The organism is Lysinibacillus sp. OF-1 (genome assembly GCF_028356935.1).
Classification (GTDB): domain Bacteria; phylum Bacillota; class Bacilli; order Bacillales_A; family Planococcaceae; genus Lysinibacillus; species Lysinibacillus fusiformis_D.
The window spans coordinates 3747969-4209341 of record NZ_CP102798.1 but is presented as its reverse complement, the minus strand read 5'-3'; the positions used below and the strand labels follow the sequence as shown (position 1 = coordinate 4209341).

Below are 461373 nucleotides of genomic sequence, written 5' to 3'. Positions count from 1 at the left end.
AATAAAAGTGCGCGCCTATTAGTTACTACAACCGTTCCTGCACTTCCAGTAAATCCTGTTAGATAACGTCGGTTTTGTGCATTTGTGATAATCATTGCGCTTGTATCTTGTGCTTGTAAAGCAATTCGTAATTGTTCTAATTTTGACATGTTGTCATTCCCCCTTTAGTGAAATTATAATGCAAAATCTGTGCCAATTTTAAAAATATTTGGCGTCGGCATGAAAATTGCATAGATTTTTATAGTGCGATTTCATTCGTGCAATAAAATCAAAGGGGTTTTGAGGATGGCTAAAAAAACAAAATGGCTTGTCGTATTGTTAGGATTAATGCTCATTGTATTGGTCGGTTGTTACGGGAAAGAAAACAATACTTCTGGAAATACTACAAATAGTAATGAATCAGACAATGCATCTACTGATGAAGGCGACAATACTGCTGCACAAGAGCTTCATTTAGTTGCAACAGGTGATTTAACGACAATGAGCTCATTGGGGAGTGTAGATGCACTTGCTGTGACGGCAATGAACTCTGTGTTCGAGGGGTTATATCGTATAGGGCCTGAAAATACACCAGTTCCGGGTATGGCAGAGTCACATGAAGTTTCTGAGGATGGTACAGTTTATACATTTAAAATACGCAAGGATGCAGTGTGGAGTAATGGGTCTCCAGTTACAGCACATGATTTTGAATATGCTTGGAAAAGAGCTATAAACCCAGAAACACAAGCAATTTATTCTTACTTAATGTTGGATATAAAAAATGCGGCCAATGTTCAAACAGAAGAGGACCCACTTTATGGAAAGGTAGAGGAAATTGGTATTAAGGCGTTAAACGATGAAACATTAGAAGTGCAACTAAATGCGCCTATTCCGTATTTTATTAGCTTAACGACTTATGCACCGTTTTTCCCATTAAATGAAGAATTTACAGAATCCCAAGGCGATCAATATGCGCTAGAAGCGGCTAATATGATCTATAATGGTCCTTTCCAGATGGAATCTTGGCAACATGGGCAAGGATGGACGTTCGTCAAAAATGAAAGTTATTGGGATAAAGACACTGTCAAGCTTACTAAAATCACACAAAAAATTGTCAAAGATACAGCAACGGCTGTCAATCTCTATGAGGCTGGTGAAATAGACACTGCCGAGTTATCGAGTGAGTATGTCGCTCAATATAAAGACAGTCCAGAGTATTCAACGTTTTTAAAGCCAAATACGTATTTTATTCGTATAAATCACGAAAATCAATATTTAGCTAATCAAAACATTCGTAAAGCCATTGATTTGGCATGGGATAAACAAGGCTTTGCTGATGTGATATTACAGGATGGTTCTATTCCTGCTTATTATTTAGTACCACAGGGATTATCAACAGATGACAAGGGGAATGACTTCCGCGATGGAAACGGTGATATGAATAAAACAGATATCGAATTAGCGAAGGAACTATGGGCTACTGGCAAAAAGGAACTTGGTGTAGACCAAGTAAAGCTGGAGTTTTTAACATATGACCGTGCAGAATCTAAGAAAGCTGCTGAATTTATTAAAAATCAATTAGAGACGAATTTAGAAGGCTTAGAGCTAACAATTAATATGCAGCCTAATAAGCAAAAACTTGCATTAGAGGGGGCTGTTGATTTTGACTTAGACTATGGCGGTTGGGGTCCTGACTATCAAGATCCTATGACTTACATTGAATTATTTGAATCAACAGCTTATTATAATCAATCCAACTATAAAAATGAAAAAGTGGATGCATTAATAAAACAAGCGAAAACTACCTCTGATGTTATGGAGCGCTGGGAACTTATGCAGCAAGCTGAAAAATTAATGATGGAAGACGTAGCATTCGCTCCAACATTTCAAAAAGGGTTAAGTCGTTTGACAAAACCATACGTGAAAAATTTATACGAGCATCCATTCTCAGCTGACATAAGCTATAAATGGGTAGAAATTGTAAACTAAAAAATGCTGTCCTCTACTTTCGGAGGACAGCATTTTTTCATGTTGTTGAAAAAGGGCGATGTCAACGGCAGAAAAAGCTATTTTGAAAGGCGAGGGGGTGATTTCCGTTCCGCCAGCGTCCGATGAGCTGCTTCACTCACTGCGTTTGCTCCAGAGTCTCGCCATATGCAAAAGCGTCTTTCCTTATCTTTCATACGAGCCGTAGCGAGCAAAATAGCCCATTATTTGTAGATAGCCTCTTATTTTCAATGTGGAGAAGTGATGAGTGACAACACCCCCTCTACCAGACTTTATTTAAAAAACTTTGCTAAAAAGAAACATTTGAGCGAAGCGGCTCGGCGCTCAACCAGAGGAAAGCAATTAACCTGCAACGGAAATCCTTTTTCACCTTTCACAAAATTCTATTGATGGTTTTGTTTTTCATTTATAGATAGAAAACTATCGATAAAATGGCTGTTGCGGAACAGCCAAGTATACCCGCTAGTAATAGTGGATAAGTGAAGGTGTAGGAAGGTGCATGAACAAATTCTAAATCTCCATCTAATTCAAAGGCATAGGCACCATTTTTAGTGACACGTGCAAAAAAACGTTTAAAACTATAGGCGATACCATTAAAAAGCCCACCTTGCACAACAAATAATGATGCACCTACAATAGTGAACGCAAGTGAAATAAGGAAAATATTGTTGATCAATGTTAAAAAAGTTATTGGTTGATGGAGGAGCCAAGTATAGCTAAGGGAACTTATGACAATACAGCTAGCAAGTAGGGCTGTGACCTTTATATTCAAAGTGATATACCTCCTTCTTGTGCTAGACGGTATTGGACAAGCTCTTCTTCTGTCAGCATAACAAAGTGACCAGGCCGTATCTCTACAAAGCTTTCACTTTCATAATTTCTGCTAGCTTGATAGGTAGCTTCATTAAAAATAATGCGTTTACGTTCTCGCTCTAACTTAGGATCTGGCAATGGAATGGCTGATAATAATGACTTCGTATAAGGGTGTACTGGGTGATCATAGAGCTCTTGACTGTCTGCTAGCTCAACGATTTTTCCTCGATACATCACACCAATACGATCACTAATATATTTCACCATCGACAAGTCATGTGCAATAAAAAGATAGGTCAATCCACGTTCCTTTTGTAACTTTTTCAGTAGATTCACTATTTGTGCCTGGATGGACACGTCCAACGCAGAAATAGGTTCATCTGCAATGATGAGCTCAGGTTCTACAGCAAGAGCACGTGCAATACCAATCCTCTGACGTTGTCCACCACTAAGCTCGTGAGGATAACGGTTTGCATACTCCTTTGTTAATCCTACTATTTTTAATAGCTCATATATTTTGGGCTTCCATTCACTTTTTGGTACTTCATGGATGGCCAATCCTTCTGCAATAATATCCGCTATTTTCATACGCGGATTAAGGGAAGAATAGGGATCTTGGAAAATCATTTGCACCTTGCTATTGAAAGTTAGTTTGTCTTTTTTTGTTTGATTGTCATTGATATTACGACCATCAACGTGAATTTCTCCGCTAGTAATCGAATTGAGTCCAATTATGGAACGTCCAGTTGTAGATTTACCACATCCTGATTCTCCCACTAGACCAAAAATTTCTCCTTTATAAATATCGAACGTAATGCCATCAACAGCTTTATTAACAGTGTTTTTTCCTAAAGAAAAGTGCTGCTTGACCTCCTTTAATGATAAATATGGATGTTCTTTATCGAATACAGTGGGTGCTTTACTTTTCTCTTGCTGTACCTGTGTAGGTTGTTGATGAATCGGTACTATTTTAGGTGCGTGTTTATGCAATAACCAAGTTGCTGCGAAATGAGTGTCGCTTATTTGAAACATCGGTGGCTCCTCTATAAAGTCAATTTTCAATGCATGTTTATTACGAGCTGCAAAGGCATCTCCAGTAGGTGGCTGAAGCAGGTTTGGTGGTGTTCCTGGAATGGCATACAATGAATTGGTATCAATATCTGGATTAGGCATGGCTGCAAGTAGGCCTTGTGTATAAGGATGTTGACAATGATAAAAAATTTCATCAACTAAGCCAATTTCAATTATTTTTCCAGCATACATAACAGCAACACGATCAGCCATTTTGGCGACAACACCTAAATCATGGGTAATAAAGATAATCGATAAATTCATTTTTTGTTGTATGTTTTTTAGTAATTCTAAAATTTGTGCTTGGATCGAAACATCTAGTGCTGTAGTAGGCTCATCGGCAATAATGATGCGCGGCTCACAAGCTAGCGCCATGGCAATCACTATTCGTTGGCGCATCCCTCCAGAAAATTGGTGTGGGTACTGTTTATATCGTTTATCAGCTTCTTTAATACCGACTAGTTGCAATAGTTCTATAACACGGTTAGTAATTTGTTGGCCACGTAAAGTTGTATGTTTCTTTATACTTTCTGCTATTTGGCGACCAATCGTCATCGTAGGGTTTAAAGCAGTCATTGGATCTTGAAATATCATGGCTATTTCAGCTCCACGAATTGCTCGGATTTTTTGCTCACTGCAAGTAAAAATATTATGTCCGTTATATAAAATGTGTCCACTTTTTAATATCGTTGTCTCAGTTGGATTGAGGCGAAGAAGGCTTTTAGAAGTAACTGATTTTCCTGAGCCAGACTCGCCTACAATGGCTAAGGTTTCACCTTCAAATAAATCAAATGAAATGTTGCGTACTGCTTGTACCTCACCGTTGTATGTGTTGAATGAGACACTTAAATTTTTCACTTCTAATATTTTTTTCATTTAGAGCATCTCCTTATTTACGAGTTTTTGGATCGAATGCATCACGCAGTCCATCCCCGAGTAAATTAAAGCTAATCATAATCAAGCTAATGACAATAGATGAAACAATCATGCCATGTGGATAAATTCGTAGTAATTTATACGAATCATTGACAATTGTTCCTAAAGAAGCTGTTGGAGGCTGTAGCCCTAATCCGATGAAGCTTAATAATGCTTCCGTGAAAATGGCTCCTGGAATAGTAAACGTAGTTGCAACAATAATTGGCCCAAGCGTGTTGGGAATTAAATGCTTCCAAATGAGACGTTGGTTACTAGCACCAAGTGTCCGTGAAGCAAGCACATATTCATATGATTTTAACTTCAATATTTGTGCTCGAACAATTCGAGCCATACTGATCCAGCCTACAATCACCATTGCAATCGTAATCGAAATAATCCCTGGCTTTAAAATAAGAATCAAAAGTATGTTCACAATTAGGCCAGGGATACCAACTAACACTTCAATAATACGTTGCATGATATTATCTGTCCGACCACCATAAAATGCTGAGACAGCCCCATAGGCAACCCCTATAATGAGATCGATGGTTGCTGCTAAAAAAGCAATATAAAGAGAAATTCGTGTTCCTTCCCATATACGCGTCCAAAGATCTCGACCTAATTCATCTGTACCAAACCAAAAATATTCTGCAATCCCTTTTGCTTCATATTGGTCTACGCCTCGGCTATCAACACCATTCAAGCCTAAGAAAGAAATATTCTCAAGGACAGGAATTTTTGGAGGTAAATTAGTGCGCGCAATATTTTGTTCATCATAACCGTGGCTATTCATAAAAGGGCCGAAAATGGCAAGTAATAGAACGACGATAATAGTACATAACCCAACAATAGCTGCTTTATTTTTCCGCAAACCACGCCATGCATCTTGCCAAAATGATTGCTCAGGACGATAGGTGATATCATCCGTAATATCAGTTTGCGTTGCATATTCAAATAACTCCTTTGAATAGCTCTTAGTTATACCTTCTGTCAATTTTATAGTCATGCCTTATCGCCTCCTGTCACACGGATTCGGGGATCAATCAACCCGTATAAAATATCGATGATTAAAATAACGGTTACAAATAGCACCGCATAAAAAATAGTTGTTCCCATAATTAGCTGATAATCGTTGGTAATAATAGAATTAACAAACTGCTCACCTAAACCTGGAATACTGAATATCTTTTCAATAACAAGTGAACCAGTAATAGTGTTAACAGTTAACGGACCAATAATAGTCACGATTGGAATCATGGCATTTCGAATACCATGTTTTGTAATGATAAAAGGGTTTGATAAATCTTTGGCTTTTGCGGTTAAGATGTATTCTTGACTAAGTACTTCTAGCATTTCAATGCGCGTGAAACGGGCAATTGTAGCAACTACTCCAACTGCTAAAGCAATCGTTGGTAAAATAGAATATTCAAAGCCATTCCAAAAGGCAATGGGTAGCCAGCCTAGTTTAACGCCAACCCAATATTGTAGAAAGCCTGCAAAGACAAACGATGGAATCGATATACCTAGTACGGCTAGTATTGTGGCTCCATAATCAATAATAGTGTTATGTTTTAGAGCCGCTATAATTCCTAATAAAAGCCCAATAATTGTTCCCACGATAATGGCTTGAAAGCCCAAAATTGCCGATGCACCGATACGTTCCTGAATAATTTTAGTCACTGGTCGATTATCAAAGACAAAAGAAACTCCTAAATCTCCTTGTACAAGATTCGTTAAATAAATGCCAAATTGCACAGGAACAGGCTTGTCTAACCCATATTTTTTGTAAAGTAGCTCTTTTTGAGACTCTGGAAGACGCTCATCATTAAATGGTGAACCTGGCAAAGCTTTCATTAATAAAAATGACAGTAGAATAATAATAAAAAGGGTAATGATCATATAACCAATTCGTGTAAATATGTACCGAACCATGGCACCAACCTCCTACTAAATAGTGTTGTTAAAACTATTAATTTATTTGCAAGATTGATGCCAATTGCAGAAATTATGAGAAGAAAAAATATGAAAATATATATTGCATAGCTTTTTACTATATGATATATTTATAAATGTCTTAAAGAGGTCCCGTGGTGTAGCGGTTAACATGCCTGCCTGTCACGCAGGAGATCGCCGGTTCGATCCCGGTCGGGACCGCCATTTAAAATTGATATGATCGCTCTTATGTACTGCTACAGTCATAAGAGCTTTTTTTATTTAATAATGATTTTCTTTCAACTTAGCATTTGAGCATGAAATGCATTCAAGCTTATGTTGAAATTGTGAAAGCACCATTTTATAAAGACCCAGTTCATAGGGTAGAAACATAGAGGCTAAAAGCTTTACAATTTCTGAAGCCTTTATGACCAACCTCCCATTGGTTTTAATAAAATAACATCTATTGCCCTAAATAACGCCTCTACTGCTACTAAAAAATCACCCAATCCCAGTGAAGTTAATTGAATTATTGACATGAGCCTAACTTATTGCATATTTTTAACATTATCTAAAAATAGTAAAAATTACCGATAAATGAGGGCGTTTTTATAAGGTAAAATGAGATATGTTTCTAAAATAAAAATTAGGGGTAAAAATTTAGAAGTAATCGGATTGGCTACGGAGGTGTTTATATGAGCAAAGACCATTTCTTAAAACGTCTTTATTTACCTTTGCTTATTGGTTCCATGATTATGATGGTAGGCTGTGGAGATCCTATTATAGAGATTGAAGAAGCAAATACGTATCACTGGCAAAAAAATATGAACGAAGTAGAATTTGAGAAATTAAAAAATGATATGTCATATATTGAGGTAGTAGAGACAGCAGGCGGCGCAGGTAAAAAGGTTAAAAATAATGAATATCGTTGGAATGATGAAACCCTGTTGACTCAGGCTTATATAGTGAAATTTAAGGATGATAAATTAATTGCTAAAGAGATCATAGCTGTAAAAGGTCATTCCAATAGATAGTTGACACGTCTTCATAAGAGAAGACGTGTTTTTGTTTGCATTTAGGTTACCTAACTATTGTCATCACAGAACAGGGCTTTTTAACAAGCACAATCAAAGCAGGTATAAATGATATTGGATGCTTTGAACATTTTCGTTAGTTTAGGTAAACTAGAGGTAATGTAGTGATGAGAGGAAAAAAGAATATGTATGAAATAATCATGAATTCAGTTGATGATACAGAACGTTTCGCCATTAAACTTGCCAATATACTAGAAGCTCAAGATACGATTACATTAGAAGGGGATCTAGGTGCTGGCAAGACAACATTTACGAAAGCCTTGGCAAAGGGACTTGGGGTCAAACGAACAGTCAACAGTCCAACATTTACGATTGTTAAGCAGTATGAGGGGAGATTACCGTTTAATCATTTAGATGTGTATAGGTTAGCAGAAAGTGATGAAGACCTAGGCTGGGATGAGCTGTTTTATGGAGATGCAGTTTCAGTGGTCGAATGGGCGCATTTAATTGAACAGGATTTGCCACAGGATCGCTTAGCGATAGAGATTTACCGAATCGGAGAAAATGAACGACGCTTTGTGTTAATACCTCGTGGAGAACGCTATGAGGCACTATGTGAGGAGCTAATGAAATGATTTGGTTAGGAATAGAAACAGCAAATACACCACTCTCCATTGCAGTTGTGAAGGATGGCAAAGTGGTGGCCGAGATGGTACAAAACATAAAATTAACGCATTCTGCAGGTGCAATGCCGGCGATTGAAGAAATCTTGGCACGAATAGGTTTAAAACCGAATGACTTGGATGTGATTGCAGTGTCTGAAGGGCCAGGTTCTTATACAGGTGTTCGTATAGGCGTGACATTAGCAAAAACCCTAGCATGGACATTACAGAAGCCTTTAGTTGGTGTATCTAGCTTAAAGACATTGGCTGCTAATGCTGCTCTTTACAACGGATTGATTTGCCCAATTATTGATGCTAGAAGAGGCAATGTCTACACAGCTGTTTATCAGGGCGAGACATTAGAGGCCCTTGTGGAGGATCATCATGTACATATTGATGATTTATTAGTGCGTTTAAAGGCATTAGAGGCGCCTATTCTATTTGTAGGAACAGATGTTGATATATTTTGGAAGAATATTGAGCAGGTGCTTGGTGATACAGCAGTACGTGCACCATTTAGTTTTGACTTGCCACGCGCAACGGAAGTCATTCGTGTAGCAACGAAATTAGAGTTACCTAGAGTCGAAGCTATCCATCACTTTGTTCCACAATATAAACGGATTGCAGAAGCTGAGGCGAACTGGCTGAAAGAACAGAAGGAGAAGGAACATGAGTAGGAATGTAACTTATCGTAAAATGGTTTCTGACGATGTGCCAACGGTTTATGAAATTGAAGTGACTTCATTTCCAGTGCCATGGACGTTAGATTCCTTTTACTACGAAGTGCATGAAAATCAGTATGCGCATTATGTGCTGGCTATAGATGAAAATGACAGTATTATTGGTTTTTGTGGGATGTGGATGGTCATAGATGCAGCTCAAATTACAAATGTAGCTGTTATTGAGGAGGCACGTGGCCGAGGGATAGGCGAGGGGTTAATGCGTGAGGCGATGCAAATAGCTCGTTTACATGGAATGGAGGTCATGACGTTAGAGGTACGTGTAACAAATATGGTTGCACAAAATCTCTATCGCAAGCTTCAATTCCAAGATGGTGGCATACGGAAAGGCTATTATACTGATAACGGGGAGGATGCCCTTGTCATGTGGGTGAATTTATAATGAATAATGGATTGATATTAGCAATAGAATCAAGTTGTGATGAAACAGCTGCAGCGATTATTCGAAATGGTCATGAAATTGTGTCGAATGTTGTGGCTTCTCAAATAGAAAGTCATAAGCGATTTGGTGGGGTTGTACCTGAAATTGCATCACGTCATCATGTTGAACAAATTACAGTAGTAATAGAAGAAGCACTGGCACAAGCTAATTTAAAGCCAGCCGATTTAGATGCAGTTGCTGTTACAGAGGGCCCAGGTCTTGTAGGGGCATTATTGATTGGCATTAACGCAGCTAAGGCTTTTGCTTTTGCTAACAGCTTGCCGATTGTTGGCGTCCACCATATTGCAGGACATATTTATGCCAATGCACTTGTTCAGCCAATGGAATTTCCTTTGTTGGCACTTGTCGTATCAGGTGGTCATACAGAGCTTGTTTATATGAAGGAACATGGCTCCTTTGAGGTCATTGGTGAAACACGAGATGATGCAGCTGGTGAAGCCTATGATAAAGTGGCACGCGTTTTAAACTTACCTTATCCAGGTGGACCACGTATTGATCAGCTTGCTCATGAGGGTAAAGAGGCTGTTCCTTTTCCAAGAGTTTGGTTAGAGGAGGGTTCTTATGATTTTAGCTTTAGTGGCTTAAAATCAGCAGTCATCAATTATAAACACAATATGGATCAACGAGGCGAAGCTATTTCGCCAGCAGCCGTTGCTAAAGGTTTTCAGGAAAGTGTTGTCGAAGTACTGACAGCGAAAACATTGCGTGCTGCTCGCGAATATCAGGTGAAGCAGGTCATAGCAGCTGGTGGTGTAGCAGCGAATAAAGGTCTGCGAAGCGCTTTAGAGGCTGTATTTGCCGAGGAAGGTATCCCATTTTTTGTACCACCACTCAAATTGTGTACAGATAATGCGGCAATGATTGGAGCAGCAGCCATGCCAATGTTTGAGGCGGGGGTTCGAGGAAACTTAATGATGAATGGACGTCCAGGGATGGAGTTAAAATCTTGGGTGTAGCAGTAAATGAAGGAGGTATCTTATTGAAGATATCTCTTTTTTTGATTGTCGAAAATTTGTTGATAAAAAATGAACGTTGCGAAGAGAATAATAATATTCAACACTTTAATTGACAAATTTTTCAGAAAATTATCCACAGGTAATGGAGCGAAATAAGTACCGAACACGCGTACTTATGCACAATATGTTGATAACTTGTGCATAACTTGTGATTATTCAATATATAGTAGCATGTTTTACAAGGGATGATGTGGATAAAATAATTTTTGATTGTGGACAATGTGGAAAACTCTGTTGATATGTTGGTATTACTAGATTTATAGTGTGTATAAAACTGTGGGCACTTTTTGTCGAAAAATAGCACTTGACCAATATATATGAAAAATAAAGGTGTGTAAAGAAAAAAGCCATGCGGCGAGGCACATGGCTTAAAATCAGTAACTACATATTCATATTTTCAAGTTCCTCATTTAGCTCTAACCATTCTAATTCCAATCGCTCATGCTGTTCTTTAGCAGTAGCTAATTCGTCTTGAAGCTGTGAAATTTTTTCGTGATCCGTGAAAATTGCAGGGTCACAGAGAGCTTCCTCGAGCCTATCAATGCTAGCTGTCGTTTCTTGCATCTTCACTTCTAGTTCTTCAATAGTACGTCTAATTTGACGTTCGCGTTTTTTTGCCTCTTTATCAATTTTAGAGGTAGAAGTCTTATCAGGTAGGTCTTGCTGTACTTGTAGTTGGGAGGCAGCCTTCATTTGCGCTAGCTCCAACAGTTCCTGTTTTTTCTCTACATAATAATCATAGTCACCTAAATATTCAAATGATCCAGTTCCAGACAACTCCACCACTTTCGTTGTGATACGATTAATGAAGTAGCGGTCATGGGAGACAAATAGAAGCGTTCCAGGATAATCAATCAGTGCATTTTCCAGAACCTCTTTACTATCTAAGTCTAGATGGTTTGTAGGTTCGTCGAGAATTAAAAAATTGGCCTTTTGCATCATTAATTTTGAGAGTGCAAGGCGTGCTTTTTCACCGCCTGATAAAGAGGATACGGTTTTATCCACATCTTCTCCACTAAATAGGAAGCGTCCTAAGACAGTGCGAATATCTTTTTCATTCATGAGCGGCCATTCATCCCATAGCTCTTTCAAGACACTTTTATTGCTTGAAAGCTTTGCTTGCTCTTGATCATAATAGCCAATTTGTACATTAGTACCATAACGAATAGCACCTGCAAGAGGTGTTAAATCTTTCACAATTGTTTTTAATAATGTTGATTTACCAACCCCATTTGGTCCAACAAGGGCTATCCGATCCTCGCGAAAAGTGCGCAGGTTAATACCACTAGATATTAGCTGATCATCATAGCCGATTGTTAAATCATCGACGGATAAAACATCATTACCACTTTGACGTTCGATAGTAAAACCAAAACTAGCGGATTTCTCATCACCATCTGGCGATTCCATCCACTCAGTTCGTTCAAGCATTCTACGTCGACTTTGTGCCATTTTTGTTGTAGAGGCACGTGCAATATTCTTTTGGATAAAATCCTCTAGCTTGGCCTTTTCATCTTGCTGACGCTCAAAAAGTTTGACATCGCGTTCATAAGTTTTAGCCTTTTCATCTAAATAAGCACTGTAATTGCCTGTATATTTTGTAACACGATGACGTGACACCTCGTAGACAATGGAAACGACTTGGTCTAAGAAGTAGCGGTCATGGGAAACAATTAAAATAGCTCCTTCATAGCTCTTTAAATAAGATTCCAACCAAGATAATGTTTCGATATCTAAATGGTTCGTAGGCTCATCGAGAATTAAAAGGTCTGGTTTACTAAGTAAAAGCTTAGCCAGTGCTAAACGTGTGCGTTGTCCACCAGATAGTGAGCTGATGGGTTTATCATAGTCTTCGGGATAGAACTGCATTCCATGAAGCACTGAACGTATGTCCGATTCATATTGATAGCCGCCAGCATCCTTAAAAGTATGCTGTAGTTGATCGTATTCCGACATAACTTTCGCATACAGAGTGGAATTTTCGTAAACGGTAGGATCAGCCATCTGCTGTTCGAGCGAGCGGAGCGTTTGTTCTTGAGCTAAAAGCGGTTCGAAAATGGTCATCATTTCATCCCAAATAGTTAACGTAGAATTTAATCCAGCATGTTGCTCTAAATAGCCAACCTGAACGCCCTTTGGGATAATGATATCCCCAGAGTCATAGGACATTTGACCAGCGATTATTTTTAATAAAGTCGATTTACCTGCACCGTTTCGCCCTACTAAGGCAACGCGATCACGGTGTTGAACTTCTAATTTAACACCACTTAAAATTTCATCTGCAAGAAAGGATTTAGTTAGTTGATTGACCTGTAAAACAATCATTCTTGACACCTCAATTCTACCTTAGTGTAATGGATGAACGATTTGCATGCAATGTAGGTGCTTTACTTATTCCTAGCAGTCATGTAAGATTGAAACGATTTCTTTTTAGTTAGTTGCGTACAAAGCGCCATTAACTAAAGAGAAATACGCTAGTGGATTGCAAAAATGTTGTATATAGTTAAGGATAAATGTATTAAAATTAGTAGTTAAATACAGTAAAATTGATTGAGGTTCATCATAAGGAGGAGAAAGTTTGAAACAAGAATTAAAAATCCCACAAGCCACTACAAAAAGACTTCCTCTTTACTATCGATTTATTCAAAACTTTGCACAAGAAGGTATGGAACGTATTTCGTCGAAGGAACTGAGTGAAGCGATGAAAATAGATTCTGCAACGATTCGCCGTGATTTTTCTTATTTTGGCGCTCTTGGTAAAAAGGGCTATGGCTATGATGTGCAGCATTTATTACAATTTTTTAGCCAGACGCTTGATCAACATGAAGCGACAAAAGTAGCGTTAATTGGCGTGGGGAATTTGGGCAGTGCATTATTAAAATATAATTTTCAAAAAAACCATAATACACATATTGTCGTAGCATTCGATTCTAAAGCACCGAAGGATGGCAAAATGATTAGTAATATTCCTGTTTTTCATCCAGATTTGCTGGAGGAGAAGTATGCTGAATACGGTGCAGAGCTTGCGATTTTAACCGTTTCACCACGCTCCGCACAAAAAATGGCGGATCGTTTAGCAGCAATGAATGCAAAAGGTATTTTAAACTTTACACCAGAACGGTTAACAGTACCAGATAGAATGCAGCTCTTAACCATTGATTTATCGGTAGAATTGCAAGCGCTTATATATTTAATTCGTAATCAGGAAGTGTGAAAATAATACATATTTTTAAGTGTAATTCACCATTTCTGTCAAATAATATTTTTTAATAAAATGCGGGTAAACCTATGAGAGAGACGAAAAACTTTCACATATAATTAGTTAGCAAAATGGCGAAATATGCGTTAAAATGATGGATATAAAGAGGAGGTGGCTGTAATGGGTGGAATTGGTCCTATGAGCCTCATTATTATCGGAATTGTCGCGTTATTAATTTTTGGCCCTAAGAAGTTACCAGAGCTTGGTAAGGCATTTGGTTCAACACTACGTGAATTCAAAAATGCTACTAAAGGTTTAGCCGACGAAGATGATGATGACAAGAAAAAGAAAGAACTAGATAAGTAAGTTAGGATGTTTGAGGAATGAATCCAAAAGATCTAACTGTCATTGAGCATATAGAAGAATTAAGAAAACGGCTGTTCATTGTTGCCGTTTTCTTTGTTCTCGCTATGGCTGGCGGCTTTTTCGTCGCAAAGCCGCTTGTTAAATACCTTCAAATGACTGGAGCAAAATATAATATTGAGCTTCATGCATTTGACGTAGTCACACCACTTGCGATTTATATCCAAGTTGTTTTTATAATTGCCTTTATTCTTTCATCGCCAGTGTTGATGTATCAATTGTGGTCGTTTATTAGCCCTGGATTAAGAGAAGTAGAACGTAAAGCCACTCTAAGCTATATACCATATTCATTTCTATTGTTTATTGCAGGGTTATCTTTTTCGTACTTCTTACTCTTCCCGTATGTCATAAAATTCATGATGAATTTATCGAATGATTTGGAGATACAGCAAACCATTGGTATACATGAGTATTTTACATTTTTGTTTAAGCTTACAATACCTTTTGGTTTTCTATTCCAGTTACCGATTGTTGTTTTATTCTTTTCGCGAATTGGTATATTAAGTCCAGATTTACTAATTCGAATTCGTAAATATTCATACTTTGGTTTATTTGTATGTGCAGCGATTATTGCACCGCCTGAGTTGGCGTCACATTTAATGGTTTCTGTGCCATTGTTTATCTTGTATGAAATTAGTATTATGATTTCTCGGATTGGTTATAAGAAATATCTTAAATCAGAGGAAATTCGTTTAAAAGAAGAACAGGAAGCGGAGCAAAAGCGTCAGATTGAAGAGGCGCTTGAGCAGCAACGACGACAAATAGAAGAATTGAATCAACAGTAATAGATAAAGCTCGGTGCCCTCAATGGGACACCGAGCTTTTGTGTTCTAATTCCGCTTTACGATGACTTTACAAAAAATTATTGCATTTTTTCTAGTTCTTGAAGAAACTTTTGCAATGGCTCTGCATAGAATTGTACAAGTGTCACAAATCCATTAAGCATAACGTGTGCGATAATAGAAGTCCAAATGCGTTTTGTTTTGTGATATAAAAAGGCAAATATTAAGCCACAAATGGTATAAAGCAAGATATGCGAGAAGTCGAAGTGGATAATCGCAAAGAATATGGCACTTACTATAGCCGCCACCCAGAAATTTGTTGTTTGGACAAGCGAGCCAAATATGACTCTGCGGAAGACGAATTCTTCTAAAATAGGCCCAAATACAACAATCGCTAATATAGCAACGGGAGCACCTTGAGCTATAGCGACGATATCTGCGGTATTTTGGGAACCTCCTTCGATACCGAAAACAGCCATCTCAATAGCGGCACCAATCATTTGACCAAAGAACACGAGGAAGAAACCGAAGATTCCCCAAACAATTGTAAGAGGGATCGTTTCCTTTTTTCCTTGATAAATGTTCCAAAAGGCTTTATCACGAGATGTTAGGATTAAGCTTAAAATGAGCGCAATAGCAAAACTAAGGGCAATATACCAGCCTTGAGTAATGGGAGCCGCTTGTTCAGAAGCTAGACCAGTTATCTTCATAACGAGCTTATGAAACGGTAAGAGCAGCCATCTGCTTGAAATCTGCATCAAGATATAAATTAATAAGACATACAGGGCTGTTTTTTTATGTTTCGTTATTTTTTGAGAATTAGTCACAGTCAAAATCCTTTCCATTCATATGCTTCCTTTCTATTGTAGAGGAATATGGAAAGAAAACAAAATTTTTCGAAGTTCTGGCTTGCAAAAAAAAGTGTGATTGATTATCATAATAATTGTGTTAGCACTCATTGATATAGAGTGCTAATAAATTTTAACAATTATTTAATTATTAGGAGGTTGTTTCACTTGTTAAGACCACTAGGAGATCGTATTGTAATTGAACTAATCGAGGTAGAAGAGAAATCTGCATTCGGTATTGTACTACCTGACTCTGCAAAAGAAAAACCACAAGAGGGTAAAGTAGTAGCAGTTGGGACAGGTCGTGTATTAGAGAACGGGCAACGTGTAGAGCTTGACGTTAAAGTTGACGACCGCATTATTTTCTCTAAATACGCTGGAACAGAAGTTAAATTTGAAGGTAATGAATACCTAATTTTACGCGAAAGCGATATTCTTGCAATTATTGAATAAGTACATTATTCACACCTTAAATAAAGGTGAAGGCTTATTGTTTGTTTAACGAAAATGACAATAAGATGAAATTGATATAAATATATTGAAGAAGCTTAACGAATATTCCATTTCAGGAGGGTAAATTCTCATGGCAAAAGATATTAAATTCTCAGAAGACGCTCGTTCATTAATGTTACAAGGTGTAGATAAATTAGCGAATACAGTAAAAGTAACATTAGGACCAAAAGGGCGTAATGTTGTTTTAGAAAAAAAATTCGGTTCACCACTTATTACAAATGATGGTGTAACAATCGCTAAAGAAATCGAGCTAGAAAACCCATATGAAAACATGGGGGCAAAATTAGTAGCAGAGGTTGCTTCTAAGACAAATGAAATCGCTGGTGACGGTACAACAACAGCAACAGTATTAGCACAAGCAATTATTCGTGAAGGCTTGAAAAACGTTACGGCTGGTGCAAATCCTGTAGGTATCCGCAAAGGTATTGATAAAGCAGTTGCTGCTGCACTTACAGAATTACACGCTATTTCTCGTCCAGTAAGCAATAAAGAAGAAATTGCACAAGTTGCTGCTATTTCTGCTGCAGATGATGAAGTTGGACAACTGATCGCTGAAGCAATGGAGCGTGTTGGTAACGACGGCGTTATTACAATCGAAGAATCTAAAGGCTTCACAACAGAACTTGATGTAGTAGAAGGTATGCAGTTTGACCGTGGCTATGCTTCACACTACATGGTAACTGACACAGATAAAATGGAAGCGGTTCTTGATAACCCATACATTTTAATTACTGATAAAAAAATTACAAACATTCAAGAAGTATTACCATTATTAGAACAAGTGGTACAACAAGGTCGTCCATTAGTAATCATTGCTGAAGACGTGGAAGGTGAAGCACTTGCAACGCTTGTTGTGAACAAGCTTCGTGGTACATTCAATGCTGTAGCAGTAAAAGCACCAGGCTTCGGTGATCGTCGTAAAGCAATGCTTGAAGATATCGCTATCCTAACTGGTGGTCAAGTAATTACTGAAGAATTAGGCTTAGACCTAAAATCAGCGGATATTTCTTCACTTGGACGTGCAGCAAAAGTTGTTGTAACAAAAGACAACACAACAATCGTTGAAGGTGTTGGCGGTGCAGACGCAATCGAAGGACGCATTGGTCAAATCCGTGCACAACTTGCTGAAACAACATCAGAATTCGATAAAGAAAAATTACAAGAACGTCTTGCAAAATTAGCAGGTGGCGTAGCAGTTATCAAAGTTGGTGCTGCAACAGAAACTGAGCTTAAAGAACGTAAACTGCGTATTGAAGATGCTCTAAACTCTACTCGTGCTGCTGTTGAAGAAGGTATCGTATCAGGTGGTGGTACAGCCCTTCTTAACGTCTATGCAGCAGTGGAAAAAGCAGCTGAATCAGTAGATGGCGACGTAGCTACAGGTGTGAAAATCGTTTTACGTGCTTTAGAAGAACCAGTTCGCCAAATCGCTAATAACGCTGGTCTTGAAGGTTCAATCATCGTGGATCGCCTAAAACGTGAAGAAGTTGGCATTGGTTTCAATGCAGCTACTGGCGAATGGGTAAACATGATGGAAGCAGGCGTAGTGGACCCAGCAAAAGTAACTCGTTCAGCTCTACAAAACGCAGCATCAGTTGCAGCGCTATTCTTAACAACAGAAGCAGTTGTAGCAGATATTCCAGAAGCAGCACCAGCAATGCCAGATATGAGCGGCATGGGCGGTATGCCAGGCATGATGTAAGTTTTAGTTTCAGCTAAAATTTTTGACTAAACATAACCACTTTCCATAACTTTATGGGAAGTGGTTTTTATAATGAATAGCTTAAATGTACAGCGCTTGTAACAAGTATATCGCTCTATATTTGTCCCATTCAGTCCCCTTTTTCCAATGAGCTCTATTTATAGTCGATGATCCATTTAACAGCAGGGTGATTTCATCATAGCTCCAATAAATTGTTTAAATTTACCTCCATCATCGATTGCTGATTTTCCTGTTGCCTAACCTCTAGTCAAGGTAGTTAGGCGAGGGGGATTCCAATAGCAATTCTCCTATAGCTAATTCCTCTAGTTCCCAATGAGATAATCATAAACCAATTAAAACAGACCCATAGTCAAAAATAAAAGCGAGCATTTTCGCATTCAATTGTTGATTATATTTAGTTAATTAGAAATTCCTAAATTTTCTCTTCTATATAATAAATGGGATTTCTAAACTTATTGTTGTGATGCTCAACGAAAAAATAATTTTAGTGAATGAAAGCGCCATTAGTGGATTATTCATCTACTAAATGTATGAATAATCTATAATTAAAAATTTTCCTGTTGTTTTTCAAAAGATTATCACTTACAATACAAAATGAAAATGATAATCGTTATCATTAACTAATAGTTTGTTAGATAGAGGTGAAATCTTGGATAATCAGGAAGCTAACAGAATAGGAATGGGCAATATTTATTATGTTATTATCTTGCTTTTAATAGGCGCCATTTTAATATCTGCCGTTTTTTCTGTATCAATAGGACAAGTCAGCATACCTTTTAAGCAATCAATGGATATTTTGCTACATACTATATCCAACGGGAAGCTTGGCTCGCTTGATAGTGTGGATAGTGAATCCTACTTGAATATTATTTTACAGGTCAGAATGCCTCGTGTGGTTTTTGCATTATTGATTGGCGTTGGACTTGCACTATGCGGGACTGTCATGCAGGCGGTTGTACAAAACCCCCTTGCTGATCCATACATACTTGGTATTTCTTCAGGGGCGTCATTGGGTGCAACCTTTGCCATTCTAGTTGGTTTTGGAAGTAGTGCATTGTTGGCACAGTTTGGGGTAGCCTTTGGAGCATTTGCAGGGGCAATGATTACCTCTATGGCAGTGCTGATCTTATCCAGCATTGGTGGTAAAGCGACATCAGTCAAACTTGTTTTATCAGGTGTTGTCATTGGAGCATTATGTAGTTCTTTTTCAAGTCTTATTATCTTTTTTGCGAATAATGCTGAGGGCATTAAAACCGTTACGTTTTGGTCTATGGGAAGCTTGGCCTCTGCTAGCTGGGATAAAACACCGATTTTAACAATTGTGATTGTGCTAGGGGCTGCGTTATTCCTTTTCCAACATCGTGTGCTAAATACAATGCTACTTGGAGATGAATCAGCTATCACATTAGGTATCAATCTAAGTGCTTATCGCAAATTGTACATGATCCTTACTTCGCTCATTACAGGAACAATGGTTGCTTATGCGGGTATGATCGGTTTTGTTGGTTTAATTATTCCACATATCACGAGAGGCATTTTTGGAGCAGACCATAAACGATTAATGTTAGGAACATTGCTCTTAGGTGGTCTTTTCATGATTTGGGCGGATATTCTGTCTCGAACATTAATCCAAAATGTTGAATTACCAATTGGTATCATTACTTCTGTCATTGGATCGCCATTATTTATCTATATGATTGTAAAAAAAGGTTACAACTTCGGAGGGTAGAACAATGGAATTAGTAGCAAAGGAAATAGAGGTAAAGATCGGCAAAAAGGAAATAGTAAAAAACATATCCATTCATGTGAATAAGCAACAATTTGTGGGCTTAATCGGACCAAACGGATGCGGAAAGTCAACTTTGTTGAAAAGTATTTATAAAAGCCTTGTGCCTCAAAAAGGGATGGTTTTTTTAGATGATTTAGATGTTTTGAAGAGTCCTGAAAAAAAGATTTCTCAGCACTTAGGTGTAGTAGGGCAATTCAATGAAATGCATTTTGATTTAACGGTACAGCAAATGGTGATGTTAGGCAGAACACCTCATAAAAAAATGCTAGAGTCAGATAACCAAAAGGATTTTGACATAGTGGAAGAGGCGTTAACGCGTACGAACTTACAATCCTATAGAGGGCGTAGTTTTCTTTCACTATCTGGTGGCGAAAAGCAACGAGTTATTTTAGCAAGAACGATTGCTCAGCAGCCTAAATTTATGATTTTGGATGAGCCAACAAACCATTTAGATATTCGTTATCAAATCGAAATACTATCCTGTGTTAGAAGTTTAAACATCGGTGTTTTAGCAGCGCTTCACGATTTAGAAATGGCAGCCCATTACTGTGATTATCTCTATGCGGTCAAAGATGGTGAAATCTATGCGCATGGCACACCAGCAGAGGTTTTAACACCGGAAACAATAGAAGCTTTATATCATATTAAATGTCAAACGTTTACTAATCCCGTGACAAACGGATTAGGCTTTGCATATGGACTATAGGAGGAACACCATGAAGAAAAAACTATTATTAGGAATTGGTTTAGCAGCTTTATTAACATTAACAGCTTGTGGTAACACATCAAAAAATACAGCTGAGGAAACACAAACAAAAGATTATTATCCACTGACAGTTGCTAACTTTGCAAAGGCTGAGGGAGGCTCAACGTGGGAAAAGAAAGATCAAGTATTCGATAAAGCACCTGAAAGAATTATGGCTAATACACGCCCAGCAGCAGAATTATTATTACATTTAGGATTAGGTGATAAAATCGTTGGTGTCGGTGCAAACTTTGGTGCAGTCGATAAATCTGTAGAAGAAGAATACGCTAAGTTAAATATTTTAAGTGATGAGTATGTAGGGAAAGAGGTTACATTAGGAACTGATCCTGATCTTGTATTTGGTCGCGGTGGCTTATTTGATAATGCTGAATGGGGCGTAGGGACAGTAGACTCACTTAATGAAATGGGCGTTAAAACATATGTTTTAGAATCATCTGTAACAGGTGGCACATATGATTCTATTTACAAAGATATCGAAAATATCGGTAAAATTTTCAAAGTGCAAGACAAAGCGGATAGCTTTATTAAAGAATTAAAAGGGCGACAACAAAACATTTCTTCAAAATTAGAAAGTATTAAAGAAGAAAAAACTTTTGCTTATTTGCATACAAATGATCCAAAAGAGCTTTTTGTATACCCAGCTCACGATGAAACATTCTTCAATGACGCATTCAAAATGGTTAAATTAGATAACATTTTCAAAGATGAAACAGGCGATGTAAGTGTTGAAACATTAATTGCAGCAGATCCAGATGTATTAATTCTTCCTAACTGGGATGGTTCTGATCTAACAAAAGTACGCGAAGAAATTTATGCAAATCCTAAACTTTCAAGCATGAAAGCTATTAAAAATAAACAAATTTATATCGTAGATTATAATTACATGTTTGGTTATGGCTACAACACAATAGATGGAATGGAAGCATTAGCAAAAGAGATGTATCCAGACTTATTTAAATAAGAGAGTCGATTAGACAACTTAAAAAAGGGGGAGAAATTATTAATTTCTCCTCCTTTTTGTTATAGCAATGGAAGCAGCTCTCTATTAAACATTGTAATTGTTTCAGCAGATGGATAAAGGATGTTGTGAATCGAGAACGAGCTAGAAAGTTCTTTCTTGGCTCGCTTAATATTAATGGTATCAAACAAATGAGGTTTATAGCACATGCCCAACCAAGCAATGCTCATTGCTGATCCTGCAAAATCCTGTATTTCTTAAATTTTCGTTAAATATCAGAAGGGAGTACTTAAAAAAGTATCCTACTCTGTTAGTGTTAACGATATGCAAATAGCTGTATATCCTGTTTGATTATCTTATGTTGACTTGACTTGACTTGGAGCAGGGAAGTAGCCTGTATCTATTCCATATTGAATCATTCTGTGAATAAAGGCTGTATTAGGTACTGCACATTCAATTTTCGTATTGACTAAAAATTCTAGTGTTTTTTTGCAATTGAAAATAAACGGGGAATCACCAGCTCCATCACCTTCAAGCTGAGCAATGGCTAACAATAAATATTCCTGTGCTTCTTTTGTATGCTCACTATGCAATAGCCAATTTGTATATTCCTGTGCTGAAACGATTGATAGATCATAGCCAAATTCCTTAATCATGTCGATTAATTCTAAATAAGGAAGCGATACAGGATTACATAAATGGAAGACATGACCGTTTGCTGCTGGCTGACTCGCCAGAGAAACGAGTGCTTGGCTCGCATAATTAATAGGAGTAAAGTCAACATGCCATTGTGCAGTAGGTGTTTTACCTAAATAAAGCATCGATTTAATCATACGGTAAAAGGCATTGTCATCAATATTACGTTGGAATTTGCCTGTTTCAGAGTGACAACTTAAATTTCCTACACGATAAATGGAAATAGGAATGGCATCATTTACAGCATTTCGAACAAGATTTTCCGCCTCTAGCTTACTTTGGGTATACACATTATTAAGCTTCACATCGTAATTAAAATTACCTTTTGCCTCATTTGAGCCCCATTGAATGGCAGCTAACTCCTCTGGAATACCAATTGTTGATACATAATGGAAATGCATACCCGGTTTTCGTTTAGCTATTTCAAGCAAATGGCGAGTACCATTCACATTGACATTATTGAAATGGTCAGCCGCACCAAAATGACGTACATCTGCACCACAATGAATGATTGCATTGATTTTTTCCAGCAACATTTGTTCAGCTTCATCAGATAAATCAAGTTGTTGCTTTCCTAAGTCGCCTGGGATAACTGTGACACGCTCTTTCATAGGATGAACAAGATCGTTGCCAAAGTAAAATTGCATACTATCCATTAGCTTGTCCTCAATCGTTGCATGGGCACCTGGTCGAATAAGACAGTAAATATGTGCATTTGTTGCTGTTAACAGCTCGTATAATATATGGCTTCCTAAATAACCTGTAGCTCCTGTTAATAATACCGACGTCATTGGCAAGGGTCTTACAGTTTGAGAGACTTGCAGCGGACTTGGTTCCATTAAATCCTTAAAAACAAGATTAGCTGGTTGCTCTTGATTGTCATTAGCTTCCGGCTGATAATGACGAATATATTGATCTAGCTCTGCAATCGTTTGGTAGTGGAAGAAATCTTGTATTTTTAAGAATGGTATATGCTTTTTCACTTGTACAAGAATTTCAAGCACTTTTAATGAATGACCTCCAATATGGAAGAAATTATCGTAAATGCCTATTGGCTCGATACCAAGTGCATTTTCCCATGCGGTAGCTAGCAGCTGCTGTATATTATTTTGGGGTGCGCTGTATGCATGGCTACGTGATAAAACCACTTCCAGTGATGCTAGTTGTTTTCGATCGATTTTTCCTGTAGGAGAAAGCGGCATTTCAGGCAATTCTATAAAACGCTCAGGCACCATATAATCTGGTAGAAGAGTTGACAGGTAGTCTCTTAAAATATCTTCCTCAAGTTGTATACCACTAGTCACTGTATAGTAGGCAAATAAATGATTGTTACCATCGGACTTTTTCTTCGCAATGATTACGACTTCCTGAATGTTAGGATGATTGCTTAACACCGTTTCAATTTCTCCAAGCTCAATACGGAAGCCCCTTACTTTGATTTGTGAATCCTTGCGCCCAACAAATTCAATAATACCACTAGGTAATAGGCGAACTAAATCACCTGTACGATACATTTTTTGTTCTGGCTTCAATAGATGAGGTACAAATACCTCAGCCGTTTTTTCTGGCTGATGTAAATAGCCTGCTGCTAAACCAGCACCTGCAATACATAATTCTCCAGTTTCATGAACTGGGCAAAGCTGCTCATCGTCATTAACAACATACATCTCATAATTAGCGATTGGTCTGCCAATAGGAATACTGGATTGTTTATCTATTATAGAATCCTTTATCTTGAAGTAAGAGGACAATACTGTACATTCAGTTGGTCCGTAAAGATTAATAATCTCTGTAGTTAATCCAAATTTTTCATGCCATTTTTGAACGACAGCAGGTAATAGAGCTTCGCCACCAACAGATAGGTAGTTTAGTGTTGTCAGTTTTTCTCGGTATTCTACAGGTAAATGTGTTGCTAGCTGTGTAAAGAAAGCATTGGGTACAGTGGCAGCGGTTACTTGCTCACGACCAATCATATCAGCAAATGCTTCAATCGATAGACGTTCCACACTTGTTAGCATATGAAGCCTTGCTCCAGAAAAGAAAGCGGTAAAAGTCTCTGTTACTGATGGGTCAAAACTATAGGAGATAAACTGAGAATATACATCGTCTTGTGTTGAATGGTAGATTCTTTGATTATCTGTAATCAAATTAATAACAGATTCATGTTTAAGCATAACCCCTTTTGGTTTGCCCGTAGAACCAGAAGTATAAATAATATAGGCTAGGTCGGATGGATGTATTTCACAAGTTAGATTTTCCTGTGAGTAGCCTTTTTCTGATTGGTTGATCGTTAACACTGTACGTGTTTGGGAATCATTATGTATGAAATCATTCAGTAATGCTGTATGTTCGTTTTTCGTTAGAATAAACGGGGCACCTGTATCGTTTAATAGATACTGACACCGTTCTTTCGGGTAGCTTGGATCAATAGGAACATATACACCACCAGCTTTCAGGACACCTAAAAGGCTGATGATTGTTTCTTTACTTCGTTCCATAACGATTGCCACATAGTTTCCTTTTTGCAGACCGTTTGCTATTAGCATGTGAGCAACTTGATTGGATTGTTCATTTAGCTGATGGTAGGTCATCTTACCATTTTCAAAGGACAATGCAATGCGTTCAGCAAACTGTTGTGCTGCCTGATAAAATACGTCAGGTATTGTGGTGTTTTGATCGTAGTCAGCTAATGTTTGGTTTAAAGTTTGATAGGCTAGTAAATCTTCTTCGTTCAACAGTTGTGTACGATTGGATGGTAGAGTTTGTGGCTCATAAGAATGCGTATTATTCTCTAATGGGTATACATCAAATTCTCGTTTATTATTCAATCATGACAACTCCTATTTTAGAAAAGGGCAGACACTTATGAAGGAGTGTTTATGCCATTAGTTCCACAGAAAATGAATCATTCTCAGAATTCTAACGGACATACATCTCCTGATAAGAGCAGCCCTTTCGCTTTTTTATTTCACTACAAAGGTATTAACAACATTTAATAGTTCATCAGATAACTCGGATAATACTTGAGCTTCTTCAGAAACTCGTTGTACGGTATTCAGCTGAGAGGCAGAAGTTGCGGCAACTGCTCTCGTATTGTCTTTTGAATTGATAGAGAAGTCTTCCATATCTTTAACAGCAGATGTTACTTCTTCCATACCAGCTGCCATTTCTTCAATCGTAGCAGAAAGCTCTTGAATTTGTCCTGTTACATGATGAATGGAAGTTAGAATCTGGCTAAATGATTTTTCTGAATCATTAATCATAACAATTCCATGATCGACCTCTTCTACAGCGTGAACCATGATATTGACAGATTCGTTTGTATCATGCTGGATATGAGAAATAAGTGTAGAAATTTCCCGTGCAGATGCCTCAGACTGTTCAGCAAGCTTACGTACCTCGTCAGCAACCACTGCAAACCCACTACCAGCTTCTCCAGCACGGGCAGCTTCGATGGCTGCATTCAATGCCAGTAAATTTGTTTGGGAAGCGATTCCCGTAATAATGCCCACAATTTCTTCAATTTTATTGGAGTGATCGCCAAGTAATTTAACAGAAGCAGCAGACTGATTTACAGCTTTACTAATCGCATTCATTTGTGCAACTGATTTATTTGTCGATTCATTACCTCTTTCAGCTTCCTCTGATGCTAAGATAGAGGATTCTGAAATTTGATTGGATGTCATCGCAATGCGTTGGATACCAATACTCATTTCTTCAATAGTAATCGTACTCTCTTTTGCCTTTTGAACTTGGAGATCCGCACCACTCGCAATTTCTTGCATGGAAGAAGCTACATTATTATAAGAATCGGAAGCTTCCTGCATATTTGCCGATAAAACGTTGGCTGTGTTTGACACACGAGCAGAAACGTTTGTTGTACTTTTAATGACAGTTTTTAGATTTTCAATCATTAAGTTAAAGTTTTGTGTGAGCGTTCCTATTTCATCTGTAGAAGTAACGGATAATGGTTCAAGCTCTAAATTACCTTCTGCTACTTTTTTAGATTGTAAGGAAAGCTGTTGAATTGGTGTTAATTTTTTTCTCAAAAGAGTGTATACAGCAATAGATGAACCAATTAAGAAAATAACAGTGACTAATAATGTCCATAGAGCTTCAGACATGGCTTTTCCAGTTACCATCGATACGTCATAGTCAATGGCATATGCAGCCAACATATCACCATTTTCATCTAAAATGGGTGTGAGGCCCGTTTTGTAGCTACCAAACTCATCGCTATAAATATCTGTTGCTGTTGCTTTTTTTGTGTTAAAAACCTCTTTGATTCTTGCTAGGAAATCGGGAGATAAACCCATAGCAATCATATCTTGATTATATTCAGCACCTAGTTCTAGTATACTAGATGAAAGAACAGGTGCATTAATATTTTCTCCATTAACCGTAATTAAAAATAGATTGGTAATGCTATCAGAATTGTCATTGATCGCATCCATTTCTCTTGTTAATTTTAAGGCGTCGGAGTTACTGTTTGTTGGATTATCTAGTATTGATTTCAACGTATTGATATCAATCGTTTTTGCTAAGATCATGCCTTTGTCAGAGAGCGATTGATCCATATCTGTTAAATTACTATTTCTGACAATATAATAAGAAAGGCCTAAAGTAACTAAACCAAATAATAATAAAATACTTACCATTATTACGGTTAGTTTTTTGCTAATGGACATATGCTGCTTCTTGCGTTTTTTCATACTTTTCCTCCTAATATGATATAACAAATATTTCAAGCTAAGGATAAGAAATGGATAATTTAGTCAATGTACTGCACATTGAAGATTGTGATGTTATTCGTAGAAGTCCAGATGCATATTAAATATTTATGAATGCAAAGTAATCTATTTATCCCCTAACATTAAACTACTATACTGCCAAAAAAATTGATTCACAACCCAGAAAACTTACTATTTAAAGTCTAGATTTATAAAATTAAAGAATGGAATTTAGTTTTTTAGTCTGTCTATTTTGTATTTTAGTCTGTATTTTTACAAAAACTCGAACGATTACTAGTATAAAAAAGAAGTTTGCTTGGAACTAGTCGATTTCAATTGAATTAAAAATTTGGTGGATATCCTATTTTTCAACTCCTTGTTAGGGCTTTTTACTTATTTTGTAATGTCTGATATGCATTGAGAATGCTATGGTTTTCTGTCATTTTTATTATGGGAATAAAATGAAAAAAAGGTTATTTCTTTATTCAAAGATGAACAAAGAAATAACCTTTTCTAATTGGCTATGGTCGAGGATTACCAAAGATACCTGGTAAAATATTAGGCAATCCTGGTATTAATGGTGGTGGGAAACCGGGATATTGCCCTCCTGGACGTGGTGGATAAGGTTGCGGCGGATAGGGCTGTGGTGGATATGGACGTGGAGGATAGGGTTGCGGTGGATAAGGTTGTGGCGGATATGGACGTGGAGGGTATGGTTGTGGCGGATAAGGTGGTGGATAGGGTGGTGGATATGGCGGAGGATAGGAACTACCAGGTGGTGTACCTGTACCTGCGGCAGTAATTTGACTAACATCCACAGTCACTATTTGACCGTTATCTAGCTGGATTTCAGCTGTTCTTCCTCCCGTGCCAAATGTTCGAATCAATGTACCTGCATAAGTACCTGTGGGGAGTGTTACCCATATTTTCATACCTGGGCGAAATTGACTGTTAAAATCATCAGGAGCTAATCTAGGATAAACCAATGAAACACACCTTTCTTCATTTTTTCTAACATATGCCTATTGCGATAATTGCCATAGGCTTTAGGCTAGTCGATACTTAAGGTTGAAATTGTTATAAAATATAACAATTTTCATTATAATAAGGAAAAAGGTTAAAAGGATGTTTAGCAAATGGCGATTATTAAAATAAAAAAGATGAACATACAAAATTTGCGAAATGTAAGACAAGGCGAAATTGTACTAGGAGTAAATTTTGAGACATTTCTACAAGCAAATGTTGTAGGGCTGTATGGACAGAATGGCTCTGGAAAGACAACCATTGTGGATGCATTTGAAATATTAAAGACACTTATATCGGGTTGGCTTGCTGAAGTGAAACTACCCTCACAAGAAAAACGACTTATCTTAGCAGGTGAGCAAACAGCCTGCATAGATGTCGAATTTTTAGTTGAAAATCAATTTGGGACGTTTTATGTAAATTACTATGTGGAGCTACAGGAGGATCAGCATCGGTTATATACAACGCTGGAACGTCTTAGCTATCGAGAAAATGCTAAAGGGAAGCGTTCAAAGATATTAGTAGCTGTAACAGAGAAGGACGTCCGAATTCGTCAATCAAAACTGGCTGATTTAAGTGAGCAGGCACGTATCCAATTACTTGTTATTCAACAGTTAGCAAGAAAGCAATATATGTCATTTCTATTCCATAAAGATGTAAAGCCATTGTTACAGGAACGACTTTCGGAGCAAGAAATGCAACTACTTCAAAATATTGCGGTTGATTTTAATAGAGACTTACATGTTGTTAATAATCAAAATATAGCACCATTATTTGAAGAACGGATCATGCCGTTTAGTATTCATTTAGAGAAAACGAGAGGTCTAATACCTTACGATTTAAAGGGACCAGCAATATTACGAGAGGATGCATTCTATGCATTATGTGAAGTAATTGAGCAAAGTAACCGTGTGTTAACGGCTATTATTCCAGGTCTAACTATTAAAATTAATGTGATTACAAAGCAAATGATGGATAATGGTGAGCCGGGAATTCGTTTTGAATTTTTATCACAGCGTGGAGAGAGGGAATTACCGCTGCGAACAGAGTCTGAGGGGATTTTAAAGATCATTTCTGTTCTTAGTGTATTGATAGCTGTCTACAATAATCCGAATGCCTGTGTGGTTATTGATGAATTAGATTCGGGAGTATTTGAATATTTGTTGGGTGAGTTGTTAACAGTGATAGATGAGGATGGAAAAGGACAACTTATTTTTACATCCCATAATCTACGTGTGTTAGAGGTGCTAGCTATTAAAAACTTATGGTTTACAACGACAAATGAAAATCACCGCTATATGCAGCTAAAAGGCATTAAAGAAGTAAATAATGCTAGAGATGTCTACTTACGTGCTATTCAACTTGGTGGACAGGATGAAGATGTCTATAAGGAAACCAAAACATTTAAAATTAAACGTGCTTTTCGTAAAGCGGGTGTTCAGTATGACTAAAAAGGTACTCTTAATCATTGTGGAAGGACAAACGGAGCAAATTATTTTAGAGGATTATTTAGATGCTCACTTTGCGAATTCAACCATACGTTTTGATGTACAACGTGAAGATATTTTGACAAAATGGGATGCCCATAAACGTATCCCGAATATTAAAAATAGTGTGGTACGAGTAATCCAAAGCTATCTTGAAAAATATAAATTTTTAGCAAATGATTTAACTGCTGTCGTTCATATTACAGATACGGATGGTTGCTTTATTGCACCGGAATGTGTCAAGGTAGATGAGAAAATTGAGCAAAATTTATTTTATACTGAGGATGCTATTTTAGTGAAGTCAGCTAAGCGTAAAGAACAAATTGAACAACGTAATGATATGAAAGCGAAGAATGCTAAAATTTTAATTGCCAACGACCATTTTAGCATTAATCGTATGAAAGTACCTTATCAATTGTTTTATTTCTCTACGAATTTAGAGCATGTTTTATGGGATGAGCGCAATGAAATCCCAACAGAAAAAATACAAAAAGCAGATGCGTTTATGGACAATCTATCTGGCACAATTGAAGAATATTTGAGAGCCTATCTCCCGGTTAGTTCAGAGCTACCTTATAGGGAAAAAATAAAGAAAAGTTGGTCGTTTTTAATGGAAGGTTGCCATTCATTGCAACGAGGTACGAATGTACCACTATTATTTGAAATGATTAAAACGGATGTACAATAAAAACAGGTGACTTGTTTTGTCACCTGTTTTTACTTGGCTTACATTAGCGCATTTGTTCATAGCTACGAATATGAGTTAAAATGGCAGGATCTTTAATTTTAGTATCTTCACTTAGTAATAACAGTTTTGACATGATTTCGGCTGTGCGTGGATCATCATCCACCATTGGTAAGAAAATTCGTCCACGATGCTGTGATGGAACAGCAATAATCGGAATCATCGAACCACCTACTTGATGCACCACACCGCTTCCTAAATGTAAGGAGTAGCTTGCTAGCTTACCTTCAATGAGGGCATGCTGTTTTTTCACTTCCACATTGTTTAGCTTCAATAATTTAGCTAATTCTTCTACAATAATACTGCGCATATCAACAGTAGAATGACTTGCCTCAGGATCTACACCACCAATATGAGCAACGCTGACAACAAGGTCAATATCTCGCATAACCTCAGAGAATATCGTAGCAGGAATAACATCTAACACGATATTTTTGCCGGTTAGACGATCATAGAAGTAAACCCCTTCGATTGCAGGTGCTTCAATTTCTGCTGGGGTAAACCAATCTGCCTGTGCATACAAGGATGCCACAATATTTTCCTTGTAATACACTTTACGAGGACCTGTTTCATAACTCATTTGCCAGCCTCGTGTTTTCAGCAAAGCTATTGTTTGTGATGGATTTACCTGATGTCCTGCATAGCGCAATGATTGTTTTTGTGCTTTTTCATCTGCATTGATGAGATATAACTCACGGAACACTTGCTTAAATGGTTGTTGTATTTTGTGCTCAAACATATAGGCTTGCCACTGTCTCCATTGACCACTTTCTAAAAGGTGATAAGGGTGGGCAATCTTGATGGCGGACGTTGGTGCCAGTGCCACAATGTCAGCAGATAAAAGCTGTAAGCCATCTGGTGTAAGCATGCCAACATGTTCATCACTGATAAAGATGAGCTTTTGTAAAAGGGGAGCTAGAATCGGATGAGCTAATAAATGGATAAGCTCATCAGCTGAAAATACGGTTTCTAATTCCATAGCCTGCTCCAGTGCTGGACGCGCCCGTTTATATTGTTCTTGTAAATCTTTTCGAGCTTCCTGCAAGGTTACAATAGCGGCATGTTTTTTTAATGCAGCAGGAATATTCTTTAGACGTTTACCATCCTTTTCAACAACAATGGCTACAGACGCATCTTCTTCAATTTGCAAATGAGCTGTAATTTGCTCGATTTGTTGTGCTTTAAATAAATACTTGATGTCGTTAAAGGCTGATAATTCCATACGCCATGTAAAGCGTGTGGCTTCTCCATCACCAGCATTGCGTGCTAAGTTTTCTAGTGCAATACTGGCTGCGCGTGCTTCACTAGCCCGGCGTTGCGCACCAAATTGCTTACTTTCCTTTAAAAATTGTTGAATAAATTGATAGCGTGTTAGGGCATCTTTATCATCAGATTTATTTAAAGGAATCAGGCCAAGTGCGCGTAATTTATCTTTATTACGCTTGTCTTGAATTTCTTGCATAAATGGTTTGGGACTGAGCTTACCGATAGCCGTATCTGCATAAAGCTGTGCCCGACGATGGTTGGCTCCTTCAGAAGCATATTTTGCTGCATCATAGACGAGTTTGAATTTTTTTGCACCAAGTGTTTCGTAGGCACTTTGGAACCAAGCTAAATCGAATGCACCATCACGAAAATCCTCAGCAGTTATGCTAGAGAAGAGGGCAATCTGATCTTTGGCAAAGTCTGATAAAGAATCAGTTGTATGGGCGATAAAATACCAGGCTGATTCCTTTAATCCATCCCAGTCAATGACCTCACTGACAAGGTCTATCCAATGCTGGTTGTACATCATGGCTTCGATTAAACGTTCTTTTGAAATATCTGTTTGTTCCCACGCCTCTTTTAATTGCTGTGCCGTTTCTTCTTTTTTAGGGTAGCAGCTAGTTAGCAATCGAGAGAATACATCCTTTTTCGTTTCGGCTTGCCAAATATAACCTCGTGCAAGCTTTTCTCCATCAAGTGCCTGTAGAATTTGTAAGAAATAATGAATACCCTCAAAATAAGAAATATTACTAGCAAGCTTGGTTACAGTGGTAGGTGTATCACCACGCTTTAGCTCTATGGCTAAAATACGATCAATCGCTTGTTCACGAATAGCAAAAAAATCTGTTAAGTCTTCAAATGACTGCTGATAGCGTTCTAGTAATTTATTAGGCTCGTTAAATATTTCTGAAGCAAGTGTATCAGTAAAGATGGCTTCAAATAAATGATCCTGTGTCAATAACCCAGCCTTCATAGCATCTAAATATTGGAACAGTGATAAATTGTATACATTAGCACTATAGCCTTCGTTTTTCATACGCTTTGTAAGCTCTTCATTGATCGCGAGCATTTTGACATATTCACCATAGGTTGAGTAACCAGACCAGCATCGCTCTACAAATGTCTCAATAACATCCAAATCAATAATAGTAGATGTAGAACGATAGTAATAATAACTTTGTTCTCTAACATCAAGCTGCCACTGATCTGCAGGGATTTGTTTGAATAGCTGTAGCATTATGCCGATAGCCTGTTCAAAGCTATTAAATTCAGGAGCATGCTTTTCTAGTAATGAGAGAGCTTCTTTATGCAACATTGTCTCTCCTGAAATTTTATCGCTATCTTGCGATAGCACAGAGAAAATTTGTTGGATCGTATAGTTATATTTCAAGGAATCAAATTGAACAACTCGTGCTTTAATTTCTTCGTATTGGAAGAAAGGTTTAATAAGTGTATGGGCTGCATCGGAAAGATCATGGGCAGCAGGGTATTCTGATAGATTATTGTAGAAATTAAAATAGACTAAGTCCTCACGGCTAAATAGAGATGACTTGATCCATTGAACAATTTCCTCAGGAATAGGATAAGCATCTAGACTAGCATCTCGCCGACTGTCCGTTTTATCTGTCAGGACACTATATTGTTGTCCTAACGTTGTAGTAATAGGCGTATCATTCCATTGGTACGTCTCATACTCAAGTTCAGCATGTTCATCAAGTACTTGGATAAGTTGCTCAAGCTTCGACAGCAATTTTTCAATATCATATTGAAAAAATTGTTCAAATGGTGTCGGTGTCTGTACATAGAAAGGAACAAGCTGCTGCCAAGGTTCTTCACCATTCATTTGAATGGCCCCATCGGCAATACGATCATATTGAATAGGGGAATGCGGCGTATATAAGCCAAAGCCATTGCGCTCGTTATACTGTGGTACATCCCTTGCTACTAATTGTTCTAACAGAACTTGTTCATTTTTTGTTACTTTTGGTAATAAGGAACATAAAGTGGTAATTTGCTCACTCGTTAAATTGTCGTCCTTAGAAGCTTCTAACAGTAATTCAAGTCCTCCAAGCCTTTTTAACTGCTTACTATCTTTTATCAGTCGTTCAGCACTTTGTAATAACGGGTCCTGTGGTTGAGCTTTTAACAAGGAGATAGCCTCTTTACGAAGTGCCCCTGATTTATTAGCTAAAAGATCTTCAATTTTTACGATTTCTTCTTCGGTTGGTGTCAGAGCATGTATTTTTTTCAATGCAAGAGAACGATTGATGGAGCTGCGATCTCGTAAAGAATTAAATAAAAATTCACGTTGACCTTGTGTTTTAGGATCAAGACAATAAATATTAAGTAAGCCGATTCTACCTGATGGTGAGTAGGAATCTGCCTGTGCAATAATTCGTTGGAATAATACCTCATCTTGTACATGATGGGCCAAAATAATTTGGGTTGAAATTAAATCTTCTAATGATAAATGGACATGGACAAAGGATAAAGGTTTACCTGTAATATTCAGCCCTTCTTTTGTAACTTCATTCTTAGCCCATTCCAGTTGTTCGAATAATAGATATTCAATGCCTTGCAACTGTGCATTTTCTTGCATGAATTTTTGAAGGTTTTGATCCCATTCATGATCTCTTGCATACTCGCTATTAATATAGTGGTTAGCATAGAGGAAATTGCCCCATGCAAAGGCAAATAACTCGATATCTTTCGTCGTTAAAATTAAATCCTTCACAAATGGCGCTGTAAAGGAGGTCTTAGATAAATTTTTTAAAAAGGCAAGCGTTGTAAGCTGGATATGTTTGTTACGCTTTAAGAGCGTTGTCACGACAGCATCTAGCCTTGTATAGTCTCTTGTAGCAGTTGCCCATAATGCGACATAAATATCAATTGTACGTTCACTCTTTAGTAGCTGTTCAACAAAGTTATCTTCTTCGATGGCTTGGACAGCTAAAGCTAAAACTTCCTCCGTCACTTTTTGATTTTCAAAGCTATTATAGCCAAGCCCCATCCAAGTATCGACTGCTCGAATCACAGAGGAGAAGCGTGTTAGTTGATGTTCTTGAATAAGTTTCATCATTTTTAGCTGTGCATCAAGATTGCCATGGTCAATATTTTCAACGATTGCTTGTCGTAGCCCTTCTTGACGGGCAGCTGCTACTAATAATTTGCCAAGAGCCTCATGCATACGGTGGTTATTGGACTTAAAAATACCCCGAATGAACGGATGACCGAAAAAGCTACTGTGATGCTCATCAAATAAAATACTTTCCACTACCTCTTCAATAGAAGGATTTTCTAAAGAGAGTTCGTCAGCAAGCAACTGTTCAAAGACGTTAAAGCCCATTACTTTTATATTTTCATTCTTCAAAACGTAAGAGCTGTAATTGGGATAGGTACCATGTTCGTATTGATGATGATTCGCTAGTAACTCCTCCAAAGTAATTTCCTCAAAGGTCAGCATTTCTTCTATTAATTGTAAACACTGGAAAAGATGATCCTGCACGGGTTGAGATGAACGAAATGATCGACGTAAAACATCGGTTTGGAACATTGTAGCATCAAAACGTAATGCTAGTTTCTTAATCTTTAGTGCACGTTCTTGTGAAGAAAATAGCGTAAGCACGTCAAATAGTGGACCACTAAATAGCTCTTCAAGTGTTGAATTTTGTTGAGCAGCAATCAGCTGTTCTATTTCATAATCTCTGTTGTCCATATATTTTAGTAATGCTGCAGCTAATGGCTGTATAGCTATAGGTGCGGAATCGACTATACCTTGAAAATATGTTTTTTGTTCATGTGAAAGTGTCATGAAATATCCCTCCTTACCAAATGCGTCCTGCAAGCATAGTTAATTTAATGAATGTAAAAACATCGTCTTCCTGTATGGTTAAAGGTGTAGTAAGAGAATCTAGCGACTCCTCATTGTGAAGGACCAAGAACAGCTCATCTTGAAATGCTTGAAGCATATTGGACATGGCTTGGTCAACTGACTGTAAAGAATCATTTTTCTTCTCTCCAAAATGTACTTTCCCATACTGGGTTGCGTCATCTAATTGCTGATCCGTTAAGTAAAGATGAAGTGGTGTATCGACCATTTTTTCATTAAATTGTTGTACCTGCTGTGTCACAAGTTGAACAAGTAAATCTTGTAAAGTTGTAACAGGCTCATCAATAGAAAATGGAATTTTTTGAAGCTTACGAGATTTCTTGCCGATTACTTTTTGCTGGTAAAATAAACGCAATCTAACACCTCCTTACAATAATTTCATTATACAAGAGTGGTGATAGTGAAAAGAATAAGGCATATGATACTAGTTGCGTTAAATATTTCGGGAAAAGTGCGACAAAAACTAGCGTACAGAGACTTATGTATAAGGTAGAAAGAGGGGGAATTTATACAGAAGGATATGTCATATATAGAACGTTTGTACGATAAATATTTTAGGGTTGTGTATCATTTTGCGTTTTCTTATACAAATAGTAGAGAAGAAGCAGAAGATAGGACACTAGATATATTGAAAACATTAAAATGAAGGGAAAGTAAAAACATGGATATTATCGAGTACATGGCATACAGCAGTAGAATACATAGCAAACAAAAAATCAGGTGAATGGGGGTTCCGAAGCCTTAGGAAATTATTATTCATACACTAATAAAAAAACTATTTTAAAAAGGATGACAAAATTCATCCACTATTCGAAGTAATAGATTTTTGTGGTGTTGTAGCAAGACATCTTTTCTTATCGGGTTTCATAAGATTTATAGGTATGATTTTATCAAGCGAGAAGGAGGCAAAATCATTCAAATACATGTTGTACGGGCTGGCGAGTCTTTATGGGGTATTGCGCAGGCGTATGGGACTACGGTTCAGAGTATTGTAGAGGCCAATCAAATTCCCGATCCAAATCGTTTAGTTGTGGGGCAAGCTCTTGTGATCCCAATTGTCGGAAGTTTTTATTATGTACAGCCAGGCGATAGCTTATGGTCAATCGGGCAACGCTTTGGTATTAATTATGTAACGCTTGCTCAAGTAAATGGTATTAATCCCAATCAACCATTAGCTATTGGAACGAGATTATATATTCCACAACCGCCAAAAACTAGGGCAGAAACATTGGCGTATTTAGAGCCCAGAGGAACATCTGTTAGCGAGGCCCTCTTGAATCAGGCTAGGGAAGCGGGTCCCTATTTAACATATTTAGCTTTATTCAGTTATGAGGCAAGAAGGGATGGAACCCTACAGAGACCACCGAGTCAAGGTGTGACACAAATTGCGGATGATACGGGAGCATCTCTGGCTATGGTTATTTCCAATCTGGAGAATTTTAGTTTTAGTGGCGAGTTAGCGAGAGATATTTTTCAAAGTACGGCTGTTCAAGATTTATTATTTGATAATATTCTTGCAGAAGCAAAGCGACTTGGGGAAGTGAAAGATATCCACTTTGACTTTGAAAATTTGCCAGCAGATCAACGACAAGCTTATAACAATTTTTTAAGAAGAGCTGTCGAAAAATTCCATGCTCAAGGATATACAGTGTCTACCGCACTAGCTCCAAAAACAAGTGATAGTGAACGAGGTCCATGGACAGCAGCACATGATTATAGGGCGCATGGAGAAATAGTCGACTTTGTTTTACTCATGACCTATGAATGGGGATATTCTGCAGGACCGCCAATGGCCGTTTCGCCTCTCCCTGAGGTAGAAGCTGTTGTAAAATATGCGATTAGTGAAATACCTGCAAGTAAAATTATGCTTGGACAAAATTTATATGGCTATGACTGGACGTTACCTTTTGTACAGGGTGGACCGTACGCGGAAGCACTTAGCCCACAAAGAGCCATTGAAATTGCCAAACGTTATAATGCAGCAATTCAGTTTGATTGGCGAGCCCAAGCACCATTCTTTGAATACTATGATGAGCAAGGTAGGGCACATATGGTGTGGTTTGAAGATGCTAGATCTATTCAAGCAAAATTCAATCTTATTAAACAATATAATCTCCGTGGTATTGGTTATTGGAAGTTGGGGCTACCATTCCCTCAAAATTGGGTATTAATTGGAGCCAATTTTGATGTGGTGAAGAAATAACATGAGGAAGGAAAATAGGGTTTACCCAATGTATTTTCTTCTAAGTGGAAATTATCTGTAAAAAACATTTCTAAATATCGGAAAATACATTATAATTATGGTAAATAGTATTTTAGGAGGGATATTTTGGGTAAATTTAAAAAGTTAGGTATTATTTTGACGTCAACAGCATTTTCTGTTGGTATTTTAGCACCAATTTCGCATGTATCTGCAAATGTAAAGGAATCATCGGAGCGTATCGAAATTCAGGTAGCTTCAACTGAAACAAAAGTTACAAAAAACATGCTGATAAAAAAATTACGTTCACTATTCCCAGAAGAGTTCAAATTTGTAGCGGATAATGACTTTAATTCTGGACCAGGTCATTTTTATAGAGATGATACAACGGTTCGATATGAACTAAACTTCTATAAGACAATTAATGGTAAAGATGCACATGGTAGTTTTGTATTTAAGGGCGATGATTTAGAACTAGAAAGTTTTTATTATCAGCCTGCAAATATAGCAGAAGCAATCTATCCAGCAAAGTATTCAGAGAATGAGGCGCAAAAAATTGCACAAAAATTCCTGGGTAAATTTGTTGATTCGGATAATTACAAACTTCGTGATGATTATAACGAATATGGTTTTAATATTACTAGACCGTTATCAGAACCAATTACTTACTCCTTTGTCTATTCACCAATTTATAATGGGGTTCTTATTGGAGATCAAAGTATTACTATTCATGTTCTGGCAAATGGTGAAATTACGGGGATGTCTAGTAATGCAGAATCTATTAGTAAAGCTTCCTTTGATCGTTTAGATCAAAAAAAGAATGAGGAAGATATGCTGGCACAAGTTCGTGATAATTTAGCTGTCGAGCTTCGTTATTATATTGATTACGACTACAGATCTAATCAACGTAATGTGAAGCTTGTGTATACGCCTGCCACAGGGTTCAATGGTGTACATGCTCTAAATGGGCAATGGCAGACAGCAAATGGTTTTACTGAGCAATTGCCGAAGACAAAGAGTGTTGAGAAAATTTCAGCACAGCCATTACCACCAAGAAAGAACGGTATGACGGCAGCTGAGGCTGAAGAGTTCGCGAAAAATTTCTTAAAGGTTGATGAGAGTAAAGCGAAGCTCAATATAGAATTAGTAGATGAAAGAGAAAATGACAATGGTGAGACGATATACTCTGTAAACTATACGTATATGTATGGCAATGGTGGATCTGGTAGCTCTTTAGAAATCAATAAGGCGACAGGTGAACTAGTTCAGTATCATGACCTATCGAGAGATTTTTTAGTAGATAACAAAGTAAATGCTATTTCGAAGGACGCTGCATTGAAGAAGGCAACTGATTACTTGAAGGAATGGGCACCTTCATATCTACATGAGTATTCAATGCCAATCGAGGATGCTGTATTTGATCAATATAGTAAGGAATATTACTTCACCTTCCCACGCATTATGAATGGAATTGCAGTTGTAGGAGATGGCTTATATGTAGGTATTGGCTCTGATGGATCTTTACGCTCACTAAGTGTATATAAGCAAAAGATAGATAGCTGGCCATCTATCAATAAGGTTATTTCAGCTGACAAAGCAAAAGAAGCCTATAGCAAGGCACTTACATTGCAACTACAATATGTAAAACAAGATATGGAGAATAAACAACATTATGATTTAGTGTATGCTCCTACGTACAATGGTAGTTTATTTAACCAGATTGATGCTATTTCTGGTGAATGGTTAAATAATGTAGATGACTCTAAAGAGAAGCCTGTTATTTCTCACCCAACGGCTGCCAAAGAGTTAAATTATTTATTAAATCAAAATGTGTTAGAGGTAAAAGATCTAGCAAACTTTAATGCGGATGCTGCTGTGACAAAAGGAGAAGCATTGAAAATTTTATTACATTCCTTAACATATGGTTACTATGGTAATGGAGATGGTGAAAAGCAATCCTTTAACAATATTGATAAAAAGCATCCACTCTATGGAGTAGTAGAACAAGCTGTTAAAATGGGGATCATACAGCCTGCAAATCAATTTGCATTGGATGCGACTCTGACTCGTCAAGAGTTCGCAGAGTGGTCAATCAAACTATTACAATTAGATAATGTTGCTAAATATAAAGATATTTATAAATTAAACTTTGCTGATGCAACTTCAATTGATCCAGCGTATACAGGCTATATTGCTTTAGCACATGGTATGGGTCTAATTGATGCACAGCAAAACAACTTTAATGCTACGAAGAGTGTGTCATATGCTGACTTGGCTATCTCAACAGTCCGTTTAGCAAAGGCTATTCAAGAAAATAAAGTTGATCGCAACTTCTATTATTAATTAGCGTGTCATTAAAAGGACATTTCCTCATCAAAGGAGATGTCTTTTTTGGGTTAGTTTATAGCTGGATGGGGAAATAATATGGAAAGAAGGGAGTGTATAATTTGAAATTGAAATTTTTATTAACGATTTCTTTCATGACTGTTATTCTTTATGGCTGTAATAAGGATGAGGTAAAGGACGTACCTACTAACGCACCAGCAAATCAAAATGGTACACAGCAGACTGGTGATACGCCAACAGACCAAATGACCTTTAATTTTTTAGAGTTTTCATTAGATGTTGATTATTCTGCAACAGAGTCATATGAGGTAGAATATGAAGACAAAAAATCAGGTATAGAAGCGAAGTTACAGGATGACCGTAAGAATGAAAGACTGCAAGGGGATGAAGCTTATACAAAATTAGAGCCATTATTTAAGCAGTTAAATTTCGATTCGACAACACCTAATGATGAGGTAATCGATCAAGTAATTAAAGTATTTAATATTGAAGCCAACTACCAATCCATTGAAGTCGATGTTGAATTTGTTGACGGAAATGAAAAGGAATTTACACGAATTAAATAAAAGAAATACGCCAGCTAACAGATTCAATACGTTAGCTGGCTTTTCCATTCATTATCGTACCCAATGTCGATGCTTAGCAAGGAAACGAATAAAAGAATTCAGATTGTTTGCCACACCATTTTTATTGGCAAGATGCTGTAAAAACGAAACATTTTCCGTATAGCCTATTGTTTTACAGTGCTGATAGGCCTGTTCAATGAATTGTAGTGCTTTAGATTGCTGATCAGAATGCTGGAAAGCTCCAGTCACATAAACCCCATCATAAAGAACGGAGGAGGTAGTAGCTAATGTTTCTTGAATTTCAAAGCCATTTAGGATGCCTTGCTTAGTACTCACAAGTTCAACCACTATATTTTTACTTAACAATGTAGCCATTAGTTCGTTTAAGTTTTCACTACTATTGTCTGTTACAATCAGAGCTACTTTAAAAGATTTAACACTTTCGACTGCATTGATCATTTGGCTAACAGCAGGTGAGATTTGTTGAGTATGTGGTACTTCTACTTGGATTGGTGGTACTATACCAATTTGATCAGCAATAGCTGATGCAAGTGTGTAGCTGACATGAGCAAACATATCTACAACTTGTTTTCGAATGTCTTTATTTTTTACTTTTCCAAGTTCGAAGCTAAAGGCATTAATAATATGCTTTTTCTCCACATCGGTCATACTGAGCCAGAATAATCTTGCTTGTGAAAAATGGTCTTTAAAGCTATCGCTACGTGCACGTACTTTGTGTCCTTCCAATTTTTCTTCATAATGTTTATATCCTCCGTCGCTTTCAGAGACAGGAGAGGGTGAGTTATTGGCTAAGGAGTTTTTATGGTAGCTAACTTGCCCGACATTAATGGTTTGTCGGCCATAGCCATCTCGTTGGTTATTATGGAAGGGACAGATTGGTTTATTAATAGGGATTTCATGGAAGTTCGGTCCTCCAAGTCTTATTAACTGAGTATCTGTATAGGAGAACAAGCGACCTTGTAGTAAAGGATCATTTGAAAAATCAATACCAGGTACAACATGTCCAACATGAAATGCAGCTTGTTCCGTTTCAGCAAAAAAGTTATCAACGTTTTTGTTCAGTGTCATTTTCCCAAGGATACGTACTGGAACTTCTTCCTCTGGCCATATTTTTGTTGCATCGAGAATATCGAAGCTAAAATTAAATTCATCCTCAACGGGAATAAGTTGGACACCAAGCTCCCACTCTGGGAAATCGCCTCGTTCGATGGATTCCCATAAATCTCTACGGTGAAAATCGGGGTCTTTTCCAGCGATGATTTGCGCCTCATCCCATACTAATGATTTAACCCCAAGTATAGGTTTCCAATGAAATTTAACAAAGTGTGCTTTTCCTTCAGCGTTGACAAGGCGATAGGTATTAACACCAAAGCCCTCCATCATTCGATAGCTTCGTGGGATGGATCTATCGGACATATGCCACATGACCATATGGGCAGATTCCTGATTATTTGCAATGAAATCCCAAAACGTATCATGGGCACTTTGAGCTTGAGGAATTTCGTTATTCGGTTCAGGCTTTACAGCGTGTACAAAATCGGGGAATTTAATGGCATCTTGAATAAAGAAAACAGGTATATTATTCCCAACTAAATCATAATTACCTTCCTGTGTATAAAATTTTGTAGCAAAGCCGCGTACATCACGGACAGTATCAGCAGATCCTTTTGAGCCTGCAACGGTAGAAAAACGAACAAAGACAGGTGTTTTAGTTCCTTGTCCATTTAAAAATTGAGCCTTTGTAATGTCACTCGCGCATTTATAGGTTTCAAAGATTCCATGAGCTGCAGACCCGCGTGCGTGTACCACTCGTTCAGGAATTCGTTCATGATCAAAATGAGTCATTTTTTCACGAAAATGAAAATCCTCCAATAAAGTGGGTCCTCGTTCACCAGCTTTTAGTGAATGTTCATCTTCCGATATTTTTAATCCTTGGTTGGTTGTTAGAGGTTGATCTTTATCACTTACTCGGAATGCTTTTAGCTGTTGTTGTTTTTGATTGACGTCTTTTTTCATGTAAAATCCTCCTTTATAAGTTACAACTACATTCTACCCGTAGAAGAAGATGGCAAACGTGAGAAACAAAATGATTGCTGATTAAAAATGAATATGTTATTATTATCTCGAATTAAAGATAAATGAATTCGAAGTAAAAGAGGGAGTCGTATGAAGGAAGACAATCGTAACTTAAAAGCATTTACGGTCTTGTTCCGAGCATATCAAACGATTCAGGATGCCACTAAAAGAGATTTACTTCAATATGATTTAAATCAAACCGAATTTTCGGTTCTTGAATTTTTGTACCATCATGGAGAGCAGCCTATTCAAGCGATTGGTAAAAAAATATTAATTGCAAGCAGTAGTATTACTTATGTAATTGATAAGCTCGAGCAAAAAGGCTATGTATATCGAAAGGCATGTCCGAAAGATCGACGTGTTACGTATGTGTTATTAACTTATGAGGGACAGGCTTTAATGGAAAGGATTTTCCCTAGGCATGAACAAAAAATAAACGAGATTTTTGAAGTATTGGAATCGCAGGAGCTGGACACAATGATTTTGTCTCTTAAAAAAGTAGGTAAAAACGCTACTAATTATTAAAAAATTTTACACATATATCTCGAAGTCGAGATAAATGGGAGGAATATTGTATGAATCATTTAAAAGGTGTACACCATGTAACGGCTATTACAAGTAGTGCTGAAGAGAATTATAAATTTTTTACATTCGTTTTAGGTATGCGTTTAGTAAAGAAAACAGTGAATCAAGATGATATTCAAACATACCATTTATTCTTTGCAGATGATAAAGGTAGTGCAGGGACAGATATGACATTCTTTGATTTCCCAAACATCCCAAAAGGGGTACATGGAACAAATGAAATATCAAAAACTTCTTTCCGTGTACCGACGGATGCAGCTTTAGATTATTGGGTAAAGCGCTTTGATCGATTGACTGTAAAACATACAGGTATTAAAGAACAGTTTGGTAAAAAAACATTGTCCTTTGTTGATTTTGACGATCAGCACTATCAGCTTATTTCTGATGAGCATAATACAGGAGTTGCTTCAGGCACGCCTTGGCAAGATGGTCCCATCCCAGTAGAATTTGCAATTACAGGTTTAGGGCCAGTATTTGTTCGTGTAGCTAATGTGAAATATTTTAAAGATATGCTAGAAAAAGTGATGCTTTTTAAAGAAATTGCAGAAGAAGGAGATTTCCATCTATTTGAAGTAGGTGAGGGTGGAAATGGCGCTCAAATTATTGTAGAGCATAACACTGTGTTACCTGTTGCTCGACAAGGCTTTGGTACGGTTCACCATGCAGCCTTTCGTGTAGAGAATCGTGCAGTATTAGATGAATGGACTGCACGTTTTGAAAGCTTTGGCTTCCATACATCTGGCTATGTAAATCGTCATTTCTTTGAATCATTGTATGCACGGGTAGCACCTCAAATTTTATTTGAATTGGCTACAGATGGTCCAGGGTTTATGGGTGATGAGCCATATGAAACGCTAGGTGAGAAACTGTCCTTACCACCGTTTTTAGAACCAAAGCGTGAGCAGATTGAAGGCCTCGTTCGTCCAATAGATACTGTAAGAAGCTCCATTACGTTCGATAAAGAATATGAGTAATATTATTTCATTCAGTAGGGTTACTACTGGATGAATACATAACTATATTGGAGGTTTAATAAGTGGAATTTTCCAAGCTGATTGATAAGCGTCGCTCTGCTAATAATTTTATCAAGGGCGTTAAGATGACTGAGGAAGATATTCGTCCTATTTTGGAGGATGTTAAGCTCGCCCCATCAGCATTTAACTTACAGCATGCAAGCTATATCGTTGTGCTGGATGAGGATATGAAGGAAAAGGTGCGAGAGGCGGCATTTGGTCAATATAAAGTGCATTCAGCTTCAGGGGTAATCCTTGTCTTAGGTGATAAAGATGCTTATAAAGATACTGCTGAACTAAGTCAAGGTATGGTTGATTTGGGTATAATAACAGCTAGTGAACTAGTAGAAATTGTTGCAGAGAATACTAAATTTTATGAAGAACGTGGTGAGACATTTATGAAGGATGAAGCTATTCGAAATGCGTCTTTGTCTGCCATGCTATTTATGCTTGCTGCAAAAAATCGCGGCTGGGACACTTGTCCTATGATTGGTTTTGATCATCAGAAATTGCGAGAACTATTTCATGTGCCAGAAACCAAAGAGATAGCACTGATGATTACAATTGGGAAAGAAAAAGAAGACAGTCGTCGCTTACGAGGCTATCGCAAGCCAGTTGAAGAATTTGCCACTTATTATTAATGTGGTATAAAATAGAATTGCTATACAAATACTATGAATAATGTACATTTAGGAGGAAACATCATGAAAGTGGTAGCTATCGTTGGTAGTATCCGTAAAGAATCTTATAATATGCAATTAGCTCAATTTATTCAAAAACGTTATACAGAAAAGTTAGATCTTGAAGTTTTAAGCTTAAAGGATCTACCAATGTATAATCAAGATATCGAAAATGAAGCACCGCAAGAGGTTCTTGATTTTAAAGCAAAAGTAAAGGCGGCAGATGCTGTACTATGGGTGACACCAGAATATAATGGTACAGTACCAGGCGTTATGGTCAATGCCATTGATTGGCTATCTCGTGTAGATAAAGTAATGATTGGTAAACCATCTATCATTATGGGTGCATCTATGGGGAACTTAGGTACTGTAAAAGCGCAATTACATTTACGCGATATTTTATTCTCTCCTGGCATTAACTCACCATTACTAAGCGGCAATGATGTTTACATTGGTGCTGTTCACACTAAATTCGATGCAGAAGGCAATTTAACTGATGAAGGTACAGTAAAATTCCTTGATGTAGTCATCGATAACTTTTTAAACTGGGCAAAAAAATACATTTAATTAAAATCTGACCCATAAGTATACTTTACTTATGGGTCATCTTATTGTGTGCTTTGAAAACCCCCTGCTATGCAGGGGGTTCCGGAAAGCTTTTAGCTATGGACAATAAAAAAACTCCAAACGTACAATAAAGTCAGGTCTAGTCAACCGACTTCGTACGAAAGGAGCCACCATAAATGGATAATAAAAGTTTAGCACATACAACGTGGAATTGTAAGTATCATATCGTCTTTGCGCCAAAGTATAGAAGGCAGATTATTTATGGTCAAATTAAAGCAGATGTTGGAAGAATATTGCGCCAATTATGTGAAAGAAAAGATGTAGAAATCATAGAGGCAACAGCCTGTCCTGACCATATTCATATGTTGGTAAGTATTCCTCCGAAATTGAGTGTATCTGCGTTCATGGGTTATTTAAAAGGGAAGAGTAGTCTAATGATTTTCGACCGACATGCAAATTTAAAGTATAAATACGGTAATCGTCAATTCTGGTGTCGAGGATACTATGTGGACACAGTCGGCCGAAATAAGAAAAAGATACAAGAGTATATAAAAAATCAATTACAAGAAGATATCCTGCAAGATCAAATGACGATGAAAGAATTCATTGACCCATTCACAGGAGAAGAGATCAAGAGAAAGAAAAAATAAGTAAGCCGCTTTAGCGGTTTGTGTGAAAACGGAGTGCGGTTGGCAGACCATTCAGAATGTCTTTAGACATGGGCCAGTACCCCAGCGTTTCACGCGCAGAGCAAACCACCAGTTATACTGGTGGTTCTGATTAGAAAAATAAGAATGGCAGTTGAGCAAAGCAAAGTTGATTTCCTTTGTGAACGATCACTTTGTTCTTTGCATAGAGCTAAGCTTTCAAGGATCATCCGATGAACTGTTTCACCCACATTGTTCTCTCCAAAACTACTTCTGTGACGCTAATCCCCAAAGAGTCGCTTGTTTTTCTTCAATCAATCCATTACTCATCAACTAATTTTATAGCAAGTCAGGTTAACGAAGATAGCTTAAGCAATATTATGTACTAAATTAATTAACTGTTGCTGACGTACATGGGTTGTGACAATCATTTTATAAAGTTGTGCCGAATTCAAGACCCTGCACAAGAAGAAGCATTAGCATCAAGAAATTTCCCTTAGTGGAGGTCCATTTCGTTATAGACATTTTTTTAATGTTGTTTCTGCATGAAATCTTCATACTTTCACGCTATACTTTTAAGAAATTCTAAAATGGTGGTTACAGATGAGAAAATTATCACTAAAGCTGGGCATCATCTTTTTTATTACATTATTTTGTATCGAAACATTTATGATGTTTTTTTTACATGTCTCCTTAACCAATTCTAGAGTTGAGGAAGAGCTAGCAAGTTTGCAAGCAAGGGGAAATTCACATCGTACGGTATTAGAACAGAACTTCAACGAGGAAACGCTAGCACATGTGGTACTTATGGAATCTAATGAAAGTACGGATGTAGTAGTGACTGATTATGAGGGAACAATACTGGTTTCTTCGCAGCCTGATTTAGAAATTAGTGATATGATCCATAAGATTGAGGGAAAAATACCGTATGAGGGAAGGATCTTACAAGATGATTGGCAAGAGGTTCAAGCGATTGCCACTATTAGTCCTATTCAAAATCAGCAAAGAACGATTGGCTATGTTTTTATGTTTCAAAATACAGACTCCATTCATGCGTTAATGAAACGCTTAAATAAACATTTTCTCATCGTTGGGTTAGTATCTGGTCTTGTCACTATAGCAGTCATTATCGTTCTATCTCGAAAGCTTGCTAAACCATTAATTCAAATGAAAGAGGCCACATTGAAAATGAGCAAAGGTGATTTTACAGTCGCCCTTTCTACCAATGGAAAGGATGAGCTTGGGGATTTATCGAATGCTATACAGCTGTTGTCTAACGATCTGAATCATTTAAGGCATGAGCGTAAGGAATTTTTATCGAGCATTGCACATGAGCTTCGCACACCTCTAACCTTTATTAAAGGCTATACCGACATTCTTTCGAAACGGGATTTAACAGAGCAGGATCGCCAAAAGTATTTAGCCATTATAATAGAAGAAACAAATAGACTTTCTCGATTAATTAAAGATTTATTTGATTTAGCTAAAATGGATGAAAACTCGTTTGTGATTGAACAACAAAACGTACATTTAAATTCATTTTTTACAAACATTGAAAAAAAGCTAAGCCCTGCTTTTCAAGAGAAGGGTATACATTTTATTGTACGTTATGAAGAGGGTTTGACAGTATGGGCAGATGAAGCAAGGCTAGAGCAAATCCTAATAAATCTATTAAATAACGCATTAATCTATTGTGCGTCAGGAGATACGACTTCAGTCACCGCAAAGAAACACAATGATGTTTTAAGCATTATCGTTCAAGATACAGGGAAGGGGATTCCAAAGAAGGATTTACCCTATATTTTTGAACGATTTTATCGAGTGGAAAAATCTCGTAGTCGTGCTTTAGGTGGTTCTGGACTGGGGCTTGCTATTGTCAAGGAACTTGTACAGGCGCATGGGGGCGAAGTGAAGGTTAGCAGTGAAATAAATAAAGGAACTACTTTTGAATTATCTTTTAAAGGGGTAGAAACAGATGAAAACCATTTTATGCATTGATGATGAGCCAAGAATGTTAGATTTATTAACCCTTTATTTAGAGCCGAATTTTTATTGTAGAGCTATGTCTTCCGTTCAAGAGGCTTTCGATTTTTTAGAAGATGGGCATGCAGATTTAATTCTTTTGGATGTTATGATGCCAGAGATGGATGGGTGGCAGGCGTGCCAAGAAATTAGGAAGTTTTGGGATGTACCCATCATTATGCTTACTGCAAAAGGAGAGCATGCGGATATTGTAAAAGGCTTAAACCTCGGTGCTGATGACTACATATTAAAACCCTTCGATGAGGAAGAGTTATTAGCACGTATATATGCGGTATTAAGAAGATCGAAAATAGAGGAAAAGGTTATTAGCTTTGAGGGTCTTCGCTTAGATAAGGAATCCTTTGAATTATATTTTCAACATGAGGCAATTCCCCTAACACCAAAGGAATTTTCCATGCTTGTTTTATTTTTAGATCATCAAAATAAAGTATTTTCTAGAGAACATCTAATCACCACAGTCTGGGGATATAATGTGACAATTGAAGATCGTACCATTGATTCTCATGTGCGTAATTTACGAGAAAAATTAAGAAAAAGTGGGTTCCCTGCGGATGATTACTTGCAAACAGTATGGGGTATCGGCTATAAATGGCATAAGTCAATTGATAGAAAACCGTTACAACACAAAAGCTAGAAAACAACCTCTGCCAGAAATGCTGGAGAGGTTGTTCATATTATTTTGAGGTTAATTCTTCTTCTGTCACCCATTTATGATTTTTAACAGCTTCACCATTTGTGGTCGAAGTGTAATCAACCATATAAACAGTCGTTTGGATAGCCTCCTCAATACGGACAGTCGCATTTTCCATACCTTCCATATGCGCTGCGTCCGTTTTTACTTCTGTGCCAGGGGCTAGTGGTGCTTCTTCTGGATCAATCAATTCTTCATGAATCACCCACTTATGATTTTCTACACGCTTTCCACCGGAAGTTGGCTCATAGGAAATAACATAGGCAGTTGTGTTATAGGCACCTATTATTGTTGCTTCGGCACCTCTCATACCGTCCATATGTCCATCCGTAATAATCACGTTACTTCCAACAGAAAACTTCGGATTATCCGCGTTCTTTAATGTGGATGGTACTTCACCTGAGCTTGAGTGGCTCATCGTAGAATGATCCATTTCTTCAGCAGTGTTATTGGAAGGAGATGCAGGCTTCGTTTGCTCCTCCGCACAAGCTGTTAAACTAATGAAGGCCGTTACTGCTAGAAGTCCAGTAGACCATTTTCTTTTAAATATCATGTAATATCCTCCTCACTATTTTCCCTTACTGTAGCAAACAAATGTGCAGAAATGATGGATGTCAATTGCTTTTTGACATGAATGAAGAGAGCGAAATGTTATTGATGTATGTGATAGGAAAAGTGGCTAAGATGTGGTGGAGTATCCTCCCATGCCAAAACTATTAAGTAATAGATAGCCAATTTATAACGAGCAAATAGCAAAACTGCGAAGATACAGCTTATATATTGTTCTTCCTTAGAAATAAAATTCCATGTAGACTAACAATCTATAAAAATGTATGATAGAATCGTCACAATTTTATAAATTCAAATACTATTGGTGTGCCATTTTATAATGTCACTTAAAAGGGAAGTCGGTGTAAGTCCGACGCTGTCCCGCAACTGTAACGAGGAGTCCTATAATATTATTTGCCACTGTGGAAGAATGGGAAGGCAATTATAGGGTGTTGAATCGAAGCCAGGAGACCTGCCAGTTAGTAATACCTGTAATGCCCACGAGGATGCAAGCAATTACGGACAATAGCTGGATTTTTTCTGACTTTGTTTATTCTAGGGTATTTCTATGCGTAGTTGCGTATGGAATACCTTTTTTTATTGCTTCATTCATCACTATTCAGTAGGAGTTTAAAACGGATGAATAAAAAGTTTATATTTTTTTCCTTAATCCTTTTCTTCGTATTAATTGTTTCTATGACCTTTGCTGTCATGGTCGGCTCTGTATCAGTTACACCATTATATGTATGGAAAGTTATTCTTTCTAAAATCCCCTTTATACAAAATGCCATAGAGCAAGATTGGAGTCGCTCACAGGAAATTATCATTTGGCAAATAAGAGCACCTCGTGTTTTATTGGCTGCTATTGTTGGTGCTGGATTAGCCATTGCGGGGGCAGCCATTCAGGCACTTGTGCGAAATTCCATTGCTGACCCGTATATTTTAGGGATTTCTTCAGGGGCAGCCGTCGGAGCGACATCTGTGATTATTTTAGGAGCCTTTTCATTTTTAGGTATTTACGCGCTTTCAATATCAGCCTTTCTAGGATCATTACTTGCCATTGCACTGGTGTTTTTCTTATCTCGTGTTGGGGGACGGGTTTCTATTTTTCGTCTGTTATTGGCAGGTATGGCTGTTTCCTTTATTTTAACGGCCATTTCTAATTTTATTTTAATGATGTCAAAGCAAGAGGGGGCTTTAAAAGCTGTTATGTTTTGGATGCTAGGTAGTCTAGCAGGAGCTAAATGGAATAATATTATCATTCCAGCTTCCATATTTTTCGTCGTATTTGGGCTTCTCTGGCTACACTATCGAAATTTAAATTTACTTTTACTTGGGGAAGAAGCGGCAGTGACGTTAGGCGTTAATCTTCAGCAATTTCGGATTCAGCTTATATTACTTGTCTCCCTGTTAACAGGTGTACTGGTGGCAGTCAGTGGCTCTATTGGTTTTGTAGGTCTAATTATCCCTCATATAGTACGTTTAATTGTGGGATCTAACTATAAATATGTGATACCGATTAGTGCTTTAATAGGGGGGATTTTCTTAGTGTGGGCTGATGCCTTTGCTCGAATTATCATTGCTCCTCAGGAAATGCCAATTGGTATTATTACAGCCTTTTGCGGAGGTCCATTTTTCATTTGGCTACTCCGTCGCAATAATTATTCTTTCGGTGAAGGAGATTAACTTATATGACATTAGAAGCAAAGCAAGTATCATTCTCCATTAACGATCAACGTATACTACATGAAGTAAGTATTCAAATAAAGAAAAAGCAGTTTGTTGGGTTAATTGGTCCTAATGGTAGTGGCAAATCAACATTGCTAAAAAATATGTATCGTCTTCTAAAACCTGAAAGCGGGACGGTATTATTAAATGAGCATGATATTTTAAAGCAATCTAGTAAAGCAATTGCGAAGAATTTAGCTGTTGTTAGTCAAGATACACCTGTTTTATTTGATTTCACTGTACATGATTTAGTTAGCATGGGGAGAACGCCACATAAAAAACTGTTAGAGCTAGATCAAGAGCAAGATTTTCAAATTGTTAAAGATGCTTTGAAGCAAACAGGTATAGCTCATTTAGAAAAACGAAGCTTTAGCTCCCTTTCAGGTGGAGAGAAAAAACGTGTAATGGTTGCACGAGCACTAGCACAGCAAGCACAAGTGCTTATATTAGATGAGCCAACGAATCATTTAGATATCCAACATCAACTTCAGCTTATGGACTTAATTCAAACCTTACATTTAACAGTAGTTGCGGCTTTACATGACTTGAATATTGCGGCAATGTACTGTGATCAAATTTACGTTTTGCAGCAAGGTCGAATTGTGTGTCATGGGGCACCCGAGGAAGTGCTAACACCAACATTGTTACAAGAAGTATTTGGTGTTTTTGCTGATATTCAAACACATTCCTTGACTGGTAAACCATACCTCACGTATGTTCCTGATCAATTCGCAAAGAAGGTCAGTCAAGTTTAAAAAAGTAAGGACAATTATTTTACATAATATATTCATTATGAAAGTAGCATTTACGAAAATACATGGCATTGGAAACAGTCATACCAGGAAGAGTTTTTATGTTTCTTAGTTAGAAAAATAGTCAATGTTTATACAGGAGACGGATTTTTCATTAGCTAGAGTAAGGACCGCAGTGTATCTGTTTTTAATTATAAAAATGTAACAGGTTCAAAGATATACTCAATGGTTTAAATGACAAAGGACATTCCTCGATATTAGAAGGATGTCCTTTGATTGTAGTTTAATTAAGATACGGCCTTTAATCCTGCTACACCGATGATAATAGCGATGATACTGATAATTCGTGGTAGATTTTTGGATTCACCAAAGAAAATGATATTGACAAGCACTGCACCGACAGTACCAATACCTACCCAGACAACATAGGCAATGCTTAGCTGTAAATAATTGAAGGAAGCATATAAAAGGGCAAATGATAATCCAAAGCCACCGACATATAATAATAAATTTCGTATCGTTTTATTGTGACTATAAAAGCGTAATCCAATAACACCTATAATTTCGGCTATTGCTGCTAATAAAATATATACCCAACCCATTATGCATTCACTCCTTTCTTTTCATCGTGATCTGTTGGTGCGTTATCTGCTAATTTTAATCCAATAACGCCCGATATTAAAATAAACATGAAAATACCTTTAATCGCATTAAACTCTCCATCGAAAATAAAAATGTCCATTAACGTAGTGCCAATTGCACCTGCACCAGCGAAAATAGCGTATACGGTACCAGTAGGTAGGTTTTCACAAGCTTTTGATAAGAAGTGAAAATCGATAGCAATTATAGACACAATAATAATCCAATGCCACCAGGAACTTGCTACATTAAAACCAAATATCCAAAACAATTCAAATAAACTTGTTAGACCGACATATAACCATTCTTTTTGCATAATTAAAATCCTTTCATTAATAGAATAAATGACTGACGTTCAGTCATTTTATAGGTAAAAGAGAACGTCACTTACGCGTGACGTAGGCCAAGTGCATGATATAAAAAGTCTAGAAGTTCAAGCTTAAGCAGTGTCATCGTTTCATCCTTGCTGTCATCAAACAAATAAACTTGTTCTGCGGCAGATTCAATTAGACCAATAATAAGCTTTGCTGACCGTGATGGATTAATTGAATCTCGAATGATGCCTTGTTGTTGAGCCGTTAATAAGAAATTACTCATCCAATCATAGTATGGTGCATAAATGCTTTCCCATTCTTTTAAATGTTCTGTTTGTGCAATTCCAGCATAAATGAGTGCAACGATATCACCATATTCCTTTGTGATCGAGAAAATGATTTCAACAACCTCTTCAAGTTGCTGATCAAAAGGCTTATGATCTGAAACACCTTCATCTACGGTAGTAATAATTCTTTCTACCATATTTTTTGCAATAGCTGGCATGACAGAAAGGCGTGATGGGAAGTAGAGATAAAATGTTCCTTGAGCAATCCCAGCAGCTTTGACGATATCTGAAACCTTCGTCTTTTCAATTCCTTTTTCGCGAAAAACTTCAATTGCAGCTTGAATAATTTTTTCTTCCTTTGACATGCAATCCCTCACTTTTGCCTTACTTGTTTAGTATGTTACAGGATGAGAAAAACAATGTCAATAAAAAAATGACTGAATATCAGTCATTTTCATTCAACAAACGTTTGGAAATTAGCTAAATCACAAAGCTTTAAGCAATTAAGTTGAGGTGGAATGAAGTATACTTTTTTTATTTCAGGGAACTTTATGAGTGAAAGGATTGATGATAATGGAAGACATTAAATTTGCTCAATTAGATCCACAGCAACTTGCGAAAATTAACGAGCTTGAAAAAAAGATTGGTGTGACATTAGTTGCCTATGATTCATCGTCAGGGTCATCACATAGTTCAGGTGCTTATGAGACAAATAATAGCACTACCACCAATCATCCATCATAATAAAGTGAGAAATACCTTGCTGTGATGTAAGGTATTTTTATCTTGAGTCCGCTTGAACAAAAAAATTTACGTACTTGAAATACTAAAGGGAGCGATTGAAATGCAAACATTTTATGCAGATTTACATATTCATATTGGGCGTACTTCTAGTGGGCGAGCAGTGAAAATTACTGGCAGTAAAACATTAACGTTAGCAAAAATTTTAGAGACTGCTAGTGCTAGAAAGGGATTAGATATTATTGGGATTATTGATTGTCATTCACCCGAAGTAATCGAAGAAATGATGGAGATGATTGAACAAGGTGAACTACAGGAATTAAAAGAGGGCGGCCTACGCTTTCAGGAAACAACGTTGATTCCAGGGTCGGAAATCGAAATTTACGATCAATATTGTCATGGACCTATTCATGTGCTTGCTTACTTTCCAACACTGATGCTAATGAAGCAGTTCTCTGATTGGATGTCCCAACATATGAAAAATATCCACTTGAGTTCACAGCGAATTTATTGTGACGGTCTCACATTACAGCGAAAGGTGCATGAATTGGGAGGTCTGTTTATTCCTGCCCATGTTTTTACACCATTTAAAAGTTTGTTTGGTAGAGGGGTTGAGCGTAGCTTAACAGAAGTCTTTGATCCACAGCTTATCGATGCCATTGAATTAGGGTTAAGCTCTGATACCAATATGGTAAGTCGTATCAAAGAATTACAAGCATATACGTTCGTTAGTAATTCTGATGCCCATTCGCTTGGAAAACTGGCACGTGAGTATCAAAAGTTACAATTAGCAGAAGCAAATTTTGCAGAATTAAAAATGGCTCTACATGAACAACAAGGTCGAGCAGTAACAGCGAATTATGGTTTAAATCCTTTGCTTGGCAAGTATCATCAAACGGTCTGTGCTAAATGTGGAGAACGACTAGGTAACGAAGCTACCATATGTACAAACTGTGGAAGTATGCAAATCGTAAAGGGGGTAGCTACACGTATTCAGGAACTATCAGAGGATTTTCTGAATGAACGAAATAGACCGCCTTATATTCATCAAGTACCACTTGATTTCATCCCTGGTATTGGCCCTAAAATGATGGAACGTCTAATAGAAGCATTTGGTACTGAAATGAATATTTTACATGTGGTAACGCTCAACCAGCTTGAACAAGTTGTGCCACATAAAATCGCCCATTTAATTGATTTAGCTAGAACGGGTCAATTAGCGATCGAGGTTGGTGGTGGTGGAATATATGGAAAAATACAGTCTGAGTAGAGAAAAGTTTAAAAAGATTGCTGTAATTTAACCTATTTTTAACTCGCCTCTAGTAAAATAGTGAAAACAATGACTATTTTACAAGTGGAGGAGAGAATAAATGCGATTATCAAAGAAATTTCGTTATTTAGCAGCGAGTGTACTGGCTTTGCAATTAACCATCCCTGTAGTAGCTAATGCACAAGAACAAGACGACTACATAGCACCAAGCTGGGTTATTCAATCTGATTATGTGGCATTAGGCGACTCATTAGCACATGGAATGAATGAGGTAGGTGTTATTGGGTTAGGCTACACGGATTTTATTGCACAGGCCTTACAGCAGGGTGGCTTCCTTACTTCTTATAATAAGGGCTTTGCTATGTCAGGCTACACTACCAAAAATGTTTTAGCAGATTTACAAAATGATGTAGAAAAAACAGTCACAGGTTTTGGATACACAAAGGAACAAGTAAAGTTACGAGCTTCTATTAAAGAGGCAGAAATCATTACATTAACGGCTGGAGCAAATGATTTATTACCATTATTAAAAGAGTCCCAAACAACGGGAATTGATACGATAGCCCTTGTTAAAGCTACTAAAGAAGCTGTATCGAATATTGCTACAATCTTATCTGAAATCAAAAAGATAAATCCACAAGCAGAAATATATGTGATGGGCTATTATAATTCTTTCCCATACTATAGTGAGAATCTACAAAATCAATTTAAACTGTTATTGGCTACAGTGAATTCAACAATTAAAACAACCGCTGAAAAAGCAGGCGCCATTTTTGTGCCGACATACGATGTTGTTGCAAAGGATGTTGCAAGCTATTTACCAAACCCTGATAACATTCATTTAAGTGAAGCTGGTTATTTAGCAGTCGCAAATGAAGCATTTTTACCAATCATTAAAACTAGCTCGTTATGGGATATAACGAAGGCTATTCAAGTAGATGTGAAAGATCGTACAACTGTAGAGGTTAAATGGCAGGACGCGACAGATAATGTAGGTGTGGCAAATTACAATGTCTATGTGAATGGAAAATTAATCTCAACATTGGATGCAGATACGACAACATTTACACTTGAAGATTTAACAGAAAATACAACCTACAATGTTTCCATCAAAGCAATCGATGCAGCTCGTAATGAAAGTATTCAAAATCCAACGATTACTTTCACTACAAAGGGAACAGTAAGCTTTACAGATACAGCACAGCACTGGGCGAAAGAATACATTCAAAAAGCTGCGGGTGCTGGGCTAATGAATGGTTATACGGATGGGACATTTAGACCTGATAGTAGTGTAACGCGTGCGCAGGCCGCTGCTATTCTTGTGAGAAGTTTAGAGTTATCTACAGATGAGAAGGCACCATTTACTGACATTGCAAATTATGACGCAGTAACACAATCAGAAATTGCAGCAGCATATGTTCATGGGCTTATTAAAGGAACTGATGGGAAATTTAACCCTGGACAGTTTGTTACACGTGCTCAACTAGCCTTAATGATAAGTCGTGCCTATGAACAACAATTTAATCAACCATATAGTGCAAAGGGCGATGTGCCATTTACAGATGTAACCTCTTATAATGCAGAAACAAAACGTGCCATTACCATGTTGTATGAGTTGGGGATTGTGACAGGAAATGAAGGGAAATTCTCACCAGAAGCTGTCACAACAAGAGGTCAAGCCGCTAAAATATTTACAAACCTTAGTCAAATATTCATTAAATAATGCTGAAAAGGTAGGGGGACATCACCTCTACCTTTTGACGTTTTTAATAAAAACGAAGTATAGTCTAACTATGTTGTAGAACGTATTTAAAGAGGAGAATGGGGATGCTGTCATTTATATTATCTGCGAAAAGATTAGTAAAAGGGTTGTGGAAGTCATTTAAACGTCCTCAATTTATCTCATTATTTACTACATTGTTTTTAATCATTTTATCAGGAACACTGTTTTACAAGGGAACGGAAGGATGGTACTGGTTAGATGCTATGTATTTTGCTGTAGTGAGTTTGATACCAACAGGCGTAGAAACAGGGTTATATCCAACAACGACTTATTCTAAAGTATTTACAATGATTTATTTAATAGTTGGTACGGGAGTAATGTTTATTATGTTGCTAATGCTAGGGCGTTCTATCGTAGATTTTTCTCTGAATGAGGAAGAAAAAGAAGAGATGAAGAAACGTTTGAAAAAGTAAAAAGCAGTACGATGAATTTTTGAACAATTCATTGTACTGCTTTTTTTTATGATAGTTTGGCAATAATGCCTTCCTCGTCGTCTAAAACAAGCTCAATCCCAGTTGAGAATGGGTCACTATGTAGAACATCTTTAATCCAAACACGTAATGCACCAATCATAGCTGCTGTATTAAGCACTTCGATTTGACCGTTTACTTCAACCTCTGCACCAAAGCCAGCGTCATCTTCGTAAGTCAATTCGACAAGAACTGCCTCGGGACGAATGTTTTTATAATAAGCTTGAGATAAACAAATAGCATTAATAATATCTTGTTCGTTGATTATTTGTGCCATTGTGCTTCCTCTTTGCGCTTCTTCTCTTTAAACATATTCATAATCTTAACCACAAGCATCACGATAACGGCAATTGCAGCTACATTAATGAGTAGACCTAAAATATTGCCAATAATCCCCATGCTACTAAATAGACTGCCGAATAATAAACCAGCTAGACCACCAAGCATTAAGCCTTTCATTAGACCGCCAGAGAAAAAGCCACCTTTTTTAGTAGTATCTACTTTATTAGTAGAGGATGAGTTGTTTTTATTTGTTGTTGCATTATTTTGATTTTTAGAAGTATCCTTAGATTTTTGGATATTCGAGCTATTATTGTTGTTGTTGTTAGTGAAGCCTTTTTTACCTGATTTATAGGATTTAGCTTCTGCCGTTGGCGTATCCGAAATGAATAATGTTGCACCAACAGTCGAAAATATCAGTGTCGCTGCAAAAAGAGCGGCAAGAATTTTTTTCATTACTTACATTCCTCCAATATAATTTTGAATTTGGTCATAAACTAGTTCTTATATAGTAATATTACATGAACTATATTAAAAAATAAAACAAACGCCTTCAATAATTGAGCTATATCATCAAATTTGAACAAGTAGTGACAAATGCCATGATTGTGAAAATTCTGCAATAGAAAGGAGTGAAACGATGCTACTAACTTTAACACTTTTCACCACATTATTTCTCGTGTTGTACTTAACAGAAAAAAGGCGCTTTCTCAATGCGGTAGCACTAGGTTTAATAGGGATATATATGATAAGAGCGTTCATTATGCACTATCCATTATTGCTGCCAAATGATCAGGGGATTATTTCAGAAATGGGGATATTTATTATATTGGGAAGCTTTCCAAGCATTATGTTTATTTTATCAATCGCAATGTTTTTCAATAGTAAAGTATTATTAGAGAAGGAAGGGCGTAAAGTACGTAATTTAATGTTAGCCATTCTCGGACTAAGTTTTGTTATTATGATGATATGGTATGTTTTCGTCATTTTTATCCAAATAGAAAATATACTTTGGCATATTCTTTTCTTCTATGCGTTTTTGGTTTTTGGCTATACAATGTTTTTATACACAAGTGTCCTTGCCTATGCAATACTGTATCATTTTACACCCATACGCTATGAACCAAATTATATTATTGTATTGGGCTCAGGGTTAATTGGGGATAAAGTGCCCCCACTTTTAGCAAGTCGTTTAGATGAGGCAGTAAAGCAGTATAAAAAGTATGGGGAGAGAGCTTTTATTATTGTCTCAGGTGGTCAAGGCAATGACGAAAAGCTAACCGAGGCATATGCCATGAAACAATACTTAATAGATGTACATCATCTTCCCACTGACAAGATATTGCTCGAAGATCAATCGACCAATACAGAACAAAATATGGTCTTTTCCAAAAAAATAATGGACCATCATGCGCAGGGAGAAAAATATCGTTCGCTATTTGTGACCAATAATTTCCATGTATTTCGTGCAAGTATTTATGCTAAGAAAGCAAAGCTAGATGCAGAAGGAATTGGCTCAAAGACAGCCTTTTACTATGTTCCCAATGCATTTACACGAGAATTTATAGGCTTATTAGATATGTATAAATGGGCCCATATTACAGTTTTTTTAATCATTACGCTATTCGTTGGCTTATTATTGAGAGCATATGTGTAACCAAATTTCAACTGTCTTCCATATAATAGTGGCAAGGCAGTTTTTTTACATAGTGTGCAAGGGAGGAAAATAATGTACGAGCAAATGTTAGCCAAGCGAAATAAAGAAAGAATTGATTCCCTACAAAATCTGACACAGTCAGAAAATACATGGTTTGCTCAAAATATAAAATTACTTACATTCACGGAAGTTACCCTAACAGCCTTGCAAAAAATATTGTATCAAATAGTGCGAGGGCTATTGAAAGAACAGCAACAACGGCATTTACAAATTATCCATTCAGAACAATCTCAGTCCATACAGGAGAATGTTTTAACATTGTTAGCGGAATATGACGATGTCTTGCGTGATGCCATTCCCGAATCTATCTATATCCTTGTTTGGCAAATCTCTTCGTTAGAAAAGCTAGCAAGCCGTATAGCAGTAGTTGATGATGTACTTGATATTGTGGAGTGGTACTTCCGTCATCAAGATGAACAGCTCCCTATTTTAGATGAAGAGGATTTAGATCATGAAGTCATTATTGATTTATATAAAGAAGCAGTTGAAGAACAAGACGCAGATGCACAATATCAATTGGGAGAATACTACAACGCTAGAGAAGGTGAACATTTTCAACCTGAAAAATCATTGAAATGGTTTGAATTAGCAGCGCTTCAGAATCATGCAGATGCTCAATACGTACTAGGGAATTTTTACTTTGAGGGGATTGGTGTGGAAGAAAATGATTCCCTTGCTTTTTCATACTATGAAAAAGCAGCTTTACAGGGGCATGCGGATGCCGCCAATAATTTAGCGGATATGTATTTCAATGGGGAAGGCGTACCGCAAGATTTTATATTAGCAAAACAATGGTTTGATTATGCTGCTGAAAAAAATGTGGCAGAGGCGATGTTTACGTTAGGAATTATATACGAGCAGGGACTGGGTGTTGAAGCAGATGTAGAAGCAGCTTTCAATGCCTACAAAAAATCAGCAGAGCTAGGTTATGTCGAAGCGCAATATCGGCTTGGTGGAATATATTTAGAGGGACGCTTGGGTCAAACAAAGGAGGTAAACCGCGGCCTCTTTTGGTATGAAAGAGCGGCTGAACAATATCATGTAGATGCCTTTTATGATTTGGGCTATATATGGAGTAATGGACTAACTGGTATACGCAATATCGAAAAAGGTATTCATTGGTTTAAACAGGCTGCAATTCAAGGAGACGCGGACGCTAAGCTACAACTAGGGCATATTTACAATAAAGGTGAAGGAATTGCTAGAAACCTAAAAGAAGCCATCAAGTGGTATGGCCTCGCAGCAGATGCTGGTGTTGCAGAAGCTTCTAAAATATTACAGGAACTTAAAGGATTGTAAATTTTGTGTGAAAAAATATAGTTTATTTGAATTATTTATTTGCCATACATTTATAAAACTTTTGATTTAAAATGGGTTGTGTTTTTAGGTATATGGATGCTCTTGTGGAGAGGGTAAAAAATATTGATATAGTGATATTTAAAGAAGATTAATAAAAAAGGATAAGAAAAATAAAAAAAATAGGCATAATAAACAAGAAAACGGGTAAAAAAGCTACCAAATAATATTGTGGTAGCTTTTTTCTTATGCATTACCATTAATTTTAAGATAGGGACTTTTGGTGTGGTATATGTAAAAAAACGGAATCGATAAGATTGACAGCAATTTATAAAATGATTAATGTAAATGAGTGATTTTGAAATAAAGCATACGTAAATAAGTCTACTGTTAGTCATGTACTGACTAGGTCTGCTTGCTGAGCGGGAATATTTTTTATGTGATTGTACAAAGAGGTACTCGACATGCTTTTGGAGGAAGTGTGCCAGACAGAAAGAGTATTAGCCCATAGCATAATAGCTAATCTGTTTTTATCGGTATTTTTTCTTGTATCAATCAATATGTTAAAAAAGGGATTTGGTGTTTCTCAGCCTGCTGAAAGTAAACGGAATGAAAGAGGGAAGATGTGTGATTTTTCAAAAACAGAGAAAGACGAAGGTATTGGATTTACAGCAATATACAGTAAAAATGGATTTGTCTACTCGCCAATCAATGGTGAAACAAATTGAAATGCTGAATCTAACGAAGCAAGACTTACAATATTTAAAAGCTTTCCAGCCATATGTTATGGACAATGTAGATCACATCGTAAACCGTTTTTACAACATGATAGGAACAGAGCATCATTTGGTAGATATTATAAGTCATCATAGTTCTGTAGACAGACTTAAAGTAACGCTACGGCAGCATATTATTGAAATGTTTAACGGAACCATTGATGAGGTGTATTACCAAAGACGAGTAAAAATTGCAAAGGTACATGTTCATATTGGGCTTAGAACCCAATGGTATATTTGCGCATTCCAAGATTTATCCATATCATTTATTGATTTAGTCGAAAAAAATATAGAGCACCCCCAAGATCAATTTAATACGATCAGGGCCATATCGAAAATTTGTAATTTCGAGCAGCAGCTGGTTTTGGAGGCTTTTGAAAACACTGTAGAACAAATGAAAGAAAAAATGATGCATGAGAAAGAAGCTATTGAACGACAAATTGTTGATTCTTCCGAAGCACTTGCCACAATTTCTCAGGAAACAAATAATTCATTTTGCTGCTTAAGCAAGCAATCTGACGAAATTAAACAATTGGCTAAAAAATCACTTGATGTCTCAACACTGGCTGAAAATCAAGCACTTGAAGGTCGTGAACGTTTAAAAAATCAATCACAAAATATGATTAATATTATTCATTCACTTCATGATATAGAAGAAAATATTGAACAATTATCGGATATGTCTAGGGAAATGGAGACAATCATGAATGTTGTTACTAATATTGCTAATCAAACCAATCTGTTGGCATTGAATGCTGCAATTGAAGCGGCGCGTGCTGGAGAAGCGGGCAAAGGCTTTAGTGTAGTGGCTGATGAGGTGCGTAAATTATCTATTCAAACGAAGGATTCGGTTACTTCGGTGGCATTGTTATTGAAAAAAACGAGTGAACGGACAGAGAAATTAGAGCATTCTCTGGCAAATATTCAAGATGAAGTAGCGTCAGGTGAGGAAAACATGTTACAAACTGAAGGTCAATTTACAAGCATATTGGGAGCCATGACAGAAGCAAAGGATCAAAACGACTGTATGGCAACGAAAATACAAGCAATCGTCGGGATATTAAACGAGTTAGGGACATCATTTACAGAAGTAACGAATTCAGCAGAAAACTTAGCGAGCTTTTCCCAAAATCTAAAAGGATAGACTACTAAATTAACGTTTATGTTTCCGTATTTTTTAAACATATTAAACACTATAGTACCTATAAATATGTGTATTTTTTGTAAACCTTGAAATGGAAATTCCATATGATTAAGCTAGAGCTATCTCACAGATGAGGTAGCTCTATTTTTGCTAAATTTGTAAAGGGTTTAACGTAATTTTCAATGAAAATAAGTTTATACTGTAGGAAGAACTAAAAATAGGGGCGGTTACTATGAAAACAGTTGTTGTATTAGGTGGCGGTATTACAGGATTATGCACAATGCATTATTTACAACGTCAAGTGAAGGAAAATAATGTAGATGTGCGTCTAGTGCTTGTAGAAAAAAATACATATTTAGGGGGCAAATTATATTCAACACATGAGCAAGGTTTTATTATGGAAACAGGTGCTGACTCGATTGTAGCTCGTCATAAAGGTGTTATGGAGCTTGTACAGGAGCTTGATTTTGAGGAGAATCTAGTTTACAACGAAACAGGTATTTCCTATATTTATACGAATAATGAATTACATGCCATTCCGGCAGATTCTACTTTTGGAATACCAATGAGTTTGGCATCCTTGGAGCAAAGCACATTGATTACAGAGCAAGGTAAACAAGATGCATTAAAAGATTTGACTTTACCAAACAAAGACTTCACAAAGGAAAGCTCAATTGGAGAGTTTTTAACTTATTATTTAGGGGAAGAGCTTGTGAAAAATCAAATTGCACCCGTTCTTGCAGGTGTTTATTCAGGGGATTTACACCAGCTTTCGATTGCCTCTACTTTACCGTACTTGATTGACTATAAGAACGAGTATGGAAGTATCATAAAAGGCTTTGATGCGAATCGTGAGCAATTTGCTAAAGCAGCCAATAAAAAGTTTATATCGTTCAAAAACGGTTTATCTTCTCTAATTGATCGTCTCGAACAAACATTAACTGATGTAGAGATCATCAAGGGTGTCGCAACTGTCAATGTTCAAAAGCAAGAAAACCACTATTCAATTGCCTTAGCTAATGGTGAAAGCATCGAGACAGATTATGTCGTTTTAGCACTGCCGAATGAGGCTGTTCAAGGCCTACTACAGGATGAATCATTAAACCGTTATTTTGACCAATTTACGACAGCTTCAGCAATTACGATCTATTTAGGTTTTGATGTACCAGACTCTAGATTGCCAGCAGATGGAACGGGCTATATTGTCTCACATAATTCTGACGTTACATGTAATGCTGCAACTTGGACAAGTCGTAAATGGAGGCATACATCAAGAGATCATAAATTACTTGTGCGACTCTTTTATAAAAGCATCAATCCAGCATATGAGCAACTCCATGCCATGTCTGACGAAGAATTAGCAGCGGTTGCTTTAGAGGATGTGCGCAAGAGCCTAGGAATAGAGGAACAGCCAACAGTTATTAATGTCACAAAATGGATTGATCAAATGCCAAAATATGATCTAGCTCACCGTGAAGCATTACAAGGTTTAGTTCAAGAATTACAAGAAAACTATCCTAATCTATCCATCGCAGGTTGTTCATACTTTGGGGTAGGGATTGGTGCTTGTATTCAAAATGGGAAAAAAATCGGTGAGGAGCTTGCAAAGGAACTAGCCAATTTCTAAGCTTTTAAGTGAAAAATATCTTTGTTATGTGAAATAGTCTTGACTCATTCGTCAGTAAACGATATGATTCTTTTAATTATTTAAAAAATTCATACTACATTCTTATCAAGAGAAGCAGAGGGACTGGCCCATTGAAGCTTCAGCAACCAACTTTTTTGTCAGGTGCTAAATCCAGAAGACCATTGAGTCGAAGATGAGAAGGAAAAAACAATGATGAGTCATTAAAGCCTTCTTTTTTTATAAAAGAAGGCTTTTTATTATACAGAGATATAGGAAGAGAGGCTAGTTTAATGAGATTGCTTGAAAGGTTAAAAACGCATGTATTGACGGCAGATGGCGCAATAGGCACAGTGCTTTATGGCTATGGTTTGGAGTATTGTCATGAGGAAATGAATGTACAGAAACCTGAGTTAATTGAAAAGATTCATAGGGAATATATTGCAGCTGGTGCTGACATCATTCAAACGAATACGTATGGTGCAAATGCCATTAAATTAGCTCGCTATGGATTAGAATCGCGTGTCCAACAATTTAATGAAGCAGCGATTACAATCGCAAAGCGAGCTGCGGCAGATGGAGGTCAGTTTGTCTTAGGGACAATTGGTGGTATTCGTGGTATTCGTAAAAGTGATGCAACGTTAGATGAAATCTTAGCAACTATTGAGGAGCAAGCGAGTGTTTTACTTGCTGGGAATCCAGACGGCCTTTTACTCGAAACCTATTATGATTTTGAAGAATTAACAGCTACCTTAAAGATGCTACGGACAAAGACAAAATTACCGATTATTGCGCAAGTTTCCATGCACGAACCTGGTGTTTTACAAAACGGTATGTCTTTAAATAACGCCCTGCATGAGCTAGAAAAACTTGGTGCGGATATTGTGGGTGTCAATTGTCGTTTAGGTCCACACCATACCATTCAGGCGTTTGAAGGTGTAGAACTTCCTGATAAGGCATTTATGTCGGCTTATCCGAATGCTTCACTCCTTGACTTAGAAGATGGTCGTGTCGTTTATGAGTCAGAAGCTGAATATTTTGGTCGAGCGGCTGTGGAATTACGTGATCAAGGGGTACGCTTAATTGGAGGCTGTTGTGGTACGACACCGAAGCATATAGCAGCAGCGAAGAAGTATTTAGAAGAGTTATCACCAGTTCATGAAAAGTATGCCAAACCGGAGAAGATTCAAATTGTTCGTGAAGCAGAGCCAACGAAGTATGAACCTCTTCATGAAAAAGTAAAGCGCGAACGCTCTGTCATTGTAGAGCTAGATACACCTAGACATCTGGAAATTGATGGTTTTTTGGAAGGGGCAAAACAATTGTATGATGCAGGAGCAGATGTCGTCATGATGGCAGACAATTCTCTGGCTTCTCCACGTATTAGCAATATTGCTATGGGTGCATTGTTGAAGAGTACTAATGGTGTACGTCCTCTAACACATATTACATGCCGAGATCGTAATTTAATCGGTCTGCAATCACATTTAATGGGGTTAAATGCATTAGGAATTCATGATGTGTTAGCTGTTACTGGTGATCCAACAAAAGTTGGGGACTTCCCAGGTGCCACAAGTGTTTATGATGTCTCATCAATGGAGCTGATCCAATTAATTAAGCAGTTAAATCAAGGCATTTCCTTCTCAGGTAAACCACTTCGTAAAAAAGCAAATTTTTCAGTAGCTGCTGCATTTAATCCAAATGTCCGTGTATTAGATCGTGCTGTGGCACGCTTAGAGAAGAAAATTGAGTATGGAGCAGACTACTTTATTTCACAGCCAGTATATACGAAGGAAAAAATTGTGGAAATTTATGAGGCAACCAAGCATTTGCAAGCACCTATTTATATTGGTATTATGCCCGTTACAAGTTATAAAAGTGCTGAATTCTTACATCATGAGGTGCCAGGCATAAAATTATCTGAAGATGCCTTAGCAAGAATGAAGGCCTGTGGTGAAGATAAAGAACGTGCAACATTTGAGGGGATTGCCATTGCGAAGGAATTAGTTGAGGTGGCTGCACAGTATTTCAATGGCATTTACCTTATCACTCCATTTTTACGTTATGATGTGACATTAGAGTTGATGAAATATATTGAGCAATTGGATGAACAGAAAAAAGGGGTAAGTATACATGGCTAAGCACTTGATTGAAAAGCAACTAGAGAAACGTATTTTAATTCTTGATGGCGCAATGGGAACAATGCTACAAAACGAAAACTTATCCGCTGAGGATTTTGGCGGGGAGGAGCTTGATGGCTGTAATGAAAATCTTGTGCTTACTAGACCTGATGTAATTAAGGAAATTCACCATAAATATTTAGAGGCAGGCGCAGATATTATTTGTACGAATACTTTTGGCGGGACACCTCTTGTGTTAAATGAATATGATCTTGGCGCAAAAGCGGAAGAAATTAATAAACGTGCCGTCGAAATTGCTCGTCAAGCAGTGGATAACTTTTCAACATCAGATTGGCCACGCTTTGTTGCTGGCGCAATGGGTCCAACAACAAAAACATTATCCGTAACTGGCGGTATTACATTTGATGAGCTAGAGGAAAACTTTTATGTACAGGCGAAGGCGTTAATTGAGGCAGGAGCAGACGTCCTTTTACTAGAAACTAGTCAGGATATGTTAAACGTAAAAGCAGGTACTCTAGGTGTAGCACGTGCTTTCGCGGCAACTGGCAAAGAACTACCCGTCATGATTTCAGGAACAATTGAACCGATGGGTACAACACTCGCAGGGCAAACGATTGATGCTTTTTATATTTCTATTGAACATATTAAACCACTATCCGTTGGCTTAAACTGTGCGACTGGACCAGAGTTTATGACGGATCATATTCGTTCATTAGCAGAGCTTTCCACAGGCTATATTAGCTGTTATCCGAATGCAGGCTTGCCGGATGAAGAAGGTTGCTATCATGAATCACCAGAATCTTTATCACAAAAATTAAAAGGCTTTGCAGAAAAGGGCTGGCTTAATATTGTAGGTGGATGTTGTGGGACGACTCCAGCTCATATCACAGCTATCCGTGAGGTTTTAAAAGATGAAAAACCACGCCAAATACCAGAGAAAACACATGGTCATGCGGTAACAGGAATCGAACCATTATTGTATGACGATTCTATGCGTCCATTATTTATTGGTGAAAGAACGAATGTTATAGGCTCTCGTAAATTTAAGAATTTAATCATTGATGGGAAGTTTGAAGAAGCTGCAGAAATTGCACGTGCGCAAGTAAAAAATGGTGCACACGTTATTGATATTTGTTTAGCCAACCCTGATCGTGATGAATTAGCTGATATGCGTGGTTTTATGCAGGAGGTTGTGAAAAAGGTTAAGGTTCCTCTTGTAATCGACTCGACAGATGAAAAGGTCATTGAGGAAGCATTAAAATTTTCTCAAGGAAAAGCCATCATTAACTCTATAAATCTAGAAGATGGTGAAGAACGATTTGATGCAGTAATGCCACTCGTAAAGAAGTATGGAGCCTCATTGGTAGTTGGAACCATTGATGAAATAGGAATGGCCGTTGATCGTCATCGCAAGCTTGAAATTGCCGAACGTTCCTATAAATTATTAACTGAAAAATGGGGACTTGCACCGGAGGATATCATTTTCGACCCGTTGATGTTCCCTGTAGGGACTGGTGATGAGCAGTATATTGGATCGGCTCTAGAAACAATTGAAGGAATTCGACTAATCAAAGAAAAGATGCCACAGACATTAACTGTACTGGGTGTAAGTAATATTTCATTTGGCTTACCACCAGTTGGCCGTGAAGTACTGAATGCTGTGTATCTTTATCATTGTACACAGGCCGGCTTAGATTATGCCATTGTCAATACAGAGAAACTAGAGCGTTATGCATCCATTCCAGAGGCAGAAATTAAACTTGCAAATGACTTACTGTTTAATACGAATGATGAAACATTAGCAGTATTCACAGACTTTTATCGTGATAAAAAGAAAGAAAAGACCGAAGCGGATATACCAAAAACGGTTGAAGGTCGTTTAGCTTATTATATTTTAGAAGGTACAAAAGAAGGGCTGATTGAGGATTTAGATGCTGCACGCGAAATCTTTGAGGCGCCACTTGATATTATTAATGGTCCTTTAATGGCTGGTATGGCTGAGGTAGGTCGATTGTTTAATGATAACCAACTCATTGTAGCGGAGGTTTTACAATCAGCAGGCGTGATGAAGGCTGCTGTTGCCCATTTAGAGCAATTCATGGAAAAGGATGAAGAGAGTGCTGGAAAAGGGAAAATGGTTTTGGCTACCGTTAAAGGAGATGTGCACGATATTGGGAAAAACCTTGTTGATATTATTTTAAGTAATAATGGCTATAAGGTTGTCGATTTAGGCATTAAAGTAACACCAGCACAATTGATTGAAGCGATTCGCAAGGAAAAACCAGATTTTATCGGGCTATCAGGCTTACTGGTAAAATCAGCGCAACAGATGGTCATTACTGCTCAGGATTTCAAAGAGGCTGGCATTGATGTACCGATTTTAGTTGGTGGAGCTGCACTTTCTCGACGCTTTACAGAAACAAAAATTGCAGATGAATACAACGGTCCAGTTATTTATTCAAAGGATGCTATGCAGGGATTAGAGCAAGCAAATCTATTAATGGGTAAGGAAACGCGTGCGAATTTCTTAGCTGAAATCCAGGAATCTCGTCAAAAACGTCTAGAGGCAGATGTAAAAAGAGCTGCACGTCCAGCTAAAGAGATAACAATAAAGCCAGTACGTACTGTAAAGGGAGCGTCAGTATTTTTACCAGCTGATTTACGTCGTCATGTGAAGAAAGACTATGCAGTATCGCATTTATATCCATACGTCAATATGCGTACATTGCTGGGACATCATTTAGGCTTGAAAGGGCAGGTTCAGCAATTGCTAGATGCCGGTGATTCACGAGCAACAGAGCTAAAGGATTTAGTAGATGATTATTTAAAAAGTGATTTATTAAAGCCTTCAGGTTTATATCAATTTTTCCCTGCTCAAGCGGATGGGGATGATGTCGTTGTTTATGATCCTGCCGATAGTAAAACAGAAATTGAACGTTTTACTTTCCCGCGCCAGCAAGTAGAACCATTTTTATGTCTTGCCGATTTCTTAAAAACGGTAGAGAGTGGAGAAATGGATTATATTGCGCTCATGGTGGTAACAGCAGGGCAAGGGGTTATGGCAACAGCTCGTCAGTTAAAAGATTCTGGCAAATTCCTTGAAAGCCATGCACTGCAATCGACTGCACTAGAATTAGCAGAGGGCTTTGCTGAACGTATACATCAAGAAATACGTGACCAATGGGGCTTCCCAGATGCCACTGATTTTACAATGAGAGATCGTTTTGCAGCTAAATATCAAGGGCAACGTTTTTCTTTCGGTTATCCTGCGTGCCCTAACTTGGAGGATCAGGAAAAACTATTCGGCTTATTAAAGCCTGAGGATATTGGCGTTCACCTTACAGAAGGTTTTATGATGGAGCCTGAAGCATCTGTTTCAGCGATTGTTTTTGCTCATCCCGATGCTCGCTACTTCAATGTTTAAGGCGTAAAATAGGAGGATATAGATAGTCAATGAATTGACTATCTATATCCATTCCATTGAATCATTGAAGAGTGTGAGGACAATTTCATTAAGGAAGTGAGCAGGATGATTCGATTCATGGAAGAAAAAGATATACCTGAGGTTTTAGACATCTATAATGATATTATTTTAACAAGTAAGGCTGTCTACCGATATGATATACAAACTTTAGATGAAAAAATGCGATGGTATAAGGAGCAGCAAGCATTCGGCAATCCACTGCTTGTATTTGTGGAAAATGGGATTGTTGCTGGCTTTGCTACTTATAGTCAATTCCGTCCTTACCCAGGTTATCAATATACAATGGAGCATTCCGTCTACGTGCATAATGAGCATTATCAAAAGGGGATTGCAACGAAGCTCATGCATAAGCTTATAGCGATTGCAGAGGAGCGTGGTGTCAAAACACTCGTTGCTGGCATTGATGGAGAAAACATTGCTAGCATTAAAGCACATGAAAAATTAGGTTTTGAATATGCAGGTACAATTAAAAATGCAGGCTATAAATTTGAACAATGGCTAGACCTTGTGTTCTATCAGTTGCATTTGAATGGACAAACATCATAAAAAGGATATGACAAATGTCATATCCTTTTTATGATGTTTGCGTCTGTTACTGACTTGTACTCTTGTTTTATGATGAGGTCATAAGAAAAAAAAGAAACGAGGGAGTAAAGGATGGCAACTATTAAAGAAAAAACAAAAAAGTTACGCCAAGATGTAGCGCCATTTGCTAAATCTAATACGGGTAAAAGTGTTTTTCAAATGATAAATACACTTGTACCGTTAATTGCATTGTGGGTGGCTGGTTACTTATTAGTAGATGTTTCACCTTGGCTAACAGTTGGCTTAAGTGCCATTTCAGCGGGGTTTGTCGTACGAACTTTTATTATTTTTCACGATTGCACACACGGATCATTTTTCAAAAGTAAAAAGGCAAACGACTGGGTTGGATTTTTTACTGGAGTGCTAACATCATTCCCATATGAAAAATGGAAACGTGAACATACAATTCACCATGCAACAAGCTCAAACCTAGACAAGCGTGGTATTGGTGATATTGATATGATGACAGTGGAAGAATATATGCAAGCTTCAAAGGGACAACGATTATGGTATCGCTTTTATCGTAACCCATTCGTTATGTTTGGGTTAGGACCATTATATATGGTGCTTATCTTAAATCGTTTTAATCGTAAGGATGCAAGAAAGAAAGAACGCTTGAACACAATTTTAACGAATATCGTTATGGTCGGAATTTGTGCTGCTTTAATTTTCTTCATGGGCTGGCAAGCATTTTTATTAGTCCAAGGCGTTACCTTATTTATTGCTGGTTCTTTAGGAATTTGGCTGTTTTATATTCAGCACACATATGAAGATTCTTATTTTGAACATGAATCAGAATGGGATTATGTTAAAGCCGCAGTGGAAGGTAGCTCGTATTATAAATTGCCAAAGATTTTACAATGGGTTACAGGGAATATTGGTTTCCACCATGTCCATCACTTAGCTCCTCGAGTACCTAACTATAATCTTGAAAAAGCACATAATGAAACGCCGCCTTTACACATGGCAACAACGATTACGTTACGTACAAGTTTAGAATCATTACGTTACAAGTTATATGATGAAGATCAAGGCAAATTTGTATCGTTTAAAGAAGTAAATGAAATCATCAAACGCAAAGCAAGAGGCAGTATTGCCGCTTAGTTGAAAACAGCCATCTCTGCAAACGAGATGGCTGTTTTATGTAAAAGGATGGGTTTTGTCTAAAGCATGTGCAGGCATAAATTAAATTTTCTTGTTATAATAAGGGAAAAGTAGGAAAGAGCGTGAGATTATGTTGAGGAAATGGCATAGTATTATTCCGAATAGTCCAATGCTCAGTGTATATTTATGGATTATTTTTTGTTTCCTACCGTTTTTCTTCATTTTTAGGAAATCATCTTATATCGAAATCTCGATTGGCATTACGTTTTTAATGCTTTATTTTATTTTCTATCGATTTTCCATGAATTCGAAAAGCGGTTTAGTTTATATGTGGATCAGCTTTGAAATGGCCATCAATATTGTCATGACCATCTTATATGGCTATGTGTATCTATCTATTTTCACAGCATTTTTTATTGGCAACATACGAAGACCTGTCGGCTTTTATATTATGTACGGTCTACATATTGGGTTTACAGTTATATCTACCGGTGTCGGCTTCTTTGTGGAGCTTCACTTATTTTTATCGCAGCTACCTTTTGTTGTGCTAACCATTCTAGCTGTTGTTCTTTTACCATTAACGATTTATTCCAAAAATAAACGTGAAAACTTAGAGGGGCAGTTAGAAACAGCTAATGAACGTATTGCCGAGTTAATTGTTTTTGAGGAACGACAACGAATTGCTCGTGATTTGCATGATACTTTGGGGCAAAAATTGTCCATGATTGGCTTAAAAAGTGATCTAGCTTCTAGGTTGATTGAACGTGATCCACAGCAGGCTTTGATTGAGATTAAGGATATACGCCAGACGGCAAGCATTGCCTTAAAAGAGGTTCGTGAATTGGTGTCAGACATGCGGACGGCAAAATTTGAGGATGAGCTAATGCGTATTTCTCAAATACTAAAGGCAGCAGAAATGGAGTTTGTTTTTGAAGGAGATAAAAATGCATTGCAAGTTCCGCCACTTGTCGAAAATGTTTTATGCATGTGCCTAAAAGAGGCGGTTAATAATGTTGTCAAACATAGTGGAGCAACAAAATGTGAAATTGCTTTCCATCAAAACTTTAAGGAAGTTTACTTAATCGTTCGGGATAACGGACAAGGTATTACGAAAAAACAAGCATGGAAAACGGGGAACGGATTGAAGGGAATGCGGGAACGCTTAGAGTTTATTAATGGATCCTTTAAGATTGAAAGTGTTGAGGGTACTACATTAACGGTAACTATACCAGTGGCTATTACGCATCAAAATGTCAAAGAAAATCTGAAGAACATATAGAATAGAAAAGAGGCTTGTGACATGATACGAATTGTGATCGCTGAAGATCAGGGGATGCTATTAGGGGCTCTTCGCTCTTTACTTAGTATGGAAGAGGATATGGAGGTCGTCGGCTTAGCAAAAAATGGTGAGGAAGCATTGACGCTGGTGGCAGAACATCAGCCTGATATTTGTATTATGGATATTGAAATGCCAGTGAAAACGGGACTAGACGCAGCAGAAGAAATGCATAGTATTGGCTCAGATTGTAAGGTCATTATTTTAACTACATTTGCCAGACCAGGTTATTTCGAGCGTGCTAGGAAAGCGAGCGTAAGAGGCTATTTATTAAAGGATAGCCCTATTGAGGAATTAGTAAGTGGGATTCGTACAATAATGGACGGTAAACGTATTTATGCACCAGAGCTTGTTGATTTTGTCTATGAGGATGATAGTGAAAATCCTTTAACAGAGCGTGAAAGCCAGGTGCTGACACTTGTGGCAGAGGGCAAGACGACAAAGGAAATTGCGGCAGAGCTATTTTTATCTGCTGGAACGGTACGTAATTATATTTCAACCATTTTAGAAAAACTAAATGTTGGTAATCGTATTGAGGCCATTGCACGCTTTAAAGAAAAAGGATGGAACAAATAAAGAGAACCTTATCGCATGAGCGCGATAAGGTTCGTTTTTTTACTTTTTGCGTTTTGTTATACGTCCAAGAACGAATGCACCTGCTGCTACAGCAAGAACAGTATTCGTTTTTTTCGTAAACACTTGTTTTGTTACAAGGTTAAGGTTTTGAGGACGCTCAGCTAAACGGCGCATAAAGTAGCCGTACCAATCTTCACCGAATGGAACGTACACACAGAAGTTATAGCCTTCTTTTGCAAGCTCTTTTTGCATATCAGTGCGGAAACCGTATAGCATTTGGAATTCAAATTTATCAAGTGGAATATTATGATCTGCAACAAAGCGTTTTACGTGTGCGATGATATTATGATCATGTGTTGCAATTGACGTAAATTTGCCGTGTAGCAAGTGATATTCAATCAACTCAATAAAGTTTAAATCAATATCTAATTTATCTTGATAGGCGACTTCTACAGGCTCTTTATAAGCACCTTTTACAATACGTAAACGGTAGTCCTTGAATTTTTCGATATCGTCTTTTGCACGGTAAAAGTAGGATTGAATAACTGTACCAACATTATTAAATGTTTTAGATAACTCTTCTACCATATCAAAGGATGTTTGAAGACGGCCGTAGTCTTCCATATCAAAGTTAACAAATATATCATAAGAAGCGGCTTTTTCTACTATTTCATACAGGTTGTCATAACAAAAATCAACATCAATGTCTAAACCTAATTGAGATGGTTTTAATGAAATATGTGCAGCAACACCGTTCTCATGGATGGCTTCGATTACAGTAAGGATTTTTTCTTTTGCAGCCGTTGCTTCTTCTTTACTTGAAACAAATTCACCTAGGTTGTCTACCGTACAAGAAATATTATGTGCATTTAGTTCTTTGATGCTTGCAATTGTTTCTTCGATATTTGTACCAGCTACTACACTCTGTGCTCCTAATTTTAGGCCATATTTCTTTGCAGCACTATTTAATAGTTGGTTTTCAGATAACTGGATGAAAAAATCGCGTAATAACATGGTCATTCTCCTAACTGCATTTTCTTTTTAGTATAACATAAATGTTTTAAACTATATTCATTTCAGCTTAACAATTATTTCATATCAAGTATTTGCATACGTTCATTAAATAGCACAGGATAACTTAAAAAACCAATCATGATGCTGGATAATGTTGCTGTTGTTAAGAGCGCAAAGATGATTAAAAGTTGAAATTGGACAGCATGGATAGGGTCAGCCCCACCAATAATTTGCCCACTCATCATACCTGGTAGCTGTACTAAACCGATTGTTTTTTGGCTTTCTATCGTAGGAATCATACTAGCTTTTACGGCATTAATCAGTTGGCGATGAACGGCTTGTTTTGGCGTGCCACCTAGCGATAAAATTAATTCCATTTGATCTTTATGGCTACTAATTTCAGCTGTAAAACGATTTAAAAATAAAATGGACAGCACCATCGAATTGCCAATTAACATCCCACTAATCGGAATGATATACTGGGCAGTAGCTGGAACAATATGAAATCCTAGCAAGACACCTTGTGTAACAATTTCTATGACGACAAGTGTCAGTGCTATTTTCCAAGTAATTCCTTTAATACCCACCCCTTTTTTTCGTGCATTTAATGTTGCGACGACAATCATTAGCGCTACCATGAGAAGTATATAACCATAACTATTGGCGTCAAAAACAAATTTTAAAATATAGCCGACAGCAAGCAATTGAACAATGGAACGTAACGTTGCAATGAGCGTATCTTTTTCAAGACCCAACTTTAATGTTTTAGATAATATGAGAGGAATACAGACAAAGATTAGGGTTAAGGATAAGGCTGTAAATGTCATTGATTAACCCCCTGAACAAACGCTGCAACACGTGGATTCGTTGGGGCTTCAAGTAAAGCACTTTTACCAGTTTCAATTAACTCCCCATCCATCATAACCCATGTATAGTGACCAATTGTCAATGCTTGTTGCAAATTATGTGTAATCCAAATTATCGTGACATTGTATTTTTTGTTAATAGTAGCAATCAATTTTTCAATTTCTTGTACGGATTGACGATCCAGCGCAGATGTAATTTCATCTAATAATAAAATAGAGGATTGATTGATCAGGGTTCGTGCAATGGATACCTTTTGACGTTGTCCACCAGACAATTCACTTGTTGATTGGTGTAAGAAGCTTTCGTTTAATCCAACATCCTCTAAATATTGGACAGCCTCCTGCTGCGAGAGTTTTTGCCCCTGTAGTGTACGGGGAAGGGCGAGATTATCTAGCACTGTACCTGCTATCATCGGAGCTGCCTGTAAAGCAATACCAACATGTCTCCTTAAAGCGGTGGGCTCATATGTAGAAATAGGCTGATTTTCAACGAGTATATGCCCGTTTGTTGGTGACAGAAGACCATTACATAATTTAAGTAGCGTTGTTTTACCAGCACCAGAAGGACCAACAAGAGTCGTAATTTGCCCTTTTGGAAATGACCCAGTAATTGACTTTAATATCATTTTGTCATTTACTGAAAAATGAACTTGTTGAAAGTGAATGGCAGGCTCATATAACGTATTCATTTATTGAAACTCCTTTGTTATAGTCGGTAAAATAACTGTAGCATGAAATGACTGGAAGATGCAGTTTAAATAGTAGAAAGTAGGGGATTTGGAAATGCAAATATTGTATGTCGATACATTAACGTATACACAAGGGGATATGTATCTAGTGGCTTCAGATAAAGGTATTGTCTATATAGGAACACCAAATGCATCATTTGAGGAAGTAGAAGAGTGGGCTAAAAAACCTTTTAAAGGGTATGGCTTTGAAGAAAATCCAGAAAAATTACAGCCATATAAGGCTCAGTTAACTGCTTATTTTAACAAGGAGCTTACTGAGTTTGACCTACCTGTCCATGTAAAGGGAACACCTTTTCAATTAGCCGTTTGGGATGCCCTAAAAGAATTGCCTTATGGTACAACAACATCCTATGGTAATATCGCACAACGCATTGGTAATCCGAAAGCAGTTAGAGCTGTAGGGACTGCAATTGGTGCAAATCCAATACTAGCGATTATTCCATGCCATCGAGTCATTGGCAAAAATGGTCAATTAACAGGCTTCCGAAGTGGCCTCGCTATGAAACAGTTTTTACTTGAGTTAGAGCAAGTTTAAATTAAGTGAAGGTTGATGAAGGGTGGTTTGAGCAATGGGAAGAGCGTTTTGAGCGAAAGAATTGGAAATAATTACCGAACTAAAAAAGAAAAATCTGCCCCCATCATCTAGAGATACAGGAGCAGATTTTTCCACTAGCTATACATGTTGTTCTTCTTGGGCATTGCTTTGTGATTTACCGAAATGTGTTAAGCGATGAGCAAAGGTTTCTCCTCGTACAGCAGAGCTTTTGAAAATGTCTTGGAATTCGTAAGCAGGAGCGCCATGCTCCATTACATCTAAACCAGCAATCTCTTCTTCAGCTGTTACACGTAATGGGATAAATGCTTTGATAATCAATAAGCCTGCTGACACAGATACGCTAACCCAGGCAACTGTTGCGATGACACCGATTGCTTGAATCCCTAGTAGACCAAAACCACCGCCATACAATAAACCTTGACCACCAATGTCAAATAAACCAACTGCCAATGTTCCCCAAATACCACAAATACCGTGAACCGCAATCGCTCCAACAGGATCATCTACTTTTAGCTTCCATTCAAGGAAACGTACACCTTCTACAAGTAATGGCGCGGCGATTAAGCCGATGATGAGGGAGCCCATGATACTGACATTCGCAGCACCAGCCGTAATCCCTACAAGCCCGGCTAATGCACCGTTTAATGTAAGGGAGCCATCAATATGACCGTAACGGAATTTCGTATAGAAAGCGGTAGCAACTACACCAGCAGCTGCTGCAAAGAATGTATTGGAAATAACACTAGGAACAAGTTCAGGATCGGCAGCTAACGTTGAAGCTCCATTAAAGCCGAACCAACCAAACCAAAGTAAAAATACGCCTAAAGCTCCTAATGGAATACTGTGTCCTGTAATTACATTTACTCGACCATTTTCATATTTACCAAGTCGAGGTCCAACCATAACAGCTGCGACAAATGCTGCGACAGCCCCCGTTAAGTGAACAACTGTAGAGCCGGCAAAATCAACAAAGCCTAGATCTGTTAACCAGCCTTGCCCACTCCAAACCCAGTGACCAACAACAGGATAAACAACTAAAGACATAAGTATAATGACGCCGATATAAGCAAAAATATTAGTACGTTCTGCGACAGCGCCAGACAAAATCGTTGCTCCAGTTGCAGCAAACATTGTTTGGAAGATAAAGAAGGAAAGATCATCTACTCCTTTTAAAGCAAAGCCGCTAGTGCCGAAAATACCACCTACTGTGTCGCCGAACATAATGGCGTAACCACATAAAAAATAGACAATGCCACCAAGGGAAATCGTTAGGAAATTCTTCATGATGATATTGACGGCATTTTTCGAGCGGGTAAATCCAGCCTCGACCATAGCAAAACCAGCGTGCATAAAGAATACTAAAATAGTGCCAAGCATCACCCAAATTAAATTAACCGATAATAATACTGCATCCATCTATATCTTCCCCCTTTACTCTACTGCAATCGATCCGACTTCTTTTGTTCGGATACGAATTGCTTGTTCTACTGGATAAATGAAAATCTTTCCGTCCCCGACCTTGCCAGTTGCTGCTTCACGCAATAAAATCTCTACGATGGCATCGATTTTCCCATCGTCCACAATCATTTCCAATTTCAATTTAGGTAAAAATTCAATTTCATACGTATTGCCGCGAAAGAGTCCTGTTCTACCTAACTGACGACCACAGCCGGCAATTTCAGAGACGCTTAAACCTGCAATTCCTTCCTTTGCAAGTCCGTCCCGAACGGCCCCAAAAACTTCAGGACGAATGATTGCTTCAATTTTTTTCATGTGTACCAGCTCCTTGCGTAAATTTAATTTACATGTTAAAGCGGAATAAAAATCAATGCAATTGTTTTTTTAGAATGCATGTTATATTACCTTACATCTTATATTTCTATTCTCGAAATAGTTTGCAGAAAATGTTTTTATAAAAGGAATGAAAGCGGTACTAAAAAATGTGTCTAAAACGTGAACAGTTCTAAATTTTCTGACTATTTATGTTAGAAAACCTAACATCAAATAGAAGATATGTAAAACGCAAGAATTTGGGTATATAGTGTATACTAGGACTAATTATCAAAGCGGAAGAAGGGGTTTCTTTTGAGATCAAACTATGCAGATGATAGCTTAGCGCTACACACAGACTTATATCAAATTAATATGGCAGAATCCTACTGGGCGGATGGCATACATAATAAAAAAGCAGTTTTTGAATTATATTTTAGGAAATTACCTTTTGGTAATGGCTATGCCATATTTGCTGGGTTAGAGCGAATGCTTGATTATCTACGTGATTTTCATTTTAGCGAATCCGATATTACCTATTTACGTGAGGAAGTGGGCTACAAGGAGGACTTTATCGAGTACTTGAAAAATATTCGATTCACAGGGGATATGTATTCTATGGTAGAAGGGGAGCTTGTTTTTGCCAATGAACCGATTGTTCGAATTGAAGCTCCATTAGTAGAAGCGCAGCTTATTGAAACGGCATTGCTTAATATTGTTAATTACCAAACATTAATTGCCACAAAGGCAAGCCGTATTAAACAAATTACTAAAAATGAAGTGGCGATGGAATTTGGGACAAGGCGTGCACAGGAAATGGATGCAGCTATTTGGGGAACTCGTGCTGCGTTTATAGGGGGCTTTGCTTCTACTAGTAATGTTCGTGCAGGTAAACTTTTTAATATTCCTGTCTCTGGTACACACGCACATGCGTTAGTACAAGCTTATAAAAATGATTATGATGCATTCCATGCTTATGCTAAACGTCATCGCGATTGCGTATTTTTAGTAGATACTTACAATACGCTGAAATCAGGTGTGCCAACTGCTATTAAAGTAGCTAAAGAGCTAGGAGACAAAATTAACTTTATTGGCATACGTTTAGATAGCGGTGATATCGCGTTTTTATCAAAAGAAGCTCGTCGTATGTTGGATGCTGCAGGCTTCCAGGATGCCAAAATCATTGTCTCGAATGATTTAGATGAATACACAATCTTAAATTTAAAATCTCAAGGTGCAAAAGTAGATGTTTGGGGAATTGGTACAAAGCTTATTACAGCTTACGATCAGCCTGCATTAGGTGCAGTTTATAAAATGGTGGCTATCGAAAATAGCGAAGGGCAACTTGAAGATACAATCAAAATTTCGGCTAATGCGGAAAAGGTATCAACGCCAGGATTAAAAAATGTCTATCGTATTATCGATAAAAAAAATGGGAAGGCAGAGGGCGATTATATTACGATGCAAGAAGAAAACCCTCAAGCTGAGGAACGCATAAAAATGTTCCATCCAATCCATACATTTGTATCAAAGTTTGTCACAAATTTTGAAGCAAAAAATTTACATCAGCATGTTATTAAAAACGGAGCAATAAATTATCAAAATCCTACATTAGAGGAAATGCGTGATTATGCTACGGAAAATTTAGAATTGTTATGGGATGAATATAAGCGTGCGATGAATCCTGAAGAGTATCCAGTCGATCTCAGCCAAAAATGCTGGGATAATAAAATGCGTAATATTGAAGAAGTGCACAATATGGTTAAGCAAATGTAAATAAGAGGAGTGACGGGTACAATGACTTTACAACAACAAATTATTGAAGAATTACGTGTATTGCCTACTATTAATGTACAGGAAGAAATACGTAAATCCATTGATTTTTTAAAGGAATATGCACAACACTATAGCTTTGTAAAAGGATTCGTTCTTGGTATTTCTGGTGGTCAAGATTCGACGTTAACAGGAAAACTAGCACAGTTGGCAATTGATGAACTAAATGCAGAGGCTGGGGAAATGAAGTATTCTTTTTTGGCTGTACGTTTACCATATGGCGTGCAGGCTGATGAACAAGATTGTCAGGATGCCATTGATTATATAAAACCAACGAAAATTTACACTGTGAATATAAAAAATGCTGTAGATGCTAGTGTGTTGGCTTTAGCAAATGCAGGCGTTGAGCTGAATGATTTTGTGAAAGGGAATGAAAAAGCTCGTGAGCGTATGAAGGTGCAATATTCAATTGCCGCGATGAATGGGGCAGTTGTGTTAGGAACGGATCATGCTGCGGAGGCTATTACGGGGTTTTATACAAAATTTGGTGATGGTGGAGCGGACTTAATGCCGATTTTTCGTCTAAATAAACGACAAGGTAAGCAACTGTTAGCAGAACTTAAATGTCCTGAGCATCTTTATAAAAAGGTGCCAACAGCGGATTTAGAGGAGAATCGTCCATCATTGCCAGACGAAGTGGCACTTGGTGTATCATATGATCAAATTGATGATTATTTAGAGGGAAAAGAAATTCCTGAAGAACCACGCCGAATCTTAGAAGGATATTATTTGCGTTCTCAACATAAACGTCATATGCCAATTACGATATTTGATGATTTTTGGAAGTAAGATGAGTGAAAAGAGTTATGAAAAAGTGAACTTCGCTTTTGAAAATAGCTCTTTTCTCTCTTTTTTTATGCCATTTGGTTCTATGTTGTTAATTATCAGCATATAATGTCGATATAATTACCTATAAGGATAATAAAATGTAGGGGAGGGTAACTTTTTATGAGGACTTCTAGAGTGAGTGCAACGACAAGCAGTGTTTTTCGGCAAGAAAATCAGTATTTGCATGCTGGGGATATTAGCCATAACTTTGGGCAAAATCCACAAAAACTATTTAAAAATAGTTTGCAAAAAAATAAAGAGAAGAAGCACAGTTCAATAAATGCACCAAATCAACAGCAGCAACATCAACATACAGCGCCTATTCATATGGATAGTGCTAGTGATTTACAAATTCGTCGGGAATTAAATGAAACTGCGTTAAAGCTAAGCCGTTTAAGCAAACAAAAGAAGCGACTCAATAGTTACCGTTCTTCCATATAAATAACGAGCTCTCCACATGCATAGTGTGGGGAGTTTTTATATAAGAGTGGAAAAAGAATTGCTCTAAATTCAAAATATTTGAAGTGAAGATGTTCATTGAATGTTCAAGATAATTTTTCCAATTCTTCACTCCGATTTTTAACTAATTTCACAACTAATCTGTAATGTAGAGTATAGCAACAGAAAACTAAATTTGGAGGAAATAGTTTTGAAAAAATTATGGTTACCTGCACTAATATTATTATTTGTACTTGCAGCATGTGGCAGTGAAAAAGCCCAAGTGAAAGAGAAGGAAACGGAGCAAGAGGCTACGAAAAATGAAACAGCAACATTGAAAGAAGATTCTGTCCAGGTTGCTTCGCTAGTAGACCCACGGTTACAAGAGCCAAAGGAAGATACAGTTTGTGAAATGTGTAATATGAAGGTTTACATGAAAGATCACGAGATGGGAGTATTTTCAACACAAGCTATAAAAGAAGATGGGTCCATTGCTTTTTATGACGATATTGGCTGTTTGTTAAATGCGGAGGTTGCCAATGAAGAAAAAAATGAAAAATTTGTCCGTGATTTTGTGACAAAGGATTGGGCAAAGGTTGAAGATGTAACTATTGTGAAAACAGAGCTGAAATCTCCAATGAACTGGGGCTATATTTATTTTGTGAACAAGGCTGAAGCAGATAAATATATCCAAGAAAATTCGAAAGCTTACGTTGAAGATCTACAAAAAATTAAAGATGATGCATTGGAGAGACGTAAGAAGAAAATGATGCAAAAAAAGGCTGAGGAAGAAAATGGCGAATCTGGTTCCATGCATTCGAATGAAATGAATCATGAACAAGAGGGACACAGTCATTAAAGCGTTAGACTAGGGGGCATTCCTCTAGTCTTTTCATGCTGAATGGGGAGGTGAAGAGTGATGAAACAAATCAGTTTTTTCTTTTTGTTTTTTCTATTTACAAGTCAAACGGCATATGCGGAATTTGATATTCAATTTGCTATTGATCAAGCGAAAACTGGAGAGATTATTCATATTCCTGCTGGTCGTTACCAAGGGAATTTTACGGTGAAGAAACCAATTATACTACGCGGAGAAGAGGGGGTTGAGTTGTATTCTTTAAATAATAACCCTGCACTAAAAATTGAACATGTAGCTAATGTCTCTGTAGAAAATATAATGATAAGTGCAAAAAACAAAGGCATTGTAGCCAATGAGGCAGAGAATCTAGAGTTGAGAGAGATAGAGGTAAAAGATGTTCAAGTAGGTATCCATATTCAACGTTCAAAGCATGTTCGAATTTTAGAAAATAGGATTATTGGTAATCAGTCACATTATGCTGAAAAAGGCAATGGGATTGCTGTGTTTAAAAGCGAGGACATTGCCATCGAACAAAATACTATTGAACAAGTGCAAGATGGTATATACGTAGAAGAAGTGAAGCAAATTGATGTTCAACGAAACAAGGTGACGAATAGCCGTTACGGAACACACTTTATGTATTCGAGTGGTGTGGAGGTGCTTTTCAATACGTATTCACATAATGTTACAGGTCTAATGGTCATGATGACTACTGACTTAGAAATAGCTAATAATACAGTCAGTAGCCATAACGATTTCAATAGCTATGGTCTTTTAATGTATGACACTCAGCAAGCAATGATAAGAAAAAATAGCTTTCATAATAATCGAGTAGGTGTAGCATTGCAAAAAAGTTCAGACATTCAAATACAAGAAAATCGCTTTCGAATGAATCAGACCGCATTAGAAGGTACAAAGGTAGAGGATGACTCAATCATAAATGATAATCAGTTTACGGGAAATATATTAACGGCAAGATCAGACCACCAAGGTTTGCGTCTCATTGGCAATTTTTATGATGATTATACTGGGATAGATGTTGCGGGCGATGGTTTCGGGGATGTTCCCTACGTAGCTGTATCGAGCTTTGGACAGTGGATGGTGAGACAACCAGTTTATCAATTTTTTGTAGCATCACCAAGCGTCATGATCTTGACGTCACTAGATCAGCAAATTAATAAAACAGAACAAAATCTACTCGTAGATAATGAACCAAAATTACTTAGCGATATGAGAAAGACGGAGTTTTCGATAAATATCATACAATTGTTAATTGGTCTAGTGGTATCTATGTGTGGTTTATGGTTTTGGAAAAGAGGGATGCGAATATGACTAGATGGATAACTATTTTGATTTTATGCAGTGCACTATTGGTAGGATGTAGCGATAAAACATATAAACCACGTGAGATTATCAGTGAAACAGATGTTTGTGAAATTTGTAATATGAGTATTGTTCATAATGAATATGCTGGACAGATTGTTTTGAAAAATGGAGACTATGAGATTTTTGATGATATTGGGTGTCTGATGGAATATCTTGAGCTAAATGGTGAGGATGAAGTTGGCGCAGCCTATATTAAAAATAAGGCAAACAATGAATGGATTGACATTTATAAAGCGACATTTGTGTACAACAAAGAGTATTGGACTCCGATGAACTATGGAGTTCTAGCATTTGCGACAAAAGATGAAGCGCAAAAATGGATGACTAATGAAGGAGATGGTCAACTATTGGCTTATCAGGATTTGCTAACGTTTAATTGGGGGATACATGAGTGATGTTTGTGAAAATAGAGCTGAAGCAAATTTTAAGAAGTCGTTGGATGCAACTAGTAGCCTTTCTTTTTACATTTGTTTTTGTAGCAATTATTGTCATTCAACAAATGGCTTTACCTGATATCGAGGGTTTTACACGTCAAACAGCATCATTTTTAAATGTATTATTGTTTCTATTACCATTATTTATTGTAAGCATTGGAAGTATGAGTATAGCTGGTGATATAGAATCTGGTTGGTATTCGTTACTAAAAACCTATCCGATGAAACGACGACAATATATTATAGGCAAATATGTAGCAACATCACTTGCCTTTTTACTGGTTGTGTTAGTGGCATTTGGTGTTGTCTTAGCATTAGGTGGTTTTTTAGGCGGCGTACGATTACCGTTTGTTTTAGTTACCCTCACGCTATTAAGTATCTTTATTTTTGTATCAATAGGTATTGCACTGGGGGCATTTGCCCAAACAAGGTTATTTGCACTAGCATTATCACTTGTTGTATGGTCCTTTTTTTTATTGCTTATATCTTATGCTTTAATGGCTCTAGGTGCAGTTGTAGCTGGTCATGTTTTACAAAAGCTTACCATCATAACGATACATATAAATCCTGTGGAATGGCTGCGCTTTGGTTATTTTATATTCAGCAATCAAGCTAGTGTGCTTGGTCCAGCGTTTTATGGAGTAACGAAGTTTTATTTGTCGCCATTGGGTCACGTGGTATATGGGATTGTGACGACTTGTTGGATTGTTTTGCCGCTTATGCTTGCTACGAAGTTATTAAAGGGGGACCAGCAACGATGATTCTTTTAGAAGCGAAAAATGTAGCTAATGTCTATGATAATGATAGAGGTTTAAAAGAAGCAACCTTTACATTGCATTCAGGTCGAATTTTAGCGCTGGTTGGAGGCAATGGAGCAGGAAAGAGTACGTTGATTCGACTATTAACGGGTCAAGAAAAGCAAAAATCTGGGGAAATGATATGGCATAAACCACAAGCAATTCGTTATATGCCTGACGATGTAGATTTCCCTACTATGCTAACTGCCGCTGAAATTTTAGAGTTGTTGGCATCTTTAAAACAAGTAGATAAATATGAACAAGAGCACGTTTTGAAGCGCGTTTCCTTGTGGGACGTTCGCAGGCAACAGGCTAAACAGTTTTCTAAGGGAATGCTACAACGATTAAATCTTGCGCAAAGCTTACTTGGCAGCGGTTCTTTGTTGATCTTAGATGAACCGACTAATGGCCTTGATCCGTTTTGGATAGCGCAGCTGAAAAATATGATGTTGGAGGAAAAGGAGAAAGGGAATACGGTCATATTTTCTACACACTTGCTGTCTTTTGCTGAAGAAATAGCAGATGATATATTAGTTTTACATGAAGGGAAAATTATTGTTTCTGGGACGATAACTAATATTTTTTTACAAGAAGATGCTACATCGTTGGAAGAAATATGGTTAAAAAGAATAAATTTGTAACATTCTATTACGGAATGACGTTATATAATAAGGACTAGGCTTGTTTGATAACATTCAAACAAGCCTTCTTTATGAGGATCAATAGTATGTAGCGGTTTCAGATAATTGTTTTAGAAGACAGATTTCGCTATGCTTAGGATAAGTTATCGTGCAATTCACACAATTGCCTGATGGAATGGGAGGCTTTTTTGATTTATGAATTCTCAAATACAGGATGTTTTAGAAAATATAGAAAAAGTAATGATTGGTAAAAGAGAGGTTGCTGAGCTTAGTATTGTCGCATTATTAGCGAGAGGGCATGTCTTGTTAGAGGATGTACCTGGAGTAGGAAAGACGATGATGGTGCGAGCGCTTGCGAAATCCTTTGACGCTCAGTTTAAGCGCATTCAATTTACACCAGATTTATTGCCTTCAGATGTAGTTGGTATATCTATTTATAATCCAAAAACAATGGAGTTTGAATTTCGCCCAGGACCAATTATGGGGGATGTTGTATTAGCAGACGAAATAAACCGTACGTCGCCAAAAACACAATCTGCCTTATTAGAGGGCATGGAGGAGGCATCTGTCACAATTGACGGAAAAACACTGCTAATTAACCAGCCATTTTTTGTTATGGCCACACAAAATCCGATTGAACATGAGGGTACCTATCCTTTACCAGAGGCACAACTGGATCGCTTTTTATTGAAGATAAAAATGGGTTACCCATCTAGAGGGCAGGAAGTAGAAATTTTGCGAAGAGCTGAAAATGGTAAACCAATTGAAAAAATCGAATCAGTGTTATCTGTAACGCAATTAATTGAATTGCAGGAGCTTGTTCAGGGCGTGTATGTGGAAGATTCAGTTAAAAATTATATGGTGGAGCTTGCTGCCCAAACAAGGGAAAATAGCTATGTTTATTTAGGGGTGAGTCCGCGGGCAACATTAGCGCTAATGAAAGCTTCTCAAGCTTATGCATTTATGAAAGGGCGCAGCTATGTGACACCCGATGATGTTCAATATCTTGTGCCATTTGTCTTTAACCATCGTTTAGTTTTAAAACCAGATGCACGCTACGATAACGTAGCCGCAGACGAAATAATCAAGCGCATTATTGCGAGTACACCTGTTCCGACTAAAAGGTTTGCAGAACAATGAAGAAATGGAAAGGCTTTTTAGAAAAAAGCAAACATTTTTTATTGATTACCTTTTTGATGGTCGTAACATTTAGTTACGCTATGTTCCAAGGAGGATTCGTCAGCTGGTTTGTATTTTTTACGGTTAGTCCATTTTTAGTGTACGCACTCTTGTTCTTTGTAGTGAGAGACGATATTTTACTTGTAGAGCGTAAAATTGAACCAAATCATATAGAACGAGGGCAATCGGCAAAGGTGTTTATTACGATAGAAAGAAGAACACGTTTCCCATTTGCCTATATCATGATGGAGGAACTTGTAGATAGTGAAGGGTTAGTACAGGCTAAAATAGAAAATTCAAATGCCATTAAGTTTGTTGGCTTTAGGAAAAAATTTAGCTGGCATTATGACTTGGAAAAGATGCCTCGTGGAGAGCATCGCTACTTAGGGGTTACAATGGTTTTCTATGATTTCTTTGGCTGGGCAAAAAAGCCTGTCATAGCAGAAAAGGAACAAACTATTTTAGTTTATCCGAGAATCAGGGAGATGAAATACGCTACCCTTCAAACGAAATATGATGTTGGCTCTATGATGTCACCCTATTCCATTGTAAAGGACACATCTATGGCTGTTGGGTTAAGAGAGTATGTTCCAGGAGATCGCTTTTCATGGATTCATTGGAAATCATTTGCGAGAACGCAAACCTTACAATCGAAGGAGTTTGAGGATCGACAATCTTCAGAGTTATTGCTCGTATTAGACGCTAAAAAATCTCCAATGTTTGAAGAAAAAGTGGAGTTAGTAGCATCCATGCTACAGATGATTGTTCAAGAACGAGGAGATTTATCTTTTATTTCCGCTGGAGAAATGACGAAAGTATTCCCGGTTATACAAGGTGAAAAGCAATTAGATCAGATTATGTATCATTTAGCCGCTATAAAGCCTATAGAGAATGTCAAATTCAGATTTTATGATCAGCAATCTTTTAAGCAAGTTGCAACATTGCTTTATGTGACAAGTGATGTATCAGAAGAATTACTACATACTCTTGCGAATTTAGTGAAAAGCTGTATTTGTTTTGTAGTGGCAAAACAGCCACCTGTGCAATCTGAGCTTATGATGCGTTATAAACATATACAAATCGTTTATGTAGACCCAACAGATTTTTATCATTTATTCACGGAGGTGATGAAACCGTGAAACGACCATTAGGGGAATTTATAGAATTAACCATTGCGTATATTATTATATTCTTCATTTTGCGTGAATGGCTTATTCCTATTATGCAATTAACGAATACTGGCGGGATGCATCTCTTCCTTGTGTTTATTGGTTTATCCCTAGCGTTAAGTTTATGCCGAGTACACCCAATATTATCTGGATTAGTGAAGTTAGGCTATATTACTTGGCTTATTGTCTTCACTTATAGTACAAGCCCCGTTTTTTCAGGAGAAACTTTACCGTTTTTATTGTCTGAATGGACAGGGAATATGACCTCCATACTATCGGGGGATTTTGGACAAGTATCAAATGCCTTTAGGACAGTGCTATTTCTTGTATTAATTTGGATGCTTGTTTATTTAATTCACCATTGGGTTTCAGTGCGGAAAAATATATTTTACTTTTTTGCTATGACTGTCTTCTTTATTGCCACATTAGATACGTTTAGTGATTATGATGGTAAAGCGGCTATTGTAAAAGTTATTGTACTTGGATTAATTATGACAGGAGTACTCTTTGTTAAACGTCTATGGCTTCAAGTTGAGACAACAAGTACTATACTGGAGAAATGGAAAATTGTTATTCCGATGCTTGTCTCAGTATTGCTTGTTAGCTCTGTCGCATTCTTTTTACCAAAGACAGGACCAACATGGGCAGATCCTGTGCCATTCATCCAAGAAATTACTGGCCAAGCTGGAAGCGGAACTGGGGAAAAATCAGTTGGCTATGGCCAAGATGATAGTCAGCTCGGAGGCCCATTCCAAGGGGATAATACATTAATTTTCACGGCTTCTTCTCGTGATCGGCATTATTGGCGTATTGAAACAAAAGATACGTATACATCAAAAGGCTGGATTATTTCGGATGGAAACTTTGGCAAAAATGTCTATGAAACAAATACACCCATTCATACTTCTTTACAAGTAGGATTACCAGAAAATGAGCGACAAATTCAATTAGATATTGCTGTTCCAATGCCATTTTTGATTCAAACTTATGGTTTATTATCTGTTTCAGCTCAAGACGCCACTTTATTTATTCAGGATGAGCAGACTGAAAAAATGACGATAGAGCAGCAGGCGGGTGAATCAAAATCGTTATCAAACTACTCATTGTCTTATAGTGAACCAGTTTATAGTATGGAGCAGCTTCAATTGTCATATCCTACTACACTTGAAACATTAGATCCTTCATATAATCGTTTTCTACAATTACCAAACCAGCTGCCGCAGCGTGTAAGAGATTTAGCTTCTGATATAACGCAAGGTAAAGCTACGATATACGATCAAATTAAAGCTGTGGAAAGTTACTTTAGAACCAATGGCTTTAGATACGATAAAAATGAAGCGGCAATTCCTGCTGAAAATCAAGATTATGTCGATCAATTTTTATTCGATACTAAAGTAGGCTATTGTGATAATTTCTCCACTTCGATGGTTGTGCTTTTACGTTCACTAGGCATACCAGCAAGATGGGTTAAAGGCTTTGCACCTGGCACAGTAGGACCGATAACAGACGGACTGCGCGAATATCGAATCACGAATGACAATGCGCACTCTTGGGTGGAAGCATATATACCTGGCACGGGTTGGATGGAGTTTGAACCTACCATCGGCTTTACAGGTAATGTGAATATTGATTATGATATCCCACTAGATACAGCTGATCAGGAAGAGGTATTGCAGCCAGAAAAAAAACCAGAGCAGCCCCAACCACAAGAAAAGGTATCTGAAAAGGAACAGTCTCCATCAAAATTTAATTTAGATGCAGTATGGACATGGCTGAAAAAATTCACTTATGTGTGGATTGCCATCGTGGTTTTACTGATCATTATTAGTATTACGTTATACTTACAACGTAAAACATGGATTCCTAAGATGCATGTGCGTGTATATCGCAAAAAGGTAGCGGATTGGTCAAACTTCGATTCTTCTTACCATGTATTGCTGAAGCAATTATCCCGTATTGGATTGCGTAGAAGAGATGGGGAAACATTGCGTGCGTTCGCTGAGCGAGTAGATGCTGCGCTAGAGACAGATGAAATGCAAAAGCTGACAGAAGTATATGAACAACATGTTTATGGAAAAGATAAGGAGGAAGTCGATTTTAGAGAGCTGAAAGAAAGTTGGGAATATTTAATCAATCGCACTATCAGTTGATTTTAATGTGTACAAAGAGTAAAATGAAAAAAATTAAATGCAAGGATTGCTTTCATATAAGTTCGATAATAGGGTTCGGATGTTTCTACGAAATCACCTTAAATGATTTCTCTATGAAGGCGGATGTTTTCGTTAGGTGAAAAGTATAGTAAATCACTTTACTTTGCTACGCATTCGCCTTTATCACTATTCTAGAGCTTATGAACGCGTAGAAAGTTTTTTTACTTTCTTCGCGTTTTTCTTTGAACAAATGAAAATATCCTTTAAAAATAGTAGAAGAGGTGGAAATTTTGACAGCTAGCCCTTTATTAAAAGAGCAAGAAAAAATCGTTGTACTGGACTTCGGTAGCCAATTTAACCAGTTAATTACGCGTCGTATCCGTGAATTTGGTGTTTTCAGTGAATTGCACCCACATACGGTAACTGCGGAAGAAATTAAAGATATGAACGCAACGGGTATTATTTTTTCAGGTGGCCCAAACTCTGTTTATGATGAAAATGCCTTCCATGTGGATCCAGCTATTTTTGAATTAGGTTTACCAATATTAGGTATTTGCTATGGGATGCAATTAATGGCACATACAAATGGCGGTAAAGTTGAAGGTGCTGAAACGCGTGAATATGGTAAAGCGGAAATCAAAGTCACTACTTCAAATAAGTTATTTGGAGACTTACCAACTGAGCAAATCGTGTGGATGAGCCATGGTGACCATGTAACAGAAGTTCCAGCTGGATTTGAAGTAATTGCTACAAGTGCATCTTGTCCGATTGCTGCAATGGCAGATGTAGAACGCAAATTATATGCTGTACAATTCCATCCAGAAGTACGTCACTCTGTTTATGGTAATGACTTACTACGTCAATTCGTATTCGATATTTGTGAGGCAAAAGGCGACTGGTCAATGGCTAACTTCATTGAGCTTGAAATCGCAAAAATTCGTGAAATAGTTGGCGATAAAAAAGTATTATGTGCTCTTTCTGGCGGTGTAGATTCATCAGTTGTAGCAGTTTTAATTCATAAAGCAATCGGCGATCAATTAACTTGTATGTTCGTAGACCACAACTTAAACCGTAAAGGTGAAGTTGAACAAGTAATGAAAACATTCACAGAAGACTTTGATATGAATCTTATTAAAATTGATGCTCGCAAACGTTTCATGGACAAACTTGCAGGTGTATCAGATCCGGAGAAAAAACGTAAAATTATCGGTAATGAATTTATTTACGTATTTGATGAAGAGGCATCGAAGCTTGAAGGTATGGATTTCTTAGCACAAGGTACTCTATACACAGATATCATTGAATCTGGTACTTCAACGGCGCAAACAATCAAATCACACCATAATGTTGGTGGTCTTCCAGAAGATATGCAATTCCAATTAATCGAGCCACTGAAAACGTTATTTAAAGATGAAGTTCGTGCGCTAGGTTTAGAACTTGGTCTTGATGAAAAAATCGTTTGGCGTCAACCATTCCCAGGTCCTGGATTAGGTATTCGTGTACTTGGTGAAGTTACAGAAGAAAAATTAGAAATCGTTCGCGAAGCAGATTTCATTTTACGTGAAGAAATCGCAAATGCTGGTCTTGACCGTGACATCTGGCAATACTTCACGGTATTACCTGATATCCGTTCAGTTGGTGTAATGGGCGATGCACGTACGTATGATTACGCAATCGGTATCCGTGCTGTAACATCTATCGACGGCATGACTTCTGACTGGGCACGTATCCCTTGGGACGTACTAGAGAAAATCTCTGTCCGCATGGTAAACGAAGTAAAACACGTGAACCGCGTGCTGTATGATATTACATCTAAGCCACCAGCAACGATTGAGTGGGAATAACAGCAACTGCCCTAAAAGCCTTGAGAGGTTTTTAGGGTTTTTTGATTTGATCATTTTTAGTCTATTCATAGATTGTATGATTCGAATTATATCAAGGTTAAAGCAGCAATTGCTGGTAAAGTGCTGTATGTAGTAAACTAAATGAATGCAAAAGAATTGTACTATTCAGATTAGGGGGGGATTTAAATGGAGAAAAATAGGCCAATAATTCACACACTTGCTGTTGGAATGCCGAAAGAATTGCTTGATAGTAAAGGACGTTCGATGATTACAGGAATTGAAAAGCAACAAATGCAAGAGGTTTATTTGTCATCACGTGGCTTCGAAGGGGATGATGTGGCAGATAAAAAACATCATGGTGGCCCAGACCGTGCAGTTTGTTTATACCCTGCAGAGCATTACATACAATGGGAACATGAACTTGGAAAACCGTTGCCTACTGCTGCATTTGGTGAAAATTTAACAGTAACGAATATGTTAGAAGCGGATGTTTGTATTGGGGATATTTATAAAATAGGTAATGCCGTCATACAAATCACACAAGGACGTATTCCATGTAGTACGATTGATAGATATACTGAGGCAACCACATTACTTAAACGTTTAATTGAAACAGGTTATACAGGTTATCTTGCACGCGTACTGGAGGAAGGGTCAATTTGTGCAGATTCAACAATAGAAGTTGTGGAAAAGCATCCTGCGCGTATCACAGTTTTGTACGGCAATGAAGTGTACTTTAAAAATAAAGATGCGATAGCTATGAAACAAATACAAGCAGTGGATGCATTAGCGGATGATTGGAAAGAAAAACTAGAAAAAAGGATTCAAATCTTACAAAGTAAAGTGATGAATTAAGTCATAACGTTCAAGGGACGATCCTCTAGAATTCGAAAGAGTTCCAGGGGGTTTTTGCTTTTTATTGATTACAGAAATGTTCAGTACTACGTTTATTTAGCGGTGAATTAGTTGAATATGAACATTAAATAAGAATTTTACACGAACTTTCGTATTTATTTTTGTAAAAATGTTCGGAAATGGGGTTGAAATCTAAAAAGTGAAATGATATATTACGAATGTAAATTAAATACGTCGTCGTATAATGTCGGGAATAAGGCCCGTGAGTTTCTACCAAGTTACCGTAAATAACTTGACTACGATTTGGGTTTATCTATGTATAAACACTAATTTATTTCACACACTATGGTGATGAAATATATCGTAGACATGCGACTAGTAGAGTAGTCAGCGTGTCTTTTTTGTTTTCGATATTGAAGACGACCATACGGAGGATTTTTTGATAATGAAAAAATATTTCATGTTCGATGAATTAGGAACTAATTATCGCCGAGAAATAATTGGTGGTATTACAACCTTCCTTGCAATGGCATATATTCTAGCTGTTAATCCAAGTATTCTAGAAAATGCAGGGATGGATAAAGGTGCTGTTTTCGTAGCAACAGCATTAGCAGCAGCAGTCGGTTCTTTGATTATGGGGATTTTCGCTAAGTTCCCAATTTCACTTGCTCCTGGGATGGGATTAAATGCATTCTTCGCATTTACTGTAGTCGGAGCTTATGGTATTCCATGGCAAACTGGTTTAACAGGTGTATTCTTTTCTGGAATTATCTTTATCATTTTATCTTTAACGGGTATTCGTGAAACTGTTATTAACGCCATTCCAGTACAACTTAAATATGCTGTTTCAGCAGGTATTGGTTTATTTATCACATTCGTAGGTTTACAAGGTGCAGGGATTATAGTTGATAGTCCAGCGACATTAGTAACTTTAGGAACTTTTACTGGAGCTACATTACTAGCAGTATTCGGAATCATTCTTTCTGTTATTCTTATCATTAAATTCCGTAGTATTGGTATTTTCTTAGGGATGGTCATTACTGCGGTTATTGGGATGATCACAGGTATCATTGATCCTCCAACAGCAGTTGTTTCGGCTATTCCAAGTGTAGACTCTACATTTATGGTAGCATTGGAACCACTTGGTGACATTGGAACGTTATTTAACGTGAAGTTTTTAGTAGTAGTGTTAACATTCCTGTTTGTAGATTTCTTTGATACAGCAGGCACTTTAATGGCTGTAGCGACACAGGCTGGCTTAGTAAAAGATAATAAATTACCACGTGCAGGGCGTGCCTTAATGGCGGATGCGCTAGCAACGACAATCGGTTCTTTATTTGGTACATCAACAACAACAGCGTATGTAGAGTCAACTTCTGGGGTAGCAGCGGGTGCACGCTCAGGGTTCTCGGCAGTCGTAACTGCAGTACTATTCTTAGTAGCTTTATTCTTCTCACCATTACTAGCTGTTGTAACACCAGCAGTAACTGCACCAGCTCTAGTAATCGTAGGGGTACTGATGGTATCATCATTACGTCTAATTGATTGGGATAAATTCGAAATAGCAGTACCTGCATTCTTTACAGTATTAATGATGCCACTTGGTTATTCAATTGCTACTGGTATTGCAATCGGTTTTGTATTCTATCCAATTACAATGTTATTAGCTGGTCGTAAAAAAGAAATTCATCCTATGATGTATGGCTTATTCTTTGTCTTCCTTGCGTACTTTATCTGGGTAAGATAGTTAAATATATTTTGAAAGGCACCTCAATTGTTAGGTAAGAAACTAACAATTAGAGGTGCTTTTTCATTGCCAACAAAAATAACAAGAAACTATTTTGGGGTTTAAGACATTCAAAATAGAGCATAGCCTAAACAAATCAAGTTATTAATTTTCTACATTATATAGAAGAAACTTGATTTTGAATAAATAAGAATAGTTTTACTTCAATGAAACTCTTGCAAACTTATTTTTAAGATGATATATTTAAACACGTTGTTACGAGATAAACGAACAACTAAAAAAATATTAACATAAACGGTTGACATGAAGTTAACATTATGTTAAATTATAAAAAGTTACTTGATGTAACTATTAAATGAACCTTGAAAACTGAACAAGCAAAACGTAATCAATAAAGTTTCAAATAACTAGCTTTGCTTAGTGAACGAAACAAAATTTTGGACATCAAAATTGATGCCAGCAAAACAATTTGAGCTATTCAAATTTCTTTTATGGAGAGTTTGATCCTGGCTCAGGACGAACGCTGGCGGCGTGCCTAATACATGCAAGTCGAGCGAACAGAGAAGGAGCTTGCTCCTTCGACGTTAGCGGCGGACGGGTGAGTAACACGTGGGCAACCTACCTTATAGTTTGGGATAACTCCGGGAAACCGGGGCTAATACCGAATAATCTGTTTCACCTCATGGTGAAACACTGAAAGACGGTTTCGGCTGTCGCTATAGGATGGGCCCGCGGCGCATTAGCTAGTTGGTGAGGTAACGGCTCACCAAGGCGACGATGCGTAGCCGACCTGAGAGGGTGATCGGCCACACTGGGACTGAGACACGGCCCAGACTCCTACGGGAGGCAGCAGTAGGGAATCTTCCACAATGGGCGAAAGCCTGATGGAGCAACGCCGCGTGAGTGAAGAAGGATTTCGGTTCGTAAAACTCTGTTGTAAGGGAAGAACAAGTACAGTAGTAACTGGCTGTACCTTGACGGTACCTTATTAGAAAGCCACGGCTAACTACGTGCCAGCAGCCGCGGTAATACGTAGGTGGCAAGCGTTGTCCGGAATTATTGGGCGTAAAGCGCGCGCAGGTGGTTTCTTAAGTCTGATGTGAAAGCCCACGGCTCAACCGTGGAGGGTCATTGGAAACTGGGAGACTTGAGTGCAGAAGAGGATAGTGGAATTCCAAGTGTAGCGGTGAAATGCGTAGAGATTTGGAGGAACACCAGTGGCGAAGGCGACTATCTGGTCTGTAACTGACACTGAGGCGCGAAAGCGTGGGGAGCAAACAGGATTAGATACCCTGGTAGTCCACGCCGTAAACGATGAGTGCTAAGTGTTAGGGGGTTTCCGCCCCTTAGTGCTGCAGCTAACGCATTAAGCACTCCGCCTGGGGAGTACGGTCGCAAGACTGAAACTCAAAGGAATTGACGGGGGCCCGCACAAGCGGTGGAGCATGTGGTTTAATTCGAAGCAACGCGAAGAACCTTACCAGGTCTTGACATCCCGTTGACCACTGTAGAGATATAGTTTCCCCTTCGGGGGCAACGGTGACAGGTGGTGCATGGTTGTCGTCAGCTCGTGTCGTGAGATGTTGGGTTAAGTCCCGCAACGAGCGCAACCCTTGATCTTAGTTGCCATCATTTAGTTGGGCACTCTAAGGTGACTGCCGGTGACAAACCGGAGGAAGGTGGGGATGACGTCAAATCATCATGCCCCTTATGACCTGGGCTACACACGTGCTACAATGGACGATACAAACGGTTGCCAACTCGCGAGAGGGAGCTAATCCGATAAAGTCGTTCTCAGTTCGGATTGTAGGCTGCAACTCGCCTACATGAAGCCGGAATCGCTAGTAATCGCGGATCAGCATGCCGCGGTGAATACGTTCCCGGGCCTTGTACACACCGCCCGTCACACCACGAGAGTTTGTAACACCCGAAGTCGGTGAGGTAACCTTTTGGAGCCAGCCGCCGAAGGTGGGATAGATGATTGGGGTGAAGTCGTAACAAGGTAGCCGTATCGGAAGGTGCGGCTGGATCACCTCCTTTCTAAGGATTATTTCGGAATACAAACCTAGGGTTTGTAAGATTACGTTTTGCGTTCAGTTTTGAAGGTTCATTCTTCTTGAATGAAAAGCTTCAAAACTTGTTCTTTGAAAACTGGATAAAACGACATTGAAATTGTAACAAACACATTTATTTTTTTAAGTTTTTTTATAGGCTTAATAACATTAAGAGGGTTTCAAGACACGAGCAGTTCTAGGAAGCAATCGAGTGAATGAAGGAGCGTACTTGAGTACGTGACTGATTGAACGAGTGAAGCTGACAACGAAATGGGATGTGTATTGAAAGCCGTTAGGTTAAGTTATTAAGGGCGCACGGCGAATGCCTTGGCACTAGGAGCCGAAGAAGGACGGCACTAACACCGATATGCTTCGGGGAGCTGTAAGTGAGCTTTGATCCGGAGATTTCCGAATGGGGGAACCCACTACGTTTAATCGCGTAGTATCTTGACGTGAATACATAGCGTCTTGAAGGCAGACCCAGGGAACTGAAACATCTAAGTACCTGGAGGAAGAGAAAGAAAAATCGATTCCCTGAGTAGCGGCGAGCGAAACGGGAAGAGCCCAAACCAAGAGGCTTGCCTCTTGGGGTTGTAGGACACTCAATACGGAGTTACAAAAGAGCGAGTTAGATGAAGCGACTTGGAAAGGTCCGCCAGAGCAGGTAAAAGCCCTGTAGTCGAAAGTTCGTTCTCTCCTGAGTGGATCCTGAGTACGGCGGAACACGTGAAATTCCGTCGGAATCCGGGAGGACCATCTCCCAAGGCTAAATACTACCTAGTGACCGATAGTGAACCAGTACCGTGAGGGAAAGGTGAAAAGCACCCCGGAAGGGGAGTGAAAGAGATCCTGAAACCGTGTGCCTACAAGTAGTTAGAGCCCGTTAATGGGTGATAGCGTGCCTTTTGTAGAATGAACCGGCGAGTTACGATTACGTGCGAGGTTAAGCTTTAGAAGGCGGAGCCGCAGCGAAAGCGAGTCTGAATAGGGCGAAATAGTACGTGGTCGTAGACCCGAAACCAGGTGATCTACCCATGTCCAGGGTGAAGGTAAGGTAACACTTACTGGAGGCCCGAACCCACGCACGTTGAAAAGTGCGGGGATGAGGTGTGGGTAGCGGAGAAATTCCAATCGAACTTGGAGATAGCTGGTTCTCTCCGAAATAGCTTTAGGGCTAGCCTCGTGATGAGAATACTGGAGGTAGAGCACTGTTTGGACTAGGGGGCCATCCCGGTTTACCGAATTCAGACAAACTCCGAATGCCAGATATTTATACACGGGAGTCAGACTGCGAGTGATAAGATCCGTAGTCAAAAGGGAAACAGCCCAGACCACCAGCTAAGGTCCCAAAGTAATCGTTAAGTGGAAAAGGATGTGGCGTTGCACAGACAACCAGGATGTTGGCTTAGAAGCAGCCATCATTTAAAGAGTGCGTAATAGCTCACTGGTCGAGTGACGCTGCGCCGAAAATGTATCGGGGCTAAACGATTCACCGAAGCTGTGGATTGACATCTACGATGTCAGTGGTAGGAGAGCGTTCTAAGTGCGTTGAAGTCAGACCGGAAGGACTGGTGGAGCGCTTAGAAGTGAGAATGCCGGTATGAGTAGCGAAAGACGGGTGAGAATCCCGTCCACCGTATGACTAAGGTTTCCTGAGGAAGGCTCGTCCGCTCAGGGTTAGTCGGGACCTAAGCCGAGGCCGATAGGCGTAGGCGATGGACAACAGGTTGATATTCCTGTACCACCTCCTCACCGTTTGAGAAATGGGGGGACGCAGTAGGATAGGGTAAGCGCGCTGTTGGTTATGCGCGTCCAAGCAGTAAGGCGTGTGTGTAGGCAAATCCGCACACTGTAACGTTGAGCTGTGATGGCGAGTCCGTATGGACGAAGTTCCTGATTTCACACTGCCAAGAAAAGCCTCTATCGAGGTGAGAGGTGCCCGTACCGCAAACCGACACAGGTAGTCGAGGAGAGAATCCTAAGGTGTGCGAGAGAACTCTCGTTAAGGAACTCGGCAAAATGACCCCGTAACTTCGGGAGAAGGGGTGCTCTTGAGCGTGCAAGCGCATGAGAGCCGCAGTGAATAGGCCCAGGCGACTGTTTAGCAAAAACACAGGTCTCTGCAAAACCGTAAGGTGACGTATAGGGGCTGACGCCTGCCCGGTGCTGGAAGGTTAAGAGGAGTGGTTAGCGCAAGCGAAGCTGCGAATTGAAGCCCCAGTAAACGGCGGCCGTAACTATAACGGTCCTAAGGTAGCGAAATTCCTTGTCGGGTAAGTTCCGACCCGCACGAAAGGCGTAACGATCTGGGCACTGTCTCAACGAGAGACTCGGTGAAATTATAGTACCTGTGAAGATGCAGGTTACCCGCGACAGGACGGAAAGACCCCGTGGAGCTTTACTGTAGCCTGATATTGAATTTTGGTACAACTTGTACAGGATAGGTAGGAGCCAGAGATCTCGGAGCGCCAGCTTCGAAGGAGGCGTCGGTGGGATACTACCCTGGTTGTATTGAAATTCTAACCCATGCCCCTTAGCGGGGCAGGAGACAGTGTCAGGCGGACAGTTTGACTGGGGCGGTCGCCTCCTAAAAGGTAACGGAGGCGCCCAAAGGTTCCCTCAGAATGGTTGGAAATCATTCGTAGAGTGTAAAGGCACAAGGGAGCTTGACTGCGAGACCTACAAGTCGAGCAGGGTCGAAAGACGGGCTTAGTGATCCGGTGGTTCCGCATGGAAGGGCCATCGCTCAACGGATAAAAGCTACCCCGGGGATAACAGGCTTATCTCCCCCAAGAGTCCACATCGACGGGGAGGTTTGGCACCTCGATGTCGGCTCATCGCATCCTGGGGCTGTAGTCGGTCCCAAGGGTTGGGCTGTTCGCCCATTAAAGCGGTACGCGAGCTGGGTTCAGAACGTCGTGAGACAGTTCGGTCCCTATCCGTCGTGGGCGTAGGAAATTTGAGAGGAGCTGTCCTTAGTACGAGAGGACCGGGATGGACACACCGCTGGTGTACCAGTTGTCTTGCCAAAGGCATCGCTGGGTAGCTATGTGTGGACGGGATAAGTGCTGAAAGCATCTAAGCATGAAGCCCCCCTCAAGATGAGATTTCCCATTACGCAAGTAAGTAAGATCCCTCAAAGACGATGAGGTAGATAGGTTCGAGGTGGAAGTGTGGTGACACATGGAGCTGACGAATACTAATCGATCGAGGACTTAACCAAAACGTTTGAACCATTCAATGCACGTTTATCCAGTTTTGAAAGAATAATTTCTTTTATGAAGGGTTTCAAGATACGAGTAGTTCGAGGAAGCAATGGAGAGAAGGAAGGAGCGTACTCAAGTACGTGACTGACTGAACGACAGAAGCTGACGAAGAAATGCGATGTATATTGAAAGCCGACCATAGTCTAGTGATGATGGCAAAGAGGTCACACCCGTTCCCATACCGAACACGGAAGTTAAGCTCTTTAGCGCCGATGGTAGTTGGGGGCTTCCCCCTGTGAGAGTAGGACGTCGCTAGGCAATTTAAAAAGTCATGGATATATTCCATGGCTTTTTTTGTTTTATGAAATATTCATAAAATGCTATAATAAATTAAATTATATACATATTGATTGATCTTGATTCATAGGAGGAATCAAAATGAGGCGTAACCTTTTTACGGCTATTTCGATCTTGAGTCTACTACTTATATTCTTTCTGTTTGGTTATGATTCAACGAAATGGTATGGAGGCTTTTTTACATTTCTCTATCAAGTCAATATGTTTATGCCCTTTATTTTAGGTGGTTTAGGCATTGTTAGTGCTCTCTTAGGCATTAAAGGCTATCGCATGGTTCTTGTTGTCCTTCATTCATTCCTACTATTATTATTTTTAGGTATCTATTTTAAAGCTTTTTATGGATTTAATGAACCTTAATTAAAACTGCGGATATGAATCTGCAGTTTTTTCTATTGAAAGAACCTCATTATATGTTCTTACATACTTCTTTAAGCAACAAAAGGTATAATGTAATACAAGTAGTAAATATGTAAAATGTGAAGTGGAAAGGAAGAAAAAGTTGGGGAAAAAGCAAATTTGGTATGAGGTACAAGAAAATGAGTCGATCGAGGATTGTTTAGCAAGAATGCAGCAGGATGGTTTCATGGCCATAGGGCGAAAAGAAGAGCCGCTTTTTCATATAGTAGATGGTGAACCAGCCTTTTTGCGTCAAAAAATTCAATTTAAAGCTATACCTACTCAAGATACTGAATAAATTTGACCAAAAACCGAACGTTTTTTTTACACTTATAAAAAACGTTCGCATTTTTGCATTGACGATAAGGCAATCCCTTGTTAAAATGTGATAAGGAAAAACAAATAAATCCCCCATATATGCTAGAGGATTGGCTCTAGTGTCTCTACCCGGCACCGTAAATGCTGGACTATGCGGGAAAGCACTTTTGGCATATTACGAGAAGATCCTTGTGCAGTTATGTACATGGAGATATTCTTGTCTTACTAAGTCCTCAAGTAAACTGCTTTCACGTGTAATAGTAGAGAGTAGTTTATTTGGGGATTTTCTTTGTAAATAGATAAAAATTGCAGTAGCTATTAATAATAGAGGCTTGCACAATAATTGATCATTTTTCTATCGTTTAAAAGGAGCGACAATTTATGAATCCGAAAATCGGTGTCATTATGGGTAGTTCAAGTGACTGGGAAACAATGAAACATGCATGTGATATTTTAGATGAATTACAAGTACCGTATGAAAAAAAGGTTGTATCTGCACATCGTACACCTGATTTAATGTTTGACTATGCAGAGACAGCTCGTGAGCGAGGACTACAAGTAATTATCGCTGGGGCAGGTGGAGCTGCACATTTACCTGGAATGGTAGCAGCTAAAACAACATTACCTGTCATTGGTGTACCAGTTCAATCACGTGCACTTAACGGACTCGATTCATTATTATCTATCGTTCAAATGCCTGGTGGTGTACCTGTAGCAACTGTAGCGATTGGCAAAGCGGGAGCAACAAACGCAGGATTACTAGCAGCTCAAATTTTGTCAACAACAGATGCTGTACTTGCTAATAAATTAGATGCTAGACGTGAAGCAACGAAGCAGCAAGTATTAGAAAGCACAGGTGACTTAGTGTGACGAAGATTATTTATCCTGGACAAACGATAGGTATTATAGGCGGAGGACAACTTGGTCGAATGATGGCGCTTGCTGCAAAGGAGTCAGGTTTTAAAGTGGCTGTTCTTGAACCTGCAATGGACTCGCCGTGTGGGCAGGTAGCTGATATTCGTATTGTAGCTCCATATGATGATGAAGCTGCTTTAGAAGAACTTGCAGAAGTAAGTGATGTTATCACTTATGAATTTGAAAATATTGATTATGAAGGCTTAAAGCGCTTATCACAAATGGCTTATGTTCCTCAAGGAGCAGAGTTGGTACGTATTACACAAAACCGTATAACAGAGAAAGACGCTATTGTGAAGGCTAGTTGCCCAGTAGCACCATATATTGTTGCAAAAACTTATGAAGAATTAGTAGCCAATATTGATTCGATTGGTTATCCTTGTATAGTCAAAACAGCAAGAGGTGGTTATGATGGCAAGGGACAGCAGCTTTTAAAGTCAACTGAAGATTTACCTTTAGCGAAAGAACTATTCACACATTCTCAATGTATTGCAGAAGGTTTTGTTCCTTTCCTAAAGGAAGTATCGGTCATTGTTCAAAGAAATGGTCATGGTGAATCGTATTGTCAGCCAGTTGGAGAGAACATTCATGTTCATCATATTCTGCATGAAACAATTGTGCCTGCTCGCATATCTGAAAGCACAGCTCAAGCTGCGGAACGAGAAGCTTTAAAAATTGCAGATTACTTACATTTAGTAGGAACGCTAGCAGTAGAAATGTTTGTGTTAGAAGATGGTAGCATTGTTATTAATGAATTAGCACCAAGACCTCATAATTCTGGTCATTATTCAATAGAAGCGTGTAATGTTTCACAATTCCATCAGCATATTCGTGCTGTTTGTGGTTGGCCATTACGTAAGCCAGAACTTTGGGCGCCATCCATTATGGTCAATGTATTAGGGCAGCATGTCGTGCCACTCAGTAACTCAATTGCTAAATATCCTGAATGGTCCATCCATCTTTATGGGAAAGCTGAAGCTAAGGTAAACCGTAAAATGGGCCATGTAACGATTATGACAAAAAGCTTAGAGGAAACACTACAACAAATCGAGAGTTCTGGCATTTGGTCAGAATAGAAGGAGAAACGCGATGATTGAACGTTACACAAGACCCGAAATGGGCGCAATTTGGACAGAACAAAATAAGTACCAAGCTTGGCTAGAGGTTGAAATTTTAGCATGTGAGGCTTGGGCAGAGATAGGCGATATTCCAAAAGAGGATGTTGCTAAAATTCGTGAAAATGCTTCATTTGATGTGAACCGCATTTTAGAAATTGAACAAGAAACACGTCATGACGTTGTAGCCTTTACGCGTGCCGTTTCGGAAACACTTGGGGAAGAGCGTAAATGGGTACATTATGGTTTAACTTCTACAGACGTAGTAGACACAGCACTTTCTTATTTAATCAAACAAGCAAATGATATTTTGCGCAAGGACATCGTGAATTTCATTGATATTATTGCGGCTAAGGCAAAAGAGCATAAACATACGGTGATGATGGGACGTACACATGGTGTTCATGCAGAACCAACAACTTTTGGTTTAAAACTTGGTTTATGGTATGAGGAAATGAAGCGTAACCTTGAACGTTTTGAAGCAGCAGCCAAAGTAATTGAAACAGGAAAAATGTCTGGAGCTGTTGGAACATATGCCAATATCGATCCTCGTGTTGAGCAATATGTTTGTGATCAACTAGGTCTTGCTGCATCACCGATTTCAACACAAACTTTACAGCGTGATCGCCATGCGCAGTATTTAGGTGCATTAGCTTTAGTTGCTACATCAATTGAAAAATTCGCAACAGAAATTCGCGGCTTACAGAAATCTGAAACGCGTGAAGTAGAAGAAGCTTTTGCAAAAGGGCAAAAGGGCTCATCCGCAATGCCACATAAACGTAATCCAATCGGTTCTGAAAACATGGTTGGGATGTCTCGTTTAATGCGTGGATACATGGTGACAGCTTATGAAAATGTAGCTTTATGGCATGAACGTGATATTTCTCATTCATCTGCAGAGCGCGTTATTTTACCGGATGCAACAATTACTCTTAACTATATGCTTAATCGCTTCGGTAATATTGTGAAAAACTTAACAGTATTCCCTGAGAACATGAAACGTAACATGGAACGCACATATGGTCTTATTTATTCTCAACGCATCTTATTAGCATTAATCGATAAAGGATTAGTACGTGAGGAAGCTTATGATACAGTACAACCTTTAGCAATGCAGGCATGGGACGAGCAAGTTCAGTTCCGTACATTAGTTGATGCAAGTGAAAAAATCACATCTTATTTAACACAAGAAGAGCTGGATGAGTGCTTTGATTATAACTACCACTTACAGCATGTTGATATGATTTTTGAACGACTAGGACTTAACTAATATTTATTTAGCCATCTAAAAGTAAATGTTAGAGCCACCAGTAAATGTTTCAGAGTTGAATCGTGGAGACACGGTTCAATTCTGATCATTCATAACAAGCGTATCTCATAATATCAGGGGGAAAAACGACATGACTAAAGGTCAACTTTTGTATGAAGGTAAAGCAAAAAAATTGTTCACAACAGAGGAGCCACATGTGCTACTAGTTGAGTACAAGGATAGTGCAACAGCATTCAATGGCGAAAAAAAAGAAGAAATTGACGGCAAGGGCATTTTAAATAATCGCATTACTTCATTAATTTTCGAAAAATTACAAGCAAACGGAATTGCGTCACATTTCGTAAAACAATTATCAGATACACAACAACTTGTAAAAAAAGTAGAAATTATTCCGATTGAAGTTGTTGTTCGTAATATTGCCGCAGGAAGTTTAGCAAAACGTCTTGGTCTTGAAGAGGGAACAGCCTTAAAACGACCAATCGTAGAATTTTACTATAAAGACGATGCGTTAGGCGACCCACTCATTACGACAGAACATATTGACGTTCTGGATCTTGCGACACCTACTGAAGTAACAGCCATTTATGATGGAGCACTAGCTATTAACAAAGTTCTACAGCCAATCTTTGCAGATATCAATGTAACATTAATTGATTTTAAATTAGAGTTTGGCCGTGATATGGATGGCAATGTATTATTGGCAGATGAAATTTCACCAGACACATGCAGACTTTGGGATGCAACTACAAAGCAAAAGTTAGACAAAGATGTTTTTCGTCGAGACCTTGGTAATTTAACTGAAGTTTATACTATTATACTTTCTAGACTCGGAGGCAAATAACAATGAAAAAAGTAAAAATCTATGTAACATTACGTGAGAGCATTCTTGATCCACAAGGCTCTGCAGTACAAGGTTCTTTAGCTAAAATGGGCTACGGTGAGGTAGAAGATTTACGTATCGGTAAATATCTTGAGCTAACTCTTAAAGACTCAGAACGTGACATTGATACTCTAGTAAAAGAAATGTGTGAAAAGGTTTTAACGAACGTTGTAATTGAAGACTACCGTTTTGAAGTCGAGGAGGCTAACTAATCATGAAATTCGCAGTACTCGTATTCCCTGGGTCAAACTGTGACATCGATATGTATCATGCGATTAAAGACGAGCTAGGTGAAGAAGTAGAATATGTATGGCATACAGCAACAGATCTAAGTGGCTTTGATGGCGTATTAGTACCTGGAGGATTCTCCTATGGGGACTACCTTCGTTGTGGTGCAATGGCTAATCAATCTAACATTATGGCAGAGGTTAAGAAAGCAGCAGATGCTGGTAAACCTGTATTAGGTGTATGTAATGGCTTCCAAATTCTGACGGAAGCTGGTTTATTACCAGGGGCTTTACTACGCAATAAAAACTTAAAATTTATGTGCCGTACAGTACAGCTAAAAGTGGAAAACAACAATACATTATTCACAAATCAATATGAGCAAGGTCAAATCATCAATATTCCAATCGCACATGGTGAAGGTAATTACTACTGTGACGAGGAAACTTTACAATCACTAAAAGATAATAATCAAATCGTATTCACATACTCAGGTGACAATCCAAACGGTTCTTTAGAAGATATCGCAGGGATTATAAACGAGCGCGGCAATGTATTAGGGATGATGCCACACCCAGAGCGAGCTGTTGATGCATTGGTGGGCGGCGCAGACGGTCTAGCAGTATTCAAATCAATTGTGAAGCAGTGGAGGGAAAATCATGTCAACAACTAAGTTTGAGCCAACAGCACAGCAAATTAAGGATGAAAAGCTATACGCTGGTATGGGGATGTCAGACGAAGAATTTGCAATGGTAGAAGGTATTTTAGGACGTCTACCTAACTGGACAGAGACAGGTCTTTTCTCAGTAATGTGGTCTGAGCACTGCTCTTACAAAAATTCAAAGCCAGTACTACGTAAGTTCCCGACAAAAGGGCCACAAGTATTACAAGGTCCAGGTGAAGGTGCGGGTATTGTCGATATTGGTGATGAACAGGCAGTAGTATTTAAAATGGAATCACATAACCATCCATCTGCAATCGAACCTTATCAAGGAGCTGCAACAGGTGTTGGCGGTATTATCCGTGACGTTTTCTCCATGGGTGCACGTCCAATTGCCATGCTAAATTCATTACGTTTTGGTGAATTAAAATCAGCACGTGGTAAATATCTTTTTGAAGAAGTTGTTGCGGGTATCGCAGGTTATGGTAACTGCATCGGAATTCCGACCGTTGGTGGCGAGATTCAATTTGACCCTTGCTATGAAGGTAATCCACTTGTTAATGCAATGTGTGTCGGTTTAATTGACCATCAAGATATTCAACGTGGTATTGCTGCGGGTGTCGGCAATACAGTTATGTATGTCGGTGCGAAAACAGGTCGTGACGGAATTCATGGTGCAACATTTGCCTCTGAGGAATTAACAGAGGAATCAGATAACCAACGTCCAGCAGTACAAGTAGGGGACCCATTCATGGAGAAACTTTTACTTGAAGCATGTTTAGAAGTTGTAAAATCTGATGCTCTAGTTGGTATTCAAGATATGGGTGCAGCTGGTCTTACTTCTTCATCAGCAGAAATGGCTTCAAAAGCAGGCTCTGGTGTAGAAATGAATTTAGACTTAGTGCCTCAACGTGAGACAGGTATGACAGCGTACGAAATGATGTTATCTGAGTCTCAAGAACGTATGTTATTAGTGGTGAAAAAAGGTCGTGAAGATGAAATTAAAGCGATTTTTGATAAATATGATTTAGATGCTGTAGCAATCGGCCGAGTAACGGATGATAAAATGCTTCGCCTTTTACACAAAGGACAAGTAGTGGCAGAAGTACCTGCTGATGCGTTAGCAGAAGATGCTCCTGTTTATCATAAACCATCTGCTGAACCTGCATACTATGCTGAGTTCCAAGCAATCGAGAACGCAGAACCAGTTGTGACGGATTATAAAGAAACTTTAAATGCTTTATTACAAGCACCAACAATTGCTTCTAAAGAGTGGGTGTACGATCAATACGATTATCAAGTACGTACATCGACAGTTGTGAAGCCTGGGTCTGACGCTGCTGTTATTCGTGTACGTGGGACAAATAAAGGTTTAGCGATGACAACGGACTGTAACTCTCGCTATATCTATTTAGATCCAGAAGTGGGTGGAGCTATCGCAGTAGCTGAAGCAGCACGTAATATCGTGGCAACGGGTGGTACGCCACTTGCGATTACAGACTGCTTAAACTTTGGTAATCCAGAGAAACCAGAAATCTTCTGGCAAATTGAAAAATCTGCTGATGGTATTTCTGCTGCTTGTACGGCATTAAATGCACCAGTAATCGGTGGTAACGTTTCTCTTTATAATGAGCGTTCAGGCGAAGCCGTTTATCCAACACCAACAATTGGTATGGTTGGTCTTATCGAAGATTTAGCTCATGTAACTACACAGGATGTAAAAGCTGCAGGAGATCTTGTCTTTGTCATTGGTGAGACAAAAACTGAATTTGGTGGTTCAGAGCTACAAAAACTATTAAATAATGGCGTTATTTCAGGAAAAGCGCCAGCTATAGATTTAGAAGTGGAAGCGGTACGTCAGCAAGCTTTATTAAAGGCGATTAAAGCTGGTCTTGTACAATCTGCCCATGACGTTGCAGAGGGTGGTCTTGCAGTCGCTATTGCTGAGACAACATTCGGTGCAAACGGTCTTGGTGTTGAAGTAACATTAGCAGGATCTGCTACAACTGCATTATTCAGCGAAAGTCAATCTCGTTTTGTTGTAACTGTCAAAGAAGAAAATGCTGCTGCATTTGTAGAAATCATCAAAGATGCTCACCAAATTGGTGTCGTAACAAATGATGCACTTGTTAAAATCAACGGGGACAAAGGTGTGCTTGTAGAAGGTACAGTGGAGGAATTCCGTTCTAATTGGAAAGGAGCAATCCCATGCTTGCTGAACTCAGAGGCTTAAACGAAGAATGTGGGGTGTTTGGTATTTGGGGTAACCCAAGTCCAGCACACCTTAGCTATTACGGGCTACATGCTCTTCAACACCGTGGACAAGAAGGGGCTGGAATTGTCGTTTCAGATGGACAGCATCTTCGCGCGGTGAAAGGCGAAGGACTAGTTAATGATGTTTTCAACGAAGATAAATTAAAAGCAGTCAACGGCAAAGCGGCTATTGCTCATGTTCGTTACACGACTGCTGGTGGCGGCGGTATTGAAAACGTACAGCCACTATTATTCCACTCCTCAACTGGTAGCCTTTCAATTGCCCATAACGGTAACTTAGTCAATGCGACACATTTAAAACAGTATCTAGAACGACAAGGAAGTATTTTCCATTCTAGCTCTGATACAGAAGTGCTGGCGCATCTTATTAAGAAAAGCTCGCATTCACCATTCCGTGCAAAGGTGAAAAATGCCCTTTCTCTATTAAAGGGTGCGTATTCTTTCTTAATTATGACAAAGGATGAAATGCTTGTTGCACGTGATCCACATGGTTTACGTCCATTATCTCTTGGAAAGCTTGGAGATGGCTGGGTGGTAGCTTCTGAAACTTGTGCATTTGATTTAATTGGTGCAGAATTCGTTCGTTCTGTGGAGCCAGGAGAGCTCATCATTATTAATGATGAGGGTGTAAAATCGGATCGCTTTGCTGATATGGAAAAGCGTTCGATGTGTGCGATGGAATATGTTTATTTAGCTCGTCCTGATTCAGATATTGATGGCATTAATGTTCATATGGCGCGTAAGCGTATGGGGAAACAACTTGCCCGTGAATGTGCGCATATTGAGGCTGATGTTGTAACGGGTGTACCTGATTCAAGTATTTCAGCAGCGATTGGTTTTGCAGAAGAAAGTGGCATCCCTTATGAATTAGGTCTTATTAAAAACCGCTATGTTGGTCGTACGTTTATTCAGCCAACACAGGAATTACGTGAACGTGGTGTAAAAATGAAACTGTCACCAGTTGTTCAAGTTGTAAAGGGTAAACGTGTAGTAATGGTGGACGATTCAATTGTGCGTGGTACAACATCACGTCGTATTGTCAAAATGTTAAAAGATGCTGGTGCAGCAGAAGTTCATGTTGTGATCTCTTCACCGCCAATGACAAATCCTTGTTATTATGGCATTGATACTTCCACACATGAAGAGCTGATTGCCTCTAGTCATAAAGTAGATGAAATTCGTGATGCAATCGGTGCAGATTCTCTTACGTTCCTTTCTGTTGAGGGCATGGTAGAGACAATTGCACGACCATATGAAGATGACAATCGTGGGCTATGCTTAGCATGCTTTACAGGCAAATATCCAACAGAGATTTTCCCGGATACCATCTTACCACATGAAAAAGAACTATTACGTTAAGAAAAACATCGCAACGGATTGGTGATCGGTAGAAGGCTATACAAAGACTTCTAGGGTACTGAGGCGATTTGGATGATAAGGAGGAACTCTGCGTGTCAAAGGCATATGAACAAGCAGGTGTAAATATTGAAGCGGGTTATGAAGCTGTAAAACGAATGAAGTCTCATGTTGAACGTACGAACCGTTTAGGTGTAATGGGAACGTTCGGTGGCTTTGGTGGCATGTTTGACTTGTCAAAACTAAATCTTAAAGAACCTGTTCTTATTTCAGGGACAGATGGTGTTGGAACAAAGCTAAAACTAGCGTTCATGGTAGATAAGCACGATACAATTGGTGTGGATTGTGTAGCAATGTGTGTCAATGATATTGTTGCTCAAGGAGCAGAGCCACTGTACTTTTTAGATTACGTAGCGCTTGGAAAAGCAGAGCCTGCAAAAATTGAACAAATTGTTAAAGGTGTTGCAGATGGCTGTGTGCAATCTGGTGCAGCACTAATTGGTGGCGAAACTGCGGAAATGCCTGGTCTTTATGAAGAAGACGAATATGATTTAGCAGGGTTTGCAGTAGGTGCTTGTGAAAAGTCTGCCATTGTGACAGGTGAAAAAATCGTTGAAGGCGATGTGCTTATTGGGATTGCATCAAGTGGTGTACATTCAAACGGTTATTCTTTAGTGCGAAAAATTGTTTTTGCAGAACAGCAATATGCGGTGGATGCCATTGTTGAAGGCTATGAAGATTTAGGACCGATCGGGGAGGCTCTTCTCGTGCCAACAAAGCTATATGCTAAGCCAGTATTAGCAGCTTTAAAGGCAGCAGATGTACATGGTTGTGCTCATGTTACTGGTGGAGGTTTCTATGAAAATCTACCGCGTATGATGCCAGAAGGATTAGCAACGGAAATCGACTTAGGTTCTTGGCCAGTATTACGTATCTTTGAATTCCTAAAAGATAAAGGCCAGTTAGAAGATAAAGATCTATATAATGTCTTTAACATGGGGATTGGTTTTGTAATAGCTGTGCCAGTAGCTGAAGCTGAGAAAGTAATGGCAGCAGTAGAAGCAAATGGTGAAAAGGCTTATCCAATCGGACGTGTTATCAAAGGCGACGGAGTAGTGTTTAATGGCTCACATGATGGGAGTTTAGTGTAATGACTGCACCAACAAAAATCGCCGTGTTCGCATCAGGCAGCGGGAGTAATTTTCAAGCCATTCAAGAGGCGATCGGAAGTGGAGAACTGCATGCAAAGATTGAACTAGTGGTGACAGATAAGCCCGGTGCGTTTGTAGTGACACGTGCTGAAAATTTGGGGATTCCAGTGTTAGCATTAAATCCAAAAGAGTTTGTATCAAAAGCAGCTTATGAGACAGCCATTATCGATGCTTTACATGAATGCGATGTGAAATGGATTGTGCTTGCAGGGTATATGCGTTTAATTAGTGACGTATTATTAGCAGCCTTTCCGCAACGAATTGTTAATATCCATCCTTCCTTATTGCCAGCATTCCCCGGGAAGGACGCCATTGGTCAGGCAATCAATCATGGTGTAAAGATTACAGGGGTAACAGTGCATTTTGTTGATGAAGGAATGGATACTGGTCCGATTATCGCACAGGCTGCTGTACCTGTCATTGAAGGAAATCGAGAGGCAACAGAAGCTGAAATTCATAAGCAAGAGCATCTATTATATACAAAGGCTTTACAGCAATTATTACAATAACTGAAGAGGAGTTAGGTCGAGAACCTTACTCAACAAGTAAGACCTAACTCTATTAATCTTATAGAAGCAAGTCAGTTCGTGGTAAGCACGATAAAAATTAGGAGGATATTGTTGTGACAAAACGTGCATTAATCAGTGTTTCCAATAAAGATGGTATTTTAGAATTTGCAAAGGAATTAGTAGCATTAGGTTATGAAATTTTATCAACTGGCGGTACGAAAAAAATGTTACAGGATAATGCGGTGGCTGTAACGGCAGTAGATGAAGTAACGAAGTTCCCAGAAATTTTAGATGGTCGTGTGAAAACATTAAATCCAATGATCCACGGTGGTCTATTAGGAAAGTTTGACGATGCTTCTCATCAAGCACAAATGAACGAGCATGGAATTGAGCCAATTGAGATTGTTTGTGTTAATCTATATCCATTTGTTGAAACAATTTCAAAGCCTAATGTAACATGGGATGATGCAATTGAAAACATTGATATCGGTGGCCCAACAATGTTACGCTCTGCTGCAAAAAACCATCAATATGTAACAGTAATCGTGGATAGCAATGACTATGCAACAGTATTAGAAGAACTAAAAGCAAACGGCGCAACTACAATTGAAACACGTCGTCAATTAGCTGCGAAAGTTTTCCGTCACACAGCCGCTTATGATTCTTATATTTCGAACTACCTGACAGAAGAAGAATTCCCAGAGAGCTTAACGATGACATATGAGTTAAAGCAAAATTTACGCTATGGAGAAAACCCACACCAAAAAGCGGCTTTCTACCAAAAACGTCTTGGCTCAGACTTCTCATTGGCCTATGCTACACAATTACATGGGAAAGAGTTATCCTACAACAATATTCAAGATGGTAATGCAGCACTACAAATCGTCAAAGAATTTGAAATGCCAGCTGCTGTAGCAGTAAAGCATATGAATCCATGTGGCGTTGGTACAGGTATTACATTAGAGGCAGCATTCGATAAAGCTTATGAAGCAGATTCAACATCTATTTTTGGTGGTATTATCGCGTTAAATATGGAAGTAGATGCAGCAACTGCTGAAAAGTTAAGTCACATTTTCTTAGAAATCATTATTGCACCTGCATTCTCACAAGAAGCGTTAGACATTTTAACGCAAAAGAAAAATATTCGCTTACTAACTATTCCATTTGAGCAAGCAAAACAAGATCAATTCAACGTAGTATCTGTTGAAGGTGGCCTTCTTGTACAAGAGCCGGATCGCTATGGTTTTGGCAATGCAGATATTAAAGTAGTGACAGATCGTGAACCAACAAAACAGGAATGGGAAGCATTACAGCTTGGTTGGTCAGTTGTCAAACATGTTAAATCGAATGCGATTGTTGTAACAGATTCCCAAATGACACTTGGTGTAGGTGCAGGTCAAATGAACCGCGTAGGTGCTGCTAAAATTGCCTTTGAGCAAGCTGGAGAAAAAGCAAAAGGTGCTGCACTAGCATCAGACGCATTTTTCCCAATGAGTGATACTGTTGAAGCAGCAGCAGCGGCAGGAATTAATGCTATTATTCAACCAGGTGGCTCGATTAAAGATCAAGATTCCATTGATAAAGCAAATGAATATGGAATTGCTATGGTATTCACAGGTGTACGCCATTTTAAACACTAATTAATAAAACATATAAGAAACAAAACAGACCGAGATGCTGGTTCATCTCGGTCTTACTTACAAATAGGAGGATTCTCTAAAATGAATGTATTAGTAATCGGAAGCGGCGGTCGTGAGCATGCAATCGCTAAACAATTTAGCATTTCTCCATCGGTTCACAAAGTATTTGTAGCGCCAGGCAATGATGGAATGGGAGGCGAAATAGAAGTTGTAGCTATTGATACAATGGATTTCGCAGGTCTTGCTCAATTTGCCAAGGAAAATGATATTGCGTTAACATTTGTTGGCCCAGAACAGCCACTTGCTGAAGGCATTGTTGATTTCTTTACAGCTAGAGGTTTACGTATTTTTGGCCCTTCAAAGGTTGCAGCTCAAATCGAAAGTAGCAAATCCTATGCGAAAGAAATGATGAATAAATATAATATTCCTACAGCCTCACATGAAACGTTTACTGAAGCAGAAAAAGCGATCGCTTATATTCAAGAACAAGGGGCGCCTATTGTCATTAAAGCAGATGGTTTAGCGGCTGGTAAGGGTGTTGTTGTGGCCATGACAGAGGAAGAAGCAATTGAAGCTGTCGAGGATATGATTGGCAATCAACGCTTTGGTGATTCCTCTTCACGAGTTGTCATTGAAGAATTTTTAGACGGAGAAGAGTTCTCCTTTATGTCCTTTGTACATAAAGGACAAATTTATCCAATGGTTATTGCACAAGACCATAAACGTGCCTATGACGGTGATAAAGGACCAAACACTGGAGGCATGGGTGCATACTCGCCTGTACCACAAATCTCTCAAGAAGTAGTTGATCTTGCATATCATACAATTGTAGAACCTACTGTTAGAGGGATGGATGCTGATGGTGCTTCCTTTACAGGTATTTTATATGCTGGGTTAATTTTAACAAAGAAAGGTCCTCAGGTTATAGAATTTAATGCTCGTTTTGGTGATCCAGAAACGCAAGTAGTGTTACCGCGTATGGTTTCTGATTTTGGGGCATTTATGATGGCTTTAATGGATGAACAGCCATTTGATTTACAATGGTCAGAAGAAGCGATGCTTGGTGTTGTCATTGCAGCAGAAGGCTATCCTGGTGACGTTGAAAAAGGCAAAGCATTACCGAATTTAGAGGCACTTTCCACATCCCATGCAGTATTCCATGCAGGTACAAAATTAGTGGATGGCCAATTTGTTGGTAATGGTGGCCGTGTCCTGTTAGTTGCTGCCAAAGCTCCTACTTTGCAGGAAGCACAGGAAAAGGTATACGCTGGAATTGCTACAGAAACATGGGATCACTTTTTCTTCCGTCAAGATATTGGCTGGCGTACATTTAAGTAATTGTTATTTTTTCTAAATTTTAAAATATTTTTAATCATCTTTTGAAACCTCTTGTTGTTTCAAACGTAAGAGGTAAGAGCCGTCTCAATAATAGATTGGGACGGCTCCTTTGACTAAGAAGGATTTTGAGCTTTATTCGTTGAAGAATCGCTACTATTTGAGGAATTTTGAGTTGAAGTGCTGGTGTCAGATTGTTTTGAAGCGGTAGCTTGTGAACCTGAAGAATTACCAGATATAGCAGAGGAAAAATCCTTCATGAGTTTATCGATTTGTTCAGAAGACATAGAATTTTGCCCGCTGAACATACTTTGCATAGAGGTGTTCATGGCATTTTGCATATTGGAGCTTAAGAGCGCCTTTGTTGGACAATATTTAAAGAGTCCCTCAGCCATTTTCATGGCACCTAATGCAATCATTAATCGACCTTTTGTACAATTAGGATCTCTAGAAACTTTAGCGATACCAAATGCTGTCAAACTTGTACCCATTGCAAAACGACAAAATGCATTTTTTTCGCTTAAATTTGCTTGCTGCATCATCATACTTCCTCCTTTAGTCATTGTGGAAAAATTAAGCGAGGTGCACTTTGCTTTATGAAAGTGCTGTGTTACGATTGAAACAAGATGATTGCATAAAGCATAATTTTTATGAAAGTATGCGATTATGCAGTAGTAGTATGTGATTTCAAGTTGGATTTACACAATGAAAAATTACGTAAATTAGGAAGGAGCGAATAGCATGGATCCAGTATGGAAAATAACAAAGTTACGACAGCAATTAGCAGTAATCGATGGGAAAAAGGCACCAGATATCGTGTTGAAAAATGCACGTTATTTGCATAGTATGCTGAAACAATTTGTAGTAGGAAACATTTGGATTTTAGGAGATCGCATTGTCTATGCTGGTGACAGAATGCCTCCTTTATTAGAAGGAACAGAAGTGGTGGATTGTACAGGGAAAACAATTGTACCAGGCTATATTGAACCACACGTCCATCCGTTCCAGCTTTATCATCCACAGTCATTTGCAGATTTTTGTGGTCAGCTTGGAACAACAGCTTTTATTTCCGATAATTTAAGTTTTGTTTTAAATTTAGAAAATAAGAAAGCGTTTTCAATTTTGGATAACTTGAAAAAGCTACCGTTTTCTTTTTATTGGTGGACTCGCTTTGATTCACAAACTGAACTGGAGCAAGAGGAAGAAGTTTTCTCTAATACGTCCATATTGGAATGGCTAGAGCGAAGTGATGTCTTGCTTGGTGGAGAGTTGACAGGCTGGCCTAAGCTGCTGCATGGCGATGATCAAATGCTTTATCGTATGCAAATGGCGAAGGGGCTTGGGAAAAAAATTGAAGGACATTTCCCAGGAGCTTCAGAAAGAACTTTAGCACGCATGAAACTGCTTGGTGCTGATGGGGACCATGAGGCAATGACAGTGGAGGAAGTAGAGCGGCGCATTATGCAGGGCTATGCAGTAACATTACGTTATTCTTCCATTCGTCCAGATTTACCACATCTGCTAAAAGGAATAGTAGAAAAAGAACTTCCTATTTTTGATCATTTAATGATGACAACAGATGGCTCACCACCTTCATTCCATGAGGATGGTGTGATGGATAAATGTATTCAGGCAGCCTTAGATGCAGGAGTATCTCCAATCGATGCCTATCAAATGGCTTCTTATAATGTGGCACGCTATTATAATATGTCTAATTTACATGGGTTTATCGCGACAGGTCGCTTCGCTTCCCTGAATATTTTACAAGATGAATATCATCCTGTTCCTGAAAGTGTCTTATCGAAGGGTGTTTGGTTGAAGCGTGATGGAGAACGTGTGCATAAATTTGCATCAGTTGATTATTCTGCAATCCCAGCATTAGATTTAGATTTTTCATTAGATTCACAAGATTTTCAGTTTTCAATGCCCTTTGGTATTCAGTTAGTCAATGATGTTATTACAAAGCCTTATAACTCTTTCATAACTAGAGAAGGGCAACTGGCGAATCATGACGAGTGCTATTTAATGCTCCTTAACCGGGAAGGTAACTGGCATGTGAATACGATGATTAAAGGATTTGCGACAGATGTTCAAGGCTTTGCATCCTCCTATTCAAACACAGGCGATATTTTGCTAATTGGAAAAAACAAAGAAGATATGATCAAAGCTTTCGAAGAAATGAAGGCTAGAAATGGTGGTATTGTCCTAGTCGAAAAAGGAGAAGTGATAGCGGACATCCCATTAACAATCGGTGGACTTTTATATGATGGAGACGTACTTGCATTAACGGAGAAAGAAAATGCTTTAAAACAAGCTTTAGCAGATCGAGGTTATCAATTAGGAGATGCTATTTACACGTTATTATTTTTACAATCCACTCATTTACCATATATTCGTATAACACCAAAAGGGATTTTCGATGTGATGAAGAATAAGTTATTATTACCTGCTGTTATGCGCTAATTAATGAAAGTGTTTCAGCTGTTTAAACAATTGCCGTCATGTGTAAGTGTTCAAAGGAGAGGTATGCTTGTGTTCAAATCAAAGAAATTATGGATTGCAATGGCATTTAGTGCTTTGTTGATCGGTGGATGTTCAAAGGATACACCAAAAGTAAAAGAAGACGATGACTCTATAGTGGAGGAAGAAACGGTTGGGGAGGAGCCTGTTCAACAACCCAAATTCGTGGCTCCACTCACTGGGGAGGCTGTGCTAGAAGAAATTACACAGCGGCCTATTATGGTCACAATTAATAATCATCCAGCAGCACGTCCACAATCTGGATTGGCTGATGCAGATGTCATTTATGAAATGCTTGCGGAAGGCAATGTGACACGCTTTTTAGCAATATACCAAAGTGAGCTACCTGAAAATATTGGTCCAGTTCGAAGTGCACGCTCCTATTTCATTGATATGGCAAAGGGATTTGATGCTTTTTATGTAGCACATGGCTATAGTCCAGAGGCAAAAACGATGCTCGATCATCGTATCGTCGATCATATCAATGGAATGGCTTATGATGGTATACTTTTTAGTCGTTCCAGGGACCGTGTGGCTCCGCATAATTCATATATTACATCCGAAAACATCCTAAAAGGTGCTGAAATGGTAGGCGCTTCAATGAATTACAGTGAAAAAGTACTTCAGACTTTTTATGAACCCGATGAACGTGGTAAAATAGGCATTGAAACAAGTCAAGTTGATATTTACTATGGAAAGAATGAAGATTTCCACAACTCGTATGTGTATGATCATCAAAGTAATCACTATGAACGACAATCGGCTGGCGTGGACACAAAGGATATGTTAACAGGCGAAACAGTATCATTGGCAAATGTACTATTTTTTGAAATGGACCATCAAACCATTGATGATGTTGGTCGCCAAGCAATTGATTTAACGTCTGGTGGAAATGCGTATGTATTTCAAAATGGCTATTTGAGGGAAGTCGAATGGACGAACGTTAATGGAATACCAATGGCTGTAGAGCAATCAGGGGAGCCTGTAAAGCTTGTACCAGGAAAGTCGTGGGTTCATTTCGTACCATCTTCACCAGGGTTACAAGCAATGGTGAAAACGCAGCCTTAAAGGGAGGAAAATTGCATGCAAATCGAAAAAATTCGGGGGCATCAAACAGATCAATTATTTAAAGCCGTGTTAGAGTTGAAAGACATCGAAGAATGCTATAAGTTTTTTGATGATTTATGTACGATTAGTGAAATTCAATCGTTGGCACAACGCTTTGAGGTTGCACATTTATTGCGTTTGAAGAAAACCTATGAATCCATTAAAAAGGAAACAGGAGCAAGTACAGCAACTATTTCACGTGTGCGTCGCTGCTTCGATTATGGGAATGATACATATGATGAAATGTTAGGTCGTTTGTATCCTGATGAAAAACCGTTTCAAGCACCAAAAGAATAGTAGGGAAAGAGGCTGGGTAGAAGTTCTGCTCAGTCTTTTTCATTTTTTTGTCGTGAATCATAAGCTATACTTGTAAACGAATAGATAGAAAATGATAGGTGGTCAATTAAATGGATTATTTAGAATGGAGACATGTGTTCAAGCTAGATCCAGCTAAGGACATCTCAGATGAGGTACTAGAAAAAATTTGTGAGTCAGGCACAGATGTCATTTTAGTAGGTGGTACGGATGATGTGACATTAGATGGCGTATTAGATTTGCTTGTTCGTGTACGTCGTTTTGAGGTACCAATAGCGCTTGAAATTTCTACAATTGATGCGGTAACTCCAGGATATGATTATTATTTTATTCCAACGGTATTAAATAGTGATGATCCAAAATGGATTAAAAATTTACATCATGAGGCCATAAAAGAGTACGGAGATATTATGGTGTGGGAAGAGTTGGTAGCAGAAGGATATTGTATTTTAAATCCTGATTGTAAAGTAGCACAAGTAACAGGTGCGAAAACGGATTTAACGATTGACGATGTAGTGGCCTATGCACGCATGGCGGAAAATTTCTTTAAATTGCCAGTATTTTATGTCGAGTACAGCGGGATGTATGGGAATCTAGAGGTAGTTCGCGCAGTGAAAAACGAGCTGAAACATACGAAGCTCTTTTATGGTGGAGGCATAACATCTGCAAAGCAAGCGAAGGAAATGGCACAGTTTGCAGATACGGTAGTAGTTGGAAATATTATATATGATGATTTAAAAGCTGCACTTGCGACTGTTAAGGCTGTTAAAAATACGTTATAATTTTAGAACAAATGTTTGTAAGGCGGTGCAAAATGGAACAGTTAACAAAAAATTTACTAGCAGGAATGAATCCTGAACAGGAAAGAGCGGTCAAAACAACTGATGGACCGTTACTTATTATGGCAGGTGCTGGGTCAGGAAAAACACGTGTTTTAACACATCGTATTGCTTATTTAGTGATCGAAAAGGAAGTATATCCATCAAAGATTTTGGCGATTACGTTTACGAATAAAGCAGCACGAGAAATGCGCGAGCGTATTGATGGCGTTCTAGGGAATGGTACCGGCGATAGTATGTGGGTTTCTACTTTCCACTCAATGTGTGTAAGAATTTTACGTCGTAATATCGATCAACTAGGCATATCTCGTAATTTCTCCATTTTAGATTCCACTGATCAGCTATCAGTCATCAAAAATGTGATGAAGGATGAGAATATTGACCCTAAACGTTTTGAGCCGAGAGCGATTTTAAATGCGATTAGTGCAGCGAAAAATGAATGTATTACTGCTGACGATTACGCTGGACAAATGAACGATAAAAACCCTTATGAACAAACCGTTGCACGTGTCTATAAAGGCTATGAAAAAAGACTACGTCGCAATCAATCGCTCGATTTTGATGATTTGATTATGACGACGATTACATTGTTTAAACGTGTGCCTGAAGTGCTCGAATACTATCAAAATAAATTTCAATATATTCATGTAGATGAGTACCAAGATACGAATAAATCTCAATATTTACTTGTACAGTTACTGGCAAAGAAATTTAAAAATATTTGTGTTGTAGGGGACTCCGATCAGTCCATCTATCGATGGCGTGGTGCTGACATTGGCAATATCCTATCTTTTGAAAAGGATTATCCTAACGCCAAGGTCATAATGCTTGAGCAGAATTATCGTTCTACTAAACGCATCCTACAGGCGGCAAATGACGTCATTCAAAATAATACAACACGTTACCCAAAAGAACTGCGCACAGAAAATGCAGAGGGTGAAAAAATTGCCTTATATAAAGCTTATAATGAGCAAGAGGAAGCGCAATTTGTTGTACAAACGATTCAGCAATTAATTGAAAAAGAAAATCGTTCATTTGATGACTTTGCTATTTTATATCGTACGAATGCTCAATCACGTGTGATGGAGGAAGTACTTGTTAAATCCAATATGGCCTATCAAATAGTGGGCGGAACAAAGTTCTATGATCGAAAAGAGATTAAAGACTTACTAGCTTATTTACGACTGATTGCCAATAATGATGATGATTTATCACTGGCACGTATTATTAATGAGCCGAAGCGTAGTATTGGAGCTACATCCTTTGAAAAAATGGCACGCTATGCGATTGATCAGGATCGTTCCATTTTTGATGCGATGAATGATCTTGTATTCATGGGTCTAACTGGGAAAGCAGCAAATTCAGCTGAGCAATTTTATGCAATGATTAAAGACTTTACAGAGATGCAGGATTATTTATCTGTTACTGAAATTGTGGAGCAAGTCATCGATAAATCAGGCTACCGTACAATGCTGCAAAATGAAAAAACAATTGAAGCAGAAAGTCGTCTAGAGAATATTGAAGAGTTTTTATCTGTCACAAAGGCTTTTGAGGAGCGCAGTGATGATAAAAGCTTAATTGCTTTTTTAACAGATTTAGCTCTTATTGCTGATATTGATGCACTAGATAAAGAAGATGCTTCTAAGGGCAATATTATTTTAATGACGATGCATGCCGCTAAAGGCTTAGAATTCCCTATTGTCTTTATTATCGGTATGGAGGAAAATATATTCCCACATTCACGCTCTTTAGACGATCAAGATGAGATGGAAGAGGAACGCCGTCTTATGTATGTTGGCGTGACACGAGCTGAGGAACGTCTCTATTTAACATGTGCACAAAGCCGAACAATTTTTGGTCGTTCAAGCTTTAATAACGCCTCCCGATTCTTAGGTGAAATTTCAGAAGACATTACAGAGTCCATTTCTAAGGCAGGTGCAGAATCAAAGCTACCGTTTGCCACTAATAATCGTTCAACAGCTGGCTATCAAAAGCGCACGCTTGGTGCTATTCAACAAACACAGCCTGCTACAGCTCGTTTACAAGCAACGGGTGGAGATCAATTTGGCTGGAAGGCTGGAGATAAGGCGATTCATAAAAAATGGGGAACGGGTATGGTAGTCAGTGTAAAAGGTGAAGGTGATAGTACAGAGCTTGATATCGCCTTTCCACAACCAATTGGCATAAAACGATTACTAGCTCAATTTGCACCGATTGAAAAAGCGTAAGCGGAGGAACATAAATGAACGAAATAGAACAGCGTGTAGCGGAGTTAAATAAAATATTGCATGAATATGGTCACGCCTATTATGTGTTAGATAATCCTGTTGTAGCTGATAGTGTATACGATCAATTATTACATGAACTGATCGCATTAGAGGAAGCGAATCCATCACTCATTTATCCCGATTCTCCTACACAGCGTGTTGGTGGAGCAGTGGTTGAGGGCTTTAAAAAAGTAACACATGATTATCCAATGCTTAGTCTTTCAAATGCTTTTAATGAAGCAGATTTACGAGAGTTCGATCGTAAAGTACGTCAGGCAATTGGAGACCAATTTTCTTATGTATGTGAGCTGAAAATAGATGGTTTGGCTATTTCATTGAAATATGAAAATGGCGTGTTTGTACAAGGGGCAACAAGAGGAGATGGTGTTGTAGGCGAAGATATTACAGCCAATTTAAAGACAATCCGAGCGATCCCACTACGTTTAAAAGATCCTGTGACAATCGAAGTACGTGGTGAGGCGTACATGCCAAAAAAATCATTTGAAAAATTAAATACGCACCGTGCTGACAATGGAGAAGAATTATTTGCTAACCCGCGTAATGCGGCTGCTGGCTCACTACGTCAGTTAGACCCAAAAATTGCGGCAAGTCGTCAATTATCAACTTTTATCTATGCTATTGGTGGAGATGGTGAGTTATATGGTATTGATGGGCATGCGGAAATGCTTGATTATTTAGAGGGTCTTGGTTTCCCTTCGAACAAAGAGCGTCAGCGTTGCTCGACAGTTGAAGAGGTCATGGCCTTTATAGAACATTGGACAGAAAACCGTCCGAATTTAGCTTACGAAATTGATGGTATCGTTATCAAAGTAGATCGGTATGCTCAACAAGATGAGCTAGGCTACACCGCCAAAAGTCCACGCTGGGCCATTGCCTACAAATTTCCAGCAGAGGAAGTTGTCACAACATTACTTACTATTGATTTAACAGTAGGACGTACAGGTGTAGTAACACCAACGGCTATTTTAACGCCAGTACAAGTAGCAGGGACGACGGTACAACGTGCATCGTTGCACAATGAAGATTTAATTCGAGAGAAGGATATTCGCCTTGGAGATACAGTCATTATTCGAAAAGCTGGTGATATCATTCCTCAAGTGGTAGGTGTGCTAATAGAGCAACGTCCAGAGGACTCAGTCCCTTTTGTCATGCCAAAAAATTGCCCTGTTTGTGATAGTGAATTGATTCGTATTGAAGGTGAAGTAGCTCTACGCTGTGTAAATCCTGCCTGCTTTGCTCAAATTGCGGAAAGCATAAAATACTTTGTTTCGCGCAATGCGATGAATATTGATGGACTTGGAGATAAAGTAGTAGAGCAATTATTGCGTGCAGATTTAATACATGATGTATCTGATTTATATCATTTAACAGTTGAGCAACTTGTAGAACTAGAACGTATGGGCGAAAAATCTGCAACCAATTTAGTGAATGCCATTCAAGCCTCAAAGGAAAACTCAATGGAACGTTTATTAATAGGTTTAGGTATACGTCATGTTGGTGAAAAGGCAGCTAAAATCGTATCAGAGCAATTTGGTTCGATGGAAGCAGTAATGGCAGCAACAGAGGAACAGCTAGTAGCGATTTATGAAATTGGCGATAAAATGGCTTCTTCGTTAGTAGAGTATTTCTCCAATGAAGATGCACGTGCAGTCATTGAGCGTCTTGCTGAGGCAGGCGTGAATATGACGTATAAAGGTAAAAAAGTAGAAGTGGCTAAAGGTGATAGTCCCTTTGCAGGTAAAACAATTGTTTTAACTGGTAAACTTGAGCAATTGACACGCAACGAAGCAAAGGCGAAAATAGAAGAGTTAGGTGGTACTGTCACAGGCAGTGTCAGCAAAAAAACAGACCTTGTGATCTCAGGAGCAGATGCAGGCTCTAAACTGACAAAGGCTGAGCAATTAGGTATCGAAGTTTGGAATGAAGACAACTTAATTGAACAACTTAACCTCATCTAATAAGTGCATGACAGCATATCTTTCTCACAGGGAGAATGCGAAACGATTACATCATGGCGTCGAGTGATTCTTCGACCTAAAACTGACTATTAGTAAAGGAGCACTAAATAATGAAGTCTTTTCGACTCATTCCAGCAATCGTAGCTGCTGCAATGCTAGTCGGCTGTGTACCTTCTGACAAGAAGGAAACAGAGCTTACACAGGAAACGCAACAGAAAGAAAAAGCTGAAACAACAATTATCCCAAGCATACAAATTGATGAATCCTATTATAAGACGCTTATTCCTTATAAAGAGAGTGCAAGCAGAGGTCTTGTTGTGTCTAATATTTATACGAAATATGATATGAAGGAAGTTGAATCTGGTTTAATGCGTCTATCTCAAAATGAGTTTGACACGGAAAACTATTACTTCCAAGAAGGTCAATATTTAGCTGAAAGTACGGTGAGCTCTTGGCTTGCCCGTAGTTCACAAACAGAAGATGGATTAAATCCGCCGACCACAGACACAATGACACCAGAAGAACGGGCAACGAAGGCTCCCGTTTATTTATCCCACATTGTAGAGCAAAATTACTTAACAAAAACGAATGATAATAAAGTGAAATTAGGCGGAATTTCAATAGGTCTTGCCTTAAACTCTATTTATTATTACCAAAAAGAACAGTATGGCGAATATTACGAAAAACCAATTTCAGAAGCTGAACTTGTTGAGCAAGGCAAAAAAATGGCCGCTGAAATTGTTTCCCGTTTACGTACACGCGAAGAGTTAAAAGATGTACCAATTGTTGTTGGTTTGTTTAAGCAGCAAGCTCGCAATCAAATTATTCCAGGGTCATATTTTAGCTATGGTATAGCAAAAGCTGGACAGAACAGTATTGCAGAGTGGGAAGGTATCGATGAAAATTATGTCTTGTTCCCAACTGATGATTCACAGGATGTTTACCGAGATGTCAGCAATAACTTCAAAATTTTTAAGCAAGACGTTGATAAATATTTCTCGAATTATACAAGTGTGATCGGAACAGGCTTCTATCGTAATAAGCAAATACAAAATCTTTCGATTGAAATTCCAATCCAATTTTTCGGTAAAGCAGAAATAATAGGCTTTACGCAATATTTGACGGGTATTCTAATCAATCAATTTGATAATATTCATGTTGAGGTGAGCGTTACTTCTATAAATGGCCCAGAGGCATTAATCATTAAGAAGGCCAATGATAAGGACCCTTACGTGCATGTCTATGATTAATATAGTCAGCCTTTGTGCTGGCTATATTTTTATGTAGATGGCTAGAATTAGAGGGACACAATAGGTAGATAGAGACAACACTTTGTTATAGTAGTGAAAGTTTCTATATTTTTAGTGAAAGTTGTGATTTTTAATATGAAAAATGTTATGATTATTGGCATGGTTAACTTTATTCAACCCTATTGTTATCAATAAAAACAATGAATTGAACCAGTATTCGGAGGTGTGAAAAATGGCTAAATTAACAAAAGAAGAAGTAAAGCACGTGGCAAATTTAGCACGTCTTGCTATTACAGAAGAAGAAGCAGAGAAATTTGCTGAACAGCTTGGAAAAATTACAGACTTTGCGGAGCAGTTAAATGAGCTAGATACAACGAATGTTGAACCAACAACTCACGTTTTACCACTAGTGAATGTAATGCGTGAAGACGTAGCTGTAAAAGGTTTAGACCGTGAAGTAATGATGTTAAACGTAAAAGAACAAGAAGATGGTCAAGTAAAAGTACCAGCTATCATGTAATACTAAAACATAGGAGGATTCCTCATGACGTTATTTGAACGTTCAGCTAAGGAGTTACAAGCGGAAATGAAAGCAGGTAACTTATCAATCGCTGACTTAACGAAAGAAGCATACGAGCGTATTGCAAAGCTTGACAGCGATGTACAAGCATTCCTTGCTTCAAACGAAGAAAAAGCAACTGCACAAGCTGCTGAAATGGATAAAGTCCCATTTGAAGAGCGTGGACCACTGTTTGGTCTTCCAATCGGTGTGAAAGACAACATCGTAACAGAAGGTTTAGAAACAACTTGTGCCTCTAAAATTCTAGAAGGCTTTATGCCAATTTATGATGCCACTGTTGTCAATAAGTTACGTGAAGCTGGCATGATTACAGTTGGTAAATTAAACATGGACGAGTTTGCAATGGGTTCTTCTAACGAAAACTCATACTATAAAACAACAAAAAATCCATGGAACTTAAACCACGTACCAGGGGGATCTTCAGGTGCATCTGCAGCAGCAGTAGCAGCAGGTGAAGTACCATTCTCTCTTGGTTCAGATACAGGTGGTTCAATCCGTCAACCAGCAGCTTACTGTGGTGTTGTAGGGATGAAGCCTACATATGGTCGTGTATCTCGTTTTGGTCTAGTTGCATTTGCCTCTTCTTTAGATCAAATTGGACCAATTACACGCAACGTTGAAGATAATGCGCTATTATTAGAAGCCATCGCAGGCTTAGATCCAAATGATTCTACATCGGCAAACGTAGAGGTACCAAATTACGCTGCAGCGCTTACTGGTGATGTAAAAGGCTTACGTATTGCTGTACCAAAGGAATTCCTTGGTGAAGGTGTTGGCGAGGCAGCACGTCAATCAGTGCTTACTGCATTAGAGGTATTAAAAGGCCTAGGTGCTACTGTAGAAGAAGTATCACTTCCTCATTCAAAATATGCACTTGCTGCATACTATATCCTTTCTTCATCTGAAGCGTCTTCTAACTTATCTCGTTTCGATGGTATCCGTTATGGTTTCCGTGCAGAAAATGTTACAAATTTGATGGACCTTTATAAAGAAACACGTGCACAAGGTTTTGGTGATGAAGTAAAACGCCGCATCATGCTTGGAACTTACTCACTAAGTGCCGGCACGTATGATGCGTATTATAAAAAAGCGCAACAAGCACGTACACTTATCAAAGCAGACTACGACAAAGTATTTGAAGACTTTGATGTTATCATTGGGCCTACATCCCCAACACCAGCATTTAAAATTGGTGAAAACGTCGATGATCCGATGACAATGTATGCGAACGATATTTTAACAATCCCGATGAACTTAGCTGGAGTACCTGCTATTTCAATTCCATGTGGCTTTGAAAACGGACTACCACTTGGTTTACAAATTATTGGTAAATACTTCGATGAAGCAACTATTTACCGTGTAGCTCATGCTTTTGAACAAGCAACAGAGTTCCATAAACAAGTTCCTCAAATGTGGGAGGGAAAATAACATGAACTTTGAAACAGTCATTGGTTTAGAAGTACACGTTGAGTTGAAAACAAACTCAAAAATCTTCTCACCAGCACCAGCTCATTTTGGTGCTGAACCAAATACAAATACAACAGTAATTGATTTAGGGTACCCTGGTGTCCTACCAGTCCTTAACAAAAATGTAGTAGATTTCGCAATGCGTGCTGCACTTGCACTTAATATGGAAATCGAACAAGAAACAAAATTTGACCGTAAAAACTACTTCTATCCAGATAATCCGAAAGCTTATCAAATTTCACAATTTGATAAACCAATCGGTAAAAACGGCTGGATCGATATTGAAGTAGACGGCTATACAAAACGTATCGGTATTACACGTCTTCATATGGAAGAAGATGCTGGTAAACTTTCACATGCTGGGGATCACTCATTAGTTGACTTTAACCGTCAAGGTACACCACTTGTTGAGATTGTTTCTGAGCCAGACATTCGTACACCAAACGAAGCATATGCTTACCTAGAAAAATTAAAATCAATTATTCAATATACAGACGTATCTGATTGTAAGATGGAAGAAGGCTCATTACGTTGTGATGCCAACATTTCTCTTCGTCCGTATGGTCAAGAAGAATTTGGCACAAAAACGGAGCTTAAAAACCTGAACTCCTTCAACTATGTTCGTCGTGGTTTAGAGCATGAGGAATTACGTCAAGCAGATGTATTATTATCAGGCGGTATTATTGAGCAAGAAACACGTCGTTTCGATGAAAAAACAGGTAAAACAATTTTAATGCGTGTGAAAGAGGGAACAGATGATTACCGTTACTTCCCAGAGCCAGACTTAGTTCGTCTTTCGATTGATGATGCATGGCTAGAGAGAGTGAAATCAGAAATTCCTGAGCTTCCAGATGCTCGTAAAAAACGTTATGTAGAAGAATTAGGCTTAACACCATATGATGCAGGAGTTCTTGTTATTTCTAAAGAAATCTCAGACTTCTTCGAGGCAATGATTGTGAACGGTGCAGATGCGAAACTTTCTGCTAACTGGCTAATGGGTGATGTTTCAGCTTACTTAAATGCGGAACAAAAAGACCTTAAAGATACTGCACTAACACCAGAAAACCTTGCTGAGATGGTGAAATTGATCACTGACGGAACAATTTCTTCTAAGATCGGTAAAAAAGTATTTGCTGAATTAGTAGAAAACGGTGGTTCTGCACAGGATATTGTGAAGGCGAAAGGTTTAGTTCAAATTTCTGATGAAGGTGCACTACTAGCCATCGTAACAGAAGTTTTAGATAACAATGCACAATCTATCGAAGACTTTAAAAATGGTAAAGATCGTGCGATTGGCTTCTTAGTTGGTCAAATTATGAAGGCAACAAAAGGTCAAGCCAACCCTCCAATGGTTAATAAATTATTACAACAAGAAATTGCCAAACGATAATACTCGTTGTAACATAATAGCCGAGAGAGCTTTATTGCTCCCTCGGCTATTAATTTTCAAAAATGTAACTAATTTGCAATTTATAACACTTAATAGTTGTTTAAAAAGAGTATTCATAGCAAAATATAGAATAGACAATAATAAGGGGGACGAGCCAATGAAAACTGAACAACAATATTTTCAAGAAGCTATTTCGATACAACAATATATGGAGAACATGACGACGTTGAAAGAAGAGAGCTTCCGTATTTATGATGGTTTTGAAGTGCCAACAAACGATGGCTTCATCGAATTACTAAAAGATAAGCAGCCAAAAATTTTAACCATTACAGAAGATTGGTGCGGAGACGCTATGTTAAACAATCCTATTATTCGTCGTGTTGCTGAAGCGGCAGGGTTAGAAATGCGTACCGTTTTTCGCGATGCTGATACAGAGTTAATTGATCGTTATTTAACAAACGGTGGTCGTGCTATCCCGATTTATCTGTTGTTAGATGATGCAGGTGAGGTTGTAGGAAAATGGGGACCACGTGCGCCTGAATTACAAGAGTTAGTCGTAACGAAACGAGCGAGTTTACCAGATAAAGAAGATCCAACATTTGAAGAAGCTCAAAAAGCTCTTTATGCAGAAATTCGAGAGGAAAATATCTCGAACTCAACTTACTGGACGTATGTCTATGAGGACTTTAAAAAACAGGTAACAAACGCATTACAAAAATAACAAGAGCATTGCAACATTTCAACGTAGAATTTCGTTGAATGAAATAGAATCTTATGAAGCAGGAAGGTATGTTATGAAACGAGCAAGAATCATTTATAATCCTACATCTGGACGCGAAGTATTTAAGAAACATCTACCAGAGGTGTTGGAAAAACTAGAGGTAGCAGGCTATGAGACATCCTGTCATGCAACAACATGTGAGGGAGATGCAACGCTTGCAGCAAAAAATGCGGTAGAGCGTGGTTTTGATATCATCATCGCAGTTGGTGGAGATGGCACATTAAATGAAGTTGTTTCAGGTGTAAGTCCATTTGAAAACCGTCCGAAAGTTGGTCTAATTCCGATGGGCACTACAAATGATTTTGCCCGTGCTGTGCATATTCCTCGAAATATTGATGAGGCTGTAGACATTATAATTCAAGGCGACACATTACCAGTGGACGTGGGTCTCTTAAATGGCGAACGCTATTTCATTAATATTGCTGCTGGGGGACGCATTACAGAACTCACTTATGAAGTACCAAGTAAAATGAAAACAATGCTTGGTCAGTTAGCCTATTATGTAAAGGCAGTAGAAATGATTCCATCCATCAAAGCTTCTCATATGCGTATTGAATATGATGGCGAAGTATTTGATGGGGACGCCATGATGTTCCTATGTGGTTTAACGAATTCAGTAGGTGGCTTTGAAAAACTTGCCCCTGATGCGAGTATTAATGATGGTTACTTTACAGTAATAGTACTGAAAAAAGTAAGCCTTCCAGAGTTTATTCAACTAGCTGCTATGGCATTACGAGGCGAACATTTAAATGACGATCGTGTCATTTATAAAAAAGCCAGCGTTGTCAAAGTCACGACTGAAAACGAAGTCCATCTTAACCTAGATGGCGAATATGGCGGAGACGCACCGGCTACATTTGAAAATCTGAAGCGTCACATTGAAATCTTTGTCCCACTTGCAGATATTCGAGAAGAAGACCGTATTTAATCAATCCAAAAAGCTCATCCTATTTTAGTTGGATGAGCTTTTTGGATTCTATCTGATCGTACTTATAAAAGTAAGGGATCTGCATATTAGGAAGTCCCCTAAAGAGAAAAGCTTCACCACTCCCAAAAATATCTACCCCCCCACACTCCCAAAGTTAACCTTCCCAATAGAAGCCGAAAACCAGAACTGTGCCACATAAGAATCTCTGAAAACCTACTTAATCCGATTGCTTCCTTTATTAAATTGGAATGGACTAAATTATACAATTTCATCTTTAGAACTTAGATTGTGAATGAATTTAGAAAAATGTTTGGCAAATGTGCGTATATTAGTTGAACAAAATTTGAAACCTTAATAATAGCCTGAAATTTCGGTCCGTTATTAAGGTTTTATTCGTTGTAATAGTGGAAAATGGGGGTATGGATAAGGGAAAGGAAGTGTTGCCTTTGTATAAGTCACAAGAAAAGAAACTTATATGGATAAGTTTTGGTGTTGCAATTATTATGCTACTTTCCATTCTTGGAAGAATATTTGGAAGTTAGGGGGGCAATGAGATGATTAATGAATCAGCAGTCTTTTGGAGTCGAGCATTAACGGAGTTAACATTATCGTTCCATATTATTTATGCAACGATTGGTGTAGGTGTCCCGTTGATGATTATGATTGCTCAATGGACTGGGTATAAAAAGAATGATGAGCATTATATCTTAATGGCGAGACGTTGGGCGCGTGGTTTTGTTATTACTGTGGCCGTAGGTGTTGTAACAGGAACTGCCATTGGCTTACAGCTTTCATTATTGTGGCCTAACTTTATGCAACTTGCTGGTCAAACGATTGCATTACCATTGTTTATGGAAACGTTTGCATTTTTCTTTGAAGCTATATTTTTAGGGATCTATTTATATACATGGGACCGCTTTGATAGTCAGAAAAAACATATGCTACTATTAATTCCTGTCGCTGTTGGAGCGTCGATGTCAGCGGTCTTCATTACAATTGTTAATGCTTTTATGAATGCACCACAAGGATTTGATATTGTAAACGGAGAACTTGTCAATATTCAACCTTTTTTAGCGATGTTTAACCCGGCCATGCCGACAAAGGTAGCGCATGTACTTGTGACAGCGTATATGACATCAGCATTTGTACTAGCAGCTATTGCGGGATACAGAATGTTAAAAGGCTCTAAGCATGTATACCATAAAAAATCCTTGCTTTTACTTATGAAAATTGGCTTAATTTTCTCCATAGCTGCTGCTGTAATTGGAGATTTTTCAGGAAAATACTTAGCTGAATATCAACCCGAAAAACTAGCCGCTGCAGAATGGCATTTTGAAACAGAGGGTAAAGCATCGCTTGTATTATTTGGTGTATTAGATGGAGAAGAAGTAAAATACGCTATTAAAATTCCGTATGCTTTGAGCATTCTTGCACATTTTAATCCTAACGCAGAGGTAATTGGCTTAGATCAATTTGCGGAGGAGGATTTACCACCACTCTATATTCATTATCTCTTTGATATTATGGTGTCCATTGGTATGTTTATGGTGCTAGTTTCATTACTTTATGTTGTAGGGAAAGCACGGGGCTGGCAGTTTATACATTCACGGTGGTATCGATGGATCATTGTGGCGGGTGGCCCACTCTCTATCATTGCCATTGAAGCAGGCTGGTGGCTTGCAGAGGTTGGACGTCAACCATGGATTCTTTATGGTTTGATGCGAACACCAGAAGGAGCCACAACGAGTGATCATGTGGATTTAATGCTGTTGTTGTTTGCAGGTGTATATGCAGTATTAGCGGTAGGAAGTATTGTCGTCTTGGTGCGAATGTTTAAAAAGAATCCAATTGAGCGTGAAATTGAAGATCGCCACTCTGAAAAAGGCGGTGACATCCTATGACGTTAGAGGTATTAGGTATTTCCGTATTATGGATTTTTCTATTTGGCTATGTCATTGTCGCATCCATTGATTTTGGTGCAGGCTTCTTCAACGCTTATAGCCTACTAATTGGTAAAAATCATATTTTAACAAATATTATTAAACGTTATTTATCGCCTGTCTGGGAAGTAACCAATGTCTTTTTAGTATTTTTCTTCGTAGGGATCGTTGGATTTTTCCCACAAACTGCTTTTTATTACGGAACGATTTTACTTGTGCCAGTCAGTATTTCGCTTGTACTGTTAGCAATTCGTGGCTCCTACTATGCCTTTGAATCGTACGGTACGCGAGGACATATAGGGTATACGCTGACATACGGTGTGGCAGGTTTATTAATTCCCGCTTCCTTATCTGTTGTTTTTGCCATTGCTGGTGGAGGCTATGTTGATCTGATTGATGGGCAACCTGTGCTAAACTACTGGACTTTATATACAAGTCCATTTGCTTGGAGCATTGTGGTACTGAGCATCGCTGCTGTGCTGTATATTTCAGCCGTATTTTTAACGTGGTATGCTCATAAAGCAAATGACGTAGAAGCGACTAAACTGATGCGAAAATATGCACTTGTTTGGGCAGCACCGTTAATGATTAGTGCACTGGGCATTATGTATGAAATGAAATCCATTAACCCAGAAAGTTATAGTCACATGGTGAATTTATGGTGGATGTTTGCGATTTCAGCTGTCTTATTTATTATTACAGTCATGCTCATTGCCATGCGTAAAAAGTACGGACTTGCAGTTGGGCTTCTTATTGCTCAATTTGCTGTAGCCTTCTTTGCATATGGGATAGCACAATATCCATACTTACTGTATCCGTATTTAACAATTTATGATAGTTTTACAAGCACACAAATGGCGGTTGCTTTAGTCATCGCATTTATTTTAGGGCTGTGCCTTCTTCTTCCTTCACTCTATTTATTGATGAAACTATTCTTGTTCAATAAAAACTATGTGACAGGAAAAGAAGACAATCACGCATAGGAGGAAATCAAGGTATGCAAAGTTTCTTAATTTTTTATGCACCTTTTATTGTCGTCATTCTTGGGATCTTGTGTGCATTTTGGTGGGCACCAAGGGATTATCATATTACAAAAGAGCAAGAAAAGAGTCGCGAATAGCGGCTCTTTTTTCAAGTTAGTGAGGAGAACAATATAACGGGCAAGTCTTGTTCTTTTTTCATTCGCCAACACATGCTACAATAAGGAGATTGAAATGGAGGATGTACGAATGTCAGCACCCGTGAAAAAAAATGATCGACTTTCAGTTTATATAGAAGATTTAACACATGATGGCAATGGCGTCGCAAAGGTTGATGGCTACCCACTATTTATACAAGGCGCACTTCCGAACGAAACAGCTGAAATACATGTGATGAAAACCTTGAAAAATTATGGCTTTGCAAAAGTTGTAGATATTATTAAGCCATCTTCAGATCGAGTAGTAGCACCCTGTGATTATTTCAAGCAATGTGGCGGCTGTCAACTACAGCATTTATCCTATGAGGGGCAGTTAAAGTGGAAAGAAAATATGGTGCGCAATGTGATGCAGCGCATTGGTAAAATTAATGCACCTGTTCTTCCTGTAAAAGGAATGGAAGAGCCTTGGCATTACCGTAATAAAGCGCAAATCCCCTTCTCTGTAAATGAAGAAGGACAAGCGATTGCAGGTTTTTATAAAACAAAAACGCATAGCATTGTAGATATGGATCGTTGCTTAATTCAAACAGGAGAAGCGGACGCCATTCTTGCAGGCTTGAAAAAGGAATTAACGGCGATAGGAATTCGCCCTTACAATGAGCATACACACGAAGGAATGCTGCGACACGTTGTCATTCGTAAAGCACGAGCAACAGGTGAGGTCATGGTTGTCCTTGTAACAAAAAAGAAAAAATTCCCACAAAAAGAGGCAGCCGTTGCAGTGATTCAAAGATTAGTTCCGAACGTTATGTCGATTATGCAAAATGTGAATAATGAAAAAACCAATGTGATTTTTGGTGATGATACCATCAATCTTTGGGGCAAGGACATCATTATTGATACAATTGGCGATGTACGTTTTGAGATTTCAGCTCGTTCCTTCTATCAAGTCAACCCAGAGCAAACAGAGGTCCTCTATAAACAAGCATTGGATTATGCTGACTTGCAGGGGGATGAACGCGTCATTGATGCGTATTGTGGCATTGGTACCATCTCTTTATTCCTGGCACAAAAAGCAAAGGCAGTCATGGGCGTGGAGATTGTCCCACAAGCAATTGAAGATGCTAAACGCAACGCAATACTCAATGGTTTTACAAATACTTATTTTGAGGCTGGCCCAGCAGAGGAAGTTATTCCAAGATGGTATAAGGAGGGCAAGGAAGCAGACGTACTAGTAGTCGATCCGCCACGCAAAGGCTGCGACGAAGCACTTCTAACTACCATTTTAGAGCAACGACCAAAACGAGTGGTCTATGTATCCTGTAACCCAGCTACACTAGCACGTGACCTTCGCATTTTGGAGGATGGCGGCTATCAAACACAGGAAATTCAGCCAGTAGACATGTTCCCGCATTCGACGCATTGTGAAGCGGTTGCTTGGCTAACGTTAGTAGAGTAGAAAAGCAGATGGTGTAGAGAAATCTATACTATCTGCTTTCTATTTAGACAATTACCATTTAAGAACATTTTCGATATAATAAACGTGACTGATTTTCAAAAAGTTATTGGGCATGATATAAATGTAAAATTGAGCTTTATATTTTGGACTGAAAGTATAGAGTTTTATTCATAGTGAGAGGATTTGGGTTTAACATGATAGATAATTTTTGGCGTGATTTACCACGACCATTTTTTGTGCTGGCACCAATGGAAGATGTGACAGATGTTGTTTTTCGACATGTAGTAAATGAAGCGGGTCGGCCGGATGTATTTTTTACAGAGTTTACAAATTCGGATAGCTATTGTCATCCAGAGGGACAGAAAAGTGTACGTGGCCGTTTGACTTTTACAGAAGATGAGCAGCCAATGGTGGCACATATTTGGGGGGATAATCCCGACTATTTCCGTCAAATGAGTATTGGTATGGCAGAGCTCGGTTTTAAAGGCATTGATATTAATATGGGTTGCCCTGTACCGAATGTGGCATCAAGAGGAAAAGGGAGTGGCCTTATTCTCCGTCCAGATGTCGCGGCAGAATTGATTCAAGCAGCAAAAGCGGGTGGATTGCCTGTCAGTGTGAAAACCCGTCTTGGCTATAAGGAGATAAATGAGTGGGAGGAGTGGCTAACACATATTTTACAACAAGATATAGCGAACCTTTCGATTCATCTACGAACAAGAAAGGAAATGAGCTTAGTAGATGCGCATTGGGAGCTTATTCCGGAAATCAAAAAGTTACGTGACCGTATTGCACCAAATACGCTACTAACAATCAATGGAGATATTCCTGACCGTCAAACGGGACTACAGCTAGCTGAACAATATGGTATTGATGGCGTGATGATTGGGCGAGGTATTTTTAAAAATCCGTTTGCTTTTGAAAAAGAGCCAAAAGAGCATAGCAGTAAAGAGTATCTTGATCTTTTAAGACTGCAGCTCGATCTGCAAGATCAATATGCGGAAGTACTACCACGTTCCATCACAGGGCTTCATCGCTTTTTCAAAATTTATGTCAAAGGATTCCGTGGAGCTGGTGAATTAAGAAGCCAATTGATGAACACGAAATCAACAGATGAAGTGCGTGCATTGCTAGATAACTTTGAAGCAAATAATATGGAGTGACCTGTAAGCTGGTAAGAATGGAGCATAATTCATAAAAAGCAAGGGCAGGAGTAAGCAATATCGACTCCTTACTCTTGCTTTTTTTCTGGTATAAAGGCTACAAATGAATCTTCCTATTTATTTTAACCTTTATAAGCAAACAGCATTTTTTAGACAAAATCAAATACATCACCAATTAATCTCCCTATGCCTCTAAGTAACCAGAAAAGGACTCTAAAAGGCAAGAGAATGAGTTCAGGTATCCAAACGAGTACATCAAAAATGAAATCTAAAAATGTATAACCGCTGTGGTACTTCTTGCCTTTTCTTCTTTGCCACCAATCCTTCATAAATTCTCAATCCTTTTTAACCGTTACAATTTTTTAATATATTTACGATCAAATGTTTATTAAGTTTCAAATGAACAGTAGAGGCTATCATCTTTTGCTAAAAAACGTTTTTGTTTAGGCATGTGTAGCTACTTTCGTAGCGCATATTTCTTCACATAACAGTATACTGCTAAAACATAAACTTGCCTTTTTTGAATGTGCATATTACAATAAAAAGTAAGTTAATAGCAGGTTTGAGTAACTGAGAGACCATTGAAAACGTATGTACCTAGCGTACATATGCTTTTGATGGTCTTTTTTTATCTTTAAAATGATGAGGGAGGAAATAAAATATGAGTACAGCTTCTGCGATACAACGACAACAAACAATGGAGGAACTACAAGGCAGGGAGTATGATTTATTAGTAATTGGTGGGGGCATTACAGGATGTGGTATTGCACTAGATGCTATTGCTCGCGGTCTTTCTGTAGCATTAGTGGAAATGCAGGATTTTGCAGCAGGTACCTCTAGCCGTTCGACAAAATTAGTACATGGTGGTTTACGCTATTTAAAGCAATTTGAAATAAAAGAGGTAGCAGAGTTAGGAAAGGAACGTGCCATTGTTTATGAAAATGGTCCACATGTGACAACACCTGTTTGGATGCTGTTACCTTTTCATAAGGGCGGGACATTTGGAAAATACTCTACAAATCTTGGCTTGCGTGTCTATGATTTTTTAGCAGGAGTCAGACGTGCTGAGCGTCGTTATATGTTAAATGCAGTTGAAACCGTTGAGAAGGAGCCATTAGTGAAAACAAAGGGATTACTTGGCGGTGGTATGTATGTGGAATACCGTACGGATGATGCTCGTTTAACGATTGAGGTAGCGAAGGCAGCGATTGAAAAAGGTGCAACATTAATTAATTATATGAAAGCCGAAAACTTCTTATATAATGAACAGCGAAAAATCAATGGCATTGTAGCAAAGGATTTAATAACAGACCGTACAATCGATATTCGTGCAAAGGCAGTGGTTAATGCTGCTGGTCCATGGGTGGATGATGTGCGCACAATTGAAGGGAAGCAGGCAGGTAAGCATTTAATTTTATCAAAAGGTGTGCATATTGTTTTTGATGAATCAAAGTTCCCATTAAAACAAGCTGTTTATTTTGATACACCTGATGGTCGCATGGTATTTGCCATTCCTCGTCAAGGTAAGACCTATGTAGGAACAACAGATACATTTTATGAGGGCGATGCTCGTAATATGGATATTTATCAAGAGGATCGCGATTATATAATGAACGCGATTCGTTATATGTTCCCAAATGTAAAGGTGACAGATGCGGATATTGAATCAAGCTGGGCAGGTGTGCGTCCGTTGATTCATGAGGACGGAAAAAATCCGTCTGAAATTTCTCGTAAGGATGAAGTGTGGGTATCACCATCAGGACTTGTAACAATTGCAGGTGGGAAATTAACAGGCTACCGTAAAATGGCTGAAACGGTATTAAATACGATTGCACAGGAACTAGAGCAACAATTTGGCATTCAATCTTCTCCATGTACAACAAAGAAAATACCAATTTCTGGTGGTGATATTGGCGGTTCAAAGAAATTATATGCCTTCTTACATGACCATACAAGATTAGGCAAAAAATTAGGCTTATCCGAAGAAGAGGCTAAATTTTTAACACAGCATTATGGTAGCAATGTAGATATTGTCTTTAACTATGTTAAGGAAGGACATCCAGTTTTACCATCATGGCTGTATGCACAATTAATGTATGGTATTCATCATGAATTGGTCGTTCATCCGAATGACTTTATGGTTCGCCGTACAGGATATATGTTCTTCCAAATGGCCATTGTTAAACAATATAAAGAGGCTATTTTAGATGAAATGGCTAAGCAACTCAACTGGACAGCACAGCAACGTACACAATATGAAGAAGATGTTAAGAAAGAAATAAAACGAGCGACAACTGCGCTATAATGAGGTAGTTACTCTCATAATATAAGGTGAGCATTTACCCTGTATTATAAGGGAAGGAGAGAATGGTATGCATTTTGATAATCAACAGGTAATTCCTGCAGCGCGTACTGTTAAGCAGTTTGACGAAATAATAGCAAGTCCATTCACTTATATTGTCCTCTTGGAGGTGCATATTAGCTTATTGATGTCTTTAAAGCGTGAGGCACATCGGCATGGAAAAAAATTAATTATTCATGCTGATTTAATTCATGGCTTAAAAACGGATAATTTTGCAGCGGACTTTTTATGTAATGATGTTCGTCCCGCTGGTATTATTTCAACTCGTTCCAATATGCTAATGAAAGCCAAAGCTCGTGGAATTATGGCTATTCAACGTGTGTTTTTGATTGATACGATTGCTCTTGAAAAAAGTTATTCGATGATTGAAACAGCACAGCCTGATTATATTGAACTATTACCAGGCATTATTCCGTCTATGATTCAAGAAATCTATGAGCGGACACAAATCCCTGTTATTACAGGTGGCTTAGTGCGTACAGTGGACAATATTGAAGAAGCGTTAACTGGGGGCGCTATCGCCGTTACAACATCTAATAAGAGATTATGGGAAAATTTCAATAAATAGTTGACTCTGTATGTTTTTTTCTCTAAAATGAACTTAAGTTCATAAGCGCGTGGTTAGGAAAAGGAACCCACATTTGTTCATCTACATGTTTTAATGTAGTTTGATTAAATGTGGGTTCCTTTTTGTTTTCTATGGGCTATTATCACAAAGGGGGACCTCACTATGTCTACGTTTACAGCTGAGCTGGTCGGCACAATGATTCTTATTTTATTTGGTGGCGGCGTTGTAGCTGGTACTGTGCTAAACAAATCGAAAGGCTTTGGTGGTGGATGGATTGTTATTACCTTTGCATGGGGACTTGCTGTTGCAATGGCAGCCTATGCAGTAGGGGGAATTAGCGGTGCTCATCTAAATCCTGCACTAACCATTGCTCTTGCCACGATTGGCAATTTCCCATGGGGAGATGTACCAGCATATATTGCAGCACAAATGATTGGTGCATTTTTAGGAGCAACGCTTGTTTACTTTATGTATTTACCACATTGGCAGGCAACAGCAGATGCAGATACAAAATTAGCGCCATTTTCCACAATGCCAGCTATTAAGCATCCTTTATCAAATCTACTATCTGAAATGATAGGAACATTTATTTTAGTATTAGGCATTTTAGCGTTAGGTACAAATACGATTACAGATGGTTTAAATCCATTTTTAGTTGGTCTATTAATTATTGTGATTGGGATGGCTTTAGGTGGCCCAACAGGCTATGCGATTAACCCTGCCCGCGATTTGGGTCCACGTATTGCCCATTTTATTTTGCCGATTTCAGGAAAAGGTGATTCTGGTTGGGGATATGCATGGATACCAGTTGTAGGTCCAATTATTGGTGGTACATTTGGTGCATTGTTTTTCCAACAAATATTTGAAGGGAAAAATAGTATAGCATTTTGGATTGTTGCAGTGATTGTTGTTACTATTTTCATAGGGGCACAATTAACGGTTAAGAATGTTCAAGTTGAAGACTAATTTATTTGGAGGGATTTCTATGTCAGAAAAAAAATATATTTTAGCGTTAGACCAAGGCACAACAAGTTCAAGAGCTATTCTATTTGATGAAAAGGGTAAAATTGTACACACTGCCCAACAAGAATTCCAACAACATTTTCCACAAGCAGGCTGGGTAGAGCATCATGCAGAGGAAATTTGGTCATCTATCCTATCTTGTATTGCAACCGTGTTATCAGAAAAAGGTGTGGATTCAAGCCAAATTGCAGGGATTGGGATTACAAACCAACGCGAAACAACCGTAGTGTGGGATAAACATACTGGCAAACCTGTTTATAACGCAATTGTTTGGCAATCACGTCAAACGAATGAAATTTGTGAGCAGTTAAAGGAAAGCGGTTACAATGATTTATTCCGTGATAAAACAGGCTTATTAATCGATGCTTACTTCTCTGGCACAAAAGTGAAGTGGATTTTAGATCATGTTGAGGGAGCACGTGAAAAAGCTGAGGCAGGAGAATTGCTATTCGGTACAATTGATACATGGCTCATTTGGAAGTTATCGGGTGGGAAAGTACATGTAACAGATTATTCAAATGCTTCTCGTACATTGATGTATAATATCCATGAGTTACAGTGGGATGAAGAACTTTTAGAAATTTTAACTGTTCCTGCCTCTATGCTGCCAGAAGTACGTCCTTCTTCTGAAATTTATGGCTATACAGAGGAGGCTTTATTCTTTGGCTCTGCTGTCCCAATTGCGGGTGCTGCTGGTGACCAACAAGCAGCATTATTCGGTCAGGCATGTTTTGAAGAAGGAATGGTCAAGAACACATATGGCACAGGCTGCTTTATGTTAATGAACACAGGCGAAAAGGCAGTGAAGTCAAATAATGGATTATTGACAACATTAGCTTGGGGCTTAGATGGTAAAGTAACGTATGCTTTAGAGGGCAGTATTTTTGTAGCAGGCTCAGCGATTCAATGGCTACGTGATGGTTTGCGTATGTTCCGTAATGCGAGTGAATCAGAGCAATATGCGACGCGTGTGGAGTCAACAGATGGAGTTTATGTTGTCCCAGCATTTGTTGGTTTAGGCACACCGTATTGGGATTCTGATGTACGAGGAGCTGTCTTTGGCTTAACACGTGGGACATCGAAGGAACATTTTGTACGTGCGACACTAGAATCATTAGCTTATCAAACAAAGGATGTATTAGCAGCGATGGAAGCAGATGCTAATATTCCGTTAGCAAAATTGCGTGTAGATGGCGGAGCTGTGGCAAATAATTTCTTAATGCAATTCCAAGCAGATTTATTAAATGTCCCTGTTGATCGCCCAGTTATCAATGAAACAACAGCTTTAGGTGCTGCCTATTTAGCAGGCTTAGCAGTTGGCTATTGGCATTCAACAGAGGAGATCGGTAAGTATTGGAATTTAGATCGTCAATTTACACCAAATATGAGTGACGAGTATCGTGACAATATTTATGCAGGCTGGAAAAAGGCTGTTGCCGCAGCGCAAGTATTTAAGTAAGCAAACCATTTGAGAGGCTGGGGTATAACTAGCTTCAATTAATGAGAAATCCGAATTCGGATTTCTCTATTTTTTATGTTGTCTCCAGATAGCTCGTAACGAATGTCCAATGAGTCCTCAAATTTTCGATCATTTGAGCGAGGACTTTCAATGCTAATTCCTTTTCATTTTCTTCTGGTATGATTTCTTTTTCAAGCAGCTCTTCGTATAGCTGTTTTGCCATTTGCATTAGCTATTACTTCTGATAAGTATTTTTGTCTGTTTTTATTTAAGAAAGGTGAAGAAAACGTCCAATTCTTTATAGAGTTGGGCTTTTTTGTTCGTAAGGAATAGAGGATTTAGAGAGAAATCAGAGAATTGTATATAAGTACCATTATATGTAATGACGTTTTATAGGAGTTGTATGAAGATGGTTGTGACAACGAGACCGTTAAAAATTAAGTATAAAAAGTTAGCCAATCCTTTTCAGGAGTTTATGCAGATCAATCCTCACAATAATGCCCTTACGAAGGAAGTGGTCTTTCTACGTTATATTGGTATACCTGATTCTGTAGATCTTTATAAAGAAGATATTTTAAAAATGGATGAGTATTTCACAAAGCAAAGCGTATTTTATTTACGACTACATAGGCTTGAGGTCATCAATAATAAGAAAGATGCAGATAGACTGTCGGAGCTTTGGGGAGATTGGCAGGCTGCTGCTGATAGTATGCAGTTACTGTATGAGACATCTTTATGCGGTAAATTACCGAATGATCAACTTGAATGGACAAAAAAGCTTAGCTTTAAAAAAATTCTCCATCTTTTTAAAGAACATCAGCCGCATGCTAATGACACGTTACTAAAAAACTTTGCAGTTAAATTTTTATATTGGATGGATTATTATTTACCACAAATTTTTTCTAAGGAAAATCAAGCATCCTTTAAAATTGTTTTTATAGGAGACATTACGCAGCATGAATCATTATTCTTATATTTTTTATCGACACTTGGCTGCGATATATGTTATATGAACCCTAAAGGGGATATCACTAATTTGTATCCTATCATAGCAGCATCATCTACTTTGCAGAGTTGTCGTAATTGCTATGAAAAAGAATTCATAATCCCTAAAATGCTCTCGATGAAAAGCATACCACCACAACAACCGACGATTCTCCCAGTTCATAGTACTAGTATGGTTACTACAGAAGAGTGTAGTTATGAACAGTTGGCTTCTTTAGCGACGTCTGTTGTGATGATAAAGACATTTGGTGCAGATGGTAAGGTGTTATGTTTTGGTTCTGGAGTTGTTCTCCATCGCGATGGCTATATTTTGACGAACTTGCATGTTGTAGGTGGTGGGAACTATTATTCAGTGCTATATGAAAATGATCCAAACGAATATATTACCCATCAATTTGTGAAATATCATGACATGCATGATTTGGCTATTTTGAAGGTAGACAGAACAAGTCTACCTTTGCCTGTTAAAATAGAGGGTCAATTAGTTCGCGGGCAAAAAATTGTGGCGATTGGCAGTCCCTTAGGATTATTTAATTCGGTTTCTGATGGAATTGTTTCAGGCTTTCGAGATCTTCGAAAAATGTCTATGATTCAATTTACGGCTGCTATTTCCAATGGCAGTTCTGGTGGTGCTTTATTGGATATGCATGGACGATTGGTCGGTTTGATAACAGCAGGCTTTGATGATGGTCAGAATCTGAACTTAGCTGTACCAGCTCATTTGATTTATCAATTTGCCCAAAACTTTATTGAAGTATCAGGCTAATTTCCACTATTCAACCATTGCTTTTTCATTCGTAATCTTATAGAATGTAGAACGGTATAAATGAACGATATATAAATCCTTTAATACGGTCCAGAGAGGCTGAAAAGGGCTATGTGATATTTTTAAGCTAATATCTTTGCTTTGTCATGCCCTTTTGTCCTCTGTGACGGAAGGGCTTTTATTATTGTTCCATACTCCTCTTTTAAAGGAAGTCCCGTGAGGCTTCAAAAGAGAATGGACAAGACAGCTATAATCCATTCACTAAAAGAGATCGACAACTAGAAAATTGGAGGCTACAAAGAATGGATTATCGTAAAAAAACCGTGGTCGCTTCAGTGGCAGGGTTAACGCTAGAGGGAATGGACATTATGTTTATTTCTTTTGCTATGACAATGATTATTGCAGAATTTAATATTGATCTTGCAACTGGTGGATTGATTTCATCCATCACGAATATTGGAATGCTGATGGGTGGTATTATTTTTGGTGTGTTGGCCGACAAATATGGTCGCGTAAAAGTGTTTACGTATACCGTCATATTATTTGCCATCGGAACAGCCTTAACAGGCGTAGCAACAAGTATTGAGCAAGTTTATGTTTATAGATTTATCGCTGGCTTAGGAGCTGGTGGGGAATATGGTATTGGTATGGCACTTGTGGCGGAGGCTTGGCCGAAGAATAAACAAGGAAGAGCTTCTTCGTATGTAAGTGTAGGGGCACAGTATGGGGTGATCTTAGCGGCATTACTAAGTGCCATCATTTTACCAACTTTAGGATGGAGAGCTTTATTCTTCGTCGGTTTATTACCAGTCATTTTTGCCTTTATCGTACGTAAAAATCTTGATGAATCACCAGAATGGGTGGCGTCACAGAATAAACAAAACAATAAGCAAGAGAAAGGGAAACTGGCCCAATTATTTGCTTCACCACGAATCACGATGACGACTCTTTCGCTGATTTTAATGGCTACTGTTCAAATCGCAGGCTATAATGGCCTCATGATTTGGCTACCATCTATGCTACAAAAATCGCAAGGATTATCAGTTTCCAGCTCAGCCTTGTGGACAATTAGTACCGCTGTCGGCATGATTATTGGAATGCTGACATTTGGTAGATTTATGGATCGTTTTGGTGCAAAGCGTACATTCGGTATCTTTTTATTAGCCTCAGCCTGTGCAGTATTCCTTTATTCCTTTGCAACAGGTGCAGTAGCCATATTATTAGGCGGTGCAGTTGTAGGATTTTTCTCTAACGGAATGTTTGCAGGGTATGGTGCATTAATTAGTAGCTTCTATCCAGTCCAAATTCGCAGTACAGCAACAAATACTATTTTTAACTTTGGTCGAGCAATAGGAGGATTTTCACCAATCTTTGTCGGCTATATTTTACAAAGTTATGATATGACAGTCGTTATGATTTACTTAGCAGCATTGTATTGCATTTCCTTTATCGTCATGCTGACACTTCAGGGAACAGGCAAGGGTTTGCAAACGGCTTAATCCTATACATCACGAAAGAACGAATTCCACTTCTTCAAATGGGATTCGTTCTTTTCTTATTAGTTTTTATTTAATTATAATAAACCTTTTGAACGTTTCTCAGCGATTTCAACAAGGCGTTTTGTAATTTCTCCTCCAACGGAACCATTTGCGCGAGAAGATGCTTCTGGCCCAAGCTGAACGCCAAATTCTTGTGCAATTTCATATTTCATTTGATTGACAGCTTCGTGTACGCCAGGTACTAGAAGCTTATTTGAACTACGGTTATTGTTAGCCATTGTTCTCACCTCCTTGAGCTTAGAATGGTTGCTTACCAACTTTTCATACATTTAAAAAGAAGGAAACGCACACGCTAAATGCTAATAACAACAACTTGTGGAAAGCCAGCAATAATCAGCAAACTCTCTGTTATAATTAAGCCTGGCTCTTTACTATAGAAGGTTGATTAAAGGAGGAACAACAGAATGACGAATAATGATATTTTAATTCGTTTACGCTATGCATTCGATATAAAAAATGTAGATATGGTGGAAATTTTTAAGCTAGGTGGTATGAACTATACGAAAGAAGAAGTATTAAATATGCTCATTAAGATTAATGATGAGGAAGAAGCACCAGAAACATACATTAGTTGTAATAATAAAATGTTGGAAGCTTTTTTAAATGGACTCATTACCTTTAAACGTGGGCCACAGAAGCCAAAGGAAGGACAGGCTGAGGGACCACTACCTGTGTCTGGAAAAGAAAGTCCGAACAATATGCTATTAAAGAAAGTGAAAATTGCCTTATCCTTAACAACTGAGGAGATGCTTGAAATTTTATATGATGGTGGAATTAAGGTGACAAAAGGTGAATTAGGTGCCATTTTAAGAAATCCAAGTCACCGTAATTATAAAGAGTGCGGTGATTCGTTCGTACGTAATTTTTTAAGGGGCTTAACATATAAATATAGAGGGTAACAGACAGATGTTTTAAATCATAAAGTACCATTTTTTTCTTTAAAATTCGTTGACAATTTGTGACGAAATTGTGTACAATAAATTTATCACAAATTGTTCACAAAAAAGATGAAAAATGTTCACAAACAAAGGGGTGCTTGTATGATTTATTTTGACATCTTATTAGTAGCTATTGCATGCGTTACAATGCCTTTTATTGTTGCAGTTATGCTAGATATTTTTTATGCAGAACGAAAAAAAGTTCGTTTTTCATTACGTCGTACTTCATTATGGTATATCGCTATGTTTGCACTATCGTTTATACCATCCGTTTTACTTGTCACACAAAACGTATAATGCAATCAAACACTTAGGGGTAAGTGGAATGAAATAGGCAGCTACAACTCGCATTGAGGTCGTAGCTGTTTTTTTATGTTGATATGACAAAATGATTTTATACCGAAATGGAAAGGTTCAATAAATGACATGGTGAATGAAAACTTCACAATGATGTATTCTCAAGTAAATAAACACTAATTAAAGATGCATTCAATAGTCTAAAATACGCAGTATGATTATTGCTGGTATGATTGTTATTGGGATTAGCCGGATTCCGGGAATGTTAGGGGAAGCTTTCAAGTCAATTTATAACGGGTATCACGATTGTCGTGGTGAGCTTACTTGTACTACCATCACAACATGTCCTTGGTGCAAGCAGTAAAGAAAAATTAAACTATGGAGAGCACGAGGTCATTGAATTTCAATGGATTCGTGTTTTTTATTAGAATGAAAAGCTAGAGTCGAGAATAAAATTGCTAGTACATCAACCTATTTTTTCTAGCAATTATCTTGATAAAGGCGGGGTCTGAATGAAAAATATTTTCTTCATTTTATTAGGGATTGTCTATCTTTTTCTAGCAAATGCAATTGAATTAGCCATCATTAAGCCATTATTTTTTTTAATAGGACTTGCTTTAGTCAGTATTGGTAGCATTCGATATATAAAAGAACGTTATATTGCTGCACAAACTTTGGTACAAATGACGGAAGCTAGTGAAGAAGAGATAATGGCTATTCCTCATACCCAATGTACATTATCCAATGATGCTTTAAATGCTTTATTGTTAAATGAACAGACAAATACGCTTATTTTTGCACGAAGAGAATCGCTAGATGAAGAGTTGACAATAATAGAGATTCCATTTAACAAAATATATGAAGTGGCCATCATGGAAGACGAAGAGTTTATGATTAGAACAAAGAATCACCTTATGAGTGGGTCTTTACTTGGGGAAGCGGATGAAATAGAGGAAGTGGAGGTGGAGGAAGATACCATTTCACAGCTTTCTTTAAAATTAGTGGTGGATCATTTATCAGAGCCAATTCAAGAATATATGTTTATGGATAATGGTGAAGAGCCAATTTCAAAAGAGGAAGAGGACTACAAGGAAGCTATGGAGCTTTGTGAGAAATGGTTTCAAAAGATAAGCGTAATTATCAAACGTCATGAATTGGAAAGAGTTCCGATCAATCATTGGCAATAATCGAAAAAGCTATCTCGAATTAGAAAAATTTGAGATAGCTTTTGTTGTGTAGTTCGTTAAATTTTAAATTGCTGTAGTTGGGTGTTTAGTTCTTCAGCCATTCCTGCGAGTTGATTTGCACTTCTAGCGATTTCATCCATTGTAGCGGCGGTTTCCTCTACAGTTGCTGTTGTTTGTTCAACACCGGCGGCGGATTCCTGTGAAATAGAAGCCATGTCATCTATAGAGACATTAATGGTTTCTGAATTTTGAGCAAGATGATGTAAATTAGTAGAAATGGTCGTAATATTCTCGATCATATCCTCTACTGCATTTGATATTTGATCAAATGTTTCGTTTGTTTGATCGAGCTGTGCGGTTCCTCTTTTAACTTCTTCATAGCCTGATTGTAGGGCAGAAGTGACATTGCCTGTCTCACCTTGAATACGATGGACGATTGTTGAAATATCCGTGACAGAGAATTGCACTTGTTCAGCGAGCTTGCGGACTTCATCTGCGACAACGGCAAAGCCTTTTCCGTGTTCACCCGCTCGTGCTGCTTCAATCGCTGCATTGAGTGCGAGTAAATTTGTTTGATTTGAAATCTCGTCTATAACTGACACAAGCTTGGAAATTTCGGCGGACTGTTCATTCAAACTTTCAACCTTTTTCACGGAATCTAGCATAATGTCATTAATCGCAGCCATTTGTTTAGTCGATTGAACCATTAAGCCTTTACCAGAAACCGTTAAATTTTGGACATGGCTAGAATGTTCTTTTAATTCAATGCCTTCTTGTGTTGTGTCGTGAATACTGCGCTTAAAGGCTGTCATTGTTTCTGCTAAATCACCCGTTGTGGACGCTTGTGTTTCTGTACCTGAAGCAAGCTCTTGCATGGTTACTGTAATTTGCTCTGTCCCTGCTTGTACTTCATTCGATGATTGAGCCAGCTCTTCACTACTTGCGGCCACTGTTTCTGAAACGCTGTAGATGGAATGAATCGTTTGTTTTAATTTATTGTTCATTTCATTAGCAGCAAGCATTAACGTGCCGATTTCATCTCGTGTTTTCACTGCTAATGGCTCCAGTTGCAAATTACCATCTGCTAATTCTTTCATACGATTCGCTACAACTTTAACCGGTCTGGAAATGGTACTAGCTGTAATAATAGCAATTAGAATACCAGCTATAGTTAAAATTAAACTGAAAGCAATCCCGATTGTTCGATTTTGAGAGCTTGTTGAAACAACATCATTACCAACGGACGTAATCGCATCGGCACGTTCATCCGCAAGTTCCTCATAACCATTGCGTACTTTTGTCACGAGGGCATGTGTATCCATTAAATTTTCTAAAGCTAACTCTTTATTGCCCTTTTCGTAGATATCAAACACCTCAGTGTTGACAAGATTACTCCAATCACGTGCTATTTCTACTAGCAGAGTACGTTCATCTGATGTTTCATATTCGTCTAGAATAGCATTGTTTTCCTCAGCCATTTGACGATATTCATTAAACGTTTCCTTATATTTTTCATCACCAGTCATTACATAGTTTAAAGCTGCTGATAGTCGCACACTCATAGATAATGCTAAATTTTTACTGGCATTTAAAACAACTAGATCTTCCTTTACTAAACCTTTTGCCTGTCTCTCCATATTTGTATTGGAATTGTAAGTATAGGTTGTAAAGCTCACTACTAAAACTAACAAAAAAATAAATGCACTTAAAATTCGAGCTTTAAGTGTTTTAAACTGTAAAATGCCTTTCATTTCCCCATCCCTTTACTATCTCATTGAGAATTTTATTCAATCATAATTATTATTTTATAACTATTTGTGTAGATTAATAAGGCTTTCGGTAAAAATAGTTAAAAATAGTTTTTTAGTACAACCGTATAATGGGTTCTGGGTTGCCTGTAGTTAAATATATATAGATGTCTAACGACTAATGAATATATTTGCGTATAATTTTCCTATATAATAAGAAAAAAGCACCTGTAGCAAAATGCTTCAAGTGCCATGTATTATAAAAGATCTATTGTTTTTGTTTTTTTGCTTGCCGCTCCCATTGCAATAATGAAGGGTATGGATCAAAAGCCCATTCGGTTCTTCCATTAAATTTGTAAATACCATAATGAAGATGAGGAGGGAATTTTCCTGATGTACCTTCTTTCCCATATCCAGAGCTTCCCACATAGCCAAGCACCGTGCCAGGCTCTACAACAGAGCCTACCTCAATGTCCTTATGATAGCTACCAAGGTGGGCATAATAGTGATAGGAGTTATGATTATCACGAATACCAATACGCCAGCCACCAAATTGATTCCAGCCTTTTACCTCAACAATTCCATAGGAGGTAGATAAGACAGGGGTTCCATAACTTGCAAAAATATCGGTTCCTTCATGAATCCGACGTCCACCCCAGCCTCTATTGGCACCCCAAGTACCCCTGTAACTGTAATTCGAGCGAATATTGAGAGGGAAGGTATGTGCATCCAGTTCAATTGTTTTAAAATGTCTGTACAGTGTGGAAATCGTAAAAATTTGATTGACTGCTTCTTCACTTCCATAATATTCCCATAATGCTAATTTAAAATCCTCATCAGTCGTGCCGAATTTTCCTAAATAACTAGCCATTGAAAAAATGACATCCTCATCATCCTTTGGACTAGCGATTCCATCATGATTCCCATCAAGGCCCATACCACCGAAATAGCTAATCGTCTCAGGTGAGGTATCTTCCTTTACAGGATTTAATGCGCCTGACCAATATTCATCAGAAAATTGGATAGCCAAATAGCCTTCTCGTTTAGGGATATCTTTACGAACAGATTGGAGATTTCTTTCATACTGATCGATAGCCGCTAAAAAATGCCAAGGAATGAGTAATTCATCAAATTGTACATAATAGGACATACGCTGTTGTAAAGCTTCTTCTTCTGTTAGCTCCTCTTTTGCAAAAGAGGCAGTAGGGTACAGCATCATTCCTAAAAATAAAAATGTGAAAAGAAAAATAAAATGGCGATGCAATGATGGACCTCCTTTCTAACGTTAGAATAACCGAAATTTTTATCTTCATTCAGTAAGCTTAAACAGCCAATAAATCCGTAATCTTTTTATCCCTAAAAAAGAAATAATAAGAAGAAACGTCGTCAAAGAAAAAGTAATGGGTATCATCATGCGATTAACTTCATACTATGTTATAAATCAAGCCCTGAATGGAGGGAAGGCTATTAACATTTTAGATAAAGTGAAAAACTATCGCGAAGAAGAAAATAGGCTGAAGTGGGAAGGGACATTTGCAGATTATTTAAACATCATTAGGGAAAGACCTGAAGTTGCTCAAACAGCCCATTCACGCGTCTACAATATGATAAAAAGTTCTGGTGTAGAGGAACGCGATGGGCAAAAAATGTACAAATTTTTCGGACAAGAAATTTTTGGGCTTGAAACAGCAATTGAAAGACTGGTGGAGGAATATTTCCATCCAGCAGCGCGCAGGTTAGATGTTAGAAAACGTATTTTATTATTAATGGGACCTGTTAGTGGTGGTAAATCAACAATCGTTACTTTACTGAAGCGTGGATTAGAACAATATTCGCGCACAGATGAGGGTGCGGTTTACGCAATTAAGGGATGTCCTATGCATGAAGATCCATTACATTTAATTCCACATCATTTGCGTAATGAATTTTTTGAAGAGTATGGTATAAGAATTGAAGGAAGTTTATCGCCTTTAAATACGATGCGTCTTGAAAAGGAATACGATGGGCGTATTGAAAACGTGATGATTGAACGTATTACCTTTTCGGAAGATAAACGTGTGGGCATCGGAACATTTACACCATCAGATCCTAAATCACAGGATATTGCTGATTTAACAGGAAGTATTGATTTTTCTACTATTGGTGAGTTTGGTTCAGAATCAGATCCCCGAGCATATCGCTTCGATGGGGAACTCAATAAAGCCAATAGGGGTATGATGGAATTCCAGGAGATGCTGAAACTCGATGAGAAATTCTTGTGGAACTTATTATCTCTAACACAGGAAGGAAATTTCAAAGCGGGGAGATTCGCTTTAATTAGTGCAGATGAATTAATCGTTGCTCATACAAACGAAACGGAGTATCGCTCCTTTATTTCGAACAAGAAGAATGAGGCATTACATTCTCGAATTATCGTTATGCCGATACCGTATAACTTAAAAGTTAGTCAGGAAGAGCATATATATCAAAAGATGATAAAAGAGAGTGATATGTCCCACGTCCATATTGCACCGCATGCTTTAAAGGCCGCAGCAATCTTTTCGGTTCTCACTAGATTAGAAGTGCCGAAAAAACAAGGTGTGGATCTGATTAAGAAAATGCGCTTGTACGACGGAGAAAATGTGGAGGGATTTAATTCCGTTGACTTGGAGGAGCTGAAAAAAGAGTTTCCGAGCGAAGGGATGAACGGTATTGATCCACGCTATATCATTAACCGTATTTCTTCTGCTATTATTCGTAAAGAGGTGCCATCGATTAATGCATTAGATGTTTTACGGGCACTGAAGGATGGATTAGATCAGCATGCTTCTATTTCTCAAGAGGATCGCGAAAAATATATGAATTACATTGCGGTTGCACGTAAGGAATATGATGAAATTGCTAAAAATGAAGTACAAAAGGCTTTTGTGTACTCCTATGAAGAATCGGCAAAATCATTGATGAACAATTACCTTGATAATGTAGAGGCATTTTGTAATAAAAATAAGCTATACGATCGACTAACTGGTGAGGAAATGAATCCTGACGAAAAATTAATGCGCTCGATTGAGGAGCAAATTGGTATTTCAGAAAATGCTAAAAAGGCATTTCGTGAGGAAATTCTCATTCGTATTTCTGCTTATGCACGAAAAGGTAAACGATTTGACTACAACTCTCATGAAAGATTGCGAGAAGCGATTCAAAAGAAATTATTTGCGGACTTGAAAGATGTTGTGAAAATTACTACTTCTTCTAAAATGCCAGATGAATCTCAACTGAAGAAAATTAATGAGGTTGTTGCAAGACTAGTTGATGAACATGGCTATAACACAACATCGGCAAATGAGCTGCTGCAATATGTAGGAAGTCTACTCAATCGGTAATTAATTTTCACCTTGATTTGGATTGTTACAAGTCAGATAGGAGTGTCCCAATTTTAGGGCACTCCTTTTACTATCAGGACAAGGGATTAATATAGATGCACAATTCATTTTACGAAAAAAGTTCAAGAATTTGGCTCACAAGCATAGTATAGAAAAAGCGAATTTGATAGATGGGTGAGGATAAAAATGACTGAACACGAAAATAAACGCTTTGTCATCTCTCAGGAAAATTGGTCTCTCCATCGTAAAGGGCACCAGGACCAGCAACGCCATATGGAAAAAGTGAAGGATGCGATTAAAAATAATTTACCCGATTTAGTTAGTGAAGAGAGTATTGTGATGTCTAATGGTCGCGAGGTTATTAAAATACCGATTCGTTCACTTGATGAATATAAAATTCGATATAACTATGATAACTCTAAGCATGTAGGGCAAGGACAAGGGGATAGTAGTGTTGGAGATGTAGTAGCTCGAGATGGCAGTAAAGCAAATCAGGCTCAAGGTAAAGGAAAAGAGGCGGGTGACAAGCCTGGCCAAGATTATTATGAAGCGGAAGTCAGTATTGAGGAAATTCAGAACGTCTTATTTCATGAACTTGAGTTACCTAATTTACAACAAAAAGAAAAAGCAGATATTAAAACCGAAAAAATAGAGTTTAATGATATTCGAAAAAAAGGGCTAATGGGCAATGTTGATAAAAAACGTACGATTTTAAATGCAATAAAGCGCAATGCCATGAAAGGGAAAGCTGAAATTACGCCAATCCATAATGATGATTTACGTTTCAAGACGTGGGATGAGATTGAAAAGCCCGAATCCAAAGCAGTAGTACTTGCCATGATGGATACGAGTGGTTCGATGGGAGCTTTTGAAAAATATTGTGCACGGAGCTTCTTCTTTTGGATGACGAAGTTTTTACGCTCCAAGTATGAAACAGTGGAAATAGAATTTATTGCCCATCATACAGAGGCGAAGGTGGTCACGGAGGAGGAATTTTTCACAAAGGGAGAAAGTGGAGGAACTATTTGTTCGTCAGCTTATAAAAAGGCACTGGAATTGATTGAAGGTAAATATCATCCTTCTCGCTATAATATTTATCCTGTACATTTCTCAGATGGTGAAAATATTTCAATGGATAATGAAAAGTGTTTGAAACTGGTGGGAGAGTTAATGGATGTCTCCAGTATGTTTGGCTATGGTGAGGTGAACCAACATAACCGTTTTTCAACACTTATGTATACTTACAAGAAAATTGATGATCCCAAATTTAGATACCATGTTTTGAGAAAAAAGGGCGATGTATACGATGCCTTAAAGAGCTTTTTCAAAAAAAATGAAGAGTGAGCTCAGCACCACGTTCAAAGGAGGCGGCGTAAAATGGACACGAAAGAGCTTCACCGAGCAATAGATGAAATTACCGAAATTGCCTCAAGCTTTGGCTTAGATTTCTATCCAATGCGTTATGAAATTTGTCCAGCAGATATTATTTATACATTTGGCGCCTATGGTATGCCTACGCGTTTTTCCCATTGGAGCTTTGGAAAACAATTTCATAAAATGAAGCTTCAATATGACTTAGGGCTTAGTCAGATTTATGAGCTTGTGATCAATTCTAATCCATGCTATGCATTTTTATTGGATACCAATACGTTAACTCAAAATAAATTGATTATCGCTCACGTATTAGCACACTGTGATTTCTTTAAAAATAATGTGCGTTTTTCCAATACTAGAAAAGACATGGTAGAGAGCATGACGGCAACGGCCGAACGAATAGCTGGCTATGAAAGAGAATATGGCAAGGATGAGGTTGAGCAGTTTTTAGATGCAGTGTTAGCTATTCAAGAGCATATTGATCCCTCCATTATACGTCCTAAGCTATCTTGGAGTGAGGATGAGGAGCTTGAAGATGAAAAAACACCAGCAAAATCACCATACGATGATTTGTGGAGCATCGAAGAAAAAGAAAAAGTGTATAAACCTATTAGACGAAGATTAAAGCAATTTCCACCAAAGCCAGAAAAGGATATCCTGTTATTCCTAGAGGAGTATAGCCGTGAGTTGGAAGACTGGCAACGAGATATATTAACAATGATGCGGGAGGAAATGCTTTATTTTTGGCCACAATTGGAAACGAAAATAATGAATGAGGGATGGGCTTCCTTCTGGCATCAACGAATCATGCGAGAATTAAAATTAACAACCGCTGAGACAATCGAATTCGCCAAGTTAAATGCAGGGGTTGTCCAGCCGTCCAAAACATCAATTAATCCATATTACCTTGGGATAAAGATTTTTGAGGATATTGAAAATCGCTATAATAACCCTACAGAGGAAATGAAGCGGTTAGGCGTGCAGCCAAACACCGGACGTGAAAAAATCTTTGAGGTAAGAGAGATAGAATCAGATATTTCCTTTATTCGAAACTACCTAACCAAAGATTTGGCAAAGCGAGAAGATTTATATTTGTTCCAAAAGAAAGGGAATGAATATCGTATCACTGATAAAGATCATGAGATGGTACGAGATCAGCTTGTATCGATGCGTGTAAACGGCGGCTTCCCATATATTGTGGTGAAAAATGGCGATTATTTACGTAATGGTGAGCTCTACTTAGTACATGGTTACGAAGGGATGGAGTTAGATCCGCAGTATTTAGAAAATGTATTACCTTATATTTATCAACTATGGGGTCGCCCGGTACATTTAGAAACATACGTGGATAATAAGCCAATGCTCTATTCATATGATGGTACAAAAAATTATAAACGTAATGTCTAATAAAAAACTTCTATCTGTTGACAGCTTGCTCAAACAGATAGAAGTTTTTTAGATCCTACTGCTCACTATCTTCAGTTAACACATCCATATCCTCTTCATTACTTTCACTATGATTTGAAGATGAATGGATATCGCTATCAATTACTAAGCTATCCCGTACTTTTATTCCTTGCTGGCCACCTGCCTCGTCATTATGATTACCAGCTATACCACTTCTGCCATTTCCATCAGCAAATTGAGAATGAACATTGCGTGTATGACTACCGTTACTAGCATTTTGTCCACCTTGGTTGGCATTTGTACCTACATCATGATTGATTTGACCTCCACCTTCTGCTCGCTGTTCAAAGTGAAAGTCTGTATTTCCTATATTGAATGTAAAATTAATCGTTATATGATTTTTCCCTTGCTTATTAGAGGATTCCCGCTCAGGTTCGTCAGGTCCAAAAAAATTTTTAGAACTAAAACCAGACATTATTTCTCCTCCTTTCGTTTAATATACTATTAACATATTAGCGCTTCGTAAACCCACTTGTACGTGTAGCCATGTTATCTAGAGAAAAGGTAGGAGTGTCCAGAGGTAAACTCAACGATTTTTGCTATCTATCCAATAAATTTGTTAAAATGAATGAGATTTGATTATTTAGTGAATGGGAACGGAGAAGCAACGTTGAGAACATTTAAAAAGGTTTATATAGAAATAACGAGTGTTTGTAATTTAGCATGTAGTTTTTGTCCACCTACAGCTCGTGCAAAAGGACTTATAAAAGTCGAACAATTTAATAAAATATTAGACGAAATTCGCCCACATACCAAATATATTTATTTGCATGTCAAAGGAGAGCCACTTTTACACCCAAGGATCGACCAGCTATTAGATGCCGCCCATGCAAAGGGATTTAAAGTCAATATCACAACAAATGGGACACTTATCAAAAAGAATCGGGAAAAAATATTAGGAAAACCGGCATTACGTCAAATTAATTTCTCATTGCATAGTTTTGATGGGCATGAAGGTTCTGAAAACCGTGAAAAGTATTTGGGGGATATTTTGGATTTTGTGCGGGATGCTAGAGAATATAAGACCATCATTTCCTATCGTTTATGGAATTTACAACAGGATCATGTTTCGGATGTTGCAGCACGTCGAAATCGTGAGACATTAGAAATATTAGAAAACGAGTATAATCTTGACTATCACATTGAAGAAAGAGTAGAGCCTGGTAAAGGGGTAAAAATTGCTCCTCATGTTTATTTGAATCAGGATCATGAATTTAAATGGCCGAGCTTGCTTGAACAAGAGGACGAGGGTAAAGGTTTTTGTCATGCATTGCGTAGTCAAGCAGCTATTCTTGTGGATGGAACAGTTGTACCTTGCTGCTTAGATGGTGAAGGTGTCATTAATTTAGGAAATGTTCATGAGAAATCCTTCTCAGAAATTGTGGAGGGAGAACGTGCCAATAAGATTGTAGATGGCTTCTCACGAAGAGAGGCTGTTGAGGAACTATGCAGAAAATGTGGCTATCGTCAAAAGTTTGGTATGTAGCTATTATTGAAAAGAAGCAGCTCCGATGTGTCATTGACCATTGGAGCTGTTTTTCTTCGATTGGGAATCAATCGTATCTAAAAAATCCTTCGTAATACGAACTACGTATTTTACCTCGTCTAAGTTACGTTCTCTTAATAATGATCGATGAATGTCTAGCATGAGGTTCTTTTCCTCAATATCAGTAACGCCAGATAATTTTTGAAAATTAAAAAGCTCCTCAGGGGTAATATCCAATGCCTTCATAATTGTTTCCAATGTACTAAGGGTAATATTAGATTGTCCGTGTTCGATATTGGAAACGCGTCCTTTACTGAAACCTAACTTCCCTGTTCTTTCAGCCACTTCTTCTTGGCTTAGCCCTTTGGATAATCTAATAATACGGAGTTGTTCACCTACTAGCTTTAAAAAATCTGACATATGATTCACCTCTATGTTAAAAGCTAGTGAAAAATAGTGGAAATGACTATACTATTATAGTGGTATAATAGAGAAAAAGTACCGTTAAAATGGTACAATGTTTAATGATAAATCATTTATTAGACAAATAGCCTAAATAAGTTACTAGGTAAAAGGCTTTAGTGAAGGTTGCTTTAAGGGTATAAAATGGGACAGGGGATTGGAGGATCAAACATGGTGAAGCAGTTTTTTATAGAAGAAGTAGCAAAAATCCAAGTGGGTAATAGCATGATGAATGATACAAGTTTTGCGAGAGAAGGCACTCCTTTCATATCCGAAAAAACGCTAATGAAATTAATAATAGAAGATGATTTTAGTCAAGTACCGAGAGTTGATCATACAATGGATTCGCTGACTATGTCACAAGTGCCTGCTAAAAGTATCCTTCTTAACAAAATCAATTTGAAAGAATCCTCAATTTATCAGTGTAAAAAGGCTGTATGTATTGGTCAGGATATTATTGCCATCATCCCTAATGAATCGATAATTGTCAGTGATTATTTATTGCACTTTTTAAAATGGTATCAAGTAAATAATGACGTGTGTAATGTCTATCATTTAATGATTGAATTACCACCGATTGATATTCAACTTCACATAGCACAGCTATTAAACGCTATCCAACATTTATTAGTTAATAAAGATTCTTTAGTAAAGGCGATAGAGGGACTCCCACAGTATTTTAATCATATTTCAAAGCAAGTCAAACAGCATTCAAATGACCTACATTATGGCTTTGAACAGCTCCAACGGCAATATATTGATATGTTACATATATTTTTTAATGGTGATTTTTTGAATGATCATTTTAATGTTAAGTGATTGAACAAAACAAAAATCGGTGCAAGATGGACATTCAATCCTTGCACCGATCAGTTATATTTCAATAATAATTGGTAAAACCATAGGCTTTCGTTTAGTTTGGTTAAATAAATATTGTCCTACTGCTCTTTTGATTTCACGTCGTAGAACATGGATTTGCTGTCTGTTTTCTTCTTGTAGTTCTACAACGATTTCTTTGGTAAGCACATTGACCTTATTCAACAGCTCCTCGAAATCCTTCGCATAAACAAAACCACGGGATATGGTATCAGGTTCTGAAATAAAAGCACCATCTACTTTATTGAGTGTTAAGACGATGACAAGCATTCCGTCTTCTGAAAGCTGCTTGCGATCACGAAGGACAATGCCTTCAACTTCACCTATGCCGATTCCATCAACATACGTATCACCTGCTGGAATTTTACGAGTTTGTCGTGCCTTCGAGTTTTCAATATCAACGACATCGCCGTTTTTCATAATAAAGGTATTCCCTTTTTGGACTCCAACCGCTTCTGCTAATAAGCGATGCTGGTGTAGCATGCGGAATTCACCATGAATAGGGATGAAAAATTGTGGCTTCATAAATGTTAGCATAAGCTTCAGATCTTCTTGATGACCATGTCCTGAAACATGCATGCCTGTATGGCTGGAAGATCCATAAATAACTTTTGCACCAAGCTGAAACAAATTATCCACAATCCGCGATACACCCTTCTCATTGCCTGGAATTGGGGAGGCCGCTAAAATAACCGTATCATCTGGAAGAATTTTCACTTCACGATGGTTGCCATTTGCTAAACGGGCAAGCGCAGCTAGAGGCTCGCCTTGGCTACCTGTGCAAAGTACCACGACCTCCTCTGGTGGAAGGTATTTCACTTCTCGTGCATCAATTAACATATCTTCTGGAACAAATAAATAGCCCCGTTCTATCGCTACATCAACAACATTGACCATGCTGCGTCCCAATAAAGCTAACTTCCTATTGGTAGCAATAGCTGCATGTACGATTTGTTGGATACGATTAACGTTTGAAGCAAAGGTCGAAATGATTACTTTCCGTTCAGCATGTAAAAAAGCATCCTCAATATGGTGACCAACAAGCTGTTCAGAAGGTGTCAAACCTGGCCTCTCTGCATTCGTACTTTCCGAGATAAGAACGAGCACTCCTTTTGAACCAATTTCAGCCATTTTATGAATATCGGCAAATTGATTATTAACGGGTGTTAAATCAAATTTAAAATCGCCAGTATGGACTACGTTCCCTTCAGGAGTGCCCATTACGATTCCTAAACAATCAGGTATACTATGATTAGTTCTAAAGAAACTAATATCCATTTGTCCTAAATGTAGAGCGGAGTCAGCGTGAATTTCAATTAAATCGGTTTCTCTTAACAGCTTATGTTCTTTGAGCTTTAATTCGATAAGCCCTAGAGTAAAACGAGTAGCATACACAGGCACATTCAATTTTTTTAATAAATAGGGGATACCACCGATGTGATCTTCATGACCATGCGTAACAATTAGAGCCTTTACTTTTCCTTTATTTTCCAGTAAATAAGTAATATCAGGAATAATTAAATCAATACCAAGTAAGGTTTCATCTGGAAATTTTGCTCCGCAATCAATAATGATGATGTCATCTGCATATTGTACTACATACATATTTTTTCCAATTTCATTAATGCCACCTAAGGCAAATATGGATAATAACTGTTTACTTGTGGACAACGTATTCCCTCCTATAGCTCTCCTTTAACTATAGGTAGTATAGCTTTTAGCATTTCATCCTATACGAAAACAATAATGCTACTAATTGTATTTCACAAAAAGAGGTAAATCATTGTCTAATTTTGTGGCATATACATAGGGATTGGTTAGAAATCATGCTCAATTTATTCATGATGCACTTTATCCCTCAAAAAAAGGTGATATGCAATTTGCCCAGACAAGCGAACAGGATTAAACATAACAAGAGGCTATCTATTTTGGTTTACAACTATAGATAGCCTCTTTCGTTAGGGATGAATCACTACTTCTGTACCAATAGGGACGATGCTGGCAAGCTCTTCAACATCTTGATTTTGCATTCGAATACAACCATGTGAAACAGCATGCCCAATAGAGCTAGGATCATTTGTGCCATGAATTCCATAATGTTCTTTAGAGAGACTCATCCACATCGTTCCAAAAGGACCACCAGGGTTTGGAGCTTTATTGATGATAATAAAACTGCCTACTGGTGTTTCATGAAGCATGCGTCCGACTGCGATAGGGTATTGTTTTTGAAGGATATTATTTCTATATAAACGTAGCCAGCGATTATTGGTAGATATTTCGATACGGTAAGGAATTGTATCGGGATTTGGCAAGCCCGGGATGACAATTTGTTGACCAATAAAAAGATGATCAGGCTGGATTCCTGGGTTAGCAGCAATAATGGATGCCAACGGAGTACGATAATCCTGAGCAATTTGAGTCAGTGTTTCTCCAGCTTTAACTGAATGAATCAATTATTATTCCCTCCTCTGCAAAGGTTTATGATTTTACTATATGCTTCAAATGATTTATGTAATTTTAAGGACGCAAGATATTTCAGCTTTCTGGATAAAATAAGCGATAGCATTGCAGGATCTAGGAGCATATAAAATGAAGGAATTTAAAATTACGTATTTTTTTGATGAATTGCACTATGTTCGAAGATTCATTTATCTTGATTCAGCAGAAAACGCCCACCTCTATTGGTGATGAGATGAATGCATAAATTGTTCTCTTTGATTTAGTGTTTGTCCAAACACCAACTGAATCAAAATAAAAGCCCTAGCAGATGTCACAGATTTTGAAGAGGAACTTTTCGAGCAAACTTGAAAAAATCTGGACGCAATTATGCTGAGGCGTAATTGACATGTTGTTGAAAAAAGATGATGTCAACGGCAGAAAAAGCAAATTTGCAAGGTGAGAGGTTGATTTCCGTTCCGCCAGCGCCCTTTCCAGGGGGCGTCCGATGAGCCGCTTCACTCACTTACGCTCGCTCCAGGGTCTCCTCTGGGACGCTAAATCCCCAAGGAGTGACGCTGGCTCCACTCCAATCAACCATTCTGCAAAGTGTCTTTACTTTTTTCATAGTAGCATAGCGATCAAATAGCCCATTATCTGTATTCTTAGAGGGGATAAACTCTTATTTTCAATATGGAGAAGTGATGCGTGACAACACCTCTTCATAAAAAGTAGTGAACACCTTCACTTTATTTGAAAACTTTGCTAAAAAGGTAACACTTTTGTGGGTTGGAGTGGAAGGCTACTTGACTCCCGTGGGATAGCGAGATAGGCAAGCCTCTAAACGGAGCGGTAGCGGAGGAAGCGGCTTGGCGCTCGCCCACAGGAAAGCAAGTAGCCTGCAACGGAAATCCATTTCTTCCTTTCAATTGACTGTTTTGTTTTTCAACACTAAGGCAATTACGCTGGGGCGTAATTGATATTGAATCACAACAAGAAGCAGAGAAATTAGTGAAAAGTGAACGCGATCAATATATCTCCTTTACGGATAGTAGGGGCATTTACCTTGAATTGCACACAAAGCATGTACGAGTGATTCAAATAGCTGAATATCATCGAATGGATAAAGGTGCAAAAGGGAGTGACACATAATCTGTCCAGCTTTACACACATTATAGAGAAAGGAGTGAAATGGACATGAGTAAAGTACCACATGAAAAGAAAATGTTTATGAATTTAAATAGCAAGGACAAACCTGACATGGTTGAATCAGATACAATTAGTCTTTTCGATTTGCATGAAGATATGCAGACTGTCGATGCCATTCCAGTAGAGGAGCTCAATAAACGAGTGAAAAGAGAAGGCGATGAATTAATTGAAATGCAGCCAGATGAATTGTAGGAGGTAAAAATGCTATGAATCATGAAAAAGAAGCCCATTTTACGTCTGCGGGCACAAATATTAATGAAGTAAAACAAAAAAATGCAGATGCAGGATTATCCTATAATGAGGTAAAGGCATTGTTAGCTAAAAGTGGAGGGCAAGGGACGGCCATTTATAGTGACACGGATATAGAAGAAGTAAAGCAAGATATACACAAGCACCAACAATAAGCGTAGTGGGAGGAGTAAGTATTAAATGCTCTTCCTTTTTTTATTTTACAATGGTAGGTAAAGGAGGTGCAGGAACATGTCAACTGGAGAAGAGAGCTGTCCATTATGTGGGGGAGAAAATCATTGTGGGGTAGCAAAAGGTGAAAAAGAGTGCTGGTGTATGACGGTGCACTTTCCAGAAAAGCTATTAAATGCAGTGCAAACGGAGCAAAGGACATGTATTTGTCCAATATGCTTAGATACATATAGGAAAGAACGAGGATAATTTTTACGATGAATGAGGCTGTAAATATGGAGTCATTGGTACAATTGTCTATCGCACAACAACCTAGCGGGCATACATTACTCTGAAAGGAGTGTGTCTTATGGCTAAACCAATTGAACTCAGTAATGTAACAAAGGCATATTTAGAGGAATATCAGCGCATCCTCAAAAAAATGATGCAGGGCATGACCTATGTAACGATTACTTGTAGTATTTCTGAAAATTTTATTAAGCAAATTATCCCTCATCAAGTTGCAGCAATTCAAATGTCCGAAAACGTTTTACGCTATACAACGAATATCCCTGTACAAAATCTCGCATTAGAAATTATTCGAACTCACACAGAAATGGTTGAAAGTCTTGAAGCGATACAAAATCGATGTTGTGTCGTGCAAAATTCAGAGTATGAATTATACGAGTATATGTGTGCTTACAAAGAAATTACAGAAGCTATGTTCAATGCAATGTGTGCACCACCAGTATCGAATAGCATTAATATCAATTATCTACGAGAAATGATTGTCCATCATCAGGGTGGTATCCGTCTGGCACAAAATGTGCTGAGATTCTGTATTTGCCAAGAATTAATCCCTATTTTACGTTGTATGATTCAAACGCTTTGTGAGCAACTAGAAGTTATGGAAAAGTTACTGGATAGCTTACAAAATTGTGATTGTGAATGCTAACACTTTATGTAAAACGCTAAAGTCAGACATGATTTTAGCGTTTTTTCTGTGTAAAAATAGTGTTTAACAGGGAAAATGAGAAATTGTCAATAAAGTGGACAAAAGAATAAGACGGTGTAAAGAATTTTTTGAAAATCTATTTTTGTATTAGTGTTGTTGGTAAAATAGATATGTTTTATTAGTTGAAGGCAATGAAGAAAGATCTATAATTCGTTTTAAAATATTGGTAATTTTTATTTACTTTATTACAAAAGGAGTGGTAACAATGTTCAAAAGGAAGAAAATAAATCAAAATTATGATTATTTCTCAGCTGCGAAAAATTCAGATATTGAGGCTAATGAACGCTTTAAAGAAAAGTTAGATTTTCTTGCTTTATCTAGAATTAGAAGAGAATCTGTTGGATTTTTACGCAAAATCTATGAAAATAATCGCCAACAGATACTCGACAATTTTTATGATCGTTTATTGGAAATTCCAGAATTTAACCAAGTTATCAATACGCATTCATCAGTAGAGCGTTTAAAAGGGCTTTTTGATTCACATTTTATAAGCCTATTTGATGATGAATTAGATTTAGATTATGTATTTAAACGACGTAAAATCGCTTATGTACATGCCCGAATCGGTGTACTGCCGAACTGGATGATTTCTGCCTATACGCTCATTAACCAATTAATCATACCGCTGATTGTCAAAGAGCTATCAAGCGATCAAGAAAAAATGCTGGATGTCCTATTGTCTTATGATAGTCTAGTAACGATCGACCAACAGATCATTTTAGAAACCTATATTGAAATTCAGGCTGGCTCTGTTGTAAATGGTTTAGGTGAAATTATTACTTATAATACCCAGTTAGATACGATTAAGGAATTGATTGAATTTCAAGATATTCAGCAACAGGAGATTGTTGCAGCAGATCAATTGATGCACGAGCTAGATGAGAGTATTGAAGAAATCGCCGCATCTGTTGGTGATATTTCAGCCCAAACAAAGCATGCCTTTAAAAAATTAAATCAGGATTTAGAATCGTTACAACAAGTATCATCCATTTTACAAACAACCGATGAAGGTCATAAATCCATGCAGGAGGATATAAAGCGTTTAGTGGAACGTGTCAATAGTGTAGCGAAGCTGATGGAATTAATTAAGCGAATTGCAGATCAAACAAATTTATTGGCTTTAAATGCTTCTATTGAGGCGGCTCGTGCTGGAGAAGCGGGTAAAGGCTTTGCAGTTGTTGCGGAGGAAGTTCGAAAGCTTGCTGATGATACAAGTACATCTGTCAAATCTATACATACAGATATACAGGAGCTACTACATATTACGCATAATATTAGTTCACTAACAACTCAATTTTCACAGGATTTACATCAAGGCGTCACGGATACCTTACATATTTCACAGACGCTTGCAGAGATAAATAAAAGTCTACAGCAGCAAGGAGCTCGCTTTGAGGAAATTGCCACAACGACAAAGGTACAAGCACAATCTGCTACAACTATTTCTGAACGTAACCATACTATCACGGAGAGTATGCAAAAAAGTAAGATCATCGTTTTTGATATGGGCTCGGCTATCTACAAGTTAAGTAAAATGATTGACGGATACCGATCAACAACAATTTCTAAAAATTTTATTATTAGTCAGGAGGATATTATTGAATTAGCTATTACAGACCATTTATTATGGCGCTGGAAAATCTATAATCTACTGCTTGGCTTTGAAACAATGACAGAGCAGGATGTTGGCTCACCACAGGAGTCGCGCCTTGGTGAATGGTATTATGGTACAGGGAAAAAGCTACTAGGCGAAGAGCGTGTCTATGTAGAGTTAGAACAACCATTTATTCATGTCCATGATATAGCTAAAAAGGCGGTACGAGAATATAATATAGGCAATAAAGGGGAGGCTGAAAAATATCTGAAGGAAATTACAGAAGAATCATATATTGTAATTGAAAAACTAAAGGCCTTAAAGGAAATTTTATTGAACGGGAAAAAACAATATATTCACTAAAAATTTGAGAGCAAGCTAATGCTGGGATTAGCTTGCTCTTTTTTTATATTTCTATTGACGAATCAATAGATGGGACACACATAAATGTTACGGTGCGCTGTGTGCTATCATAAAGACACCATTCACGGTGGTCGACAACAGAACCAACATTGACACCATACTGTTTATTTTGTAAGGCAATTGGTTGGCCATAGCGAATACGAATGGGTAGTTTCTTTTGCTGATGATAAAGGCCTGATTCATGACTATGACCAAAGAAAAACAGTGGCTTATGAAAAGGAAGGAATGTTGGCTGCCAGCTTACACTCCATTTAAATTGATGTCCGTGTATTAGTGTCGCACCATCTATCTCTATCGTCTCAGGTAAAGCCTGAAAACGTTCGATGCCAGTGACCTGCGTAATGCGTTCCTCTTGATTACCTCTTATAGAGGGGAAGGTTAGTAATTCTTCAAATTCGCTTTCTACTATGGCTGCCTTTTGTAAAGGTAAGCCAGATAAGGTTTGCGCTTTTTTCTTACTGACGGTGCATTCATATAAATCACCTAAACCAATGATTTTTGCTTCCTCTGCTGTTTGTTGAATATGAGCTAGAACAGCTTTAGTATCTTCTATATTAGAATGTAAATCTCCTAAAAGTGCATAAAGCATGTCAATCCGGCCTTTCCTAAAAATAATCGTACAAATATCATACACCCAATAGAAATTGATAGAAAAGTAAAACGTCTAAGAATATTTCGTTACTTCTACTTCATATTTTGAATGTGTAGAAAAATTGCCATGAAACGCATTGCTTGTTAAAATATAATCATAATTTTCTGAATTTTTAGTAGTTTCATAGTTTCAGACACTATCCAGCATTAAAAAATGAATTTTTGGAGGGTTTATAATGACGATGTACATGACAGATATTCTTGAAAACTATGCTGTGCAACAACCGAATGCAATTGCAACCTTGTATGATGGAAAAAAGTTGAGCTATCGCGATTTTTATCAACGTGTAGAAAGATTTGCAGCATACCTACAAGAACAGGATTTTGAAAAAGATGATGTGATTGCATTATATACGCTCAATTCAGATTTGTTTTTAATCGCTTATTTAGGTGTCCAACTAGCAGGTTTTATTGTGATGCCTATTAACACTAAATTAGCAGCACCTGAGGTTGATTTTATTTTTAATCATTCACAAGCAAAGGGTCTCATTTATGATGAAAGGCTAGCAGAAGCATTGGAGGATGTTGCCTATACATTCCAACATACGATTGGATTTAAAGAAATGAGAAACATTTTTGAAAATGAGGGATGTGAAAGAAAGCTTGTACAATTAGAGGCCCATGATACAGCAGTGGTCATGTATACTTCTGGGACAACAGGTAAACCAAAGGGCGTCATGCTAACACATCAAAATATCTTGGCTACTGCCGATATTTGGTCTTCTTCAATGAAAATGTCTAGCAAGGACAAGATGTTTATTTGTACACCTTTATTCCATTGTGCTGGCCTGCACGTCTTTGCTATGCCAATGTTCTATCAAGGAGGAACAGTTGTTATCGAAGAAGCATTTTCACCAACAAAAACGTTAGCGCAAATTGCCGCAACTGAAGCGACTATTTTCTTTGGTGTTCCATCCATGTATACCATCATTTTAAATACGCCTGGATTTAAGGAACATAGCTTTCATCATTTACGTTTATTATGTTACGGGGCTGCTCCAATGCCTTATGAGCTCGTAAAGCAAGTGAAAGAGGCATTTTCAAATGTAAAGGTTCAAAATCTCTATGGTCAAACCGAAAATTCACCTGCAGCTACCTCTTTATTAGATAGGGATGCATTAACGAAAATTGGCTCTGTTGGGAAGCCATTAGCTCAGACGGAGGTATGCGTGGTTGATAGTGAAGGAAAGTCAGTACCAGCTGGCGAGGTTGGCGAAATTTGTGTTAAAGGGCCACAAGTAATGAAAGGTTATTTGCGCAATCCAGAGGAAACAGCTAGAACGATAAGAGATGGCTGGCTCTATTCAGGAGATTTAGGACGCTTTGATGAGGAAGGTTATTTATATATTGTAGATCGGAAAAAAGATATGATCATCCGTGGAGGGGAAAATATTTACCCGATTGAAGTGGAAGAAGTGCTATATCAAATGCCAGAAATTTTAGAGGCAGCAGTGATAGGATTACCACATGAAGTATATGGAGAGGTGCCAAAAGCATTTATTGTATTAAAGGAAGGGCAGTCACTCGATGAAAAGGCAATATTATCTTACTGCCAAACAAGACTTGCCAAATATAAAGTACCGTATGAAATTGCATTTTTAGTAGAACTGCCGCGCAATGCTTCAGGTAAGGTGTTAAAGCATACATTACGACCTAAAGTGACGACGATTTAAGTACTATCCACGATGCATAGGCATAATTGTTAGCCAGTTTTTTCAAGCTTACTCGCAAGTTTCTGTGTACCTGCCGCTTCGCTTTCCATACAAAAAATTATGTCCTGAAATAAGATAAAATAGGAACGATTATAAAAGTATCGTATAATAGAGTCTACGACAAATTGAATAAATAGAATGGCGAAGGGATTACTCTTCCAATTAGAATAGGAGCGGAATTTGTCTTGTGGACGGGGTATAAACGCCTTTTACTTATAGGCATTTTGATTATTATGTTACTTTCGAGCTGTCAGCCATTTTCACAGCAAGAAGCAGAACAAAAAAATCCATTAACTGTTTTAACGGTAGAATTTAATAGCGGGGCACCTATCCCCAATCTCTATGTCACAGTAACAGATGTACAAACAGGTGATGTAGTAGAGGAAGCGATTGGTTCAGAAGAGGGAGAAGCCGTATTCGCGAAGCTCAAGGCAGGGCGAGAATATACCATTGCAGCAACAACACTGGAAAATAGTACAACAAACGATGGATATACAACAATCGAGAATTTTACGTATGATACAACGAAGCCATACTATCGATTGCAAACACACTTCTCTAGAGACGAGCAAGAATTAGATGTACCTGTTGTCATGCAAAAGCCAGAGCTTCCACATGGCTGTGAAATAACATCACTCACAGCTGTCTTAAATTATTTTGGAATGAATGTTTCAAAGCTTGAAATGGCTGATAACTATTTACCAAAGCAAAATATACGTACTGTAAACAACCAACGTTTTGGGCCAAATCCACATGAGGCTTTTGCAGGGAATCCGCGTGATAAAGCTCATGGTATGTATGTTTTTGCTGAACCCATTGTTAAGGCGGCAGAGGCAGTCATTGCAGATAAACAAGCTGATTTACGCGTGTCAAATATGAGTAAGGCCTCACAGGACGAGATTTTACAGCTTGTTCGCGAGGGGGTTCCTGTTGTAACATGGGTGACGCTTGATTTATCGTCACCTAAACGAAATGCAAATAGAGGCTGGATTTTTGAAGGTGAGACAACATCACATGAAGCCTATATGAACTTACATGCAGTTGTCTTGACAGGGCATTTAGGGGATAAAGTAGTAGTAATGGATCCATTAAAAGGTTATGTTACATACAATGTCGATCAATTTTTCAAAAGTTATCGGGAATTAGATCAGCAAGCCGTAGCTATTCATAAATAAATTAGCCATAAATCTTTAGTATGTTACACTAATAAAAAAGCAGAAGTGAGTTGAGTAGAATGGCCATTGAGCACGCTTTTTTACCGGTTTTACTTGGGGATGAGATGAATGCTTATGGCATGGCCAGAGCATTTTACGAAGCCTATGGTGTGAAGCCACTTGCATTAAACCATACGAATATGGAAAAAATTCATCAAAGTGATTTACTGACTTTTCGTGAGGTACCGAGACTTCATATAGACGAACGATTTGTTACGGCACTTCAGGCTATTGCGCAGGAATTCGTTGATAAAAAATTACTGCTACTAGCCTGTGATGAATTTTATGTCAAAAAAATAATAGAACATAAAGCGGAATTAGCAGAGGATTTCATTATTCCTTATGTAGATGCCACACTTGCTCAGCAGTTATTAACTCGTGAAAAGATGTATGAGCTTTGTGCACAATATGGTTTTCAATTTCCTGCCATGCATGTCTGCACGGTGAATGATTACGAGGACTACGACATGCCATTTGAGTATCCAATTGTCATAAAGCCCATGAATATGACAAAATATGCTACATGTATTTTTCCTGGTAAGAAAAAAGTATATATTGCGTATGATAAGGATGAAAAGGACAGTATATTCCATGCTATTTATAAGGAATCGGCCTATCGAGATGATCTTATGATTCAACAATATATTCCAGGGGAAGATGCGAATATGCTTGTTGTTAATGCCTATATAGGGCAGGATGGCAAGGCAAAACTTCTTGCGGTGGGTAATCCCATTTTAGAAGAGCATTCTCCAGAAGGGATTGGTCGTTATGTAGCCATCATGACAACCTATCATCAGGAATTAATGGACAATGTAAAGACGTTCCTTGAAGCCATACAATTCCAAGGCTATGCTACATTTGATATGAAATATGATGATCGTGATGGTCAATATAAATTGTTGAGTATTGAATTACATAATGAACTTTCCAATTATTATGTGACAGCCAGTGGCTATAACTTCATGCAGTATGTGGCGGATGATTATGTTCGAGGTAGTAAACAGTCGCTAACATACGTGCAAAACAAGCATCTTTGGACCATTGTACCAAATGGTGTACTTTTCAAATATGTACAAAATGAACAGTTAGTCATTGAAGCGAAAAGTTTGATTCGCCAAGGGATGGCTACAGATTCTATTTTTAGTTATAAGGATATGAATGCGAAACGTTGGTTGAACGTTACGCTTGATAATTTAAGCTTTTATCGCAAATATAAGAAATATTTTAATAACAAAGGTCTGTCAAATATATGAAAAAACAAACTTTAGGTATTATCGGTGGCGTAGGGCCACTTGCAACAATGTTTATTGGAGAAATGATTGTAAGACGTACGAAGGCACAAAAGGATCAGGAGCATTTGCATACGATCATTGATAATGATACAAATATTCCTGACCGTACGGCTTTTATTTTAGATAATAAAAAGGATAATCCAGTTCCAGTCATCATTGAGGATGCTAAAAAGTTAGCTTCTGTAGGGGCAAATATGATTGCAATCCCATGCAATACAGCCCATACGTTCTATCATGAAATTGATGAGGGCTCTCCCATTCCTGTATTGAATATGATTCGTGAAACGGCGAAGCGTGCTGCTGATTTAGGAGCAGAGCGTGTTGGAATTTTGGCAACAACAGGAACATTAACATCACGTATGTACCAGGAAGCCTTAGAGGAATATGGCATTACACCAGTTGTTCCAGATAATGAGATGAGAGCCTATGTGATGACCATCATTTATGATTATGTCAAGGCTGGCAAGGATGTTACGTTGGAGGATTGGCAACCAATAGAAGAGGCGATGCTAGCATTAAATTGTGACCGCATTGTCTTAGGCTGTACAGAGCTATCTATTGTTAATAGGGATTTGAAATTAAATGAAATTTATATTGATTCATTAATCGTTTTAGCTGAATGTGCCATTTTGGCTTGTGGCTATGAGCTAGTCGATTAGTCGTTAAATAAATTGAAAAGGATCTGCTTGCTTTTCACGGGTAAGCTACAAGTCTTTAAAGAGTTGTGGTCAAGCTTACTTTTTTCCGTGTTGGGTTAGGCAGATTTTTTATGGAAGGAATCAATGGTTTCCTGAAACGATTGGACAATAGCTTCGTACATATAAAGTAGGAAACGGCGGAGTGTGTTAAACTAGTGTCAAGTAGATAGAAGGTGGGAAATAACATGTCAGTCATTAATTTATTAAAAGAAGAAATACAAGCAAAATGGAATTTTGAAACACCCATGAAAATTCAAGATGAAATGATACCAGCTATGCTTGAAGGCAAAGATATTGTAGCGGAATCGCCAACAGGATCAGGTAAAACATTAGCGTATGTTTTACCATTATTGAATAAAGTGAATGGGGCAAAAAAGCAAACACAAGGACTGATTGTAGCTCCTTCACAAGAGCTTGCGATGCAGATTGTAGAAGTTATCCGTGAATGGACGGCAGGCACAGATATTACAGTTCAACAACTGATTGGTGGTGCCAATTCTGCTCGTCAAATTGAAAAGCTAAAGAAAAAACCAACGATTGTCGTTGGCACACCTGGTCGTTTAAATGAATTAGCACGGGCAGGGAAATTAAAACTAAAAGAAATTGAAACGGTTATTTTAGATGAGTGCGATCAATTACTGAGTCGTGAATACCGTGTTGTCGTCAAATCCTTTATCGAAGGCTCGGCTTTTGGCCGACAAGTCGTTGTTGTTTCGGCTACGATAACGGAGGAAATTGAATTAGTAGCAAGTCGTATGATGTTTGAACCTTTACGTTTTAAAATTAAACCTGAGGATATGTTAAAGGTCGGTAAAGTAGTACATTCGTTTGTGAAAGTAGAAGAACGTGATAAAACAGATTTCCTACGTCGACTCTCACATACAGAAGGCTTAAGAGCACTAGCTTTTGTCAATAATATCGATCAATTATTAATGAAGGAAACAAAACTGCAGTACCGCTCAGCACCAATTGTCACTCTTCATTCCGACATGAAAAAAGAAGAACGAAAAAAAGCGTTAGATGCATTCCGTAAAGGAGATGCCCGTATTTTAATTGCCACAGATATTGCGGCTCGTGGTTTAGATATTGCTGGTTTAACACATGTTATTCATGTTGATGTACCACGAACAATTGAGCAGTATTTACATCGTTCAGGTCGTACAGGTCGTGCGGGCGCAGATGGTGAAGTATTAACGTTATTATCGTATCATGATGAAAAAACGTATAAAAAGTGGACAAGGGAAGTACCAGGCAAGCCTGTGCAAAAAATATGGCATGATGGCAAGCTGATGGAAGGTAATTCTAAAACAATTGGACAAAAGCGAGGGAATTAATATGACGTTTGAAGAAAAATTACAGGCATATGCAGAGCTTGCGGTAAAAGTGGGTGTCAACATCCAACCAGGTCAGTACCTATTAGTCAATACATCGGTAGATGCTTTGGATTTTGTTCGTTTAGTTGTTAAAGAGGCTTATAAGGCTGGCGCAGGACGTGTACATGTGAATTTTTCAGATGACGAAATGGATCGTGCCTATTTTGAACATGCTTCTGACGAGGAGTTTAGTCGCTTCCCTGAATGGGTCGTAAAAATGCGTGATGAGCTTATTGAACGTAAAGGGGCTCTATTATGGATTGATGCAGCAGATCCTGATAATTTGACAGGCATTCCGGCAGACAGATTAGCAACCCACCAAAAAGTATCTGGTGCAGCATTGAAAAATTATCGTAATGCCGTCATGAAGGATTTAATTGCTTGGTCCATTGTTGCGGTCCCTTCACCTAAATGGGCAGCAAAGGTATTCCCCCATTTAACAGAAGAGCAGCAAGTACCTGCCTTATGGGAGGCAATCTTTAAAACAGTGCATATTGGGGAAGGCAATGCAGTGGACAATTGGCGTCAGCATATAGCCAATTTAGAATCGCGTGCACAGCTTCTAAATAATAAAAAGTATGCAAAGCTTCACTATACAGCACCGGGTACAGATTTAACAATTGCTTTAGCACCACAACATAAATGGGTTACGGGTGGCAGTAAAACGCCAGAGGATAATGTCTTTGTTGCCAATATGCCAACTGAAGAAGTGTATACTCTTCCAATGAAGCAAGGTGTAAACGGTTATGTCAGTAATTCAAAGCCATTAGTTTATCAAGGCAATATGATTGATGGCTTTAAATTAACATTTGAAGAGGGCAAAATTATTAAGGCAGAGGCTGAAGTTGGTCATGATTTATTACAAGAACTAATTCAAGTGGATGAAGGCTCAAGCTATTTAGGTGAAGTAGCACTTGTCCCTCACGAATCACCTATTTCAGCGTCAGAGATTTTATATTTCAATACATTATTCGATGAAAATGCTTCAAACCATTTAGCTATTGGTGAAGCATATCCGACTTGCTTAGAAGGTGGTAGAGACTTAGAAAATGGTCAGCTTGAAGCATTAGGAGCTAATATTTCTGTGACACACGAAGATTTTATGATTGGCAGCGGAGAAATGGACATTGATGGTATTTTACCAGATGGTACGGTAGAGCCTATTTTCCGTAAGGGTAGCTGGGCTTTTTAATCTTTAGTCAAAAAGAAAAGGAGGAGAGCAGATGAGACGATTATGGAGCTTAATCGGTGTGACGATATTATCCATGACATATTGGACTTCATCTGCTTTTGCTCAAACGGAAAGCTACGTGGCGATTGGAGATTCATTAGCTGCAGGTCAAACACCTTATCAAGAAATTGATGTAGGGTATAGTGATTTAATTGCCATGAAATTAAGTTCGATTGGACAATTATCGTTTTATACAAAAGAGCTCGCTTTTCCAGGCTTTACAACAGCGAATGTGTTAGACCGAATTCAATCGGAGGAAGCGCAACATTTATTAGCAAACGCCACACTGATTACGGTGTCAGCAGGTGCCAATGATTTATTGCGTCTTGTTCAGGTGAACCCAAGTGCTGGAACTTTAGCTTTTTCACAGTTGCAGACAGATTACGCTTTAAACTTGGCGAGAAAAAATATGACAACGATTTTAGATGAGTTAGTAGAACGTGCACCAAAAGCAAAGGTATATGTCATGGGCTATTATTTTGCCTATCCAACTGTCCATCCGTCGCAAAAAGAAGGAACCAATGCACAGCTAGTTAAATTAAATGCGATTTTACAGCAACAGGCAGAGCATGCAGGAGCAGTTTATGTAGATGTCTATGATGCCTTTGGATTGAATGGAACAAGCTATTTACCAAATAGTGCTGACGTCCACCCGAATGCTGAAGGCTATCGTCAAATGGCTAACTCATTTTTACAGGCTTATAGTGGTAGTGATGCTTTACAGATTTCTTCATCAGAATTACCTAAGGCAAATCCTTTGTCATTTGAGGAAATTGTCAAGCAACAATCATCAGCGAAGCCCCGGAAAGAGAAAGTGACACAACAACAGCCTGCTCGTGTTGCTTACGTTATTCAGGGATTCCCAGGTTATCAAGCTTTTATCAAAAACATCTAAATAATCGTTAGCAAAGGCATCTTACCCAATAAGATGCTTTTTTTCTATGAAAGCCAATATTGGATAGAACTACTAAACTGCTAGAGAGCACTAGAGAGGCAATAGTCATGCTAAAATAGAAAGAAGACTAGGAGGTACAACAATGAAAATATTTCATACAGCAGATTGGCACTTAGGAAAACTTGTTCAAGGTGTCTATATGACAGAAGATCAACAGTATATTCTCGAACAATTTATACAAGCGATAGATGAGGAAAAACCAGATGTAATTGTCATAGCAGGTGATCTATATGACCGTTCGATGCCTCCTATAGAGGCAGTCAATTTACTAAATGATGTAGTAGCGAAAATTGTATTAGAGAAGAAGATTCCTGTTTTAGCGGTGGCGGGAAATCATGATAGTGCAGGTCGACTGAATTTCGGTAGTCGTTTAATGAGTGATAGCGGTTTATATATCAAGGGTCAATTTACAAAAAATCATGCACCTATTGTTTTGAATGATGAGCATGGCGAAGTGCATTTCCATCTTGTACCGTATGCAGAGCCGGCTTCTATTCGCAGCATCTTTGAAGAAGAGGCAATCCGCTCTCATCAAGATGCCATGCAAAAAATAATTGAGTATATCACGCCAGACATGGATTCAAGCAAACGTCATGTTTTTGTTGGACATGCTTTTGTAACGAAGTATGGTGAGGAAGAAGCGAATACAAGTGATTCAGAGCGACCGCTTTCCATAGGAGGCTCAGATTGTGTGAGTGCAGCTTTATTTAAACCCTTTCATTATACAGCACTTGGGCATCTACATAAGGCACATTTTGTCTTAAATGAAACCATTCGCTATGCAGGCTCTCCATTAAAATATTCGTTATCTGAGCATTTACATGAAAAAGGCTTTTTAATCATTGATTTAGATGAGCATGGTAATAGCACAGTAACTAAAAGAAAGCTTGTGCCAAGAAGAGATTTACGAGTAGTAGAAGGTCAATTAGAGGATTTATTAAAGCTCACACCAAGTGATGATTATGTATTTGTCAGATTGACGGATACAACTTCGGTGTCTTCGCCGATGGAACGCATTCGCAGTGTGTTTCCGCACGCTATGCATGTGGAACGTAAGGTATTACGACAAGAGGTGTCGCGTGAGCTACAAGTTGTAGAAACGGAAAAACTAGAGGATATTGATTTATTCCGTTCTTTCTTTACCGATATTATCGGTATTCAGCCAGATGAAGATACGGAACGCCTTTTCACAGAGATGTTACAGGAATTATTAGATGAGGAGCGAGAGACAGTAAAATGAAGCCATTAAAGTTAACGATTACTGCATTTGGTCCCTATAAAGACACTGAAGTAATTGATTTTCAAGAACTAGGGGAACATCGATTGTTTGCTATTTCTGGTAAAACCGGTGCTGGAAAAACAACCATTTTTGATGCCATTTGTTATGCCCTTTACGGATCAGGCAGTGGTGAGGATCGTCAGGATACGGCTTTACTGCGAAGTGGCTTTGCTCATGATGATATTTATACAGCTGTAGAGCTCATGTTTGAAATGCATGGAAGGGTCTATCAAATAATACGACAGCCCGGTCATATTAAAGAAAAAAATAAAACGATTACTGGGAAGAAAATAGAGTTAGCTGAAGTAAAAGAGGGAAAGCTTGATTATAGCATTGTAGAGAAGCAGCAAACGCTTGAAGTCGATAAAAAATTGCAGGAAATAATAGGTCTCACAAAAGATCAATTTAGCCAAATTGTGATGCTACCTCAAGGTGAATTTCGCAAGCTATTAACCTCAGATTCTACAAACAAAGAAGTTATTTTGCGGAAAATCTTTAAAACAGACCGCTTTGGTGTCATGACGAAAAAGCTTGATGCTAAACGAAAAGAGGCAGAGAGTGATCTACAACGTGCCAAACAATTAAAAGAACATTTACTTGGTCAAATTGACGGTGTCTTACCACAACGTTCATCAGCGTTATTCACATTAATTGCTGACAAAACGGAAAATTTACATCAACTAAAGCAGGCACTTGATGAGGAGATTATTTACTATACAAAATGTATTGAGGATGAACAGCTACAATATGAAGAAGCTTATAGCCTTCATCAAAAAGAACAAGAATATTATCGATTAGCTAAAACACTGAATGAGCAATTTGATGAGCAAGCGAATCGACAGCAGCGACTACAAATGCTGTTACAAGAGCAAGACGTATACAGAGCGAAGGAGCAGGAGATTGTTTTAGCAGAACAAGCAGAGCGACTTATGCTACTTGAACAACAATGCATTGATTTACGTGCTGAACTTAATGTAAAGGAACAAGCTTTTCAGCAAGCACAAGTTAAGCATCAGCAAACAGAAGAGCAACTGCAGCGAGCCCAAGAAAAATATAGGGTAGAAGAGGCGAAAGAGCCTGAGCGTCAACAAATTTTGCAGCAGGAATTGCAATTATTAGCGTCATTACCTAAATTCGAGGCCTATGAAAACAACGTGCAGCAGCTGCAAATAGCTGAGCAATATGTTGAAACAGCAAAAATGGCGGTGGCTGATAACCTGACGTTATTGGAAAAAGAACAAGAGCAATTGCAGCAATTTTCTCAAACGATGGAAGGCTATGAAAAACAGGTTGAGCCATATGAAAGCTACTTAGAACAGTTACCGAAACTACGCGAACAGGTAGCTTTAGTCAAACAAGCTGAGAAATATAAAAGTGCCGTAGAGTTAGCACAGCAGGACGTAGCTGCCTCAGACATTCACTATCAAGAAAGTAAAAAGGCCCTTCTATTATTGCAGCAACGGTGGCTGACAAGTCAGGCTAGTATTTTAGCGGAACAGCTAAAGGAAGGGGAGCCCTGCCCTGTTTGTGGCAGTATGACTCACGAGAAAACACATAAAGAGCAACTGGAAGTTATTGAACTTGCTCAAGTGGAAACGTTAAGAGTGAAGGCTTCTTCAGACGAGCGTATGTATCTAGAGAAGGCAGCACTTTTGTCATCTACGCAACAGCTTCTTCAAGATACATATCAGCAGCTAGAAGCACAGCATATTAAACAAGAAGACCAAGCACAGCTCATCGCTACTTTACACAAGACGGAGCAAGAGATTGCGAGCTTAAAAGTTGTCCATCATCAACTAGCAGATATGCGATTAAAGCTAAAGCATCAACGTGATAGAATAGAGCAGCTTAGAAATAAACAGATGGAATTAGAGCAATATTTAGCTGAGCACATGAAAGAATGGACAAGATTACAAGCGGTTGTAGAAGAACAGCTCAAGCAGATGCCAGCCAATTTACCAACATTACAGCAATTAAAGCAACAACTTACGGATGTTAGTAAACAGAAAATGGATTTGCAAAAAACATGGCAAGAGAGTCAAGAAAATTTGCATGTCGTAAAAGAAGCGACAAGTAATGCAAAACTAACTGTAGAAATCGCCAAACAATCTTTTGAGGAATTACAACTCAAAATGAATGAAAAGCGGCAGCAATTTTCAGCAAGCATGCAGGAAATCGGCTTTGACAGCTATGAGGAATACGCAGCTGCCAAACGGAGTGCGAGCCAATTGGAGGCGCTTCGCAAAGTATGCAGTGACTATGCTTTACAGGTACATACCCTGAAAATCCAAATAACTGAAGGGGCTATGTATCTTCAAGGGAAAGAGAAGCAAGATTTAGTGGTGATGGAAGCAAAAGTAGAACAACTTCGTACAGCGTATGAGGAAGCATTTAAACGTTTGCAACAGATGAATGGTTTTGCACAAGCATGCCAGGGCTTTATAAAAAAAGTGGAAGAAACAGCGAGAGAGCTTCAGTTACTTGAACAAGAAGCTGGTCGAGTAAAGGAACTCTATGGATTATTAAACGGACAAAATTCGAAAAAGCTGTCCTTTGAGCGATACATTCAAATTAATTACTTAGACCAAATTACCGATGCCGCTAATATTCGTCTTTATCACTTATCAAATGGTCAATTTGAGCTTAGACGTTCTGATAGACTAGAAAAGCATGCGAAGCAAAGTGGGCTTGGGCTTGATGTATATGATGCCTATACGGATCAATTACGTGATGTGAAAACATTATCCGGTGGCGAAAAATTTAATGCTTCCTTAAGTCTTGCTTTAGGAATGGCAGATGTCATTCAAAGCTTCCAAGGGAATATTCATATTGAAACCATGTTTATTGATGAGGGCTTTGGCTCGCTTGATGAGGAATCTTTGAATAAAGCAATTGATACATTAATTGCTTTACAGGATTCTGGTCGTATGATTGGCGTGATTTCTCATGTGCCTGAATTAAAATCGGCGATGCCAGCGGTCTTACATGTAGAAAAAACATTGAATGGACATAGTCAAACCCACTTTGAAGTGAAATAAATAAAAGGCGTATTTCCAAAACAAGGGAATACGCCTGCTGTTTATTTTTTTCGAGGGGTGGCTGTAGGTGTTGTCCCTTTTTTTGCAGCCATTACTTTTTTCACGATAGGAATAACAATAGGTGCTAATTTTACGGCGGTTTTCACAACATTTGATACTTTCATTCAAAAACAGCTCCTTTTACAATTACTACTACCTGTTTCGCTTAAAAATGAAACATTAACGAATAACACGAACAGCTTGAATAATATTCCATATTACAATTCCTAGTGAGACGATGGCATAAATGGCAAACGAAACGAACCAAATAATCAACATCTTATTATTGCCGGACGTTGGATCCAAATTAAATGTAGAAAAAACAAAGACAATAAAGAACAGAATGCCGAAAACAAAAGGAATTAAATGAGAGATAAGTGCACGAATTGAATGTCTTTTTACGTCACTATCTTTCGTAATAATGTACACAATTAATGGGACGATAAAAGGGGCGAAGAAAATACTTAAATAACTAAAGGCAGATAAAATTTTTTGGTTCTCCATAGTTGTACCTCCTTTTTTAATATTTACGCATGAAAAACAGCAAAGTTTCAAAAAAATAATATATGGAAGAGGTTGTAATCCTTCTATCCTTTGCGTACAATGAGAATGTTCAAATAAATTCAGATGTAACGACCACAAGGGGAGCTGATGATGTCAGCTGAGACTGGGCACGTAATGCCTTGACTCTTTGAACCTGTAAGTTAACGCTTGCGTAGGGATGTGGATAGAAACCGACACTAGTACGATGTGAGGCTCTGTCCTGGCATCGTTTTTTCATTCTTGAGGGAATAAAAAGGTGTCAGAAAGAGACATATCAGCGCATTTCTATTCCTGCTCTTGTATCCTACATCGGAACAAAGGAGAGAATATATATGGACAAAAAAAGACTATTAATGCTTGTGGAGATTGCGATATTTGCAGCAATCGCTCTTGTGCTTGATCAGGTTTCCTTTAAAGTATGGGCACAAGGTGGTTCTGTTAGTCTAGTCATGGTACCTATTATGTTAATAGCATTTCGCTGGGGCTTAGTAGCTGGGCTAACAACTGGATTACTCGTAGGTGTAATGCAAACCATGTTTGGTGCTACGATTGTGCACTGGCTACAAGGATTCCTTGATTATGGTGTTGCTTTCACAGTTGTAGGATTAGCGGCGGTTGTGCGTGGACCCGTGTTGGCGGCTGCCAAAAATGCCAACAAAACAAAAATGGCACTTTACATTATATTAGGTACGGTGCTTGCGGGCTTTTTACGATATGCAGCCCACACGATGGCTGGCGCTGTATTTTTTGCAGAATATGCTGGCGATCAAAATGCATGGATCTATTCCATCATCTATAATGGTACATATATGCTACCAGCAACTATTTTAACGGCAATTGTAGGCGTTCTTTTATTCACAGCTGCTCCACAATTAATGCAAAGAAAAGCATAAAACATGCCCCTCACATTTGTGAAGGGGCTTTTTTGTCGCAAATAACTCTTTGCGCACTTCGCAAAGTAAGGAAGCATACAATATTTAAAGCGTTTATCGTTATACGCATAACAAGTTATGTTATATTAAAGTATAGATATTAGATGAAAGGGACGTTATACATGATTGTAAAAACGCAAGAAGAGATTGAAGCTTTTAAAAAAATAGGACGCATTTGTGCTGAAATTCGTGAAGCGATGAAAGCTGCCACAAAACCAGGTGTTACAACATTGGAGCTAGATGAAATTGCTGGCCGTATGTTTGCAGAGGCTGGCGCGATATCTGGTCCAAAGGGAGAATATGATTTCCCAGGGTATACATGTATTAGTGTCAATGAAGAAGTGGCGCATGGTATCCCCGGAAAACGTGTTATTCAAGAAGGGGATATTGTAAATATCGATGTTTCTGGTTCATTAAATGGCTACTTTGCTGACACTGGTATTTCATTTGTGGTTGGTGATGGCTATGAGGACAAAGAAAAGCTATGTCGCGTTGCCAAAAGCGCCTTTGATCGAGCAATGACAAAGGTAAAGGCTGGGTCTAAATTAAATCAAATTGGTAAGGCAGTTGAACGTGAGGCGAATGCTAATGGCTTAACTGTTATTATGAATTTAACTGGTCATGGTTTAGGTCAATCTTTACATGATGAGCCGAATCACATTTTAAATTACTATGATGCATGGGATTCTACAATTATGAAAGAAGGTATGGTGCTTGCGGTTGAACCGTTTATCTCAGCGAAGGCAGAGCATATTGTAGAAGCTGGTGATGGTTGGACATTCATTACACCTGATAAATCACTTGTAGCTCAAATTGAACATTCAGTCATTGTAACAAAAGATAAACCGATTATCCTAACATCATTAGACGAAGAATAGAATGCAATGAAATGAAAAATCCTGCTTACCAATTTATTTTTGGTAGGCAGGATTTTTTTTAATAAATAAAATACCAACAAAGAGAACACCACATAAAAAGAAGGCGGCGGTAGTGACAAGTAGCTCATCAAAACCATTATGTAAGGCGATTCCTATATAAGCCCAAATAAAAACACTAGGAAACAAAATATCAAAGTGATGGAAACGGATATGTAGCGCAAGTGCTCCACCTAATGTCAGCAAAATTACTGCCCAAAGAGGCGTACTAAGACCAAAGCCGTTCCAACCATAAGCCGTTAACGTAAAACTGATATTCGTAATAAAAATAAATGTCATCCATGCAAAATAAATGGAGAAAGGAATACGACCCGACATTGCTTTGTCATGAAGAGGGTACGTATTATACAACATAAATAAATACAAGACTAAGAGTAATGTAATGCCAAGTGAAACAATAAATAACTCATGATGCCATACGTATATCATCAATGCTTGCAATATATTTATGCAGCTAAAAAGCGCAGACTGTTTCATAGTTGTCTTTTTGATATTCATAACTAACCAATAACCGAGTAAAAAATAAATAAGAATCCAAATTACATGACTTACACTAACTGGTGCAAATACTACAGAAAAGCGATTAGCGATTTCTAGCATAGATTGACCGTTGATATTCACGAAAAAGGATGAAAAGGTTAGGATGAGTGAGACAAGATAAGAAATTGTCATCAAGATAAACCGAGGCATGTTTTCCTCTCCCTTCGTGTTAGATTTTATAGGGAAAAGACAAATAAGTATAGTACTGTCACTATTTTTATTATAACGGAAACTTTCAACAATGTATCGTGTTGTTTTGCTCGTAATATCTACAATTTACCATCTCAATAGGCATCCATATATTTCTTTAGTACAATAAGAATATCCAACCAAAAGGAGTGAAGTTTCATGGCACAAAATTTGAAAAACCTAGACCTATCCATTGAACTAGATAAAAAGATGTATAAAAAGAAATTAAAAGTACTCCAATATGAAATGTTAAATGCACAGCAGTTTTTACTAAAAAACAAAATAGGTTTAATCTTAGTATTTGAAGGAATGGATGCTGCTGGTAAAGGTGGCGCGATCAAACGATTGATTGAACGTGTAGATCCGCGCGGTTATGTGGTACACCCTATCTCAGCTCCACAGCCACATGAATTACGCTATAACTATTTACAAAGATTCTGGAGAAAACTACCGCAGCATGGACAAATCGCTATTTTCGACCGCTCATGGTATGGACGTGTACTAGTAGAGCGTATCGAAGGCTTTGCAACAAAGGATGAATGGTCTCGTGCGTATGAAGAAATTAATAATTTCGAGAAAATTTTAACTGCGGGAGATTACATAATTATTAAGTTCTGGCTACATGTTTCAGATGAAGAGCAATTAAAACGCTTTAAAGAACGTGAAGAAAACCCTTATAAATCTTGGAAGCTAACAGACGAGGATTGGCGGAATCGAGAAAAATCACCACAATATATTGAAGCGGCGAATGCAATGTTTGACAAGACAGATAAAAAGGATGCTCCATGGATTTTAGTTGCTGGAGACGATAAAAAACATGCGCGTGTTCAGGTGCTTCAAGAAACAATTGCACATATTGAACGTGAGGCTCAAAAACGTGGTCTTCATCTAACAAATGTATTAGCTAATGGACAGCTAGAGGATGCTGATTCATCCAGTTTAGAAATAATAAATGAGAAAAAGCAAGAACAAAAAACAAAATAATAAAATGGTGCTGCTGTAACAATAAGACATGAGCTGTTTTAGTTGTAGCAGCATCTTTTTTTACATACAATGAAATAAAACTAGGGTTTACAATCATTAGATTGTAGCCAATGTGAACAGAGAATGAGAAATGTACTGATATTTATTGGAAGGCTAGTGTGGAGAAATGGTGCTTAAAATTTGGAATTTATTAAGAAAAAAGGGTGGGAATGTGGTAACGATAAAGGGGGAAAAATGCTACATCCGCACATTCCAAGAAAAAGATGCACGAAGTTTATCGGGTCTCGTAAGCCGCAATAAATACTTTTGGTCTGTATACGAGCCACTACAAAAACCAGAATATTATACAGTTGATGCTCAATATAAAAAAATTCAAGAGAGTCTCTATTTAATGGAGTCAAAACGAGAATTTACTTTTGGTATTTTTGAGCATGGAACAAATAATCTAATAGGGCATATTGCACTTTATGCTGTAAAACGCTTACCGTACTCAAGTGCATTTGTTGGCTATGCGATGGATGAAATCTATGTAGGCAAGGGAATCGTCACAGAGGCTGTAAATATGGTGGTGAGATTCGCATTCGATCAAATTGGTTTACACCGTGTAGAGGCATATGTCTCTACACAAAATAACCCCTCTATGCGCGTATTAGAGAAGGCTGGATTTCAACAAGAGGGTCTGCTAAGGAGGCTACTGTATATTAATGGCCGATGGGTAGATCACTATATGTATGCGCGTTTAGAGGATGAATAGAAAAACAAGTGCCTATCCTTCACGAGAGATGGGCACTTGTTTTTTATTAGCTATTATTTGCTACCGTCTTCAATTAAATCAAGATGACCTGTATTCGGATCAATGATTAAACCATGAACAGGAACGTCTTTCACCATTAATGGGTGATTACGAATCGTATCGACACTTTTCTTAACACTTGTTGCTACGTCACCGAAACCACGTAAAAATTCTTTTAAATCAAAACCAGAATATTCCAACATTTTGATTGTTTCTGGATCAATACCCCTTGTCACCATTTCACTAAGCATAGCATCAGGGTCAACTGCACTCATTCCGCAGTCATAATGTCCAACGACATACACTTCATCAGCTTGTAGGCCATAGACAGCCACTAATAAACTACGCATAACTGCACCGAAAGGATGGCTCACTAATGCGCCAGCACTTTTCACTATTTTTACATCGCCATTCCGCAAATTCATAGCTTTTGGTAAAAGCTCTACAAGACGAGTATCCATACAAGATAAAACAACAATACGTTTATCAGGATATTTTGTAGTGATGAATGGTTCATATTTCTTTTCTTGTACAAACTCTTTATTAAACTCTAAAATATCTTGTAACATTGTCATGAATATTGCTCCCTTCCTTACAAAAAATATTTTAGAGCAAAACGTTCAATATGCAAACAATAAAGACTTTTTTCAGATAATTTTTACAATAAAGAAGCAGTTTCCTACGCTTTAATAGATGAAAATAACTTGTAAGTGATAAAAAAACAGCTACCATTGCAGTAGCTGTTTTTTTATACATTAATATTCTTCGTTTGGCTTTGGATCTACAGTTACTGAAGACTTGCTATCTAAACCAACTTGTAGGTAGTGGATGAAGAATCCCGTTGAAATTAATAAAACTGCTGAAAAGCCAAGAACAGTTGTAATGAACATTATTAGAGCTCCTCTCTACTTAAATGATCTACTAAACTTCCCTAAAACAATTATACAATAGGTTACTAGGAAAATCTAAGGATAATTTATGACAACCTTAACATACTTAGCCTAGAATACTATTAGTAGGAATGGATTATTTAGATTGCCCAATTTCCATCGCGGAATATTGGGTCTATTTGATCATCATGAGTAATTCCATCTATATTCATCTTATCCGATCCAATCATAAAGTCTACATGTGTCAAGCTTTGGTTAAGACCATGTGCACTTAATTCCTCAGAAGTCATTTCTTTACCACCCTCAATGCAAAATGCGTAGGCACTGCCAATGGCTAAATGATTCGAGGCATTTTCATCGAATAATGTATTGTAAAATAATAAATTAGATTGTGAAATAGGTGATTGATGTGGAACTAATGCTATTTCACCAAGATAATGAGCACCCTCATCTGTTTCAATAAGGGAAGCTAAAATTTCTTGTCCTTGCTCTGCCTTCACGTCAATGATACGACCATCCTTAAATGTTAAAGTGAAATGATCGATAATATTGCCTCCGTAGCTTAATGGCTTAGTACTGGAAACATACCCATTAACACCTGTTTTTAAAGGGGCTGTAAAAATTTCTTCTGTAGGCATATTGGCCATAAATGCTTGGCCCTGTGTATTAATACTACTGCCACCTGTCCACACATGATGTGTAGGTAACTCAATAGTTAGGTCAGTGCCTGGAGCAGTATAGTGGAGCGACTTATATTGCTTCCCATTTAAATAATCAGCTTTGCTATGTAATTCCTGATCGTGAGCATGCCAAGCTTCTATAGAATGTTCAACGTCAATACGTGTCGCTGCAAAGATGGCTTCCCATAATGCATCCATTTGTTGTTCCTCTTGTAAGTGAGGGAATACTTTTGCTGCCCAGGCTTTAGATGGAGCAGCGATAACCGACCAACTAAATTTATCAGACTGTAGCGATTGATAATAGTTTGCTAATGCTTTACCAGATGCTTTTTGGAAGGCCATGATTCTGTCACGCTCTATACCTTTTAGTAAATCTGGATTTTGTGAGCTAATGCTTAAGAAAGCGGCTCCGTGTTCAACCAACCATTCACGCTCTTGCACTTTCCATGGCGGGAAGAAATCAAATGAGTCTTTTGGTGCTCCCTCATAACGAGCACGTACAAGCTCGTCATCCGATAAATCGACAAATACCTGTTTTGCACCATTTTTATAAGCTATTTTGGTAATTATTTGCGCCAATTTTAGGTTATCAGTCGAACAGCTTATATAAAGATACTGACCTTTTTGGATATTTACTCCTACTTTCACAGCTAATTCGGCATATTTTAGTAATTTTGTGTTAAATGATAATAACAAATTCATATCCCCTTTCGATATAAGACAGTTTAGTGTAATATTCTTAATTCAATATAATCAAAAATGGTCGAAATGTGAATAAAAAGCATTAATTACATCGAAAAATAAGTGAAATACATTTATACTAGGAATATATATATTTAAAATATGGAAAAACAGACGAAAATAACAGTAATAGTAGATTTGGAGGTTCTAGGATGGATAAATCGTCGATTATAGGGTTAATACTTGCCTTAGTAGCACTATTAACGGGGATGGTGATGAAGGGTGTAAGCTTAAGTGCATTTTATAACCCTGCAGCCATTCTAATTATCATTTTTGGTACTATTTCAGCAGTAACAATTGCCTTTCCAATGCAAGAGTTAAAGCGCGTACCGAAGCTATTTAAAATTCTTTTTAAAGAAACGAAATTAGCGAATGATATAGAAATTATTAAAATGTTTTCACAATGGGCTGACTTAGCTCGTCGTGAAGGACTATTAGCACTTGAAAGCAAGGCTTCTGAAATTGAAGATCCATTTTTAAAAAATGGTCTTACATTAGCAATTGATGGTCAAAATGCTGACTACATCCGTGATGTACTAACGGAAGAAGTGGAAGCAATGGAAGAGCGTCATGCTAGTGGGTCTGCTATTTTTACGCAAGCAGGTACATATGCACCAACTTTAGGGGTTCTTGGTGCAGTAGTAGGGTTAATCGCCGCATTGGCTGATATGAACGATATCGAAAAGCTTGGACATGCTATTTCGGCTGCTTTCATGGCTACATTACTCGGTATCTTTACAGGTTATGTTTTATGGCACCCATTTGCGAACAAGTTAAAGCGTAAGTCTGCTTTAGAAGTAAAACAAAAGAGAATGATGATTGAGGGTATCCTTTCAGTATTAGAAGGGGAGGCTCCACGTGTAATTGAACAGAAACTATCATCATACTTAACGATGGAAGAACGTCGTCAAATTTCTGGTGAAAGCGGGGCGGGTGGCCTTGGCAAAGAAAGCTAAGAAAAAAAAGCATGATGAACATATTGATGAATCTTGGTTAGTTCCATACGCAGATATTTTAACTTTGCTCTTAGCTGTGTTTATTATTTTATTTGCCTCAAGTTCAGTTGATCAAGAAAAGTTAGAGAGAATGTCGGCGGTATTTAGTCAAGTATTTGACGGTGGAACAAGCTTTCTAGAGCAGCCTGCACCAGTACCAAGCCCGAATGCAGATAGCGACCAAACGCCACAGCAAAATTCGGCCTATTTAAAGGATCAACAAGAGCTAGCAGCTATTAAAGATAGTGTGGACAACTTTATTGCAGTTAATGAGATGGAAGGTCAATTTGCAACTGAAATGACAGATGAGGGATTGCTTGTAACTATCCGTGATAGTATTTTATTTGATCCTGGTAAAGCAACGATTAAACCAGAATATATTCCAATTGCAAAAGAGCTTGCGGATGTATTAGTGTCTAATCCACCTCGTAATATTGTTATTACAGGTCATACAGATAATGTGCCAGCTGGCCCTAACTTCTCATCAAACTTGGAGTTATCATTAATGCGTGCGTCTAATTTTTACATGGTATTATTAGATAGTAATTCACAATTAAAGTCTGAGAACTTTAGTGCGAAAGGCTATGGTGAAAACCGAGCGATTGCTCCAAACGATACAGCAGAAGGTCGTGCACAGAACCGACGTGTAGAAGTGCTTATTCAGCCATTGGTTACCGAAGATGGTTCAGAAGCAAAAAATACACAATAATAAAAAGCTATTAGCGGCTGACCAATCGTCACATGCTAATAGCTTTTATTTACTTTACTTACGTAAAGACCCCAATTCAGCAACAATCGCTTGCATTTCACTTGGGCTAAATGTTTCTCTTTTCATCACCATCTCATATAAATACACTAAATCTTCATAATTAGCTTCATCGAAATGTTCTGATTTCATTGCATCAACATTCACCATGCGTAGCTTGTCCTTCATTTGATCCACCATATACACTACGTTTTCCTTAGACGGAACTGATAAATCCATTTTTTACCCTACCTTTCATAATCCTCGCACATATCATTTCATTGAATAAAAAAAATGTCAACTCCGTATTTGAGCATTGCTTTAAAAATAGACTGTTATTGGGTAGAATAAGTGCAGGAAGCTGTTTATTTATGAAATAATAGGGAATATGCAAATACACAAGCAGGGGGTTATAAATATGGGTCAGAGTAAATTATTAGCTTCAATCGTAGCAGGAGCAGCAGTTGGTGCTGCATTAAGTATGCTCGATCGTACAACGCGTGAAACAACAATTGCTACAACTAAAAAAATGAAGGAAGCCATCACATATTATGCATCAAATCGTGAAGAACTACAGGTGCTAGTGGAGGAAAAAGTGCTGGCAGCAAAAGTGCTTTGTGAAAGCGTGTCTGATAATGTTAACACGATTGCTGAGAAGGTTGATGAATTTAAAGAATTACCTTCCACAATACAAGGGATGATTGAGGACACGAAATCAGCCTTTACTTTACCTGAAAAAGAGTAAAGGAAGCTTTAGGAGGAATTATATGGAAGGAAAAAAAGCAACAATGCAAAATGCTTTTGGGTTCGTAAAGTCGTTTGTCTCTCCTGAGGAGGAATCGATTGACGTGATGACATCCAAAGGCTTTGTTCAAGATTTAATAAGTCGGCTAAAGCGAGTTGAAATATCTGCGCTTGCTGCACAATTGGCTTATTTCTTTTTACTATCGTTCTTCCCCTTACTTATTTTCTTAGTGACGCTATTACCGTATCTAAATTTAGAAACGACACAGGTCTATTCATTTTTAGTGAATATCTTACCAGATGAAGTGTATAAGCTGATTGAAAATACGCTGAATGAGATTTTAACAAATCGAAATAGTAGTTTATTGTCCATCGGGGTTCTCGGTACAATTTGGTCTGCATCGAAAGGTATTAATGCGCTTATTCGAGCTTTAAATAAAGCCTATGATACAGAGGGGAGAGCTGGCATATTGGATAGAGGGTTGTCACTGGTTTTTACAATCGCTCTTGTAATTGTGATGGCTGTCGCTCTCTTACTACCAGTTTTTGGTCAGCAAATAGGGCATTTCCTATTTTCAATCGTTGGAATTGAGGAGCAATTTGAATCTATTTGGCACAAATTAAGATGGTCAATACCACCTTTACTTATTTTTATCGTTTTAATGGGAATCTACTGGGTCGTTCCAAATACAAGCCCGCGTTTAAAAATAATGGGTGTATGGCCAGGGGCGATGTTTGCGACACTTGCCTGGTTAGCAGTCACATATGGTTTCTCTTTCTATATTAATAATTTTGCAAATTATTCTGCTACATATGGTAGTATCGGTGGTGTCATTATTTTAATGCTCTGGTTATACTTTACGGGGATTATTATCATCTTTGGTGGGGTATTAAATGCTACCATGCAAAAAAGGGCACTACAAAAAGAACTTCATGAGTAAGGAAATAACAATAAAACAAAATGAGCCTCGCTTTTCTTTATGAGAAAGGCGAGGCTTTGTCATTAGATATTTTTATTGAGCATGCGTAAACCGTTTAAAATAACTAGAATTGTACTACCTTCATGTCCGATTACACCTAAAGGTAGGTCGACTACTTGTAAAAAGTTAGAGGCGATTAATAAAACAATAACACCGATAGAGAAGAAGATATTTTGTTTTACAATACGCTGCATTTTACGAGATAAGCGCACAGCATAAGCAATTTTGGATAAATCATTTTTCATTAACACAACATCCGCTGTTTCTAATGCAACGTCTGTTCCTTCACCCATCGCAATGCCAGTAGTTGCCGTAGCTAATGCAGGGGCATCGTTAATACCGTCGCCGACCATTCCAACAAATTGATGTTGTGTAAGTAGGCGTTTCATTTCAGTAACTTTTGTTTCAGGTAGACATTCTGCTACATATTCGGTAACGCCAGCTTCCTTTGCAATGACTTTGGCTGTTTTTTCATTGTCACCTGTGAGCATTACTACTTGAATACCGAGATCTTTTAATAGAGCTACAGCCTTTTTAGCTTCGCTGCGTACAGTATCTTTTAGAGCTGTTAAGGCAACAATACCATGCTGATCCCGAATAAAAATAACTGTTTTCCCTTCTGCGGCAAGTTTTGTAGCTGCACTATTTGCAAAGTCATTGGCAAGCTGAGTACCAACAAACTCAGGTTTCCCTACTTGATACTCCTCATTGTGGATCGTCCCTTTTATACCCCAACCAGGAATATCCTCGATTGTTGCCTGTGGTAATGTGTTAATTCCTTCTGCTTTAGCGTATGTGGTAATGGCTTGAGCTAGTGGGTGATTGGATTGCGATTCAATCCCTGCAAGCTTTGCTAAAGCTATATTACGATCTACGCCTTCTCGGACAATAAAATCTGTAACAACTGGTTTCCCCTGTGTTAAAGTACCTGTTTTATCGACAGCTAAAGCACGTAAAACACTGAGATGCTCTAAATGTAAGCCGCCTTTAAAAAGCACACCATTTTTTGCACCATTTGAGATGGCTGCTAGTGTTGCAGGCATAATTGATGCTACGAGTGCACAAGGGGATGCAACCACCAATAACACCATTGCTCGGTAAAATGTCGTTGTCCAATCCCAGCCGAGTAAAAAGTGGGGAAGGAACATCATTAAGGCAACACCTAATAACACAAATTTTACATAAGACCCCTCAAATTTTTCGATGAATTGTTGTGAGGGAGATTTTTCACTTTGCGCACTTTGGACAAGTTGTATAATTTTTTGGAAAAGTGTTTCTGAATTTGCTTTGGTCATTTCCATCGTAATAGCACCATTTAAATTTACTGTGCCTGCAAATACTTCGTCACCTTCGATTTTTGAGACAGGCAGCGGCTCTCCACTAATAGCCGATTCATCAATAGAAGACTGTCCTTTGAAAATAATACCATCTGCTGGAATGCGTTCACCTGGTTTAATTAATAAATGATCGCCGATATTTAACGTGGACACGGACACTTTCATAGGTTCAAATCCGCCACGCACTAACCAAGCTTCTTCTGGCTGTAAATTCATAAGTGCTGATATTTCACGATGACTTTTATTCATTGCATATGTTTCAAGTGCACCACTTACTGCGAAAATGAAAATAAGAATAGCTCCCTCTGTCCAATAGCCGATTGCTGCAGAACCAATGGCGGCTAATACCATCAATAGCTCTACATTTAATTTTCGATCTTCAATCGTTTCTTCAATGCCCTCTTTTGCTTTTGCGAATCCACCTACAAAAAATGCAATTAAATATAGTAGAACTGAAGCAGTTGTTTGTCCGCTCGTATCTAAACGCCATGCAAGTAAGATGAAAATGCCCGCCATCAATGCAGCGATCAATTCAGCATGTTCTTTTGTTTTCTCAATTAAATTTATATTTTCTCGATTATAGTATTCCATCTATATCCCTCCTGATAATGAAAATCAATATCAAAACCTTTATAAATTAATATTTATTAAAGTTTTTAATTGAAAATGGATTTCAATTACCATCTCTTTTATTTAGAATTATTATAACAAAGGAATTTATAAAAATAAAGTAGGAAGTTTGAAGGATATTTACTTTGACCATAGGGTGATGATGATAGGGGATTTTAAATAAAAAAAGCACAGTCTATTCACTAGGAATATTCTGTGCCTTACAAAATGGTGCAATCAAATGGATGACTACTACCGTTTATTTAATTAGAAAACTCTTTCTGCATGCAAAGCAAGTTTATCTAATGATGATTTATCGACATCTGCATGTAGAGAGTTACCATGTGAGTCCATTGTTACAACTGCTGTAAAGTTTTCTACATTTAAGTGCCACATAGCTTCTGGAATACCAAATTCCATTAAATCAACGCCGTCAACACCTTTAATGCAGTCTGCATAGTATTGGGCTGCTCCACCGATTGCATTTAAGTAAACGCCACCATGTTCATTTAGAGCTTTTAATGTTTTTGGTCCCATTCCACCTTTACCAATCACAGCACGGATACCGAATTTTTTCATGATATCACCTTGGTAAGGCTCCTCACGAATAGAAGTAGTTGGTCCAGCTGCTTTTACTGTCCAGTGGCCTTCCTCATCTTTTGCCATTACAGGTCCGCAGTGATAAATAACTTGTCCATTTAAGTCCACTGGTGCATCGTGGCTCATTAAATGGTGGTGGATAGCGTCACGGCCAGTATACATACGACCAGTAATAGAAACGACATCTCCCACTTTTAGTGAGCGAATTTGTTCTTCCGTAATTGGTGCAGTAAGCTCTACTAGATTTGTAGTTGTATCTTCTGTTGTAGCAGCTACTTCATCTTCTTTGAACGTGATTTTTTCACCTTCTTGGTAGTGCCAATTCATAATTTCGCCTGTTTGTGGATCGATGTCCACAGCCATACGACGGTAAGCCCAGCAGTTATAAGCTACTGATACATAGAAGGAAGCAGGGATACGGTGCATCACCCCAATTTTACAGCCTAGTAATGTTGCTTCACCACCGAAGCCCATTGTACCAATACCGAATGTATTAGCTGTTTTGACAACATACTCTTCTAATTTTGCAAGATCTGAATTTGGGTTTGTATCTTCAACATGGCGGAATAATTGTTCTTTTGCTAAATCGTAGCCAGAAGAACGATCTCCACCAATGCCTACACCGATGAAACCAGCTGAACAGCCCTGACCTTGTGCTTGGTACACAGAGTGTAAAATACATTTACGAATACCGTCTAAGTCACGACCTGCACGACCAAGACCTTCTAATTCGCATGGTAAGCTGTACTGAATGTTTTTATTTTCACAGCCGCCGCCTTTTAGAATTAATTTAATTGTAATGTAATCTTTTTCCCATTGTTCGAATTTCATAACTGGTAAACCATCACCAAGGTTATTCCCACTGTTTGCACCAGTTAAAGAATCTACCGCGTTTGGACGTAATTTAGCATCTGCTGTTGTATCATTGATTGCTTTTTTGATTGCAGCTTTAATTTCTAATTGGTTTACGCCAACAGGTGTATAGATTTTGAAAGTTGGTAGCCCTGTATCCTGACAAATTGGTGACACATTATCTTCTGCCATAATAATATTATTTGCAATTGTGTCTAAGCTCATTGCAGCACGTGTACCAGCATTCTCAGCTTCTTTTGCTTTTTTAATAGCACGACGTACATCCTTAGGTAAATTCGTAGATGTTTCAGTAATTAAATCATAAAGACTTTTCTCCAAAGTTTGTAGATTCATTGGTATTGCCCCCCATAGAAAAATTGATTATTTCCACGTTACATTATACTCTTTTCAACTAATGAAAAAAAGAGTCCTTATCTGAGAGCCCTAAATTAAAGCTTGTTTTCATAGTATTTGTGAGAAGGGGTTGATTTAATAGAACGTTTGTTCTAAAATAGAAGTGAATCCACATTTAGGAGGAATTTGAATGGCTGCTAAAAATTTACTTGAATTACCGGAAGAATTTGAAAAATATAGACCATTAATAGAAGAAACAATGAAGCCTGTTGTATTGGTTGATACGAAGGTAAGCAAAACATCTTTATTTCAAAGTAAGTTTGCAGGGGATCCCTATTTTCCACTGTCGATGGAATATCCAACAAATAACAATGGACAACCTTTGAAGCTATTAGCTCAAATTAATTTTACAGAAGTACCAAAGCATCTAGCGAATTTTCCAGAAGAGGGAATATTACAGTTTTATATTGATGGTTATGACGATGTGTTAGGAATGGATTTTGATAATGGACAAAATCAAGAAGGATTTCGTGTTATCTTCCATGAATCGATCGTGCATGATGAAACAAAGCTCGTTCAAGATTTTTCATTTGTCAAATTAGTGGATGAGGAGATGTATTTTCCTGTAGAGCGTGAAATGGCACTATCCTTTCAAGCAGGCTTTGAACCATTGTCCATTGATGATTTTAGAAGTAATGACATGTACGCCAGTATCTTAACATCAATAGAGGATGATGATACATTAGAAGATGCTTTCTATGATGCTTTGACTGGTGATGGACATAAAATAGGTGGGTATCCGTACTTTACACAGGAAGATCCACGAGCATACGGTGATTATACGGACTCTACAATCATGTTATTACAGATTGATAGTGTAGGTGATGATATCCTTTGGGGCGATTGTGGTGTCGGCAACTTCTTCATTACAGCAGAAGAGCTAAACAATAAAGATTTTAGCAAGGTACTTTATAATTGGGACTGCCACTAAAAAACAAGCGAGCATATAATATGCTCGCTTGTTTTGACTCATTATTGTTCACGAGCATTAAACTGCTCCATTTTATCTTCTAAATCATCCATCATTTGAATTAAGCGATCGATATCCTCTAATTCAGCAGTTTCGGGATCAAGGGCATCTAATACTTCTAAAAAAATTTCAAGACGCTCTTTTAAGTAGGTTACTTGCTGTTTTTTATCAGTGATTGGCTTTGACATTCGTACACCTCATTTCATCCCTTTTATCGTAGCTGATTTGGGCTTAAATTTCAATGTTTAGGTAAACACCTAGGACTAAGAGATTAATTTTAAAAATCAATAGGCAGAATATTTACAATATTGAGGTTGTATGTTAAAGTTGTTTTAAGATAAAGTAAAGGAGCTGATTGGAAAAAGTATCATTGCAAAGCTAACTCGAAAAGGAGGGAGTTTAAACAAGTATCCGGTAATAATCAAAAGCCGAATTTCGTGTTTATACAATTAAATGAATATAAGGATTAGTTAGGCCTTAGCGTAAAATCACATGTGGTGAGCGCTAAGGCTTTTTGATATGCTGTTCTTTGGAAGAATGACGATATTGGAGGATAAGATGACATACTTCTCAGATTACAGCAAAAAACGATTTACCATTTTAGTATTAATTGTATCCATATCAGGCTTTTCACAAGGGATGCTGTTACCGCTTATTTCGATCATATTTGAACGGGATGGCGTATCCTCGGCATTGAATGGCTTGAATGCAACAGGTTTATACATAGGAACACTATTAATCTCACCATTTATCGAGCAGCCTTTACGAAAATGGGGCTACAAACCAATTATTTTAGTTGGAGGAGCACTTGTTTTTGCATCTTTGCTAGCATTTCCCTTCTGGAAAAGTGTGACCTTCTGGTTTGTCCTTCGTTTGCTCATTGGAGTAGGGGACCATGCCTTGCATTATGCGACCCAAACATGGATTACAAGCACAGCAGATCATAAAAGTTTGGGAAAAGGAATGGCCATCTATGGCTTGTCATTTAGTATAGGCTTTGCCGTAGGGCCACTTATGGTGAAGCTGATTGAGATTGCTGAAGCGTTACCGTTTATCATATCATCCATCATGTGCTTGTTTGCATGGTCTTTTGTATTTTTCTTACAAAATGAAAAACCTGAGCGACTAACAGGCGACTTAAATGCAAGAGGATGGCAACGCTACAAAATGGCTATTTTATTTGGATGGATGGCGTTTTTAGGACCTTTCGTTTATGGATTCCTTGAGTCTTCATTAAATGCTTTATTCCCAGTTTATGCTTTACGCAAAGGCTACGAAGTAGGTATGATCCCTATTATTCTATCTGTCTTTACATTTGGTGGGATTTTAACACAAGTACCACTTGGTGCATTAGGGGATAAAGTAGGAAGACGGAATATCTTGATGGTAGGCTCGTTTGGAGGCGCTATGCTTTTTGCAATCGCCAGCTTTTTAGAGCACTCTCAATTAGCTGTGGCTATAGCATTTTTCTTAACAGGCACTTTAGTTGGCTCCATGTTTTCTTTAGGGATTACATACATGGCTGATCTAACACCAAAAGAGTTACTGCCTACAGGAAATTTACTTTGTGGAATTGCTTTAAGTATTGGTAGTTTAACAGGGCCTTTTTTAGGTGGCGTTTATATAGAATATGTAAAAAATTATAGCTTCCTTTTACTTGTAGCAATGTTGTTGCTAGCTGTTGCTATGGTGCTACTTGTATTTGGACGCCAAAAGCATAAACAAACATTAATGGCAAAATAAAAAGAGCGGGGCTCATCTCCCGCTCAAAAACAAAAAACGCCCAGCAAATCCGTGCTGTTATGGCGTTTTTTTGCGTAACAAGGATGTTCCGTCCAAGTTACATAGGTTTGGCACCTAGAAATGTATTATACAGGCATGTTCTTATGAAAGCAATAAAAAATAAAATGGGTAATTTTGGACTTTATACATCTTTCTCTTTATAATGAAAGAACACTTGCTTAAGAAGGAGGTTTTATCATGACTGAAATGAAAAAACTATCTATTCATCGTGCCTTAACAGAATTAAAGATGCTGAACCTACGAATTGAGACAGCGACGAATGAGGTTAGTGCAGTAGTAGCTAATCGAAAAAGTAATCGTAAAATGAATGGTGTAGACATTCAAGAATATGAAAAGCAAATGCAAGCGTCCTATGATAAGGTGGTAGGCTTGATTAGCTATCGAAATAAAATAAAAGCTCTAGTTGTACAGTCTAACGCTAGCACAAAGGTGATAGTTGGTAAGGAAGAAATGACTGTAGCAGAGGCAATCGAACGGAAACAATCTATTCAATATGAAAAGAATTTGCTAGAAATCATGCAGCATCAATATCGTTCAACCATTAATACCGTTGCCAAAGAAAATGATGCATTACCTGCAAAACTGGAAACCTATTTAATTAACATATTAGGTAATAAAGATAAACAGTCTCCAGATGAAGTCAAATTACATACTGAAACATTTATGAAGAGAAATGAGTATGAAATCATTGATCCTTTAAATGTCAAAAAACAAATTGAGTCATTGAGCACTCGTATTGAAGAATTTGAATCAGAGGTTGATGCTGTCCTATCGGAATCAAATGCTACGACATTTATTGAAGTGGAAGCTTAACGAAATAAATAGGCATGGTCTAGCGAAAATGGAAAACGAAAAGTCGCTCGCGCTTAAAGGCATGTGTGCGAGTTAAAACGTAAAACATGTCTTACTCAAAGGAAACTTTCAACTAAACTGATATGAAGGTTTAAAGGTTAAAGGTGAAAGATCAAAACTTACGTGTCAAAGTTCTTTTGATAAAAGCTAAAAGTTTAACATTTAAAAATCTATTAAATCCTGGGGTATTGGTTAAGGTATCGACTTTTCTGGACCGTCCATCATCCACCAGGCAGCCTGTGCTGTGCGTTACATAAAAAGGACATCTCAATTTATTTTGAGATGTCCTTTCAGACTGTAATTACAGTCTTTTTTATATTGTCTACTTAAAGGGGAATAAGCAATGTTTCTTTGAAAGGTATGCATTTTTATGAAAGATAATTTAGTGATTTATTATTCCTATAATTTGAATTGGAATTTGCCAGAGACAATTCAAAACGAAGCAAAAGCATTTCTTTGTCAAATTCCCAATGAACTATTGCCACTTATATTTCAAAAATATTCAAAAGAATGTTGGGAGAACGCAGTCGATGTCGTCATATCTATCGGCTATCCAAATAACAAAGTGGCTTTGCCTAAGTTATATGAATTATTTAAGGATTTGAATTGGCCAGGAGCATCAAAAGCCTTAGATTATATAAAGAGTCTAGAACGTCATGTGAATAGTATATATATAGAAAATGCTTGTGCTAAAGCTGTTGAGGAAAATGATACGGAATGGCTTTATTTTTTGTATGAGGTAAGTGTACAACTACATATTAATAAAGACGATTTTAAAGATATTAATTTATATCACGGAATGAAAAATGCTTATGAAGAAGCTTGAATTGAATATTTTTATTGAGAAAGAGTAGCATGTGCTACTCTCAGACTGTAGGCAAACTTTCAAATTTTTTGAGTTTGTCTACAGTCTGACACATCAATTAATTTTGATGTGTTTTTTATTTATTCATTCATTCATATAAAAAGGAAACCAAGGTAAAAAAGATGCAGCCTGTAATATACAGACTGCATCTAAAAAGTCGCCAAACTATTTCTGATACTCAGGTTTCAAAACCATGCTGCAAACGCATTCCACCTGTGCCGTCTGTGCGAACATATCGACAGGCTGGATATACTCAACATGATAAAGCTTTGATAATTGTTGTAAATCCTTCGCCAAAGTGGATGGATTACAGGACGTATAAACAAAACGCTTAGGTTTTAGCTTAAGCACTGTTCGAATAAATTCTGGTGCTAGTCCAGTTCGTGGTGGGTCTACTGTAATGACATCTGGAGTAAAACCTTCCTTGCGCCATTTGGCAAGGACACTTTCGGCTGTGCCGACTGCATATTTTGTATGCTTGAAGCCATGGTTGCGCGCATTTTTACGCGCATCTTGAATACTTTCTGGAATGACATCCATCCCACGTACTTCTTTCGCCTGATCTGCTAGCCATAGCCCAATTGTTCCAACACCACAATAGGCGTCAACAACTGTTTCTTTCCCCGTTAATGCAGCGGCCTTTTTTATTTCATCATAAAGATGAACAGTTTGTGTTGGATTTAGCTGGAAGAAGGCACGAGCTGATAAATCAAAGGCTAGTTCACCAAGCTCTTCATGAATCGTTTCCTTGCCATCCAGTACAATGGTTTCATCACCAAATATTAATGATGTTTTTTCACGATTAATATTTTGTGCTATCGATACGATACTCGGATCGATTTTTTTTATACGTGTGATAAGTTCAGTTAAATGAGGGATTTCTTTTCGTGTTGTGACAAGAACTACTTGTGTCTCACCAGTACGAATCCCTGTACGTACAACAATCGTACGCACTAAACCATCTAGCGTACGACCGTCGTATATAGTGATATTTAGTTTTTGCAAAATCTTTCTTGTGGCTACGGTAATTTTAGAAGTGACTGGGTGCTGTACGAGACAATCATTAATATTCAAGAGCTTATTGCTTCCTTCAGCAAATAAACCTGCGTATACACGCTTACCCTCTTTACGTACTTGGAATTGGCTTTTATTACGATAGTGCCAAGGATTATCCATACCAAGTGTTTTACGTACTTCGATCGTTTCAGTTAAAGGTTTGGCATAACGTTCTAATGCTTGAATGACAATGTCTCGCTTTTCAAGTAGCTGTTTATTGTATGTCATATGTTGAAGTTGACAGCCACCACATTCGTTATAAACTGGGCAAGGTGCCTCCTGACGATGCTTCGAAGCTTTACGAATGTCTAAAACTTCTGCTTCAGCAAAATTACGCTGTGTTTTCGTCACCTGAGCTGTAATTTCTTCTCCGGGAATAGCTCCTTTTACAAAAACTACATTACGTTTATAAAACCCTACACCCTCACCATTAATACCAAGCCTTTTTATTGTTAGTGGGAATTTTTGTCCCACGGTCATTGTTGTTTGCTGCGTCAAACATTCCACGTCCCTGCTCTATAATGTCATCTCCCCATTATAACGAAGGAGCAGGCGATTGCAAAGCGACAGGAAAATCTTCATATTCCAATACTAAATCGTCAAGCGATAAGAAGGTATAGCCCTGCTTTTTAGCTTCCGCAATAAACATTGGTAAAGCTTCGGCATTATCCTGTGCTACAGTATGCATTAAAATAACAGCACCAGGATGTAATTGTTCCATAAGTGCGTTATAGGCATAATCCGCACCACGACGTTCATCCTTCATCCAATCCTTGAAAGCCACAGACCAGAAAATATGGCGATAGCCTTCAGCATTTCCGACTTCTAAAAGTTTTGCATTGAAAGAACCTTCAGGTGGCCGAGCATATGTTGTACGATCAATTCCAGTTAATTCACGTAACTTCCCATCAAATTTCCGCCATTCCGCACGCATTCCATCTGGAGAAAGTCGCGCCATATTGGGATGACCGTATGAATGATTCCCAATAATATGACCGTCTTCCACCATGCGTTTCACTAAATCGCTGGCACTGTCTAAATAATGCCCTGTTAAAAAGAAAGTTGCTGGTACATTTTCTTTTTTCAATGTATCCAAAATACTTTCAGTAAAGCCGTTTTCATAGCCATTATCAAATGTTAAATAGGCAATTTTTTTATCTGGCTTTCCTTTGTAAATCGCACCATATTGGTCAAGTAGCTGATCAAGCTGCGCTCCTGCTTCCGCCTGCTCACCATTTTTAGCACGCTTAAAGCCCCAATGGTGCTCATCAGAACCAGCAGCGAAATAAGGATTAATACTAATTCCTGCGGCAATAATAAAAGTAGCAATTACCGCACCTACAATATGTTGTTTCCACATAAAAAACGCATCCTTTCTTTTTCATTAGAATGCGTAGTTTATAAAAAAATTATCCAACTTAATTTTTTCTAATTCTGAGCTTTTAGCAAATCTTCAAGTGCTTGCTTTAAAACAGGATATTTAAATGTAAAATGATGTTGTTGTAAAATAGTGGGCAGCACATGTTGTCCTTCTAAAACAAGCGAACTTTGTTCACCAAGAGCTAAACGCATCGCAAAACTTGGGACAGGCATCCAATGGCGTCTGCCCATGACTTCTGCGATTGTTTGTCCGAACTCTTTCATTCGCATAGCATTTGGAGCTGTTACATTAAATGGACCACGAATATTTTCATTTATAATCGCAAAATAAATTGCGCGTACTACATCATCAATATGTACCCAAGAGAGCCATTGTTCACCAGAACCAATTGTTCCACCTATATACATTTGATAGGGCAATAGCATAGGTGGTAGAGCACCGCTATTTCGGCCTAAGATGACACCAAAGCGTGCAAAAGCCACGCGAATCCCTAATGATTCTGCTCGTTTCGCATGTCGTTCCCAATCATGGACGGTTGTACCCAAAAAATCATGGGCATAGTCCATAAAATCCTCATGATAGACAGCTTCTGTAGAAGTAGGATAAATCCCCACGGCACTAGCATTGATAAGAACTTTAGGCTTTGACGTTAGCAAGTCCATTATCTTCACTAATTCAAGTGTTGCATTCATTCGGCTCCAATAAATAGCCTTCTTCTGTTTTTTCGTCCAGCGCCCATCATTTAATGAAACACCTGCTAAATTAACAAAGGCATCAGCACCCTCTAAAAAAGGCAAAGGCTGCTCGTGCTGCTGTAGCCATTGTACATAGTGAATACCATTTTCTAGTCTTGAGTGATGACGTGTTAAGACAAAAACATCATGTCCATTATCCTGTAATAGCTTTATGAGTGCACTCCCGACAAAGCCAGTGCCACCTGCAATAACGATTTTCATAACAAGCACCTCTTCTCTGATCGAATAAAAACACTTACTAGTAAGTTTAACACTTAACTCAAAAGCGAACATCTTCAGTGCATTCCAGAATAAGCGTAAATACTCGCGGAAGGAAGAGGAATACTTGCGGAGTGAAGAGAAATACTTGCGGAGTGAAGAGAAATACTCGCGGAGTGAAGAGGAATACTCGCGAATGAAAGCAAAACCCTCTTGTCAGATCACTGCTCCCTAAAAAAAGAAATGCTATAATATGCAATAGTGAGGTGTTTGCTATGCGTATAATTACGAAAATTGCACGTCAAAAAAACAATCCTGAACGATATAATATCTATATAAATGAGGAATATGCTTTTCCAGTTGATGAAGCCATACTTATTCAATTCGGTTTAACAAAGGGAAAGGTGCTTGATGAATTTGAAATCCAAGAGATTGCCTATGAGGATGAAATACGTAAGGCCTTTAATAAGGGGTTAAACTTTCTTTCTTATCAAATGCGAAGCGAGCATGAGGTGAAGAAAAAACTGCTCGCATTAGATTTTGGAGAAGCCGTAATATTGGAGGCAATTCAGAAGTTAAAGTCTTATGGCTTTATCAATGATGAAAACTATTCAAAGGCATTGCTTGATACCAAGAAGGCTACGATGAAAAAAGGGCCGAGAGCCATTAGACAAGATCTTATTAAAAAGGGCATTGAGAAAAATTTGCAGGATGAAGTGCTTGCTACATATAGTTTTGAGGAACAATTAAAACTGGCAATGCAGTTAGCGGAGAAAATTATTCGCTCACAGAATAAGAAAACGCCAACACAAATAAAGACCAAGATCCAGGACTTTCTTTTAAGAAAAGGTTATGCATTTCCGATCGTGGAAGAGGTGCTTAGCCAAGTTGAGATAGTGCAGGATGATGATAACTGGCAGCAGTTATTAAATACTCAAGGCGAAAAAGTTTGGAAAAAGTATGTATCGAAGTATACTGGTTATGAGCTAAAGATGAAAGTTAAACAGGCGCTCTATCAAAAGGGTTTTCCTATAGAAATAATAGATCGTTTTATAGAAGAGAAGGAGAATGAAGAATGAACGAAAAAAATTATGCTGCGATGACCGAGCACGAACTGCGAGAAGAAATTGCTTTTCTAAAAGAGAAAGCTCGAAAGGCAGAACAGCTAGGAATTCTCAATGAGTTTGCTGTTTATGAGCGCAAAGCTTTAATGGCAGCAGCGTATTTAGTAGATCTGGATACGATTGTTCCTGGAGAAATGTATCGTATTGATGGTTCAGATAATGAGTTTTTCCAAGTAGATTATTTAAAGGGTCGCTTTGCTTGGGGACATCGTTTAGGCGGGGACAAGTACCAAGAGGCATTACCTGTATCGATATTATCCCCTGTAAAGGCGGGTAAGTAAATGGAAGAAAAACTTGAAAAATTAACAGCAGAGTTACTAGCAAAAAATCCACAAATGTCTGTTGGACGGGCACGAGTTTGGGTGGAATTATTATGGAGTGATTTTGAATCAACAGCTGCGAAAGCAGGATATGCTTATCGTGGGGCAGAGTACACAGAAAATCTTGTGCGTCAATTAATTGCAAGCTATGGTGATAAATTACATGTTTTTGCAGGACGCAATCCGAAATATGCTCATTTCTTAGATGCCAGTGATGATATGTTACAATAATAAAACCCTGACCACTATTGGTCAGGGTTTACTGCTTAATTACTTGCGCCAATTTGTAGCTTTTTCTGTAGTTTATCTTCTGTAAAAATCCACCCTGTATAAGACGTAACAATTTCATAATCATCGTTTAAATGTGCAACAGCTACGAAAGGATAGCGATTATCACTACGATAACGTAAATCGATTAACCTTACTTCTGTTAAGCCATTTTCAAGTTCTGAAATTTCCCATCTGTACATTGGAGAGAAGGACACAAATGCAGCTAGATTAGAATCTTTCATTGCCGCATCTATAACTGGAGTTTTAGGTAAAGGCTTGATTTCGAATTTATCGTAAATATTAACAGTCCTTCCATAAGCACGCCCAACATAATAATGAGTCTTAGACTTGGCTGCGATTCGCCAGTGGAAGAAGCGCATTGTAGGTGCTACAATAACATATTCCTCGTCCTGAATGGTATGATGCACAGCTTTTTTTACAGCTCTTTGAACAGCAAATCGTAAAATATAATAAATCACAATTACGATATACATGATACTAAATGTCCAAACTGGATTTGTGCCAAATGCCCATAACACTATACCGAGGCAATGTAAGGAAAAGATAATTGGATCGAATGTATTGATGACACCTAATGCTACCCATTTTTTAGAGAATGGCCGAATTGCTTGCGTACCATAGGCGTTAAAAATATCAACAAAGACATGAAGGCCAACAGCTAAAAAGGTCCAAAGCCATAAATGAAACACATTTACGTCTTGCAAAATAAGCGATAAAACAACTGTAATTAAAATAGGCCAAATAGCCACAGCTGGTAGTGAATGTGTAATTCCTCGATGATGTCGAATATAGATAGCGTTATTACGTAGCTTTAACACAGTGTCGACATCTGGAGCTTGTGAGCCAATAATTGTCCCTGCCATTACTGCTGTAAAAGTCATTGAATGATTGGCTACTACAGGGTCGGCTAATGCAAGACCGCCAAGGGCAATACCCATAACGAAATGTGTACCTGAATCCAAAAATATCCACTCCTAGTATGCGGTAAAATCGAGTACAATGTGCATACATCTTTATTTCAATAATAATAAAAGATCTATTAAATTTTATGACATTCAAGCAAAGGAGACGATTTTTGTCGACTAAACCCGAATGTTCTTTTCTTAATTGTATACCCTTTTCATCATAAATTAAATCGTAAAAACAACGGAGGTCACTGTGAATTACCCATATGTAACAGAATTTCGACAATCTTTAGTCGACTGGTTTAACGCTGAGAAACGCGACTTACCGTGGAGACATACAACTGACCCTTATAAAATTTGGGTATCAGAAGTGATGCTACAGCAGACACGTGTCGACACAGTTATTCCTTATTACAATCGTTTTATGGAAAGTTTTCCAACATTAGATTTGCTCGCAGAAGCACCACAAGAATACTTACTGAAGCATTGGGAAGGTCTTGGGTATTATTCTCGAGCTCGCAACTTACAAGCAGGTGCTCGTGAGGTTTTAGAAAATTACGGAGGCGTAGTACCAGACAATCGCCACGAAATATCAAAATTAAAAGGTGTTGGTCCCTATACTGCAGGTGCTATTTTAAGTATTGCCTACAACAAGCCTGAACATGCAGTAGACGGTAATGTTATGCGAGTTTTAAGTAGGGTACTTGATATACATGATGACATCGCTATGCCAAAAACGAAGAAAGTTTTCGAAGTAGCGGTGGAGAAACTCATTGATCCTGAGCATGCTTCCTCTTTTAACCAAGGTTTAATGGAACTCGGCGCGCTTATTTGTACACCTACCTCGCCCAAATGTTTATTATGCCCAGTACGAGAATATTGTACGGCGTTTAATGAAGGGGAACCAGACAAATTACCTGTCAAATCAAAAAAAATAAAAATGAAGCACCTTACATATGATGTCCTTGTATGTGAAGATGAAAACGGACGATTTTTAATGCAGCAGCGTCCTGAGAAAGGTCTACTTGCTAATCTATGGCAATTTCCGATGATTGACACAAGCCAATCTACAGTAGAAAACTTTAAAAAAGAATTTACAGTAAATGTTCATGCCGAACATGAGTTGCTTACATTTAAACATGTTTTTTCACATTTAACTTGGCATATAAATAGCTATTATATGAAATGTGAGTCTTTTGCGCAGGGCGACTGGCTAAGCCGAGAGCAAATAGAACGTTTGCCGATGCCTGTCCCGATGCTAAAAATTTGGGAAGAAGTCAAAAAGTAAATCGCAGGAAATTAAATCCATCTTAAAATAATCAATTCATGAGCATAAAAGTCATCACCTCAGTACACAATAACTAGCGTGGAGGTGAATGAAGGATGAAAAAACAAAACAACCAAAATTTCCAACCGAATAAAAACATGCAACGTCAAAGTGAAGAGTTTGGTTATGAAACGGACGTAAATGAAGTGCAAAAGCAAAATGCAAAAGCAGAGCAAAAGAAAGCTCCAGCTTCAGGCCGTTTCTCTAAAACTAACCAAGATTTAGGTGAGTAACACTTTGTAACTGCATAACTGCATTTACCTCTAAGGGGCTGTCTAAAATCCGAAAAGATGAAAAAGACAGCCCCTTTCTAATTGCTAAGAAAATCCTCTAAAAGTGGTATAGCGTTGCAATTAATTAAATAATCCCACTGAGGCTGACAAGCTTATAAAAATCGCTTTAATTGACTAAATTTTATACTAATTCAAAATGGCGTAGTGAAATTTGTGGTTTTCTAACTACACCTTTCGCGTACACATTGCTATAATATACTAGAGACTGCTAGATTTAGGTAGCATAGACGAAAAGGTGGGCTTCAAAATGGCATTACCGGTAGAAGGAGAAACGATACAAATACATAGTTATAAGCACAATGGCCGTATCCACCGTGTTTGGCAAGAAACGATGGTTTTAAAAGGAACAAAGAATATCGTTATCGGTGCGAATGAACGGACCCTTGTGACAGAATCCGATGGTCGGACATGGCTAACGAGAGAGCCTTCTATTTGTTACTTTCATGCGGAACACTGGTTTAACATCATCTGTATGCTACGTGAAGACGGTGTGTATTATTATTGTAATCTAAGCTCACCATTTGTTTTCGATAATAATGCCATTAAATATATCGACTATGATTTAGACATTAAAGTTTATCCTGACATGTCTTATACCCTCTTAGATGAGGATGAATATGAGCTTCATCGTAAGGAAATGTCTTATCCTGAAGTCATTGATAAAATTTTAAAGCGCAATGTCGATAAATTAATAAGCTGGATTCAACAAAAAAGAGGACCATTTGCACCCGACTTCATCGATGTCTGGACAAATCGTTACAAGTTCCAGCTTGATATGCAGTCAGATGATTGTTAGTGACACCTATTAGTTTACCTAATAGGTGTTTTTTTGTTGGATACAGCCAACTGTAAAGAGAGAAGTAAAATAGTTCGCTGTAAAGTCAATATAACTGTATTTTAATCAAAATATTGCTATAATACGTAGGGCATTCATAATCGAATGTCTGTTTCTTTTTGTAAGGATGTGATGAAAAGTTGGGAAGCATAAAGCGGTATATGCGCTTTGTAAAACCATATACATGGGAAATTATTTTAACGATTATCATTGGTATAGTGAAATTTGCTATTCCCCTGTTTATTCCACTACTCATTAAAATTGTGTTAGATGATATTATTGCAGCAGAAGACCTAACAGATGTAGATAAAACAAAAGAGCTGTTATATTGGTTAGGCGGAACCATTATTGTGTTCTTTATTATCCGTCCACCAATCGAGTATTATCGTCAATATTTTGCACAACACGTTAGTAATAAGGTGTTGTTTGATATTCGTAAGGAAATCTACGCACATTTACAGCGATTAAGTTTAAAATATTATGCCAATACACGTGCTGGAGATGTTATATCAAGGGTCATTAATGATGTTGAGCAAACGAAGAACTTTGTTATGACGGGGTTAATGAATGTTTGGCTGGACCTAGCGACGATTATTATTGCGATTGTCATTATGCTAACAATGGATGTAAAGCTGACATTAGTCGCATTAGTCGCTTTCCCATTTTATGCATTAAGTGTGAAATACTTTTTTGGCAAACTGCGAGCTTTAACACGTAAACGTTCTCAAGCACTTGCGGGTGTACAAAGTTATTTACATGAACGTGTAGCTGGTATGAGCATTATTAAGAGTTTCACACTAGAAAAGCATGAACAAAAATTATTTGATACAGCAAATGGGGAATTTTTAGAAAAGGCACTCGACCAAACAAAGTGGAATGCTAAGTCATTTGCAGTAGTTAATACAATCACGGATGTAGCGCCATTGTTGGTCATAGCCTATGCGGGCTACCAAGTCATAAATGGATCACTTTCAGTTGGAACAATGGTTGCTTTTATTGCTTATATTGAACGATTGTATGGTCCACTTCGCCGCCTTGTAAGTGCCTCGACTACTTTGACGCAGTCGATCGCCTCAATGGATCGGATGTTTGAATTAATAGATGAGCCTTATGAAGTGAAAAACAAGGACAATGCTCGTGAACTACTACGTGCAAATGGGGAAGTTTGCTTTCACAACGTGTCCTTCCAATATGAAAAAGTTGGCGCATCTATTTTAAATGCTATCGATTTTACGATTAATCCTGGAGAAACTGTTGCATTTGTTGGGATGAGTGGTGGTGGTAAATCCACGATTATCAGTTTGATTCCTCGTTTTTACGATACAACAAGTGGTAAGGTGACGATTGATGGACACGATGTACGAGATGTCACTATACATTCGTTACGCTCACAGATTGGTATTGTTCTGCAAGATAATATACTTTTTAGTGATTCTGTTAAAGAAAATATTTTAATGGGACGACCAGGTGCAACAGATGAACAAGTCATTGAGGCAGCTAAAGCTGCAAATGCACATGACTTTATTATGGGTTTGCCTAATGGCTATGATACAAAGGTTGGAGAACGAGGCGTAAAGCTATCTGGCGGGCAAAAACAACGGGTTGCTATTGCGCGAGTATTTTTAAAAAATCCACCGATTTTAATCCTTGATGAAGCTACTTCTGCGTTAGATTTAGAAAGTGAAGCATTGATTCAAGAATCACTCGATAAACTTGCTCATGAACGGACGACCATTATCATCGCACATCGTCTGTCTACTATTACCCATGCGGATAAGATTTTCGTCATAGATCATGGGCAATTAATAGAAAATGGTACACATGAACAATTAATGGACAGACAAGGAACGTATTATAATTTATTCCAAGTACAGCATTTAGATTAAAAATTATATGATATATGGAATTTTTTCAAAATAGCCTTTCATTTAATGAAGGCTATTTTTTTGTTATAAAGGCTAAAAAACTATCTCTTTATAAGATTTAGTTATTATGAAATGAGATTAATGTAGAAATACTATGTAATTTGGAGAATATTAGTGATTGAAAGAGCAAAGATTTTTAGGTAGAATTATCTGAAAATAGGGAATTTAACGAAAGTTATAGTATGCTATTAATAACATTATACAACTAAGTAAAATATAGGTAGGGTGGGACGTTGCGCATGAGGAAGAAGCTACTAGAAATAAAAGGTTTAAAAACAACCTTTTTCACAGATAATGGACAAATTCCTGCTGTAGATGATATCGATTTTTCTGTCCATGAAGGAGAAATTTTAGGAATTGTAGGAGAATCGGGAAGCGGAAAAAGCGTTACGTCGTTGTCCATCATGGGATTGATCCCATCACCACCAGGGAAAATAACAGGTGGCGAAATTTTGCTAGATGGCAAAAATCTCGCAAAATGTACGGATAAACAAATGCAAAAAATTCGTGGAAAAGACATTGCGATGATATTCCAGGAACCAATGACTTCTCTCAACCCCTTGTTTACGATTGGTGACCAGCTTAAAGAAGCGATTCAAATTCATAATCCTAAATGGTCGAAAAAGGAAGCGTTTGCAAGAGCGGTTGAAATTATGAAACTTGTCGGTTTACCACGGGCTGAGGAATTGTTAAAGGATTACCCCCACCAGCTATCTGGTGGAATGCGTCAAAGGGTTATGATTGCCATGGCACTTGTTTGTGATCCTCAAGTATTAATTGCAGACGAGCCTACAACCGCATTAGATGTGACGATTCAGGCTCAAATATTACAGCTCATGAAAGACTTAAATAAACGGTTGAATACAGCTGTGTTGTTAATTACACATGATTTGGGCGTTGTAGCGGAGACTTGTGAGCGAGTGATTGTAATGTATGCTGGACAAATCGTGGAAGAGGCACCGATTCAAGAAGTTTTTACTAATCCGAAACATCCTTATACACAAGGACTTATTCAATCAGTACCTGATATGCGTTATAAAAAAGACAATCTATATTCTATTCCTGGTAGTGTACCAAAACCTGGGAGCATCCAGGTCGGCTGTCGATTTGCGGCACGCTGTGAACATGCGATGGAACGTTGTTTACAAGAAACACCACCTTTATTTGAGGCAGCAGAGAACCATAAATCGAGATGTTTTTTACTAGAGAAGCAGGGGGTGGAACAGCGTGTCGAAAGCGTTATTAAAGGTTGATGGTTTAAAAAAATATTTTCCTATTCGAAAGGGTGTCCTGAATTCACATGCTGGGGATGTGAAGGCGGTGGATGATGTTTCATTTGAGGTATTTGAGGGAGAAACATTAGGCATTGTAGGAGAGTCAGGCTGTGGTAAATCCACAACAGGCCGCTTATTAATGCGTTTATTGGAGCCAACGGAAGGTAAAATAGAATTCGCAGGTAAAGTAATTTCAGAATTATCCAATAATGAAATGAGGAAGGCACGTAGAGATATTCAAATGATTTTTCAGGATCCCTATGCCTCATTAAATCCGCGCCATAACATCGGCAAAATTTTAGAGGAGCCCCTTATTGTTCATGGCATAGGAAATGCCAAAGAGCGGAAACAAAAGGTGTTGGAGCTACTTGAGATTGTTGGATTGAATGAATATCATATCAAGCGTTATCCGCACCAGTTTAGCGGAGGGCAAAGGCAGCGTATCGGAATTGCTAGAGCCTTGATGACCAACCCGCGCTTAATTATTGCGGACGAGCCAGTATCTGCGCTAGATGTGTCCATACAGGCACAAGTATTAAATTTATTGCAAAAGCTGCAAAAGGATTTAAAGCTGACTTATATTTTTATTTCCCATGATTTAGGGGTAGTGCGCCACATCAGCAATCGTGTTGGCGTAATGTACCTAGGTAAATTAGTAGAGTTGACAGCGAGTGAGGACTTATATGCTGAACCGCTTCATCCATATACACAGGCACTCTTATCTTCAGTCCCTGTTCCTGATCCGATGTTTGAACGGGAACAGATCATTATTTCTGGAGATATTCCGAGTGCATCAAACCCGCCAAGCGGTTGTACTTTCCATACGAGATGTCCTTTTAAAAAGGAGCAATGCTCACAAGTAGTACCTAAAATGCAAGAAGTAAAACCGGGTCATTATGTTGCTTGCCATCTTTATGAGGCGCTTCAACATTCAATGATATAAAAACTCATAGGGGGAAATTTAATGAAGAAAAAGAAGCTTTGGACTTTAGGTGTAATGCTACTCCTTATTCTCTCGACAATCTTAGCAGCTTGTGGCGGCTCAGATACTAAGGATACGGGTAGTAAAGATACATCAACTGGTGGCGATACAGCTGGCAGTGGTGAACCAAAAATATTAGTGTATGGTCGTGGTGGAGATTCAGTAGCACTAGACCCTGCTGTTGTTACAGATGGTGAATCTTTTACGGTAACAGCTAATATTTATGAAACATTAGTAAACTTTGGCGAACAAGATGTAACGATTCAACCTGGGTTAGCAAAATCATGGGAGGCTTCAGAAGATGGATTAACTTATACTTTTGAGCTACAAGAAGGTGTGAAGTTCCATGATGGTACAGATTTTAATGCCGAGGCAGTTGTGAAAAATATTGAACGTTGGAAGTCAAGTACTGATAAATATCCTTATTTTAGCTCCCAATTTGTCGTTGGAGACAAACAAGTAATCGAATCAGTTACTGCTGAAGGTGACTATAAGGTTGTATTTAAGTTAAGTCAACCACAAGCACCATTCCTAAAGAATTTAGCCATGTCCCCATTTGCGATTGCTTCGCCTACAGCATTTGAGGCAGATGAAGAAGGCTTATCTGCAAATCCAGTAGGAACAGGCCCATTCAAATTTGTTAGCTGGGTACGTAATGATTCTGTAACGATCGAGAAAAACCCAGACTACTATATTGATGGCTATCCAAAATTAGATAAAGTTATTTATCGTTCTATTCCAGATAACTCTGCGCGTTTAAATGATTTGTTAGCAGGCAATATTGATGTGGCTGATGGTTTAAGTCCATCTGATAAAGCAACAATCGAAGGCGATGCTAAATTACAATTAATCGAACGTCCATCTATGAACGTTGGTTATCTAGGTTTAACAGTGACTCGACCACCATTCGATAATGTCAAAGTGCGTCAAGCAGTCAACTATGCAATTGATAAGCAAGCATTGGTGGATGCATTTTATGAAGGACTAGCAGAGCCAGCGAAAAACCCAATGCCACCAGTAATTTCAGGTTATAACGATGATGTTACAGGCTATACGTATGATCCTGAAAAGGCGAAGGCATTACTTGCTGAAGCAGGCTATGATGGTAAAGAAATTGAACTATGGGCAATGCCAGTACCACGTCCATACATGCCAGACGGACAAAAAGTAGCAGAAGCGATTCAAAAGAACTTAGAAGATGTAGGCATTAAATCTAAAATTGTATCATTTGAATGGGCTACTTATTTAGAAAAAGCACAAAATGGTGAAGCGGATGCATTCTTACTTGGCTGGACAGGTGATAATGGAGATGCGGATAACTTCCTATACACGTTATTAGACGGCGATAATATCGGTTCTAATAACTATACATTCTATGACAATCCAGAATTACACAAAATATTGACAGCTGCTCAAACTGAAATTGATGAGGACAAGCGTAATGAACTTTATAAGCAAGCTCAAGTCATGATTTCTGAGGATGCTCCATGGGTTCCACTTGCTCACTCTATTCCAATTTTAGCTGCTAATGCGAAAGTGACGAATTATATTGCGCATCCTACAGGTTCTGACCGTTTAGATGCAGTAGATATTCAATAGTAAACTTCATTTTCTAATTGAATAGAGGAGTTTAAAAGAATCTGCTTGCTTTTCTGCGGGTAAGCCGTGGAAATCTCGCAGATTCTTTTCTAGTAATAGACAATCATTTTCTCCTGTGTGAAAGATCACTCATCTAAACATTCAAAATCGTTTGGTGAAGGTTCAACCTTTCAACAGTATATAAAGACTTCAAAGTAGATTATGAAAATCATAGAGAGGTGATGAAGATGCTTCACTATATGGGGAGACGTTTACTCCAGCTAATCCCAGTTTTGCTTGGAATGACTTTTATCGTCTTTATGTTGATACGCGCAATACCTGGTAATCCAGCACAAGTTATTTTAGGACAACAGGCGACAAAAGAGGCGGTCGAGGCATTAAACGCAAGTTTAGGATTAGATAAGCCTTGGTATACACAATATTTTAGTTATTTAGCAGGCATTTTTCAGGGAGATTTAGGTGTTTCCTTACGTACAAAATTACCTGTATCAGAAGAAATTTTTCCATACTTAGCAGCAACAGCTGAACTTGCATTTTTCGCGATGATTATTGCTATTGTTATTGGGGTGAATGCGGGTATTATTTCTGCATGGTTCCAAAATTCTTGGTTCGATTATACAGCGATGGTGGTGGCATTAGTTGGTGTATCTGTACCTGTATTCTGGCTAGGCTTGATGGAACAGTGGACATTTAGTAGTCAGCTTGGCTGGTTACCTACTTCTGGTCGAGAGGATGTTCGAAATCCAATAACCTCTATAACCCATTTTTATTTATTGGATACGCTCATTCAAGGGCGCTTCGATCAATTTATTGAAGTTGTAAAGAGGTTAATATTACCGGGAGTTGCACTGGCAACCATTCCTATGGCTATTATTGCAAGAATCACAAGATCTTCTATGTTAGAAGTTATGCGCTCAGATTATGTACGTACTGCAAGAGCAAAAGGCCAAAAAATGTTTATTGTTGTGTATAAGCATGCTTTAAAGAACGCTATTATTCCTGTAATAACGGTAATCGGGTTACAGACGGGGTTATTACTAGGGGGAGCCATTCTAACAGAGACGATTTTTAGTTGGCCAGGAATTGGTCGTTATATTTATGATGCGATTGGCTTCAGGGATTATCCTGTCATTCAATCAGGTATTCTAATCGTTGCATTTATTTTCATCATGATTAACTTAATCGTGGACTTACTGTATACAGTGATTGATCCACGTATTAAATACAAATAGAAGGGAGCTGCAATGATGACTGGAGCAATTGACATAAAAAAAGAAGCAGCACCAGTTCAAGAACGAGCGGTCGGTCCATGGTTAGAGGGCTGGCGAAGCTTTAAAAAGAGCAAAATCTCTTTAATAGGTGCAGGGATTGTTATATTTTTTATATTACTTGCTGTAGTAGGACCGCTCGTTGCACCACAAGGGATAAATGAACAAGATTTATCGAAGCGTTTACTAGCACCATCAGGTGATCATTGGTTTGGAACAGATGATTTTGGGCGAGATATTTTTTCTAGAATCATTCATGGTGCACGAATTTCGCTATGGGTAGGCTTTTTTTCAGTTGTTTTATCGGTAATTGTTGGTAGTTTGCTTGGTATTATCGCCGGTTATTATGGTAAATGGATTGATACAATTATTTCACGTATTTTTGATATTATGCTCGCTTTCCCTAGTATGCTATTAGCGATTGCTGTTGTGTCGGTACTAGGACCATCCTTACAAAATGCATTAATTGCCATTGCCATTATTAACATACCGAATTTTGGACGTTTAATTCGTTCCAAAGTGTTGAGCGTCAAAGAAGAAGAGTATATTGTCTCAGCAAAAGCAATCGGCATGCGTGATTCACGAATTTTATTTTCACATATTTTGCCGAATTCTATGACGCCTATTATTGTACAAGGAACGCTTGCAATTGCGACTGCCATCATCGAAGCAGCAGCATTAGGCTTCCTCGGACTGGGCGCTCAAGCACCAGCACCTGAGTGGGGAAAAATGTTAGCAGATGCTCGAAAGTTTTTATTAAATGCTCCTTGGACTATGATTTTCCCAGGATTAGCAATTATGCTAACGGTTCTTGGCTTTAACCTGATGGGAGATGGCCTAAGAGATGCACTCGATCCAAAGATGAAAAGTTAGTTAAATACTATAGCCTTCTACTAGTTAGAAGGTTTTTTTAGCTATTTTGCCCATCTATACGAAAGGGAATAAAAGGAACTCTTTTACAGCAAAGTCGTTTTAAAGAGTAGTAGGTAACAGGAGGAATTTTCTAAAAATAAGCGAAAATATCTTTTAGGAGCCATTAATTGAATTTTTTGTCACGTTATTTTAGACTTAAAAAGTAGAAAAATTTTATTTTAGTAGATTATTACTTACCATATAATCTTTCAGTTGAAATACATATTTGAGGAGGGTGTTAAAATTGGGGATTAATTTACAAAAAGGGCAACGAGTTGATTTAACAAAAGGTAACGCAGGTTTAAATAAAATTAAAGTAGGTTTAGGGTGGGACCCTGTAGCGCAAGAGAAAAGTGGCGGCTTTTTAGGTGGTTTATTTTCTAGTAGAAATAGTGGCAGTGGCAGAAGCATAGACTGTGATGCTTCAGTCTTAATGCTGCAAGATGATAAGGTGATAGCGGGAGACGATGTTGTTTACTTTGGAAAATTAACAAGTAATTGCGGCTCTGTTCGACATTCTGGTGATAATTTAACAGGAGACGGCGATGGCGATGATGAAGTAATTACAATTGAGCTATCGTCTGTACCAACGCAATATAACAAGCTTGTGTTTGTTGTAAACATTTATGATGCAGCAGGTCGTAATCAACATTTCGGTATGATTCAAAATGCATATATTCGTGTGTATGATGACAGGACAGGAAGCGAACTAATTCGCTATAATTTAACTGATAATTATTCGAATTTAACGACGTTAGTCTGTGGAGAAATTTACCGTCATAATAGTGACTGGAAATTTGCTGCAGTTGGTACGGGAACGAATGATATAAAACTTGGCGATGTTGTTCGAAGATATCAATAAATAAATGACTATATAGGAGGAATAAAGAGTATGGGAATTTCACTACAAAAAGGTCAAAAGGTAGATTTAACAAAAACAAATCCAGGATTAACAAATGTTGTTGTAGGTTTAGGCTGGGATACAAATAAATATGACGGTGGTAATGATTTTGATTTAGATTCTTCTGTATTTTTACTGGCTGATACAGGCAAAGTAGCTGATCAAAATGACTTTATTTTCTACAACAATACAACAGGTGGCAACGGTTCAGTTGAACATTCGGGCGATAATTTAACGGGTGTTGGTGAAGGTGACGATGAAGTGGTAAAAGTTGCATTAACGCAAGTGCCTGCTCATGTTCAACGATTAGCCTTCACTGTAACAATCCATGATGCAGAGTCTCGTAGTCAAAATTTCGGAATGGTGTCTAATGCGTATATTCGTATTGTTAATGCTGCTTCCAACGAGGAAATTATCCGTTATGATTTAGGCGAGGATTTCAGTATTGAAACAGCTATCGTAGTAGGGGAATTATACCGCCATAATGGAGAATGGAAATTTAATGCAATTGGTGCTGGCTACCAAGGTGGCTTAGCTGCTTTATGTAATGATTACGGCTTAAGTGTAAACTAAAATTTCATCTTTGGACAGAAAGGGAGATTTTGAATGGCTATTCAATTAAGTAAAGGGCAACGTATTGATTTAACCAAGCAAGACCCAGGATTAAATAGCATTGGCATTGGCTTAGGCTGGGATGTTAAGCAATTTGATGGTGGGCAAGACTTTGACCTCGATGCATCTGTATTTTTACTAGATGCATCAGGTAAATGTCGTAATGAACAAGATTTTATCTTCTATAATAATTTAGCGAGTCTAGACCAATCTGTTGTTCATACAGGTGATAATCGTACAGGTGAAGGTGATGGGGATGATGAAAAGATTCTTGTCAACTTAAAGCAAGTATCACCTCAAATTGAAAAGATTGTGGTAACGGTTACTATCTATGATGCTGAGGGTCGTCATCAAAACTTCGGACAAGTACTAAATGCTTATGTTCGATTGACAAATGAAGATTCGGGATCAGAGGTATTACGCTATGATTTAGGCGAAGATTTCAGTATTGAAACTGCCGTTGTATTTTGTGAGCTTTACCGTCATAATGGCGAGTGGAAATTTGCCGCAGTAGGCTCAGGCTATCAGGGTGGACTAGCAGCATTAATCAACGCATATGGCCTACAGTAACGAGTAGGGTATATGTACATGACATGACGGGGGATCTTCGGTGGATGTAATAAACGAGATATTAAATACATATGCACAGTTTTTTAACTGGCAGATGTGGGGACAAGTTTTAACAGATCCAGTATCATGGGGCCTTATTTTTTCATTGATTATTATGGAAGGGCTATTGTCTGCAGACAATGCGCTTGTTTTAGCAGTACTTGTTAAACATCTTCCACAGCATCAGCGGAAAAAAGCGCTAATGTATGGGATGTTTGGGGCTTATTTTTTCCGATTTCTCTTCATCGGTATTGGCGTTTACCTCGTAAAATTCTCTATTGTTAAAGTGATCGGTGCAACTTATTTAATGTGGTTAGTCATATTACATTTTAAAAATAAAAGCACTGATGAAGGAGACGCACACGAGTTTAAGAAGACAGGTTGGATGGTTCGAGTCTTTGGTACTTTCTGGGCGACTGTTATTTCAGTTGAATTAATGGATATCGCCTTTTCAGTAGACTCTATATTAGCGGCATTTGCCATATCCGATCAAGTATGGGTTCTTTTATTAGGTGGAGTTTTAGGCATTATTATGATGCGTACCATCGCTGGTGTATTTCTTTCATTGATTGAACGTGTACCAGAACTTGAAACGACTGCCTATATTTTAATTGCCATTATTGCATTGAAAATGTTTGCTAGTATTTTTGGATTCCATCTTTCACATGAAGTATTCTTTATTATTTTAATTGCTGCATTCTTATTGACGTTTGTTGTTCACAAGATGAATAAGAAAACAGCAGTGTAAACAAGGCACTGTATTGGTCTGTATAGAACAGGCTGATACAGTGCTTTTTTCACAAAAGGCATAGTTATCGGGGAGAGGATTAGATGCAACACTTTGCAACAGAAGCAGAGACGATTTTTTTTAAGAAGCCACAGCCTTTTACTAAGTGGGAAACGCCAGATATTTTATCATATGCTCTAGGTGCGACTCTGTATATGCCAGCTTCTATGCCTGCGATTGTGAGTTTGATTCAATCACAAAAATATGAAGAACTCACATCACTCGTCATTGATCTGGAGGATGCAGTAGGCGATATAGAATTACGAGATTGTGAAGCGAAGTTGATGGAGGATATTAGTGAGCTATATGCACTCTATCAACAAAAAAAATTATTACTTCAGGATCTACCATTACTTTTTATTCGTGTACGTCATGTTGAGCAATTTCAAAGGTTAACAACTATTTTAGGGAAAAAGCAAGAAATACTAACGGGCTATGTATTTCCAAAGTTTACAGCAGCACAGGGCGCCCGTTATTTTGAGCTTCTTGAACAAACAATTTTAGAAAATGACTTAATTCTATATGGTATGCCGATTTTAGAGAGCCGTGAGGTGCTCTATAAGGAATCTCGCATGGAAGCATTATTAGACATTAAGGCAGTGCTACATCAATACAGAGCTCGTGTATTAAATGTACGTATTGGTGCCACTGATTTCTGTGGCATTTATGGAATTCGTCGTCGTATGGACTCGACCATTTATGATATCAGTGTAATCCGTGATTGTATTGCAGATATTGTCAACGTCCTTGGTCGTGAGGAAGACGGGTTTGTTATCTCCGGGCCTGTGTGGGAGTATTTTAGTAATCAGCGTGTATTAAAGCCTGCATTAAGAGAAACACCATTTAGTGAAAAGGGAGCTCTTGATACGAGGAAAGCATTATTAGACGATTGTTTAGATGGATTAATGAAAGAAGTGTTAATGGATAAACAAAATGGTATTGTGGGAAAAACAATTATTCATCCTAGTCATATCCGTGTTGTTCATGCCCTCTATGCCATTTCCTATGAAGAATATTTAGATGCGCTAAGTATTGTAGAGAATAATGATGGTCACAAAGGTGTGATGAAAAGTCATTATGCGAACAAGATGAATGAAATCAAACCACATATGAGATGGGCACAGCGAATATTAAAACAGGCACAAGTCTATGGTGTCTATCATGAATCTGTCGATTTTGCCTCACTCTTATTAAATTCAGAAATAGGTGGTAGTGTTTATGCAACAACAAATGAGTAAATTAAGCATTTTACCGGATTATTCAATCGATATTGAAATTACCCACAATCCGCATAATTTTGCGCTAACCGACTTGTTTAAAATGGCAGCTCGTATTAATAAGAAAAGGCAATTTTTGTTTGTAAGCACCGTACTTGGTAAACATTTAGCTGTGCGCCCGCAAGTGCCCTTACTGACAGGGACCCTGCTAGCCATGATGTATCATCAGCATCTTACTGGACAAAAAGTAGCAGCTTCATCAGCAGTCGTTAAAGCTTTAAAAGAGGGTGCGGGTTTGTCAGAAGTACAAAATTCTACAGAGGGTAGCCTCGAGTTAGCACAAGAAACATTGTTCGTTGGATTTGCCGAGACAGCTACTGCACTAGGACATGCGGTATTTAACGCATACGATTCGAATGCAATGTATATTCACACAACACGTGAAGTGCTTCCCGATTTTGAACCATTTGTTACATTTGAGGAAGAACACTCCCATGCGACAAGCCATAGAATTTATACTGAGGAGCCAGAAGTGTTACTACAAGCTAAACGCATTGTGTTAATTGATGATGAGATTACTACTGGTAATACGGTTATTAATATCATTCAAACATTAAGACGGAAATTTCCGTTAGTTAAGCAGTATGCTGTGCTCTCTATTTTAGATTGGCGTTCTGAACAGCAACAAAAGATTTTTCAGCAATTAGAAGAGCAATGGGGTATTTCCATTGTGTTCATCTCAATCATGTGTGGACACTTTAACTGTTCGGGTATACCAAGCTTAACGAGCACACAGCCTAATATACTAACACAACCTACAAATAATCTAACACTATGGCCAATTCAAGAATCTATTGATCGTAAGTTTTATCGATCTATTGCTGAGAATAAATTCGTAAATAGTCAACCCTATCTAGTAGCAACAGGGAGATTTATGCTCACGTCAAAACAGCATTTTCAACAAAAGAAAATGTTACAGACCATCGCCAAGCAATTACAAAAGCTTCGTACACATGGTCCGGCATTAGTTATTGGAACAGGTGAGTTTATGTATGTCCCTATGCAAATTGCCTCTTATTTAGGAAACGACGTTTATTTTCAATCAACTACTCGTAGTCCAATCTATTGTACGGATGATTTAGGATACACGATTACTGAAAAAATAGCCTTTGAAAGTCCAGAGAATAATGGCGTTGATAATTATTTATATAATATACAAAGCCAGTCCTACACGGAACTTTTCTTTATGGTGGAACGTATAGCAAGTAAAGAGGTTGTTGCTCGTGTGGTAAATGAGTTACAAATATTAAGTAACGCCAAGGTCTACGTGATTTGTATGCATGAATGGGAGGTAGAACAATGATTTCAACTTTGCAGCCAGACAAAATGGGGAGCTATGCACCAGAGGATGTTCTATTTTTATTGCGTGATATTGGGCATGTTTATCTTGAACTGGATAATGAAAAACGTGAACAGCTTATTCAATCAGGCACACATTATTCTGAAATGCTACCAATGGAAAGGCAACCATCTAACACCTATATGAATCTTTTTTATAAAACGTTAGATGCGCATGCAGAGAGAGTAGCCATCGCTGTTGGAGTGGTGGCAGAGCAAATCATTGAAAATAGAGGGCTAGAAAACTTAGTGCTTGTTAGTTTAGCAAGGGCAGGTACACCCATTGGCATTTTAATCAAACGGTATATAGCCATGCGATATAGGGTGAATATTCCACATTACTCTATTTCTATACTACGTGGTCGAGGGTTTGATGAGGTAGCGATCCGTTACATTTTGACAGAGCATCCCCTAGGAAATCTTCAATTTATTGATGGCTGGACAGGAAAAGGGGCAATTACCAATGAATTAATCCATTCCTGTCAAAAATTTAATGCGCAACAGCCCGGACAATTAAATGCCAATTTAGCTGTATTGGCTGATCCTGGGCATTGTGCTACCATCTATGGAACTCGTCAAGACTTTTTAATCCCGTCTGCTTGTTTAAATTCGACTGTATCTGGATTGGTGAGTAGAACGGTGTTAAATTTACAGTTCATGGATGCAAATGACTTTCATGGTGCTAAATACTACAAAGAGTTAGAAGATATGGATGTCTCTAACCTGTACATAGAACGTATCGTCACATGTTTTGAACATGTACAGAGTACGATATTGCAACAATTTCAAGAGCAGGTCATCGCTCCTATTACTTGGGAGGGCATGAAGTCTGTGCAAAAGATTCAACGCGATTTTGGCATTGAGAATATTCATTTTATCAAACCAGGTGTAGGTGAGACGACTAGAGTGTTGCTTCGACGGTTACCTTGGAAAATTTTAATTAATCCACAGTACTTGCATGAATTGGAACATATTTTATTATTAGCCAAAGAAAAAAATGTACAGGTAGAAGAATATTCGAATATGTCCTATGCATGTTGTGGCTTAATCAAAGCATTATAGAGGAGATTATGATGATACTATTTACATCGGATTTAGATAGAACGCTTATTTATTCTCAACGTATGATGGAGAGTTTTCCGCCGATTACAGAGACAGTGGTCGTTGAACACAAGGCGGAGAAAGCAATGAGCATGATGACGCAGGCAACAGCATCTCTATTGCAACAGATACACCAACAAACAATATTTGTACCTGTTACGACTAGGGCATTACATCAATATAAAAGAATTCATTTTATTAGTGATATGTGTCCTGCTTTTGCAATTACAAGCAATGGGGGTACAATATTAGAAAAGGGCCAGCCCTCTGAAAAATGGACGAAAACACTATGTAGACGTATTGCAGATTCTTCAATCCCACGAGAGGATCTGTTAAAGCATTTTCAATCAATTAAATCCGATACATGGCTACAACGTTCTTTGTATATAGATAATCTGTTTTATGTACACCATGTGGATCTTGAAACTTTACCACACATGGAATTACAAGCTATGATTCAAGAGTTTGATACGTATGGCTGGTATGTTCTTTTACAAGGTAAAAAATTGTATTTTATGCCCAAGGTACTGACGAAGGAAGCGGCTATCGAATATATGAAAGAGTTCTGTACATACGATGTGCATATAGCGGCAGGGGATTCTATTATGGATTATGGAATGCTGGCGATGGCTGATTTAGCTTTTACACCGAATCATGGAGATTTAAAGGATAAACAGCCAAAAGTTTTACAAAATACAACTTACTCGGCTTATAATGGTGAAGCATTTACTAAAGATTTGCTAGATACGGTTTTACAGATGACTTCACAACAGACAATAGTATAAGCTTTCAATTATTTTTGTCATAAGATAGAGTCGTCCTATGACAAATGAATGCTTCAGCATATGCTGAGGATGATTTTAGGAGGTGCGTTTGTATGCAAACAATCACAATTAAATCAGTGTTGGAGCGTCATCCTGATGATTGGCTACAGGCGTTTCAAGATTCACCAAAGGATCGTGCATTTTATGAGGAAACAGCACAACAAGTTAGTTTTAGTAGGATTGCTGTTCGTGTATTAGGTGTACCAATCGAAGAAGATGATTATTTCAATTCGTTATTTACATTGTCACAAAACGCTAATATCCATATTTTAAGTGAAGAATTAAATAAGCATATTGAACAAAAGGATTTTCAAGCCATACAAACAATTTTATCGCAGCATCAACAAACGCCAAAAGGGCTATCTATTAATCGTCTAGTGGCGATGATGTATGGTCATCAGTTAATACCAAAGCATGATGATGGTGTTATGAATCGCCATTTACAATTAGCGACCATTAAAGTAGTAGAACTATTCCAACAACAACAATCGTTAGGTCTGCTAGCAAATGATTTTCGCCGATTTTTAATTGATATGGTGAAGTGGCTAAAAAACCATTGGATTATATGGACAAAATCCATGAAACCAACTGATGATTTTCCTAAAGTTGTTTGGTATGGGGAAACCACTATAAGTCAGCGTTATTTCTTATTACTATTAATGGAGCTTGGCTGTGACGTCTTAATTTTCCATCCAGCTAAAATAGATGAATTAGCAGAGATTGACCCTACTGATACATTCTCTATCACGTACGCATATGCTAATCAAACAACTTTACAGCCATTTCCTGATAAGCTTCGCGATCGGCAGGCAACGGTAGGTTATCGCTCTAGTCAGCATTTTGAACAATTAATGCATGATCAACAATCAGGTGTCTATAAGCCTTGGCAGTTTAAAGATTTTATGCCACGTTCATTAACATTACGGATGACATATGATGATATTTTTATTTATGCAAAAGAGAAGGCTTTGGTTCGACCGCAGTTTGAAGTGATTGGAGATGAGGTAGTCATCCCAGTTATATTTGCAAAAATTAGTGGTGTTTCAAGCCAAAGAGAAGAATACTGGCATCAAATGCATCAATTACTGACAAGTTCGCAAACGGTTTTTGTACAGGAATTTCCTTATGCAGCAACAAGCAGAGCCAATTTTCATTTTCATTATAAGCATTGCTTAGTGAATGGGGAGCTGTCAGTAGAGCGTATTATGCAAAGTGATTGGTGGCAATATGGTGAGTTAACATTGGAGCTACAGCGTGCAATCGCCCACACGATAAAAACTTCCTGTGAGCAGCCCATGTTGAAACAACAGCCAAATGAGACTTTATATGATTTACAGTTATTTTTATTCAAACAAATGACGATGATTCCTCAGGATATCCTGCGATTAATGCAAAGCTTTGATTATTCACAAGATGTACCCAAACTGGTATTATATCAAGCACCTCAGCAACCAGCTTTATCACGTGAGGATATGGCATTATTGGCATTTTTAAATCGTTTTGGTATGGATATTATATTTTATAATCCGACAGGCCAACTTGACTTAGAAAAGCATTTGCAAGAGGATACATTCGATGTACATCGTTTAGAACATATGCTATTTGACTTGCCCTATGAAGAACCCAAACAGCAAAAAACTGCACCCGATAAAATCATTAAAAAACTCTTTAATCGTTTTTTCTAATGGCAGGAAGGAGGCGGCACGAATGTCAAATATCTCGAAGACGTTGGAGCAGCTGACCTTAGAAACCGCTGACGCCGTCAAAGAACAGTTGCGAGACCATGCAGAGGTTCAGCAAATTGCTAATCGAATCAATATAAAAAATCAGTTAGAACTATTGGCGCTCGGAAAAGAGCCAGCGACAAAATTAGCTACATTTGCAGATCAGATTTTAGCTATTATTACCCGCTCAACATCCTTTGAATCAAATGAATTATTTAAGCAGCTTGAAGTTCTAATGCAGACATTTGATAAAAAAGATTTTACTGAGCAAAAGGGCTTTTTTAAAAAGCTATTTGCACGTAAAACCAAAAATGATGAAGATTTATTTGCCAAATACAATGTACTGGGTAGAGATATTGAGAAAATTCATTATCATTTTGTGTTGATGGAAGAGGAATTAGCGAAGGATAATCGAATACTTGCACGATTATATAACGAGGACTTGATGTACTATCTTGAACTAGAAAAATATATCGTAGCTACTGATATAAAATTACATGAAGTACAAACAACATTGATTCCGATGTATGAAAAGCAGAGCGAGGCTGGTAATCAGGTGGCGAAAATGGAGCTGAATAGTTTGCAAGCAATTGCTGAGATGCTCCGACAGAAAATAGATGAATTAGAAAAATCACGTATGGTCGCCATTTTAACAGCTCCGCAAATCGAAATGCTACGTCATGGCAATAGTGAACTGATGGAACAAATTAATGGCGCTTTTGTTAAGACCATCCCTGTTTTTAAAATGGGATTAATGAATGCGGTGAATGATAGGCGACAACAATTACAAAATCAATCTGCATCAGCCTTTGAAAATCGTCTGAAGCAATTCGGAGGAGCTAGCGATGAAGCGGTGCAATTAAGCACTGCTATGGGTCAGCAATCAGGCCCAACACAGAGCCTCGAAGAAATGTGGGACATTATTGTTTCAGGTATTGAAAATTATCAGCATTTACGTGATGAGCAAACGGTAAAACGTCAGCAAGCAGAGCAACAGCTGCTAACATTGCGAAACTAACACCCTTCCTCTAAAGTAGGTCACTACTTGGAGGATTTTTTTTGTATAGTAAAAGCGACAGATTAATCTTGATTTAGCGGGTGTTCAAACTCCCTTGATTTAAGATCATCTGTCGCTTAAAACGCTAGTTAAATAAATTCTTCTTCAAATTCTACATTGATTTCATGTCCATGATGACTTTGATAGGATACGATGAGTGTATCTAGATGCTCTAGATTTTCCTCATAATCTAAAATACGCGATAGTATATAAAGTAGGTGATAGCTAGAAAATTCCATATCGCCTTCTTCACGAGCAAAGTTGACTTGCTTGATGAAAATTTCCATCAGTTCATTGCGTTGGACATAGTCGATGCTTTTACTCCACTGTGAATGCTCAGGCTTTAATTTCCCTGTATATTTCAAGAGCAATTGTTCATGGTATGTTAATAAGGAATCAAGTCGCTCCTGTATCATCAAGTGAAATTGCGTAGGTAGCTGCGCCAATTCGTTTTCATGCTTATGCAAACGCTGTAGTAATTCTAAGCTTTTTTTGGAAGTTAAAATCATTTGACGATAGACTACAAGTTTACGTGCTTTCACATACTTTTTATTTTTGAAGTAATTACGTTCTTCCTTGAATAAATCATACAGCGTATCCACGCGCAACATACGGCTTTTAAATTTACTTAATGCTCCCTTTGTGGATGTATGCTCAGAAGCCTGACGTACAGCAAGTCGTGTCCAACGAATAATATCGTCCTGTAAAATATAGATTTTACGGAATAGCTTTACCTCGTATTTCGGTGGTAGGAAAACAAGGTTAACAACAAATGCTGCTAACACTCCAACTAATATAGTAACAAAGCGTATCAATCCAAACGTTAAGAAGTCATCGCCTTGAAATTCCATAATAGCCACAACTGACACCAACGCCAACGAAAGCGATTTTTCAAGTTTAAACTTCAACATTAAACCAATAGCTATTATGACGGCTATGCCAATGGCAACAACATGATGGCCAAAGAGTAAGCCAAACATAACGGCGATAGTCGCACCTATAATATTTGCCTGCACTTGCTCTACAATAGTTTGATATGAACGATAAATAGAAGGCTGAATCGCAAAAATGGCTGCAATTCCAGCAAAAACAGGTGAAGGGAGCTTTAATAACTCTGCGATAAACAGTGCTAAGACAATAGCGACACCAGTTTTAAATACACGGGCACCTAATTTCATAAAGATGTCCTTTCTGTCTAATATTTTTTAGTTTCTTTACATTATAGAAGGAAGTGCACATAAAATACATAGATTTGTATGCTTGAATATGAAAAAGGCGACTTTTACTAACAAGTCGCCTTTGTATTGTCACATGCTTACAATTGAGAAAACGCAGTATCTACGGCTTTAATAGTTTCAAGAATATCTGCTTCCGTATGCTCAGTTGTTAAGAACCACGCTTCATATTTAGAAGGAGCTAGATTGATACCTTGCTCAAGCATCAATTTAAAGAAACGACCAAAGATTTCACCGTCAGAGTTTTCAGCTTGGTCGTAGTTTTCTACTTTCACATCTGTAAAGTAAATCGTTAGTGCCCCTTTGAGGCGATTTAACGTGATGGTTACGCCATGCTTCTTGGCAGCAGCTAAAATACCCTCTTCTAGAATTCCACCTAATCGATCCATTTCATCGTAAATACCTGGTGTTTGTAGCACTTCTAGGCAGGCAATCCCTGCTTGCATAGAGGCAGGGTTTCCAGCCATCGTACCTGCTTGATATGCAGGGCCGAGGGGTGCAACTGTATCCATAATTTCTTTACGACCACCGTATGCTCCGATTGGTAAGCCACCGCCAATAACTTTCCCCAGTGCTGTTAGATCAGGTGTTAGACCGAGTAAATTTTGAGCACCGCCATAGTGGAAGCGGAAGGCTGTGATGACTTCATCGTAAATCGTTAAAGCACCTTTTTCTTTTGCTGTCGCATGTACTAATTCAAGGAAACCTGGGTTTGGTTCCACAATACCGAAGTTGCCTACGATTGGTTCAATTAAGATCGCTGCAATTTCCTCGCCCCATTTATTCATAGCTTCTGTAAAGGCTTCAGGGCTATTGAAAGGTACCGTAATAACTTCTTCAGCAGTCGAAGTTGTTACACCTGCTGAATCAGGCGTTCCTAATGTTGCTGGGCCAGAACCGGCAGCTACTAATACTAAATCGAAGTGACCGTGGTAGCAACCAGCAAATTTCATGATTTTTGTTCGGCCTGTATAGGCGCGTGCAACACGAATAGTTGTCATAACAGCCTCAGTACCAGAGTTGTTAAAACGCACTTTGTCCATAGATGGGATGGCTTCTTTTAGCATTTTTGCGAAAGTAACCTCATATTCAGTTGGCGTTCCAAACAATGTACCATTTTCAGCTGCATGTGTAATGGCCTTTGCAATATGAGGATGGCCATGACCAGTAACGATTGGTCCATATGCTGCTAGATAGTCGATATAACGATTGCCATCTACATCCCAAAAATAAGCACCTTTTCCTCGAGCCATTGCCACAGGAGAACCGCCACCTACTGCTTTATATGAACGAGAAGGGCTGTTTACACCACCCACGATATGCTGTATAGCCTCTGCATGTATTGCTTCAGATTTTGCGTGATTCATAGAATTGCCTCCTAACTTTTTATACGTAATCTATTGTAGACCTATCGTTGTAAGAAATCCAAAGAAATTAAGGGATATGACTTGATTTGTTACTTAGAGTAAAATAGAACCTACAGAGGAGGAGATTGTTATGACTTTACTAGAAGGACAAAAGGCGCCAGATTTTTCTCTAATGAATGAAAAGAGAGAAATGGTACAGTTAGCTAATTTGAAAGGACAGAATGTTATTTTATACTTCTATCCCAAAGATATGACACCAGGCTGCACGACGGAGGCTTGTGATTTTCGCGATAAGTTCGAGGACTTCAGTCATTTAAATGCTGTTGTTCTGGGTGTTAGTCCAGATAACGCAAACAAACATACAAAATTTATTGATAAGCATAGTTTACCATTTTCATTATTAGTTGATGACGATCATACCGTTGCTGAAGCATATGGTGTGTGGGTTTTAAAGAAAATGTATGGACGTGAATATATGGGCATAGAGCGTTCAACGTTTTTAATTGATACTGAGGGTAAGCTTGTAAAAGCTTGGCGTAAAGTACGTGTAAAAAATCATATTGAAGAAGTGTATACCTATTTAGCAGATCAGGAGGCAGCAAAGTGAAAATCTATTTTACATTTGAACCTAGACCAGATTTACGAGAGCCGTTATTAGCAGAATTTCCACAGGTTGATTTTATCTTCAAAAGTGGCTTATCGAATGAAGTTCTTCAACAAGCGGATGTTTTAGTTACATATGGTGAAGATTTAACAGAAGAAAGTATCCAATATGCGACAAAGCTAAAATGGATTTTCGTTGCCTCAGCAGGTATAGAAAAAATGCCAGCTCAAGCGATTATTGAACGTGGGATTTTAGTTTCGAATGTCCGTGGTATTCATAAAACACCAATGGCTGAATCGATGCTTGCCCATATTTTAGCGATTAAACGTGCGTTACCTTGGATGTATGAGCAGCAAAAGAAAAGTGAATGGTCGAAAAAAGCGCAGCAAACGGAATTACGAGATAGTACGGCGCTTATTTTAGGCCCAGGAGCGATTGGTTCAGAAGTTGGGCGTTTATTGCAGGCTTTTGGCGTGACGACGATTGGCTGCAACCGCTCTGGAAAAGAAGCGGCGTATATGGATACGATGATTAGCTTTGCTCAATTAAAAGAGGCCTTACCTAATGCGGATATCGTTATTTCGGTGTTACCAAAAACAAAAGAAACGACCCATTTATTAAAAGAAGAGCATTTTGCTGCTATGAAAAATAGCGCCATCTTCATGAATTTTGGTCGAGGCAATTTAGTGGAAGAAAGGGTACTCATTCAAGCAATCAAAAAAGAGCAAATTGGTTACGCCGTTTTAGATGTCTTTGAAGAAGAGCCTCTGTCAACGGACAATCCATTATGGACGTTACCGAATGTCATTGTATCACCACATGTATCTAGCCATTCTTCTCGTTATGTTGAACGAAGCTTAGAAATTTTCAAGCCAAGCCTAACAAAATGGCTGAAGGGTGACACGGATTTAGAAAATACGATGGATTTATCTAGAGGATATTAAGGGCCAGCCATTGATTTATTGAGAATAAGCAATGTGTGATTGTTGACGAAGTAGTGCGAATTGGATACACTATTTATAACAATTATAAATTAATAATACTTATGGAAGAGGTGCATGACGATGTCTGCAACGCATTTACAGGATGCACTGGACACGTTAAAAACAACTGGTGTTCGTATTACTCCTCAGCGTCATGCTATTTTGGAATATCTTATTCAATCAATGGCACATCCTACTGCCGATGAAATTTATAAAGCACTCGAGGGAAAGTTTCCTAATATGAGTGTAGCGACTGTCTATAACAACCTGCGTGTATTTCGTGAAGTGGGTCTTGTGAAAGAACTGACTTATGGAGATGCTTCAAGTCGCTTTGATTTCGTGACAAATGACCATTACCATATGATTTGTGAATGCTGTGGTAAGATCGTCGATTTCCATTATCCAGGACTCGACGAAATAGAGCATTTTGCATCACAGGTAACTGGTTTTGATGTGCACTCGCATCGTTTAGAGATATACGGCACTTGTCCATCATGTAAAGTTGCTACTGCTAAAGTACAATAAAAATCCTAGCTCTTACAAGGGCTAGGATTTTTTTGTTTTATTATTATAGGATTGATCGAACTCTTTACCTTCTAAAGTTGGATCAAGCGTTAGTGGTTCATTACAGTACATGCACATATCAACACGCCCTAAAACCTTTGTATGTTTATGACAATTAGGACATTCCACTTGAATAGCTCTTGTTGAAAGCAACCCGATCCAAGCATATACGACTGTGCTACCGATAATACATAAAACACCTAATGACATGAAAATTAAAACTAATATCGGGCTATTTTTAAAGAAAATTCCTCCGTACATGACAATAAAACCGAAGAAGATTAGTGCTAATGCGAATGAACGAATTTTATTAATTTTACTTTTGTAAGGTTTCATATTTCATCTTGCCTCCCAATCTAAAATCTACTATAACATATAAGGGCGAAGTATTTTAGCTTTGAGATGAATGAAAGAAGGAATACTTTTAGAGTATGTCGAATTTTTAACGGAACAAGAGAACCTATATGAATAAAGGGGGGCTGAACATGGAGCAGGTATTGCGTCCAATCTACCAAGAACGTGCGAGTCAGTCGAATACATTAGGCGTAATTTTAGTGGAGAAGCGTGAGGAACATAGTAACGTTACAGATACATTTGATACAGTTTTATTAATTATCGTAAAAGAAGCAGAGCAGCCAGTCTTTTCGAAACATTACTTATATGAAGGAAATAAAGTAGCTCTACATACAGTTACAGAGAAGTTAATACGAAAATGGTTGCTCATCGGTTCTAATAAGAAGGTAGTCGATTGGATTTTCTTTGGAAGGGTGTTATTTGATCGTAATGAATTTTTGCATAAATTAAAAATAGAATTGCAAGAATTCCCGTATAGCGGTCGTAAAATTAAAACAGGCATCCAATTCTCAAAGTTAATTCGCAGATATCTGGAGGGGAAAGAATACTTCGATAAAGGAAGTTACTTGGATGCTTATAATCACGTAGTCGATTCATTACATCATTTGGGTCGTCTTTCTATTATAGATAGCGGACTATACCCTGAAGTTACTGTTTGGGCACAAGTGAAAAAAATAGAGCCTGCTATCTACAAGCTGTATGAAGAGCTAGTGACGAGTAATGAGCCAATAGAAAAGCGCTTAGAATTATTGTTTTTAGCAAGTGAGTTTTTAATTCATTCTCGTACACGTGATGGTGCACAGCATATATTAGAAGTTATGCAAACGAAAGACATGTGGACGATTCAGGAATTGCATGACCATCATGAGCTCATGAATTACTCAGTAGATTTAGAAGTGTTTGTCGAATATTTAGTGGATAAAGGCTATATTCAAATAGAACCAATTGCTGCAAAAAATGAGATGATATTTCACCGTCATTACAAGGTCAATAAAGAGGCACTAGAAATGGGGCAATGACTGTAGTATGCTTGTAATCGAGGTATTTAAAAATACCTCGATATTTTTTTAGAAAAGTAGTTGACGAATGATATCTTGATATTGTATTATATTAATTGTCGCTAAGACATAACGAAATGCTCGATGAAAAACACAAAAAACTTTTTCAAAAAAGTAGTTGACATGATTTGAGCGAGATGTTAATATTAAGAAGTCGCTGAAAAACGACTTGAATAATGAACCTTGAAAACTGAACAAGCAAAACGTAATCAATAAAGTTTTCAGTAACTAACTTCGGTTAATGAACGAAACAAAATTTTGGACATCAAAATGATGCCAGCAAAACAATTTGAGCTATTCAAATTTCCTTTATGGAGAGTTTGATCCTGGCTCAGGACGAACGCTGGCGGCGTGCCTAATACATGCAAGTCGAGCGAACAGAGAAGGAGCTTGCTCCTTCGACGTTAGCGGCGGACGGGTGAGTAACACGTGGGCAACCTACCTTATAGTTTGGGATAACTCCGGGAAACCGGGGCTAATACCGAATAATCTGTTTCACCTCATGGTGAAACACTGAAAGACGGTTTCGGCTGTCGCTATAGGATGGGCCCGCGGCGCATTAGCTAGTTGGTGAGGTAACGGCTCACCAAGGCGACGATGCGTAGCCGACCTGAGAGGGTGATCGGCCACACTGGGACTGAGACACGGCCCAGACTCCTACGGGAGGCAGCAGTAGGGAATCTTCCACAATGGGCGAAAGCCTGATGGAGCAACGCCGCGTGAGTGAAGAAGGATTTCGGTTCGTAAAACTCTGTTGTAAGGGAAGAACAAGTACAGTAGTAACTGGCTGTACCTTGACGGTACCTTATTAGAAAGCCACGGCTAACTACGTGCCAGCAGCCGCGGTAATACGTAGGTGGCAAGCGTTGTCCGGAATTATTGGGCGTAAAGCGCGCGCAGGTGGTTTCTTAAGTCTGATGTGAAAGCCCACGGCTCAACCGTGGAGGGTCATTGGAAACTGGGAGACTTGAGTGCAGAAGAGGATAGTGGAATTCCAAGTGTAGCGGTGAAATGCGTAGAGATTTGGAGGAACACCAGTGGCGAAGGCGACTATCTGGTCTGTAACTGACACTGAGGCGCGAAAGCGTGGGGAGCAAACAGGATTAGATACCCTGGTAGTCCACGCCGTAAACGATGAGTGCTAAGTGTTAGGGGGTTTCCGCCCCTTAGTGCTGCAGCTAACGCATTAAGCACTCCGCCTGGGGAGTACGGTCGCAAGACTGAAACTCAAAGGAATTGACGGGGGCCCGCACAAGCGGTGGAGCATGTGGTTTAATTCGAAGCAACGCGAAGAACCTTACCAGGTCTTGACATCCCGTTGACCACTGTAGAGATATAGTTTCCCCTTCGGGGGCAACGGTGACAGGTGGTGCATGGTTGTCGTCAGCTCGTGTCGTGAGATGTTGGGTTAAGTCCCGCAACGAGCGCAACCCTTGATCTTAGTTGCCATCATTTAGTTGGGCACTCTAAGGTGACTGCCGGTGACAAACCGGAGGAAGGTGGGGATGACGTCAAATCATCATGCCCCTTATGACCTGGGCTACACACGTGCTACAATGGACGATACAAACGGTTGCCAACTCGCGAGAGGGAGCTAATCCGATAAAGTCGTTCTCAGTTCGGATTGTAGGCTGCAACTCGCCTACATGAAGCCGGAATCGCTAGTAATCGCGGATCAGCATGCCGCGGTGAATACGTTCCCGGGCCTTGTACACACCGCCCGTCACACCACGAGAGTTTGTAACACCCGAAGTCGGTGAGGTAACCTTTTGGAGCCAGCCGCCGAAGGTGGGATAGATGATTGGGGTGAAGTCGTAACAAGGTAGCCGTATCGGAAGGTGCGGCTGGATCACCTCCTTTCTAAGGATTATTTCGGAATACAAACCTAGGGTTTGTAAGATTACGTTTTGCGTTCAGTTTTGAAGGTTCATTCTTCTTGAATGAATTACTTCTAATTATGTGCTCCTGTCGCTACGCTTTCGTCGCAAAGCTGCGAGATGTATAAGCAGGCAGTAGCTTTGTTCTTTGAAAACTGGATAAAACGACATTGAAATTGTAACAAACACATTTATTTTTTTAAGTTTTTTTATAGGCTTAATAACTTGGTTAAGTTATTAAGGGCGCACGGCGAATGCCTTGGCACTAGGAGCCGAAGAAGGACGGCACTAACACCGATATGCTTCGGGGAGCTGTAAGTGAGCTTTGATCCGGAGATTTCCGAATGGGGGAACCCACTACGTTTAATCGCGTAGTATCTTGACGTGAATACATAGCGTCTTGAAGGCAGACCCAGGGAACTGAAACATCTAAGTACCTGGAGGAAGAGAAAGAAAAATCGATTCCCTGAGTAGCGGCGAGCGAAACGGGAAGAGCCCAAACCAAGAGGCTTGCCTCTTGGGGTTGTAGGACACTCAATACGGAGTTACAAAAGAGCGAGTTAGATGAAGCGACTTGGAAAGGTCCGCCAGAGCAGGTAAAAGCCCTGTAGTCGAAAGTTCGTTCTCTCCTGAGTGGATCCTGAGTACGGCGGAACACGTGAAATTCCGTCGGAATCCGGGAGGACCATCTCCCAAGGCTAAATACTACCTAGTGACCGATAGTGAACCAGTACCGTGAGGGAAAGGTGAAAAGCACCCCGGAAGGGGAGTGAAAGAGATCCTGAAACCGTGTGCCTACAAGTAGTTAGAGCCCGTTAATGGGTGATAGCGTGCCTTTTGTAGAATGAACCGGCGAGTTACGATTACGTGCGAGGTTAAGCTTTAGAAGGCGGAGCCGCAGCGAAAGCGAGTCTGAATAGGGCGAAATAGTACGTGGTCGTAGACCCGAAACCAGGTGATCTACCCATGTCCAGGGTGAAGGTAAGGTAACACTTACTGGAGGCCCGAACCCACGCACGTTGAAAAGTGCGGGGATGAGGTGTGGGTAGCGGAGAAATTCCAATCGAACTTGGAGATAGCTGGTTCTCTCCGAAATAGCTTTAGGGCTAGCCTCGTGATGAGAATACTGGAGGTAGAGCACTGTTTGGACTAGGGGGCCATCCCGGTTTACCGAATTCAGACAAACTCCGAATGCCAGATATTTATACACGGGAGTCAGACTGCGAGTGATAAGATCCGTAGTCAAAAGGGAAACAGCCCAGACCACCAGCTAAGGTCCCAAAGTAATCGTTAAGTGGAAAAGGATGTGGCGTTGCACAGACAACCAGGATGTTGGCTTAGAAGCAGCCATCATTTAAAGAGTGCGTAATAGCTCACTGGTCGAGTGACGCTGCGCCGAAAATGTATCGGGGCTAAACGATTCACCGAAGCTGTGGATTGACATCTACGATGTCAGTGGTAGGAGAGCGTTCTAAGTGCGTTGAAGTCAGACCGGAAGGACTGGTGGAGCGCTTAGAAGTGAGAATGCCGGTATGAGTAGCGAAAGACGGGTGAGAATCCCGTCCACCGTATGACTAAGGTTTCCTGAGGAAGGCTCGTCCGCTCAGGGTTAGTCGGGACCTAAGCCGAGGCCGATAGGCGTAGGCGATGGACAACAGGTTGATATTCCTGTACCACCTCCTCACCGTTTGAGAAATGGGGGGACGCAGTAGGATAGGGTAAGCGCGCTGTTGGTTATGCGCGTCCAAGCAGTAAGGCGTGTGTGTAGGCAAATCCGCACACTGTAACGTTGAGCTGTGATGGCGAGTCCGTATGGACGAAGTTCCTGATTTCACACTGCCAAGAAAAGCCTCTATCGAGGTGAGAGGTGCCCGTACCGCAAACCGACACAGGTAGTCGAGGAGAGAATCCTAAGGTGTGCGAGAGAACTCTCGTTAAGGAACTCGGCAAAATGACCCCGTAACTTCGGGAGAAGGGGTGCTCTTGAGCGTGCAAGCGCATGAGAGCCGCAGTGAATAGGCCCAGGCGACTGTTTAGCAAAAACACAGGTCTCTGCAAAACCGTAAGGTGACGTATAGGGGCTGACGCCTGCCCGGTGCTGGAAGGTTAAGAGGAGTGGTTAGCGCAAGCGAAGCTGCGAATTGAAGCCCCAGTAAACGGCGGCCGTAACTATAACGGTCCTAAGGTAGCGAAATTCCTTGTCGGGTAAGTTCCGACCCGCACGAAAGGCGTAACGATCTGGGCACTGTCTCAACGAGAGACTCGGTGAAATTATAGTACCTGTGAAGATGCAGGTTACCCGCGACAGGACGGAAAGACCCCGTGGAGCTTTACTGTAGCCTGATATTGAATTTTGGTACAACTTGTACAGGATAGGTAGGAGCCAGAGATCTCGGAGCGCCAGCTTCGAAGGAGGCGTCGGTGGGATACTACCCTGGTTGTATTGAAATTCTAACCCATGCCCCTTAGCGGGGCAGGAGACAGTGTCAGGCGGACAGTTTGACTGGGGCGGTCGCCTCCTAAAAGGTAACGGAGGCGCCCAAAGGTTCCCTCAGAATGGTTGGAAATCATTCGTAGAGTGTAAAGGCACAAGGGAGCTTGACTGCGAGACCTACAAGTCGAGCAGGGTCGAAAGACGGGCTTAGTGATCCGGTGGTTCCGCATGGAAGGGCCATCGCTCAACGGATAAAAGCTACCCCGGGGATAACAGGCTTATCTCCCCCAAGAGTCCACATCGACGGGGAGGTTTGGCACCTCGATGTCGGCTCATCGCATCCTGGGGCTGTAGTCGGTCCCAAGGGTTGGGCTGTTCGCCCATTAAAGCGGTACGCGAGCTGGGTTCAGAACGTCGTGAGACAGTTCGGTCCCTATCCGTCGTGGGCGTAGGAAATTTGAGAGGAGCTGTCCTTAGTACGAGAGGACCGGGATGGACACACCGCTGGTGTACCAGTTGTCTTGCCAAAGGCATCGCTGGGTAGCTATGTGTGGACGGGATAAGTGCTGAAAGCATCTAAGCATGAAGCCCCCCTCAAGATGAGATTTCCCATTACGCAAGTAAGTAAGATCCCTCAAAGACGATGAGGTAGATAGGTTCGAGGTGGAAGTGTGGTGACACATGGAGCTGACGAATACTAATCGATCGAGGACTTAACCAAAATGTTTGAACCATTCAATGTACGTTTATCCAGTTTTGAAAGAATAAAAAATATTATAATATACTTGTAATTTTGATAAAATATGTTATAATAAGTATTGTCTTTCAAATAGTCTAGTGATGATGGCAAAGAGGTCACACCCGTTCCCATACCGAACACGGAAGTTAAGCTCTTTAGCGCCGATGGTAGTTGGGGGCTTCCCCCTGTGAGAGTAGGACGTCGCTAGGCTATATACTAAAATTATTCCGAAGTAGCTCAGTTGGTAGTAGCACCTGACTGTTAATCAGGTTGTCGCAGGTTCGAGTCCTGCCTTCGGAGCCATTCTTGGAGAGTTGTCCGAGTGGCCGAAGGAGCACGATTGGAAATCGTGTAGGCGGTTAACACTGTCTCAAGGGTTCAAATCCCTTACTCTCCGCCAGCACTTTGATTTATTCCAAAAGTTGGCCCCTTGGTCAAGTGGTTAAGACACCGCCCTTTCACGGCGGTAACACGGGTTCGAATCCCGTAGGGGTCACCATTTAAATACCCAGATGGAGGATTAGCTCAGCTGGGAGAGCATCTGCCTTACAAGCAGAGGGTCGGCGGTTCGAGCCCGTCATCCTCCACCATTATTTTTACAATAGTATATGATTATCGCGGGGTGGAGCAGTGGTAGCTCGTCGGGCTCATAACCCGAAGGTCGTTGGTTCAAATCCGGCCCCCGCAACCAAATGGTCCCGTGGTGTAGCGGTTAACATGCCTGCCTGTCACGCAGGAGATCGCCGGTTCGATCCCGGTCGGGACCGCCATTTATTTTAATAACAAGGGTCAGTAGCTCAGTTGGTAGAGCATTAGATTGAAGCTCTAAGTGTCGGCGGTTCGATTCCGTCCTGACCCATCATGTTTTTTTGCCGGTGTAGCTCAGTTGGTAGAGCAACTGACTTGTAATCAGTAGGTCGTGGGTTCGACTCCTATCGCCGGCACCATGTATTCCCGGAGGGGTAGCGAAGTGGCTAAACGCGGCGGACTGTAAATCCGCTCCTTAGGGTTCGGCGGTTCGAATCCGTCCCCCTCCACCAGTTTTATTATTATAGGGGCATAGTTCAACGGTAGAATAGAGGTCTCCAAAACCTTTGGTGTGGGTTCGATTCCTACTGCCCCTGCCAATTAATTTTATGGCGATTGTGGCGAAGTGGTTAACGCACCGGATTGTGGTTCCGGCATTCGTGGGTTCGATTCCCATCAGTCGCCCCATTTAAAGTAAAATTAATAAAAATTATAATATAATGGCGATTGTGGCGAAGTGGTTAACGCACCGGATTGTGGTTCCGGCACTCGTGGGTTCGATTCCCATCAGTCGCCCCATTTATATAATTATCTTTTGGGGTATAGCCAAGCGGTAAGGCAACGGATTTTGATTCCGTCATGCCCTGGTTCGAATCCAGGTACCCCAGCCATTTTGCGGAAGTAGTTCAGTGGTAGAACACCACCTTGCCAAGGTGGGGGTCGCGAGTTCGAACCTCGTCTTCCGCTCCAACTTCGATGGCGGCATAGCCAAGTGGTAAGGCACAGGTCTGCAACACCTTTATCACCGGTTCAAATCCGGTTGCCGCCTCCATATTTTAACTCTAATCGGTGTATCCGATTTTTTTTATCTCCATTATGCCGGTGTGGCGGAATTGGCAGACGCGCACGACTCAAAATCGTGTTCCTTTGGAGTGTCGGTTCGACCCCGACCACCGGTATCTTTTACAGCGAAGAATCCTTGAAATAACAAGGGTTCTTTTTTTTATGTAGAAAATATGTAGAAAACTTTAAAAGATGTTCAATAATTTGTGGTAAAATAGTATTAATTTGAATGGGGGTATTTGGTATATGAGTCAAGAAATTAAAGATGGTAAAGTAGTTTCTTTTATTAATATGGGGTCTTCGGATTTTATAGTGGAATTATCTTTTTAAAGTTTAAAAATAATTAGTGTTCAAATCGGAATATCTGGTGGAATACTAAGTGTCATAAATGTATCAATTAAATACGAGAGATACGTGAGAAAGTTAAAATAGTCTAACGAACAAGAGCTAAGAAAATTTATGGCACAATACATGGAAAAAGTGTGTGACATACTGGAAAACAGACCTTATTGTTATGACTTATACTGTATCGAGGTATTCGAATTATTGTATTTGTACCTATGTAGCAGATAAATTAAAGGACAGTCATTAATATAAGATATAGGAATTGACAACAATACTATTACACTATACAATGTAATTGTGAAATTGGTAATAAAAAGTATTATCGTTTTACTTAAATAAAAGGGAGGAATTTAAAATGAATTCAGCAAAAACTGATGTTCTAAAAGTGGAAGGTTTGGATTGCCCTTCATGTGCAACAACAGTTGAAAAAGCTTTGAAAAAATTAAAGGGAATTCAAAGTACAGAGGCTAACTTTTTTGCGGAAAAATTAACTGTAACTTATGATGATTCCAGAGTAACTCTTGACGACATTGCTGATAAATTAAAAAAAGTAGGTCACCCTGTAGTTAAATAACTCCAGTTTTCCCACTTAATGTTATCCCTTTAGATAACTTTTGAGTGGGGTTTAGTATTTAATTTATCTTTTCCTATCAAATGAATAAAAACATATCAATTTTTTTGATTACATTTTAAAAATGGAACATAAATAAGGGGGAACACAGAAATGAATACAAGGTGGTATAAACACCCAAGGACAATACTGTTGATTATTGCCGCAACCGTCACAGCATTTACACTGATTGCAGAAATTGGATTCGGTCTACCTGAAATGTGGGCGATTATTTTATATAGTATTGCAATTGTTGTTGGAGGGATCTATCCAGCAAGAAGTGCATGGGTTGAATTAAGAAATGGAAGTCTCTCCATTAATACATTGCTTATTGCGGCAGTAATTGGAGCTATTTATCTAGGATTATGGGAAGAAGCTGCGATGCTTGTCGTTATTTTCTCTTTAGGTGAATTAATGGAATCATACGCATCAGATAAAGCCAGAAATGCAATTAGAGCATTAGTTGAATTAGCCCCTAGTGAAGCAACAGTCATTCGAAATGGTCGTCAAATGCGTATATTGACAGAACAAGTGGAAATCAGAGATATCGTTCTGGTACGTCCCGGAGAAAAAATACCAGTTGATGGTGTAGTCACTAAAGGTTCAACTACAGTTGATCAAGCTTCCATTACTGGAGAGTCAATACCTGTATCAAAACAATTAGGAGATGAGGTATTTGCTTCAACATTAAATGGACGTGGTGCATTGGAAATAGAAGTGACTAAACTTGCTCAAGATACAACCCTAGCCCAAATTATTAAATTAGTAGAGGGCGCACAAATGAAAAAAGGGAAAGGACAGCGGTTCAGTGAGAAATTTGGTGCCATTTACACGCCAGCCATGTTTGTATTAGCGATCATTGTGGCTATTGTACCTCCCCTTTTCTTTGGTCAACCTTTTGATGAATGGTTATATAGAGCTTTAGTGGTACTAGTCGTTTCTTGTTCTTGTGGATTAGTACTGTCTGTGCCAGTCGCAGTCGTTACTGGCATTGGAACGGCAGCTCGAAGTGGAGTAATGGTTAAAGGCGGTATTTATATAGAATCAGCTGGTAGTACTCAAGTTGTGGCATTTGATAAAACAGGAACCTTGACAGTTGGAAAGCCTTCGGTCACGGATCTTGTAACGGTATCAGACCTTTCAAATAAGCAATTATTGGATATTGCTGGTGCGCTTGAAAAACAATCCGAACATCCTTTAGCTGATGCGATTATGGAAGAAACATTAAACAAAAAGATTACAATTCCAGATGTAGAAGAATTCGATTCACTTACAGGTCGTGGGGCAAAAGGTAAGATTAACGGAAATAATTACTACATTGGAAATCCACGCTTGTTTAACGAATTAAAAGTAAACATAAATAAAGACCACGTCATGCAAATTGAAAAGCTGCAAGGACAAGGGAAAACTGTCATGCTCTTAGGAACTGCCAATGAAGTACTTGGGATGATTGCAGTAGCTGATAGACCCAAAGAAAATGCAAAACAAGCTATTCAAAGTTTGAAAGAAGCTGGTGTGAAAAAGGTTGTTATGCTAACAGGTGATAATAGACTAACAGGTGAAGCAATTGGTAAAGAACTTGGCGTTGATGAAGTAAGAGCAGAACTCCTTCCAGAAGATAAGATTAACGCAGTGAAAGAATTGCAAAAACAGTATGGGCAGGTAGCGATGGTAGGAGATGGTGTAAATGATGCACCAGCACTGGCTCAGGCTGATGTAGGTATTGCAATGGGAGTTCAAGGAACAGACGTTGCACTAGAGACAGCAGATATTGCTTTAATGCAGGATAATTTAGATCAACTAGTATATACACTAAAATTAAGTAAAAAGACAGTTTCTAAAATATACCAAAATATTGCTATTTCGTTAGCGATAGTTGCGTTCCTTGTTGTGACTGCCTTGATCGGAGTCATGCCTCTTACATTAGGTTTAATTATAAATGAAGGTAGTGCATTACTTATTATTATCAACGGAATGTTCCTACGCAGGCATAAATGGAAAAAAGAAGGAATAAGGGTTGAAAACAATCAAAGTAATATTCCATTGGCTGATGCGGAATAATCTAAAAAAATATAATTTGACACACAAACTATTACACTATATAATGTAATAGTGAAGTGGAGGAGGAAATAATGGAAGAAAATTGTTGTACACCTAAACCTCAGCTAACGGATCGTCCTTTGTTGGATATAGATTATGCGGAGGGATTGAGCGAAACGTTTAAAATCCTTTCAAACGGCACGAGGCTTCGGATATTACACGCAGTGATTCGAACACCAAACATATCCGTTACTGAGTTGGCTGAACAACTCGAAATGAAACCTCAAGCCATCTCTAACCAACTTCAACGATTAGATGATAAGGGCATTGTTCGTTCGTCTCGTGAGGGAAATTTTATTCGGTATCGAGTTGTTGATCCTTGTGTAACCAGCCTTTTACACGAAGGATGGTGCCTAACAGAAGATTTACCAAAATAGGAGGAGATTCAAAGTGGAAAAATGTGCACGCTCTAACTGTAATTGTCTTATTGGTGAGAACAAAGTAGAGGTTGATGGAAAAGTTTATTGTAATCAAGAATGTGCAGATCATTGTACTGATGAAGTTTGCGAGTGCAAAGATTGTAGCTGTGCAACTGCATAATTGAATAATAATGAAGGTTATCCTGTGCAACTATAGGATAACCTTTTTTGTACATAGGCTATCCAACGATAGGGTGCATTATTTAATGCAAACTCTACAAAAGGAATTTTCCAAACTATTTTCCTATCACCTATTGTATATGCTTTAAGGGATTTTCTAAGTGCATTTGTGGTCACAAAAAATATTTAACAATTTTAATTTTGATATCAAATCTATACTTGAAAAACACGGAGTAGTAAAGGATGAACAATATGTTAGACCTATTATTCCTACCAGACCTTAAAACAATAGAACCACCACAAGAAAATGAAACCGACATGATGTTTAAAGTGGAAGCAATCAAACCACCTGAACGTTGTCCTAAATGCGGTTTTGACAAACTGTACAAGCATAGTTCACGAAAACAATTAATCATGGACTTGCCTATTCATTTAAAGCGAGTAGGCTTACAAGTAAACCGTAGACGTTATAAATGTCGTGAGTGTGGTTCCACATTTTGGGAACGCCTTATATCCATTGACGAAAAGCGTAGTATGACTAAAAGATTGTTGGAGTCCATTGAAGAACAGTCCATGTCTAAAACTTTTGTGGAAGTAGCAGAAAACGTTGGTGTAGACGAGAAAACCGTTAGGAACATCTTTAAAAACTATGTGGCATTAAAAGAACTTGAATACCAGTTTGAAACTCCTAAATGGCTCGGTATTGACGAAATACACATTATCAAGAAACCTCGTCTTGTATTGACCAATGTGGAACGTAGAACTATATATGACATAAAACCCAATCGTAACAAAGATACGGTCATTCAACGCCTTTCTGAGATTACAGACAATACTTATATCGAATACGTCACAATGGATATGTGGAAGCCCTACAAAGACGCAGTTAATACAGTTATGCCACACGCAAAAGTAGTTGTAGATAAGTTTCATGTAGTCCGTATGGCTAATCAAGCCTTAGACAGTGTTAGGAAGTCTCTTAAAGCCAATATGACAGCCAAAGAAAGGCGTACCCTTATGCGTGAGAGGTATATCCTTCTTAAACGAAAGCATGACCTGAATGAACGAGACTCATTCCTTTTGGATACTTGGTTAAGTAATTTACCTGAACTAAAAGAAGCCTATGAACTTAAAGAAGAGTTCTACTGGATATGGGATACAGATGACCTTGACCAAGGCAGAGAACGTTACAGGTATTGGAGACAACGTTGTTTATCCAGTAACTCTAAAAACGCCTATAAAGACCTCGTAAGAGCCGTAGAAAACTGGCAAGATGAAATCTTCAACTACTTCGATAAAAGGCTCACTAACGCTTATACAGAGTCTATAAATAGCATCATTAGGCAAGTAGAACGAATGGGTAGAGGTTACTCATTTGAAGCCTTACGAGCCAAAATACTTTTTAATGAGAAGCTCCATAAGAAACGGAAGCCTCGATTTAATTCAAGTGCTTTCAGCAAAGCTATGTTATACGATAGTTTCAATTCGTATCAAATAACAGACCGTGACAAAACAGGCAACTATGGTGTAGATTTTTCCACACTTATTAAGAAATTGGAGAAGGGTAACTTATAGACCCTTTTCCACCATAAAATCCGAAGACCCTTAATATGAAAGGTGGCGTAGGAAAAACCACTCTTTGTATAGGTATAGGAGAATATCTAGCTAATTATGAAGGAAAAAAGATTCTATTAATCGATTTAGATCCACAATTTAATACAACACAATCAATTATGGACCTTGTAAATCAAGCTGAAGAATATATGAATGATTATCGTCATAGAATAACTATTCGAAAGATTTTTGAAGATACTAAAACGATTTCAGAAAGACCAAAGATTCCATCTGTTTCGGAGGTTATTTTAAAATTTGAAAGTGAACCAAATATTGACTTGATATGTGGTACGATTGATATAATTAAAGATGATACTTCTAATAAATCGTTATATAAAAGACTAAACAAATTTATTAATGAGCATAAATTAAAAGAATTGTATGATTATATATTTATTGATTGTCCACCTACTATTTCTTTTTATACTGATGCAGCTTTATTTGCTTCAGATTATTATATTGTTCCAGCAAAGATTGATCGATATTCAATTTTAGGTATAAGACTATTAAATACGGTTATATCTAATCTAATGTATGATGAGGAATTAGAGATAACTCCTTTAGGAATAGTTTATACAATGAGAAGACAAGAAGAAACAATGAAAACGGGTGAAATTAGATGGAGATTCGAACAGAATAAAGATGTTGCTCAGATGGGAATATTTAGTTCTTCAACGTTTATAGTTAATGATTTAATGGTAGGGTATCAAGGGAATATTGCATCTAAATATAGTAAATCTAGAGAAGATATTAAGAATGTCTCGGAAGAGTTTTTAAGTAGGATATCTCAAATTTCAAGTATTAAGGATGATTTGGATGAATAATAGTATATTAATAGATTTACAAGAACATGTTCATTTAAAAACATCAAATAAGAATTATACTATCGGTACGGTAACTCTAATTGTTTATTCTAATGAACTTTTTAAAAATAATAAAGATATTATCCCTTTCTTAAAAGTTGTTTTCAACGAATCTTATTTACCATACGTTATTAAAAGTAGAACATTAATAGTCGCTAAACTTGGGAGATATTTAGCTCAAAAAGAGAAAGGTGAAATAATAGAAATTAATCAGGCAATTCTTGATTATTTCGGAGATATAATATCAAGCGATGGTGAAATAAAAAAGAGGGCAAAGAAAAAAAATGCAAATGATAAATTAGATTCTTGGCTAAGAGGGATATAGAAATGAATATTATAGAAGATGACATTCAAAAGTTTTTAGAAATTCTTGATGTGGAAAATAATTCATTGAATATCGATATTCTAAAAAAAATTGCCTATAGTACGATGTTTTTTAAATCAATAGAAGTTGAAGATGAAAATAAGCATTATCTAAAATGTTTAGTACAAGATATCTTATCTATATTAGATTCGGTATCACATAAATCCCAACGCTATTATTATTTTATATTACGCTCATACATTGAGAATTTTTTGAGAGTATTATTAAAGCTTCAAAATGATGATTCTACTGGGGTTATGAAACTTTTTAGTAACGTAAAAAAAATGATAAACTCACATGAGGAAATAAGTGATTTATATGAGAATTTAGATAATACTTATTCGGAATGTTGTTTATTTGTACATAGTAACGTTAAATCTGGTGATGAAGTAAATGAGTTTTTAAAAATGATTGTAGATAGAAACGATTTTGCAGATAATGATATAGTGAATAATTTCTTAGAAGAATTTAATAAGCTTTTAGAAATTTCAATTAAAATTTTCTTGGTTTGCCATATAGAGCTTGTTGATAATAGTTTTTATAGAAAAAGAGATGTCTTAAGAAAGATAGTTTCGGAAGAGAACTATATAGAATTTAGAAAGCATTTAAAACTAAAAGTAGAATAATTATATATTCTACTTTTAGATGTTATATAGATAGGAATTAAAGTTGATATATAGATTCTAGTATATTATTTATTAATTTTTGGTTCCTTTTTTTTAGTTCTTTTATTACATGAATATACACTCTACTAGTAACTAGCGTATCACTATGACCAAGAATTTCAGATACAACTGCAATATCAACACCCTTATAAATAAGAATACTACCGTAAGTATGTCGTGCACCATGCATTGTAATTAATGGAGTAATCCCTAACTTTTTTAATGCCCGTCTTAAAGATTGATTAACAGCATTATTAGATACTATCCCCTCAATGTAATGATAAAAAATTTGATTAAAAGGATTTACTACATTTAAATTATTGAATAAGATTTGTTGCTGCTCTTTAAAGGTTTTTAACAAACTTGATGTAACATCATCAATAGAGATACTCCTAAGCGCAGAAAAAGTTTTGGTGTTTTTAAAACCACTATGAGTGTGATAGTCATAAGATTTGTTAATATCAATTATATTGTTTTCAAAGTCTATATCATCCCATGTAAGCCCTAATAATTCACCATAACGCATTCCTGTAGTAAAAGCTAAGATAATCATGTAATAACTTGGAGTTTTAGGGTCTAAACGTTCTTTAAAGTAAGCTATCATTTTCTTAGTATCTTCATAGTTTAAAAATTTGTCCTCTTTTTTCTTAACATTATCTGTTCCAGAGATAACGGCATTATTCGTAAAGTTATCAATGATGATTTTTTCTTCAACAGCATTTTTAATGCATTGGCGAATATGGTTGTTAAACTTTGATGTTGATTGTGGCGCATGAGTACTTGCATATTCATTCAGGATTTTCTGATAAGACTTTTTATTTATATCCGAGATAGAGGTATTTCCAAAATGGATTTCTAATGAATTTAGTGTAGTTAAATATTTTGTGTAAGTACGTTCTGAAATAATAGGCTTTTTATAAATATCAACCCATTCTTTAAAATAGGCAACTAATGATATTCTAGCGTTTAATGTATAGCCGTGTTTGTAGCTTCTGCTTTAGTTCGAAATCCACTCTTAGTAATGCGTTTATATTTTTCTGATAAAGGGTCTTTAATTGAGATAATGTATTCCCATGTTTTACCCCTCTTCTTGAAGCTTGCCATAATTCTAATGCTCCTTAACTTAATCTAGAGATTTTAACTTTGTATATCGTATAGGAAAGGTTATCCATTGGTCACCTATCTTTTTTCTACCGTAATATTCTTTTTGAAATAGAATATCGTTTGAATTGAATATTAGTTTATCAGTATTATAAATAACTTTGATTCTTGGTTTTTTTAAATTTTTAGAAGTGAAGAATCGCTTTTTACCTTTGAATTTTAGTAGGTGCTGCGAGTCATCTAGATTTTTGGCGAAATATTTACTAATATACCGACCACGATTTTCTTTTGAATCTGCATCTACTTTTTTTATATTAACTGATCCAAACTTCCATAACTTTGAGAGTTCTGTATAAGGGATTTTAGATATTGAAAATAATAGGATATGATAATGAATTGCCCCACGTTTTTGTAATTCCCATACAGCTAAATATTTTAAAGTGGCTTTTTTCGTTTTATATATTTTGTAGTTTAATCGTTTAATAAATTTCATGAATTCATAATTGCAACTTGTTATATCTTGAATGTTTTCTTTAAACGTTAACGTAAGGAAACTTGTTTGGTTATCAAAGTTTACGTCTATTAATCTAGAAATTTCCCAACGCTCATTAAGATAACGAGTTTTCATTCTTGCAATCCGTTCACGCTTCATTTCTGGTGTTGCATTTTCAAAAGTTATACGTTCTGATTTTTCAACGGTAATGGGGTTTGTAAAATTATATGCGATTAATTCGTCATATTCATAAATCTCAGTTATGGAAGATTGAATAATTTTTGTGTTATAAAATTTTATACACATTCAATCTCCATATTAATCTCTGCGATATTCAATTTTCTCGTTAAGTTTGTGTATATAACAAGTTAACTGCCTCAGCTATGCTTCGGCATGCCTTTTCATTTCTGAAACGGTGCTCCGCTAAACCACTCCGTTTTTCTTTGCAAGCAAAGAAATTTCCCTTTCAAAAACGAAAAGGTCAAAAGGGCATAACGGAGAAATTGTTCTGTTCATAAGAATCTTATTGGAATTTTTGCTTACCTTCTTCTAATAATTTAGATAAAGTATCTTGAAAACGAATAGATTCAAGATTTAGTAAAGGAGATGTATAAGCACGTGGTACATTCCAGTTCATTCCATCCATCATAATTAGCCCTTTTCCTGTACCAGTTTCTACAGAAGGTAGTTCATCCCAATCATCACCTAGTGTCATTTTATAACCAGGTTTTGAGAGTTGACCTAAAGCAATTCGAAGCCCCATTTGGTCACGAATAGCTGTCGGGATGGCTTCAGCAGTAGGTTTTTGTGTACTAAGTATTAAAAATATACCTGCTTGTCTACCTTTGAATAGTAATTGCTTTAAATAAGAGTCAGCTTCTTTTGCAACTTTTTTATCCTCTTCATTAAATGCAGCTACTTCATCGAAAAAAATAACAATTGGCTGTAAATTATAGTATTGAAAATTTTCTCCCATTTTGGTTGGTTGGCTAAAGTATTTTTCATAACGTAAATTCATTTCATCATTTACTGTTCGAAGTATGCCGCAAATTTGATTAGGTGTTATTGCAACATGATTATGTCCTTCAGGAATAAAATGAATTAATGAGGACAAATCGCTTCGTTTAGGATCTAAGATATAGATTTCTGCATCTTGTTGAGCGAATTGAAGCATTAAATAATATAACATGTATGTTTTTCCAGATGATGTTGCACCAGCTATTAGAGCATGCGGGGATTTAATATAATCCCAGTATTTTTCGCTGTCCAATTGAATTGTATTCTTACTTTTAGGGATATCATGTGAGTTATCGATAATTAAACTTTGAATAGGAATAAGTAAGAATTCATAACGTGTGAACTTTGGGTTTGAAATATTAATTTCTAAAAGTCTTAAACCAAGTGCCAACTCCAATATAGGCCCTAGTTCATTAACTTGTTTTGTATATGATGCGCCATGGCTATCGGTATCAATTACTAATTTGTATCGTGTAAAATAGAAGGTGAATGTTAAGGAAGTATAAATTTTTTGATAATAACCTAAATCCTCTATTTTGAATAAATTATTTGCTTTAATTACTTCAAATAAAATAGCTGCAATACGCTTATTTCTCGAAAATGAGTACTTACTTCGAAAGTACATTCCTCCCCATATTATTGGTGTAATGAGAGGGAGCAATTTATGATTGAAAGGTAAATCTATATTAAATAGAAAATCCAGTATTGGTTCTCCTAAGTCCAAACCAGCTGTAATAGCTATAGGGGTTAAAGAGAGAGCAAAACCTTCTAAAAAACTTTTTCGATGGTGATATTGAACTTTAATTTTTTTATGAGTTGGTTTATCATTCATAAGAGGACCTTCTTTCAAAAAAACACCAGAGTTGCAGCTCTGGCATGATTAATTATTTGTTTAGTGAAATTGATGAAGCTTTGAAGTTGTAATAGAATTTACCATCATTTTTCCCGATATAAGGATTTGATTGAAGGTCTTTCACTTTTATTGGAATTGACTGTTTGGGTAAGAATACCTCAGGTTTGATAAGAGGGATATTACCTTCAATTTTCACTTCGATTTTTTCATATCCAAATTCCTCTAAAACTAAAACATATGTATATGCTCCAATTTCTTCAGTTTTTTTACCATTTACATATTTAAAGTTTGGTTTTGGTGCATCTACCAATAGCATTTTTTCACCTAACTTTTTGTAATCAATTAAATTACTTAGTTCTTTAATTTCCATATTTTTTAATAATCCTCCTACATTGTTTTCATAATCTCTTTAAATCTTGTTTCTAAGAATTCTGTTGTTTTAGATGCTAAGAAGTAGTATTTTTCACCTCTTGATTTTGGGAAGTGAACAAATGATTCTAGTTCCTTTTGAAATTGTTGATTGGATAAGATTTTTTCTGTAAATGTTTTTCTACTGATACAAATTCTTTTTAAAACATCTTCCATACTCCACCAAACCCCAAGTTTCATTGATTTCTTCAGTTCTTGGTATTCATTGACTTCGATAATTATTAAATTTTTAGGAAGTTGAATTGGAACCGTAATTTCAAAATGTTGAATAACAAGTACCTCCTTAATTAGATGTTTTGTTTTTGGTGGAATTATAGGTTTTGTTTATTTGTTTATAAAACGAAACCTTAATGTGATTATAAAACGAAACATCGATAATTGTAAAGACTGATTTTAAAATAAAGCTTGTACATGTTAGAATAGGGTATAAATACATTGATTTTTGAAAGGAGAACAAAACCATTGCAACTGGATAAAAAGCAAATTGGTCTTAGAATTAAATCAATACGAGAGTCTTTTGGTTGGAATTTGGAAGAGTTCGGTGAATTGGTTTTTGAAGCTTCTAAGGGTACAGTAAGTAATTGGGAGAATGGTGTCAATATACCAAGTAAAAAGAGATTAGAAAGAATATCGGTATTATGTAAAAAAGATGTTAATTGGATACTTCATGGTGATATGCATGAGTATGTTAGAAGACTTTTTTCTTACATGAAACCTATGAAATTTAGTGATGAATTTTATGATAAATTGGTCGAATCAATTTTTGAAAATAAAGTGGATTATGAGAATGTGGAAGGGATATTTAAAATTGCTTTAGAAATAAATCCTGAATTAAGAAACGATGAACAATTCCATTATTTATTAAAAAACTTAGGTACATCTGTTGAGAAAGTCAGTTATTATGATATTGAGGAAAACAATCACTATAGAAATGTCTATTTACCTATGCTATCGGCAATTTTTAAACAAGAAGAATATGTTGAGGAAATGTATCAAAGGTATAATGATCAAGTTTTATTGAGGGTGATGGATTTACTACGTAGGCTAAGTTATGATAATAAACCATTATTAAATGAGCTTATAACAGAATTTTCTTGGGTAATGTCAAAAAATATTTTTATTGCAGATAAAAAGTATATGCCAATTGAACATGCATCTTTTGGTGGTTTTAATGATACTAATGAAACAACAATGTTTAGGCAAAGGGAGCTAGCAGAAGCAAAAGAAGAGTATGCTTCCATTAAGAAAAGTATTATGGAGAAGTTGGACAAAATTTTTATAGCTAACGCAAAAGATTTTTATGAGAATGGAAATCGTTATTAAATTTTCTAACTCAAATCATCAAATTAAAGGTGGTTTGAGTTTTTTTATAAATGAAATGAGGTGCTTTTTTGATTACAGAAGAATTTAGAAAGATTTCAAGTGTAATGGGGAGCTATTTAACTTATGAACAATTATTCCCTTATAAACCAAGTCAAGAAGAAGTAATAAAAGATATTCAAAGTATTGAAGTTGAAAAAGCATTAGCTATAATTTCTAAATTTACTTTGTATAATGAGCAGTTAAAAAAAGAGCAGGTTCAACAATTAAAGGATAATTTTTTATGTGAAGAAGATGTAGCAAATATAGATTCAATTTATTTATTTGATTTTATAAATCTTAACTATGCCATAAAAATGTTTTTAGCATATGGATTAAAAAATCCAACTAACAAGTTTGAAAATAATTTTTCTGAAACCTATAACGTATTATTAACAGTCTTGAAAATTACCTCTTTAATCAAAGATGATGTAGACACAGAAAAAGGTCTTCAAGAAACTATTTTAAAAACATGGTTGGCGAGTCGAACAGAGGATATAACTAGGATAGTATCTAGGCAGTATGAAATATACGAAAATATATTTAATAATTTCGACAAAAACGACCCAGAGTTTATTGATATCCATACATTATTTGAAGAATTTTATGGATATTCAATTAAAGACTATATTTCGGTAATATTTCCTATACATGCAAAGCTAAGTAGAACAGAAAATGAGACGCTTTTATCAAACGAATTAATTGGGATTTCGGAAGATTATTATAAAACAACAAGTGTAAAAAACATATATAAAAAAATTTTAGATGATTTGACTGTTAATGTAGATGATTTGAAAAAATGGGCTTTAAATAGTATAGAAAATTATTATGATGCGGAAGGTTTAATATCTAAACCAATATTTTATTACGACAACCACTATGTAATTTTTTCTTTACCATTTTTAGAGGCAGCAATGTTTGATGGACTATGGTTTAAACTATTAATTTGCTGTAGAAAAAATAAAAAGAATTTCCCAAGTTTTTATGGGAGGTTATTTGAGAAATACGTGAACAATATCTTGGAAAGCTCAATAAAAAAATATTCGAAGTTACCTTATGAGTTTATTGAGGAATTTAAATTTGGACATGATAATTTAGACTCATCTGATGCATATGTTAAAATTGGAAAATCATTGCTTATTGTTGAGGCTAAGGGAGGGAAAATTAGAAAAGAAACAAAGGTAAGCGCTGATAATGAGGTTACAAGTGAAGATTTTAAAAAGTATGCTATTAATCCTATATTGCAAGCGAATGAAGCTTATGAAAAAATAATAAAAAATAATCCAAATTACTTTGGCGATGTAAAGAAAATATATATACTTTCAGTTTTTACGCAACGTTTTCCTAAAATACCATTATACGAAAAAGAATTTGTTGCAGAAATGAAAAATTTAAATAAGAAAGTTAAGTTTTATGATTATATAAGCTTATCAGATTTAGAGGTTTTGTGTAGTCACATTGAGAATAAAGAAACTACCATTTTTAATTTTATAGAGCAAAGAAACAGATATTCGCGATTTTTACCGTTAGAGCATTCTTATGGTATTAATTATGGGTTAATTGATAGACCCGAAATTTCTATGTCTAATTTTAAGAAAAGTACCAATTCAGTAATGTTACATTTAAGAGATGAACAAGCTTAAACAATGAATGATGTTATAAAGTTTAATGTAGAAAATTTGTAGAAAATAAAAATAGAAACTCAATTTAACTACCTTCAACAATGTAATTAAATCGTGTTTCTTCTTATCTATACTAACCTATTCTTACGCAATTACCCCGACCACCGGTATCCTAGACAGTATGTTAAAACTGTCTATAGAAACGTTTCTTACTTAGTGTAAGAAGCGTTTTTTTATTTGTCATCAATAATAATATTGCATTCTAAACCTCGCGTGAATGATTAAAATTTTTTATGCCAAAAGAGGATATAAATACATACATATTGAATAAACAGTAAATACGAAGGTAGGTATGGAACATGATTATAAGGGAAGCAAAATTGTCGGATGCTAAAGGCATAGCAAAAGTTCATGTAGATAGTTGGAAGAATACTTATAAAAATATTCTTCCTACCGAGTATTTAGAAAAATTGTCTTATGAGCAAAGAACAGAATTATGGGTAAGGAACATCTCTAAAGTTGATCATTATGTCTTTGTTGCAGAAAGCGATAATGGGGAAATTATTGGATTTACTGATGGTGGTAAGAGAGCTGAAAATGAAATTGAAGGGTCTGGGGATTTAACATCCATCTACATTTTAGATCAATTTCAGGGTCAAGGAATAGGCAGTAAACTAGTCAATAAATTGTTTACTAAGTTGAAAGCATTAGGCTATGAAAAAATATTTGTTGAGGTTTTAGAGGATAATCAGTCGAAGCGTTTTTATGAGAGATTGGGTGCTAGATTAGAAAAAACGGAAAAGATTAATATAGGAAATAAAGACTTAGACTTATTAATTTATGTGTGGAGTAATATAGATCCTGTTCTTTATCAAACTAGAGGAAAAAGAAAGGCTGATTAAAATAAGTAGCATTGGTGGTGAAAATTTTGCATCCCATACAACGAAATGAAATACCTAAAGACATAGTTGAGTATGTTGGAGGAGTTACCCATATTTATTTTCCAAGACAAGGACATACATCGGATGTAGGAATTCTTAATTCTAAAAGAGGAATATTCGTTTTAAAAAGAACAAAAGGAAAACAATTTTGTTCCTGGTTAACGAAAGAAGCAACTGTCCTTAAACATTTATCAAAATCTACATTACCAGTTCCAACGTTGCATTATTTTATTGAACAACCATTAGAAAATCAGTCATGGGCTTTAATGGCATATTTAGAAGGCGACACCGTTAGAAGTGCACTAGAAAATGAGATTAAAGAGGAAAACAGACATGAAATAATATTTAATTTTGGAAAGATCCTTTCTGCCATTCATTCAACCCGATGTCCACAAGAGTTAGTAAAAGACACACCATGGATAGACGATATGTTGGGACAAGCTGAGTGTAATTTGAAAAATTTTAAAGTAGATGGCACTCCAAAATTATTAGATAAATTGAAAAGGAAAAAACCAAAAATCATTCAGCAAACATTTATACACGGTGATTTCACAATTGACAATGTTCTTATACAGAATAGAAAAATTTCAGGAGTTATCGATTGGAGTGCTGGAGCATTAGGTGATCCACGATATGATGTTGCTCTGGCGGTACGCCCTAAACCACATGTATTTGAAACAAAACAAGACGAACAGATATTCTATGAAGGGTACGGCGTTAAGTTAATAGACCAAAATGAATACAATTACTTTAAAAATGGATTATATGAATTTTTTTAAATTAAAAATATTTTAAACCGTTCTATAGGATAAAAACTTCCTTTATAGATCGGTTTTTTATTTTCCCGGTCATTTTTAATGATTAGTTCATGCTCTGTTCATGTAAACATTTTAAGCTATGAGTAATCAAAGAAATGGAGGGGTTAGTAATGAATCTTGCATGGAAAGAGATAAAGAAGAATAAAGTACGGTTTTTAATCTTGGGCTCCATTATCTTCCTAGTTAGCTTTTTAACATTTATTATTTCAGGTTTGGCAAATGGTCTGTCGCAGGATAATGCAGCTTTAATTAAAGATTTACCGAAGGGGCAAATTTACATGACTGAAGATGCAGAGGGGGCGTTTAATCTTTCGAGAATTGATAGCGACCTTCAACAGGAAGTCATGGGGAAAGAGAAAGAAGCAGTAGCTTTTTCGATTCAAATGGGCTTTTTAAATGATCAAGACGATAAACAGCAGAGTGTTGCCTTTGTTACATCTACCGAGTCCAGATTGTTTCAAAATGTGCATCAAGGGGAGGTACTGTTAGATAGCTCGTTACAGGATAAAGGAATCAAAGTCGGAGATACATTAAAGAATAATCAATACAATGGTGTGTTCATCGTTAAAGGCTTTGTGGAGCAAAAGAAATATAGCCACGCACCTGTCGCTTACATTAGTGAAGAGGCCTATCACGAGATGTATCGTGTAAAGGACAAACAGTTAATTTATGTACCAAATAGCGAGCCAAAAGAGTTTAAAGGGCTACAAGCATACAACAATAAAGAATTTCTCAATACAATTCCCAGCTATAGTGCGGAACAGCTATCTTTAAATATGATTATATGGTTCTTAGTTGTCATTAGTGGCATGTTATTCGCCATTTTCTTCTATATGATGAATGTGCAAAAAATTGGTTTGTATGGCATCTTAAAAGCAATTGGTTTAAAAACAAGTAAGTTGTTTAAAATGATCTGGACACAGATGGCTATTATTACAATGATCTCACTTGTCATATCCATTAGCCTTAGCCAGTTATTTAATGTTGTTGCACCTAAGGGAATGCCCTTCACCTTAGCAATTGGCACCATAACACAGTTATCCATAGTGTTTCTTATCATTGGCTTTATCGGAGCTACATTGTCGGGTCTACAAATTAAAAAAATTGAACCGTTACAAGCCATACAACAAGGGGAGGCATAATCATGACATTGTTTACAATTGATGGAGTACGAAAAACGTTTAAAAATGGTGAAGTGGAGGAGGAAATTTTAAAAGGTATCAATCTTTCGTTAAAAGAGGGGGAGATTACTGCATTGGTAGGTGCGTCTGGTTCAGGGAAAAGTACACTGTTAACGATAGCTGCGGGACTACAGCCAGCAACAGATGGGCAAGTGTTTTTCGAAGAACAAAATCTTACAACGATGAGCACTGAGCAGGTACGGAAATTACGTGCAAGTAAATTTGGCTTTGTCTTTCAGTTTGCGCATCTCGTACCATTTCTGACAGTGGAGGAGCAGCTGCTGTTAATGCTAGATGTTGCTGAGTCTCGGTTAAAGAAGCACGAACAGCAGCATGAAGTGAATCATCTACTACAATTAGTTGGAATGGCTCATCGTAAAACGGCTTATCCTTCCTCCTTATCAGGTGGAGAAAAGCAGCGTGTAGCAATCGCACGTGCCATCATTCATCAACCAAAAGTATTGTTTGCTGATGAACCAACAGCTAGTTTAGACTCCCAGCGTTCTAAAGAAATTATGCTGTTGCTAAGAGAATTAACGAAAACATTAAAGATTACAACATTAATGGTGACACATGATGAAGAAATGCTCGCCTATGCTGATCGTATTATTAAAATGAGCGATGGGCTTGTGTTACCAAATGCTATGTACTAATTGGAAATACCACAATCATATCTTTTATGGTTGTGGTATTTTCATATGAAGAGTAAAAATTGACTTAGATGGGTAAAGAATCGAAGGAGGAGGGATAATGTGAAGAACCTATTGAAAATTATATGTTTAATCCTGATAACTGTTTGTCTATTACCTAAGGAAGTACGGGCAGCAAGCTTTAAAGATTTAACTGATGAGACATTATTAACAGAAATTGATTATTTAGTAGAGCAGGATATTGTGAGGGGTTATTCAAATACTCTGTTCAAGCCGAACGAAAAAGTTACGAAAGCACAGGTTGCTGTGATGTTAACTCGTGCTCTAGGATTAAATACAATCAATATAAAAAATCCTAATTTTCAGGATGTAACGACTGCACATAAGTATTATAAAGAAATTGCTGCGGTACAAAATGCGGGCATTTTTAATGCAGTCGATAAATTTCATCCAGATGCAATGATTACAAGAGGACAAATGGCTATTGTACTGCACAGAGCCTTTCAATTAAAGGGCTCAGATCCTTATTATTTTTCGGATGTAACGGAGCAGACACCAGGCTATAAAGAGATTTTAACATTGGCTCATAATCATTTAATAAGAGGTTATGAGGATGGAGCATTTAAACCAAATGAACCTGTTACACGTGCTCACTTTTCAGCATTTTTGGCACGAGCGATGACTCTGACTAAGCCTGATTTGCTAAAAGATCCTGCTTTTGTTTATACGTATGCTCATTATTCTTTAAGTGATAATCAACGCTATACGTTAAACTATCAATATGACCATCATGACGGTAAAAATGATGTATGGACAGTCCAAAATGTAAGTACAGCACAAACATTTCCTAATGAACTGTTATATGGACATGACCGTATATATGGTCAAGCTATTGCTAGTGATGCTACCACACATTATGATTTGTATTTGGAACTACCACTTAGAATAGGTGTCATTTTACATGAGGATGACGAGGGAGTGACGTCTGGTGTACGAGTGACAGTTAAAACGACTAACGGTACTGTGCGAGCTGGTGAGGTTCAATATACAGGTGTCGTGATACTTGAAGAAAGATCCATCTATAGTGATGTGGTGAAAACTTATTATTTTGTAGATGGAATTGGTTTAGTGAAAGAGCTACACAATGACATTGTTGTGTTAGAGTTATTAAATCGTACAATGAAATAAATTGAAAGCAAGCCTCTTTTTGAAGTGGGCTTGCTTTGTTGTTAGTTTTGTAATGTAATATGAAAAAAACGCTGAAGAGCTTGCAGCCATTCTTTGTCATTGTGTGTAGTATAAATTGTTAAGGATGAACCTTCATAGATTCTAAATTCGTTGTTCATCATGGTATGACGTCCACGAGTAGTGCGAATCATAGCAATTTTATTTTTTTGCTGCGAGAGTCGAGGTGCAAATTTTGCCTCATTTGCATCATCATGAAAACTATAAAGCAAACGCCAATTTTGTTTTGTTTGTTCAAACAGCATCCAACCATTTGCTTCATCTCGTTCTATTTTATATAACTCTTGGCCTTCACGATGTTGATGTCCTGCAATCAATGGTACTGGCTTACAGGGTGCTAAAGCACCTACTCCTACATCTGAGATATAGGTCTGTCCACCCTCATTTATTAATAAAAGCTGGTGCATAGGAATCTCCTCTGTAGGTGTATCTTCTGCCACGTTACGCCAAAACTGCGCATATCGATTCGTAACAGAGAATCCAAGTTCCCGCAAGAGCCAGCTAAATAAGATATTGAGTTCAAAGCAATTGCCACCACGTCGTTCAACCATTATTTTTTGATATAAATCAGGGATAGCGAAGGAGATACCACGGTTCAAGGCAACATCTAAATTTTCATAGGGAATGGTCAATAGATGTTTCGTTTGTAGTTGTCCAAGTAGTTGTATAGTTGGCTCTAAAGATCCTTGAAATTGAATATGCTGTAAATAGTGATGAATCTGAGAATTCATAAAATCGCCTCACTTCCTTATTAATAACATAACCGAAATAGTCTAAGATTACACGCATAAACTGAAGGAGGAAATGATAGAAAAATAGCTAAATAACTAGTAAGATTAATATATTAGCTACTATAAAGTGAAATATTTTACATATTAGTTAATAATATTGAGGGTAAGGTAGGTATCGTAATTACTATGAAGTGGATAGAAGTAAATACATATGAGGAAATGAGCGAAGTTGCAGCTCATATTTTCTCCAAGCAAATACAAGAGAAACCTAATAGTATTTTAGGGTTAGCAACGGGTGGATCACCTGTTGGTATGTATAAGAAATTAGTGGCGAGACATCAGGCAGGTCATCTATCTTTTAAGGATGTTCAAACTTTTAACTTGGATGAGTATGTAGGTCTTGAGCAAACAAGCCCAGCAAGCTATTGGACTTTCATGCATAAGAATTTATTTAATTTTGTAGATATACAAGAAGAAAATATACATTTGCCAAATGGCAAGGCAGCCGACTTAGCTACCGAATGTCTTGCATATGATAGACGTATTGAGGAAGCAGGAGGCATTGATTTACAGCTGCTTGGAATCGGTGTGAATGGTCACATAGGCTTTAACGAACCCGGCACTTCGTTTGATTCTATGACTAATATAGTTGAGTTAACAGAGTCCACAAGAACAGAAAACGCTATTTACTTTGATGACCCTTCTGAAGTGCCCACACATGCGATTACGATGGGCATTCAATCCATTATGAAGGCAAAGGAAATCGTCCTTATTGCCTTTGGAGAGAAGAAGTTGGATGCAATGGAAAAATTGAAGAGTGGTCATGTGACGGAAGATTTCCCAGCAAGTCAATTATTAAACCATCCTAATGTTACGATTATTTATGGTGGAACAAACTAACAAGAATAAGCAAGGACTTCTTATAGTGGAAGTCTTTGCTTATTTGTTTTTCCGGTAGGATAATTTTCATCGAAAAAAATAAATATTCACCTTGTCCGCACCAAACAGTATGACACTGTTATTCCAGCAAAAAAGCAACGATAGAAGCAAAAATACCAGCAATCGTTGCTGTCTATTTCCAATGAATAAAGTTTGTGCTAGATAGTGTGTCTGGAAGGTAAGCTCTATGGCGAGATTATCATAAAGCGATAACTTCTAATATTATGGTTTATTTTAGGCATGAAGCATCGCAATAATCAATGCTCCCATAGTATGGCTATGCTAAAATAAGGAAAAGAGGAGTGATTGCGTTGAAAAGTACAGTACCATATCTACAAAAAGGTGATTTAGTTGGTGTTATTGCCCTTTCAAGTCTTGTAGAGCCTGAAAAGCTAGGAGATGCATTAGCCTTTTTGGACGAATTAGGGCTTCGCTATATTGTAGGTGATACGATTCATGCTAAACATGATTATTTAGCTGGAGATGACGAGACCAGGTTAGGTGATCTGCATGAAATGGTGAAAAACCCTGAAGTGAAAGCGATCTTTTGTGCCAAGGGAGGCTATGGCTCTGCACGAATTGCTGAAAAAGTTGATTATACTTTATTAGAGGAAAACCCTAAAATTTTTTGGGGCTTTTCAGATCTGACATATTTACATTGTGCCATCAATGAATATGCCAACCTAGTGACATTTCATGGCCCTCTGCTTATGGCAGCTAGTAAGATGGATGACTTATCAAAGAAAATGTTTTTACAATTATTTTCCCCGATGGAAATTCAGTATACAGAGGCGATTTCTCCTTTAACAACAATTGCTGGGGGTGTTGCAAGAGGTGAAATTATCGGAGGCAATCTCTATCGTCTTGTCAGCACATTAGGAACCAAATTTGAAGTGCGTACTGAAGGTCGAATTTTATTGATAGAAGAACTAGGTGAAACGATTCCAGGAATTGATTCGATGCTTCAGCAATTAAAACAGGCTAGGAAGTTAGAACAGTTAGCAGGTGTAATCATTGGCTCATTTACACAGACAGGAGCTGATGAAGCGGCATTGCATCTGTTGATGAAGGAGTATTTTGCTGAATTGGGCATTCCGGTTGTGGCTGGCTTTAAGATTGGGCATGAAACGACGAATATTGCCATTCCACTAGGAGTGGATGCTATTTTAGACGCCGAGGAAAAGGTATTGAAAATATTACCTGGCGTGCATAAATGATGTAGGATGGATATTGAAAAAACACTATATGAATCGGCAGTAGCATTAGCAGAAAAAAGATATCCCTCTGGCTGGGGAGGAACTGCAACTTTGTATACTGAAGATGGGCGGATTTTAACAAGTATCGCACCAGAGGTCATGAATGCCAGCTACTGAATTATGTATGGGAACGGGAGCCATTCTAGAGGCCCATCAATTCAATACAAAGGTTACACATTCAATTTGTGTTGCTCGAGAAAGTGAAAAATCAGAACTTACACCATGCGGGGTCTGTCAGGAAAGACTTTTCTATTGAGGAGAGAATGTGAAAGCTGCGATTACGAATGCAAATGGTGAATTAGTATTTAAGTTATTAAAAGAAATTCAACCCTATCATTGGTATAAGGCTTATGAGCAATAATGCAAAAAGAGGCTTATACATAATTAATTTGGCTATTATGAAAGCCAGATAATTTTAAGACGAAAAGCAAACCCGAGCTACTACAAAACACTAAAGGAGTGTTTCGTAAAATAGATCGGGTTTTTCATTGGTTTGTCCCAGCCTATTTTTAACTTAGTTAATATGGCTCGGCATCATGACCTTTATTGATAGCATCTTGAGGTGCTTGATCGCCATCGATATTGCCAAGTGGTTTAGAAGCGGAGGCGTTTTTTCGTGCCTTATGCAAACCTTCTTTGAGTAAACGACCATATTCTTCATCCGCTTCCTCTGCTAGCGCAATCATTGCATTTTGAATATCCTCGTGACAGACTGATAAATCGCGTATTAAGTTTTCAAGAAGTTCATTTCGCTCCCACTGCTCAAAGCTACGGTAAGTTTCGCCAGCTTGCTTAGTATTGCTTTGACGATCGATTGATTCACGAACAAGATTTCCCTCTACATAGGGTGTATGTTCTTTCCCAGCTTGTGTCGCTTCCTTTAAACCATTGAGCATAGATGGCTCATAATTTATATGTGGATTTTGACCGGGTGCTAAATCACGTTTATACATCATTTGCCCACCATGTTGATTGGTAGCAACACGCTTTTTAGGCGCATTAATCGGTAGCTGTAAGTAGTTAGCCCCTACACGATGACGCTGTGTATCGGAGTAAGAGAAAGTACGACCTTGTAGCATTTTATCATCAGAAAAATCTAAGCCATCAACCAGTACCCCTGTGCCGAATGCGGCCTGTTCCACCTCAGCAAAATAATCCTCAGGATTTTTGTTTAATACCATTTTGCCAACTGCATACCATGGGAATTGATCGTTTGGCCAAAGCTTTGTATCATCCAATGGATCAAAATCAAGCTCAGGATGTGGACCATCCTCCATTATTTGAACATGTAGCTCCCATTCAGGATATTCACCACGATCGATGGCATCATATAAATCTTGAGTGGCATGATTGAAATTTTTCTGTTGGATTTCTTCTGCTTCTTTTTGTGTTAAATTTTTAATGCCTTGTAGTGGTTCCCAGTGATATTTGACAAGAACCGCATTCCCTTCATCATTAACCCATTTATACGTATTGACCCCAGAGCCTTGCATCATACGATAATTAGCTGGAATCCCCCAAGGTGAGTAGACAAAAGTGACCATATGGAAGGTTTCTGGAGAGCTAGCACAAAAGTCAAAGAAACGTTCGACGCTCTGAATATTAGTAATAGGATCTGGCTTAAAAGCATGGATCATGTCTGGGAATTTCATGGCATCACGAATAAAGAAGATTTTTAAATTATTGCCCACTAAATCCCAGTTGCCATCCTCTGTATAAAATTTGACTGCAAAGCCTCGTGGATCACGTAAAGTTTCAGGGGAGTGACCGCCGTGTATCACAGTTGAAAAACGCACCAAGACAGGCGTTTTCTTCCCTTTATCCTGAAAGACTTTTGCACGTGTATACTTTGAAATTGGATCATTACCCACAACACCATAAGTTTCAAAATAACCATGTGCACCAGCACCACGAGCATGGACCACTCGTTCAGGAACTCTCTCTCGGTCAAAGTGACTCATCTTTTCTAGAAAATCATAATTTTCAAGTGTTGCAGGACCACGATTACTGATTGTTCGTAAATTTTGATTGTTGGTAATCGGATGGCCCTGTCGATTTGTTAAGGTTGTATCTTGCTCATGTGTTGAATCATTTTGCTGTGTCATAGTATGACCCCTTTCCTATAGATACTTCCATTTTGTCCTTGAATGGGGCAAACTAGACATTCGAATTCATCGACATTTAAACTTGGCATCAATATTCCATAATTCACCATTTACGTCCTTAAAAAAATGCTGAATCTACATAAAAAGGCTCTCCATACATAAATGTAGGAGAGCCATGGATGGCGTTTTCAAACGGAATCAAGTTGGTTGAGTATGGCTTTTGCCTATAGTTGGTCATTAGTCATCGGTCATACAGTAACAGGTAACTTGTTATTGGTTTGAGGCAAGTTAGCTCAAAAGCTGAATTTGAAAACAGCACATCCAACTCGGTTTGGAGTCTCACCGCCCCGAGATTAGAAATAACGAGAATCGTCAAAGTTAATTTGTATACTATAATTTTTTGAATTAATAAGATTGGATAGTTTATGTGCATCTTTTTCGAGTTGAATTGCTCGTTCTCGATATGCATCAGGCTCATACAAAGTGATTTCGTATAACATTGCATTTTCACCATAGCCAAATCGGACACTTTCTTTTTCACGCATACTAAATTCTTTACACAATTCAGCCTCGGCACGGAGCTGTGTCGCCAATTCGATGGCTTCTACTAGTGCTAACTTTTCACCTTTAAAATCGACGGAGTTTTGAATGTTCGCTTCATATACTAAACGGTCTAGCGTACGTGCATCGAGACGAATTTGTGCTAGGTCAGCCTCAATAAGGGGGAGAGCACGATTACTTGTTTTAGGAGCTTGTCCTTTTTCTACTGTCACAACAGCACTACGATGTAGTTCACTAACAAGCTCTTGAGTTTTCTTCCCTAAAATACTTTTTAGTTTAACTGCTTCTGCAAGATTAATCATGAAAACACGTCCTTTTTATAGTGTTGTAGATGGCGCATTATTTGACAAAAGTGCGGTTTGATAATGACCGCCATGGATTTGATTAAACATTTTTCCTGCTGACGCAAGAAGTTCGTTTGCTGCTTCAGTTGTTAACGATGGTCGGAGATAAAATATATGTAATGCCTCAGTCGTTTCCTCTGTAACAGCTGTGCGTTTAGAATCGACAAAAGGTGAGCCAAATGCTCCTACTTCATCACGACTATATAGAATATTTGTTAATGTATTCAATCGCCCATTTAAACCTTCGTAACTAATTTCATCATGACCAAGAGCAATTTCCACAGACCCTTTGATTGGAGCGACATCATACAGCCCAATTGGCATTTCGTATTGGAGAGAAAAGAAATTATTTAAATCAACACCTGAATGAAGTGGTGTTAAATAGTTTTGCTTACTAATTCGACGCATTAGGCTTTCTGCTGAATGACGGTAACGGTTTGGATCAGCACCAAGCTTTTTCCATAGCTGTCTCCATTCTGCGATACCCTCACGCTGTGTCACGGGTTGTGCTTGCATTTCTAGAAAGAGATTTTCCTGATACAATTGCATACGTCCTTTAATCATTTGAGGGGATTCTGCTACGACAATTTTGGTATAATGAATAATGCCGATTTTTAGCTCGGGATGTTGTGCTAATAGAGATTGGTTAATGGAAATTTCCAATGAACATCACCTACTTTATCTATTTCTATTATTGTACCATGTAAGGAGTTGGAAATAAAATGAACATACATGACCTACAACGTGACTTTGTGGCATATGCGATGTCCATTGGCGTTGATAAAATAGGTTTTACAACAGCAGCTCCCTTTACAGAACTAAAGAACAGATTGCGTCGCCAGCAGGAGCTAGGCTACCAGTCTGGTTTTGAAGAAAGTAATATTGAAAAACGTACCGAACCCCTTCAATTATTAAATGAAGCAGAGAGCATTGTAGCGATAGCTGTTGCCTATCCTTCGCGTATGCAAAATGCACCAGTTGGTAAAAAAGGTGCAAGGCGTGGAATTTTTTGTCGAGCTTCATGGGGTGTCGATTATCATACAGCAATACGTGAACGTTTGAAGTTATTATCTGCTTGGCTTGAGGAACACGTCGAGGGTGTGCGAATTGAATCGATGGTAGATACGGGAGCACTTGTAGATCGAGCCGTAGCAGAACGTGCAGGCATTGGCTGGAGTGGGAAAAATTGTTCCATTATAACGCCTGAATTTGGCTCTTATGTGTATTTGGGAGAGCTCATCACAAATATCCCTTTTGCGCCAGATAAGCCAATGGAGGATGAATGTGGAGATTGTCGATTGTGCTTGGATGTTTGTCCGACTGGCGCCTTAATCCAAGGGGGACAACTGAATGCACAGCGCTGTATTGCCTTTCTGACCCAAACAAAGGGATTACTGCCTGATGAGTTCCGAAATCATATCGGCAATCGTCTTTATGGCTGTGATACATGCCAGACAGTATGTCCTAAAAATAAAGGGAAAATTAATTGGATGCATGAAGAATTTATGCCAGATCCAGAGCTTGCCAAGCCATTATTGACTCCTCTTTTAACGATTTCTAATCGAGAATTTAAGGCCAAGTTTGGTCATGTCTCAGGCTCTTGGCGTGGGAAAAAGCCTATCCAGCGTAATGCCATTTTAGCACTCGCTCATTTTAAAGAAGAAGCCGCCATACCAGATTTAATCGATGTTCTTCAAAAAGATGAACGTCCTGTCATTCGTGGCACAGCTGCATGGGCTTTAGGCAAGATAGGTGGAGAAATAGCCCAATCTGCTTTACATGAAGCGGAAGTTACAGAACAGGATGAAGAAGTACTCAGTGAAATTCATAAAGGGTTGCAGTTTTTCCAATAAGTTGAGTCAGGAGCAATTGATTTACTTGCTTTCCATTAGAGGGTAAAATAAGTCTCTCGAATTGTCGGAGGAGTGACTCTAGTTTGAACGGAGGGTGCTCCAAAAGGTTGGGGTTTCGTTCATAAAGGAAGTCGGTTCGCTCTAAAAGAGCCGTGCCTGCTCATAATATGTGGAAAAGTCGCTCCCAAAGAACTATGGCCCGCTTACCGAGAGGGAAAACCGACTCAAAAGAACTGAGTCTCATTTTATCCGAGGGGCTACTCATTCTAAAAAAATCTGGCTCTGTTCAAGAGCCTGCTGAAAGAAATTTTGAATAAGGAAGTGTGTCGTTATGCCATTGCATATCGTTTTATATCAACCAGAAATTCCAGCTAATACAGGGAATATTGCTCGTACTTGTGCTGGTACGAATACATCGTTACATTTAATTCGTCCACTAGGTTTTTCGACGGACGATAAAATGTTGAAACGAGCAGGCTTAGATTATTGGCATAGTGTGAATATTGTCTATCATGATTCACTGGATGATTTTATAGAGCATTCTAAAAATGGAGATGTTTATTTAATCGAAACGTATAGTGATGAGCCGTTTACGACGCATGATTTTAGTGATCAAGATCGAGATATTTATTTTATGTTTGGAAAAGAAACGACAGGGTTGCCAAAGGACTTTGCATATGATCGACGAGATATGTGCTTGCGTATTCCGCAAAGTGATCATATACGTTCACTCAATTTGTCTAATACGGCTGCCATTGTCATTTATGAGGCATTACGACAACAAGGCTATCCAGGTTTACATTAAAAAGGCAGTTCTCCGCATGTGAGAACTGCCTTTTTAATACTAAAACTTCAATAACACAACATTACCAGCAGGGTCTTCTGTTTGGAATCCACCAGCAATTTCTATGACTGGTGCACCCATTACACGAAGGTTTCCTTTCATAGTGGCTGCTTGTTCTTCGTTATCTAGTCGCAAGGAGAATGTTTTCAAACCCACTTGATTTTGGCCAAGCTTTGGAGCATTTTCTGAGTGCCATGTGTTTAAACCGATATGATGATGATAACGACCTGTTGAAATGAATAGTGCTTGGGAACCATAGCGTGTGACAATCTCAAAACCTAAGCCTTTAGTATAAAAATGCTCAGCTTCTGCTAAGTTGGAGACAGATAAATGAATATGACCCATCACTGTACCAGCAGGAAGTCCATTCCAGTTTCCATCTCCTTCTTCTAAAATAGAACGGATATTGAGTGGTTCTGTCACCATATGCACGTAATCATTATGCCATGTCCATTCGCTTTCATCACGATCCACATACACCTCAATACCGTTATGGTCAGGATCATTTAAATAGAGTGCTTCACTGACAGCGTGATCAGAAGCCCCAAGGTGTACACCTTTGTCGTGAAAATGAGTAATGACATTGGCTAGGTCACGGCGAGTTGGCAATAATAAGGCGAAGTGATAAAGCCCTGTCGTCATGCTTCGCTTTTCTTCCACTGCTTCAGGCTGAACAATGGTTAAAAGAGCAGTTTCTCCATCGGTAGTCAACGTAGCTTTATGTGATTCTTGCTGTAAAATTTTAAAGCCTATTATTTCTTGATAAAAGGTTAAAGAGCGTTGGAGATCGCTTACTTTTATTTCAACATTCGTTACATATGTGTTAGGTTTTTCATGGAAATGCATAGAGGATACCTCCAAATAGTTATCTTTTTTTATTAAGTTACTTTATGTAAGTTAGTTTATTTTAAAAACAAATGAAAGTCAAGTATTTCTATTGTTCTACAAAAAAAGAAAATCACTAAGCCTTGCAAAATGCTTAGTGATTTTCTTGAGCTATTATTTGTCTGCTTTGTAGTCGCCTTCGTATCCAGCGGTAAAAATAGCTGTTAAGAAAGCAACTGTTACACCAATGATTAATAATAATTTCATGGAAGTACCCTCCTCATGTTCTAAAGACATCTCTTTTTAGTATAGCCTATCTATTATAAAAATGAAACGACATAGCGGAATAAAATATGTCAGAAATGGTTCAAACATCTCGATATCGGGAAAACTATAAATGAGGTGATCATTATGGAAAAAAAAGTGCCAAACATTGAAAATGGTTCAATGGCTAGAGATATGAAAGAATTAAAAGATTTGGGAAAACAGATGGAGCATTTACGAGATGGTCTTGAACTGGCAGAGGATGAACGTATTGCTGACCCTATACAATTGGAGGAGGATACGGAAATCGAGAAAAAGTAAGGTTTAAAACAGCTGCTTTATTTTTCTTAAATCCAATTTTTTGTATAATGGTACTAGGAAAAGAAAGGGGTTGTGCTTCTTGCATTTACAATCAACGAAAACATTATCAAATGGTGTAGAAATGCCTTGCTTTGGTTTAGGTGTTTATAAAATGACTGAACGTGAAGAAACATTACAGGCTATTGATAAAGCACTTAAATTTGGTTATCGAGCTATTGATACAGCGTCCTTATATGGCAATGAGGTAGAGGTAGGAGAAGCGATTCGTCATTCAGGCATTCAACGTGAAGATATATTTGTTACGACAAAAGTGTGGAATAATGACCAAGGGTATGATGCCACATTACGTGCTTTTGAGGTTTCATTAAAGAAATTAAATATAGATTACCTAGATTTATATTTAACCCATTGGGCTGTCCCAGAAACTTTTGAAGAAACCTATCGAGCAATTGAACGTCTATACGATGAAAAATTAATTCGTGCGACAGGTGTATCGAATCACCATGAGCATCATTTAGAAAAAATACTGGCAAAGGCAAATACGGCTCCGATGGTCAATCAAGTGGAGTTACATCCTTATTTACAGCAGCTCCCATTACGCGCATTTTGCAGTGAACACCAAATTGCTGTTACTGCATGGTCACCGCTAGGGCGCGGAGGCGTACTTACTGACCCTACAATAGTGGAAATAGGGCAAGAAATCGGAAAGACGGCTGCTCAAGTAGTGTTACGTTGGCATTTACAAAACAATACATTGGTTATTCCTAAATCAGTAACACCAAGTCGAATCGAGGAAAACGCACAGATTTTTGACTTTGAATTAACACAAGCCCAGATGGAGAAAATGGCTACATTAAATCGAAATCAACGATTTGGGCAAGATCCTGATCATTTCAAATTTGATTTTTAGGAAATAAGTAAATCCCGCTCTCAAATAGAGGGCGGGATTTCATGTTGTTGAAAAAAGGTAATGTCAACGGCATAATAAGCAATTTTGTAAGGCGAGGGGTTGATTTCCGTTCCGCCAGCGTCCTTTCCAGGGGGCGTCTGATGAGCCGCTTCACTCACTGCGTTCGCTCCAGGGTCTCCTCTGTGACGCTAAATCCCCTAGGAGTGACGCTGGCTCCACTCCAATCAACCATTCTGCAAAAGTGTCTTTTCCTGAACAAAATAGCCCATTATTTATAGTATAAGAGAGGATAGCCTCTTACTTTCAATGTGGAGAAGTGATGTGTGCCAACACCCCACCATAAAAGAGTAGTGAATACCTTCACTTTTTTGCTAAAAAGTGAACATTTTTATTTTATGGATTGGAGTGGAAGGCTACTTGACTCCCGTGGGAATAGCGAGACAGGCGAGCCCCTGCACGGAGGAAGCGGCTCGGCGCCCGCCCACAGGAAAGCAAGTAGCCTGCAACGGAAATCCTTTTTCACCTTTCACATAAATTCTATGGATGGTTTTGTTTTTCAACACTATGAAATCCCGCTCTCAAATAGAGGGCGGGATTTTTTTACTTACTGCTCGTCCTTGACGGTAATTCGTTTATTTAAAAATGGATGTTCAAATTCTAATTGAATCGCATGGAGCTCGTAGTCATCATTTGCTGTTTCTCGTGCGCCATACATTGTATCACCAATAATTGGATGGCCGATATAGGCTAAATGAACACGAATTTGATGCGTTCGTCCAGTTTCAAGAATGAGGTGGACAACACAGGAGTTTTTGTAGCGGGCCACCACTTCATAGTGAGTTACGGCATGCTGTCCCGTGTTGGATACAACCCGTCTTGTCGCATGATGGCGGTCCTTTCCAATTGGTTCAGCAATCGTTCCTGATGATGTACGTAAATTACCCTGTACCTCTGCGGCGTACGTACGAATAATGGATTTTTCTTCAATCATTCGATCAAAAATAGACTTTGCTAATGGGTGTTTTGCTACAAGTAATAAACCTTGTGTCCCTTTATCAAGACGATGAACATGCTCGGCGTATACACCACCTTGTTCTTTAATATGTGCCATAACATGGTTCATACAAGTATGTGTATCACGAGCATCATTCGGATGTGTTGCCATGCCCTTTGGCTTGGAGACGATTAAACAATGTTCATCTTCATAGACTACATCAATAGCACAAACAGGTGTTGGTTTGTAGTTAGATGTCGGAATGGGAAATGTAAATTTTATAATTGTCCCTGCCTGTAAAGGTGTATTCCATTGAATCAGCTCATCATTTGTCAAAGTGATTGCTTTAGCCATACGTAATTCATGGACTAGCTTTTTGCCAAGTCGCCATTGATTGCGTAACAGCTCTTCAACATGTAAGTTATCTTCAGTTATTTCATAATGAAACATAGATCTTCCTCCGTAGAAAAGACCGCATTCCATTGGTAGAACACGGTCTCTCGATTATTTTGCAGCTTTTGAAGCTTTTATTAAATAGAAGCTTGCCCCTGCGATTAAAATAAATGCAGTTAATGCTAAAAACGGAATAGTAATAAAGCCTAGCCAGTTAATATATTGTCCTGTGCAAGAAACCGCGCCGCAGGAAGGGGCATTGTCAGCTAAAAAACTTAGCTTTTGAATTCCGTAATGGTAAAGTGATATACAGCCTCCAATCACAGAAAACACAGCTGTTGTGACAGCGATACGAGCATTTTTTTGGATCAATGCTACTGTCGTCATAATGACGATTGGGTACATAAAAATACGTTGAATCCAACACAATTTACAAGGTTCATAGTGACGAATTTCAGAAAAGTATAATGAACCTAGTGTCGCTACAGCAGACACTATCCATATAAATAATAAGCCATTTTCCTCTTTTTTAGACATATCCATTCTTCCCTTCATAAAACCATGTACTTGTTCGATTATAGTTGTTCTAGTTTTATATGTAAATCAACTTACACAAAATAAGGTATGTTATGAATTTCAGTCTAAAGTATGAACGACTCAAGCAGACGTCTCCAATCCCTTAATGGTATCATTAACAGTAGTAATGCTAAAGAAGAGGTGTTTTCGTGAGGGAGAATGAGCATTCCAATATTAGTATTTTAAAGGAAATTGCTGAACTATTAAATGAAGAAACTGAAATTGTCACAATGCTAAAAGGTGCACTCATCAAATTTTTAAATGGCACTAAATTTGAAACAGGCTGGATTTTTTTTATTGATGCAAAGGGACGCTCAGAGCTTGTTGTCCATGAAAATCTACCAGAGGCATTGGAATTTAATAATTGTCATTATTTAAACAAAGGTGGCTGTTGGTGCGTCTCCCGTTATCGCAATGAAGAGCTAAAAAAAGCCTCCAATATAATTGAGTGTCAACGAATTGAAAGTGCCATTGCAGCAAATGTTGGCGATCATGAAGGAATTACACATCATGCCACGGTACCCCTTCAATCTGGACAAGAACGTTTTGGTGTATTAAATGTTGCATCCAAGGACACGGTACGCTTTTCAGAGGAGGATCTAGCTTTATTAGAATCCGTTGCTTTTCAGATGGGTTCAGCTATTAAGCGAATTTTACTGACAAAGCAGGAGCAAGAAATGGCACTTGTGAAGGAGCGTAACCGTCTAGCACGTGACCTACATGATTCCGTTAATCAACTACTATTTTCTGTTACGTTGACAGCGAGAGCTGGTATTGAGATGACGGATGATTGTGATGTGAAAGAAACATTTAAAGAGATCCAGCATTTAACACAAGATGCACTAACAGAAATGCGTGCGCTGATTTGGCAATTGCGACCGAAGGGATTAGAAAATGGTTTACTTGAAGCCATTAAAGTATACGCTGAAATGCTTGGCTTAAAGCTACATGTTATGGTTTCAGGTGTACTGCAATTCCCCTCTCGTATTGAAGAAACATTATTTCGTGTAGCACAAGAGGCGCTCAATAATGTGCGTCGTCATGCAGGGGTGCTAGAAGCAGCCTTGTATATTACGGTTACATCAACAGATATTTTATTGGTGATTCGAGATGAGGGACGAGGCTTTGTCATCGACAATAATACAAAGCTGCTTTCAATGGGCTTACAATCCATCAAGGATCGTGCAAAATCAGTAGGTGGCACTGCTGACTGGGTAAGTGAAATTGGCAAAGGTACGGAGCTGCTCATCCGCTTGCCATATTAAGGGGGAGAGAACATGATACGTGTATTAATTGCAGACGATCATCATGTGGTGCGTCGAGGACTATTGTTTTTTTTAAAGACACAAAAGGATATTGAGGTTGTGGGAGAGGCGAAAAATGGGCATGAAGCTGTATCATTAGCAGAAAGCATTCAACCAGATATTATCTTAATGGATTTAGTGATGCCTGAGATGGACGGCATTCAGGCAACAAAACGCATCAAAGCAAAATTTCCACAAATAGAAATTCTAATGCTGACTAGTTTTTCGGATCGAGATCATGTAGTTCCAGCAATGGAGGCGGGAGCAGCAGGCTATCAGTTAAAAGATATTGAGCCAGATGAATTGGTCTTATCCATTCGTCGTATTATGCGTGGCGAAAATACATTGCATCCAGAAGCAACGACAACGCTTGAAATGGATCGTCAAGAGTCACAAAATGCACCACATTTATTAAATCCACTAACACCTCGTGAACAAGATGTGCTTGCAGAGCTGACAAAAGGAAAGAGTAATCGAGAAATTGCATCCTCACTTTTTGTCACAGAAAAAACAGTGAAAACGCATATTTCCAATATCTTTACAAAGCTACAAGTGCAAGACCGTACACAAGCAGCACTATATGCGGTGAAGCATGGTTTAACAGAGGGTAGCGGTATTTAAACATGTTTCAAAATACGTACAAAAATATAAGGCGAGCTACTACAAAACAAAGTAGTACTCGCCGTTTTTACATTATTTATATTGAACAAATAATTTTTGGGAGATCTCTAATAAGGTAGCACTTGGTGTCAGTGCTAAATCTTCCTGAAGCTTTTGTTTATATGTTTGAAAAATTTTATAAGCTTGTTCGTGAAGCCCTGCCTGAGTCAACGTGTATAAATAATGTTCAAGCTTTTGTTCATTGTAAGGGTCATAATCAAATAAAGCATGTAGAAATTCAAGAGCCTTCTCAGTATCAGAAAGAAACGTTGTTTGAAACCCCTTCTCTAATAACTCTATGTATGATTTCGTTAATCTATCTTTAGCGGCAGTTGACCACTCATAATCATCGAATACAAAGAGGCCATTTTTATAAATAGAAAGACATTGATTAATCAAAGATATGGAGGGAAACTCCAAGCGTGAAAAATCTTCATGAAGTTTTTGAAAATCATATAGATCACACACAATAGTTGGTTTCTCAAAGATATAGTATTTATTTGAAAAGACGATACAGTTTTCATAGCCGATCATATTCAAAGTCTTTCTTAAATAAGAAAGAGCGGTATGGAGATTAGATTTAGCTCGTACATAGTCTAAATCTGGCCATAGAATTTCAATTAAGTAATCCCGATGAATCGGTATGTTTGGGTGCAAAATAAAGTAAGCAAATAATTCCTTCGTCTTTTCTGTTTTAAAAGCCACTAAGCTATTATTGCTATAGACTGCGAATTGATCAAAGCATTGTACGTTTAACACAGTTTGCGTAGCTTGCTGAAGCATTTGCTGGATAGAATATTCATGCTCAATGCGAGCTACCGTTTTTTCTAAACGAGCAGGACTGATAGGCTTTAATAAATAGTCCAGACCACCAATCTCATAGGCTTGTAACGCAAATTCATGATAGGAGGTAATAAAAATTACGCTCACTTGTGGACGTTCCGTTTTGATAATATCAGCTACTTCAAGTCCAGATAATTCTTGGAGTTTTACCTCTAAAAAGATAACCTCAAACTCTAAATTAGGCAGCTCATTCAGAAAAACTTCGACACTTGTAAAGGTTTGAATAACCTGTATTTGTTGAAAGGCATGTAGTTTATTTTGAAAATAGTGTAAAGCTAAAGGTTCATTGTCTATTAAAACGGCTCGAATCATATCAAACTCTCCTTTTTACAATTAAATTGATAACGATTAAACTCTAGTTCATTTTTGGTGAAAGGCTTCCTATATAGAGTGAAGGGCAAGAAAAGTGAACATCACGTAACTTTTCTATTAAAAATTTGATACTAGAAAAAAGCAATCAATGTTGTAGGATTTTCACAGGCGAGAGTCAAAGAATCCTGTAGTATATTGTCACACACCACGTCAAATCCCTTCATAGAAAGTATTCGCCGTTCATTATATAGAAGATAAAAGTTTTTTATGTTGTGTAAGAGAATTGAAATAATTGTTTAGGCGTTTATTATTAAACTATTCTTATAAAAAAATGAAATAGCATCGTATTGGGAAATAAAAGCTGGACATGTAGCCAAAGCATTGTATTTTCTTATATTGTAAAAATAGTATAATCATTGTAATAATTAATCAGGCGTTATTATAGTACATTTGTCTTAAATAAAACTCAAAAAGTACTTAAAAAATACTTAAAAAGATAGGTTGTTAGTAATTGAAACAAAAAGTTGTATAGGAATTATGGGATATGGATGGAGGAGGATTTCGCTATGAAATTAGAACGTCTGCTAACAATGACGATGATTTTAATCAATCGAAAAAAAGTTAAGGCACAAGAACTAGCGGAGCTATTTAATGTATCCGTTCGGACGATTTATCGAGATATTGAAACACTTAGCTGTGCAGGTATCCCTGTTATTAGTCAACAAGGTGTGAATGGTGGCATTCATTTAATGGAGGGTTACCGTGTTGATAAACAAGTGTTGACGAAGGATGAGCTTATTTCACTTTCTACAGCTATTAAAAGTGCCTTGATTACCTATGAGGATTCGCACGCTGAAGCAGTTCTTGAAAAATTAACATGTATTGCTGATGACCAGGTCAAACAATCTATGGATCACCTTTTTGTAGATTTTAGTCCTTGGGGGCCGAACGTTCTTTTTAAAGAGCATATGACGACATTAAAGAATGCAATAGAGAGCATGCATTGTGTAAGCTTTTACTATTCTACTACGCATGGTGAACAAACAAGTCGGATAGTTGAACCTCATACAATTGTTCAGAAAGGAAAGACCTGGTATTTATATGCCTATTGCACATTAAGAAAGGACTTTCGTTTATTTAAACTTGCGAGAATCAAGAATTTATTGCAAGAGGAGACTATCTTTGAGCGTAAGGAAGTGAATTTAAGTGAGCTGCCATGGGGGAAAAAATGGCATCAACCACAAAACGTCGTCAATTTAGTTATTTTTTTTGATAAAGCCATCACAACATTGGTGGAGGAATCTTTTGGAGCAGAGTATATAGATCATGAGCAGTCTATCATTAATATTGCCATACCAGAGGATGAATGGCTTTATGGCTTCTTGCTTAGCTTTGGTCATCGTATAAAAATCATAGAACCGCTATATATAAGAGATATTATCCAAAAACGCGCACAAGAAATTGTCCTTTTATATAAAAATCAAGACAATTGATGACATACAGCTGTCAGGTTTCCTTTGCTATAGTAAGAACAAATAAAGCGAAAGGTGGAATGATGATGCAAAGCTATTGTCAAAGCTGTGGTATGCCATTAGTAGATGAGGCATTATTAGGTAGTGAAAAAGAAGGGCACAAAAGTCAGGAGTATTGTACATATTGTTATGAGGGAGGAGAGTTTAAACAACCTCAATTAACAGTGAAAGAAATGATTGAAATATGCGTACCACATCTTCAGGAAGATGGTATGCCTGAAAATGAGGCACGTCATATGCTGACATCCTTTTTACCAAGTTTAAAACGATGGAGAAAAGATGAATGGAAAGAGCCAAAAATGGTGGAATTGGAGTCCTTTCAAATCATAGGAATTTCAGCTCAAACAAGTAATGCAAATGAAATGACAGCACAAGCTAAAATCCCACAATTATGGGATCACTTTTACCAACAAAATATTTCAGGCCAAATAGCTGAACGTAAAAATAACAATATTTATGGTTTGTATTCAGACTATGAGACGGATGTGAATGGAGATTACGCCGTTACACTAGGTGTAGAAGTGTCAAGCAATGATGATGAAACACCAGCTGGTTTAGTCGTTAAAACGATGCCAACAGCTAAATATTTAGTTTTTACATCTGAGAAAGGAAGCTTGCCAGAGGTTGTTATCCAAGCTTGGCAAGAGATTTGGACATGGTTTGCAAATGCTACAGTTGAACGAACATATACAGGGGATTTTGAATTGTATGATGAACGATGCGCTAATCCACAAGAAGCACAGGTAGATATTTATATCGCCATTAAATAAAAACAAGTCTCCTACCAATTAATTGGTAGGAGATTTGTCGTCGTTTTGTGGAGGAATCAATTCTACATGGGGCTCGATATGCACAAGAACCTGACAAAAACGATTTTCGCGCATAATGGTATGCTCAATTTCTTCAGTAATGCGGTGACTTTCAAAAACATTTAAATAAGGGTCAACGGTAACCGTTATGTCGATGAAGTACATATTTCCATGTGCACGCCCTTTAAAGTCCAAGAGCTCGATTACACCATCCACATTACGGATTAAGACCGATAATGTCTCCACTTCATCAATATCAAATGCATCTGTCAGACTTTGAACAGCTTCCCAGAAGATTTCTACTGCTGTTTTAATAATTAAAAAGGCAACAATGAGGGCTGTCAGAGAATCGATGATCGGAAAGCCAAAAATAGCTCCAAAAATACCGATGGCTGTGCCGATACTAACAAGGGCATCCGAGCGATTATCAAATGCTGCTGCCTTAACAGCGGCACTTTTAATTTTTTTAGATAGTGCCAAATTATAGCGATAAACGACATACATGACAACGGCACTACCGATTGCTACATAAGCAGTTAACAGGGAAGGTGTTGTACCAGTTGGCTGCCATAAATTTTGTAAAGAATTAATAAGTACTTGGAGACCGACTACAAGCATAATGAATGATGCAACTAAAGAGGCAACCGTTTCAGCACGTAAATGTCCGTATTGGTGGTTAGAATCAGGCGGTCTTTGAGCAATGCGTAATCCAATCAGTACGGCGATGGAGGCGATGATATCCGTGGTATTGTTTAAACCATCTGCTTTTAATGCTTCTGATGTACCAATGTAGCCAATAGTAAGTTTGGCAGAGCTTAGGATTAGATATGTACCAATGGATAGCCAAGCACCTTTTTCCCCTTGCCGTAAATTTGTATAGAGCTCCATTTTGTTTCCCCCTCGCAAAACTTTCGGACATTAGAAAACGACTCCCTCTTAAAAAGGGAGTCGTTCGATCTATTTATTACGGTATTTGCTCCCATCTATAAGATGTGAAGGAAAGACCATATTTATAGCTCGGATTATACAAGCGTGATTTCAATAATACCATGACAAGTACAACGAGGCAATTCAATTTCAGTCCATGACTGCGTCAAATTCATTTGATAAATCACTTTCAGGTAATTTCAGAACTTCTAAGTATAAAATATGGTGCCCATCTAATTCTTTTGCGATAAATTCAAAACCTTGCTCCTGAATACTGTCTCCTTCGACTGCATCAAAACGCTTCGTCATGAACCAACCGCCGATCGTATCAATATCATCATCTTCTATGTCAGTACCTAGTATATCATTTACATTTTCAAGAAGCATCTTAGCATTTAAAATAAAATGATTTTCTGCAATTTCCTGTACTTCTGGGATTTCATCTTCATCGAATTCGTCTTGAATATCGCCGACAATTTCCTCAATAATATCTTCAATCGTCACTAGACCAGATGTTCCGCCATATTCATCCATTAAAATGGCCATATGAATACGTTCACGTTGAATTTTTAGTAACAAATCGTTAATTTGCGTTGTTTCCATCACTCGAATAATCGGTTGCATATAGTCCATAACAGGCTTATCACCATTTTTGGAGTCTTTAATGTAAGCGGTTAACAAATGCTTCATGTTGACTAAGCCGATAATATGGTCTTTATCTCCATCAAGAATTGGATAACGAGTATACTGCTCGACACCCATTAAATCGAACACTTCTTTAATTGTTAGCTCTTTTTCAATGCCGACAATTTCAGTCCGAGGAACCATAATTTCTTTTGCAAGACGATCTGAGAACTCAAAAATACTGTTAACATATTCATATTCTGAGTTATTAATTTCTCCACCTTTTAAACTATCCGATAAAATCATTCGCAGCTCTTCCTCTGTATGGGCTACTTCTGATTCTGACATCATTTTTAAGCCGAAAAGACCAGTTAAACCACGGGCAGATCCGTTTAATAACTTAATGATTGGATACGTAATATTGTGGAATAAAATTAATGGGCCAGATAAGTTTAATGTGACAAATTCTGCTTTTTGGATGGCTAATGTTTTTGGCGCCAACTCCCCAATAACAACATGCATAAACGTTACGATTGAGAATGCAAGTATGAATGAAAGGATAGATGTAATACTACCATTCAAATTTAGAAATTCAAACACTGGGTGCAAAATGATTTCGAATGTAGGTTCACCTAACCAACCTAAACCAAGTGCAGTGATGGTAATACCTAACTGACACGCAGATAAATACTCATCTAAATCTGAAACAACTCGTTTTGCATTTTTCGCTTTCTTATGCCCTTCTGCGAGCAATTGATCAATGCGGGTAGATCTCACTTTTACGATTGCAAATTCAGTTGCAACGAAAAATCCTGTCATTATAATTAGTAGGGCGAATGCCGCCAACCTAATGGTTATCTCCAATATGTCTCCGTCCAAATAATTCCTTTGTTCCCGCCCGAATGAGGGAAGTAAACAAAGTGTACACCTCCTATGATTTAAAAAATTGTTGGATGTCTCAATAATAAATTATTTAAAAGAAAAACACAAATATTGACAACGATTTTTTCGCTAGTTTTTCCAGTACCTTTTTGAAAAAAGTAACTAGATTCAAATACCAAAAGATTGTAATTGCCATAGCTATATGCTAACTTTAAAAAGAGCAAAGATAGTTTGTTTAGGGAAAGAAGCATTTTGCATCTCATATATTACGACACGTCAAAAAATCTCAAGAGTGCTTTAGCTTGCGGATTTTTTTAAATGAATTATTTTTTATAGCTAAAAGGGGAGTCTCGATTATTTGAGACTCCCCTTTTCTATGCAAAAAAAATGTTGCCATTTTTTACTCGGTTATTCTTGTTGGAACCGTAATTTTAAACATGCCTTTTCAACATCATGAACGGTTTCCTTACTAGGTATTACGCCTGTGAAGGGAGCAATAGATACAGGTGCTTTTTCTGTAATGCCCTGCTGTGTTAATACATAATTTTTTCCATTATACGTTAAATAGAACATTTTACTTGATTTCTTCCCGAAAGAGCTAGTAGAAGAATCAAAAAAGCCCTTTAATTGACTGCAATATTCATTGTAGAAGTCGCTTTTATAGCCAGAAAGTTCTTCGAATTTTTTACTATTCATAGTACCCGCTTCATCGGCTAGTTCAAATATTTTGGTTGAAAATTCTGAAAAAAATTCTTTTACTTTTGTACGAATTAATGCTTTTGAATTATAGCTGTTTAAGTCATCCGAAAGTGTGACTTTACTCATTGAAATGGCCCCCTGCATAAAAAACATTTACTATTAAGCTGATACCATAAATGTATAAGAAAAATATACAAATTTCAACATGAATCAACATAATTAGCTTAAAGGACGTGCTATTAGTTAGTAAATATAGGTAGTTTTATGCGGAATTATTACGAAAAAATGACTACTTTTTTAGTCGTATACGTGGAACAGCATGAGTTCATGTATCATTTTTTTAACATCCTCTTCGTTTGGTGGAATTGGTCCTATCCATTGAATTGTCCCATCCTTTATATATTCAGCCTGATATCGTTGTCGTTGATAAAAAAATGAAATAGCCCACCCAGGAATTTGGGCATTGTCAAATAATGGTTTAAAACTGAAATGCTGAATCATCATCTAAACCTCGTTTCTATTGTATGTAGTTCATATTATTCAAGGATAATGGTAATTTTGCAACTATTCGCTTTTAGGATAGAAGTTAATAGCATAAGATTGGAAATTCTAAAGAGGATATTTCTTTCGTAGAAAATCATTGCTCTGCTATAATGAGTGCAGAAGGCGACAAAATACGCCAATCGTGAATACAATTGAAATGAGAGGATACTAATGGATAATTTTATCGTGACATTACTTTTTATGGCAATTATTGGGGCGGCAATTGGTGGCGTAACAAATCATCTGGCCATTAAAATGCTTTTTCGTCCACATAAAGCAATATATATTAAAAACTGGCGATTACCGTTTACGCCAGGTCTTATTCCAAAACGACGTGATGAATTAGCAAAACAGCTAGGTCTCACAGTAGTAAATTACTTATTAACGCCTGAAACATTTAGAAAGAAATTTTTCTCAAAAGATATTCAGGACAAAGTAGAACAATTTGTGCAAGCAAAGGTTGAAGAGACAGTCTTTACAAACGATAAAACCATTCAGGATTGGCTAAACTTAGCAGGATTTTCACAACTGTCAGCTACCATTGAGCAGAAGGTTGAAGCGATAGTTGAGGGACAATTTTCGGCAGTAAAGAATACACTATCAACAAAATCAATTCGTTCTCTGCTATCTGATGATATTCAAAATACGATTGATGCTAAAATTCCTGTAGCGGTTCATCATATTTTAGAAAAAGGTGAGGATTACTTTTTATCACCAGAAGGCGAAATGACAATCAAGGCGATGATTGATGATTTTTTATCATCAAAAGGCTCTCTTGGTGGCATGATCAATATGTTTTTAGGTGATTCCTCCTCACTTGTTGGTAAAGTTCAACGTGAGCTTGTGAAGTTTTTACAAGCGCCAGGAACGTCAACATTACTAACAAAAATATTTACACAGGAATTGGAAAAATTAAAAGATCGACCAGCAATGGACTTTTTACAAGACGTTCAATTTGAACCAATTTTATCGAAATTACAAGTGTACGTGAAAGAGCAATTAGCAATCGCTGAACGTTTAAATCAACCGATTTCTTATTACTGGCCTGAAGGAAATGAGTGGGCGAAGTATACGGTGATTCCACAAGCTATAGAAAAAGCTTTTGTGAAAGCTGAGGAAAAACTTGAGGATGTACTAAAACGTTTAAACTTACAAGAGGTTGTTAGAGAGCAGGTAGACTCTTTCCCAGTAGAAAAATTAGAGGAGCTTGTATTAGGTATTTCAAAACGTGAGTTTAAAATGATTACCGTATTAGGTGCAGTTCTTGGTGGATTGATTGGGATTGTGCAAGGTTTAATTGTTTACTTTATTTAAAAGGAGAATGTATGAATGATTAATATTTATAATGACATTAATGCGTTAGAGGCAACTTTTCGGAAGATTCCTGAGTTTGAAGCTTTAAAAGCTGCAGTTGAAGTTGTAAAGAATGATGAAGAGGCATTAAATGTCTTTAAAAACTTCCGTAAAATCCAAATTGATTTACAGAAAAAACAATTAGCAGGTGAGGATATACTGGAAGATGAGCTTGTCTATGCACAAAAAGCAGCACAGCTTGCACAGCAAAATAAAAAAATCTCAACGATGCTTGAGTCAGAAATGAAGTTAAGTAAAGTAATCGAAGAAGTGAATCGCATTTTAATAAAACCTATTCAAGGTTTATACGAAGGAATTCAATAAATAAAAATGTGATAAATTGCAATTTAAAAAGGAATAATTGTCCTCGGAATTGCACATATAACAAGTAAGAAGAAAACGTGTATCCGCAAGTGGTCGGTACACGTTTTTACTTTATGTATAAGTTAGGGAGTATCGGAGGTTATGATTATGCATGTCATCATTGAATGGACTTATAAAACACCAAAAGGAGCAACAACTGTTTTACGTTCAGCTGAAATGCCTGCTGCTCAAGCATTATTACTAGCAGAGGATATGGAAAGAACGGGAAGAGTAAAATCGTTACATTGCATAGATCGGCAAGATACCAATTGGTCACTGAAAGAGCTAAAAGCCTATTTAAAGGAAATAGAGACGGAGCCGCATAATATTACTGTCTATTTTGATGGTGGGTTTGACCTTGGGACAAGGCAGGCAGGGTTAGGATGTGCCATTTATTATGAACAAAATGGTAAACCTTTCCGATTAAGAAAAAATGCCTTTTCGTCTGAACTAAAATCAAACAATGAAGCAGAGTATGCGGCACTTTATTTAGGCTTAGTGGAGCTGGAATTGTTAAATGTTCATCATTTGCCTGTGAAAATTATAGGAGATTCGCAAGTAGTCATCAATCAGTTAAATGGGGAATGGCCTGCTTTAGAAAAGGAGTTAGCAAGCTGGGCAGATAAAATCGATGCCAAGCTAGAGCAGTTTAACATTCAACCGGAATATCAGCTGGTCTCCCGTAAGGATAATGCTGAAGCGGATCGTCTTGCTACACAAGCGTTAAATGGTATAGATATTACAGGCTTGAGAGAGATTGTAAAAGACTAATGAAGAAGAGGAGGCAGTAGTGACTGTTACCTCTTCATAGTGTTGAAAAACAAAACCATCCATAGAATTTTTGCAAAAGGTGAACATGGATTTCCGTTGCAGGCTACTTGCTTTCCTGTGGGTGATCGGGAGTCAAGTAGCCTTCCACTTCAATTCATAAAAATGTTTCTTGTTAGCAAAGGTTTTGTAATAAAGTGAAGTATTCACTTTAGCAAAGGTTTTGTAATAAAGTGAAGTATTCACTTTAGCAAAGGTTTTGTAATAAAGTGAAGTATTCACTTTAGCAAAGGTTTTCAAATAAAGTGAAGGTATTCACTACTCTTTCTGGAGGGGGTGTCACTCATCGCTTCTCCACATTGACAATAAGAGACTATCCTTTCTCTACTCATAAAAAATAGTGAGTTATTTTCACTACGGCTCGTATGAAAGATAAGAAAAGGACACTTTTGTACATGGTTGATTGGAGTGAACGCAGTGAGTAGAGCTTGCTCATCGAATGCCCCCTGGAAAGAACAATGGCAGAACGGACATCAACCATCGCCTTTCAAAATGGCTGTTTCTGCTGATGACATCACCTTTTTTCATAAATTTCTCTGCTTATGATGAAACTTTTCCCATTTTAAAACTACTACTCCTTTGAACTCAAACAATAAGGAGAGATTTTTATGAACATGAAAAAGATAGCACCAGTGGCAATGACTGCATTATTATTTGGAAGTGCCATGGTGCCAGTAGCTTCAGCAAATGAGCAGCATGCTACAGAAGCAGAAGTACCACAAATTCAAATAGATCCAGTACACATTTTCAATAATACGCGTGGTACTGTGGAAGATGTTCGTGTTGGAGAAAACATTACATACTACACTGTAAAAGACGGCGAGCAAATAAATGTATTAGAAATGACGAAAGATACTCTTGTGTTTGACAATACAGGTAAGAAAGTGGATCTTCAAAAAGGAGATAAAGTAATCGCTTATACATTTGCCAACAAGCCTCAAAAATATATTTATCCACCACAATTCAATCCTGAGGTTGTCATTGTAGAATCAGAAGAAGTTGGCTTTGTTGAAGTTGATTATTTCTTTGAGGATTTAACGAATACGTATGATATGTTAAAACTAAATATCGGTAATGAAACAGAGCTATTAAACGCAAAAAGTGAAAAAGTAGAGGCTAAAGATTTAACAGAGAAGCACCTAGTTGTTTTCTATACAGCCTCTACTAAAAGTATTCCAGCACAAACAACACCATCTAAAGTGATTGTACTGGATGATTATCCCGCAACTACGACGAATCCAGTAAATGAAGAAATTGATAAAATTATCACATCAGACTCTTACGAAGTAGCTGGTACAAAAATGGTGCCATTACGTATAATTGCTGAAAAGCTTGGCTTCAAAGTGGACTCAACTGGTAAAGGGGCTATTCTTACAAAGGGAAATATGTCTTACACATTGACGCGTGGAGAAACAACATTTGGCTATAATAAAGCATTACGCACACTAAAAGTAGCACCAACACTGAAAGACACAAAAACCTATGTACCAGTTGAATTTGTTGAAGAATATTTAAAATAAAAGATTAAAGATGATATCAATAGCTGAAAAAGTCTTTTTGACCAAGGCAAAAGGTTGATTTTCGCTCCGCCAACGTCCTTTCCATGGACGTCCGACTCCGGGAGGATAGCGAGACGGCGAAACTGATTTTGTTCGGCGTAAAAGCAGGCAAGTAAGTGGCCTAAAACGAAAAGCCTTTTTCGAAAGTTTATTGTTTGTTTTTTAACACTAGGAGAGTATGCCGAAAGTTTTTGGCATACTCTTTTCATTTGTGGTCATTATGCTATTGCTATGGGATAGTAGTTTTTCAAGGAAGCATAGGTAGGATACCTTTTTGCAAATTGTTGAAGACATTGCTTAAAAGACACTGTATTCATAAAATTTTTGGCTAATGTCATTTCATCTGAATACAGTAAAAATTGCTGGGAGTGTTGTTGAATAAATTCTCTTGCTTTTTCATAGTGCTCATTGATAGAGATGGCACCATAAATGTCTTGTTGGTTGATTATATAGATAAAATCACAAAGAACATGATGTGTGCCATATCTAAATAAAACCGTTACATATAATGTTTTTTCATCACAACGTTCTAAGTCAAACTGGTGAAATGTTATTTCTATTTGATGTATAAAGCGAGAAATGTCTATTCGGTTGCTATTTTTTAAAATAAACACTATCAACACCACCTTTTTAAAAATTATAATGATAAAGAAATAGTTTGTCTATTTGAAAATTGAATATTCTGTTATTTTAGGATTGTAATTGTTACTTTGCTTAAAGACATAGAAATTTGTTAAACTTAAATCTGCACTATATCTGGAATAAGAAAAGAAGAGAGCGAAATAAGATGAAAATTATTCACATAGATCAAAAATATCCTGAGGATTGGATAAGGGTATTAAATCATATAGCGAATTTATTTTTTGAGGACTCCAAGCTGAAGGTAGAACCAGAGGGAGCAGATATGTCTGCATCATTTGATTATCAGACTGGGGACGATTTTTCCATTTCTACAAAAGCCGTATTGACTGTAGATGGGCAGCAATATACAAATGAATATAGCATTCAATATGAATCAGCAGCGACTGATCGTGAGCTAAATATTCGTATGAAACGTGCATTATCACATGTATTTTTAAATGTGCTTGAGCAGCATACGGGGATGCATCAGCAATGGGGGATTTTAACAGGTGTGCGCCCAACAAAGCTTTATCATAAATTTAGAAAAGAAGGGAAAAGTGAACAAGAGATTGCTGATCTTTTGATTCGAGATTTCCGTTTATCAGAGGACAAGGTGGCACTATTAAAGGAAATTGTGGAACGACAATTAGTAACCATTCCTGATATAGATGAGATTGGGCAAGAGATTAGTGTTTATATCGGCATTCCATTCTGTCCGACGAAGTGCGCGTATTGTACTTTCCCAGCCTATGCGATTGGTAGTAACCGTAAGCAAGGTCGTGTGGCAACCTTTTTAGATGGCTTGCATATTGAGTTGCGCGAAATGGGCAAATGGTTAAAGGACAATAATATGAAAATCACCTCTATCTATTGGGGAGGCGGCACACCAACTTCAATTGAGGCAGATGAAATGGACGCCTTATATCAAACAATGTATGAGTCTTTCCCAAATCCCGAAACAATTCGAGAGGTGACTGTTGAAGCCGGCAGACCAGATACAATTACACCTGAAAAATTAGAGGTACTAAAAAAATGGGGCATTGATCGTATTAGCGTTAACCCGCAATCATATACAGATGAAACATTAAAAGCAATTGGTCGTCATCATACGGTTCAGGAAACCATTGATAAGTTTTGGCTTGCACGAGAATCAGGTATGAACAATATTAATATGGATCTCATTATTGGATTACCGAATGAAGGGGTAGACGAGTTCCAGCATTCTTTAGAAGAATCTGCTAAGATGCAGCCAGAATCATTAACGGTTCATACGCTATCATTTAAACGAGCGTCAGAGATGACACGTAATAAGGATAAATACAAAGTAGCGGATCGCGATACAGTGGCCGAAATGATGGAAATGGCACAGGTTTGGACTAAAGAAAATGACTATGTTCCATATTATTTATACCGTCAAAAAAATATTTTAGGTAATTTAGAAAATGTCGGCTATAGTAAGGCTGGTGAAGAAAGTATCTACAATATTGTGATTATGGAAGAGGTGCAGACAATCTTAGGGATTGGCTGTGGAGCATCCTCTAAATTTGTTCATCCTGAGACAGGAAGAATTACGCAATTCCACAATCCGAAAGATCCAGCAGCCTATATTATGACCTTTGAAGAGGCTATTGGGAAAAAAATAGAGTTTTTAGATGAATTATATAAAGCATAAAGGTAAAGGCAATCTGCGTTGTTCAGGTTGCCTTCATTATTTGTAGTGTTCGCAATGTACAGGCCATTTTTAAAATAACGGCATCCTCGAAATATTGTGGGTCGTAGCCTGTCATTTCTCTTATTTTATTTAATCGGTAGGTAAGCGTATGACGATGAATAGCCAGTTGTTGTGCACAAAGCTTTAATTGTAAATTACAGTCAAAAAATGATTGTAATGTTTCCAACTGTTTAGCATCCATATTTTTCAGTATACGATGATGAAATGCTTGTACTTCTTCTGATTCTCGAGGCTTAAAAAGAGAAAATAACTCGACATCTTCAAAAAAGGTTAATTCATTCTGGACTGTTGCAAATTCTAGCGCTGTTCTTGCGCCTTGGTAGCTATAGGGAAGCTGTGATAGATGTTGCACAACAGGACCAATACCTATTTGAAGGGAAGGCAGCTTCTGTTTCTGTTTGCGTAGCGCTTTGATAATGGGACGACAACTCTGTTCTTCACAATTTGTCAGCAGAATATAGTATTCTTGCAATTGGCTATGGCCGGCAAGAATAGGCTGTTTATAAAATAAATCCTCAAAAAAGAGGGGAATTGAATTTTCTACGTAAGATGTCTCATTAAAGCTCACTAAAATCACTTGAAAGGGAGCTTTTAGAGCAAAGGGTAATTTTTGAATTCGTTCATTTAAGGCTGCATCTAACTTACTACCATGAACAAGTGCTTCAAATATATAATCATTATTTTTTCGTTGCCATTCACTTTTAGATTCAACAATGGCTTGGTGTGTCATAATTTCTGTTGTGAGTTGTACAAGATTGGCAATTTCAAACATATCCTCAGACTCTCCTGTGATGCCAATAACCCCTACTACTTCATCCTGATACATGATTGGCATATTAATGCCTGGTTTTGTGTTCGGATACTGCTCGATATTTTCTTCGTTAATAATTAATGTCTCTTTTGTTTGTGTCACATGAAGCGCACCTTCATGAATATTTTCCACCCTCATTTTATCGCCAGAGGCTAAAATCACGCCACTTGGGCTAATGACGTTAATATTGTGGCGCAAACGTAGCATCGTTTGATGTACGATTTCTTCTGCTAATTTTTTCGTCAACATGTTTATACACCTCGCATAAAAAACAGCCTGTTATAGGACAGTTAAATTGTACACCCATTATAATGTTTTCTGAATTTATTGTCATTATAATAAATTGTAAGCGCTTAACTTAGGATATGAAAATTTACGTAAATGTCAATGGACGACATAAGTGGAGGTATAGCATGAAGGTCATCATTAGTCCAGATTCCTACAAGGGTACTCTGTCAGCAGTTGAAGTAGCAAAATCAATGCAGGAAGGAATCCTGGATGCGGATCAATCGATTGAAACAATCGTATTACCAGTTGCAGATGGGGGAGAAGGCACGCTACAATCACTGATTGCCTCTACAGAAGGTCAATATTTTTCTGTAAACGTCCTAGATCCATTGGGAAGGGCAATTCAGGCTCAATATGGAGTGTTGGGGGATCAAGTAACATGTGTTATAGAAATGGCCCAAGCATCTGGCATTATGCTGCTACAAGATAATGAGAAAAATCCAGAGCTAGCTACATCTTATGGCACTGGCCAGTTAATTAAAGCCGCACTCGATCAAGGCTATAGAAAGTTTATTATCGGCATTGGTGGAAGTGCCACGAATGATGCTGGGATTGGAATGTTACAGGCATTAGGCGTTCGATTAATGACGAAGGATGGTTCAGAGCTAGAGGCTGGAGTTTCTAATTTAGTGAAATTAAATGTTATAGATATTAGCCAGCTAGATGCTAGATTAGCCGAGGCGACATTTACAATAGCCTGTGATGTTGATAATCCGCTCATTGGTGAACGAGGGGCAACAGCCATTTTTGGTCCACAAAAAGGTGTCCGAAAACAGCAGATTGCCGAATTTGATCGCTGTTTAAAGCATTTTGCAGATATTGTTGAAGCCCAATTTTCCATTCGGCTGCATGATTATAAAGGTGCGGGAGCTGCTGGGGGAATGGGTGGTGCTTTAATCGCATTTTTAAATGGAACATTTTATGCAGGGATTGATATTGTATTAGATGCTGTACAGCTTCAGGCACATTTAGTAGAGGCACAGTTAGTGATAACGGGTGAGGGAAAATCCGATCTCCAAACATTACATGGTAAGGCACCATTGGGTGTAGCGAAGGCTGCTAGACTTGCTAAGGTAGAGGCATTGTTATTATCGGGAGGAATCGATGGAAAGGCAAAGGCAGCTCTGCAAGAGTATTTTACAGTTATCGAATCTTTAGTAGATGAGGAGACTAGTGTGCAGCAGGCGATGCAAGATCCTACGCACTATATTCGCTTAAAAACTAAGAGATTGATTGAGCGTACCATACAAAAGGGGGATGACTAGATGTTGTTCATCATTATTTTAATAGGGGTATTATTTGTTGTACTGGGGACGGCTAAGTTAAAGCTTCACCCGTTTTTAGCGCTATTAATTAGTGCTTTCTTTGTTGGAATGGCATCAGGGATGCCATTATTATCAGTCGTTGAAAGCATTAATACTGGATTTGGTGGCTTGATGACAAGCATTGGCTTAGTTATTATCGCTGGTACGATTATAGGCTTAATATTAGAAAAGTCAGGTGCTGCCTATCGAATGGCGGAAGTCGTGTTAAGAATTGTAGGGCCAAAGCGTCCTCAATTAGCGATGTCTTTAATTGGCTATATCGTGTCCATTCCAGTGTTTTGTGATTCAGGCTTTATTATTTTATCCAGCTTACAAAAATCATTAGCAAAGCGAGCAAATGTCACAATTGCTTCAATGGCAGTAGCTTTAGCAACAGGCTTATTTGCTACACATGTATTAGTACCACCAACTCCAGGACCTATTGCAGCAGCAGGGAATATTGGTGCTGCGGATTATTTAGGAACGGTCATTGTCATTGGTTTATTAGTAGCGATACCAGCGACATTTGTAGGTTATCTATGGTCGGTGAAAGTGGCGACAAAGATTCGAGTACCCGAAGATGAGGTAGAGGCATTAGATTATGAGGAAGTGATTAAATCTTTTGGCAAAATGCCGTCAACATTTAAAGCCTTTTTGCCAATCGTTTTACCAATTGTGTTAATTGGTCTAGGTTCTATAGCAGCATTAGTTGGTGATACAGAATCGACATTCAATACAATCTTTAAATTTTTAGGTTCACCAACAGTAGCTTTATTTTTAGGTGTAGCATCGGCATTTTTATTATTACCTGAAATTAGTGAAACGACATTAACGGGCTGGATTGGTGAAAGCTTAAAAGAAGCGGCTCCTATTTTACTTATTACAGGAGCTGGCGGTTCATTTGGAACTGTTATTAAAAATGCTGGTGTTGGAGAAATGCTTCAGGAAATGGATTTAGGCATGTTTGCATCAGGTACATTATTCCTTCTTGTGCCATTTATTGTAGCAGCAGCATTGAAAACAGCTCAAGGTTCTTCCACAACGGCACTTGTGATCACCTCTACTTTAGTAGCGCCAATGCTTGTAACATTAGGAATTGAGGGAGCGGTACCGTTAGCATTAGTGGTGATGGCAATTGGTGCTGGAGCAATGACAGTTAGTCATGTGAACGACAGCTTTTTCTGGGTAATTACACAGTATAGTGGCATGGAAGTCACACAGGCCTATAAAGCACAAACGGTCGCAACTTTATTGCAGGGTCTTGTCACAATTACAATTACGATGATTTTATGGTGGATATTCGTTTAAAGAAGAAGGAGAGCGGCCCATGGCTAGCTCTCTTTTTGTATAATAGAAAAAGAGAAAGGAAGTTAGTTGATGAAAAAGATAATAGTATTGCTCCTTTGTATTTTTTTAATAGCAGGCTGTACTGAGGCAATCAAGCCAGAGAAAATGGCTGTAACGGCTGGTCATGATATGCGCGTTCATTTTATTGATGTGGGTCAAGGGGATTCTATATTGATTGAATCACCAAATGGTAAAACAATGCTTGTGGATGGAGGAGTGAAAGGTGCAGGGCAGCAGATTGTCTCTTATTTAAAGGAACTTGGAGTGAGCAAGCTCGATGTAGTTGTAGCGACACACCCAGATGCAGATCATATTGGCGGTCTCATTCCTGTGTTAAATTCACTTACGATTGAGCAATTTTATGATTCGGGTAAAGTACATACATCCCAAACCTTTGAAGAAATGCTGACACTAATTGATGAAAAAAATATCCCTTATTATGTGCCAAAAACAGGTGAAACTATTGAGTTTGATAAGGATGTAACTGTGAAAGTATTGAATGCGAATGAGCAGGCATCAGATAATAATGATGCTTCCATTGTTTTAAAAATGACTTATGGCAATGTCTCTTTTTTATTAACAGGAGATGCTGGAGTAGCATTAGAAAAAGAAATGCTGCAGTATGATGTAACAGCAACTGTTCTGAAGGCAGGGCATCATGGCTCTAACACAAGTAGCTCACAGGAATTCATTCGGGCTGTAAAACCAGAAGTCACGATATTAAGTTACGGGGAAGATAATAAATATGGCCATCCACATGCAGAAGTAGTAGATCGTTTGCAGGCTATTGGTAGTAAAATCTATGCCACAGCGGATTTAGGAACGATTACGGTATCCACAGATGGGGTAAACTATACAGTGAATGGGAAGGAAACTTCTAAAGTGGAAACTAGCAAAAAACCTACCGAAATAGAAGTATCCGCTCCAGCTATTGAGATCGTCAGCAAGGATTTAGTTACTGAAATTGTAGGCATTAAAAATAATGGACAACAAGCTGTTTCTTTAAAGGATTGGCAGCTTATTTCAATTGAAGGACATCAAGTTTTTAATTTCCCTAATCTTTCTTTACAGCCAGGGAAAACAATATATATTACTAGTGGAGCTAATGCAAGAGAAGGGCAAAATTATTTAAAATGGACAGGTAAACAAATTTGGTTAAACGATGGAGATGCAGCACAATTACGAAATGAGAAGGGGGAACTTGTAAGTGAGCTCGACTAAGTATACGCTAGACCGAATTGAAGATGGTTATGCGGTTTTCTTAAAGTTTCCAGAGGAAGAAGAACAAGTGATTGTTTTACAGTCAGCCATGAAAAAGCCTGTACAAGTAGGTGATCGTGTGCAGATCGAAGAAAAAGATGGGGTTTACCATATTGAAATATTAAAGGAAGAAACGGAACAGAAAAGAGCCGACATTCAAAGTCTCATGAACCGTTTACGTAATAAGCATAAATAATAGATGACATGCTATATAGAAATAAGGAACAGCTTGTTTTTAGATAGAGGAATTGTACATAATTTGTTATCCTAAATATTTTGAAAATATGCTAAAATAGTAGTATTAATCGTGAGCTAGGAGCGGACAAAATGTCGATAAATACAATTATTTTTGATTTAGATGATACATTACTATGGGATAAAAAATCGGTCAAAACAGCATTTGAAAAAACATGTGACTATGCTGCAACAGTACATCATGTGAACCCTGCTGAGCTAGAGGAAGCGGTTCGTCGAGAGGCACGTGCTTTATATGAAGGTTATGAAACATATGATTATACCGTTTTAATTGGTATTAATCCGTTTGAAGGTCTTTGGGGAACTTTTGATGACGCTACAGATTCTTTCAAAAAAATGAAAGAAATTGTTCCTAGTTATCGTGCAGCGGCTTGGACAAAAGGGTTAGCTGCTCTTGGTATTGAGGATACAGCGTTTGGAGCCGAGCTAGGAGAGCGCTTTGTAGCCGAGCGTAAAGTAGCGCCATTTTTATACGAAGATACTTTTGCGGTGTTAGATGAATTAAAAGGAAAATATCAGCTTGTCTTGCTAACAAATGGTGCACCAAGTCTGCAAAACTTAAAACTAGAAATCACTCCAGAAATTGCCCCCTATTTTGATCACATTATTATTTCGGGAGACTTTGGTAAAGGGAAGCCGGATGCGTCCATTTTTGAATATGTTATGGAAAAAGTAGGAATTACCGCTGATGAGGCCATTATGGTTGGCGATAATTTGAATACCGATATTTTAGGCTCATCACGTGTGGGTATGCGCAATGTATGGATTAATCGTGAAAACCATATTGCTGATGGTGCTGTGATACCTTCCTATGAGGTAGACTCTTTGACAGCATTGATGGAGCTTGTAAATAAGCTATAATATAAAAATGTACTGATCCCTCATGGAGTCAGTACATTTTTTGTTAAAAATAGACATTTAGTCCAAGATATAAACATGTAAAAGCTATAGCTAGACAAAGCTGGACAAGAGCGCTAGCTATTAAGTAACCCTGAGGTTCACCAGCCTTTTTACGATAATAGATTTGCATAAAGGAGTAGAGTGAGAAAAGGCCATAAATAATTACTGCATGAATAGTATGGTGTACAAGATAGATACCAAATGAAATACCTCCAAACAACACGAGCATGATGGCATTGGCAATGGCATGCTCAACTGTCGCAGCAAAAAAGCGACGTTCTGTATAAGGCATTCTTTTTTTAGCAATCCACAGTATGAAATGCATAAGTAGGATGAAAATGTTCCCAATAATAAGTTTCGTCGACCGCTTCTCATCATAAAAATAGCGTAGTGAGTCAAATGACTCTTCAATCAGAAAGGCTTGCTGTGTTTCAACATTGAAGAAAATCTTGTTATTGAGTACCTTCCATTTCTCTTGTGTACGGTCATTATAGAGAATCAAAATATCATAGATAGTACCACTTTTCCACTGACTAGTGGATATTGTTACAGGAGAAGCGTTGTCCCAATTTTGTTGTAGCTGTGTGATAGCCTTTGCATGAGCATAGCATTGCTGAGGAACATAAAGGCAAGAATCCTGTGCTATAAAGGTTTCCTTGTTCATATTCTCCTTTAAATAGATTCGTTGGATTGCTTTGGAGGAATCCATTGTTGTAGGAGAATTAGTAGGACTTTGAACAAAAGATAATAGTAATATAGAAAGAACTACTATAAATAGCAATGACACAGAAGGAATTTTCCATCTATTTTTAGTCTTTTGTTTATTAATTACTGAGGGCTCTGTCATATTGCGTAATAATTTTTTTTGCTGCTGATCAGATAACATTAAATCATCTAAGTGTTGCCATGTCTTCTTATCATTCTTCATCCATCTCACCTCCTAACTGTTTTTTTAATGCGATGAGTGCTCGTTTTAATGTGTTTTTTACTTTTCCCTCATTCCAGCCAAGGATAGTGCAGGTTTCCTCGATGGATAGTCCCTCTATTTTGCGCAGAATGATTACATCACGATAGGTGATTTTTAGTTTACGAATAGCAAGATATAGCATCTTGGCATCTTCTTGTTGCATCAGCCATTGATGAGGAGAAGGTGACGCTTGTTCTTCATGCTGTTGTAAAAAAGGGACAAACTGAATTATCCTTTTTCGACGATAATGATCATAGGCAAGGTTACGTGCAGTGCACCGCAACCAAGCGAGATCGGCTCCTTCTTTTATTGTTTGGTGATGTTTCAAATAACGGACAAAGGTTTCCTGTGTATAATCCTCCGCTAATTTTTCATCATTTAGTAAGTAATATAAGTATTTAAAAATGGTGTGGTTATGTAAGTAAAATATTTCTTCTATCTTCAAGCTGTACACCTCCTTTTCTTTAAAGACGAAGAAACCTTAGAAAAGTATCATTTTACCAAAATAAAAAGCAGAGAGTAGAGACTCTCTGCTTTTTGTTATGATTAATTATAGGTTAATGGCTTTTACCTCATCAATGTTTTCAAGCTGTGCTACAAAAACTAAATCTTCTTCAGTTACAACATTATCAACCGTTAGCATCATAACCGCTGTACCACCAACCTGTGCACGGCCAACTTGCATTGTTGCGATATTGATTTCTTTTTCTGCAAGCTTTGTTGCTACACGGCCAATTGCACCTGGTTTGTCCGTATTTTTAATGTAAAGAAGGTGACCTTGTGGAATGACGTCCACAACATAGTCTTCTACTTTTACGATACGTGCACCTAAACCGTTTAATAATGTACCAGCTACTGTATGCGTTTCATTAGCAGTAATAATTTCAATTGTAATTAAGCTTGTAAAGCCTTTAGCAGTTGTTGTTTTGTGCTCATTAATTTTCATGCCGATACGTTCAGATAAGTAACGGGCATTGACATCATTTACATGATTACCATGATTTTTTGCTAATAAGCCTTTTAGTGCATTTGAAGTTAATGGACGTACATCATAGTTTGCTACTTCACCAGCATAAGATAGGTTGATTTCTTTTACAGGCTCTGTTGTTAATTGTGATAGGAATGAACCAAGCTTTTCAGCTAATTCAAAGAAAGGCTCAACTTGTGCAAGAAGCTCTTTCGGAATAGATGGCATGTTTACAGGGTTTGTTACGGTACCTGTTTTATAAAATTTAATGATGTCATTTGATACATCAACCGCAACAGATTCTTGTGCTTCAATTGTCGATGCACCTAAGTGAGGCGTTGCGATTACCTGTGGTAATGTCAGTAGCTTATGATCTGTTGCTGGTTCAGAAACAAATACATCTAGGGCAGCACCAGCTACTTTTCCTGCTACGATTGCATCATATAAATCATCTTCATTGATAATTCCACCACGTGCACAGTTAATGATACGCACGCCATCTTTCATCATCGCAAATTTTTCTTTATTAATAAGATTACGTGTTTCAGGAAGAAGTGGTGTATGAACTGTAATGAAATCTGCTACTTCGCAAATTTCTTCAACTGTTGCTTTTGTTACACCTAATTCTTTTGCACGTTCATCTGTTAGGAAAGGATCATATGCCATAACATTCATACGTTGACCTTTGGCACGATAAGCTACTTCAACACCGATTCGTCCAAAGCCTACAACACCCAACGTTTTATTTTTTAGCTCAACACCAACATAAGATTTGCGATCCCATTTTCCATTTTTTAATGTATTAAAAGCTTGTGGAATATGACGGGCAAGTGAAGTCATCATTGCGATTGTATGCTCAGCAGCTGAGTTTGTGTTACCATCTGGTGCGTTGACAACGATAATGCCATGTTCAGTAGCAGCAGCAAGGTCAATATTATCGACACCCACACCAGCACGACCAATTAATTTTAAGTTTTTAGCTGCTTCGATCACTTCACGTGTCACAGTTGTTTGAGAACGAACAAGTAATACATCCACATCTGCAATTTTAGCGATTAATTGTTCTGGTGCAAGACCAGTGTCTACAATAATGTTTAAATCTAAATCTTGCTCCTGACGTAATGGGAAAATACCATCCTCACTTAGTGGATCAGCGATAAATACGTTAATGTTTTTTGTTGCAGTAGTCATTATAATTAGCTCCTTTTTAATAAATATGGGTTGTGGATTTATCTACGACAGTCTGAAATTTGTAAAATTCGAACATCTTACAGCATGCAAACGATCTCCTTTCTAAATCGAAAACAATATAAAAAGCCTTCCACGCCTTACAGACACAGTTATTGTGTTGTAAGGGGCGAAAGGCTGAATAAACATTGGTTCGCGGTACCACCCTTAATCACTGCTGGAAAATTTATTCTGGCAGTCTTAGCTATATGCGTAACGCGCATGGGACGGATAAGCTTACTGTTAAGTTGTTCGGCTTATCTATTCTGGAGTGGAACTATTATCGTAGAAATCACTGATTTACACCAACCATCAGCTCTCTTTGGATTTTCTTGTGACTAGTATGTCTCCGTCGTTATATTTTGTGTGATTAAATTTGTTAACATCATAATCCCTATTGTTCACCTTTGTCAACGATATTTCTGAAAAACTTAAAAAATATAGACTTCAAAAGTCTGAATAATAACTAAAAACGAACATTGTTTGTTTTGTTGGTGTTTAATATTCGTCTTTTTGGAGGATACAATGAAAGCGTTAACGATATTTGAAAAGTGCGATAGTATCAGTGTTCCATGTAGTTTACGGTTAAAAAATTATATGGTAATTAAATGGGATAAATTAGATGATTTATGCTATTCCTTGATGATTTTAGTGTGAGAAAGCGAACATTTTCGCTTGTCACATTTTAGACAAAAAATTAGATTTTAGAAGGTAAACAGGCTGTGAGAGAAGAATGTTAGTTAAGGATGATTTGATTTGGGGGTGTAAAAATGCAGTACGATGTTGCAATAGTTGGTGCTGGACTTGCGGGTTTAGTTGCTGCTTGTGAGTTAATCGATGCAAAGAAAAAAGTTCTTTTAGTAGATCAAGAGCCTGAAAATTCAATAGGGGGACAGGCATATTGGTCTTTTGGTGGGATATTTTTAGTAAATTCTCCAGAGCAGCGAAGGCTTGGAATTAAAGATAGTAAAGAACTGGCGTGGCAAGATTGGCAAGGAACTGCAGGCTTTGATCGTTTAGAAGATGAGGATTCGTGGGCTTATAAATGGGCCAGAGCCTATGTTGATTTTGCTGCAGGTGAAAAATATGACTGGTTAAAGTCAAAAGGTATCAAATTTTTCCCTGTGGTTGGATGGGCAGAACGGGGAGGCTCTTTAGCGGGAGGACATGGCAATTCTGTACCAAGATTTCATATTGTATGGGGAACTGGTCCTGGCATAGTAAAGCCATTTGTAAATAAAGTAAAGCAAGCTATGAAAGATGGATTTATCGATTTTAGACCAAGACATCGTGTGGATGAATTTATACAACATGATGGAACAATTACAGGAATCAGTGGAACAGTGCTAGCAGAAACCTTTATTAATCGAGGTGAAAAAAGTTCGAGATTGGGGATTGGCGAATTTTCCTACGAAGCCGATGCCGTGATTGTAGCAAGTGGCGGTATTGGGGCTAATTTTGATTTAGTAAGAAAAAATTGGCCTGCACGACTTGGGACTCCTCCTAAAAATATGGTATGTGGTGTGCCAGCTTACGTTGATGGGAGAATGCTAGAAATCACAGAACATGCTGGAGGACGTATTGTAAACCGTGATCGCATGTGGCATTACACAGAGGGATTAAGAAATTGGGATCCAATTTGGCCCAACCATGGCATTCGTATTTTACCAGGGCCTTCCTCCTTATGGTTTGATGCAGAAGGTAATCGATTCCATGCACCCAACTTCCCAGGCTTTGATACGCTCAGTACGTTAGAGGCAATTCAAAAAACAGGTTATGATTACTCTTGGTTTATTTTAACGGAAAAAATTATTGAGAAGGAATTTGCACTATCTGGTTCAGAACAAAACCCAGATTTAACAAACAAAAGCATTAGTGATGTGCTTAAGCGTATAATGCCAGGTCCACCAGCCCCTATCCAAGCTTTTAAAAATCATGGCGAAGATTTTGTGATTGCACATGATTTAAAAGAACTAGTAGAAGGCATGAATAAACTAGCAGGGAATGAGCTACTGGATTTCATGAAAGTGAAAGAGCAAATCTTGGCAAGGGATCGAGAAATGGACAATAAGTTTACGAAGGATTTACAGGTTAACGCTATTCATGGGGCAAGGCATTATATTGGAGATAAATTAGTGCGTGTTGCCAAACCACATAAAATTCTAGATACTAAAAATTGGCCATTAATTGCCGTACGTTTAAACATTCTAACTAGGAAAACCTTGGGTGGCTTACAAACAAATTTAAATGGTGCGGTGTTGGGTATGGATGGTCAACCTATACCAGGTTTATTTGCTGCTGGTGAAGTAAGTGGCTTCGGTGGCGGGGGTGTTCATGGCTATCGTGCTTTAGAAGGGACATTTGTCGGAGGCTGTTTATTTAGTGGACGGCAGGTTGGGCGCTATTTAGCGCAGGAATAATAAGAAAAAGAGCATCGTTCATCAGGACGATGCTCTTTTTGGATGGGCTAGTAGATGGCTTACTATTTTAAGGTTTAGACCATTTACGCACACGGCTAAACCCTATCTCACCAAGTATTAACGATTTGCGTTTTGAATCTCTGCAATCTTAGCAATTTGCTCCTCAACCTGCTCCTTCGTCCAACCATTCTCTTCGACAAAGAAATTGCGTTCTGCACGGCGGCAATCATCTGAACAGCTACGCATATAAAATGCTTCGTGTTTTTCCTCACATAACATTAATTTATGACATTCAGGGTTTGCACAGTTTGTATAACGTTCAGAAGGTTCACCTGTGAAGTAATCCTTCCCAACGATGACATGCTCAACCTGATTAATCGGTACACTTCGACGACGGTCAAAAACAAACATCTGACCATCCCATAGCTGGCCCTTTACTTCAGGATCTTTTGCATAGGTTGCAATACCACCGTGTAATTGACCAACACTTTTACCATAGCCTTCACGTTTTAGCCAACCAGAGAATTTTTCACAGCGAATACCACCTGTGCAGTAAGTTAAAATCTTTTTATCTGCAAAATCTTCTTTATGTGCTTCCATCCAAGCTGGAAGGTCACGGAAGGTTTCAATATCAGGTCGTACAGCACCTTTGAAATGACCAATATCATATTCATAGTCATTTCGGGCGTCGATAATCACAGTGTTCTCTTCTTGCATTTGTTCCATAAATTCTTTAGGCGATAAATAATCGCCTGTGATTTCCAAAGGATTAATATCATGCTCCAAACCTAAATGGACAATTTCCTGACGAGGACGTACATGCATTTTCTTAAAGGTATGTCCTTCCACCTCATCGATTTTCCACATAATATCACTAAAACGAGCATCTGCCTTCATATGATTCCTATAAGCATCTGTTTGCTCAACGGTACCAGAAACGGTGCCATTAATGCCTTCAGAGCCTACTAAAATACGTCCAAGAAGTCCAATTTCTTTACATAATGCTAAATGTTCTTCTGCAAATGCTACAGGGTCTTCAATTGTAATATATTTATAATAAAGTAATACACGATAGTCCTTCTGTATCAAAATACGTTACCACCTTTAACTCAATATTCGTCCTTTAATATAGCATAACAAGAGCAATTTTGCTTAGAGTAGAAGGAGTTTTCTAAAAAAACACGAATAGTACATAGTGAATGACTATTCATATTTGGGGGTAATAGAGATGGAATTTTCAACGATTACTTTAGAAAAATTAGAACGTCGTGCAACGTTAACATTGAATCGTCCGCAGGCGATGAATGCTATGGATGATGTTATGATGCGAGAACTCGCAGAATGCTTTGAGGCTCTCCAACAGGAACAAAATATACAGGTGCTTGTTATTCGTGGAGAAGGAAAAGTCTTTTCTGCGGGTGGCGATATCAAGGCTATGTTAGATGAAAATAAACCATTAAATATTGATGAGGCAATGGTCTATCTTTCACGTATTGTGAAAGCGTATTATCAGTTACCAATGATTGTGATTGCGGCTGTTCATGGTGCATCGGCAGGTCTAGGGTTTAGTCTAACACTTGGGGCAGATATAGTTGTGGCTTGTGAAAATAGTAAGCTAGCTATGAATTTCATTGGAATAGGACTAATCCCAGATGGAGGCGGTCATTTCTTCATGAAGGAACGTGTGGGGACTGTTAAAGCGAAACAGATGATTTGGGAGGGGAAGGTATTAACAGCAAAAGAAGCATTAGATGAAGGGCTTATTGACTTTATTGCACCAGAGGGTACTGTATTTGCCATGGCAGATCAGCTTGTTGGTAAAATGCTTGCGTCACCTATTTCTTCCATGATTACAACGAAAAAAATTCTACATGCTCAAAATTTGCCTCAGCTAGAAAATATCCTAGCTTTAGAAGCAGAGGGGCAATCCGCTATGCGTAAAACAACAGATCATCTAGAAGGCATTCATGCATTTGTAGAGAAAAGAATGCCTGTCTTTGTAGGAAAATAACAATCATAAAAGGCGCGTAGCAACATTGACTACGTGCCTTTTAGCCACTAAACATGGAATAAAATTAATTTACCCGAAGCGTTTACAAGACGATGAGTTTTGTCGGCAACACCTTTTTCCTCAATTTGTTGTTGTCCGTTTAGTTTAGCAGCCTCATCATTTTCAAATGTCCAAGTTTCATCAAATAATGTTTCCCCTGTTTTTTCAAAAGCTGTAAAACGATAATTCTCCATACAAACCCCACCCTTTTACTTAAATATATTTCTATTATACATAGAAGATTTATAAACTTCACGGTAAAACTAGTGAATTTTTTGATAAATTACGAAAATTGTGGAAAAAGTAAGGCAATGTTGTTTTTTATGTAATACTATTTTTCATAAAACGTGAACTATGATAAAATAGAACAAATATTCGGTTTTGTTTAGTGAACATATTACGGTACAGAGGCGATAATTATCTACTATTTGAGGTGATTGGATGACAGCAATTCGTTTTTTTCATTTGGCAGATTTACATTTAGATAGTCCATTTAAAGGTTTATTTGGATTACCTGAGCACATTTTAAAGAACATTAGGTCGAGTACTTTTGAAGCATTCGATAAAATTATCCATAAAGCAATTCAAGAGAAACCTGATTTTATATTAATTGTTGGAGATATTTATGATGGTGAAAATCGTAGCTTGCAAGCACAACGAAGATTTCAGGATGCAATGGAAAAGCTCTTCCAACACAACATCCCTGTGATTGTGAGCTATGGTAACCACGATCATTTAAATGGCACTTGGACACGCTTTGCTTTGCCAAGCAATGTCTATGAACTACCAGCGGAAACGACCGTGGTTCAATTAAAAATCCGAGGCCAGCAAGTAAATATATATGGTTTCAGCTATCATGAACGCCATTTAAAGGAATCAGTTATTGAAAGTTATCCAATTGCACAGGATCAGCATGCCATTCATATTGGTATGCTACACGGCAGTGAGGCAGGCAACACGACCCATGATGTTTACGCCCCCTTCACTAAGCATCAGTTGATAGAAAAGAACTATCATTATTGGGCTTTGGGACATATTCATAAACGACAGCTTTTACATCAAAACCCTCCCATTGTTTATCCAGGCAATATTCAAAGTCGACATCGTAAAGAACAAGGACTGAAAGGCTTTTATGACGTGACGTTATCCCAAACATCGAATGAGCTAGATTTTATCCCTACATCTACTGTCGTTTATAACACGATAGAAGTGGATTGTACGAATGTTGTACATGCCAATGAATTACTAAAAAGATGTTCGGAAGCGATCACAACGAATAGGACGAAGTACGGGGCATCAGTAGTTGAGCTTCACCTGCAAAACATTGATGAACAAACGGAAGCTTTATTTGAACACGCAACTGTAGATGCATGGTTAGATACTGTGCGAGAGACGGAGGAAGGCATTGAGCCGATGTGTTGGGTACAAAAGTTGGTATTGCAGAAGACAGCAAGTCTTTATGAGCAGACAGCAGCAACTCAATCCGTTGTCAGCTTAATGGAGCAGTGGGACAGTAATGAATGGAAAGATATTCTAAAAGATTTATACCAATATGCTGGTGGTGCAAGGCTGATAGAGCCACTAAGTGACAAGGATATTGAAAACTTAACGCAAAATGCACAGGCATTATTGGCAGAAGAAATTCAAAGGGCGTGATCACATGCTGACTATACAAAAAATCCAAATATATGGCTTTGGTAAGCATGAAAACATCACCATTTCCTTAAATGAGGGTATCACTATTTTTTATGGATTAAATGAAGCAGGAAAGACGACGATTCAGCAGTTTATACTACAAATGCTCTTTGGTTTCCCCATACGGCAGCAGACACAGCGCAAATATGAACCAAAAGTTTCGACGAAATATGGTGGTCAGCTCACACTCGTGCATCCTATTTATGGCCAGTGCACTATTGAACGTGTGAAAGGAAAGGCAGCGGGCGATGTTTCTGTTTATCTAGAGGATGGAACAACGGGACACGAGGAACTATTAACTAAGCTTTTATATGGGTATTCTAGAACGTCCTTTGAATCCATTTTTTCATTTTCATTGCATGAGCTACAGGGCATTGAAAAAATGTCAGAGGAGGAGCTAACCCATTTGCTACTAGCCTCTGGCACAACAGGGGTTCAACATTTATCAGCTCTTGAAAAGAAGATGGAGAAAGAGGCAAATGAGCTGTTTAAAAAAACAGGTAAAGTACCCGTAATTAATCAAAAGGTTGAGCAATTAAAGCAGCTTGAGCGTACGATTAAACAGGAGCAGGGAAAGATTCTAACATTTGAGGACAAATTAAAGCAATTACAACTACTTGAGCATAATCTAGAAAAGCTTTATAGTACGCAAAAACTGCTGCAACAACAATGGCAGCAGTTAACGATTCAAAAGCAGGCACTACCTCTCCTCAAACAGCAACAGATTTTACAGCAGACACTGGTCAATTATCAACATGTACAGTTTCCGCCAGAAGGTATAAGACGCTATGAGCAATTAAAGGATCGTCTATTACACGAAAGCCAGCAGCTAATGCAATTAAAGGAGCAATATCAAACATTACAAAATCAAGTACTTACCATAGCGGATGAGCATACAGTCAATGAAATGGCTCGTCTTATGCAAAAAGAGGCAACGTGGCATCAGCTGATGGTGAAGGAGCAAAATTTACATGATGATCTCTTTATGTTTGAGCAAGAAATAAAAGCACAGTTTCGTTTATTAGGCGTACTCGAGACAGAGGCACAGGAGAATCTTCTCGAAGAAACGGTTTCACTCCAGCAGGAACAACAATTTCAGCTTCAATTAAGTAAATTGGAGGAGGCAGAGGACGAGCTAAAGTTTCATCTACGCTCACTAGAGCAAGTCCATCTAGAATTAGAGACAATTGCCAAACAAAAGCAACGGCTCATGCAAGAGTCATTAACAAATGAAGAAGAACATATTTTAGCACAGTGGCCCCAACAAAAGCGTAAGCTTGAGCAATTACGTGCGGCCAAATCGCAACGTAGTAAACAAAAGCAACCTCATTATTTTAGCTGGCTTGTACTGCTAATCGGTTTATTGTCATTGATTTATGGTGTATTTGAAAAAAACATAGTTGCGACCATTATCGGAGCTGTTTTATCATTGCTGACTCTGTTATTTATCCGATATGTTAAACAAGCGGATGAGCCTACTAGTAAAGAGCATAGTTCCCTTCTTCGAGAGTTAGAGCAGGAGGAAATGACGGTACAAGCGGTGCTATTAAAGAAGCAAAGATATGAAGATCGTTGGGTACACGTCAATGAACAGCAAAAGGAGAAGGAGCAGCAATACGCTTCTCTTGAATATAAAATTCAACAGGCTGAGATAGAGAGTGAAGAAGCCACTCACACACTCCAGCATTTTTTAAAACGTTATCGATTACAGGGAACAATCGCCAGAACGTTAATGCCCGAATTATTTATGCGTATTCGGAGTGTGCAAGAGCTAGCAGCTAAAAAAAATAGTACCCTAAGCCTTATGCAAGAAGTTCAAAAAGAAAAGCAGCATATTTATAAACAGCTTCAACAGGTTTTAGAGGGAGCCTATGATGAACAGGAAATATATATGTATTTACGGACAGCCTACCTTGAAGCACAACAACATCAACAGCAAGTACAGCAAACAAAAGAACAGCTAGCTGGCCTGAAGATAAAAATGGATGGTGGGCAATCAAAACTGGACCGTTATACAACTGAAATGGCTGAGCTATTGAATGAAGCACAAGTTCCAAACGAGCAGGCTTATTATGAAATGTATGAGCAATTTGAGCAGCAAAAAAACATCATGACAGAGTTACAAACGGTTCAGGCTCAACTCGCCTCACTCAATCTTCCACAGCGAGAGAGTCTAGTGGAGGATACTGTTAACGAGGATATACATGCTTTAGAACAAGAGCAAAATTCAACGCAGCTAGCGATCGACCAATGTCTTGCGCAACGTGCTGCTTTGCTCATTGAAAAAGATCAGCTATTAAATGATGAAAAGTATGGGCAATTGCTACAACAGTTTGAGCAGGAGAAAGCAGAATTGCAGCAGCTGATTGAGCAATGGGCAACTAAAAAAGCTGTTGCGACAGCCATTCACGAAACATTATTCCGCCTACGTGAAGAAAAATTACCTCATGTCCTTGTGGAGGTGAATGCGATTTTCCGTTTACTAACAGGGGGAAGATACGATAAACTTTCGATTCATGATGAAGGTTATTTTGTTGCACAAGATGTAGCAGGATTACGTTATCAAATGGCTGAATTATCTCAGGCTACCAAAGAACAAGCCTATATTGCATTACGTCTGGCCCTTGCAAAAACACTAGTGAGCACTGCTCCATTTCCAATTATTATGGACGATCCATTTGTCCATTTTGATCGAAACCGTACAAACAAAATGGTACAATTAATGAAAGAAGTAGGATATGAACGTCAAATTTTATATTTTACTTGTCATGATACAATGCTCAAACATTGGCAGAAAGAGCAAATTGTCGATATAGGAGCATTAGCAAATGAAAGGGGAGTGGCGTCAACATGAAAGGGATTACGACGCTCCAAGTTGGAGAAGCAGTTGATCAATTTTTATTAATAAAACAAGCGACAAAAGGTGTTACAACCGTTGGAAAGCCATTTATGTCGCTATTACTACAAGATAAAAGTGGAGATATTGAGGCAAAGCTCTGGGATACAAATGAGGATCATGAAAAAATGTATCATGCTGAGGCCATTGTACGTGTAGGTGGAGAGATTCACGACTATAGAGGAAAGAATCAATTGCGTATCAAATCTATTCGTGTTGCCAAGCCAGAGGAAGGTATTGCGATCGATGATTTAGTACCATCCTCTGCAACACCAAAAGAACAATTGTATGAAGAATTGACACAATTTTTCTTTGATATTAAAAATCCAAATATCTCACGTATTACAAGAGCGGCTATTAAAAAACATTATGATGCCATCTTAGTTTTTCCGGCAGCAACTAAAAACCATCATGACTATGCGTCTGGTTTATTAGATCATATGGTGTCCATGCTCAAACTAGGAAAAGCCATTGCTGATTTATATCCAACACTTAATCGTGACCTGTTATATGCAGGCATTATTTTGCATGATATTGGCAAGGTTGTGGAGTTGTCTGGGCCTGTTGCCACGATGTATACAGTGGAGGGCAATTTATTAGGTCACATTACCATTATGGTGAATGAAATTGCCAAAATTGCAAGTGAGCTAGAAATTGAAGGCGAAGAAGTCATGCTGTTGCAGCATATGGTATTGTCTCACCATGGGAAAGAAGAGTGGGGGAGTCCGAAAAAACCGATGCTTCAAGAAGCGGAAATCTTACATTATATTGATAATATAGACGCGAAGATGAACATGCTAACAAGAGCATTAGGGAAAACGACACCAGGTGAATTTACTGAGCGGCTTTTCCCACTTGATAATCGTTCATTCTATAAGCCTTCTATTTAAAAAGTAATATGATTAAGCCCCTAACCTGTTGAGAAATTGATAATTGATGTTGCTTATTAACTAACCTATACTGATTTCGATAAGTCTAAATATGCATATGTGTAATTTTAGTACCTAACTATTGTACCAATGCTAGTATTTATTTTAGAATAAAGAGAGAAATGATAGGAATGGGGAAGAGCAATGGAAACAGAGGGACTTTTTTCACGGGAAATTAAGTTTTGGAAAAGTTTAATTTTCAAAATGATACTAGCTATAGGTATAAGTTTGTTTATTAGCTCGCATATCTCAGAATTTGTTAGTCATCAATTTGAAAAAGTAGTACATTTAAACGGCAGTGCAGGTGTTGCCATTAATACGTTTATTTCGTTATTTATTGGTACAGTCATTATTTCGTTATGTACGAGATATATCGTCCTAAAACGTGTAAAGCGTGTATTAAAGGCTATGACACAGGCGGCTGATGGTGATTTAACGGTACGCATTGACGACCGTTTCAAAGATGAAATTGGACAATTATCCACTGAATTTAATCATATGTTAGAGCAAATTGGCACGGTTATTGAAAAGACGAATAAAGCATCTGCGGATGTCTCGACTTATACAAAGGAATTTACAACGATTACAGAGCAAAGTAGTCACACGGTTGAAACCATTTCTGATGCTATTGGAGATATTGTTTCCAGTGCGGAAGGACAATTGAAGCAAATGGACCTTTTATCTGAATCCGCTAATCTAATTTCCAAAGATATGGACCATGCATCTTCTGCTGTACAGGCTGTTGCAGATATAGCGAATGAAACAAATCAAAAGGCTGATTTAGGTTTACAGCTAATTGAGCAAACGATTGATAAAATGAATACGATTAATGATTCTGTTCACCAATCAACAGAAGTTGTGAATGCTTTAGGTGAAAAATCAAAGGAAATTAGTACGATTGTCTCGTTAATTACAAGCATTACCGATCAAACAAACCTGCTTGCATTGAATGCATCTATTGAGGCGGCTCGAGCAGGAGAGGCTGGAAAAGGCTTCGCGGTTGTTGCGGATGAAGTTAGAAAGTTGGCAGAGGAATCTGGGAAAGCTGCTGACAATATTCGAACACTAGTGGATGATATATTAAACCAAACTTCCGGTGCTGTTTTCGCTATTAATAGTGGCACACAATATGTAGATGAAGGACGAGAGGCTGTTGAACAGACAGGTGATGCCTTTAAAAATATTGTGGAATATGTACAACAGATTAGCCAACGTACAACGGAAGTTACGGATATCGTATGGCGCGTTAATGAGAAGGCAAGCCAAACAGATTCTGCTGTAAAAGAAATTGTAGGTATGGCGAATGGCACATCTTCAGGTATGCAGCATATTGCTTTATCCATAGAGCAACAAAGTACTTCTAATGAGGAAATTGCGAGCGCGGCAAATGTCCTTCAAACGATGTCAAATGACTTACAAGCTGAAATTAGCCAATTTAAAGTGAAATAGAGAAGGAAAAAGGAGCATCTGATTTGTCAGATGCTCCTTTTTGTTGTGGATATTGTTCAATTGATAAACAATATTCCCTCGATTATTTAGATTCCTTGTCCGTATCTTCTGCTTTGTCTTCAGAATCTTCTTTAGCAGCTTTGTCTTCTGCTTTTTTAGCTGCTTCTTCAGCTGCTTTTGCCTGTTCTTCACTTGTTGTTGTGAAGAATTCTAGTGAATCTTTTAAATCTTTATCAGATGTTTTAACATTCGCATCTTTAGCCATTTTTGCAATGATATCTTTTAGAATAGCTTGAGCTTCACCTGTTTGGTTTAGTTTATTTAACATTGTTGAACGAATGTTTTCTTCTTCATCTTTAAATGCACCGACATCTTTTACATCACGCTTCTCCGTAATTTCAATTACATGATAACCAAAGCTAGATTTTACTGGCTCACTCAATGTATTTAATTCAAGAGCGTAAGCAGCATCGTTAAATTCATCTACCATTGCACCAACAGAGAACCATCCAAGCTCTCCACCTTTTTGAGCAGAACCTGTATCTGTTGAGTACTCTTTTGCTACATCCTCAAACTTAGCGCCGCCCTTAATTTTTTCAATGACTTCTTTAGCTGTTTTTTCATCTGCTACTAAAATATGACGACCATTAAGTTCTGTTTTCATTTGCTCGTAGTATTTTTTCACATCTTCTTCTTTAATTGCTTGATCTTTTAAAGCTTTCTCTTGAAGAAGTTGAACACGTAAAGAATCTTTAAAGCCCTGTTCTGTTAAGCCACTTTCAGCAAGTGCTTGTGTAAAGCCTTCACCAAATTGTGAAGCTGTTGTGTCATAAGCTTCTTTAATTTCTTTATCTGTTACTTCATATTTGTCAGCTAAAACTTTTTCAGTCACCAATTGTTGCATTACATATGAGCCTGTTAAAGCTTTTGCCTTTTCATTAAAATCAGCTACTGAAATATCGCCCACTTTAGAAGTAACGATGGCTTTGCTGTCTCCGCCGCTACAAGCACCAAGCGCTAATACAGATGCAGCTAGAGTTAAAGATAAAACTGTCTTTTTCATAGTGGATATTCTCTCCTAACATGGTTTCGTCCATTTTTTACTATAACATAAACGTTTTAAAAACAAAATGGTTCCCCCTTGAGTATTGCCTATATTTCAAATTTTGAAGCGCATAGGATATAGAAAAGAAAGGGGGTGAAGTTATGGGCAACGGAGGATACGGTGGCGGTGGCTACGGCTCAGGCTTTGCTTTATTAGTTGTGTTATTTATTTTATTAATTATCGTTGGTGCAGCGTTCCTATACTAATTAATAAAACAGCGAAAAGCTAAGAGCTCTAACTCTTAGCTTTTCTTAACAATGTTAGACATTCGCGCCGCATGCCTTAGATACTACCAATCTTCTTGGTTAGAAAAAGTTGTTGCATGGGGGGCTCGACTTGTTCTTCGAGCGTGCGGACGGGCGCGGATGTACTGTTATACTGCATATAAAATTTCAATATAGAATGAGACAAGTAATATGGTAATAAGTATATTTATAGTTCGGAATATTTTTGGTTGGTTTTCTTCGGGAATTTCACGTCGCATGCATAGAGCATATGTCATGCGGTTAATTTGAAATAAATAGAATACCGAGAATAGAACTACAATCATTAATAGCAAGTCTATTCCTCCCCTCTTTCAATAGTAATAGCATAACAAAGAACGTCATTAAAAAACAAGTACAAGCATTTAGTGAACGGTTGGTGGAACTAAAATTTCATAACCTTTAGGTGTTTCCTCTATTTGCGAATTTTTAGGTGAGTGCAAAAGGTATTTCACGTAAAGGATATCAATCAAACATAGACTACAATGATAGGCTAGCAGCAATGTACCATAATGTGTGTATGCCGGTAAAAGCCAAGTTCCTATTATAATACTTGTGTTTAGAATGATAAAAGGCGTAAGTAATGCTAAGATGTAACGATTTTTTGATAAAGGCTCACGAATACGCATGTGTAAAACTGGAATTATATAAAATTGAGTACGTACACGCAATTTTAAATGCTGGCGTAAATCGTATAGTGCCAGAAAATGTAAAAATTTATGAACTGGATAAAGTGTTAAGGCTGCTATGACAAAGAGCCAGAATAAACGATCTGTATAATGCTCCTCGTTGAATAAATTAAACAATACATACGAAACAGAAAAGACCGACAAAAAGGTAATAACACTCATTATAATAATACGCGTAGTACCGTAATGATGTTCTAGATTTAAAATTTTCCAACAATGCATGGCTTAGTATCAACTCCGAAATAGGAAGTGTCCTATTTAATGTAAATTGAATGATGTTAGAATGCAAGAAAAAGGAGGTATTTCAGAAATATTTCTGAAATACCTCCTTTCACATGATTTATTCCTGAATGAACAGTAGTATACCTCATTATGTTCAACTAATAAATAAGGGCAGGAAAAATTTTGTGCAGTTTGAAGCTTCGTCTTATCCTTTTACAGGTGTGCGTTCTTCTAGTGTGTCAAAGGAATCGCGGAAATGTTGGAAGGAACGTTCGAAAATATCGATGAAATCCTCACCATAAATATTACGAATAACAGCCATCACATCTAAAAAATCTGGGAAACGGCCATATAGATCTTTTAATGCTAGTGATCCTTCTAATACGGAATGATACGTATTATGGTAGTTTTTATTCATCTCTATAATGAGTTCTGTCCCAGTTTCAGTTAGCTCCACGTAAGTATTACGTTTGTCGTCATCACGCTTCGAAAATTTAAGGAAGCCACGCTCTTCTAACTTTTTGGAGAAATTAAATGCGGTAGAAACGTGCATCACGCCAAATTTTGCTACATCTGAAATGGATGCTCCTTTTAAATGATATGAAATCCATAAAATATGGTGTTCATTAATATTTAGATCATAAGGTTTAATCCATTGTTGCCAATCTTTTTCTACCGCTTTCCATAGCGCTTTAGATAACTGTGCGATTCTTTGACTATAAAGCATCGCTTCTTTTTGTGTATATAATTCCTCTGACAAAGCCATCACCTACTGCTTTCTTTCACATTTTTAAAAATATTATAGCAGTAAAGAAAAAAAGTTTAAAGTTAGAAAAATTAAAAAATTGAAAAGTGGTTAAAAAATAATATTATAGTAATGATTTTTGATAAAAAAATAGATTTTTTACCATTCGAAAAGGACTTTAGTCGCTAACTTTTTCTTGTGGTTTTTTCTTATTTTCTGTAATTTGTGCAATGTTTTTCTCGATTTCGCTAATCGAATTCTGTAATGCATCTAATTCTTGTTGCAAATTATTTTTAGTTGGTTCGATTTCTTCAGTGAAAGTTGTAATTGTTTGTTTTAAATCATTTATTATTTGTGGGATATTATTTTTTACTTCAATTGTTAAAGTGTTGACAGATTGTTTAACAGTCCCTACTTGTTGTTTGACATCAAGGAGCATTCCTTTTGTCTGATCGACATTTTGTTTGACAGAAGCACGTAGCTGTTGTCCTGATTGTGGCGTTGAAAAAAGTACAGCGACTGTCCCACCGATAATGCCTGTTGTTAGTCCAAGTAAAAATGGTTTTGCTTTCATATTGATACCTCATTTCTAGTCATGTTTATCTACTATTAAACCATGAATTGTACAAATACAAAAAGAAAAAAGAAACTAGACGAGTGATTTACCATCACCGTTTAGTTTCTTTTAATTATTTTAAGTAAGTGTTTATGATATTTGAGAAATGGCTGTATTGAATTTAGAACGCTTCACTAATTTTGTGACAATGGGATAAATGACGGCAAAAGCAACGACATTAAATGCGACAGCTGGCAGGACAACGCCAATAAATAACATCGCAAACGTTGCACCAACATTTGCATTGAACACAAAAAGTGCTACGGCTAAAAAGACAGTTCCTGAAAGAATAGTTCCTAATCCAACTAAGATAGCTGATACAGCGAAATGATTTGCTAGTTTTTTGAGAATCAATAAAGCGGCTAAAAAGACAAAGCCTGTTACTGCTTTATCAATAATATTTGGGACAAGACCTGCTGGGAATGTTGTAAATAAACCTGAAAGTACGCCTGTTGAAAGCGAAAGTAAGAACGTTTCTTTCACAGTGGGGAACAATAAAATGCCAATAAACATCATTGTTAACATGAAATCAGGTTTCATGCCATTCACCATACCTGGTGTCACCACATAAAGGGCTGCACCGACACCTACTAATAATGCCATTAATACTAAATTTTTTGTATTCATCTGTATCTCTCCTCGACTAAGCTAATCTATTTGTCTCCTAACGTATCCTCTTGATCGTTAGCGAAACTTATTTGTGATTGTACGCCAAAATTTTTCAATTTGCAATACAGTTTTCTGAACATTTTAATGTTAATATATTACAAATGACTTATAGATTGGCTTTAATACTTTCTGCAACTTCAGCTAACTGCTCTGGTGAATATTTTTGAGTCTGCCAAATTAAGCCTAGTCCTTCTTTTTCATCGTAACGCGGAATAAAATGTAAGTGGTAGTGGAAAACAGTTTGTCCAGCGGCAGCACCATTGTTATTAATCGTATTCATACCTATTGGCTGAAATGCTGCTTTAATAGCATTAGCGATTTTTGGTGCAACTGCATATAGATTACGTGCTACATCCTCTGGCATTTCAAATAGATCTTGACAGTGATGCTTTGGAATTAATAATGTATGACCTTTTGCAACAGGTGAGATGTCTGTAAATGCATAGACATGATCGTCCTCGTAAACTTTGGTACTTGGAATAGATCCGTCAATAATTTTGCAAAATAGGCAATCGCTCATGAGAATTTCCCCCTTAACGTATATGTAAGTACATTCTATCATACTCAAACCTGTATCATTTGCTAATTTTTGATAAAATATAAAACAAGAAGAGGAGTGAGGATATGTCAGTATTAGAGGTACAGCATGTGACAGGTGGTTATACAAGAAAGCCTGTGATTAAAGATTTATCTTTTACAATTGGAAAAGGAGAATTAGTTGGCTTAATCGGCTTAAATGGAGCTGGTAAAAGTACAACGATTAAACATATTATCGGAACGATGTTGCCAAAGGAAGGGGATATTCGTTTAAATGGTGTGACATTGAAGGAAGATACGGACAAATATCGGACAGCATTTTCCTATATTCCTGAAACTCCTGTATTATACGATGAATTAACATTAAGAGAGCATCTAGAATTGACAGCGATGGCTTATGGGATTAATAGGGCAACCCTCGATGCTCGTTCTGAGGTGCTATTAAAAGAGTTTCGCATGGAGAAAAGATTAAATTGGTTCCCTTCACACTTTTCAAAGGGGATGCGTCAAAAAGTCATGATTATGTGTGCTTTTTTAGTGAATCCAAGTCTATATATTATTGATGAGCCTTTTGTGGGGTTAGATCCACTAGGTATTCAATCATTACTAGATCAGATGGATGAAAAGAAAAAAGAAGGTGCTTCTATATTAATGTCTACGCATATTCTATCGACGGCTGAAAAGCATTGCGATCGAATTATTTTATTGCACGAAGGAAGAGTGCGAGCACAGGGGACGATGGCGGAATTGCGTCAATCATTTGCTATGCCGAATGCGACATTAGATGATCTTTATATTGCCATGACAAAGGAGCGGGACCATGAAGAATTTGCGTGATGTATGGTCCTCTCGCTTCGTGCATTATATAGGAGAAGTACAAAAGTATATGCAATTTATTTTTACAGGGCATATTGCAATTGTACTTGTATTTCTTATTGGAGCAGGGGGCTACCAATATAGCGAATGGCTGAAAGTTGTCCAAACAGACTTTCCAGCAGAAATCGTCATAGCTGTTATGATAGGGATTTTATTGGCCTTTAGCCGTCCTACTACGCTGTTGAGAGAACCAGATCAAGTATACTTATTACCTTTAGAATCAAAAATGTCTCAATATTTTAGCAAAGCATTGGCTTGGACGTTCTGGTCCCAAGTATGGATTGTAGCGATTGTTTATATTGTATGTATTCCATTATTGAAAGCCGTAACGGCATTAACAACAACTGAAATATGGACGATCTTTTTACTTATCATTGTATTGAAATATATAAGTGTGCAAGGAGAATTCAGCTACCGATACAGTGAGCGAGGTCAAATGGTTTGGGTGGACAGGCTTATTCGAGCTGTCATATTCGGGGCTGTTTTATACATGGGGCTTCATGCTCAGCTAATACTAGCGGTAATAGCGACAGTTATTAGTGTGGTTTATATCATTATCTTTAGGAAAAAATCAGTTGGCGAACCTGTGCCTTATGAACATTTTGTCAAAATTGAACAGAATCGTATGATGAGCTTTTACCGTTTTGCTAATTATTTTACAGATGTACCTCATCTACACGGAAGTATCCGACGTCGACGCTGGATGGACTGGCTGTATAGATTTGTGCCATATGGTAAAGAGAATGCTCAAAAATATTTGGTGTTTCGTACCTTTGTCCGTACAGATGACCATTTCTATTTATGGCTTCGTCTTACGGCCATTTCGGGAGTCATCGCAGTTTTTGTTGATATTCCTGTAGTGACATGGATTGTTGCTGGTGCACTCAGCTTTGCGACCACAATTCAGTTAAAACAAGCCTTACTATCAAGTGGTGAATTTCGAATGGACATGCTCTATCCTTTACCAGAGCATGCCCGCCAATTAGCTGTAAAGCAAACTGTCCGTTTAGCAATGGTTACACAAGCTATTATTGTTGGTTTATGTGCTATCACACAGCCAATGTTTTATTTAGCCATTGTCATTGTTATTGTAATTAGCGAATTAACAGCAAAAATTTCCAAATAAATAGATTGTAGCTGATAAATTGAAAAGCTCATTTTCCAATGCTAGTATTCGGAAAATGAGCTTTTATTTTATCTACTATTCTGTATCCTCATTTGGCATAGCACTATAAGTTGTTACATAAGAAGCTGCTGAAAAGATATTTTGCTGGCTTACACCTGATGAATCATCTCTTTTAGCATGTGCAGATTCAAAGGCTCTAGAGCTCTTCCATGCTTCAAATGAATGTGGTCCATTCCACTGCGTCATGACAATGTAAGTATCACTCTTGATCGGACGTAATAAACGGAACGCCACAAAGCCAGGCTCATTTTCAATGGCGCGTGAACGCTCTAAAAAGCGGTGTTCGAAAACAGGTCGTCCTTCATCTGTCACAGGAATATTATTAAATACAAAGAAGCCTCGTTCCTCTAATTCATTTACTGAATCCAGTACCTCAAATTTACGTGGTGTCGCAAAAACTGTCTTTCCTTCTGTCTCATGAATCAGTACAGAGTTTCCATCCCCATGAATTAAAATCATATGCTCATTTGGATACTTATTTTTTACCTGTTCTAAAAAATCACCAGTGCCAGAAGTTAAATAAATATACATCAATTTATCCTCCTTACGATCTTACTAATTATAGCGTGATTATACCCTTTTCAGCGTAAGTCTAACGCTCTGTTCAAAAAGAATCTGCCGAGAAAGAACAATTTTATGACATTTCACTAGGAAAACTATACAATTACGGAGGAAGCGTTTACTATTGGAAACGGATATCAATAATAAAGGAATAAACAAAACATTTTTTAAGACAATTTTATAGTATGAATTTATCGAGGGGAAGGAACTATTCATGACAACTTTTAATGATACACTCCTGCGTGCTGCACGTGGAGAAAGGACAGCACACACGCCAGTATGGTATATGCGTCAGGCAGGACGTTCTCAGCCAGAATACCGTGCCATTAAAGAAAAATATTCCTTAGAGGAAATTACACATCAACCTGAGCTATGTGCATATGTCACTCGTCTACCTGTAGAAAATTATAATGTCGATGCAGCCATTCTATACAAAGATATTGTGACACCTCTTCCGGGGATTGGGATAGATGTAAAGATCAAAGCAGGCGTTGGTCCTGTTATTTCAAACCCTATCCAATCAGTAGCAGATGTAGAAAAATTAGGTGAATTCAATGCTAATGAGCATACACCGTTTGTATTAGAAACAATCAAGATATTGGCAGAAGAGCAATTGAATGTTCCTTTAATCGGTTTTGCTGGAGCACCATTTACACTTGCAAGCTACATGATTGAAGGCGGCCCTTCAAGAAACTATAATAAAACAAAATCATTTATGGTATCAGAGCCACAAGCTTGGTTTGCATTAATGGATAAACTAGCTGACATGATTATTGCAGATGTAACTGCTCAAATTAAAGCTGGTGCAAAGGCAATCCAAGTATTTGATTCTTGGGTAGGAGCCTTAAATGTTGAGGATTATCGTGTATTTATTAAACCAATTATGACTCGTATTTTTGCAGAGCTGCAAAAAGAAAATGTGCCACTCATTCAATTCGGTGTCGGTGCGAGCCATTTAGCAAAGGAATGGAATGATTTACCGATTGATGTTGTAGGCTTAGACTGGCGTTTGCCAATAAAAGAAGCGCGTGCGAATGGTATTACAAAACCGGTACAGGGTAACTTAGATCCATCCCTTTTATTAGCAGATTGGTCAGTCATTGAGAAACGAACAAAAGATATTATTGAACAAGGTTTAGAAATGCCAGGTCATATCTTTAACCTAGGACATGGTGTTTTCCCAGAGGTTGACCCAGATATCTTAAAACGTCTCACTACACTTATTCATGAATACAGTGCACAACAAATTCAAGCTCGTTCTTAATAGAAGTGAATTAAATGTGAAAAATATGTCCCTTTCTACATAGGAAATTTTATTTTCCATATAGAAAGGGAGCTGTCCAATATTAAAGATTGGGCAGCTTCTTTTTGTCACATAATGTATGAAAACATAAAACAATTTTAGAGGTGAAAAGGGTAATGAAAGAAGTTAAAGGCTTATTGGTAATGGCATACGGAACACCTTATAAAGAAGAAGATATCGAACCTTACTATACGCATATTCGTCATGGACGTAAACCTTCGGCAGAGCACTTAGAGGATTTACGTAGCCGCTATGAAGCTATCGGTGGTTTATCTCCATTAGCTGCGGCGACACAAGCACAAGCTGAAGCCCTATGTGCACGTTTAAATGAGGTGCAGGATGCTGTAGAATATAAATTGTTTATTGGCTTAAAACATATTCATCCATTTATTGAAGATGCAGTAGAGCAAATGGTGGCAGAGGGCATAAAAGAAGCGGTTTCTATTGTTCTAGCCCCTCATTTCTCTACGTTCTCTATTAAGTCTTATAACGGTCGTGCGGAAGAGGCAGCAGGAGGTCGCTTAACGATTACTTCTGTAGAATCTTGGTATGATGAGCCGAAATTCATTGAGTATTGGGAACAACAAGTAAATGATACATTTAATGCAATGCCACAAGAAGAACGTGAAACAGCTTGTTTAATTGTGTCAGCACATTCATTGCCTGAAAAAATTAAAAACTTGGGCGATCCGTATGAAGATCAATTAATTGAAACAGCACGTCTTATTCAAGCTGCGACAGGTCTAAAAAATGTAGAGGTTGGCTGGCAATCAGCAGGCCAAACACCAGAGCCTTGGATTGGCCCAGATGTTCAAGATTTAACACGTGAGCTATTTGAAGAAAAAGGCTTCCGTTCATTTGTTTATACACCAGTAGGTTTTGTAACAGAACATTTAGAAGTGTTATATGACAACGATTTTGAATGTAAAGTTGTTTGTGATGAACTTGGCGCAAAATACTATCGCCCAGCGATGCCAAATACACACCCATTATTTATTGATGCGATGGTAGATGCGATTCATAAAAAATTAAGCTAAGCGAAAAGAAAGTGATGATGTTGGTGACTCAGAAAAGACGAAAGGTAGTTGTCGTAGGCGGTGGCATTACTGGCCTTACAGCCGCATTCTATATGCAAAAAGAAGCAGGCGCAAAAGGATTGCCATTAGATATCGTACTTGTCGAGTCGTCATTACGTCTTGGCGGAAAAATTCAGACCTTAAGAAAAGATGGTTTTATTATTGAGCGTGGGCCAGAATCTTTTTTTGATCGTGAAAATTATGTTAATGATTTAGCAAAGGATCTCGGGATTGAACAGAAATTATTGACAAGCAATGCAGGGCCTACTTATGTTGCTGTTGGTAGTCAGTTATATCCAATACCTAGTCATCTCTTGTCAGGAGAGACACCACATATCTCATCCTTTATAGCATCAGGTCTGTTTTCACTTAGCGGTAAAGTTCGTGCGGCTGGGGATTTTTTCATCCCTCGTTCTGCACAAGATGACGATCAGCCGTTAGGCGCGTTTTTTAGAAGAAGATTTGGTTCTGAAATAGTAGAAAATCTAGTAGAACCATTACTAGCAGGAACATTTGCAGGGGATATTGAGCAATTAAGTATGAGCTCGACTTTCCCGCAGCTTTATAGTTTAGAGCAAAAATATCGGAGTTTGTTGATTGGCATGAAAAAGTCAGGAACAAATTTCTTAAGCAATCATCATATTGATGAAAACAAAGGGATTTTTCAAACCTTTAGTAATGGTCTTGAAACACTCATTGAAAGTATAGAAGAATCACTACTTCCTGGGACAGTCATGAAGGGTGTCAAAGTAGAAGAAATAGAGCATGGCAAAGATGGATCAGTTCAAGTAATGCTCAATAATTTCTCACATATAAAAGCAGATGCTGTTATTATTGCTACTCCCTTTAATATGGCAGAAAAAATGTTTAGTAAGCATAATCTGTTACATGAATTGGGAACAATGAAGGCTGCAACGATTGCAACCGTTACAATGGCCTTTAAAAAGGATCAACTTGGTGATCTAGATGCCCTTTCATTTTATGTCTCTCGAAATAGTGATTTTTCAATCACTTCTTGTACATGGATGAACAGAAAATGGCTAGCTACCACACCAGACGATTATGTACTATTACGTAGTTATATTGGGCGAGTGGGAGATGAAGCGATTGTGGCACTATCTGATACTGAAATCGAAAAAACGGTGCTACAGGATTTAAAGAAAACGATTGGCATAGATGGGGACCCTCTAACGACAGTGGTTACACGTTGGAAAAATGCGATGCCTCAATATACAGTTGGACATGAGGCGAAAGTTCAACGTATAAAGCAGGAATTACAAGAACATTTTCCAAATGTCAAGCTTGCAGGAAGCTCATTTGAGGGAATATCAATTCCAGAATGTGTGCAGCAAGGTAAACATGTTGCAGATGAAGTATTAATGGAAATGTTTAAATAATAGATGAAAAATAGTACAAACATGCATAACAAATGTTTGTGCTATTTTTTGTTTTTTGAAAAAGAAAAAGCAAACCACGATTTCGTAGTTTGCTTTTTCCACTTGCTTCAAATAGTGATGACCATCTAAATCTAAGAAATTCGATGACATGACCAAACGATACCACCAGAGTTAGCACCACCTAGTGTAAGACCGATTGTCAAACCATTGGCTTCATAGAACAGATCGATAGTGTCTCCAGCGTTTAATTGTACTTCTCCTGCCAAAGTTACCGTTCCATTTCCAAGAACCGCACGCAATGTTAATATGAGCGCGACGTTTACGTTTAATACAGGGAATAAGCCACTGATTAAATTCGTAGTAGTATTTTGTCGTATTGCAAATGAAGGGTTTATTCCACCCCCTAAAGTGACACTAATAGCCGCTGTAGTAGAGTAGTTAATGGTCGCTTCAAAGGAATATCTACCTGTAGTTGGTACAGTGAATATTCCAGTTGTTGGATTGAAAGCAGGCGTTGTAAAGTAAGGTGATGCTACACTCCAGTTAGTGATGGAGGTAGAAGCATTAACAGCTAAAGTATTTTTAAATGCAGAGAATCCTTCTGTAAACGCTGGTCCAGTAGGTCCAGTAACCCCAGTAGGTCCGGTAACCCCAGTAGCTCCAGTAACCCCAGTAGGTCCGGTAACCCCAGTAACGCCAGTAACGCCAGTAACGCCCGTAGCTCCGGTAACCCCAGTAACCCCAGTAGGTCCAGTTACACCGGTAGGTCCAATATCTCCAGTAGCTCCAGTAGGTCCAGTAACGCCAGTAGGCCCTGTAACCCCAGTAGGTCCAGTAACGCCAGCAGTACCAGTAGCGCCTGTAACCCCGGTAGGCCCGATATCTCCAGTAGGCCCTGTAACCCCAGTAGCTCCAGTAACCCCAGTAGGCCCGATATCCCCAGTAGCTCCAGTTATACCAGTAGGCCCGATATCCCCAGTAGCTCCAGTTATACCAGTAGGTCCGACATCCCCAGTAGCGCCAGTAACCCCAGTAGGCCCGATATCCCCAGTAGCGCCGGTAACCCCGGTAGGTCCGATATCCCCAGTAGCGCCAGTAACCCCAGTAGGCCCGATATCCCCAGTAGCTCCAGTTATACCAGTAGGCCCGATATCCCCAGTAGCTCCAGTAACGCCAGTAGCTCCGGTAACGCCAGTAGAGCCAGTAACCCCAGTAGAACCAGTAACGCCAGTAGGTCCGATATCCCCAGTAGAGCCAGTAGCACCAGTAGGTCCAGTAACGCCGGTAACGCCAGTAGCGCCAGTAGAGCCAGTAACCCCAGTAACGCCCGTAGCTCCGGTAACCCCAGTAGCTCCAGTAACACCAGTAGCACCAGTAGGTCCAGTAACACCGGTAGGTCCAATATCTCCAGTAGCACCAGTAGGTCCAGTAACGCCAGCAGTACCAGTAGCGCCGGTAACCCCGGTAACCCCGGTAGGCCCGATATCTCCAGTAGGCCCTGTAACGCCAGTAGCGCCGGTAACCCCGGTAGGTCCGATATCTCCAGTAGGCCCTGTAACCCCAGTAGAGCCAGTAACCCCGGTAGGTCCGACATCCCCAGTAGCACCAGTAACCCCGGTAGGTCCAATATCCCCAGTAGAGCCAGTAACCCCAGTAGCTCCAGTAACGCCAGTAGGCCCGATATCCCCAGTAGCACCAGTTATACCAGTAGGCCCGATATCCCCAGTAGCGCCAGTAGGTCCAGTAACCCCGGTAGGTCCGATATCCCCAGTAGCACCAGTAGGTCCAGTAATCCCGGTAGGTCCGATATCCCCAGTAGCACCAGTAGGTCCAGTAACCCCGGTAGGTCCGATATCTCCAGTAGAGCCAGTAGCCCCAGTAAGGCCCGTAGCTCCGGTAACGCCAGTAGCCCCGGTAACGCCAGTAGAGCCAGTAACCCCGGTAGGTCCGATATCTCCAGTAGAGCCAGTAAGGCCCGTAGCTCCGGTCACCCCGGTAGCCCCGGTAACGCCAGTAGCCCCGGTAACGCCAGTAGAGCCGGTAACGCCAGTAGAGCCGGTAACGCCAGTAGAGCCGGTAACGCCAGTAGGTCCAGTAACCCCGGTAGGCCCGATATCTCCAGTAGGGCCAGTAACCCCAGTAGAACCAGTAGCGCCAGTAATGCCCGTAGCTCCAGTAGGTCCAACATCTCCAGTAGGGCCAGTAACTCCAGTAGCACCCGTAACACCAGTAGATCCAATATCCCCAGTAGCCCCAGTAGCCCCAGTAACCCCGGTAGGCCCGGTAACGCCAGTAACCCCGGTAGGCCCGATATCTCCAGTAGAGCCGGTAACGCCAGTAGCCCCAGTAACCCCAGTAACCCCGGTAGGTCCGATATCTCCAGTAGCGCCAGTAGCGCCAGTAGCCCCAGTAACGCCAGTAGCGCCAGTAGCCCCAGTAACGCCAGTAGCCCCGGTAACGCCAGTAGGGCCAGTAACCCCAGTACTACCTGTAGGTCCAGTTATCCCCCCAGTAGGTCCTGTAGGTTTTACAGGCCAAATTGGACAACTGGGAATAGGTCCAGTTTTGCAACAACAAGGGTAGGAATGACACTTAGTGCAAACTCTATCTATAAATTTTCCAAAATGCATAATCTCACCTCCTCTCTCAAATATCGTATTCTGCACAATGATAGAGGAGGTAGACACATATCTACTTATTAAAGTTATTTATAGATTCGTTGCAACTACGCTTAAAATAGTAGAAGGTTTTCTATATCGATAGGGGCTAAATCCTTTTTATTTAGTTATTGATATTTTCTAAGAGTCATTTTGATCGATTGTTAAAATACGATTGAAATATTCTTTATTGTGTAAAATTTTTGGATCATTTGGAATGAAGGAGCTGGCTAGCTCATTATGGGTATTTGCTAGTTCGTATTGCTGTAAACGGTCGAAAAGTACGCACAGCTGCAAGTGTGGGAGCCATGTTGAAAAGCTTTTATTTTGAAAAGGAGCGTTTGGATTTTGTTTAATTACCAGTGCTTGTTCGTACCAAAAAATAGCTTCGTAATTCCTGAATTGTTCCATGAAGTGGTAGCCAAGGCGACAGCAGGCTTCGGGGCGGGGGACATCGTATTCAAAGCTTCGTAAAATAGCACTGAAGTTGTTTTCTCTATCGTCTAAATTGGAATAGCAATCTGCTAATTTAAAACAGGCGCGAATATTATCTTCTACCCAGCCTAACTTTGAGGTTAAAAATAATTCGTAATAGTAAATGGCATCCTCAAACTGACCATGATCTAGTAATTCATTAGCAAAATAAAATGTATCTCGCGGTGTTAGTGTTTCTCCTGCTTCAATAAGTTGCTTATAAATCGTAATATTACGTGAGTGATCATGTGTTAATGGTAAATGGCTAACGGCTATATCACTATCAAACAGCACGCCCCCTACTTCTAAATATTCATGAACTGCACCGATCCATTGAAAATGCTTTTCTCTTTTTACAAGGCGATATCTCCTTATTAAGGCGTCCACATTTCCCTCATGATCATAGCTTAGATGATAATTCATGGACACGGCATCTATATCAGAGGTTAGAGAGGCTTTGAGCGACTTCAATTTTTCTTGATCTTCCTCTAAAAAAACATCATCTGCGTCTAGCCAGAGGATGTATTGCTTTGTTGCTTGTTGAAAGGAAAAGTTTCGTGCCGCTGCAAAATGATGTATCCATTTAAAATCAAAAATTCGGTCTGTAAATTGTGCAACCACTTGTTTTGTACTATCGGTTGAACCAGTGTCAATAATATTAATTTCATCCACTATATCTTTGACGGACTCAAGACATCGACCAATAACATCTTCTTCATTTTTTACAATCATACATAAGCTAATGGAAATCACGCTATATTCCTCCTTACCAGTATCTTTGTAGTATATGTAACGCTGACAGTATGGGTTGGATGATTGAACTGAGAGGTGGTTCGTGAGTTTGAAATGTGAAAAGTATTTTTATGGTTTGTCATAAATTTACCTTCCAAGTTTCACCCGAATTTCACAATTGTGAAGTATAGTAAAGGGGCAGAGGTGATAAAGTTGAAAAAATGGGCATTCTTCATTTTTTCGTTACTACAAATTATATGGTTAGCAGGTTGTACTGAAAAATCATATGAACCCATTGAAAGGGATCGGAATTTTATAGCTTCGTTAAACATACAAGAACCATCATTAGATTTTATTGATGAAGATGGCAATGTATTTGTTACTTGGTCATTTGATAAAGCTTATTCTGGGGCAATACTGTTAGGGAATGACCAAATCTTATTGTATGGACACCAATTAAATAATATCGACGTCTATACATTATCGACCGGAGAAAAGCGCTATTCCAAAAAAGTAGAGATCGGTACAACGAATGTGTACTATGATGACAACATTAAGCAATTTTTTATAACGAATAGTAAAACGAATACGGTGACAAGCTTTGATCAAAAGGGAGATGAACTAGTCAGACAACAACTTGGCAATTATCCTATGTCAATGGCATCGTATAAAGATAAACTGTATGTTATTAATTTTAAAGATACAAAATTATCAGTGTTAAACATGAAGGATTTGACCATTGAACAAGAGTGGCCAATTCAAAAATCCGCACATGGCATAGCTATTTTAGAAGAGACACATGAGCTATGGGTAGGTGGGCATGGGGAAGGAAGTAAGCCCAACAGCTCCGTTAAAAAATATGATTTGACTACTGGCCATCTGAACGGAGAGATTGATATGCCTTTAATGCCAGTAGGGTTAAAAAAGACCAAGGATGCCGTTCTTGTTGTAAGTCATGGTCACAATGAGTTGTATGTTGCTGATTTTGATGGCCATATTAAATGGCACCAAGAGGTTGGTGCAAATCCCTTTGTAGTGAACCAGTTTAAAGACTATATTGTTGTCGCTGGTTATGACGATCACACATTGTACTTTATAAAGGGTGATCAGAAGGAAAAAACAGTTGATGTAGGGAAAGGTGCTTTTCAACTGTTAGTAAGGGAGGAACAATGATGACAACTGTGTTAATAGTTGATGATGAGCAGGATATGCGTAATTTAATTGAGATGATGCTAAATAATTCGGATATAGAGACATTTACTGCCGCAAGTGGTACTGAGGCTTATGATGTGATAGTACGTGAAAATATTGATTTAGTATTACTTGATGTGATGATGCCCCATGAAGATGGCTTTGTCGTTTGTCAAAGTATTCGTGCTATGTCCAATGTACCGATTATTTTCCTGACAGCACGTGATGCCAATGAGGACAAGGTGAAAGGTCTTACACTTGGTGGAGATGACTATATTGTTAAGCCTTTTACACATGACGAACTAGTGGCGAGAATTTATGCTGTATTAAGAAGAAGTGGCGCGAATATTACAGAGCTACAGCAAAAGTACGTGATTATTGGTCCTATTAAAATAGACGAAATTGCACGTAAAGTATCTGTTGATGGAAAGAGTATTCCGCTTACCTTAAAGGAATTTGAGCTATTGCACTTATTTATGAAAAATCCGGGAAATGCCTATACGAGAGAGCAATTACTAGAGCGTATTTGGGATATTGATTATGTAGGAGGCACACGCACGGTCGATACACATATTAAAACTTTACGAATTAAGCTTGGAAAGGATGCGGCTGCGCATATTCAAACCGTTTGGGGAGTGGGCTATCGCTTTGATCCTGGCGAATGAAAAAGATTGCCACTCGCATTTGGTTGTTAATTTTTGCATTTTTAATCATTACCGTTGTCTTTATGTATGTTCTCACAAACTTTTTGTATCAACGTTTATATGTACAAGATACAGAAGAGACAATGGTCGAAGTTGGCTTGAAGCTACAGACCATGTATGACAATGGGAAGGTGACGGATGAATTTATTGCAGATATTGAACAATTTAATGATTACTCAAATTTAAATATATTTGCGGTAAGGAATCCACGTGAGTTAAGTGCCTGTGTTCCATTTGATATAGATTATGAGACCCTGATTGGCCCTGAGGAAAGACAGAAATTATTAGCAGGAAAATATGTGCAAAAAATTGGATATGAGCCACGGTTTGATCGACAACTTATTTCCGTAGTTATACCGCTCGTTGATCAAAATCGATTAGAGGGTATCATTTATATTTATTTCCCATTAGCCAAAATTAGTGAGTTAGCTAATAGTGGCGTGATTTTGTTGTTTATTAGTGCTTTCATATTTTTAGTAGTGGCTAGCTATTTGATTTATAAAGGTATCCGGCACATTATGCGACCATTAAACGATTTACAACTTGCAGTGGAACAGATGTCCTATGGGAATTATGAGACACGTGTGCCTGTCAATTCACGAGATGAAATTGGTAAATTATCTAGTACCTTTAATAAAATGGCAGAGGCCATTCAGCAGGAGGATGAAGCACAAAAAACGTTTCTAGCAACCGTTTCGCATGAATTACGCACACCTATAAGCTATGTAAAAGGCTATAGCGAGGCTATGCAAAATGGCATCATTACAGAAAGTCAAAAAGAAGATACCATACAGTTGATCGTCCGTGAGGCGAATCGAATGGAGCGGTTAACAAACGAATTACTTCAACTGGCAAGAACAGAAAATGAACAAACCAATTTAGTTTTATACCCTATTCCACTAGGAGAGACATTGCGAGAGGTTCAAAAAATCCTAACACATCAAGCAGATAAAAAGAACATAACATTACATGTAGATGTAGATGATGCGCTCATTATTGAAGCGGATGAAGTAAAGCTAAAGCAAATCTTTATTAATATTATTGAAAATGCAATTAATTACTCGTATGAAAATTCTAAGGTGGAAATTGTTGCTGTTGAAAAGACTGGCAGTGCACAAATTACAATCAAGGATTATGGAATCGGTATTCCATCCGAGGATTTATCACATGTCACAGAGCGATTTTATCGTGTTAACAAAGCACGGAGTCGTGCAGACGGTGGTAGTGGATTAGGGTTATCCATTGTTGAACAGTTATTAAAGCAGTTACAGGGATCGTTAGAAATTGAAAGTGTTGTTGAAAAAGGCACAACCGTTAAAATCCGGTTGCCATTAATGGAGGATTAAAAGATGAAAAAGTGGTTATTCGCGCTAATTGCAGTGCCTACATTATTAGTAGGATGTGGAGAAAAAAAAGAGGCTTTACCAGAACCAGTTGTACCTCAAATTCCAGAGGTAGAGATTTTAACACCAAAAGAGGTAGTACTCAATGAAACAATTGAGCTGGCGGCACACGTTGAACAAGGTGGAGAAAACGTTGATGATGCTGTAGTAGAATTCGAAGTTTGGGAATCAGGGAAACGTGATGAAGGACAAATGATTGATGGGAAATTAGAAAAAGACGGCGTCTATAAAGCAACGACTACATTCGATCATGACGGTGTTTACTATATGTATGCACATACTACAGCTAATGGTGTTCATAATATGCCAAAGCAGCAAATTATTGCTGGTAGCCCAGATATGACACAGGTTTTACCAGAGGATGAGAAATCTAATAACAGCATGGATAACAATATGATGAATCATGGTAATGGTACGTCAAATGATGCTGATCATGATGACGAAGAAAAAGATGAAAAAAATCATCATTAAATGCTTGCATTTTTTTAAAAATAGGAATATGATAATGACCAGATGACCGAAATGGTTTTCTGGTCATTTTTATTGAAGTGTACATTAGAGGTACATAACCTAACAAGAAAGGATGTTACTAATGGATCGTAGGCAGGAAATTCTTGAAGCAGCTGCAAAATCTTTTACATTGTTTGGCTACAAAGCAACAACGATGGAGCAAGTGGCGAAAATCGCTAATGTCGGTAAAGGTACGATTTATACATTCTTTGCAAATAAAGAAATTTTATTTCAAGAGATTGCTATGTCACTTGTACGAGAGATGAAGGCGGAAGCAGATGCAGTGTTGGATGCATCAGCAAGCTTTATGGATAATGCGCATAATGCTTTAATGAAAATGCTACAGTTCCGTGAAAAACATCTTTTATTTGCAAAGCTAATCGAGGAAGAAAAAGAATTACGAACACCAGCTGTTAAACAGGTGCTACTTCGCATCGAAACAGAAATCTTATCGTATGTTTCAGAGTTAATACAGCGTCGTATTAAAAAAGGTGAAATTAGAGATTGCGATGCAGAACTGGTCGGTTACTTATTGTTAAAGGCATATCTTGCTTTTGTTGTCGATTGGCATGAGTTACACGGTGATGTAATCCCTGAAGAAAAGATTCTTAATCTTTTCAAGGAAACAATCTTTCGAGGTTTGATTCTAACTTGATTCGGTAAAAGACAGATATAAAAGTGTCGAATCAAGTGTCTTTTTGCAAAATTGCCGAGGTTGACTATTTTTTTTGAATGAAAATGACCAAATGACGTTTTCGGTCAAATAGTTTAGGAGTGAGGATATTATATGATTAAAGCTGAGTGGCTGAAGATCTTTAAAACAAGAAAAATGCTTGTTTCAATCATTGCTGTATTATTTATTCCAGTAATGTATGCAGGTATGTTTTTATGGGCGTTTTGGGATCCTTATGCAGGGCTTCCTAATCTCCCAGTAGCTGTAGTTAATGAGGATACTGGTGCTGAGATGGATGGCGTTAAATTAGACTTGGGGGATACCTTAGTTGATAAATTGATAGATAGCGAACAATTTAACTTTATAGAGGTTTCAAAAGATGAAGCTGAAAAAGGCTTAAATAGTCGTGATTATTATATGATTTTAGAAATTCCAACAAATTTCTCTGAGCATGCTACAACATTATTAGATGACAAACCTTCGAAATTAGTGATGAACTACATTCCAAATGAAGGTCTTAACTTCCTTGGTGCTCAAATTGGTGAGACTGCAATGGATCGTGTCCGTGCTGAAGTAAATTCACAAGTATCAGCAACGTATGCTGAAAAATTATTTGATTCCATTGCAACACTTGGAGATGGCTTTACAGAGGCAGCTGATGGCTCGAATAAGTTAGATGAGGGTGCACAAAAAGTAGCAAATGGTGCAAAAGATTTAAAAGGCTATCTAGAGCAATTAGCTTCAAGCACAGTTGAACTGTCGAATGGGACAGATAAACTGACAAAAGGTGCTGGAGATGCTGCGAAAGGTGCGAATGATTTATCAAGCGGTTTAGTCAAACTACAAGATGGTACTGTCCAATTACAACAAGGTGCACAGCAAGCAGCAAATGGTGCAACTAGTCTTGAACAAGGGTTATCACAATATACTCAAGGTGTTGCAAAAGTTGGGGCAGGTTTAAACACTTTAAACGATAAACAACAACAAATTAGTGCAGGCGCAGCTTCTATTGCTGAAAATGCAGGTGCATTAAATGGTGCAGCCAACCAATTAACAGCTGGTTCTGCGAAAGTGGAGGCAGGCATTACAGCCTTATCTAGCCAATTACAAACGATGATGGCTTCAATGCCTGAGGAACAAGCAGCAGGATTAAAGCAAACATTAGCAGAGCTGCAAGCTGGTAGTGCTAGCGTGCATAACGGCTTAACATCTTTATCTGCTGGTACAGAAAAATTACAGGCTGGTGCTAATCAAGTAAGCTCTGGTGCAAGTCAAATTGCAGCAGGTCAGGCAGAAGTATTAGCTGGTGCAAACGCATTAACAGCTAAAAGCAATGCTTTAATGGAAGGTGCAAAAGGTCTACAAGCAGGTAATGCGACATTAGCTGCAAAATTAGGTGAACTACATGCAGGTGTGAATACAGCTGTAACAGGTTCAAAAACATTAGCATCTGGATTAAATGAATTAGCAAATGGTACAACAACATTAAATCAAGGTACTTCTACGCTTGCTTCGAAATCTGGTGAGCTAGCACAAGGTTCCGCAACACTTGCAGATGGTTCTACAGAGCTTGCAGATGGTACGACAACGTTATCTAGCAAACTAGGTGAGGCTAGTGAAAAAGCAAATGAGGTCAAAGCAAATCAAGACACGTATGATATGGTAGGTAGTCCAGTAGAGGTTGAAAAAGAGTCTGTAAACCATGTTCCAAACTATGGTACAGGTTTTGCACCATACTTCATTTCTCTTGGCTTATTTGTAGGGGCATTATTAATTTCGATTGTGTTCCCATTTGTTGAACCAGCTATCCGACCAAAAAATGGTGCAGCTTGGTTTACAAGTAAAGTGACTGTATTAGCCGTTGTAGGTTTAGTGCAAACATTACTAACAGTAGGTATTGTAAAATGGGGTCTAGGACTTGAAGTAAATAACATGGGCTACTTTATCATAACGGCATTATTAACAAGCTATGTATTTTTAGCCTTAATTCAAATGCTTGTTTCGATCTTTGGTGATCCAGGACGTTTCATCGCAATTGTTGTGTTAATTTTACAATTAACAACAAGTGCAGGTACGTTCCCACTAGAATTAATTCCATCACCATTACAAGTATTTAACAAGCTTTTACCAATGACATATACGGTTCAAGCATTTAAATCAAGTATTTCAACTGGTGATATGACATTCTTAATGCAAAACTATGGTGTTCTAGCTGGATTCTTAGTAGCATTCTTAGCCATTACATTCGGTTACTTCATGCTACTTCACAACAAACGTTACTCTAAAGTAGCAGAAGAAAACTAATAATACATTTGAAGCACTCATCGATTATTCGGTGAGTGCTTCTTTTGGTAAAAGGATATATAGACAACTATTGGTTTTCTCTATGAATTGGCGTTTTCCTTGCACGCTAGCCCTATTGGAGTCTCCACTAAATGCACAATATCTCTCTATATAAATAAAAACAAAACCATCAATAGCATAGTTGTGAAAGGTGAAAATAGATTTCCGTTGGCTTTCCTGTGGGCGAGCTGCTTCCTCCGCAACCGCTCCGTTTAGAGGCTCGCCTGTCTCGCTATCCCACGGGAGTCAAGTAGCCTTCCACGCCAATCTATAAAAATGTTAACTTTTTAGCAAAGGTTCAAGGGAAGATGTTCACTACTCATTTTATAGAGGGGTGTTGTCACGCAGCACTTCTCCACATGCTTGATTGGAGCGAACGCAGTGAGTGAAGCGGCTCATCGGACACCCCCTGGAAAGGACGCTGACGGAACGGAAAGTAATCCCTCGCCTTGACACCACCTTTTTTCAATAACATAAAACAACAGCTGATATGAGCGTATCAGCTGTTGTTTTTGTAAGTGTAAGAGATTTAATTAAGGGTTCATCAAATGTAATGAAGTGTGTCATGATTGCTACGTGTGGGGCACGTAGCAATCATGACAAATTACAGTATAGGCAAATGCTTATAGGTGGTTACATTTTTCACAAGTGTTGCTGTAGCATTCGCTTTGTTCTTCCATTTTTTCACCGCACTCAGTACATTGCTTTGCAGGTAAATTCTTGAAAAATTCAACTACGTTTTCTAACATTGTGGACTCCTCCTTTAAGTTCATCTGTACTATTACTGTTTTGATATTTCCTAGTGTATTATAACAGATGCTTTTCGTCAACACAAAATGCCTAATTTACGTTAAAATAAATATGGATAATTTGTGAAGGAGGAAACGTGAACTATGATTTTCGTTGATAATAAAGGGATCCATGATCCACGTATTAACCTTGCTATTGAGGAGTATTTATTAAAAACAATGGACGTTGAGAAAGAGCCAGTGCTTCTTTTTTATATTAACCAACCGTCCATTATTATCGGTAAAAACCAAAATACAGTTGAAGAAATCAATACAGACTACGTAGAGGACAATGGCATTATTGTTGTGCGTCGTTTATCAGGTGGTGGTGCTGTCTATCATGATTTAGGGAATCTTAACTTCAGCTTTATTACAAATGATGATGGTAATAGCTTTATGAATTATAAAAAATTCACACAGCCAGTAGTAGATGCTCTAGCTAAAATGGGTGTCAATGCTGAGCTTTCAGGGCGTAATGATATTCTAGCAGAAGGGCGAAAGGTTTCTGGAAATGCTCAGTTCTCTACAAAAGGACGTATGTTCAGTCACGGCACATTAATGTTTGATACAGAAATTGATGCAGTAGTGTCAGCTTTGAAAGTCAAAAAAGATAAGATTGAATCAAAAGGTATCAAATCCATCCGTTCACGAGTAGCAAATATTTCGGAGTTTTTAAAAGAACAAATGACAGTAGAAGAATTCCGTCTTGAAGTTTTGAAATCCATTTTCGGTGGAGAAGAAAATATTCGCTATTATGAGTTAACAGAGGAAGATTGGGCAAATATACACAAGTTATCCGCAGAGCGTTATCAAACATGGGAGTGGAATTTTGGGAAATCACCACGCTTTAATATTCAAAAAACACATCGTTTCCCAACAGGTGGCATTGATATCCGCCTAGAAGTTAATCATGGTGTGATTGAAGAGGCACATATTTTTGGTGACTTCTTTGGTGTAGGGGATATGGCTGATATAGAACAGCTTTTAGTTGGGACAAACTATGATAGAGCTGCCATTGCTAAGGCATTAGCAGATATCGATATTCCTACATATTTTGGTGGAATTTCAACTGAGGACTTTTTACAATTAATTTATTAAGGAAAATACGGTTTCGTGTAATGTTTTAGCCTAAAGGTTCGCTGACAATTATGTCGTCGAACCTTTTTTTGATACAATATAGAAAGAAAGGAGTGTTGATATGGAAAAGCATCGAATATTCATAGTAGAAGATGATGTCAAGATTGCATCATTACTAGCGGAAACGCTTAGAAAATATCAATACGAAGTTGCAACAATTCAAGAATTTGATCATCTCATCGAAGAATTTACAGCATTTAATCCACATATGGTGCTGCTTGATATAAATTTACCTGCTTATGACGGCTATTATTGGTGTCGCCAGCTACGCCAGCTTACAACATGCCCGATTATTTTCATTTCTGCTCGCTCTGGGGAAATGGACCAAATTTTTGCGCTTGAAAATGGGGGCGACGATTTCATTACAAAGCCATTTAACTATGAAATTGTTTTGGCTAAAATCCGTAGTCATCTACGCCGTACATATGGTGAGTATGCAGCAAGGCAAGAGGAACGGACAATCAAGCAAGGACAGCTTGTACTTCATTTAGAAAGAATGGAGCTACATAAAAATGATTTAGAAATTCCACTTCAGAAAAAAGAATGCATCATTTTAGAGCTGCTTATGGGAAATGCACCGAAAGTCGTGACGCGTGAACAGCTACTAGAGGAGCTCTGGGACGATCAGGCATTTGTCGATGAGAACACGTTGAATGTTAATATGACGCGCGTACGAAAAAAGTTAGCAGATTATCACATAGCATCAACAATTGAAACTGTACGTGGTGCGGGCTATCGGTTCATATTAAGCGCAGGTGAGCTATAGTGGGCTGGAAATTATTCTTACGTGACTATGCATCATTTATTGTGTTCCAGCTCTTATTAGTTGGCTTCATTATGGTCATTTATATGCTAGATGGCTTTCGAAATATTGATACAGCTATTTATTCCTTCTGTATTAGCCTTGTCTTATTAGCTTCATTTTTACTTGTGCGTTATTTAATGCGCCAACGTTATTTGATGAAAATCACTCATCTCCCAACAGCAATGGAGGATGTGCTACAAAAAAACGCAAAAACGCCAGAAGCTATGCAAACCGAAAAGTACATGCACGAGTTGTATCGCCTTTATCAGCATGAGCTGCATGCGCTATATGCAAGTCAAAAAAGACATGATCAGTTTATGAACCAATGGGTGCATCAAATGAAAACACCTATTTCAGTCATTGAATTATTATTACAGGATGACCGACCTCTGGATAAAAAGAACGTACAGGAGGAAATTGATCGTTTACGTAGAGGCTTGGACATGGTGCTTGTTAATGCACGTTTAGAAAATTTTGAGGATGATATGCAAGTGGAACAGGTTGCGTTGAAAGCAATTGTCACTGCAACTGTTAATGAAAATAAACGTTTATTTATTACGAAAAGAGTTTTCCCAGAAATTCATATTGAGGATGATCTTATTGTTGCCAGTGATTCGAAATGGCTTCGCTTCATTCTTGGCCAATTTATTACAAATGCGGTGAAATACACGTTTGAAAGCAATAAAAAAATTGTGATTTCTGCCATTGAAAAGGATGACTATGTACAGCTAGCCATTTGCGATGAGGGAATTGGGATTCCAGCTTCTGATCTTTCACGTGTTACGAAAGCCTTTTTTACTGGTGAAAATGGGCGGAAAACAGGAGAATCTACTGGGATGGGCCTTTATTTAGCCAAAGAAATCTGTGAAAAGCTAGGACATGAATTGGCTATTACATCAGAGGTAGGAAAAGGGACAATTGTGACAGTGACATTTACAAATTAGGGGGCGCTAGGATGGGAGAAGTACGTATAGAAGATTGGGTATTAACTATTGATAAGGAGAAAACAAAAGCTCTTTATATGACACAAATGCAAGAGGGGGATCATTTTGCTTATCAAAATTTCTTGAAGGCAAATGAGAGGCTCGATGAAGAACTATTGCATTTTTCAAATAAGCTTGGGTTAAACTTACAGCAACCTACATTATTGAATGCATTTCCTATCGAAGGTCAACAGATGATGTACAGTGGGTATTATACTGTGTGCGGTGAGATCCTAGAGGGAGAAATAGATGCTTGGGATGTGATTGTTGGGGAGCATTGCTTTAGTTTAGTAGAGGAAGAGTCCGTTCTGACATTAACAGAGCCTCATTTTCAAATCGGCTTTGAGGTCGTATTACAGTGGCTTTTACCACAATCCTTAGAATTAATGAAGAAATAAGGTGAATGACGTATGCCTATTTTACAAATTAAAGATGTGACAAAAGTATATGAAGGTAAAGTGACACATAGGGCATTAAATCAGTTGAGCTTTGATGTAGAAGAAGGGGAGTTTTTAGCTGTTATGGGACCTTCCGGAAGTGGCAAAACGACCTTGCTGAATATTATCTCGACAATTGATGAGCCTACTAGCGGTGAAATCATACTGGATGGCATGAATCCACATAAATTAAATGCAACTGAGCTTGCTTACTTCAGAAGAAGACAGCTCGGTTTTGTGTTTCAGGATTTCAATCTTTTGCACATGCTAACGGTCGAGGAAAATATCGTGCTGCCACTAACATTAGACCAACAGCCTTTAGAAGTAATGGAGGAACGTCTAGCTAGTATTGTAGAAAAGCTCGACTTAACTTCTTTCCTTCATAGACGTCCAAATGAAATATCTGGTGGACAGGCACAAAGAACGGCTATTGGTCGAGCACTTATCCATAATCCGAGTCTGATTTTAGCGGATGAGCCTACGGGTAATTTAGATTCTAATTCTTCACGTGATGTGCTCGAACTGCTAACAAAAGTCAATCAGGATAAACAAACGACGATTGTAATGGTCACACATGATCCGATTGCAGCTAGCTATTGTGATCGGGTGTTGTTCATTAAAGACGGTGAATTTTTCAATGAAATTTATCGAGATGATCGTCGTCAAATGTTTTTCCAACGTATATTAAATGTTTTGAGCTTACTAGGAGGAGGGCAAGTAGGTGACCTTTCGACAATTCGCTTACCGTAATGTCGTGCGGAACAGCCGGATATATGGTGCCTTTTTCATGGCAAGCTTTTTTTCTGTGGCTGTATTTTTTATCTATTCAATGCTAATGTTTCATCCTGATATTGAGCGCGGGATATTAGGAGAGGTATCACTTATCGGGATGGTGGGTGCTGAAATTGTTCTCGTCCTCTTTACATTATTCTTTTTGTATTATTCCATGAGTGCCTTTTTAGAGGCAAGATCCCATGAATTCGCCATTTTATTGCATTTAGGAATGGAAAAGCGCCAGATGAATAGACTTGTCTTTTTAGAGACAATGATTATTGGGTCAGGCTCTATTATTGTAGGTATCGTGTTTGGCTTCTCGTTTTCAAAATTCTTTTTTATGATCGTACGAGAAATTTTGCATTTAGATGAATTACCATTATATGTTTCCTGGCAGCCGTTTTTACTAACAATTGGTGTTTTTACAAGTGCGTTTGTCGTCATTTCATTTATTAGTGTGTATTTTACACGAGAGAGAAAATTACGAGATCTTATTAAAGGCAGTGATTATGTAAATAGCTTAACAACCTATTCCAAAATCCGAGCTATTTACGGTATTGCTTTAATTTTAACGACGTATATTTTAGCGTTTGTTGTAGGACATACGGCATTCATCTGGCTAACTTTATTAATACCATTTTCAGCAACATTCGGCACATATTATTTTTTCAGTGATTCCGTCCCGTGCTTTTTAGATTTAGCACGTGGAAAACGCAAGTTTCATTGGCAACGTTACCGTCTTCTCTCACTAGCTGAACAAACCCATATTATGATGGATAATGTGAAAATGTTTTTCGTTGTTACGATGGTATCAACACTTGCCTTTTTGTCTGTGGGCGTTTTAGCTACTATGTCCTCCTATACAACTCAATATGATCGCTTAAATCCATTAGGGCTGGTTTATAAAGGAGATGTGGATAATCCATTTGAGCGAGAGCATATCAATTCATTGCGACTGCAATTAGAGGAGAAAGGTTTATCTTATCAGCTGTCCCGTTTTATTGTAGTGAAGCAAACCTCTTCTTTCACTCGAAATGAAGTGGAGGTATTTCGAGAGTCCGATATGAATGTTTTGCTTTCTTCGTATAGTTATCCATTACTGAACCTGGGAGCTGGTGAGGCAGTATTTATCCCTTATTCAGAGGATTCGTTAAAAAAATTAAAAAATAGAATTGTGCACACCGTTTTAGAAGAGAATAATATTCCGATTACCATCGATAGTGTCTATCCAAAAATAGTGTTTCCAGGTTCAATTGTAAGTGTCAATTCAATTGTCATTAGTGATGAGGACTTCGCAAAGCTGATTCATCCGATCTCTGATCAAGATATTATTCAACCTAGTTATCATCTATTTACATTCGTTATACCACAATGGATGGAAACAAAAGATATCGGGAGGGCTATAGACCATCTAGAATCCAATTTATATTTTCTTAAAAAGGATAAATTTAGTCCATTTTACTTTGAAAATGCAGGATTAAATTATTCTTATATACTAGCTACCTACTCATTATTTACTTTAGTAGGTGTATTGGTTGCCACTGTATTTTTACTTGCGGCTGGGAGCTTTATCTATTTTAAATTGCATACATCACTTGAACGTGAAAAGCGTAAATTTGATGTGTTAAAGCGCATGGGCTTAACTGATGCGGAGCTGAAAAAGCTTGTTAATCGTCATTTATTTCCTCAATTCTTTTTGCCTTGGGGTGTTGCAATGATGCATAGTGCCTTTGCTTTTCTAATGGTACAAGGTATTTTGAGAGACATAGCAAATATTTCGATTGTAAAAGAAGTATTCTTTGCTTTTGGCTTCTTTGTGTTAATACAAGTAGTCTACTTTTATTTAATTCGTTGGCGTTACATCTCACATATCCGCTCATGATGTCTTTGTTTAAAAGAGAAAAAAATGAATTATTTAACGTAATTTATGACATGAAATAAAAAGATTCATTGTCTTTTAGATACATTTCTTATATAATATTACTGAATAACGATTCATTTTATACGATAAGGGGATGGTGTAATTGAATTTAGTTTCACGTGTTCGCCAACAGGCAACAGAGCAGCCGGAAAAAGTTGCGTATCATTTTATGGGGAAAGATACAACTTACGGGGAATTTGAGCATACAGTTGGTCGTTTTGCAAAGGGATTACAAGATTTAGGTGTTGAAAAAGGGGACCATGTGGCGTTTTTACTCGGCAATACGCCACACTATTTAATTGCCTTGTATGCAACAATGCGTTTAGGGGCAACAGCAATACCAGTTAACCCAATCTATACACCAGATGAAATTTCTTATATTTTGCATAACGGGGATGTAAAAGCAGTCATTGCACTCGACGCTTTGCTTCCATTAGTTGAAAAGGGTGTACGAGCATTTCCACAAGTAAGCACATTTATAGTTTGTGAAACCACGCCAGATATAGCGGAAAAAATGGCAGCGTTATCACCGCAAGCACAAGAAAAAACGCATTTATTTACACAGGTCATTGCCACTGCTGCTGAATCTTTAGAGCCTGTGGAAGTTGCAGATAATGACAATGCTATTATTTTATACACTTCAGGAACTACAGGTAGTCCAAAGGGTGCTATGCTGACACATGGCAATGTGTATTCAAATGCTCGTGATGTTGCCCATTATTTAGGAATCAAGGCAGATGATCGCGTCATTGCTACATTACCAGTGTTTCATGTATTTGCCTTAACCGTTGTGGTCAATGCGCCTTTATTAAGCGGAGCAACAGTTTTACTTACACCTCGCTTTAGCCCTACTGAAATTTTTGCTTTAGCGAGAGAGCAAAAAGCAACGGTATTTGCTGGTGTTCCAACCATGTATAATTTCTTGTATCAATTACCTGAAGGTGATCCTGAAGATTTCTCGACAATACGTTTGGCCATTTCAGGTGGGGCATCTTTACCTGTTGCACTCTTACATAATTTCGAACAGAAATTTAATGTGCGTGTGTCAGAGGGATACGGCTTATCGGAAGCTTCGCCTGTTACATGCTTTAATCCACTTGATCGTGATCGAAAAGCTGGCTCTATCGGTACATCGATAAGCAATGTGGAGAATAGAGTGGTTGATGTGAACGGTCAGGAAGTACCTGTTGGCGAAGTTGGCGAGCTGATTGTACGTGGCCCTAATGTGATGAAGGGTTACTATAAAATGCCTGAAGAAACGGCCATGGCCATTCGCGACGGCTGGCTCTATACAGGGGATTTAGCTAGGGTAGATGAAGAAGGCTATTTTTACATTGTCGATCGCAAAAAAGATATGATTATTGTAGGTGGCTTTAATGTTTATCCTCGTGAGGTTGAGGAAGTGCTGTTTGCCCATAATAATATTGTAGAGGCGGCGGTGGTAGGCTTTCCAGATCCTAACTTAGGGGAAGCTGTACATGCATATGTTGTGTTAAAAGAAGTAGCAGCCACTACGACAGAAGATCTGCTATCTTATTGTGCCAAGCATATGGTGAAATACAAGGTGCCAAAGATGATTGAGATACTGGATGAACTTCCGAAAAACACGACAGGGAAAATATTACGACGTTCATTAAAAGAAAAAGTTTAAACGAGTATAGCTACTATTGAAAAATGGTAGCTTTTTTTTATGTACATTATTCGTATAATAGTAAAATCAGTTGAGAGTAGTTGTCTGTAAGTGATAAAATCAAACATGTGAAATCTTCTACATACTTTTCAAGAGCTTGTCATATAGTGAGGAAGTAATGTAAAAAGACGTACAAAACTGGAACCCTTTGATGTGAAGCTACGTCAAAGCTTTTAGGTAAAAATACTATTGAAAGAGAGCATACAAAAACATGTTAGAACTCATTAAGGAGTTAATAAGCTTTATTGTGCATATCGATGTGCATTTAGAAGAAATTATTCGTGATTTTGGCAATTGGAGTTATCTGATTTTATTTGCGATTGTTTTTGTAGAGACAGGCGTTGTCATTTTCCCATTCCTACCTGGTGATTCATTGCTATTTGCAAGTGGAACATTAGCAGCTGCAATGGGTGCCTTTGATATGTGGATTTTAATTCCTGTATTTTTAGCAGCAGCTATTTTAGGAGATACGATGAACTATCATATTGGTCATAAGGTAGGAACATCAATCCCTCCAAAGAGCCTCCTCGGAAGAGTTGTTAAAAAAGAACGTATGGAGGCAGCTGAAAAATTCTTTAATACACATGGTGGGAAAACGATTGTTATAGCTCGTTTCATGCCATTTATTCGTACATTTATCCCGTTTGTGGCGGGTGCAAGTAAAATGAAATATAGCTATTTCTTATTTTATAATATCTTTGGTGCAATATTATGGGTATTCAGCTGTACATTACTAGGTTATTTCTTTGGTAATATTCCTATTATTAAAGATAACTTCTCGGTTGTCCTTATTTTGATTATCTTTATATCAGTTGTGCCTGCAGTTATTGGTGCTATCAAATCTAGAGTAGGTAAATAATGAGGACAGTCCTAAAGTGGTCAATGGATCATCACTAGGACTGTCCTTTCTTGTGTTATATGTCTAATAGTGACCATACTAAATTAGTGTGAAGTATAAACAACAGGTCGTAAAAATGATATACTATATATTACTAGAATATGAAGAAATGGGGGCAGCGAAATGGAAGTATTTATTGGCAGACAGCCTATTTTTAATCTTCATGAGCAGGTAGTTGCTTATGAATTATTATATCGTGGCAAAAACGTCAATGCCTTTCCAATGGTCGATTCAGATGCAGCAACGATTGACGTACTTGTGAACTCATTTCTTTCAATTGGTTTTGAAGAGGTAACAAAAGGTAAACCGGGTTTTGTTAATTTTACTGAAAACTTATTGATGAGCTCCATTCATGAATTTTTAAATCCTTCACAGGTTGTGATTGAGATACTAGAAGATGTTCCACTTACTCCTCAGTTAGTGGAACGTGTAATTGAGCTAAAAAAACATGGGTTCCAAATTGCTTTAGACGATTTTATTATGGATGAGCATGTGGAAATTTATGATGAATTATTTGAGCAGATTGATTATATTAAGGTTGATTTTTTAGCATCATCTATCGTTAAACGAATGGAAATTGAAGTTAAAGTAAAGGATAAGTTTCCAAACATTCAATTACTCGCTGAGAAAGTAGAAACGCGTCATCAGTTTGAAGTAGCTAAATCTTCTGGCTATGTGTTATTTCAAGGTTATTTTTTTGAACAACCTCAAATAATACGAGCAACAGACATTCCAGCGAATACAATTCAATATATTCACATCATCTCTTTATTAAAAGAAGAAGAGCCAAATATCCAATTATTAGCGGAAAATATCGAACGTGATATTTCATTGACGTATAAATTATTACAAATGATTAATAATTCATCTAAACGATCTAAATCGAAGGTACGCTCCATTAAACAAGCCATTGTGTTACTGGGCGTATCAAATTTACGAAAATGGATCTATTTATTGGCCATGCGAGAAATCGATATAGACGCCAATTCTGATCTTTTTAAAGAAGTGCTGTGTACATCTTTATTCCGAGCAAAGGTTTGTGAAAAGCTAGCGAAGCTTTCTTACAAAAAGAATTTCTCAGAATATTTCTTAGTAGGCATGTTTTCACTCATTGATACGTTGCTTCAAAGACCTATAGAGGTCATTTTACAACAATTACCGTTCTCAGAGGATATTACGAGCACCATTTTGGGCATTGAAACGGATATGACACCCTATCTAGAGTTTAGTATCGCACTAGGGAAGTTAGATTGGCCACGTCTAGAAGAGCTAGCGACACAGTTGAATATTCCACTAGTTGATATTGATCATTTATATTATGAAGCCATGGAATGGGCTGAAAAATCATTTTAAACTGTGCAAAAGCTATCTTAACGTTTCATTTAAGATAGCTTTTTTTATATTTCCACAATGGCATGTTCCCTTCATCAAGATGAAGTTCTCAATATGAAGAGTATTTGCTATAATCATCTCGTCTTTAAAAAATTCTGATAGTTGAAGTGGGCGTGGGGAAATGAGACATGATGTGAGAGATAACATTGTGGAGTATGTGTATGTGATTGTTGGAGCGGCAGTAATTGCTATTGGTTTTAATGTTTTTTTATTACCAAATCAAGTCGCTTCAGGTGGGGTAAGTGGCATTAGTACGATTTTGCATGGTTTGTTTGGATGGAATCCGGGAATTGTTCAATATGCATTTAATGTACCATTATTTATCGCTGGTGTATTATTGCTAGGCAAAAAATTTGGGATTAAATCATTTATCGGTACCATTACGTTACCTTTTATTGTCTTGTTAACAAATAGCTGGGAGCCTTGGACTGATAATGCTTTACTGGGAGCTCTTTTTGGTGGAATTGTTGTTGGCTTAGGAATAGGACTGGTCTTTAAAGGGAATGCTTCAACTGGTGGCACTGATTTACTAGCGCAAATCATAACGAAGTTTACTGGGTTGTCGCTTGGAACAAGTGTACTGTTAATTGATGGAATCATCGCAATTAGTGCAGCAGTTGTTTTTGATTTAGAAAAAGGTTTGTATGCTCTGATTGGACTTTATGTTACAACAAAAACGATTGATATCATTCAGTTAGGTTTTAGCCAATCTAAAATGGTCTATATTATTACATTGAAACAAGATGAGGTAAGAGAAGCCATTTATGCTGAAATCAATCGTGGTATAACTAAGTTACCAGCAATCGGTGGCTATACAGGAGAAGCACGACCAGTTCTCATGGTTGTTGTTTATCAAACAGAATTCACAAAGCTGAAACAACTCATTAAAAGCGTTGACCCATCAGCGTTTGTCATCGTTTCTGATGCTTATGAGGTATTAGGAGAAGGTTTCAAACGTGCATAATTTTGGTATAATGGCGGCGTAAGGTATTTATTATGAGGAGGGGTACTAATGAAAAAAGCAATGTTAACATTAGTGTTCGGATCAGCAATCTTCTTAGCTGCATGTGGTGGCGGAGATAAAACTGCAAGTAATAATGAAGGTGCTACAGAGCCAGATGGTGAAGCGATTGCCATGAAATCTTGTGTTTCTTGCCATGGTGGTGAGTTACAAGGTGCAAGTGGTCCAGCATTAAATGACGTAGGTGCTCGTTTATCTGAATCAGAAATTTTAGATATTATCAATAACGGTAAAAACGGTATGCCTCCAGGGGTTGTAAAAGGGGCAGATGCTGAGGCAGTAGCCAAATGGTTGGCAACTCAAAAATAGTATTTATAAAACTAGCGGGCTGGAGAGCCGCTAGTTTTTTTATGGAGGTAAACGCTGTGTTGAGAGTAAATACATTCCTTTTAGACATAGACATGCTAAAATAAGAAGAACCTTATCCATTGATTGGAGGCTTTTTCATTGGTCGTAGTATTAACAAGAGATGTTATGGAGAAATTTAAGTTAGAGTTATTAGCTGGCGAGGAAGGAATTGGAAGAACGATCGTCACTAGTGATATTTCAAGACCAGGACTTGAAATGGCAGGATACTTTACACATTATCCGGCAAATCGCGTCCAATTGCTTGGCAAAACGGAACTGTCTTTTTTCGAAATGCTGCCAGCAGATGTCAAGCTTGAGCGTATGCGTTTACTTTGTTCGCAAGATACACCTGCTATTATTATTTCTCGAGATTTAGAAGTCCCCGAGGAGCTGATTCAGGCTTCCAACGAAAAGCATGTTCCTGTCTTTAAAACACATATGACGACAACCAAATTTTCGAGTAGATTAACAAACTATTTAGAGGGACGCTTAGCACCAATGACAGCAGCGCATGGCGTGCTTGTCGATGTGTATGGAATTGGTGTGCTTATTATTGGTAAAAGTGGCGTTGGGAAGAGTGAAACAGCACTTGAGCTTGTTAAAAAGGGTCATCGTTTAGTAGCGGACGATTGTGTAGAAATTCGTCAAGAATCAGAAAACCTTTTAATTGGTAGTCCCCCACCTTTACTAGAGCATTTATTGGAAATACGCGGAATCGGCATTATTGACATTATGACGCTATTTGGTGCAAGTGCAGTGCGTCCGTATAAACGGATTACACTCATTATTGAGCTGGAAATTTGGGACCCGCAAAAAGTTTATGATCGATTAGGCTTAGAAGAAGAGAAAATGAAAATAATTGATACGGAACTAACCAAACTAACGATTCCTGTAAGACCAGGACGGAATGTTTCCGTTATTATTGAAGTGGCTGCGATGAATTACCGCTTAAAGAGAATGGGCGTAAACGCAGCAGAGGAGTTTTCAAGACGTTTAGATGAAGTAATTTCATCTAATGATGAGTTAGATGATTAAACAGTTGTGAACTAAATTATGTGAATGACATATTGAGAGGAGCAGAAGATGGATTTACTACTATTACAGATTGACCCGATTGCCTTTCATTTAGGGCCTATTCCGGTTCGTTGGTATGGATTGTTAATTGTGTCGGGAATCATTTTAGCATATATTGTCGGGCAGAGAGAGGCCGTTAAGCGAGGATTGCCTGAAGACTTCCTGGCAGATTTATTGTTATGGGCAGTTCCTATATCCATCATCTGTGCACGTATTTACTATGTGACCATGCGATGGGATTACTATAGTGAAAATCCAGGTAAAATCATTGAGATTTGGAATGGCGGTATTGCCATCCATGGTGCACTTATTGGAGCATTTGTCACAGCTTACATATTTACTCGTATAAAAAATGTAAGCTTTTTACGAGTAGCAGATATTGCAGCACCTAGTATTTTAATTGGACAAATTATTGGTCGATGGGGCAACTTTATGAACCAAGAGGCTTATGGTGGGGAAGTATCAAAAGCCTTTTTAGAAAATCTAATGCTACCAGATTGGATTATCAATCAAATGTATATCGAAGAATTAGGTTCTTATGTACATCCGACATTTTTATATGAATCCGTTTGGAACCTGATTGGGCTTATCATTTTATTAGTCTTACGTAAAGTAAACTTAAATCGTGGGGAAATTTTCTTTAGCTATCTAGTTTGGTATTCTATTGGTCGCTTCTATATCGAAGGTATGCGTACAGATAGTCTCTACCTAGTAGGCGATTTACGCTCAGCACAGGTAGTGTCCATTATTGGTATTGTAGTTGGACTAGGTGCCATTATTTATCGCAGAATAAAGGTAAAACCAGCCGTAAAATACTTGGATAATAAATAAGGGGATGTAAAATATGGCTGTTAAAGCACTATTGTTTGATTTTGATGGCACGTTACTTAATACGAATGATTTAATCATTCAAACATTTATGCATGTATTAAATGAGCGATTTCCCGGGCAATATTCGCCAAAAGATTGCTTGAAATTCATTGGTCCATCACTCAAACAGACATTTAATGACATTGCACCAGATGAAGAGGAAGCTTTGATCGCAAATTATCGCGCTTGGAATATAGAGCATCATGATGAACTAGTTAGCGAATATCCTGATGTTGTGTCAACACTAGAGCAATTAAAAGCACAGGGTATTCGATTGGCTATCGTTTCAACAAAACGTAATGAGACTATTGATCGTGGGCTTTCTATTATGGGTGCGACACATTTATTTGATGTGCGTATTGGCACAGATGATGTAAAAAATGTGAAGCCTGACCCAGAGCCAGTACTACTTGCTTTACAACGTTTAGGAATAGACAAAGAAGATGCCATTATGATTGGTGATAATTCGCACGATATTGAAGCAGGGCATCGTGCAGGTGTAAGAGCAGCAGGTGTTGCTTGGGCAATTAAAGGTGAGGCATACTTACAGCAATATCAACCAGAATATATGCTACAGCATATGACAGATTTATTGGATATTGTGAAAGAGGGGTAAGGGCAGATGGCGCGTAAAACAGAACGTTATCGTGTCGAAGGAGCCAATTCGCTTTGGAATATATATGACACGGTGTCCTTTTGGAAGGTGATGAAGTGTTTCATTGTCATTCAAATTGGACGCTTCACACCATTTTTACGTGTGAAAAACTGGCTTTATCGTACATTTTTAAACATGACTATTGGCGAGCGAACTTCATTAGCCTTAATGGTCATGCCAGATACCATGTTTCCCGAACGTATTTTCATTGGTGAAAATACAGTGATTGGTTTTAATACGACAATTTTAGCGCATGAGTATTTAATAGAGGAATATCGCTTAGGTGATGTTTATATTGGAAATGAAGTAATGATTGGCGCAAATTCAACGATTCTACCAGGTGTAACAATCGGAGACGGTGCCATTGTTTCAGCCGCCACCCTTGTACATAAGGATGTGCCGGCAGGGTGTTTGGCAGGGGGCAATCCTATGCGGATTATTTATACGGCTGAACAAATGGCTGAGCGTAAGCGCAATGAGGTTGTAGAATGGTGTACACCAAAAAAATAATAAAAACTCACGTTGTATGACTACATACTTCGTGAGTTTTTTCATATTAAAAAGCTACTCCGGTTTTGGAGTAGCTTTTAATATTTATGCAAGCGCTGCGTCATAGTCTGATTTGAATTCACAATTGTCGTGATCACCTAAGCAAGTTGATTCAACAAAGGTTGATTTAATTGCAGTCCCATCTATGTCTTCTGTTGTATGAAGTGTTACTTTGTCGCCAGGGTAAAACTCACCTTTACAAATACTTACGATCATTTGCTCACTTAGTTGTACGAATGGACATGCCATAATAAATCCCTCCAATGTGTAGTTTATATGGTGCTTTTTGTTATTAATGCTATTCTATATTAAGCTTTTAAAAAAGTAAAAGAAAAAATAGAATGAGAGTAATAATCAATAAAAGTATTGATATTAAGGTATTCTTATTGATAATGAGATTGAGAATCATTTTTAATATTTCATTCAATAATATTATATCTATATAATATATGCGTGACTGTATTGAGAATAGGTTGTTGATAAAACTTAATTTTTTCCAACAATTGTATAAGAGAGAATCATTCTCAATTTTTTAGTGAATACTTTAGTTGATTTATAATCATCATGTCACATTTTAGACATATTCTCATTCTCAGTAAAACATTTTGTCAAAATTTAAGAGAAATGATGTCTTGTTTTTATACCGTTGTTCACTAAGTAATAGGTATAATTAACAGAATAATAAGTATTTAAAGATTTCGTTAATTAAAGAAGAAAAGTTGACTGCTTAAAAGAAATAAGTTAGAATTCTTTCATAATCTAATTCTCTAACACTCTAGTGAATTAAAGTGAAATGTAAGGAAGTGTTCATATGTCGTCGATAAAAATGTTTGAAAAACCACTTGGAATGCGCGATACATTTCCGCAAATCTATGAGAAGGTTGAAGCCGTTAGGCATGCTGGCAGAGACTTTTTATATAAAAGGGGTTATGAGTTCATTAAAACACCCGCTGTAGAGTATTTCGATACAGTGGGGAAAGCTTCAGCTATTGCTGATGCTCATTTATTTAAGCTAGTGGATAGCCAAGGAAATACATTAGTATTACGACCTGATATGACAACACCGATTGCTCGAATAGCTACATCGAAATTATTAAAAGAAATGATTCCTTTACGTCTTGCTTATTTCGCAAGTGTTTTTCGAGCTCAAGAAACGGAAGGTGGAAGACCAGCGGAGTTCGATCAAATGGGGATTGAGTTAATAGGGGATCAATCTGTATTTGCCGATGCAGAAGTTATTGTGACAGCAATGGAGCTATTAAAACATTTTAAATTAGAAGAGTTTAAAGTCACGATTGGTCATGCGGGTATACTAAATTGCATTTTACAAGATTACACAGAGAGTATTGAACAGCAAGCAACACTTCGAACATTGTTGGTTCAACGAAATTATGTAGGATTTGAAGAAGCAGTAGAATCATTTGATCTACCCAAAGCTAAATCTGATGCCCTCCTACAATTTATTGGGGAGGCAATGAATGTTAAAGATATCCGGGATATTGAAAAATATGTGCGTAAAAATGATGCATTAGAATACATGCAACAACTTGCTCAACTGCTGGAATTGGCTGACTTAGCTGAGTATATAGCTTTTGATTTCACCCTTTCGAGTCATATGAGTTATTACACTGGCATGCTTTTTGAAGTTTTTGCGGTAGGAAGTGGCTTTCCGTTAGGAAATGGTGGACGCTATGATGGTTTATTAGAAGTATTTGGCTCAAAAGTTGGTGCAACAGGTTTTAGTATTCGAGTTGATCGTTTATTAGAAACGTTCAATGGCCAGTCAGAGAAACGACAGGAAGCAACAGTTGTGCTTTTTGAAGAAGAACAATTCGAGGCAGCATTACTAAAGGTGAAAACATTACGGGCAGCAGGAAAATTAGCTACTTTACAGTTGCGTAGTAGCCTAGTTGATGAGGCAGCCTTTTTAGCATACTTTACAGAAGTGGTGGTTGTTGGACAGGGGGAAGTAGGCGGTGAATGAATTAACAATTGCAATGCCAAAGGGACGGATCTTTGAAGAGGCATATCAAATGCTGTTAGAGGCAGGTTTTAATTTACCAGAAGAGGTAGAAATGTCACGTAAATTAATGATTGAGATACCAGAGGAAAAAATTCGCTTTATTTTATCCAAGCCAATGGATGTCCCTGTCTATGTTGAACATGGTGTTGCTGATATTGGCATTGCTGGGAAGGATGTTTTGTTAGAACAACAGCGTGAAGTGCATGAGTTATTAGATTTAAAAATTAGTCATTGCTATATCGCATCTGCGGGATTACCGAACACACCAATGAATGAAATTGCGCCTCGAATCGCTACGAAATATCCGAATATCGCAATGAAGTACTACAAGGGCATTGGAGAGCAGGTTGAAATCATCGAGCTGAACGGTTCTATTGAATTAGCACCAATGATTGGTTTAGCTGATCGTATTGTCGATATCGTTTCAACAGGGCGTACCTTAAAAGAAAATGGCTTAGTAGAATATGAGTTTATTACAGCTGTTTCATCACGATTAATTGCAAATCCCGTAAGTTATCGTATGAAGGGTGAGCGTATTATTGATCTTGTGAAGCGATTAAAAAAATGTGTGAATGAGCAAAAAAGGAATCATATTTAGCTACATATGAAGGACTAAAGGGGATTAATCCTATGAAAATAACAAAGCTTGAAAAAGGCATTTCCTTAAAAAGACCACTTGAAGGGGGAAATGAGGAACAATTAAAAGTTGTGCGACAAGTGCTAGCAGATGTTAGGACACAAGGAGATATAGCGCTCCGTACTTATACTGAAAAATGGGACGGCTATGCCCCTGAGAGCTTACGTGTTACAGGGGCAGAAATCGAGGAAGCAGTAAATACGCTAGACCAGCAACTTCATAAGGATTTAGCGGAAGCAGCCGAAAATATTCGTCTGTATCACGAGCAACAAATACGTTCAGGCTATCGCTTAGAGCTAGGACAAGGTTCTTGGCTAGGTCAACGCGTAACAGCACTAGACGCAGTAGGATTGTATGTTCCAGGTGGTACAGCAGCATATCCTTCATCTGTATTAATGAATGTGATTCCAGCTCAGGTTGCAGGTGTGAAGCGTATCGTCATTACTTCTCCGGCAGGTCAGAATGGGAAACTGCCAGCAGGTGTCCTTGTGGCAGCTCATCTTTTAGGGGTGGATGAAATTTATAAAATTGGTGGTGCACAAGCGATTGCTGCACTTGCATATGGTACAGAAACAATTGCTCCAGTTGATAAAATTACAGGTCCAGGGAATATTTTTGTGGCTCTCGCCAAACGTGAGGTATTTGGAGAAGTAGCAATTGATATGATCGCGGGGCCAAGTGAAATTGCGGTTTTGGCAGATGATACAGCATATCCTGATGAAATAGCTGCAGATCTGTTATCACAGGCAGAGCATGATGCATTGGCTTGTGCCATCCTTGTCACTACCTCAGAGCCATTAGCTCAAAGGGTAGCTGAGGAAGTAGAGAAGCAATTGCTGGAATTGCCACGTCAGGCAGTAGCTCGTGCCTCCATAGAAACCTTCGGGGTCATTTATGTAGCTGAAACGATGTCACATGCGGTGGAAGCCATTAATTCATTAGCGCCTGAGCATTTAGAAATTGTGACAGAAAATGCTGAAACGATTGTTGAACAGATAAGACATGCTGGCGGTATTTTTATAGGTCGGTATAGCTCGGAGCCTGTGGGAGATTACTTTGCAGGAACCAATCATGTATTACCAACGAATAGCACGGCTCGTTTTGCAAGTGGCTTAAACGTAGATGATTTTGTAAAGAAATCAAGCATTGTTTATTACAGTGAAAAAACATGGCAAGAAAATGCACCAAAAATTGCACGTCTAGCACGTATGGAAGGCTTAGAGGGGCATGCACGTGCAGTGGAATCACGCGGATGGGAGAAGGAATAGGGCGATGACAGTAAAGAAGAGATATGCAAAGGTAGAGCGTACAACAAATGAAACGCAAATTTCAGTAGCAATCGATTTAGATGGTGAAGGGCAAGCAAATATTCAAACTGGTGTGGGATTTATGGACCATATGCTCGATTTATTTATGAAGCATGGATTATTTAATGGGACCATACAAGCAAATGGTGATACCTATATCGACGATCACCATACAACAGAGGATCTTGGCATTGTCTTAGGGCAGGCTGTTCGTGAAGCACTTGGTGATAAGAAGGGCATAAAACGCTATGGCACAGCATTTGTGCCGATGGATGATGCACTAGCACAGGTAGTTGTAGATTGCTCCAATCGTCCGCATTTAGAGTATCGTGTGCCAACTTTAAAGGAAAAAGTGGGAACGTTTGATACAGAATTAGTGCATGAATTTTTATGGAAATTTGCGCTAGAGGCACGCATGAATGTTCACGTGATTGTACCTTATGGCCATAATACACATCATATTATTGAGGCGATTTTCAAAGCATTAGCACGTGCGATTGATGCGGCAGTTGAAATTGACCCACGTGTTAAAGGAGTACCATCGACTAAGGGGCTGTTAACGTGAAGATAGGTGTTATTGATTATGGAATGGGCAATTTATTTAGTGTAGAACAAGCATTAAAACGACTAGACTGTGAGGTCGTTGTGACGGCTGATGAGAGCGTGTTAGATGCAACAGATGCACTACTATTACCGGGGGTTGGCGCATTTCCTGATGCTCGCAAGCGTTTAGCAGAAACTAAAATAGACCGTTATTTACAAAAGGCACAAAGTGAAAATCGCCCTCTATTGGGAATTTGTCTAGGCATGCAATTATTGTTTGAGCAAAGTGAAGAAGTAACCCCAACACAAGGGCTAGGTTTTTTCAAGGGACATATTCAACGCTTTAGTGGTATCGAAGGAGATCAAGCATATCGTGTGCCACATATGGGCTGGAATGAACTGATCTTGACGAATCGCCCTGCATGGTTGGACGGTGAAGTATCAGCGAAGCATGTCTATTTTGTTCACTCATTTTATGCGACACATATTCAGGAATCTGAGCTTGTTGCCTATGCAGACTATTGTGGCATAAAAGTACCTGGTATTGTAACGAATGGTTCCGTGACAGGCATGCAATTTCACCCTGAAAAATCGGGAGAACTAGGCATTTATTTATTAGAGCAATGGCTGAAAGGTGTGAAGGCATGCTAACAAAACGTATTATCCCATGTCTTGATGTCAAGGAAGGTCGCGTTGTAAAAGGTATCCAATTTGTATCTATCCGTGATGCAGGTGATCCAGTGGAGCTTGCAAAGTTCTATGATGAGCAGGGCGCAGATGAGCTTGTATTTTTAGATATCTCTGCTTCACATGAAGGTCGAGAAACGATGATAGATGTTGTTCGTCAAACAGCTGCTACACTTGCAATACCTTTTACAGTTGGTGGTGGTATTCGTACGTTGGAAGATATGAAGCGTATTTTACGTGCAGGTGCTGATAAAGTATCCGTGAATACATCTGCTTTGGAGCGACCAGCTCTTATTCAAGAGGGCGCTGATTTCTTTGGTGCACAATGTATCGTTGTTGCAATCGATGCTCGCTATAGTGAAGAAGATGATACATGGATGGTTTATACACATGGTGGACGCAATAAAACAACTTGGTCAGCCGTTGAGTGGGCACAAGAAGCTGTGCGCTTAGGAGCAGGGGAAATTTTATTAACAAGTATGAATCAAGATGGTGAAAAATCTGGCTTTGATTTGGCCTTAACTAAAGCGGTAAGAGAGGCAGTGACAGTTCCTGTTATCGCTAGTGGTGGAGCGGGACATGCCGAACATTTTTACGAAGTATTAGCACAAGAGGTAGATGCAGATGCTGCATTGGCGGCTTCAATCTTCCATTACAAAGAAACGAACGTATTACAAGTAAAAGAATACTTACGTGACAAAGGAGTGGCAGTAAGATGATAGAGAATATTCGGTTCGATGAGAAAGGTCTTGTTACAGCTGTTGTACAAGATGCCAACACAAAAGAAGTGCTAACAGTGGCCTATATGAATAAAGAATCATTAGCTAAAACAATTGAATCAGGAGAAACTTGGTTTTATTCTCGTTCTCGTCAAGAGCTGTGGCATAAAGGAGCAACAAGTGGTCATAGACAACAAGTGGTGTCCGTAAAAGCAGACTGTGATCAGGATGCATTAGTGGTGGAAGTGCTACCCGCTGGCCCAGCTTGTCATAATGGTACAACTTCTTGCTTTACAGAGGTGATTCAACAAAATGAGCAGATTGGCTCTGTAGGCATCATCGCTAAACTTGTGCGTGTGATTGCAAAGCGTGAGCAGGAAATGCCAGAAGGAGCCTATACTACATATTTATTTGACAAGGGTATCGATAAAATTTGTAAAAAGGTTGGGGAGGAGGCAACTGAGGTTGTCATTGGGGCTAAAAACCGCGATGCCGAAGAAGTAAAATGGGAGGCAGCTGATTTAATCTATCACCTTCTAGTATTGCTACAAGAACAAAAAGTAAGTATTTATGATGTTCTACATGTGTTGGAAAAACGTCACGAGGAGAAATAACGGCATATTATTGATTGTATGGTATAATAGAAATTACTGTGTAAAGGAACGTAAAATGCGTTCCTTATTTCTTGTTTCGGAGGAAATATATTGGAAAAGAAACGTCAAAATGAGACTCAATCGAATATAGTGTCGTTCATTCCAACAGGCGACTATTATTATAAAAAATCAATTCAAGCAATGAATAGTGGACAAATGAATAAAGCTTATAAATATTTACAACGTGCGGTAGATTTAAGCCCTGATGATCCTATGATTATCTTGCAGCTAGCCATCGTAGAGTTAGAAGGTCAACGTTTTGAGGAAGCGTATGATCTGCTTCATCATGCCTATCAAATTGATCCAGATAATCCAGAAATCATTTTCTATATGGCAGAAGTATCAGGATGTGTGGGCATCATGCATGATGCGAAACGTTTTGCAGAAGAGTATTTGCGGCTAGAACCAGAGGGTGCTTATGCAGATGAAGCAGCAGAAATACTAGAATTTGTCGCTTTTGAGCAGGATGATTTGGAAGACCCTGAAGAATCTGGTGAGGATTTGTATCGTCAGGAGCAAGCTCGTCGTTGTATGGAAAAAGGGGATTTTCCAGAAGCTATTACTATTTTAGAAGATTTAATTGAAGATCGACCAGCCTTTTGGTCAGCCTATAATAATTTAGCACTTGCTTATTTTTATGTAGGAGAAGAAGAGCAGGCGAAGGCTCTCTTACATACCGTGCTACGTGAAAATAAGGGGAACTTACATGCACTATGTAATTTAACGGTGATTGCTTATTATGAAAAAAATGAAGAGGATTTACAAGAACTACTAAATATACTTGTCAAAATTCAGCCATACACATGGGAGCACCGTTATAAATTAGGGGCTACATTAGCCTTAATAGGACAGTATGAATTAGCCTATAAATGGTTGCGTAGTATGCAAAAGAGAGGCTATGTTGGAGATGCTGGTTTTTACTTTTGGTTGTCACATGCGGCCTATTTCTCAGGTCATGAGGAAGTATCGAAAAGTGCATGGGATCAGCTACTAGAGCTAGACCCTGACAAAGAGGGCTTTGAGCCATGGCGCCAACAAGAAAATGAATTTGCACTTGATGCATTGGAGCATGACCGTGATTTTATTGTTGAAAAATTAGAAAGTACTTATACGAGTGAGCGCATTTTTGGTTTGTTTTTACTGAAGGGTACTGCACATAAGCAAGAAATTATCGCTCATCCGAAATTGGTTAATGTTGAACAATTAGACACATTTGAGAAATTGTTTTTAGCTTATTCACTCGGCCACGAATTTGATAAGAAGAACAAAGTAGAAGCGAGCTTTTTACGTGCTGTCAACGTACCAGAAATTTTATTAGAACAGTATGGGAAGCTCTCATCACTCATTGTACCAATGTTTCAAATGTGGTTTGTACTATGTGAACAAGCGCTAATACAAAACTATCGTTTTACAAACCCAACAGCAATTGCAGGAGCCAATGATTATTTATTTAGATCTTCACAGATGCTCAAAGTAACAAAAAAGGAAATTGCCCAACAATATGGAGTATCTGTATCAACGTTATCGAAGTATATTGATGAAATTCTAACGTTTTTACCTAATAGTCATAATTAACGTGTGAGCAACATAGTTGAATAACTTTATACTTTCACATACGATGAACATACTAACGTTATCACCAATGTTCCTTGGCGACATTATCCTATCCGTCAAGGGCTTTATCTTCTGCTGTAGGTGACGTTACACTTATTGGTTGAATGAAGATAAAAAGTATTCTGTTTAGGGGGAAGTATTGATGTCAGAAGAAAAAATTTATGATGTAGTAATAATTGGTGCAGGTCCTGCTGGGATGACTGCTGCTGTTTATACATCTCGTGCAAATTTATCAACATTAATGATTGAACGTGGGATTCCTGGTGGGCAAATGGCAAACACAGAGGAAGTAGAAAATTACCCAGGTTTTGATACAATTTTAGGGCCTGAGCTATCTACAAAAATGTTTGAGCACGCTAAAAAATTTGGTGCAGAATATGCCTATGGTGATGTATCAGAAATCATTGATGGTGAAGAATATAAAACAATTAAATCTGGTGCAAAAGAATATAAAACACGTGCCATTATTATTACAACAGGTGCGGAGTATAAAAAAATGGGTGTGCCAGGTGAAAAAGAGCTAGGCGGTCGTGGTGTCAGCTACTGTGCAGTATGTGATGGGGCATTCTTTAAACAAAAAAATCTAATAGTTGTAGGCGGTGGCGATTCAGCTGTTGAAGAGGGCGTTTATTTAACTCGCTTTGCTGATAAAGTAACGATTGTCCACCGTCGTGACAAATTACGTGCCCAAAAAATTCTACAAGATCGTGCCTTTGCCAATGACAAAATTGATTTCATTTGGAATGCAACTGTAAAAGAAATTAATGAAGCTAATGGTAAAGTTGGTAGTGTCACATTACAATCAACTGTTGATGGTACAGAATCTGAATTTGCAGCAGATGGTGTCTTTATCTATATTGGTATGTTGCCTTTAACTAAACCATTTGAATCATTAGGCATTTTAAATGACGCTGGCTATATTTTGACAAATGCCAATATGGAAACTAAAATCCCAGGTATCTTTGCAGCTGGAGATGTTCGTGAAAAAACACTTCGCCAAATTGTGACAGCGACAGGTGACGGTAGTATTGCCGCACAAGCTGTACAGCATTATGTGGAAGAGCTATTAGAGAAAATTAATGCCTAACATGGCTATTTAAAGGAAAAAAATACAATTTTAATGTGGTTTTAATATTGCTGTAACTTGAATGACATATAAAAGGTGTATGATAAAAAATGTAATTAGCAATCCCCCTTTTATTTTGTTTAGTAGGTTGTTTCCGCCTCAATTAGGTGGGAGCAACCTACTTTTTTATTTGTATAAATTAAAAAAATAAACGTATTTTTCGCCTAACATAAAAGCATTACACATGAATAAACCTAAATTGTTAATTGTCTTTACTAGAGAGTTGTAAATGAGGACAAATCTTGCAAGGTCTTGCTATAATGGGGAGTAGAATGCAAAAGTGATTAGAGGTGTGCCTATGCAAAGAATTGCAAATTTAATTGCCGTAAAAGACGGTAAAGTATTATTACTTCAGAAACCAAGAAGAGGCTGGTACGTTGCTCCAGGAGGGAAAATGGAGAGCGGTGAATCCATCTTTGAGGCTGCTGTACGTGAGTTTCAAGAAGAAACGAATGTCACACCTTTAAATGTTCATTTAAAGGGTGTTTATACGATGATTATTAAAGAAAATAATGATGTAGTGGATGAGTGGATGCTCTATACATTTGTTGCTAAGGATGTAGAAGGTATACCATTCGAAGAAACGAGAGAAGGCAAGCTTGCATGGCACCCAGTAGAGGATTTAGCACATTTGCCAATGGCTGAAGGAGATCGAACTAATTTACAATTTGCGGTTTCGCAATCAGGCATTCAATATGGCACGTTTGACTATACAACGAATTTTGAATTACTTCATCAAAAAATACAAATATCAAAAGAACAATAAAGGAGTTGCATGACAGTGGTGGTTGAAGGCCAACAATGTACACACGAATTGGTTATTATTACAGGAATGTCTGGGGCTGGGAAGACCGTAGCTATTCAAAGCTTTGAGGATTTAGGGTATTACTGTATTGATAATTTACCACCAGCGTTACTTACAACTTTTTTAACTCTGCTAAGAGATTCTGGTAAAAATAGTACGCGTATTGCAGCCGTAATGGATATGCGTGGTGGCGACTTTTTTGATGCTCTTATTGGCGCGTTAGACCATATACTAAAAGAAGGCGATATTGATACTCGTATGTTATTTTTAGATGCAGACGATGCCACATTAGTTAGACGCTATAAAGAAACAAGACGTGCCCATCCACTAGCAGTCAATGGTTTACCTTTAGATGGCATTAAACAGGAACGTGCACTTTTATCTGAAGTAAAGGGCCGTGCTAATTTTGTGTATAACACATCGAACATGAAACCGAAGCAATTACGTGAAAGAATCGTCAATGAATTTGCTAGTGAGGCAGATACTATTTTTACTGTGAACATTATGTCCTTTGGCTTTAAACATGGGATGCCTATTGATGCAGACTTAGTGTTTGATGTTCGTTTTCTTAAAAACCCTTATTATGTAGAGGAGCTACGTCCCAAAACAGGACTACAAACAGAGGTATCCTCTTATGTTTTAGCTTTGGAAGATACGCAAATACTCATAAAAAAACTAACGGATTTATTAGATTTTATGATTCCTCTTTATCGACAAGAAGGTAAGTCACAGCTTGTCATTGCTTTTGGTTGTACTGGCGGTCAGCATCGCTCAGTGACATTAGCAGAATTTTTTGGGGCATATTTAGCAGGCAAGGAAAATACGGTTATTACGCATCGTGATATTAATCGTAGAAAGGAATGAGTGAATGGGGAAAAAGCAAACAAGGCTTGTCGTAATAGGTGGTGGTACAGGGCTTTCCACATTACTACGCGGGCTGAAGCATCACCCATTTGATATTACTGCCATTGTGACAGTGGCAGATGATGGGGGTTCTTCAGGCCGTTTACGTGATGACTACGATATTCCGCCACCTGGTGATGTACGTAATGTGATTGCGGCATTATCAGATATTGAACCACTTGTAGAGCAAATGTTTCAATATCGCTTTTCAGCATCAGAGGATTTAAAAGGTCACTCCTTAGGAAATTTAATGCTTACGGCACTTACTGATATTACTGGAGATTTTAATCATGCTATAAGTGAAATGGGCAAGGTTTTAAAAGTTCATGGTCGTGTCATACCAGCTGCAAATAAAAAAATAAACTTACATGCTGTGCTAGAGGATGGTTCAATTATTGAAGGAGAATCAAAAATTCCAACAGCATCAAAGCGCATTGATCGTGTTTTTTTAGTACCCGAAAATGTGCAACCGTTACCAGAAGCCATTCGTGCGATTCAGCGTGCAGACTATATTTTAATAGGTCCAGGAAGCTTATATACAAGTATTATTCCAAATCTGCTTGTGAAGGAGATAGGGGAAGCTGTTGTGAAAGCGAAAGGTAGAAAAATATATGTTTGTAATTTAATGACGCAAAAAGGTGAAACGATTTCTTATACAGCAGGTGATCATGTAACAGCCATACATAAGCATGTTGGCGGCGATTTTATTGATTCTATTTTAGTAAACGACGAAGAACTCCCTAATCCTGTAAAAGAACTATATAAAGAAGAAAGAGCAGAGCCAGTGACATTTGATGTGGCAAAGCTTGAAAGTATGGGCTTAGAGGTTATACAACGTGATATTGCTACAATTCGGTCAGATGGGACTGTTCGACATAATGCTATCAATGTTGCAGAATGGCTGGTAGATTATGCTGATATTTACCAGCAAAAAGTAAGAAGACCCATTATAGAAACATAATGGATTGATTGTATATGGTAAGATGAACATATACATAGAAATCATGATTGAAAGGGGGGCATGATATGTCTTTTGCTTCTGAAACAAAAAAGGAATTAACGCAAATAGAAGCGGACAATCATTGTATGAAAGCAGAAGTTTCTGCCCTAATTCGTATGAATGGTTCATTATCCTTTGCAAATAAACAACTAAGTTTAGACGTGCAAACTGAAAACGCTGCAATTGCTAGAAGACTATATACGATTATGAAAAAATTGTATCCGTACAATGTAGAATTGCTTGTTCGTAAGAAGATGCGACTGAAAAAAAATAACGTGTATATTTGCCGTGTAAGAGAAGGTGCGCGCGAGCTGCTAATTGATTTAGAAATCATCTCAGACGACTTTCAATTTAACCATACAATCTCAAGAAAGCTCATCAAAAAGAGTGGTCAAAAAAGAGCTTATTTAAGAGGAGCATTTTTAGCAGGAGGTTCTGTCAACAATCCAGAAACATCAGCCTACCATTTAGAGATTTATTCTTTGTATAAAGAGCATGGTGAGGCATTGATGGATTTGATGAATGAATTTGAACTTAATGCCAAAACAATTGAACGAAAAAAAGGTTTTGTCACCTATTTAAAGGAAGCAGAGAAAATTTCAGATTTCCTTAATATTGTTGGCGCACATCAGGCCATGATGAAGTTTGAGGATGTGCGCATATTGCGAGATATGCGAAATAGCGTCAACCGTATTGTGAACTGTGAAACAGCCAACTTAAACAAAACTATTGGTGCAGCATTACGACAGGTAGAGAATATTCGATTTATTGAAAATTCAATTGGTCTGGATCAGCTACCAGAAAAGCTACGTGAAATAGCACGTCTACGGGTAGAATATCAGGATGTGACATTAAAAGAGCTTGGTGAAATGGTATCAAGTGGAACGGTTAGTAAATCAGGTGTTAACCATCGATTGAGAAAAATTGATGAGATTGCTGATGCATTAAGACGTGGTGAAAAAATAGGTGGTTAAGTTTTCATACTTTTCAGGTATGAATGTCATGCGTAATCGCTTATTGTTCTTTTGCTAGTAAGTGAGGTAAGATAAAACTAATAGATGAACGGTAGTGAAGGGGAGTTTTGAGTATGATTGAGAGAAGAGTCCAGGTCAAATTAAAATTAGGACTACAAGCTAGACAAGCAGCACTATTTGTACAGGAAGCAAATCGTTTTAGTGCGGATATCTTTCTGGAAAAAGACGAGAAAAAAGTAAATGCCAAATCCATTATGGGTGTCATGAGCTTAGCAGTCGCTAAAGGCACTGAAGTTACTTTAAGTAGTGACGGCAGCGATGCGGAGCAAGCGGTTACAGCATTGGCTACAATTATCGAAAATGAAGACTAACATTCATTGAACACAAAAGGCATCACAGAGCAAATCTGTGATGCCTTCATAGTGTTGAAAAACAAAACCATCCATAGCGTTTTTGTGAAAGGTGAAAATGGATTTCTATTGCAGGCTACTTGCTTTCCTGTGGGCGAGCGCCGAGCAGCTTCCTCCGCTACCGCTCCGTTTAGAGGCTCGCCTGTCTCGCTATCCCACGGGAGTCAAGTAGCCTTCCACCCCAATCCATAAAAATGTTTCTTTTTAGAAAGGTTTTCAAATAAAGTGAAGGTATTCACTACGCTTTATGGAGAAGTGTTGTCATCCATCACTTCTCCGCATTGAAAATAAGAGCCTATCCTCTTTCTAATAATATAAATAAAGGGCTATTTTGTTCAGGAAAAGACACTTTTGCAGAATGGTTGATGGGAGTGGAGCCAGCGTCACTCCTAGGGGATTAGCGTCCTAGAGGAGCCCCTGGAGCGAATGCAGTGAGTGAAGCGCGCCCCCTGGAAAGGACGCTGGCGGAACGGAAATCAACCCCTCCCCTTTCAAAATGGCTGTTTCTGCCGTTGACATCACCTTTTCTCAACAACACGAAAGGCATCACAGAGCGAGTCTGTGATGCCTTCTCATTTTTATTTATTATCGCTACGGTGCATAATGTGATCGATTAAACCATATTCTTTAGCACGTTCAGCAGTCATGAAATTATCACGATCTGTGTCTCTAGCAATGACTTCAAGTGGTTGGCCTGTGCGTTCAGATAAAATGCCATTTAATTTTTCACGTAAGAATAAAATACGTTTAGCAGCAATTTCAATTTCTGTCGCTTGACCTTGTGCGCCACCTAGTGGTTGGTGAATCATTACTTCTGCATTTGGTAATGCAAAACGTTTACCAGGCTCACCAGCAGCTAGTAAGAAAGCACCCATTGATGCAGCCATACCAATACAAATTGTTTGAACTTGTGGTTTAATGATTTGCATTGTGTCATAAATAGCCATACCAGCCGTAATTGATCCACCTGGTGAATTAATGTAAAGAGAGATATCTTTATCTGGATCTTCCGCTTGTAGGAAAAGAAGTTGTGCAACAATGGAGTTAGCCACATTGTCATCAATAGCGCTTCCTAAAAGAATAATACGGTCTTTAAGTAGACGTGAATAAATGTCATATGCACGTTCACCGCGACTTGTTTGTTCAATAACTGTAGGAATTAAATTCATGTTAAATCCTCCTTAAAAAACTAAATTCGAATACCTTTGCTGAAAATTTCCATTGTTATTTCAGCTGTATCCTTATCATACACATTATAGTCAGGGAAGGTCAAATATTAACCCTGCTAAAGTGAAATAAAAAAAATAAAATGTTTTTGCATTCTATGGTTGAATTATATGTGATAGGCTTGTATAATAATTGAGGTTATAAGTTTAAAGTACAGTACACTATTTTGCAGGTATGCTTCAAAAAATGAGGGTTATCTACATCATGCTTTTCGTAAGCCTAGAGTGAGTACTTTTTTTTTGTGCCTTTGCCCTCGTGGTGTAATGGATAACACGTAAGATTCCGGTTCTTGCACTGGGGGTTCGATTCCCTCCGAGGGCGCCATTTTACTGAATATAGATAGACTTGTTATAGCTCATCTCCTAATAAGTAGTTTAGCAGCCTGCTTAGCGGAGATCGAGAGGGAGATATAGGTGCAATACTGTCCTAGTTGGCATTATTCCCCTATTTATTCCTTTCAAACCTTCAAAAAAGCAATAACTCCAAATTATTTTTTAGTGGACATACTGTACGTGAAGACTAGAAATAGTCGAAAAAAAGAATCCTATCTGAGGGGATTCTTTTTTTTTGCCTAAATTTATCGAAATTTGGTGTGGATTGTAGTGTATATATATTAATTTTAGATTAGATTTCTTGTTATTTATACATGTTTCTTCTAATTATATAAGTTTATTATAAATTAATATGAAAAAATATTTAGTTTTATGCGAAAAGTTGTTGTCTAAATACTATAATATTAATATAATTGACCTAATAGTCTAACATTTCCGAATTGCGAAAAATAATACGCATTTCGGAAAATTATCGAAATAGGGGGAAATACAATGAAGAAAACAGGTTGGATGCTACTGATGATGGTTGCAGCATTAACATTAGCACTTGCAGGATGTGGTACAAAGGATGGTGCATCTTCAGGAAGCTCATCTTCAGAAGATGGTAAGAAAATATATAAAGTTGGTACAGAGGCAACTTTCGCACCATTTGAATCTGTTGACGATTCAGGGAAAATTGTGGGGATTGATGTCGATGTTTTAAAAGCTATTGCTGATGAAATGGACTTTGAAGTTGACTGGAATAACATTGGTTGGGAGCCAGTTTTCCAAACAATTAAAAACGGTGAAACAGATATTGGTGCTTCAGGAATCACAATTACTGAAGAGCGTAAAGAATCATTTGATTTTACAGAGCCTTATTATGAGTCTCAATTATTGATTGTTGTAAAAGAAGATTCAAAAATTAAATCTCTAGCTGAACTAAAAGATAAAAAGGTATCAGTACAAATTAATGCTACAGGTCATATGGCGGCGAAAAAGCTACAAGGGGAAGCAAGTACAAATATTATGGCGTTTGAAAGTCAACCAATCGCAATTCAAGAGATGTTAAACGGTAACGTTGATGCAGCTATTGGAGACAATGCGGTAGTTTACGAATACATTAAAGCGCATCCAGATCAAAAACTAAAAGTAATCGAAGATGATGCATTTGAAAAAGAATATTATGGCTTTATGGTTCAAAAAGGAAACAAAGAGCTATTAGATAAATTAAATGAAGGTCTTAAAAAGATTAAAGAAAACGGTAAATTAAAAGAAATTACAGGTTCTGATTTCAAGTAATAAATGAATGATGACGCCCCTAGTATGCTAGCGGCTCATTCACTTTAAAGGGGAAATGGGGTTTTCGGATGGACATCTTTGACTTACGCTGGGACATTGTCTGGAACTACCGAGATATGTTTATACGGGGTATTGGCGTAACAATTATTTTGACACTTAGTGGTTATTTTGGAGGTATTCTATTAGGACTATTTTTAGGCCTAGGAAAATTATCGAGTAAAAAATGGATTTATTGGCCATCAAAATTATATATCGATTTATTCCGTGGAACACCAATGCTTGTGCAAATTTTATTAATTCACTTAGCAGTTATTCCAACAATTTTTGGTCATTCTTTAGGATATATGGTGTCAGGGATTACAGCGCTCGTATTAAACTGTGCTGCTTACAATGCGGAAATTTTCCGTGCAGGTATTCAAAGTATTGCAAAGGGGCAAATGGAGGCAGCTCGTTCTTTAGGGTTAACACATAACCAAGCGATGCGTAAGGTCATTTTACCACAGGCATTTAGACGTATGATTCCACCATTAGGGAACGAATTTATCGCATTATTAAAAGATTCTTCATTAGTAACAGTTATTGCAGCACCAGATATTTTATACGCAAGTAAGGTAGTAGCAGGTGCAAGCTTCCGCTTCTGGGAACCGTACATCGTTGCTGCACTACTCTATTTAGTTTTAACATATGGAGTAACGAAGATCGTGGCATTTATCGAGAAACGATTTAGCAATAGTTATGTCCCTCGTAAAGCTAAGGCAGAAGGGCGGGAAGCAAGATGATAAAAATTGAAAACCTACACAAATATTTCGGAAAGCTTGAAGTATTAAAAGGCATTGATTATGAAATCCAAGAGAAACAAGTTGTTTGTGTGATTGGACCATCTGGCTCAGGCAAAAGTACATTTTTACGATGCATCAATATGCTAGAAGATGTAACAGATGGTGCTATTTATATTGAAAATGTGAAAATTAATGCGCCAAAAACGAATATCAACGAGATTCGGGCAGAAGTTGGCATGGTGTTTCAACAATTTAATCTATTCCCGCATATGACAGTTATCGATAATGTCACGATGGCCCCTATGCAAATTCGTAAAATGAGTCGTCCAGAAGCTGAAGAATTAGGGCATGAGCTGTTAAAAAAGGTTGGACTCGACAGCAAGGCATATAACTATCCTGAGCAGCTATCGGGTGGTCAACAGCAGCGTGTAGCCATTGCACGTGCCTTAGCCATGAAGCCAAAAGCCATTTTATTTGATGAGCCCACTTCAGCACTTGATCCTGAAATGGTCAAAGAGGTGCTAGATGTTATGAAAAATCTAGCAGCTGAAGGGATGACCATGGTTGTTGTTACGCACGAAATGGGCTTTGCTCGTGAAGTAGGGGATCGAGTAGTCTTTATGGACGGTGGCTATATTGTAGAAGAAGGCTCTCCAGAGGAACTCTTTGGCAATCCACAAAGTGACCGTACAAAGGCGTTTTTAGGGAAGGTATTATAATCTTAATGAATAAAGAGCAGTTTCTGGTGTTTACCACCAGAGACTGCTCTTTCGTGTTAATGAAGGGGATTAGTTGTTGTGTCATATGCATTCAGCATCGTTTGCATATCCTGTTGTGAGTATTGAGGTACCTGATAATAGCCATGTTTATTTTGATAGATGGATAATTCGTAGCCCATTTCAATGCAGTTAGGAATACTATCAGCAACAACGCGACGAACAACTGGGTTTGTTGTCTCTAAAGCAGCCGTTGTCATACATTTTGCTGAACCTTTTTGAGCACCAAGTAAGAACCCTGAAATAGTTTCATCATTAATTTCATTGGCATTTTGCATTGGCTTTTTTGGTTGACCAGGATTTACGCCATATTTAAAGTCATTTCCTGTCTCCATTTGGTAACGTCCTGTTGGAACAGATGGATCATGTCCTGTTTTGAAGGACTCTACAATTGTATTGTACATACCTAGGGTAAAATTATACTGGCGATCCAAAATATTCAATAATTCAGGATCTTGTACATGTGGGCGTAAAATTATGGCTTGGTTCATACCTGCGATAATTTCGCCAATTGTTTCATGCATGTCCATCATTTCATGGCCACCATGATTTAGACTATGTTGTTGATTGAAATTGGTTTGATTTGATGATTCATTGTAAAACGATTGTGACAAAAAAAACGCCTCCTCAATGATTTTTTGATGCAGTAATTAGTATGTCAAGTCAAATGAAATTCATACGGTATAAATGTAAAGACAAAAATGTAGACTATTGAAGAAAGGAAAAGTAGGTCGAGGAGGTTCTATAAATTGAAAAAGTTGCTTGGACCAATTGGGATAATTGTTCTTATTCTTGTTCTATTCGCCTTATTATTCATTCCTAAATATAATAGCCTGGTGACTGCAGAGGAAAATGTAGATTCGAAATGGGCACAAGTGGAAAATCAGCTCCAACGTCGTTATGATTTGATTCCAAATTTAGTCGAATCAGTGAAAGGCTATGCGAACCATGAGCAAGAGGTGATTGCAAGTATTACACAAGCACGTGCACAAATGGGTAGTGCAAACACTCCAGAGGAGCAAGCTGCTGCAAATGATGCTTTAACTGGAGCACTTAGTCGTTTACTTGTAGTTGTTGAAAATTATCCAAACTTAAAGGCAGATACAAACTTTCGTCAGTTAATGGATGAGCTAGCAGGCACTGAAAATCGCCTGGCGGTAGCACGTGAGGATTACAATAATGAAGTTCAGCAATTTAATAAGCAAGTTAAACGTTTCCCAGGTAATTTGATGGCAGGAATGTTTGGCTTTGAACAAAAAGAATACTTTAAAGCCGCAGCAGGAGCTGACAAAGCACCATCAATCGATTTTAGTCAATCAGGTACACACTAATGAAGCGTAGCCTTGTACAGATAATCATCGTTTGTTCGGTGTTTCTTTTATTTACGAACATGGCAAAGGCAACTATGCCGTCACCGATGAAAAATACGTATATACATGATTTTGCCAATGTATTATCTGCAAGTATCAAAGAACAATTAAATCATTACTCCGCGCAATTGGATCAAGGCACAGGCGCTGAAATCATGATTGTAACCATTGATAGTCTAGATGGACAGGAGCCAAAGATGTATGCTACAAAAATGATTCGTTCTTGGGGAATAGGTGACGAACAGAAAAATAACGGTGTTTTAATTTTAGCTACATTTGGACAAGGTGAAGGGAGTAATGATGTAGTAATAGCTGTTGGTCAAGGGTTAGAGGGGCCATTACCAGATGGAAAATTAGGACGTATTTTAGATGAGGCATTTTATCCTTCTGCAAGTACGGGTGACATAGATCAAGCCTTCCAATCGACATATGCTGAAATATTTCGCACTGTTGCCGAGGAGTATAATTGGAATGGTGAATTACCAGCGACAGCAGACGAAGGTGAAGACATGCCAACTTGGTTAATTATATTGATCGTTCTCGTTGTTCTTATTATTTATACGTTCTTTTCGAAAGGTGGTGGAGGTCCTCGTGCTGGAGGCTATGGTGGTTATCCAGGTGGCTTTGGTGGAGGGCGTTCAGGCGGAGGCGGCTTTGGAGGATTCGGTGGAGGATCTTCCGCAGGCGGAGGAGCGAGCAGAAAATTTTAATCGTAATACCTAGCGAACTAATTATTTAGTTCGCTTTCATTATGAGTGAAGAAAAAGTAATGATCATAAAAAATATCAAACATTGACAATAATACAAAAATTGGTATAATTTGAATATATCGACTTTCGATATAACGTAAACTGATATAGGGAGGAATCATTTTGAAAAAAAGATTTTTATCTGCATCATTAGCGATCATTTTAACAACATCTGTAGCTATTCCTGCAACCATGCAAGAAGTACGTGCTGCCAATGAAACAAATAGCTTTGTAATAGCGCAGGAGCAGCGCATTTCAGTGCAGGAATTTTTGAATTTAGCTGTAACAGCATTAACTTTCCAACACGGATCAGATTCAATGCGGCAACAAATTATTGATACATGGGTAAAGGCTGAGGAGTTCGCGGATTTAAATTTATCGATTAAACGTGATGAAGCCGCTCGTATTTTAGTAAGAGCTTTAAATAAAGAAGAAAAAGAAGCATCGCTTGCTGAGTATTTAGAGAAAGCCAATAAGCTTGGTATATTTAAAAATGTGTCAGTAAGCACGGATGCTATTGCTAAACAAGATGCAGTTAAAATGTTAAACAATGCAAAACAAATTAAAAATGGTTCTAATAATAAAGGTGTAAAGGAAATTTCTGTAGAAGATTTCATGAAGAATCCTGGGAATTTCGGCTATGAACTTTCACCTGATGGTAATTACATCACATTTGCCTCTGCATGGAACAACAGATCCAATGTTTTCGTAAAAAAAATGAATGATGATAGTGAGCCTGTTCGCGTCTCGAACTCTAAAGATCGTGATATTGCAGGATTTTTCTGGAAGGAAAATAGTTTATTATATTTAAAGGATAAAGGTGGAGATGAAAACTTCCATATTTATTCTACTACATTTAATGGGTCAAAGGAAAAAGATTTAACGCCATATCCAAATGTAACAGTAGGAATATTAAGTGGCCTACAGGGTGTTAAAGATGAAATTCTTATAATGATGAATAAAGAGGATGCCACTGTCTTTGATGTGTACAAGCTGAATGTCAAGACAGGTAAAACAAAGCATGTTGCTAAAAATCCAGGTAATATTACAAACTGGTTAGCAGATCGGAATGGAAATGTACGGGTTGCCGTAGCAACAGATGGTGTAACAGGAACAATCCTTTATCGAGATTCTGAAAAGGATGAATTTAAACCGTTTATTGAAGTGGAAGCAGGGGATGAAGTAGTGCCACTGGCTTTCTCTAAAGACAATCAAACAATTTATGCAACTTCCAACAAAGGTAGAGATAAAGTAGAAGTTGTAAAATATGATTTAGAAGGCAATGAAAAAGTTATAATGTCCAATGATGAAGTAGATGTTTCGGGTGTTTTATATAGCGCTGAACAAGATAAATTATTATATGGTGCTTATGTTACTGATAAGCTGCATTATCAATTCTTTGATAAAAAGTTTGAAAAGCTGTTCCGTAAAATACAAAATAAACTTGGCGTGCATGAAAGTGAATTAGGTATCAATGATTACAATAAAGAGATGACAAAATTTATTGTGAGCGTTTCAAGTGATACCGTGTATGGAAAATATTATTACTATGATTCCATAACAGGTGACTTAACAGAGTTGGCTACTTTAAGCCCTTGGTTAAAACCAGAAGGACTTGCTGAAATGCATCCAATTTCTTATAAGAGTCGAGACGGTTTGACAATTAACGGCTATTTAACTTTACCGAAAAATCAAGAAGCTAAAGATCTTCCCCTTATCGTCAATCCACATGGAGGACCTTGGGCACGCGATATGTGGGGCTTCAATCCAGAAGTACAATTATTAGCTAATCGAGGCTATGCCGTACTGCAAGTGAATTTCCGTTCGTCAACTGGCTATGGGAAGGAATTCCTTCAAGCTGGTAATAAGCAATGGGGTCTTAAAATTCAGGACGATATTACAGATGGTGTGCAATGGGCGATTGATCAAGGTATTGCAGACCCTGAGCGTATCGGCATTTATGGTGCATCCTTTGGTGGTTATGCAACATTAGCTGGTATTACGTATACACCTGATTTATATGCTGCAGCAGTTGATTATGTAGGAGTATCTAATATTTTCACTTTATTAAATACCATTCCTCCATACTGGGAAACGATGCGCAACTTGTTTTATGAACGCGTAGGTCATCCAGAAAAGGACAAAGACTTATTAACAGCTGTTTCACCTATTTTCCACGCAGATAAAATCAAAACACCATTATTTGTCGCTCAAGGTGCAAATGATCCACGTGTTAATAAGGCAGAATCCGATCAAATTGTGGAAGCCTTACGTGCTAGAGGTGTGGATGTTGAGTACATGCTAAAGGAAAACGAAGGACATGGCTTCGCTAATGAAGAAAACAGAATTGAATTCTACAATGCCATGGTGAAATTCTTCGACAGTCATTTAAAATAATTATAATCGAAAGGCATTGATGTGCGGCTTCCGCACAGTCAATGCCTTTTTTATTACAAAAGTCCATTATATGGATGCGAAAAGGGAAGCTAAGACAGTTCAATCAAAAGTTATCAAAGAATAGAAAACATTCCTTCATCACACTTTCGTTTATAATAAGATGAGGAGGTGCTATCGATGATTGTTAAATTTTTTAGTCGAGCAAATTGTCCATTATGTGTGGAAGGCTTGCAGACATTAAAGCTTGTACAGGAGGATCTACCATTCGATATTGATATCGTTGATATCGAACAGGATGATGACATACATGAAAAATATATGCTAATGATTCCGGTAGTCGAAAAGGATGGTGCTGTGATTCAGTATGGCAATCTAGATTATGCTACATTGCTGGAGCAATTAAGTAGTTGATGCACCAGACTAATAAAGAATTAATAACGGTATAAATGACACTATTGTTAGCTGTATTCCACACAATTCACAAATTGTTCAATGAAAGCGTTTTGAATTTGAACAGTTTGTGAAGACCTTCACATTTGACTTCCTTTTCATAAAAAACGGAGTAGAATAGGTATCAAGTAAGAAGTTGTTATAAAACAGATTATCAGATGTATCACAGAGTTTCGTGATTGTTATATTACAAAAATAAATGATGTGAAGGGAGATTTTACAATGTGGGTTATTACAGTATTTGAGAAAAAGGATGTTCGTATTTTTGAATTTACAAATAAAAGTGAAGCAACAAAAGCTTTAGAAGGATTTAAGAAGAACGCAATTTTATCTTTCACAAAATAAACGCAACAAAGTCTCGTAGCTGTTTTCAAAGCTATGAGGCTTTTTTTTAGCCAAAACTATACATTTACTTGCGCTTTAAAACAATGCATATTATAATAAAACTATAAGTGGGACACGAAATAATGTTGTGGGATAAAAAATAACCCACAGCTATTAATAAGGGAGTAGATAAATATGTTCACTGTTCCAGAGGCACAACAAAGGCTACTTCCTGAATTGTATCCGCTTCTGCAATCAAGATATCGAATTTTACAAGCTGTTCAGCTCATGCAGCCAATCGGACGACGTACACTTGCCGATTCACTGAAAATGACAGAAAGAGAAATTCGTAAAGAAACTGATATTTTACGCGAGCAAGGGTTATTAGATTCACAAAAGTCGGGTATGGTATGTACAGATGATGGTGAAATAGTTATTGAAAAACTAAGAGCTATCGTTTACGAATGGTCTGGCTTAACTCAGCTTGCGAAAAAGCTGGAACAGCATTTTGGTATTGAGCGTGTAGTTGTAGTTCCTGGTGATTACAATGAAGACGATACGATTTTAACCTTACTTGGCAAAGAAGCGGCACTACAATTTATGTCTTCAGCCTTTGATGGGCAGGTAGTAGCTGTCACAGGTGGAAAATCCGTTGCGTCTCTTGCACAATTTTTACATCCTGGCGATATACAAAAGGATATTACATTTGTTGCTGCACGTGGAGGTATTGGACATGAAATGCAAATGCAAGCCAATACACTTGTTGCAACATTTGCCATGCAGATGGAGACACAGTACCGTACTTTATTTTTACCAGAGCATTTAAGTGAGCAAGCTTATCAAGCCATGTTAACAGAGCCTATGGTTACAGAAATGATGGCATTTTATGATCAAGCAGATTGTGTCATTCATGGAATTGGCTCCGCAGAGGAAATGGCGATTCGTCGTAATTCATCTCCTGAGGATTTACGAATTCTTGAGGAGAAGGGTGCTGTAAGTGAAGCTTTTGGCTATTATTTTAATGCAGAAGGTGAAATTGTCCATCGTATACGCACGATTGGTATTCAACTAGAGCAAGTACAAAATAGTCAGCAAGTTATTGCAGTGGCAGCGGGGAAACAAAAGGTTAATGCTATGCTTTCTTATTTTAAAGTAGCACCCAAGCAAACAATATTTATAACAGATGAAGCAGCTGCAAAAGCCATTGCGGCGAATTTATCTTCTATAGAAAACAACCATCTTAAATGATGGGGTAGTACCAAACTTATCACTCGATCTCAGAAAGTGGTGAAACACTTTTTGAATGAGCATAAAGCAAATTTAAAGTTTCTATTCATTAGAAACAGACATTACACATTATTGGAGGAATTAACAATGGCATTAAAATTAGCGATTAATGGATTTGGACGTATTGGACGTTTAGTATTTCGTGAGGCAATGAAGCATGATGAATTTGAAGTAGTAGCTGTAAACGACTTAACAGATGCTGGTCAGCTTGCACACTTATTGAAATATGATTCAGTCCACGGTATCTATGATGCTGAAGTCAATGCAGATGAAGATTCTTTCGTAGTAAATGGTCAACGCATAAAAGTTTATGCTGAAAAAGACCCTGCACAGTTACCATGGGGTGAGCTAGGTGTAGACGTAGTTCTTGAATGTACTGGACATTTCCGTTCAATGGAAGAAGTAGGCAAGCATATTGAAGCAGGTGCGAAGAAAGCTATTCTATCTGCACCAGCCAAAGGGGCAATGCCAACATTTGTTATGGGTGTAAACCACGAGGATTATAACCCAGCAACTGATGACGTAATCTCAAATGCTTCTTGTACAACAAACTGTCTAGCACCAGTAGCTAAAGTGCTTGATGAAAAATTTGGCATTGAACGCGGTATGATGACAACAATTCACTCTTACACAAATGACCAACGAATTTTAGACTTCCCACACTCTGACCCACGTCGTGCTCGTGCAGGTGCGGTATCTATGATTCCAACAACAACTGGTGCAGCAGTAGCTGTATCAAAAGTATTACCACAATTAAAAGGTAAGCTAGATGGCTTCTCTATGCGTGTGCCAACACCTAACGTATCATGTGTTGACTTAGTAGTAGAGCTAAAAGCAGACGTAACAAAAGAAACAATTAATGCTGTATTAAAAGAAGCTTCTGAAAATGAATTAAAAGGCATTTTAGATTACAATGAGCTACCATTAGTATCGATTGATTATAACGGTAACCACCATTCTTCTACTGTTGATGGCCTTTCAACAATGGTATTAGAAAACAAAATGGTGAAAGTTCTAGCTTGGTATGATAACGAAATTGGTTACTCTACTCGTTTAATGGATTTAGCTTTATACATTGCTGAACAAGGATTAAACCATAAATAAGTATCATATTTCGACATTTGGAGTAAAAAGTGTGACATATTACTGCTTTTTATGCACAAAAAGTATAGCCTTTATAATATCGAATAGATATAATATACAAGGGTAAAGAGAGTAAGGGATTTTACCCTTGCTCTCTTTTTATACAGGACAAGCAATTGCAAGACATAACACTTAACTTTTGCTACTATAAAAACAAGTATTAGGGTGCATTATCAAAAGTTGGAGATTGAAATTCTTTTAGCTGATGTGCCAAAAAAGTACCAAAGTGCCTTTTCAATTTAGCAAGCATGGTGTCGCGCCAAGATGGGTAAAACACAAGAATGTAAGACTAAAACAGCTTTGAAGGGAGTTTCTTCATGTTAAATAAGAAGACGATGAAAGATATTGATGTAAAGGGTAAACGCGTATTTGTACGTGTAGATTTTAATGTTCCAATGGCAGATGGTGCCATTACAGACGAAACGCGAATTCGTGCAGCTATTCCTACAATTGAGTATTTAGTAGAGCAAGGTGCGAAAGTTATTTTAGCCTCTCACTTAGGTCGTCCAAAGGGTGAAGTAAAAGAAGATATGCGTTTAACAGCAGTTGGTGTTCGCTTAGCACAATTAATGGGCAAGCCTGTTACGAAGCTGGATGAATCTATTGGTCAAGTGGTGGAAGAGGCTGTTGCTAGCATGCATGATGGGGATCTTCTTCTTCTGGAAAATGTGCGTTTCCATGCAGGTGAAGAGAAAAATGATCCAACATTAGCACAGCAATTTGCACAGCTAGCTGATATCTATGTCAATGATGCTTTCGGCGCAGCTCATCGTGCACATGCTTCTACAGAAGGAATTGCTAAGCATATTCCAGCTGTATCTGGTTTCCTTATGCAAAAGGAATTAGATGTACTCGGTAAAGCATTGTCGAACCCAGAGCATCCCTTTACAGCGATTATTGGTGGTGCCAAAGTAAAAGATAAAATTGGTGTTATTGAAAGCCTATTAGAGAAAGTAGATCACTTAATTATCGGTGGTGGTTTATCCTTTACATTCATCAAGGCACAGGGCTACGATATCGGTAAATCATTGTTAGAAGAAGATAAAATTGAGCTAGCAAAGTCCTTTATTGAAAAGGCAAAAGCAAAAGGCGTGCAATTACATATGCCAGTAGATGCTGTTGTGGCAAATGAATTTTCACAAGATGCTGAAACACAAATCGTTAATGTAGATGCTATTCCAGCTGATTGGATGGGTCTAGATATTGGACCAAAAACAGCTGCAAACTATGCAGAAGTTATTAAAAACTCTAAATTAATCATTTGGAATGGACCAATGGGCGTCTTTGAAATGGATAAATTTGCTAACGGCACAAAAAAGGTTGCTGATGCAATGGCAACAACAGCAGGCTATACAGTAATCGGTGGCGGTGATTCAGCAGCTGCTGTTGAAAAATTTGAAGTAGCAGATAAGATGGATCATATTTCTACAGGTGGCGGTGCTTCTCTAGAATTAATGGAAGGTAAAGAACTTCCAGGAATTGTAGCACTAAACGATAAATAAACTAACTAAACAATCGGAGGCAACATGATGCGTAAACCAATTATTGCGGGTAACTGGAAAATGTTTAAAACATTTGAAGAAGCTATTCAGTTTGTAGATGCAGTACAGGATAAACTTCCTACCAATGACAAAGTAGATGCTGTTGTTTGCGCACCAGCTCTTTACCTACCTACACTTGTGCAGGTTGCTAGTGAGTCAGAGTTGGCGATTGGTGCACAAACAATGCACTTTGAAAATGAAGGTGCCTTTACTGGTGAAATTAGCCCAGCCCAGCTAGCAAGTGTAGATGTTGACTATGTCATTTTAGGGCACTCAGAACGTCGTGAATACTACAATGAAACAGATGAAGCGATTAATAAAAAGGTAGCAGCAGCGCTTGCACATAATATCGTGCCAATTATTTGCTGTGGTGAAACGCTAGAGGAACGTGAGGCTGGCACGACAGAGCAAAAGGTGGCTGGACAAATTAAAGCGGCACTTGCTGGTTTTGATGCACAGCAAGTTGAGCATATGGTCATTGCCTATGAACCGATTTGGGCGATTGGTACTGGTAAAACTGCTACAGCAGACGATGCAAATCAAGTATGTGGAGCGATTCGTGCAGTTATCGAAGAGCTATATAATGCTGAAACGGCGAATGCTGTACGCATTCAATATGGCGGCAGTGTGAAGCCTGATAACATTCAGGAGCTTTTAACGAAAGAGCATATTGATGGTGCTTTAGTTGGTGGAGCAAGCTTACAGCCAGAATCTTACTTAACATTATTGGAGGCGGCAGCAAATGCCTAAAAAGCCAGTAGCATTAATTATTTTAGATGGCTTTGCATTTCGAGATGAAACATTCGGGAATGCAGTAGCACAAGCCAACAAGCCAAATTTTGATCGATATTGGAGTCAATATCCTCACGCTACATTAACTGCGGCGGGAGAAGCCGTTGGATTACCTGACGGCCAAATGGGGAATTCTGAGGTAGGGCACTTAAATATCGGTGCTGGACGAATTGTTTATCAAAGCTTAACACGCTTAAATAAATCGATTCGTGAAGGGGATTTCTTTACGAATCAAGCGTTTTTAGATGCAGTAGCATATGTAAAAGCTCATCACTCCAAGCTCCATGTTATGGGCTTATTATCAGATGGTGGTGTTCATAGTCATTATGAGCATATGTTTGCGCTATTAAAGCTAGCTAAACAGCAAGGATTAGATGAAGTTTATGTACATGGTTTCTTAGATGGACGTGATGTTGGTCCAACAACGGCATTAGACTATATCGAAGAAACAGAAAAACAAATGGCTGAAATGGGTATTGGTCAGTTTGCTTCGATTCACGGACGTTATTATGCAATGGATCGGGATAAGCGCTGGGATCGTGTCGCTCTCACGTACAATGTACTTGTTGATGGTGTTGGTCAAACAGCAGAAAGTGCAAAAAGTGGTGTAGCAGCATCCTATGAGCGTGAAGTAACCGATGAATTTGTGATTCCCTTCAGCATTCAAGAGCATGGTGAGCCAGTAGCAACAATTAGCGATCATGATGCAGTGATTTTCTTTAACTTCCGTCCTGATCGTGCTATTCAGCTATCCACAGTGTTCACAAATGAAGGATTTGATGGTTTTGCTGTATCTGCAAAGCATCCAAAGAATTTAAAATTTGTATCCTTCACACACTATAGTGATAACGTCAATGCACAAGTTGCTTATGAAAATGACAACTTAAAAAATACGATTGGTGAAGTACTAGCAATGAATGGGAAAACACAGTTACGCATTGCTGAAACTGAAAAATACCCACATGTTACATTCTTTATGAGTGGTGGACGTGAGGAAAAATTCCCAGGTGAAGAACGTATTTTAATTGCCTCTCCAAAAGTGGCAACATATGATTTAAAACCTGAAATGTCTGCCTATGAGGTAACAGAAGCCTTGCTTGCAGAAATTGCTGCTGAGAAATTTGATGGCATTATTCTCAACTTTGCCAACCCTGATATGGTGGGTCATAGTGGAATGCTTGAGCCAACGATTAAAGCGATTGAAGCGGTAGATGAATGTTTAGGCAAAGTAGTAGATGCTCTTCTTGCAAAAGGAGGCGCAGCTATTATTACAGCTGACCATGGTAATTCTGATGAAGTATTGACTTTAGCAGGTGAGCCTATGACAGCTCATACAACAAATCCTGTTCCAGTAATTGTGACAAAAGCAAATATAATGTTAAGAAATGGTGGTATTTTAGCCGATTTAGCACCAACCATGTTAGAATTATTAAAGGTGTCACAGCCTACTGAAATGACAGGACAATCATTAATTGAAAAAGAGGAGAATTAATTATGCCATTTATTACACAAGTTTATGCGCGCGAAGTTTTAGACTCACGTGGGAACCCAACAGTAGAGGTTGAAGTATTTACAGAATCAGGCGCATTTGGACGCGCAATCGTACCATCAGGTGCATCGACAGGTGAATACGAAGCGGTGGAATTACGCGATGGTGACAAATCTCGTTACCTAGGCAAAGGTGTATTAAAAGCAGTTGAAAATGTAAACACAATTATTGCGCAAGAATTAGAGGGTAACTATTCAGTTCTTGACCAAGTTGTCATCGACAAAGCTTTAATCGAGCTAGATGGCACAGAAAACAAAGGCAAGCTAGGTGCCAACGCAATTCTAGGTGTATCGATGGCAGTTGCACATGCTGCGGCAGATTATTTAGATGTACCTCTTTATCAATATCTTGGTGGGTTTAACTCTAAACAATTACCAGTACCAATGATGAACATTTTAAATGGTGGAGCTCACGCAGATAACAATGTAGACATTCAAGAATTCATGGTTATGCCTGTTGGGGCTGAATCTTTCCGTCATGCATTACGCATTGGCGCTGAGATTTTCCATAGCCTAAAAGCGGTTCTAAAAGCAAAAGGCTACAACACGGCAGTAGGTGATGAGGGTGGTTTCGCACCAAACCTTGGCTCTAACGAAGAAGCGATTACAGTTATCTTAGAAGCGATTGAAAAAGCAGGCTACAAACCAGGTGAAGAAGTTCGACTTGCTATGGACGTAGCATCATCTGAACTATTCAACAAAGAAGATGGCAAATATCACTTAGATGGTGAAGGTGTTGTGAAAACTTCTGAAGAAATGGTTGATTGGTACGAAGAGTTAACAAACAAATACCCAATCATTTCAATTGAAGATGGCTTAGACGAAAACGACTGGGCTGGCCACAAGCTATTAACAGATCGCATCGGTAGTCGTGTGCAATTAGTAGGTGATGACCTATTTGTAACAAATACGAAAAAATTATCGGCTGGTATTGAGCAAGGCGTAGGAAATGCAATCCTAATCAAAGTAAACCAAATCGGTACATTAACTGAAACATTTGAAGCAATCGAAATGGCGAAACGTGCTGGTTACACAGCTGTTATCTCTCACCGTTCTGGTGAATCAGAAGATGCAACAATTGCAGATATCGCCGTTGCTACAAATGCTGGTCAAATTAAAACAGGTGCTCCTTCACGTACAGACCGTGTAGCAAAATATAACCAACTTCTTCGCATTGAAGATCAACTTGGTTCAACAGCAGAGTTCCTTGGATTACAATCTTTCTACAACCTTAAATAATAGACAAAAAATGCCTCAAAGTTTATTGATACTTTGGGGCATTTCTTTTTGTGCCTATTGAAGTGGAAATCAACGGCTTTACTTTATGTCATTATAAAAGAAAAAAACTGTAGACAAACTCTCAATTTTTTTGAGTTTGTCTACAGTTCCTTTTTATGGCTGTGCCCAATGTTGGTCTAGTTCTTGATCGAGATAGACCCAGCCCTTCCAGGCAATATGAATCGTATCCATTATAAAATAAGGGTCATATTCATGGTCTGTAAAATCAACGTAGTCAACATTGGCAGCCTTTAATACTTGCTGCATCTTATCATAGTACTGCTGACGACGTTCCTCTGGATAGCCATTATAATCATACCAGTAGCCATTAACCGGAATGGATACGAATAATGGCTTGGCACCAGCATCTTTTAACACATCCATGACCAATTGAAAATCTTTATATTCCGGAGACTTCGTGTAATCCTCTTTCTTTCGCATTCCTTTAAACTTTGAAAAATTAGCATTAACAAGTCGCTGGTAAGCGCGATTTTCAATCATGTAGTCATTGGAAACACGTTTCTTTCCGTACGCCTCAGCATGCTGTAATTGCTGTTCAAAGCTTTGATTGGCAATGAGCTTGTCATTGCTTTTTAAGTGATGACCTTTACGTGGGAAAAGGGAATAATATAAATCCTTCTTTTCTAGCAATTCCTTATGGAAGCGCCCTGCCACCATCGCCAAACGTCCCGTAATCGGCTTTTCCTTACCGTTTGACATTTGATATTGATACATCGTTTTTAAGAGACGATCCCGCTCAACGGTATCAAATTCTAGCAGTCGTTCCATGGCGCGTTTACGAAGGTCGGCATCCATCTCTTGATTAAAAGCTAAATCATAGGCATGTAACATCGAATAATTCGGTGAAAAGTGAAATTCACCCATGCCCTTTTCTGTAAACCATTGTGGGGAGATGATGAAAACTAATTTTTTATCCTTTAAATTTCCCTCTTGAGCAGCAAAATTTAAAAAATGAGTAATGGACTGCATTCCCCCACGCCCAATCATAAATGTTGAATACGGCGCTTCAGATGCTCGCGCATAATTATAGGGATGGAAAGGGTCAAAACGATTTAATTCAGAGGAGCCATACAAAGGCATGGAATGAGGCTCCTGTAACATGCGTTCCTGTAAATACGTACCTTGAAAGACAAGTGGAGACATGTTTGTTTTGGCTTGCTCCACATCCTCATCGGAAATCCACGCCTTGATCCATGCATTCGGAAAGAAGACAAAGCCAGTAAAAAGAGCAAAGGCGATAAATAGAGAGAGAAAGCCTTTCTTCATCATTGTCTTTCAGCTAATTTCCCTACAATTCGATTCGGTGTATTCCATTCTTCACGATTAAAATCAGTTATAGGTACAGAAATATTAAAGCGGTTTTCAATTTCTACTAATAAATTAATTGTCCCAAACGAATCTAGCAAACCTTCTTCAAATAAATCAATATCTGGGTTCTCTACAATAATTTCATCTTCACATAACTCGACTAGCATTTCTAAAACTTGTTGTTGATCCATTAATAATTCTCCTTTATTGAACAGGCTCTTTCAGCCCTTGGTTAAAATAATTTGCCAGAAAAAATATAGAAGCCAAAGCATACGGCATTAAACGTAATGAAGACGCCAATAGCATGGGTCCACTTATTTTTAGGCCAGCGCTTATGCTTTTTATTCCAGCGTTCAAACTTATCAAAGCTAATAATTAATAGGGCATGATAGAGTCCGTAGACCACAAAGTGCCATTCTAGGCCATGCCAAATACCCATTAAAAAGAATAGTAAAAAGAAGCCTATATACGAAATAGCGAATTTATTTTTCAGCCACTTTTTCTTCGTCATCCAAAGCACAAAGCGCATATAGACGTAATCTCTAAACCAAAAGGAAAGACTCATATGCCAACGGTTCCAAAAGTCTTTAATATTGCGACTTGCGAATGGACGATTAAAGTTAATAGGCGTTTGTATGCCCATTATTCGGCTCACACCAACAGCAAATGCACTATAGCCAGCAAAATCAAAGAATAAGTAAAAGCTATACATATACATATACGCTAATTGCCCCTGGAAAGGTGTCAAATAGTTATACGTATGATTTGGCAAATAAATGAGGGTGTAGTTGTAAATTAAATACGCCAAAATAAATTTATATAAAAAGCCGACAAAGATATAGTTGAGCCCACTTAACAGCAGCTTTTGATAATCCTCCGAGGAAGGTACAGTATGAAAATCCTTTGTAAAACGTCGCCAGCGATCAATCGGCCCTGATGATACTGTAGGGAAGAATAGTAAGAAATACGCTAGCTCTATGACAGGAATTTTCTCTTTCATTAAGCCGTCACGGGTTTCTAAAATCATTTGCACTGCTTTAAATGTAATGTAGGACACACCAAGGAAGCCAAATAAATGATGTAATCCAAGAATCGGTAGTACCTTCACAAGGACAAGTGGTAATATCGACAAGAGTACAGCTATTATAAAGATTGTTCCACTATTTTGCTGAAGGCGGTAACGCTGATAAGCCACAATAAGGACTATCTGAAAGACCGTAAATAGAATGAGCGAAATGGACCCATTCAATGAATGTCCAAAGATAAGAGCTAAGACAATCAATGACACAAATAGATTATAGTATTTAGAAGATTTGCCTTGTAAACCCAATAGGATTGTTGGTAGTAATAAAAGTCCGATGATCACAAAGAATGCTATATTTCCATAAGGCGTCATACTGTTTCCATAACCGCCAATCCTTTACGATCAACCTTACCGTTCGGATTTAATGGTAAAGCGTCCATATATTTAAACGTTTTTGGTACCATATAAGCAGGCAAATACTCTGATAGAAGTGTTTTTAACTGCTTTGTCATTTTGAAGGGAGAGTCTGTTAATGGCTCGCGCAAAACAACATGTGCACTAAGCGAGATGATCTCCTTTTCTTTATAAATCGGTACAACAACACAGCTTGAAACGGGTGGTAGGTTGCTAATTTGTTTTTCAATTTCCTCAATTTCCAAACGATAACCATGTAGTTTAACCTGGAAATCCTTGCGCCCAGAAAAGAATAAATAACCATCCTGCTCATAGCCTAAATCACCTGTTAGATAGATGCGTTGTTCAGCTACTGTTGAAAAAACCTTCGCTGTTAAATCAGGCGCTCCCAAGTACCCTGCACTGACAGTTGGGCCTGAAATAACAATTTCACCATCTTCTAATAAAGCGACGTTCGGCTCCGTTATAGGGGCAATCGGTAATTGTTCAAAGCGTTCCACTAATGCTTTAGACACCTCTACATAGGATACCGCGACCGTTGTTTCCGTAGGACCGTATAAATTATAAATGGTAGCCTGTGGAAAGCGTGACATTAACTCTTTACATACCGCTATTGGTAAAACCTCGCCGCAAAATAAAAAAGTATCTAATGTCGGTATGAGCTGCTGGTTCCACTCTTTGTTCATTAAACACATCTTGGCGAAGGAAGGTGTAGAAGTCCAAACACGAGTATTCGACGTAGCTAAAGAATCAAATAATGCTTTAGGATTGGCGATTTCTTGCTGTGTAATCGCGTAAAGTGTGTGACCTCCAACAAGAGCCGGGTACAGATCCATGACAGATAAATCAAAGGAATAAGGCGCTTGATTTAAAAATACACCGTCGTCCTGTAAAGGGAAGTTTTCGTGCATCCAAGAGACAAAATGTGCTAAATTACTAGCTGTTATTTGGACACCTTTTGGTTGACCAGTTGAACCAGAAGTGTAAATAATATAATGGATTTCCTCGTTTTGCACCCATGTCGCTGATGATAGGGTAACGTCCTTTGAGGAACTCGCTAAGACATCACTCACCGCCATAACAGGGATATTCGTGAGCATGTGTAATGGCTCTGTTGTCAATAATAAACCTGCTCCAGATGCTTCTAAAATAAGCTGTAATCTTTCTATTGGCGTTGAAGAGTCAACAGGTACGTATGAGTGACCAGCTTTTACAGCACCTAAAAAGGCGACAATTTGTAGAGGGGACATATGTCCATAAACGACAATAGGTTGTTGTCTCCGCAAGTTAAGCTTCATCAGATAATCAGCTACATTATCCGATAAGTGCCAAAGCTCACCGTATGTTAAGGAAGCATGGTGCGTTTGATAAGCAGTTTTTTGTGGCTGCTGGAGGGCCACGCGTTCAATAGCTGCTAAAATACTTAACATTATAAAATCTCCTTTATTTAAAATTCCGTATATATAAATGGTCCAGCGTTCATATCATGGAAACCATGTATAAGAAACAGCAGTACCAAAACGATCAAATAAAATAGCGTCAAGGCAATAAAGCGCAAAGGCTCGTTATTTTTGATGGATTGCATTTGTCCACCTCCAATGAAAAAAGTATAGGATTAAATTTTCAAAAAATAGTAATTTACTAGTGAAAAATCCTTACCTTATGTTTTTAACACTGATTTGACGGAATGTGGAGAAAAATGTTGCTGAATTAAGGTGAATTCAGTAAATCATAAGATTAATTTAAGGTAAATTTAAGGTTATGGGGGAAAGTGTGGATTTTACAAACTATTGGTTGGTCTTTTTATGTAAAAAAAGCACGAACATAAGGGAATAATCTCAACTTATGTTCGCGCTATTGTTTTTATTTCACGGCATTCAAAACTTTTTTTGATACATAAAATTCAGAGCCATTATAGATATTTATTGTGTCAAATGTATGGGTCTTTACAGTGTTTGTTGAAGTTTGCTCATACAGCATTGTGTTTTTATTGACTGGGATTTTCACCATCACATCTGCCTTTTGTGCAATAAATGTTGGGTTTTCTTTATCGGATAAGTCAATTTTTGTTGTAAAGCCTTTTTCCGTAAATGCCTTTGTTGCTGGCACATATAAATCATTTGTAAGTGTATTTAAGTCAAAGCCCATGAATTGCGCCATTGTATGAGCTAAATCAGTGTTTTCTACTAGTCCTGTCAGCTTAGATGGACCGAATGAATATAAAAACACATCCTCACCGGTATGACCACCTGTCGTATAGCCAATGTTCGCACGATTTGCCAGCATTTTGACCATCTCACTGCCTAAGTCTTTAGAAAGTTTTAGTTTAGTCAATTCAGTCTTTGTTAATTGATCTAAGCCATAAAGGGCAGCCACTTCTTTTAAATTAGAACGGTCTTCTTTTAATTGACTTAATGCTCCCTCAACGGTCATGGACGCTTTTTTCAACGGATCAATGTAAGCAGAGACTGGAATACTGGAGTAGGTATTAGTCGTGTTGGCATTCCCCATCGTAATCCCGCTATTTCCATGGTCTGTTACGGCAATAACTAATGTATTGCCATCTTCCTTCGCAAAATTAACCGCTTCTTTTACAGCATCATCAAACGATAAAATATCGCTAATGATACCGATTGTATCGTTGGCATGTGCTGCCCAGTCGACCTTGCTACCTTCAACAAAGAGGAAGAAGCCGTCCTCATCCTTTTTTAGCGTATTGATTGCCTTGTTCGTCATTTCAGCAAGCGTAGGCTCGGATGCTCTTGTTTTAGCGCGATCTAAATCATAGGCAAGTGCACTTGGTGCAAAGCTTCCCCAAATTTTTGAAGACTGACTTTTGAATAGTTCATCACGTGTTTGAACTAAATCATAATTTTTTTCTTTCAGAACCTGGATTAAATCCTCGCCATCTTGACGGGCATTTTTTGTAGTTCCTGGTGACAGCGACTCTAAGCCACCACCTAAAACGACGTCAATATTTTGGTAAACTTGCTGTTCAGCAATATCACCATATTGACTTCTATTGTTAACATGCGCTGAAAAACCAGCTGGCGTTGCATGTTGAATTTCAGAAGTAGAAATCAGTCCAGTCGCCTTGCCCTTTTGTTTAGCTCCTTCTAGCACATTGGCTACAGGTCGGAAGGCATCTTGTTGAGAAATTTGTGCTAAACCAGGGGAATTAATCACGGATGGTAAAACGCCTACATATTTATCATTCGATTTATGACCAGTTGCTAAAGCCGTAGCAGCAGGCGCAGAATCTGTAATGGCTGATTCAGCAGAATACGTGCGCATAGCACCAGATAAAATCTCATCCATTGCTAAGCCCTCACCCTTATACCAACGAGAAAGGGTAACCGCATTATTACTGCTCCCATCCATTACAAGCATAATGACATTTGTCGGTTTCTTTACTTCGGCTGCTTCTACCTCTTGTTGTGGGATACTAACTGCGGATAACGTTACAGCACTTGCTAAAAACAATGAAGTCCATTTTTTTGCGTATTTCATGATTTTCCTCCTTTAAATGATTTCAATTGTAAGTGTAAAGGAAGGGTGTAAAGCTACTGTTAAATATTTGTTAATAAAATATGGTAATACTGTAAATGAAGAGATAAGAATGGAAGGAATCTGTGCGTTTATCACATGGATTCGATTGAGGCAGTATAAACTTTGGTGATGCTGTGAGCCGTCTAATTTAAGAACTTCATCCTCGATTAATACTTCTTCAACCGTTTAAATTTCAATTTTTGTTAAATAGCCAGCATTGTCATAGTCACTACAATAAATGGAGTCTTTGCATAAGCATAATTGGCACTAGTCGCAGCAAATAAATATCAGTAGTCCATAAATGACTTAACTTAGTTTTTCATCATGAAAGATGATACCAATGACCATTAACACTAACTTGCCAAATACACTTAACTTCTGCGCATTTAAAATCATTTGGTTCAACAGTGGGTTTGCTTAGTTTGAAAGCCGTAGCTAATGATGCCGCCAATAGGTAATTTTCATTGCCGATTAGTTCACTAAATATATGTTGCCTCAGAAGTATGTAAAAATGCTTTGGAGGCAACTTTTTATTACCGTGTATAGTACAAGTTCTATTAAATGGCAAGCCGTCACCATGCCATAGTTCAATTATTAATAAACAATGGCATGAAGCAATCTATATAGATATTTCCCTTTTTAGCTTATAAACAGGCGATAAATAGAAATATTTTTAGATTTTTCAGTTAATTCCAGTGTGAATCGATAAAAATATTGATATAGTTTTAGATAAAGAGAGTTCAAACGAAATATAACATATTAAACTAGTAGATTATCAAATCGAACAAAAATATCATTTTGTTAAAATAGATAAAAATGATTTTTTATAGAAAAAAGAGGTTTAAAGTAGAAAAATAATTTTATTTGATTTCACTATTTGAAATATAATGCATTTCAAGGAGAAGAGAAGTTGTTATGATACTGATAATAAATTAAAGGGGGGTGCTATAAATGGATACAAAATTACTTAGACAAACATTTGGAAAATTTCCTACAGGTGTGACGGTCGTTACTTGGTTTGATGGTGTGGGGATTAATGGGATTACAGTGAACTCATTTACTTCAGTTTCGTTAGAGCCTGCTCTAGCACTAGTATCTATTGATAAAAAAGCAAATGCGTTATCTCAAATGAAAAACAATGCATTTACAATTAATATTTTATCAGATCAACAGGAGTCTATAGCATGGCAGTTTGCAGGACGTAAGCAAGAAGGGCTTGAAATTACATGGATTAAAGATGGTATAGCTCCAAAAATTGAAGATGTTTGTGCTTTTATCGAATGTAAGCCATGGAAAGAAGTGGATGCGGGAGACCATGTTTTATTTATAGGAGAAATCCTTAATTTTGGACGCACTAATAGTGAAGCGCTTACATTTTTTGAAGGCAAGATGGGCTCGACAAAACAGTTCATACAACAATAGTTATTTAGTAGAGGGGATTATTAATTATGGGAATTAGAACAGGGCAACAATTTATGGATGCATTAAAGTCAAGAAACCCAGAAGTATGGCTAAATGGTCGTTTAGTAGAGAGTGTTTACGATGAACCCTATTTTCAACAACCAATTAAAGAAATTGCAAAGTTATATGATTTACAACATGATCCAAAATATCAAGAAGATTTAACGCATGTATGTGATGAAACAGGGGAGCGTGTAGCCACTTCATTCCTTTTTGCAAAATCCTACGAAGATATTATGAAACGTAGTAAAGCTTTTGAAGTAGTAGCTCGCCAAACTTTTGGCTTGATGGGGAGAACACCAGATTTTTTAAATACAGTGGTAACTTCTTTAGCACAAAATTCTTGGTTCTTGGCGAAATACAACCAAGATTGGGCTAAGAACATTGAAGCTTATTATCGCTATATACGAGATAATGATGTGTTCTTAACTCATGCCATTGTGAATCCACAAAATGACCGAAGTAAAGCATCACATGAACAGACAGATAAGTTTACGCACTTAGGTGTAGTAGAAGAACGTCCTGATGGATTAGTTGTCCGCGGAGCAAAAATGCTAGCAACATTAGCGGCGTTTACGGATGAAGTCATTATCTATTCATACCCAGGATTTGTACCAGGAGACGAGCGTTATGCATTAGCTTTTGCTGTACCGATTGATGTGAAAGGGTTAAAAATTATTTGTCGTGAACCCGTTCAAGATGGTACACGTTCAACATTCGATCATCCACTGGCTTCCCGCTATGAGGAAATGGATGCACTACTCATTTTTGAAGATGTATTAGTACCATGGGATCGTGTGTTTTTATATAACAACGTTGAGGCTGCGAACTTGCTGTATCCAATGACAGGTATTGCTGAACAGCCCGCACATCAGTCAGGGGTTAGAGGATACATTAAACTGGCATTTGCTGTAGAGGTAGCTTGTAAGGTTGCTGATTCGATTGGTGTAGATCAATATTTAAATGTGCAACGTGATCTCGGCGAATTAGTGCAATATGTAGAAGTCATTCGTGCATTGATTCGAACAGCGGAGCATGAATTTACGGTAACAGAGCATGGTGAAGCGCGATTAAATCCAGATGCTTTAGAGACCATTCGCGGCATGATGCCAGAAATATATCCGAGAGCCATTGAAGTCATGCAAACAATTGGGGCAGGCGGTTTGCTAATGATGCCAACTGAAGCTGATTTCTTAAATCCAGAGCTTCGTCCAAGCATTGATCGTCATTATGGTGGACGAGAAGGTGTAGATGCAGAACTAAGAATGAAAATCTTTAAGCTAGCCTGGGATTTATGTGGTGAAGGGTTTGGTATGAGAGCGCTTCAATACGAACGCTATTATACAGGAGATCCAATACGGAAACGTGCTATTTACTACAATAAATTTAAGAAACGGTACTCCTTTGATTTAGTTGAATCCATTCTTGCGAAAGAAGATGTAGGCGAGAAACAAACAGTATAAATTGAACTTGGAGGTGAAGCATTTGATTTCATCGGTAAAAAAAATCTCACGCATTATCGATTTATTTTTGGATGGCGAACCATCTTTAAGTAATAAAGAAATCGCAGAAAAGCTAAATTTACCTCCGAGTTCAGTCCATCATTTCTTAAAAACAATGTGTCAAGAAAGTATTCTCTTGCAAGGCAGTGATAAGCGTTACCGATTAGGCTGGAAAATTCTTGAGTGGAGTAACAAAGTTATGTATTACCAAGAAATTAATTTTGAAGCAGGCCCTATAATAAGTAATTTGGTTGCGCGTTTTAAAGGTACTTCACATATTGGGATGTTTGATAATGGGGAAGTTCGATTTGTATACAAGGCTATGTCTCCACATGCGGATATAGTACCAACATTTGTCGGTATGACTCGTTATCCTGCTTATTCAACAAGCATTGGGAAAGTATTATTAACGTATAATCCAGCATTTATGTTGCCGATGTTGGAAAAAGGCATGTTTAAGCAAACTGCCAATACTATCACCTCTGTAGATGATTTGAAAAAGGAGCTTGAAGTAGTTTATAAAAACGGCTATGCCATTAGCGATCAGGAAAATGCGTCCAATACTTATGGGGTTGCAGCACCTATTAAAACCTATAATGGTCAAGTTGTAGCAGCCCTTAACTTAGTAGGTGAAAAAAGTTATATGAACGGTAAGGATAAACAGGCAATTGTTCGTGAGGTAATTCGTTCAGCAGAACTAATTTCGAGACAACTAGGCTATATGACAATAAATTATTAAATTTAAAATTAGGAGGAATTCAATTATGTCCAATTCAACGCAAGTAAGTAAATTACAAGCCCGTTCTCAAAACATTTTTAAAATCATTGAGGAGAACAAGCATTTACTAAAACCGCCAGTGAATAATAAAGTGCTATGGGAAGACTCTGAGTTTTTAATTATGTTGCTTGGTGGTCCAAATGCTCGTCGTGAATTCCATGTTGACCCATCAGATGAACTATTCTATCAAATTAAAGGTTCTTGTTTTGTAGAGGTTATTAATGATGAAGGTAAACGTGAAGTAATTGAAGTGAAGGAAGGCGAAATGTTTATGCTACCAGCAAACGTCCCTCATTCACCACACCGCGTTGCAGACACATATGGAATTGTCGTGGAGAGAAAACGTAAAGAAGGCGAGTTAGAGGATTTAGTATGGCTATGCAGTGAATGTGACCATGAATTGTATCGTCTACGCGTACAAGTAACAAACATTGGGAAACAAATCTCAGATGGTATTGATTACTTCAACGCTTCTAAAGATTTACGTCAATGTGATAGTTGTGGACATGTAATGCCTGAGACTGTAAGTGAATGGCAATGAGAATCGATTTTCATACACATATTTATCCGAGAGATTTACCGAATTTTGCTAGTAAGTATGATAATGATAAGTGGCCTGTCTTAGAGCAAAAATGTTCTTGTGGAGCGGATATTATGGTAAGTGGTGAAGTATTTAGGGAAGTGACCAATCAAGTGTGGGACACAAAAAAACGCATTGAGGATATGGATCATGAGGGTGTAGATATGCAGGTTATTTCACCCGTACCTGTCACATTTTCTTATTGGGCACCTATTGAACAAGCGGTAGAGCTTGCACAATTCCAAAATAACTTTATTGCAGATGTTGTTAAAGCACATCCAGATCGTTTTATCGGCCTAGGAACTGTACCGTTGCAAGATGCAAAAGCGGCTGTTGTGGAGTTAAAACGGTGCAAAGAAATAGGTCTAGCCGGAATTGAAATTGGCACTAATATCAATGGAGAAAATTTGGACAGCGAGTATTTACTGCCATTTTTTGAAGCGGCAGAACAATATGAAATGCCGCTCTTTATTCATCCTTGGGAAACCTTAGCACAAGAGAGAACACCAAGACATAACTTTTTATATACAATTGGCATGCCGAGTGAAACAGCTTTAGCGGCAGCGAGCTTGGTGTGGAGTGGTGTAATGGAAAAGTGTCCGAATTTAAAGGTTTGTTTTGCCCATGGTGGCGGATCATTCCCTTATATTCTTCCACGTCTAGACCAAGGTTGGGATGTTTGGCCAAGCCTTAGACGTACAAAATATCCTCCAAGCCACTACACGAAAAATTTTTACTTTGATTCATTAGTATATGAATCACAAAATCTACATTACTTAATTGAACGTTTTGGCCATGAGAAAATTATGATGGGATCAGACTATCCATTTTTACTAAGAGAAATTAACCCTGGAAAAATCATAGATGAAACCTTGGACTTATCAGAAGAAGTACGTAAAGCCATTCTAGGTGAAAACGCTATGTCATTTTTAAATGTAGAAAGGAGCAGGGTTCTAAATGGTAAATCAAGTGAAAACGCCTGAAGAACGCTTGCAAGAGCTTGGAATAGAACTTGCTGAGCCAAGGGAAGCAGTTGGAAATTACGTTGGTTGTGTACGAACAGGTAATTTAATTTTTACATCAGGTCAAGGTGTCGATCAGTATCATGGCAAATTAGGTGAAGATTTAACAGTAAATGATGGCTATGCAGCTTGTCGCCAATCGATGATTAACCTGTTATCTGTATTGAAATCTGAATTAGGTGATTTATCGAAGGTGAAGCGTATTGTAAAAATTTTAGGAATGGTCAATTCTACGCCTGATTTTACACAACAGCCAAAAGTTATGAATGGTGCATCAGATTTATTAGTGGATGTTTTTGGAGAACGAGGAAAACATGCCCGTTCAGCAGTTGGGATGGCCCAACTTCCTAATAATACAGCCATTGAAATAGAAATGGTTGTTGAAATTTCAGAATAATCAAAAAGCGACTTTGAGAAAAAGGTAAAACACTCTTTTTCTTAAAGTCGCTCCATAATTGAGGGAGTGAAAAGTGATGCAACATGCAACGTTTAAAACGAAAAGTATTAATTGTCGTAATTTCATAAACGGTGAATTCATTGACGCTATAGATGGGAAAGTGTTTGAAAATATAAATCCTGCTACAGAAGAAGTCATTGGATGGGTAGCAGAAGCGACTAGGGAAGAAGTCGATGCAGCAGTACAATCTGCAAAAGCTGCTTTGAAAGGACCGTGGGGAAAATTCACTGTCAAAGAGCGCTCTCTACTGTTACGACGTATTGGCGACCTCATTTTAGAAAATGTTGAAGAACTTGCTGCTTTAGAAACGATAGATACAGGCAAACCGTATCATTTAGCGATAGAAATGGATATTAAACGTGCAGCACATAATTTCCACTTCTTTGCGGATTACGTTACTTCACTTGGCAATGAATCTTATAACCAAGACAATATGGCACTTCATTATTCAGTGACACGACCAGTAGGTGTCGTGGCTATGATTAATCCTTGGAATTTACCATTACTACTTTTAACTTGGAAATTAGCCCCTTGCTTAGCAGCAGGTAGTACTGCTGTCATGAAACCGGCGGAGCTTACACCAATGACAGCTACTCGCTTGGTTGAATTATGTCAAGAAGCGGGGATACCAGATGGTGTTGTAAATTTAGTTCACGGTTTTGGTGGGAATTCAGCAGGTGCTTTTCTATCAGAACACCCTGATGTAGATGCTATTACATTTACAGGGGAAACTAAAACAGGCACTACTATTATGAAGGCTGCTGCCCCTACATTGAAAAAAGTTTCATTTGAATTAGGGGGCAAAAATCCTACTATTATTTTTAAAGATTCGGACCTAGATGAAGTTCTTGCAACAACGTTAAAATCAAGCTTTACAAACCAAGGGCAAGTGTGTCTCTGTGGTTCTCGTATATATGTAGAACGTGATATTTATAAAGAATTTGTGGAGAAATTTGTAGCTCGTACAAAAGAATTAAAAATTGGAGATCCATTTGATGCAACGACAGATATCGGCTCTGTCGTAGGGAAAGAGCATTATGAAAAAGTAATGGGTTACATTCAAATTGCCAGAGAAGAGGGTGGCAATATTCTTACAGGCGGTGGTCGCCCAGCTACTATCGATAAAGGCTACTATATTGAGCCAACAATTATTACCGATTTAACGGATCAGGACCGTTGTGTACGCGAAGAAATTTTTGGCCCAGTTGTTACAGTATTACCTTTTGATACAGAAGACGACGTGATTTCCCGTGCAAATGATACAAATTACGGCTTAGGTGCAACTATTTGGACAAATGATTTAAGACGTGCACATCGTGTTGCAGGTCAAATTGAGTCAGGCATCGTTTGGGTAAATACATGGTATTTAAGAGATCTTCGAACACCATTTGGTGGGATGAAACATAGCGGAATCGGGCGTGAAGGTGGCGCACACAGCTTTGAATTCTACTGCGAGGTCTCAAACGTAACAATTAAATTATAACTTGGGGGGAAAGCATGGTAGTGAATCTAATTGAATGGTCTAACAAATTATTAGAAGCAGAAAGAACACGCATTGGCATTGAGCCGATTACTCAATCAGCTAAAGATATTTCATTGAAAGATGCTTACTCCATTCAACTTGAAATCGTTAATAGGAAGTTACTGAACGGCCATAAAATTACAGGTAAAAAAATTGGTTTGACATCTTTAGCAATGCAAAATCTATTAAACGTGGATGAACCAGATTATGGGCATCTTTTATCGAATATGGAAATTACAGAAGGAAAAACCGAGCGATCAAGTTATTTAAAGCCGAAAGTCGAAGGCGAAATTGCGTTTGTACTGAAGTCTCCTTTAAAGGGACCTAATGTCACTGTTAAGGAGGTACTTGAAGCAACAGATTATATTGTAGCTAGTCTTGAAATCGTAGATAGTCGCATTGCCAATTGGCAAATAAAATTGCTCGATACCATTGCAGATAATGCTTCCTCTGCAAAATACGTACTAGGTCAAGTGAAACGTGAGGTCTTCAATGTTGACTTACCAGCAATCGAAATGCAGCTTTATAAAAATGGAGCGTTTATGAATGAAGGAAAGGGAGAAGATGTTTTAGGCAATCCAGCAAGTTGTGTCGCTTGGCTTGTAAACCGTCTAGCAGATTTCGATATTGGTGTTGAAGCAGGAGAAGTTATATTATCAGGTGCTTTATCGGCAGCATTGGATGCTGAACAAGGTGATAAGTTCACAGCCGACTTCGGTGAACTATTAGGTACAGTCGAACTAGAGTTTGTGTAAAGGGAGGAAGCTACCATGACAAAAATGAAAGTGGGCATTATTGGTTCAGGTAATATTGGTACGGATTTAATGATGAAAATTCAAAGATCTCCGTACTTAGAGATGTCAGTACTTATTGGCATTGATCCTGAATCAGATGGCTTAAGACGTGCACAAGAGGCAGGTTTTCAGACGATTTCCAATGGGATTGAAGGATTTCTAGAGCAACCACATTTGGCGGATATTTTATTTGATGCAACATCAGCAAAGGCACATATTGCTCATGTGAAAGCTTTACAAGGTTTAAACAAAAGACTAATAGATTTAACGCCAGCCGCTGTAGGTCCATTTGTTGTACCGACGGTGAATTTGACAGAGCATATGGAAAAGCCTGTTGTAAACATGATTACGTGTGGAGGTCAGGCGACGATACCAATCATCTACGCCATTAGCCGTGTACAAAGTGTTGATTACGCTGAAATTGTTGCAACAATTGCTTCGAAAAGTGCAGGTCCAGGAACACGAGCTAATATCGATGAATTTACAGAAACAACATCCAATGCAATTGAGCTGATTGGCGGTGCAAAAAAAGGAAAGGCAATTATTATTTTAAACCCAGCAGAGCCACCTTTATTGATGCGTGATACGGTGTTATGTCTCCTTGAAGAAGAAGCGAATACGGAAGAGATTATTAAATCCGTAAAAAATATGGTCGCAAAAGTAAATGAATATGTACCAGGTTATCGCTTGAAGCTAGATCCGATTGTAGATGGAAAGAAAGTTACCGTATTTATTGAAGTAGAGGGATTGGGAGATTATTTACCGATCTATGCTGGAAATTTGGATATTATGACGGCCGCTGGATTGAAGGTGGCTGAAGAAATGGCAAAAACAATGAGCGTTAGGGAGGTGGAAGTGCGATGAGTCAAATCTATTTAACAGAGGTTGCACTTCGTGATGGTAGCCATGTGGTTGCCCATCAATTTTCTTCTGAGCAAGTTCGTTATGTAACGAAGCAATTAAGTGAAGCCGGTGTACCGTATATTGAAGTCACGCATGGAGATGGTTTAGGAGGCTCGTCCCTTCAATATGGTTTTTCTAAAGAGCATGATATTGCGTTAATTAGAGCGGCAGCAGAAGTTGCTGGAGATTCTAAAATAACGGTTTTGCTTATTCCTGGAATTGGCACAATACATCATTTGAAAGAGGCTTATGAGGCAGGTGCTCGAGTTGTTCGTGTTGCTACACATGTAACGGAGGCAGATGTATCAAAGCAACATATTGAAACAGCGAAAGCACTAGGGATGGAGGCATTTGGGTTTTTAATGATGTCACATTCTGCATCACCTGAAAAAGTATTAGAGCAGGCGTTGTTAATGGAATCATATGGGGCTGATGCCGTGTATGTTACGGACTCAGCAGGGGCTATGCTACCGTCTGATGTACAGAATCGTATTCGTTTATTACGTGCTCATTTAAACATTGAGATTGGTTTTCATGCGCATAATAATTTGTCTCTGGCTGTTGCCAATACACTTGTAGCGATTCAAGAAGGTGCTACACGTATCGATGGCAGTATTTGCTGTTTAGGTGCAGGAGCAGGCAATACACAAACTGAGGTATTGGTCGCAGTATTAAATCGCATGGGTATTGAAACAGGCATAGATTTATACCAAATACTCGATCTGGCTGATTATGTTCGTGCCAATATTTTGCCACATCCACAAGATATTACGACAGGTAGTTTAGTAATGGGCTATGCAGGCGTATATTCGAGCTTTTTACGTCATGCCCATATAGCTGCTGAAAAAGTGGGTGTTGATGCTAGAGATATTTTAGTAGAGTTAGGCAAATTAAATGTTGTAGGTGGACAAGAGGATACGATCATTGAAGTAGCACAAAAAATTGCACAACAGAAAGTGGGGAGTGCATAGTGTCTTTATTTGAATATGCTGAGCGGGTGGCGGAAGCACAAGCAACAAAAGAGGCAGTTGAAAAGATTACTAACTCAAAACCAAATTTGACAGTAGAAGAAGCCTATGAGATTCAAAAAATTAGTATGGAAAAAACGATGACAGCTGACAATCGGTTTATCGGTTGGAAAATGGGTCTAACAAGCATTGCTAAACAGCAACAAGTAGGGGTGGATTCTCCAATTTATGGGCGTTTAACCTCACAAATGAATCTTAGGACAAATGAAATTATAGCTGCTGAATATATTCATCCACGTGTGGAAGCAGAGGTAGCCTTTGTTTTTAAAAAAGAGCTACAAGGTGCGGATTTAACACCATTAGAAGTATGGGATGCGATTGAAAACGTATTTCTAGCACTTGAAGTCATTGACAGTCGCTATAAAAACTTTTCATTTACTTTACCTGATGTAATAGCTGATAATGCTTCTTCATCGAAAATTTGGCTGAGTGCGCAAGCATTTTCACCTTATACATGTGATTGGGCTTCTATAGAAGTCATTTTGAAACAAAATGGAGAAGAGAAACTACATGGTACAGGAGCTGCGGTACTTGGTCATCCCATTTATTCGGTCATTGAATTATTAACGATGTTAGCAAAAGAAGGTAGAGGTATTTTGCCTGGTCAACTCGTTTTAACAGGTGGCATAACAGATGCAATTCCAGTAAAAGCTGGTGATGAAATAGAAGCAGACTATGGGACACTTGGCAAGCTAACATTAGTTGTGAAGTAGCGGGGACTAAATATGCCAATTGTTCAAATTCAGTTATTAGAAGGACGGTCTGTGGAGCAAAAGAAAAAAATTATACAAGAAGTTACAACTACCATTGTTCAAACGGCACGAGTTCCAATTGATAGTGTAAGAGTTATTTTAATAGAAGTGCCACCCGTTCATTGGGGAATTAGTGGAAAGACGAAGGCGGAGCCATAACCAATGCAACATATTAAATCAAAAATAGAGGGGATATTTTATGATAAAAAAACCGCTAAAGTTTATGCTAGTTAGTTGTTTATTCGCACTTTTATTCGTTTTGGCAGCTTGTGGTAACTCAAACACAACAAATGAAACAGATGCAAAGACGGACAATAAATCAGCTGTGTCAGCAACTAGTTCGGATGAAGATATTCCAAAGAAGAAATTTAAGCTTGCCCATATTACATCAACAGATCATATGTGGCATAAAGCTGCTGAAAAATTTAATGAAGAATTAAAGGCACGCTCAGATGGCAAAATGGAGCTTGAAATTTACCCTGCAAGTCAATTAGGGACTGAAGCGGATATGGCACAACAAGTAGAGGCAGGCTCGATAGACTTTGCTTTTATTACAGCCGCTTTTTTAAGTACGCGTACACCTGAGATGGCCGCGTGGTTCGCACCATACATGTTTGAAAATTTACAAGAAGCTTCAGATGCAAGTCATACTGATATTGCACGTGAGATTTTAGGAGAAATAGAAGGAACGGGCTTAAAAGGGTTAGATTATCTATTCGCTGGTCAACGTACGATGGTATTGAAATCAAAAGAAGTTAAAAAGGCTTCGGATTTAGCAGGTTTAAAAATGCGAGTAACACCAAGTCCGCCGCTCCAAAAATTTTATAAAGATGCGGGAGCTGCACCAGAAGGATTACCATTACCAGAAGTATATTCAGCATTACAAACAGGCGTTATTGACGGAATGGATATGGACTTAGATGCGACAATCACAAATAAATACTCCGAAGTAGCCAAATATGTAGCTGTAACAAATCACATGGTATGGCCATCAATTGTCGTAGCAAATGAGGGAATGTTTGATGGATTATCTGAAAATGCTCAAAAAATCATTATTGATTCCTTACAAGCAACAATAGCTTATGCAGTAGAAACACGAACTGGACAAGAAGAAGAATTCAAAAAAGAACTTGCCAGTCAAGGAGTGACTGTTTATGAGTTAGGGGCAGATGTATTTAAAGAGCAAATCGAAGCATTTGACGCCGAGTATAGTGCAAAATCTGCTTTAATTAAACAGTTTATTAATGAATTCCGTAAGTAAATGGGGGAATGGCTAGATGGCGAAAATTAGTCAAGTTATTACTAAAATCGAAGAACTACTGATGATCATTTTAATGGCTGCGCTTGCTATCTTAATGATATTTGCGGTTATTTTTCGTTATTTCTTTAAAGATCCCATCCCTTGGGCTGGTGAAGTTTCGATTTTCTTATTAATATGGACTTCGTTTATTGGAGGAAGCTGGGGTCTGAAATATGGTACTCAGGCTTCAGTTACATTTTTATATGATGCTGTATCTAAGCGTAGTAAAAGGATTTTTAAAATTGTTCAGGATTGCATGATGATTGCGTTCTTATTTATATTAATCTATTACGCTTACAAATGGATGATGAATCCTGCCATGTTGCTACAAAAATCGAGCTCCTTACAATTACCAATGTGGATTCCTTATAGTGCAGTATTTATAGGATTAATTTTTGCAGCAATTCATCTTCTTTCACATTTAATTGACACACTTAAAAATAGAGAAGGAGAAAATACATGACTTATATTGTACTCGTTATTTTCTTTCTTTTACTTATCATTGGTATTCCCATCTCAATGGTGCTTGGTATTACTACAGTTATTTATTTCATCTTAAATGGTCAGGTGACATTATTAGATTCTACACCATTACGTATGTATTCAGGGCTTGAAAATTTTGGCCTATTAGCGATTCCGTTATTCATGTTAATGGGTGAAATTATGAATGAGGGCGGTATTACAACGAGGCTTGTTCAATTTGCTCGTGTCCTTTTTGGGCATTTTAGGGGAGGGCTGGCCTATGTGACAGTTATTGCTAATATGTTTTTAGCATCGATTCTAGGTTCAGCAAATGCTCAAGCTGCAATGATGAGTAAAGTAATGGTACCGCAAATGGAGAAGGAAGGCTATAAACGTGAATTCGCAGCGTCTATAACATTAGCATCTTCTATTATCGCACCTATTATTCCACCAAGTATGATTTTCATTATTTACGGTACGTTATCAAGTACATCTGTTGGCGCTCTATTTATGGCTGGGATTCTCCCAGGGATTATTTATGGTCTTGTTTTTATTTTAGTTATTTCTTATATGGGCTATAAACAACAATTCCCGAAAAGTGAACGGGCTTCGTGGGCAGATATTCGAAGCAAGTCATTAAAAGTAATCCCAGCACTATTAATACCCATTACAATTGTTGTAGGTATTCTAACAGGTGTATTTACAGCAACAGAATCTGCTGCTATCGCTTGTTTACTAGCAGTAATTGTCGGTTTATTTGTCTATAGAGAGTTAAATATCAAAAAGCTCCCTAAAATGCTAATCAATACGGTGACAAATACAGCTACAGTAACATATTTAATTATTATGGCCAATATTTTTGGATGGATGATTGCTTTTGAACGAATTCCACAATTGTTAGTAGAAAATATGTTAAACATTACAGAAAGTCCATGGGTATTCTTATTATTAGTGAATTTAGCATTGTTACTAATCGGCATGATACTAGATGGAATTGCCGCATTAATTATTCTAGTACCTGTCATGATGCCACTCGTAATAGCATTTAATATTGACCCGGTGCATTTTGGAGTCATCATTTGTATTAACTTAACGTTAGGCTTATTAACACCGCCAGTAGGGACAGGACTTTTCATCGTATCATCGATGGCAAAAGTGAAGTTTGAAACGCTAGTAAAGAGTGTTTTTCCTTTTATTGTTATTTCCTTTATCGTGCTACTATTCCTAACATATATTCCAGACCTTGTATTATTCGTACCAAGATGGTTGGGGATGTAGGGAGTAGCAGGTACGTTAATTAGGAGAATATTAGGTTATCTTATGGTTGCTTTTATAGTCAATTAATATATGATACTACATTTTTTTAGTTATTTGTGGAGGAGGATGCACGACTTCTGCTTGCCCTGAAAACGAGCATCCCGTAGCGGAAACCAACCACAACTTTAATAGTAATAGTTAAAGTAGGCTAATCACAACACACTTGAAAAAATCGACCACTGTATTAGGTGGAAATGAATTGGCTCATCGAGCGTAAAAGGTGGTTTTGATGGATTATGCAACAGATGAAACTTATTGCAATGTGGATCATCATTGCTCAATTTTTAACTGCCTTTGTTGGGAGAAGCATTAGTCCTCTAATGTTCTATATTAGTGCAGACTTATCATTGAATAAAGGGCAGTTAGGATTTCTTCCAACTGCTCTTTTTATTGGTCAATTTATAGCAACATTGCTAGTTGGCTATTTAGCAGATCGATTGAGTACCCGTAAAATAATGGTTTGTTTGATGATTATTGTTGGAACAGGCTTTTTAAGCTTTGCTTGGATAGACAATTATACGTTGGCCTTAGTATTTGTTGTACTAGCAGGGATGGGTTATGGAGGAATGCATCCTGTTACAAATCGTTTCCTTATGAACATACTTCCAGTAAATCAAGTTTCATTGCTAATGGGGTTAAAACAGATGTCTATTACGCTAGGTTCAGCAGGCTCGAGTGTTGTCCTGATTCCATTAGTAGCTTTCATTGGTTGGCGTTATACATTGTCTGTAGCGGCAGTAGTATTATTAATGTTTAGTTTCATAATGCCTTTTGTATTAAAAACAAAAGAAGATTCACAAACTGAGATAGCTACTAAATTGCCTTTACGTCAGCAGTTACGCATTTTCCTTCATTCAAAATGGCTCTTTTTTACGAATAGCTCAGCATTCATCTTAATGGGTATTCAAATGACATTTAACACCTACATTATATTATTTTTATATGAAATAAAGGACTGGCCCATTTATAGTGCTGGCATATGCTTGGCTATTTCTGAAATTAGTGGGGCAAGTGGGCGAGTGTTGTGGGGGATTATTAGTGATAAATTTTTTAATAAAAATCGATGGGCTGTATTATTAATCATTACTATACTAAGCGCAAATGGGATAATCCTTATGTATTTTACCTATTCCACCTTTTTTATAGTGATGTGTATAGCAATTATAGGTTTTTCTCTTGCGGGCTTTAATGGTATATGGATGACGCTAGCTGTTGAAAGTGTAGAAAAATCTATGAGTGGTTTTGCAAGTGGGTTTAGTATAATGGTGGCATCCATAGGTGTATTTTTAATTCCACCGGTTTTTGGTTCACTTGTGGAATATTGGGGTTATTTCGTAGGTGGGATTTTTTTAATTAGTCTATTTGCCTGCTGTGCCATATTCATGGTAATAGCACTATTTACTGTCAAGAAAGTCCAACCATCATAGCTGATAGTCACCACGTTGAATACAGTACCACAAGAGCATGTATACTAACTGCGACCTGACCATACGAGGAAATTGGGAAAATTCAAAATTCAAGATTCTAGTAAATTTTCAATAGAGCTTGTAAATGATTTCATCATGAAAGTTGTCACATAATCCACTTTTTGTTATACTAAAAGGTGTTGTGATGTTTCAAAGTTCGGGAGGTGCAGTGAATGCATACAGTAGTATTAGTTTCATTAGTTATCGTATCATTAGCGTTGATCGTTGTGGTATTACTTCAATCTAGTAAAAGTGCAGGCTTATCAGGTGCCATCTCGGGTGGAGCTGAGCAACTATTTGGAAAGCAAAAAGCACGTGGTATGGATTTAATCCTTCACCGTGCAACAATTGTGTTAGCTATACTATTTTTCATTTTAGCAGTTGCTATTACAAAAATCTAATAGTTGAAGATATATCGCCTAACCAAATTGGTTGGGCGTTTTCTTTTATCAAAACTAAATGGTAAATTCTCTCTCCATAGCAAAAATTGAATTGTAATTTGCGATCCAGCTTGTTATTCGCTAGACATAATCGAGATAGCTATAATGGGTATAGTATGGATGAGTGTTTTAGGATGAAGGAGTGCTTACAATGAACAAATCATTATCACAGCCATTTTTCTTTCAAGCAGGACCACGTGCCGTATTATTATTACACGGCTTTACTGGTAGCTCTGCAGATGTACGAATGCTTGGTAGATTTTTAGAGAAAAAAGGGTATACTACTTTGGCACCTCACTATAAAGGTCACGGTGTGGAACCAGAAGAACTAATCACAACAGGTCCAGCAGACTGGTGGCAGGATGTCGTTGCCGCCTACAAACAGTTACAGGATGCTGGCTATCAAGAAATTGCTGTCGCTGGTCTTTCATTAGGCGGTGTGATGGCACTAAACGTGGCATTAAATAATCCTGTTAAAGGAATTGTCACAATGTGCGCCCCTATGACAATGCGTACAACAGACATTATGTTTGAGGGTGTCTTGAAATATGCAAGGGATTATAAAAAGTTCTTAGGAAAACAAGATGAGCAAATTGAAGCAGAAGTAGCACTCATTGCTGAAAAAGGGATGCCATCTCTACAGGAGCTACGTGAATTTATTGCCCGTACACGACAAGAAATTGACATGATTTATGCGCCTATTTTTGTCATACAAGCTACAAATGATGAAGTAATAGAGACAGAATCTGCCAACATTATATATAATCAAACTGAGTCACTTGAAAAGCATATCAAGTGGTATGAAAACTCAAAACATGTTATTACATTGGATCAAGAAAAAGATCAATTACATGAAGATATTTATCGCTTTTTAGAAAGCCTAAATTGGGCACAATAATTATAAATAGGATTTTCTCATGAAGGAGGGAATATGTATGAAAGACCAAAAAGATACACTACAAAGTCGTTTACTCGATTTTTTCAACAAAGATGATTATAAACCATTAACTGTCGGTGAAATCGAGGATGAATTCGGTTTTGAGGATGCTGAGGAGTTCAAGGAGCTTGTCAAAACCCTTGTCCGTATGGAAGGGCAAGGCTTAGTTGTGCGTTCTCGCTCCAATCGTTATGGTCTACCAGAGCGTATGAATTTGCTAAGAGGTAAATTTATCGGACATGCGAAGGGCTTCGGTTTTGTGACACCTGATGTCGAGGGCATGGATGATGTATTCATTCCACCGCATGAAATTAATGGTGCGATTAATGGAGACATCGTTTTAATTCGTGTCTTAAAAGAATCATTTGGGGACCGACGAGAAGGGACTGTCACAAAGGTCGTCGAGCGTGGTCAAACAAGCTTTGTCGGCACATTCCAGGCTAATCGAGGCTTTGGCTTTGTTGTCTTAGACGATAAAAAGCTACCGATGGATATCTTTATCGCAAAGGGAGACACATTAGGAGCTGTTGACGGTCATAAGGTTGTTGTTGAGGTTGCGACATGGCCAGAGGATTTAAAATCCGCAACAGGCTATATTACCAAAATTTTAGGGCATAAAAATGATCCAGGTGTGGATATTTTATCAATCTTATATAAGCACGACATTCCACCTGAATTCCCAGACGAAGTCATCGCAGCTGCTCAACGCGTCCCAGATGAAATTACAGAGGCAGATTTAGTAGGTCGTCGTGATTTGCGACATGAAACGATCGTGACAATTGATGGTGCAGACGCAAAAGACTTGGATGATGCGGTAACCGTAACGAAAAATGTAGATGGTACTTACAAGCTTGGCGTACATATTGCAGACGTTAGTTACTATGTTACGCAAGGCTCAGTCATTGACATCGAAGCTTATGACCGTGCAACAAGTGTTTATTTAACAGACCGTGTAATCCCAATGATTCCACATCGTCTATCAAACGGTATTTGTTCATTAAATCCACAAGTTGACCGTCTAACATTATCCTGTGAAATGATTATTGATGGGAATGGTAATGTCATTTCACACGAAATTTTCCAAAGTGTCATTAAAACGACAGAGCGTATGACATATAAGGACGTTTACATGATTTTAGAGGAGCAGGATGAGGCACTAATCGAACGCTACGAGCCACTTGTGCCAATGTTTAAAAATATGGCTGAGCTATCTGGTATATTACGTCGTAAACGTGAAACACGAGGGGCGATTGACTTTGACTTTAAAGAATCCAAAGTCCTTGTCAATGAAGAAGGCTGGCCAGTTGATATTGAATTACGTGAACGTACAGTAGCGGAGAAGCTAATTGAGGATTTCATGCTTGCTGCCAATGAAACAGTTGCAGAGCACTTCCACTGGATGAATGTACCGTTCCTATACCGTATTCACGAAGATCCAAAGCCTGAAAAGCTCCAACGCTTCTTTGAATTTGTTACGAACTTCGGTATTTTAATTAAAGGTACTGGTAATACAGTGCATCCGAAGGCACTGCAAGATGTTTTAAAAGCCATTGATGGTATGCCAGAGGAGCCCGTTATTTCAACAATGCTACTACGCTCGATGCAACAGGCAAAATATTATCCTGAAAGCCTTGGTCACTTTGGCTTATCAACGGATTTCTATACACACTTCACATCACCAATTCGTCGTTATCCAGACTTAATCGTACATCGTTTAATTCGTACGTATATAATTAATAAGGATACTTCTAGAGAAACGATTGCACAGTGGAGTATGGCAATGGATGAAATTGCTGACCATACTTCTGAGCGTGAACGTCGTGCTGTTGATGCAGAACGTGATACGGACGCTCTGAAAAAAGCACAGTACATGTCTGATAAAATTGGCGAGGAATTCGAAGGGATCGTTTCATCCATTACAAACTTCGGTATTTTCGTGGAGCTGCCAAACACAATCGAAGGACTTGTTCACATCAGTAATATGACAGATGATTACTACCGCTTCGATGATCGTCAAATGATTATGATTGGTGAACGAACAAATCGTCAATTCCGTATTGGTGATGAAGTGACAGTCCGTGTTGCCAATGTCATTATTGAGGAGTCATCCATTGACTTTGAAATCGTTGGAATGGTAACTTCATATGGACGAACACGTAAAGCAGCTCCTACTGTCATCCATGCACGTAAAAATTATAGTGATAACAAGGGTGGACGCAGTCAACGAAGCACACGCAGCGACGAAGAAAAAGGCGGACGCGGTGGCAACCGTAGAGGCGGTCGCCAAGAGGATGACCGTGGAAGTCGTAGCGCCAAGCAAGGTGAACGTCGTGAAAGCGATCGTGACCCGCGTGGTCGCCGCAAAGAAGACTCAAGCCCAGGTCCTAAAAAACGCGTGAAACAAAAGCAAAAGTTCTATGAGGGCATTGCAAAGAAAAACAAAAAGAAAAAATCAAAACGTAAATAAGCATTAGCGAAAGTGTCCTAAGTAAGGATGCTTTCGCTAATGCTCAACCTTTAAGTAGAGGGTGAAGAATATGGCAAAAGGTTCTGGAAAAGTATTAGCACAAAACAAAAAAGCTGGACATGATTACTTTATTGAGGAAACAATCGAAGCAGGCATGGTCCTAACCGGCACAGAAATCAAATCCATCCGTGCAGGCAAGGCCCAACTAAAGGACTCCTATGTCCGAATCACCAATGGCGAAGCATGGATTAGCAACATGCATGTCAGCCCCTTCGATCAAGGCAACCGTTTCAATCACGACCCACTACGCGCCCGCAAGCTGCTGCTCCATAAAAAGCAAATCGGCGAGCTAGTCGGTGCCGTAAAACGTGACGGTTACACAATTGTTCCATTGAAAATGTACATCAAAGACGGCTATGCCAAGCTTTTAATCGGCATCGGCAAAGGGAAAAAAGACTACGATAAACGTAACGACATGCGCAAAAAAGAAGCCAAACGCGAAATGGAACGTACCTTCAAATCAAAAAATCAATATTAATAGATTTCGAGAAAGCTCACCTTGTTGTTGGTGAGCTTTTTTAGGTGTTGATGCTGGGCGAGGCGGATAGAACAGCGAAAGTGACGGATAGAGATTGAAAAGTGGTGGATAGAAAAGCGAAAGCGATGGATAGAGATTGAAAAGTGGTGGATAGAACAACAAAAGTGATGGATAGAAAGCCCAATCTAGCGGATATACTAGGTATTTAAGCCAATTTTTTATACAATAGCGGGATACTTGAACTATCGCTAGTTTTGTTTTATAATATGTATTACTGATTGCCAGATTTCATGGAAGCGTACTTTAAGCTCCCACCGTACTAGAAGCAATTCTAGCTCTTTGTTTGAACGAAGCCCAACCGCTTCGATTCATATATCAAGGGGACGTTACGGATTCGACAGGGATGGTTCAAGCTTTAGTCGCGCGTCGGAGGGCTCGGCTCCGTCATCAACGACAGTTATATAATAACTGGCAAACAACAAAACTTAGCTTTCGCAGCGTAAGCTCGTAAGCGCTCTGCCTCTCTATCGCCCATGTAGAGAACGTGGGGCCCAACTTTAGTGGGATACGGTCGATGGTACCACCTGAGTCATCGGCAAGAGATTTCCAGGTTAGCGTACAGGACGCCTGTTTGTCGGCATAATGTTACGTGAATCCTAAATAGGCAAACTACACGCGTAGAAGCTGAAGTATTGGAGTCTTTGGACGCGGGTTCGACTCCCGCCGTCTCCATTTTTTAGAAATCATAGGATTTCACAGAGTGTCAAAACCCTTGATAATACAGGGTTTTGGCACTTTTTTAATTTCATCCAATTTCATCTGTTTTCATTCATATCTAGTCAATTTCTAGTCAAAACTCAGTCGGAAATTTAACCTTCTAAATAGCTCACAAACTTCTGTATAGCTCCTTCTTTGGCCTTTTTTGTGACGTGTGTATAAATGTCTAATGTAGTTTTTACGTCAGAATGGCCAAGTCGATCTTGAACTTCTTTAATGCTTGCACCTGCTTCAAATAGCAGAGAGCAGTGCGTATGGCGTAAACCATGTGGTGACACTTTCTTCAAAGTGTATTTGTTTTGGACACTATACATCCACTTCTGAACTTGACTAGGCTGGATAAAATCGTTTTTTGTATTATTAAACATCAATTGATTTTTCTTCAGTGTATTGATGCCTAACTGAATATATTGCTGCTTTTGAATCTTATTCCATTCTTTCAAGATCGATAAAGTTGTTTCATCTAATTTGATCGTACGAGGTTTACCAGTCTTGGTAGTCTTCAAATAAAGCTGTGTTTGTTTCCCGCGTCCGATGGCTTTATTAATAGTTATCTCACTTTCCACAAAGTTCACATCATTCCATGTTAAAGCTAATGCCTCGCTTTTACGCATACCTGTATATGCAATCAAACGGAATAGCGCATATGCTTTATAGTTAAGGTGATCCTTTGCTTTCTCTAAAAATGAAATTAACTCTTCCTTTGTATAAAAGTTTTCATTTTCATCTTTAGCACTCTCGGTAAATGCTTTCTTAATTTTTGTCTCAACATGAATGAAGGGATTCGTTTGAATAAAGCCATGCACAATAGCAAAATCTAATACCTTTTTAGCGTAAGACTTAATCGTACGAGCTTTTTTAACTTTTGAAGCCCATTCATTGTAATGTTTTTGACAAATAGAAATCGTAATTTTCTCGATACGATAACTACCCATAGAAGGTAAGATATGATTTTTAAAGTAGCCGACTGTTTTAACAAATGTACTTTCTTCTACAGTTTTTTCGTATTGAGAGATCCAAAGATCGTATACTTCCTGATATGTCTCTGTACTTTTTTGTTTGTATGTGCCTTCGGAGACTTGAAGTTTGATACGTGCTAAAGCAAGTTCAGCTTCTTTTTTCGTTTTAAAACCTCTACGGGTAGTACTGCGAGCTTTACCTGTAAGCTCGTCTACACCTAAATAAACTTGGAATTTATATAACATTTTTCCATCTTTGTTTTCATAACTTTTGATGGGTGAAGAATTATTTTTTGTCATAGTGCTCCTCCTAGTATCGTTGCGGGGGCAAGATATAAAGAGAGGATTAATCCTCACAGTTATAATATATAATTTAACTGGGGAAAAATCCTCTCACAGTGCCTGATTAATAGCTGTATTCTTCTAAAAAACGGTCGATTTCCTTTCTTGAAACTCGTTTGATGCCGTCAATTTCACATATTTTTAAGCCCATGTTACGAAACTTGATAAAGGTATTGTAGGAGACGCCGACATATTTTGCTGCTAAATTAATAGATAACCATTCATTTGTTATTGTTTGGGACAGAATGTCATTGAGCATAGATATAATTTCTTTATAAAGGTCTTGATCAAAATTATGCATCTAATCTTCCTTTCTTATTGTTCATCTCTTAGATCTATTCCTAAATATCCGTTTTTGTTATCATCATCTAGTCTGAATTTTTTAAAAATTATGTTTGGCAATGCTTTTAAATACCGATGAAATTCATTATTGCTAGCTGCCAAAACATTATGATCTTCACAGAAGGAAAAATATGCATTTTCTAAATCGGATTTATAAATCTTACTTGAAATAGAGAATTTACAGCGTGTATTTATAAACTGTTCTATAGTATTACTTTGGATTTTATAATTTTGCAAAGCACGTACATTTTTTGGAGAATTTGTGAATTGATAATTGTTGGAAATTAATCTGATAAGTCCTTCTAGTGCCCAATTAGCGATATAGATATAATCGATTTCATTTATTAATTTGTTGAAAAGAGTAGGATCTTGTTTTTCTTTTGGAATTTGATTTTCGAATGGAATAATAAGTAAACGGTCACTAAAAGCATTTGATTTATCAATGTTTTTTATTTCAGGAAGATGATTCCCAGCAAAAACTAAAGCGGATCGATTAATAAAGGAGGTAGGTTGATCATATAAAGCTTTTGACATAATTTTATCCCCTCCTGATAATTTTTTAAGACTGTCGAGCCTTTTTAACGATATTTCGCTTACTTCACCACAAGTATTTAATTTTTTTGATAATAATCGATTTAAATATTCTTTTTGATTTAATTCATCTAAACTTAAGTTTGTACAAAAATCATTGCCAATTAAGTGCTCTAGTAATTTTAAAATAATAGATTTCCCGGAGTCCTTTGGTCCAATTAAGAAACAAATAATCTTTATATCCCTTATCTCTGAAATTACATATCCAAAAAATTCTTGAATGCGTTGGTAGAGTTTGTTATCAGCATCACAAATGTCTCTCATGAATTGTTCAAAATAAATACTATGATTTATATTTGGCTTATAATTTGCATTTAATGTAGAACGAATATTGAAGTTAGCAGATAATTCATAAAGTATATTATTTTTAAGGTTAAAAATCCCGTTAGAAAAGGCAATTAAATTTCTATTATCTATGAGATCAAATTCCTGTAATTGAATTGAACATTCAGCTTTAATCCAACTAACAATCTCTTTTATATTTCTGGAATTTATATTTGGTTTCATTTGGTTAGGTGCTCTTTTTCTGAAAAACAAATCTGCACTTTCATTAGTAAGGGGAATATAATATCCCCTTATTTCGTCCCATACGTGTAAGACATCTTCAAATACTTTGAAAATAAACAAATCTTCAAATTTCTTGGCTAATGAGAAGATTGACTCTTTTTGTATTTTAGAAACTGAATTAATATTTTTATCATCGATAGAAGATTCCACAATTTGTCGAGCCATTAAGACTTTATTGCTAGCAAGCTTTTCAGAATTTAATAAATCAAAGGTAATAGAGTTCTTTAAGTTACTCGCAAGTTTAGTTTTATCTATTAAAGGTTTGGTTACTTTAAAGTTTGTTGTCACTTTATTTTTATGATCAAATAATGAAGATTCATTCTTCATCGAATCCCACATCCTTAATTTGTTGCTTATCTTCTAAATATTGTAGAATGTGATAAGTAATTATTTTTAAGGGATTCATACTTTCATCGCTTACATAATAAAGGTGCTCATATCTTGTTTCACTTTGAGCTTGGTCACGATAAATAATGCTTAAGCAATTATCTTTACCATATTGCCAATAGATATATATTTTTTCATTATCAGATAATAATGTGTCTTTATCGATATAATAATTTTTTTCAGGCGTATTCACATACAATTTTGGGTTATCATTTTTTCTATCATCAGATGCAATAATCACTTTAAAATTTTCGTTGTTATTAGATAAAAATTTCTTCTGATCTAAGTGGCCTAAAATTATTATTTCATTTTTATATTCCATTAGAATAATTCCGCAATTTAATGGTAAAGGGTTGTCGCTATAGCCAAATAAGTGAGATTTTTTTATTCCAATTTGAATAGCAAAATTATTTTGTTCACTGTGTTCTTTTGGTTCACCTTCTTTTAAATAATCAATAAATTTCTTTAGTTTGCTAGTAAATTTTTCATTGTTCATAGTATTCACTCCTAAATGATATTTGAGTTATGGCTCAGAATTAATACTACGAAATTCGGAATTAGTAAACAGTATTTCATTTTGAAAGTTTTTTTTCATTTTGAAAACTGAAATCAAATATATAAAAGAGTAAAATAAGTAAGTTTAAGGAGGAATTAATTAAGATGGTAAATTACCTTAAAGATTTAATGGACATCGAGAAAGGATCATTATTAAATATTGAGTTTATGGACGAAGGAAATAAGTTTAAAATAAATTCTTTTAATAAAAAAATAGAAGAATATCTTTATAATTTATTACGGGAAGAAGATAAAGAAGATATACAAGATTTTTATCAGTATTTAAAAGATGATTTAGTTATGGAGCTTTTGTATGATGCTGTACAAAATATAATCGTATTTTTTAGTAAATCAACTAACAAAAAAAAGTTCAAAGATCTATCATCCGAATTTTTCTTTAAGAATTCAGAGGAATTCAACTTATTTCTTAATGAGATTAGTTTGGATGAAAATGTAAAAGACCTTTTCTATTTGGTGTCTATTGATATTTACGATTTATTTCCAAAAATTCTTTTTCCTTGGTACGTATATGCATTAAGTAAAACTATAGAAAGTAAAATCAAATTTGGTGAAAAGATATCGAAACCAATAGATCAACGTAGGTTACGCTTACATAATTTACAAAATAGTCATTTAGAAAAATCTGAAGAAGGACGTTCATATTTCGAAAATTACATAAAAAATTTACGAAAAACTAACAATAAAAAGATAAATAAATCTTTATGCTTACTTGCTTTTAATAAGGTAACGAATTTATTCGATTTAAATTCAATGATGGGAATATATGAGTATTCGTCTGTGAAGTATAAATTTGATATGACAATTGATAATAATGACCAATTAAAAAGTGTAATAAGATCAAATTTTAATTTATGTGCTCATTTAATACATTTTTCAGGCATGAAAACCCGGTGCCATTTATTTGAGACTTATGAAACTAAATTTTTAAAATTTGAAGATAACTTATTTTGTAGTACTAAAATTTTTGAGATGTTAAAAAATACGATGAAAGAAAAAATTATAGAGGAATTTGATGTGAAATCTCAAATAAATATTCCATCCGAAATACAAAAAGATTATTTTTTCTTTTATATGCTACAAAATGAAGAACTGTACATAGACTTATATAATGATGATACTGATGACATTGTTCAGTTTAACTGGAACCCTTTTATTTATAAAATTGGATATGAGACTTTATACGATACGAAACAAAATAAATTAGATGTATTGAAAGAACAGGAAGAACAGGAAGAACAGGTGCAGCAAGAACAACAAGAACGTTTAATTTTTAAAAATGGTCGTGTATTACTTAATGATAAATATAGATGGAAAAAATTCAGTCGAAGATAAATCGATCGACTGAATCTTTTAGTCTTTATATGTTAATAGATTTTGTGTAAGTGGTACCTTGTTAAAATCTATGTTCAATTTTGAATAGTAATTAAACATAACCTTTCTCTTTCAGTGAAGTAAAAGAATCCGTACAAATTATCAGGTGGTCTAATAAATCAATCCCTAAAATCTTTCCTGCGTCTTTCAAGCGTTCAGTTACTTCGATATCTTCTGGGCTTGGAGTAGCAATATCACTTGGATGATTATGTCCGACGATAATTGAAGCAGAATTGCTAAGTAATGCAGATTTCAACACCTCGCGTGGATGAACAATACTAGCATTCAAGCTGCCGATGTGAACAACTTGAATACATGTCGGTTGATTTTTAGTGTCTAAACATAAAACTACAAAATGTTCACGATCAGCATCACCAATAAATTCCTTCATTAGTGTGTAGGCATCATGTGGGGAACGAATTTTTCTCTCTTTGTAAAGTAATGATTTTTCACGAACTAGTTTCACTTGGACGATTTGTACACGTTTAGCCGATCTAATATTAGGTGTAAAATCAATTGCTTGGTTCATTTTGATTTCCTCCAATTTATATAAAGTAGAATAATAATTATTCAAGAGAATAATATATAATCAAAATTTTTAATAATACGTTATTTAGTTAAAAAAATTAAATAAATTCCTTTTTGGGGAAATAAAGAAGATGAAAGTATTTATTTGAAGAATATAAACTTCCCTCTTAAGTGCCGATACAAAGAATGCTGAAAACACAAGCAACACATCTTCATTTGACCTGCAATCACACACTGTTGAATATGTGCATTAGCATTACGTTAAACTGAAATTTACATAAATAAAGCGTTAATCCTTTAATTGGATTAACGCCTCGTTTATTAATCTTTCATTATTAATTCTTGAACAATATTTTTTATATATTGTTCAAAAGTATCTCCATTCATTTTATTATGTCGAGCATCATAAGTTCTCGGATTATGATTATAGGCTGAGAATTTCGGGAAAATTACATAATCACCGCCGTTGTTTGCCCGTATTACAATTCGGGCAGTATCCGGAAGGGGAATTTCACGGCCATTTTCGTCGTGACCTAAGTGATTTTCATCCCAGTAAAATCTCTCTTTATAGTTTCCTTGTTCAACTTCAAGTAATTCTTCACCTAAAAACTTTAATTCATCATCGTCCTCAAAAGAAATCCCCTCATATACCCCGCTATGTGGAAATGGCGTAGTATTTAAACGATAATACCACCACTGAGGATCATCGCCTATTGGATGGAAGGTAAGAGATTCTGGATTAACGATTTTAGCAGTACCATCTAAATTTAATTCTACTAATCCCTTCTCAAAGGATGGACGTGCACCTATTAAATCCAAACCTCCGCCAGAAGGCATAAACATATGATTTGAGGCTTTACTAGTCCCAATTGTATTTAATGTACTGATAATTTGGTTTATATTGGTAATACTCACACTATCAGCTGAATTATCAAACAGCTTTAATGCTGTTTCTTTCCATAATTTTAGTTGTTCAGACACTTCTGCATTATTTGGCAATATTATTTCCCCCATCTATTAGTCTATAAATCCATTATACTAATTTTATAATAATTATGAAAATTATTACTCCGTATCCATTTTTAAAAAGTAGGATTAAGGTTGTATCAATTTATTAGAAGTAACAAAATCATTCTGGTGACTGGATGATTTTGTTGCTAGGTTAAACTACTAAAGTAAATTAACCACAACTCATTCTTACCCTAGTTTAGCTTTTCTTATCAATCTCCATTTTTCAATAGGTGCCTCTGTTTCATTGCATGATGCAGGGCATAAGTAAGATTAAACGAGCCCTTATTTTCTAATTGTAAATAGCAATTATTCAACAAGAAAAATATTACTTCCAAGTCTTCAATGTTAATGGCATATAGGCCATTCTCTGATATAGATACTATAGGAATATACTCTTAATCCACTGTTTTTATAGTCTTGAATATAGGCTCCCCATTCTTTTTTTTATAGGTGTTTTTCCATAAAAAAAATCCACATGTAGTATGTAAGGAGATTATCTCATGGGTTATTTATAAATGGCAGGTGGGAATATTTGAAGCTTACATAGAAAGGACTCGAGTATTTAATTAAATTCGAGTCCTTTGCTGTATAAATTTTTACATAGTTTAATATCGGGTATGCATGTTTATTTATTCTTCACCATTCAATACCCATCTTACAAAATGCTCGCAGTTGTTAAAGATCAAGTTATACTTTCTTTCGCCTAATTTTGAATAAGCGCGGGCAATTACTTGGTCTTTTGTAAAAAGGCGAGGTGTATCTAATATGTGAATGTCAGCTCCTTTAGCAAAACTCACAATAGACTCTGTTTTTACGATAAAGTCTTGATAATGGATGACCTCACATCCATCTATTGATAAAGCGTGATGGGAATATCCAAATCGGTTTACTTTTAAATGCTGCGCACGTTTTATTTTACTATCTTTTTCTAGTTTGTTATCCTGTACCAACTTTTTCATGATCTTTTTCAATTGTAAATCGGGATTAAATGGTCCTATCGAAGGGTCAGGAAAATGTTCTTTTGCATTTCTAAAAGTAGTTATAGCACGATCAACTTTCTCTATCGAATTACCGAAAACAGGGACTTCTCTTTTCCAATCTGAAATGATGTCACGTTTTGTTTTAGCTGCAAGCTCCTTCACATCACTCACTAGTTCTTTATTTGCCGCGGATATGCATTCAAAACAATTATTTAGATCTTCAAAAAATCCCACAATTATCTCTCCTCAATAAAAATAACTTTTGCATTCCCGGGTATACCCCAGTTCTGTTCAAAATGTTTAATGACAATAATAATGTCACCTTCGATTTCATGATGTGGACCATAAAATTCAATAGGTTCATCTTCCCATTCACTATCATGTAATTTTACAAATCTGCTATAGTGAACAAAGCTTTCTAGAACAACAGAAACGTCTAAATCGGTATAATGTGGTGAATTTACAATGTATCTTGCTAATAAAAGGGCAAATTCACGAGCGGTGAATAGCTTTTTATCTGCTTTAAATTGAGTAACATAATTAGTAGATACATCTGTCAAAATCGCTTCAAAAGCTTCAAACATAGACTTAGAGTTGTCCAATTGGTTAAAGTAATGGTCCGCGTTACTAAAGTAAATTTGTTCTTCTATTTTTTCTACGACATAAGGAACGTATAGGGATACTGGGATTTCAAGCTGCTTAAGTTTACTAATTTTTAGTGATTTCATAACATCAGTTTCTGATTGAAGACAAGTCGAGAGTTGTTGTTTACCAGCTGTTGAAAGGAAGTAGTAAGCAATATATTTTGAAAAAATCAATTCACTACTCATATATTTTTCAAAGCCAATCGCATCGAAAAAGTCAGCTCTCACTTTCATTTTTAATATGTTTTGATTTAATTTCATTACGGTAGAATCATCATTATAAATTCCCACTCGTAAAGTTTCGATGTCTTTCATTTTACGTGACATTAGTAAAAGAACAGAATTATCCTTCACTTCAGTAAAGTGTATTTTATTGAGTGGCAAATCTCCTTTTCCTAGATTGCTACTAACATAGTCTTTCTCTATTTCCGAAAAATGTATCATATTATCTAAATAAACAGGCATAGTATGCTTTAATTCTTCGAAAGTACGATCAATTATCTGTTGAATAGGAGCAGTGTCTAAAATTGCTTTTTGCCAGTTTTGAGAAAGGGAATTTAATAAAATTTTTTTTGCTGGTGAGATTTCAAACGGTAACATAACGGCTTTCACGTCCTTAATAGAGATAGGTTTTTTTCGCAATCATCATTTCAAAGAAAAACTTTGATTATTTCCATAAGCAGCTTGTGGACTGCGTACATTTCTTCCTTTAAACAAGAAATGATTTTTAACGAACTAATTTGACTTGAACAACATTTACTCATTTTGCAGATTGTTTCATTAGCATTTCCTCCTATAATTAAAATAAGCACATAAATATCCCATGGGATATTTATGTGCTTTCATTGAAATAATATATATTTTAATTTTTTTATAAAACGTTCTAGATGAAAGAAAAATTCGATTCAAAAACTTTACTGGCTAATAAAAAAGATATCCCCCTTTTGGTTATATCCCAAGGCTTGTCTATTAATCGCTTATACATTCAATTAAAAAGAAGCTCTATAAGCATAGGCTTCTTAGTTTTTTTTCCACTCAACAATTTGCTTTAGTATTTCGTATAACTGTCTTTGCTCACTTATATCTACATCTTGTAGTAATTTAATAATCAAGCGATAAGGTAAATTTTCAGTAGAATTGTTATTAGATTCAATAACTGAAAAGAACTCTGCAAGATTAATTTCTAATGCATTTGTGATTTGATAAAGGCTAGAGATAGTTAAGTTTTTTTCTCCACGTTCAATTTGACCAATATATGTTGGGTGAACATTAGCTTTAAAAGCAAGCTCTTCTTGACTAAGTTTCTTACTTTTCCTTAACACACGGATGTGTATTCCGACTGATTCCACTAAACTATCCATTCGATCCCTCCTAAGATAACCCTAGTAGGAAGGTTTTATTTATTCTATATACTATTAATACTTATTGGTTGATAATGTATACTATTAATACTTTTTATGTGTATAATTAAACTATTGATAGGAAAAATTACAAAAAATATGTTGCATTTAAGTTAATAAATATTTTTAGTATTAGATTTGAAGTGGGGGTATAGTATGACCGTATTGACAGTGATTGCTGGGATTAAGGGAACAATTGGAATAATACTTGGATTGCTTGCAGCATTTAGCTTAAAGAACAGTGAGGGAGGATTTAGACTATTAACCTTTTTAATAGTGTTTTCACTTGGAACAGTACTTTCAATCGTAGGTATAATTATTTTCCTTTTAATTATTCGTAATAAAGGTGTGCAATTAAAAAAATCTTATGTTGTCCCAATTGTAGCTGTAATACTGTGCATGGATTTAACTTTTATTGGCATAACCGTAATTAATAAGGGAATGGAAAAGTATAATTATTCTTACATAGAATTGTTAAATAATAAATTACCATCCGTAATGAAGTCAGATTTTGTACAAGAAAATAAAAAAATCCAAAATTGGCTAGAGTCATTAGATGAAAACTGATTCATATTATTAAAACCAAATAATAGAATCAATTTTAAATCAGATTAAAGTAATATTATGATTGGGGTTATTTGTAAATTAGAAATCTTTAATTATATATAGTGAGAGGTATTATACATGGGAGTTTTTGATTTAGAGCTGTTAAAGGATGTAATTAAAAGATCACCTGCTACAACTTTATTTGTTTTTTTACTACTACTATCATTTATAGCCAGTTATATTTGGGGGGATGGACCAACAAATTTCGAAACAGCTAGGCTGTTTGGTTCAATCATACCCTCAGATGCGACAACTGAAGGAATAATTCGTACTATTACATATACATTTCATCAAATAGGCGGTCCAATACATTTACTAATGAACCTAGGGGCAATTTTAGTTACAGGTCCCTTTTTAGAAAGGGTGTATGGTCCGATAAAATACACTGCTTTCTTTTCGATAACAGGAATATTTGGTGGCTTATTTGTCTTGATGTTCTCGGGTGTAAATACAATTGTAGGTGGGGCATCTGGTTCAGCGTATGGATTAATGGGGTTATATGTAGGTTTAAACTTGAAAAAAGATCAATGGATGGATCAAACCACACGTAATTGGGTATGGAATATGTTGTGGGCAAATATGGTGTGGACTTTCTTTATTCCAGGAATATCTATTGCTGGTCATATGGGAGGCTTGATAAGTGGAATAATTATTGCTGCAGTATTTAAAACCCAACAAGAAGTAGCCGAGAATTGGTTTACAAGTTTTATTAAATCGGTAATTACATTTATTGGTATAGTTGTTGTGACTTATATACCAAAAATGCTTTATCCGAATACTGCCTTACCATTTATTCAAGACATTCGATATAAAACTGGAAATGAAGTTATGTATCTGTCTTCAAATTACTATAGTGATAAGTTAATTTATAATCTTGATAGATTGTTAGATGGGCAAAATCAAAAACAACTTTTGAGCTTTGTAAATGGAAGTATAATAGAAATAATAATAACTATTTTACTAATTTTGATTATTTGTTGGATTATAAAGACATTTTTTACAAGTTGGAAGCTACGAGGAGTAATAAAGAACAGTTATTACTATAAACAAGCTAAAAAGACTAAATATACTCAAACGATAATTCAACTTGGACAAGATGTAGTAAGAGAATATAAACAGAAAAAAAATAAAATAAATCATAATACTATAATGAAAAAGGTTGAATTCGAATTACAATTAATATTTGGAACGGCTTATCAGAAAACAAAAAATAGTGTTATTCGTATCGTACAGTTTATGGTATTGATTATTTCAAGTTTACTTTTATTCATTTTTATTAGTATGATAAATGACATTAAAAATGAACAGTCCATGTTATATGAGGGAAAAGATCAAACTATATCTGATAAAATAAACCATGCTACAGAAAAGCAAAACAAAAAAGATAATACTAAAGTGCAAAGTAATCTAAAGAAGATAACTACTTTGTATAATAATGATGAACCAGAGCTATCCGGATTAAATAGTGATTATTTCATTCCAAATGATATGGGAGACTTTATGTTAGTTGAATATCCTAATACCTCTGTTTATGCTATTTTTAGTGACAATTCTTTTACTGATTTAAACATTGAGGTTAGAGCTAGATCAATTTTTATTTCGGGATACTATAATGGGGAGATTATACCTGGACGTGGCTCTTATTTAGAATTTATTTTGATTCCAGAATTTGATAACTTATTTTCAGTACACCAGATTCTTTATGACGGAGAGATATTTGAAAATCAAAAAGATATATACTCTATTATAGAGTATATAACAACACCTTTGAGTTATTAAAAGGACCCAAAGGATGAAGAATTACTTTCTGAATGTGTAGACAAAGCATGCATCAATGCTCATTGAAAAATAGAGGTAGAGAGTGTTTTTGGTTACATCAAGGGCAATCGGTCGATACATAGATTTTTCTTGCGTGACCTTGACAAGGTGCTTGTGGAATTTGGGATTGTGGTATTAGCTCATAATATCCTGAAAATGTAGCAATTACACCAGAAAAACAAATGCTAAATGATAACACAAAAACCGCTGAACGAATAAATGACAATTTTTCGTTCAGCGGTTTTTCATTTAGTCCTTATAGAACAGCCTACTTAAATTATCTATTCAATAATTTTATAGTCAAATAAAAGAAAAATTAAATTCAGTTCGAAAAACCTTTAATATTTCCAAATTGACGGTAAGATAATATTTATTTATACACTGAGGTGACTGTATGCTTAATAGTTCTTTAAAAAAAGAAGCCGTTGGAAAGTTAAAAACAGAGGTTACTAATTATGAAAATGCACAAAAAAATGTACAAAAAGCGGCGTTGAATTTACATAATTCACGTACATCGGCATTAGAAGTAATTGAAAATGTAGAACGCTATATCAATTCAATCGCTAATTCACCGAAAGAATTTGACAAGGAATTCGATGCGATTTGCATTAATACTGCAAGCTTTAAAGCATTAAGCGAAATTACCTATGATGAAAAATTGATGATTAAAATTGCGGGTGGTGGTTCGGCAGCCGGTGTAGCAGCTGGTGTAGCTACAGCAGCATTTGCACCAACAGCAGCAATGGCAATTGCAACAACATTTGGAACAGCTTCAACTGGTGCTGCTATTTCAGGATTATCTGGTGCAGCGGCAACAAATGCGGCATTAGCTTGGCTTGGAGGTGGTGCATTAGCCGCAGGAGGAACTGGTGGAGGTATGGCCGCTGGTAGCGCATTATTAGCTTTAGCTGGTCCAATTGGCTGGAGCATTGGTGTAGCAAGTCTAGTAGCAGGTGGCTTATTTGCAAGCAAAAAAAATAAAGAGGCTGCGATAAAAGCGGATGAAGAAAGATTAAAGATTGTAAAAGAGCGTCATAAAATTGATGCTGTTCAATATGAAATTGTTGAATTAAACTCTAAAACAAAAAAATTAATGAATGAATTATACAAAATGATTATGAATTTCACGAACTCTACACAAGGTATTACTTCATTCAAACAATATTCTTTAGATCAACGACAAGAGTTAATTGCCATAATTAACAACACATTTTCTTTATCTAAATTATTTATGAAGGAAATAGGAAAATAATATGACAGTGTGGAAGGATCAAGTTATTGCAGCTGGTGTCGATGGATTTAATACTTGGAAAAGTCAATCGATTGCAAAGCAGTTAGATTCAATTGTCAGCAATTCATTAAAAGAAAAACAAATTCAAAATGAAAACTTTGAAAAGGCGTTGCAGCAATTTACTAAAATGCGTCAGTTTTTAAATTCACCAGAAAATATTTTAGGTTCTCAAAAAACAAAGCATGGTGAGATTGCTGAACACTTTGAGGTGCATATTCGGAACGCTAAAGCAGCTTTAAACGGTCAAGCAGATGTTGCAACGTTTGAAGGTGTGGGAAGAACAGCGCCAGAAGATTTTATTTTGAACGGCGTAAAGACACAGTCAAAATTTATTAACGGAACGAATAATTCTTTGTCCAGTGTGTTAGAGCATTTTGATAAATACCAAGATAAGGCGATGGATTATGTAATTCCTAAAGATCTATACGATATCATTCAAGCTTTGCGTAGTGGTAAGAACCCTACGGATTTAAGTGCAAAGTCCATTAGATCGATTCTACAGAAAGTAGATGAGATTGAACGTCAAACAGGGCGTTCATTTGATGATGTTGTAAAACAATCGATTTCGAAATATGACGAAGTACAAACTGGTAGAGCACACGAAACTCTTCAAAAAAAACAAGAACAAACGGTCAATGAAAATCATCAAAAAATAAATAAAATAGATAAAGAGACTGAGCACAAAAGAGAAGCAGTACAAGCAAATGCTGGCCCTTCATTAAAAGAGGGAATGAAGGTTGCGGGTACTGCCGCAGCAATTAGTACAGCTGTAAGCGCTTGTACAAACATTTATTCAAAAGTTAAATCTGGTACGAAGTTATCCGATTTTACAGCTAATGACTGGAAGGAGGTTGGACTACAGTCAGGAAAAGCTGGTGCAAAAGCAAGTGTTACAGCTGGTTCAATTTATGCTTTGACAGATTTAACGTCGTTGTCGGCTCCATTTGCAGGGGCAGTTACGAGTGCTGCGATGGGAGTTACTTCGCTTTTAGTAGATCATCAAAAAGGTCAAATTGATTTAGATGAAGTCGTAACGCAAGGTCAAATTTTATGTTTAGAAGCCGGTATTGCAGCAATTGGTGGAGCAATCGGTCAAACGCTTATCCCAATACCGGTACTCGGACCGATTATCGGTACAGTAACGACTAATTTTGTTTGGGGTATCGCAAAAGGGAAACTCGGACAAAAAGAAGCTGCATTAAAGCATCTCATGGATGAGTATATGGCAGGATTACTAGCAAAAGTAGATAATGCGTATCATGAAATAATTCGAAAAATAGATGCAATGTATGAACGGTTTAACACATTAATTGATGCTGCATTTGACTTCAATGCGAATAAAGCAACATTAGCTGCAGCTTCGATTCAATTAGCACAAAAAGTCGGTGTTGAAGAGTATAAAATTTTAAAAAATGAAGATGATTTAGAGGGGTTCTTCTTAAACTAAATTTAATATGGTATTCAAAATGTTGTTTCTGTTATAAGGAAAATAATGCTGAGTAAGTTAGCGCAGCGCACAATTATAAATGAAAAAGCTGCTTGATTTGTTCGAGCAGCTTTTTGTTATGAGTGCAATTTATTTATAGTAAGTGGATTTTTATATCCTGTTAGAATTCTGTAAGACTGCACTTTAGCTAAATTTTGCCCTTCACAATTAGCAGCTTTTTCACCGGACACCATAGTCCAATGTTTTCCATCATAGTACAATTAATTTAATAATAAGAATAAATAATATTGTGGGAGGTTATTCCATGACAGGGACACGTCTATTAGCATTAAATGAAGTCGTAAATAATCAGCAGCTTTGTGATGTGTTTTTATGTGCGCCACAGGGAGGAATGCGTAAGTCAAATCGTACTAATACATTGACGCTTATTTCGGATAAGACGAAGCTTTATGATGACAAGGTTGTTGATGATATTTATCATTACACAGGTATGGGCCAGAGTGGTGATCAGAAGATGAGTGGTCAAAATTTGACATTAGCAGAGTCAGATAGTAATGGAGTAGAGATTCATTTTTTTGAGGTAATGAAGCCAAGAGAATATACATATCGCGGACAAGTAGAGCTTGCAGGTGAGCCATATCAGGATCAACAAAAGGATCAAGATGGCAGAATGCGCCTTGTATGGATTTTCCCGCTGCGCTTAATAGATAGTAAAGCGAAGTTTACGAAACTACCATCAGCTACAGATGATAAGCAAGAGATACAGGAAGAATTTAAAGAATTTAAGCAAGTTGAAAACTTACCCATATCACAAACTGAAAAAGAACGTTTGATCAAATCACGTATAGGCCAGGGAAAGTTTAAAAAGTTACTGATCGAACGTGAGTGTAAATGTGCATTATGCGGTGTAACAGATTCGCGTGTTCTAATTGCTAGTCATATTAAACCATGGAGCGCTTCTACAAATGAGGAGAGACTTGATGTGAATAATGGATTATTACTCTGCCCGAATCATGATGCATTATTTGACAAAAATTTGATTTCGTTTGATTTAGATGGAAAGATTGTGATATCTCAATCATTAGATGAAATAGATCGAGTATTTTTGAATATAAACTATGGGTTGCGAGTTAAGTTAAATGAAGAGCAGTTGAGTTATATGGAAGGGCATAATCAAAAACTAATTTAATGAATGATACAAAAACAGTGAATCAAGGAGGTGCTTAATATGAATTTAACGGTAAATCAAGCAGTTTGGTTAGCAGCAGCAATGATGACTTATGAACGATTTAAAAATGATCAAGTAAAATCGATGTCAGATATTGGACTTGTACAAGCTGATATTCAAAAGAGAGCGCAAAGTTTAACAGATAGTAATGTGGAGGGTGCTAGGATTTCTCAGCATTTTAATGGGGATCACGTAAATAAACTACATAATTTTTTTAGACAAATAAATGAGAAAAAAAGAAGACTAAGCTATCCAGGTGAGTTTAACGGAGAGAAAGAAAGACCAGATTTAAATATTCAAGATTTATTGACTTTATCAAGTGGTGAAGAAATCTCAGTGGAACAATTAATTAATTTTGTTGAAACTGAGTACCGTGCCTTTTTTAATAATAAAGAGTCGGCTATAATTGTCCCTAAAATTGATTTCAAAAAAATAATAACACATTTAAATAATTATTCAAATCATGCTTATAAAAGCCCTGATCAATTAGATGAACCAGAAAAGGAATTCTACTTAGCGATAAGAGAAAGCGGAAGCACCACTGTCAATGAGTTAAATAAATTAGCAGATAGTTTTGCTCTCAAGTATGGAGTGAAAAATAAACATAAATCGAGATGGCTTACTGGTGGAAATGATGTTGTTCGAAGATATTTATGGAATCAGCTGAAATATGAAGAATATGAGAATGTCTTAACAAGCATTTCAATTTTTGCTGAGAAAAATGATGAAGAAGTGCAATTTAGAATTTCAATTGAATTAGATGAAAAGAAGGCAAAACAGTCAGACTTCGATCGACATCATAAGATTTTAAATAAGCCATTAATCCAAAACGATCAGTACTGTTATTATATAAAAGTAGATAGAAGCTGGGATTCTAAAGTTTCATATGAACCAGCAATTGAAATTCAAAAGAAAATTCAAGATGGCGAGTATAAAAAGGTGCAAATTGTCTACCATCTGACGAATGAACAAATAAAATTGCGGTCGTTAACAAATGAGATGATCTATCAAAAATTAGATAGTGCTTTTGAAAATTTAATAGAGTATTACAATTTGGTCATAGGCAAAGTTGAAAGTAATCTACCAGAAAAGGATGAATCTACATTGTACGATAAAAATATGATTTTATATGGTCCACCAGGTACAGGGAAAACGTATAATACGGTAATTTACGCTGTAGCGATAATTGAAAACTGTTCCATTGAATCGTTATTCAAAGAAGATTATCAAACTATTTTAGAGCGTTATAACAATTATAAAAAATCAGGACAAATTAATTTTACTACATTTCATCAGTCGTTTGGTTATGAGGAATTTGTTGAAGGGATCAAGCCTGCTTTAGATGAAGAACAAGATGAACTACTTCAGTATAAGATCGAATCAGGAATTTTTAAGGCTTTTTGTGAGAACGCTCAGCAGCTTAAAGTTACAAATAACAACGAAGCTCTAGAGATTGATACTCGTGTCTGGAAAGTGTCACTAGGTGGAAGTGGTATGAATGATGTAAAAGAAGATTGCTTCGAAAATAGTCGTATTCGTATTGGATGGGATTATTTTGGTGAAGATTTAACGGAAGATGAAGAAGAACCAACCGGTAATGTCAAAGATATTTTAGATTGCTTTTATGATGTCATGAGTATTGGAGATATTGTATTTTCATTGGGTGACCAAAAGCATATTGATGCAATTGGCGTTATTACAGGTGAGCCAGAGTGGTTAGAGGATGAAGAATACTATAAACGTTGTCGTTCTGTTAAATGGATTGCTAAAAATATTCATGAATATGTGTATGATTTAAACGGAAAGAAAAACTTAACGTTACGTACTATTTATGAATTGAAAAGAATGTCCACTGATAGTGTCAACGAGCTCATTTTAAAGCACTCTCAAGATGAATTAATAACAGTTGAAGAAAACCATAAGAACTATGTCTTTATCATCGACGAAATCAACCGAGGTAATATCTCGAAAATTTTAGGTGAACTCATTACGTTAATTGAACCGACGAAGCGTCTTGGAGCTCCAGAGCAAATGAAAGTTCGTTTACCATATTCAAAAGAAGAATTCGGCGTGCCACAAAACGTCTATTTATTAGGGACAATGAACACGGCTGATCGCTCGATTGCTATGATGGATACAGCATTAAGAAGACGGTTCCGCTTTATTGAAAAGATGCCAAATGTGCAACTTCTAGAAGAAATTAAAGTAGGTAATATCGATATTCAAAAGATGGTCGACACGATTAACAAACGAATTGAAGTGCTGTACGATCGTGAACACACAATTGGTCATGCTTATTTCATGGCATTAAAAAATGAACCGACGATTGAAAACCTAGAGAATATTTTTAAGAATGCGATTATCCCGCTTCTGCAAGAATACTTTTATGAGGACTACAGCAAAATTCAGCTGGTACTTGGAGATAATGCTAAGGTAGATAATTTAAAGTTTGTTTTAGATACACCAGTACAGATAAACGCAGTATTTAAAGCGAATCCTGACATCGATATCCCTGAAACTAAGTATTCGATTCAATTAGCAGCATTTAAAAAGCATGCTAGTTATATTGAAATTTACGAGTAAATCAGTATGAAGAGAAAATTAGTGGAGTTAAGGGAATATGATGTCATCACAAGCATTCAAGAAACCAGTAAAGAGAGAGGGGCAGTCAATCTAGACAAGGCTTCGTTTAGTCAATTAGAAAACCTAATATTAACCTTCAAAGAATCAAATGAAGCGGATGCGATTGATTTTTTGTCGATTTCATCGAAAAGAAATGTCGGTAAAATAATTCGCGCAAAAAACTATGTTGGTGTGCTTCAATTAAATAATGGTGTCCAACTGCAAATACTTCCGAAAATTCATGGTGGAACACAGGATGACTCGAAAAAAACATTTTTGAAAATGTTAAAGACACTTAGGGATTTTCCGAGCAAGACGTTTAATGAATTAAACTTAAATACTGAAAAAATGCCGATCTTTGAGATATTTATTCGATTGTATATACAGGAAGTTCAGCATCTTATTAAACGGGGATTGAAGTCAGCCTATTATGAAGTGGAAGACAATCTCAAAGTGTTTAAAGGGAAGATGAATTTCTCACAGCAAATTAAACATAATTCAGTACATAAGGAACGGTTCTATATGAAATATGATGAATTTGGTTTGAACCGACCAGAAAATCGTTTGATTAAATCGACACTAATTAAGCTGGCGAAAGAATCTGAGAGCGCGGAAAATATAAAAGAATTACGAAAGGTACTAGCGAATTTCGAATTAGTTGAACCATCCCCTTCTATTGAAAAGGATTTCGCACAAGTGAAAAGTGATCGTAATTCAAAGGATTATGAGACTGTCTTAAATTGGTCTAAGATTTTTTTACGCAATCAAAGTTTTACAACTTTTGTGGGTACTTCATTTGTACAGGCACTTTTATTTCCAATGGATCGAGTTTTTGAGGATTATGTTGGGCGTAGTTTGAGAAGAATGATGCAACAGAAGGAATGGTCGATTTTTTTGCAAGATCGACAGTATCATTTATTTGAGAAGCAATTTGCGTTAAGGCCAGATATTGTTTTACGGAATGAAGTAGAACAACGAACGATCATTATTGATACTAAGTGGAAGATGTTAAAAAATACACCTAGTAGTAACTATGGTATATCGCAGACAGATATGTATCAAATGTATGCGTATGCGAAGAAATATGAAACCAATGAGATTTGGCTTTTTTATCCGATTAACGATGAGTTTAAAGGGAATGAGGAAATCTTCTTTATTAGTGACGATGGTGTGCAAGTGAATGTGTTTTTTGTAGATTGTCATCGGATTGAAGAGAGCTTAGAAGTTGCTGTAGATAAATTTGGAATTTAAATTCAAAGGTAGGAAAAGAATTAGCCTTATAAATTATAAAACCTCCTATAAATGTATCAACTGATACATTTATAGGAGGTTTTATTGTAAGCCCGAAATATAAAAAATGGTGCTCCTTTTCGGGCTTACAACTTTATAGAGGTTAAATAGTATAGTGTTTCATTATCTTGTAGATTGATTCTTTAGAATTACTTTTAAGTTTTATGAATTGATTAATTTTATTAAAAGAATTAATTCATAAAGAGATTGATTTTTTATAGCAATCAAAGTATTATAAATTTTAAAAAAGGAGTAATTTTGTGGAAATCAATCAAGTTTATGTTAAGGATGATATGAGGATTGGCGTCATTGGAATATCAGGAAAGGGTAAATCTACTTTTTTAAATCATCTTATAGAGAATGATATTTCAAATGAGTTGGAAGGTTTAATTGGGAAAGAAAATAAAGAAAGAGAAATGTCAGGGCAAACAAAAAATCCAATTAGATATTTTATTGGGAATGAATATCTCACACCAGTGTTTAAAGTAAGTAAATTGATTAATAATGAAGTTAAAGAAACTACAATTGAATTAGATGAAGTTGTTACATATTCTCAATCTGATGAAAAATGTAGTATTAGTATGTATGTAAAGCCTTCTAAACAATTCAAAGCAGCAATGGATTCATTTAATTTGAAGAGAATAGAATTAATTGATACTCAAGGAATTTTGGATTCTTTAGATAAAGAAATATCTGCACCTTTAGAAATTCTTTCTTGTTCAGTATTGCTTTATTTATATGACTCTACGGATCAAGGCAGTAGAGGAGACTACATTGAGAAGTATCGTACATTTTTGAATTCTGTTTTGGATAAACCAATAATCTTTTTAGAAACAAATACACAATGGCAAGTATCGAAATCGGAACTTTCTAACATCATGGATATTTACCAAGACAAATTAGAAGAATTAGATACAGATTTTTCTATACATGAAGAAGAAATTAAAGATAGATATACGATTTTGACAAAGAATGATGAGTTTAATAATAACGAAAAATACCTTTTAAATTGTATATTAAGTGCTTCGCAGTCATCTGTAAATTTTTATCGTATTAAAGTTCCACGTGGATATAATGAAGAGTTTAAAACTTGTTTAAACCTCTGTTCCGCTCATGTAATGAATAAAGTTTTTAATAGGTTAGAAACTCTAAAAAGTAAGATTGTATCTGAATTTGCCAAAGCAAAAGGAGAGTTTAAAAAAGATGTTTCCTTCGAACTTTGTTATGGATTACTGAGCGATGTATTTCAAAAGAAATATAAAAGAATAGATTATAATAGTAATGCCTATGTGTTAAGGTATGCAAGACATGATGCAAGCCGATTTATCGATTCCTTAAAGGCCCTAAATAACGGAGATTTATTTAATATTTCTTTTTCGAAATCTCAACATGAAATTCACACACAGTTCGGTTTTCATTTGATTTATGAGACATATGTTGATCAAAAAACACTTGATTGCATGCAAATTTTACTGGATTTATATATGGCATATTTAAGAAATATTACAAATGAAAATGGGGATAAATTATCTAAAGCTGTACGAATGTATATTGCAATGACAATATCAAGTGAGTTTAGTTTTAGAGATACAGCTTATCATATTCAAATTCTTAATGAAGATATCTTTAAAGAGGCATTAGAAGCCTTGAAAAAATGGATCGGTGAAATTCCAGTAGAAAAAGTTATATATCAAGAATATAAAAATTTTGATGATGTTGTTAATGATGGAAGTATTCACTATGAAGATATCCTTTATTGGACACTAAAAGAAATTGAATACCCAAATTCATTAATTACAAAGTTGGATTATTTAAGCATGATTATAAGTAATAAAATGTCAGAAGTTGCGACTGAAACATTTACTAAAAGTACAGGGAATTTATTAACAACTACTTAGGTTCTTTAATACATTTTTGTATCAGGGCTAAAATCGGGGTCAACTAGGGTTTTGGTATTTTTTTAATTTCATTCAGTTTCACTTGATATCAATAGGTCCGAAAAGTGTGCCTTTACAGTACGCACGACAAATAGCCAGCTATCTGAAAGAATTTCAGTTAGCTGGCTATTTTGCACATGTAGCTTGGGTCTTCTCAGACCAAGGTAAGTAATCATGTAACAGTTCATATTGCTGATATATCGATAAAGTTGGTAACTCTGTCAGTAGCTTGATTAGATATTGATAGAAGTTCTCGTGAGAAAACAATCCGTTCAAATTATGAAAAATTCATTGCTGATACACCAACATGTCAAATATGTTCAGGTTATTTGGATAAAGCACCAAATGTTATAGGTACACATAAATGTTGTGAAAATAAAGATATTCCTTGAACAATTACAAATTGAAATCTAAATCAAAATGGGGCTGAAATATAATTAGTCAAAACCTTAAAAGGCGCGAGAAATCAGTTTTAGAAACCTTGATTTCTCGTGCTTTTCTGATGGGAATTTGCTTTGAAAATGTTTAATTTTATAAATATATTTCTTCAACTTCGTATATCTTAATTTGAGCGCAATTTAAATATACTTCTCTATTTCAAATAAGATTTGGTCAATACTAAAATGTGAATACTTGTTATGAATCATTACTCTCATGAGCTAGTTTATTGAATAGTAATACATGCTCTTGATCCATCCTAGCGTTTTGGTTAAAAGATTTATTAGTTGTTTTTATATTTCTAATCCATCGTTTATTAAACTCAAAACCAATATGGATTAACTGTTCAATAAATTTATCGGCTACTGCTACTGGTGTTTTATTTACTACTGCATCCCCTATGACTATACATAATTTAGAGCCGTGTTTTAAAAGCCTAAACCATTCAATAAAACATTGATTCATGTCTTCAAAATATTTATCGGGTGTTGCATTAGGACGAGTAAATGTATCATGCTTACCAATTTCATAGTCTCGTGCCAAACTGACATCTCCATCTATCCAATGAATTCGATGTCTATGGTATTTATGATAATCGTAAGCATTTAAATAAGGTGGAGAAGTAATAATTAAATCGATTGATTCATTTTCTAAAAAACTTAAATCTCTTCCATCTATATGGAATACTTTGCTTTTATTAGTATGATCGAACGCTTCTTTCTCAATATTATTTATTACTTTTTTTAGCTTAGTTTTAAACTGCTGTAAAGCTTTTCCTTTATCGTACTCGTAAATTTTCCTTGAATATCTAGTATCACTATCTTGATAAGAAACATTAACAATTATGGATGAGAATATGGCTGTCAACAATTTCTTAACTATTGCTTGTTCATTATTAATTAAATAATTGATTGCACCTAATTCAGAAATTGCTTCCTCACTAAACCAATACTCTAGATTCTTGTATTCAGGGACTATTCTATCTAATTTTTCTATATCATTGCTCTTGATTGATTCTAATTTGATGAGAAATTTACTAAGAAGCTCTAAATCATCTTTAGTATAATTTAATGTTTTTGCCTCACTTATTAAACAAGCTACACTATTATTATCAATTCCAACGGCATTTCTACCATTTCTTAAGGCTTCTAATAATGTGGTGCCACTACCGCAAAATGGATCTAAAACTATATCATTCGGCTTAGTCCACTCCAGTATTGCCTTTTTGGGTATTTCCGGAATAAATTTCGCTGGATAAGGGTGGATGCTGTGTAATCCTTTGCTACTATTTGCATCTGAGAAATCCCATTCATTACTAGAATCAAACTTTTCATTTGAATAAATTGCCTTTCTATCAATACCACCTGAATTAATTCTCTTCTTCTTTACTTCTTTATAAAAAACCAATATAGACTCAGCATTTCCACTGTTACTTTGGAAAATATCTCTAGATGCTAATAATTCCATATCTACAAAGGCATATTGCTGCCAACCAACTAACTTTCCTATTTCAAAAAGTAATCTATCTGTAGGGATGATAACTTTGGTGCCATCCAAAAGAGTACTATTATTTCCTACTATATAGAAAGCATACGTATCATTTTTCATCATTTTATATGACCTTGCCATGGAATCTAACATATCTAAAAAGTATTTCGCTAGTAATGCTGGTAAATTTCTTCGTCTAAAACCTATACCTTCTTGATGATTAATTTCGGCAATAGAATTAACCATTTCAACTACAGATGTTGGGAGTTCCTCTTTTCTTTTTTGATAATAATTCCATAAATCAAGCCTTTGTCGTTCTGTTATCTCTCTATTGCCAATCATTTTTAGGTCGGTATTTTTATGCTCTGATCTCGGCAATAGTCCTAAAACAATTAAACTTAACCTATCTGTATCCAAGTATGGTAATGCAGTAGCATATGGCGGAGAAGTAATTAATAAATCATATTGCTCTTGATTTGAACTATCAACTTCAATTTCATTAATACTACTATTAATAATTTCACTAACACCAACAGAAATATTCAATGTGTCTTTCGTCTTAATAAATGGTATAATTTTATCTAATTGGTAACCTATTTGCTTTATAAATTCTTCAATAGCAAATCCACTTTTATATTCATAAATTTCTTTACGGACTCTTAGGTCACTTTCTTTTTGATAAGACACCGATCTAATAATATTGCTTAAACAAATTTTAAAAAAGTTATAGAATACTAGGTTATTTTCTATTTTAATATTATCTAAAATAAATGCTATTTCTTTAAGGCAATCAAGAGGAAACCAATCTGACAAATACTTGAAATCTTTATCAGACCAAAGTTTTTTTAAATTTTCTTCTGTAAATACAATATTGCTATTTTTAATTTGCTCAATTAAATTTTGTGCAGATAAATATAATTTCTCTGGATTTTCTCTAAGTAATTTACTTTTAGTTTCGGAAATAAGAATTGATAGAGGGTTTAAATCTATTCCTGTACAATCCATATTTAACATATTAGACTCACATGCTGTTGTGCCACTTCCAGAAAAAGGTTCTAATATTTTTGACTTTTCCGGTATCTGGCTAATATTTATTAAAGAACGTACTAGTTGCGGGAAAAATTTCCCTCTGTATTCATGTAGATCATGAACCCCATAACGTAAATACCTTCTTTTAGGATAATCCATAAATTCTATAATATTTACTAAATCGTCGGGGGATTTTTCAAACATGACTTGATAAGTTGGTAATGTATACGAATTAGAATTCGTAATACTTTCCCAATACGCAGATTTTTTTTGTAAAACATCTGTATATTCGGGATTTATTTCAACTGAATCTAAAGGCATTTCAGTAAATTTGGGTGTATATTTTTGCTTTGAAGTTAAAGCTAATAATTCTTCTTTAGCTAACAATTTTTCAAAAGGTTGTATATAACCTTTTAATTTTATATAAGTATCAGTACTCAACTTTATTCCTCCAGAAATACTATTATCATGATTACGTAAATCTTATTTTAACATTAATTTGAGTTAGCATGATAATGCTAGAATTATTAAATTTAATTTAGAAAGGCTGTTTTAGTATATGGTATTAGGATACATAGAACTATTTAAATATTTATCGAAAAAAGACGGCATAATTTTCGGCCAATTAGTACAAGACGCCAAAGAAAGATGGTATGAAAGAAAATATAATTTCAATATTGTTAATGACGAATTTTTAGATATTTGGCCAGAAAATAAAACTCAATATACCATACGTTTACCTAAAAGAATCCCTCTTACCTCAGAATTAGTTATATTTTTAGGATTATATAGTGGCGATGGAGCAAAGGGTTCAGAGAAGAAAGATAATCCAGGTAAAATTGTTACATCTATTGCATTTTCTCAAAAAGAACCACACCTAATAAAATTCGCAATAGAACAGTTCCGATCATTATTTGGAGAATCTATAAGTTTTGAATTTTCACTCGGAGAAGATTCTGCCTATTTTATGGGTAATGAGGGCCATCAAAAAATTAAATCTATACTGAAAACTGATGCCCCTCTAGTTTTAAAGCCCTTAAAAGATGTTAGAACAGAATTAAAAGATGCCGATCAAGCTTATTTAAGGGAAACTAGAAATACTGGTATCACAAATGATGATGCTCTAGCATTTCACTATCAATACTATAAAGAAATGCAAGAATATCTCATTAATATTAAATTAGCTGAATTAAATGAGGTAAAAATAATCTTGAATGAGAAAGACAAAGTTACAGCATCTTTACGAAGACCTTTCAAGAAAGGAGCCAGACAAATTGGTGGGACTAGTAGATCTGATGAACTTTACGTTCGTGGCGTAACCGGAATGGGCGAGTTATTTTTGAAAATTTTACATTCTGTTGAAGAATCTATACTTAAAGATAATTCAAGTTCTGACGACGAATTAATCAAATGGGACTCTACACCTTCAGCAATCGGAGAAATTGTTGATCTTAAAGATTTTTTCACAAATAATAATTACTCAGTTATAAATAATACTCAACCTAGTATAGAAGAAGAAGCCCTTTTTATAAAGGGGCGTTATCCAAGAGGTGCTGAAGTAAATATATTTAAGGAACTGAGACTAGATCCTTTATGGCTATATGCAGCAGGTCTATATTTGGCTGAGGGTACAACTTCTAAAGAAAAATTGTTTCAGATGTATACTTCAAATGCAACAGGATTTGCATTAAGTTTTACATCATCCGAGCCCAATAGTTTAGAAATTATTGTTAGAGCACTTAGAAAATTATTTTATAACACTGAGATAATTAACTCTTGGAAAATCAAAGTGGGTTCTCAATACTTCCCTGAGTTAGTTACAACAGGACTTAAATTAGGAGTACCTATGTTAAGAGGTGGAAAAAGTGGAGATGGCAAATTACGTACAATTGAAATCTCTTTAAGTATAAAAGAATGGGCATTAGAAGTAATACCTTATCTAAAGCCATATGAAAATAAGTATTCTCATGTTGAACCAACCGGTGCTGGTGTAGCAAGGATTGACTTTTCTTCATCTTCTACGTTATGTAAATGGTATTTTGCACTAATTATATATGCTACCTTCAATTATTCAACTAGCAATCCTAAAGGAGATTTCTAATGAAGATAAACCACGTTTTGTTACCTAACCTAGAGCTAGATGAGAAATTTCAATTACCTAAAGAATATAAAGTGTTTTTGAATAAATACTTAGAAAATTTATATTTTGAGATTGCTTCAGACTCCATTGCAATGTCTGAAGCCGTTAATGGAATAATTGCTGAATTATTGTTATACAAAGAGTTAAGAGTTGACTGGTATGAAATAGTAAATGAGTTACTTGAATACAATGAAACCCCTATTGCTTATTCCGAAAATTATGGAAAGAAATTGTTTGGATTTGATTCACAATGGCTTCAAACAGATGTTCATTGTATTTACAATCACAGATTTATTATGCAGTTACTGAAAAAGCCGATGTTAGATTATGAACATCTTATTTTACAACTAGTACAACCTAATGGATATATATATAATCCAACAGTGAGTATCACCAATCCAAAAACACGAATGAAGTCCGAATTATTTATGTCATTAGCAATGGGATTTGAAATAGTTGGAACTGGAAAAATACCTGAAATTTCCCGCAAAATAATTAGTAATCTTGAGCATACTAATTACATTGCTGCTGAATATTTTAAAATACGAGCGTTAAAAATTATTAATAAAGATATTAATCAGTATATAATATTAGCGAACGAAAATTTACTACAAAAATGTAATACTGGAAACGGCTATGCTGATTTTGATGTCAAAGATAAAATTGATGACTACATGGGGACAACTAAAAGAATATCTCGTGACAAGATGGTTGGCTCTCCTTTAATTACAAATTACGCTTCAGAACTTTCGAAAAAATTAACTAGCGAGTCTCAAGAAGCCTTTAATGAATCTTTGATTGAGTATTCTAATCATCTAAGAGTGAATCCCCTTGATATTTTAGCTTTCAAAATGCGCGATTTAGAAGCTGATTTTGGTGAGAGTATAACTCCTTTTGAAGTATTCAGTGCCTATGTAATTATTAATAAAAATAAATAAGGTCTAATTATTTATTATAAGGTTATTTATCTTTAGAATCAGAACTTAATATTGAAACTCTGACATATTTTATGGCTCTGTTTAACGTAATTGTTTTTAATAAAATAATAGACTAGGCAATAGTTAACCTACTCTATTGCTGGTGTTTATCAATATAGTTGTAGCATCAAGCTACTTTATTTCTTTACACAATTCAACAAAACCACAAAGTCTTTCGAAGCTATAGTACTGCAATTAAATATTTATTAAATGTAGTCAAAAACCTAGTCAAAAAAATCATTTGCTCCCACAAGTCTTGATTTAACAATATTTTGAGACGGTAGGTTTGACTCCCGCCTTCTCAATTTTTAGAATCATAGGATTTCACAGAGTGCCAAAACCCTTGATAATCCAGGGTTTTGGCACTTTTTTAATTGCATCCAATTTCACCTGCTTTCATTCAGATCTAGTCAGAACTCAGTTAAAAGTTTAACCTTCTAAATAGCTCACAAACTTCTGTATAGTGCCTTCTTTGGCTTTTTTAGTGACGTGTGTATAAATGTCTAATGTAGTTTTTACGTCAGAATGGCCAAGTTGATCTTGAACTACTTCTTTAATGCTTGCACCTGCTTCGAATAAAAGCGAGCAGAGTGTATGACGTAATAAATTCAGGTAGAAAAAAGGTACATGTAGCTATGTTAGTGGGGAGCCTCATCAGCCTATATTGCTTATCATATTGTTAGGTGTCATACCCTATTTCGAGATATTAATGAAAATGTTTAGGTAAGTTTAAATATATTAAATCATTGTTAGTATGTGAACTTATTAGAAGTTGGTTGAGAAAAGGGTCGTATTATTAATTTTAAACTATACAAATTAATTCAAACGATTGTAACTATAAATTTAAGAGTTGAACAGATATATCTTTAATTTTCATGATAAAATATTAGGAAGAATATGTATTGGGCCATATCGAAATGAGGTATTTATATGATTATTTATGAGGCTAATATTTCAGAATTCCTTGAAGACGTTGCAAATGAAGTTATTGTTGATCGTTTATATAATGTTTATCAAGAAAAAATCGGTCGTACATCAAAGAGTGAAATCCGTTCATGGGATCATTCGCTACAGCGTATGTCGAATGTTTTACGTGATCGAGAAATCCCAAAGGATGCGAAGACAGCGATTGAATTTAAAATTCCGAACACAGGGAAGCGTGTCGATTTTATTATTGCAGGTAATGACGGAGTAGAGGACCATGCAGTCATTGTTGAACTGAAGCAATGGGAAACGGTAGAAAAAAATGATCGCCTTGATGCCGTTGTGGTAGAAACTTATTTGGGTGGTTCAAAGCGTCCAACGACACATCCGTCTTATCAGGCTTGGAGTTATTCTTGTTTAATTGAAGACTTCAATGAAGAAGTCCGAAATGTACCAATTCATCTTCAGCCATGTGCGTATCTACATAATTATTTCATTCAAGAAAATGATCCAATATTAGATGAACATTATGCAGAGTATATTGAAAAGTCACCGGTTTTCCGAAAAGGCGAAATGGAGCAACTTCGCCAATTTATAAAAAAATATATTAAATATGGTGATAAAAATGATATCATTGCAAAAATTGAGAATGGTCGAATTAAGCCTTCTAAATCGCTTCAAGATAGTATAGCTGCAATGCTTCAGGGTAATCCAGAGTTTGTAATGATTGATGATCAAAAGGTAGTGTATGAGCAAATTTTAGATTATTCAGCAAGCTGTATTGCAGAGAATAAAAAAGGTGTTTTCATTGTAATAGGTGGTCCAGGTACAGGGAAATCTGTGTTAGCAATCAACCTGTTAGTACAGCTGATACAGGACGATTATTTTGCAATGTACGTAACGAAAAATAGTGCGCCACGAGATGTCTATGCAACGAAGCTGAAAGGTACGATGAAGAAAAAAAGCATCGATAACCTATTTAAAGGTTCTGGAAGTTTCCATGCTACAGATAAAAATGAATTTGATGTTTTAATAGTGGACGAGGCGCATCGATTAAATGAAAAGTCAGGCTTATTTAGTAATCTTGGAGAAAACCAAGTAAAGGAGCTTATGAATAGTGCGAAGTTCAGTGTGTTTTTCATTGATGAGGCACAACGAGTGACATTAAAGGATATTGGTAGTGTGGAGCTAATTAAAAGATTTGCTGATGAATTAGATTTGCAAGTATATGAAGGAGAATTAGCTTCGCAATTTAGATGTGATGGTTCGGACGGCTATATTGCGTGGTTAGATGATGTCCTTGGAATTCGTGAAACAGCAAATAATAATGATTTAGGGATGGATTATGATATTCAAATTGTAGATTCGCCAAATTTGCTACGCAATATGATTAAAGAGAAAAATAAAGTTAACAACAAGGCTCGCATTGTGGCAGGCTACTGCTGGGAATGGATTTCGGATGGGAAAAATAATCGTGACGTACATGACATCGTCATCAAAGAGCATGATTTTTCAATCAGCTGGAATTTAGGGAATGATATTTGGGCAATTGCGGAAGCATCCGTAGATGAAGCGGGCTGTATTCATACATGCCAAGGTTTAGAGTTTGATTATGTTGGCGTCATTATTGGCGACGATTTACGCTATGAAGATGGCATCGTTATTACAGACTATACAAAACGTGCGAAAACTGATCAATCTGTTAAAGGCATTAAAAAATGGATGAAGGAAGAACCAGAGAAAGCAGAGGTGGCTGTTGATGCGATTATACGTAATACGTATCGTACATTGATGACACGCGGGCAAAAGGGATGTTATTTGTATTGTACAGATGAAAAACTTACGGAATATTTGAAGCAACGTTTAGTAAAAGTATATGATGAGCGAAGTGAAATGAAGAATTTACTAGTTGCAGAAAAAGTAGAGGAGTACAAATAATAGGTGAGGATATAACGGGGGTTTTACTTGAAGGCCATTGAGCTGCTTAGACAGCTCTTTTTTCTTATTATTCTAACGGAGCAAGTTGATCGAAGAATGTTGTTAATTCGTGTTCAACAATCGGGCCAGAATGTGGAGGAATGGATTATATTTATATATACAAATTCATATTAATTACGGTGAACCTTATCATAAGTAAGTGCGGTTCCTCATTATTATTGTAAAATAGATGAATAATGTCCTTTCTAGTAAACAGCATGGTATATAAATTTATACTATGCTGTTTTATAATATACTCATGAATATTTGATTAAAAATGTGTATGATTTTTTAAAGAGAGGTAGGTTGATTTGATGGTTAATTTTAATAATTATGGACATTTTAGGAATTATTGTTTCAAAATAGCATCTAATAAAGAAATAGGGCTATCAAAGATAAACCATAATGCTTTTGATACGTTTGAAAAAGCATACTCTTTTTTAATTCACTTGAAGTTATGTAATAGAATACATTTTAAAAGTGAACCATTAGGTAAAATAGTAGACTTCTTCAAAAGAGGGAATGTAGAAGAAGCTACAAATATCATGGATTACTTAGGTAGGAAGGTTTTAGCTTTTGAAAAGGGTGAGGTTGAGATATATTATGTATTTACGTCTTTCAACAGTATGTTAAATACCCAAGTTTCATTTACTGAAGACTTCATTAATACAAGAAATGTTTCAGACCCTTATTTTCCTTCAAAAATACGAGTGCTAGAAATTGTAAATGATACTGAGAAAATCTATTCAATTAATGCTGAAGGTATAAATAGACGAGGTATATTTGGGGTTTATTTTATTTATGATAATGATGGCAAGATAGCGTATATTGGAAAAAGCTCAAGTTGTGCAATTACTAGAAGCTTTGCATCAGCAAGCGAAAGACAATTATTGGATTTTTCAAAGATTGAAATTCGTGGCACTAAAACTAAGTCTGATGTGGCTGTATATGAAGCATATTACATCTCAAAATATAAACCTTATTGTAATAATGATATGGTTTTTGATGATGAAATTTCATTAACACTCCCAGATTTAAAAGTAGATAAAGAATTTATTAGAGCAACTAGTAATGATTACTATGAGTATGAATATAGTTTTATTAGAAGTAGGTCTTGTGACATAAAAGAGGTATTAATAAGACTAGGAGATACCATTTTCTTAGAAAATGAAAAAAACCAAAAATTCTTAGAGAGTAAAGGATTATTCGATAAGTATACAATGAAATCAAAAGCATATGAAAAATGCTTGAATGAAATAAAACAAAATGGAGATACTCCAGTATCTGAACTAAAATGGCTGACTAAATGACTTCTTTTTTGTATTAATCAATTTATTCTAAAGTGCACCTAATCATATTCCTAAAAGCCTAGGTATCATAAATTAAAGTGTACCCTTTGTAAAGGACATTTTGAAAAAAAGCTAGGCTACCTCTTGAAGCTGCTGTCTGTATTTTGCAGGCGGCAGCTTTTTCAAGTTTCATTGCCCTCGATAATGGTTGTAATATATCATATAACTTTTCACTTCTCGTTTTACTTCTTCTAATGTTTCGCACGCTTTCAAATTGGTTTCATCTTTAAAATGACCGAAGAAGGATTCTTGAGGGGCGTTATCCCAACAGTTTCCTCGACGTGACATAGATTGCCCTAGTCCCATTTTCTTGTATTTTTTGAAAACCCCCTGCTGTGCAGGGGGTTCCGGAAAGCTTTTAGCTATGGACAATAAAAAAACTCCAAACGTACAATCAAGTCAGGTCTGGTCAACCGACTTCGTACGAAAGGAGCCTTTAAAAATGGATAATAAAAGTTTAGCACATACAACATGGAATTGTAAGTATCACATAGTGTTTGCCCCAAAGTGTATCTGCGTTTATGGGCTACTTAAAAGGGAAGAGTAGTTTAATGATTTTTGATCGACACGCTAATCTAAAGTATAAATATGGTAACCGTCAATTCTGGTGTCGAGGATACTATGTGGATACAGTGGGACGGAATAAGAAAAAGATTCAGGAGTATATAAAAAATCAATTACAGGAAGATATCTTGCAAGATCAAATGACGATAAAAGAATTCATTGACCCATTCACAGGAGAAGAAATCAAGAGAAAGAAAAAATAAGTAAGCCGCTTTAGCGGTTTGTGTGGAAACGGAGTGCGGTTGGCAGACCTTTCAGAATGTCTTTAGACATGGGCCGGTCCCCCAGCGTTTCACGCGCAGAGCAAACCACCAGTTATACTGGTGGTTCTGATTACTAAAAAACGATTATTTATAATAATTTTGTTTGTATAAATCAAGTATTATGAAAAAGATTAATCACCCATTGATTGCTTCAAATGAGTTTTTTCTTTATCTATTAATGATTTGAAATATTGCTTAGGATGTTCTCCAAAATCAGGTTTCTGTCTATTCGTCATTTTTTCAGTATAAAATTGAATAATTCGATCAGCATCTTTTCTAGGAAATACAGAATCAATCAAGTTAAATAAGTTTCCACCATTGTGAGTGTTGATAAAAATTTGTTTTAGCATAATATCAGCAGTAGCAAAAAGAAAAACCTCATTCATTTTTGACTCATCCCAATAAAATGTGCTCCAATTTGATAGATAGGTTAAATCCCAAGCTTGATTTATGCAACCTTTGTCTATTCTTTCAAACATATTACTTTTAGCGTGTTTAGGTGCCTTGATGCCATTTTGATCTGAAAATAACAAAATCAAATATGTGTTAATATATTGTGAGATAAGCAAATTATCAAAATTCCATTTTAAAAAGGCTATTACTTTTTCTACTGGATTCAAATCAGGATTTCGATATAAGTTAACTAAGTGTAACATACTAGCATAATTCATCAGGAAATGATCACTACTTTTATGATAGATAACGGTATTTTCATATGGAGTATTGGAAAAATTGCATTTTGGAATTGTATCTACTCTACCATCGGCTAAATATAACCAAATCTGTGTTGGGTAAAAATCAAAAATTTCATTAAAGTTCTTTAATTCAATTTTAGCGTTTAAAGAATCATCACCTTTTGAGGCATTTTCCATTATTGCTAGCCCAGCACTGACTGGAAGTTGATTCATCTGAGACCACAACATTAGAAGAGCGATCATTCTCTTTTCCATTTCATCTTTTAAATCACCATTCTTCGTAAGAGACATTAAGCTACTCAAAAGATTTCTATCTAAAAATAATATAACTTCTTTTTCTCTCTTCACAGCTTGGAGTTCAGCGTAATTTATCTGACCGGTTGATCCATAATTCGGATGGAAGACTATTTGAGCATTGTTTAAAGCATCCCAAATCATTTGTGGCTTATCGTCCTGTAGTAATAAGAAACTCATTGTATTATCCCCTTTATTTTAGTAAAATAGAAGCTTTGAAATATCATAAAAATAAGAACGTTTGTTTCTGTTATTTTATGATACTACAATCATTAGAAAAGGAAAAGTATTGCATAACTTTTACAAGCTTTGAGAAGCTATATCATGCTGAGTAGATATTCGACTTGTCTTTTTAATAGAAAAAAGCCTCACTTAGTCACATCAATGCCCTACCATATCATAAGTAGAGTCGGTTAATAAAAAATATAAACCACACATTAATTATTGATATAATTAATGTGTGGTTTATTTTGGTATTGGAGGGCAGAAAATGAATATTTACAGTAGTACTCTTGCATTTTTTGAAGCTAATTCAGTTAAAATAGATGAAATATATGCAAAAAATTTAATTTTGGATATTTCGGGAATTATACCTCTAATTGGTGATGATTGCATAATCGTAAGACCTAACTTATCTAGAAATAATAAGTTTATAAAGGAATTTATTGGTGATGACTTTAGGGTACTAAAAGAAAAAAACGAAATTTATCAGTTCATTCAAGAGGCACTAGGTTATTTGCAAGTTAAATTATACAATTTAGTGTTGCAAAATCCTATTGGTTATTTAATTTCCTTATATACAATGCTAGACTACAATATACAAATGACACCGTTAGTAATGGGAACAATAAAAAATATAGATACTAATAAATTTGAAGATGAAAATATTAGAATTTTAGCGAATTCTATTAATACCTTTGGGAAAAGTGTTAGTAAGAATGATTTTAAGGATAATCTAAGGTATATAGAAGATTTAATATCTAGAGATAAACAAGCTTTGCAAAAGGTAATTAACTATATAATTAGTTATAAATTAAAATATACCCATACTAATATTCAAATTAATCTTGAGCTGGAGGATTTAATAGAATTGACTAGAGATATTTACTATATTCTTACTCTTAAGCAAGAAATATTTTCTAATATCGAAGTTGCCAGCCTTGTTATTAATAATCAAAATGTTGTTATAAAATCTGAAAAGCAGTTGATAACTACCCCTTTAGGTGAGTTTTATGACTGGTTAGATAATAGTATGGAAAGTAAGTTCGAATTTAATGGTGAAGTTAATAAAATAATGAGAGAATTCATTGGGGTTGATAACTTAATTATTGAAAGTGCCATAAAGAAATTTCTTGATGGAAACAACGAATTTCCAGGGATGTTTTTATTTGATACAGAGAAGTTAGTTGAATTTTTGAAAAATTATCTTTCTATTGATATAGAGAGTGCTCAAAAAATAAAAAATGAATTGGTTTTAGATGGTTTCAAAATCTCTAAAATACCAAATGATGTTTCTTTAAAAGAAGGAAGATTGTTAAGGCAAAGCATTTTAAAATTAGATTCAGAATTGTATATCTGTAGTGAACCAGTTTTTGTATTTTCTTTAATGGGAATTATATCAGATATTACGGAAGGGAATATTCCGAATAAAGAATTTAAAGGGAAATTATTCAATTTTATCCACAAAACGCACGTTGAGTTTGAAGTAGATGTAAAGAAATTATTAGAGAAAAATACATCATATCAATTTTTAAAAAGAGGAATTCATGAGATGTTTTTTAAAGAATTCAAACTACCTGGAGAAATTGATATATTACTAGTGATTAAAGACGTCGCATTTGTTATTGAATGTAAAGCATTTGCATTACAACTTAATTTAAGTGGAATGTTATTTGAAACCAAGAAAATTAAAGGAATTAGTAATCAAGAATCTATTCAACAAAAGTTAAAATCAAAAATTGATATTTTAAAAGAACATAAACAGGTAGTAGAAAATATTGTTGGTACAAAAATAAAACGAATCGAAGGGGTAATTATTACAAAGAACCCCTCAATGGCTACTACAGTTGATATAGGTTTTTATAATGCAATACACAGTTCTCAAATCTTAGAGTATATAGAAAACCGCACTTACTCACATAACGGAGAACCGTATCATAAGTAAGTGCGGTTTTTAATTGAGGAGCCCTCTAAAAGGGCTCTATTGTATAGCTTTATAATACTTATTTATCCCTATCCAAAGTGAGCTTTCCTATGGCAGTTTGGACAAAGGGCTACCGCATTCTCTACTGTATCATCTCCACCTTTAGCAAGTGGTATAACATGGTGCACTTCAAGATAAGGTGTTCCATCAGTTACTCGAAGAAAAGGTGCTTCATTTTTACAATAATTACAAATACCATTAGCTTGTTCTAAAACCTCGGCCACAACATTTGGATCACGTTTAAATCCAGTAGTAATTATTTGCACTGTTTCAGGCTTTTTATTTACAAGTTTTAATAGTTCTTTACGTTCATTTGAAGTTAATTTTTGAGCTTCTTTAATGTTCTTATAAATCTCTTTATGGTATTCCTCGTCAGTCATAGGGTTAGTTGTTTCGTAAATATTTACTTTTTTTAACCGAAACCACTTAGATCCATCACTCTCACTAACCATTTCAATACATTGAAAAATACCTGTTAAAGTTAACTCCAGCTTATTTTTAATAAATACATAAATTGGCGTTTTTGTTTTATTTGAATTCAAAATTGCTTGGTTTACTTTATAGTTAGGGTCAAATTTTTCTTTTAAACTATAAAGATAGTATTTTAACTCTACCTCAGGTATTAACCAACTATTAGGATATTTGCCACCATCTAATGTTGCTTTTATAAAAATTGCTTGATAATTAGGGTAACCTGGGATTAAATAAATTCCAGATTGTACATTGTACGTTTTTGCAAAAATAGCAATATCCCATGAAGAAAATATTTTTCCTATAATAAAATCATTAAGTACGGTCGTATTATCAAAATCGTGGTTAAATTTTTGACAAAACACTGGGAGAATATCCTCGTAAGTATTTAGGCCTAATTTCTTCATTGTATCATAAACTTCATCTTCACCAGGTGAGGGAGTATTGTGGAATCTTTCTAAGTATTTATAGAGATCACCTGTTTTTTTCATTTTATTAACAATGTTTTTTGAGTTTTGTACTTTATTTTTTATCTTCTGATTTAGATCTGGATGGTTTAAAGCTGGGTTATCAACTTCTTTTAATATGAAATTTCTAGCCTGTTCAATCATACTTTATCCCCTTACTAGTAGCATTATAAAGATAATAATACCAATTAATAATAAGGGATTACTAGAAAATGTTATTTAAAAAAGGAAAATTATTATGGTAAAAAATAAAAAATGTGATTAGGGTGGTAGAATTGGAGATTCTTGAAGTAAGTCAAATAAAAATTAAACTTACAGAAGAATATACAAGACTAATAGACCTCACAATTTTTTTATAACTCGTAGTCAAAAACGTAGTCAAAAATAATCTATGCCCCCGCAAGCCTTGATATAATAATATTTTTAGACGGTAGGTTCGACTCCCGCCGTCTCCATTTTGTAGAAATCAAATGATTTCAATGAGTATCTGTGACGTAAAGCATAAAATTTCCGTTTGGAAACTTTATGCTTTATTTTATTTTTGGAAGTTTTATGCTTGATTTTGAAAACTATACCGCAATCGGGCGCTCTCCTCGATAAAGGAAAGTGTTTTTTCATTAGGGGACCAGGTGCTTGTAGAGAAGATAAGGAACTAAGAAGATTGAGTTAAGATCCTGTAATATACTGCAGGATTTTTATTTTGAAGTGAAAATAGTGCCGATATTGCAATTATCGTATTCTGTTGTTTATTTACCAAAAAGGTTTTAAGATTTAGTTATTTTCTTGTTATTGATGATAGGTTTTTATGACTATTTATATCCATAATATACTATCAAAAATAGATAGTTTAGCACCATCTTAATAGTGATTGTCTGTCTATAATAGATAATGTTTCAAAAATCACAATTATTAGGAGGAAACTAATTGCTAAAGAAAATTTTCATTCAATTGATTGTTTTGGCAATGTTCATTGCCTTTATTCCTATTGGGAATTTTGCAAGTGTGGCTGCCAAAGAATCTCCCAAAACAAATACGAAAGGAAATGAAAAAACTGAAGTAGTAGGAGAACGTACGCAAACTTCTAAAACGTTTAACAATTCTGATGGTACTTATACAACTGAAATATATGAAGCACCTATTCATTTTAAAGATAATAAAGGTAACTGGAAAGATATTGATAACGATCTACAAAAAAAGAAAAATAATGGCAAAGGGCAATTTGAAAATAAAGCCAATAACTTTGCTGTGACATTTGATGAAAAACTTGAAGAGGAAACGAACAACGTACAAGTAGCCGATAACCAATACAACCTTAATATTGGATTAAAAGAAATGGAACAAAAAGGTGAAATAATTCCTGCTAAAGAGGTTATCGGGGTTGCTACAGATAATCAAATTGAGTACCAAAATGTTTTTGATAATATTTCGACTACATATTCTGTTGGAGAAAACTTTGTAAAAGAAGATATTATAATTAACAAAAAGCCCAAAAAAGGGTTACCAAAAACCTTCTCATATCAGCTATCCCTTGAAAGTTTGACATATGAACAAATTAATAATCAAATCCATTTAAAAGACGCCAAATCAGGTGAGTTGGTTTATGTTATAGAAGCACCGTTTATGTATGATGCTTATAAACCTGTAGGCTTTCAATCTATTGACGGTACAAATTCTATACCTGAAGAAGCAAAATCTTATAATATCACGTTAAAAACACGAGAAGAAAACAATACTTTATGGATTGATTTAACTCCTGATGCAGCTTGGCTACAGGATACTAAAAGACAATACCCTATTGTCATTGATCCAACAATTGTACGTATCCAAGGAAACTCAAAAATGGTGGATACAACAATTCGTAAAAAGTTTCCAACGCAAACCGGAGGAAATGACACAGAATTAGCTACAGGTACAGCCACAGACGGAAATATTGTAAGAAGCTTATTGAAGTTTGATGTAACGCCTATTCCTGAAAAAAGCGTTATTATGTCTGCGGATGTAAGTCTCTATCTATCTTCAACCAATGATCCAACTCCTATTAATTTAAGTATGCATGCGATGAAACGTTCATGGGATGAAAACACAGCAACATGGAATAACTATTCAACAGCAGGAGGCTGGACAACAATAGGGGGAGATTATAATACCACGCCTCTTTCAACTGTTGCAGGAGTCTCTTCAGTACCGAGTAATGTAGAAGAAGGTATTAAACGATGGTCTATTCCAACGAGTATGGTGAGCGGATGGCTATATAATCCAGAATCAAATCTTGGTTTATTATTAAAAAGCACTTCAGAAAGTACCATGATTTACAAAAAATTCATCAGTAGTGAAAGCACAACCAACCCACTCGCGTATAAACCAAAACTTGTCGTTACTTATAAAACACCTAACCGTTTAGGTTTAGAAGATTATTGGGATTATGCCACACATGATATTTCAAATGGAACGAACTATGTAAATTTAGGCACCAATAATAATGTTGTTCAATACACAGATTTTAGCTTATTCAACTATGGAGGATTTGGTTTAGATTTTACTAGAACTTATAATAGTAAGGATTTTGAAAAATCTTCATTTGGCTATGGTTGGAGTTTTACAGGTTCAGAGAAATTATTTTATAATAATAAATATTTTAATGTCGAATATAAAGATGCAGATGGTACGGTCCATGTTTACTCATGGGATGGAGATAAGTATATTGCACCAGCAGGTAATTATGATAGTTTAGATATGGTGGATAAGTACACTTTTAGACTGACTAGCAAAACTGGTATCACAACAACATTTAAAGTTAGAGAAAGCACTAGTGATACAGATATTGAAGTAGCATACATTACAGAGCAAAAAGATTTAAATAGCAATACAATCACTTATAATTATGATACATCAAATCAGCTTACTTCTATCAGTACTAATCTAGGGACAAAATTACTGTTAACTTATACTGATGGGCTTATTACAAATGCAAAATACAATAAACAGGATATAACGTATACGTATACTGATGGTTATTTAACACGAGTACTGGTTAAGAAAGATGACACTACATCAACACCTACTTCATTCTATTACACGACTAATGGACAGTTAACGAAAATCATTGATAGTAAACAGAAAATAATGCTTTATGGATATAATAGTGAATTAGATTTAGTATCTGTAACAGAACCTTCATTAGACGGTCAAGTAGATTCTATGACCAATTACTCTTTAGATCGAACAAACAATATAGTAACTGTTACTAGCCCCGAAGGTATAGTTACACGCTATGGTTTAAATAACAACTTTAGCGTAACGAAAATATTTGATCCTTCAGGTGATACAACAACCTATACACTAGATGAGAATAGTTATAATGTTCTTTCACAAAAGATTGTCTATTCAGATGGTTCTACTTACACTAAAAATTTAAAGTATGATACAAAGGGAAATTTATTAAGCACTAATGATTCAAAAGGTGGGATAGAATCCTATACGTATAATGAGTATAGTAATCTTTTAACTCAGACAGATGCCAATCAGCAAACAACTACCAACACTTATGAGAATGGTAATCTAAAAACCTCCACAACACCTAAGGGAGACACAACATCCTATACGTATAATGGCCAGGGGGATTTGACACAAGTAAAATATCCGGATGGGAAAATCGAAACGTATAGTACAAGCTATGAGAATAATCAAAAACTAACAATCTATCAAGATATTGAATTAGGTATCACAACTGAAACTATAACTGATTTTAATGGAAATATCCTTTCTTATGAAGACGGAAAAAAGGGGAAAACTAGGTATCGCTACAATCTTAAAAATGAATTAGTAGAAGTAGAAGATGCTGCAAAGAAAATAACGACTTATACGTATGATGCCAACAGTAATTTAACATCTGTGATAAATGCTGATGGTAAAAAACAAATGTCTCTCAGCTATAATGCACAAAATGCCATAGAAAAAGAAACAAACGCCGAGGGAAAAGTAACATCTTATAATTATAATGCTGACGGAGCATTAAATGAGATTATCAAAGCATCAGGTGAAAAAATCGCCTATACAACTTCAAGTGATACTAATACACAGACTGTGAAAGTAAATGGGGTTAATCAGTTTTCAACACAAGTAGATGGTTTATCCACTACTGTGACAAATCATACTCTAAATAATCAAAAAGTTACGTACACACAATCAGAAAATGAACTATTACAAAGAGTAGACATTAACGCACCTGTAAATCGCTCGATTATGTATACTTACAAAAATGAAAAAGATTTAGCAAGAATTCAATTTGGCCAAAATACAATTGAGTATGCATCAGATGAAAATGGTCAAACAACCAATGTCACACTCGATGGGCAATTATCAGCAAGCTTCATATGGAACAAAAACAACTTATTGGAGAGCACAACTTTTGTAAATGGTGCAGTTATTTTAAATAAGTATAAGGCGAATCAGTTACAAACTGAAACTTTGAAAACAAATAGTGAAGCAATTTGGCGTACAAATTCATATGAATATGATAAAAATCAGCAAATTACTAAAGTGACGAATAATGATGGAACAGTCACTTACACTTATGACCCTTTAAATCAGCTAATCAAAGAACAATACAGTAATGGTTTATCCATATCATACACATACGATTCAGTAGGAAACCGTACTTCTAAAACTATTTTGCAAAACGGTAGTTCAACTACAACCAGCTATAGTTATAATAATGCGAATCAAATGAAGACTGCTGGTGATAAGACTTATAATGTAAGTGCCAACGGAAATGTAGAAAACGATGGTGTATTCCAATATGTTTGGAATGCCTTTGATCAATTAACAGAAATCAAGTCTCCAACAGGTGCAACAGTTGCATCTTATCGTTATGATGAAAACGGACGTCGTGTATATAGTAAAGATAGTAATGGTGAAACGTATTATCGTTATAATGGTCTGACAAATCAAGTCTTGTTTGAAGAAGATGCAAGTGGAGTTATTACCAAATCCTATACCTATAACGATAATGGTTCCCCTTTAACAATGACATATTTGGGCTTAACTTATTACTACTTAACGAATTATCGAGGAGATGTATTAGCCTTAACAGATAAAAAGGGTGACATTGTTGCAGAATACACGTATGATGCATGGGGAAATATTATGAGCCAAAAAGGTAATATGGCAACTATTAACCCATATCGTTATGCAGGATATCGATATGATGAAGATACTAAACTATACTATTTGATGGCGCGTTATTATAATCCAGATACAGGTGTGTTTTTATCGTTAGATCCTTTACGTGGAAATACAATGAATCCTTTATCATTAAATGGCTATAATTATGCGAATAATAATCCAGTGATGAATGTGGATCCTGATGGGGAATCTTGGAAAAACGCTCTTTGGAATTCTAAGAAAATATTATCGACGTTAATAAATATGGCTTTAATGGTTGCTGTATCTGGTTTGGGTGGCTTAGTCAGTGGTAAACTCTTTTTGAAAAGCGTCAAACAACTTGCCCAAGCTAAGAAACATATATTCGCTAAAAGTATTAGAAAATCCCTTCAAAGAAGAGGTGTGTCTAATTTAGTGATAAGTGGTATAATTTCAGGTTTAGTTGTGTTTACCGATTTCTTGGTTAATATAGGTAGCCCAGGTGAAATTCTATTTGATTATCTCGATCGAAGAGATGCAAAACGTAAAAATGGTTATTTCAATGGTTGGTAGAATAGATAAGATTACTACAGTAAAAAGAAGGGGAAATATAGGCGTTCTCTAACCTATAATTCAATTTTTAATGATAAAATTTCTTTCAATGAGAGTATTTTTGTATTGTATATTTTTAATGATGTTTACAGTAATATTTACTACAAAACAAAACTTTTATATCATTTATATTTTTATTTGGATTTTTTGGATGTTTGAGCTTTATTTAATCCATTATAAAAAAATAAATAATAAAACAGGTTCAAAGTGGCTTAACAACCTGTGGATTGTGATAGTATTAATTACTTTTATTACAATTCAATTGTATTTGGAGTTCAAATTGTAAGAATAAATAATAGAAAATCATAGTATATTACTTATGCACATTTTTGTAATCATGAGGTAATAAACAGTAAATGGTGGGTAAAGCTGGCTTATTAAAGTCAGCTTTATTTTTTTATACGATGATTTGTCAAATTAAGTGCAACAATTGCTCATTAAAAGCTTCGTTTGCAGTTTTCCAACCAAGACATTTTCTTGGTCGATTGTTGATATAGTTTAATGATTCTGTAAGTTCTTCTGGTGATACTTCTTCGAAATTTGTTTGCTTAGGGAAGAATTCACGAAGTAATCCATTTCCATTTTCGTTATTTCCGCGTTGCCAAGAAGAATATGCGTCCGCAAAATAAACATCAATTTTCAAGTCTTTTTCTAACACTTTATAGCAGCTAAATTCTTTACCTCTGTCTGTTGTGGCTGTTTTTATAGTGCCTTTTGGTAATTTAGTATGAAGAAGACGTACTGCTCTTTCCATTGATTGAGCTGAGCGATCTGGTATCAAAAAGCCAACATACCACCGTGTCATTCGCTCAATACATGTTGCTACACAACCTTTTGCTTTCCCACGTCCGGATACAATTGTATCTAACTCACAATGTCCAAAGGTTTCACGTTTACGTACTTCTTTTGGGTGTTTAGAAATTGGTGTATCAATGTTAAATCTACCCCTTGTTTCGCGGGGCTTTTGACACTTACCTTTTTGACGGATAACGGTTATAGGCACTTCTAAAAGACCATCGTAAATCCAGCGATAGATGGTTTTAAAACGCAGATGTCCTTGATACAAGCGGCCGACAATTTGTTCAGGTGACCAAGTATCCCGCAACTTTTCTTGAACAGCTTATTTCGAAAAAAATGCTTAGAAAGAATGCGCCAGATTTATGCGAAAAAATTGTTAAGCGATACAAAGCATACTCATCTGAATTGAGAAAAATAAGAATAGCTAAAATTGTAGCTGAAATAGAAGTTGCTGCTACCACACTACATAGCCAAGTTTTTTATCCAAGTATAGGAAAATCCAAAGGGAATTAGGTAACAAAAGTATTTTTTTGGAAGGAGGAATTAGACGAGTTTGGATAGAAGTGGTAATAAGTTTAGGTTACAAAGTGGATTAAACCATAAGATTTCCTAAAATAAAAATATCAAACATAATGCTTCCAAAAGTTTAAATTCTAGTCGAATTTGGAGTTTCGGAAGCATTATTTTATGAACTTTTATGATTTATCTGGGTGTTTTATATTAATTTGGAATGGGATTTTCCCGAAAAGTTCTTTTGTATTAATGCGCGGAAACTATATCGTTTATTGAACGGAAATTTTACGATTTACGTCACATAAATAAGAATAAAGGTAACATCATCTGAAATGTGTACGGATACAAATATTTTAAATACATTTGGCTATGAATTATTTACTAAGCTTTTACTGAATTTAAGGTTAGGCAGTACACCAATATAGTAAAAATGTATACATCAGCAAAATAAGGTATATTATATTTGTTGAATAGATTTTCTTTAAGACAGGAAAAGTAGGTGAACCAAAGTGGGGAAATATCAATTGGATACCAAAGGTAAGGCAGCTGTGGCTAAGTATCATGAAAAACACAAACCTGCCAAATTCGATAAAAAGCAGCAACTTGAGAAAATACGTGCAGAGTATTTGAAAAAGAAGCAAGAACAAACAGATTAATAATATGAATGAAAACATAGGAAGATTAATATCTCCCTATGTTTTTTCTTTTCAATTGGTCGTAGGGTTAATATTCTCCCGAATTTTAGATGTGGCGATAGAAACTCGTCATTAGATATCCGTTCCTCGATAATTTGAAACAACATAGCCATGTAGCTGGGGCCGACTTCTTCGATTGAGGACAGAAATTACATGATTTGACTACATTTTTCTGTTTTGATAAAAAGCTTAAAATCTGCTGTGTAATATTGCAATTACAATTAAGCCCCAACTACGATTGAGGGGAGATAGTCATGAGGTGAGATAACCAAGTGTTTTTCTCTTTAAACTGAGATCAAACTTTTTGACTCAAAGGAAGGTCAAAGAATTTAAGTGAATGCATGTTTCAAACTCTTTAATGCTCTAACCTCTAGTATTATTTTATATATTTATTTTTTAAAACCTGAATGTCTCAGCATCTCCATCTTTAAAACATCGGATTCAAGAATAGAAAACATTGGTTTTAAAAAGGTTTATCTAATGAAAAATTAACTTTATTTATAGCATCCCTGAAACCAGAACGCAACTAAGTAACTCTTAATGCGAAGTGTCAGAAGAATTATTAATTTTTTACCACCATGTAGATGGGATGAGAAATCCAATTAGTCGAGGTGGCACAAAACTCGATTGGACTGACAGAAGTCACAATGAGGCCTTTGATTATTACACTACATGCACCTTCACCCCCTTTTTTATCCACATAATTTTTCCTGTTTAACAATCGGATATGTTTAATTTTAAAATAAATTAGACAGTATATTGACTAATTTTGAAAATATGATATGCTAAATTTTAGACAATGTATTGACTAAAATGGAGGTTGGATATGGATATCTACAGAGAACTTTTTTTAATGCAACAAGCCTACGGTACCCTATTTTCACTAGCAAATAAAATTCAGGTAAAGGGTGACAAATATTTTGAACTTCTAACATCCAGACAATATATGGCAATAGTGGCAATTGCGCATTTGCCTGAGGATGAAACGACTTTGAATAACATTGCTAGGAAATTAGGCACCACAAAACAAAGTATAAAACAATTAATCACTATTATGGAAAACAAGGGATATGTCAATGTAGTACCTAGTCGTAAAGATAAACGAGCGGTTAATGTGAAAATAACTAATACAGGAAAAGATGTCTTGCTTGTAGTTGCAGAAAAAGGAATCTTTTTTTTGGAAAAACTTTTTAAAAATCTAACAACGGAAGATTTAGAAACAATGTGGGACCTTTTAAGGAAACTTTATAGTTTTGATGGTGAAGAACATGATGGGTTTGAAGCAGATGGTAACTTACAAATGGATAAACCGAATATCGAACTACAAACAAGAGTAATGAAGGAGTTTGAGAAGCGAAGAGTTCAATCGAATAATAACGGGAATGAAATGTGAGAGAAGGTATTCAATTATGTTTGAAATAAATGATGAAACATTACGATTAATTAATAGAGCCAGTAAAGGAAAAAAAAACTTAAAATTAACTATTGGTTATTTAATAGACAATAGATTCGTAATAAAAATTTACAATGAGGATGGTGAACTTGATTCATCGATTAAATATTATTATGAAATTGGGTCTATTACAAAGACTTTCACCGCATCCTTACTATCAAAATATGTAATTGAAAAGAGGTTGTCCATAAATGATTCAATCCAAAAATATGTAGAGGAGGTTAGGGGAAAAGGTTATTATCCTACATTGCTCCGCCTCGCTACCCATTCTTCAGGGTATTCTGCAAGATTGCCATTTAGTAAAAGAGAATATTCAAACCTACTTCTAGGCTTGATTATGGGTGGTAGTGATTTGAAAAAGAATAATCTTCTAAATATGGATTTTATTAAAATGAGAAGGCTAATGGAAAGTATTCAATTAAAAGAAAAAGAATATTCATGGAAATATTCCAATTTTGGTATATCCCTTATTGGGTATGGGTTAGGAATCGTATCAGGTAGGGGATATTGGGCTACTATGAATGACTTTCTACATAAAGAGCTTGGACTAAGCGATACTTATTTAGGTACATCAAATAATAATTTACATGGTTACGATAGAAAAAATAATGATTGTGGAAATTGGAGCTGGAACAAAGAGAATCTAATATCACCTGCGGGAGCAATAAGTTCAACTGCTGAGGATTTATTGAAATATGCCAAAATAAATATTTACGAGGACCAACCCTATTTGGGCCTTAGTCATAAAAAGCATGGAAATGGAACAAAAAAGTATGACATGGGGCTTGGGTGGTTTCTTTTAAAGAAAAATAATAATGTTATTTTGCATGGCGGTGGAACAGGCTGCTTTAGTTCATTTTTAGCGATTGATAAAGAAAAGGAAGTTGCCTCTGTAGTCTTAGCCAACTATCAATTAGGTAGAAATAATGATGAAAATATTGGAATGTCCTTATTAGATAGTCTACAAAAATCCGTTATTATTGAACGAATCAACTAAAGATTTGCAGTAGGTATTGTAAACTAAATATTGGTACTCAAAGAACGGGCACTTTTCTAGTAATATGGAAAGTGCCTTTTTAGTTCAAAACTATCCATTTTGGGGGGTACTGGATATTTACGTTTGAAAATGTCTTTTTTGTACAGAACAGAATTTGGAATTAATAAATTTTAGGTGGGAGAGTGAAAGGCGTAAGATATTATCCGAATAAGTAATAAAAGATAAATAAATGGAGGATTCTTTGAATTATAGCTAAATTTAGAATTACAGAAGCATTTTTAATGAGCTTTTATGGTGTATTTAGGAATTTTAAAATGATTAGAAACAAAATAACCCAAAATGTCTTTTTGTTATAATGCGTGGAAACTATATCGTTTAATAAATAAAATATTTAAATATAGTTTTTTTGAATTTAGGTTATCTACTTATAGGTAGTATTAATATTATTGAAAAATTACCTAGTGACAAAATTATTGAGAAGTTCTAAAGCATAATAACACTGATTTTTAATCAGTCCCCAAATTTACTTCTATCTATATGGAAGGGATTTTTCTTAAAAAGATGTTTCAGTAAGAAACGGCTATGTACGAAAAGATCCACCAGTTGGTATTTTAGTTATGCGTATGATGCCAATCAAATTACTTGATAGCATCACAGATATGACTGTGTGACTTGCTCTCCCACAACAATTAAACATATGGTACGCTACTACTAAATAGGGCACAAAGTAGAGGAGGGTTTCGCAATGCATGAGGCATTTATCCAATCGTATTTTTTGAAAAAAGATGAGTCGGTTGAAAAGGTAGAACAGCAAGAGCAATTAATGGTTGCGACTATTGTTAAAAAGACGGCACGTACATTTCGTAAAGTCGCGCATTTAAAGTTGACAATGCATACAGCATTTACTGCCCCTCTCCCTAAAAAATTAGCATCCTATAAATTCACACCAAATGCGAAGCGACTGTTAGATGAATCGAATGACACGATTCAACAGTGGTTACAACAGGGCTGGATTGTGCGCGAAATTCGTTATCACACGGACGGCATTAGCGTTAAGGAGGATTATTACCGCATTGGCCCGGCTTACATAGAAGAGCAACAAAAAAACGAACAACAACAGTTCACAAAACAACAGCAACAGATGCAGACGTTACAGCAAAGGGCGGAGCAACTAGCGTTACCAGAGATATTTCAACAGGCGATTGAATGGAATGTGCTGCCTAAACAGTGGACGGTGCAAAAGAGGATGAAATATATTGAGTTTTGTTTAGCGTTTTATGCGCTATCTTTGCAAAAGGACCTATTTGATTTTAAGGAGATCGGCGCGAGCTTACACGATAAGATAGGAGGTTCAAAAGTATTTGATCAAGAGCGGGAGGCTTTTTTAGCACAGTTGGAGCAAAGTCGGATTGACCCGACGCTTTATGGGCTTGTAAGCATCGGAAAAATTGTGCCAATTTATTTTACTGGTAATATACAAAGCAGTGTTGCGACGTATGCAATTGGCGCGGTACATGCGACGACGGATAATGCGGTCTTAACATCACCTTTTACAACGACAAGTACAACATTATGGCTTGTTGAAAACCGTGCTATTTTAACACGTATGGCTGTAGAGACGGAATTTTTGCGGCAAACGAATTCTTGTATCGTTTGTTTAGACGGACAAATTCGTTCGGCTCATAAACAATTTATAGAGCAATTACTGCAATCAGCTATTAAACAAACGATTATTTGGACAGATACTGATAACTCGGGCATCACGATTGCCAAATATGCCGCCGCTTTAGTTAAGGGATCGGTAAAAATTGTTGGGCGTGATTATAAATTGTATCATTCAATCGAAAGCTATGCAGCTCAAGTACAGGAGGCACATGAACAGGAGCAACAGTTAGGAGGAGTTGAACAGTGGATCAAATGGATGTAAAAGAACCGATTTCGATTTTTACAAGTGATTATCAAACCGCGGAATTCATGAAATCAATGCGTGATTTAGCATCATTAGCAGGTGTATTAAAGGAATTAAGTACTGAAAAAATGTACGATTCCCCAATCGAAACCATTCGTTTTTTTAATGTCATTCAGTTAATTAATGAGGCCTCTCTGGGCATTAAAGATGCCATTGATAACGAAGAAGTGCTGTACTACCGATATCAGTCTACGTATTTACAGGACAATGATCCACCAACGTTAGCACAAATTACGAGAATGCTTATGATTTTAGAGCGTAATAATTGGATTGTTAAACAAAGCCGTCAAATTAAAATGCGTGACCGTGGAAAAAATCTAATGGATGGGTTAATTCGAATGGGTAACGATGCGCTTGCCTATTATTTGCAGGATGATATAGGACGCTCACTATTTCAAGCGAGACGCGATGCCGAAATAAGCGCTGCCTACGACGATCAAGGGATTTCTGGGGGGAATAAAATTGCATCGATGATATACAACGTTGAAGAGGCGATTAAGCAATTAGAGGAACGTCAGCTTGAACTTCTTGCTGATCGCAATGCCTTACCACAGCTGGAGAAAATTAATCAACTAATGCTTGAGCTTGAAACAAAATTAAATGAACGTTTACAACAGTTTGGCACCGTCGAAGAAAGTACGAAAATGAGCGATTTAATGCTTCGCGGAACGGCTGCCATTTCAAAAGGGACTTCACTCAGCTTAAGCTTACTGACAAAATATATTCGCTTTGTTAATATGCAACTCACACCTACCGCTAACACTATTTCACCAGAAAAGGTACGTCAGTTTATTTTGGCGATGCATTCACCTGAAGCCAATACGAATATTCCGACAGCACACGATATTTTAAGTTTTATGGAACAAAATCAATATGAAGAAGAGGGGATGGATGGCCTGTGGGTCCCTGTAAAATTTGCTGCACCGATTGGTCCGCAGGATATTACAGATGCCATCCATTATTTGCAAACGTATGAACCGAAGCTAGAAAAGCCGATTTCTCATCAGCCTGAGCCTGAATATGAAGAGACCGAAATGGATGTTCGTCCAATAAAAGAAGCCTTGGAGGAGGTTTCATGGAAAATGACCCAATCACTAATTGATACAGAGCGAATTGAAAATTTTTTAAGTGAACATGGTGAAACAGAAATGGAAGAGCTCATTGTGGAATCAAGCTCAAATAGATGGCATGATGCAATTCTTTCATTATTAGCTGTCTCCGCATTAACTAGTAACAATAAGGTTGAACAGCAGCCTATCGAACAAACGAAAGATTATGAAAAACAATGGGAGTGGATAGACGATGACGACAAACGATTTACCGTTCGACAATACCCTCATGATGATGAATAGTTTAAAGGGTTATTTAACTACCGAAGAAGAATTAGCATTTATGCAGTTATTATTTTCTTCATCTGCATCGATCAAAGGGGCAAATTACGGCTTAGCTAAGAAGGATTTAGAAAAGTTGCTTGGCATTAAAAGTGGAGATGATGATGCTTTCCATTCATTCATCAATCGTTTAAATGCTGCGTTAAGTCGCTATTTCCGTATTATTTATGATGATCGTCGAGACCGCGTGATTGTCATGATGCATGTAACGGCAAAACATGCGAAATCAACATTAAGCAGTGAGGCACTCGCGATTATGTTGTATTTGTTTTATCACCAAGAAGTACTCGGGCATGAATTTACGCTGCTGCATCAAATCCTAGTTGATTTTGGCCATGAATCGCTAAATGCCAATCGCAAATTAAAAAATAATATCGACCAACTGAAAAAAATTGGCGCTGTTACAGACTACGAATCCGTCTCTGAAGAGGCATATATGTTAACAGCCATAGGAGTACATATGTTTTCAGAATCATTTTTACGACGTACAACGGAATTTGCCCAGGAAACACAGCTTAGTAAAGAAGAAGTAATGAAGTTTTTCAATCGTTATAACCTACATATCAAGGAGGAAAACGAATGATCCCGTATCAATTGAAAATTCATGGTGTTCGCGACTACTCACCGCGAAACATTGATTTTGGGGAAGCAGACGATCATATTTTAATTACTGGTCCAAATGGTGTAGGGAAATCGACATTAACATTTTGCCTTGGTGCCGTGCTACATTCTTCGAAGGTAGAATTAGAGGGACTTCGTTCAACAAATTTAAAAGTAAATGACTCTTGGTATGCACGTATAACACTCGTCTTTTTAAATGAAGGACCTACGAAAATTGATGGTCCTAAATTTATCGCCTTTCAGCTGACAGTCAATCAAGATACGAAAAATAGCCCGATTCAGCGCGAGTATGAGGTGTTAAATGGGCAAGATACAGCTAATTTAACATCTCATGCCCGCTATACATCTGGTGGTACAGCGGGTCGTACACTCAAGGCGTATCGCGAGGATTTACGTGTGCGCTATAAAATTGAACCAGATGTTTATTATTTAATTTGGTATCAACAAGAAGTCAATCAATTTGCGGCGATGTACCCGGAAGAGCGTTTCCGCAAATTTAGTGACATGTTTGAGATTTCTGACATGCAAAAGGAATGGGAAAATTCATTAGAAAAAATTAAAGAAGTTCGCACGGAAATTGAATATTTAAAGGGTATTCAAAAAGGTGCGGAATTAAGTGTAAATGCGGCTCAAACCGAGCTCAATAAATATTTAGATAACAAAAAACGTATTTTCACATCCGGCCGAAAATACTATACGTTGCTCCATCAAATCATCACGTATTATAGCACCTCAATGGAAAGGATGGCTGAGCAAAAGGCTAAATATCAAGTGGAAAAGGAAAAACTAACGGTTACTCAGCAACAATTAAAGAGTAATATTGAAAGGCTAGAGCAACAAAAATTACAATTATCGGAGAATATTGCGACATTGTCACAGCAATTAATCGATATTACCAATAAATTACAGCGAAAAGAAGATGAAGACACACAGCAACAAGCCTTGCAGCAGCAGTTAGAGCAGCAGCTTGAAGAAATCGATGAAAAGCGAAAGCATTTACATTTTGATGCCGAAACGACACAACGTAAGCTAGAAGAAACAAATGAACAATTAGCTACAATTACAAACCAAATAGGTGGGCTCAGCAATCAGCACACCCAACTACGCCATCAACAACGCGAGCTCGATCAAGAAAAAGTCCGTTTAGAAATCACTTCATCAGAGCTAAAAGAAAAAATCACAAATGCAGAAAAGCACAAAGCAATTTATGGAAGCAGTGCGCAAATCGAGCAGCAAATTAACACTCTATCACGGCAAAATGAGCAAGGTTTTGAACAGATACAGCATCTTACAATGGAATTAAAAATGTTGGAACAGAAAGTGACACTGTATGAACAAAAAAAGGTTGTATCCAAACGCCAGCAGCAGGGACTACTTCATTTAAAGCAGCAGCAGCTAGAGGCGTATACATTACGTGAGTTGATCGAGCTTATGCCATCTGCTCCATTGGCGTTAGAAAAGCAGCTGGAGGCGATTAAATATACCATTTTTTATGTTGGGAAAAATTATAAGCCAGTCAATGATTTGTATTATGTATCACTTCAACAGCTTGTGCCGACTGAAAGTATCTCGAAGCTACCTGAGTATGGCTTACAAATTCGTAGCGATTTACCTGAACAGCAGCAGAATTATGCGAATAAGGCACTTTGGTGGGTGCAGCAATTTTTCTTAGAGAGCCCGAAAATCGAGCAAGGTCTATTATATGATACGCGCGGTATTCGCGGTGCGCAGGAAGCGGCTCAATATATTTTAAGTGATTTGGCCATCGAAAAGTTGTTACAGGAAGTACAACAGAAATATACAAAAACAATGAACGAGAAGCAATATTTAGAACAACAATACGAAGAAAATCAACAACAGTTGAAACAGCTACAAGGTCATCTTCATACGATCCAATTAGCCGAAAGTACTCTATTAAAACAAGCGGATTATGCATCTTATAGGCAGCAGCTTGAGCTTGTCGAGCAAAAATTGTCAGATATTGATGATGAGCAAACCATACTTGAAATCCAACTAGAAAAGCTGAAAGGCGAGCAAATTGATGTACAGTATCATCAGAATCTTTATAAGCAACAATGGCAAATTCATGAGGAGCTCGGTGCCTTTGCAGAGCAGCAAATGCAGCTACAACGGATTGAGGGGACAAGAAAATATTTGCAGCAAAACATTCGAAAACTTATTAAGGAACAAGAGACAAAAGAGCATGAAAATCATCAGCAAAAACGCAAGCAATCACAACTTGGTGAACAGCAACAACTATTCGAAAGCGATTTAAAAATCGTCGAAAGTCAAATAACAGGTTATGATTTATCGATTCAAAAGGCTAAGGAAAAGTTGGAGTTGGATGAAACGATGAAAAGTCGCTGTGAGCTTGATAAAATTGAACTTGAACAGGTTTTACCACAAGAAGCACAGCAACTAGACGAACAACTACTCATGACGAGCTTATCATTGACAATGCTACAGGCTGAAATTGAACAAGCTAAAGCAGAGCTACGCAATGCCCGCTTAGAAAAAATTAACGAAAATGCCCAGCAAAATTATGATCAACAAAAGGCTGATTTCGATAAGAAAAATGCTGATCTAGCGAAATCGGAGCAATTACTTGAAAGCAATACGATTCGTGCAAATGAGCTAGAGGGCCGTTTAGAAACCACGATTACGATGCACTTGATAAAAATCAATACGCTTTTCCAAAAGTATATGGATTTGTTTCAATTTGAGGGGCAAGTTGAAAAGGAACGCATTGAAGATAAATCAGGTCGTGTCAATTTCCGACTTTATATTAAAGCGCGTAAAATTGGGCATCAAGGTGCGCTTGAAGATGTGAGTATGAAGGCTCGTAGTGGAAAGGTGGGGCTAGGTGTATCAGGTGGGGAGGAATCACTAAGTTCACTCCTTTTTGCACTCGCACTACTACAAAACTTAGCCACTTCACCAGGCTATATCGTACTCGATGAGTTTGATAGCGCATTAGATGATGAGCGAAAAAATAAAGTGTTTAATCTCTATGCCGAAGAGCTACAACGTAAACTGATTATTGTGTCGCCAAAGGGACATGATGAAACGTATTACAACTGCTTCTCGAAAGTATTCATTGTGGAACATGATGCTACGATTCCAAAAAGTACAATTCGTGGGATACAGAATAAGAAGTGAATGTAATTGCTTTTGATTAGTGATTGTATAAGGGTGTGTTAAAGTTTGCTAAACTTTTAACATACCTTTTTCGTATTTAATTGAACTGACATAGTTATTTGTGATAAGGGACCCATACCATAAATACTTGAAGGTAGGTGATGCAGGGATTAGATCTAAATTTTTAAATTAAATATTAAATAGAGGTGCCTGTTTTATACTACATCATACAACATTGAACATATTCTTGATTGAAATAATAGTATCCTTTGGAAAGATAATGATATCGAATGAATTAATTTGGCAGGTAGTAGATGATTTTTTATTTCAAATGATTTAAACTTAAATCATTTGAACATGTAGAAAATATATAAAAGTTAAATATAAATATAGAGGACTGGTAAAAAGCGATTATTTATTCGTCAATTAAGCCAGTCCTCTCGCTTTGTGAGGATCTTATTCGGGAATATAAATTTTTTTTAATGGCAATAAAGCTCGAGTTTCATTTGGCATCTTGTCATACCACTGAATAATTAATTCAACAAGTTCTTCTAAATCAAGAGTTTTAACTCCTTCTTGTTTGGCCACTGCTAAAGCTTGATTTGAAAACCCACCAGTTGATACAAAAAGAGAATTACCTTCCCTTGGATTTGCCCCAAGTAGCTGTTGTACTTCGGGGGATCCTGCAGTAGATTTTCTATGTTTAACTTGAACCTTAATGATAGGTTTTTCAAAACCGAACGAATCTTTATATGCTAAAACATCTACTCCACCGTCAGGCCCTTTTGGACTTACTCGTACATTGTAATTCATCGCTTGTAAAAGACCGCCAATAACCTCTTGGATTTGCCACGGGTCTAGTAAATCTATTTTATCGGAGATCATTGATATAGCTTTTCCTTCAAATTCCTCCAAAAAAGAATCGTCATTAGTTATAGGCGTAATATTTTGCTGTACTCCAGAAATTTTTTGAGTAAATTCATTTGCTACAGAATCTGCTCTGAAAATAGTAAGAGTGGATCCCAATGTGTTTTTGGAAGAAGGTGTTAATTGATCACGGGAAACTTTTTCTTTTTGCCAGTCTACAGAGATATGATTCGGATAATTTAAATTACCTATATTAGTATCATTAAAATGAGTTTTTGTAACTGTACCAATAATATATTCGCGTTTTTCTTTTGAATAGGAAAGCACCTTATCCCCTACTTCTATCTCGTTAATAAATCGCCATAACTGACTCATCTGACTTAAGCGTGTAGCAGGCTTGCGCTCCTCATATTTTTCGTCAGCATATCTAATCATTTCTTCTTTGCTCTTAAAACGCTGTGGATTTCCTAATGCAGGCCATCCAATTGATGCAATTCCGTTATTTAAATAAGTATCAATTAATTCATTATTATCTCCCGCACGTACCATCCACCACTTAACCATAAAAAAACCTCCTACATTTAATTTATAAAAATTATACATTAATTAATAGTATAATTTTAGTAGATTATAAATAATTAGTGAGATAACTAGATGCTATGAATTATTAATGTTTTACAGTGAGTTATTAAATTTTGTAACCAATTTAAGATTGGAAGGACTACAATAGATAACTTTGTACAGAGAGGGCTGTAAACATTTCATTATAATCCTTCCAGAATACAAGTTATTTAGGCTGTAATGTATTAAACGTAAAACTTTGCTTTTTTTCTTTCTCTTAATAGCCAATGTTCTGCTGTCTACTTTAATTAAACAAAAAGGTCTTCCCCCCAACCGAAAATTCATATACATAAAATAAAAGATAATAGGAGTAGTGATTATTGGACAAACAACATCATAAGTACAGATGGGTTGTGTTTGTTGCTGTATTGTTTACCTATTTGTTAATGGCAAGTCAGCGAACTGCTCCGGGGTTAATTACGGATCAATTAATGAAGGATTTTGGTGTGACAGCATCGACGATCGGGTTATTGACGAGTATACAATTTTTTGTGTATACAGGTTTGCAGATTCCGATGGGGATTTTAGCGGATCGGTTTGGTCCGAATTTTTTTCTTATCGTTGGTGCTGCCCTTACAGGATTAGGTACAATTCTTTATAGTCTAGGTACACATGAATTCGTGCTATTTTTTTCTAGAATGCTTACAGGGGTAGGGGATGCGACCATATGGGTGAATATGGTGCTCATTTTGGCGCAATGGTTTCAGAAAAAGGAGTTTGTCCGATTAATTGGTTTTGCTGGGATGACCGGGAGTCTTGGTTTCTTATTGGCGACAGTCCCTTTTGCGACCTTGATCCTGTTATTTGGTTGGCGGATCACATTTTTTTCAACGGGGCTTTTATTATGCTTATGTGGGGTGCTTCTTTATTTTGTGCTTGTGAAAACTACAAAACGAATTTTTGCAGAAGAATCAGTAGTAGTAACTGAGGAAGTACAACGAGAAAAAACCTCTGTTTTATTACGCAAAATATGTTCGAGTCGACAAGCGTGGGCTTTATTTTTTTGTCATTTTGGCGTTGTGGGAGGCTATGTTGGCTTTATCAGCTCGTGGGCTGTTCCGTATGGGATCAATATGTATGAGATGACACGTGCAGAGGCAAGCCAGCTCATTATGATTGGATTGATTGGGGCACTGATGGGAGCTCCGTTAACGAGTTGGGTTGCAGGGTGGTTAGGAACGATTAAAAAGCCTTATATTGTTGTTCATATTGCAGTTTTAGTGTGTTGGTTTGCCTTTCTTTTATGGAAAGGGCATCCGTCCATTTTCATGCTCATTGTCCTGTTCTTTATCATCGGCTTTGGATATGGTGCAAGTGCCCTAACTTTTGCAGCTGTTCGCCAAACTTTCCCTTTAGCTGAATCAGGTATCGTTTCGGGGTTTGCCAATACAGGGGGCTTTCTAAGTGCAGCATTATTACCCATTATGTTTGGCTATATTTTGGATTATTTTCAGTCTGCTTCAGGCAATATCGGTGAGGGATATTACTATGGTTTCATCTCGCCAGTCGCATTCTCTGTTATGGGCTTAATTGGGGTGATGTTGTTTAAGGAAAGGCGTGTGGAAACAGGAGGTTGAGAACATCCTTTTATCCTACTTATAAACAGAGCATGGATTTTGAAGGTAACTATTTAAATAAAACTGCGCCATAATGTAATGACGAAAGGGAATACCTGTACTCAAGGTAATTCCCTTTTATTGTACAAAACGAATCCATATTACTCCTTCAACGTAATCATTGCAGTATAAATTTACTATCTTATTGATTAAAATTACATAGAAATATAAAATGTATATATTGAGCTTTTTGTAACATATTTCATAATTAGGTATTTAAAAAGATGTTTCCTCTGAGTAGGATTTATTTTTTATGAAAAGATTGATAAATAAGAATAGTACCAATGGATCGTTATTATTTTTTGCATTCAAGAACAAAAGATTTTCTATAGCAATATTACATATTGGGGAAAGCGTAAAGGGGTAATGAACAGTGTTAAAAGTTAAACATGTTGCAATCGGTGTTGGTCTAATTTTAATGTTGTCTGCTTGTAATGATGAAAAAGTTATAAAAGAAAAAAATATGGAAAGCGGTATTGAGGCAGAGATTTTAACATTAGAAACACTTATAAAAGAAAGGAAATATGAGGATCTTTTAGTTGAAATGGAAACTTTAGATGTATCAGAATCAGAAATTGATAAAGTTAGAGCAGTTGGGACAAAATTTGTAGATCAATTAATACAGGAAAAAAATGTACAATTCTTGGGATCTAAATATAACAGAATGAGAATCGTTTTGAATCGTGAAGATTGGAATAAGGTTGTAAAAATTATAGAAGAAGAGAAAAAGGTAAAATTAGATGAGATGGAACAAGCAGTCAGAACAAAAGATTTCCTAAAAGTTCAAGAACTATATGAGAATACAAAAGTACTAGAAGACAATGAAGAATTTTTAGCAATGTATAATTATGCTTTATATTTACAAACCGATCAGAATTCCTATAAGGCTTCAGGAGCACTAGCGCTTGCTGTAAATCCTAAATACTTTGGAAGAATGAGGGATGAAATTGTAGCAGGAATAACAAATACGTCTTATGTCAATCCATCATCGTTTGGGCCAATAACTCTAAATGATTGGGGATGGATAGAACATGAATATCGAAGTAATTTATATACAATGGAGAGAAGAGCTGAAGAAAAAAAAGTAATGAACGAAAAAATTGAAAATGCAAGGGGGATGAATCCTACACTTGGAATGACATATGACGAAGTATTAGCATCACTATGGGGCGCACCTTATGATATTAATAGAACAGTAACAGAATACGGGTCTTATGAACAATGGGTTTATGGAAACGGGCAATATCTTTATTTTGAAGATGGTATATTAACTAGTTTCCAAGATTAAATAATTCTTTTAGGAGTTTAAATCAATTTCACTAATGCATTTTATTATTTACTGTTCGTAAATGTATAAAAATCGTTTGAACGTTGGTGCTCCATCCTCTGAATGATCCTAACACAATTTTAAAAAGGGAACATCTAAGTTTTAGATTGTTCCCCTTTATTTCATTGGTCAATAATATGTTTCTCCTTATTTAATATAGGAATAACTAAAAATGCGTAGCGAACTCAAATATTACCCTATCCCATATAAACACTCTCACAAGTATCTGGAGCAGGTTCATAGAAGCAATGATTTTTGAATTGACCAGTAAACGGTTGGCCGTACCATGTTGGGGGACATGGGGCATATGGATTGAAGTACCAGAGTGCATATTTTGCTGGATGATCTCGCCAGAAGTCTAAATTTTGTTTCGCTAATCTTTTTTCGGTTTCTCTCGCTCGTTGGTAAAACATATTGCCTTTTTGAACGGCTTCAAAAGAATAATTTCCACCTTGTACCTGGTAAATAACTTGTTCAATGGTTCTAACATCGTTGAAGTCTAAACAAGATGCTACTGCACGATTGACAATGACGTTGCCCACGTAAAGCATGCCTTGTTGACCCTCACCTTCAGCTTCTGCTCTCATCATCCTTGCCATTAAAGCAACATCTGCATCGCGGTATTTTACTCTTGGCATTTTTACACCTCCACCCTATAGTATGAAAAAGATCAAGGCTAGTTTCGCTTTATCTAGAAATTCGTTGTTTTTCATACTACTCAATAAAAAACGCCATCATTGCAGTGTACAAAACAGCAAGATGGCGTCTTTAGATTAAAAATTCTTTTTAAAATAAGGTGTTTTTTTCAGTACAACACATACTGGAATGGCGATCATTAAGCCTACAAAGTTTTGAATGACGTCTCCTGGAATGGATGCCATCGGTGCAATCCAGCTATTGAACATAATGGCTTGCCCAACATAGTAAACGGCAATCATCACAGGCATGGATACGACGGCCCCTAAAATATTCAGCCCAAGATTATCACCTGTATGTCCTTTTGACCAGGCGATTTTACCAACGATGAAGCCTTGTAATGCACGTGAAATAATAGTAGTCGGTGCCCAGATTAACCAGCCGCCTACGATATCGAATAAACCCATTCCGATGGCTCCAGCAAGTGCACCTTTTTTAGGTCCGAATAAAATGGCTGAAATGAAAAGCATGGATGTCCCTAAATGAATAAGTCCACCTTGCCCGATCGGTAGCTTAAGATTGATGAACATGGTAGCTACGAAAACAAGTGCTGCTAAAATAGCTGTAATGACTAAATCAAATGTTTTCGTGCGTGATTTTGTAAAGGATGATGGCCTTTGTATATTTTGCATTTGTCTCTTCCTCACTATGATGAATATTTTGATGATTTTTACTTTAGCAAAGGACTGACTGTTGTGAAAGTGTCAATTTTATAAAAAAATTAGAGGTCAGATTGAGGTTATTTTCGCATCTTTCTAATTGTGATACGATGAGGTAAGTATAAGCAGGATGAGTTAGGTGGAATGAATGATGAAAAAAGTTGCTGTAATTCAAGATATGTCGTCCTTTGGGAAGTGCTCGTTAACGGCTGCGATACCTGTACTGTCTGTAATGGGTGTACAAGCAGTACCGCTTCCAACAGCTATTTTAACGGCGCAAACAGGGTATTCGAGTTTTTATTGTGAGGATTTAACGTCAAAGATGGACTATTTTGTAGATGAGTGGAGCAAGCTTGGAACTACCTTTGATGGCATTCACACAGGATTTGTCACAGGGAAGGAGCAAATCGATAATATCTTTCGTTTTTTAGACGTGTTTCACGCCAATGAAACGACATTGCTTGTTGACCCAGTGATGGGCGATCATGGCGAGGTTTATAAAATGTTTACGGGTGAGTTACTTGATCGAATGAAAGAGTTAGTGAAGTGTGCTGACATTATTACACCAAATGTTACGGAATGCTGCTTGCTTACAGGTTTGTCGTATGAGAAGCTACAGCGTTATCCAAACGATATCGAGTATATTCAGACTCTTGAAGAGGCAGGACAACAGCTACAACAGGCGACTGGAGCGAACGTCATTATTACTGGGTTGAATCCTCCAACAACAGCTACGGGCAAGCGTTATGTTGGCAATATGTTTGTCGATGCGGAGCGGTCTTTCCATAGTATCCGCGACTATAACGGTGAGAGCTATTCAGGTACAGGTGATCTATTTGCATCCGTTGTGATGGGCGGCATGATGCGTGGGCAAGATTTAGTGGAGTCTATGAAGCTGGCAGAAACATTTTTAGCCGCCGCGATCGAAGCTACATCGAAGGAGCAAGTTCCACGCGAGGCAGGCGTACATTTTGAACAATTTTTACGCATGCTACTTTAGATTATTATTGATTTTTTCTATTGGATATTTGAAAAAAGGTCATTTGATTTTCTTAAAGGATTGATAAATTTATGAGTGGCGAGGGGGCTAATATGAGCTTACACGCCGCTTTTATTTTAGGGCACTATTTGTGAGTAAATAATGTGCGTAGAATTTAAAGTTAAATATTAAAAAATGCAATTGAGGTTATAAGTTTAATATGGGCAGCCTTTTTAATTTCTATTAGCTAAGTTTATTACCGTGTGCAAGCAGCGTATCTTTCTCTTTTCACTTTGTATTAAAATATATTAAACAAGCGATTGTGAGCTTATTCGTTTTTTGGAAAGTTAAGTGTTGTTAGAGTGCAGAAAAAACGTAGTGTGCTGTAATAAAAGGTTTCTTCTTATTTCGTCATAATAAAAATGTTATAATGAAAAGGAAAGCCAGTTTTGATTGAAGTACAATCAAAATTGGCTTTGGTTCTGTTCAACCTCATGTAATACCTTGTTATTTTTTATCACTGTATAATGAGAAAGTGGAAGTTGGTGTAATATGAAGAATCGTAGTCAAATTAAACAAGACCGTGCTCATGAAACGCGTAGAACATTAATTGAGGCTGGGAAAAAAGTATTTTTCGAACTGGGCTTTCAGAAATCAACGATGAAGCAAATTATTAAGGAAGCTGGTGTTGGGCATGGCACAGCTTATGTTTATTTTTCCAATAAAGATGCACTTTTAATAGAAATAATCGATTCGCTTCTTGAAAAAATGTACAATATTGCGAAGTTAAGCTTTGTTCCGAAATC

At 37.4% G+C, this 461373-nt stretch carries 407 protein-coding genes, 18 tRNA genes, 6 rRNA genes, 1 other RNA gene, 6 pseudogenes and 6 riboswitches (2 of these 444 running past the window's edge); of the genes and pseudogenes, 323 read left to right on the top strand and 115 right to left on the bottom strand.

The window, feature by feature from the left end; translation table 11 throughout:
* A protein-coding gene (locus NV349_RS20590; protein WP_271911092.1) for a M24 family metallopeptidase crosses the window boundary here: on the bottom strand, positions 1 to 149 show its start. The gene continues 916 nt to the left of window position 1, outside the view; the window shows 149 of its 1065 coding nt (coding positions 1–149); it begins with the start codon at positions 147 to 149; the stop codon falls past the left edge of the window.
* Positions 150 to 285: 136 nt separating this feature from the next.
* On the opposite strand from NV349_RS20590, the gene NV349_RS20585 reads away from it, so the two are divergent.
* Positions 286 to 1968 carry a peptide ABC transporter substrate-binding protein gene (locus NV349_RS20585; RefSeq protein WP_271911090.1) on the top strand — a complete coding sequence of 561 codons (1683 nt, stop codon included), beginning with the start codon at positions 286 to 288 and terminating at the stop codon, positions 1966 to 1968.
* A 424-nt stretch (positions 1969 to 2392) separates the two neighbouring features.
* Here NV349_RS20585 and NV349_RS20580 read toward each other — a convergent pair whose 3' ends face one another.
* The 4 genes from NV349_RS20580 to opp3b are packed head-to-tail and all read right to left on the bottom strand — an operon-like array spanning position 2393 to position 6717.
* Entirely contained in the window at positions 2393 to 2758 is a 366-nt protein-coding gene (locus NV349_RS20580) for a DUF3899 domain-containing protein (RefSeq protein WP_231744985.1), read from the bottom strand.
* A complete protein-coding gene (locus tag NV349_RS20575; protein ID WP_089934215.1) occupies positions 2755 to 4746 on the bottom strand; it encodes an ABC transporter ATP-binding protein in 1992 nt (663 codons plus the stop codon). Before NV349_RS20575 ends, NV349_RS20580 begins: the two co-directional genes overlap by 4 nt.
* Before the next feature lie 13 nt (positions 4747 to 4759).
* A complete protein-coding gene (gene opp3C / locus NV349_RS20570) occupies positions 4760 to 5791 on the bottom strand; it encodes an oligopeptide ABC transporter permease (protein ID WP_271911087.1) in 1032 nt (343 codons plus the stop codon).
* On the bottom strand, positions 5788 to 6717 hold the full coding sequence (opp3b, locus tag NV349_RS20565) for an oligopeptide ABC transporter permease (RefSeq protein ID WP_271911085.1): 930 nt from the start codon (positions 6715 to 6717) through the stop codon (positions 5788 to 5790). The genes opp3C and opp3b overlap by 4 nt, the downstream gene beginning before the upstream one ends.
* A 149-nt stretch (positions 6718 to 6866) precedes the next feature.
* Between opp3b and NV349_RS20560 the strand changes: the two genes are divergently transcribed.
* The 6 genes from NV349_RS20560 to tsaD all read left to right on the top strand — a co-directional run bounded on the left by NV349_RS20560 (position 6867) and on the right by tsaD (position 10551).
* Positions 6867 to 6942, top strand: a tRNA-Asp gene (locus NV349_RS20560).
* Positions 6943 to 7412: 470 nt separating this feature from the next.
* Positions 7413 to 7751 (top strand): hypothetical protein, encoded by a 339-nt coding sequence (locus NV349_RS20555; protein WP_036119013.1) that lies wholly within the window; start codon positions 7413 to 7415, stop codon positions 7749 to 7751.
* A gap of 185 nt (positions 7752 to 7936) precedes the next feature.
* Positions 7937 to 8386, top strand: coding sequence for a tRNA (adenosine(37)-N6)-threonylcarbamoyltransferase complex ATPase subunit type 1 TsaE (gene tsaE, locus NV349_RS20550; RefSeq protein ID WP_036119017.1), 450 nt, complete (start codon positions 7937 to 7939; stop codon positions 8384 to 8386).
* Positions 8383 to 9090 (top strand): tRNA (adenosine(37)-N6)-threonylcarbamoyltransferase complex dimerization subunit type 1 TsaB, encoded by a 708-nt coding sequence (gene tsaB / locus NV349_RS20545; RefSeq protein ID WP_058843571.1) that lies wholly within the window; start codon positions 8383 to 8385, stop codon positions 9088 to 9090. The genes tsaE and tsaB overlap by 4 nt, the downstream gene beginning before the upstream one ends.
* Positions 9083 to 9535: a ribosomal protein S18-alanine N-acetyltransferase gene (gene rimI, locus NV349_RS20540; protein ID WP_058843572.1), complete on the top strand. Its 453-nt coding sequence runs from the start codon at positions 9083 to 9085 to the stop codon at positions 9533 to 9535. The genes tsaB and rimI overlap by 8 nt, the downstream gene beginning before the upstream one ends.
* The gene (gene tsaD / locus NV349_RS20535; protein ID WP_271911080.1) at positions 9535 to 10551 is read left to right on the top strand and encodes a tRNA (adenosine(37)-N6)-threonylcarbamoyltransferase complex transferase subunit TsaD; all 1017 of its coding nucleotides are present in this window, start codon (positions 9535 to 9537) and stop codon (positions 10549 to 10551) included. Before rimI ends, tsaD begins: the two co-directional genes overlap by 1 nt.
* Positions 10552 to 10992: 441 nt before the next feature.
* Here tsaD and NV349_RS20530 read toward each other — a convergent pair whose 3' ends face one another.
* Positions 10993 to 12936, bottom strand: coding sequence for an ABC transporter ATP-binding protein (locus NV349_RS20530; RefSeq protein WP_271911079.1), 1944 nt, complete (start codon positions 12934 to 12936; stop codon positions 10993 to 10995).
* Between the two features lie 253 nt (positions 12937 to 13189).
* Between NV349_RS20530 and NV349_RS20525 the strand changes: the two genes are divergently transcribed.
* From NV349_RS20525 to tatC, 3 genes are all read left to right on the top strand, one after another.
* Complete coding sequence (locus tag NV349_RS20525) at positions 13190 to 13825, top strand: redox-sensing transcriptional repressor Rex (protein ID WP_036119002.1); 636 nt, start codon at positions 13190 to 13192, stop codon at positions 13823 to 13825.
* Between the two features lie 165 nt (positions 13826 to 13990).
* On the top strand, positions 13991 to 14176 hold the full coding sequence (locus NV349_RS20520) for a twin-arginine translocase TatA/TatE family subunit (RefSeq protein WP_010857065.1): 186 nt from the start codon (positions 13991 to 13993) through the stop codon (positions 14174 to 14176).
* A 17-nt stretch (positions 14177 to 14193) separates the two neighbouring features.
* Positions 14194 to 15018, top strand: coding sequence for a twin-arginine translocase subunit TatC (gene tatC, locus NV349_RS20515; RefSeq protein ID WP_036119000.1), 825 nt, complete (start codon positions 14194 to 14196; stop codon positions 15016 to 15018).
* A gap of 77 nt (positions 15019 to 15095) precedes the next feature.
* On the opposite strand, the gene NV349_RS20510 is transcribed toward tatC, so the two are convergent.
* A complete protein-coding gene (locus NV349_RS20510; RefSeq protein WP_058843575.1) occupies positions 15096 to 15860 on the bottom strand; it encodes a CPBP family intramembrane glutamic endopeptidase in 765 nt (254 codons plus the stop codon).
* A 171-nt stretch (positions 15861 to 16031) separates the two neighbouring features.
* Here NV349_RS20510 and groES point away from each other — a divergent pair, with 171 nt between their 5' ends.
* The 5 genes from groES (at position 16032) to NV349_RS20485 (ending at position 21615) form a co-directional block, all read left to right on the top strand.
* Positions 16032 to 16316 carry a co-chaperone GroES gene (groES, locus tag NV349_RS20505; RefSeq protein WP_004224358.1) on the top strand — a complete coding sequence of 95 codons (285 nt, stop codon included), beginning with the start codon at positions 16032 to 16034 and terminating at the stop codon, positions 16314 to 16316.
* A 130-nt stretch (positions 16317 to 16446) separates the two neighbouring features.
* The gene (groL, locus tag NV349_RS20500) at positions 16447 to 18078 is read left to right on the top strand and encodes a chaperonin GroEL (RefSeq protein WP_058843576.1); all 1632 of its coding nucleotides are present in this window, start codon (positions 16447 to 16449) and stop codon (positions 18076 to 18078) included.
* Between the two features lie 670 nt (positions 18079 to 18748).
* A complete protein-coding gene (locus NV349_RS20495; protein ID WP_036118993.1) occupies positions 18749 to 19828 on the top strand; it encodes a FecCD family ABC transporter permease in 1080 nt (359 codons plus the stop codon).
* Positions 19829 to 19832: 4 nt separating this feature from the next.
* Entirely contained in the window at positions 19833 to 20594 is a 762-nt protein-coding gene (locus NV349_RS20490; RefSeq protein ID WP_036118991.1) for an ABC transporter ATP-binding protein, read from the top strand.
* 10 nt (positions 20595 to 20604) lie between these two features.
* Positions 20605 to 21615: an ABC transporter substrate-binding protein gene (locus tag NV349_RS20485; protein ID WP_036118989.1), complete on the top strand. Its 1011-nt coding sequence runs from the start codon at positions 20605 to 20607 to the stop codon at positions 21613 to 21615.
* A 353-nt stretch (positions 21616 to 21968) separates the two neighbouring features.
* Here NV349_RS20485 and NV349_RS20480 read toward each other — a convergent pair whose 3' ends face one another.
* From NV349_RS20480 to NV349_RS20470, 3 genes are all read right to left on the bottom strand, one after another.
* Complete coding sequence (locus tag NV349_RS20480) at positions 21969 to 25136, bottom strand: non-ribosomal peptide synthetase (RefSeq protein WP_271911074.1); 3168 nt, start codon at positions 25134 to 25136, stop codon at positions 21969 to 21971.
* A 135-nt stretch (positions 25137 to 25271) separates the two neighbouring features.
* Positions 25272 to 27020, bottom strand: coding sequence for a methyl-accepting chemotaxis protein (locus NV349_RS20475; RefSeq protein ID WP_036118985.1), 1749 nt, complete (start codon positions 27018 to 27020; stop codon positions 25272 to 25274).
* A 539-nt stretch (positions 27021 to 27559) separates the two neighbouring features.
* Positions 27560 to 28024 (bottom strand): hypothetical protein, encoded by a 465-nt coding sequence (locus NV349_RS20470; protein ID WP_036118983.1) that lies wholly within the window; start codon positions 28022 to 28024, stop codon positions 27560 to 27562.
* Positions 28025 to 28174: 150 nt separating this feature from the next.
* Here NV349_RS20470 and NV349_RS20465 point away from each other — a divergent pair, with 150 nt between their 5' ends.
* Together NV349_RS20465 and NV349_RS20460 are read left to right on the top strand one after the other, a co-directional pair.
* On the top strand, positions 28175 to 29512 hold the full coding sequence (locus tag NV349_RS20465; RefSeq protein ID WP_101967020.1) for an AAA family ATPase: 1338 nt from the start codon (positions 28175 to 28177) through the stop codon (positions 29510 to 29512).
* Positions 29505 to 30236 (top strand): hypothetical protein, encoded by a 732-nt coding sequence (locus NV349_RS20460; protein WP_036118980.1) that lies wholly within the window; start codon positions 29505 to 29507, stop codon positions 30234 to 30236. The genes NV349_RS20465 and NV349_RS20460 overlap by 8 nt, the downstream gene beginning before the upstream one ends.
* Positions 30237 to 30279: 43 nt before the next feature.
* Here NV349_RS20460 and NV349_RS20455 read toward each other — a convergent pair whose 3' ends face one another.
* Together NV349_RS20455 and NV349_RS20450 are read right to left on the bottom strand one after the other, a co-directional pair.
* On the bottom strand, positions 30280 to 35370 hold the full coding sequence (locus NV349_RS20455; protein WP_271911072.1) for a DUF4132 domain-containing protein: 5091 nt from the start codon (positions 35368 to 35370) through the stop codon (positions 30280 to 30282).
* A gap of 13 nt (positions 35371 to 35383) precedes the next feature.
* Complete coding sequence (locus NV349_RS20450; protein ID WP_058843580.1) at positions 35384 to 35803, bottom strand: hypothetical protein; 420 nt, start codon at positions 35801 to 35803, stop codon at positions 35384 to 35386.
* A 675-nt stretch (positions 35804 to 36478) separates the two neighbouring features.
* Here NV349_RS20450 and NV349_RS20445 point away from each other — a divergent pair.
* The 3 genes from NV349_RS20445 to NV349_RS20435 all read left to right on the top strand — a co-directional run bounded on the left by NV349_RS20445 (position 36479) and on the right by NV349_RS20435 (position 40560).
* Positions 36479 to 37651 carry a glycosyl hydrolase family 18 protein gene (locus NV349_RS20445; RefSeq protein WP_419185182.1) on the top strand — a complete coding sequence of 391 codons (1173 nt, stop codon included), beginning with the start codon at positions 36479 to 36481 and terminating at the stop codon, positions 37649 to 37651.
* A gap of 126 nt (positions 37652 to 37777) precedes the next feature.
* Entirely contained in the window at positions 37778 to 39991 is a 2214-nt protein-coding gene (locus NV349_RS20440) for a YcdB/YcdC domain-containing protein (protein WP_058843581.1), read from the top strand.
* Between the two features lie 104 nt (positions 39992 to 40095).
* Positions 40096 to 40560, top strand: coding sequence for a YusW family protein (locus tag NV349_RS20435; protein ID WP_036118972.1), 465 nt, complete (start codon positions 40096 to 40098; stop codon positions 40558 to 40560).
* Positions 40561 to 40611: 51 nt separating this feature from the next.
* On the opposite strand, the gene NV349_RS20430 is transcribed toward NV349_RS20435, so the two are convergent.
* Positions 40612 to 42597, bottom strand: a complete 1986-nt coding sequence (locus tag NV349_RS20430) for a catalase (RefSeq protein ID WP_271911069.1) — start codon at positions 42595 to 42597, stop codon at positions 40612 to 40614.
* A 150-nt stretch (positions 42598 to 42747) separates the two neighbouring features.
* Between NV349_RS20430 and NV349_RS20425 the strand changes: the two genes are divergently transcribed.
* The 7 genes from NV349_RS20425 (at position 42748) to NV349_RS20395 (ending at position 48826) form a co-directional block, all read left to right on the top strand.
* Positions 42748 to 43182: a MarR family winged helix-turn-helix transcriptional regulator gene (locus tag NV349_RS20425; RefSeq protein ID WP_036124642.1), complete on the top strand. Its 435-nt coding sequence runs from the start codon at positions 42748 to 42750 to the stop codon at positions 43180 to 43182.
* A 50-nt stretch (positions 43183 to 43232) separates the two neighbouring features.
* Positions 43233 to 44216: a ring-cleaving dioxygenase gene (locus tag NV349_RS20420; RefSeq protein ID WP_036124640.1), complete on the top strand. Its 984-nt coding sequence runs from the start codon at positions 43233 to 43235 to the stop codon at positions 44214 to 44216.
* A gap of 62 nt (positions 44217 to 44278) precedes the next feature.
* Complete coding sequence (locus NV349_RS20415; protein WP_036124638.1) at positions 44279 to 44896, top strand: nitroreductase family protein; 618 nt, start codon at positions 44279 to 44281, stop codon at positions 44894 to 44896.
* Between the two features lie 63 nt (positions 44897 to 44959).
* Positions 44960 to 45502 (top strand): NADPH-dependent FMN reductase, encoded by a 543-nt coding sequence (locus NV349_RS20410; RefSeq protein WP_271911067.1) that lies wholly within the window; start codon positions 44960 to 44962, stop codon positions 45500 to 45502.
* A gap of 176 nt (positions 45503 to 45678) precedes the next feature.
* Positions 45679 to 46152, top strand: a complete 474-nt coding sequence (gene tnpA / locus NV349_RS20405; protein WP_036129052.1) for an IS200/IS605 family transposase — start codon at positions 45679 to 45681, stop codon at positions 46150 to 46152.
* Positions 46153 to 46752: 600 nt separating this feature from the next.
* Positions 46753 to 48147, top strand: a complete 1395-nt coding sequence (locus NV349_RS20400) for a HAMP domain-containing sensor histidine kinase (RefSeq protein WP_036124634.1) — start codon at positions 46753 to 46755, stop codon at positions 48145 to 48147.
* The gene (locus tag NV349_RS20395; RefSeq protein ID WP_036124632.1) at positions 48125 to 48826 is read left to right on the top strand and encodes a response regulator transcription factor; all 702 of its coding nucleotides are present in this window, start codon (positions 48125 to 48127) and stop codon (positions 48824 to 48826) included. The genes NV349_RS20400 and NV349_RS20395 overlap by 23 nt, the downstream gene beginning before the upstream one ends.
* Before the next feature lie 40 nt (positions 48827 to 48866).
* On the opposite strand, the gene NV349_RS20390 is transcribed toward NV349_RS20395, so the two are convergent.
* A complete protein-coding gene (locus NV349_RS20390) occupies positions 48867 to 49436 on the bottom strand; it encodes a YdhK family protein (protein ID WP_271911064.1) in 570 nt (189 codons plus the stop codon).
* A 302-nt stretch (positions 49437 to 49738) separates the two neighbouring features.
* A riboswitch (cobalamin riboswitch) is annotated at positions 49739 to 49926 on the top strand.
* A gap of 145 nt (positions 49927 to 50071) precedes the next feature.
* Between NV349_RS20390 and NV349_RS20385 the strand changes: the two genes are divergently transcribed.
* Positions 50072 to 51118 (top strand): FecCD family ABC transporter permease, encoded by a 1047-nt coding sequence (locus NV349_RS20385; protein WP_036124629.1) that lies wholly within the window; start codon positions 50072 to 50074, stop codon positions 51116 to 51118.
* A 5-nt stretch (positions 51119 to 51123) separates the two neighbouring features.
* A complete protein-coding gene (locus tag NV349_RS20380; protein ID WP_089934264.1) occupies positions 51124 to 51915 on the top strand; it encodes a heme ABC transporter ATP-binding protein in 792 nt (263 codons plus the stop codon).
* A gap of 284 nt (positions 51916 to 52199) precedes the next feature.
* Here NV349_RS20380 and NV349_RS20375 read toward each other — a convergent pair whose 3' ends face one another.
* From NV349_RS20375 to NV349_RS20365, 3 genes are all read right to left on the bottom strand, one after another.
* Positions 52200 to 52514, bottom strand: coding sequence for a DMT family transporter (locus NV349_RS20375; protein ID WP_036124625.1), 315 nt, complete (start codon positions 52512 to 52514; stop codon positions 52200 to 52202).
* Positions 52514 to 52867 carry a DMT family transporter gene (locus tag NV349_RS20370; RefSeq protein WP_036124623.1) on the bottom strand — a complete coding sequence of 118 codons (354 nt, stop codon included), beginning with the start codon at positions 52865 to 52867 and terminating at the stop codon, positions 52514 to 52516. The genes NV349_RS20375 and NV349_RS20370 overlap by 1 nt, the downstream gene beginning before the upstream one ends.
* Positions 52868 to 52938: 71 nt before the next feature.
* Entirely contained in the window at positions 52939 to 53517 is a 579-nt protein-coding gene (locus tag NV349_RS20365; RefSeq protein ID WP_036124620.1) for a TetR/AcrR family transcriptional regulator, read from the bottom strand.
* A gap of 208 nt (positions 53518 to 53725) precedes the next feature.
* Here NV349_RS20365 and NV349_RS20360 point away from each other — a divergent pair, with 208 nt between their 5' ends.
* From NV349_RS20360 to NV349_RS20345, 4 genes are all read left to right on the top strand, one after another.
* Positions 53726 to 53896, top strand: coding sequence for a hypothetical protein (locus NV349_RS20360; protein WP_170829888.1), 171 nt, complete (start codon positions 53726 to 53728; stop codon positions 53894 to 53896).
* A gap of 100 nt (positions 53897 to 53996) precedes the next feature.
* Entirely contained in the window at positions 53997 to 55163 is a 1167-nt protein-coding gene (locus tag NV349_RS20355) for an endonuclease Q family protein (protein ID WP_036124615.1), read from the top strand.
* Positions 55164 to 55263: 100 nt separating this feature from the next.
* Positions 55264 to 56886: an S-layer homology domain-containing protein gene (locus NV349_RS20350; protein ID WP_271911060.1), complete on the top strand. Its 1623-nt coding sequence runs from the start codon at positions 55264 to 55266 to the stop codon at positions 56884 to 56886.
* A 104-nt stretch (positions 56887 to 56990) separates the two neighbouring features.
* Positions 56991 to 57359 carry an ion channel gene (locus tag NV349_RS20345; RefSeq protein ID WP_036124610.1) on the top strand — a complete coding sequence of 123 codons (369 nt, stop codon included), beginning with the start codon at positions 56991 to 56993 and terminating at the stop codon, positions 57357 to 57359.
* A gap of 46 nt (positions 57360 to 57405) precedes the next feature.
* Here the strand turns inward: NV349_RS20345 and NV349_RS20340 are convergent, their stop codons facing one another.
* On the bottom strand, positions 57406 to 57693 hold the full coding sequence (locus NV349_RS20340; protein WP_036124608.1) for a DUF2653 family protein: 288 nt from the start codon (positions 57691 to 57693) through the stop codon (positions 57406 to 57408).
* Complete coding sequence (locus tag NV349_RS20335) at positions 57681 to 58151, bottom strand: hypothetical protein (RefSeq protein ID WP_271911058.1); 471 nt, start codon at positions 58149 to 58151, stop codon at positions 57681 to 57683. Before NV349_RS20335 ends, NV349_RS20340 begins: the two co-directional genes overlap by 13 nt.
* A gap of 184 nt (positions 58152 to 58335) precedes the next feature.
* On the opposite strand from NV349_RS20335, the gene NV349_RS20330 reads away from it, so the two are divergent.
* The 10 genes from NV349_RS20330 (at position 58336) to NV349_RS20285 (ending at position 73478) form a co-directional block, all read left to right on the top strand.
* Positions 58336 to 59352 (top strand): YdcF family protein, encoded by a 1017-nt coding sequence (locus NV349_RS20330; RefSeq protein ID WP_036124604.1) that lies wholly within the window; start codon positions 58336 to 58338, stop codon positions 59350 to 59352.
* Between the two features lie 72 nt (positions 59353 to 59424).
* Positions 59425 to 60711 carry an SEL1-like repeat protein gene (locus NV349_RS20325; protein ID WP_036124602.1) on the top strand — a complete coding sequence of 429 codons (1287 nt, stop codon included), beginning with the start codon at positions 59425 to 59427 and terminating at the stop codon, positions 60709 to 60711.
* 624 nt (positions 60712 to 61335) lie between these two features.
* Entirely contained in the window at positions 61336 to 62628 is a 1293-nt protein-coding gene (locus NV349_RS20320) for a globin-coupled sensor protein (protein ID WP_271911057.1), read from the top strand.
* Positions 62629 to 62860: 232 nt separating this feature from the next.
* A complete protein-coding gene (locus NV349_RS20315; RefSeq protein WP_036124598.1) occupies positions 62861 to 64255 on the top strand; it encodes a protoporphyrinogen oxidase in 1395 nt (464 codons plus the stop codon).
* Between the two features lie 99 nt (positions 64256 to 64354).
* Positions 64355 to 64455, top strand: a riboswitch (SAM riboswitch).
* 90 nt (positions 64456 to 64545) lie between these two features.
* A complete protein-coding gene (locus NV349_RS20310; protein ID WP_036124596.1) occupies positions 64546 to 66393 on the top strand; it encodes a bifunctional homocysteine S-methyltransferase/methylenetetrahydrofolate reductase in 1848 nt (615 codons plus the stop codon).
* Positions 66386 to 69817 carry a methionine synthase gene (gene metH, locus NV349_RS20305; protein WP_271911055.1) on the top strand — a complete coding sequence of 1144 codons (3432 nt, stop codon included), beginning with the start codon at positions 66386 to 66388 and terminating at the stop codon, positions 69815 to 69817. Before NV349_RS20310 ends, metH begins: the two co-directional genes overlap by 8 nt.
* A gap of 105 nt (positions 69818 to 69922) precedes the next feature.
* Positions 69923 to 70423, top strand: coding sequence for a GNAT family N-acetyltransferase (locus NV349_RS20300; RefSeq protein WP_271911054.1), 501 nt, complete (start codon positions 69923 to 69925; stop codon positions 70421 to 70423).
* A gap of 111 nt (positions 70424 to 70534) precedes the next feature.
* Positions 70535 to 71566, top strand: a complete 1032-nt coding sequence (locus NV349_RS20295) for a Delta(5) desaturase DesA (protein ID WP_036124589.1) — start codon at positions 70535 to 70537, stop codon at positions 71564 to 71566.
* Positions 71567 to 71696: 130 nt separating this feature from the next.
* Positions 71697 to 72845 carry a sensor histidine kinase gene (locus tag NV349_RS20290; protein ID WP_419185187.1) on the top strand — a complete coding sequence of 383 codons (1149 nt, stop codon included), beginning with the start codon at positions 71697 to 71699 and terminating at the stop codon, positions 72843 to 72845.
* 21 nt (positions 72846 to 72866) lie between these two features.
* The gene (locus NV349_RS20285; RefSeq protein ID WP_036124587.1) at positions 72867 to 73478 is read left to right on the top strand and encodes a response regulator transcription factor; all 612 of its coding nucleotides are present in this window, start codon (positions 72867 to 72869) and stop codon (positions 73476 to 73478) included.
* Between the two features lie 39 nt (positions 73479 to 73517).
* Here NV349_RS20285 and NV349_RS20280 read toward each other — a convergent pair whose 3' ends face one another.
* The 3 genes from NV349_RS20280 to NV349_RS20270 all read right to left on the bottom strand — a co-directional run bounded on the left by NV349_RS20280 (position 73518) and on the right by NV349_RS20270 (position 76047).
* Complete coding sequence (locus NV349_RS20280; RefSeq protein WP_036124585.1) at positions 73518 to 74492, bottom strand: proline dehydrogenase family protein; 975 nt, start codon at positions 74490 to 74492, stop codon at positions 73518 to 73520.
* A 74-nt stretch (positions 74493 to 74566) separates the two neighbouring features.
* Entirely contained in the window at positions 74567 to 75319 is a 753-nt protein-coding gene (locus tag NV349_RS20275; RefSeq protein ID WP_089934273.1) for an ABC transporter permease, read from the bottom strand.
* A complete protein-coding gene (locus NV349_RS20270; protein ID WP_058845199.1) occupies positions 75316 to 76047 on the bottom strand; it encodes an ABC transporter ATP-binding protein in 732 nt (243 codons plus the stop codon). Before NV349_RS20270 ends, NV349_RS20275 begins: the two co-directional genes overlap by 4 nt.
* Positions 76048 to 76141: 94 nt before the next feature.
* Here NV349_RS20270 and NV349_RS20265 point away from each other — a divergent pair, with 94 nt between their 5' ends.
* Positions 76142 to 76642, top strand: a complete 501-nt coding sequence (locus NV349_RS20265; protein ID WP_271911049.1) for a methylated-DNA--[protein]-cysteine S-methyltransferase — start codon at positions 76142 to 76144, stop codon at positions 76640 to 76642.
* Positions 76643 to 76780: 138 nt separating this feature from the next.
* Here the strand turns inward: NV349_RS20265 and NV349_RS20260 are convergent, their stop codons facing one another.
* Both NV349_RS20260 and NV349_RS20255 read right to left on the bottom strand, forming a co-directional pair.
* On the bottom strand, positions 76781 to 78079 hold the full coding sequence (locus NV349_RS20260) for an ammonium transporter (protein ID WP_271911048.1): 1299 nt from the start codon (positions 78077 to 78079) through the stop codon (positions 76781 to 76783).
* Positions 78080 to 78094: 15 nt separating this feature from the next.
* Positions 78095 to 78436, bottom strand: a complete 342-nt coding sequence (locus tag NV349_RS20255) for a P-II family nitrogen regulator (protein ID WP_036124574.1) — start codon at positions 78434 to 78436, stop codon at positions 78095 to 78097.
* A 312-nt stretch (positions 78437 to 78748) separates the two neighbouring features.
* Between NV349_RS20255 and NV349_RS20250 the strand changes: the two genes are divergently transcribed.
* The 31 genes from NV349_RS20250 (at position 78749) to purD (ending at position 114318) form a co-directional block, all read left to right on the top strand.
* The gene (locus NV349_RS20250; RefSeq protein WP_271911046.1) at positions 78749 to 80209 is read left to right on the top strand and encodes a nicotinate phosphoribosyltransferase; all 1461 of its coding nucleotides are present in this window, start codon (positions 78749 to 78751) and stop codon (positions 80207 to 80209) included.
* A gap of 21 nt (positions 80210 to 80230) precedes the next feature.
* Positions 80231 to 81055, top strand: a complete 825-nt coding sequence (gene nadE, locus NV349_RS20245; protein ID WP_271911045.1) for an NAD(+) synthase — start codon at positions 80231 to 80233, stop codon at positions 81053 to 81055.
* Between the two features lie 159 nt (positions 81056 to 81214).
* Positions 81215 to 81535: a hypothetical protein gene (locus NV349_RS20240; protein ID WP_058845195.1), complete on the top strand. Its 321-nt coding sequence runs from the start codon at positions 81215 to 81217 to the stop codon at positions 81533 to 81535.
* A 208-nt stretch (positions 81536 to 81743) separates the two neighbouring features.
* Complete coding sequence (locus NV349_RS20235) at positions 81744 to 82391, top strand: hypothetical protein (protein WP_058845194.1); 648 nt, start codon at positions 81744 to 81746, stop codon at positions 82389 to 82391.
* Between the two features lie 60 nt (positions 82392 to 82451).
* A complete protein-coding gene (locus tag NV349_RS20230) occupies positions 82452 to 83723 on the top strand; it encodes a right-handed parallel beta-helix repeat-containing protein (protein WP_089934285.1) in 1272 nt (423 codons plus the stop codon).
* Complete coding sequence (locus NV349_RS20225) at positions 83720 to 84172, top strand: nitrous oxide reductase accessory protein NosL (protein WP_058845192.1); 453 nt, start codon at positions 83720 to 83722, stop codon at positions 84170 to 84172. The genes NV349_RS20230 and NV349_RS20225 overlap by 4 nt, the downstream gene beginning before the upstream one ends.
* Positions 84172 to 84972 (top strand): ABC transporter permease, encoded by an 801-nt coding sequence (locus NV349_RS20220; RefSeq protein WP_058845191.1) that lies wholly within the window; start codon positions 84172 to 84174, stop codon positions 84970 to 84972. The genes NV349_RS20225 and NV349_RS20220 overlap by 1 nt, the downstream gene beginning before the upstream one ends.
* Positions 84969 to 85649: an ABC transporter ATP-binding protein gene (locus NV349_RS20215; protein WP_058845190.1), complete on the top strand. Its 681-nt coding sequence runs from the start codon at positions 84969 to 84971 to the stop codon at positions 85647 to 85649. The genes NV349_RS20220 and NV349_RS20215 overlap by 4 nt, the downstream gene beginning before the upstream one ends.
* A gap of 195 nt (positions 85650 to 85844) precedes the next feature.
* The gene (locus NV349_RS20210) at positions 85845 to 86789 is read left to right on the top strand and encodes an AAA family ATPase (protein ID WP_058845189.1); all 945 of its coding nucleotides are present in this window, start codon (positions 85845 to 85847) and stop codon (positions 86787 to 86789) included.
* Positions 86786 to 87967: a DUF58 domain-containing protein gene (locus NV349_RS20205; protein ID WP_271911044.1), complete on the top strand. Its 1182-nt coding sequence runs from the start codon at positions 86786 to 86788 to the stop codon at positions 87965 to 87967. The genes NV349_RS20210 and NV349_RS20205 overlap by 4 nt, the downstream gene beginning before the upstream one ends.
* Entirely contained in the window at positions 87964 to 90147 is a 2184-nt protein-coding gene (locus NV349_RS20200) for a DUF4129 domain-containing transglutaminase family protein (RefSeq protein WP_058845187.1), read from the top strand. Before NV349_RS20205 ends, NV349_RS20200 begins: the two co-directional genes overlap by 4 nt.
* A gap of 32 nt (positions 90148 to 90179) precedes the next feature.
* Positions 90180 to 90281: riboswitch (purine riboswitch) on the top strand.
* 156 nt (positions 90282 to 90437) lie between these two features.
* A complete protein-coding gene (gene guaA, locus NV349_RS20195; protein ID WP_036124553.1) occupies positions 90438 to 91991 on the top strand; it encodes a glutamine-hydrolyzing GMP synthase in 1554 nt (517 codons plus the stop codon).
* A gap of 186 nt (positions 91992 to 92177) precedes the next feature.
* Positions 92178 to 92846 (top strand): MOSC domain-containing protein, encoded by a 669-nt coding sequence (locus NV349_RS20190; protein WP_271911043.1) that lies wholly within the window; start codon positions 92178 to 92180, stop codon positions 92844 to 92846.
* A 217-nt stretch (positions 92847 to 93063) separates the two neighbouring features.
* Positions 93064 to 93165: riboswitch (purine riboswitch) on the top strand.
* Between the two features lie 126 nt (positions 93166 to 93291).
* Positions 93292 to 94593, top strand: a complete 1302-nt coding sequence (locus tag NV349_RS20185) for an NCS2 family permease (RefSeq protein WP_036124549.1) — start codon at positions 93292 to 93294, stop codon at positions 94591 to 94593.
* 488 nt (positions 94594 to 95081) lie between these two features.
* A 16S ribosomal RNA gene (locus NV349_RS20180) occupies positions 95082 to 96633 on the top strand.
* A 309-nt stretch (positions 96634 to 96942) separates the two neighbouring features.
* Positions 96943 to 99870: ribosomal RNA gene (locus NV349_RS20175) — 23S ribosomal RNA — on the top strand.
* 185 nt (positions 99871 to 100055) lie between these two features.
* Positions 100056 to 100171: ribosomal RNA gene (rrf, locus tag NV349_RS20170) — 5S ribosomal RNA — on the top strand.
* Together the 16S, 23S and 5S rRNA genes form the textbook arrangement of a ribosomal RNA operon.
* A gap of 120 nt (positions 100172 to 100291) precedes the next feature.
* Positions 100292 to 100567 (top strand): hypothetical protein, encoded by a 276-nt coding sequence (locus tag NV349_RS20165; RefSeq protein ID WP_036124085.1) that lies wholly within the window; start codon positions 100292 to 100294, stop codon positions 100565 to 100567.
* Positions 100568 to 100709: 142 nt separating this feature from the next.
* Positions 100710 to 100904 carry an NETI motif-containing protein gene (locus NV349_RS20160; protein ID WP_089934989.1) on the top strand — a complete coding sequence of 65 codons (195 nt, stop codon included), beginning with the start codon at positions 100710 to 100712 and terminating at the stop codon, positions 100902 to 100904.
* Positions 100905 to 100997: 93 nt separating this feature from the next.
* A riboswitch (purine riboswitch) is annotated at positions 100998 to 101096 on the top strand.
* 209 nt (positions 101097 to 101305) lie between these two features.
* Positions 101306 to 101794 carry a 5-(carboxyamino)imidazole ribonucleotide mutase gene (purE, locus tag NV349_RS20155; RefSeq protein ID WP_089934991.1) on the top strand — a complete coding sequence of 163 codons (489 nt, stop codon included), beginning with the start codon at positions 101306 to 101308 and terminating at the stop codon, positions 101792 to 101794.
* A complete protein-coding gene (gene purK / locus NV349_RS20150) occupies positions 101791 to 102915 on the top strand; it encodes a 5-(carboxyamino)imidazole ribonucleotide synthase (protein WP_036124076.1) in 1125 nt (374 codons plus the stop codon). Before purE ends, purK begins: the two co-directional genes overlap by 4 nt.
* A gap of 13 nt (positions 102916 to 102928) precedes the next feature.
* Positions 102929 to 104224: an adenylosuccinate lyase gene (gene purB, locus NV349_RS20145; RefSeq protein WP_036124073.1), complete on the top strand. Its 1296-nt coding sequence runs from the start codon at positions 102929 to 102931 to the stop codon at positions 104222 to 104224.
* A gap of 130 nt (positions 104225 to 104354) precedes the next feature.
* Positions 104355 to 105065 carry a phosphoribosylaminoimidazolesuccinocarboxamide synthase gene (purC, locus tag NV349_RS20140; RefSeq protein WP_271911038.1) on the top strand — a complete coding sequence of 237 codons (711 nt, stop codon included), beginning with the start codon at positions 104355 to 104357 and terminating at the stop codon, positions 105063 to 105065.
* Between the two features lie 2 nt (positions 105066 to 105067).
* A complete protein-coding gene (gene purS / locus NV349_RS20135; protein ID WP_036124064.1) occupies positions 105068 to 105316 on the top strand; it encodes a phosphoribosylformylglycinamidine synthase subunit PurS in 249 nt (82 codons plus the stop codon).
* A gap of 2 nt (positions 105317 to 105318) precedes the next feature.
* Entirely contained in the window at positions 105319 to 106002 is a 684-nt protein-coding gene (gene purQ / locus NV349_RS20130; protein ID WP_054611985.1) for a phosphoribosylformylglycinamidine synthase subunit PurQ, read from the top strand.
* On the top strand, positions 105989 to 108223 hold the full coding sequence (gene purL / locus NV349_RS20125; protein ID WP_089934998.1) for a phosphoribosylformylglycinamidine synthase subunit PurL: 2235 nt from the start codon (positions 105989 to 105991) through the stop codon (positions 108221 to 108223). Before purQ ends, purL begins: the two co-directional genes overlap by 14 nt.
* Positions 108199 to 109623, top strand: a complete 1425-nt coding sequence (gene purF, locus NV349_RS20120; protein WP_058844201.1) for an amidophosphoribosyltransferase — start codon at positions 108199 to 108201, stop codon at positions 109621 to 109623. The genes purL and purF overlap by 25 nt, the downstream gene beginning before the upstream one ends.
* A 92-nt stretch (positions 109624 to 109715) precedes the next feature.
* Positions 109716 to 110771 carry a phosphoribosylformylglycinamidine cyclo-ligase gene (gene purM / locus NV349_RS20115; RefSeq protein ID WP_271911035.1) on the top strand — a complete coding sequence of 352 codons (1056 nt, stop codon included), beginning with the start codon at positions 109716 to 109718 and terminating at the stop codon, positions 110769 to 110771.
* A complete protein-coding gene (gene purN / locus NV349_RS20110; RefSeq protein WP_271911034.1) occupies positions 110771 to 111340 on the top strand; it encodes a phosphoribosylglycinamide formyltransferase in 570 nt (189 codons plus the stop codon). Before purM ends, purN begins: the two co-directional genes overlap by 1 nt.
* A gap of 113 nt (positions 111341 to 111453) precedes the next feature.
* Complete coding sequence (gene purH / locus NV349_RS20105) at positions 111454 to 112980, top strand: bifunctional phosphoribosylaminoimidazolecarboxamide formyltransferase/IMP cyclohydrolase (protein ID WP_271911032.1); 1527 nt, start codon at positions 111454 to 111456, stop codon at positions 112978 to 112980.
* A gap of 81 nt (positions 112981 to 113061) precedes the next feature.
* The gene (purD, locus tag NV349_RS20100; protein WP_036123475.1) at positions 113062 to 114318 is read left to right on the top strand and encodes a phosphoribosylamine--glycine ligase; all 1257 of its coding nucleotides are present in this window, start codon (positions 113062 to 113064) and stop codon (positions 114316 to 114318) included.
* A gap of 113 nt (positions 114319 to 114431) precedes the next feature.
* Here the strand turns inward: purD and NV349_RS20095 are convergent, their stop codons facing one another.
* A complete protein-coding gene (locus NV349_RS20095) occupies positions 114432 to 114860 on the bottom strand; it encodes a YgaP-like transmembrane domain (RefSeq protein ID WP_249663929.1) in 429 nt (142 codons plus the stop codon).
* Positions 114861 to 115056: 196 nt separating this feature from the next.
* Here NV349_RS20095 and NV349_RS20090 point away from each other — a divergent pair, with 196 nt between their 5' ends.
* From NV349_RS20090 to NV349_RS20010, 17 genes are all read left to right on the top strand, one after another.
* Positions 115057 to 116778, top strand: coding sequence for an adenine deaminase C-terminal domain-containing protein (locus NV349_RS20090; protein WP_036123472.1), 1722 nt, complete (start codon positions 115057 to 115059; stop codon positions 116776 to 116778).
* A gap of 69 nt (positions 116779 to 116847) precedes the next feature.
* Positions 116848 to 117903 carry a DUF3048 domain-containing protein gene (locus NV349_RS20085; protein ID WP_442916384.1) on the top strand — a complete coding sequence of 352 codons (1056 nt, stop codon included), beginning with the start codon at positions 116848 to 116850 and terminating at the stop codon, positions 117901 to 117903.
* A 15-nt stretch (positions 117904 to 117918) separates the two neighbouring features.
* The gene (locus NV349_RS20080; RefSeq protein WP_004225717.1) at positions 117919 to 118239 is read left to right on the top strand and encodes a YerC/YecD family TrpR-related protein; all 321 of its coding nucleotides are present in this window, start codon (positions 117919 to 117921) and stop codon (positions 118237 to 118239) included.
* A 110-nt stretch (positions 118240 to 118349) separates the two neighbouring features.
* Entirely contained in the window at positions 118350 to 119039 is a 690-nt protein-coding gene (locus NV349_RS20075) for a heptaprenylglyceryl phosphate synthase (RefSeq protein ID WP_271911027.1), read from the top strand.
* A 32-nt stretch (positions 119040 to 119071) separates the two neighbouring features.
* Positions 119072 to 121324 carry a DNA helicase PcrA gene (gene pcrA / locus NV349_RS20070; protein WP_271911026.1) on the top strand — a complete coding sequence of 751 codons (2253 nt, stop codon included), beginning with the start codon at positions 119072 to 119074 and terminating at the stop codon, positions 121322 to 121324.
* 14 nt (positions 121325 to 121338) lie between these two features.
* Positions 121339 to 123342 (top strand): NAD-dependent DNA ligase LigA, encoded by a 2004-nt coding sequence (gene ligA / locus NV349_RS20065; RefSeq protein WP_271911025.1) that lies wholly within the window; start codon positions 121339 to 121341, stop codon positions 123340 to 123342.
* A 110-nt stretch (positions 123343 to 123452) separates the two neighbouring features.
* Positions 123453 to 124592 (top strand): CamS family sex pheromone protein, encoded by a 1140-nt coding sequence (locus NV349_RS20060; protein WP_036123459.1) that lies wholly within the window; start codon positions 123453 to 123455, stop codon positions 124590 to 124592.
* A gap of 232 nt (positions 124593 to 124824) precedes the next feature.
* Positions 124825 to 125112 (top strand): Asp-tRNA(Asn)/Glu-tRNA(Gln) amidotransferase subunit GatC, encoded by a 288-nt coding sequence (gene gatC / locus NV349_RS20055; protein ID WP_004225708.1) that lies wholly within the window; start codon positions 124825 to 124827, stop codon positions 125110 to 125112.
* 24 nt (positions 125113 to 125136) lie between these two features.
* Positions 125137 to 126600, top strand: coding sequence for an Asp-tRNA(Asn)/Glu-tRNA(Gln) amidotransferase subunit GatA (gatA, locus tag NV349_RS20050; RefSeq protein ID WP_058844195.1), 1464 nt, complete (start codon positions 125137 to 125139; stop codon positions 126598 to 126600).
* Between the two features lies 1 nt (position 126601).
* Positions 126602 to 128029: an Asp-tRNA(Asn)/Glu-tRNA(Gln) amidotransferase subunit GatB gene (gene gatB / locus NV349_RS20045; RefSeq protein WP_036123454.1), complete on the top strand. Its 1428-nt coding sequence runs from the start codon at positions 126602 to 126604 to the stop codon at positions 128027 to 128029.
* Between the two features lie 157 nt (positions 128030 to 128186).
* Positions 128187 to 128750 carry a thioredoxin family protein gene (locus tag NV349_RS20040; RefSeq protein ID WP_036123452.1) on the top strand — a complete coding sequence of 188 codons (564 nt, stop codon included), beginning with the start codon at positions 128187 to 128189 and terminating at the stop codon, positions 128748 to 128750.
* A 73-nt stretch (positions 128751 to 128823) separates the two neighbouring features.
* Complete coding sequence (locus NV349_RS20035) at positions 128824 to 129738, top strand: diacylglycerol kinase (RefSeq protein WP_036123451.1); 915 nt, start codon at positions 128824 to 128826, stop codon at positions 129736 to 129738.
* A 554-nt stretch (positions 129739 to 130292) separates the two neighbouring features.
* Positions 130293 to 131639 (top strand): cytochrome ubiquinol oxidase subunit I, encoded by a 1347-nt coding sequence (locus tag NV349_RS20030; RefSeq protein WP_271911024.1) that lies wholly within the window; start codon positions 130293 to 130295, stop codon positions 131637 to 131639.
* On the top strand, positions 131636 to 132661 hold the full coding sequence (locus tag NV349_RS20025; RefSeq protein ID WP_036123446.1) for a cytochrome d ubiquinol oxidase subunit II: 1026 nt from the start codon (positions 131636 to 131638) through the stop codon (positions 132659 to 132661). The genes NV349_RS20030 and NV349_RS20025 overlap by 4 nt, the downstream gene beginning before the upstream one ends.
* A gap of 14 nt (positions 132662 to 132675) precedes the next feature.
* Entirely contained in the window at positions 132676 to 132798 is a 123-nt protein-coding gene (gene cydS, locus NV349_RS20020) for a cytochrome bd oxidase small subunit CydS family protein (protein WP_004225690.1), read from the top strand.
* Positions 132799 to 132907: 109 nt separating this feature from the next.
* Positions 132908 to 134275: a 23S rRNA (uracil(1939)-C(5))-methyltransferase RlmD gene (gene rlmD, locus NV349_RS20015; protein ID WP_271913633.1), complete on the top strand. Its 1368-nt coding sequence runs from the start codon at positions 132908 to 132910 to the stop codon at positions 134273 to 134275.
* Positions 134276 to 134469: 194 nt separating this feature from the next.
* Complete coding sequence (locus NV349_RS20010; RefSeq protein WP_101966914.1) at positions 134470 to 135438, top strand: tRNA dihydrouridine synthase; 969 nt, start codon at positions 134470 to 134472, stop codon at positions 135436 to 135438.
* A 149-nt stretch (positions 135439 to 135587) separates the two neighbouring features.
* Here the strand turns inward: NV349_RS20010 and NV349_RS20005 are convergent, their stop codons facing one another.
* Entirely contained in the window at positions 135588 to 135767 is a 180-nt protein-coding gene (locus tag NV349_RS20005) for a hypothetical protein (RefSeq protein ID WP_036123441.1), read from the bottom strand.
* Positions 135768 to 136099: 332 nt separating this feature from the next.
* On the opposite strand from NV349_RS20005, the gene NV349_RS20000 reads away from it, so the two are divergent.
* From NV349_RS20000 to glpK, 4 genes are all read left to right on the top strand, one after another.
* A complete protein-coding gene (locus NV349_RS20000) occupies positions 136100 to 137743 on the top strand; it encodes a glycerol-3-phosphate dehydrogenase/oxidase (protein WP_089934633.1) in 1644 nt (547 codons plus the stop codon).
* Positions 137744 to 137810: 67 nt separating this feature from the next.
* Entirely contained in the window at positions 137811 to 138368 is a 558-nt protein-coding gene (locus tag NV349_RS19995; RefSeq protein ID WP_271911023.1) for a glycerol-3-phosphate responsive antiterminator, read from the top strand.
* 162 nt (positions 138369 to 138530) lie between these two features.
* On the top strand, positions 138531 to 139334 hold the full coding sequence (locus NV349_RS19990) for an MIP/aquaporin family protein (RefSeq protein ID WP_036123422.1): 804 nt from the start codon (positions 138531 to 138533) through the stop codon (positions 139332 to 139334).
* A gap of 19 nt (positions 139335 to 139353) precedes the next feature.
* Positions 139354 to 140850, top strand: a complete 1497-nt coding sequence (glpK, locus tag NV349_RS19985) for a glycerol kinase GlpK (protein ID WP_058844190.1) — start codon at positions 139354 to 139356, stop codon at positions 140848 to 140850.
* Between the two features lie 73 nt (positions 140851 to 140923).
* On the opposite strand, the gene NV349_RS19980 is transcribed toward glpK, so the two are convergent.
* Entirely contained in the window at positions 140924 to 141079 is a 156-nt protein-coding gene (locus NV349_RS19980) for a hypothetical protein (protein ID WP_157492969.1), read from the bottom strand.
* 180 nt (positions 141080 to 141259) lie between these two features.
* Between NV349_RS19980 and NV349_RS19975 the strand changes: the two genes are divergently transcribed.
* Complete coding sequence (locus tag NV349_RS19975) at positions 141260 to 142621, top strand: trypsin-like peptidase domain-containing protein (RefSeq protein ID WP_271911020.1); 1362 nt, start codon at positions 141260 to 141262, stop codon at positions 142619 to 142621.
* Positions 142622 to 142923: 302 nt separating this feature from the next.
* Entirely contained in the window at positions 142924 to 144120 is a 1197-nt protein-coding gene (locus tag NV349_RS19970; protein WP_141905453.1) for an MFS transporter, read from the top strand.
* Positions 144121 to 144194: 74 nt separating this feature from the next.
* Here NV349_RS19970 and NV349_RS19965 read toward each other — a convergent pair whose 3' ends face one another.
* Positions 144195 to 144398: an alpha/beta-type small acid-soluble spore protein gene (locus NV349_RS19965; protein ID WP_004225662.1), complete on the bottom strand. Its 204-nt coding sequence runs from the start codon at positions 144396 to 144398 to the stop codon at positions 144195 to 144197.
* Between the two features lie 186 nt (positions 144399 to 144584).
* Here NV349_RS19965 and NV349_RS19960 point away from each other — a divergent pair, with 186 nt between their 5' ends.
* The 3 genes from NV349_RS19960 to NV349_RS19950 all read left to right on the top strand — a co-directional run bounded on the left by NV349_RS19960 (position 144585) and on the right by NV349_RS19950 (position 146602).
* The gene (locus NV349_RS19960; RefSeq protein ID WP_036123415.1) at positions 144585 to 145079 is read left to right on the top strand and encodes a YehS family protein; all 495 of its coding nucleotides are present in this window, start codon (positions 144585 to 144587) and stop codon (positions 145077 to 145079) included.
* 141 nt (positions 145080 to 145220) lie between these two features.
* Positions 145221 to 145415 (top strand): hypothetical protein, encoded by a 195-nt coding sequence (locus NV349_RS19955; RefSeq protein ID WP_036123412.1) that lies wholly within the window; start codon positions 145221 to 145223, stop codon positions 145413 to 145415.
* Between the two features lie 512 nt (positions 145416 to 145927).
* Entirely contained in the window at positions 145928 to 146602 is a 675-nt protein-coding gene (locus NV349_RS19950) for a hypothetical protein (protein WP_036123410.1), read from the top strand.
* 56 nt (positions 146603 to 146658) lie between these two features.
* Here NV349_RS19950 and NV349_RS19945 read toward each other — a convergent pair whose 3' ends face one another.
* Together NV349_RS19945 and NV349_RS19940 are read right to left on the bottom strand one after the other, a co-directional pair.
* Complete coding sequence (locus NV349_RS19945) at positions 146659 to 148353, bottom strand: methyl-accepting chemotaxis protein (protein WP_271911018.1); 1695 nt, start codon at positions 148351 to 148353, stop codon at positions 146659 to 146661.
* A gap of 265 nt (positions 148354 to 148618) precedes the next feature.
* Positions 148619 to 149614: a M23 family metallopeptidase gene (locus NV349_RS19940; protein WP_036123406.1), complete on the bottom strand. Its 996-nt coding sequence runs from the start codon at positions 149612 to 149614 to the stop codon at positions 148619 to 148621.
* Between the two features lie 202 nt (positions 149615 to 149816).
* On the opposite strand from NV349_RS19940, the gene NV349_RS19935 reads away from it, so the two are divergent.
* From NV349_RS19935 to NV349_RS19925, 3 genes are all read left to right on the top strand, one after another.
* On the top strand, positions 149817 to 151712 hold the full coding sequence (locus NV349_RS19935; RefSeq protein ID WP_036123495.1) for a PrkA family serine protein kinase: 1896 nt from the start codon (positions 149817 to 149819) through the stop codon (positions 151710 to 151712).
* 186 nt (positions 151713 to 151898) lie between these two features.
* On the top strand, positions 151899 to 153056 hold the full coding sequence (gene yhbH, locus NV349_RS19930) for a sporulation protein YhbH (protein ID WP_036123405.1): 1158 nt from the start codon (positions 151899 to 151901) through the stop codon (positions 153054 to 153056).
* A gap of 33 nt (positions 153057 to 153089) precedes the next feature.
* Positions 153090 to 154493, top strand: a complete 1404-nt coding sequence (locus tag NV349_RS19925; protein ID WP_036123402.1) for a SpoVR family protein — start codon at positions 153090 to 153092, stop codon at positions 154491 to 154493.
* A 55-nt stretch (positions 154494 to 154548) separates the two neighbouring features.
* Here NV349_RS19925 and NV349_RS19920 read toward each other — a convergent pair whose 3' ends face one another.
* Entirely contained in the window at positions 154549 to 154968 is a 420-nt protein-coding gene (locus tag NV349_RS19920) for a hypothetical protein (RefSeq protein ID WP_036123400.1), read from the bottom strand.
* Between the two features lie 195 nt (positions 154969 to 155163).
* On the opposite strand from NV349_RS19920, the gene NV349_RS19915 reads away from it, so the two are divergent.
* Positions 155164 to 156039, top strand: coding sequence for a radical SAM/SPASM domain-containing protein (locus NV349_RS19915; protein ID WP_058844185.1), 876 nt, complete (start codon positions 155164 to 155166; stop codon positions 156037 to 156039).
* A gap of 30 nt (positions 156040 to 156069) precedes the next feature.
* Here NV349_RS19915 and NV349_RS19910 read toward each other — a convergent pair whose 3' ends face one another.
* Positions 156070 to 156459, bottom strand: a complete 390-nt coding sequence (locus NV349_RS19910; protein WP_004225641.1) for a helix-turn-helix domain-containing protein — start codon at positions 156457 to 156459, stop codon at positions 156070 to 156072.
* Between the two features lie 213 nt (positions 156460 to 156672).
* On the opposite strand from NV349_RS19910, the gene NV349_RS19905 reads away from it, so the two are divergent.
* Positions 156673 to 157320 carry a restriction endonuclease subunit S domain-containing protein gene (locus NV349_RS19905; protein WP_271911014.1) on the top strand — a complete coding sequence of 216 codons (648 nt, stop codon included), beginning with the start codon at positions 156673 to 156675 and terminating at the stop codon, positions 157318 to 157320.
* A gap of 54 nt (positions 157321 to 157374) precedes the next feature.
* Here the strand turns inward: NV349_RS19905 and NV349_RS19900 are convergent, their stop codons facing one another.
* Both NV349_RS19900 and NV349_RS19895 read right to left on the bottom strand, forming a co-directional pair.
* Positions 157375 to 159048 carry a ribonuclease J gene (locus tag NV349_RS19900; RefSeq protein WP_036123392.1) on the bottom strand — a complete coding sequence of 558 codons (1674 nt, stop codon included), beginning with the start codon at positions 159046 to 159048 and terminating at the stop codon, positions 157375 to 157377.
* A gap of 287 nt (positions 159049 to 159335) precedes the next feature.
* Positions 159336 to 159830, bottom strand: coding sequence for a L,D-transpeptidase family protein (locus tag NV349_RS19895; protein WP_036123389.1), 495 nt, complete (start codon positions 159828 to 159830; stop codon positions 159336 to 159338).
* A gap of 1174 nt (positions 159831 to 161004) precedes the next feature.
* Here NV349_RS19895 and NV349_RS19890 point away from each other — a divergent pair.
* From NV349_RS19890 to NV349_RS19870, 5 genes are all read left to right on the top strand, one after another.
* A complete protein-coding gene (locus NV349_RS19890; RefSeq protein WP_058843711.1) occupies positions 161005 to 161214 on the top strand; it encodes a hypothetical protein in 210 nt (69 codons plus the stop codon).
* A 14-nt stretch (positions 161215 to 161228) separates the two neighbouring features.
* Complete coding sequence (locus NV349_RS19885) at positions 161229 to 161426, top strand: hypothetical protein (RefSeq protein WP_036123382.1); 198 nt, start codon at positions 161229 to 161231, stop codon at positions 161424 to 161426.
* Between the two features lie 76 nt (positions 161427 to 161502).
* Positions 161503 to 161691, top strand: a complete 189-nt coding sequence (locus NV349_RS19880; protein ID WP_036123379.1) for a cysteine-rich CWC family protein — start codon at positions 161503 to 161505, stop codon at positions 161689 to 161691.
* Between the two features lie 100 nt (positions 161692 to 161791).
* Positions 161792 to 162376 carry a DUF305 domain-containing protein gene (locus NV349_RS19875; RefSeq protein ID WP_036123376.1) on the top strand — a complete coding sequence of 195 codons (585 nt, stop codon included), beginning with the start codon at positions 161792 to 161794 and terminating at the stop codon, positions 162374 to 162376.
* Between the two features lie 265 nt (positions 162377 to 162641).
* Positions 162642 to 164393, top strand: a complete 1752-nt coding sequence (locus NV349_RS19870) for a methyl-accepting chemotaxis protein (protein ID WP_089934610.1) — start codon at positions 162642 to 162644, stop codon at positions 164391 to 164393.
* 43 nt (positions 164394 to 164436) lie between these two features.
* Here NV349_RS19870 and NV349_RS19865 read toward each other — a convergent pair whose 3' ends face one another.
* Positions 164437 to 165042 carry a metallophosphoesterase family protein gene (locus tag NV349_RS19865; RefSeq protein WP_058843707.1) on the bottom strand — a complete coding sequence of 202 codons (606 nt, stop codon included), beginning with the start codon at positions 165040 to 165042 and terminating at the stop codon, positions 164437 to 164439.
* 238 nt (positions 165043 to 165280) lie between these two features.
* Here NV349_RS19865 and NV349_RS19860 point away from each other — a divergent pair, with 238 nt between their 5' ends.
* From NV349_RS19860 to NV349_RS19820, 9 genes are all read left to right on the top strand, one after another.
* Positions 165281 to 166777: a class I adenylate-forming enzyme family protein gene (locus tag NV349_RS19860; RefSeq protein WP_089934608.1), complete on the top strand. Its 1497-nt coding sequence runs from the start codon at positions 165281 to 165283 to the stop codon at positions 166775 to 166777.
* A 224-nt stretch (positions 166778 to 167001) separates the two neighbouring features.
* Entirely contained in the window at positions 167002 to 167991 is a 990-nt protein-coding gene (locus NV349_RS19855; RefSeq protein WP_089934607.1) for a C39 family peptidase, read from the top strand.
* 59 nt (positions 167992 to 168050) lie between these two features.
* Positions 168051 to 169283 (top strand): carboxylate--amine ligase, encoded by a 1233-nt coding sequence (locus tag NV349_RS19850; RefSeq protein WP_058843706.1) that lies wholly within the window; start codon positions 168051 to 168053, stop codon positions 169281 to 169283.
* Positions 169280 to 169981 (top strand): cysteate racemase, encoded by a 702-nt coding sequence (locus NV349_RS19845; protein ID WP_036123362.1) that lies wholly within the window; start codon positions 169280 to 169282, stop codon positions 169979 to 169981. Before NV349_RS19850 ends, NV349_RS19845 begins: the two co-directional genes overlap by 4 nt.
* Before the next feature lie 224 nt (positions 169982 to 170205).
* On the top strand, positions 170206 to 171354 hold the full coding sequence (locus NV349_RS19840; protein WP_036123358.1) for a DEAD/DEAH box helicase: 1149 nt from the start codon (positions 170206 to 170208) through the stop codon (positions 171352 to 171354).
* A gap of 1 nt (position 171355) precedes the next feature.
* Complete coding sequence (locus NV349_RS19835; RefSeq protein WP_036123355.1) at positions 171356 to 172585, top strand: aminopeptidase; 1230 nt, start codon at positions 171356 to 171358, stop codon at positions 172583 to 172585.
* A gap of 31 nt (positions 172586 to 172616) precedes the next feature.
* The gene (locus tag NV349_RS19830; RefSeq protein WP_101966926.1) at positions 172617 to 173519 is read left to right on the top strand and encodes an SGNH/GDSL hydrolase family protein; all 903 of its coding nucleotides are present in this window, start codon (positions 172617 to 172619) and stop codon (positions 173517 to 173519) included.
* Positions 173520 to 173661: 142 nt separating this feature from the next.
* Positions 173662 to 174819 carry an exonuclease SbcCD subunit D gene (locus tag NV349_RS19825; protein ID WP_036123348.1) on the top strand — a complete coding sequence of 386 codons (1158 nt, stop codon included), beginning with the start codon at positions 173662 to 173664 and terminating at the stop codon, positions 174817 to 174819.
* On the top strand, positions 174816 to 177896 hold the full coding sequence (locus tag NV349_RS19820) for an AAA family ATPase (RefSeq protein ID WP_271911006.1): 3081 nt from the start codon (positions 174816 to 174818) through the stop codon (positions 177894 to 177896). Before NV349_RS19825 ends, NV349_RS19820 begins: the two co-directional genes overlap by 4 nt.
* Positions 177897 to 177937: 41 nt before the next feature.
* Here NV349_RS19820 and NV349_RS19815 read toward each other — a convergent pair whose 3' ends face one another.
* Together NV349_RS19815 and NV349_RS19810 are read right to left on the bottom strand one after the other, a co-directional pair.
* The gene (locus tag NV349_RS19815) at positions 177938 to 178060 is read right to left on the bottom strand and encodes a hypothetical protein (protein ID WP_255358792.1); all 123 of its coding nucleotides are present in this window, start codon (positions 178058 to 178060) and stop codon (positions 177938 to 177940) included.
* A 55-nt stretch (positions 178061 to 178115) separates the two neighbouring features.
* Complete coding sequence (locus NV349_RS19810; RefSeq protein ID WP_271911004.1) at positions 178116 to 178439, bottom strand: magnetosome magnetite crystal formation protein family; 324 nt, start codon at positions 178437 to 178439, stop codon at positions 178116 to 178118.
* A 127-nt stretch (positions 178440 to 178566) separates the two neighbouring features.
* Positions 178567 to 178674, top strand: a riboswitch (TPP riboswitch).
* A gap of 136 nt (positions 178675 to 178810) precedes the next feature.
* Between NV349_RS19810 and thiT the strand changes: the two genes are divergently transcribed.
* Entirely contained in the window at positions 178811 to 179371 is a 561-nt protein-coding gene (gene thiT, locus NV349_RS19805; RefSeq protein WP_058843704.1) for an energy-coupled thiamine transporter ThiT, read from the top strand.
* A 161-nt stretch (positions 179372 to 179532) separates the two neighbouring features.
* Positions 179533 to 180288 carry a type I methionyl aminopeptidase gene (gene map, locus NV349_RS19800; RefSeq protein WP_036123336.1) on the top strand — a complete coding sequence of 252 codons (756 nt, stop codon included), beginning with the start codon at positions 179533 to 179535 and terminating at the stop codon, positions 180286 to 180288.
* A 33-nt stretch (positions 180289 to 180321) separates the two neighbouring features.
* Here the strand turns inward: map and NV349_RS19795 are convergent, their stop codons facing one another.
* A complete protein-coding gene (locus NV349_RS19795) occupies positions 180322 to 181035 on the bottom strand; it encodes a TspO-related membrane protein (protein ID WP_036123333.1) in 714 nt (237 codons plus the stop codon).
* Between the two features lie 198 nt (positions 181036 to 181233).
* Between NV349_RS19795 and NV349_RS19790 the strand changes: the two genes are divergently transcribed.
* Together NV349_RS19790 and NV349_RS19785 are read left to right on the top strand one after the other, a co-directional pair.
* On the top strand, positions 181234 to 182058 hold the full coding sequence (locus tag NV349_RS19790; protein WP_036123330.1) for a polyphosphate kinase 2 family protein: 825 nt from the start codon (positions 181234 to 181236) through the stop codon (positions 182056 to 182058).
* Between the two features lie 166 nt (positions 182059 to 182224).
* Positions 182225 to 182812, top strand: coding sequence for a GNAT family N-acetyltransferase (locus NV349_RS19785; RefSeq protein ID WP_051891670.1), 588 nt, complete (start codon positions 182225 to 182227; stop codon positions 182810 to 182812).
* Between the two features lie 53 nt (positions 182813 to 182865).
* On the opposite strand, the gene NV349_RS19780 is transcribed toward NV349_RS19785, so the two are convergent.
* The 3 genes from NV349_RS19780 to NV349_RS19770 form a co-directional block, all read right to left on the bottom strand.
* Positions 182866 to 183426 carry a beta-class carbonic anhydrase gene (locus tag NV349_RS19780; protein ID WP_036123327.1) on the bottom strand — a complete coding sequence of 187 codons (561 nt, stop codon included), beginning with the start codon at positions 183424 to 183426 and terminating at the stop codon, positions 182866 to 182868.
* A 180-nt stretch (positions 183427 to 183606) separates the two neighbouring features.
* Positions 183607 to 183741 carry a hypothetical protein gene (locus NV349_RS19775; RefSeq protein WP_255358791.1) on the bottom strand — a complete coding sequence of 45 codons (135 nt, stop codon included), beginning with the start codon at positions 183739 to 183741 and terminating at the stop codon, positions 183607 to 183609.
* Between the two features lie 140 nt (positions 183742 to 183881).
* Positions 183882 to 185123 (bottom strand): aminopeptidase, encoded by a 1242-nt coding sequence (locus NV349_RS19770; RefSeq protein ID WP_139149537.1) that lies wholly within the window; start codon positions 185121 to 185123, stop codon positions 183882 to 183884.
* Positions 185124 to 185314: 191 nt separating this feature from the next.
* Here NV349_RS19770 and motA point away from each other — a divergent pair, with 191 nt between their 5' ends.
* Entirely contained in the window at positions 185315 to 186118 is an 804-nt protein-coding gene (gene motA, locus NV349_RS19765; protein ID WP_036123322.1) for a flagellar motor stator protein MotA, read from the top strand.
* Positions 186102 to 186866 (top strand): flagellar motor protein MotB, encoded by a 765-nt coding sequence (gene motB, locus NV349_RS19760; RefSeq protein ID WP_036123321.1) that lies wholly within the window; start codon positions 186102 to 186104, stop codon positions 186864 to 186866. Before motA ends, motB begins: the two co-directional genes overlap by 17 nt.
* A gap of 54 nt (positions 186867 to 186920) precedes the next feature.
* On the opposite strand, the gene NV349_RS19755 is transcribed toward motB, so the two are convergent.
* A complete protein-coding gene (locus tag NV349_RS19755) occupies positions 186921 to 187142 on the bottom strand; it encodes a DUF1128 domain-containing protein (RefSeq protein WP_036123318.1) in 222 nt (73 codons plus the stop codon).
* A gap of 178 nt (positions 187143 to 187320) precedes the next feature.
* On the opposite strand from NV349_RS19755, the gene NV349_RS19750 reads away from it, so the two are divergent.
* Complete coding sequence (locus tag NV349_RS19750; RefSeq protein ID WP_058843701.1) at positions 187321 to 187647, top strand: hypothetical protein; 327 nt, start codon at positions 187321 to 187323, stop codon at positions 187645 to 187647.
* 22 nt (positions 187648 to 187669) lie between these two features.
* A complete protein-coding gene (locus NV349_RS19745; protein ID WP_036123312.1) occupies positions 187670 to 188587 on the top strand; it encodes a YihY/virulence factor BrkB family protein in 918 nt (305 codons plus the stop codon).
* A gap of 62 nt (positions 188588 to 188649) precedes the next feature.
* Here NV349_RS19745 and NV349_RS19740 read toward each other — a convergent pair whose 3' ends face one another.
* Positions 188650 to 190554, bottom strand: coding sequence for a heavy metal translocating P-type ATPase (locus NV349_RS19740; protein WP_271910998.1), 1905 nt, complete (start codon positions 190552 to 190554; stop codon positions 188650 to 188652).
* A gap of 285 nt (positions 190555 to 190839) precedes the next feature.
* The gene (locus tag NV349_RS19735; protein ID WP_036123075.1) at positions 190840 to 192378 is read right to left on the bottom strand and encodes a fumarate hydratase; all 1539 of its coding nucleotides are present in this window, start codon (positions 192376 to 192378) and stop codon (positions 190840 to 190842) included.
* Between the two features lie 190 nt (positions 192379 to 192568).
* Between NV349_RS19735 and NV349_RS19730 the strand changes: the two genes are divergently transcribed.
* Entirely contained in the window at positions 192569 to 193369 is an 801-nt protein-coding gene (locus NV349_RS19730; RefSeq protein ID WP_089934591.1) for a YwqG family protein, read from the top strand.
* Between the two features lie 41 nt (positions 193370 to 193410).
* Here NV349_RS19730 and NV349_RS19725 read toward each other — a convergent pair whose 3' ends face one another.
* Positions 193411 to 193596, bottom strand: coding sequence for an SE1561 family protein (locus NV349_RS19725; RefSeq protein ID WP_036123069.1), 186 nt, complete (start codon positions 193594 to 193596; stop codon positions 193411 to 193413).
* A 370-nt stretch (positions 193597 to 193966) separates the two neighbouring features.
* Between NV349_RS19725 and NV349_RS19720 the strand changes: the two genes are divergently transcribed.
* The 3 genes from NV349_RS19720 to NV349_RS19710 all read left to right on the top strand — a co-directional run bounded on the left by NV349_RS19720 (position 193967) and on the right by NV349_RS19710 (position 196889).
* Positions 193967 to 195151, top strand: a complete 1185-nt coding sequence (locus tag NV349_RS19720) for an MFS transporter (protein WP_036123066.1) — start codon at positions 193967 to 193969, stop codon at positions 195149 to 195151.
* A gap of 237 nt (positions 195152 to 195388) precedes the next feature.
* Positions 195389 to 196024 (top strand): hypothetical protein, encoded by a 636-nt coding sequence (locus NV349_RS19715; protein WP_036122261.1) that lies wholly within the window; start codon positions 195389 to 195391, stop codon positions 196022 to 196024.
* A gap of 409 nt (positions 196025 to 196433) precedes the next feature.
* Positions 196434 to 196889: a hypothetical protein gene (locus tag NV349_RS19710; protein WP_271910993.1), complete on the top strand. Its 456-nt coding sequence runs from the start codon at positions 196434 to 196436 to the stop codon at positions 196887 to 196889.
* Between the two features lie 204 nt (positions 196890 to 197093).
* Here the strand turns inward: NV349_RS19710 and rlmD (NV349_RS19705) are convergent, their stop codons facing one another.
* The 3 genes from rlmD (NV349_RS19705) to NV349_RS19695 all read right to left on the bottom strand — a co-directional run bounded on the left by rlmD (NV349_RS19705) (position 197094) and on the right by NV349_RS19695 (position 200321).
* Complete coding sequence (gene rlmD / locus NV349_RS19705; RefSeq protein WP_036122258.1) at positions 197094 to 198482, bottom strand: 23S rRNA (uracil(1939)-C(5))-methyltransferase RlmD; 1389 nt, start codon at positions 198480 to 198482, stop codon at positions 197094 to 197096.
* Positions 198483 to 198519: 37 nt separating this feature from the next.
* Positions 198520 to 199344, bottom strand: coding sequence for a polysaccharide deacetylase family protein (locus NV349_RS19700; RefSeq protein ID WP_036122253.1), 825 nt, complete (start codon positions 199342 to 199344; stop codon positions 198520 to 198522).
* A 68-nt stretch (positions 199345 to 199412) separates the two neighbouring features.
* Entirely contained in the window at positions 199413 to 200321 is a 909-nt protein-coding gene (locus NV349_RS19695) for a TIGR01777 family oxidoreductase (protein ID WP_271910990.1), read from the bottom strand.
* A 272-nt stretch (positions 200322 to 200593) separates the two neighbouring features.
* On the opposite strand from NV349_RS19695, the gene recX reads away from it, so the two are divergent.
* Genes recX through NV349_RS19680 form a run of 3 tightly spaced genes read left to right on the top strand, consistent with a single transcriptional unit; the run spans position 200594 to position 201993 of the window.
* Positions 200594 to 201397, top strand: a complete 804-nt coding sequence (gene recX, locus NV349_RS19690; protein WP_036122249.1) for a recombination regulator RecX — start codon at positions 200594 to 200596, stop codon at positions 201395 to 201397.
* Entirely contained in the window at positions 201394 to 201723 is a 330-nt protein-coding gene (locus NV349_RS19685; protein ID WP_036122247.1) for a YfhH family protein, read from the top strand. Before recX ends, NV349_RS19685 begins: the two co-directional genes overlap by 4 nt.
* The gene (locus tag NV349_RS19680) at positions 201724 to 201993 is read left to right on the top strand and encodes a YfhJ family protein (RefSeq protein ID WP_036122243.1); all 270 of its coding nucleotides are present in this window, start codon (positions 201724 to 201726) and stop codon (positions 201991 to 201993) included.
* Between the two features lie 35 nt (positions 201994 to 202028).
* Here the strand turns inward: NV349_RS19680 and NV349_RS19675 are convergent, their stop codons facing one another.
* Complete coding sequence (locus NV349_RS19675) at positions 202029 to 203015, bottom strand: metal-dependent hydrolase (protein ID WP_036122239.1); 987 nt, start codon at positions 203013 to 203015, stop codon at positions 202029 to 202031.
* Positions 203016 to 203211: 196 nt separating this feature from the next.
* Between NV349_RS19675 and mutY the strand changes: the two genes are divergently transcribed.
* The 19 genes from mutY to NV349_RS19580 all read left to right on the top strand — a co-directional run bounded on the left by mutY (position 203212) and on the right by NV349_RS19580 (position 223564).
* Positions 203212 to 204246, top strand: a complete 1035-nt coding sequence (mutY, locus tag NV349_RS19670) for an A/G-specific adenine glycosylase (protein WP_036122236.1) — start codon at positions 203212 to 203214, stop codon at positions 204244 to 204246.
* A gap of 95 nt (positions 204247 to 204341) precedes the next feature.
* A complete protein-coding gene (locus NV349_RS19665; protein ID WP_008173504.1) occupies positions 204342 to 204518 on the top strand; it encodes a gamma-type small acid-soluble spore protein in 177 nt (58 codons plus the stop codon).
* A 307-nt stretch (positions 204519 to 204825) separates the two neighbouring features.
* Positions 204826 to 205374 (top strand): nucleoside tri-diphosphate phosphatase, encoded by a 549-nt coding sequence (gene ntdP / locus NV349_RS19660; protein ID WP_036122234.1) that lies wholly within the window; start codon positions 204826 to 204828, stop codon positions 205372 to 205374.
* A 200-nt stretch (positions 205375 to 205574) separates the two neighbouring features.
* Positions 205575 to 207299, top strand: a complete 1725-nt coding sequence (locus NV349_RS19655; protein ID WP_196243740.1) for an ABC transporter ATP-binding protein — start codon at positions 205575 to 205577, stop codon at positions 207297 to 207299.
* A gap of 278 nt (positions 207300 to 207577) precedes the next feature.
* Complete coding sequence (locus NV349_RS19650; RefSeq protein WP_036122228.1) at positions 207578 to 208591, top strand: ABC transporter ATP-binding protein; 1014 nt, start codon at positions 207578 to 207580, stop codon at positions 208589 to 208591.
* Positions 208566 to 209555 carry an ABC transporter ATP-binding protein gene (locus NV349_RS19645; protein ID WP_036122226.1) on the top strand — a complete coding sequence of 330 codons (990 nt, stop codon included), beginning with the start codon at positions 208566 to 208568 and terminating at the stop codon, positions 209553 to 209555. The genes NV349_RS19650 and NV349_RS19645 overlap by 26 nt, the downstream gene beginning before the upstream one ends.
* A gap of 21 nt (positions 209556 to 209576) precedes the next feature.
* Positions 209577 to 211193 carry an ABC transporter substrate-binding protein gene (locus NV349_RS19640; RefSeq protein ID WP_036122223.1) on the top strand — a complete coding sequence of 539 codons (1617 nt, stop codon included), beginning with the start codon at positions 209577 to 209579 and terminating at the stop codon, positions 211191 to 211193.
* A gap of 227 nt (positions 211194 to 211420) precedes the next feature.
* Positions 211421 to 212425, top strand: a complete 1005-nt coding sequence (locus tag NV349_RS19635) for an ABC transporter permease (protein ID WP_036122220.1) — start codon at positions 211421 to 211423, stop codon at positions 212423 to 212425.
* A gap of 12 nt (positions 212426 to 212437) precedes the next feature.
* On the top strand, positions 212438 to 213334 hold the full coding sequence (gene nikC / locus NV349_RS19630) for a nickel transporter permease (RefSeq protein WP_036122217.1): 897 nt from the start codon (positions 212438 to 212440) through the stop codon (positions 213332 to 213334).
* Between the two features lie 283 nt (positions 213335 to 213617).
* Complete coding sequence (locus NV349_RS19625) at positions 213618 to 214235, top strand: TerD family protein (protein WP_036122214.1); 618 nt, start codon at positions 213618 to 213620, stop codon at positions 214233 to 214235.
* A 30-nt stretch (positions 214236 to 214265) separates the two neighbouring features.
* Positions 214266 to 214847 (top strand): TerD family protein, encoded by a 582-nt coding sequence (locus tag NV349_RS19620; RefSeq protein ID WP_036122212.1) that lies wholly within the window; start codon positions 214266 to 214268, stop codon positions 214845 to 214847.
* Between the two features lie 33 nt (positions 214848 to 214880).
* On the top strand, positions 214881 to 215456 hold the full coding sequence (locus NV349_RS19615; protein WP_036122208.1) for a TerD family protein: 576 nt from the start codon (positions 214881 to 214883) through the stop codon (positions 215454 to 215456).
* Between the two features lie 40 nt (positions 215457 to 215496).
* Complete coding sequence (locus NV349_RS19610) at positions 215497 to 216243, top strand: TerC family protein (protein ID WP_271910985.1); 747 nt, start codon at positions 215497 to 215499, stop codon at positions 216241 to 216243.
* Between the two features lie 83 nt (positions 216244 to 216326).
* Positions 216327 to 217520 (top strand): HpcH/HpaI aldolase/citrate lyase family protein, encoded by a 1194-nt coding sequence (locus NV349_RS19605; protein ID WP_089934940.1) that lies wholly within the window; start codon positions 216327 to 216329, stop codon positions 217518 to 217520.
* On the top strand, positions 217501 to 218862 hold the full coding sequence (locus NV349_RS19600; protein ID WP_089934943.1) for a phosphoribosyltransferase family protein: 1362 nt from the start codon (positions 217501 to 217503) through the stop codon (positions 218860 to 218862). The genes NV349_RS19605 and NV349_RS19600 overlap by 20 nt, the downstream gene beginning before the upstream one ends.
* Positions 218859 to 219959: a cysteine protease StiP family protein gene (locus tag NV349_RS19595; RefSeq protein ID WP_089934945.1), complete on the top strand. Its 1101-nt coding sequence runs from the start codon at positions 218859 to 218861 to the stop codon at positions 219957 to 219959. Before NV349_RS19600 ends, NV349_RS19595 begins: the two co-directional genes overlap by 4 nt.
* 8 nt (positions 219960 to 219967) lie before the next feature.
* The gene (locus NV349_RS19590) at positions 219968 to 220783 is read left to right on the top strand and encodes an HAD family hydrolase (RefSeq protein WP_271910983.1); all 816 of its coding nucleotides are present in this window, start codon (positions 219968 to 219970) and stop codon (positions 220781 to 220783) included.
* Between the two features lie 92 nt (positions 220784 to 220875).
* A complete protein-coding gene (locus NV349_RS19585; RefSeq protein ID WP_271910982.1) occupies positions 220876 to 222507 on the top strand; it encodes a YceG family protein in 1632 nt (543 codons plus the stop codon).
* Between the two features lie 22 nt (positions 222508 to 222529).
* Positions 222530 to 223564: a toxic anion resistance protein gene (locus tag NV349_RS19580; protein WP_036122180.1), complete on the top strand. Its 1035-nt coding sequence runs from the start codon at positions 222530 to 222532 to the stop codon at positions 223562 to 223564.
* Positions 223565 to 223692: 128 nt separating this feature from the next.
* Here the strand turns inward: NV349_RS19580 and NV349_RS19575 are convergent, their stop codons facing one another.
* Both NV349_RS19575 and NV349_RS19570 read right to left on the bottom strand, forming a co-directional pair.
* The gene (locus tag NV349_RS19575; protein WP_036122179.1) at positions 223693 to 224781 is read right to left on the bottom strand and encodes an FUSC family protein; all 1089 of its coding nucleotides are present in this window, start codon (positions 224779 to 224781) and stop codon (positions 223693 to 223695) included.
* Between the two features lie 137 nt (positions 224782 to 224918).
* Positions 224919 to 226205, bottom strand: coding sequence for a glutamate-1-semialdehyde 2,1-aminomutase (locus tag NV349_RS19570; RefSeq protein WP_036122177.1), 1287 nt, complete (start codon positions 226203 to 226205; stop codon positions 224919 to 224921).
* Between the two features lie 130 nt (positions 226206 to 226335).
* On the opposite strand from NV349_RS19570, the gene bcp reads away from it, so the two are divergent.
* The 3 genes from bcp to perR all read left to right on the top strand — a co-directional run bounded on the left by bcp (position 226336) and on the right by perR (position 228317).
* On the top strand, positions 226336 to 226812 hold the full coding sequence (gene bcp, locus NV349_RS19565; protein WP_271910980.1) for a thioredoxin-dependent thiol peroxidase: 477 nt from the start codon (positions 226336 to 226338) through the stop codon (positions 226810 to 226812).
* Entirely contained in the window at positions 226809 to 227753 is a 945-nt protein-coding gene (locus NV349_RS19560; protein WP_271910978.1) for a D-2-hydroxyacid dehydrogenase, read from the top strand. The genes bcp and NV349_RS19560 overlap by 4 nt, the downstream gene beginning before the upstream one ends.
* 120 nt (positions 227754 to 227873) lie before the next feature.
* Entirely contained in the window at positions 227874 to 228317 is a 444-nt protein-coding gene (gene perR / locus NV349_RS19555; protein ID WP_004230508.1) for a peroxide-responsive transcriptional repressor PerR, read from the top strand.
* 21 nt (positions 228318 to 228338) lie between these two features.
* Here the strand turns inward: perR and NV349_RS19550 are convergent, their stop codons facing one another.
* Positions 228339 to 228692, bottom strand: coding sequence for a YgzB family protein (locus tag NV349_RS19550; protein WP_004230509.1), 354 nt, complete (start codon positions 228690 to 228692; stop codon positions 228339 to 228341).
* Positions 228693 to 228841: 149 nt separating this feature from the next.
* Here NV349_RS19550 and NV349_RS19545 point away from each other — a divergent pair, with 149 nt between their 5' ends.
* The 27 genes from NV349_RS19545 to NV349_RS19410 all read left to right on the top strand — a co-directional run bounded on the left by NV349_RS19545 (position 228842) and on the right by NV349_RS19410 (position 243469).
* Complete coding sequence (locus NV349_RS19545) at positions 228842 to 229729, top strand: nucleotidyltransferase-like protein (RefSeq protein WP_036122165.1); 888 nt, start codon at positions 228842 to 228844, stop codon at positions 229727 to 229729.
* 347 nt (positions 229730 to 230076) lie between these two features.
* Positions 230077 to 231628: ribosomal RNA gene (locus NV349_RS19540) — 16S ribosomal RNA — on the top strand.
* 244 nt (positions 231629 to 231872) lie between these two features.
* Positions 231873 to 234800 (top strand): 23S ribosomal RNA (locus tag NV349_RS19535).
* 112 nt (positions 234801 to 234912) lie between these two features.
* Positions 234913 to 235028: ribosomal RNA gene (rrf, locus tag NV349_RS19530) — 5S ribosomal RNA — on the top strand.
* A 16-nt stretch (positions 235029 to 235044) separates the two neighbouring features.
* A tRNA-Asn gene (locus NV349_RS19525) sits at positions 235045 to 235121 on the top strand.
* A gap of 5 nt (positions 235122 to 235126) precedes the next feature.
* Positions 235127 to 235218 (top strand) — tRNA-Ser (locus tag NV349_RS19520).
* Positions 235219 to 235242: 24 nt separating this feature from the next.
* Positions 235243 to 235317 (top strand) — tRNA-Glu (locus NV349_RS19515).
* 15 nt (positions 235318 to 235332) lie between these two features.
* Positions 235333 to 235408, top strand: a tRNA-Val gene (locus tag NV349_RS19510).
* A gap of 26 nt (positions 235409 to 235434) precedes the next feature.
* Positions 235435 to 235509, top strand: a tRNA-Met gene (locus tag NV349_RS19505).
* A 3-nt stretch (positions 235510 to 235512) separates the two neighbouring features.
* Positions 235513 to 235588, top strand: a tRNA-Asp gene (locus NV349_RS19500).
* Between the two features lie 16 nt (positions 235589 to 235604).
* Positions 235605 to 235677, top strand: a tRNA-Phe gene (locus NV349_RS19495).
* A gap of 12 nt (positions 235678 to 235689) precedes the next feature.
* Positions 235690 to 235765: transfer RNA gene (locus tag NV349_RS19490), tRNA-Thr, on the top strand.
* Positions 235766 to 235774: 9 nt separating this feature from the next.
* Positions 235775 to 235858 (top strand) — tRNA-Tyr (locus NV349_RS19485).
* Positions 235859 to 235871: 13 nt separating this feature from the next.
* Positions 235872 to 235945, top strand: a tRNA-Trp gene (locus NV349_RS19480).
* Positions 235946 to 235957: 12 nt separating this feature from the next.
* A tRNA-His gene (locus NV349_RS19475) sits at positions 235958 to 236033 on the top strand.
* Between the two features lie 35 nt (positions 236034 to 236068).
* A tRNA-His gene (locus NV349_RS19470) sits at positions 236069 to 236144 on the top strand.
* A gap of 17 nt (positions 236145 to 236161) precedes the next feature.
* A tRNA-Gln gene (locus tag NV349_RS19465) sits at positions 236162 to 236236 on the top strand.
* A 4-nt stretch (positions 236237 to 236240) separates the two neighbouring features.
* Positions 236241 to 236315, top strand: a tRNA-Gly gene (locus NV349_RS19460).
* An 8-nt stretch (positions 236316 to 236323) separates the two neighbouring features.
* Positions 236324 to 236397: transfer RNA gene (locus NV349_RS19455), tRNA-Cys, on the top strand.
* 46 nt (positions 236398 to 236443) lie between these two features.
* Positions 236444 to 236524 (top strand) — tRNA-Leu (locus tag NV349_RS19450).
* A 584-nt stretch (positions 236525 to 237108) separates the two neighbouring features.
* On the top strand, positions 237109 to 237327 hold the full coding sequence (locus NV349_RS19445; protein ID WP_010731340.1) for a heavy-metal-associated domain-containing protein: 219 nt from the start codon (positions 237109 to 237111) through the stop codon (positions 237325 to 237327).
* A 150-nt stretch (positions 237328 to 237477) separates the two neighbouring features.
* A complete protein-coding gene (locus NV349_RS19440) occupies positions 237478 to 239424 on the top strand; it encodes a heavy metal translocating P-type ATPase (RefSeq protein ID WP_271910972.1) in 1947 nt (648 codons plus the stop codon).
* Positions 239425 to 239495: 71 nt separating this feature from the next.
* Positions 239496 to 239840, top strand: a complete 345-nt coding sequence (locus tag NV349_RS19435; RefSeq protein WP_086709174.1) for an ArsR/SmtB family transcription factor — start codon at positions 239496 to 239498, stop codon at positions 239838 to 239840.
* Between the two features lie 414 nt (positions 239841 to 240254).
* Positions 240255 to 241577 carry an ISL3 family transposase gene (locus NV349_RS19425; protein WP_086709176.1) on the top strand — a complete coding sequence of 441 codons (1323 nt, stop codon included), beginning with the start codon at positions 240255 to 240257 and terminating at the stop codon, positions 241575 to 241577.
* A gap of 35 nt (positions 241578 to 241612) precedes the next feature.
* Entirely contained in the window at positions 241613 to 242440 is an 828-nt protein-coding gene (locus NV349_RS19420; protein WP_271910969.1) for a ParA family protein, read from the top strand.
* Entirely contained in the window at positions 242433 to 242804 is a 372-nt protein-coding gene (locus tag NV349_RS19415) for a hypothetical protein (RefSeq protein WP_271910967.1), read from the top strand. Before NV349_RS19420 ends, NV349_RS19415 begins: the two co-directional genes overlap by 8 nt.
* A gap of 2 nt (positions 242805 to 242806) precedes the next feature.
* Positions 242807 to 243469: a hypothetical protein gene (locus NV349_RS19410; RefSeq protein ID WP_271910966.1), complete on the top strand. Its 663-nt coding sequence runs from the start codon at positions 242807 to 242809 to the stop codon at positions 243467 to 243469.
* A gap of 37 nt (positions 243470 to 243506) precedes the next feature.
* On the opposite strand, the gene NV349_RS19405 is transcribed toward NV349_RS19410, so the two are convergent.
* The 6 genes from NV349_RS19405 to NV349_RS19385 all read right to left on the bottom strand — a co-directional run bounded on the left by NV349_RS19405 (position 243507) and on the right by NV349_RS19385 (position 247617).
* The gene (locus NV349_RS19405; RefSeq protein WP_442916455.1) at positions 243507 to 244466 is read right to left on the bottom strand and encodes a tyrosine-type recombinase/integrase; all 960 of its coding nucleotides are present in this window, start codon (positions 244464 to 244466) and stop codon (positions 243507 to 243509) included.
* A gap of 8 nt (positions 244467 to 244474) precedes the next feature.
* Positions 244475 to 244612 (bottom strand): Arm DNA-binding domain-containing protein, encoded by a 138-nt coding sequence (locus NV349_RS23280; RefSeq protein ID WP_442916381.1) that lies wholly within the window; start codon positions 244610 to 244612, stop codon positions 244475 to 244477.
* A gap of 19 nt (positions 244613 to 244631) precedes the next feature.
* Entirely contained in the window at positions 244632 to 245408 is a 777-nt protein-coding gene (locus NV349_RS19400; protein WP_271910964.1) for a rolling circle replication-associated protein, read from the bottom strand.
* A gap of 217 nt (positions 245409 to 245625) precedes the next feature.
* The gene (locus NV349_RS19395) at positions 245626 to 246951 is read right to left on the bottom strand and encodes an FtsK/SpoIIIE domain-containing protein (RefSeq protein WP_271910962.1); all 1326 of its coding nucleotides are present in this window, start codon (positions 246949 to 246951) and stop codon (positions 245626 to 245628) included.
* A gap of 52 nt (positions 246952 to 247003) precedes the next feature.
* Complete coding sequence (locus tag NV349_RS19390; protein WP_271910960.1) at positions 247004 to 247342, bottom strand: hypothetical protein; 339 nt, start codon at positions 247340 to 247342, stop codon at positions 247004 to 247006.
* Positions 247343 to 247359: 17 nt separating this feature from the next.
* A complete protein-coding gene (locus NV349_RS19385) occupies positions 247360 to 247617 on the bottom strand; it encodes a DUF771 domain-containing protein (RefSeq protein ID WP_271913629.1) in 258 nt (85 codons plus the stop codon).
* 246 nt (positions 247618 to 247863) lie between these two features.
* Between NV349_RS19385 and NV349_RS19380 the strand changes: the two genes are divergently transcribed.
* The 7 genes from NV349_RS19380 (at position 247864) to NV349_RS19350 (ending at position 255160) form a co-directional block, all read left to right on the top strand.
* Positions 247864 to 248724, top strand: coding sequence for a helix-turn-helix domain-containing protein (locus NV349_RS19380; RefSeq protein WP_271910959.1), 861 nt, complete (start codon positions 247864 to 247866; stop codon positions 248722 to 248724).
* 68 nt (positions 248725 to 248792) lie between these two features.
* Positions 248793 to 250403 (top strand): hypothetical protein, encoded by a 1611-nt coding sequence (locus NV349_RS19375; protein WP_271910957.1) that lies wholly within the window; start codon positions 248793 to 248795, stop codon positions 250401 to 250403.
* Positions 250404 to 250741: 338 nt separating this feature from the next.
* Positions 250742 to 251284: a GNAT family N-acetyltransferase gene (locus tag NV349_RS19370; RefSeq protein ID WP_271910956.1), complete on the top strand. Its 543-nt coding sequence runs from the start codon at positions 250742 to 250744 to the stop codon at positions 251282 to 251284.
* A gap of 26 nt (positions 251285 to 251310) precedes the next feature.
* The gene (locus tag NV349_RS19365; RefSeq protein WP_271910955.1) at positions 251311 to 252102 is read left to right on the top strand and encodes a phosphotransferase family protein; all 792 of its coding nucleotides are present in this window, start codon (positions 251311 to 251313) and stop codon (positions 252100 to 252102) included.
* 149 nt (positions 252103 to 252251) lie between these two features.
* A complete protein-coding gene (locus NV349_RS19360; protein ID WP_271910954.1) occupies positions 252252 to 253283 on the top strand; it encodes an ABC transporter permease in 1032 nt (343 codons plus the stop codon).
* A 2-nt stretch (positions 253284 to 253285) separates the two neighbouring features.
* A complete protein-coding gene (locus NV349_RS19355; RefSeq protein ID WP_271910952.1) occupies positions 253286 to 253975 on the top strand; it encodes an ABC transporter ATP-binding protein in 690 nt (229 codons plus the stop codon).
* A 99-nt stretch (positions 253976 to 254074) separates the two neighbouring features.
* Positions 254075 to 255160 carry an S-layer homology domain-containing protein gene (locus NV349_RS19350; protein WP_271910951.1) on the top strand — a complete coding sequence of 362 codons (1086 nt, stop codon included), beginning with the start codon at positions 254075 to 254077 and terminating at the stop codon, positions 255158 to 255160.
* 41 nt (positions 255161 to 255201) lie between these two features.
* Here the strand turns inward: NV349_RS19350 and NV349_RS19345 are convergent, their stop codons facing one another.
* The gene (locus NV349_RS19345; protein ID WP_089934979.1) at positions 255202 to 255948 is read right to left on the bottom strand and encodes an arylamine N-acetyltransferase family protein; all 747 of its coding nucleotides are present in this window, start codon (positions 255946 to 255948) and stop codon (positions 255202 to 255204) included.
* 186 nt (positions 255949 to 256134) lie between these two features.
* Here NV349_RS19345 and nagB point away from each other — a divergent pair, with 186 nt between their 5' ends.
* The 3 genes and pseudogenes from nagB (at position 256135) to NV349_RS19330 (ending at position 258504) form a co-directional block, all read left to right on the top strand.
* Complete coding sequence (nagB, locus tag NV349_RS19340) at positions 256135 to 256848, top strand: glucosamine-6-phosphate deaminase (RefSeq protein ID WP_249646140.1); 714 nt, start codon at positions 256135 to 256137, stop codon at positions 256846 to 256848.
* Positions 256849 to 257198: 350 nt separating this feature from the next.
* Positions 257199 to 258104, top strand: coding sequence for a S66 peptidase family protein (locus NV349_RS19335; RefSeq protein WP_036119268.1), 906 nt, complete (start codon positions 257199 to 257201; stop codon positions 258102 to 258104).
* Positions 258105 to 258110: 6 nt separating this feature from the next.
* A pseudogene (locus NV349_RS19330) lies at positions 258111 to 258504 on the top strand (cytidine deaminase).
* Positions 258505 to 258661: 157 nt separating this feature from the next.
* On the opposite strand, the gene NV349_RS19325 reads toward NV349_RS19330, so the two are convergent.
* From NV349_RS19325 to NV349_RS19315, 3 genes are all read right to left on the bottom strand, one after another.
* Positions 258662 to 260248, bottom strand: coding sequence for a catalase (locus NV349_RS19325; RefSeq protein ID WP_271910948.1), 1587 nt, complete (start codon positions 260246 to 260248; stop codon positions 258662 to 258664).
* A 353-nt stretch (positions 260249 to 260601) separates the two neighbouring features.
* A complete protein-coding gene (locus tag NV349_RS19320; protein ID WP_058844479.1) occupies positions 260602 to 261111 on the bottom strand; it encodes a hypothetical protein in 510 nt (169 codons plus the stop codon).
* A 15-nt stretch (positions 261112 to 261126) separates the two neighbouring features.
* Positions 261127 to 261816: a B3/B4 domain-containing protein gene (locus NV349_RS19315; RefSeq protein WP_089934985.1), complete on the bottom strand. Its 690-nt coding sequence runs from the start codon at positions 261814 to 261816 to the stop codon at positions 261127 to 261129.
* Positions 261817 to 261875: 59 nt separating this feature from the next.
* Between NV349_RS19315 and queG the strand changes: the two genes are divergently transcribed.
* Entirely contained in the window at positions 261876 to 263006 is a 1131-nt protein-coding gene (gene queG / locus NV349_RS19310) for a tRNA epoxyqueuosine(34) reductase QueG (protein WP_058844477.1), read from the top strand.
* Positions 263007 to 263337: 331 nt separating this feature from the next.
* Positions 263338 to 263811: a tRNA (uridine(34)/cytosine(34)/5-carboxymethylaminomethyluridine(34)-2'-O)-methyltransferase TrmL gene (trmL, locus tag NV349_RS19305; protein ID WP_058844476.1), complete on the top strand. Its 474-nt coding sequence runs from the start codon at positions 263338 to 263340 to the stop codon at positions 263809 to 263811.
* 39 nt (positions 263812 to 263850) lie between these two features.
* On the opposite strand, the gene NV349_RS19300 is transcribed toward trmL, so the two are convergent.
* The gene (locus NV349_RS19300; RefSeq protein WP_089934987.1) at positions 263851 to 264696 is read right to left on the bottom strand and encodes a VOC family protein; all 846 of its coding nucleotides are present in this window, start codon (positions 264694 to 264696) and stop codon (positions 263851 to 263853) included.
* 390 nt (positions 264697 to 265086) lie between these two features.
* On the opposite strand from NV349_RS19300, the gene NV349_RS19295 reads away from it, so the two are divergent.
* The gene (locus tag NV349_RS19295) at positions 265087 to 265260 is read left to right on the top strand and encodes a hypothetical protein (protein WP_170829926.1); all 174 of its coding nucleotides are present in this window, start codon (positions 265087 to 265089) and stop codon (positions 265258 to 265260) included.
* Positions 265261 to 265339: 79 nt separating this feature from the next.
* Positions 265340 to 266170: an aldo/keto reductase gene (locus tag NV349_RS19290; RefSeq protein ID WP_036119032.1), complete on the top strand. Its 831-nt coding sequence runs from the start codon at positions 265340 to 265342 to the stop codon at positions 266168 to 266170.
* 604 nt (positions 266171 to 266774) lie between these two features.
* Here NV349_RS19290 and NV349_RS19285 read toward each other — a convergent pair.
* Both NV349_RS19285 and NV349_RS19280 read right to left on the bottom strand, forming a co-directional pair.
* The gene (locus tag NV349_RS19285; protein ID WP_036118609.1) at positions 266775 to 267614 is read right to left on the bottom strand and encodes an RluA family pseudouridine synthase; all 840 of its coding nucleotides are present in this window, start codon (positions 267612 to 267614) and stop codon (positions 266775 to 266777) included.
* A 54-nt stretch (positions 267615 to 267668) separates the two neighbouring features.
* A complete protein-coding gene (locus NV349_RS19280) occupies positions 267669 to 268094 on the bottom strand; it encodes a disulfide formation protein C (RefSeq protein WP_036118605.1) in 426 nt (141 codons plus the stop codon).
* Positions 268095 to 268282: 188 nt separating this feature from the next.
* On the opposite strand from NV349_RS19280, the gene NV349_RS19275 reads away from it, so the two are divergent.
* Together NV349_RS19275 and NV349_RS19270 are read left to right on the top strand one after the other, a co-directional pair.
* The gene (locus NV349_RS19275) at positions 268283 to 269398 is read left to right on the top strand and encodes a GAF domain-containing sensor histidine kinase (protein WP_036118602.1); all 1116 of its coding nucleotides are present in this window, start codon (positions 268283 to 268285) and stop codon (positions 269396 to 269398) included.
* A gap of 12 nt (positions 269399 to 269410) precedes the next feature.
* Positions 269411 to 270058: a response regulator gene (locus NV349_RS19270; RefSeq protein ID WP_036118599.1), complete on the top strand. Its 648-nt coding sequence runs from the start codon at positions 269411 to 269413 to the stop codon at positions 270056 to 270058.
* A gap of 72 nt (positions 270059 to 270130) precedes the next feature.
* Here the strand turns inward: NV349_RS19270 and NV349_RS19265 are convergent, their stop codons facing one another.
* The gene (locus NV349_RS19265) at positions 270131 to 271252 is read right to left on the bottom strand and encodes a response regulator (protein ID WP_271910946.1); all 1122 of its coding nucleotides are present in this window, start codon (positions 271250 to 271252) and stop codon (positions 270131 to 270133) included.
* Positions 271253 to 271818: 566 nt separating this feature from the next.
* Here NV349_RS19265 and NV349_RS19260 point away from each other — a divergent pair.
* Together NV349_RS19260 and NV349_RS19255 are read left to right on the top strand one after the other, a co-directional pair.
* Complete coding sequence (locus NV349_RS19260) at positions 271819 to 272745, top strand: helix-turn-helix transcriptional regulator (RefSeq protein WP_271910945.1); 927 nt, start codon at positions 271819 to 271821, stop codon at positions 272743 to 272745.
* A 59-nt stretch (positions 272746 to 272804) separates the two neighbouring features.
* Positions 272805 to 273554 (top strand): effector binding domain-containing protein, encoded by a 750-nt coding sequence (locus tag NV349_RS19255; protein WP_230593760.1) that lies wholly within the window; start codon positions 272805 to 272807, stop codon positions 273552 to 273554.
* Between the two features lie 18 nt (positions 273555 to 273572).
* Here NV349_RS19255 and NV349_RS19250 read toward each other — a convergent pair whose 3' ends face one another.
* The 4 genes from NV349_RS19250 to NV349_RS19235 form a co-directional block, all read right to left on the bottom strand.
* Positions 273573 to 274481 carry a cation diffusion facilitator family transporter gene (locus tag NV349_RS19250; RefSeq protein ID WP_036118586.1) on the bottom strand — a complete coding sequence of 303 codons (909 nt, stop codon included), beginning with the start codon at positions 274479 to 274481 and terminating at the stop codon, positions 273573 to 273575.
* A 189-nt stretch (positions 274482 to 274670) separates the two neighbouring features.
* Positions 274671 to 275990 (bottom strand): hemolysin family protein, encoded by a 1320-nt coding sequence (locus NV349_RS19245; RefSeq protein ID WP_170829877.1) that lies wholly within the window; start codon positions 275988 to 275990, stop codon positions 274671 to 274673.
* 444 nt (positions 275991 to 276434) lie between these two features.
* Complete coding sequence (locus NV349_RS19240; RefSeq protein ID WP_271910943.1) at positions 276435 to 276851, bottom strand: hypothetical protein; 417 nt, start codon at positions 276849 to 276851, stop codon at positions 276435 to 276437.
* 171 nt (positions 276852 to 277022) lie between these two features.
* The gene (locus NV349_RS19235) at positions 277023 to 277226 is read right to left on the bottom strand and encodes a YheE family protein (RefSeq protein WP_058843243.1); all 204 of its coding nucleotides are present in this window, start codon (positions 277224 to 277226) and stop codon (positions 277023 to 277025) included.
* 213 nt (positions 277227 to 277439) lie between these two features.
* On the opposite strand from NV349_RS19235, the gene NV349_RS19230 reads away from it, so the two are divergent.
* The 4 genes from NV349_RS19230 (at position 277440) to NV349_RS19215 (ending at position 281332) form a co-directional block, all read left to right on the top strand.
* A complete protein-coding gene (locus NV349_RS19230) occupies positions 277440 to 278582 on the top strand; it encodes a DUF445 domain-containing protein (RefSeq protein ID WP_036118576.1) in 1143 nt (380 codons plus the stop codon).
* Positions 278583 to 278597: 15 nt separating this feature from the next.
* On the top strand, positions 278598 to 278945 hold the full coding sequence (locus tag NV349_RS19225) for a YlbF family regulator (protein ID WP_271910942.1): 348 nt from the start codon (positions 278598 to 278600) through the stop codon (positions 278943 to 278945).
* A 147-nt stretch (positions 278946 to 279092) separates the two neighbouring features.
* Positions 279093 to 279755: a ribonuclease H family protein gene (locus NV349_RS19220; protein ID WP_036118570.1), complete on the top strand. Its 663-nt coding sequence runs from the start codon at positions 279093 to 279095 to the stop codon at positions 279753 to 279755.
* Between the two features lie 665 nt (positions 279756 to 280420).
* On the top strand, positions 280421 to 281332 hold the full coding sequence (locus NV349_RS19215) for a copper amine oxidase N-terminal domain-containing protein (RefSeq protein WP_101966583.1): 912 nt from the start codon (positions 280421 to 280423) through the stop codon (positions 281330 to 281332).
* 257 nt (positions 281333 to 281589) lie between these two features.
* Here the strand turns inward: NV349_RS19215 and NV349_RS19210 are convergent, their stop codons facing one another.
* On the bottom strand, positions 281590 to 281985 hold the full coding sequence (locus NV349_RS19210) for a hypothetical protein (RefSeq protein ID WP_036118100.1): 396 nt from the start codon (positions 281983 to 281985) through the stop codon (positions 281590 to 281592).
* Between the two features lie 173 nt (positions 281986 to 282158).
* Between NV349_RS19210 and NV349_RS19205 the strand changes: the two genes are divergently transcribed.
* Positions 282159 to 283664, top strand: coding sequence for a coproporphyrinogen III oxidase (locus NV349_RS19205; RefSeq protein WP_058843246.1), 1506 nt, complete (start codon positions 282159 to 282161; stop codon positions 283662 to 283664).
* Positions 283665 to 283686: 22 nt separating this feature from the next.
* On the opposite strand, the gene NV349_RS19200 is transcribed toward NV349_RS19205, so the two are convergent.
* The gene (locus tag NV349_RS19200; RefSeq protein ID WP_036118094.1) at positions 283687 to 284784 is read right to left on the bottom strand and encodes a CdaR family transcriptional regulator; all 1098 of its coding nucleotides are present in this window, start codon (positions 284782 to 284784) and stop codon (positions 283687 to 283689) included.
* A gap of 164 nt (positions 284785 to 284948) precedes the next feature.
* On the opposite strand from NV349_RS19200, the gene NV349_RS19195 reads away from it, so the two are divergent.
* The 5 genes from NV349_RS19195 to NV349_RS19175 all read left to right on the top strand — a co-directional run bounded on the left by NV349_RS19195 (position 284949) and on the right by NV349_RS19175 (position 289850).
* Positions 284949 to 286088: a glycerate kinase gene (locus NV349_RS19195; RefSeq protein WP_271910939.1), complete on the top strand. Its 1140-nt coding sequence runs from the start codon at positions 284949 to 284951 to the stop codon at positions 286086 to 286088.
* Positions 286089 to 287435, top strand: coding sequence for a GntP family permease (locus NV349_RS19190; protein ID WP_036118087.1), 1347 nt, complete (start codon positions 286089 to 286091; stop codon positions 287433 to 287435). It abuts the gene before it with no gap.
* A 69-nt stretch (positions 287436 to 287504) separates the two neighbouring features.
* Positions 287505 to 288695, top strand: a complete 1191-nt coding sequence (locus NV349_RS19185) for an MBL fold metallo-hydrolase (RefSeq protein ID WP_271910938.1) — start codon at positions 287505 to 287507, stop codon at positions 288693 to 288695.
* Positions 288682 to 288930: a DUF3006 domain-containing protein gene (locus tag NV349_RS19180; protein ID WP_271910937.1), complete on the top strand. Its 249-nt coding sequence runs from the start codon at positions 288682 to 288684 to the stop codon at positions 288928 to 288930. Before NV349_RS19185 ends, NV349_RS19180 begins: the two co-directional genes overlap by 14 nt.
* Before the next feature lie 131 nt (positions 288931 to 289061).
* Complete coding sequence (locus tag NV349_RS19175) at positions 289062 to 289850, top strand: HAD family hydrolase (protein ID WP_036118079.1); 789 nt, start codon at positions 289062 to 289064, stop codon at positions 289848 to 289850.
* 43 nt (positions 289851 to 289893) lie between these two features.
* Here NV349_RS19175 and NV349_RS19170 read toward each other — a convergent pair whose 3' ends face one another.
* The 3 genes from NV349_RS19170 to serA all read right to left on the bottom strand — a co-directional run bounded on the left by NV349_RS19170 (position 289894) and on the right by serA (position 293014).
* Entirely contained in the window at positions 289894 to 290817 is a 924-nt protein-coding gene (locus NV349_RS19170) for a hypothetical protein (protein ID WP_271910936.1), read from the bottom strand.
* Positions 290807 to 291310: an RNA polymerase sigma factor gene (locus NV349_RS19165; RefSeq protein WP_230593750.1), complete on the bottom strand. Its 504-nt coding sequence runs from the start codon at positions 291308 to 291310 to the stop codon at positions 290807 to 290809. The genes NV349_RS19170 and NV349_RS19165 overlap by 11 nt, the downstream gene beginning before the upstream one ends.
* A gap of 96 nt (positions 291311 to 291406) precedes the next feature.
* A complete protein-coding gene (serA, locus tag NV349_RS19160) occupies positions 291407 to 293014 on the bottom strand; it encodes a phosphoglycerate dehydrogenase (RefSeq protein ID WP_271910935.1) in 1608 nt (535 codons plus the stop codon).
* An 806-nt stretch (positions 293015 to 293820) separates the two neighbouring features.
* On the opposite strand from serA, the gene NV349_RS19155 reads away from it, so the two are divergent.
* A complete protein-coding gene (locus NV349_RS19155) occupies positions 293821 to 295470 on the top strand; it encodes an FAD-binding dehydrogenase (RefSeq protein WP_036118069.1) in 1650 nt (549 codons plus the stop codon).
* A 117-nt stretch (positions 295471 to 295587) separates the two neighbouring features.
* Here NV349_RS19155 and trhO read toward each other — a convergent pair whose 3' ends face one another.
* Positions 295588 to 296559 carry an oxygen-dependent tRNA uridine(34) hydroxylase TrhO gene (trhO, locus tag NV349_RS19150; RefSeq protein WP_058843253.1) on the bottom strand — a complete coding sequence of 324 codons (972 nt, stop codon included), beginning with the start codon at positions 296557 to 296559 and terminating at the stop codon, positions 295588 to 295590.
* Between the two features lie 139 nt (positions 296560 to 296698).
* Here trhO and NV349_RS19145 point away from each other — a divergent pair, with 139 nt between their 5' ends.
* Positions 296699 to 297481 (top strand): enoyl-CoA hydratase, encoded by a 783-nt coding sequence (locus tag NV349_RS19145; RefSeq protein WP_036118062.1) that lies wholly within the window; start codon positions 296699 to 296701, stop codon positions 297479 to 297481.
* A gap of 47 nt (positions 297482 to 297528) precedes the next feature.
* On the opposite strand, the gene NV349_RS19140 is transcribed toward NV349_RS19145, so the two are convergent.
* Entirely contained in the window at positions 297529 to 297714 is a 186-nt protein-coding gene (locus NV349_RS19140; protein ID WP_036075853.1) for a YhzD family protein, read from the bottom strand.
* A gap of 247 nt (positions 297715 to 297961) precedes the next feature.
* Here NV349_RS19140 and NV349_RS19135 point away from each other — a divergent pair, with 247 nt between their 5' ends.
* The 4 genes from NV349_RS19135 to NV349_RS19120 all read left to right on the top strand — a co-directional run bounded on the left by NV349_RS19135 (position 297962) and on the right by NV349_RS19120 (position 304489).
* Positions 297962 to 299176, top strand: coding sequence for a metallophosphoesterase family protein (locus NV349_RS19135; RefSeq protein WP_271910933.1), 1215 nt, complete (start codon positions 297962 to 297964; stop codon positions 299174 to 299176).
* A gap of 4 nt (positions 299177 to 299180) precedes the next feature.
* Entirely contained in the window at positions 299181 to 302069 is a 2889-nt protein-coding gene (locus NV349_RS19130) for an ATP-binding protein (RefSeq protein WP_271910931.1), read from the top strand.
* Positions 302066 to 303001 carry a 3'-5' exoribonuclease YhaM gene (gene yhaM, locus NV349_RS19125; RefSeq protein ID WP_271910929.1) on the top strand — a complete coding sequence of 312 codons (936 nt, stop codon included), beginning with the start codon at positions 302066 to 302068 and terminating at the stop codon, positions 302999 to 303001. Before NV349_RS19130 ends, yhaM begins: the two co-directional genes overlap by 4 nt.
* 183 nt (positions 303002 to 303184) lie before the next feature.
* Positions 303185 to 304489, top strand: coding sequence for a methyl-accepting chemotaxis protein (locus tag NV349_RS19120; RefSeq protein ID WP_058843257.1), 1305 nt, complete (start codon positions 303185 to 303187; stop codon positions 304487 to 304489).
* A gap of 82 nt (positions 304490 to 304571) precedes the next feature.
* On the opposite strand, the gene NV349_RS19115 is transcribed toward NV349_RS19120, so the two are convergent.
* Positions 304572 to 305552, bottom strand: a complete 981-nt coding sequence (locus NV349_RS19115; RefSeq protein WP_089933897.1) for a peptidylprolyl isomerase — start codon at positions 305550 to 305552, stop codon at positions 304572 to 304574.
* 143 nt (positions 305553 to 305695) lie between these two features.
* Between NV349_RS19115 and NV349_RS19110 the strand changes: the two genes are divergently transcribed.
* Entirely contained in the window at positions 305696 to 305800 is a 105-nt protein-coding gene (locus tag NV349_RS19110; protein WP_004230765.1) for a YjcZ family sporulation protein, read from the top strand.
* Between the two features lie 167 nt (positions 305801 to 305967).
* Here the strand turns inward: NV349_RS19110 and NV349_RS19105 are convergent, their stop codons facing one another.
* The 6 genes from NV349_RS19105 to NV349_RS19080 form a co-directional block, all read right to left on the bottom strand.
* Positions 305968 to 306153 carry a hypothetical protein gene (locus NV349_RS19105; RefSeq protein ID WP_008173337.1) on the bottom strand — a complete coding sequence of 62 codons (186 nt, stop codon included), beginning with the start codon at positions 306151 to 306153 and terminating at the stop codon, positions 305968 to 305970.
* 69 nt (positions 306154 to 306222) lie between these two features.
* On the bottom strand, positions 306223 to 306768 hold the full coding sequence (locus NV349_RS19100) for a DUF3267 domain-containing protein (protein WP_036118042.1): 546 nt from the start codon (positions 306766 to 306768) through the stop codon (positions 306223 to 306225).
* Positions 306769 to 306973: 205 nt separating this feature from the next.
* Positions 306974 to 307534, bottom strand: coding sequence for an HTH-type transcriptional regulator Hpr (locus NV349_RS19095; RefSeq protein WP_036117418.1), 561 nt, complete (start codon positions 307532 to 307534; stop codon positions 306974 to 306976).
* A 157-nt stretch (positions 307535 to 307691) separates the two neighbouring features.
* Positions 307692 to 308087, bottom strand: a complete 396-nt coding sequence (locus NV349_RS19090; protein ID WP_036117416.1) for a YtxH domain-containing protein — start codon at positions 308085 to 308087, stop codon at positions 307692 to 307694.
* Positions 308088 to 308219: 132 nt separating this feature from the next.
* Positions 308220 to 308756 carry a tryptophan transporter gene (locus NV349_RS19085; protein WP_036117414.1) on the bottom strand — a complete coding sequence of 179 codons (537 nt, stop codon included), beginning with the start codon at positions 308754 to 308756 and terminating at the stop codon, positions 308220 to 308222.
* 148 nt (positions 308757 to 308904) lie between these two features.
* Positions 308905 to 309318: an HIT family protein gene (locus NV349_RS19080; RefSeq protein ID WP_036117412.1), complete on the bottom strand. Its 414-nt coding sequence runs from the start codon at positions 309316 to 309318 to the stop codon at positions 308905 to 308907.
* A 104-nt stretch (positions 309319 to 309422) separates the two neighbouring features.
* Here NV349_RS19080 and NV349_RS19075 point away from each other — a divergent pair, with 104 nt between their 5' ends.
* Complete coding sequence (locus NV349_RS19075) at positions 309423 to 310172, top strand: ABC transporter ATP-binding protein (protein ID WP_036117411.1); 750 nt, start codon at positions 309423 to 309425, stop codon at positions 310170 to 310172.
* Positions 310156 to 311337, top strand: coding sequence for an ABC transporter permease (locus NV349_RS19070; protein ID WP_036117410.1), 1182 nt, complete (start codon positions 310156 to 310158; stop codon positions 311335 to 311337). The genes NV349_RS19075 and NV349_RS19070 overlap by 17 nt, the downstream gene beginning before the upstream one ends.
* A gap of 75 nt (positions 311338 to 311412) precedes the next feature.
* Here the strand turns inward: NV349_RS19070 and NV349_RS19065 are convergent, their stop codons facing one another.
* Positions 311413 to 311928 (bottom strand): antibiotic biosynthesis monooxygenase family protein, encoded by a 516-nt coding sequence (locus NV349_RS19065; RefSeq protein WP_036117408.1) that lies wholly within the window; start codon positions 311926 to 311928, stop codon positions 311413 to 311415.
* 244 nt (positions 311929 to 312172) lie between these two features.
* Here NV349_RS19065 and hemE point away from each other — a divergent pair, with 244 nt between their 5' ends.
* The 3 genes from hemE (at position 312173) to hemY (ending at position 315734) form a co-directional block, all read left to right on the top strand.
* Positions 312173 to 313222 (top strand): uroporphyrinogen decarboxylase, encoded by a 1050-nt coding sequence (gene hemE, locus NV349_RS19060; RefSeq protein ID WP_271910916.1) that lies wholly within the window; start codon positions 312173 to 312175, stop codon positions 313220 to 313222.
* A 155-nt stretch (positions 313223 to 313377) separates the two neighbouring features.
* Positions 313378 to 314298: a ferrochelatase gene (gene hemH, locus NV349_RS19055; RefSeq protein WP_058843261.1), complete on the top strand. Its 921-nt coding sequence runs from the start codon at positions 313378 to 313380 to the stop codon at positions 314296 to 314298.
* A gap of 14 nt (positions 314299 to 314312) precedes the next feature.
* The gene (hemY, locus tag NV349_RS19050) at positions 314313 to 315734 is read left to right on the top strand and encodes a protoporphyrinogen oxidase (RefSeq protein WP_058843262.1); all 1422 of its coding nucleotides are present in this window, start codon (positions 314313 to 314315) and stop codon (positions 315732 to 315734) included.
* Positions 315735 to 315865: 131 nt separating this feature from the next.
* Here hemY and NV349_RS19045 read toward each other — a convergent pair whose 3' ends face one another.
* The gene (locus tag NV349_RS19045) at positions 315866 to 318364 is read right to left on the bottom strand and encodes a beta strand repeat-containing protein (RefSeq protein ID WP_271910914.1); all 2499 of its coding nucleotides are present in this window, start codon (positions 318362 to 318364) and stop codon (positions 315866 to 315868) included.
* 168 nt (positions 318365 to 318532) lie between these two features.
* A complete protein-coding gene (locus tag NV349_RS19040; protein WP_036128547.1) occupies positions 318533 to 319618 on the bottom strand; it encodes a glycosyltransferase family 2 protein in 1086 nt (361 codons plus the stop codon).
* A 183-nt stretch (positions 319619 to 319801) separates the two neighbouring features.
* On the opposite strand from NV349_RS19040, the gene NV349_RS19035 reads away from it, so the two are divergent.
* From NV349_RS19035 to NV349_RS19010, 6 genes are all read left to right on the top strand, one after another.
* Complete coding sequence (locus NV349_RS19035; protein ID WP_271910912.1) at positions 319802 to 320770, top strand: YncE family protein; 969 nt, start codon at positions 319802 to 319804, stop codon at positions 320768 to 320770.
* Positions 320770 to 321453 (top strand): response regulator transcription factor, encoded by a 684-nt coding sequence (locus NV349_RS19030; RefSeq protein ID WP_036128542.1) that lies wholly within the window; start codon positions 320770 to 320772, stop codon positions 321451 to 321453. Before NV349_RS19035 ends, NV349_RS19030 begins: the two co-directional genes overlap by 1 nt.
* Complete coding sequence (locus tag NV349_RS19025) at positions 321450 to 322838, top strand: sensor histidine kinase (RefSeq protein WP_036128540.1); 1389 nt, start codon at positions 321450 to 321452, stop codon at positions 322836 to 322838. Before NV349_RS19030 ends, NV349_RS19025 begins: the two co-directional genes overlap by 4 nt.
* 3 nt (positions 322839 to 322841) lie before the next feature.
* Positions 322842 to 323366 (top strand): FixH family protein, encoded by a 525-nt coding sequence (locus tag NV349_RS19020; RefSeq protein ID WP_036128538.1) that lies wholly within the window; start codon positions 322842 to 322844, stop codon positions 323364 to 323366.
* 121 nt (positions 323367 to 323487) lie between these two features.
* Positions 323488 to 324060 (top strand): TetR/AcrR family transcriptional regulator, encoded by a 573-nt coding sequence (locus tag NV349_RS19015; RefSeq protein WP_036128535.1) that lies wholly within the window; start codon positions 323488 to 323490, stop codon positions 324058 to 324060.
* Between the two features lie 132 nt (positions 324061 to 324192).
* Complete coding sequence (locus tag NV349_RS19010; RefSeq protein WP_271910910.1) at positions 324193 to 326382, top strand: YhgE/Pip domain-containing protein; 2190 nt, start codon at positions 324193 to 324195, stop codon at positions 326380 to 326382.
* 662 nt (positions 326383 to 327044) lie between these two features.
* On the opposite strand, the gene yhfH is transcribed toward NV349_RS19010, so the two are convergent.
* Entirely contained in the window at positions 327045 to 327170 is a 126-nt protein-coding gene (gene yhfH, locus NV349_RS19005; protein ID WP_004230455.1) for a protein YhfH, read from the bottom strand.
* 144 nt (positions 327171 to 327314) lie between these two features.
* Here yhfH and NV349_RS19000 point away from each other — a divergent pair, with 144 nt between their 5' ends.
* The 15 genes from NV349_RS19000 to NV349_RS18930 all read left to right on the top strand — a co-directional run bounded on the left by NV349_RS19000 (position 327315) and on the right by NV349_RS18930 (position 341724).
* The gene (locus NV349_RS19000) at positions 327315 to 328307 is read left to right on the top strand and encodes a lipoate--protein ligase (RefSeq protein ID WP_036128038.1); all 993 of its coding nucleotides are present in this window, start codon (positions 327315 to 327317) and stop codon (positions 328305 to 328307) included.
* A 100-nt stretch (positions 328308 to 328407) separates the two neighbouring features.
* Complete coding sequence (locus tag NV349_RS18995; RefSeq protein ID WP_036128035.1) at positions 328408 to 329112, top strand: response regulator transcription factor; 705 nt, start codon at positions 328408 to 328410, stop codon at positions 329110 to 329112.
* Positions 329112 to 330095 (top strand): sensor histidine kinase, encoded by a 984-nt coding sequence (locus NV349_RS18990; RefSeq protein WP_036128032.1) that lies wholly within the window; start codon positions 329112 to 329114, stop codon positions 330093 to 330095. The genes NV349_RS18995 and NV349_RS18990 overlap by 1 nt, the downstream gene beginning before the upstream one ends.
* 11 nt (positions 330096 to 330106) lie before the next feature.
* Entirely contained in the window at positions 330107 to 330532 is a 426-nt protein-coding gene (locus NV349_RS18985; RefSeq protein ID WP_036128029.1) for a hypothetical protein, read from the top strand.
* A 12-nt stretch (positions 330533 to 330544) separates the two neighbouring features.
* Positions 330545 to 331321, top strand: coding sequence for an ABC transporter ATP-binding protein (locus tag NV349_RS18980; protein WP_036128027.1), 777 nt, complete (start codon positions 330545 to 330547; stop codon positions 331319 to 331321).
* Positions 331293 to 333227, top strand: coding sequence for an FtsX-like permease family protein (locus tag NV349_RS18975; RefSeq protein WP_036128024.1), 1935 nt, complete (start codon positions 331293 to 331295; stop codon positions 333225 to 333227). Before NV349_RS18980 ends, NV349_RS18975 begins: the two co-directional genes overlap by 29 nt.
* A gap of 142 nt (positions 333228 to 333369) precedes the next feature.
* Positions 333370 to 334917 carry a fatty acid--CoA ligase family protein gene (locus NV349_RS18970; RefSeq protein ID WP_271910908.1) on the top strand — a complete coding sequence of 516 codons (1548 nt, stop codon included), beginning with the start codon at positions 333370 to 333372 and terminating at the stop codon, positions 334915 to 334917.
* Between the two features lie 250 nt (positions 334918 to 335167).
* Positions 335168 to 335815, top strand: a complete 648-nt coding sequence (locus NV349_RS18965; RefSeq protein ID WP_036128018.1) for a VTT domain-containing protein — start codon at positions 335168 to 335170, stop codon at positions 335813 to 335815.
* 162 nt (positions 335816 to 335977) lie between these two features.
* Entirely contained in the window at positions 335978 to 337207 is a 1230-nt protein-coding gene (locus tag NV349_RS18960; RefSeq protein ID WP_036128015.1) for an EAL and HDOD domain-containing protein, read from the top strand.
* Between the two features lie 160 nt (positions 337208 to 337367).
* Positions 337368 to 338210 carry a YitT family protein gene (locus NV349_RS18955; protein ID WP_036128012.1) on the top strand — a complete coding sequence of 281 codons (843 nt, stop codon included), beginning with the start codon at positions 337368 to 337370 and terminating at the stop codon, positions 338208 to 338210.
* A gap of 48 nt (positions 338211 to 338258) precedes the next feature.
* Complete coding sequence (gene cccB / locus NV349_RS18950) at positions 338259 to 338576, top strand: cytochrome c551 (protein ID WP_036126754.1); 318 nt, start codon at positions 338259 to 338261, stop codon at positions 338574 to 338576.
* Positions 338577 to 338741: 165 nt separating this feature from the next.
* On the top strand, positions 338742 to 339650 hold the full coding sequence (gene hprK / locus NV349_RS18945; RefSeq protein WP_369802774.1) for an HPr(Ser) kinase/phosphatase: 909 nt from the start codon (positions 338742 to 338744) through the stop codon (positions 339648 to 339650).
* Positions 339651 to 339698: 48 nt separating this feature from the next.
* On the top strand, positions 339699 to 340520 hold the full coding sequence (lgt, locus tag NV349_RS18940; RefSeq protein ID WP_036126751.1) for a prolipoprotein diacylglyceryl transferase: 822 nt from the start codon (positions 339699 to 339701) through the stop codon (positions 340518 to 340520).
* Positions 340521 to 340533: 13 nt separating this feature from the next.
* Positions 340534 to 341175: a pyrophosphatase PpaX gene (gene ppaX / locus NV349_RS18935; RefSeq protein WP_036126748.1), complete on the top strand. Its 642-nt coding sequence runs from the start codon at positions 340534 to 340536 to the stop codon at positions 341173 to 341175.
* 6 nt (positions 341176 to 341181) lie between these two features.
* Positions 341182 to 341724: an acyltransferase gene (locus tag NV349_RS18930; protein ID WP_036126746.1), complete on the top strand. Its 543-nt coding sequence runs from the start codon at positions 341182 to 341184 to the stop codon at positions 341722 to 341724.
* Between the two features lie 84 nt (positions 341725 to 341808).
* Here the strand turns inward: NV349_RS18930 and NV349_RS18925 are convergent, their stop codons facing one another.
* Entirely contained in the window at positions 341809 to 342012 is a 204-nt protein-coding gene (locus tag NV349_RS18925; protein WP_036126744.1) for a hypothetical protein, read from the bottom strand.
* A 562-nt stretch (positions 342013 to 342574) separates the two neighbouring features.
* Between NV349_RS18925 and NV349_RS18920 the strand changes: the two genes are divergently transcribed.
* The 14 genes from NV349_RS18920 to NV349_RS18855 all read left to right on the top strand — a co-directional run bounded on the left by NV349_RS18920 (position 342575) and on the right by NV349_RS18855 (position 355125).
* Positions 342575 to 343747: an ATP phosphoribosyltransferase regulatory subunit gene (locus NV349_RS18920; protein WP_058844360.1), complete on the top strand. Its 1173-nt coding sequence runs from the start codon at positions 342575 to 342577 to the stop codon at positions 343745 to 343747.
* Positions 343740 to 344384, top strand: a complete 645-nt coding sequence (hisG, locus tag NV349_RS18915) for an ATP phosphoribosyltransferase (RefSeq protein WP_036126740.1) — start codon at positions 343740 to 343742, stop codon at positions 344382 to 344384. Before NV349_RS18920 ends, hisG begins: the two co-directional genes overlap by 8 nt.
* A gap of 32 nt (positions 344385 to 344416) precedes the next feature.
* Entirely contained in the window at positions 344417 to 345691 is a 1275-nt protein-coding gene (gene hisD, locus NV349_RS18910; protein ID WP_058844361.1) for a histidinol dehydrogenase, read from the top strand.
* A 4-nt stretch (positions 345692 to 345695) separates the two neighbouring features.
* The gene (hisB, locus tag NV349_RS18905) at positions 345696 to 346295 is read left to right on the top strand and encodes an imidazoleglycerol-phosphate dehydratase HisB (RefSeq protein ID WP_036126736.1); all 600 of its coding nucleotides are present in this window, start codon (positions 345696 to 345698) and stop codon (positions 346293 to 346295) included.
* Positions 346292 to 346924 carry an imidazole glycerol phosphate synthase subunit HisH gene (gene hisH / locus NV349_RS18900; protein ID WP_058844362.1) on the top strand — a complete coding sequence of 211 codons (633 nt, stop codon included), beginning with the start codon at positions 346292 to 346294 and terminating at the stop codon, positions 346922 to 346924. Before hisB ends, hisH begins: the two co-directional genes overlap by 4 nt.
* Positions 346918 to 347679, top strand: coding sequence for an imidazole glycerol phosphate synthase subunit HisF (hisF, locus tag NV349_RS18895; protein WP_036126732.1), 762 nt, complete (start codon positions 346918 to 346920; stop codon positions 347677 to 347679). Before hisH ends, hisF begins: the two co-directional genes overlap by 7 nt.
* Complete coding sequence (gene hisIE / locus NV349_RS18890) at positions 347676 to 348293, top strand: bifunctional phosphoribosyl-AMP cyclohydrolase/phosphoribosyl-ATP diphosphatase HisIE (RefSeq protein WP_058844363.1); 618 nt, start codon at positions 347676 to 347678, stop codon at positions 348291 to 348293. The genes hisF and hisIE overlap by 4 nt, the downstream gene beginning before the upstream one ends.
* Positions 348294 to 348383: 90 nt before the next feature.
* Positions 348384 to 349907: a tetratricopeptide repeat protein gene (locus NV349_RS18885; protein WP_271910902.1), complete on the top strand. Its 1524-nt coding sequence runs from the start codon at positions 348384 to 348386 to the stop codon at positions 349905 to 349907.
* Between the two features lie 181 nt (positions 349908 to 350088).
* Entirely contained in the window at positions 350089 to 351033 is a 945-nt protein-coding gene (gene trxB, locus NV349_RS18880; RefSeq protein WP_058844365.1) for a thioredoxin-disulfide reductase, read from the top strand.
* Between the two features lie 337 nt (positions 351034 to 351370).
* Positions 351371 to 351838, top strand: a complete 468-nt coding sequence (locus NV349_RS18875; RefSeq protein ID WP_036126724.1) for an NUDIX hydrolase — start codon at positions 351371 to 351373, stop codon at positions 351836 to 351838.
* Positions 351839 to 351847: 9 nt separating this feature from the next.
* On the top strand, positions 351848 to 352741 hold the full coding sequence (rapZ, locus tag NV349_RS18870; RefSeq protein ID WP_058844366.1) for an RNase adapter RapZ: 894 nt from the start codon (positions 351848 to 351850) through the stop codon (positions 352739 to 352741).
* 4 nt (positions 352742 to 352745) lie between these two features.
* The gene (locus NV349_RS18865) at positions 352746 to 353741 is read left to right on the top strand and encodes a gluconeogenesis factor YvcK family protein (RefSeq protein ID WP_036126720.1); all 996 of its coding nucleotides are present in this window, start codon (positions 352746 to 352748) and stop codon (positions 353739 to 353741) included.
* Between the two features lie 65 nt (positions 353742 to 353806).
* Positions 353807 to 354754 carry a DNA-binding protein WhiA gene (whiA, locus tag NV349_RS18860; protein ID WP_036126718.1) on the top strand — a complete coding sequence of 316 codons (948 nt, stop codon included), beginning with the start codon at positions 353807 to 353809 and terminating at the stop codon, positions 354752 to 354754.
* 113 nt (positions 354755 to 354867) lie between these two features.
* The gene (locus tag NV349_RS18855; RefSeq protein ID WP_036126715.1) at positions 354868 to 355125 is read left to right on the top strand and encodes an HPr family phosphocarrier protein; all 258 of its coding nucleotides are present in this window, start codon (positions 354868 to 354870) and stop codon (positions 355123 to 355125) included.
* A gap of 617 nt (positions 355126 to 355742) precedes the next feature.
* Here the strand turns inward: NV349_RS18855 and clpP are convergent.
* Entirely contained in the window at positions 355743 to 356333 is a 591-nt protein-coding gene (gene clpP / locus NV349_RS18850) for an ATP-dependent Clp endopeptidase proteolytic subunit ClpP (protein ID WP_004228025.1), read from the bottom strand.
* A 307-nt stretch (positions 356334 to 356640) separates the two neighbouring features.
* On the opposite strand from clpP, the gene NV349_RS18845 reads away from it, so the two are divergent.
* The 4 genes from NV349_RS18845 (at position 356641) to NV349_RS18830 (ending at position 359502) form a co-directional block, all read left to right on the top strand.
* Positions 356641 to 356715: transfer RNA gene (locus NV349_RS18845), tRNA-Arg, on the top strand.
* A gap of 500 nt (positions 356716 to 357215) precedes the next feature.
* On the top strand, positions 357216 to 358004 hold the full coding sequence (locus tag NV349_RS18840; protein WP_036125699.1) for a basic amino acid ABC transporter substrate-binding protein: 789 nt from the start codon (positions 357216 to 357218) through the stop codon (positions 358002 to 358004).
* 68 nt (positions 358005 to 358072) lie between these two features.
* Positions 358073 to 358783: an amino acid ABC transporter permease gene (locus tag NV349_RS18835; RefSeq protein ID WP_036125696.1), complete on the top strand. Its 711-nt coding sequence runs from the start codon at positions 358073 to 358075 to the stop codon at positions 358781 to 358783.
* Positions 358780 to 359502, top strand: coding sequence for an amino acid ABC transporter ATP-binding protein (locus NV349_RS18830; RefSeq protein ID WP_036125693.1), 723 nt, complete (start codon positions 358780 to 358782; stop codon positions 359500 to 359502). Before NV349_RS18835 ends, NV349_RS18830 begins: the two co-directional genes overlap by 4 nt.
* A gap of 56 nt (positions 359503 to 359558) precedes the next feature.
* Here the strand turns inward: NV349_RS18830 and NV349_RS18825 are convergent, their stop codons facing one another.
* Positions 359559 to 360173, bottom strand: a complete 615-nt coding sequence (locus NV349_RS18825; protein WP_036125689.1) for a spore coat protein — start codon at positions 360171 to 360173, stop codon at positions 359559 to 359561.
* A gap of 135 nt (positions 360174 to 360308) precedes the next feature.
* On the opposite strand from NV349_RS18825, the gene NV349_RS18820 reads away from it, so the two are divergent.
* The 11 genes from NV349_RS18820 (at position 360309) to eno (ending at position 372399) form a co-directional block, all read left to right on the top strand.
* Positions 360309 to 360890 carry a LemA family protein gene (locus tag NV349_RS18820; RefSeq protein ID WP_036125688.1) on the top strand — a complete coding sequence of 194 codons (582 nt, stop codon included), beginning with the start codon at positions 360309 to 360311 and terminating at the stop codon, positions 360888 to 360890.
* Positions 360890 to 361639 (top strand): TPM domain-containing protein, encoded by a 750-nt coding sequence (locus NV349_RS18815; RefSeq protein WP_036125686.1) that lies wholly within the window; start codon positions 360890 to 360892, stop codon positions 361637 to 361639. The genes NV349_RS18820 and NV349_RS18815 overlap by 1 nt, the downstream gene beginning before the upstream one ends.
* Before the next feature lie 162 nt (positions 361640 to 361801).
* Positions 361802 to 364075 (top strand): S9 family peptidase, encoded by a 2274-nt coding sequence (locus NV349_RS18810; protein ID WP_036125684.1) that lies wholly within the window; start codon positions 361802 to 361804, stop codon positions 364073 to 364075.
* 177 nt (positions 364076 to 364252) lie between these two features.
* Positions 364253 to 364486, top strand: coding sequence for a glutaredoxin family protein (locus NV349_RS18805; protein ID WP_036125682.1), 234 nt, complete (start codon positions 364253 to 364255; stop codon positions 364484 to 364486).
* Positions 364487 to 364747: 261 nt separating this feature from the next.
* Positions 364748 to 364870: a hypothetical protein gene (locus tag NV349_RS18800; protein WP_255358808.1), complete on the top strand. Its 123-nt coding sequence runs from the start codon at positions 364748 to 364750 to the stop codon at positions 364868 to 364870.
* Between the two features lie 174 nt (positions 364871 to 365044).
* Complete coding sequence (locus tag NV349_RS18795; RefSeq protein WP_058844370.1) at positions 365045 to 366097, top strand: sugar-binding transcriptional regulator; 1053 nt, start codon at positions 365045 to 365047, stop codon at positions 366095 to 366097.
* A gap of 126 nt (positions 366098 to 366223) precedes the next feature.
* The gene (gap, locus tag NV349_RS18790; RefSeq protein WP_036124048.1) at positions 366224 to 367240 is read left to right on the top strand and encodes a type I glyceraldehyde-3-phosphate dehydrogenase; all 1017 of its coding nucleotides are present in this window, start codon (positions 366224 to 366226) and stop codon (positions 367238 to 367240) included.
* Between the two features lie 356 nt (positions 367241 to 367596).
* Entirely contained in the window at positions 367597 to 368781 is a 1185-nt protein-coding gene (locus NV349_RS18785) for a phosphoglycerate kinase (RefSeq protein WP_249645968.1), read from the top strand.
* Positions 368782 to 368808: 27 nt separating this feature from the next.
* Positions 368809 to 369570 (top strand): triose-phosphate isomerase, encoded by a 762-nt coding sequence (gene tpiA, locus NV349_RS18780; RefSeq protein ID WP_036124043.1) that lies wholly within the window; start codon positions 368809 to 368811, stop codon positions 369568 to 369570.
* Entirely contained in the window at positions 369563 to 371104 is a 1542-nt protein-coding gene (gene gpmI / locus NV349_RS18775; RefSeq protein ID WP_271910893.1) for a 2,3-bisphosphoglycerate-independent phosphoglycerate mutase, read from the top strand. The genes tpiA and gpmI overlap by 8 nt, the downstream gene beginning before the upstream one ends.
* Positions 371105 to 371106: 2 nt before the next feature.
* Positions 371107 to 372399, top strand: coding sequence for a phosphopyruvate hydratase (gene eno, locus NV349_RS18770; protein WP_036124037.1), 1293 nt, complete (start codon positions 371107 to 371109; stop codon positions 372397 to 372399).
* 153 nt (positions 372400 to 372552) lie between these two features.
* On the opposite strand, the gene dltD is transcribed toward eno, so the two are convergent.
* From dltD to NV349_RS18740, 6 genes are all read right to left on the bottom strand, one after another.
* Positions 372553 to 373728, bottom strand: a complete 1176-nt coding sequence (gene dltD, locus NV349_RS18765; RefSeq protein ID WP_058844371.1) for a D-alanyl-lipoteichoic acid biosynthesis protein DltD — start codon at positions 373726 to 373728, stop codon at positions 372553 to 372555.
* Positions 373725 to 373958, bottom strand: a complete 234-nt coding sequence (gene dltC, locus NV349_RS18760; protein ID WP_036121183.1) for a D-alanine--poly(phosphoribitol) ligase subunit 2 — start codon at positions 373956 to 373958, stop codon at positions 373725 to 373727. Before dltC ends, dltD begins: the two co-directional genes overlap by 4 nt.
* 41 nt (positions 373959 to 373999) lie before the next feature.
* Positions 374000 to 375163, bottom strand: coding sequence for a D-alanyl-lipoteichoic acid biosynthesis protein DltB (gene dltB, locus NV349_RS18755; protein WP_036121180.1), 1164 nt, complete (start codon positions 375161 to 375163; stop codon positions 374000 to 374002).
* Positions 375160 to 376635: a D-alanine--poly(phosphoribitol) ligase subunit DltA gene (dltA, locus tag NV349_RS18750; RefSeq protein ID WP_271910891.1), complete on the bottom strand. Its 1476-nt coding sequence runs from the start codon at positions 376633 to 376635 to the stop codon at positions 375160 to 375162. Before dltA ends, dltB begins: the two co-directional genes overlap by 4 nt.
* A gap of 17 nt (positions 376636 to 376652) precedes the next feature.
* Entirely contained in the window at positions 376653 to 376790 is a 138-nt protein-coding gene (locus NV349_RS18745) for a teichoic acid D-Ala incorporation-associated protein DltX (protein ID WP_036121175.1), read from the bottom strand.
* Positions 376791 to 377068: 278 nt separating this feature from the next.
* Positions 377069 to 378715: an alkaline phosphatase gene (locus NV349_RS18740; RefSeq protein WP_271910890.1), complete on the bottom strand. Its 1647-nt coding sequence runs from the start codon at positions 378713 to 378715 to the stop codon at positions 377069 to 377071.
* 990 nt (positions 378716 to 379705) lie between these two features.
* Between NV349_RS18740 and NV349_RS18735 the strand changes: the two genes are divergently transcribed.
* From NV349_RS18735 to ssrA, 21 genes are all read left to right on the top strand, one after another.
* The gene (locus NV349_RS18735; RefSeq protein ID WP_036121167.1) at positions 379706 to 380176 is read left to right on the top strand and encodes a flavin reductase family protein; all 471 of its coding nucleotides are present in this window, start codon (positions 379706 to 379708) and stop codon (positions 380174 to 380176) included.
* A 26-nt stretch (positions 380177 to 380202) separates the two neighbouring features.
* Positions 380203 to 381678: a 4-hydroxyphenylacetate 3-hydroxylase family protein gene (locus NV349_RS18730; RefSeq protein WP_036121163.1), complete on the top strand. Its 1476-nt coding sequence runs from the start codon at positions 380203 to 380205 to the stop codon at positions 381676 to 381678.
* 22 nt (positions 381679 to 381700) lie between these two features.
* Positions 381701 to 382456, top strand: coding sequence for an IclR family transcriptional regulator (locus NV349_RS18725; protein ID WP_036121159.1), 756 nt, complete (start codon positions 381701 to 381703; stop codon positions 382454 to 382456).
* 25 nt (positions 382457 to 382481) lie between these two features.
* Positions 382482 to 383036, top strand: a complete 555-nt coding sequence (locus NV349_RS18720; protein ID WP_036121155.1) for a 3-hydroxyanthranilate 3,4-dioxygenase — start codon at positions 382482 to 382484, stop codon at positions 383034 to 383036.
* Positions 383027 to 384058 (top strand): amidohydrolase family protein, encoded by a 1032-nt coding sequence (locus NV349_RS18715; RefSeq protein ID WP_036121153.1) that lies wholly within the window; start codon positions 383027 to 383029, stop codon positions 384056 to 384058. Before NV349_RS18720 ends, NV349_RS18715 begins: the two co-directional genes overlap by 10 nt.
* The gene (locus NV349_RS18710) at positions 384033 to 384494 is read left to right on the top strand and encodes a RidA family protein (protein WP_036121150.1); all 462 of its coding nucleotides are present in this window, start codon (positions 384033 to 384035) and stop codon (positions 384492 to 384494) included. The genes NV349_RS18715 and NV349_RS18710 overlap by 26 nt, the downstream gene beginning before the upstream one ends.
* 76 nt (positions 384495 to 384570) lie before the next feature.
* Complete coding sequence (locus NV349_RS18705) at positions 384571 to 386037, top strand: aldehyde dehydrogenase (protein WP_058844375.1); 1467 nt, start codon at positions 384571 to 384573, stop codon at positions 386035 to 386037.
* Between the two features lie 14 nt (positions 386038 to 386051).
* Complete coding sequence (locus NV349_RS18700) at positions 386052 to 386831, top strand: 2-keto-4-pentenoate hydratase (RefSeq protein ID WP_271910888.1); 780 nt, start codon at positions 386052 to 386054, stop codon at positions 386829 to 386831.
* 15 nt (positions 386832 to 386846) lie between these two features.
* The gene (locus NV349_RS18695) at positions 386847 to 387734 is read left to right on the top strand and encodes an acetaldehyde dehydrogenase (acetylating) (protein WP_036116775.1); all 888 of its coding nucleotides are present in this window, start codon (positions 386847 to 386849) and stop codon (positions 387732 to 387734) included.
* Entirely contained in the window at positions 387731 to 388744 is a 1014-nt protein-coding gene (gene dmpG / locus NV349_RS18690) for a 4-hydroxy-2-oxovalerate aldolase (protein ID WP_058844378.1), read from the top strand. The genes NV349_RS18695 and dmpG overlap by 4 nt, the downstream gene beginning before the upstream one ends.
* Positions 388744 to 389514: a 2-keto-4-pentenoate hydratase gene (locus NV349_RS18685; protein WP_271910887.1), complete on the top strand. Its 771-nt coding sequence runs from the start codon at positions 388744 to 388746 to the stop codon at positions 389512 to 389514. Before dmpG ends, NV349_RS18685 begins: the two co-directional genes overlap by 1 nt.
* 12 nt (positions 389515 to 389526) lie before the next feature.
* Entirely contained in the window at positions 389527 to 389712 is a 186-nt protein-coding gene (locus NV349_RS18680) for a 2-hydroxymuconate tautomerase (RefSeq protein ID WP_036116769.1), read from the top strand.
* Between the two features lie 40 nt (positions 389713 to 389752).
* Entirely contained in the window at positions 389753 to 390814 is a 1062-nt protein-coding gene (locus NV349_RS18675; RefSeq protein ID WP_271910885.1) for a TRAP transporter substrate-binding protein, read from the top strand.
* 16 nt (positions 390815 to 390830) lie between these two features.
* Positions 390831 to 391316 carry a TRAP transporter small permease gene (locus tag NV349_RS18670; RefSeq protein WP_036116766.1) on the top strand — a complete coding sequence of 162 codons (486 nt, stop codon included), beginning with the start codon at positions 390831 to 390833 and terminating at the stop codon, positions 391314 to 391316.
* Positions 391313 to 392593: a TRAP transporter large permease gene (locus NV349_RS18665; RefSeq protein ID WP_036116764.1), complete on the top strand. Its 1281-nt coding sequence runs from the start codon at positions 391313 to 391315 to the stop codon at positions 392591 to 392593. The genes NV349_RS18670 and NV349_RS18665 overlap by 4 nt, the downstream gene beginning before the upstream one ends.
* 275 nt (positions 392594 to 392868) lie before the next feature.
* Positions 392869 to 394059, top strand: a complete 1191-nt coding sequence (locus tag NV349_RS18660) for an MFS transporter (protein WP_271910883.1) — start codon at positions 392869 to 392871, stop codon at positions 394057 to 394059.
* A gap of 212 nt (positions 394060 to 394271) precedes the next feature.
* On the top strand, positions 394272 to 394499 hold the full coding sequence (gene secG / locus NV349_RS18655) for a preprotein translocase subunit SecG (RefSeq protein ID WP_036116760.1): 228 nt from the start codon (positions 394272 to 394274) through the stop codon (positions 394497 to 394499).
* Positions 394500 to 394689: 190 nt separating this feature from the next.
* Positions 394690 to 395436, top strand: coding sequence for an alpha/beta hydrolase (locus NV349_RS18650; RefSeq protein WP_036116758.1), 747 nt, complete (start codon positions 394690 to 394692; stop codon positions 395434 to 395436).
* A 37-nt stretch (positions 395437 to 395473) separates the two neighbouring features.
* Positions 395474 to 397942 (top strand): ribonuclease R, encoded by a 2469-nt coding sequence (gene rnr / locus NV349_RS18645; protein WP_271910882.1) that lies wholly within the window; start codon positions 395474 to 395476, stop codon positions 397940 to 397942.
* 70 nt (positions 397943 to 398012) lie between these two features.
* Complete coding sequence (gene smpB, locus NV349_RS18640; protein ID WP_271910881.1) at positions 398013 to 398480, top strand: SsrA-binding protein SmpB; 468 nt, start codon at positions 398013 to 398015, stop codon at positions 398478 to 398480.
* A gap of 379 nt (positions 398481 to 398859) precedes the next feature.
* Positions 398860 to 399215, top strand: a transfer-messenger RNA (tmRNA) gene (ssrA, locus tag NV349_RS18635).
* A 134-nt stretch (positions 399216 to 399349) separates the two neighbouring features.
* Here ssrA and NV349_RS18630 read toward each other — a convergent pair.
* From NV349_RS18630 to NV349_RS18615, 4 genes are all read right to left on the bottom strand, one after another.
* A complete protein-coding gene (locus NV349_RS18630) occupies positions 399350 to 400516 on the bottom strand; it encodes a site-specific integrase (protein ID WP_271910880.1) in 1167 nt (388 codons plus the stop codon).
* 106 nt (positions 400517 to 400622) lie between these two features.
* Positions 400623 to 400859, bottom strand: a complete 237-nt coding sequence (locus NV349_RS18625; protein WP_271910879.1) for a helix-turn-helix domain-containing protein — start codon at positions 400857 to 400859, stop codon at positions 400623 to 400625.
* A 14-nt stretch (positions 400860 to 400873) separates the two neighbouring features.
* Complete coding sequence (locus NV349_RS18620; protein ID WP_271910878.1) at positions 400874 to 402385, bottom strand: DNA primase family protein; 1512 nt, start codon at positions 402383 to 402385, stop codon at positions 400874 to 400876.
* On the bottom strand, positions 402375 to 402941 hold the full coding sequence (locus NV349_RS18615; RefSeq protein WP_271910877.1) for a hypothetical protein: 567 nt from the start codon (positions 402939 to 402941) through the stop codon (positions 402375 to 402377). The genes NV349_RS18620 and NV349_RS18615 overlap by 11 nt, the downstream gene beginning before the upstream one ends.
* 164 nt (positions 402942 to 403105) lie before the next feature.
* Here NV349_RS18615 and NV349_RS18610 point away from each other — a divergent pair, with 164 nt between their 5' ends.
* Positions 403106 to 404353 (top strand): hypothetical protein, encoded by a 1248-nt coding sequence (locus NV349_RS18610; protein ID WP_271910876.1) that lies wholly within the window; start codon positions 403106 to 403108, stop codon positions 404351 to 404353.
* A gap of 91 nt (positions 404354 to 404444) precedes the next feature.
* On the opposite strand, the gene NV349_RS18605 is transcribed toward NV349_RS18610, so the two are convergent.
* The 5 genes from NV349_RS18605 to NV349_RS18585 form a co-directional block, all read right to left on the bottom strand.
* The gene (locus tag NV349_RS18605) at positions 404445 to 404921 is read right to left on the bottom strand and encodes a JAB domain-containing protein (RefSeq protein ID WP_271910875.1); all 477 of its coding nucleotides are present in this window, start codon (positions 404919 to 404921) and stop codon (positions 404445 to 404447) included.
* Between the two features lie 320 nt (positions 404922 to 405241).
* Entirely contained in the window at positions 405242 to 405919 is a 678-nt protein-coding gene (locus NV349_RS18600; protein WP_271910874.1) for a serine/threonine protein kinase, read from the bottom strand.
* A 641-nt stretch (positions 405920 to 406560) separates the two neighbouring features.
* On the bottom strand, positions 406561 to 407145 hold the full coding sequence (locus tag NV349_RS18595; RefSeq protein WP_271910873.1) for a lecithin retinol acyltransferase family protein: 585 nt from the start codon (positions 407143 to 407145) through the stop codon (positions 406561 to 406563).
* Between the two features lie 2 nt (positions 407146 to 407147).
* The gene (locus NV349_RS18590) at positions 407148 to 408155 is read right to left on the bottom strand and encodes a restriction endonuclease subunit S domain-containing protein (protein ID WP_271910872.1); all 1008 of its coding nucleotides are present in this window, start codon (positions 408153 to 408155) and stop codon (positions 407148 to 407150) included.
* A gap of 419 nt (positions 408156 to 408574) precedes the next feature.
* Positions 408575 to 408916 (bottom strand): helix-turn-helix domain-containing protein, encoded by a 342-nt coding sequence (locus tag NV349_RS18585; RefSeq protein ID WP_271910871.1) that lies wholly within the window; start codon positions 408914 to 408916, stop codon positions 408575 to 408577.
* Positions 408917 to 409111: 195 nt separating this feature from the next.
* On the opposite strand from NV349_RS18585, the gene NV349_RS18580 reads away from it, so the two are divergent.
* The 9 genes and pseudogenes from NV349_RS18580 to NV349_RS18540 all read left to right on the top strand — a co-directional run bounded on the left by NV349_RS18580 (position 409112) and on the right by NV349_RS18540 (position 421155).
* On the top strand, positions 409112 to 409522 hold the full coding sequence (locus NV349_RS18580) for a hypothetical protein (protein WP_271910870.1): 411 nt from the start codon (positions 409112 to 409114) through the stop codon (positions 409520 to 409522).
* Between the two features lie 117 nt (positions 409523 to 409639).
* Entirely contained in the window at positions 409640 to 411340 is a 1701-nt protein-coding gene (locus NV349_RS18575; RefSeq protein WP_271910869.1) for a rhomboid family intramembrane serine protease, read from the top strand.
* Between the two features lie 66 nt (positions 411341 to 411406).
* Positions 411407 to 411535, top strand: a pseudogene (locus NV349_RS23275) (transposase); the annotation flags it as partial.
* A gap of 238 nt (positions 411536 to 411773) precedes the next feature.
* Positions 411774 to 412631 carry a hypothetical protein gene (locus NV349_RS18565; protein ID WP_271910867.1) on the top strand — a complete coding sequence of 286 codons (858 nt, stop codon included), beginning with the start codon at positions 411774 to 411776 and terminating at the stop codon, positions 412629 to 412631.
* 1 nt (position 412632) lies between these two features.
* Positions 412633 to 414117, top strand: a complete 1485-nt coding sequence (locus tag NV349_RS18560; RefSeq protein ID WP_271910866.1) for a hypothetical protein — start codon at positions 412633 to 412635, stop codon at positions 414115 to 414117.
* 304 nt (positions 414118 to 414421) lie between these two features.
* Positions 414422 to 415306 carry an HNH endonuclease gene (locus NV349_RS18555; RefSeq protein WP_271910865.1) on the top strand — a complete coding sequence of 295 codons (885 nt, stop codon included), beginning with the start codon at positions 414422 to 414424 and terminating at the stop codon, positions 415304 to 415306.
* A gap of 39 nt (positions 415307 to 415345) precedes the next feature.
* On the top strand, positions 415346 to 417928 hold the full coding sequence (locus NV349_RS18550; RefSeq protein WP_271910864.1) for an McrB family protein: 2583 nt from the start codon (positions 415346 to 415348) through the stop codon (positions 417926 to 417928).
* A gap of 6 nt (positions 417929 to 417934) precedes the next feature.
* On the top strand, positions 417935 to 419218 hold the full coding sequence (locus NV349_RS18545; protein WP_271910862.1) for an McrC family protein: 1284 nt from the start codon (positions 417935 to 417937) through the stop codon (positions 419216 to 419218).
* 299 nt (positions 419219 to 419517) lie between these two features.
* Positions 419518 to 421155, top strand: coding sequence for a GTPase (locus NV349_RS18540; RefSeq protein WP_271910860.1), 1638 nt, complete (start codon positions 419518 to 419520; stop codon positions 421153 to 421155).
* Between the two features lie 675 nt (positions 421156 to 421830).
* Here the strand turns inward: NV349_RS18540 and NV349_RS18535 are convergent.
* Entirely contained in the window at positions 421831 to 424590 is a 2760-nt protein-coding gene (locus NV349_RS18535) for a DNA methyltransferase (protein WP_271910859.1), read from the bottom strand.
* Positions 424591 to 424708: 118 nt separating this feature from the next.
* Between NV349_RS18535 and NV349_RS18530 the strand changes: the two genes are divergently transcribed.
* On the top strand, positions 424709 to 426250 hold the full coding sequence (locus tag NV349_RS18530; protein ID WP_271910857.1) for a hypothetical protein: 1542 nt from the start codon (positions 424709 to 424711) through the stop codon (positions 426248 to 426250).
* Positions 426250 to 427227: a hypothetical protein gene (locus tag NV349_RS18525; protein WP_271910856.1), complete on the top strand. Its 978-nt coding sequence runs from the start codon at positions 426250 to 426252 to the stop codon at positions 427225 to 427227. Before NV349_RS18530 ends, NV349_RS18525 begins: the two co-directional genes overlap by 1 nt.
* 468 nt (positions 427228 to 427695) lie before the next feature.
* Here the strand turns inward: NV349_RS18525 and NV349_RS18520 are convergent.
* Positions 427696 to 427869 (bottom strand): annotated as a pseudogene (locus NV349_RS18520) (tyrosine-type recombinase/integrase); the annotation flags it as partial.
* A 327-nt stretch (positions 427870 to 428196) separates the two neighbouring features.
* Between NV349_RS18520 and NV349_RS18515 the strand changes: the two are divergent.
* A complete protein-coding gene (locus NV349_RS18515; RefSeq protein WP_271910855.1) occupies positions 428197 to 430128 on the top strand; it encodes a DNA/RNA helicase domain-containing protein in 1932 nt (643 codons plus the stop codon).
* Between the two features lie 353 nt (positions 430129 to 430481).
* The gene (locus tag NV349_RS18510) at positions 430482 to 431477 is read left to right on the top strand and encodes a GIY-YIG nuclease family protein (protein ID WP_271910854.1); all 996 of its coding nucleotides are present in this window, start codon (positions 430482 to 430484) and stop codon (positions 431475 to 431477) included.
* A gap of 168 nt (positions 431478 to 431645) precedes the next feature.
* On the opposite strand, the pseudogene NV349_RS18505 reads toward NV349_RS18510, so the two are convergent.
* Positions 431646 to 431837 (bottom strand): annotated as a pseudogene (locus NV349_RS18505) (integrase core domain-containing protein); the annotation flags it as partial.
* Between the two features lie 121 nt (positions 431838 to 431958).
* Here NV349_RS18505 and tnpA (NV349_RS18500) point away from each other — a divergent pair.
* Positions 431959 to 432283, top strand: a pseudogene (gene tnpA / locus NV349_RS18500) (IS200/IS605 family transposase).
* Positions 432284 to 432474: 191 nt separating this feature from the next.
* On the opposite strand, the gene NV349_RS18495 reads toward tnpA (NV349_RS18500), so the two are convergent.
* Positions 432475 to 433512, bottom strand: a complete 1038-nt coding sequence (locus NV349_RS18495; protein WP_271910852.1) for a hypothetical protein — start codon at positions 433510 to 433512, stop codon at positions 432475 to 432477.
* 310 nt (positions 433513 to 433822) lie between these two features.
* On the opposite strand from NV349_RS18495, the gene NV349_RS18490 reads away from it, so the two are divergent.
* On the top strand, positions 433823 to 435496 hold the full coding sequence (locus NV349_RS18490; protein WP_271910850.1) for a nuclease-related domain-containing protein: 1674 nt from the start codon (positions 433823 to 433825) through the stop codon (positions 435494 to 435496).
* A 68-nt stretch (positions 435497 to 435564) separates the two neighbouring features.
* Here NV349_RS18490 and NV349_RS18485 read toward each other — a convergent pair whose 3' ends face one another.
* Positions 435565 to 436617, bottom strand: a complete 1053-nt coding sequence (locus NV349_RS18485; RefSeq protein ID WP_271910849.1) for an HNH endonuclease — start codon at positions 436615 to 436617, stop codon at positions 435565 to 435567.
* 780 nt (positions 436618 to 437397) lie between these two features.
* On the opposite strand from NV349_RS18485, the gene NV349_RS18480 reads away from it, so the two are divergent.
* Positions 437398 to 442188 (top strand): DNRLRE domain-containing protein, encoded by a 4791-nt coding sequence (locus tag NV349_RS18480; protein WP_271910848.1) that lies wholly within the window; start codon positions 437398 to 437400, stop codon positions 442186 to 442188.
* A gap of 451 nt (positions 442189 to 442639) precedes the next feature.
* Here NV349_RS18480 and NV349_RS18475 read toward each other — a convergent pair.
* A pseudogene (locus NV349_RS18475) lies at positions 442640 to 443332 on the bottom strand (IS30 family transposase); the annotation flags it as partial.
* Between the two features lie 715 nt (positions 443333 to 444047).
* On the opposite strand from NV349_RS18475, the gene NV349_RS18470 reads away from it, so the two are divergent.
* The 7 genes from NV349_RS18470 to NV349_RS18440 all read left to right on the top strand — a co-directional run bounded on the left by NV349_RS18470 (position 444048) and on the right by NV349_RS18440 (position 453823).
* Complete coding sequence (locus NV349_RS18470) at positions 444048 to 444194, top strand: hypothetical protein (RefSeq protein WP_271910847.1); 147 nt, start codon at positions 444048 to 444050, stop codon at positions 444192 to 444194.
* Positions 444195 to 445059: 865 nt separating this feature from the next.
* Entirely contained in the window at positions 445060 to 445626 is a 567-nt protein-coding gene (locus tag NV349_RS18465; RefSeq protein ID WP_271910846.1) for a MarR family winged helix-turn-helix transcriptional regulator, read from the top strand.
* A 16-nt stretch (positions 445627 to 445642) separates the two neighbouring features.
* Positions 445643 to 446683: a serine hydrolase domain-containing protein gene (locus NV349_RS18460; RefSeq protein WP_271910845.1), complete on the top strand. Its 1041-nt coding sequence runs from the start codon at positions 445643 to 445645 to the stop codon at positions 446681 to 446683.
* 745 nt (positions 446684 to 447428) lie between these two features.
* On the top strand, positions 447429 to 448610 hold the full coding sequence (locus NV349_RS18455) for a DUF2399 domain-containing protein (protein ID WP_271910844.1): 1182 nt from the start codon (positions 447429 to 447431) through the stop codon (positions 448608 to 448610).
* On the top strand, positions 448601 to 450004 hold the full coding sequence (locus NV349_RS18450; protein WP_271913624.1) for a hypothetical protein: 1404 nt from the start codon (positions 448601 to 448603) through the stop codon (positions 450002 to 450004). Before NV349_RS18455 ends, NV349_RS18450 begins: the two co-directional genes overlap by 10 nt.
* Positions 449955 to 450626, top strand: coding sequence for a hypothetical protein (locus tag NV349_RS18445; protein WP_271910842.1), 672 nt, complete (start codon positions 449955 to 449957; stop codon positions 450624 to 450626). Before NV349_RS18450 ends, NV349_RS18445 begins: the two co-directional genes overlap by 50 nt.
* Positions 450623 to 453823 carry an SMC family protein gene (locus tag NV349_RS18440; protein WP_271910840.1) on the top strand — a complete coding sequence of 1067 codons (3201 nt, stop codon included), beginning with the start codon at positions 450623 to 450625 and terminating at the stop codon, positions 453821 to 453823. Before NV349_RS18445 ends, NV349_RS18440 begins: the two co-directional genes overlap by 4 nt.
* A gap of 435 nt (positions 453824 to 454258) precedes the next feature.
* On the opposite strand, the gene NV349_RS18435 is transcribed toward NV349_RS18440, so the two are convergent.
* Complete coding sequence (locus tag NV349_RS18435) at positions 454259 to 455233, bottom strand: restriction endonuclease (protein ID WP_271910838.1); 975 nt, start codon at positions 455231 to 455233, stop codon at positions 454259 to 454261.
* A gap of 377 nt (positions 455234 to 455610) precedes the next feature.
* Here NV349_RS18435 and NV349_RS18430 point away from each other — a divergent pair, with 377 nt between their 5' ends.
* Both NV349_RS18430 and NV349_RS18425 read left to right on the top strand, forming a co-directional pair.
* Positions 455611 to 456867 carry an MFS transporter gene (locus NV349_RS18430; RefSeq protein ID WP_271910836.1) on the top strand — a complete coding sequence of 419 codons (1257 nt, stop codon included), beginning with the start codon at positions 455611 to 455613 and terminating at the stop codon, positions 456865 to 456867.
* Positions 456868 to 457279: 412 nt separating this feature from the next.
* Positions 457280 to 458194, top strand: coding sequence for a hypothetical protein (locus tag NV349_RS18425; RefSeq protein WP_271910834.1), 915 nt, complete (start codon positions 457280 to 457282; stop codon positions 458192 to 458194).
* 236 nt (positions 458195 to 458430) lie between these two features.
* Here the strand turns inward: NV349_RS18425 and NV349_RS18420 are convergent, their stop codons facing one another.
* Positions 458431 to 458871: a cell wall hydrolase gene (locus NV349_RS18420; RefSeq protein WP_036122904.1), complete on the bottom strand. Its 441-nt coding sequence runs from the start codon at positions 458869 to 458871 to the stop codon at positions 458431 to 458433.
* A 135-nt stretch (positions 458872 to 459006) separates the two neighbouring features.
* Complete coding sequence (locus NV349_RS18415) at positions 459007 to 459561, bottom strand: ECF transporter S component (protein WP_036122901.1); 555 nt, start codon at positions 459559 to 459561, stop codon at positions 459007 to 459009.
* A 175-nt stretch (positions 459562 to 459736) separates the two neighbouring features.
* On the opposite strand from NV349_RS18415, the gene NV349_RS18410 reads away from it, so the two are divergent.
* Together NV349_RS18410 and NV349_RS18405 are read left to right on the top strand one after the other, a co-directional pair.
* Positions 459737 to 460588 carry a pyridoxamine kinase gene (locus NV349_RS18410; RefSeq protein WP_442916377.1) on the top strand — a complete coding sequence of 284 codons (852 nt, stop codon included), beginning with the start codon at positions 459737 to 459739 and terminating at the stop codon, positions 460586 to 460588.
* A 531-nt stretch (positions 460589 to 461119) separates the two neighbouring features.
* Positions 461120 to 461373, top strand: partial view of a TetR/AcrR family transcriptional regulator gene (locus tag NV349_RS18405; RefSeq protein WP_036122895.1) — the start only. It continues 355 nt past the right edge of the window; only the first 254 of its 609 coding nucleotides appear in the window; it begins with the start codon at positions 461120 to 461122; its stop codon lies off the right edge, out of view.

Bases quoted from the DNA above. Each gene is read 5' to 3' on its own strand.
- purC (WP_271911038.1), top strand. From the start codon at position 104,355: ATGACTAAAGGTCAACTTTTGTATGAAGGTAAAGCAAAAAAATTGTTC.
- cccB (WP_036126754.1), top strand. From the start codon at position 338,259: ATGAAAAAAGCAATGTTAACATTAGTGTTCGGATCAGCAATCTTCTTA.
- NV349_RS20460 (WP_036118980.1), top strand. From the start codon at position 29,505: ATGACTAAAAAGGTACTCTTAATCATTGTGGAAGGACAAACGGAGCAA.
- NV349_RS19575 (WP_036122179.1), bottom strand. From the start codon at position 224,781: ATGAAATTAGGTGCCCGTGTATTTAAAACTGGTGTCGCTATTGTCTTA.
- NV349_RS23280 (WP_442916381.1), bottom strand. From the start codon at position 244,612: ATGGCAAGCTTCAAGAAGAGGGGTAAAACATGGGAATACATTATCTCA.
- NV349_RS18955 (WP_036128012.1), top strand. From the start codon at position 337,368: ATGAGACATGATGTGAGAGATAACATTGTGGAGTATGTGTATGTGATT.
- NV349_RS19015 (WP_036128535.1), top strand. From the start codon at position 323,488: ATGGATCGTAGGCAGGAAATTCTTGAAGCAGCTGCAAAATCTTTTACA.
- NV349_RS20295 (WP_036124589.1), top strand. From the start codon at position 70,535: ATGGCAACTATTAAAGAAAAAACAAAAAAGTTACGCCAAGATGTAGCG.
- NV349_RS19195 (WP_271910939.1), top strand. From the start codon at position 284,949: ATGAAGGTCATCATTAGTCCAGATTCCTACAAGGGTACTCTGTCAGCA.
- NV349_RS20335 (WP_271911058.1), bottom strand. From the start codon at position 58,151: ATGAAAAAAATTCTTGCCGCTCTTTTTGCAGCGACACTGATATTTTCG.
- NV349_RS19790 (WP_036123330.1), top strand. From the start codon at position 181,234: ATGGCACAAAATTTGAAAAACCTAGACCTATCCATTGAACTAGATAAA.
- NV349_RS18735 (WP_036121167.1), top strand. From the start codon at position 379,706: ATGGATACAAAATTACTTAGACAAACATTTGGAAAATTTCCTACAGGT.
- NV349_RS18835 (WP_036125696.1), top strand. From the start codon at position 358,073: ATGGACATCTTTGACTTACGCTGGGACATTGTCTGGAACTACCGAGAT.
- NV349_RS20395 (WP_036124632.1), top strand. From the start codon at position 48,125: ATGAAAACCATTTTATGCATTGATGATGAGCCAAGAATGTTAGATTTA.
- NV349_RS18965 (WP_036128018.1), top strand. From the start codon at position 335,168: ATGTTAGAACTCATTAAGGAGTTAATAAGCTTTATTGTGCATATCGAT.
- NV349_RS19240 (WP_271910943.1), bottom strand. From the start codon at position 276,851: ATGAGTAAAGTCACACTTTCGGATGACTTAAACAGCTATAATTCAAAA.
- NV349_RS19870 (WP_089934610.1), top strand. From the start codon at position 162,642: ATGTTCAAAAGGAAGAAAATAAATCAAAATTATGATTATTTCTCAGCT.
- NV349_RS20455 (WP_271911072.1), bottom strand. From the start codon at position 35,370: ATGACACTTTCACATGAACAAAAAACATATTTTCAAGGTATAGTCGAT.
- NV349_RS18590 (WP_271910872.1), bottom strand. From the start codon at position 408,155: ATGTTACCGTTTGAAATCTCACCAGCAAAAAAAATTTTATTAAATTCC.
- glpK (WP_058844190.1), top strand. From the start codon at position 139,354: ATGTCAGAAAAAAAATATATTTTAGCGTTAGACCAAGGCACAACAAGT.
- NV349_RS20220 (WP_058845191.1), top strand. From the start codon at position 84,172: ATGTTTGTGAAAATAGAGCTGAAGCAAATTTTAAGAAGTCGTTGGATG.
- NV349_RS19865 (WP_058843707.1), bottom strand. From the start codon at position 165,042: ATGCTTTATGCACTTTTAGGAGATTTACATTCTAATATAGAAGATACT.
- thiT (WP_058843704.1), top strand. From the start codon at position 178,811: ATGGACAAAAAAAGACTATTAATGCTTGTGGAGATTGCGATATTTGCA.
- rlmD (WP_271913633.1), top strand. From the start codon at position 132,908: ATGTCAGCACCCGTGAAAAAAAATGATCGACTTTCAGTTTATATAGAA.
- NV349_RS20275 (WP_089934273.1), bottom strand. From the start codon at position 75,319: ATGACATTTACAGCCTTATCCTTAACCCTAATCTTTGTCTGTATTCCT.
- pcrA (WP_271911026.1), top strand. From the start codon at position 119,072: ATGGAACAGTTAACAAAAAATTTACTAGCAGGAATGAATCCTGAACAG.
- nagB (WP_249646140.1), top strand. From the start codon at position 256,135: ATGAAGTGGATAGAAGTAAATACATATGAGGAAATGAGCGAAGTTGCA.
- NV349_RS19825 (WP_036123348.1), top strand. From the start codon at position 173,662: ATGAAAATATTTCATACAGCAGATTGGCACTTAGGAAAACTTGTTCAA.
- NV349_RS18515 (WP_271910855.1), top strand. From the start codon at position 428,197: ATGATTATTTATGAGGCTAATATTTCAGAATTCCTTGAAGACGTTGCA.
- NV349_RS18555 (WP_271910865.1), top strand. From the start codon at position 414,422: ATGACAGGGACACGTCTATTAGCATTAAATGAAGTCGTAAATAATCAG.
- tsaB (WP_058843571.1), top strand. From the start codon at position 8,383: ATGATTTGGTTAGGAATAGAAACAGCAAATACACCACTCTCCATTGCA.
- NV349_RS18445 (WP_271910842.1), top strand. From the start codon at position 449,955: ATGACGACAAACGATTTACCGTTCGACAATACCCTCATGATGATGAAT.
- NV349_RS19975 (WP_271911020.1), top strand. From the start codon at position 141,260: ATGGTTGTGACAACGAGACCGTTAAAAATTAAGTATAAAAAGTTAGCC.
- NV349_RS19875 (WP_036123376.1), top strand. From the start codon at position 161,792: ATGGCTAAACCAATTGAACTCAGTAATGTAACAAAGGCATATTTAGAG.
- NV349_RS20370 (WP_036124623.1), bottom strand. From the start codon at position 52,867: ATGCAAAAAGAATGGTTATATGTCGGTCTAACAAGTTTATTTGAATTG.
- nadE (WP_271911045.1), top strand. From the start codon at position 80,231: ATGACTTTACAACAACAAATTATTGAAGAATTACGTGTATTGCCTACT.
- NV349_RS19955 (WP_036123412.1), top strand. From the start codon at position 145,221: ATGATTTATTTTGACATCTTATTAGTAGCTATTGCATGCGTTACAATG.
- NV349_RS18490 (WP_271910850.1), top strand. From the start codon at position 433,823: ATGAATATTTACAGTAGTACTCTTGCATTTTTTGAAGCTAATTCAGTT.
- NV349_RS18930 (WP_036126746.1), top strand. From the start codon at position 341,182: ATGGCGCGTAAAACAGAACGTTATCGTGTCGAAGGAGCCAATTCGCTT.
- NV349_RS18485 (WP_271910849.1), bottom strand. From the start codon at position 436,617: ATGATTGAACAGGCTAGAAATTTCATATTAAAAGAAGTTGATAACCCA.
- NV349_RS18875 (WP_036126724.1), top strand. From the start codon at position 351,371: ATGCAAAGAATTGCAAATTTAATTGCCGTAAAAGACGGTAAAGTATTA.
- NV349_RS18805 (WP_036125682.1), top strand. From the start codon at position 364,253: ATGATTGTTAAATTTTTTAGTCGAGCAAATTGTCCATTATGTGTGGAA.
- NV349_RS18440 (WP_271910840.1), top strand. From the start codon at position 450,623: ATGATCCCGTATCAATTGAAAATTCATGGTGTTCGCGACTACTCACCG.
- yhfH (WP_004230455.1), bottom strand. From the start codon at position 327,170: ATGTTAGAAAACGTAGTTGAATTTTTCAAGAATTTACCTGCAAAGCAA.
- NV349_RS20575 (WP_089934215.1), bottom strand. From the start codon at position 4,746: ATGAAAAAAATATTAGAAGTGAAAAATTTAAGTGTCTCATTCAACACA.
- dmpG (WP_058844378.1), top strand. From the start codon at position 387,731: ATGAGTCAAATCTATTTAACAGAGGTTGCACTTCGTGATGGTAGCCAT.
- NV349_RS19175 (WP_036118079.1), top strand. From the start codon at position 289,062: ATGTCGATAAATACAATTATTTTTGATTTAGATGATACATTACTATGG.
- NV349_RS20425 (WP_036124642.1), top strand. From the start codon at position 42,748: ATGAAGGAAGACAATCGTAACTTAAAAGCATTTACGGTCTTGTTCCGA.
- NV349_RS19425 (WP_086709176.1), top strand. From the start codon at position 240,255: ATGTTAGACCTATTATTCCTACCAGACCTTAAAACAATAGAACCACCA.
- NV349_RS19835 (WP_036123355.1), top strand. From the start codon at position 171,356: ATGACGTTTGAAGAAAAATTACAGGCATATGCAGAGCTTGCGGTAAAA.
- NV349_RS20265 (WP_271911049.1), top strand. From the start codon at position 76,142: ATGCAAATATTGTATGTCGATACATTAACGTATACACAAGGGGATATG.
- NV349_RS20205 (WP_271911044.1), top strand. From the start codon at position 86,786: ATGAAGAAATGGAAAGGCTTTTTAGAAAAAAGCAAACATTTTTTATTG.
- NV349_RS20345 (WP_036124610.1), top strand. From the start codon at position 56,991: ATGCTGTCATTTATATTATCTGCGAAAAGATTAGTAAAAGGGTTGTGG.
- NV349_RS20060 (WP_036123459.1), top strand. From the start codon at position 123,453: ATGAAGTCTTTTCGACTCATTCCAGCAATCGTAGCTGCTGCAATGCTA.
- NV349_RS19155 (WP_036118069.1), top strand. From the start codon at position 293,821: ATGCAGTACGATGTTGCAATAGTTGGTGCTGGACTTGCGGGTTTAGTT.
- NV349_RS19820 (WP_271911006.1), top strand. From the start codon at position 174,816: ATGAAGCCATTAAAGTTAACGATTACTGCATTTGGTCCCTATAAAGAC.
- NV349_RS18800 (WP_255358808.1), top strand. From the start codon at position 364,748: ATGTGGGTTATTACAGTATTTGAGAAAAAGGATGTTCGTATTTTTGAA.
- NV349_RS19655 (WP_196243740.1), top strand. From the start codon at position 205,575: ATGCGCTTTGTAAAACCATATACATGGGAAATTATTTTAACGATTATC.
- NV349_RS18660 (WP_271910883.1), top strand. From the start codon at position 392,869: ATGCAACAGATGAAACTTATTGCAATGTGGATCATCATTGCTCAATTT.
- NV349_RS20005 (WP_036123441.1), bottom strand. From the start codon at position 135,767: ATGAAGGATTGGTGGCAAAGAAGAAAAGGCAAGAAGTACCACAGCGGT.
- NV349_RS18615 (WP_271910877.1), bottom strand. From the start codon at position 402,941: ATGAACAATGAAAAATTTACTAGCAAACTAAAGAAATTTATTGATTAT.
- opp3b (WP_271911085.1), bottom strand. From the start codon at position 6,717: ATGGTTCGGTACATATTTACACGAATTGGTTATATGATCATTACCCTT.
- NV349_RS19750 (WP_058843701.1), top strand. From the start codon at position 187,321: ATGGGTCAGAGTAAATTATTAGCTTCAATCGTAGCAGGAGCAGCAGTT.
- NV349_RS18610 (WP_271910876.1), top strand. From the start codon at position 403,106: ATGGTAAATTACCTTAAAGATTTAATGGACATCGAGAAAGGATCATTA.
- NV349_RS18650 (WP_036116758.1), top strand. From the start codon at position 394,690: ATGAACAAATCATTATCACAGCCATTTTTCTTTCAAGCAGGACCACGT.
- metH (WP_271911055.1), top strand. From the start codon at position 66,386: ATGGCTAAGCACTTGATTGAAAAGCAACTAGAGAAACGTATTTTAATT.
- NV349_RS19075 (WP_036117411.1), top strand. From the start codon at position 309,423: ATGTCAGTATTAGAGGTACAGCATGTGACAGGTGGTTATACAAGAAAG.
- NV349_RS18995 (WP_036128035.1), top strand. From the start codon at position 328,408: ATGGAAAAGCATCGAATATTCATAGTAGAAGATGATGTCAAGATTGCA.
- NV349_RS20410 (WP_271911067.1), top strand. From the start codon at position 44,960: ATGAAAGTGGTAGCTATCGTTGGTAGTATCCGTAAAGAATCTTATAAT.
- NV349_RS20080 (WP_004225717.1), top strand. From the start codon at position 117,919: ATGCAAATCGAAAAAATTCGGGGGCATCAAACAGATCAATTATTTAAA.
- recX (WP_036122249.1), top strand. From the start codon at position 200,594: ATGCGTATAATTACGAAAATTGCACGTCAAAAAAACAATCCTGAACGA.
- NV349_RS18675 (WP_271910885.1), top strand. From the start codon at position 389,753: ATGATAAAAAAACCGCTAAAGTTTATGCTAGTTAGTTGTTTATTCGCA.
- trxB (WP_058844365.1), top strand. From the start codon at position 350,089: ATGTCAGAAGAAAAAATTTATGATGTAGTAATAATTGGTGCAGGTCCT.
- NV349_RS19085 (WP_036117414.1), bottom strand. From the start codon at position 308,756: ATGAATACAAAAAATTTAGTATTAATGGCATTATTAGTAGGTGTCGGT.
- NV349_RS19905 (WP_271911014.1), top strand. From the start codon at position 156,673: ATGGTGAAGCAGTTTTTTATAGAAGAAGTAGCAAAAATCCAAGTGGGT.
- NV349_RS20390 (WP_271911064.1), bottom strand. From the start codon at position 49,436: ATGATATTTAAAAGAAAATGGTCTACTGGACTTCTAGCAGTAACGGCC.
- NV349_RS19235 (WP_058843243.1), bottom strand. From the start codon at position 277,226: ATGATTCAGCATTTCAGTTTTAAACCATTATTTGACAATGCCCAAATT.
- NV349_RS20165 (WP_036124085.1), top strand. From the start codon at position 100,292: ATGAGGCGTAACCTTTTTACGGCTATTTCGATCTTGAGTCTACTACTT.
- NV349_RS19945 (WP_271911018.1), bottom strand. From the start codon at position 148,353: ATGAAAGGCATTTTACAGTTTAAAACACTTAAAGCTCGAATTTTAAGT.
- NV349_RS20035 (WP_036123451.1), top strand. From the start codon at position 128,824: ATGAAACGAGCAAGAATCATTTATAATCCTACATCTGGACGCGAAGTA.
- rimI (WP_058843572.1), top strand. From the start codon at position 9,083: ATGAGTAGGAATGTAACTTATCGTAAAATGGTTTCTGACGATGTGCCA.
- NV349_RS19095 (WP_036117418.1), bottom strand. From the start codon at position 307,534: ATGGCTTTGTCAGAGGAATTATATACACAAAAAGAAGCGATGCTTTAT.
- ppaX (WP_036126748.1), top strand. From the start codon at position 340,534: ATGGCTGTTAAAGCACTATTGTTTGATTTTGATGGCACGTTACTTAAT.
- NV349_RS19065 (WP_036117408.1), bottom strand. From the start codon at position 311,928: ATGTATATTTATTTAACTTCTGGCACTGGTGATTTTTTAGAACAGGTA.
- NV349_RS18715 (WP_036121153.1), top strand. From the start codon at position 383,027: ATGGCAATGAGAATCGATTTTCATACACATATTTATCCGAGAGATTTA.
- NV349_RS19850 (WP_058843706.1), top strand. From the start codon at position 168,051: ATGGCCATTGAGCACGCTTTTTTACCGGTTTTACTTGGGGATGAGATG.
- NV349_RS18665 (WP_036116764.1), top strand. From the start codon at position 391,313: ATGACTTATATTGTACTCGTTATTTTCTTTCTTTTACTTATCATTGGT.
- NV349_RS20255 (WP_036124574.1), bottom strand. From the start codon at position 78,436: ATGAAAAAAATTGAAGCAATCATTCGTCCTGAAGTTTTTGGGGCCGTT.
- NV349_RS18560 (WP_271910866.1), top strand. From the start codon at position 412,633: ATGACAGTGTGGAAGGATCAAGTTATTGCAGCTGGTGTCGATGGATTT.
- NV349_RS19010 (WP_271910910.1), top strand. From the start codon at position 324,193: ATGATTAAAGCTGAGTGGCTGAAGATCTTTAAAACAAGAAAAATGCTT.
- NV349_RS20010 (WP_101966914.1), top strand. From the start codon at position 134,470: ATGATAGATAATTTTTGGCGTGATTTACCACGACCATTTTTTGTGCTG.
- hisIE (WP_058844363.1), top strand. From the start codon at position 347,676: ATGATAGAGAATATTCGGTTCGATGAGAAAGGTCTTGTTACAGCTGTT.
- NV349_RS19115 (WP_089933897.1), bottom strand. From the start codon at position 305,552: ATGAAAAAGACAGTTTTATCTTTAACTCTAGCTGCATCTGTATTAGCG.
- NV349_RS20430 (WP_271911069.1), bottom strand. From the start codon at position 42,597: ATGAAAAAAGACGTCAATCAAAAACAACAACAGCTAAAAGCATTCCGA.
- NV349_RS19725 (WP_036123069.1), bottom strand. From the start codon at position 193,596: ATGTCAAAGCCAATCACTGATAAAAAACAGCAAGTAACCTACTTAAAA.
- purE (WP_089934991.1), top strand. From the start codon at position 101,306: ATGAATCCGAAAATCGGTGTCATTATGGGTAGTTCAAGTGACTGGGAA.
- NV349_RS19190 (WP_036118087.1), top strand. From the start codon at position 286,089: ATGTTGTTCATCATTATTTTAATAGGGGTATTATTTGTTGTACTGGGG.
- NV349_RS20330 (WP_036124604.1), top strand. From the start codon at position 58,336: ATGCTACTAACTTTAACACTTTTCACCACATTATTTCTCGTGTTGTAC.
- NV349_RS20290 (WP_419185187.1), top strand. From the start codon at position 71,697: ATGTTGAGGAAATGGCATAGTATTATTCCGAATAGTCCAATGCTCAGT.
- NV349_RS19265 (WP_271910946.1), bottom strand. From the start codon at position 271,252: ATGATTCGAGCCGTTTTAATAGACAATGAACCTTTAGCTTTACACTAT.
- NV349_RS18420 (WP_036122904.1), bottom strand. From the start codon at position 458,871: ATGCCAAGAGTAAAATACCGCGATGCAGATGTTGCTTTAATGGCAAGG.
- NV349_RS18680 (WP_036116769.1), top strand. From the start codon at position 389,527: ATGCCAATTGTTCAAATTCAGTTATTAGAAGGACGGTCTGTGGAGCAA.
- NV349_RS18720 (WP_036121155.1), top strand. From the start codon at position 382,482: ATGTCCAATTCAACGCAAGTAAGTAAATTACAAGCCCGTTCTCAAAAC.
- NV349_RS20210 (WP_058845189.1), top strand. From the start codon at position 85,845: ATGAATTCTCAAATACAGGATGTTTTAGAAAATATAGAAAAAGTAATG.
- NV349_RS18450 (WP_271913624.1), top strand. From the start codon at position 448,601: ATGGATGTAAAAGAACCGATTTCGATTTTTACAAGTGATTATCAAACC.
- NV349_RS20225 (WP_058845192.1), top strand. From the start codon at position 83,720: ATGACTAGATGGATAACTATTTTGATTTTATGCAGTGCACTATTGGTA.
- NV349_RS18565 (WP_271910867.1), top strand. From the start codon at position 411,774: ATGCTTAATAGTTCTTTAAAAAAAGAAGCCGTTGGAAAGTTAAAAACA.
- NV349_RS19590 (WP_271910983.1), top strand. From the start codon at position 219,968: ATGATGATACTATTTACATCGGATTTAGATAGAACGCTTATTTATTCT.
- NV349_RS19815 (WP_255358792.1), bottom strand. From the start codon at position 178,060: ATGAAAGTATCAAATGTTGTGAAAACCGCCGTAAAATTAGCACCTATT.
- NV349_RS19695 (WP_271910990.1), bottom strand. From the start codon at position 200,321: ATGAAAATCGTTATTGCAGGTGGCACTGGCTTTGTCGGGAGTGCACTC.
- NV349_RS19070 (WP_036117410.1), top strand. From the start codon at position 310,156: ATGAAGAATTTGCGTGATGTATGGTCCTCTCGCTTCGTGCATTATATA.
- NV349_RS19580 (WP_036122180.1), top strand. From the start codon at position 222,530: ATGTCAAATATCTCGAAGACGTTGGAGCAGCTGACCTTAGAAACCGCT.
- NV349_RS19700 (WP_036122253.1), bottom strand. From the start codon at position 199,344: ATGTGGAAACAACATATTGTAGGTGCGGTAATTGCTACTTTTATTATT.
- NV349_RS19345 (WP_089934979.1), bottom strand. From the start codon at position 255,948: ATGAATTCTCAGATTCATCACTATTTACAGCATATTCAATTTCAAGGA.
- motA (WP_036123322.1), top strand. From the start codon at position 185,315: ATGGATAAATCGTCGATTATAGGGTTAATACTTGCCTTAGTAGCACTA.
- NV349_RS18855 (WP_036126715.1), top strand. From the start codon at position 354,868: ATGATTGAGAGAAGAGTCCAGGTCAAATTAAAATTAGGACTACAAGCT.
- NV349_RS19910 (WP_004225641.1), bottom strand. From the start codon at position 156,459: ATGTCAGATTTTTTAAAGCTAGTAGGTGAACAACTCCGTATTATTAGA.
- NV349_RS19680 (WP_036122243.1), top strand. From the start codon at position 201,724: ATGGAAGAAAAACTTGAAAAATTAACAGCAGAGTTACTAGCAAAAAAT.
- NV349_RS19970 (WP_141905453.1), top strand. From the start codon at position 142,924: ATGGATTATCGTAAAAAAACCGTGGTCGCTTCAGTGGCAGGGTTAACG.
- NV349_RS20190 (WP_271911043.1), top strand. From the start codon at position 92,178: ATGGAGAAAAATAGGCCAATAATTCACACACTTGCTGTTGGAATGCCG.
- NV349_RS19435 (WP_086709174.1), top strand. From the start codon at position 239,496: ATGGAAGAAAATTGTTGTACACCTAAACCTCAGCTAACGGATCGTCCT.
- NV349_RS20240 (WP_058845195.1), top strand. From the start codon at position 81,215: ATGAGGACTTCTAGAGTGAGTGCAACGACAAGCAGTGTTTTTCGGCAA.
- NV349_RS20555 (WP_036119013.1), top strand. From the start codon at position 7,413: ATGAGCAAAGACCATTTCTTAAAACGTCTTTATTTACCTTTGCTTATT.
- NV349_RS19020 (WP_036128538.1), top strand. From the start codon at position 322,842: ATGAAAAAGTGGTTATTCGCGCTAATTGCAGTGCCTACATTATTAGTA.
- hisF (WP_036126732.1), top strand. From the start codon at position 346,918: ATGCTAACAAAACGTATTATCCCATGTCTTGATGTCAAGGAAGGTCGC.
- NV349_RS19775 (WP_255358791.1), bottom strand. From the start codon at position 183,741: ATGTTCATTACAACTGTTCTTGGCTTTTCAGCAGTTTTATTAATTTCA.
- NV349_RS19550 (WP_004230509.1), bottom strand. From the start codon at position 228,692: ATGAAACCTTACAAAAGTAAAATTAATAAAATTCGTTCATTCGCATTA.
- gpmI (WP_271910893.1), top strand. From the start codon at position 369,563: ATGCCTAAAAAGCCAGTAGCATTAATTATTTTAGATGGCTTTGCATTT.
- tsaE (WP_036119017.1), top strand. From the start codon at position 7,937: ATGTATGAAATAATCATGAATTCAGTTGATGATACAGAACGTTTCGCC.
- NV349_RS20095 (WP_249663929.1), bottom strand. From the start codon at position 114,860: ATGATGATGCAGCAAGCAAATTTAAGCGAAAAAAATGCATTTTGTCGT.
- dltA (WP_271910891.1), bottom strand. From the start codon at position 376,635: ATGTTAAGTATTTTAGCAGCTATTGAACGCGTGGCCCTCCAGCAGCCA.
- NV349_RS20360 (WP_170829888.1), top strand. From the start codon at position 53,726: ATGGAAGACATTAAATTTGCTCAATTAGATCCACAGCAACTTGCGAAA.
- NV349_RS19045 (WP_271910914.1), bottom strand. From the start codon at position 318,364: ATGCATTTTGGAAAATTTATAGATAGAGTTTGCACTAAGTGTCATTCC.
- NV349_RS20280 (WP_036124585.1), bottom strand. From the start codon at position 74,492: ATGTTATTACGCGATTTTTTCATCCAGTTATCTGAAAACCAACTATTA.
- NV349_RS19285 (WP_036118609.1), bottom strand. From the start codon at position 267,614: ATGTTTCATTATGAAATAACTGAAGATAACTTACATGTTGAAGAGCTG.
- NV349_RS19780 (WP_036123327.1), bottom strand. From the start codon at position 183,426: ATGACAATGTTACAAGATATTTTAGAGTTTAATAAAGAGTTTGTACAA.
- NV349_RS20090 (WP_036123472.1), top strand. From the start codon at position 115,057: ATGGATCCAGTATGGAAAATAACAAAGTTACGACAGCAATTAGCAGTA.
- NV349_RS19215 (WP_101966583.1), top strand. From the start codon at position 280,421: ATGAACATGAAAAAGATAGCACCAGTGGCAATGACTGCATTATTATTT.
- NV349_RS18795 (WP_058844370.1), top strand. From the start codon at position 365,045: ATGTTCACTGTTCCAGAGGCACAACAAAGGCTACTTCCTGAATTGTAT.
- NV349_RS20485 (WP_036118989.1), top strand. From the start codon at position 20,605: ATGAAGAAAAAACTATTATTAGGAATTGGTTTAGCAGCTTTATTAACA.
- NV349_RS19715 (WP_036122261.1), top strand. From the start codon at position 195,389: ATGACTGAAATGAAAAAACTATCTATTCATCGTGCCTTAACAGAATTA.
- NV349_RS18695 (WP_036116775.1), top strand. From the start codon at position 386,847: ATGACAAAAATGAAAGTGGGCATTATTGGTTCAGGTAATATTGGTACG.
- dltD (WP_058844371.1), bottom strand. From the start codon at position 373,728: ATGATGAAGAAAGGCTTTCTCTCTCTATTTATCGCCTTTGCTCTTTTT.
- NV349_RS19200 (WP_036118094.1), bottom strand. From the start codon at position 284,784: ATGTTGACGAAAAAATTAGCAGAAGAAATCGTACATCAAACGATGCTA.
- NV349_RS20325 (WP_036124602.1), top strand. From the start codon at position 59,425: ATGTACGAGCAAATGTTAGCCAAGCGAAATAAAGAAAGAATTGATTCC.
- NV349_RS19570 (WP_036122177.1), bottom strand. From the start codon at position 226,205: ATGAATCACGCAAAATCTGAAGCAATACATGCAGAGGCTATACAGCAT.
- NV349_RS19720 (WP_036123066.1), top strand. From the start codon at position 193,967: ATGACATACTTCTCAGATTACAGCAAAAAACGATTTACCATTTTAGTA.
- nikC (WP_036122217.1), top strand. From the start codon at position 212,438: ATGATGACTGGAGCAATTGACATAAAAAAAGAAGCAGCACCAGTTCAA.
- NV349_RS18925 (WP_036126744.1), bottom strand. From the start codon at position 342,012: ATGGCATGTCCATTCGTACAACTAAGTGAGCAAATGATCGTAAGTATT.
- NV349_RS18700 (WP_271910888.1), top strand. From the start codon at position 386,052: ATGGTAGTGAATCTAATTGAATGGTCTAACAAATTATTAGAAGCAGAA.
- NV349_RS18920 (WP_058844360.1), top strand. From the start codon at position 342,575: ATGTCGTCGATAAAAATGTTTGAAAAACCACTTGGAATGCGCGATACA.
- NV349_RS19620 (WP_036122212.1), top strand. From the start codon at position 214,266: ATGGGAATTTCACTACAAAAAGGTCAAAAGGTAGATTTAACAAAAACA.
- NV349_RS20475 (WP_036118985.1), bottom strand. From the start codon at position 27,020: ATGAAAAAACGCAAGAAGCAGCATATGTCCATTAGCAAAAAACTAACC.
- gatB (WP_036123454.1), top strand. From the start codon at position 126,602: ATGAACTTTGAAACAGTCATTGGTTTAGAAGTACACGTTGAGTTGAAA.
- NV349_RS20585 (WP_271911090.1), top strand. From the start codon at position 286: ATGGCTAAAAAAACAAAATGGCTTGTCGTATTGTTAGGATTAATGCTC.
- NV349_RS18620 (WP_271910878.1), bottom strand. From the start codon at position 402,385: ATGAAGAATGAATCTTCATTATTTGATCATAAAAATAAAGTGACAACA.
- NV349_RS19990 (WP_036123422.1), top strand. From the start codon at position 138,531: ATGTCTACGTTTACAGCTGAGCTGGTCGGCACAATGATTCTTATTTTA.
- NV349_RS19860 (WP_089934608.1), top strand. From the start codon at position 165,281: ATGACGATGTACATGACAGATATTCTTGAAAACTATGCTGTGCAACAA.
- NV349_RS20400 (WP_036124634.1), top strand. From the start codon at position 46,753: ATGAGAAAATTATCACTAAAGCTGGGCATCATCTTTTTTATTACATTA.
- NV349_RS19755 (WP_036123318.1), bottom strand. From the start codon at position 187,142: ATGGATTTATCAGTTCCGTCTAAGGAAAACGTAGTGTATATGGTGGAT.
- purD (WP_036123475.1), top strand. From the start codon at position 113,062: ATGAATGTATTAGTAATCGGAAGCGGCGGTCGTGAGCATGCAATCGCT.
- NV349_RS19260 (WP_271910945.1), top strand. From the start codon at position 271,819: ATGAAATTAGAACGTCTGCTAACAATGACGATGATTTTAATCAATCGA.
- purF (WP_058844201.1), top strand. From the start codon at position 108,199: ATGCTTGCTGAACTCAGAGGCTTAAACGAAGAATGTGGGGTGTTTGGT.
- smpB (WP_271910881.1), top strand. From the start codon at position 398,013: ATGGCAAAAGGTTCTGGAAAAGTATTAGCACAAAACAAAAAAGCTGGA.
- secG (WP_036116760.1), top strand. From the start codon at position 394,272: ATGCATACAGTAGTATTAGTTTCATTAGTTATCGTATCATTAGCGTTG.
- NV349_RS19120 (WP_058843257.1), top strand. From the start codon at position 303,185: ATGGAAACAGAGGGACTTTTTTCACGGGAAATTAAGTTTTGGAAAAGT.
- NV349_RS19640 (WP_036122223.1), top strand. From the start codon at position 209,577: ATGAAGAAAAAGAAGCTTTGGACTTTAGGTGTAATGCTACTCCTTATT.
- NV349_RS20040 (WP_036123452.1), top strand. From the start codon at position 128,187: ATGAAAACTGAACAACAATATTTTCAAGAAGCTATTTCGATACAACAA.
- NV349_RS19965 (WP_004225662.1), bottom strand. From the start codon at position 144,398: ATGGCTAACAATAACCGTAGTTCAAATAAGCTTCTAGTACCTGGCGTA.
- hisD (WP_058844361.1), top strand. From the start codon at position 344,417: ATGAAAATAACAAAGCTTGAAAAAGGCATTTCCTTAAAAAGACCACTT.
- NV349_RS19845 (WP_036123362.1), top strand. From the start codon at position 169,280: ATGAAAAAACAAACTTTAGGTATTATCGGTGGCGTAGGGCCACTTGCA.
- NV349_RS19615 (WP_036122208.1), top strand. From the start codon at position 214,881: ATGGCTATTCAATTAAGTAAAGGGCAACGTATTGATTTAACCAAGCAA.
- NV349_RS19220 (WP_036118570.1), top strand. From the start codon at position 279,093: ATGCATGTCATCATTGAATGGACTTATAAAACACCAAAAGGAGCAACA.
- ligA (WP_271911025.1), top strand. From the start codon at position 121,339: ATGAACGAAATAGAACAGCGTGTAGCGGAGTTAAATAAAATATTGCAT.
- dltC (WP_036121183.1), bottom strand. From the start codon at position 373,958: ATGGATCAACAACAAGTTTTAGAAATGCTAGTCGAGTTATGTGAAGAT.
- groL (WP_058843576.1), top strand. From the start codon at position 16,447: ATGGCAAAAGATATTAAATTCTCAGAAGACGCTCGTTCATTAATGTTA.
- yhaM (WP_271910929.1), top strand. From the start codon at position 302,066: ATGAAAGGGATTACGACGCTCCAAGTTGGAGAAGCAGTTGATCAATTT.
- rnr (WP_271910882.1), top strand. From the start codon at position 395,474: ATGAAAGACCAAAAAGATACACTACAAAGTCGTTTACTCGATTTTTTC.
- hemY (WP_058843262.1), top strand. From the start codon at position 314,313: ATGATGTTGGTGACTCAGAAAAGACGAAAGGTAGTTGTCGTAGGCGGT.
- NV349_RS19415 (WP_271910967.1), top strand. From the start codon at position 242,433: ATGAATAATAGTATATTAATAGATTTACAAGAACATGTTCATTTAAAA.
- NV349_RS18460 (WP_271910845.1), top strand. From the start codon at position 445,643: ATGTTTGAAATAAATGATGAAACATTACGATTAATTAATAGAGCCAGT.
- NV349_RS18670 (WP_036116766.1), top strand. From the start codon at position 390,831: ATGGCGAAAATTAGTCAAGTTATTACTAAAATCGAAGAACTACTGATG.
- NV349_RS20215 (WP_058845190.1), top strand. From the start codon at position 84,969: ATGATTCTTTTAGAAGCGAAAAATGTAGCTAATGTCTATGATAATGAT.
- NV349_RS19280 (WP_036118605.1), bottom strand. From the start codon at position 268,094: ATGTCTAAAAAAGAGGAAAATGGCTTATTATTTATATGGATAGTGTCT.
- NV349_RS19110 (WP_004230765.1), top strand. From the start codon at position 305,696: ATGGGCAACGGAGGATACGGTGGCGGTGGCTACGGCTCAGGCTTTGCT.
- NV349_RS19740 (WP_271910998.1), bottom strand. From the start codon at position 190,554: ATGGAATACTATAATCGAGAAAATATAAATTTAATTGAGAAAACAAAA.
- hprK (WP_369802774.1), top strand. From the start codon at position 338,742: ATGGAGAAATTTAAGTTAGAGTTATTAGCTGGCGAGGAAGGAATTGGA.
- map (WP_036123336.1), top strand. From the start codon at position 179,533: ATGATTGTAAAAACGCAAGAAGAGATTGAAGCTTTTAAAAAAATAGGA.
- NV349_RS18815 (WP_036125686.1), top strand. From the start codon at position 360,890: ATGAAGCGTAGCCTTGTACAGATAATCATCGTTTGTTCGGTGTTTCTT.
- NV349_RS18840 (WP_036125699.1), top strand. From the start codon at position 357,216: ATGAAGAAAACAGGTTGGATGCTACTGATGATGGTTGCAGCATTAACA.
- clpP (WP_004228025.1), bottom strand. From the start codon at position 356,333: ATGAATTTAATTCCTACAGTTATTGAACAAACAAGTCGCGGTGAACGT.
- eno (WP_036124037.1), top strand. From the start codon at position 371,107: ATGCCATTTATTACACAAGTTTATGCGCGCGAAGTTTTAGACTCACGT.
- purB (WP_036124073.1), top strand. From the start codon at position 102,929: ATGATTGAACGTTACACAAGACCCGAAATGGGCGCAATTTGGACAGAA.
- hisB (WP_036126736.1), top strand. From the start codon at position 345,696: ATGACAGTAAAGAAGAGATATGCAAAGGTAGAGCGTACAACAAATGAA.
- NV349_RS19400 (WP_271910964.1), bottom strand. From the start codon at position 245,408: ATGTGTATAAAATTTTATAACACAAAAATTATTCAATCTTCCATAACT.
- NV349_RS18550 (WP_271910864.1), top strand. From the start codon at position 415,346: ATGAATTTAACGGTAAATCAAGCAGTTTGGTTAGCAGCAGCAATGATG.
- NV349_RS19230 (WP_036118576.1), top strand. From the start codon at position 277,440: ATGGATAATTTTATCGTGACATTACTTTTTATGGCAATTATTGGGGCG.
- NV349_RS19770 (WP_139149537.1), bottom strand. From the start codon at position 185,123: ATGAATTTGTTATTATCATTTAACACAAAATTACTAAAATATGCCGAA.
- NV349_RS19250 (WP_036118586.1), bottom strand. From the start codon at position 274,481: ATGGAGCTCTATACAAATTTACGGCAAGGGGAAAAAGGTGCTTGGCTA.
- NV349_RS20025 (WP_036123446.1), top strand. From the start codon at position 131,636: ATGACGTTAGAGGTATTAGGTATTTCCGTATTATGGATTTTTCTATTT.
- NV349_RS19130 (WP_271910931.1), top strand. From the start codon at position 299,181: ATGCTGACTATACAAAAAATCCAAATATATGGCTTTGGTAAGCATGAA.
- NV349_RS20510 (WP_058843575.1), bottom strand. From the start codon at position 15,860: ATGGAAAGGATTTTGACTGTGACTAATTCTCAAAAAATAACGAAACAT.
- NV349_RS18625 (WP_271910879.1), bottom strand. From the start codon at position 400,859: ATGCATAATTTTGATCAAGACCTTTATAAAGAAATTATATCTATGCTC.
- NV349_RS18740 (WP_271910890.1), bottom strand. From the start codon at position 378,715: ATGAAATACGCAAAAAAATGGACTTCATTGTTTTTAGCAAGTGCTGTA.
- trmL (WP_058844476.1), top strand. From the start codon at position 263,338: ATGCCATTGCATATCGTTTTATATCAACCAGAAATTCCAGCTAATACA.
- NV349_RS19295 (WP_170829926.1), top strand. From the start codon at position 265,087: ATGGAAAAAAAAGTGCCAAACATTGAAAATGGTTCAATGGCTAGAGAT.
- perR (WP_004230508.1), top strand. From the start codon at position 227,874: ATGTCTGCAACGCATTTACAGGATGCACTGGACACGTTAAAAACAACT.
- NV349_RS19445 (WP_010731340.1), top strand. From the start codon at position 237,109: ATGAATTCAGCAAAAACTGATGTTCTAAAAGTGGAAGGTTTGGATTGC.
- NV349_RS18410 (WP_442916377.1), top strand. From the start codon at position 459,737: ATGATGAAAAAAGTTGCTGTAATTCAAGATATGTCGTCCTTTGGGAAG.
- NV349_RS18495 (WP_271910852.1), bottom strand. From the start codon at position 433,512: ATGAGTTTCTTATTACTACAGGACGATAAGCCACAAATGATTTGGGAT.
- NV349_RS19665 (WP_008173504.1), top strand. From the start codon at position 204,342: ATGAAAAAACAAAACAACCAAAATTTCCAACCGAATAAAAACATGCAA.
- tpiA (WP_036124043.1), top strand. From the start codon at position 368,809: ATGCGTAAACCAATTATTGCGGGTAACTGGAAAATGTTTAAAACATTT.
- tsaD (WP_271911080.1), top strand. From the start codon at position 9,535: ATGAATAATGGATTGATATTAGCAATAGAATCAAGTTGTGATGAAACA.
- NV349_RS19840 (WP_036123358.1), top strand. From the start codon at position 170,206: ATGTCAGTCATTAATTTATTAAAAGAAGAAATACAAGCAAAATGGAAT.
- NV349_RS20520 (WP_010857065.1), top strand. From the start codon at position 13,991: ATGGGTGGAATTGGTCCTATGAGCCTCATTATTATCGGAATTGTCGCG.
- NV349_RS18525 (WP_271910856.1), top strand. From the start codon at position 426,250: ATGAAGATAAACCACGTTTTGTTACCTAACCTAGAGCTAGATGAGAAA.
- NV349_RS19170 (WP_271910936.1), bottom strand. From the start codon at position 290,817: ATGAAGAATGATAAGAAGACATGGCAACACTTAGATGATTTAATGTTA.
- NV349_RS20300 (WP_271911054.1), top strand. From the start codon at position 69,923: ATGATTCGATTCATGGAAGAAAAAGATATACCTGAGGTTTTAGACATC.
- NV349_RS18580 (WP_271910870.1), top strand. From the start codon at position 409,112: ATGACCGTATTGACAGTGATTGCTGGGATTAAGGGAACAATTGGAATA.
- NV349_RS19420 (WP_271910969.1), top strand. From the start codon at position 241,613: ATGAAAGGTGGCGTAGGAAAAACCACTCTTTGTATAGGTATAGGAGAA.
- NV349_RS18585 (WP_271910871.1), bottom strand. From the start codon at position 408,916: ATGGATAGTTTAGTGGAATCAGTCGGAATACACATCCGTGTGTTAAGG.
- NV349_RS19320 (WP_058844479.1), bottom strand. From the start codon at position 261,111: ATGATTAATCTTGCAGAAGCAGTTAAACTAAAAAGTATTTTAGGGAAG.
- NV349_RS18605 (WP_271910875.1), bottom strand. From the start codon at position 404,921: ATGAACCAAGCAATTGATTTTACACCTAATATTAGATCGGCTAAACGT.
- NV349_RS19135 (WP_271910933.1), top strand. From the start codon at position 297,962: ATGACAGCAATTCGTTTTTTTCATTTGGCAGATTTACATTTAGATAGT.
- NV349_RS19000 (WP_036128038.1), top strand. From the start codon at position 327,315: ATGATTTTCGTTGATAATAAAGGGATCCATGATCCACGTATTAACCTT.
- NV349_RS19960 (WP_036123415.1), top strand. From the start codon at position 144,585: ATGACGAATAATGATATTTTAATTCGTTTACGCTATGCATTCGATATA.
- NV349_RS18830 (WP_036125693.1), top strand. From the start codon at position 358,780: ATGATAAAAATTGAAAACCTACACAAATATTTCGGAAAGCTTGAAGTA.
- NV349_RS19795 (WP_036123333.1), bottom strand. From the start codon at position 181,035: ATGCCTCGGTTTATCTTGATGACAATTTCTTATCTTGTCTCACTCATC.
- NV349_RS19685 (WP_036122247.1), top strand. From the start codon at position 201,394: ATGAACGAAAAAAATTATGCTGCGATGACCGAGCACGAACTGCGAGAA.
- NV349_RS20310 (WP_036124596.1), top strand. From the start codon at position 64,546: ATGAGATTGCTTGAAAGGTTAAAAACGCATGTATTGACGGCAGATGGC.
- NV349_RS19360 (WP_271910954.1), top strand. From the start codon at position 252,252: ATGAATCTTGCATGGAAAGAGATAAAGAAGAATAAAGTACGGTTTTTA.
- NV349_RS20465 (WP_101967020.1), top strand. From the start codon at position 28,175: ATGGCGATTATTAAAATAAAAAAGATGAACATACAAAATTTGCGAAAT.
- NV349_RS19980 (WP_157492969.1), bottom strand. From the start codon at position 141,079: ATGCAAATGGCAAAACAGCTATACGAAGAGCTGCTTGAAAAAGAAATC.
- NV349_RS20355 (WP_036124615.1), top strand. From the start codon at position 53,997: ATGCAAACATTTTATGCAGATTTACATATTCATATTGGGCGTACTTCT.
- NV349_RS19810 (WP_271911004.1), bottom strand. From the start codon at position 178,439: ATGGAGAACCAAAAAATTTTATCTGCCTTTAGTTATTTAAGTATTTTC.
- NV349_RS19270 (WP_036118599.1), top strand. From the start codon at position 269,411: ATGATACGTGTATTAATTGCAGACGATCATCATGTGGTGCGTCGAGGA.
- NV349_RS19830 (WP_101966926.1), top strand. From the start codon at position 172,617: ATGAGACGATTATGGAGCTTAATCGGTGTGACGATATTATCCATGACA.
- NV349_RS18455 (WP_271910844.1), top strand. From the start codon at position 447,429: ATGCATGAGGCATTTATCCAATCGTATTTTTTGAAAAAAGATGAGTCG.
- NV349_RS18710 (WP_036121150.1), top strand. From the start codon at position 384,033: ATGGTAAATCAAGTGAAAACGCCTGAAGAACGCTTGCAAGAGCTTGGA.
- NV349_RS18415 (WP_036122901.1), bottom strand. From the start codon at position 459,561: ATGCAAAATATACAAAGGCCATCATCCTTTACAAAATCACGCACGAAA.
- queG (WP_058844477.1), top strand. From the start codon at position 261,876: ATGAACATACATGACCTACAACGTGACTTTGTGGCATATGCGATGTCC.
- NV349_RS20365 (WP_036124620.1), bottom strand. From the start codon at position 53,517: ATGTCAAAGGAAGAAAAAATTATTCAAGCTGCAATTGAAGTTTTTCGC.
- hemE (WP_271910916.1), top strand. From the start codon at position 312,173: ATGACAACTTTTAATGATACACTCCTGCGTGCTGCACGTGGAGAAAGG.
- NV349_RS18730 (WP_036121163.1), top strand. From the start codon at position 380,203: ATGGGAATTAGAACAGGGCAACAATTTATGGATGCATTAAAGTCAAGA.
- NV349_RS18530 (WP_271910857.1), top strand. From the start codon at position 424,709: ATGGTATTAGGATACATAGAACTATTTAAATATTTATCGAAAAAAGAC.
- NV349_RS18465 (WP_271910846.1), top strand. From the start codon at position 445,060: ATGGATATCTACAGAGAACTTTTTTTAATGCAACAAGCCTACGGTACC.
- rapZ (WP_058844366.1), top strand. From the start codon at position 351,848: ATGACAGTGGTGGTTGAAGGCCAACAATGTACACACGAATTGGTTATT.
- NV349_RS19635 (WP_036122220.1), top strand. From the start codon at position 211,421: ATGCTTCACTATATGGGGAGACGTTTACTCCAGCTAATCCCAGTTTTG.
- ntdP (WP_036122234.1), top strand. From the start codon at position 204,826: ATGGCATTACCGGTAGAAGGAGAAACGATACAAATACATAGTTATAAG.
- NV349_RS19440 (WP_271910972.1), top strand. From the start codon at position 237,478: ATGAATACAAGGTGGTATAAACACCCAAGGACAATACTGTTGATTATT.
- NV349_RS19145 (WP_036118062.1), top strand. From the start codon at position 296,699: ATGGAATTTTCAACGATTACTTTAGAAAAATTAGAACGTCGTGCAACG.
- NV349_RS18510 (WP_271910854.1), top strand. From the start codon at position 430,482: ATGGTTAATTTTAATAATTATGGACATTTTAGGAATTATTGTTTCAAA.
- tnpA (WP_036129052.1), top strand. From the start codon at position 45,679: ATGGATAATAAAAGTTTAGCACATACAACGTGGAATTGTAAGTATCAT.
- NV349_RS19585 (WP_271910982.1), top strand. From the start codon at position 220,876: ATGCAAACAATCACAATTAAATCAGTGTTGGAGCGTCATCCTGATGAT.
- NV349_RS20030 (WP_271911024.1), top strand. From the start codon at position 130,293: ATGATTAATGAATCAGCAGTCTTTTGGAGTCGAGCATTAACGGAGTTA.
- bcp (WP_271910980.1), top strand. From the start codon at position 226,336: ATGACTTTACTAGAAGGACAAAAGGCGCCAGATTTTTCTCTAATGAAT.
- NV349_RS18865 (WP_036126720.1), top strand. From the start codon at position 352,746: ATGGGGAAAAAGCAAACAAGGCTTGTCGTAATAGGTGGTGGTACAGGG.
- NV349_RS20380 (WP_089934264.1), top strand. From the start codon at position 51,124: ATGACATTAGAAGCAAAGCAAGTATCATTCTCCATTAACGATCAACGT.
- NV349_RS19600 (WP_089934943.1), top strand. From the start codon at position 217,501: ATGCAACAACAAATGAGTAAATTAAGCATTTTACCGGATTATTCAATC.
- NV349_RS18985 (WP_036128029.1), top strand. From the start codon at position 330,107: ATGGGAGAAGTACGTATAGAAGATTGGGTATTAACTATTGATAAGGAG.
- yhbH (WP_036123405.1), top strand. From the start codon at position 151,899: ATGACTGAACACGAAAATAAACGCTTTGTCATCTCTCAGGAAAATTGG.
- NV349_RS19030 (WP_036128542.1), top strand. From the start codon at position 320,770: ATGACAACTGTGTTAATAGTTGATGATGAGCAGGATATGCGTAATTTA.
- NV349_RS20185 (WP_036124549.1), top strand. From the start codon at position 93,292: ATGAAAAAATATTTCATGTTCGATGAATTAGGAACTAATTATCGCCGA.
- NV349_RS18575 (WP_271910869.1), top strand. From the start codon at position 409,640: ATGGGAGTTTTTGATTTAGAGCTGTTAAAGGATGTAATTAAAAGATCA.
- NV349_RS19735 (WP_036123075.1), bottom strand. From the start codon at position 192,378: ATGAATCTACAAACTTTGGAGAAAAGTCTTTATGATTTAATTACTGAA.
- lgt (WP_036126751.1), top strand. From the start codon at position 339,699: ATGGATTTACTACTATTACAGATTGACCCGATTGCCTTTCATTTAGGG.
- tatC (WP_036119000.1), top strand. From the start codon at position 14,194: ATGAATCCAAAAGATCTAACTGTCATTGAGCATATAGAAGAATTAAGA.
- NV349_RS18545 (WP_271910862.1), top strand. From the start codon at position 417,935: ATGAAGAGAAAATTAGTGGAGTTAAGGGAATATGATGTCATCACAAGC.
- NV349_RS20270 (WP_058845199.1), bottom strand. From the start codon at position 76,047: ATGAATACGTTATATGAGCCTGCCATTCACTTTCAACAAGTTCATTTT.
- NV349_RS19025 (WP_036128540.1), top strand. From the start codon at position 321,450: ATGAAAAAGATTGCCACTCGCATTTGGTTGTTAATTTTTGCATTTTTA.
- NV349_RS20420 (WP_036124640.1), top strand. From the start codon at position 43,233: ATGAATCATTTAAAAGGTGTACACCATGTAACGGCTATTACAAGTAGT.
- purQ (WP_054611985.1), top strand. From the start codon at position 105,319: ATGAAATTCGCAGTACTCGTATTCCCTGGGTCAAACTGTGACATCGAT.
- whiA (WP_036126718.1), top strand. From the start codon at position 353,807: ATGTCTTTTGCTTCTGAAACAAAAAAGGAATTAACGCAAATAGAAGCG.
- NV349_RS19605 (WP_089934940.1), top strand. From the start codon at position 216,327: ATGCAACACTTTGCAACAGAAGCAGAGACGATTTTTTTTAAGAAGCCA.
- NV349_RS19545 (WP_036122165.1), top strand. From the start codon at position 228,842: ATGGAGCAGGTATTGCGTCCAATCTACCAAGAACGTGCGAGTCAGTCG.
- NV349_RS20375 (WP_036124625.1), bottom strand. From the start codon at position 52,514: ATGGGTTGGGTATATATTTTATTAGCAGCAATAGCCGAAATTATAGGT.
- NV349_RS19745 (WP_036123312.1), top strand. From the start codon at position 187,670: ATGGAAGGAAAAAAAGCAACAATGCAAAATGCTTTTGGGTTCGTAAAG.
- NV349_RS19890 (WP_058843711.1), top strand. From the start codon at position 161,005: ATGGACATGAGTAAAGTACCACATGAAAAGAAAATGTTTATGAATTTA.
- NV349_RS20260 (WP_271911048.1), bottom strand. From the start codon at position 78,079: ATGGATGCAGTATTATTATCGGTTAATTTAATTTGGGTGATGCTTGGC.
- gatC (WP_004225708.1), top strand. From the start codon at position 124,825: ATGGCTAAATTAACAAAAGAAGAAGTAAAGCACGTGGCAAATTTAGCA.
- NV349_RS19205 (WP_058843246.1), top strand. From the start codon at position 282,159: ATGAAAATTATTCACATAGATCAAAAATATCCTGAGGATTGGATAAGG.
- NV349_RS18705 (WP_058844375.1), top strand. From the start codon at position 384,571: ATGCAACATGCAACGTTTAAAACGAAAAGTATTAATTGTCGTAATTTC.
- opp3C (WP_271911087.1), bottom strand. From the start codon at position 5,791: ATGACTATAAAATTGACAGAAGGTATAACTAAGAGCTATTCAAAGGAG.
- NV349_RS19710 (WP_271910993.1), top strand. From the start codon at position 196,434: ATGAAAGATAATTTAGTGATTTATTATTCCTATAATTTGAATTGGAAT.
- hemH (WP_058843261.1), top strand. From the start codon at position 313,378: ATGAAAGAAGTTAAAGGCTTATTGGTAATGGCATACGGAACACCTTAT.
- NV349_RS19880 (WP_036123379.1), top strand. From the start codon at position 161,503: ATGTCAACTGGAGAAGAGAGCTGTCCATTATGTGGGGGAGAAAATCAT.
- NV349_RS19225 (WP_271910942.1), top strand. From the start codon at position 278,598: ATGATTAATATTTATAATGACATTAATGCGTTAGAGGCAACTTTTCGG.
- serA (WP_271910935.1), bottom strand. From the start codon at position 293,014: ATGACTACTGCAACAAAAAACATTAACGTATTTATCGCTGATCCACTA.
- NV349_RS19885 (WP_036123382.1), top strand. From the start codon at position 161,229: ATGAATCATGAAAAAGAAGCCCATTTTACGTCTGCGGGCACAAATATT.
- NV349_RS20315 (WP_036124598.1), top strand. From the start codon at position 62,861: ATGAAAACAGTTGTTGTATTAGGTGGCGGTATTACAGGATTATGCACA.
- NV349_RS19355 (WP_271910952.1), top strand. From the start codon at position 253,286: ATGACATTGTTTACAATTGATGGAGTACGAAAAACGTTTAAAAATGGT.
- NV349_RS20340 (WP_036124608.1), bottom strand. From the start codon at position 57,693: ATGGCACAAATAATCAACGAACAAGATATTATTAATGCTATTTGTTTA.
- NV349_RS19100 (WP_036118042.1), bottom strand. From the start codon at position 306,768: ATGCATTGTTGGAAAATTTTAAATCTAGAACATCATTACGGTACTACG.
- NV349_RS19185 (WP_271910938.1), top strand. From the start codon at position 287,505: ATGAAAAAGATAATAGTATTGCTCCTTTGTATTTTTTTAATAGCAGGC.
- NV349_RS20075 (WP_271911027.1), top strand. From the start codon at position 118,350: ATGGATTATTTAGAATGGAGACATGTGTTCAAGCTAGATCCAGCTAAG.
- NV349_RS18745 (WP_036121175.1), bottom strand. From the start codon at position 376,790: ATGCAATCCATCAAAAATAACGAGCCTTTGCGCTTTATTGCCTTGACG.
- gap (WP_036124048.1), top strand. From the start codon at position 366,224: ATGGCATTAAAATTAGCGATTAATGGATTTGGACGTATTGGACGTTTA.
- NV349_RS19370 (WP_271910956.1), top strand. From the start codon at position 250,742: ATGATTATAAGGGAAGCAAAATTGTCGGATGCTAAAGGCATAGCAAAA.
- NV349_RS19595 (WP_089934945.1), top strand. From the start codon at position 218,859: ATGATTTCAACTTTGCAGCCAGACAAAATGGGGAGCTATGCACCAGAG.
- NV349_RS19395 (WP_271910962.1), bottom strand. From the start codon at position 246,951: ATGAATGATAAACCAACTCATAAAAAAATTAAAGTTCAATATCACCAT.
- NV349_RS19730 (WP_089934591.1), top strand. From the start codon at position 192,569: ATGGCTGCTAAAAATTTACTTGAATTACCGGAAGAATTTGAAAAATAT.
- cydS (WP_004225690.1), top strand. From the start codon at position 132,676: ATGCAAAGTTTCTTAATTTTTTATGCACCTTTTATTGTCGTCATTCTT.
- NV349_RS19950 (WP_036123410.1), top strand. From the start codon at position 145,928: ATGAAAAATATTTTCTTCATTTTATTAGGGATTGTCTATCTTTTTCTA.
- NV349_RS19090 (WP_036117416.1), bottom strand. From the start codon at position 308,087: ATGAAAGCAAAACCATTTTTACTTGGACTAACAACAGGCATTATCGGT.
- NV349_RS19325 (WP_271910948.1), bottom strand. From the start codon at position 260,248: ATGACACAGCAAAATGATTCAACACATGAGCAAGATACAACCTTAACA.
- NV349_RS20000 (WP_089934633.1), top strand. From the start codon at position 136,100: ATGAGTACAGCTTCTGCGATACAACGACAACAAACAATGGAGGAACTA.
- gatA (WP_058844195.1), top strand. From the start codon at position 125,137: ATGACGTTATTTGAACGTTCAGCTAAGGAGTTACAAGCGGAAATGAAA.
- NV349_RS19080 (WP_036117412.1), bottom strand. From the start codon at position 309,318: ATGAGCGATTGCCTATTTTGCAAAATTATTGACGGATCTATTCCAAGT.
- NV349_RS20285 (WP_036124587.1), top strand. From the start codon at position 72,867: ATGATACGAATTGTGATCGCTGAAGATCAGGGGATGCTATTAGGGGCT.
- NV349_RS19920 (WP_036123400.1), bottom strand. From the start codon at position 154,968: ATGTCTGGTTTTAGTTCTAAAAATTTTTTTGGACCTGACGAACCTGAG.
- NV349_RS20350 (WP_271911060.1), top strand. From the start codon at position 55,264: ATGCGATTATCAAAGAAATTTCGTTATTTAGCAGCGAGTGTACTGGCT.
- NV349_RS19140 (WP_036075853.1), bottom strand. From the start codon at position 297,714: ATGGAGAATTATCGTTTTACAGCTTTTGAAAAAACAGGGGAAACATTA.
- NV349_RS18960 (WP_036128015.1), top strand. From the start codon at position 335,978: ATGGAAGTATTTATTGGCAGACAGCCTATTTTTAATCTTCATGAGCAG.
- NV349_RS18630 (WP_271910880.1), bottom strand. From the start codon at position 400,516: ATGACAAAAAATAATTCTTCACCCATCAAAAGTTATGAAAACAAAGAT.
- NV349_RS20490 (WP_036118991.1), top strand. From the start codon at position 19,833: ATGGAATTAGTAGCAAAGGAAATAGAGGTAAAGATCGGCAAAAAGGAA.
- NV349_RS18980 (WP_036128027.1), top strand. From the start codon at position 330,545: ATGCCTATTTTACAAATTAAAGATGTGACAAAAGTATATGAAGGTAAA.
- NV349_RS19255 (WP_230593760.1), top strand. From the start codon at position 272,805: ATGATGATGCAAAGCTATTGTCAAAGCTGTGGTATGCCATTAGTAGAT.
- NV349_RS19785 (WP_051891670.1), top strand. From the start codon at position 182,225: ATGGTGCTTAAAATTTGGAATTTATTAAGAAAAAAGGGTGGGAATGTG.
- NV349_RS20385 (WP_036124629.1), top strand. From the start codon at position 50,072: ATGAATAAAAAGTTTATATTTTTTTCCTTAATCCTTTTCTTCGTATTA.
- dltB (WP_036121180.1), bottom strand. From the start codon at position 375,163: ATGACGCCTTATGGAAATATAGCATTCTTTGTGATCATCGGACTTTTA.
- purS (WP_036124064.1), top strand. From the start codon at position 105,068: ATGAAAAAAGTAAAAATCTATGTAACATTACGTGAGAGCATTCTTGAT.
- NV349_RS19390 (WP_271910960.1), bottom strand. From the start codon at position 247,342: ATGGAAATTAAAGAACTAAGTAATTTAATTGATTACAAAAAGTTAGGT.
- NV349_RS19410 (WP_271910966.1), top strand. From the start codon at position 242,807: ATGAATATTATAGAAGATGACATTCAAAAGTTTTTAGAAATTCTTGAT.
- NV349_RS18435 (WP_271910838.1), bottom strand. From the start codon at position 455,233: ATGGTTAAGTGGTGGATGGTACGTGCGGGAGATAATAATGAATTAATT.
- purN (WP_271911034.1), top strand. From the start codon at position 110,771: ATGACTGCACCAACAAAAATCGCCGTGTTCGCATCAGGCAGCGGGAGT.
- NV349_RS20530 (WP_271911079.1), bottom strand. From the start codon at position 12,936: ATGATTGTTTTACAGGTCAATCAACTAACTAAATCCTTTCTTGCAGAT.
- purL (WP_089934998.1), top strand. From the start codon at position 105,989: ATGTCAACAACTAAGTTTGAGCCAACAGCACAGCAAATTAAGGATGAA.
- NV349_RS18785 (WP_249645968.1), top strand. From the start codon at position 367,597: ATGTTAAATAAGAAGACGATGAAAGATATTGATGTAAAGGGTAAACGC.
- NV349_RS19995 (WP_271911023.1), top strand. From the start codon at position 137,811: ATGCATTTTGATAATCAACAGGTAATTCCTGCAGCGCGTACTGTTAAG.
- NV349_RS19925 (WP_036123402.1), top strand. From the start codon at position 153,090: ATGGACACGAAAGAGCTTCACCGAGCAATAGATGAAATTACCGAAATT.
- NV349_RS19300 (WP_089934987.1), bottom strand. From the start codon at position 264,696: ATGCATTTCCATGAAAAACCTAACACATATGTAACGAATGTTGAAATA.
- NV349_RS20230 (WP_089934285.1), top strand. From the start codon at position 82,452: ATGAAACAAATCAGTTTTTTCTTTTTGTTTTTTCTATTTACAAGTCAA.
- NV349_RS19650 (WP_036122228.1), top strand. From the start codon at position 207,578: ATGAGGAAGAAGCTACTAGAAATAAAAGGTTTAAAAACAACCTTTTTC.